We start from the raw sequence: 461,373 nt of genomic DNA, 5'->3' as shown, positions 1-461,373 counted from the left end.
GTGCCCAGTATCTTACTAATCTGGCCACTATTAATTCTAGGAGCAGCGGTGTTACTGATCTGTCTCCTTTGTCGGGACTCAGACATTTGACAAAAATTACTTTTGAGCATTCTCCGATTACTGACTTATCTCCGCTGGCCGGCATGGCGCAATTGCGCAGGCTGGACTTTGACTATAGTGGAATCTCTGATCTCACTCCGCTTAGCGGGCTCACCAATCTTGAGGCGCTGCGTCTGGACCGTAATGATGTCACCGATATCACGCCATTGTCCGGTTTGACGAAGCTTCGGTTTATACATGCTTGGGAGAATCATATCAGTGATCTTCGGCCTTTGAAGGGGGTTGCGGCGCAACTGAGTTGGGATGATCCCGATACTGGTCCTGACTCTCGAATCCTCTTGCCAGCCAGTTTGCATCCTCCACTCCTTCGGCGACGTGGCTTCAGGCTCCTAGGGGTTTAACGGCGAGTATATCGAACCTCAGGAAATTACTCCTAGTTCCGGTACATTCAATCCTGTCACCGGTGTGGTGAGCTGGTCTGGGCTTAACGAAGGCGATGAAATCAGCATCGAAGCTGGCTATCATTTTCCTAATGATCCCTACTCAGATCCTTCTATTCATGCTTATTTTTATTCTGCTTCGGGGACGTACTCTACTTCAGGCCCAGCCGTTCCGCAGGCTCCTGCCTCTGCTCAGCAGCCAGGTTCCGTGAATGGGCCTAGTCCGGTTCCCGTGAATGCAAAGCCTGCGGATTCTAAGAAGCCACAGGCTGCGGCTGCGAAGGCTCCGGTGGCTCTGGCCGAGACGGGTGCCGGCGTTTTGGGCGTGTCCGGTGTTGCGCTGTTGCTGTTGTCGGCCGGTATTGGCCTCTTGCTGGTTCGTCGTCGGGTGTGAGTCGGCTTTCATTTCTGATGGTGTGAACTGATTGCGTCTTTTGACAATAAGGCGCAATCAGAGCTCTTGGAATTTGTATCTGTTTAAAACCAATAAAACTGGGGATTGATGATGAAAAGAAAATACACGCGTACAAAAGGTAAGCGTCGTCTGCTGCTCGTTGCTGTCGTCTTTGCCGCTTTAGGCATGGCAATGCCAGCTGTTGCGTCAGCTGTTGGGAACGCCGACCAAGCGAGTAGTGACACTCAGAATCAATCAGGAACTGCCAATATTCAGCATGAAACCAAGAGCGCACAACAAGCAACAAGTAATGACAATCAGGGTGGTTCTTCCATATCGAATAGAGATCAGCCGATCGATCTTGGAACATACAAACTGGCTCCATATAATACGGGTCTGAATGATCAGCCTGATTTGAGGAAGTGCATCAGCATCCAGACGCATAACGGGCAGGGCGATGATGCCAAGGATGCCTATGTGTCAGGTAATTGGAAGGTAAACGAGCAGGATTCGAGCCACTTGCGGGTCTGGCGGGCTCAAAATGACACGCTGAAGGTTCAGGTGAAAAAGGAGATGTACCGGAATACTGTACTGCAGGTTCTCTTAAGGTGTCCAATAATCCATCTGATTTTCAACCAAGCAGTTCGTCGCAACCAGCACAATCTACTGATTTAAGTGAAACTTCGATAAGTCCTGAGAATTCCGCGGTTTTCATTCAACTTGGTGCTCCTATATCTATCAAGGTAAATGAGTCGTCATCCTTTGAATTCAATGCAGGCGAGATTGTTGTGATTCCGGTTCAGCAGGATACGGCAAAGCCTCAGTCCCCTTCTATTCTTCAGCAGAATGGTTTGGTGTATGCAGGTGATAATGATGCTACGGTTGATTTATCTCATTTGAAAGACGATGTACCGTCATCGAGCAATTTCGGTATAGTGATTAGGCTTCATGCCCCTGATAATGCTACCAGTTCTGATTCTGGCTCTGCAAATTTTCAGTGACCTATCCTCCCAATTCCAATGATGTTTCTGGGGCCATCCAAGCCGTCTCATGCCAAATCAAAGAAGACCCTGACTGCTATCAGTTTGAATTGAATGGGGCTGAGTTCGTGAAGATGGGATATCATTTTTCCACAATCTCAGGTGATAAAAGGCCAACCCTCATCATTGATCTTTCCAAATTGAAAATTTCATCAATTGACCGTGTAGGCAATAAAAGCGATTCAGTTTCTTTAAGTCAGCTTGCGCCTTTTTCCACAATGAATATAACGCACTGGAAACTGTACCAAATCCCGAATGGATCGGAATTATCGCAGAAAATATTTATTTCTGTAGGCGACGAGTCCTCTCCAGATTCACCGCCATATTGTGAGTTGAACCGGGAAGGGAAATGCTCCAATGGGCAAGATAAAGATAGCATCATTGCAAAAACGCAGAAAGCGAAAGTCTCTGTAAAATTCGATGAACAGCTTGATACTCAAACTTTTGCGAATCTTCCGATCCTACTTTGTCATATGAATATATTCACAATAATCAAACTGTTAAGTTTCCGACTCAGCCCATAGCGTTATGTTCTGACTCTGACTGCAAAACTTTTGTAGGGCAAATCGATTCTCTCCCCCTGAATGAAGGGGAATATAAATCTCTTCACCTTGTTATTGGAGTTAAATTGGGGAGTGAAACTGTTCCAATCCCGTTGACGACGGTCAATGTCTTGGTTGATGGTAGCGCTCCGACAATCAGCATGTCGAGAATAATCAACAATCCGGCTCAATCCAAGAATGATTTTACGCTTGATGGAGTCGAAGGTCTGGCGACCGATCCAAATGGCAAAGACAAAGCAGTAACGGCGCAGCTGCAGATTAATGTTTGCGATTTGCTTGGAACGTCATCAGGGAAGTGCCCCGTTTCTTCTTCTCCTCCGAATCATTACGATGCAGACGGAACTTCAGGTATTGATTGGAGTGCGGCACCAAAGGGTAAGCCAGCTAAAATAGAATTCAAGTTCAAGCGTTATAAGAATTATGCCGCTCTTAACAACAGGCTGGAAAACAGACCGGTGAATTCCGATGACGTTGAGAAAGGGGATCTGGATATTGCCGCCTTGCTTCCTGCCTCGTCAAAAAGCGGCTATTCCAACACCAAAAACGGTGTGAAAGTTGTTTCCACAGCAAGCGGTTTTTCGGTCTCATTTATCGATGACGGTGCGTATTTGCTTTCAGAGATGGAAGTAACCGCTACCGATAAGGCAGGAAATACCGCCGTTGTGAAATTAGCGAAAAAACCTGCTGATCCAAGCGGTACTACTGGAAGTGTGGCAGATGACCAGACACCTCTTGGCGTTTACCACTTTGATTTGCTCGTGGCCGATGTGCCAAAAAATAATGCAATGAAAACTGCCCGTGTCACTTTTGCGAAGGTTGAGGACACTGGTGGCAGCTGCGAGCAATCCGATTTCGAAGGTAACGGTCCCGCCACGGGCTGGTTCCGTTGCTCTGTGGCTCCGAGCGTGACTGTTCAAGATCATTGGTTCGGTATCGCTAGGGAGCTGGGAAAGAATAAGGATCCGAACAATCCCCTTTGGGCAGCGTCGGGACCCACTCCTGACAAACATCCACAGCTTGATGAGGCGAAGGCTGTTTATGATAAAGACACGACAACGATTCCGGTTTTGATTCCCAAAACCAGCAACGGGAAATCGGTTGAGGGTAGTTATGAATTGAATTTCTCTTATAAGCCGATAGCAGGGAGCTTGAGTTCGGTCAATGATAATGCCGGATCGAAAATCTATCAGACCGATACGCATGTGAAGTTTGGTATCGACTACACCGCTCCCAAGGTGACGTTGAAAGAAACGGAGCTGGACTCGGGTTGGCTTGGGCGCAATTCGTTCACGACGACGAAAGGCTCGAAGGTCATAGTGACGTATCCGACGGCTGACACAAATCATCCCACGCAGATTTCCTATAACCTTTCCGAGCAGGATCTGCCAAGTGACGCAAGTTCGATTGCAGCCAATGCCGATTTGTCCGTCTCGGGCGCCGACCAAAGTAAATTCAAGTTCACGGCTGTGCGTTATGACAATTATGATGACGCCGCGAATGCCCTTTCCGGTTCTTCTGAAGCGAAGCCCGGGAAGACGACCTCTGTGAGTGCAGTCGCTGGAGCAGACGGCACAATCGATGTCGAGTTTGGTTCGGATGGTAAGGCCGATAGCCAATTTAATCAGGATGGAGTCTACCTGGTCAAGGATATGCAGGTGCAGGTCTGCGATGGGGCCGGAAACCATTCCAAGATCAATCTTGACAAGGGCGGCGACGGGGTCGAAAAACCCAAGTACGATATGATTGCGTTCGTCGGTCCGAACAATCAGCCGACGCAATCGATGAAGATCTATGATGTCAAGGACCAATCACGGGGTGCCGGCAACGTGGAGCCGACTTCGCACTTGCAATGGCACCGGGGCTCGGTTTCGGCGACACTGTCGGTAACCGACAAATGGTTCGATGTGGTACAGCAGCTCAAGAGCCTCAACAAACCCGGTGACCCTGATAATCCAGCGAATGTGCGGGATCTCGACTTGTTCACACACGACATCGCCGGTGACGCCAAAGACAACGATTCGTTCGTCAAACTGACGACCGGGGATTTCAAGCGTTCGAAGGCGGATTCGGATACTTGGACCGCCGAGGTCACCATGCCAACTGCCCAGAAGGGGAGCCATACAGGCTGGTCTGTAGAGGGCAGGTATGCTCTCGGGCTCAACTATCGTTCGGTCGGCGGCACACTGGCGACCGATTCGGATCCTCAGGCCAGTGCACACCAGACGTTCGGCATTGACTACACCGATCCGGAGTTCAAGGACCTCAGGTTCAGCCAGACCGGCCCGGCCCAATGGGGATGGGTGTTTGCTGCCGGTCCCGGACCGGAAAGCTTCAAGGCTACGACGAAGGACGAGGTTTCCGGGGTGTGCAACGTCAATGACCCGAATTGCTCGGGCGAGTCGCAGTTCGCGTTCAACGGCAATTTCCAACAGGCAGGCGTGGAACATCCTGCCTATCAGAAGACGAGCGGTAGTGCCGGTGATACCACAGATGTGTCGGTGAGTTTCGGCGACGATTCCGAACGGTTGACGCTCAAGGGCTCGACCCTGCACATCAGCGACAGGGCAGGCAACGTCAGCTCGCTGGATTTGGGTGACACGGTGATGCCTTCCGGCTATGTCGCGGACAAGGACAAACCCAAACTGCTTTCCAACCTGCCGAAGGGCACCACGGGTATCGCGATCGATACCAAGACCCCGACGATCGGTGTTGTCTACGACAACAATGACGTACGCAACGGTAAGTATTACAAAGCCAATCGCACGGCGACGGTGACCATCAACGAATCGAACTTCGACTTCATCAAGGCCAACGACAAATACCGCGATATCGTCGTCACCAAGGCCGACGGCTCGAAGATGACGGTTGATGCCGACAAGTTCGCCAACCCGAGCAAGGACGGTTCGACGTGGGTGGCGCAGGTGCCTTGCGACCATGATGCAGACTGGGCCTTCGATGTCTCGCTGACCGATCCGGCCGGCCATGTCGCCGCCCCGTTCCATGACGAATTCACCATCGACACGCAAAAGCCGATACTCGAGATGAAATTCGACAACAACGACGCCGAGAACGGCAACTACTACAAGGCTGTGCGTACCGCAAGCATCAAACAGACGGAGCGCAACTTCAGCCCTGCTGATACCGCGGTGACCGTAAGCGCGAAGGATGCCAACGGGGTTGCAGTAACCCCTCCGGCGGCGGCCCCCTGGTCCGAAGCAAACAAGGATTACGAACGCACCACTTCGGTGCCGTTCACGGGCGAGCTGCATTACTCGATCAAGGTAACGGCCACCGACCTGGCGGGCAACACCGCCGAGGCCGTCGAAGAGCCTGAGTTCGTCATCGATATGACCAAGCCAAAATTGGCGATCAGCCAGGTCGCCGACAAGACCGCCTATGCGGGCAAGGTGACGCCGCAGATCGATTTCAGCGACACCAACTTCGACCCGATGTTCGCCGACTACACGCTGACGCGCACCAGGAACCCCGACCCAAGCAAGAAAGACCAGAGCGCAAAGCGCGGACAGTCGAACGACAACGACGTCTTCCTTGAAAGCCAGGAACAGGACAGCAGCACGTCAAAGTCCGTCGCCCTGCCGGATGTGGAGCACACCGTCGACAACGACGACGTCTACACGCTCGACGCGAAGGTCAAGGACAAGGCCGGCAACGAGAGCGAGCAGAAAGTCGTGTTCAGCTTGAATCGCTTCGGTTCCAACTACATCCTCGACGGGGCCACGCAGAACATTCTCGGTCGCTACATCAAGGTTCCGCAGGAGGTGCACGTCACCGAAATCAACGTCAGCGGCCTGAGCTTCGACAAGTCGCATACGGAACTGGTCCACAACCAGAACGTCAGATCGATTTCGGCGGCACAGGACTACCATCTGGTCAGCGATCAGACCAGCGGCTGGCAGGAGGACACCTACGATTTCCCGGCCACCCTCTTCAATGACGACGGCTATTACCGGCTGCGTCTGTCTTCAGTCGATGCTGCGGGCAACCTTTCGCAGAACACGATGAACAAGAAGAACGAGGCACGTAACGGTGACGCCCAGATCAACTTTGCGGTGGACCACGACAAGCCGACGGCTTCGGTGGACGAGCTCAAGAGCAACGCCGTGGTCTATGCGCCTTCGCGCAACCTTGTGGTCGATGCCAAGGACGATGTGGCGCTCAAATCGGTCAAACTCAAGGTCGACGGGCGAACCGTGGGGCAGTGGAAGGGCAAGAGTACGCTCTCCCCGATGAGCCAGCGCCTCGATGCCGACCAGCACGAGCACGTCGTGGAGGTCGTATCCACCGATATGGCAGGCAATAGCACAACGACCGTCTATTCCGGCATCGTGGTGGCCACGAGCTGGTGGGCCTACATGATGGCTCGCGGGCTTCTGCTGCCACTGGTCTTCGGCGGCATCATCGTGGTGGCGCTTGGCGTTATTGGCGTTGTCGTAGCGGTACGCCGTCGCAAGTCCGTCGCCTACCGAAGGAACGTCTTCAGTCACTCCAGGTAGGCCTCATCATCCTTCGTCGGCTGCCTCACCCTGCCTTCATTGGCCATTGGGGTGATGGCGGCCGGGAAGGATAACCATCAAAGATTTTGCGTCGAAATCCGGCGCAAGCTCTTCCGGGCCAACCGGGGAGACAAGGAAAGGAAATTAAAATGGCAGGACAGATTCGAATTACGCCGGAACAGATGCGTAGCCGCGCTGGTGAGTATGACCAGCAGGCCGGCAATGTCGGCGATGTGATCAGCAGAATGGATACTTTGCTCAATGAGCTGCAGGAAGAATGGGAAGGTGCCTCGAGCCAGGCGTATGCTTCGCGCTTCGCCGAACTTCGTCCGAGTTTCACCCAAGCCCAGCAATTGATTACCGATATCGCCACCAGCCTGCGTAACACTGCGCAGTCCCTGGAAGAGACGGATCAGAACATCGCTTCTCAGTTCCGTGGCTGACATGTTGTGGTATCCGGTGAGGGAACGGCTGTAAAAGGCTGCTCTCTCACCGGATTATACGGTGTGTTCATATTAGTTTGCATTCGCCGTTAATAACGGCAAAATGTGGACAGTCAAACCAATCTTTCGTGGTTTTCCCCAGGAGGCAGCTATGCCAAGCAATGCGTATGCAGTAACGTTGATCGATGCCCGGCAGCTTGAAAATTTTGCCGTCGAAAGCGGTTCGTTCGGTGTCTGCCATATAGGCTTCAGCCAGCATAGCTTCAATACTCCCAGCGCAACGGTGCGCTCCGATAAAAACGGGATGACGTTGACCGCCGATTCCGGCTGTCGCTTGTTCGGCGATGACGGCAAGGTGGTCGAACATTATGATGTGATGCATAACCCACAAGGCTGTGTGGTCACGTTGCGGCAGGTAGTCCACGACACTGTCGCGTTGCTTTTCATTCACCCGATATCCGAAGGTGACAAAAATTCCGCAAGGTTGCATTCGCGCAACCTTCCGATATGCCCATCGGGCGAGGGCAGGACAATGCGCTTGTCTATGCGATCCCTTTCGTTTCGGAGCATCATGCCACGTTGCGCTATAGGGATGATGGGTTTTCCATCGTTGACAACGGGAGCGTCAACGGGACTTTCGTCAACGGCATGAGATTGGCTGCAGGCCAGGCAATGCATCTGAACCCAGGTGATTTGGTGCAGGTCATGGAGTTGGTGTTCACCGTCGGTCTGCGTTTTATCTCGGTCAACGCTCCCCAAGGCATGTTTCTCAGGGCTTCGCAGAGTTGGCGTGAAGTCTCGCACCAGAATATCGCGGCCTCCTCTCCCGAACCGAATGATGACGTCGACGAACCGGAACCTTTTTATCCCGCTCCCAGGCTGATGCACACCGTGCATGTCAAGGCCTTCCATGTCGACGAGCCGCCGCAATCCCCGAAGCAGAAGGACCAATCGGCGTTGATGCAGTTGGGGCCGTCCTTCCTGATGGGCATCGGTTCGGTGTTCATGGCCATTTCCGCGATATCCAACATTTCGCACGGCGGCAACATCATGACCGCGTTGCCTTCCGTTGCGATGGCGGTGGCCATGATTGGGGGAACCGTAATATGGCCGATGATCAGCAAACGGTATACCAAAAAGGCGGAAGCCCGGGAAGAGCGCCGTCGGCAAAGCAAATATACCGATTATCTCAATTCGATAACCGCCAAACTCTTGCAGGAACGCGACCGGCAGATCGCGATCTTGAACGAGAACCGGCCACCGCTGGCGCAGGTGCTGCAACGTGCCTATGACCTTTCGCCGCATCTGATGGACCGCAATGCGACGCATGATGACTTCTTGCAGCTGCGGGTTGGTATGGGCCAGCAACATGTTCAGGCCAAAATCGAAGCCCCGCACCGCGGATTCACGATGGATGACGATGCTCTGCTTGACCAGGCGGAGGCGCTTGCGGATAAGCCGACGATGATGGAAGCCCCCATGGCCGTGGATCTGGCAGCGACCAAGACGTTGGGTGTGGTGGGCGCGCGTTCTGTTACCTGGGATTTTGTCAGGGGGCTTTTGGCTCAGGTATGTGGGTTCTACAGCTACAACGAGGTGAAGATAGCAGCCATTGTTAATCCTCAGGAGGAAAGGGAATGGGGGTTCCTCAAAGACGCTCCGCACGCGCGCAGCGGCGACGGGAAAGTGCGATATCTCGCCGGGGATTCCACCGAATTGCTGGCATTGGACTCGATGCTGGGCAAGGTTCTGGCGGACCGGGAGGACAATCGTGAAGCCAACGCGCGCACGAGCATGCCCTTCTATGTGGTGCTTTGCGCCAACAAGGATTTGACCTCAGGCTCGCTGAGTGTCGCGAAGCTTTCCCAAGTCGGGGAGAATAAAGGTTTTTGTGTCATATTCTTGGCCGACGAGCTCAAGGATTTGCCGAGGGAATGCTCTCAGGTCGTTGAACTCGCCAATCCCGACGATGCCCAATTGGCGCGTGGCGATTACGCTTTGGGCACTCCGGGTGTGCTCGCCGGAGTCTCGAGAATGTTTGACCGTAGCGACGTCGGGGGTACGGAACGCGTTTTCCGTCCCGATATTCTTTTGTCCGAAAGTCGGGCGCAAGGGTTCGTCTTGGCGCTTTCACGAGCGCATCTGGGTGCATCGGAGATCGAGGGGGCGATGCCGGAGTCGTTGGGCTTTATGGAGATGTTCAAGGCCGGCAGCGTCCTGCAACTCAACGTCGCCGATCGCTGGAAGAAGCATGATTCGTCCCGTTCTCTGGCGGCTCCGGTGGGTGTGGGGGCCAAAGGCGAACTGGTTGACCTCGACCTGCATGAGGATGCCCATGGCCCACACGGCCTGATTGCAGGAACCACCGGTTCAGGCAAATCGGAATTCATCATCACATGGATCCTTTCGATGTGCGTGAATTTCTCGCCGGACGAGGCCGCGTTCGTGCTCATTGATTATAAGGGCGGCGGCCTGGCCGGGGCGTTCGACAACGACCGGTATCGTCTGCCTCACCTTGCCGGTACGATCACCAATCTCGACGGTGCCGCGGTGACGCGAAGCATGGTGTCGATCCAGAGCGAGCTGAAACGTCGTCAGGCGTTGTTCAACAAGGCCTGCGATATCACGGGCGAAGCGACGATGGATATCGGCAAATACATCTCGTACTGGCGCCAGGGAGTATTGAAGGAGCCATGCCCGCATCTGTTTGTGGTGGCGGACGAGTTTGCTGAGCTGAAGCAGCAGGAGCCGGATTTCATGGACGAGCTGGTTTCGGCTGCGCGTATTGGGCGTTCGCTGGGGCTGCACTTGGTGTTGGCGACGCAGAAGCCGACGGGTGTGGTCTCCGACCAGATCGCAAGCAACGCGCGTTTCCGTGTGTCGTTGAAGGTGGCGGATGCGGCGGACAGCCGTGAGATGATCCGTCGTCCGGACGCGGCGGAACTCGACCGTCCCGGCGAGTTCTATCTGTTGGTCGGCTATGACGAGCTGTTCGTGGGCGGGCAGGCGGCGTATGCGGGCGGTTCATATGTGGAGCGTGACGTGTACGAGCCGAAGCGCGACATGTCGGTGGAGCTGGTCGGCTTGGCCGGCGAGCCGTTGGCGAGGCTTCGTCCGGCGTCGGGTGGGTCTTCGGAATCGAAGGTCTCGGAGTTGAACGCGGTGCTGGCGCAGATATGCGATGTCGCGGCGGCGTCGGGCCTGTCGGCGGATGCGTTGTGGCTGGACCCGTTGCCTGCGCGTGTCACCTTGGACGGGCTGCGCGAGAAATATGCAAATGACTGGCCAGGAGATTCTGATCTGGTGCTGGTCGGCGGCGAGTTTGATGATCCGGAGCAGCAGCGGCAGGCGTTGATGACGATGGATATCGGACGCGACGGCAACCTGTGTGTCTATGGGGATGCGTCCACCGACCCCGAGGGGTGGCTGGCTGCGATGCTCACTGAGCTTGCTGGCCGGATGGATCCCGCTCATCTGCGTTTCTACGTGCTTGATTTCGGTGCGGGCGTGTTTTCGGCGTTCGCGCACGATCCACATTGCGGTGGTGTGGTGCTTTCCGGCGACGTGGAGCGGGTGGAGAGCCTGTTCCGTCTCTTGGAGCGTGAGATTGAGCGTCGCCGTGATCTGTTCGCCCCGTATGGCGGTTCCATTGGCGGGTACAACAGCCATGCTGAGGCCGGAGCCGTGGAACCGGAGCTGTTGGTGCTCTTGGTGGGTGTACCGGCATTCTATGAGGCGTTCCAAGACATGGAAGATCGCTTGAACTCGATGACGCGCGATTGCGTTCGTTACGGGGTGCGTTTCGTCGTCACGGCCCCTACAGCGAACGGGTTGCGTATGCGTCTGCGGGCGAACATGGGGGCGAACGTGGTTACCGCGTTCAACGACGAGAACGATTACGGCACGGTGCTGGGCAGCGGGGCTCGCAAGATGGTGCCGCCGCATGCCCTGCGCCGCGGGCTTGTCGCCTCTGGCAAGAAGGTCTACGAGTTCCAGGGGGCGTCTCTGTGCGAGGACCCGTCCGGAGAAGGCGATGTGATTCGTGGCTTCGCCGATTGGGATGCGAAGCAGTGGACGGGGCAGCCGGCACCGGCGATTCCGGTGCTGCCGAAGGTCGTGACGTCGGAAGCGTTTGCCAACCTTTCCTTGGGACGTTCGTGCGTGCCTGTGGGCATTTCGGTCGAAAGCATCGAGCCGGTGTGCTTCGATGCGCAGCGTACGCCGGTGATGCTGGTGGGCAGCAACGACGCGGACCGGATTGGCTCTTATTTCCGCGCTCTGACCCGTTCGCTTTCCGACTCGGGAGTGCGTGCTGTGACGCTGGATATCGATGGGATCGTTCCTGATGGTTGCGGCGACGTGCGTTCGAAGGATGCCGGGGTGCTTGAAGCCCTACATGCCGTCGAGCAGGGCGGTTTCGACCTGGTGCTGGTGCCTTCGGTGATGACGCTAGTTTCCGGTCTTTCGCCGGACACCGGGGCTTTGTTCACGCGTCTCGTCTCCTCGGACGAGGCTAGGAAGCGCACCGGTTTCGTGGTGGGTACTGAGGCGTGGAGGACCAAAGGTATCTATGATTCGTGGTTCAAAACTATGACGGCATACAGTGACGGTCTGTGGCTGGGGGCTGGTTTCAGGGAGCAGTCTCTTTTAAATGCCTATTCGATGACTCTTTCAGCCAGTGCGACGCTTACCAAGAGGGACGGCGTTTTTGCCTCTCGGGGAGAATCTACCAAAGTTCGTCCTCTATCAGATCCTTTGAACAATGAAAAACATGAAGAAAGGAAATCATCGTGAGTGAAAGCAATGAGATTAAACTCGATCCTCAAACAGCTGAAAGCTCTGTCTCGACTATTCAGTCTGCAGCAAAAACTCTTGCTGGTTTTAATGATGATATTACAGATTGCAAATCGGATCTCGGCTCATGGCAGGGAGAATCGGGTAGTGCAGCAACAACCGCTTGTGAGAATCTGTCGACGAGCTGGGTTTTGCTGGTCGCAGGTATAAGTAACTATGCCGATGAACTCGATAATGCTGCGAAAACGTTGCAGTCAACCGATGAAAAACAGTCCAAGAATTTTGAGGAATAAGTGGGCGAATGATGTTCAAAGTTAATATTGAAGATGTGCAAAAAGCGGCTGGCCAGCTTAAAAGTTTTTCCAATGATTCAGCTGAGACTTTGTCCACGGTTTCCCAAGCTAACGATGATTTTGTTTCTGCCGGTGGAGGAGAATATATTTCTGCTTCAAGCGATGCTTTCAGTTCATTAGAGGCGACCGCTGATTCGTTTCTTTCTTCCGTTGACGAGGTTCAGAAAGATATGGATAAGGCCCATGGTGAATTGAGCGATAATGTGGAAAAGAAACGTGAACAGCTCATGGACGCCGCTAAAGCTCCTGGAAATTATTCCAAAAATGTGCTGGAATATCAGGATTCGACTGTCGTGTCCGATTGTATTGATGCGGATACGGCTTTCCAAAATTGCCTGAGTTTGGTTGATCAAGCCTGTGCTTGGTTAGGCTGCCTCGATAATGGTGGCGGTGAGAGGGGCCGTATATCCCAAAATCTTGAACAGCTTAAGAGGAATCTGAATTCTCAAAAGACTCAGAATGATCACGTATCAAGTTCTTGGATGGCGTATCAGTCTGCTGTATCTGACTTTGAGGGGACATATTCGGCCAAATTCAACAAAAAGCCTGATGGTATGGCTGATTTGCTTGATTTAGCGAGCAAAGTTTTGAATGGTGGTGGCGATTTGACCACTGCTATCCGGGATCCGGACAAGATACTCGAAGAGATTGCGGATGGCACTCTTGGAAACAGTTTGAAGGACGGATTCAAGGAATTCTTTGGTAGTGATTTCTGGATTCATGCAGGTCAGAAAGTGGCCAAGCATGCGAAAGGAGGTTCTCTCCACTTTTATTACACTGAGTTTGGTGATGATTTGGCTGATATCGGAAGTGCGATAAAGGGCCCTGGTCGGCATGCCGCTGACATCACTGCGGCTGATCGTCTTAAAAGTGTGTCCGGTGGCTTCCATGCCGTAGGCAAGGCGGTTGGCTGGTTGAGTGCCGTTTTCAGCGTAGCTGATATTGCGAACAGCGGTTATCAGGCTTATGAGCATACGCCAGGCAGCGAGCAGGCACGTCGTAAAGCAGTCGGTACTGCAGTTGCCAAAGGGACTGCCAGTACGGCGATGAACATTGCTGGAAGTGCTGTTGGGCAATCTGCAGGAGAAGCAATTGGTTTTGCGCTGGTGGCTGCTACTCCTCTTGCTCCTTTTGCTCCGGTTGCTGCTGTGGCTTGCGGTGTTGCTGGTGCCTATTTGGGCGGAAAGATCTCTGACAAGTTCTCACAAATGTTTGGCTGGAAGAATTGAGGGTTTATGATTCTGGAAGATGTTAAAGAGAGCGAGCGGCTGGGGCTAGAGCCTGATGCTAGGGTCGTTTATGAGCCGCAGCCGTCGAATTTTTATCGCAAGTTTGATTTCATCCTTACCCCGTCGATGTTTTCGGATTTCGCTTTCGAGGCCTACGGGAAAGGTATAGTGGATATTGTCGTGATAGTTTTTTGTCTCCTATTTTTTGTTCCGTTCTGTGTTTTTGCCCTTTTTGCTCACTCGACTCTGGGTTTTTGGCTTAAGGTTGCGTTTATTTTCTTCGCGGTGGTGTGCGTTTATTTTCTTGCTCTTCTTATTTTTCCGCGCTTGCGGCAATCAACTACTGTGGATGCTCGTGTGCAGCGGGAAGTGGACTTGTTTGACTGGTTTGATTACGGTGGTGTAGGGCTTCCGGCGATTTCTATGTTGAGGCAGAGTGGTGCATCGACGAGGTGTCGTTTTGTGCTTCTGGATGGTGGTGTTCGTCTGATGCGTATGCCTGCTGGCCGGATGGTGGTCGAGGATGTGCCGTGGTCCGCGTTTGACAAGGTGTCGGTAACCCGTTCGTGTGTGGTTTTGCGTCCTAAGGCGTTCGGCCGAGGGAAAGTGAGTTTTAGCGGCCCCTATTGGTCTTATGTAAGTGCCGGCGGTATTGGCTGTTCGGTGTTGGTCGGGTTGGACGCGGTGCCTGATGTGGACGCTTTCGTAGCAGAATGTCGCGGCCGGATTGAAGGTTCTCATAGCAAGAATGCCAGGTTGCAGGAGACGGTGAAAGGAGCGGTCCAATAATGAATGAGAATACAATCTATGGGCCGTCTCCTCGCTGGACGCCGGAGTCTGTGGGTGGTGTGGTGTTCACTTGGCAGCAGTTGTATTTGTTGCTGGGAGGGCCGGATTATGGCCGGTTCGCGGTGCCTCCTTCGTGCTTGTCGATGGGGTGCTCAGTCGATGAGCGTGTGCTTGCCGGTATGCGTCGGGATATGGTCGCTGCCCTGCAACCGTTGGGCCTGGTGGATGCCGATTGCGTGCCGTGTAGCGCGTTGGGGTATTTGCTCGATCCGGTACGCTCTAGTCGGTTTGATTTGATGGATGGAGTGATTCCTTCGGACAACGATCCTGATCGCCGTTTGAAGACGAATCCGCGTGATGCCGAGGATTTGCGCACGTTTTGCGCATACTTTGGTACGGGCTCGGCGACCTTGCTGTGCAATGCGTTCGCTGCAGATGGTCCCGGTGTCGTCCTGCTCGATCTCGGAGGTCCGGGAAGTTGGGAGGAATCGTTCATGCGATTGACCCGTCTTGGCTCGGTATGGCAGTATTCCCTGGAGCCGATGCGTATCGAATGCGACTCACAAAAGGATTTTGACCGCTGCGCCGGTATGATGCACGGGAAATCATCCGATGCCAGTGCTCTGGCATCCGGCCGTGCGAATGGCGACAGACTGGTTCAGATGGCCGCAGGGCGAGGGACTCTGTCTAAGGGGCATCTGCGCTTGGGCTGGATGGTTTCGCATGATTACCGCTGCACCCGTCTAGCTGAAACTTCGCAGCTACGTGACATGCGTGTGGGGCCCGAGCCGAGGACGGTCACTCAGATTATTCCGGCGATGGGCGCGATGTTCGGCAGGCAGACCGTTCCCGCTTCCGATCCGGGCAAGTCGGTCTGGGAGCCGGGTGACGGCGGGCGGACGCGTGGCGTGTTCGAGTTAGTTGCTTCAGGCAGTGTGCTTGAGCGGCTTCTTGGCGTTGCGGGGAACTACTGAGAACTTAACACGGCACTAACGAAAGAAGGGTAACAATGAATAGAAGAAGTCTTCAAACGGAACGCGACTATTATCGACAGCAGGCGGCCGCCCACTCCCGTGCAGCTGATGACGCCAACCGTCTCGCTGGGCAGTTGTCCGACAGTATAAATGTGGCGAATGCCAAAATCGCCGCTGTCAACGATTATCTGTCCCGTTTTGTGGACAGGCTTGACAGTGCAGATACTGACTTGACTAATGCTTTGTCAAGAGTCGCTTCATCTGTAGGAGCGGGGTTGAATGAAAGCGCGTCGGATTTTGGAGTCAAGGACCTTAACTCCGGTAACTCTGCTTTATTGGCGAATGTGCGTGGCAATTGTGATGCTATCATTGACCGTCTGAATAGGGATATAGCCTCATTGCAGTCGCAGCTTTCCGCTGCTCAGCAGAGGGCTTCTGAAGAGTCTGTGACGAGCTACAATTTTTCGGTTTCCGAAAATCAGGCACAGCATGATCTTGATGCAGCAGAATTAACCTGATTTTTGGAAACGTTATTGTTTATAAATAATAAAAATAATTAAATTGAATATGTTAAAGGAGATATTGATATGTTTACGACTGATGAGTGGTTGCCGATTGGTTCGGTGGTGCATGTCAAGGATGCGAACCGTCTGTTGATGATTGCAGGGACAATGCAAGTAGATCAGGAGACAGGCCTGTTATGGGATTATATGGGTTATCCCTTCCCGGAAGGGAATATGAAGCCCGATCAGGATGTGATGTTCGACAAGGACGGTATCGATGGTGTGTATTTCATCGGCTACCAGTCTACCGAGGGGTTGGACTATCTCCAGTTCCTGAAGAAGAATGAACCCGAGTATCGCAAGGCGAAGGAACAAGCCGTCGGCGGTGCGGGTGGTGCCGGTTCGGCTAAGGGGACTGACTCGGCTGAGTGAGGCTGTCGATGACGGGGGCGTGCTGTTTGGTACGCCCCTCGCCTTTCTTCGGTGTTTTCTGTTTCGTTGTGTATCGATCTTTTGTGTCTGAGAAGGGTTGTGTTGGATGGCTGGGTCTGGTGTGTTGAATGGCAAGGTGTTGGTGGAGGTGTTGTTGCCGGCTGATGGTCGGGTGTATTCGTTGCGTCTGCCGTGCGGGTTGCGTGTGGGCGCGGCGGCGGATTTGGCGGCGCGTCTGGTGGCGTCGCGCGCCTCGGGTGTGTTCTCATATGCGGGCGGAGCGGATCTGGCCCGTCGTGACGGGTCGCCGGCTGGCCAGTTGTTGCCGCCGGGCGAGCTGGTGGGTTCGTTGGTGGCTCGTGGCGTGCTGGTCGATGGCAGCCCGCTCGTGCTGGTGTAGGCGGTACGTAGATTGATGAGGATTGGTGTTGATTCTGAAAGCGTGCAGCGTTGGGCCGATGAGGACACGTCAGGTTCGTCGTTGTACCATGGCCAGTTCAGGTATGTGCCGTATCGGAAACGGACCGGGCAGTTTGCTTACATGTGTTTTGGGTTTGCGGTGTTCCTCGCGGGTATGGGCGCGATGTTCCTGACGCCTGCGGAATATCCAGGGCTTGATCCTTATATTGGTGTGTCTTGTCTTGTACAGGCTGTTTTCATGATTCCTGTAGGTGTTATGTTCTGGCGGCTGTCACATGTGCTTTCCTCGGGCAGGGCGAATGCTGCGCTCGCGGCCGTGCTTGTGTCGGTGTTTGCATCTGCATTGTGTATGGCGGTGATGTTTGTGGTGTTTCCTGACGGAAGTAAGGAGATGTGCTTGTTTGGGTTGTTCGGTCTTGTCTTCCCGTTGCTTTCCTGGATGAGTGTCAGAAAGTGGATTGTGGATGATTCCGTGGATTCGTCGAAATGAGAAAAGAATCGGGCGATGACGAGGCTCGTTGACGAGGACAGGGATGGCAGGAACGCCTATGAGGGGGCAGCGAGATATACGCCCTGCCGTCTTGCTTTGCGTCATCTGGGGTATACCGGTCTGGGGTGTGCCGTGTTCGCGGCAGGTCTGGGTGTGGTGTTCCTTTGGTTCAGCAGGTCTGATGTATCTGGGCCTTTCGTATTGCTTGGGATGGGTTTGGTAATGCTGGTGCAGGTGGTGTCGGTGCTGTGTGCCGTGTTCGCGGCTCATGGCGAAGAGAAAGCGATGTGCATCGGTGGGCTGTTCGGTTTCGTGCCCTTGTTGTTTCTGATGGTGGCGAGGCCGTGGGTGGTCGACGACTGACCGGCGCTGCTTCATGGGCAGCATATGGCTGCGCTACACGAGCATGAGCCACAGCATGCCAAGGGGAAGTCATGAAGGAAAATGAGGGACGCGGGGAGCGTCGGAGCGTCTGGGAGGGTACCGATGACGAGGCGTTGATTGCGCAAAGGGCCAAGGGCCGAGTGTTCGGGGCCGGCGTGCTACTGATTATTTATGGAATTTCGATGATTGGTATGTTATGTTTTGCTTTCTATCTCGATATGGTTTTTCGGTCCCGGCTTATGTGTCGTTGTGTACGTCGTTGTTGTGTTCACTGGTGTTTGGTGTGGTTGCGGTGGTGTTCGCCCATTGCCCGACGACGGTGTGGTACAGGCGTCTGAGTGTGTGGTACAGGGTGGTGTTCGCCATGATGGTGGTGCTGTGCGTGATTGTGGCGGTTGTGGCCCATGGGGAGCGGTATGTGGGCGTCTACCTTGCGTTGTTTGTCGCTCCGCTTTTTGGCGGTATTGGTATTCTGCGTGAGGCTTCTTTGGTGGGTCTCAAAAAATGTGGGGAGGCCCAGGAACAAGCGGGTGAAAGGCGGAAAGCGTGGAAGGTGACACAGGTGCTTGCGGCGGTCTGGCGTACGGTCTGCCGATTCGGAAGACCCGGTTGCGCGGCCCGCGTCGTTGGTGGCGTGGGTTGTGGTCGTGGCTGTATGCGGACGGTAAGTATCTGGACGGCCCGCCGGCGTGGGCGGCGAACAAGTGACGGGGGTTGTGCCGTGTTGTGGTCGATCGTGGTTTTTAGTGGAAGGAGTTGGTGATAGCTGAGGGTTTGGCCGGAAGTTTCGGCCCGGAATAGCTGTACGCGTTGATTGGTGCCCGGTCGGTGCAGTAGTGGGTGTCACGGCCGTCATTGCGATTGGCAAGGGTGTTGATTGGGTGCATAGGCGGTCTTGGTATAAGGGTGGCAAGAAGCGGGTCGGCTTGCAGTCCGACGAGCTGTCCGAAGGGAGCAAAAGTGGTGGCGAGTGAAGGTCGTTCCGGTGTTGCCGGGGATCGCGAGGATTGGTTGGGTCCGTTCCGTTTCGTGTTGGGTTACCGGGAGTTCAAACAGCTGTTCCGTGCGGAGAACGGCGCCTACATGCGCAAGATCGGGCTCATAGGGACGGTGTGTGCCGGGTGGTTTTCGGTTGCCGCGGTTTTCACGTATTATATTCCGCTGTTTTTCGGGCTGCCTTCTTCTGCGGAAGTCAGCAAGGATGAGTTTTGGCCGGTGACCGGTGTTTTTTTGATTGGTTGTTTTTTTGTGTGGTGTCTGGTGCGTCCGCCGTTTCTGTTTGTGTTCCGTTCGGGTGAGGCGCGTTCGTTCTTCCGGTTCCATGGGTTGCGTGTGCCCGGGGGTGTGGACCCGCGCGGGCTGTCGGTGTCGGTGTCGACGTCGTTGTGCGCGTTGGGCGGCGAGGAGGTGGCTGCCGACGGGACGGTGGTGCGTACGCCGTATGCGTTCATGCGGCGGTGGCCGGTGGTGACGCGTCGTTTCGTGTTTCTGCCGGTGGCGGATTGGCGCAGTGATTCGGCGGTGTGGAACATGGTGGGGGTGAACTGGGCGTTCCGTCCTGAGTGGGATGGTGAGGGTGTGGCGTTGCCGTGTTCGGGTGTGCCTGGTGTGTGGCGTGTGTGGTGGCGGGTGCATGGGCGTGTGCGTGAGGCGTCGGGGCGGTACCGGCGTGCGAGGCGTCTGGCCTCTCGTGGGGTGCGTGACCCGTCGGCGGTGTCGGAGGCGTTGGCGTTGATGCGTCCGGAGCTGGAGTGGCTGGCCGAGGGCGAACGCCTCAACCAGCAACACAAGCGGCAGACGGATCGGGATGCCGTATTATCCGAAAGGAGTGGGTGCTGATGGATGGTTCTGGCGATGTGAGGTTGCCGGCTGGCGCGCAAGATGCCGTCGGGTCGGGCGGCCGTGCGTCGAGTTCGTCTGCATCCGCTGCTTGGTCGTTTGATTTCACGTTGACTGGTCCGATGTGGTGGGAGTTTGCTATGGCGTCGAACGCCTATGGGCGGGGGTTGCGTCATATCTATGTGCCGGGCTCCGTGTTTGTCGTTGTGCTGTTGCTGGTGGTTTTCCTGAGTAATGGGACCTTGTATTTTCCTAATGATGAATGGTGGGTGTATTTTCTTGTTGGTCTGACGGTGTTGGCTTTGTTGTGTTGTGGTGGTCCGTTGGCGCGTTGGGGTGTGGCGAACAAGCTGGCGGCGTTCGCGTCGGAGTGGTTTGCGGTGCCGAGTACGAGCACGGCTGACATCTGGCGGATTCTGGGTCAGCGGAGCGATGGCTCGTTCGATTCGCGTTGGAATACTCCGTGCAGGCTGACGGTCGATGCGGATGGTGTGGTGTTGGAGCGTTGGGTGCGCGGCGCCCATGCTCGTGAGGGATCGGCGGGACGGCGTCGTGTGGTGCGTGCTTCTTGGTCGCAGTTGGATTGTGTGCGGCTGACGGAGCATGCGGTGGTGTTGTCGCCGTCGGCTGGTGGGAAGGCGTCGATTGATATCATTCCGGCTGTGGCGGATGTGAAACTTGCGGATTTGGACTGCTGTGTTTTGGTGGATCGGTCGGTGGTGCCCGATGTGGAGGGGTTCGTGGCCTGGTGCCGGGATCGCATCGCTGGGGCGTCCCCGCGGCCGGAGGCTGGCTGGCGGTTGTGGTTGTATCGTTTCCGGCGTTGGCTGTATGGGGACGACGAGTTTCTGGACGGCCCGTCGAAGGGCATGGACCCGTGGATGGTGACGGTGTCGCTGTTTGTCGTGGTTGTTCCGGGTTTTTGGTTTCTAGTGGAAAGAGATTGGTGATGGCTGAGGGCTTGGCCGGGCGTTTCCATCCCGAGTGGATGTCACGGCCGGTATTGCGATTGGCAGGAGTGTTGATGGGTTGCATAAGCAGTATTGGCATATAGGGTGGCAAGAAGTGAATCGGCTTGCAGACCGACGAGCTATTCGAGGGGAGCGAAAATGGTGGCGAGTGAAGGCCGTTCCGTTGCTGCAGCTGATAAGCGGCCGTGGCTTGGCCCGTTTTGTTTCGGGGTGGGTTATGACGATTTCGTGGAGCTGTACCATGCGGAGAACGACCGGTACATGCGCACGCTGGGATTGCTTTTATCGGTGATGGGTATCGCCTATGGAGGTATTTCCCTTCATGTGCTTTTCGACTATGCCGTCGGGAAAGAGGTCCCGAACGGCCTTGGGGATGTCCTCGCCCCGTTGATCATGATATGCCTGTGGCTGTTTGGTTTGTGGTTGTTGGTGTGTCCGCCGTTGCCGTTTTTGTCGCGTGGGGTTATGTGTGGCCGGTTTTTCGCGGTGCATGGTGCGGTGGTGCCGGATGGTGGTGTGCCGGATGGCTGGTCGGTGTCGCTTTCGGTGTCGTTGGGCGAGTTGGGTGCCGAGGAGGTGGCGGCGGACGGGTCGCTGGTGCGTACGCCGTATGCGTTCATGCGGCGTCGTCCGGTGCTGACGCGGCGGTTTGTGTTCATGGGGTTGCGTGATGTGTCGCGTGAGTCGGCGTTGTGGAACACGGTGGGTGTGAACTGGGCGTTTCGCAAGGATTGGAACGGCGAGGGGGCGTTCGTGCCGAGGAAGGCGCTGGGTGGCGCGTTGGGCGGTGCGCGTCGGGTGCGTCGCGGGGTGCGGCGTCGTGTGCGTGCGGGGTCGCGGCGGTATCGGCGTGCGGTGTGGCTGGCGCGTCTGGGTCGTGTGTGTCCGGGGTGCGGGCGTCGGGCGTTGGCGTTGATGCGTCCGGAGCTGGAGTGGCTGGCCGAGGGCGAACGCCTCAACAAGGAACACAAACGGCAGGGAGCTGACGATGCCACGCGTTCGATCGGGGATGGATTGTGAGCCGGCGGAAAAGGGTACATGGGCGCACCGTCATCAGGGCTATCTGCGTTTCTACGTGGGCTTTTACGGTGTGGTGATGCTGGGGGTCGATGTCTTTGGAATGGTGGCTGTTGGGTATTTTGGTATCGCCAGAGAGCTCTCTTCTTACGTTTCCTCAGGTCGTGTGCTTTGCTGTTGGGCCGGTCATGTTGCTGCTGTTGGCGGTCAGCATCCTGTTGCTGGCTTGGCGCATGAGTGTGGGTGCGAAGAAGAATGTGTTGTCGGTCGCGAAGGTGTCATTTGTGGTATGTCTGGCCGCCGGGGTGGCTCTTTTGGCGCTTGGTGGTGATTTTCCGAAGATTTTATTGGGTTGGGGAATGCTTGCTGGTGGCATGTTGAGTCCTGCAGTGATGGCCAACATTAATGATTTGGAAGTGAGATAATGGGATTTACTGAGATTGGCTTGGTGGATATTGAGAATTCGTTGAATGCTGTCGTGGTGAAGCTTCCTGATAAGTTCACTTCATTCGAAGGAGACAGTTCAGCCGATGGCTATAACGAATTCAAACGCCAGCCCAAGGACGTTAACGACATGTGCAAGAAGTATGAGTCCTTGCTGGCGGCTGACGTCGAGGTTTTGAAGTCCGCGGTAAGGCAGCTGCAGCATGGCGATGAAGCCATAAGCGCTTCCTTCGCAGGGAGATAGAAATGGTCAATCAGAATCATGAAGAGCGAGGGGATGGGCGTCGTGATGGTCGGCGTTCGGTGTATCGGAAACGTAATGTGGTGCCGGTGGCACCGTCACGAGCCAAGGGCTGCCTGATAGCGATGGGTGTGCTGAATGTATGCATGGCTGTTTTCTTAGGGACTGTATCGGTGCTTGCTGGTCCGTCTATGTTCAAGATGGTGGAGTTGGCGTCGTTGGGCGTGGTGGCTCTGGTATGTCTAGTGGCGGGTACGGTGACTTTGGTGTTCGTGGGTGTGCGTTCGCATGCTTGGCGCGAGGTTGTTCGCTGGTCGTGCCGTGTGGGGCTTGTGCTGTTGGTTCTCGTCGCGGTGATGGACGTGGTGCTGCGTTCGGACAGCGAGTATATCGCGGTGTGTTTTGTGATGCTGTTTGTGGGTGCGATGTGCATCGATTCCGTGTTGCATTTTCTTGATTTCGTGGAGGTTGGGTCATGAGCTTCAATGTAAGTGCAAAAGATGTCGATTCCTTGGTGAAAAGCGTCGCGAAGTGTGAAGCTTCGGACAACAGGAGCCGGAAGGCAAAGTTCTTCGCGATAAAGCACAAATGGCGGCAAGCTGACCGCCAACGATACCGGAGTTACTGAAAATGCTGGGAAGTGTGATTTCGGGATTGCCCGTGACGGCGAGTTTAACCGTTTGATTGCTTGGTTTGTGACAAAGTAATGTGGCAATAAAGCTAAACACGGGATACCAATGAGGAATTGTTCCAGGAGGTAATTATGCGTCAGAGTAGAAGACAGTTGGAATGGCAACGGGAGAATGCGCAGTCATGTATTGCTTCCGCTCAAAGTTCGAATCGTGATATTGAAGAGAAACAGTCGCGTCTTAGGGTGGCACATGACCAGGTCGATAGTATTTATCAGTCGTGCAGAAGGTTATCGCAGTGAATGCGAAAAAAGTGGCTGAGGCATTGGATCCCGTGGCGCGACGGTATGGATGGAAGGCGGATATGGATGTGCTGGATGGGGGTGTTGCCGGTGTGTCGTTGAGCCCGTTGGGGTTGCAGGTGGAGAATATGTTCTGTGTGTATCTCACCGATGGTGGGTTCGATGCCAGGTACTGCGGTCGTTATCATGATTCGTTCCTGAAAGTGGATACGTTGGATGGTCTGCGCCTGTTGTTCGATCTGGTGTTGGCGAAGCATGATGATCCCAATGAGACTCATGACCCATCGATACTTGCGGCTTGCCGCCAAGTGTGGCCGGAGTTGCCTTTGGATCTTTACAAACTGAAACGAGAGGGGATGACACCTTGGGAGGTCCCTGAGGTAGTTGGTGAGCTCGTGGACTCGCGATGGTGGTCTTCCGGTTCGTTAAGACGGCATGCGGTGTGTCTGGTCGGCGGTGGTGCGGGCCGCGACGGCTTGCCGGTGTATCGTCTGGTGTACGTGGATGGCGGGGATGGCTATTATGAGTACGGTAATATCCCTGGCCGGCATGAGGTTCTGGCTCCGGACGGTGCTGCTTACGGCTATTCCGTGTACCGCCACGCGGTATCTGCGATGGCGGAGGCTGCGTGGGCCCTGCGATGTGTGTGGAATCGTATTTGTGCTTTGGGCTCCGAAAATAATCCAGATGCGGAGAAGATTGTGGCCTTTTTCGTGCGGGAAAAATTTAGCAGCCTTTGGAGTGTAGACCTATAAAACTTATCCCGGTTGTCTTTGGTCCAATTGTACTTTTCGGAGGTGCTTTGATGGATTTCAATACTGTGGTCGGGGCCCTGAGCCCGGTGGCCCGCCAACGTTGGTGGGTATTGTATCGTTCTGGCAAAGGTGTGGATTGTCTGGAGCAGGCGGGTGAGGAAACGGTGGATGGCGATGTCTGTATTCTTTCGCCAGTATGATATCGAAATTATTGTGAATGAATTAGAATGATTGTATTCAAATAATGTGTTCGATTGTGTCAATATCAGGTGCGTGTCGGGCGTGGTGATTGCCCATGCGTTGAAGGGGATAGCGTGAAAGAAAAGAAACTCAAGGACCTTCACACGGGCGCACACACGCTGAGCATCCGTACCGCTCGTGGTGAGAATCTGGATTATGAACGTGCTGAATGGCTGGCGACATGGCCTTCTCCGGTTCTGCTCAGGTTCAAATACGAAGTGAAAGGTCATAGCAATCTTTTCTATTACGACATTACCGGTCTGCCCACGCTCAAGGAATATCTGGGCATGGGCATTTCTCGATCGCAGTATGTCTCGCTGCTGCACTCACTGGGCAGACTTGGCGATCTGTGTTCGAAGGCGAACCTGCCGATGGAGATATTGCGTTTCGAGCCGGAAAACGTGTATGTCGCCAATGAAGGAATGGTATTTTGCTGCCTGCCGATGACTCCCGTCGTTCAGCAGATGTCGGTACTCGCCCTGTTGGCGCTTCTTGCTGATCCGGGCAAGGTAAAATTTGTACTGCCCGCCGACCGGGAGCTTACCGCGCGCACGATGGATTTTGTTCGGCGCTCCCGTGTGTTTTCGGCGTTCGATTTCAACGAGTTCCTGGCAAACAATTTCGGTGGAGTCTCGGGCCTGGCGGGTGTGCAGTCTTCGGCGTCGCAGGATTTCTCGGCTCGGGGGCGTTCACAGGAGGCCGTGTTCGATCCGTTTTCCCCTGATGCTCAACAGAGCCGGGCCGGCGGTGGTTCTCAGAACGATGCTCGTCGGCAGACTCCTTTCCGGCAGTCTTACCCGAATGGGCAGCAGGCTGGCGGCGGAAGTGGCCCCGACGTCTTGCAGCCTACATCTGGGCGGTCTTACGCAGGCCCTAGGCAGGCGTCCGTGGCTCCATCTGCCGGGTTTTCTCTTCCAGCCCAAGCTCAAACTCAAGCTTCAGCTCAGGCTGAGTCTCCAGCTCAAACTCAAGATTCATCCCGGGCTTCAGCTCAGGCTCCATCCCAGGCTCAGGTTCCAGCTCAAACTCAGGGTCCATCACAAGCTCAGGCTCAGACTCAGGTTCACTCTCCAGCTCAGACCGCCATTGGCGTCGACATACATACAAATCGGAATTCCGTCCAAGCGGATTCCTCCCACGATGCCGACGGGGAGACCCGACCGAGCCTTATACGCCCGTCTTCCGAGCAGGTCCAATCACCGCAACCCCACGATCAGACCGATGCCGAAAACAATAAAGCAGATGTTATGATGGCCGATCGTCCCGCAGAGCCCCAAACCCCCTTGGATTCCGGTACCCGTGCGCTGTCCGGGGCTTTGAGGCCTTCAAACCCTGGTCTCGCCGGGGCGGATTCGGCAGGTAGGGTGCAAGCGACAAACCATATGGCAGCGTCTGCCGCAGTCGGTTCGAACGGTATGAATGATCAAGCTGCCCCTGCGGGTTCCGGCTTTTCCCCGCAACCCGCCACGTCCCGATCTTTTGCGGTGGTACGTGACCGTGATGGTTCCAGATTGTGCGCGGCGGTGAATACGGTGATGATCGGGCGTTCTAAACGTTGTGCTGCCAGGGTTGTCGGCAACACCAATGTAAGTCGGGTACATGCTTGCGTTACCGACCTCGGCGGCGGCAGGTTCATTGTCTCTGATTTGGGTTCGGCGAATGGAACCACTGTGGGCGGCAGGGTCCTTCATCAAGGCGATCAGGCGCAGATCGGGCGTGGAGAGCATTTCAGTGTGGCCGACGAATCGCTTCATCTCGAATAGTCGGGTTGAACGCTAGGATTTTCGCTGTGTGCCGGCAGTCTCTGACGGGTTTCGCATGGTGCGGGTTTGCATGGCTTTTTCGTCGTTGTAGAACGACTTGGAAAATGGCCCCAGACGCGTCCAAAGATAATGTTGCCGTTATGGTTCTGTTCCGTTCCGAGGCATTGACGGTCTTCGCTTCAGTTAGCAACTGACATATCGAACTGACATATCGTGAGGTTTCGTCGTTGTCTTGGAAATGGTGTGAGTACAGTACGGTCGCATTGTTTGAGACGATTGTAGTCGAATTGTCGCAAAAACGTCTCAAAAGTTATGATGTTCGATTTTGTTAAGAGGTATTAATGTGCGCTTATAGACGTTTGCGCTTTTTGCATGAAGGCAATCATATTGCGTCGTAACGGCCACGTATACTAACAAAGATGCATAGATCACCAGGAGGCAGAACTGATGGCTGAAGAATCGGAGAACAACCAAAGCTCGACGGGAATAGAATATGCGGGAAAGCGTAAGTGGGGTTACGACATCGACCAGGTCAACGAGTTCCTGGAGCGTGCCCACGAGATGTATGACAGAAATGATGGCGAACTGACCCAGCAGGATATCCAGAGCGCTGCGTTCACCTTCACCAAGGGTGGTTATGTCATCGCAGAGGTCGACGCTGCGTTGGCGCGCCTTGAGCATGCGGTGGTGGACAAGGAAACGGCACGGCAAATCACAGGTGATGGCGCCGTTGCATGGCAGGCTCGTACCCAACAGCTTTACAACATGATCAGCGCCCATGCCAAGCGCGGTCACAAGGATCGTTTCATGCGCGGGGAGAAGAAGCGTCCTTCCTACGATGTCAAGCAGGTGGATCGTCTGGTCGACCAGATCATCACCAAATCCTCGGATGATTTGGACGTCAGGTCGATGAGCAGCGAGGAAGCCAAGGACTTGGCCGATCTCAATTCAAGCACCGTGGCCAACGTTATTTTCACCCAGCGCAAAGGCAGCCGGGGGTACGACGAGCGTCAGGTCGATTATTATCTTGATGCCTGCGTCCAGCTTTTGAGCCGCGTTGAATCCTATGCACGTATTACCGACTACAACGCAAAGAACGCCACCGCGTCTGCGGCTGCCCAACCGTCTGCGGCCCCGACTCCGGTCCCTGTTGTTGCGCCGGTGCAGCCAGTTTCCGCGTCTGGCAATGCCTCTGTCAGCCCGTTGATCGATGACAACGCCACAGTTCCATTCGCGGATCAGCCTATTCCATCAGCTCCATCGCCTGCTCCTCTTTACCAGGCTGCGCAGCCTACGGAGCCTGCACAAAATGCGCAGACTACTGTTTCTTCGGGTTCTTTTGACGCGTTCCAGGCGGACAACCAAACTGTGTCCAATGATTTCGGTACCGCTTCTTCCTCCACATTTGATTTCAATACCGCGGTTCCCAATACGCCTGCTCCGGTAATTCCCAATTTGCCAGATGGCGTCGGAGCAACGGGCAACAATGTTCCTCAGCCGGTCCAAGGCACCGAGGCCGATGCAAATTCCTCATTGGCCGCTTTGGCCAGTATGGCGCATACCGCTGAAAATACATCCAAGAATGCCGAAACCGCAGCGTTTAATCCTCAGATGCCAACGCTCAGCACCCCGTCTCAGGACATTGCTGGCAATGATGCTGCGAGTGCCAGCTCCGATGCCGAGATTCCGAACATTTTGTTCCCCGATCCCAGCGCCGGTAAAAGTGATGATCAGAAGACCGGTGAGTGACACTTCCATCAGCAGCGTACATTGTGCCGTGGGCCACTTATCATGAGCACTGTGTCCAACGAATTGTCCTACAAAGCCGAAGTTTTCGGAGCTCAAAGCCAAAACGCCGATAGATTTTCGAGCAACAAACCCAACGAACCATGGGGGCTTGGCCGTCGTCTTTTGGTGACCGTCCCTATTTTTATCGTGCTTTTGGGCATTCTTGTCACGGTTTCCAACCTCACCGGCGTGCCGTGGAAAAGAGAGCCCACCGGTCAGTCGATATCCACCCTTTCCCCGAATACCGGTGTTACGTTCGATAATCCGCAAGGTCTTCCACTGGCGCATCGTAAGAGTTTCAAGGTTTCTTCGCGTACGGTCACGTTGGATGTCAAAAGGCCGGCCACGGGTGCTGTGCAGCATATCAATGTCTTGATCAGGACGCCTAAGGACCCTGCAGGGGTGAATGCAAAGCACCCTGGGATCGTTTTCATGCACGGCGCCGGATACGGGACCGCCGAAAACAGTTTCGGTGACGTCGCGGCCGATCTCTCATCAGCCGGATTCGTCACCGCAGTGCCTGACAAGCCCGTATGGTCGACCAACGACATCACCCGCGACTATGCTGGCAGTGCCAAGGCCTACGATCAGGTCGTGCGCTGTCTGCGTACGCAACACGACGTCGATCCGGGCAAGATTGGCCTGTACGCCACTTCCGAAAGCACGTGGATCTCACCTTATGTCATCAAATACGACAAGCACATCGCTTTCCAACTTCTTTTGAGCCCGATGGTCTATGGTCCGCGGCAATCCTTGGGATTCTTCGTCGGACAGGATTTTTCGCTGGTGGGTGCGAACGACGGCTATCAATCCATCGTCCGCAGACTGTTCCATGCCGATGCCGACATGTTCGGGCTTCATAACTTCGATTTTCCGATGGATCTGCCGGAGGCCTACGCGGTGCCGACCATGGTCGTCTATGGTTCGAAAGACGTGTTGACCGCCCAGGTCGAGGGACTGGAACATATCCTTTACTCTGCACATCGTGCCGGCAACCAGAACGTGACGGTACGCAGCTATTCCGTTGCGAACCACGTCCTGCGGCTCGGTGACGAGGAGGACAGCGGCACCCCGTTCGTCGACGATTACATCAGCGACGTCATTTCATGGGCCGTGGGCACGGCAGCAGGACTCAAACAGACCAGCGAGCTCGTCGCAGGCGCCACCATCCGGCAATCCATTGCGGTGCCTGTGGAACTTCAGGCTGATCGAAACCTGACCGTCTACGGGGCTATCGTCAACCTCGGCATGGTGGTTCTGCTGGTCGCGGCGTTGCTGATGGCGTTGCTCGGTTGCGCGATCAAGGTGCTGCGAATGATTCGTCACGACCACAGCAAGGTGTTCGGTTTCATGCGAGGTTTCGGCAGTGAGCTGTTGGCGGTGACCGTCACGACGCTGGCGACGTTCGTGCTCTTCGTCGCAGGGCTGGTGCAGGTTATCATGGCTGTGGTCAGGCTCTGCTGGGGTGGCGCGCCCACGGAGAACCCCGGCATGATGTATTGGAGTTGGCCGGTCATCCAGGTGGTTTCGACCTTGGTTGTCTGGGCATGGGCCCGAATTCTGGCCCGTTGCATCGAAGTCGCACGGCTGCGCGGACTGGCGCAGTTCCCGCCCCGCAAAGGGGCTATCAGCGATGTGGTCAGTGGCCGAGAGCCGGTGTTCGCTTCGAAACGGTTTGGCCGTGTCTTCTTCTGGCTGGTAGCGGCGGCGATGTTCAGCGTCCTGTTGTTCTTTGCGTTCTGGGGCCTGTTCATCTTCTAGAGACGGTAAGGCTTCAGGCCAGATGGTACTTTGCGTTGGTACTGGTGGAGAATGTACGGTGTTGTGCTTGCAAGTGCAACTGGCGTTTCAGCACTCCCGTACGAGGCACGGCGGGTACGGTGGCCGTAGTATGTATCTGTGGTTGCAAGAGGGAGGTGAATGCGGATGGCGCTGTATCGCGATGAAGGCGTGGTTCTGAAGACCGTCAAACTCGGCGAGGCCGACCGTATCATCACGCTGCTGACCAAAACCCACGGCAAGGTGCGAGCCGTGGCCAAAGGTGTGCGTCGCACGAAATCGCGGTTCGGCGGCAGGCTGGAACCTTTCATGCGTGATGACTTGCTGATAGCCGAAGGCCGATCGCTCGATGTCATTTCGCAGGCCGCTTCGATCTCTTCGTACACCGCCCGTATTTGCGTCGATTATGATGCCTACACCGCAGCCAACGTCATCGCCGAGATCACCGACAAGCTCGTCTCCAATGAGCATGAACCCGCCCAACGCCAATACATGCTGTTGATTTCTGCGTTGGCGGCATTGGCGCGCGCAAAACACCGGGCCGAGGCCATCAGCGATTCCTACGTCATGCGGGCTCTGGCACAGGCAGGCTGGACCCCGCGGCTTTCATCCTGCACGGTGTGCGGCAAGCGCGATGACCTTGATTACTTTTCCGTGGCTTCCGGCGGAATACTGTGCTCCACCGACCACACCCCGGATTCGAAACGCATCGATCTGGACGGCCGCGAACAGATGGAGGCGCTTGTCGAAGGCGACTGGAATGTACTCGATTACGCACCGTTGAAAGCCGAAATTCGTCGATTTGTTGAAGAATGGGGTGAATATTACCTCGAACGTCCCATTCGCTCGCTGAAGTTGCTAGATTCGTAAGTATGGCTTTTGAACATGTGGACTACACCTCGCTTGACGTTCCTGCGGCTCCCTTTTCCGATCCGTCGATTATCCCGGCGTTCCCCAAGAACAAGGTTCCCCGTCACGTCGGCGTCATCATGGACGGTAACGGGCGTTGGGCCCAGCAGCGCGGCCTGACCCGCACTCATGGGCATCAGGCCGCCGAACCGGTCGTATTCGACACCATCGCCGGAGCCATTGAAGCCGGCGTGCGTTATCTGAGCCTGTATACCTTCTCCACTGAAAACTGGAAACGAAGCCCCCAGGAAGTGCGTTTTCTGATGGGTTTTTCCCGAGACATCATCCATCGTCGGGTCGCTCAGATGGACGAATGGGGCGTGCGCGTGCGCTGGTCCGGCAGGCGACCGAGGCTTTGGAAGTCGGTGATCGACGAGCTTGAGGTGGCCATGGAGCGGACCAAGCACAATTCGACCATCGACGTGGTGTTCTGCATCAATTACGGAGGCCGTTCCGAAATCGCCGATGCCGCTGCGGCCATCGCCAAGGAAGTGCGTGACGGCAAAATCAGCGGGGACCGTGTCACCGAATCGATGATTGCCGACCACCTGTACAATCCTGATATTCCCGATTGCGATCTGGTCATCCGCACTTCCGGCGAGCAACGCACCTCGAACTTCCTGCCATGGGAGGCGGCCTATGCGGAACTTGATTTCGCACCTGAACTTTTCCCGGACTACGGACGCGAGGCGCTCTGGCGTTCCATCGACCACTATGTCCACCGCGACCGTCGTTTCGGCGGCGTGAAGACCAAAGCAAGGTGATGGCTGTTCAGCCGATGAATGGACGGTAGGGATACATGCAAGTAGCGGTGCTTCCAAAACGGTTTGGAAGCACCGCTACCGTGTGAAAGACCGAAATACGGCCAGCATATACTCAACGAGATGATCGATGCACAATCGAGCATCTCATCGACTTATTCCGCGCCGATAACCGACTGGTTTTCGATAATCTGGCAATGGATGCAGGCCGGAATGGCCGAATTGATCGGCGGCAGATCGATAAGTTCCTTGGGGAACGGGTCTTCGCCCAGCGAACGCTTTTCGATCAGCGATACCAGCTTGCAGACCGCCCAATACCCCATCTCGTAATAGGGCACGGCGACCGAAGTCAGCTTGGGGGAGAAGGTGTCGACGATGTTACTGTCGTTACCCACGCCGATAACCGACAGATCCTTGCCTACGGTCAGGCCACGGCGTGCCGCGCATTCGTAGATGTACCAGGCGCGTGCGTCATCATAGCAGAAGAACCCGTCGGGATGTACGTTATCGAATAGCGAGGAAACCATGCCGAGTGCGTCGCCGTCCTGTGAAACATTGACGACCATCTCCTGATTGAAGGGAATCTTCGCCTCATAGAGCGCCCGACGATAGCCCTCAAGCCTGGTGGCCTGGGCGATGGTCGGAGCCGCATTGCCGATATAGGCGATTTTCTTGGCGCCGGAATCGATCAGCCTCTTGGTGGCATCGTAGCCGGTGGCGAATTCGTCCGGCTCGACGATGGGGAAGCGGTTGTCGACGGTATTGGTGGAAATCAGCACCAACGGGGAATGGACGAGATCTTCGGGAACCTCAGTGACCTGGCTCGACGGCTTGGAATAGAGGAATCCGTCCATCCCATAACGTTGCAGCACCGAAATCTGATCCGTCTGGCTTGCGGAACCATCGGTGTCGACGAACAGGATGATATAGCCGTAGTGGCTTGCTGCGTCCTGCGCGCCTTGCAGGGTCTGCGCGGTATAGGGGATGTCGTATATTTCATCGGCGACGAAACCCAGAATCCCGGTTTTGCTGGTACGTAGGCTGCGTGCCATCGGATTGGGCTTATAACCAAGTTCGTCGGCTATCTCTCGCACCTTCGCAGCGATTTGCGTTTTTACGCGCCCGGCATCTCTGTTGTTGAGTACCAAGGAGACAGTGGAGATCGAAACTCCGGCCTTCTCCGCGACGTCTTTCATTGTCATCATGTGTTTTAATCTATACCTATTTACGGACTAACTAAAACCTGACGGCTTGTATTTGAAATAAATGCTCGTTTCATTGGAAATTGGCGGTTTATTTCGTTTGACTTAAAATGTCGTCAACAAGTTGTTGTTTCTCTTTGATTTGTCCGGAAAAACCGGGACGTATATCGAGTTTAAGTGTGACGCCGGTACGGTATCCCTGGGCGGCCAGCACCATCGTCGCGTCTCGGACGGTCTTGAGCACGTCGTCAAGATCGCCTTCGATGTTGGTGAACATGGCGTTCGTCTCGTTCGGCAATCCCGACCTGCGAATCACATCGATGGATTGCGCGACATAAGTGCTCAGTTCCGATCCGGTGCCGCTGGGGGCAATGGCCACGGCGGCCACCGTGTTGATATAGGGCTTGCCGGTTTTCGGATCGGTAGGGACGGTTTGTTTGACGGCGTTGCGGTCGATGTTTTCACTCATCTTCACTCCTTGAATCGTTGATTGCATGCTACCTGCAAGGCTTCGCATTGCCGCCGTTGCGTCTGCCGGGTGTGTCACGCTCTGCCGATACAGTGGGCACACAGGCAAATGTCATGGAACGGCTGATTAAAGCCGATAATCGGAAGGTGTGTCGTGGCTCAATCCAAACTTGATGAAGTCGTATCGTTGGCCAAGCGTCGTGGTTTCGTGTTTCCCGCCGGAGAGATCTACGGCGGCACGCGTTCCGCATGGGATTATGGCCCGCTCGGCGTCGCTCTGAAAGACAATATCAAACGTGAATGGTGGCGTTCGATGGTGGTCACCCGTGGCGACGTCGTGGGCGTGGACACCTCCATCATCCTTCCTTCCGCAGTTTGGGAGGCCTCAGGCCATGTCAAGGTCTTCAACGACCCGTTGATCGAATGCCTCAACTGCCACAAGCGCCAGCGCGCCGACAAGCTGCAGGAATCCTACGCCGAGAAGCACGGCGACAAGATGCCTGAGGATGGCTTGAAGTCCATCGTCTGCCCCGACTGCGGCACCCGCGGCCAGTGGACCGAGCCGCGTGACTTCAACATGATGCTGCGCACCCACCTGGGGCCGGTGGACGACGAGAACTCGCTGCACTATCTGCGTCCGGAGACCGCTCAGGGCATCTTCGTGGACTTCAAGAACGTGATGACCTCCGCCCGTCGCAAGCCGCCGTTCGGCATCGCCAACATGGGCAAGTCGTTCCGCAACGAGATCACCCCCGGCAACTTCATCTTCCGCACCCGTGAGTTCGAACAGATGGAGATGGAGTTCTTCGTCGAGCCCGGTACCGACGAAGAGTGGCACCAGTACTGGATCGACACCCGCACCCGCTGGTACACCGACCTGGGCATCAACCCGGAGAACCTGCGCCATTACGAGCATCCCAAGGAGAAGCTGGCGCACTACTCCAAGCGTACCGTCGACATCGAATACAAGTTCGGCTTCAAGGGCAGTGATTGGGGTGAGCTCGAAGGCGTGGCCAACCGCACCGACTTCGACCTTTCCGCGCACCAGGAGCACTCCGGCGAGGACCTCAATTTCTTCGACCAGGCCAGCGGCAAGAAGTACATCCCCTACGTCATTGAGCCGGCGGCGGGCCTGACCCGTTCGTTGATGGCCTTCCTTGTGGATGCCTATGCAATCGATGAGGCGCCGAACACCAAGGGCGGCGTCGACCGCCGCACCGTGCTGCGTCTCGATCCGCGTCTGGCCCCTGTCAAGGCAGCCGTCTTCCCGTTGAGCAAGAAGGCGCCGCTGCAGGGCATCGCACACGACCTGGCCGCCGAACTGCGACAGCACGATTGGATGATCGACTACGACGAGGCCGGTGCCATCGGACGCCGCTACCGTCGTCAGGACGAGATCGGCACCCCACTGTGCATCACCGTCGACTTCGACACGGCCGACGACCATGCGGTGACCATCCGCGAACGCGACTCCATGAAGCAGGAGCGCGTGGATCTCGACAACGTCGCCAAGTACGTGGCCGACCGCATCGGTGAGAAGCGCGTGCGCTACCCCGAAGGCCCGGCCTCCATCGTCGGTACTACTGCAGCCGATGGCGCCGTAGACTTCGCCAAGGAGTCTGGCGTCGATGAGTCTGCTCCGGTCAAGGTAGCAGAAGCTGGCGGTCTCTACTGATATTTATTTGAAGCAGTAATAATCCCGTTGAGTGTTGGAGGGCGGGATATGCGATGTTCGGGCGTAAGACACGGCCGAGCGGCCAAGGAGCGTCCCGAACATTGTATATCCCGCCCTCCAACACGTCAGTTGAAGTAAATAGGGGATACGTGAAGAACTTTGAGGAATGGCTGAAGAAAGTCGATTATTCGGAGGCTAGACAGCACTTTGATGAGGGCTGGGACGAAGCGCTCAAGGCGCTGCCGGGGCTCGATCCGAACGACACCAGTGCCCAGGCCGGCGAATACGAGGCCGCTGACGACGGCAAGCCGCTGCCGAAGATCGCTCCGGTCGACTTGGGACCCATCCACGTTCAGACGCCGGTGGTGCTCTCTCCGATGGCCGGTGTGACCAACTGGCCGTTCCGCTCGATCTGCCGCGCCTACGGGCCCGACGGGCTCTATGTCGCAGAAATGGTTACCGCGCGGGCGCTGGTGGCCCGCAATCCCAAGGCGCTGCGCCTCTGCCGGTTCGCCCCTACTGAGAAGATTCGTTCCTTGCAGCTCTACGGAGTCGATCCCAACATCACCGCGCAGGCCGCGCGCATGGTCGTCGACGGCAAGTTGGCCGACCATGTCGACCTGAACTTCGGCTGCCCGGTGCCCAAGGTCACCAAGCGCGGGGGAGGGTCGGCGCTGCCGTGGAAAATCGACCTGTTCCGCGAGCTCATCCACCGTGTGGTCGAAGTGTGCCGTGATGCCAATATACCGGTGACCGCCAAGATTCGCGTCGGTATCGACGCCGACCATACCACGTTCCTCGATGCCGCCCGCATCGCCGAGGACGAGGGCTGCGCCGCAGTGACCCTGCACGCCCGCACCACCGCCGAATATTATGGTGGTCACTCCGATTGGAGCCGTATCGCCGAGCTCGTCCAAGCCGTTGATGTTCCCGTGTTCGGCAACGGCGACATCTGGGGAGCCGAAGATGCGCTGGAAATGGTGCGCCAGACCGGTTGCGCCGGCGTCGCCATCGGTCGTGGCTGCCAGGGCCGTCCGTGGATTTTCTCGGACATCAAGCATGCGTTCGCCGGTAGTGACGAACGGTTCAGCCCGACTCTGGGCGGGGTCTTCAAAATCATCATGGCCCACGGCCAGTTGCTGCGGCTCTTCTATGACGGTGACGAAACGATGGCCGTGCACGACCTGCGCAAGCATATCGCCTGGTATCTCAAAGGATTCCCGGTAGGCGGATCGACCCGTCGAGCATTCATGGAATCGGAGACCTTGGACGATGTCAGAACGGTGATGGACCGGCTCGACCCCACCGTCGAATATCCGGAACGTGTCACCGATAAGCCCCGCGGACGTGTTCGCTACGCGAAAAAGGTTCATGTCCCATACGGTTGGTTCGATTCGCGCACCACGACCCACGAAGAGCGCGAGCGGCTGTTCGGCGATGACCCGATGGACGCCAGCTACTGATTCGGATTCCGTTAACAATCAGTGCGGTTGAGTGGCGGAGTGGAGATATACGATGTTCGGGACGCTCCGGGCTGAGCCGTTTCGCAGACAGTCCTGTGGGCTGTCTGTAGGCGAAGTGAGTGCGACGTATCGAGCGCGAAAGCAAAATCTCTGATTTTGCAGGCCGTGTCTTACGCCCGAACATCGCATATCTCCACTCCGCCACGTCAGTCGTATATCCATATCGAGATTTCGAATACAATCATAAAAAATAAAAAATATGCGGTACACCCCGGGAAATAGTCTTAATATAGGCGTGTTCTGCGATAGAGTAATAGGCATAACCGTGAAGTGACAGGAGACTATGGTGAGCGAGATTGCCCAAAATGACAATTTCAACGATAAGACGAGTATCAAGGTAGTCGGGGTTGGTGGCGCCGGTGGTAACGCCGTCAATCGCATGATTGCCGAAGGCTTGCAGAATGTTGAATTTGTAGCGATTAATACCGATGCGAAAGATCTGCTCCGCAGCGACGCGGATGTCAAGATTTCCTTGAGCGACCATTCCAGCCGTGGGCTCGGGGCTGGGGCCGACCCGGAAAAGGGCGCCAAGGCCGCGCAGGATCATCAGTCGGATATCGAAGAGGCGCTCAAGGGCGCCGATATGGTCTTCGTCACCTGCGGTGAAGGCGGTGGCACCGGTACCGGTGCAAGTCCCATCGTCGCTCGTGCGGCGCATCAGCAGGGCGCCTTGACCATCGCGGTGGTCACCCGTCCGTTCGCTTTCGAAGGCCCGCAGCGTGCGGCTTCGGCAAAGCTCGGCATCGAAAACCTGCGCAAGGAAGTCGATGCGCTGATCGTCATTCCCAACGATCGTCTCCTCGAGCTTTCCGACAAGACCATCGGCATCGTCGATGCCTTCAAGACGGCCGATACCGCACTTTTGGCCGGCGTGCAGGGCATCACCGATCTCATCACGATGAACTCCTACATCCACGTCGATTTCTCCGACGTCACCGCCATCCTGCGCGGTGCAGGCACGGCGCTCTTCGGCATCGGCTCGGCCCGCGGCGAGGACCGCGCCACCCAGGCCGCCGAGATCGCCATCAGCTCCCCGTTGCTCGAAGAGAGCATCGAGGGCGCTCACGGTGCGCTGATCAACATCGCCGGTCCCACCGACCTGAAGTTGCAGGAAGCCAGCGACGCCACCGAGCTGGTGCGCAAGGCCATTCACCCTGAAGCCCAGATTATCTGGGGTCTTGCCCTGGACGATGCCTATGGCGACGAGGTTCGTGTCACCGTCATCGCCGCCGGCTTCGACACCGACGGCAAGAAGGACGCCGAGAATCTGGATACGGTCTCAACGTCAACGGAATCTGCAGGCCACGGCTTTGAAACCGAATCGCAGACCCCGCTGGTGCGTCACGTGCCCGATTTGGACACCCCGACCGTCGCGCATACCCCGGAAGCCAATCCGTATGATGATTCAGATGAATCGTCCTCACCTGACGATCCCGGCGATCTCGATATCCCCGATTTCCTGCGCTAAAAAGTAGACGAAAGGATTGTTATGGCTGGATATATGAAAAAGGCGATGTCATATCTCGGCATGGCTGACGTCGTTGATGACGATGACGACGAAACGCAGGAAACCGAAGACACCGCACTCTCCGATTTCGATTCGGACACCACGGTCACGCCTATCACTCCGCAAACGACTCCGGCAGCCCGCAGCCAGGATAGTGCGTCCTCGACGCGAACCGCCAAGCCTTTCCCTACAGGCCGTATCAACCGTATCACCACGATTCATCCCAAGACCTATGATGAAGCCCAGAAGGTCGGTCGCGCCATACGAGACGGCATTCCCGTGGTCTTGAATCTCACCGGCGTCTCGGAAGCCATCGCCTACCGGATCGTCGATTTTTCGGCAGGCGTGGTCTTCGGTGTCCGCGGGTCGCTGGAACGAGTCACTCCAAGGGTCTTCCTGCTGAGTCCCGCGCAGGTCAACATCAAGGTGGACCAGTCCTCATCCGATGAATCCGAAGACGACCTGTTCTGAGGTGTTATGCTTTCCATTCTCCTGTATCTGATCAAGTGGCTCATCGGCGTTTATGAGACAGTGCTTTTTATCAGGGTGCTTATCGACTGGGTGTTCGTGCTGATGCCACGTTGGCGTCCGGGTCGCGTGATCGGGTCGATCGTCAACGTCTTCTATGTGCTGACCGACCCGCCGTTGCGCTGGTTGCGCCGCTACATCCCGGTCATCCGTATGGGTAACGGTGGATTGGACGTCACCCCGATGGTTTTATGGTTCATCTTGGCAGTGGTGGAATTCATCATCTAGTTTTCGATTTTCGAGGGAGAATTCCACTTCCTCATGGAGAAAGGCCATATTATGGCGTTGCTGACGGCACAACAAGTAAGCAATAAGGCGTTCCAGGTAGTGCGTTTCAAGGAAGGCTATGATGTCGGGGAAGTCGATGATTTCCTCGATCAGGTCGCCGACACCCTGACCGCGCAGCAACAGCGGATTTCGTATCTTGAGGGCCAGCTTGGCGCGGGTGCTTCTTCCGCTGGCCAGGTCTCCGGTATGGGGGCCGGCGCGCAGGGCTTCGTACCGGACATCTCATCGTCTTCGTCATATTCTTCTTCGACCGATTCGCAAGCCACACCAGGCAATGACAGGTTCTCATCCTCGCAACAGGTTTCATGGGAACAATAAACATAAAATAAGTATCTTGGAGAGATTGTGAGACCTTCGGGTACACTGCGTAGTGTAGGATTTGTATAAGAGTCCAAAAATCAGAGGCATTATGCCCAAAGTGAGGTGTAAAAGTTTATGGCACTGTTAACGCCGAAAGATATCAGGGAACATGCCTTCCAAACCGTGCGTTTTAAAGAAGGATACGATGTCGAAGAGGTCGATGACTTCCTCGATCAGGTCACCGAGACCGTAGAAGCTCTCGGCAAGCAGGCCATGGCGAACGGCAACGGTCAGTCGACGCAGTCGCTCGGACCGGATGTCAGCAAGCTCAATTCCAAGATTTCCGACCTGACCAGCCAGGTACAGACCCTGAGCCGCGAGAACCAGACTCTGAAGACGGCGGCAAGCCAGCAGAACACCGCCAATCAGCCCGGCGCAAGTGTGGATGCCTCCAAGCTCGCCGAGGCCGAGGAAAGCAACCGTGCCTTGGCCGAGCAGAACAAGCAGCTGAAGGATCAGGTTGACCGCCTGAACTCCCAGATCGATCAGCTCACCGCCCAGGCGGCCCAGGCTGCGGGCAAGAAGGACATCGGCAACCAGCTCGCCGCGGTCCAGCACGAGCGCGATGAATTCCGCAACGGCAACGAAAAGCTTTCCCGTGAGCTGGAGCAGGCCAAGAAGCAGCTCTCCAACGCCAGTCAGCAGACCAAGCAGCTGCAGGATCTCTCCCGCCAGCTTGAGGAATCCAAGCAGCGTGAGAACCAGCTGCGTGCCCAGGTCTCCAAGATCGAGCCGAACACCGAGACCGGCAGCCTCCAGAAGATCGCGGGGGCAGCTGCCGGGGCTTCCAGCGAGCCCGAGCGCGCGACCGCTATGCTGACGCTCGCCATGCAGCTGCACGATCAGTACGTGGACAAGGGCAAGGCCAAGGCCAAGGAGATTACCGACGCCAGCCAGAGCAAGTATCAGGAGCTGGTCAGCAAGGCCAACGATTATTCGACCCGCACCCGCAGCGAATCCGACGAGTACGCCAAGCAGACCCGCGGCAAGGCCGAGGAATATTCCAAGCAGACCCGCGCTGATGCCGATACGTATGCGCAGAAGACCCGCACCGCCGCTGACGATTATTCCACCCAGAAGCATTCCTCTGCCGATACCTATGAGGCCGAGGTCCAGCGTCGCGCCGGCGAATATGACCAGAAGACGCGTGCCGCTGCCGAGACCTATGCTCAGCAGGTGCGCGACAACCTCGCATCCCAGTCCAAGGTCATCGAGTCGAATATTCAGAGCCTCAAGCAGTTCGAGACCGAATACCGTACCCGCCTGACCGAGTTCCTGGGTCAGCTTGTCTCCCAGGTAAGCGATACGAATACATACAACAAGATGGAAGAACCCAAGGACTGATTCGGCCATCGATATGAAGAAGGTATCTCCTCAACGGCCGCGCAATCGTGTGGCCGTTTTCGCTATCGTTGCGCTCTTGGCGCTGTTGGCCGACCGGCTGACCAAACTGTGGGCGCAGGCCGCACTGGCCGACGGCAGGACTGTCGTCATCATCCCCAGGGTTCTGTGTTTGACGTTGCTGCGCAATCCCGGGGCGTCGCTGGGGATGGGCTCGTCGGTCACTTGGCTGATTTCCTGCTTGGCGTTCGTGGCCTGCGTAGTGTTGGCCTATCTGTCATTGACCAGGACCTCACTATGGTGGACGGCTGCGCTGACGTTGGCGTTCGCCGGGGCGTTCGGCAATCTCATCGACCGTGTTGTTTTCGCCCATGGGTTCCTCAACGGTTCGGTGGTGGATTTCCTGAACTACGGCTGGTCTGTCGGCAATGTGGCCGATATAGAGCTTGCAATCGCCGCGGTGCTTATCGTTCTTCTTCTCTTGGCGAACGTGCCATTTGGCGATCAAGAAAGCGACGATAGTCAGGATGCCGCAAAAGAACCGGCCGGAAGCGTCGAGAGCAGGGGAGCGGACAGCCGATGAGCCGACTGGTACCTGCCCCGGATGCTTTGATCGGCAAGCGATTCGATGTTGCCGTCGCCAAGATGCTTGGTGTCTCGCGTTCCAAAGCCGTCGAATTCATCGAAGCCGGTGAAGTGTCCGTATTGCAAAGGAGCATTTCGAAATCGGGAACGTTGGCCAGCGGCGATACCGTCGAATTCGATATCGTCGAGCCTGATCCCGAACCTGAACCGCTGGCAGAAGGCATGGCCGTCGTCTATGAGGATGACGATATCGTTGTGGTCGACAAGCCGGTCGGTGTCGCCGCGCACGCTTCCGCAGGTTGGACGGGCCCTACGGTGTTGGGCAGTCTGCTGGCCCGAGGAGTGCATATCACCTCTATGGGGGCTCCCGGCAGGCAGGGCATTGTCAGCAGGCTGGATGTCGGCACCAGCGGGCTTATGCTGGTTTGCAAATCCGATCTGGCCTATCGTGAAATGCGCCGCCAATTCGCCAATCATGAAGTGACCAAAATCTACCATGCCTTGGCTCAGGGCAACTTGACCCACGACAAGGCGACCATCGAGGCCCCTATCGGACGTGCCAAGGTCTCGGATTTTCGTTTTACCGTCACGCCGCTTGGCAAAAAGGCGATCACGCATTTCGATGTGTTGGAACGGTTCAGCGAGGCGACGCTGGTGAGCGTCAACCTTGAGACGGGCCGTACCCACCAGATCCGCGTGCATTTCTCGTCCATCGGCCATCCGCTGGTAGGTGACCCGATGTACGGGGCCAATCCCGTATTCGCGCAACGTCTGGGGCTGACCCGCCAGTGGCTGCATGCGATGCGTCTGGAGTTCAGGCATCCTCGTACCCACTTACACACCGTGGTGCAGTCTCGGTATCCCGCCGATCTGCAGCACGCCCTCAATGCCGTGCGTGAGGACAAACGCGAAAAAGAATAAATGCGGCAAAAGCGTATAACCTCAAAATGATTCGCTGAAGGCTTTCCGGGTCTCGCCGGCTCGGTATCGTGGAGACCATGGCCAATTCCGGAAATTTTGTTCAGTTGCATAACCACACGCATTATTCGTTGCTCGACGGTGCGTCCAAGATTCCCGACCTGATCAACCGTGCCAAAGAACTTGAAATGCCGGCCATCGGTATCACCGACCACGGCAATATGCACGGTGCCTACGAGATGTGGAGCAACGCCGTAAGCGCCGGTATCAAGCCGATCATCGGCATCGAAGCCTACGTCACCCCCGAAACGTCGAGGACCGACAAGACCCGTGTGCACTGGGGGACAGAAGCCCAACGAAGCGATGACGTCTCCGGTGGCGGCTTCATCACCCACATGACCCTTTGGGCCGAAAACGACGAGGGGCTGGTCAACCTGATGAAGGCCTCGTCCGTGGCCAATCTGGAAGGCCGCGTCGGCAAGTGGCCCCGCATGGATTACGAGGTTCTGGAACGCTACCACAAGGGTGTCATCGGCACCTCCGGCTGCCCCTCCGGCATCATCCAGACCCGCCTGCGCCTGGGGCAGTACAAAGAGGCCTTGCGCGCCGCGCACCAGCTGCAGGATATCTTCGGGCGCGATAATTTCTATATCGAGCTGATGGACCACAATCTCGAGATCGAGAAACGTGTTTCCACCGACCTGCTCAAGATCGCAAAAGATCTCGGTGCCCCTATCATCGCCACCAACGATTCCCATTACGTCCACGAGGCCGATCGCGGTTCGCAGGATGCGATGCTCTGCATCAATTCCGGTTCGCATCTGGATGACCCGAACCGCTTCAAATTCGACGGTTCCGGCTACTACATCAAGTCGGCCGAGGAAATGCGCGAGCTGTTCCGCGACCTGCCCGAGGCCTGCGACAACACGCTGGAAGTGGCCGAACGCTGCAACGTCATGTTCGACGACCACGAGGACGGCGCGTTCATGCCGCTCTTCGACTGCCCGGAAGGCTGGGACGAGACCTCGCTTTTCCTTCACGACGTGCAGGCCGGTCTTGAGAAACGCTACGACGGCAATGTGCCCGACGACGTGCGCCGCCAGGCCGACTACGAATGCGGCGTGATCTGCCAGATGCAGTTCTGCGGCTACTTCCTTGTCGTCTCCGACTACATCAACTGGGCCAAGACCCACGGCGTGATGGTCGGCCCCGGCCGTGGATCGGCGGCAGGCTCGATGGTGGCCTACGCCATGGGCATCACCGAACTCGACCCGTTGAAGCACGGTCTGATTTTCGAACGCTTCCTCAACCCCGAGCGTGTCTCGCTGCCTGATATCGATATCGATTTCGACCCCGAGGGCCGCCAGAAGGTGCTCGATTACGTGGCCGACAAATACGGTCATGACAAGGTGGCGCAGTGCGTCATCTACGGCACCATCAAGACCAAGCAGGCCCTGAAGGATTCCGCGCGCATCATGGGCTACGAGTTCTCGGTCGGCGACCGCATCGTCAAGGCGTTGCCACCGAGCAAGAACGGCAAGGACGCGAGCTTGAAGGAGATGTTCGACCCGACCAGCAAGAAGTATGCCGAGGCGCGCGAGTTCCGTGAGCTTTACGATTCGGATCCGGACGCCAAGCGCATCACCGAACAGGCCAAGGGCATCGAGGGCCTGATTCGTCAGACCGGTGTGCACGCCTGCGCCACCATCATGTCGGCCACGCCGATCACCGATACCTCGCCGTTGCTGGAACGCACCGACGGCACGGTGACCACGACCTTCGAATACCACACCTGCGAAACGCTGGGGCTGGTCAAGAACGACTTCCTCGGCCTGTCCAACTTGACGGTCATCCGCGATACGCTGAAAAACATCGAGCTCAACGGCAAAAAACCCATCGACTACACCAAGATTCCGTTGGACGATAGGCCGACCTACGACCTCTTAACACGAGGCGACACTCTCGGCGTCTTCCAGCTCGATGGCGACGGCATGCGCGCGCTGCTCAAAAGCCTCAAACCCGATAACTTCAACGATATTTCGGCATTGATCGCCCTTTATCGCCCGGGCCCGATGGATGTGGATTCCCACAACAACTACGCCAAGCGCAAGAACGGCCTGCAGCCGATCACCCCGATCAACGACGAGGTGGCCGAGGCGCTCGCCCCCGTCCTCGACGAGACCTACGGCCTGATCGTCTATCAGGAGCAGGTGCAGTCCGCGGCGCGAATACTGGCCGGTTACTCGCTCGGCCGAGCAGATGTGCTGAGGCGAGCGATGGGCAAGAAAAAGCCCGAGGTGCTGGCCAAAGAGCAGGTGCCGTTCTTTGAAGGCATGAAGGAGCATGGCTACTCGCGCAAGGCCGCACAGGACGTCTGGGACATCTTCGTGCCCTTCGCCGGCTACGCGTTCAACAAGGCCCATTCCGCCGCCTACGGCCTGATCTCCTACTGGACCGCCTATCTCAAAACCCACTATCCGGTTGAATTCATGGCCGCCCTGCTGCAGAACGAACGCAGCAACAAGGACAAGACCGCGCTCTACCTCGGCGAGGCGAGGCGCATGGGCATTAAGGTGCTGCCGCCGGATGTCAACGAATCCCGGCTCGAATACGCGCCTGTCGGCGACATCATCCGCTTTGGCCTGGGCGCCATCCGCAATGTCGGCGACAAGGCCGTGCAGGACATCATCGCCGAACGCGAGACCAAACGCGGCAAGTTCGTCAACTTCATGGACTTCATCCGCCGCGTGCCGCTGACCGCGCTCAACAAGCGTCTTGTCGAATCGCTGATCAAGGCCGGCGCCTTCGACTCCATCGACCCGAACCGCCGCGCCCTCTTCCAGATTCACGAACCCGCCATCGACTCGGTGGTGAGCCTCAAGCGCAAGCAGGCCGAAGGACAGTTCGATCTGTTCAGCGATCTGGGTTCCGACGGCGATGACGGCGGAGCTGGAGCGGACGCGATGGGGGACGCCCAGGTCAGCGTTCCCGATATCGAGGAATGGGACAAGAAGACCAAACTCAACTTCGAGCGCGAGATGCTCGGACTCTACGTCTCCGACCACCCGCTTTCCGGCATGGCGTCGGTGTTGAACAGCCTGCGCGACATGTCCATCGCCCAGCTGATCAACAGTGCGCCGAAGATGGACGACCGGCAGCAGGTCACCATCGCCGGACTCATCACTTCCGTTGACAGGCGTGTCTCCAAGAAGGGCAATCCCTGGGCCATCGTCACCATCGAAGACATGGAAAGCTCCATCCAGTGCATGTTCTTCGGACGCGCCTATACGTCGGCCGCCGAATCGATGGCCGTTGACGAGGTGGTCCAGATCCGCGGGCAGATCGAGCTGCGCGACGAGACGGTGAGCTTGCGGGCCAACGAAATGGAAGTGCCGAACCTGGTGGACGAAGACGAACGCCCGTTGGTGCTTACCTTGCCGCAGACCGCGCTGAATCGTTCGCATGTCATGCATCTGGGGCAGATACTCACCAATCATCCAGGGGTCTGTGAGGTGAAGCTGGCAATCATGGATTCCAACGGCAATGCCCAGGTACTCACGTTCGGTGACCGGTTCCGCGTCAAACGGGATACATCGCTGTTCGCCGAAATCAAGATTCTTTTCGGCCCCAGGTGCCTACCTGCGTCGTAGATTTCGCTATGGTTGGCGGTGCTTCATTGAGCATGCCAATCATCTCGTTCGATGGCCTTTTGGCATGCCAAGAGGCTTTCTTGTAGCGGTTTCTGGCATAATATACACGATTTACTGTAATGCAACGAACCAAATGGGCAATCGGTCTCAGAATGTGAGTTGTGTCTCATGCTGAGACGTTGTGCCGAATACGATTACAGGTATGGATAATCAAACTATGCGAATTATCGATCTGCGCGGAAAGCGCCTCACACGCGCGCAAATGCTGGAGGCCATGCCTCGTGCCGAAATGGGCACGAACGAAGCCAGCAGCGCTGTGCGCCCTATTCTCGATGATGTCAAGGCCCGTGGAGCTGCGGCCTTGCGTGATTTCGAGGAGAAGTTCGATCATATTCGCCCGCACCATCTGCGCGTGCCCGTCGAGGCGATGCAAAGCGCGCTGGAAGAGCTGGATCCGGAGGTTCGCGCCGCCATCGAGGAATCGGTGCGTCGTATCCGCAAGGTTTGCGCCTCGCAGGTGCCGAAAGATTTTTATACCGATCTGGCCGAGGGCGCACGTGTCGCTGAGCGCTGGATTCCCGTCGAACGCGTTGGTCTCTACGTGCCCGGCGGCAAGGCGGTCTATCCTACTTCCGTGATCATGAACGCTGTGCCGGCCCAGGTTGCGGGCGTCTCCTCTCTCGCCATCGCCACGCCTCCGGCAGCCGATAACGACGGTCTGCCGAACAAGACCATCCTCGCCACCTGCGCCATTCTCGGCGTCGACGAGGTCTACGCGGTCGGCGGGGCACAGGCCGTTGCCATGTTCGCCTACGGCGCCAACGGCAGCGAACCGCAGGACGGCGAAGTGCTGTGCGAACCGGTCGACAAGATCACCGGTCCCGGCAACATTTTCGTGGCCACGGCCAAATCGATGGTCTCCGGCATCGTCGGTATCGACGCGGTGGCAGGACCCACCGAAATCGCGATCCTTGCGGACAAGACCGCCAATCCGAGCTGGGTGGCCGCCGACCTGATCGGTCAGGCCGAGCACGACGAGCTGGCCGGTTCAGTGTTGATCACCGACAGCGAGGAACTCGCCAAGAAGACGCAGGAAAGTCTCGATTACCGCGTGCCGCGCACCATGTCGCACGAACGCGTCGCCACGTCGCTGACCGGACGTCAGTCCGGCATCATCCTGACCGATGGGCTTGACCAGTCGGTGGATGCCGCCAACGCCTACGCCGCCGAGCACTTGGAGATTCAGACCGCCAACCCCGATGAGGTCGTGCCGCGCATCAAGAACGCCGGCGCCATCTTCCGCGGTCCGTATTCGCCGGTCCCGCTGGGTGATTACATGTCCGGTTCCAACCACGTGTTGCCCACTGGCGGCACTGCCCGCTTTGCCTGCGGTCTGGGGGTGCACACCTTCATGAAGCCGGTCGAGGTCATCGAATACGACGAGCAGGGCCTGAAGCCTTTGGCATCGCTGATCAACGCCTTCGCTGTTTCCGAGGACCTGCCCGCCCACGGCGAGTGCGTGCTGAGCCGCTTCGTCGACGATCCTTACGACAAGGCCACCTTGAAGGAACAGGAACGCAAGGCCGGTCTGCGCAAGTAGGTCATTTCATTTTCGGCCTCGGGTTCGGCGGTCTGAAGCCGCTGACCTGAGGCTATTGAAATTATCGGGAGGAAACCGGATATGATCGCCTATACGCATGAGCGGAGCATCACTGCCGAGCAGCTTGCTGCTGTATTCGATCGATCCGGAATCCATCGGCCGACCAAGGATTTGGCCAGGTTACAGAAAATGCTCGACCATGCCGATGTCTTATGGACGGCGTGGGACGGTGGGCGTCTTGTCGGTGTGGCACGCGCCCTGACCGATTTCAGCTACGCCTGCTATCTCTCGGATCTGGCGGTCGACAAGGATTATCAGCGTCAGGGCATCGGCTCCGGACTGGTGGACGGACATCGTCGTCAGCTTGGACCGGATGTTTCGTTGGTGTTACTGGCCGCGCAAAGTGCAATGGAATACTATTCAAAACTGGGTTTTGACCATATCAGCAACGCGTTCTCAATCGCAAGACGGCCTTTTTAGAGTAAACAGGATTCACGCAGGATTGCCATATGATTGCGGTAAAGGCCGATGAGGATAAAAAGTTAAGGGGAACATCATGACCAATTCGATTCCACGGGATCTGCCGCTGCGAAATGACCTGATCGGCGAGGTGCCGTATGGTGCGCCGCAGCTCGACGTACCGGTGTGCCTGAACGTCAACGAAAACCCGTACCAGCCCGCGCCGGCGGTGGTCGATGAAATCGCCGAGGACGTCCGTAGGATCGCTCCGAGCTTAAACCGTTATCCCGACCGCGAGCATACCGCGCTGCGTCAGGCCTTTGCAGATTATCTCGAACGCGAGTCGGGTGTGAAGCTCGGCGTCGGGCAGCTGTGGGGCGCCAACGGCAGCAATGAGATCATGCTCCAGCTCTTCCAGGCCTTCGGCGGGCCGGGTCGCAAGGCGTTGGGCGCGGACCCCACCTATTCGATGTACCCCGAATATGCGCGCGACACGTTCACACGTTGGGTCACGGTTGATCGCAATCCCGATTTCTCGCTCAATCTTGAGGCTTTGCTTGCGGCGATGGAACGCGAACAGCCGTCGATCATACTGCTGACCAGCCCGAACAACCCGACCGGCACCATTCTGCCGCCCGATCAGCTTGAGGCGGTGCTTAAGGCCGCACAAAACGCCAAGGTGGATGGCGCTGCAGCCGGCGTGCACCCTGTGGTCGTGGTGGACGAGGCCTACATCGAATTCCGCACTCCCGGCACGCCGAGTGCGCTTGAACTGCTGGCTGGTTACCCGAACCTTGCGGTGAGCCGCACCATGAGCAAGGCCTTCGCTTTCGCCGGCGCTCGTGTGGGCTATCTGGCCGCGGCACCCGGCATCATCGATTGCGTGCGCATCGTGCGCATGCCCTACCATCTTTCCGCCGTCACCCAGGCCACGGCGCTCGCGGCGTTGAAACACACCGACGAGCAGTTGAGCCAGGTTGAGCATCTTCGTAAGACACGCGAAGCGACCGCCGCATGGCTGAAAACGCAGACCTGGCATGGCAAGCCGATCCGGGTGGCGGATTCGCAATCCAACTTTGTTCTCTTCGGCGGAGCGTTTGAAGACCGGGAACGTATTTTCGACGAACTGTTGAAACGTGGCGTCCTCATCCGCGTGGTCGGGCCTGCCGGTTGGCTGCGTGTGTGCATGGGCACCGACGAGGAGATGACCCGCTTCCGTGAGGCATTGACGCAGGTGCTGGCACAGCTTGAAAACGAATAATCGTTGTTTCGTTTGGTGATTCCGTCACGTTGAATCCATTTTCCGCATAACCGCTGTGATTCAAGTGAGTTTCGCTTGACTTTGTAATGAATTATGATGGTATGAGCGTTGCGTTGTGTACAGCGACAAAGGAGTGGATATGGCGAGAGCGGCTACGATAGTACGCGAAACCAGCGAATCCAAGGTGGAGTTGAGCTTGAATCTTGATGGCACCGGAAAAACCGACATCGACACCTCGGTGCCTTTTTATAATCATATGATGACCGCGCTCGGCAAGCATTCGTTGATTGACCTCAAGATTCGTGCAAGCGGCGATACCGACATCGACGTGCACCACACTGTCGAGGACACGGCCATCGTCTTCGGAGAAGCGCTGAAGCAAGCTCTGGGCGACAAGCGGGGCATCCGCAGGTTCGCCGACGCCACCGTGCCGCTTGACGAGGCGCTCGCCCGTGCCGTGGTCGACATCTCCGGGCGTCCCTACGCTGTGTGCACCGGAGAACCGGCAGGGTTCGAATACGCGATGATCGGCGGCCATTTCACCGGTTCGTTGGTGCGTCACGTTATGGAATCCATTGCCTTCCACGCCGACCTCTGCCTGCATATGCAAGTGCTTGCCGGCCGCGATCCGCACCATATCGCCGAAGCCGAATTCAAAGCACTGGCCCGCGCACTGCGGTTTGCGGTCGAACCCGATCCGCGCATCGCCGGCATCATTCCCAGCACGAAAGGGGCGCTGTGATGAACGAACGCAGCGATGACAACGAGCAAAACAACCATTTCGATGGTTTCGACAATTCCAACGACGAAAACGGCGGGTTGTTCAGCGATGAGGAGCTTGAAGCGGCACTGGCCGGTTTCGAAAAGGAATTCGCGGATGACCCTGACGGCAAGGATGCTGACAACAACGACGGGACGGATTCCGACGGCTTAGACCTTGACGATGACGATTCCGGCGATACTCGAGGCAGCGGCTCCGACATGCAGTTCGGCGCTGCGAATGCCGGTGCGTATGGAGCGGGCGACGCCTCCGGGCAATCCGACCGTAAGATTACCGATGAGCTTGAGAAGATGGACTTTGACGAGGAGCTCGAAGGACTTCTCGGCAACCGTGCCAAGGTGGCCGTGCTCATTACCAGGCTGATTTCGGCGGAACTGCTTGCCGCATTCTGCCAGATCGCCGATATCTCCGCCGATTGCATTGCCGATGAGAACGGTGCCGTCGCCATTTTGCACAATCTCGACGGCGATGCGCCCGAAGGAGCCGCAAGGGATCTGACGAGCGTGGTCAACGGCATGCCGGCCGTGCTCTCGGTCAACCGTGCGGACAAGCTTGTCTCCACCCTGTACATGGGAGGGGAGCCGGGCCAGCAGTTCGCGCCCCCGGTGCTTTTCGCCACCACGCCCAAATGCGTCGAAGACCTGATGCTGGGCATCACCGACGTCTCTAGGCTCAAAGAGCAGGGCGAGCATATTGTGATGACTGCTGATTTCGACCGTAAGAAGGCCATGGGAGTGATTGCCGACCATACGCGTTCGCGTGGGCGCGGCAAACCCGATATCGAGTAGGGCTTTGAGCTGGGCGAAGCATAACCCAACGGTGTGCCGCGCAGGAGATGTCGGCAGCGAACCCGGCCGATCCGTTTCGCATGGTGAATGATTCTGATGTGCTGCAAGAATCTGGACGATACTTGAGATATCCGGACAAGTCCATGGAAACGAGGAATGACAATGACCGCAGTGGTGGTGTTCGATTACGGCTTCGGCAATGTACGCTCGATGATGCGCGCACTGGCCCATATCGGTCTTGAGCCGACCCTGACCAGCAATCACCGTCAGGCACTTGAGGCCGATGGGCTTGTAGTGCCCGGTGTCGGTGCGTTCGCGGCATGTATGGACGGTCTCAAAGCCGTTGGCGGCGACCGAACCATTATCGAGCGTCTCAAGGCGGGGCGGCCGGTGCTGGGCGTGTGCGTCGGCCTGCAGATCATGTTCGCGCAAGGCAGCGAAGGCGGAACGGTTGCGAAGGGCCTTGGCGTCATCGACGGCAGTGTGGACCTTCTTGACGCGGAAGTGGTGCCGCATATGGGCTGGGATACGATCAGCGTTCCCGACGATTCGGCGATTTTGCGCGGACTTGAGCATGAGCGGTTCTATTTCGTGCATTCGTATGCGGCAATGGGTGCTTCCATTCCGGCGAAGCCTGTCATGGGCACGAGTTTCATGGTCTCGGGAATAGATGGCTATCATGGCCATGCACAATCTTCTATTGATGATGTCGATACGCAAAAGGTCGGTTTCTGTGATTACGGACGTAGTCATTTCGTGGCGTCCTACGAGCGTGGCCCTCTTTCGGCCACACAGTTCCACCCCGAAAAATCAGGGGAGGCGGGTGCCCAGCTGCTCAAGAACTGGGCCGCGACGCTGTAACGCAGCGACTCAGTGATTCAGCGGTGCGGTAATGCGGGATTCGGAAAATGCGGAGCCTGCAAATGTGCATTATATGCTGAGCGTTGGTAGAAGGAATATGAAACTTCAATTCAAGGAGAACAATATGCTGACATTGCTTCCGGCCGTTGATGTCCGGGGTGGCAGGGCCGTGCGTTTGCGGCAGGGCAAATCCGGTTCCGAAACCGATTACGGCAGCCCTTACGAGGCGGCGCGGACATGGTTTGACGAGGGCGCGGACTGGATTCATCTGGTCGATCTCGACGCCGCGTTCGGCTCTGGCGACAACCGTTCGCGCCTGCGTGAGATCGGCGAAAAACTGGGCGGCAAGGTCCATATCGAAATGAGTGGCGGCATTCGCGATGACGTCAGCCTCGAAGCCGTCTTCGCGGCCGGGGCGGCACGGGTCAATATCGGCACCGCCGTGCTGGAAAACCCCGAATGGACCGCCGAAGTCATTAAAAAATATGGAGACAAAGTGGCCATCAGCCTCGATGTCAAAGGCCATACCCTGGCCGGCCGCGGCTGGGTGAGCTCTGGCGGCGACCTCTTCGACACCATGGCCATGCTCGATAAGGCCGGCTGCCGGCGCTACGTGGTCACGGACGTCGCCCATGACGGGATGATGGACGGGCCGAACCTGACATTGCTACGGGAGGTCGCCGAACGCACGCCGGCCCGCGTCACCGCTTCCGGCGGCATCTCGAGTCTTGATGACATCCGTGCGGTCGCGGGGCTGGAGGATATCGGCGTCGATGCCGCGATCCTCGGCAAGTCCCTTTACGCCCATGCTTTCACCCTCAAAGAGGCGCTCGCGGTTGTAGGGCAGAAGTAACGTTGGCCTCTTGAGACAGGCTTACCGGGCGGATTTGTAGGTCAAAGTCGAAAGCCGGTTTCGATATATTGCTTCGTAATAGAGTTTGTGCTGCGGGATTGAAACAGACTGGAATGCCCCTATGGCAATTCAGCGCAAATCGATAATGCGAATATTGCGAAATGAGTATTATTCTCTATTGAATATAAACATAAAAGAGTAAAAGAAAGAAGGAGTCGATGAAAGGTGCGCTTTTTGATTTGGACGGCGTGATCGCCGATACCGCCGTCTACCATTTCCAGGCGTGGCGCAAGCTGGTGCGAGACCACTTCGGCCGCGAGCTGCCGGATGCGCTGGAGGAGAAGACCAAGGGCGTCAGCCGTGTCGACTCGCTCAAGGTGATTCTGGACTATCTGGGCGTCACTGTTCCGCAGGAGCAGTTTGACGCGCTGGCCACAGAAAAGAACGAGGCGTACCGCGCTCTTCTGGCTGGCCTCACCTCGGCCGATATCCTGCCGGGCATCCCCGAACTGATCGAGCAGATGAAACAGCACGGCGTGAGGCTTTCGCTGGCCTCGGCGAGTATGAACGGGCCGTTTATCCTTGAAAAACTTGGACTTTCGGATACGTTTGACGCTATCGCCGACCCGAGCAAAGTGGCGGCAGGCAAGCCCGCTCCCGACATCTTCCTGGAGGCGGCATCCGAAATCGTCGAAAAGCCGGAAGACTGTGTGGGTCTGGAGGATTCCGTCGCCGGAATCACCGCCATCAATGCCGCCGGAGCGTTTTCGGTAGGCGTCGGCAGTCCAAACGAGCTCGGCCATGCGGAGTTGCTGGTGCCAGATACCGCTGCGTTGAAGTATGACGATATCGAAAGTGCCTTTGAACGTCGATAAGTTCGCGGAGAAATCACAAGTCAGCAATAGCAAATTGGAAACGGCGTGATTCCGCCAATTTGAAAAACCTATCTACCGACTTGTGGTTTACTCCGACCGGAAGTAGCCCGTAAGTTTAACTGGAATGTAATGTGAGGGTGAGACCATAGTAACTATGGATAAACAGCAAGAATTCGCCTTGCGTACCGTCGAGGAACGCGATGTGCGATTTATTCGTTTGTGGTTCACCGACGTGCTGGGGACGCTGAAGTCCGTGGCCATCGCCCCTGCTGAGCTCGAGGACGCGTTCGAGGAAGGTCTGGGATTCGACGGTTCCGCGATCGAGGGCATGACCCGCGTCTCGGAAGACGACATGATCGTCAAGCCCGATCCGTCGACCTTCCAGCTGCTGCCTTGGCGCGACGGGCCGCAAGGCACCGCCCGCATGTTCTGCAACATCCTGACCCCTGACGGCGAACCGTCGCTCGGCGACCCCCGCCACGTCCTGGAGCAGGAACTGGACAAGGCCAAGGAGAAGGGATTCACCTTCTACGTCCACCCCGAGATCGAGTTCTATCTTTTCCAGCAACAGGATGACTGGGGGGTGCCGCCAACTCCCGTCGACTACGGCACCTACTTCGACCATGTGCCGCGTAGCCCTGGGATGGACTTCCGTCGCGCCGCCGTCAACATGCTCGAGCAGATGGGCATTTCCGTCGAATACTCGCACCATGAGGTCGGCCCCGGCCAGAACGAGATCGATTTGCGCTACGCCGATGCGATGGCGACCAGCGACAACATCATGACCTTCCGCACGGTGGTCAAGGAGATTTCGCTGGAACGTGGCATCCACGCCAGCTTCATGCCTAAGCCCCTGACCGACCAGCCCGGCAGCGGCATGCACACCCACCTAAGCCTCTTCGAAGGGGATTCGAACGCCTTCTACGAAGCCGGCCAGGAGTTCAACATGTCGCTGATCGCCCGCCAGTTCGCCGCGGGCATCCTCTACCATGCCCGCGAAATCAGCGCGATCACCAACCAGTACGTCAACTCCTACAAGCGGCTGTGGGGCGGCAACGAGGCTCCGAGCTACGTGTGCTGGGGCCACAACAACCGTTCCGCTCTGCTGCGCATCCCGCAGTACAAGCCCGGTAAAGGCAATTCGGCGCGTATGGAATACCGTGCGCTCGACCCGGTCGCGAACCCGTACCTCGCATTTTCGGTGCTGCTGGCCAGCGGTCTTGACGGCATCGAGCAGAAGATGACGTTAGCCGAACCCACCAGCGACGCGGTCTGGGACCTGACCGGCGCGGAACGCAAGGCCATGGGTATCGAGCCGTTGCCGGAGAGCCTCGATGAGGCGTTGAAAGTGATGGAGAAATCCGACTTCGTCGCCGGAGTCCTCGGCGAGCATGTCTTCGAATATTTCCTGCGCAACAAGCGTCAGGAGTGGAACGATTATCGTCGTCAGGTGACCCGCTACGAGCTGGAGAAGTTCCTGCCCAAGCTCTAGGAGCCGCCTCTTCTGCGGCTCCATACGAATTGCGCCATAAATAAGCCGTTGCTCGTCGGGAATGACTTAAATATGGCGTATTTTTGTTTTCCCGTCATAATTGAGCTGATGAGCGCCACTCAGAGGCTCAATTATGCCGAAAATGGGTTTCTGACGGGGTCGTGTCGACCTACTTGCGTGGATCGCCGAACCAGTTGTTGTAGATCAGGGCGAAGTTGCGGTTGCCGTAGCTGGAACAGGAGTCGCCCTCGCCAAAGCCGGCCTTCAGCGAAGCGGTATTCGGCTGGTAGGGCGTGTAGACGTAGAGCAGGGCGGTGGCTTGGTTGCGGATATAGACCTGTGAGCCGCCGCAGCTTTTGTTCGGATGGTACTGCACGTAGTTGAGCGTGCCGACATGGTAGCCGTACTGGCTTTCGTGGGCCTGATAGTACTTGAATCGTTTGGCCGAGCCGTAGACCTGGTTGAAGAAGCCGGCATATTGCGGGTCGCAATCGGCGTCGTCCGGGCAGCTCAGGCCCATGGCGGCCTTGTATTGGAAATCGGTGGGGTTGGCCGAACCGATGAGATGCTGCTCCTTTTGCATCACGGTCAGGAGCACCTTTTCGCTGACGCCGCAGGCCTGCGAGGATTTGTAGATGATGGCGCTCGCGGATTCGGCTTTGGCGCCTTTGTAGGCATTGCAGAGACTGTTGGCGGCGATGTCGGTGGTGTCGAAGGTCTTGACGGGCAAGCAGTTCGCCGAGGTGCAGTTCGGTCCATGCTTGATAATGAAGGCCTGCACTTCGGCCTGGTTCATGGCATCGGCGTTGAAGAACTGTGCGTCGGAGATGATATTGCCGGGGTCGAAATCGTATTGCCGCACCATCTCTTCCTGTCGCTTCTGCGCATCCGTGACCTCGATATGCCATTGGACCATACGAATCAGTCCCATCACCAAGGCCATCACGCAGATGACCGCAACGATGCCGCCGAGAACGACACTTACTTTCGCAGGAACACTGGCCTTGCGCCACTTGCGTTTGCAGGTTGCGAGGAATGCGGCGTGGGAACGGGAACAACTACGAGACTTGGAAGATGAGGTCACTTGGCCAATGCTACCGTTCGCCCCTGAAAGTTTTCCTATAGAAAAGTCGGGTTGCGGAAATTCTCATCATGCAATGTGATCTGCCGGCTATGAAGTCATAATGGCCGAACGAAACGAATGAATCAGGGTAATCGTCTACAGTTTTAGACCCTGGTGATTGGTATGTCCAAGAAGATGCACGGATCGCAGTAACACCGTTCAAGCGACGATGATTATAGGCGATTAGGCCAACAGCTTGCGGATGCGTTTGAGACTGGCCGGTGTTTTGGTGCCCAGTTCCTGCGCCCAGAGCGAGACGTGGAACTCCTCGAGCATCCAACGTGCCTGCTCCACCTGTTTGCCAAACGTCTCCCGGCGAGGACCGGCGGGTTCGGCCTTGAGCTTTTCCTGTGCCTTGGTGACCAGATCTTTGGCTTCGTCGGCCTCCCACGCCCAGCGCACGTCGCGGTTCTTGTCGGCCTTGGCCTTGTCAAGGCGCATCAGATCGGCGTGCAGATAGCGCTCGATATTCGGCAGGGCAAGCGGAGGGGTCTTGCCGATGAATCCGGGGTAGACAAGCGTGGCGATATGCTCGCGCACCGATTGCAGCACGGCCAGCATCGCCAGGTCCGCTTTGCCGCCTACCGCAGAATCGACGGCGGCGTAGCGTTTGAGGATGGCGATGACATCGTGGGCGACGGCATAGACCGTGTCTTCGAAGGTCTGCGTCACGCCGCTTACCGCCTCGGCCAGCGCGGTGTCATCGGGGAGCTTGTCGATTTGGGGAAGCAGACGCTTGACGGCCGCCAACTCAAGGTCATCGACCAGGAGTTTGGTGGACTTGTAGGGTGCGCCCGCCAGCATCAGTGCCTCGCCGCCAAGCCAACGTGAGGAGATGCGGTCCTCGGGCAGTTTGAGTGTCTCGTATGCTGCCTGCCACAGCATCTCGGCACGGGAGATGGTGGTGGCGCCGGCCTTGTTCAGAAGGTTCGCCTGTGCAACCACCAAGCCCCGCGACTTGGCCTTGCTGGCTTGGCGTTCCACTGTTTTTCGTGCGCTGGCTTGGGCCTGACGGGCGAACTTGCGTTGCAGTTCAACGAGTGATTTGCCGCAGCCAAGCACTCGGTAGCGTTGTGCTTTGCCGTGGCGTTGGGCGCGGAAAGTCGCGTCATCGATGATGGTCGGATTATTGGCGCTGCCTGAATTGTTTCGGCTATCCCGTCCCGATTGAGCGGCGGCCTTGCCGTTATCTTTGCCGTGAACCGAATCGGAACCGTTTGCGTACTTATTGTAGGGTTTCGCTGTATTGCTGGCATCAATGTGATTGCGTTTGCTTTTACCGTCATGTTTGCTGTCAGGGCGACCTCCCTTGGCAGGTGCCGGCGGCAGTGGCTCCTCGACACTGAACATGACGCGCAGATAGGGCGAAAGCTTGCCCAGCTGGTCGCTGTTGAAATCCTCCGGGTGGATGGTGGCATTGACGCTCGTGATGGCGGCATAGGTGAAGGCGTGCGCGAAATCAGGCCAACGCGCGGTTCCGGTCGCTTCGTCTACCGGTGGCAGGTTCGGTTTGCCTTCCGAGCCGGAACCGGGCAGGTCCGGGTAGCGTTCGTCGATGGCCGCGCGAATTGTGCGGGCCGTGTCGGGAGCAGGGACGAACTGGACGCGCAATGATTTCGGCAGCGATTTGATATAGCCAAGAATGAGTTCGTCTAACAACCCCGGCACGTTCCAAGTGAACTGCTCGGGAGTCAAGCGAGACAAGGCCTTGATTGGTATATGCACCGTCACGCCGTCGGCCGGGTCGCTGGGATTGTAGATATAACTCAGACGCAAATCGATGGGGGTGCCGTCGCTGCCGAGTGTGTGCCATTGATCGGGGTAATCGCGCAGGTCCACGGATTCGTGCGATTGCAGACGCTCGACCTTCTCCGGATCGAAATCAAGCAGATGCGGCTGAGAGTCGTGGATGGACTTGACCCACTTGCCAAGGTCGGCCACGCTGGTCACGTCGGCCGGAATGACGGCGTTGTAGAAGTCGAAAAGATCCTCGTCGCTGACGCTGTCGGCAATCTGGCGGGTGCGGTTGGTGTCGTCCACGGCGTCTTGCAGGATGTCGCGGTTGGCGACGATGAAATCATCGTAGGAGAAGCGCTGCTGGATATCACCTTCAACCAGGCCCTGACGGATCAGGAAATCGCGGGCCTCGCCGGGGTTGATACGTCCCCATTGCACCGGACGGTCGGCCACGATCGGCAGGCCGTAGAGCAGCACCTTCGAGCTGGCGATGGCGCTGCCACGCGAGCCGGACCAGTGCGGCTCGGCATAGGTGACGCGGGTGAGGCTTCCGGCCAGCGGCTCGGCCCATGCCGGGTCGATGGCGGCCGAGTAGCGCGCCCAGAGACGCGAGGTTTCCGTCAGATCGGTCGACATCACCCACGGCGGTGTCGACTTGGCCACGCTCGAGGCGGGGAAAAGCGCGAAACGGGTGCCACGCGCTCCCTGATACTCGTTCTTCGACTGCTTCGCTGCACGCTTCATGGCTCGTGCCTTGGCGGCGCCCTTGAGACCGGAGAAGTCCGAGGCTTTAGGCTCGCGCACCACCTGCATGCCCATCATCGACAGCAGACCGGCCAGCATCGAGGAGTGGATGCCTTGCGCGTCCCACGAGCAGCACAGCGCGTGCGCCGCCTGCTGGTTGATCGGCAGCATGAGGATTTCGGGCGCCGGACGCGAGATCGGTTTGGGGGTACCGACCTTGAAATGCATCTGCCGGCACATCTGCCGCAACTGGGAGACCAAGTCACGCCATTGCCGGAGCCGGATGAAGCTGAAGTATTCGGACTTGCAGATCTTGCGCAGTTTGGCGTTGCCGGTGTGATTGCCGTCGTTGCCTTCGTCAGGGCCGAAGATATGGTCCCACATGTTCAAGGCGGTCAGGAAGTCGCTGGTCTGGTCGGCGTAGCGGTTGTGGACGCGGTCGGCTTCCTCGCGGATTTCGTCGGGTCGTTCGCGCGGGTCCTGCAGGCTTAAAAAGGCGACGATGACGATGACCGCGGCGAGTGTGTTCGGCGTGGTGGAATGCGCGGCTTCGAGAATCATGCGACCGAGTCGGATATCGATGGGGATGCGCGAAAGCTGCCGGCCGATGTGGGTCAGGCGAACCTCGCCGTGCTTGCGTGCGATGGCCTTGAGTTCCGTGAGCTCGTTGAAGCCGTCGGAGACGGAACGGGTGTCGGGCGGGTCGATGAAACCGAAATGGGTCACGTCATCGGCCGTGCGTGCCACGCCCACCGAAAGCATGTGCAGCACTACAGCGCCCAGTGAGGTGCGCAGGATTTCCGGCTCGGTGAAGCGCGGACGAGCCTCGTAGTCGTCCTTGGAGTAGAGGCGGATGGCGATGCCGTCGGCGATACGTCCGCATCGGCCGCTTCTCTGGTCGGCGCTGGCCTGGCTGATGGCCTCGATGGGCAGGCGTTGCACTTTGGCGGATTTGGAATAGCGCGAGATACGGGCCTCGCCGGGGTCGACCACGTAGCGGATACCCGGCACCGTCAGCGAGGTCTCCGCCACGTTGGTGGCGATGACGATGCGTTGGTGGGCATGGTGCTCGAAGACGCGATGCTGTTCCTTGGAGGAAAGCCGGGCGTAGAGCGGCACGATCTCCAGCGCGTCCGGGCGTCGCATATCGGCGGCTCGGGGCCCGAAATGATGGCGAATGGCGTCTTCGTATTCATGGATGTCGCGCTCGCCGGAGGCGAAGACCAGGATGTCGCGCGGCCCGCGGTCGTGCGAGGAATGGATGACCAACTCGGCGCAGGCGCGTGCCACCGCGCGTGGCATGTCCTCGCTGCCGGTGGAGCCGGAGCCGCGGCCTGTGCCGCCACCGTTATCCGTTCCCGGAATCTCGCCGTTCTGGTCGGGCAGCGACCCGTCGGCGAAGCCCGGCACATGCCGCATCAATGCAGGCATGCCGCCCAGCGGTTCGTAGACGATCTGCACCGGGTAGGTGCGGCCGGAGACTTCGATGACGGGAACCTTCGTATGCAGCGCGTCTTCGAAATGCTCCTTGAATTTCACCGAGTCGATGGTGGCTGAGGTGATGATGAGTTTCAGATCGCGGCGCTTGGGCAGAAGCGCGGTGAGGTAGCCGAGCAGGAAGTCGATGTTGAGGCTGCGTTCGTGCGCCTCGTCGATGATGATGGTGTCGTAGCGTGAAAGCCGCGGATCATGCTGAATCTGGGCCAGGAGAATGCCGTCGGTGACGATGCGCAGACGGGTCTTCGGTGAGCTTTCATCAGTGAATCGGACCTGATAGCCGATTTCCTCGCCGAGTTTCACACCCATCTCGTCGCAGATGCGCTCGGCCACGGTTCTGGCGGCCAGTCGGCGCGGCTGCGTGTGCACGATCTGATGGCCGTGGGTGCCGCGACCCATTTCCAGAAGCATTTTGGGGATCTGGGTGGTCTTGCCCGAACCGGTCTGCCCGGAGACGATGACGACCTGCGAATCACGCACGGCACGTTGAATTTCGTCGTGTGCCGCACTGACCGGCAGCTCTGTTGGATAATGGTATTTCATGTGTTTCTCTATTGTACGCACACCCAAAAAGCTATTGGAAAAATGAGGCTTGGGATTCTGGGATTCTTGTTTTCAACGGTCCCTTTTGGGCATGCGGATTTTTCAGTGTCGAACTTCGATGACGCGGTAGCCTTTGGAACTGGCGTATTTCGTGACGCTAAAACCGTCGCCGAGTTCCGCCGACAGCCACTTGATCAGCGAGTCGCTGCCGAGGTTTTTCTGTACGACCAGATAGGCGCACCCGCCCGCTTTGAGTCTGGGGAGCCAAGCCATCAGCAACGAGTGCAGCTCCGGTTTGCCGACACGGATGGGAGGATTCGACCAGATCAGGTCGAAGGTGAGATCGGAGGGGATATCGGCGGCGAGGGCGGTATGAATGCGTCCGCCGAGTCCTAGTTTTTCGGCGTTGGTCTTCGTCAGTTCCAGCGCGCGCTCGTTGACGTCAAGCGCCCAGATATCGGCTTTGGACGATTCCAATCCAAGGGCCAGCGAAATGGGCCCCCAACCGCAACCGATGTCGAGAAACGTCCCTTTTCCCGGTGCCTCCGGTGCATGCCGCAGCAAAACGGAGGTGCCCAAATCCAAGCGGTGCGCTGAAAACACGCCGTTGGACACCTCTACGTCCACCTCGTGGCCGCGCAATGAAACGTGCAGGTTGCGCCGCACGTCGCGCGAGGCCGGTTCCGCCGTAAAATACTGTTCTGCCGATTGGTGTTCGGCATCCGTTCGCTCCTGTTGTTTCCTTGCTGTTTCGCTCATCATGCCCCGTCAGATTTTGATTTCTTTAGCCTTCGGCTGTGCCGCAATAATAGGTTTCAATATTAGTGGCATACCGGAACAGTGAAACGCGTTCACCTCACCGAATATGCTTGGATAAAGATGGATTTTCAACTATCGAAAGGTTGATTTATTGGCAACAAACGACGGGCGTAAGGACGTTCAGGTTGAACATGGTGAACGTGACGGGCAGAACGAGGTGCTGGGACGTAAGTCCGACATTCTGCAGGAGAGCAGCGACGGTCGTGCTCCCGGAGCCGAGGAATGGAGCGAGCGTGAGTCACGCAACCAGCTCAAGCATGTCGTCGGCTTGGGCGAGATGCAGGACGAGACCGACGTCGAATACCGTAAGGTGCGTCTTGAACGCGTCGTGCTGGTGGGGGTGTGGTCGAACGTCGAGACCACCATCGAGCAGGCCGAGGAATCGTTGCGTGAACTGGCGGCGCTCGCGCATACCGCAGGTGCCGTGGTCTGCGATGGCGTCTTGCAGCATCGTCTGAAGCCCGACGCGGCGACCTACGTGGGCCGTGGCAAGGCCAAGGAAATTGCCGGAATCGTGGCGCAAAGCGAGGCCGACACCATCATCGTCGATGGTGATCTCGCGCCAAGCCAGCGTCGTGCGCTTGAGGACGCCACCAAGGTCAAGGTGGTCGACCGCACTGCCGTCATCCTGGATATTTTCGCCCAACATGCCACCAGCCGTGAAGGCAAGGCTCAGGTAGAGCTGGCGCAGCTCGAGTACATGCTTCCGAGGCTTCGTGGCTGGGGCGGTTCGCTTTCCCGTCAGGCCGGCGGTCAGGCGGCAGGCGTCAACGGCGGCATCGGCTCGCGTGGCCCGGGCGAGACCCAGATCGAGATGGACCGCCGTGTCATCCGCACCCGTATCGCCCGCCTTAAAAAGCAGATTCGCGCGATGGCCCCGGCCCGTGCCGTCAAGCGCGGCTCGCGTCACCGCTATGGCCTGCCCACAGTCGCCGTGGTCGGTTATACCAACGCCGGCAAATCCTCGCTCGTCAATCGCCTGACCGATTCCGGCGAACTGGTCGGCAATGCTCTCTTTGCCACCCTCGACACCGCGGTTCGTCGCGCCAAAGCCGCCGACGGGCGCCTGTACGCCTACGTCGATACGGTCGGATTTGTGCGCCGTCTACCTACCCAATTGGTCGAGGCGTTCAAGTCTACGCTTGAGGAAATCGGCGAGGCCGACGTCATCCTGCACGTCGTCGACGCCTCCACCACCGACCCGTTCGCACAGGTCGTCGCGGTCAACGACGTGCTCGCCGGCATCGACGGCGTTTCCGACATCCCGCGTATCCTCGTCTTCAACAAGGCCGATCAGGTCGACCGTGGCACGCTTGAGCGTCTGCACAATATCCGCCCCGACGCGCTCATCGTTTCCGCCGCCGACGACAGTGGTCTGGACGATCTGCGAGCTACCGTCGAAAAGGCGTTGCCCGTTCCGTCGGTACATGTCGAGGCGTTGCTGCCGTATACCGATGCGGCCGGTTCGCTGCTGTCCCGTGTACGTGAATACGGAAAGGTCGAGAAAGAGGATTATCGGGCCGACGGCGTCTTATTGCAGGCCGATGTGGATTCACGGCTGGCCGCACAGGTCATGGATCAGGCGATAGGCTGATTCGCATTTCTATTTTTGAGAAGTTGTGAGAAGCAATGTTCGTCGACACGCGAATTTCTCGGTCGTGGTCAAGCAACATCGTTAAGGCAACATCGTTAAGAACGATAAAGAGTTGTCGGCAATTTTGGTTTTTCCAATCATAATAAGACAAATCCATGGATGTGACGAATTTCAAATTTATGAATGCCTTATGCTAAAATTTCCTTAGCCACAAAGGTTCCGTTTCGGCTTCGATTCGAATTCGGCGGACGGTTACCGACAGTACAGGAGCGGATATTCTCCGCTTTTAGACTGTGCCGATTAAGGTTTGTGGCAATCACAATGACGAGATGCAAGGCGTTGCCGATATGGCGCGTTGTGGCATACCCGCATGATTGTGTGAAGGAGGTTCGCGATATGTCGATATTGATTCGGCACATCGGTAGTCTTCTTGTGAACACTCATTTTGAAAGGGGTTCAATCATATGTCCAATTCCGTTAAACCAACCAAGCTTGCCATCATCGGAGCAGGGGCCGTCGGTTCCACGCTCGCCTTTGCCGCCGCCCAGCGCGGCGTTGCCCGTGATATCGTGCTTGAAGACATCAACAAGGAGCGTGTCGAGGCGGAAGTCCTCGATATGCAGCACGGTTCCAGCTTCTATCCTTCCGTTTCCATCGACGGATCGGACGATGTGGAGATCTGCCGCGATGCCGATATGGTGGTCATCACCGCAGGTGCTCGCCAGAAGCCCGGGCAGACGAGGCTCGATCTCGCCGGCGCGACCATCAGCATGATGAAGTCCATCGTGCCCAACGTGGTCAAGGTCGCCCCGAACGCCATCTTCATGCTCATCACCAACCCGGTCGATATCGTCACCCATGTGATGCTCAAGCTTTCGGGTCTGCCGGCCAACCAGATCTTCGGTTCGGGGACCAACCTCGACACCGCGCGTCTGCGTTTCCTGATCGGTCAGCAGACCGGCGTCAACGTCAAGAACGTTCACGCCTACATCGCCGGTGAGCACGGTGATTCCGAAGTGCCGCTCTGGGCCGAGGCCACCATCGGCGGTGTCTCCATGTGCGATTGGAAGGCGTTGCCCGGTCATGAACCGCTCGATGCCGCCAAGCGCGAGGAGATTCATCAGGAGGTCAAGAACGCCGCCTACCGCATCATCAACGGCAAGGGTGCCACGAACTTCGCCATCGCCATGTCGGGCGTCGACATCATCGAATCCGTCCTGACCGACTCGAACCGCGTGCTGCCCGTGTCCTCGCTGCTGCAGGACTTCCACGGCATCTCGGACATCTGCATGTCGGTGCCTACCCTGGTCAACCGTTCCGGCGTCAACTCCCATATCAACACCCCGCTTTCCGACCATGAGCTCTCGTTGCTGCGCAGTTCGGCGGAAACGCTGAAGGAAACCGTCGCACAGTTTGGGTTCTGATTTTCGACTGTTGATCGTTTAGCGATAACCACGTGGAATGCCGTCTGCTTCTTGTAAAGCAGGCGGCATTCGTGATTTCTATAGATGCTTGGTCAACAACTTTTCTTGTCCGTTGGGTGAGACGGAAACTTCAAGAAAATATGCGTCGTGTACAGTAGCCCTAATTCACGCCAGAACCTCTACGTGCGATGTAGCTGTTCAATGATGTACGTCTAGATGTTTATAGGGAGGCGTGTGCGAGATGGAGGTGGATTATGCTGAAAACCGTCATATTTGCGTTGTTGCCGATACTTGTCACCATGTTGCTTGGCGCTTTTGCCGCCAAACGTGGCGATTTCGATAGTACTGATAGCAGCAGGCTCATCAAATTCGTCATGAATTATGCTCTGCCCATGCACGTTTTCGGTGGTATCTGGGCCACCAAACGCAAATTGATAGTGGAGGATATCCCTCTGGCGTTGTGGATGCTGGGTGCCATGCTCGTGTCTTATTTCCTGCTCTATTTCATCTATTGGAAAATCATCAAGAACCAGAGTGGGCTTTCTGCACTCCGTGCGCTTTCGGTGGCCGACCCCTCAATTCCCTTCATCGGTTCCGCGGTGCTTCCGCTTTTCTTTGACGAGAGTATCAGCGCCATCGACATCGGCATCGCCAGCCTTATCATCAATGTGATTCTGGTCCCGTTCGTCTTCGAGGCGCTTGCTGCGGATGTCAACAAAGAGAACGGTCCAAAGATTTCCGTGGGCAAACGATTGGTGAAAGGGCTTACGAAACCGTTGGTGCTTGCGGCGTTCCTCGGTTTCATTCTTTCCATTTGCGGCTGGTCAATGCCCAGCGTTCTCGAGCCCACGTTCACGGTGCTTGGCAAGACGGCGGGCGGTGTTGCTATGTTCGCCACTGGCATCGTGCTCGTGACCCGCAAGATTTCCTTCAATCCGCATGTCTGGTTGACCGTGGGCCTGAAGAACATCGTCTATCCTGCCATTATCTGGGTGCTGATGGTCGCCACGGGTATGCCCAGCGAGCTGACGCGCATCGTCGTGATCACCATGGCCATCCCCACCGCCACACTGCCCACGAATCTGGCCATCGATTACGGCATTCACGAATCGGAGATGGCTTCGACGCAATTTCTGAGCACGGTGCTCTCGTTTATCACCCTAAGCTGTGCGATGCTGTTGTTGCAGTAGCGCAAATTGTTGGTTTGAGTTGGTTTCTGGCGTTTTTGCCGACGGTATTCAGAGCATATCTGACAATGAAAAAGATTGTCGGTTTTAGTGTCAAAGAAAAATGAAACGGACAATATTGTGCGACCTGCTTGTTCTTCGGCTCTGAGTCGCAAAACCCAATTCCCGTTTAGGTTTTCATGCGTATAGTGTCACCAGTAACGAGACATGTTTGACGCGTGAAAATTGTGTCTATGTCAAGCGTCGAAAGCTGAGGGGAATTTGATTCTGGCTTCGTTGAAGTGATGGATCGGGCAGGAAGAAGATATGGCTTCGCAACACCAGGAAACCGAAACGCAGATAGCCAAGGACGCCCAATCCGTGGACGGCCAAGGAAAGGCGAAGGAGCATCAGACCCGATTGATGGTCACGCTGGGGCTGACCTTGACGATTTTCGTCGTCGAGGTCATTGGTGCGGCCATCACCGGATCGCTGGCGTTGCTGGTCGATTGCGCCCATATGCTTACGGATGTCGCGGTGCTTACCGCCTCCACCATCACGGCCGTGCTGATGCGCAGAAAACCCGACAAAGAGCGTACTTGGGGCTGGGTCAGACTGGAGCCGATCACCGCGGGTCTGGGTGCGCTGATATTGATGGCCGTAGGCGTTTACGCCTTGGTCGAAGCGGTTCTGCGTCTGGCCGGTGTCTCCGGTGACGAGGTCCAAAACGTGGGGATGCTGCTGGGATTCGGCATTCTGGGTTTGGTGTTCAACGTGATTTCCGTTCTTGTGCTTTCCGGCCAGCACAAGGACAACATGAACATGCGCGCCGCTTTCCTGGAGACCATGAACGATGCGCTTGGTTCATGTACCGTCGTGATCTCCGCCATCGTCATCATGACCACCGGCTGGCACGGTTTCGATGCGCTCGCCGGTGCGGTTATAGCCTTGCTGATCGTACCAAGGGCTTTTGTGCTGATGAAGAATGCCGTCAAGGTGCTGCTCGAGGAGACGCCGGAAGGCCTTGATCTGGACGAGGTGCGCAACCATATGAAAAGCGTCGACCACGTCATCGACGTCCACGATGTGCATGCTTCGACCGTAGCGACCGGCATGCCGATTCTCACCGCACACGTCGTGGTGGAGCCGGGTCTGACGATGGAGCAGGGTGCCGACATTCTGCGCCATCTGCACACCTGTCTGACCGATCATTTTTCGGTTTCGATTCCTCACACCACCTTCCAGCTGGAGCCGCAGGGCTTCAGCCGTTCCCAAAGCGAGGAAATCCATCGCTGAATCTGCAGCGATATCGGGCGGAAACGATAGTGGTTCAGATCTTGCGCAGGACCGTGACGACCTTGCCCATCACCTTGGCATACGTGCCGTCGATGGGGGAGTAGGACGGGTTGTGCGGCATCAGCCAAACGTGGCCGTGGTCTTTCTGGAAGGTCTTGACCGTGGCCTCGCCGTCGAGCAAAGCGGCCACGATATCGCCGTTTTCCGCCGTCTCCTGTTCGCGCACCACCACGAAGTCGCCGTCGCAGATGGCTGCGTCTATCATCGAATCCCCGTGGACCTCGAGCATGAAGAGATTGCCGTTGCCGGTGAGCCGTTCCGGCAATCTCATCACGTCGTCGACATGCTGTTCCGCGGTGATGGGGGTGCCTGCCGCGATACGACCCACCAAGGGAATATCGTGCGACTGGGCGATGGCTTCATCTGTTTCATCTTGCGAGCCGAACGGAAGGACGGTGGAGGTGCGAATGGTTTCACGGATATTCGCTTCGTTTTCCACCAATTCGATGGCCCGGCCTTTGTTGGCATTCATCCTGATATAGCCCTTGCCTTCAAGGACCTCAAGCTGGTGCTTGACCGAAGAAGGGCTCCTCAGCCCCGCTTGTTCGCCTATCTCGCGGAAGGAAGGGGCGAAGCCGTACCGGGAGACATGATTGCGCACTGCATCCAATACTTTGCGTTGCCTGTCCGTCAACGGCTGGTTCGGCGCGGCCTGGGTGAAGTCGCCATGTGGATTATGGATAGGTGGAAGGGTGCTCACGGTAATTCCTTTCGGCATTTGACTTATAGCATAACTCATGTTTCCCAATAAATCAAACAGATGTTCGATTCGGGCTTGCTTTTTTCGAACAAGTGTGCCAATATAGAACAAACGTTCGTTGGTACAAATGTTCGAAGGAGTGCAGAGGATGAGTGAGAAAGCCAGTGGTTGCAAAGCCAGGAATGCAGTAAACCGTCGTCGCATCATGCACAACAGAGTTGTTGCAGCGCTTGCGTTGTCCATCGTCGTATTCTTCGGCTGGCAGACGGTTGCCCCGCATGTCGCCAATTCGGCAACTGGTGACGCCGATGTCGTCAGCTACACGGTTCGTCCCGGTGACACGTTGTGGTCGTATGCCCAGCAGATTACCCCGGAAAACAAGAATGTAGGAGACACGGTTGCCGAAATCATGGATCTGAACCGGTTGGATTCGGCTCAATTGCAACCGGGCCAGAGGATTATGGTTCCTGAGGAGTCATGAATCCTCGGCTCTGCTCGTTGGCTCCGTCAGATGCCGGGGCAAGGATCCAATGCGGGTGTATATATTCGGCAGGCTGGGTTTTCGTAAGATGCTCCGTTAGGCGTCAAGTGGGTAATCAAGTGTGAATACGTCTCGATGCAGACACACTGTTCTCCCGACCTCTGGATAAGGTGACAATATGCATTGTCCTTTTTGCCAGAATAATGACACGAAAGTAGTCGATACGCGTATCAGCGAAGATGGTCATTCTATCCGACGCAGACGCGAATGCCCTGAGTGCGGCCGTAGATTCACCACGGTTGAGACAACGATGCTTCTGGTCACCAAGCGTTCCGGTAATTTGGAGCCCTTCGATCGCCAGAAGGTCATCGACGGGGTGCGCAAGGCATGTCAGGGTAGGCCTATTGATGAAGATGCGCTGAAACAGTTGGGGCAGCAGGTCGAGGAGGATTTGCGCAGTCAGGGTTTGGCGCAGGTGAAATCCGAGGATATCGGCAAGGCGATTCTGAAGCCGTTGCGTGAACTCGACGAGGTCGCCTACCTGCGTTTTGCCAGTGTCTACCAGAATTTCAACGGACTGTCTGATTTCCAGAAGGCTATTGATGATTTGAAACAAGACAAGGCCGCTTCCGGCAAATAGCATATTACAACCAACAAGATTCCTCCATACGTGGGCAACATACGTGAGCAACCGTTGAAATCCTATATTCTGAAATGTTGGAATGAAAAGATTTCAACGGTTTTCTGTTGTTTTAGGCCGGCTGAGCAGTAAGTGAGTTTTAGCGCAGCACGGCTATGCTGTGACAGTTTGGCTCTGTTGTCGAACTGTCACAGCACATTCATGTCAATACTGGTTGTCCTTTGAGGTTTTATATATCGAGCAGGCTCCTGTCGTTTTCGGTTTGGACGATGACGAGGCGTTGGGTCGGGCGTGTCAGGGCGACATAGAGGTCGGCGGCCCCCGAAAGGCGAGATGGCGCGTCTTGGGCGATTGTTCCCGGTTGCACAAGAATCACTGCGTCGTATTCCAGGCCTTTGATCATCTGCGTGTCGCAGACGCTCAACGGTGCGTCGCTGGGAGATTCCTTAAAACCGGTGTTTGCATCGTTCTGCGTGCTTTTGGCGATGCCCATCAGTTTCGAGGTGATTGTCTCGCCTTTAACGGCCGTCAAACGACGGTAAAGGTCTCGTCGGATTCCAGTGTTCAACGAATCCGGAGCGATGACTGCGACGCGTCCGGTGCCATCATCGGAAATGAACTGCCGTACCAAGTCCAGCGTTTCATCGCCGATGGTCTGCAAAAGGTGGGCCGCGGAAGCTCCTTCATCGTCTATATTCGCTCGTTTGACCGAATCCGCCATCGTACGCACGCCTTTGGTGGTGGAGACATACAGTCCCTCGCGTTCTGCGAAACGTGTCGCCAGTTGCGAGACTTCCTGGGGGTTTCGATAGTTGATGGTCAGCTCTTTGAGATCCCAGCCGTCGGCACCGAACAGGCGGTCCATGGTCTTCTCCCAGCGCCGGGTGCCGCCCAAAGCCGAGGTCTGTGCCACATCGCCCACGATGGTGAACGAGCGCGAGGGGCAGCGACGCATGAGCATTCGCCAGTCCATCGCCGTAAGCTCCTGGGCTTCGTCGACGACGATATGCCCGTAAGTCCATTCGCGGTCGGCTCCGGCTTTCTGGGCCACGGCCTCGGCGTCCAGTCCGTTTATGTTGTCGACCAGCATGGAGGAAGTCACGATGCCCGAGCCGATGCCGGCCTGAGCCAGCGTATCGCGGGCGAAGCGTTCCTCCTCCTCGCGTTTGGCTTGAGCCGCGGCTTCGCGTGCCGAGACCTTCGGGTCGGGGCCAAGCAGTTCCATGGCTTCGTCGAGAAGCGGGATGTCGGAAACGGTGAGCGGCGAATGCTTCGGCCGGGTCAGCGCTTCGATGTCGGCGTCGGTGAGCCACGGCGCGAATCGTCGCAGTTGCGTTGGTTTGGCGAACATCTGATCGATCAGCCATGGCGCGTTCATCGGCAACCAGGCGAGATTCAGCGTTTTGCGAATCTCGTCATGCATTTTCAGTTGCATTGCCACATCGGAGATTTCCGATTGCTCCGGTGTGTAATCGAGATTTTCGACGTACCGGTTGCGCATTGCGCTCAAGACGCTGCGCACAAAGGTCTTCCGGGCTTTGTTGTGAGGCGAACGGGTGCGTTTGGCGTCCTCGAGCGCACGTATTACGTCGGATTTGCGCATGGGAACGCTCATGCCGTTGATTCGCACGTTCGGCAGATGCTTCGGCACCCTTTCGCGTGCGGCGACGGCGTTGGCGACGGCATTGGCCATGCGGGCCTCGCCTTTCAGCTGGGCGGCACGGGGGGTGTCCGATTTCTGGGCGACGAAGCCCGGGACCAGATCGCCGATGGTGCGCGACACGACGCCGGTTTCGCCCAACGATGGGAGCACCTGATTGATATATCGCAGAAAAGCGGAACTCGGCCCCACGACGAGCACGCCGGAACGTTCGAGCCTGCGACGATGGGTATAGAGCAGGTAGGCCGCACGGTGCAACGCCACGGCGGTCTTTCCGGTCCCAGGCCCGCCCTGTACCACGACGGCACGATCCATAGGTGCGCGGATGATGCGGTCCTGCTCGCCTTGGATGGTGGCCACGATGTCGGTCATCTTGCCGGTGCGCTTGGAATTGAGTGAGGCGATCAATGCCCCTTCGCCCGTCAGCGTCCCGGCCTGTTCGGCCTGACCGACCTGGCCGGAGTTGACGTCAAGCACTTCGTCCTCGATGCCGACCACCTTGCGGAAATTCAATGTGATATGCCGGCGCATGACGATGTCGCCGTGATGGGAGGGCGTCGCCTCATAGAACGGTCGGGCCGCCTCGGCCCTCCAATCGGTCAGGATCGGTTCGTGACTGGCGCTCGAAAGTCCCATGCGTCCGATATAGCGTTTCTCGCCCTTGTCGCTGTCGATGCGGCCGAAAACGAGTCTGTCTTCGACGCCGCGCAACTGGGTGAGCCGGTTTTCATACATGGTGGCGAACGAGTCCCGTTCGGTGCGCATGGTCGGGGAACCGTGTGCACCGGCTGCACGGACCGTATCGAGGCGTGAACGGGTCTGGGTGCGCAGTGAATCCAACCGTTGATATGCACGATCCACCGCGTGCTGTTCTTCGTCGATTTGCGAGGAGTAGCTCGACATCTATAGGTTCCCCTTTATCCGGGCAGTTCCGGTTGTGTTGGTTGCTTGAAAACTCGAATTAACGATTCTAGTCTGTGCTCCCTATTTCCGTGGGGGCGATTGTGCTGTTGGGAAATGCCGTTTCGGCGGATTGAAATTCTCGTTATTTCGGCATCGTTCGGGCAGACGTGTCGATTAAGCGACTATCTGATCCTCGGTCTTATGAAAATCGCTTTTCGCAGGATGTTTTGCGTATCACAAAATGGCAGGATTGAATTTTTTGGAGTCCGGAAATCGTAAAAACTGCCATAAGACAAGATTTTTGAAGAAAAATTGAGATTTTTGCGTTTTGTGGGGAAGAATGGTGACAAGTGGGGTAAAGTGGTGAAGTAGTTGTAAGACTTGACGGATTGTTGGCAATTATCCAAAAGGAGGAGGCGGAATGGCGGGGCGCAATAAAAATCCCATCAGCGGCGAACCGTTTCCTGATTCCTCCGTTCCCGCCTTTTCTTCCATGAACGCCAATCCCTCCAATCCCGCCACTTCGTCAATGCAAGCGTCTGCAGGGGCCAACGGTGTCGTATCCGCATCTCCTGCGCCAGAACCTCTCCTGCTCGGCACGTACACCCCGAAAATCGACCGGAAAGGGCGTATGGCCTTGCCTGCCAAGATGCGCGCGCAACTCGGTGCGGGCATGGTGATGGCCCGCGGTCAGGAAAAGTGCGTATATCTGTTGCCGCAGAACGAATTTCGTCGTATAACAGCGCGTATCCAGCGTGCCTCGATGGGCAACAAGGCGACCAGAAGCTACCTGCGCGTCTTCCTTTCCGGCGCTGTGGAAAGTGAGCCAGACAAGCAGGGTCGCGTTTTGGTGCCGCAGACCTTGCGCAGCTACGCAGGTCTGGGTGACGACATCGTGGTGATCGGCGTGGGCACGCGTGCCGAAATCTGGAACAAGGAATCCTGGGACGCCTATCTTGCCGATCAGGAGGAAGGCTATTCCGACATAGCCGATGACGTATTGCCGGCGATGGAATGGTGATGGGCGAGATGACTGATTTGACCAACATCCATACCCCAGTTCTGCTCGACGAATGCGTCCGGCTTGTCACGCCTGCGCTACAAAAGCCCGGAGCCGTCGTGGTCGATTGCACGCTTGGTCTGGCAGGGCATGCGACCGCGTTTTTGAAGGCCGCCCCGAACGCCCGGCTCATCGGTATCGACCGTGACTCCGAAGCGCTGGGAATGGCCCGCGAACGCATGAAGGAAGAAGGGCTCGAAGCCCGGTTCACCCCGGTTCATGCGGCGTTCGACGAATTCGACAGCGTACTCGAAGATCTTGGATTGAGGCGTGTGGATGCCGCCTTTATGGATCTGGGACTTTCCAGCCTTCAGATCGATGAGACCGACCGCGGGTTCTCCTATTCTCACGATGCCCCGCTGGACATGCGCATGGACACCAGCCAAAGCCTCGACGCCGCGCGGATTCTGGCCGAATACTCGCAAGACGAGCTTGTCCGGATTTTCCGTGAGTACGGGCAGGAACGCTTCTCCAAACCGATTGCCCGCGCCATCGTCCGGCAACGCGACAAGGAACCTCTGACAACCTCGCGCCAGCTTGATGAACTGGTCGACCGTGTCGTTCCCAAATCCCACCGTGCCAAGGGCAACCCCGCCAAGCGCGTCTTCCAGGCCCTGCGCATCGAGGTCAACGGTGAACTCGACAAACTCAAACGCACGCTGCCGCAGATAGCCAACAGGCTGGACCTCGGCGGCAGGCTGGTTGTCGAATCCTACCATTCGTTGGAGGATCGTACGGTCAAGACGTTCATGGCCCAGGGGCTCAACATCGATGCGCCGGTCGATCTGCCCGTGGTTCCTGCAGACGCACAGCCGTTCTTCAGTGAATTGACCCGAGGAGCGTTGAAGGCCGACGAGGCCGAAATCGAGCGTAATCCGCGTTCCGCCCCCGTCAGGTTGCGCGGGGTGGAGCTGAGCCGGGAGATACCGGAGCGTTGGCGCAATCGGTTTGCGCAGGATGCTCGGGAAAATCCGGCGGCTGGCGGCAATGCGCGCGGCGAGTTTTTGTATGACAATCGAAACAAACGAGACAACCAAAAGAAAAGGAGGGGATGATGAGCACAGCGACAGCAAGATCGGTTCGTTCCCGTATTGCCCCTGCCGGGCGTGACGACGATACCCGTGCGGCATCCTCACGTCCCAATCTCCAGGTGGTTGCCGGCGGCAAGGAGAAAAAGACAGCGACAATGTGGCTTCCGAGATTTTCGGCCGCATCAAAACCGTTTCGGTGGTTCACGTCATCATCTCCGTGGTCTTTCTTTTTGCCGCACTGCTTGGCTCTTTGGCATTGCGCACCCAAATGGTGCAGGATTCCTTCGAAGCGGCACAGGTGCAGTCCAACATCAGCAAGCTCAATCAGGACGTCGAAGACGACCAGGCCCAGCTTGACGGCTTGCAGGCGAGCCTTCCCGACCGAGCCCAGAAGATGGGCATGGTGCCCCAGTCCGGTCCGTTGTCAATAGATCTTCAAGGCTACCAACCCAAGGATAAGGGTCAGTGATATGCGAACACGTGCCAATAAGAGCAAAAGCAAGCAATTCGTGTCGCGTTGCACCGTCATCGCCACGGTGCTCGCGCTCGTGTTCGTTGTCTGCTTCGGGCAGTTGGCCAATCTTCAGCTGCTCAACGGCCGCGAGATGGCTGAGGCCGCCACGGCAGGGCGCACATTGAAGGTGCCCGTCCACGGTATGCGTGGCAAGATACTTGATGTCAACGGGGCGGTTCTGGCACAAAGCGTGGAGCGCTACACCATCATCGGCGACCCGAAGGCCGCGCAGGAATATGACCCGATCTGCAGCACGCAGATCACCGACAACTGCACGCAGAGCAAGAAACAGGGCGGCAAGACGATCGGCGTGGTCGGTGCCGCGCGCGTGGCGAGGATGGCCGCCCCGATACTGGGCGTCAATGCCATGGAGCTGGGAGGCAAGCTTGCCGGTTCCGGCCGATACGTGGTCCTGAAAAAGGACGTGGAGCCCGCCGCCAAGCGCAAGCTCGACAAACTCAACCTCGGCGGTATCGTCTACGGTGAACTTTCGCAGAATCGAGTCTATTCCGACGGTACGCTCATGGGCGCCTTCCTCGGTGGTGTCGACGCCAAAGCCAACGGGGCTTCCGGTATCGAGCAGGTTCAGAACAGGGCACTGAACGGCACCGACGGGTACAAGATCTATCAGCAAGGCAACAACGGCGTCGAGATTCCCGGTACGGTGACCGATTCGAAAGCAGCTCGTAATGGAAGCGATGTCAAGCTGACCATTGATTCGGATGTGGACTGGTTCGTCAAAAAGGTACTGACCGACGGCAAGGCCCAGTATCACGCGGATTGGGCGATAGCCTGTGTCATCGATACGCGCACGCATCAGATCATCGCCCTTGACGATTCCGACGACATCCAGGCCGGCAGCGATCAGGCCAAACTGAACGTCTCCCGTGCGGTTTCCGAAACCTTCGAGCCCGGTTCGATCGGCAAGACCTTCTCGATGGCGGGCCTTCTGCAGCACGGCGTCCATCAGATGACTGACCAGTTCCAGGTCCCCGACCGCTTGGACAAGAACAATCAGGTCTTCACCGATTCCGACACCCATGCGCCTTCAAACTGGACGCTTGCCGGCATTCTTCAGCAGTCCTCCAACGTCGGCATGGTGATGGCCTCCGACAATTACAAGGATCAGGACCGATACGATATGCTCACCAAATTCGGCATCGGGCAGCCCACTGGCTTGAACCTTCCCGGCGAATCACGCGGAACGCTCAACAACCCCAACGCGTGGGACAAGCGCACCCGCGACACCATCCTCTTCGGACAAGGCTACGCCACCAATATCCTGCAGATCACCAACGCCATTGCTTCGATCGCAGACGGCGGCATCTACCGCAAGCCTTCCATCGTCGCCTCGACGCAGGACGCCGATGGCCATGTCACCGCAACGCCGCAGGATGAAGGCACCCGCATCCTCGATCCCAACGCCGACTCCCAGCTGATGAATGCCATGGAATCGGCGGCGGAGGAGTACCACAGGACGGCCGGTATCGATGGATATCGCATCGCAGGCAAGTCCGGAACCGCGCAGGTGGCGGGCCCGAGCGGCGCCCTCGACAGCATCGTCGGCGATTTCACCGGCATCCTTCCTGCAGACAACCCGCGCTTCGTGGTGACGGTGGCGATGAAAAATCCGCAAGGCATGTTCGGTGGCCTCACCAGTGGTACGCTCTTCAAGCAGATCGGTGAATTCCTTATGCAGAAGTATGAGGTCCCGACCTCCCAGCCCCGCAACAATGCTATTCCTGTGTCGTGGTGAGAATGACAGCGGGCTCTGGCAATCGTTTATCATCGCCCCGGGCGGCGGTGGTTGTCGGCAATCCGAAGTGTTCAACGGGAAAGGTCGAAGCATGAGCGTGGTGAACGAGTCGATTTCGCGGCGTGTGACCTTGGGCTATATCGTCAGTCATTATGGTTTTGAACTCGAGCCGGGGTTTTGCGGCGGAGTCACGGTCACCTCGATCGCCGACAGTCCCGATTCGGTGCGACCGGGGGCTCTCTACGTACTGAAAAGCGCGGATGACCCATCGTCGCTTTCCTTGGCTGTGGCACGCGGCGCGTACGCGGTCATGGTGCCGCCCGCGCTTGCCTCGGCGGCACGATCCGCAGGGGTTCCGGCTTTGCTCGCCGATCCAAATCCTGAGACCATGGGAGCTTTGGCTTCCGACATCGCGGGGACGCCGGCCAACACCATGGCGGTGTTTGTGGTGTGCGGCGATGACGACCAGGAGATTCAGGCCGATGTGGTGCGGCTGGCCAATTTCCTGCATATGCTCGGCAACCCCGTGGGCATCATAAGCGCCTCCGGTTCCAGCTCTTTGGAGCGCGAGCTGGAGATGACCTGCCCGTTGGGAATCCTTGACGTTCAGCATGCGTTGGCCGTCTGCTCGGAAGACGGGGCGGCGGCGATGGTGATTTCCGCCGACGGCGAGACGTTGTGTCCCGGAGCCCTGGAAGGCGTCAATGTCGATGTGCTCGGATCCATCGAAACGTTGAACAGAACCCAGTCGGACGATATGCTGGAAACGTCTCGAAGCCGTTATGGCTTCAGCATCGACGAGCGCAAGCGTCTGGTCACCTGCACCGAGGAATCCGGCTGGTTGGTCGGGCAGACCATGGTGTCCGGAGGCCTGCAAGGCCAACGCAGGCTTTCCTTGGCCATTGCCATGGCCCTGGACGCGGGCGTGCGGCGCAGCAACATCCGCAACGCACTTCGCGTCTCGAAGGAAATGCAATGATGGCTTTGCCGGCCGGTTGCAGGTGGAGTATCGTGCACTGGCCGATCGTGGCATGCGTGGCAACAATATTGGAAAAGACAAGACAAAAGGTGGCTTGCGGTGAGTGCTAAGATGACGGGGATTTCGGAGAGCCAATCCGGAATGATGCCGATGACGATCGAGGAGGTCGCGCAGGCGGTCAATGGCCGTGTCGTTGAAGCGTCCGGTTACCTCGCTGCCGACGGTCTCGTCGCCACTTCGGTGTTCAGCGATTCAAGGCAGGTCAAGGCCGGCTCGGTTTTTGTCGCGATTCGCGGTGAGCGTGTGGACGGGCATGATTTCGTTGCCGGTGTCGGGGCGCTTGGCGCGGTGGCCGCGTTGGTCGACCACGTTGTGGTCGGTGTCGAGGACATCGTACAGATTGTGGTTGCCGATACGGTCGCGGCTCTGGGGCTTTTGGCGCATCATAATATCGTGCGCCGGCGTGAGCTTGATGCTGATTTTTCGGTCATCGGCATCACCGGCTCGGTCGGCAAGACCACCACAAAGGACCTGCTTGATTCCCTGCTGTCCCGGCTGGGCGAGACGGTGGCGCCGGTCGGTTCTTTCAACAACGACATCGGCCTGCCCTTGACGGCGTTGAAGGTGGGGGAGCACACCCGCTTTTTCATCGCCGAAATGGGGGCCAACCATGTCGGCGAAATCGCCAATCTGACCCGTATCGTGCCTCCGGACCTGGCCGTCGTCCTGAAAGTGGGTGTGGCCCACTTAGGGGAATTCGGTTCCGTTGAGCGCATCGCCCAGGCCAAAAGCGAGATCGTGCAAGGCTTGCTCCCGGATGGCATCGCCGTCTTGAACGCCGATGACCAACGTGTGGCGGCCATGACGAAATTCGCGCCGGGCAAGGTGCTGTTCTTCGGATTGGACGGCAATGCAAAGCCGGAAGCCCCGCGAATGAGCGCTGCCGACATCGCCGTCGACGCATTGGACCGTCCGAGCTTCACTCTGACGGCTCCCGACGGGTCCAGCGCGTCGGTCCAGCTCGGTATCGGAGGCGCGCACAATGTGATCAACGCGCTTGCGGCGGCGACCGTCGCCGGCCATTTCGGCATGTCGTTGGCCGATATTGCCACTGGTCTCGGTGACGTGAAGCATATCAGCCCGCATCGCATGGCCGTTTCCACCGTTGATCTCGGCGATGCCGCATTCACGCTCATCGATGATTCCTTCAACGCCAACCCCGATTCCATGCGGGCCGGTCTGGACGGGCTTGCACGCTGGGATGCCTCGGCGACGTCTGCGGGCCAGATGACAGGAAACGCAGACGCCGCCGGCACGGAACCTTATCGCATCGCCGTACTGGGGGCCATGCTTGAGCTTGGCGACGACGAGCTCGAACTGCATCGGCAGATCGGCGCCTATGCCGCCGGCCTCGATATCGATGAAATCATCGCCGTGGGCAACGAGACCGACCGGCATTTCGACCGGTTGGCCGAGGCGTTGGCACAGGGCGCCGAACAGGACGAAAAGGGCGCAGGCTCGGCGGAAAGGCACGGGCGTACCCCCGTCGTGGTGCAATGGGTACATAGTTCAGTGCAGGCCGATCGATTGGTCGCCGAGGCTGCCCGCCGGCACGGCAATACCGTCGTGCTGCTCAAGGGATCGCATGTTTCCGGTCTTTCCGCCTTGGCCGAGCGTTGGGCGCATGAGCAACAGCAGAAACGTACAGAAGTGGAGCCGAAACATTGATTTCCCTCATCATCGGCATCGTGGTCTCGCTCGTAGTCACGATGCTCGGCACGCCGGTCATGATCAGAGTGGTGCACCGGCTGCACTATGGCCAATACATCCGTCAGGATGGACCGCAATCGCATCTGCTGAAGCGCGGCACCGCCACGATGGGCGGCGTGGTCATCATCTTCGCCGTCCTGCTCGGTTGGGGTGCTTCGGCGCTCTATCGTGGGCTTAGCGGTGGTCAGGCCGTTTCATGGTCGGCGGTTCTGGTGCTTTTCGCCATGGTTTCGATGGGCGCTCTGGGATTCATCGATGATTTCGCCAAAGTGCGCAAAAAGCAGAACACCGGGTTGAGTGTCGGCGGCAAATTCTTCGGCCAGTTCGTCTTCGCCACCATCTATGCCGTCCTCGCGCTTCTGCTTCCCACCAAATCCGGCTTTCCCTCCGCACAGGCGGGCATGAGCTTCATCGAGCATCCGTTCTTCAGCTTCGAGTTCGCCGGCAAGATCGTCGCCATCGTCATCTTTGTGATCTGGGTCAATTTCCTGATGATCGCATGGACCAACGCCGTCAATCTGACCGATGGGCTGGACGGTCTGGCCACCGGCTCGTCGATGATCTCCCTGGCCGGCTACACCATCATCGCCTTCTGGGAGAGCTATCACGTCAAAGGCGGTCCAAAGCCCGGCTACTCCTACGCGGTTTCCGATCCGCTTGACCTGACGATCATCGCGGCCTGCGCCGCCGTGGCATGCTTCGGCTTCCTCTGGTACAACTCGAACCCCGCCACCATCTTCATGGGCGATACGGGTTCTCTGGCGTTGGGCGGGCTTTTCGCCGCGCTTTCCATCGCCACGCACACCGAATTCCTCGCTGTGATCATCGGCGGGCTTTACGTCATCGAGGCGATGAGCGACGTCATCCAGGTCGGCTGTTTCAAGCTCACCCGCAAACGTGTCTTCAAGATGGCGCCGATCCATCATCATTTCGAATTGCTGGGTTGGAGCGAGCAGAAGGTCGTCGTGCGCTTCTGGATGATCGAATTCATGTTCGTGCTCATCGGACTCATGGTTTTCTATACCGATTGGGCGTCACGTACCGGCTTGCTGATCTGACGCCGATCAACGGACAAGGCATCGGCGGGCAAGATCCAAGGGAAGGAAGATTGAGATGCAGGCAGCAGAGGATTCCGGTTTTTCATCAGTGCATCAGGCAGACGCGGCGAACGGGTCGTCGTATCTGGACATGACCGGCAAAACGGTGTTGGTCGCGGGCCTCGGGGTTTCCGGCCGCGGTGCCGTAGAGGCCTTGCAAGGCCGCGCGGGACGTGTGGTGAGCGTAGACGAGAAGAAGCCCGAAGCCGACCTTAATTCCTTCGATGATATCGATTGGGACAATGTCGACATCGTGGTCGCCTCTCCGGTTTTCAATCCGCGCACGCCGTTTATTCTTGAGGCCCAGAGCCGTAACATACCGGTTATCAGCGAGGTGGAACTGGCCTGGGCCTTGCGGGTTCCGGCCGAGCATTCCGCGGCGCACGAACCCGCACCCTGGGTCGGCATCACCGGCACCAACGGCAAGACCTCGACCACACAGATGGTCTCGGCCATGCTCACCCATTGCGGTATGAATGCCCCTGCGGTGGGCAATATCGGCAAATCCGTCAGCCTGGCTGCGAGCGACCCGAAACACGATGCCCTGTGCGTGGAACTGTCGAGCTTCCAGATGCATTTCACCGATTCCCTGGCGCTCGATTGCGCGGCCATCACCAATATCGCCGCCGACCATCTCGACTGGCATGGAGGCATGGCCAATTATGCGGCCGACAAGTCGAAGGTCTTCCACAACGCCCAACGTGTGATGGTCTTCAACGCCGATGACGAACGCGTCACGGCTCTGGCGCTTGCGGCGCAGACCGGCCCCGAATGCCAGAAAATCGGTTTCACCCTTCATACTCCGAAGCCCGGTCAGATCGGCGTTGCTGACGGCTGGATCGTCGATGCCAGCGGCCTGGCCGGAGCGCCACAGGGGGATATGAACGCGCTGGCCCAAGTCACGGAGTTCTCGCATCTGTGCGAGCCGGACGGCACCGTATACCCGCATCTGCTCGCCGATGCCATCACCGCTCTCGCCCTGGCGATGGGCTTGGGGGCCGATCCGGGCCGTTGCCTCGACGCCCTGCGTGCCTTCGCCCCCGGCGGCCACCGCATCCAGACCGTCGCCACCGCCAGGCTGAAGGATGGCGGCACCGTGCGCTTCGTCGACGATTCCAAGGCCACCAATGCCCATGCGGCCCACGCCTCGCTTTCCAGCTACAAGCCCAAGTCCGTGGTATGGATTGCCGGAGGATTGGCGAAAGGCGGCCATTTCGAAGAACTCGTGGCCGATCAGGCCAAGACCATCAAAGCCGCGGTCATCATCGGCGTCGACCAGAAACCGATGCTCGACGCGTTCGCCGCCAGCGCTCCCGACATTCCCCTGACGGTGATCGACCCCAAAGACAAGCCCAGCGTCATGGCCCGTGCGGTTGAGGCTGCGGGTGGCTATGCGCAAAGCGGGGACGTGGTGCTGATGGCACCGGCCTGCGCCTCGATGGACCAGTTCGTCTCCTACGCCGAGCGCGGCTCGCAATTCGCCGAGGCCGCCCATGACTGGGTGCAAAAGCATGGCTAGACGCGTCCATAATCGGGATGAGAAGCAGCGGGCTAACCCGGCCAAAAAGAAAGGCCGCGGTAGTCGAAATTCCGCATTCAAAATCTTACGGACCGGGAATCAGGATTCTACGTCAGTCGATGGCGACAAGGAACAGTCCCGATCGCGTATCAGCGTTTTGTATCATAAAGCCAAAGGATTATCTCAATCTGACAACCCGCTTCCCACGGATACCTCAGACACCATCGACGTCACCGATTACAGCGGCATTCGCGCTTTGCTGAACCCGTTGTGGTGCTACTACGGGTTCCGTATTTCCGTGATTGCGCTGACCTGTTTCGGTGTGGTCATGGTTTTTTCCGCCTCTTCGGTCACCATGATCGCCGCCAACCTTTCGCCATGGAAACAGGCGCTGAGCCAGGGGCTTTACTGCCTGATCGGCCTGCTGGTCTGTGTTGGTGCGATGCATGTGCATTCGGATCGCTACCGCAAGATTTCGTTTGGATTCGTAATTTTCTCGATTTTCCTTCAGTTGCTGACGATAACCCCGCTGGGTGTCAGGGTCAACGGCAACACCGGATGGATTGGCATTCCCAACAAGTTCACCATGCAGCCGGCCGAGGTCATGAAGCTTGCACTGTGCATATGGATGCCGTGGGCGGTAGCGTCGGCCGTAAAACACTACAAGAGTCATGGGCTGAAAGGCCTATCTGCCCGTGGGGCTCATCTTTCTGGCCTGTCTGGCCACGGTCATGCTGGGCGGCGATCTCGGAACCGCGATGATTCTGGTGGTGATCGGGGTCACGGCGATGTTGGTCGGAGGGTTCCCCGCGAAATGGCTGGTCGGAGCCGGTCTTGTCCTGGCGGTTCTGGTCGTGCTGTTCGTAGTGACCAGCCCGAACCGCATGCTTCGTATCACCTCCGCTTACCGTCCGTGCCCGGCTTCCGCGTTGCAGGGGGAGTGCTACCAATCAATGCATGCCAAGTACGCGATGGCTTCCGGAGGCTTTTTCGGCGTCGGTATCGGCAATTCCCGCGAAAAATGGAACTATCTGCCCGAAGCGCACAACGACTTCATCTTCGCCATCATCGGCGAGGAAACCGGGTTTGTCGGCGCCGCGGCCGTGGTCATACTCTTCGCCATCCTCGGTTGGTGCATGTTCGTCATCGCCTTGCAGACGCCGGACAAATACGCCTCACGGGTGCTGATCTGCATCGCCATCTGGATCGTTGGCCAGGCGTTGGTCAATATCATGGTCGTCATCGGCCTGTTACCGGTGATGGGCGTCCCCTTGCCGTTCGTCTCGGCAGGCGGGTCGAGCCTGGTGATGTGTCTGTTCGCCGCAGGCGTGGCCACCAGTATGATGAGGATGCAACCCCAGGTCCAAGCCAGCATCGCCGCGTCGCAGGTATGAGCGTTGAGTATAAGGGATAACGAGGAAACGGAATGGATACAAGCCAAGGAAAAGGGAAGATGAAGCATATCGTATTGGCCGGAGGAGGCACCGCGGGGCATGTCAACCCGTTGTTGAGCGTCGCCGCTGCCATCAAACACGATGACCCGCAGGCTTCCGTCAGCGTTATCGGCACCGACGTCGGCCTTGAAAAGGATCTGGTGCCGCAGGCCGGCTTCGAGCTCGACCCCATTGCCAAGGTTCCCTTCCCGCGCCGTCCCAATATGCAGGCGCTGCGTTTCCCCGGTCGTTGGCGTCAGGAACGCAACAAGGTCCGTTCCATTCTTCAGGCTCGCCATGCCGACGTGGTGGTCGGTTTCGGCGGCTACGTTTCGGCACCTGTCTACACGGTCGCGCATTCCATGGGCCTTCCCATCGTCATTCATGAGCAGAACGCCCGCGCCGGCATGGCCAACAAACTGGGTGCCCGCTGGGCCGATTTCATCGGTACCGCTTACGGCAACACCGGGCTCAAAGCAAAGGGAAGCACCGAAATCCGTCGTGTGGGGCTTCCGTTGCGGCCGGTGATGGCGGATCTGTGCCGGAAACTGGAACATGACCCTCGAGCCGCACGCAGACTTGCCGCCGCCCAGCTCGGCATCGATCCCGAACGCCCGCTGGTGGTCGTTACCGGAGGTTCCCTGGGGGCGGTGAGCCTCAATGAGGCCGTCAGTGGTGCGGCCGCGCAATTGCTGAAGGTCACGCAGGTCATCCACTTAACCGGGCGGAAGAAAAGCGCCGAAGTGGGTCGGCGGGTGAAGGCCGGGGTAGGCGAGCATGCGCTCACCGATCTGGATCCGGCCCATGCAGGTCTCGGTGACTATCATATGGCGGAATACTTGGAACGCATCGATTTGGCGTTTGCCGCAGCGGATCTGGTGATTTGCCGCGCCGGTGCGGGAACGGTGAGCGAACTGGCTGCCATCGGCATGCCCGCGGTCTACGTGCCGCTGCCCATCGGCAACGGCGAACAGCGCTTCAACGCACAGCCGGTGGTCGATGCCGGAGGCGGGCTGATGGTCGCCGATGCTGATTTCACCTCTTCGTGGGTGTGCGAGCATGTACCGTCTTTGATTGCCGATCGCGAACGGTTGCAGGCCATGGGTCGCAAGGCTTACGATTACGGCATCCGTGACGCCGCCGAGACCATGGCCGGCATCGTGCTGGACTATGCCGGCCGCAGTCATTGATGCGTAATGTGACAAGTGATGAATCGCGTCTACGCGCGGTTCTTTTGCCATTAAAGTTTTATAGGATGCACGAGGTTACGCAACGGCAAAGTCGATGGTAATCGGCAATTCGTCAGGTTTTTGAGTGGTCGCGGATTTGTAAGATGCCAATTGCAAGCAGTCTGCGTGGGTTTGCAGGTTCGGCGTCACAAAGCCGCGCAACGAGTGTATAACGGCATCAGTGATGTTGTCACCGTCAAACCTAGCATCCAAGGAGCGTATCGTGCAGTCAACTACCGGCTCTGAACCCATTGTGCTCGACCCGACGAAAGCCGCGTTCGGCCCGTCCGACACGTTGGACTCACTCGGGCCCACCCATTTCATCGGCATCGGCGGGGCAGGCATGAGTGTGCTCGCCGAGATGCTCAATGAAGAAGGCGTCGCGGTCTCCGGATCCGATCGTGAGGCCAACGCCAAAACCGATCGGCTCACCGCTCTTGGCATCAAGGTTCATTTCGGCCAGCGCAGCGGAAACGTGAACGGTGCGCATACCGTTGTCTATTCCAGCGCCATCAAACCCGACAATCCGGAAATCGTCGCTGCAGCCCGGGCCGGGGCGCATATCGTGCATCGCAGCGACATCCTTGCGTTGCTGATGGCCAGCAAATGCGCGGTCAGTGTGGCCGGCGCGCACGGCAAGACAACCACCAGCTCTTTGATTTCCCATATCCTTGTCAATGCCGGAGCCGAGGCCGATGCTCAGGCGCGCTCCGAAAAGCAAACTGCCAGACTCGCCGATCCGAGCTACGCCATCGGTGGATCCATCCAGGGCCCGGACGGTGCCGCCATCGACGGTGGGCATGCCGGCAGCGGTGACGTACTGGTAGCCGAAGCCGACGAGTCCGATGGCAGTTTCGAGAAATACCGACCGCAGTTCGCGCTGATCACCAACGCCGAAGCCGACCATCTCGACCATTACGGCGACGCCGAGCACTATCAGCAGGCGTTTGTCGAATATGCCGGTCACGCCAAGGGCTACGTCATCATGTCCGTTGACGACAAGGGGGCACAGGCCATTGTGCGCCGGCTTCCGTCCGAAGTGGCGTCCAGGACCATCTGCTATACCACCGACCCGAGTGGCGATGTCGCGCAAATCGCAGGTCTGCATGGTATGGGGGCCGATGAGGGTGCCCATCCCAAGCTGGTGCGCATCCTTGCGGAACAGGAAAGCGCAGGTGACGGTACCGAACGTTTTACCATCGAGCTGCCGGCAGGTTTGGCGGGATGCTCCGAACAACACCGCGTACCGGTAACTTTGCGGATTCCGGGCATCCATAACGCGCGCAACGCGACCGCGGCCATCATCGTCACCACACTGCTGGGGATGGACCCGGTGCTTGCAGCACGCACGGCCGCAACGTTTAGGGGGGCCTCTCGCCGTTTCGAAGTCAACGGGGTGGCAGACGGGGTGACGCTCGTAGACGACTATGCCCACCATCCCACCGAAATCGCGGCCTTGCTCGATGCCGCGCGCCGTCGTTACCCCGATTCCGCGATTCGTGTGCTTTTCCAGCCGCATCTGTTCAGCCGCACAAAATTTTTCATCGACCGGTTCGCCGCCGCACTGTCCAAGGCGGACGATGTCGTCGTTGTGCCGATTTATCCCGCGCGTGAACGTCAGGAGGATTTTCCGACCATCACCTCGCAGGTCATTGTCGATGCCGCCGGCAGCTTGCATCATGAACCGTCCCAAGGATGGATCGTCGCTTCGCATGATCTCCGGGATGGTGCCGAAACGCTGGTCCGTCACTCGCATCCCGGCGATGTACTGATCACCGTCGGTGCCGGCGACGTCACCACGATGGATGATGTCATGCTTGAAATGCTCAAAGCGCGTGCGGGGGAGTCGCGCTGATGGCAGGCCGTCGTGTAGCCAGCGCAAGCAGCGGCAAAAACGGTTCGACGCGACGCGGACGGAGCGCCGCATCCTCGTCCCGATTCTCATCGATGTCTGACGACGAACCGATGGTCAATGATTTCGGCGTGCGGACAGGCAGACGTGGGAAAACGGGACATTCGGATTTCCGCATGGGCGAAAACTCGCAAAACAAATCGCATTCGCCACGCAACCGCACAAAAGAGGATTCGCCGCGCCTGGCGCGTTCGGTGGCATCCGGCACACCCGTCGGCGACGATACGACGGTGGATGCCCGCCGTGCAAAACTCAGGGCTGGCGCTTCGAAAACGGCGTTGAGGGGTGGCAAACCAACTCAATCCGCTGCGGCGCAACCATCTCGCAACAAAAAAACCGTAGGCTTTTTCCATCGCCGCCAATCCGGAAGGCCGAAGTATGGCATCGACGAGCCGTTGACGGATACTGACGACACGTCGCAGCCAGCCCGTTCGCCGCGTTCGGCGTCCTCGGCCGGCGCCGTCACCAAAAGCGCCCCCGGTGGCTTCGTCGATGCCAGAGCGCTGAAAAACGAGGATCTGATCGGCGAGACGCTGAACCAGACTTCCGGCGCGTTAGGGGTCGCCGCCCGTCCCAAGGTCATCGATTTCAATGCTCGGTTGAAGGAACGTCGGCGCGTCCATGTGTTCAAGACAGCGGCCAAAGTCCTGATTGCCCTTGTGGTTCGCGGCTGTTTTGGCGTCGCTCGGCTGGCTGCTCTTCTTCTCGCCGGTCTTTTTGCTTGATGCCCATCAGATTTCGGTATCCGGCGAAAACCAATGGGTCGGCAAGGCCCGTGTGGTCTCCATTGCCGACAAGCAGGCCGGCAAATCGTTGCTGTTGGTCTCCGCCGGTGACGTCGAGGCGGAATTGAAAGACATTCCCGGGGTTTCGATGGCCAAGGTTGAGAAAATATACCCGCAGGCGATGAAGGTGACCATCACCGCACAGGAGCCGGCGGCGATGCTGAAGACCCCTGACGGCAGCGAGACCGCCGTTGACAGCTACAGTCGTGTGCTCAACAAGGTCGGCCATGTGTCGACCAAAGGCATCCCCGTCGTCGAAGTCAGAGACGTCAAGGCAAGCCTTCGTGACCGTTCCGTCCAACAGGCATTGAAGGTGCTGGGCCGTCTTGACGGCAATATGCGTGGCTCGATCACCAAGGTGACGGCCCAGACGCAGGATTCCATCACCACCGAGCTCAATGGCGGCCAGCGCGTCATCATTTGGGGCGACGCCTCCGAGATGAAGCTCAAAAAGGCCGTGGTCGACAAGATCATCAACGATCCGAGCAAAATCGGCGACAAGCATCAGGTCGACGTTTCGGCCCCGTTGCGCCCGATTATCAAATAACGAGACGAAGCACACGGTAGACATATGACTGGAACATGCGATGAAAATCAGCGTTTTGCCGTGTTTTCGCTGATTTTGCTCGCATCCCCGTCGCGTAGTCGGGTCAGTGCTTGGTCATGAGCTCGTCGGTGTCGAAGAGGATGGTCACGGGGCCGTCGTTGGTGAGTGCCACGCGCATATGTGAGCCGAAGCGGCCGACCTTTACGCTGATGCCCTCGGCGCGTAACGCATCATTGAAATCAAGCCAGATGCGCTCGGCGTGTTCCGGTTTGCCGGCCGTGATGAAGCTTGGCCGATTGCCGTGCCGTACGTCGCCGAAAAGCGTGAACTGCGAAACCGACAGGATCTCGCCGCCGACCTGGCCCAGCGAGAGGTTCATCTTCCCGTTTTCGTCTTCGAACACGCGCAATCTGCTGATTTTATGGGCAAGCCAGTCGACCTGTTCCTGCCCGTCACCGTCGCTGACACCGACCAACAGCACAAAACCCACGCCGATATGCTGCGGTTCGAACGATTCATCGACTTCGCCGGTCGCCTCATCGACGACATCGATATCGGCTTTGCTGACTTTCTGCAACACGATTCTCATAGCTACCAAGTGTAGTCTCTCTTGATGTACAAATCGATAACGAGAATGCCATCGATAATGTATGAAAGACTCACCGAGCGACCGACAAGATCCACTAAACGACCCATATAGACACTTAGATACGTGTCAAACACCTTTAAACTACTTTTTGTACTAGCCTGTGGAAACGGCTTAAAACGCCGTAACCACAACGAAAAACGCCACCAAGGCGAACCTTGATGGCGTTGTACTAGTGGAGATGCGGGGAATTGAACCCCGGTCCGATGGCCGAACCCTCAGTCTTCTACGTGCGTAGTCCGCTGGCCTTTTGGCGGTTTTTCTGCCCCCATCCGTGTCGCGGACAATGGATGGCGAGCATATCTACAGTCAGAGTCCCTGAGTCACCCTGTGGTTCAATGGCTCAAGCAAGTCCTCTAATGACGCCCAACATCCTCCCGAAGACGAGAAGGAGTGGACGGAGCAGCAGCTCACTGGTTAATCCTGGCGCTTGGCTCAGGCAGCGAGTGCGAACTCAGTGCGGTTAGATTTAGCACTTGTTGTTTCGTGGAGGTCATCTCGAGTGGACTCCACATTCTCGGCACGCTTCCCTGCGACGAACAGGTCACCGTCGAAACCGATCATCCCCATTCTTGAATTATCAAATATCAAGCCCGGTTTGCACCGGAACTCCTTATTTTAGCTTGCCGTTACGACGGTTATCACAAGACGGTCTCTGGGCGTAATTTTCCGCGTCAAGTGCCGTGGTTCCTTTGCCTGATTTACGCAATAAAAGTCGGAGTGCCAACATAACGTCCGCACTCCGACATGCTGAAATTCAATAGAATAGAAAATCTACTTCGCTTTTAGTGGTTTATTTCTCGGCTTGTGCCAGATAGTCCGGAATGTTCTCCGGATACTGGGGCCAGGCGCCGTTTTGCGTGCAGACGTAGGCTGCGGTGTTGACGGCGGCGCGATGGGCGTCGACCAGCGACGAGCCGGTGAGCACCTTGGCGGTGAACGTGCCGGAGAAGGAATCGCCGGCACCGACGGTATCGACCACGTCGACGCGCGGGGTGTCGAGGGTGGAGGACTCGCCGTCTTTGGCGATGATGGTGCTGAAGGTCGAGCCGCCGGTCAGGATGACGTAGTTGAGGTTGTACTGTTCCATGAACCAGTTGCAGGCCTCTTCATCGGAAGTGCCTCGGATGTCGAACATGTCGCGCAGCAGCAGCAGTTCGGCGTCGTTGATCTTGAAGACCGTGGCGTAACCCAGCAGTTCCTCGATAAGCTCCTTGGAATAGTGGTCGCCGCGGATGTTGATGTCGAAGAACTTCATGGCGGTCGGCTTGGCGTGTTTCAGGAGCTCCACGATGGTGTCGTGCGATTCCTGGCTGCGCAGGGCGAGCGTGCCGTAGCAGATCGCGTCGGCCTTCTCGACCATGGCGATCAGCTCGCGGGTATAGAGAATATGGTCCCAGGCGACGCCTTTGATGATGGTGTATTCCGGGATGCCGTTCTTCAGGGCGACCTCGACGGTGGAGGTCGGCCAGGCGTTGCGTTGCACGATCGATTCGACGCCGGACTTCTTGATCGCTTCGACAAGTTCATCGCCCAGCGGATCCTCGCCCACGGCGCTGATGGCGTGACCTTCCGCGCCGTTCATCGCGGCGTGGTAGGCGAAATTGACCGGGGCGCCTCCTGCGCGCTTGCCGGTGGGAAGCATGTCCCAGAGCAGTTCTCCCAGAGAGACGACGATTGGCTTGATCATGATATGATCCTTTCTTACATCTTTTATCGGTCTTGAATTATGAAAATGCTGATTTGCCGGTTGACTTGCCGGTTGTGTCATCCGTTTCGGCTGGAAACCATGCACGTTCGGCCTCACCCCTGTGATCCGGCTCCGTGCCGACTCCTGTTTCCCGGAGGATGGATGGTGCGGAAATGGGAGGGCCGGTCCAAAAACTGGGTGATGGCCGTGGCGGCGGCACCGAGCACGGCCGCGTCGGTGGGCAGGCCGGAAAAAGTGATTTCGGTCGATTGCGCGATCTCGGCAATGACCCGTTCGTTGACCACCTTTTGAGCCGACTCGAGCAATTGATGGCCGCCAAGCGCACCGATATCGCCGAGAACGATGCGGCGCGGGTTGAAGGCGTTGCAGATGATGACGCATCCGTAGCCGACGTAACGTCCGATTTCAGCGACCAGACGACGTGCTTCGCGGGCTTGTTCGGTGTCCCCGTTGCGTTTGTCGGCGAGTGCGAACAATGCGTGGCATGCTTCGATGTGGGCCATGGACTGCGAGCCGTTGATGATGCCGAGCCTGTCGATCTGCTCGTGGATCGCGCCCGCGGAGCAGTAGCATTCCAGGCATCCCACATTCCCGCATTCGCACTTTTTGCCATCGAGCGCGTCGATCGAGACGTGGCCGAGTTCCGTGGACGCCCCGAGGCTGCCATAGATAAGCCTGCCGTTTTCGATGACACCCAGGCCGACACCCTCGCCGAGCAGGAAATAGGCCAGGCTTCCGGCATCGTCGAATCCGCCGAACAGCCGCTGTGCCAGAGCGCCGGCCCGGGCGTCCTGTTCGATGAACACGGGAACGGGGCAGCCTTGCCCGAATTCCTTGTGGAAATTGATGTTGCGCCAGTGCGGCATGCTGGAAACCAGCGCCGCATAACCGGTGCCGTGCAGATACGGGCCGGGCACCGCCATACCGATGGCGACGATATCGGGGTCGGCTTGAAGCAGCGAATCGATGGTTTTGTGCGTGGCGGCGATGGCTGCGTCGATGGTGCCGTCGCTGACCCGCGGCATATCGGTGAGGCTCAGACGTCGGCCTTTGAGGTCGAAAACGCCGATCTGCACCAGGCTGCGCGCGAATTTGACACCGATGAAATGGAACCGTGCGGTATCGATGTTCAGCCCGATGGACCGGCGACGTTTGCTGCCTTTCATATCGCCGGTTTCCGCCACGATGCCGGCGTCGATCAGACGTGCGGTGATTTTGGTGATGGCGGCGGGTGTCAGACCCAGCGACTTGGCGATCTGCGCCCGCGAGGAGATGCCGTAGCGATACAGATGCCACAGTGTGCGTGAGCGGTTGCGTTCGGAAACAACGGATTGAGGCGCTGGCGTGCGGATTGGGTCTTCGGGGAAGTCCGGCATCGACGGTGCCAAATGGTCGATCGAGAAGGGTTGCGCACAAGACTGAGGCGCTGCGGATTCGCTGTGTTCGAGCATCTGACACCTCCTCGGGTCATTCCCTCATCGGCAACTGCCGTCCATGACAATTCCACATTGATGAACTGACTTCATATATTAACGAGGTTAACGCAAAACCGCAAATCCAAATATGATTAAAATCATTATTCAATATTATTTTGGATTGTTCGGAGTCAAATGTCCCAATAGCGCGCATTGTGGCTCAGGCTGTTTTCACTTGGAGACGCGATACGGTTTGCCTTATTGCAGCCGGCCGTTTTGGATGAACAGGGCATGTGCGTCTCCAGCGGCCTTGCCGCGCAGGTATTCATCGAAGATTTTCAGGCGATCGACGGTGCTTTCGGCCAGCGGCTGGGGCAGCGCGTCGCGCGAGAACCAGCCGACCTTGAGGCTTTCGTCATCGCCGACGAACGGTTCTGCGTTGCCGCCGGGTTTGAGGCGGCACAGGAACGAATGATCCATATATTGAGTGCGGTCGCCGTTGGCATAGGTGATGATTTCCGATGAAGAGACGACAGCCACCAGATCGGTGACTTCGGCGTCGACGCCGGTCTCCTCCTTGATCTCTCGCACCACGGTGTCCCCAGGCTGCTCGCCCGGTTCGTTGATGCCGTAGACCATCGCCCATTGCCCGGTATCGGAGCGCTGCCCGAGCAGGATGCGCCCGTGCCCGTCCTCCACAAGTCCGGTGACCCCATTGAGCCACAGCAACTCGTGCCCGATCTTCTTGCGCAGTTCGATAATGAATGAAGGTGTGGTCATGATTTTTTCTTCTTCCTCTTGAACGGTCTTTGGCTTGCTTTGAGCGTTACCAGTGATAATAGAGCTTTTGGGATACGTCGGCTATATCGCTTTTGTGTTTTTCGCGCGATATTCCTTGGGCGTGCATCCCATGAGTTCCCTGAAAGTGGCGGCAAAGTAACTGGGCGAGGGAAAGCCGACACGGCGACCGATTTGGGTGATCGAAAGTTCCGTGTTCCGTAGGAGGTTCGTGGCGGCTCCGATTCGCACTCCGATGGTGTATTGAATGGGGGACTGGGCCAGGAATTTTCGGAAAATGTTGTCGCAGGTGCTTCGACCCACTGATCCCGAAGCGGCGATTGCGGGCAGGGTGAGGTTTTCGCTGTAATGACGGCGGATATAGCTGGTCATCTTGCGCAAAGCGCCGATTTGGCCGTTTTCGGGAATCGCGGGAGTCGTCCCTTTTTCGTCCAGAGCTTTCATTCGTTCGTACAGTATTCTTGCGATGTTGAAAAATGTCCCCAAACCGGTCAACGGCAGGGTTGGCTTGTTACTTTGGCGGTGAAGCGTGTCGAGCAGCTTGATGATGGGGTCTTTTGCTCCGCCTTCGTCGTGCAGTACCAGATAAGGCATGGCTGCGGATTTCATAATTGGCAATATGAAACGTTTGGTGATTTCGTCCGGCGCGTTGACCTCGATGGGATTGAAGAGGATGCAATAGAATTTGGAATCCGTGTTGTCGGCGGAAAAACCGTAATGCAATCTTTTGGAATTGACGAATATGGTTTCGCCTTCATTGACCCGCACGACTTTGCCGTCGATGAAGTAGTCCATGTGGCCTTCGAGCATTCTGGTGAATTCAAGGTCGACATGCCAATGGCACAACGCCTGGTTTTGAGGGAAATCGCTGAGTCGTGCCTCATCCACATAAAGGAAGTCGGTCGGGTAACGGTAGTGCACGACTTCCGATCCGTCGGCGTAGAGCTGTGGCCTTGCCTGCAATTCGTCATTGGAGACGGGAAATCCGGTCATGGTGTCGCTCTCCTTTATCGCTCCCGTTCTGTTGTCTACGGCCATTGACGGTTGTGGTATATATTTATAGTTTTAAGGTATATTATGGCACTTTTTATTCTACTTGCGGAAGATAGTATTAATAGACTTGTCTCATGACGAAAAATGCTGAGGAATCCTCTCCTGTGAGCAGCCATGACAGGCAAGCCGACGACGGCATTGAGGATTCCTTGCGTTCGTCGTTCCTCCGACTGATTGCGCCGCTTGCTTTGCCTATGGCGGCGCAGCAGTTCATGGTGGCTCTTTCCTCCTGCGCGGATTCGCTGATGATGGCAGGCGTTGGCCAGAATGAGCTGGCGGGAGTCTCGCTTGCCGCGCAATTCCAATTCATCTTTTCGCTGTTTCTGACCGCCCTGACGGTGGCCATGAGCACGTTGGTTGCCCAGTATTGGGGCATCAAAGACAGAGACACGATTTCGAAAGTCTCCGCCTTTGTCATGCGCTATGTTCTTCTTGTCTCGTTGGTGTTTTTCCTGCTGCTGGTTTTGGCGCCGGGCTCGTTGATGAGGTTCATGACCAATGACCCTTCCTTGATTCCCGCAGGTATCGAATATCTGCGGATTTCCGCGCCGTCATATTTCTTCCTCGCTGCCTCCCAGGTGCTGCTCTGCCTGATGAGGAACGTCGGACTTGTGGCTCAAGGCACTTGGGTCAGTTTCGCCGGCTTGCTGGTGCATCTTGCGCTGAACGCAGTGTTGATTTACGGCTGGTTCGGTGCCCCAAAGATGGGAGTGCTGGGCGCGGCCGTCTCGAATCTGACATCGCAGGCGTTGATTTGGCTGGGGTTGATGCTTCTCCTTCGCGTTCATGGCTGGGCACATTTCGGGCTCAAAAACATCCTGCGCCGCGAGCCGCAGCTGCAACGCGATTTCTGGCGTTACTGTCTGCCGCTTTTGGGCAATCAAATCGTCTGGGGCGGCGGTTTCAGCATGTACACTGTCATCATGGGCCATCTTGATGGTGACGCGGTCGCGGCCAACGCCATAGCCAACATGGTCAAGGATCTTCTGGTATGCGGTTGCCTCGGTCTGGGCAACGCCGGCAATGTGATCGTCGGCAATATGCTCGGCCGCAACGAGTTTGCGAGGGCCAAACGCACCGGCGGGGAGCTTACGAAGTTCGCCATACTGGCTGGCGTCGTCACCGGTTTGGCGATTCTTGCGCTACGCCCGTTGCTGCTTCGTTTTGTTGGATTGTCGCCCCGCGCGACGGGCTATCTTTCCGTCATGTTGGTTGTCTGCTCGTATTATGTGATCGGCAAATCCATCAATGTCACCACGATCAACGGCATTTTCCCGGCCGGCGGCGATACCAAGTTTGGTCTCCTGTGCGATTCGGTGGTGATGTGGCTGATTGTCATTCCGCTGGGGTCATTGGCCGCGTTTGTTTTCAAACTGCCGGTTCTGGTGGTCTATGTGCTGCTCAATATCGACGAGATCATCAAGCTTCCCGCGGTGTTCATCCACTATCGTCGTTATCGTTGGCTCAAAAACGTGACCATTAAAGGTGAAGAAATAAGATAACGCATACAAATTTACAAGCAATACAATATTAAGTGAGATTAAGGGATATCCATTATGAGAACGATGCATCAACGAATGGAAGAGGGGCTGCTGTTCACCGACGAGTGTGAGGGGCTTCCCGAAGAGCGCCTGGCGGCAAAGAGGCTGATGCGTGAATTCAACGCATCGGATCCGGCAGATACCGAAAACCGTGTGAAACTAATGGCCAGGATTTTCCATATCGACGAGGCCCAGGCCGCGACATTCTGGATCGAACCGCCGTTCAGCTTCGCCTACGGCAGCCATATTTCCATCGGTAAAGGTGCCTATATCAATGTCGGTTGCACGTTCATCGACGACGGCAGGCTGAAAATCGGCAAGGGGCTGATGTGCGGGCCGAATGTCACCATCGCCACCGTGAGCCACCCCATCAATCCCGACTTACGCGAGTACATGTACACTTCGCCGGTTTCGATCGGTGACGATTGCTGGATCGGTGCCGGCGTGACGATTTGCCCGGGCGTAACCATCGGATCCGGCACCACCATCGGCGCCGGCAGCGTGGTCACCAAAGACATTCCCGATCACGTTGTAGCGGTGGGCAACCCCTGCCGCGTATTGCGCAAGGTCGGCGAGCAGGACATGACCACGTACAACCACGGTCATCCCATCGATCCCGCCGACCTTGAGGAAGAGCGCCAACTAAGAAACAGCTGAGCTGGATTATTTCCTTGCCGCCGCGCGCTGCGCCATCCACTCTTCTACATCGTCGATCTGCTTGGGGATGTCCTTGGAGATCCATTCCGGACCGTTTTCGGTCATCAGGACGTCATCCTCGATGCGTACGCCGATGCCGCGCATCTCCGCGGGGATCAGCAGGTCGTTCTTGGCGAAGTAGAGGCCCGGTTCGATGGTGAAGACCATGCCCGGCGTGATCTTCGCGCCCTGATAGGACTCGTAGCGTGCCTGCGCGCAATCGTGCACGTCGAGGCCCAGATGGTGGGCCACGCCGCAGGCGAGCCAACGACGGTGCTGCTGGCCTTGAGGCGAAAGCGATTCCTCCACGTCGACCTTCAAAATGCCCCACTCGTGCAGGCGCTGTGCGATGACGCGCATGCAGGCGTGGTGGATGTCGGAGTAGGTGGCACCCGGCTTGGCGGCCTCGAATCCGGCCTGTTGCGAATCAAGCACCGCCTGATAGATCTTCTTCTGCAGCGGTGTGAACTTGCCGTCCACCGGGAAGGTACGGGTGATGTCGGCGGTGTAGAGGCTGTCGACCTCGATGCCTGCGTCGATTAAGAGCATCTCGCCGTGGCCGACCACGCCGGTGTTGCGCATCCAGTGCAGGATGGGGGCGTGTTCACCGGAGGCGATGATGGTGTCGTAGCCGACGGTGTTGCCTTCCTCGCGGGAAACCGCGTTGAACTCACCTTCCAGCATGCGCTCGCTGCGCGGTTTGCCGACGGCCTGCGGCAGACGGGTGAGGATCCGGTCGAAACCATCTTTCGTAGCGGCGACGGCCTTGCGAATCTCGCCGACCTCGTAGGAATCCTTGATCATACGTGCGGTCGAGGCAAACTCCTGCAGCTCGTTATCGGCCTTTTCATTGGCGTCCGGATCGGGGAAGCCGTTGGCTTCGCGCACGGCTTCGACTTGCGCGGTCATCTGCGGATCGGCAAGCCGCACCACGCGCATGCGCACGGCACCGGCTTCGGCACCGACATCCTTGCCCAGTGCATCGGGCAGCTGGGCGATGTCGTGGGTGGCGATGCCGGTCATCGCATTGAGTTCCTTCAGGCCGGCACGGGGCCCGACCCAATATTCGCCGTAATGGGCGTCGACATAATAAGCTTCGGTGCTGTTGTCGGCTCGTGGAGCGACGAAGAGCTCCGGCGTATGCGTCTTGCCGGCCTTGGCCTCAGGTGACTCAGGGTCGACGGGGTTCAGTACGAGCACGGCTCCGGCCTCGTAGTCCTGGCCGAGCCCGGTGTAATAGGAGAACTCGGTATTGGGGCGGAAGGCGTAGTCGTCATCGTTGTTGCGCACCTTCGGCGTGCCTGCGGGGATGACGATGCGCTCGCCTGGGAAGCGCTTGCCGAGAGCCTCGAGACGTGCGCCGATGAACTTGCTGGACTCCAGCGGCTCGATGTCCGGCTCCTGGTTGTCCCAGCCGGTCTTCATGAATTCCGCGAATTTCTTGGACGTGGTCGGCCGCAGCGTGCGGTTGTTGGTCCTGTCTTCCATCGGTTGGTCCGCTCCCGGTGCCTGTGCCATTTCCTGTGCCTCGTATTTCTTGTCGTTTGCCGTGATGACTTCGCTCATGCGTGTCCTCCTCATTGGCGGGTTCTTCACAGCCATTCTAATAACCTGGGCGGTCCGCAGGGCGGGGAATGTTGAACAATGGAATATGCCGTCATTCTGTGACTGCCGACGATGCAGCAGGACCTTTGCGCCAACCCCCTATCGGGTTCATATTCGCATGATTGGCGCTGTCTGGTATTGCCGTGTTCCCCTTTGTGCGCCGATCGCGCATTGCCGTCAGCGTCCATTCGCCGTTCGGCGTAGCGCTTTCGAGGCCGTTTCATACAATAGTGGTGTCTATTTTTCAAGGGATTCAAGCCAAAAACGAGGTTTTATGTCATTCGAGCATCCGAAAACCAACGGGGTTACCATTCGCGAGGTCGAGCGCGAGATCATGTCCCGGCGCACCACTCACGAAGAACTGGGACACGACCTTGAGGTCATGGACCTGATGCTTGACCTTCTGGGCCATCCGGAAGACACATTCCGCATCATCCACATCACCGGCACCAACGGCAAAGGCTCCACCGCCCGTATGGCCGAGGCTATCTGCCGCGCTTACGGTATGCGCACCGGCCTCTACACCTCGCCGCACCTGCAGAAAATCAACGAGCGCATCGCCGTGGACGGCCAACAGCTCAGCGACGACGATTTCATCGATACGTGGATGCAGATCAAGGATTTCGTCGCCCTGGTCGACGCGAAAATGAAGGCTGACGGCAAGGCGCCGATGAGCTATTTTGAGATCCTGACGGCGATGGCGGTCTGGAAGTTCGCGGATGCGCCCGTCGACGTGGCCATTTTCGAAGTCGGCATGGGCGGACGTTGGGATGCCACCAATGCGTTGAACGGTGACGCCGCGGTCATCGGTCCGGTCGACATGGACCACATGCAGTGGCTGGGCGACACCCCCGCGAAGATCGCCACGGAGAAGGCCGGCATCATCAAGCACGAGTCCACCGCCATCATCGGCGCACAGCCGCATGAAACGGAGGTCATGCCTGTGGTTGAGGCCGCGGCCGTCAAGGAGCATGCCACGCTTATCCGCGACGGCGAGGAGATGGAGGTCGTCTCGCGTCAGCCTGCGGTAGGCGGCCAGCTGGTCACGTTGCGCACGCCGAACGGTACTTACGAGGATATTCCGGTCGCCAAGTTTGGCGAACATCAGGCGCACAACGCCTTGGCGGCGCTCGCGGCGGCCGAAACCGTTATTCCCGTCGCAGGCCAGCTCACCCAGGACGTCGTGGCCGAAGCGTTGGGCGGGGTCAAGATTCCCGGACGCATCGAGCAGGTGCGTACCTCGCCGACCATCATCGTCGACGGCGGGCACAACGTCAACGCCGCCGAATCGTTGCGTGCCGCCCTTGAGGAGAACTACAACTTCGAGCAATTGGTCGGCGTGGTCGCGATGATGAAGGACAAGCAGGTCGAGGAATACCTTGGCACGCTGGAGCCGATCATGAGCCAGATCGTCGTCACCGAGAACTCGTGGCGAGACCGGGTAATGCCTGCCGAGGAACTCGAGAAGATCGCGGTCAGTGTGTTCGGGCGTGATCGCGTCACCCGCATCGACAACCTTCCCGACGCCATCCAGGAGGCCGTCAACATGGTCGACGCCGATGACGAACTGGGCGTCGGCTACGGCCACGGCGTGCTCATCTGCGGCAGTTTCGTCACTGCCGGCGACGCCCGCACGCTGCTGGCTGAGAAGAAGAATCCGGAACTGGCTCTGCCCAAGGCGCAGCGTGTGGCGGGCAAGCTTAAGAACGACAAAGCCGATGCCGGCAATGCCAAAGACGAGGACGAGGACATCGTTTCCGAGGTATTCGGCGATGCGTTCGGTGATTTCGGAGTCAAGCAGGTACCCTTCGAAGGCGAGTCCGAACCCGGCACCACCGCCGAGCAGCTCCGTCATCATGCCAATGGAAACGGCACTGGCAGCAAAGGCGACAAGTAACCATAACCAGTGAGAGAAGCGCTTTCTTAGGTTCGAGTAGTGCTTTTACGCTTACCAATCAACCAACTGCGACGAAAAGCACGAAAATCAGCCCAAATGATGCTTTCCGTCGCAGTAAGTATGAGGCCATAGGGAAAAGTGCCATCCGGGTACTGTTTTGCTGTTTTCCTCACTGGTTTTCGTGCTTTGTGGCAAAAGTTTTGTATTTCGTCATATTGCTTGAATTTGTCGAAGTTATCAAGATCATTAGGTGTGCTGGCCGGTATGATAGCAAGTGATAACAGGACGTGCCCGAGATCAAGTAGGCCGGTAAGCGGGAAGAGCAGAGGAAGTCAATAATCCATGTATCTGAAGGAACTGACGCTCAAGGGATTCAAGTCCTTCGCCTCTGCGACCACGCTGCGCTTTGAACCCGGCATCACGGCCGTGGTCGGCCCCAACGGCAGCGGCAAGTCCAACATCGTCGATGCGCTGACATGGGTCATGGGGGAGCAGGGCGCCAAAAATCTGCGCGGCACCTCGATGGAAGACGTGATTTTCGCCGGCACTTCCTCACGTCCGCCGCTGGGGCGCGCGCAGGTGAGCCTGACCATCGACAACACCGACGGCACACTCGATATCGACTACACGGAAGTCATCATCAGCCGCACCATCTACCGCAACGGTGGCAGCGAATACGCCATCAACGGCTCGCCCTGCCGACTGCTCGATATTCAGGAGCTCTTGAGCGACACCGGCTTGGGCCAGCAAATGCATGTCATCGTCGGGCAGGGCAGGCTTGACGAAATCTTGAAGGCCGACCCCGCAGGTCACCGCGCCTTCATCGAAGAGGCGGCTGGAATCCTGAAACACCGCAAGCGCAAGGAACGCGCGATACGCAAGCTCAAGAACACCGAGGCGAACCTTGCCCGCACCGATGATCTGCTGCACGAGATTCGCCGGCAGCTGGGACCGCTCGGACGTCAGGCCAAGATCTCGCGTCGTGCGGCGAGCATACAGATTTCCTTGCGCGATGCACAATCGAGGATTTTCGCCGAGGACGCCCAGAATTCCATGAAAAGCCGTGCCAAGTTGCGCAATGAACTTGGTGACGTACGACGCCAGCTGGAAACTGCGCAACGCGAGCTGGCGAAAGTCAAGGTGCATATCGAGCAGGTCGAGGCGTTGAGCTCCGAGTCCAGCCCGGCCATGGCTAGGGTCAACGAGACCTGGCATGAGCTCTCCGGCATCGAGGAACGGTTCCGCTCGCTGGCTTCGTTGGCCGACGAGCGCGCGCGTTCGCTGGCAGGCCAGATGATCACGAACTTCGGTGAGGACCCGGATATTCTCGAGTCCCGTGCCAAAGAACTGGACGGGCAGGCCGAATCTCAGAAAAAGGCCGTTTCCGACATGCGCATTGCGTATGATAAAGCGACTGAATCTCGTGCCGGCAATGAAAAGCAACTCGCTGCGGCACGTCAGACGTTGACGCAACTGCGCAAGGCCGCGCAGGAGCACACCTCGAAGCTCGCCAATCTGCGTGAGCTCAAAACCCGCGAGGAATCCGCCATCGAGTTGGCGCAAAGCCGTGCCAAGGATTTCAATGGTCAGCGTGAATCCATCGTCAAACAGCGCGACGAGGCCACGGCCCAACGTGATGCCCTTGACGCAGAAACCCAGAATACCGGTGTTGAGAATAGTGCGGCCGCGCTTGAAGCGGCAAGAACCGCGATGCAACAGAGACAAGAAGAGCTTGACGCCCTGCAGGAGCAACTGCGGGCGGTGAACGCTAAGGTGACGGCACTCAAGGCGAAGGCCGATGCCTTGAACGAGACTTTGGAAAGCCGCAATGCCTCTGGTGAGCTGGAACAGGATGATGCCGTGGCCGCCCTGGGTCGACTTGCCGACTTCATCCACGTCGAGGACGGCTGGGAAGAGGCCATCGCCCACGCGCTCGACCAGTTTGCCAGCGCCATCGTGGTGCCCGCTAAATCCAATATGGTCGAGGCGTTGCGCCGGGCGAGCGCCGACAAGCTGGGGCAGGCAGTGGTATTGCATCCACTTGAAGGTGGAAACGCTAACGACGCTGGAACCGAAAATGGCAATAGGGAAGACGATCAATATCCGATTCGTTGCGCCTCGACGCTGGTAAGTGTCAACGATTCCGCTAAAGATGCTGATTTTGCAGCCAGTGTTGTTCGTGCCGTGCGGCTTTTGCTGGACGATGTTGCCGCCGTGCCCGATATGGATACTGCTCTGGAAGCTGTGGAGGAGAAGCGGTTCAGCCAGGCCGTCACCAAATCCGGCGAAGTGGTCAACGCTGTCGGTGCCATCGGCGGCTCCTCGCGCTCGCAAAGCGATTTGTCATTGGCCGCACGGCGTGACAAAGCCGCAGCAGAAGCCAAAAAACTTCAAGGCGAGGCGGCGGATGCTATACAACCGAAGATCGAAGCGGCACAGACAGCTCTCGACAACGCACGTCTTGAAGTCGATCGTCAGTCGCAGCAGCGCATACAGGCCAAGGTGAAGGCCGATCAGGCTCGCAAGAATCTGCAAAACGTCGAACAGCAGGTCAAGCAACTGACACGGCAGCTCAAGGGGCTTGACGAGAAAATCAAGCAGACCGACGACGAGCGGCAGGCCCATCAGCTCAAACTCGAGGATTTGAGCCAGGCGCTTGACACCGCTGAGCATTCCGACACGGAAAACGAGGATTTTGACGATCTGGACAAACGCGTCCACGAACTCGAAACTACGCTCGACAAGGCGCGTGAGCAAGAAGTTTCCGCGAAGATTACCTGGAATGATGCCAGCCGCAAGGCCGATTCGCTGGTTCGTCAGGCAGGACTCTTGCACGATCAGGCGAGTGAAGCCGTGGCGAGACGGGCGAAGATGAAGGCGCTCAACGAGAAGCGCGAACGCCAGCAGGCGCATGACCGGCAGATTGCGGCGGATGCGCGGGGTATGGCCGCGTTGATCGCCACCGTGCTGAAAACCGTGGTCGCCAAACGCGACGAACTTTCGAAAGCTGCCTCGAGCCATGACGCTGAGCTGAAACAACTGCGTGCGCAGCGTGACGAGGCCGAGCCGAAGGTCGCCGCTTTGCAGCGGCGCGAACACGAGCTGGACGTGAACCGTGAACGTCTCGCCGCTCAATATGGGCAGATCGAGCAAAAGGTCTCCGATACGCTGGGCATGGGGCTTGAGGCACTGGTCGATGAATACGGCCCGGACAAGCTGGTTCCGGTGCTTGATGACGAAGGCCGTCCGATTCCGCTTGACAACGTTGGCGATGGCGTTACTGCTGATACTGGTGCAGAGAATGCTTCCGACACCGAAGTCTCCCACAATTCAGATGAAGATGAATCTGAAGTCGATAACGAAGACGATGCAAACGGCACTTCATCCAAGGCTGGAACCCAGCATGCTTCAAACGAGAACGCACCAATCGATGCCGATCATTATCAGATGGTGCCCTACGTCCGCGCCGAGCAGGAGAAACGGCTTCACAAGGCCGAACGCGACCTGAAGGCGCTGGGCAAGGTCAACCCGCTGGCCGCCGAGGAGTTCGACGCGCTTGAGACACGCAACCAGTATTTGAATGACCAGCGCAACGACGTTGCCAAGAGTCGCGATGACCTCTTGAAGCTCATCAAGGATCTTGACCGCACGATGATCGAGGTATTCAAGAACGCCTTCGACGATACGGCCGCAGCATTCGAAAAGGTCTTCGCGACGCTCTTCCCGGGAGGCAAGGGTCGACTGCGTTTGGAGAATCCCGACGATCTGCTCACCACCGGCGTCATCGTCGAGGCCAGCCCCGCCGGCAAGCGTGTCAAGCAGCTGAGCCTACTTTCCGGCGGCGAACGCTCGCTCACCGCTCTGGCGCTGCTTTTCGCCATCTTCACCGCGCGTCCCAGCCCGTTCTATGTGATGGACGAGGTCGAGGCCGCGCTTGACGACATCAACCTGACCCGTCTGATCAACGCGTTCAACGATCTGCGCCGGCACGCTCAGCTCATCGTCATCACCCACCAGCAGCGCACCATGGCCATTGCCGACGCGCTCTACGGGGTGACGATGCGCTCCGATGGCGTCACCGCCGTGGTGAGCCAAAAGCTCGAGCACGAATGAGTAAGAATATGATTTTGGCTCGGTAACATTAAATGTACCGAGCCAAAATCGTGGAAATATTCCACGTCCTTTCAATTGAGACACCGTCTGATAAAAGCGTTATTGCCGGACTTTTGATTTCAAACGGATAGCACTGCCGCAATTGATAGTGCCAGTGTGCTACTTTCGTAGTGCTTTCGCCCGTGCCACGGTATCCTCGGCGAGGATCGTTTGGGCATCGATGATGGGTAAGTCGGGGAGCGGGAAGGCCTCGTTGAGGACGGAGAGCTCCGTGCAGCCTAGGACTACGATATCGCAACGATAGCGAGCCGAATCAGACTTGTCGAGGAACGTGTCGATGACGGAACGGTAGCGTTCGAGGCTTAGCGGTCCGCCGCTTTTCACATCGTCGTAGATCAGCGAATCGATGCGCTTCTGCAGCTCGTCGTCAGGCTCGATGAACGTGTAACCGGCGGCTTCGATTTCGCGCTGGTAGAGGCCGGAATGGCGGGAGCCTTCGGTGCCCATGAATCCCACGCGCGGGTGCGTCGAAACAGGCAAGGTCGCCTTCATACGTTCGACGGCACCGGTGAGCATATTGAGAATCGGCACGTCGGTGAGCTCTTGGAAGCGCGGCAGCATGAAATGCGCGGTATTGCAGGGAATCGTGATGAAACTGGCCCCGATGGACGTGGCTTTTTCAATGTCGTCGGCGATGACGGGGAAGGGGTCGTCGTTGCTGTCGCCCAGCATGAAGTCGGTGCGATCGGGCACGGAAGCGTCGTTGAAGACCACATAGTCGAGGAAATCCTGGTCGGTGGTGGCGTCGCTCATCTTGTCGATGAGCCGGATGTACGATTCGGTCGCCAACGTGCCCATGCCGCCGATAACGGCGAAGAACGGTCGTCTCATAGCTCTCCCAACCAACAAATACGGTATCCGTCCGAAACGGAATATAAGGATGTTCCCGACTTATAGTACCAGCGTCAGAGGTTTTCCGCGTTTGCCTGCCTCTGTGTGTCTGAACGGGCGTATTCCACGTGTCGTTTGCTGTTCGCAGCCTTCGCAGACAGCCCAAATCATTACGTTTCTTCCATACTGCGCGACCGATGTCGGCGATTCACGCCTTGTTTCGTTTTGGCGCGTACTGCTTGAAATCGCGCGAAACATGCAGCTGCCAACGCCACAGTCCCAACGTACGTTTCAGGTTGCGGTCGGCCGAGTTGAAGCATGAACGGCTCCATTTGCCCTCGCTGATGAGCCTCAGCGCGTCGTCCTTCAGCGGCCCGGCTGGTGCGTACTTCTTCAGCACTCGCTTGGGAATTCCCATCCACAGATGCTCGCTGAAGCACAATGACGGCTCACTATGGCGGTGCATCACGAGGTCTTCGGCGATCCAACGGGCCAGATTGAAGCCGGCCTGGGTGACGTAGTCGCTGCTGCCGCCCGGCCTTGGGTTGATCTCGAAGAAGCGGTAGCTGCCGTCGCGCGGGTCGTGTTTGATGTCGAAATTCACGTAGCCGGTGTAGCCGAGTTCGTCGATGAGGCGTTGGCATTGTTCGTAGACGGTCTTGTCGCCCTCGGAGATGATGGCCGCGTAGTTGCCGATGCGGTTGGGCGCGTATTCCTCCATGACCGGCCGTCCCATGCACATCATGGCCACGCTGCCGTCGCTGTTGACGTACGCGTTGAGCGTGCGCATGCCGGTGTCGTCGCCGGGGATGAACTCCTGGATGATGAGCTCGCCTCGGTATCCGTTGGTATAGATGTCGTGGGCGACTTGGTTGAGCTCGGTGGCGTCGGCGATGGTGTAGGCCTTCTTACGTCCCGGGAAATCGATGCTCAGGTACGAAACGCTGTCTGCCGCCTTCAGTTCCAGAGGGAACGCGGCAGGCTGGGGGACTTTCTGGCCCGATTGGAAATCCGCGAACGAATAGACCGCGGTCAAGGGCGTATTGACCTTTGTGGTTTCGCAAAGCTTCCAGAACGAGACCTTGTCGACGGCGCGCTGAAGCGTCGGTCCGTCGATGGTGGAGGTCAGGTAGTCCTTGCGGATTTCATCACGGTGTTCGGCGAGTAGGGCCGCGGAAGTGTCGCCGCAGGCGATGATGAGCAGCTGGCGGTCGGGGCTCTGAGCTTTCAGCTCCGTGGCCAGCTTGTGCAGCTCAGGGACGAAATGCTTTTCTTCGGTGAGGTCATTAATAACACGAATGTCGACGATTGAGGAATGGCGGCATTGGATGAGCGCGGCCGGGCCGACGGCCAGCGACTTGACACCATAAGCCTTGTGGAACCCGCAAGCCAGCCCGTACGCATTGGCTCCGGTGCCGATGAGAACCGGTAGGAACATAGGCCGGTTCTCATCGCTTGTGGCGTCATTGCTGTTGGTATTTCTGCTATCTACCATCATTCCTCTTCAGTTTTAGAGTTTGGTTTTTAGCTTTTTCGCGGCCTTCAGCGCCTTGTAGAAGGTCTTTTTGATGGGCACATCGCGTGCCGCGGCCACCGGGGTGATGTCTTCGGTGAACTTGCATTTGAACTCGTTCAAGCCCATGAGGCTTGGCGCGAAGTCGCTGCCGATGCCCATCAGGTCGTAGGCGGTGATGCCCTGAGAGCCGAGGATGCAGCATTCGCTGTAAAGCAGTTTGTCGGTGACGTGCAGGCGCATCACGTCGTTGCGCATTGCGGCGTAGTAGCGCACGGCGTGCGTGCCGTTGACGGTGACGATGGACCACGCCACCACGCGTCCGTCGATGCGCGCGGCGAACACGCGGCAGTGGTCGGCTCCCAGCGCTTCGATCATGTCCGAATAATCGGTGATCGGAGCCGGGGCGAAACCGTCGCGTTTGCCCGTCTCCACCATCACGTCGTAATATTCGCGGAAATCGGCGATGGCCTCTTTCGTCTCGTCGGCTACATCGGCCGGGCATTCGCGCAGCGCCTTGCGTACGTCGCGCCGGCCGCGCTTTTTCATGCGGCTGAGGATGGCGTCATCTCCGCCGGTGACGTCGATGATGACGGTCTGGTTATAGGGGATGGTGGAGAGCACCGGCGTCGTGCCGGCGGTGTACCACGTATCGATACGCAGGAACACGATTTTCTTATCGACACGATGCACTTGCGCCGCGATGGCATCGATGGACTCACGTTCCAGCGCCTCGCTCGGCTTGGCGATCCAGACCGGTCCGTGAACAGCGCGCAGATAGTGGTAGCCGTGCGTGGCCATGTCGGTGAACCCGATGAACGCCACGGTTTTGCCGTCCTCGAGGATTCGATATGTTCCCCACGGCGTGCGCCCCGGGATGTCCGCCTGGAACTTCGCCCAGATGCCGGTCTGCTCGATTGGCAGCGTGACGCCGGATTGGCGCGCGGCCGCCTCAAGCTGGGGATATTCGGTTTTTTCTAAGCTGATCATGCTTTCCTTTATTGTTTCGCTTCCACCATACTAATGTTCAAGTTTACGTTTACGGATGTCGTCGGATTGGGTATATCGGATTTTCGTGCTTGGTTTTCACGGGTTTCATCGCTTTACGAGAACAGCCTGGTGACGATATGAGTATCGCCTTCGTAGGGGGCGTGTTTGCCGTCCACCTTGAGCCATTGTTCTTCGCCTTTGCCGACGATCAGGATGACGTCGAATCCGTCGTGTGTCTGCGCCTCGGCAATAGCGGTCTCGACGGCCTTCTGCCGGTCCACGATGATGCCGGCGTCCACGTTGGGGTCGGTGACGGCGGCCTGCATCGTCTCGCAGATATCCTGCGCGCGTTCCTTGTCCGGGTCATCGGTGGTGATGATGATGCGGTCGACGCGGTGTTGCGCGGCCTCGATGATCTCCTGCCTGCGGTCCACGGCCTTGCCGCCGGCGGAGCCGCTGACCAATGTGATGCGTGGTTGGTTCGCGCCGTAGCGTTCGATGGCAAAATCAATCAGTGCGGAGACGCTGGCGAAATTGTGGGCGTAATCGACGATGGCGACGTTCGGCCCGCGCGAGTCTTTGAACTGTTCCATTCGCCCTGAAATCCGCACGTTTTCGAGGGCGTGCGAGATTTTGGTGTCATTGAGATCCACGCCGGCGAGCCGTGCGATGGTAAGCGCGGCGGCGGCGTTGGCATAGTTGAAGTCGCCGTCCATGCGCAGCTTGTAGGTGTCCGCGCTAGCTGTGCCCGCAATTTCGATATGGAAAGCCGTACGATCTTTATCGGCGGGCCAGGCGATGGTGTCGGCCGCAGTGCCACTGTCGCGTCCGTCGGTATGCAGCGCAAACGTTGTCACGGGAACGTTGGCGGCTGCAGCGTCCTCTTTTATAAGATCGGCGTGATCACAGTCGGCTCCCAGCACCAAAGCCTTGCTGTTGGCTGCGATCTGTCGTTTGCAATACAGATAGTCCTCAAAGGTGGGGTGCTCGATCGGGCTGATATGGTCGGGGAGATGTTCAGAAACGCTCCGACGTCGAAGGTGAGTCCGTAGACGCGGTGGACCTTGTAGGCCTGCGAGGAGACTTCCATCACAAGGTAACGCATCCCGTTATCAAGGGCTTCGCGCATCATGTGGAAGGCGTCCATCGATTCCGGAGTGGTCAGAGCGGAAGCTTTGTAAGTCTGTCCGTCAAGGCAATTGTCGACCGACGAGAAGAGGGCGGCCTTGCCGTCGCTGGCGGCGTTCAGGATCGCCTGGACAAAGTAGGCGGTGGTCGTTTTTCCCTTGGTTCCGGTGATGCCGATAACCGTGAGCTCGTCCTGCGGTCTTTCGTAGAATTCGGCGGAAAGCAAGCTCATCGCCTTGCGTATGTCGTCCACAATTATGCCGATGGCACCGCATTTGGAGCTGAAATCGGTTTCCGCGACGTAGGCCTTGAGCCCGCGTTCGTCGCAGCCGTCAAGATAGTCTGCCTTGAAATGACCTTTGCAGCACAACAGCGTTCCGTCGCGCACCTCTCGCGTGTCATACGTAATGGAGGTGAAGGCATCCTCGGATTCAGGGAAACGAGCAGGATTGCGCGACCACGTCTTGCCTTGGATGATTTCCCGCAAAAGACCATGCTTTTCAAGCAATTCAACCGCAGTTGCCAGAGTCAGAGCCATATCAGAACCTTTCTTGCCGTCCACAAGGTTAACGCATTGCGCCAGCCAAAATAAGAGATACCTGCCACAATCGAATGGAACTTACACATCGTGGTGAATCCGTCGCCTTTTGCCCGAAATCGGATATGTATGATTCCGCGGGATTATCAAGATAAATCAGCCACTTGCTGCTGCAAGGCCTTTATCGGCGATTTCTTTACTGGCGCTTCAACGCCGTTACATGGCCGTTTACAGCCAGCTGTCGGTGATGGGACGACGACCGCGCGACTCCATCCACAAGTTGAACGAGTCCTTCCACTTCTTGTGAGCCTGTCGTTGCCAGTCCATCAGGTCGCCAAGCCTGAGATTTCCGACCTGCGGGTAGAGTGTGGACATCGGCCTGATGAGGTCCACGGCTGCGGTGGTGTCGGCGGTCGCGTCGTGGAAATCGCCGTGTGGCTCGACTCCGTAGTATTCGGTGGTGTAGGTCAGCGTACGTTTGCCGTGACGATGCGAGATCTCCCGGTCGATGACCAACGGGTCGACCACCAAAAGCTCGTCCGGCAACGCCTCCAGATTCCAACGTTTCAAGTCTCCGGCCAGCATCCGCACATCGAAAGGCGCGTTGTAGGCCAGCAGCGGGATGTGCTTGGTCTGGGCGGCGCTGACAATGGATCCGATGGCGGCGATGGCGTCGGTCGGTTGTGCACCGTTGGCCTCGAGGAATTCGTCAGTGAATCCGTTGACCCGGCTGGCACCCGCGCTGATGTGACGATGAGGATTGATGACCCGTTCCGCCACGACATCGCCTTCATAGCCCCTTGTCGGGTCGCGTAAAACCAGCGAGGCCGAGACGATCGCATCGGTGGAACCGGTGCCGGTGGTCTCCGTATCGAAACCAAGCAGCCACGCCTCTTTCAATGTCGTGTCGTCATCCTGCGCAGGGACCTGTGCTATGGCGTCGAGCATGGTTGCCGCAATGTCCGTGTCGGTATTGTTCTTGATTGGTGTCATATCCATATTGTGCGTTGCGATTCCGACATTGTATTACCTTTATATAAAGGGATGTCGATCCCTGGCCGATGGCTCTTTCTTGTCCGGATCGGCAATATATGCCGACGTGCGGTATCGGCCTTCGGGTCCCATATTGTCGATAAAACCGTATAGGCATGTCGTCGATGTCATAATAAACAGTGGCAAAGGCGCGTGTCGGCCGCGGCACCGGCGATGCGTAGAATGGTAACGTGACACAAACCGACCAGGCACAGCCCAAGCAGCAGAAGCGCGAGACGACCGCCCAGAAGCGTGCGCGTTTCGAAACGCTGGCGATGCCTGCCGTCAACGTGCTGTATCGTCAGGCGATGAAGCTTACGAACAACACCGAGGATGCTCAGGATTTGGTGCAGGACGCCTACGAGCGTGCGTTCAAGGCGTTTGACAGTTTCCGCCCCGGCAGCAACTTCGAGGCGTGGATGACCACCATCGAGCGCAACGCCTACTTCAACCAGTATGCCAAAGCCAAGCGCCGCCCCCAGCGTGCCAACGATTCAACGGGGGAGTACGACGACTGGGACATCTATTCCGCCTCGGACCATTCTTCTGAGGGGCTGAAATCCGCCGAGCAGGAGTATCTGGACGGTTTCGCGCCCGCCGAAATCATGCAGGCGTTGGATTCGCTTTCGCCCGAACGTCGGCAGGTGTTCATCGACACCGCTATTGACGGCAAATCATACAAGCAGGTCGCCGCCGAACAGGGCATCAAGATAGGAACCGTGATGAGCCGGCTCAATCGCGCTCGCTCTCAGCTGAAAAAGGAGCTGACCGACTATGCCCGCCAGCGCGGTTACGGCAAGGATGCGTCGGAAAAATCCGCACAAGAGGCCCAAAAGCAGGTTGCCGCGCAGGATTCGGGGGTGGCACAACAGGCGGAGAAATAGAAGAGAACCGTATCTTCACTATCCGCGAACCCCAAAATAGCCAAAATGAGCAATAATAGTCAATTAGAAGTCACGGAAGGGAAATATCGATGGACGGACGAATCAAGCGCACCAGTCGAGTGGTGGTGAGAAGCCAGCATTCCGACGGTGTCATGCGTACCGACATCGAAGTCTCCCGTTATGATTCTGAGAGCCGCCTTCCTGATGACGAATGCTTCAATCCGGAATCCTGTTGCGACGCGCGAGAGAAAGTCCTGATCGCCGAATTGCGTGAGCTTTTGCGACCGGCTGTTGCTCCGGAATGCCTGTTTGCCAAGCTTCAGGCGACACTTGATCGTTGCTGCCTCGAGGAGTCCTGCGGCGGCGAAGTCGCGTCTGCATAGCCGTTTCGTTTATCAAAATTCGTTTCCAGCCACGCTTTGATGTGTGGCTTTTTGATGTGTCGATTGATACTGGTTACACTTTGACCTCTGGAAATGTTGACAGTGCTGTCGGTATTGATGCTTGTTGATTGGTGCTGATAATGGGTGACAGGCGCTGGCAGCGTTGCCATTGCCGCGAATGTGCAGCCGGTCTGGTATACGAAAAATGCCTCGCTTGTTGCGAGGCATTCGTCATTTTTACGTACCTAACGGAACTCAGGCATTTGGCCTTTTGCCGTGGTTGGCCGCCTTCTTGCGGCGATCCTTACGCTTACGTCCGCGCATTCCCATGATGGACTCCTTTACGTTCAATGAATAAGCCTTAGGTATTATCGCACGTTGTTGCGACTTCGTATGGGGTTTACTGCTGGTTTCAAGTCAGTTCCGCTAGTTTTCGTCTACTTTAAACTCCTAAAACATACGAAAACTAGCAGGATTGACCGGTTATTCGCAATTCTCACACTGGTGTGAGTCGCAAGCACCTATCAAGCGAGCCGGCAAATGGTTCAGCGCTGCTCGGCCATGAAATAGAGGTTGGTCGTGCTGGTCTCGCCCGGAGCCACGATGATCAGGTCCTTGCCGCTGTTGAACGCGTTGGCATACGCGGTCTGCGGTTCGATGGCGACGCCGGCCGGGTGGCTATCCGGCGCGAACCCGGTGCCGGTGCACATCTGGAAGGAGGTGATGGTCTTGTCGCCACCGACGTGCACGCTCAGTCCGTCCGGGCGTGTCAGTGTGGCGAAGACGTTGCCGTCGGCGTCGCGCTCCACATCGGTCCACGCGTCATCGAAGGGCTGTTCGGTCAGGGCAGTGGGCTTGCGCAGGTCGTACTTGCCGCGCACGGGCTCGGTGCCGGTTGGCAGCAGACGTTCGTTGACGGTGACATGCGTGCGAGCCGGAATGGTGACTTTACACTGGGCGTTCTGGCCGTCGATCTCGTCGCCGTAACCGTCGAATCCGTTGGCGATCCACGGATGGATGGCCAAGGCCCATGGCGCGTTGACGTTGTCGTTGTTAGTGGCGGAGAGGGTGAGCGTAAGCCCGTCATCGCTCAAGCTGAAGACGGCGCGAACCAGAAGGTCGAAAGGATAGCCCTTCATGTTGCCGGTGCGCCAGGTCAGCGCCACGCGGTCCTCTTTCAGGCTCTCCAGATTCCAGAAGGCGCGGTAGCCGTAGCCGTGGATGGCGTTGTGCTTTTCGTGTTCGTCGATCGGCAGTTCGTAGGTCTTGCCCTCGAAGGTGTACACGCCGTCCTCTATACGGTTGGGGAAGGGGACGAGCAGCTGCCCGTTGGAACATGGCACCGTCTTATCCGGGTCCCACGAGGCGATCATATCCTTGCCGTGGTAGGTGAGCTTGCGCAGCGTCGCACCGAGTTCGGTGACTACGGCCGTGTAGTCTCCGTGCGAAATGGTGAATTGTTGGCCCGAGCGGAGGGGCAGTGTCGTTGAAGTCATATCAACTCCTGTTATAGAAACGTAATTGTTACCGTTCACTATTCTAATGCGGCACCCTGCTTAATCTGCATCCGACGTTTGCATGCGATTTTGCCAAATTCAGACGTTCTTGGCGCTCCAAGGGACTCGGAATAGCGCAATTGGGCCCATTCTTCAATAAAACGGTTCTCTTGACGCACCAAGAGAACCGTTTTATAAGAGAATCATGCTTAGGTTAAAGTTTCCTTGAATTTCCGACTTCGGCGGCTGCTTTACCAAGTACCGATTGCAGCGACGGAGGCGCCGAGCACTTTCACCAGATCGTTCGGGTTGAGGCCGACGCTGAAGCCGCGCTTGCCGCCGGAAATGATGATCTCATCGAATTGCATGGCGCTTTTGTCCAGAACCGTCTTGTGTTTGGTGCGTTGCCCCAACGGCGAGATGCCGCCGACCACATAGCCGCTTTCGCGTTGTGCCACTTTAGGGTCGGCCATGGCTGCCTTTTTGGCTCCGACTGCGGCCGCAAGATATTTCATATCCAGATGCCCGCTCACGGGTACCACGCCGATGACGCGTTCGGAACCGGTATCGGCCATCAGCGTCTTGAACGAACGATGCGGATCGATGCCGAGTTTTTCAGCGCCTTCAAGCCCGTAGCCTTCGTCCATATGGTCGGAGGAATGCTCGTACTCATAGATTTTGAAGGGGATGCCCGCCTCACTCAGTTCCCGTGTCGCCGGGGTGGAGGCCGTTCCTGCCGCTTTCTTATGTTTCTTGCTCATGTTTTCAGTTGTACCATTTCCGCGGCAAGTATGTGCAGCCATCGGCATTGCGTGACATTCCAGCCCCCGCCAGTGGAAATTGCCAGTAGCCTGTGAGCGATTCCGACATAAATGAGCCGCTGGTGATGACTCAGTGGCGTGATGAATATGGCGTGACCTGATAATTGCGGCATAAATAGGCCGATGCGCATGTCTTAGCGGCTCATTTATGCCGCAAGTTTGAAAAGGACCTGTGACATGATGAAGGCCTCCGTCCCAATATTGGGTGGAGGCCTTCATCAATAAGCTACCTATTTAATATATAACAGATACCTATGGTTACCGCGATGTGCTCACTTGCTGATCTCAGCGAAGTAGAGCAGGGTGCGGATCATGTTGCAGGTGAAGCCGTACTCGTTGTCGTAGAAGGCGACAGTGCGGGCCAGCGTGGTGCCGTCGATGGTGTTGACATCGGTCTGGGTGGGATCGAAGACGCCGCCGTGGGTGTCGTCGATGATGTCGGAGGTGACGATGTTGTCAGCGTTGTAGCCGAAGGTCTCGTTGTCCTCGAAGGCCTTCTTGGCAGCGGCGTTGATCTCGTCGGCGGAGACTTCCTTGTTGAGCACGGTGAAGAGCTCGGTGAAGGAGCCGTCAGGGATCTGCACGCGCTGAGCGTGGCCCTGCAGCTTGCCGTTGACCGAAGGAACGACCTTGCCGATCGCCTTGGCGGCGCCGGTGGAGTGCTCGATGGTGTTGACGGCGGCGGCACGGTTGTTGCGCGGCTTGGAGCCACGAGGGCCGTCAAGCAGCATCTGGCTGCCGGTGTAGGCGTGCACGGTGGTCATGAAGCCGACCTTGATGCCGAAGTTGTCATCAAGGAGCTTGACGAGCGCCGCGAAGGAGTTCGTGGTGCAGGAGCCGGCGGAAACGATGTTGTCGCTGGGCTTGAGGATCTCCTGGTTGACACCGAAGACGACGGTCGGGGTGGTGTCATCCTTGGCCGGAGCGGAGATAAGGACCTTCTTGGCGCCGGCGTCCAGGTGAGCCTGGCTCTTGGCGGCGGAGGTGTAGAAGCCGGTGCACTCGAGCACGAACTCGACGCCATCGTTCTTCACCCACGGAATGTTGCGGGCGTCCTTCTCGGCATAGACCTTGTATTCCTTGCCGTCGACCACGATCGCGTCATCGGTGGACTCGACCTTGACCGGGGTGCCGTCATCGTGACGGAACGTGCCGTGAACGCTGTCGTACTTGAGCAGGTAAGCGAGCATCGCCGGAGTCGTCAGATCATTGATTGCTGCGACCTCGATGTCACTGGCCTCGCCGCCGCGGGCCTGAAGTTCGAAAATGCGACGGAACGCAAGACGTCCGATACGGCCAAAACCGTTAATACCAATCTTTACTGTCATGTAATTCTCCCTAACGGAAACAACTTGGGGACGCGGGCTCGCGCCCTAAGCTGTATATTTACCAACAGTTGTTATTTTAACGTGTCTCCTCTACCGAAAAAGGTGTTTTCCCATGTTTCCGGGTCAAAACCCACCAAAATTTTGTTAGCGTTCACAACAATCGGACGCTTGACCAACATGCCATTGGTTGCAAGGAGTTTCAGCTGCTCATCCTCGCTCATTTCGGGTAGTTTGGTCTTGAGTTTCATTTCGCGGTAGGGCATGCCTGAAGTATTGAAGAAACGCTTCAGCGGCAGACCGCTCGCCTTCCACCATCGCTTGAGTTCGGCGGCGGTGGGGTTGTCGCCTTTGATGTCGCGTTCGGTGAAGTCGATGTTGTTTTCGCCCAGCCATCGGCGCGCTTTGGCACAGGTGGTGCAGTGGTTGTAGCACACGAAGAGCACCTTGCCGTCCTGCTGGGCTGGATCTGGCTTTTCAGTTGTGGAATTCGAGCTGGTTTTCGCGTTGGTCATGACGGGTCCTTTCATTACGTCATTGCGTTGCTGATTTGATACTAGGACTTTTTGAAAGCTGAAATACGAAAAAATCCAATCGTGCGCTAACAGACAAAAGCTGTTTTGCTTTAACGTGACTTGTTGAGCAGTGCCGAGACTTGCGAGGCCAACGGCCCCAACGTTTCCGTGGCCTTGACATCGGTTTTGAACGTAGGCAATGCAGCGACGAATGGGAAAGTGATGATCAGTGTGCCGTCGGCCACGCTGATCGAGGCTGGACACCCGTCGAGCAGTTCGTTGCTCACCCCGAGCACGGTGTCGCTGCGCATCGTGCCGTTTTCCAGTTCGTACTTGAGTCCCGTTTCGGTGACCCCTCGCGAGATATCGGCGTGGGAGAAAACCGAAACCATGCGGTTTATGGCGTCGGCACTCGCATCGGAAGTCGTTCTTAAACCGTGAATGATGGTATTTTGATCGTTGGGATCCGTTTTTACGGTTTTGGCATTGGTTTTATTTGCTTTGCCGGCAGTGTGCAAGTCGTTGGCAGGGAAGTGGAGCGAGCCGTTGCAGATGGCGGTGACCACGCTGCGCTCACCGTATAGCAGTCCGTGGCCGCCGTTGTGGGCAAGTAGCGCGAGCGTCTGGATATTGGCGATGGTGTGGTCGATTCGTCCGCCGAGTCCGCCATAAATACGAAAATCCCGGTAGCCCCGTGTCCATCCGGCTTTCAGTGCCGAAAGCATGTCCGGATCGTCGTGTTCCGGTGGCAACGCTATGGTTTCCGCACCTGCCGGAACCTGTACGTTCGCCGAATCAAAGTCTCCGATGACCAAGTCAACCCGAACCCCCAACTCGCGCGCGTGGTCAAGCCCCCGTCCGCCGCGATAACGAAGCCATTTTCTGGAAGTGCGTCGCCGGATGGTTCATTGCTGTAATACGTTCCGGCGGCAAAGATGACACAAGTTTGAGACATACCGCAATTGTAGATTGACGGGTGCGCCGCATGACAATCGTGATTTTGAAAAGCTTTGAATTTGTGAGGAACCACGACCATAACATAATATGGTGCATATTCGAGTTCATCATCAAGGGGGATTTGTGAGCAGCCATTCCATCGTCGTGCGCCATATCACGCCGGCCGATTTCGAGGCCAAGGCCCGAGTGCACTCGCAGACCTGGCACGAGACCTATCAGGGCAAATTGCCGCAATGGCTGGTCGACAAGATCACGCCGGAGTTTGCCTTTGAAGTCACCAAGCGCCATGACCCGGCGAGCGTGTTCGTAGCGCTGGTGGACGATGAGGTGGTCGGTTACGCCGAATTCGCTAATCCTGCCCGCGAACCCAGCGACTATCCCAATTGCGCGGAATTGGGCGCAATATATGTCCTTAACCGTTGCCAGGGCCTCGGAATCGGGCGCAAGCTGGCACAGGCTGTTTTCGACGCGTTGCCCACCAAACGTGTGGTGCTCTGGGTGCTGGAATTCAACGATAAGGCGCAGGGCTTTTATCGTCACATTGGTTTCCACCCCACCGGCCAAGTGCAGACGGAAGACGGCGGTGCGTCGAAAGAGCTGGAATACGCCAATTTTGATGTCTCTGAGTAAAGCAATGAAAAGTGACGGGCAGCTTCGACTCGGTTGCCCGTCACTTTTCATTTCAATGGCCTATCGGCAATCACATTTGGACGATGATTTTGACGTGGTGTTCGGCGTCGTTGCGCAGCGCCTTGAATCCCTTCTCCACGATATCGTCGACCTTGATCCGGTCGGTGATGAATTGCGAGAGGTCGATGTGCTTGTCGTGGACCAGCTTGATGACCTCTTCATGGTCATGGGCATAACCGATGGAAGCACCGACGAGCTTTTCGGGCAAGATGAGCTCGGACAGGACGTCAAGTGTGACAGGCTTGGCGTGCAATGCCACGATTTCCAGCCTTCCCTCCGGATGGAGCGCGGAAAGGAGCTGATGGACGACGATTTCGGAACCAGCCGCATCGAACGCGATATCCGCTCCGTTGCCATCGGTCTCTTTATGCACGCGTTTGCCCAGGTCCTCCTTGCTGGGGTCGACGACGATATCTGCCGCTCCGGAACTCAGCGCCTTTTCCTTGCGGACGTTGGAAAGCTCGGACATGATGACCCGGACTCCCTTGGCCTTGAGCACGGTGCCGATCAGCAGGCCGATAGGACCGGCGCCGCCGACCACGGCCGTCTGGCCTGGCTGGGGATCGGTGCGACGGACCGCATGATAGGCCACCGACATGGGTTCGATGAGCGCCGCCTGGTCAAGGGGCAGATCCCCGATTGCGTGTACCCAGCGGGATTCGACCACGATGTGTTCGCTCAGACCGCCGCCCTTGCCGTTGATGCCGATGAAGCCCATCTTCTCGCATGCGTTGTAGTTGCCGGACTTGCAGGCACTGCATTCGCCGCACACCATGAGCGGCTCGACCACGACGTGGTCGCCGACCTTGACGGTGGTGTCGACGTCATCTGCGATTTCCTCGACAACGCCTGAGAATTCATGGCCGAAACCTGTGGGGAGCTTCTCTCCGGAAAGCGGGTGTGCGACACCAGGGGTGATGCCGCCGCTTTCAGGACCATCAAAGTAAAGATGCAGATCCGACCCGCAGATGCCGGTGTAAGCCGGTTTGATCTTGATGGTTCCCGGTTTCAGCTCCGGTTCCGGAATATCGTCAATCTGAATATGTTCTTTGCCGTAATAACGTACAGCTCTCATACCTTCTCCTTTAAAATGTGATTGAAATCACATCTATGATAAGTCATTGACATCGATGTACCGGTTCGGGAATGTCCTGGATTGTCCGCAGATGGGGTATACTTAATACTCGGCTTGAGAAATCAAGAAAGTGGGTGCGCCCCACCTGGAAGCTTTTCGTAGCTTCGGGTTCAAGGCATTCCTTGCTTTGGCAGGGAATCGAAAGTGCGGTATTTGCCGTGGCTTTCTACGGTATTGATTGAGTTTGATGCTTGTGTTTTGAATCTTTGTTGCGATTATTGCCGAGTTGATTCGGTATTTGTTTTCGACGGCGGTGCATTCAGCAGTAGCAAGGATTGGAGTTCATCATCAGCGCAGAACCACGCATTAACGACGAGATACGCGTTTCCAAGGTACGCCTGATCGGCCCGAACAGCGAGCAGGTCGGTGTCATCGCGACCTCAGTCGCATTGAATCTGGCCAAGGAAGCCAATCTCGATTTGGTTGAAGTGGCGCCGAACGCAGATCCTCCGGTGGCCAAGCTCATCGACTATGGCAAGTACAAGTACAACGAGAAGATCAAGCAGCGTGAGGCACGTCGTAATCAGAGTGCGGCCGAGATCAAGGAAATTCGTTTCCGCTTGAAGATAGACGAACATGATTTTGAGACCAAGAAGGGCCATGTCATCCGCTTCCTTTCTGGCGGCGACAAGGTCAAGGTCACCATCATGCTGCGCGGTCGCGAGCAGTCCCGTCCGATTGGCGGGGTGGAGCTTTTGCAGCGTCTGGCCGATGAGGTCTCCGAATACGGCACCATCGAGTTCTACCCGAAGCACGAAGGGCGCAACATCTTCATGACGTTGGCTCCCAAGGGCAAGAAAGTGCACGCCCAGTCCGAGCAGCGTCGTCGTGGCGCCGATACCCGTGCCGATCGCCAGGCCCGCCAGAAAGCTCGTCTTGCCGCCAAAGAGAAGGAAAAGGCGCAGGAGGCCGGTAAGGCGAAGGCTGCGGTCAACGAGATCAAAGGGGCGCAGACGGATGCTGGAGAAAAGCCCGCCAAAGCTTCTGCTGCAAAGCCGACAGTCAAGGCCGGCAAGAGCGAAATGCCTGCTAAATCGACTGCGTCTGCGAAAGCCGTCAAATCGGTTGCGCCGAAAAGCGGCAAGGCAAAGTCCGCAACTTCAGCCAAGCCCGCAAAACCGGCCAAGCCGATGCCCAGGGCAAAAAAGTAACAACAAGATTTTTGTGTCTGCCGATTCACACGTCAGCAGGCACAGGACATCGAAGAATGAATTCGATTTCCGAAGGAAAATAGGAGGGCAGCAATGCCGAAGATGAAAACCAATTCCGCCGCGAAAAAGCGCGTCCGCGTCACCGGTACGGGCAAGCTCATGCAGGCTGGCACCTCGATGCGCCACAACCTTGAGCACAAGTCCGCGCGCAAGCGCCGCAACCTCTCCCGCGACCAGGTGCTGGCCACGGCTCAGAGCAAGAACATGCGAAAGCTGCTCGGTCGCTGAATCGGCTCGGTTTATAGGGTATACAAGGTTTAATAGAAAGCTAGAGGAAACAATATGGCACGTGTCAAGCGCGCAGTGAACGCTCATAAGAAGCGTCGCGTCGTCTTAAAGAGGGCTTCGGGCTATCGTGGTCAGCGCTCCCGTTCGTATCGTCGCGCGAAAGAGCAGCTGCTCCATTCATTTAACTACAACTTCCGCGACCGCAAGGCGCGTAAGGGCGATTTCCGCAAGCTGTGGATCCAGCGTATCAACGCTGCTGTCCGCGCCCAAGGCATCACCTACAACCGCTTCATGCAGGGTCTGAAGCTCGCGGGCATCGAACTTGACCGTCGCGCCCTGGCCGAGCTGGCCGTTTCCGATCCGGACACGTTCAAGATCATCGTCGACCAGGCCAAGGGTGCACTGCCCAAGGACGTCAACGCTCCTGTGAACGCCTGAGTTTTTCTCAAGCGACATCTTTCAAGCCCTGCATTTTTAGATGTGGGGCTTGTTTTTTTATGTTCATCTCGAAGTGGTGGTATTGTCGGGCGGAGACGTATGACATGACGAAATCACTCCGATATCGATTACCTGTGGCAAAGGTTGTCGCGGTTTGGTATTCAGAACGGGTGTGTCGTGTGTCCCACCAACGGAGGCCGTGGCTACAATGGACGAATCGAAGCCGACTGATGGCAGTGGCAAAGGTGCCCGACACATGCCCGATTCAGATGGCGATGTTGCGAATCAAGACATGCCGAATGGCATCGTTGCGAATCAAGCCATTTCCTTTGAAGACGTGCTCAGGCGCAGCAAAGCCCACTATCGTGTCATTCGCCGTAAACGGACGGGTATCAATGCTCTCAAGTCGTTGATGGCGCTGTGTGTAGTCGTGGCGGTGGCGCTGGCGTTGTGGCTGCCTGCGAACCAGTACGTCAATTCCCGAGAGCAGGAACGGCAAGCCGTCACCGCCATGAACCGGGTCAAAAAATGGCCGCAGGGCCGCGTTGCCCAAGAACTTAACAAGGCCAGACAATACAATGCCGGCATCGCCGCCGGCAGTCAGTCATTCGGCGAGTATACCGATCCCTTTGCTTCCGATTCGGCAGCTAAGAAAGACAAGAACAAAGTCGTTACTCGTTCCGAACGCGACACGGTCTATCAGGGACTGCTCAACAGCGGAGGGGGTGTGATGGGCATGGTGCGAATCCCCAAAATCTCCCTGAAACTGCCGATCTACCATGGCACTTCGGATGCGGTGCTCGACAAAGGTGCCGGCCATCTTTACGGCACCAGCTTGCCGGTTGGCGGGAAATCGACGAACGCCGTGATTACCGGCCATACCGGGCGGCCTTATGAGCTGTTGTTCACTCGACTTGACGAGCTTAAAAAAGTGATGTCATCTATATCAACACGCTCGGACCACACCTTCGGTTATCAGATTACGTCCATACACGTCGTGTTACCCGATGACACGCGCTATTACAAAGTCGTGCCCGGCAAAGACATCCTCACGTTGATGACCTGTACACCGTATGGCGTCAATTCGCACAGGTTGGTGATTACTGCCGAGCGGCGTCCGATTCCTAAGGACATCCCATACCCTGACGACGCATCTGGCGACGGGGTGCTTGCAGGGGGTTGCGCGGCCTTGGCGATTCTTTCTTTGGGGATAATTATCAATGTAATTCGCCATCGGCGTAAATGGCCCGTCCGTCATCGCAAATGATTTTCTTTTGATGTGATGCAATAGTTTGATGTGATGCAATAGCGAGATTTGAGACATCCTATCAAACCTTATATATACGCCTAAAATGGTTAAAAACCGAGTAAATCAAAGATAAAAAGCCGCTTTATTGCCCTTGTGATTCTCCGTTGTACCAATTTGTTATACAATAGTTATTGATTAAAAATATTAATCAACGGATGTTTCGGTAGTGCCGAAGGTGGCAACTATGGTACGCAATGGTGATAAAAACAGCAGGCTGGTGACTTCCCTGTGCGCATTCCTGCTCGCTGTTCTGCTTGTCGTGGCGCAGGGCGTGGCCGGCTCCCTCGGTTCCGTTTCCTCGAAAAGCATCGCGAATGCCGCTGAGGTATCGACGCAGGATGTCCCGCTGACCAGCAAGCCCAAGCTGACCAAGATGTTGGCTGACAACCAGCACATCGTGCTCAACAACTATTTCCCCCTGACCAGCCGTGAACAGATGCGTGCCGATTTTGTCGTACGCGTGCGTCATGGCCAGGTCAACGTCAACGCGACGAACGCGGCGAATATGGCTTGGCAATGCTCCGACGGAACGTATCATATCGGTCAAAGCTGCGGCATGATCATCCGATATGCCTACAACATGAACCTGCTGCTCAGTGGTGCCGTCAACACACTTGATTACAAGAATACGATATCGGGCAAAACCGGCGCCATGAACTGGGCGGCCAATCAGGGCGATTCCTTCACTATTCACAGTGTGCTGACAGCAGGAAATTATGATTATCTCACCGTCTCGGTGACCTGTGCTCTCGATGTGACGGGGATAACGACCAGTGCATATGACGTAGGGGGCTCAAAGCTCAACCAATATCTATGGGTTGAGGTGCCGACCGTGGCTTTGAATTCCATTCCACCCAATTATGGCGGGCTTTATCCCGTGTTGGCCACAGAGCAACTGGGTGTCGACACCGACTATATGACCAACGTCCTTGCAGATTATCCGGCCTATATCTATCAGGATACGCTGTGCGGCGATAATTCGGATGGGCAGGAATGCAACGGACCGCGCGCCATGGTTGGTTGGAATGAGAAGCCGGCCTTGTGGAGCGGCGGGCAGGCCAACTGGGGGCTGGTCACCGATTTCGGTCTCACGGCCAACAGTACTGATTACAATCCCGGCGTTGCCCCGCCCACATCGTTCTTCGTGAAATGGTTCAATCGGGCATCGGCCTCGTCGCCCTGTTCCAATACGTCTTCCTATTATTTCCAATGGATTGGCTTGAAAGACGGCCAATGGGTGCCGGTGACCGATTTGACTCCGCATGCCCAGTTGGTCTCGCAGGCGGCGATCAACAGCGAGCGGATCTACGACGCGCGCAACGACAATGCCGGATTCGCATTCAACAATACCAACGCTTCCTTGCATCTGCGTTCGATGCAAGGTTCCGGAGGAGGATTGAGCATCGCGCAGAACGAGGACGGATCCATCGATTTTGCGAGGGCCAGGGCCGATCAGGGCCTTGATGGTTATTTCAAGCTGGTTACGTGGCCTGTTACCAATCCTGGCGACAGCAGATGCACGACATCCACTATCTCTTCTTCCCCTTGGACTCAGAAATTCAGCCCGCGCGATATCTTCAACCCGTTGTCCACACAATTGGAGAACAATGAAGAGCCCGGAATCTCGGCTTCCATGAGCCAAACCGAAATCGCCGCGCTGGTCAACAAGGCCTGGGTGATCGATACCGTCTTCAACAAGTACGGTCTGCCGGTCCGCCCGCCGGTCATCACCACCCCGACCGAAAATGCGTATGTCGGCCTGCATCCGACGATCAATGGCACCGGCGAGCCGGGAGCCACCATCACCCTCTATGCCGAGGAAGACGGCAATCTTATCGATCCGAACAATCCCAATGATCCTGACAGGGCGGGCCGTTTGGTCGGTACGGCGGTCGTGGACCCAAGCGGCAATTGGTCGATTGTCGATACAGGCAATACAAAAGTGACGGGATCCCAGCGCTACCATGCCACGCAGACCGCTGTCAGGGATTCGGAGGATATCACTTCGGAGTTCTCCAACATCCGTACGGTCCAGTTCGCGGTGCCGAGCACTGCGCCGCCGGTCACGTCGATCGATGTGCCGCATACGACCAATCCGAATGGTGGCGTGCTACTTGGGACCGATAGGGTTGTTATCCATGGCACAGCGAGCCCGAACTCGCCGGGTGAGACGCTGAAGGTCTACGTCCGGCATGCGTCCGATCCGCCGATGAGTGAGGGCGATATCATCAGTGGCTGCACGGAGGTCCTTACCAATGCTGGATCGCAGAATTGGTCGTGTGAAGTGGCTCCGTCGTTCTTCACCAGCGAGTTGGCCCAGGGCGAGGATTATGTGTTCGTCGCAAAGCTGGTCAACACTACGGGAGGTGTAGATTCCGGCTTCTCGGCAGACAAGGAACAGATTGTCGATATGACAGCGCCTTTTGTCTCCTTTGATGCTTTGCAGCCTTTGAACACGATTAGCGGCACTGCATATCTCGATGCGGCCCATACGGTTCCCGCCACCGGGGCGACGGTTCATATCCATTGGCCTGACAATTCTGAGGATACAGCGACAGTTCAAGCGGGTGGCACCTGGTCGTTCTCTGTACCATCGGGTATGACATCTGGTCAGGTCAGGGTGTATGGCATTGATCCGCAGACCAACGAGTCCGATTGGATTGTTCATGATCTTGAATTGTCCGCGCCGGTCTATTCGTTGCCGTTGACTGGCGACCACAGCAAGCTTGTGTTGATCATCGCCGGAATTATCGCGGCGTTGCTGGCGATTGGAGCCGGTGTCTACGCGGTGATCGATAGAAAAATGAGGTTTGGAAAGGCGGCGGCCGATGATCCCTAAATTGGTGTGTTCCCGGGCGACGTCCCCGTTGACGTTGATGTCGCTCCCGCCGCCCGGGACGTCTGGCTGTTGCAGGTCGATGGCGGTATAGCGACTGAATGACAGCTAATCGCCGAACATAATCAATATCAATATTTGAAAAACGAAATTTCACAGAGAAAGTGAGTCATCATGAATATCAGCAAAGGATTGAGACGCGGTGTTGGCGGTGTTGTCGCCGCTGCGGCTCTTTTGGCGTTGGCGATGGTGCCTGCGGGCACCGCGTTGGCGGATACCAACATTCCCATTGATCAGAACGCCAATACGACGTTGACGATCAAGGGCAAAGGTTCCAGGCTACGTGGACATTACTTCACCGCAATGCGCATCGGTGCCTATGGCAATGCACAGACCCCGACCGTCGGTGGCGGGAAATTGTCCTCGGTTGGTGTGGATTCCAGCCAGGTCGATGCCGGCGGCGTGCCGGCCAATGAGCAAATCATGCAGGCCATGAAGGACGCCTATACAACCACCAGCACCAGCGGCTCTTTGCCTTCCGGTTATGGCAACAACCCTGTTGGCGCGGTTGCGGTTACGTGGCTTGGCTTCCCCTCGTCTATCACACCTCCTTCCGGAGAGACGGCGGATACCACCTCGAATTCAAGTTCGGCGGCTTGGAGTGGCAGCCTTCGTAAGTTCGTCACCACGTTGACAAAGAACACGAATTTCAAGAATCGTCTTGCCGATGCCACACATGGTCACGAAGTGCAGGCTTCGACTACAGTGCTTGATGATGATGACACCACAGTTGAATTCAGTGTCAAACAGGGTATCTACATCGTCGTCGACACCACCGCCAACCACGGCACAGTGAGTTCTACCACCATTCCGGCATCGATTCCGATGTTGGCAAGCACGGCAGTGGTTGACACCGCAAGTACCCCGAATGTCTACGATGCCTTTTCCACAAGTCCGTTGGTCAAGCTCGGTGAAGTCAGCGTGAAGAACGACCCGCTGATCGTCAAGAAGAAAATGATCGACCCGACCACGGGCAACGCCTCCGTCGGCGATACCTTGACCTATATGATTGTTTCCAAGGTGCCGTTGACCACAGGATTCAGCCATTACACCTACGTGGTCAAGGATGACCCTTCGGCAGGTTTGACCTATCAGGGAGTAACCAGCGTCAAGTTCTCCACTGACGCCAATTTTACGGATACCGGGATTGAACATACATTGACCGGTTCTGATTATACGGTGTCTGGCGGTGCCTCTTCCGGAGCCCCGGTGGAGTTCAACTTCTCCGGTAGTATCATTAATTTCACGCAAGGTACCCCATCGTATTACAATGACTATATCAAGATCACCTATACGATGAAGATTGATGACAGCGCACGTGAAGGCACCCAGTTGCAGAACGGTGTGTCGTTGACCCATTCCAACGATCCGGGCAATCCGCCAACTGGTGACGGCGGAACTCCTGGAGACGGTACGACTACTACCATCGACAACAGCGGTGACTCGACCGGCACCGTCAAGACGTATATGTACGGCTTCAGTCTTGCCGATGTCGACAAGAACAACCATGCGACGTATTTGACCGGTGGTGAATTCCAGGTCAAGCAGGGCGCCACGGTGATTAAGTTCAAGAAGCTGGGTGATGGAACGTATCAGAGGGCAGCAGACCAAACGGCTGCTGTCGATAACATTACCATATTCGATACGTTGACTCCTGCTGCCGGCGGTGGCAGTGGAACCTATGACCTGGCTATCGGCAGGATGCGGTTCACAGGCCTTGCGGAAGGAACCTACACTGTTGTGCAGAACACGGTGCCGGTACCGTATTCGTCTCTGGGCAAATCGACCTTCACCGTCACGGTTTCGACCGATACAGCTACCACTTCTGTTCCTGTTCCAACCGCTGAGACGCCTGCGTACTCCAACTCCCATGATGGATGGGACTTGGTTGCTGAAGCTAACTGGAACCCGACAACCGATCCTAATCATTACATCCTCGTGCAGGAGATTAACTCCATCTCGCAGCTGCCGATGACCGGCGGCGCGGGTGCGATTTTGGTCGGCCTTGTTGTCATCGTCTTGCTCGGTGGTGCTGGAGCGCTCTTCTTCATCACCCGCCGCGGCGAGAAGTCCTTGAGCCAGGAAATCTGATGTTCTAGCTTTCTCATCCGAGAAAAACCTGTGCAGCCCACACGCCGTCGTAAACGGTACGTGGGCTGTATGGGTTTTCTTGCTGGATGGAGCAATCGCAAAAGTCGTCTAATGAAGTGAAAATGGAACCATGAACGGAACGGACGCACTGCTTGGCCAGTTTCTGGCGCATATCGACGTGGAGCGCGGGCTCGCGAAATCCACGGTGAAGGCGTACGCGGCCGATATCCGCAAGTATCTTGGATGGCTGGAAGACCAGGATATCAAGGATTTGGCAAGTGTCACCAGCCATGACGTCGAGGCGTACGTCGCTGCGCTCGACAAAGCGGGGAGAGCGGGCGCAGCAAGGCTCGGCGGCTCGCCAGCGTCCATGAATTCCACAAGTTCGCGTTGACGCAGGGTGTGGTGGCCGACGACGTTTCCGCACGGGTCAAGGCGCCGAAAGCCAATGGGCACTTGCCGGACGTGCTGAGCGTCGACGAGGTCACACGGTTGCTGGACGCGGCTTCGATGGGTGGGAGCGACGACCCGGTGGTGTTGCGCGACAAGGCGTTACTGGAGTTCATGTATGCTACCGGCTGCCGCGTTTCCGAGGCCGTCGACGCCGATCTCAACGACGTCGACACCGACGAGCGGGTAGTGGTGCTTACCGGCAAAGGTTCGAAACAACGTTTGGTGCCGTTGGGGGGAGTATGCGATCAAGGCTCTGCAACGCTACGTTTCGCTGGGGCGGCCGCAACTCGAGGCCAAGGCCAAAGGAGGCAGGGAGCGGCGTGCGATATTCCTCAACAAACGCGGCCGGCGGATTTCGCGGCAATCAGTATGGGAAGTCGTCAAAGCGGCGGGAGAGCGCGCGCATATCGACAAACCGCTGCATCCGCACACCCTTCGTCATTCCTTCGCCACCCATCTGATCCAGGGCGGCGCCGATGTGCGTACTGTTCAGGAGCTTCTTGGGCACGCCTCGGTGACCACCACGCAGATCTACACCCACGTCAGCCCCGAAACCCTCATCGAAACCTACCTGACCGCCCATCCCCGTGCGCGGTGATGCGATAAAAATCAGGATTTCGGCATCAGAATCCTGATTTTGAGCGCATGTTCGTTGAAGCTGCGATGAAACTCACGATTAGGGGACGATTTTGCTGATTTTCCTCGCATGGTGGACGAGACTGCAAAAGGCAGAGAGAAGTCGGGTTGTTGGCATGCGAACGGATTATGATGGCTATCAGTATTGCGTAGCGAAGAGGCGGGAGAGTGCGATGGCAAGGAAAAGTGCGAAGCCACGCGGAGCCAATGGCGGGAATACGAGTAATAACACTGGCAAAAGCCGTCTCAAAAGACCGAACGGCGATAGCTCGCAAAAGTCCAAGAGCCAATACCGTGACGGCGGGTTCAGCGCGGAGCGGTGGCTCGGCGAGGAACAGCCGAAGCGCGTGGTGCAAGGCAAGCTTTCGCTTCCCGGCACCATATCCGTCAAACCGGCGGATGAGAGCGTGAACAGGCCTGTTGGTAGCATGAAAGGCATGCCTACCGATCTTCTTGGACGAAACTATGAGACTTTTCCCGCGCCCCCGACGCTCGACCACCATGGCCCCGCGCGCATCATCGCGATGTGCAACCAGAAGGGCGGGGTCGGCAAGACGACCAGCTCCATCAACATCGGCGGTGCGCTGAGCCAATATGGCCGCCGTGTGCTTATCGTCGACTTCGATCCGCAAGGCGCGGCCAGCGTAGGACTCGGCATCAACGCAAACACGGTGGACGCCACCATCTACAACGCGTTGTTCGACCCCTCGCTGGATGTACACGACGTGGTGCAGCACACCGATTTCGAAAACCTCGACATCATTCCGGCCAACATCGACCTTTCTGCGGCCGAGGTGCAGCTGGTGACTGAAGTGGGGCGCGAGCGCATCCTTGCCAGCGTTTTGGAAGGCGTGAAGAACGAATACGATGTCATCATCGTCGATTGCCAGCCTTCGTTGGGCCTTCTCACTGTCAACGCGCTTGCCGCCGCCGACGGCGTGATCATTCCCGTGGCCGCCGAGTTCTTCGCGCTGCGCGGTGTGGCGCTGTTGATGCAATCCATCGAAAAGGTCCGTTCGCGTATCAATCCTCAGCTTGAGGTCTACGGCGTATTGGTGACCATGTACACCTCGACCCTGCACTGCGAGGAAGTGTTGCAGCGCATCTACGAGGCCTTCCAGGACAAGGTCTTCCACTCCGTCATCTCCCGTTCCATCAAATTGCCGGATTCGAACGTGGCCGCCGCGCCGATCACCATCTACGCGCCGAACCACAAGACGGCCAAAGAATATCGGGAGACCGCGCGCGAGCTTATCGCCCGTGGAATCGTGGACTGAGGGTCGCGGGTTTGCTCTGCGTGGCATGTGAGGGGATTTTTCAGATACTGCCGCATATAGTGTGTAAGTGAGGTGTCGTGAACGTAGATGGGCTGAGTGCTCCCGTTGATGATGCCGCATTGAGGTCGACGCGCGCGGATAACACCGATGGTGAGGCGCCGCAAAAAGCCGAAGACAAAGGTTTTTTGGTCAATCTCGCCGTCTATTCGGGGCCGTTCGACGCGCTGCTGACGATGATCGCGAACCGCAAGCTTGAGCTGACCGAAGTCTCGCTTTCGGCCATTACCGAGGAATTCATCGAATACGTACGCGGACTCGACATGGCTCGTGACATGGAGAAGGTCAGCGCTTTCCTTGAAGTCGCTTCTGTTCTGGTGGAGGCCAAGAGCGCGGCGATTCTGCCGGGAGACGAGAACGGCGAACGCGATGAGCAGAGCATGGAGGCCCTGCGTGAGAGGGATCTGCTGTTCGCCAGACTCGTGCAATATCGCGCGTTCAAAAGCGCCGCCAACGATTTTCGTGAGCTTTTCGCCGCCAATTCCGGGCGTTTCGCGCATCCTTCCTTCAGCGACCCGGCCATTGCCGCCATGCTTCCCGAACTGGCATGGACGCTTGGTCCGGAGGATTTGGCCAGGATCGCCGTTGAGGTGTTTCTCAACGCCCCCGCCGACGAGGTGCGGCTCGATCAGCTTCATGTCTCGCAAGTCGATTTGAAGCAGCAGTCGCAGATTGTGCGTAGCCGTCTGCGCGAACTTGGCTCCGGCGGCTCGATGACCTTTGGCGAGCTGACGGACGATGCCACGAGCGCGTTGGTGGTCGTCGCCAGGTTTTTGGCGATCTTGCTGTTTTTCAAGCAAGGCGTGTTGCAGTATAAGCAGTCGGGGCCTTTTGAGGATTTGCACTTACGATGGGTGCCAGGTGCCGATGACGGGGACGACGCCGTGGAAGTGAACGAAGGTGATTTCGCATGAGTGAAACCAATGATATGGACGTAAACGGCGTGGAATCGACAGGCGGGAACGGATTCGTTGAATCTGCTGCGGGGATCGATATGGAAGATCCGAATACTCTTGAAGCCGATGATGAATCAGGTGATGATGCCCAAAGCGAAACCGGGAACGAGGCGGGCGACACCGAGCAAGAAAAATATGAAAACTCTGACCGGGGCAATGATTCGAAGACTTACGGGTCCGGCGAAGGCAATGACGCTTCGGCAATAGGTCCAGATTCGCCCTCCACGCGTCCCGAGTATGTGGATTTTTGTGTTGACGATTTTCCGGGTGGGTTGCAATCCTGTCTTGAAGCGATTCTGATGGTGGCCGACCAGCCTCAACAGGCGGCCGACCTGGCCCGTGTGTTGGCGGTTGATGAGGATCAGGTCACCGCTGCCCTTCAGGCGATGCAACGCGAATACGACGGCGACGCAACACGGGATCTCGCCCCTCGGGGATTCGAGCTGCGGCATACTGCCCGTGGCTGGCAATACGGCAATCGTGCCGTGTTCGAACCGGTGGTTTCGGCTTTCGTCACCGACGGGCAGATGGCGCGGCTTTCGCAGGCGGCGCTCGAGGCCCTTGCCATTGTGGCCTATAAGCAGCCGGTCACCCGTGCTCAGATCGCGGCCATCCGTGGGGTCAATTCCGACGGTGTGGTGCGTGCGTTGAACGTGCGTGGCCTGATCCGCGAAGAGGGTGCCGATCCCGATTCCCGTGCGGCGTTTCTGGTCACCACCGGACTGTTCCTTGAGAAAATGGGCCTTGAATCGCTCGATCAGCTGCCCGAACTCGCCCCCTTCATGCCGAAGGCCAGTGATGTGGTCAGCCAGGCCGAAAAAGCGGATACCGACGCCTCGGTTGCTGCCGCTTCCGCCATTCAGGGCGAAACCGAGACCGTGTCCGGCTTCGCGAGCTGAAATTGCGATGTCGGCATACGGCTTCTTCGATTCGAAATCCATGACTCGCAGTAAAACGATGTGGCACACTTGGTAATCTTGATTTGGTAATGTTGGCTGAAGAAATCGGACATAGCGAAGGAGCATATCGACATGTGGCAAGGCAATGTGACGGAACGCAAGGCGGGCCCGCCCGAGGTCGGGGTCTCCGTCATTATCTTCGCGCTTGCCCATGCGCACGACAGTCAGGAAAAGAAAACAGGGAAAGCGACGCATGACGAGTTGTGGATACCGCTGGTGCGGCGCGTGCGCGAACCGTTCAAGGGCATGTGGGCGTTGCCCGGCGGCGGCTTGCTGGTAGGCAGGTCGCTGGAATGGTCGGCGTTCGTGGCTCTGGAATCGACTACGAACCTGCGTCCCCGTTATCTTGAACAGCTCTACACCTTTGGCGACCCGCATCGTTCCGGATCGGCCTTGCCCATGGTCTCGATCGTCTATTGGGCTCTTATCGGCAGCACTCAGGTCGACGATCTGCGTGACGGCGACAATGTGCGATGGTTCGCTGAATCCGCCTTGCCGCCTCTCGCTTTCGACCATGCCGAAATCATCAGATACGCGTTGGATCGGCTGCGTTCCAGGATGTCATATCCCGACGTGGCTTCCAAATTGGTGGGTCCGCGCTTCACCTTGCGTCGCCTTCACGATGTCTATGAGGCCATCGCCGGTCGTACGTTCGATCTGGGCAATTTCCGCCGCAAGATGCTTGCTTCCGGACAGCTTGAAGACACGGGGGAGAAGCTGGCGGAAGGCCGGCACCGACCGGCCGCCGTCTATCGTTACGTTCCCGAGGTCGTGGCCAAAGGCAACGAGATATGGAAAGCGTGGGACACAGAGCTCAATCCCAAGCCGGTCGGCTCCGTTTCGGCATATGACCCCTCGGCAACATCCGACGACGCCCTTTCCCCGTTGACCACGGACTGAGACCGACGCGGATGGCGCGGCCCGATGGCCTCACGACCCGTCGGGTCGGTGGCGGTGACGATTCCCGCAGCATGTCAAACCGTGATCTCGCAGGGATTAGCAAATAGCGTATCCGTGTCGGGATACATGGATACCATTGTGAAGGTTTGTGTGTAAGTAGAAGGTTAGAGTAGTTCTATCTGATAAACACCCAAGAAAAGGTAACTAGGAGAGGCTTTTATGGCGGTACGTGGTGATATTCGAAATGTGGCGATCGTGGCTCACGTCGATCACGGCAAGACCACGCTGGTCAATGCGATGCTTCAGCAGTCGCATGTGTTCAGCGAACGTGAGGAAGTGCCGGACCGTGTGATGGATTCCAACGACCTCGAGCGTGAGAAGGGCATCACCATCCTCGCCAAGAACACCGCCGTGCAATACACCGGTCCGCTGGCCGCCAAGTACGGCGAGCCCGACGGCATCACCATCAACGTCATCGACACCCCCGGCCATGCCGATTTCGGCGGCGAGGTGGAACGCGGCATCTCCATGGTCGACGGCGTCGTGCTGCTGGTCGATGCTTCCGAAGGTCCGTTGCCGCAGACGCGTTTCGTGCTGCGCAAGGCGCTCGAGGCCAAGCTGCCCGTGATTCTTTGCATCAACAAGGTCGACCGCCCCGACGCGCGTATTTCCGAGGTCGTCAGCGAATCCACCGATCTGCTGCTCGGCTTGGCCCAGGACGTCAGTGAGGAAGGCGTCGATCTCGATCTCGACTCCCTCTTGGATCTGCCGGTCATCTACTGCGCCGCCAAGGCGGGCTATGCCTCGCGCAACCAGCCGGAAGACGGCGGCCTGCCGGACAACAAGGACCTCGAGCCGCTGTTCGACACCATCATCTCCAACATCCCCGCGCCACAATACACCGAAGGCGCACCCCTGCAGGCGCATGTCACCAATATCGACGCCTCCGACTATCTCGGCCGTCTGGGCCTGGTCCGCATCTACAACGGCACCCTCAAGAAGGGCAAGCAGTACGGCCTGTCCCGCGTCGACGGCTCCATTGAGAACTTCAAGCTCACCGAGATCCTGCGCACGCAGGGCCTCGACCGCAGCCCGGTCGATGAAGCCGGCCCCGGCGATATCGTCGCCGTCGCTGGTGTCGACGACATCATGATCGGCGAAACCATTGTCGATCCCAACGATCCCAAGCCGCTGCCGCTCATCCACGTCGACGATCCGGCGATTTCCATGACCTTCGGCGTCAACGATTCCCCGCTGGCCGGCCGCGAGGGCAAGGACCACAAGCTCACCGCCCGTATGATCAAGGACAGGCTCGACCGCGAGCTCATCGGCAACGTCTCCATCAAGGTCCTGCCGACTGACCGTCCCGATGCCTGGGAGGTTCAGGGCCGTGGCGAACTCGCGCTTGCCATCCTCGCCGAGCAAATGCGCCGCGAAGGCTACGAGCTGACCGTGGGCCGCCCGCAGGTGGTCACCAAGACCATCGACGGCAAGCTCAACGAGCCTATGGAATCCGACACCATCGACGTGCCCGAGGAATACATGGGCGCAGTCACCCAGCTCATGGCCGACCGCAAGGGCCGCATGGACTCCATGGCCAACCACGGTTCCGGTTGGGTGCGCATGCAGTTCACGGTTCCTTCCCGTGGCCTGATCGGTTTCCGTACCGCGCTTTTGACCGCTACCCGCGGCACCGGTATCTCCAGCTCCATCTCCGCCGGATACGCTCCGTGGGCGGGCGAGATCGTGACCCGTCAGAACGGCTCCATGATCTCCGACCGTGCCGGCACCGCCACCCCCTACGCCATGCAGCGTCTGCAGGCCCGCGGCAACTTCTTCGTCGAACCGCAGTCCAACGTCTACGAGGGCCAGGTCGTCGGCATCAACAACAAACCTGACGAGCTCGACGTCAACGTCACGCTGGCCAAGCACATGACCAACATGCGTTCCTCCACCGCCGACGTGCTCGAAACGCTTACCCCGCCGATCAAGATGAGCCTCGAAGAGGCGCTTGATTTCGCTAACGAGGACGAGTGCGTCGAGGTCACCCCAGAGGCCATCCGCGTGCGCAAGGTCATCCTCGACCGCGACGAGTGGTACAAGTGGCACGCACGCCAGCGTCGCCAGAACGCCAGCAAGAACAAGTAAGACTCATCCTTTTAGCTCAATGCGCACCCACCATCTAGAACGGATGTGGGTGCGCATTTGTCATAAAGGCCGACGTGCGGCGTGCTGGTAAATCACCGATAAGACCGATTAACTGTGTTTTACTTGTTATGGTCGAGCAAGCAGGCAAAAAGATGCAATTGGGAAGGTGTGATGCTGCCTTTGACCGCCCGATGAGGCATACTGGCACTATGACTTCTCCTGCCGTATCAGCCAAAACCGCCGCGCAAAAAGCGGATTTGCCGTGGTCGTATCAATACAATGCGTGGATTCGTGCGCTCATATGCATAGTGACTGGCATTGCGGCCGGGGTGTGCGGCACGCTGGTGCACCGGCTGGGAGCGCAATATAATGTGCCAATTGGCCTGATACTGGCTTTGTTGATTATCGGTATTTCGGCTTGGAGCGCCCGCGCACGCAGCGGGGTAGTAGGCCTGGGCCTGCATCTGATCGCTTCTTCCGGTGTCATCGCCGTCGCGTCGATTACCGCCACATCGGGCGACATCCTTTTGCCGATGGGTTTCTATAGTTCGAACATTCCGTTCTTCAGCCAGAATGCGTTCTGGTTCTGGTTCTTCGGAATGATTGTCATCCAATTCGTGATGGTGTTCCTTCCACGAAGCTGGTTCATCATTCCTGCACCTAAAAAGCGTTTAGTCTCCCATTGCAATGCTGCGGTGGATGGCACTTCCGACGAGGTGGCGCAGTCATGAACGCGAAGCATATAAACCCGATCGACGGTAAAAACGCGCAGCTGAAGCCGACCGTCCCGCGCAGGCTGTTCTTCCTAGGGCCGCAAGGTTCATTCACGCATCAGGCGGCTGCGAGTGCGGCGGAGACGTTGGGTGAAGACGGCCAAGATATCGCGCTTGAGGCGCGTGAAAATGTTCCGTCCATCATCAGTGACGTCGAGGCAGGAGAAGGTTGGGGCGTCATTGCCTGGGAAAACAGTGTTGAAGGCTATGTCGTTCCGAATCTTGACGCCGTCATCGACGCGAAGGATCTGGCCGGTCTCAGTCGTCTGAGCGTGGATATTGCGTTCGATGCTTTCGTGCGGGTCGACGATGGCGACATGTGTGATGCAAATGAAGACGGGTGTGCGCCATTGCATGAGATAACGGCGCATCCTCACGGGCTGGCGCAATGCACGAAATTCGCCAGGGCGCATCGCCTGACCCCGGTGCCCGCATCCTCCAATGCCGCGGCCTGCCGCGATGTGAAACCGGGGCAGGTGGCGCTCGGCCCTGCTTTATGCGGCAAATTATATGGTCTCAAGACCTTCGAACACAACGTTCAGGATTTCAGCGGTGCCAATACCGATTTCCTTGTGGTCGCACCCAGAAACGACGTACGTTCCGTTTTGCATGCTTATCGGCAGAGTCAAGCCGTCGATTTCGAGACGATTATCGCCGTGGTCCCTCTGAGCACCGGCCCCGGTGTCATCGCCAAGCTGCTTGATTCGGTACGAGACGAGGGGCTGAATATGACCAGCCTCATGTCGAGGCCCATCAAAGGCCACGCCGGCACCTACAGCTTCATCATCACGTTGGATGCCGCGCCTTGGCAAGTCAATTTCAACCGCCTGCTCCATCAGATGGTCGTTAAAGGGGACTGGGTCAAGACCCTGGCCGTCTACCCGCGTGGGGAACACCCGAACCCGCCGGTGGACACGTGGATGCTACCGCAAGGCGGCATATGCCGCAAACGCGCGGATGCCAGTGAAATGAAGGCGAAAGAAGAAAGGGAATTGCTGTGGTGAAAACGGTCGGGATCGTCGGCCTCGGGCTTATCGGAGGTTCGCTGGCAAGGCTGTTGGCCGGGCGCGGTGTTGAGGTCGTCGCCTGGAATCATCATGAAAAACCGTACGCGGCTGCTCGACGCGACGGAATCACCTGTGTCGCTTCGTTGGAGGGGCTCGCTGCGGAAAAGCCCGAGGTGCTGTTCCTCTGTAACCCTTTGAAGGCCATGCCCGAGATGCTGCGCCGGCTTGCCCCGGTGCTTGACAGGGAAACGACCACGCTGAGCGATGTCGGCAGCGTCAAGGCGATGGTGCGCTCGCAGGTCGCCCAAGCCGGCCTCGCCGATTGCTATGTCGGGGCGCACCCGATGGCAGGCACCGAGTTTTCGGGTTTTGCGGCCAGCGACCCGGCCATTTACGACCATGCGCTATGGGCGGTCACCGTCGATGAAACCACCGATTACGAACGTTTTCTCAAAGTGGCCACGTTGATCACCGGAGCGATCGGCAACCGCGTCATCGTCCTTGACGACCGGACGCATGATCGCGCCGCCGCGATGATCTCGCATGCCCCTCATGTCGTGTCGACCGCGCTGATCAACGGGCTCGCCTCCAGTTCCGATCGCAACATCGCCGCGGCCCTCGCAGCCGGTTCCTGGCGGGACATGACCCGCGTGGCCTTGACCGACCCGGACCGCACCCGTGCGATGGTCGAGGAGGACGCCGACAACGTCGAGGCGCTGCTGCGCGATCTGGCCGACAGACTCACATCGTTCGCCGATGACCTGCATGACAGGGATGATGCGGCTTTGACGAAGTTCTTCGCGGCCGGCCAGCCGTTCCGTGACTACAAGTTGCGTGAACGCGAGCTCGGCACGTCCGAAGAAACCGATGGTGCCGGCAATGACGCTGCCGGCCTCGAAACGGGATCGGTCAAAGAAATCGAATCAGGAGCGGGGAGCGCATCGTCATTGACATTGCGAAGTCGGGTTGGCAACGAACCTTCCTCGATTCCGCACGCCGCGGAGAACATGTCGTCCGTTTCATCCAGCCTTGGCAGGTCGAGGTCGAGAGACGTTCCGCCATTTGACCGATTTGTATTATGGTTTAGGTCGGGCGTTGAAAAATCAATCATGTTGTATTGCAAATTTTGAACCTGAGGATTGCACCAGGTCTTGATCGTTTCATCTGCCGGTTGATTCGGGACTGCGCTGATGCGGCTGTTTGCGCTCGGGAATCGGCTTCAGCGCAACAATGCGTTCGCGTGGGATATCAACATCTTGAGCCGGGCGTGACCCGTTGGCGGCAGGATCGCGTGTGATGCAAAGCATTTCTCCGTCCCACGAACGGACATGGCCGATGAAATCGCGGAACTGCTGACGGCCGGTCTGCGGATCGTGCCCATCCAACGTGCGCACCATAAGCCGTGCCCCGGTAGGAATAGACTTTGGTAACGGCATGTTTCCCGCTTTCGTGAAGTTGATTTCGAATACTATCGTTAAGTTATTTGTTATCCACTATACGCAAACATTGTTGTAATCAGTCATCACGTTCTAGTAAAGTAGAAATACATTGTTTTCGGCGCCGTGTTCTCGGTGCGCCAGACTTTGCAAGACAAAGGAAAGTGGAACGATATGGCACGAGATAGAGTACTTGAGCGCGCCAAGGCGCCAACTGGCCGGAATCTCAAGCAGGATGAGTATTGGCAGTCTTTGGAACGTTCGTTCAACAAGGATTTCATCGAGGTGGCACGGGAGAAATATGACAAGCGAAAGCGACTACCGCTGGACTGAAGCGTCTCCTGACTACCGTGCCAGACTGCAGAACTTCGCATGTGCCGCCCCTTTGGGCGGCTTTGCTTTAAAGGCTGTCCGAAAGCATAACGAGTATTATGCGGAGTATGAGTATGAGGTTCAGGCCACGATACGTGATATGAGGTCATGGGATCGCAGAAGCCAGTGGGTTGATATTTGTGTGTCCCGAGAAAAGCAGGAACGAATATGGTCTTTTGTATGGTTCGGTATCGTTGGAGGAACTAAAAAAGATTCTATGGGAACCTATATGGTTGGCTACATTGCCAGAGCTTTGGATGCAAAAGGTTGCCATTTTGGGGATTCAACGTTGAAACATGCTCTTTCTGTTATGCAAAGAAATCAGGAAAAGAAACTGGAAGAGACGCGGTTATTGGTGTGCGAATAGATCCTGACAATAAAAATAGCATGACACTTTTCAAGAGGAATGGATTTAGTGATACGGGCCGGGACCCAGAAGCGGAAGAATATCATAGATTAGTGCGATTTGGGTTTGATGAGTCTTAGTTGCTCGCGATATCGTAATGTGAAATACAATATTGAGGAAACAAAGTTTATGGAATATCGGCGTCAGATAAACCAGTTTCTTGCCTTTCTCAAGGCCAACCGCGGGCTTTCCGATAACACGGTGAAGGCTTACCGCAGTGATTTGCTGGAATGTCTGGGTTTCCTTGCCGATAGTGGCGTAACCACTCTAGACGCGGTCAGACTGGAAGACCTGCGTGGGTGGATGGCGCACGAATCAGGCAACCACGCCCGCAGTTCCATGGCACGCAAGAGCGTGGCCGTGCGCAATTTTTTCGCCTGGGCCGACGAGCACGATATCATCGCAACGAATCCCGCGGCCACGCTGATGACGCCGAAAATCCCGCAGACACTGCCTACAGTATTGAATGAATCCCAGGCCGAGCGGCTGATGGAGACCGTCGACGCCGAAGTCTCTGTGAAGCCCAAAGACGAGGCGCTCGACCTGCGCGATGCTGCGATGGTGGAGCTGCTCTACGCCACCGGCATTCGCGTCGCTGAGCTCACGGGGCTCGATATCAGCGACGTCGCTTTCGATACCAGGACCGTTCGTGTCACCGGAAAAGGAGACAAGCAACGCGTTGTGCCGTTCGGGGCGCCCGCTTGTCGTGCGCTTGAAGCATGGCTTTCGGATTCGGGGCGGCCGGTCTTGGTTAAGGCTGGAGACCAATACAAATCGGGAAAAATTGTTTCTAAAAAAGTAAAAGCGGCTAAAACTGCAAGCGTCGCTGATGGCGCAAGTGTTATTAAGGGTAGGGAGGAATCCGATAAATCCAACGATTCGAAAGCTGCGTTGTTTCTCGGGGCTCGCGGGTCGCGCATCGACCAACGTGTGGTACGCAAGGTGGTCCACGAGAAGGCCGACGAGGCCGGTGTGCCGGATATCGGTCCGCATGCCCTGCGGCACAGCGCGGCGACCCATCTGCTTGACGGCGGTGCCGATTTGCGTGAGGTCCAGGAGATGCTCGGCCATTCCTCGCTCAAGACCACGCAGCGATATACACATGTTTCCATCGAGCAATTGAAGTCGCGGTATCGCCAGGCTTTTCCGCGAGCGTAACGATAGGATTTGCTTTTTTGTATAGACATTCATTGGCCTCTATGAATTTTGACTGTTCATTTTATGGATAATAACTTGCATAATCCGTAAGCAAGCGTATAAATGAAAGATAACAGCAAAGAGGTTGGCCCTTACAGCCGACCTTTTTTGTTAGATGTGCAGGTTTTCTGCATAATGAAAAAGAAAGGGAGAAATCTTATGAAGAAGAAAGGTCTGGCCCTTGCAGCTGTTGTCTGCTCGGCGGCCATGCTCCTTAGCGCCTGTGGCGGATCCGGCTCTTCGTCGAGCTCATCGTCCAATGGCGGCAAGGACATCATCATTGCTTACAGCAGTGAACCGCAGAATCCGCTGGTCCCCGGCAACACCAACGAGAGTGAAGGGGCAAAGCCCATTCAGCTTGCCTTCTCGGGTCTGGTCACCTTTGATTCCAAGGGCAATCCGAAGAACGAGGTCGCTCAGTCAATCACTCCGAATGCCAATTCGACGCAATATACCATCAAGCTCAAGCCGGGCTGGAAATTCACTGATGGTACTCCAGTCACTGCCGAGTCCTTCACGAAGGCTTGGAGCTATACGGCCAACGCAAAGAACGCACAGAAGGGTTCTTCGTTCTTCTCCACCATCAAAGGTTTCTCCGACCTGCAGAAGCCTGATGGCCTCAAGGGTGACGAGCAGCTTTCCGGTCTCAAAGTCGTCGACGACAAGACCTTCACGGTCGATATGGCCCAGCCCGATTCGACCTTCCCGATCAAGGTAGGCCATTACGCCTTCGCGCCTCTGCCCGCCTCCTTCTACAAGGACCCCAAGGCGTTCGGAGAGAAGCCGGTCGGAGACGGCCCCTACAAGGTCGTCGCGTGGGATCACAGCAATGACATCAAGCTGGTGAAGAACAAGGATTACAAGGGTGTTCAGCCTGTCAAGAACGACGGTGTCACCTTCAAGATCTACACCAAGGATGATGCGGCCTATGCCGACGTCCAGGCCGGTAAGCTTGACGTCATGGAAACCGTCCCTGCTGCCGACAGCAAGTCCTTCCGTACCGATTCCAGCGTCCAGCCTTACAACAAGCCTGGTTCCGTCAACCAGATGTTCACCATTCCTTCCGATCTTCCCCACTTCCAGACCGGCACCGAGGAAGGCACGTTGCGTCGTCAGGCCATCTCCATGTCCATCGACCGCGCCACCATCATCAAGAAGGTGCTCAACGGCCTCGGCGAGACCGCGCACGAGTTCACCGCTCCGGTGATCCCCGGCTATTCCGCAACGCTCAAGGGCAACGAGAACCTCAAGTACAACCCCACCAAGGCCAAGGAACTCTGGCAGAAGGCCGATGCCATCTCGAAGGACAACGAACCCCTCACCTTCGCTTACAACGCTGATGGCGGGTCCAAGCCTATTTTCGATGCCGTTGTCAACTCCATCAACAACGCGCTCGGTCCCAAGGTCGCCAGCACCAATCCGATGCCGACCTTCCAGCAGTTCCGCGATGCGGTGGGCAACCACTCCATCAAGGGTGCGTTCCGTTCGGGCTGGCAGCCGGATTATCCTTCGGCTGAGAACTACCTGTTCCAGAACTTCGCTTCCGGCGCTGCTGATGGCAACGGTTCGAATGACGGCGGCTACAAGAACCCGAAGTTTGACGCGCTGATCAACCAGGCGTATGCGGCCAAGGATCAGGATACGGCCAACGGGTTCTATACCCAGGCTCAGGAGATTCTGCTCAACGATCTGCCCGCCATCCCTATGTATTACAAGAATAATGATGGTGTCGCCTCGACCAAGGTCAATGGATTCGAAATGAATTGGCAGGGTGAGCCTGTCTACGGCGAAATGACCCGTAAGTGAGACGACCTTTTTAGCGTGATCCTTCGGCTCTATGTCGCCTTATCCATAGGGGATTGAGCCGGGGATTATATCGGTCGCCGATAAAAGGAAGCACATGCTTTTGTCATGTGCTTCCTTTTTTGTTGGGATTCAATCGTTTATGTGAAGAACTGTCAGGAGGGCTGCCTGGGTGGGAAAGCCTTGCGGCAAGTCGTTAGCGGTGCATGGGTTAAAACAATCGATATAGGTGTGTCTGATTAAATGCGTCAGATATAATTCTTTGTAGAGAATACGATGTTATTTCGTTCTACCGAAGGCGAGAGAAGGGAAAACCCGGTATGCCGATTACCAAGACGCCGTCGTGGCTTCAGAACGCAAGGTTCTATGAGATCTACCCGCAGAGTTTTTACGACAGCAACGGCGACGGTATAGGGGATTTGCCCGGTATCACCGAAAAACTCGATTATATTCGTGACTTGGGCTGCAACGCCATCTGGATCAATCCATGCTTTGATTCCCCGTTCAAGGATGCCGGTTACGATGTCCGGGACTACCGGAAAATAGCCCCCGCTACGGCACCAATCAGGATATGGTCGACCTCTTCGAAGCCGCACACAGCAAAGGGATGCATGTGCTGCTCGATTTGGTTCCCGGGCATACCAGCGAGGAACACAAGTGGTTCAAGGCAAGCCAATTGGCCGAACACAATGAATTCTCGGATCGCTATATATGGACAAACGGGGCTTTCGAACGCTATACGATGCCGTTTGTCGGCGGTGAATGCCCGCGGGACGGTGCCTATATCCTTAATTACTTCAAATCACAGCCCGCATTGAATTATGGTTTCGGCAGACGTGACAGGGCTTGGCAGATGTCTCCTGACTCCCCGGCCGCGCGGGCGACGCGCAATGCCATGGTCGATGTCATGCGTTTTTGGCTTTCCAAGGGATGTGATGGTTTCCGCGTGGACCTGGCTGATTCGCTGGTCAAGAACGACGATGCGGACCATAGTTGGACGGTCGCGGCCTGGAGGCAGATGTTCGCCACCATCAGGCCCGAGTTTCCCGAGGCCGCATTCGTCTCCGAATGGTCGAATCCCAAGCAGTCCTTCGCCGCCGGCTTCGATATGGACTTCTATCTCGACAACCTCGACGGAGGCCAGTCCGACACCAAGGAAGGCAACGGGTACCACAAGCTGGTGCGCAACATCCTGACTTGGGAGGGCAAAAAGCAAAATCTGAGCTACTTCAAAGCCGAAAGCAGCACCGGCATCGGTGCGTTTCTTTCCGATTACCTTCCGCTTTACCAGTCCGGCGAGGGCGACGGTTATTTCTGCATGATCACCTGCAACCACGACACCAACAGGATCATGCCGATGCTTTCGCAGCGCGAGTACAAGCTGGTGTTGGCAATGATATTGACCATGCCGGGGGCGCCTTTCATCTATTACGGCGATGAAATCGGCATGAATTATCTCGAAACCTTGCCTACCAAAGAGGGCGGCTACCGAAGGACCGGCACACGTACGCCGATGCAATGGTCTTCCGGCAAGAACCTCGGCTTCTCGCAGGCAGATCCCGATTCGCTGTATCTGCCGGTTGATTCTTCGCCCGATGCTCCCACTGTGGCCGAGCAGCTGCACGATGATGATTCACTCCTTAACTGGACCAGGAGTCTGCTTCATCTTCGCGATGACCATCCAGCCCTGTCGGCAGGTGCGGGCTTCGAGGTTCTCGCAGCGCCGGATGATGGAAAGTCGTTTGTCTATCGACGCCTTGGTGAGGATGACAGTGACCTAGTCATCGCCCTGAATCCCGGGCTGGAAAATGAAACCGTCACAATCCGTATGCCGCGACAAGGGGCCGGGAATGCCCTTGTCTCTCTGGGGCAGGTTGCTCTTAACGATAGCGGCATACTGCGATTGGGACCGCAGAGTTGCTGTGTTTTTGGCTTCAACGGGTGATTCGCGTGTATCCGTTTTGCTGTTCGTGAAAGTGTGAGAAAGCCCTGCTTTCCGCTTGTTACAGGCTGATGCGGTTAGCAAAATGATGTTTTTGTTTCCATCGGTTATGCAGAAGTAACCACAACAAAGGAGAAAAATCAATGAAGAAAAAATCTCTGGCATTGCTCGCCATTAGCTGTTCGATGGCGATGCTTTTGGGGGCCTGCGGCAGCTCGTCGTCCGGCGGCAATTCGTCCGCGGCCAACGACCATACCATCACCGCATATCTGACCGAACCCAACAACCCGTTGGTTCCCGGAGACACCAATGAGACCGGTGGCGGCAAGCCAATTCAGCTTGCGTTCTCGGGGCTGATCTACTTCGATGCCAAAGGCAATTCCAAGAATGAAGTGGCCCAGTCCATTACTCCCAATGCCGATGCCACCCAATACACCGTCAAGCTCAAACCGGGTTGGAAGTTCAGTGACGGCACCCCGGTGACGGCCAAGACCTTCACCAAGGCATGGAGCTATGTCGCCAATGTGAAGAACGCTCAGAAGTGCTCGTCCTTCTTCTCCACCATCAAGGGCTATGACGACCTGCAGAACAAGGACAAGGTAAAGGGCGACGAGCAGCTCAGCGGGCTCAAGGTCATCGATGACCAGACGTTCAGCGTGGACATGGCCAAGCCGGATTCGACATTCCTGCTTCGCATCGGTCTGCCTTCCTTCTCCCCGCTTCCTGACGCCTTCTATAAAGACAAGAAGGCATTCGGCGAAAAGCCGATTGGTGATGGCCCCTACAAAGTCGACAAATGGGACCATAACCATAGCATCAAGATGGTGAAGAACCCCTATTACAAGGGTGGACAGACGCCCCAGAACAACGGCATCACCTTCAAGATCTACACCACCCCGGATTCGGCTTTCGCAGACGTACAGTCCGGCAATCTCGATGTCATGGACACCATTCCGGACTCCGCGCAGAAGACCTTCCAAAAGGATTCCTCGGTTAAGCCCTTCAATAAGCCGGGTTCGACCATTCAGATGATTGACATCCCTTCATATGTCGAGCATTTCAAGACGGGGACCCAGGAAGGCACCCTGCGTCGCCGCGCGATTTCCATGGCGATTGACCGCAAGGCCATCGTCGACAAGGTGCTTGGAGGTCTTGGCAAGCCGGCCCGTGACTTCACTTCTCCGCTGACCCCTGGATTCAATGCCAATTTGAAGGGTGTTGAAAACATCGAATACAATCCGAAGAAGGCCAAGGAACTCTGGAATCAGGCCGAAGCCATCTCGCACGATCCCAACCCGTTCACCATCTCCTATAACAGTGACGGCGGCACCAAGGCCGTGTTCGACGCCATCGTGAATTCCGTGAACAACGCCATCGGTTCCAAGATCGCGCAGACCACGCCGATTCCCACGAACCAGGAGTTCCTCAAGCCCATCTATGACCACACGATGACCGGTGCCTACAGGGCCGGTTGGGCGCCGGATTATCCTTCGGCTGAGAATTACCTCTTCCAGAACTTCGCCAGCGCCGCTGCCGACGGCAACGGTTCGAACAACGAACAGTACAAGAACCCCAAGTTCGACCAGTTCATCGACCAGGCCTATACGGCCAAGAGCGTCGATGCCGCCAACAAGCTATACAGCCAGGCCCAGGAGATTCTTCTTGAGGACCTTCCGGGAATTCCGCTGTACAACAAGGCCAATGTCGGCGTCTGCTCGAGCAAGATCAAGGGCTACCAGATGGATTGGAAGAGCCAGCCTGTTTACAATGAACTCAAGAAGTGAGGTAAGTCAATAACTGCAACCGCACGGCCTTTTACCTGCCAAAGTTCGGGCTTGCCCGAAGACGTGGGCTTTGACACAGGCCGTATACGGATAAAGTGTCAAAGTCGACCGAATATGGATGTGTGAGTCATCTTTTCGGTCGACTTTGACGTGTGTGTGAGTTAAAGTAGCAAACATATGTTTATGAGTCGACCACTTGGATTCGAGTTTGGCCGATTCCAAAATAAGGAGTTAACCGATGGGCAAGTATCTTCTGCGCCGTATTCTGCAGATGATCCCCGTGGTTCTCGGCACAACGTTGTTGGTTTACGCCCTTGTCTTCGCGCTTCCCGGTGATCCGGTGAAGGCGATGTTCGGCGACAAACCGGTCAACGCTGCGGTCGCGGCCCAGATTCGCGCGGAATATAACCTCGATAAGCCATTCATCATTCAGTATCTGCTGTTCCTGAAGAACGCATTGACACTCAATTTCGGCAACACGTTCGCCGGGCAGCCGGTTATCGACGAGATAGGCAGGGCCTTCCCGGTGACCATCAGGCTGGCATTGATGGCTTTCGTGTTCGAGGCGGTATTCGGTGTCATATTCGGCATCATCTCCGGTCTGAAAAAAGGCAAGTGGTACGATTCCGTCATCCTGATCGTCTCCCTGCTCCTGATTTCCGTGCCGACGTTCGTCACCGGTTTCCTGGCGCAGTACTTCCTCGGTGTCAAGTGGCGTCTGCTGCCGGTCACCGCAGGCAGCGACCCCGGCTTCCTGGACCTGTTGATGCCGGCCATGGTGCTTGGTTCCGTTTCGATGGCCTATATCATCAGGCTTACGCGTTCCGAGGTCTCCTCGAACATCGCCGAGGACTATGTACGCACCGCCCGGGCCAAAGGCATGTCAAACCGATCGGTGATCGTTCGCCATGTGCTGCGTAATTCCTTGATTCCTGTCGTCACCTATCTCGGCCAGGATCTTGGAGCGCTGATGGGCGGGGCCATGATTTCGGAAACCATCTTCAACGTCCACGGCATCGGCTTCCTGACCTATCAAAGCATCCTCAAGGGTGAAAGCAACATGGTGGTTTCCATCGTCACGCTGCTGACCCTGATATTCGTGGTATGCAACCTGGCTGTTGATATGCTCTACGCGGCTCTCGATCCGCGTATCAGGTATGCGTGAGTCTGGAGTGTGAATAAGATTTATGAGTGACAACACTATTCAACAAGCCAAGACTTCCTCCCACATTCTGCCGGGTCAGGAGCGCTATGTCGCCCCCGCCGGCAAGGTGGAACTGCAGGATGTCGATTCCGTCGATGAGTCGATGCCGGCCACGAACATGTGGGCGGATGCATGGCGCACGTTGCGACGCAATCCTTTGTTCATCGTTTCGGCGATACTGATTCTCTGCGTCATCTTCGTGGCGCTGTTCCCGGGTGTGTTCACCCATCAGAACCCCAACTTCTGCCAGTTGGACCATTCCCTGGAGAAAGGCAGCGCCGGTCATCCCTTCGGCTACGACACCCAGGGCTGCGACGTCTTCACCCGTACCGTCTACGGCACCCGTACCTCGCTGTCCGTCGGCATTCTCACCACGCTGCTCGTGATGGTCGTCGGTTCCCTGATCGGGGCCCTCGCCGGCTTCTTCGGCGGCTGGATCGATGCGGTGCTGAGCCGTTTCACCGATATCTTCATGGCCATCCCGCTGTTGCTCGGTGCCATCGTGGTGCTGCAGATGTTCCGTACCTCCGGATCGGTGTGGAAGATCGTGCTGGTGCTGACACTGTTCGGCTGGACACAGACCGCGCGAATATCGCGAGGGGCGGTGATGGAGACCAAGAACCTTGAGTTCAACACCGCTTCCACCGCGTTGGGTTCGACGCCGTGGCGCAACCTGATGCGACACATCCTTCCCAATTCCATGGCCTCGATCATCGTGGTGACCACCACGTCACTCGGCACCTACATCGTCTCCGAGGCGACCCTGAGCTTCCTCGGTATCGGCCTGCCGACCACGACCGTGAGTTGGGGCGGCGATATTTCCAACGCGCAGACCATCCTGCGCACCGATCCCTCCGTCCTCTTCTATCCATCGGCCGCGCTGGCCATCACGGTGCTTGCCTTCATCATGATGGGCGACGCCGTCAAGGACGCGCTTGACCCCAAGAGCCGTACGGCGTGAGTGCGGAGGAAACACGATGAGCGAAATGAATAGCAAGAACGAAAAGAACGAAAAACTCTTTCAGATGCAGCGTGAGCAGGGGCCGATCCTTGAGGTCAAGGACCTGAAGGTCGACTTCACCACCGGCGACAAACGTGCGGTGCATGCCGTGCGCGACGCCTCCTTCAACGTCTATCCGGGCCAATGGGTCGCGATCGTGGGCGAATCGGGCTCCGGCAAGTCCACTTCCGCCATGGCGGTTCTGGGTCTGCTTCCCGGCACCGGTCACGTCGTGGGCGGCTCCATCAAGCTGGAAGGCGAGGAAATCTCCGGCTACACGCGCAAGCAGTATGAGCAGCTTCTCGGCGACAAGATGGGCCTGGTCCCGCAGGACCCGATGAGCAACCTCAACCCTGTCTGGCGCATCGGCACCCAGGTGGAAGAGGCCTTGAAGGCCAACCACATGGACATCTCCCACGAGAAGCGTTCGAAACTGGCCAAGGCGTTGGCCGGCGGCGAAGTGGCGGTCAAAAGCGAGGACGATGAGACCTTCATCGGTTCCAAAGAGCTTCCCGACCTTCTGAAGGCCGCACAGGACGCTCTTGGCGGGGCCGGTGTGAACGGCGACCAAGCCGAGAAAAAGATGGACTATTTCAGGCAGGAATGGGTTCCCGGTTCCGAGACCCGCTGGCGCGTGGCCGATGACCTGATCAAGGCCGGGGTCGGCGATGACAAGGCGTGGGAGATTGCCAAGCAGTATGTGCTCGGCAGCACCATGACCGACCGTATCTCCGGTCTTCTGCAAGAGGCTGGTCTGCCCGACGCGGCCACCCGTGCCCGTCAGTACCCGCACGAGTTCTCCGGCGGTATGCTGCAGCGTGCGCTGATCGCCATCGGCCTGGCCTGCCGCCCCGATCTGCTGATCGCAGACGAGCCCACCAGCGCCCTCGACGTCACCGTGCAGAAGAGGATCCTCGACCACCTGCACACCCTGACCGACGAACTTGGCACCGCAGTGCTGTTCATCACCCATGATCTGGGTCTGGCCGCCGAACGCGCCCAGCACATCGTGGTCATGTACAAGGGTCAGGTCGTCGAATCCGGCCCGTCGCTTGAGGTGCTCCAGCATCCGCAGCATCCCTACACCAAGCGTCTGGTGGCCGCAGCCCCGTCGCTGGCCTCTCAGCGCATCATCTCCGCCAAGGAACACGGTGAGAACGCCGAGTCCTTGATGGAGCATCATGTCAAGGGAGAGGAAACGCTTGAGAAGAGCGAGCACATCATTACGGTGAGCCACCTGACCCGCGAATTCAAGCTTCCGCGCAAGAAGGAAATGTTCAAGGCCGTCGACGATGTGTCATTCTCGGTCAAGCGGGGCACGACGCTGGCGATTGTGGGCGAATCCGGTTCAGGCAAATCCACCGTGGCCAACATGGTGCTGAAACTTCTGAAGCCCACCAGCGGCACCGTGACCTACGAAGGCAAGGACATCAGCGAGTTTGAGGGCAAATCGCTGCTTGACTTCCGCAGGCACGTCCAGCCGGTCTTCCAGAACCCGTACGGTTCGCTCGATCCGATGTATTCCATCTACCGCTCCATCGAGGAACCGTTGCGCATCCACAAGATCGGCGACAAGAAGAGCCGTGAACAGCGCGTGCGAGAGCTGCTCGATCTGGTGAAGATGCCGCAATCGGTGATGCAGCGCTACCCGAACGAGCTTTCCGGTGGCCAGCGTCAGCGCATCGCCGTCGCCCGCGCCATGGCTTTGAACCCCGACGTTATCGTCTGCGACGAGGCCGTTTCCGCCCTCGACGTGTTGGTGCAGGATCAGGTGCTGCAGCTGCTGAACGATCTGCAGGCCGAACGTGGGCTGAGCTACCTGTTCATCACCCACGATCTGGCCGTGGTCCGTCAGATCGCCGATGAGGTTGTGGTGATGCAGAAGGGCAGGCTCGTCGAGCACGCCACCACCGACGAGGTCTTCGACCATCCGAAGCAGCAGTACACCAAGGATCTGCTCGACGCGATTCCAGGAGGTCATCTGCAGCTCGGTTTGGACTGAGTGTTGTAGGCCCGAATGTTTGAGACCGATCACGAGAATCGGTTGAACGACCAGTCAATCCCGTCACCGTCGGTGGCGGGATTTTCATATTCCGCAATGAATGCATGCTCGTCTTTGCTGCGACCACGCAGGCGTGTATTGTCGGAGGTCATGAGCATAACAGTGACTACTTCGAATCTGAACGGTATCCGCGCGGCCAGACGCAAGGGCGTGCTTGACTGGGCCGAGGCCAATACCCCGGACATCTGGTGCATGCAGGAGGTGCGCGCCCCGCAGGAGGAGATCGACCCTATTTTCGAAGCCATGGCGGATGGCTACGCCAAGGCCGGCAAGGTTTCGGAAGCTGAGAATCTTGGCCGTATGGATGAGGTCTGCCGTATCAAGGGCCGCGCCGGGGTCGGCCTGTTGAGCGACCTCGATATCGAGGAACGGCGTTACGGGCTGATGGACCTGGGCGAAGATGTCGATTCAGGCCGTTGGATCGAGGCCGACGTCACCACCCCGTCGGGTATGAAACTTACCGTCGCCAGCGTCTACGTGCACGCGGGCAATACCGACGACCCCAACAAGATGATGCAGAAATACCGCTTCCTTGACCGTATGCTCGAGCGCATGGGCGAGCTGCGTGACGAGGCCGAAAAGGGTGGCCGTCAGGCACTGCTGTGCGGCGACATGAATATCGCCCACACCCCGCTGGATATCAAGAACGCCAAGGCCAATGAGAAGCATTCAGGCTTTCTGCCTGCCGAACGCGCCTACGTCGACCAATGGCTCGACCCCGCGCAATACGGTTTCGTCGATGTCATGAGGAACCTGGCCGGTGACGTGCAGGGCCCGTACACCTGGTGGAGCCAGCGCGGACGTGCCTTCGACAACAACGTCGGCTGGAGGATCGACTATCAGCTGGCGACCCGGGAATTGGCCGAAACGGCCGTGTCCTTCGACATCGATCGAGCTCCCTCCTATGACACCCGCTGGTCCGATCATGCACCGTTGAGTGTGGTGTATGAGATCTAGATTCACATTTTTCGGGCGCCGGGGAAAGGTGAGCCCCAGACGAACATTGCTCTGAGCATGTCCTCGTGAATCGTTGTCGTTACAGGATTCGTGAGGAATATGGAGAATGAGCGAATGTTCGGTTGGCTCACGCTTTTTAAAACGTCAGAAAAGTGTGAGCCACGCTGAGGCGTAACCCGGTGATAGGCTTGAATCATCATTGCAGGTTTTGAAACGAGGAACTATGGGATTGTTCGGATTCGGCAAGAAGAAGCGTCACGAAGATGAGGCCGAGACACAGGACGAAGCTGTTGATGCTGAAAACACCAAGGCCGAAAACGCGGAAGCAGGTTCGGACGAAGACGAGGCAGATGCCAGCGAAGACCACAAGGTGCCTGAAGAGGCGAGCGAAGCCTATCCCGACCGTGGCACGCTTTACGGTCCTTGGGACATCGATGAGCAGGAAGCTCCGAACTACGACGAATATCTCGACATGGGCGCCTATTACCTGCCCTTCATGCAGGGCATCGAGCTGAGGGTCAAGGCCAGCCGCGCCAGCGGCCAGGTGCTTGGCTGCACCATCTCCTACAAGACCTCCAGCCTCGAAATCGAAGCGCTCGCGGCTCCCAAGACACTGAGCCTTTGGGACGGGGTGAGTGAGGATCTGCTGGCCGCCAATCCGCAAGCCAGCAAGGAGCCAGGCATCTTCGGCACCGAAATCAAACTGCCCGTCACCGTTAAAGGCGGCAAAAAGCTGATCACCCGCATCGTCGGCGTCGATGGGCCACGTTGGATGCTTCGCGGCATCTTCTCCGGTCGCGCCGCCACCCATCCGGAAAGTCCTGAGACCAAGGCCCTGAACCAGTTCTTCTCCGATATCGTGGTCGACCGCGGCGAGGAACCGTTGGCGCCGCGTGACTTGATTCCGATGCACGCCCCGGTTTCCCCCGAGGAGCGTCGCAAGGCCGATGAAGCGGCAGCCGAGGCAGACAAGGACGGCAAGGATCATAAGATTCCCAAGCGTATCAACGGGCCGTTCGTCGCCGACCAGCAGACCGAGGTGCAGACCACGATTTCGCGTGGCCCGATGTTCTCGGAATTGCGCTGATTCACTATGTTTCTTTGATTCGCCGGTTTGCCTGTTATGGGTGGACCGGCGAATCATGTGCCGACGGTAAGGGATTTGAAATAGTAAAACCTATCGGGAAAAAAATCACGGCAAACGTATCAAATCATTCAAATGGAACAGGAACGATGAGCGACACCAAAAAACGTCAGGGATTGGCCGCATTGGCCGCGGCAGGTAATGGCGAGGACTTCTCCGTCATCGACGCCATCGGCGGGGTGCGCGGCATCGTCGAATCGATGCTGCCTGGTTTCGTCTTTGTGGTTATGTTCGTGATTACCTCGGACCTCAAGGTCACGATTATCGTCTCGGCGGTGCTTGCCGTCCTCCTGGTGCTGGTGCGTCTTGTCCAACGGCAGACGGTGCTCGGCGCGTTGGCAGGGCTGATTTCCATCGCCATTTGCCTGATCTGGGCATGGAATACGCACGAGGCCCGCAATTATTACATGTACGGGTTTATCACCAACGCCGTCTATCTTGTGGTATTGGCCATCACACTGGCCATTCGTGTGCCGGGGGTCGGTTTTTTGGTCGAATTCATCCGTTCGTTGCCGACCGAGCATTGGTGCGCATGGCTTGCCGATTGGAGAGGCGACGGAAAACTCATGCGTGCCTACGACATCGTCACGGCCATGTGGATCGGGGTGTTCGCGTTGCGACTGGTGGTGCAGGTGCCATTGTATCTGACCAATCATGTCACTTGGCTGGGCACTACGAGACTGCTGATGGGTCTGCCGTTCTGGGCGCTGGCGATTTGGGTTTCCTATCTGCTGATTGCCGATCCGATGAGGCATCATCCCAAATTCGAGCCGGAGGACGATGGTGATGATAGTGACGATGCCGTCGAAGATTATGCAAGCGCAGATGCAAGCGCCACCGATATGGATACCGCGGCAAGTCCCGGGAACGAAGGCGTTGGTGAAGCCGCGCAATCGGTGAACGTTTCAAATATCGTGAAAGCCATGGACGAGGGTCAACGATAGACTGGAATTCCAGTCGTGGGGATATGTCGGTTCCGTTATTCATCATTATCGGCGGCAATATGCCATACAAAACGAATGATAGGGCGCGGGATTTCATATTGTCCGTGCCGTTATTGAATTCCTAGAAGCAGAGGTCAGCATGCAAGCCACAGTACGTATCGAACGTTACGCCGATCAGGGGCGTTGCGTCGCCCATATAGACGGACGGGTGGTTTTCGTGCGTTTCGCGTTGCCCGGCGAACTGGACACCATCGAACTCGACGAGCCGCACGAGCGCGATGACCGATTCTGGACCGGCGAGGTCATCGACGTCGTGGAGGCGTCCGACGACCGTGTCGAACCACTTTGGCCATTGGCAGGGCCTCTTGCGCAGGGCGGGGGAGTCGGCGGTGCCGATCTGATTCACGTCTCGCTGCCGGGCCAGCTCAAATGGAAATCCGCGGTGATCACCGATCAGATGAGGCGCATGGGCCATCTTGATATCGACGATGTGCCGGTCGCCCGAATGGACGGCGACAACGAGGAAAAAGGTCTGCACTGGCGCACCCGCATCGAACTGATCGCCGACGAGGAAGGTCGCGTATCAATGCGACGCCGGGCCTCGCATACCCGTGTGCGAATCGACACGATGCCGTTGGCCACGCGTGCGCTGTTGGCCGTCGCCCGCGAGCAGAAACTTTGGGACGAACGGTTCGAGCCCGGAGCCAAAATTCGCGTCGCGGTTCCTGAACCTCGAGATATCCATACGTCTCGGGTGCCGAACAAGGCGCTGCTCGAGGCCGTGGGCGATAATTTTGCCATCACCGTCAACGGGCACCTGCACGCAGGCTCCAAGCGTTTGAAGGAAGTCGTGGATGTGGACGGCAAGCGCTACAAGTACGGCGTGGAGGACGACGGGTTCTGGCAGGTGCACCGCATGGCCCCGCCCACGCTCGTCAAATATGTCATGAGACTGGTCAGTCAGGAGCTTTCCGGCGTGCAATCCGCCACGCTCTGGGACCTGTTCTCCGGCTCCGGCCTCTTCACGGTGCCGCTGGCCAAGACCTTCGGCCATACCGCAATGCTTTCGGTGGAAGGCGGTCGCATGGCCGTGCGTAATGCCGAGCGCAACCTGCATATCGCCAAGGACGCCAACGTCACCGCATTGCAGGGCGACGTCTCCCATTGCCTGCGTCGCGTGCCCGAAGAACTGGCGAACCCCAATATCGTCGTGCTCGACCCGCCTCGGGCCGGAGCCAAGGCCCAGGTCTGCCGTCAGCTGGCCCAAGCCGGAACGCACTCCATCGTCTATATCGCCTGTGACCCGACCAGTCTCGCACGCGATGCCGCCACGTTGACCACGCTGGGTTACGGCTTGAAATCGATCCAGGCATTCGATATCTATCCGATGACCCATCACGTCGAGACCGTGGCGCTGTTCGTGCGCAAAAGCGAATAAGGCGGGTGTTCGATGCGTCGGGGATTGTCAATGGTGCTGAGTGTCTGCATGACGTTGTCGTTCATGCCGGCGCTCGCATCCTGCACCCCAAAAAACGCTGCGGTCGGTGACACCACTTCAGCGGCTCGACATGTCAACCATGACAGCGTCGACAAATCCGACATCCTGATAGGTGTCATTGCCGCCGGTGACGAAGAACTTGACCGGACGGTGCTCCAAGCCTTCGAAAAAACCGGTATCAAAGCCGTTTACGCGCCGATTCCGGACGGGAGCACGACAGTCGATCCGGTCCAATCGTTCAAGGACATGACCAGGCGGCCGGTCACCGCTTTCGTCATCGATAGCCTCAGCATGCAAGGCGACCAGGCGAACAATTGGGTTGAGGCTCTGCAGATTGCACGCCATGCCGGCAGCCCGGTGATACTGGTCAATGCGGTGAATCTGCCGAAAGACACGAATTCCTATGCCGAATCGTTGCGGATAGTGCCCTCCGCGCAGGGCAAGGGCACGGTTCCGCTCGATCAGGCCGTACAAACCGCCATCAATGACAACCCGCATCCCAAGACCGTCAGCGTGACGTTACCGTAAATATGCCGCCAAGGCCCATCGCGAACGAAGCCGATACGATAAGGTGGCACAGCATATACTTGAAAACAGGGAATAGGCCGCACCAGTGTTTTCGGATGGCGGCAGGCGAGCAACGGGAATCGTATCAGCGACAGTGAGTACACGTACGGATGGACGTGACACGGGTAAGGGGCAAATCAATGAGTACTACCGGGATGTTCGGACACAGCGGCGGCCAGACCGCGGCCGGGACATCGACGAACGGGCGAGGCGGCGATAATGGGAACGCCGCTAATAACGGGAAAAGCAACGGAGGACAGCAGGGCGCTGCTACGGTTCATCTCCCAGAAATCGCAGAAACCGGCCTGACAAAAGCCGAAGTTGCCGAACAGGTCCAGCAGGGCAACACCAACAAGATCGATACCGAAAGCTCGCGTTCGCTGGGCCAGATCATCCGCGAGAACGTCTTTACCTTGTTCAACGCCATCATTTTCGTGGCCATGGTCTTGGTGCTCATAACCGGGCAATGGAAAGACGCCGTTTTCGGGCTGGTCATCATCATCAATTCCGGTATCGGCGTCTTCACCGAAATGCGGGCCAAGCACACGCTCGACAAGCTTTCGATCCTGGTCGCTTCGAAGTCGTTAGTGCGTCGTGATGGCCAGGACGTCGAAATCGAGCACCAGGATATCGTACTGGGTGATTTGCTGTGGCTGCGCAGCGGCGAGCAGGTGCCCGCGGATGCCACCATCGTGCACACATGGGGTCTGGAACTTGACGAATCCATGCTGACCGGCGAATCACGCACCGTCAAAAAAGGCGAAGGGTCCGAGGTCTATTCCGGTTCCAACGCGACATCGGGTATGGCGCTGGTTCGTGTCGACGCAGTAGGCGAGCAGGGGTACGCCGCCAAACTGACCGCCAAAGCCAAGGTCTACAAGAAAACCGTTTCCGATTTGAGCCGCGGTATCAACACCATTTTGAAGGTGATGACCGTCATCGTCATCCCGCTCTGCATTCTCTTGGTCGCCTCCCAGATTCGCACGGTGGGCGGCTGGCAAGTGGCCTTCTCGACCGGAGCATGGCGTTCGGCCATCGTCTCGGCTGTGGCAGGTGTGGTCGGCATGATTCCCGAGGGCCTGGTCTTGCTGACCTCCCTGAATTTCGCGATTGCCGCGATGCGTCTGGCGCGCCAGCACACCCTGGTCCAGGAACTGGAAAGCGTGGAGACACTGGCCCGCGTGGATGCGCTGAACCTTGACAAGACCGGTACCATCACCGACGGTGGCATCGTTTTCAACCAAGTGGTCATGCTCGGCTCTGCTGATGTCGTAGGATCTACAGCCGACGCCGATATTGTGGTGGATGCCCCGTCCGGCGAAAACGCCGTGCATGCCAGCGTGACCGTCGGCACCACCGATGACGAGAAAACCGCAGTGGTCCAGGCGCTCTACGACCTCTCCAATGAAGAGAATCCCAATGGCACAGGTGCAGCGGTGCTCAAGGCCTTGGGAGCCAAGGGAGTGCACGATGAGCCGGTCGATGCTCGGGTGCCGTTCTCGTCGGCCCGCAAATGGAGCGCCATCGTACGCGGCGGCGACGTCTGGTATATGGGCGCGCCGGAAATGCTGTTCAGCGGATTTGCCGGCGAACACACCTCGGCCAAAAACATGGTGGCCAAGTACGCCAACCAGGGGATGCGCGTGCTGTTGATTGCCCGTGCTTCGGGGGCTTGTGCCGATAGTCAGGCAGTGCATGATTTCAGTGACAATCCGCGTCTCATTTCCGTTTCACGGCCGGTTGCGCTGGTACTGTGCCAAGAACATATTCGTGACGACGCCGAGGAGACCTTGGCGTGGTTCCGCGATCAGGGCGTGCGTTGCCGCGTCATCTCCGGCGACAGCCCGGCCACCGTCGGTGCCATTGCCAAAAAGGTTCGCCTGACCGGCGATCGCGAGCCGGTGGCGATGGACGCCCGCGAACTGCCCCAAGACGTCAAGGAACTGTCTGCGGTCATGGAGAATGTCGACGTGCTCGGCCGCGTACTGCCCGAGCAGAAGAAGGCCATCGTCGACGCGTTGCACGAAGGCAAGCACGTCGTGGCGATGACCGGCGACGGCGTCAACGATGCGTTGGCCCTGAAAGAGGCTGATCTGGGCATCGCGATGGGCAACGCCGCACCCGCCACCAAGGCCGTGGCGCAGGTCGTGCTGGTCGATTCCAAGTTCTCCCACCTGCCTAGCGTCGTGGCCCGCGGCCGTCAGGTCATGGCCAACATGGAACGCGTCTCGTCGCTCTTCCTGGTCAAAACCGTCTATTCCGCGCTGATTTCTCTCGGCGTGGTCTGCACGTTCATTCCCTTCCCGTACCTGCCACGCCATATCACCTATATCGGTGCGCTGACCATCGGCATGCCGGCTTTCATCCTCGCGCTAGCGCCCAATACCCGCCGCTATATTCCAGGTTTTCTCGGACGTGTGGTGAGGTTCGCCTTGCCGGGTGGCATTGCGGTGGCGCTTTCCGTACTGCTGACCGCCTGGACACTGCCCGGCTTCATGGGCTGGAACGTGTCGAAACCCGGTGACCTGTTGAAGCTGCGTGACATCTGCGCCATCGTCGTCTTCGTGCTGGGCATTCTGGTGATGGCGCGCGTGGCCCAGCCTCTGAAATCCTGGCGTGGCATCCTGGTGGCTGCATTCGCAGCGGCCGGGCTGATCGGCATGTTCATTCCGATTGTCTCCAACTTCTTCGAACTTCAGTTCCCGACCGGTTGGACGTTGGTCGCCACGATCATCGTGCTTGTGCTCTCGATTGTCATCTTCGCAGGCATCCAGACGATTGCCGACCTGATTGGCCGCGTTTACTCGAATATCGCAAATCGCAAGAAGAACAAGAACAAGTAGTTTCGCACCTGTCACAGCCATTTTCTCACATCACGCAGGTCTGACGTCTTTGAAATCCAAGGATGGTTAGACCTGTTTTTTACCTTATTGATGATATTTAATCATTTACGATTGTCTCCTGGGTGAGGATTGGTCTCGGTTTTGTGGGTCTCACATAGTGAATTGGTAGCTTTCGTTGATTTTCCAAGCGTTTTATCTTGTAATTATCACGGAATCGACGTGGAAACGGTATTGTTAGCGTTTCCGACTTTCGATTGGCCGATAATGAATAAGGAAGATTATCAGAGATTCGGAGGGTTCCAATGTCATTGCGCGACGAGCAGCTGGATACATTGCAGGTCGGGGACAGGAAAGTTGATTATTATCGAATCTCCGATTTGCCCGGCATCGAGCACCTGCCGTATTCGTTGAAGGTCTTGGTCGAGAACCTGCTGCGCCGTATCGATGGGGTCAACATCACCGAGGATCAGGTCCGCGAGTTGCTCGGATGGGACCCGAACGCCGAACCCAGCCACGAGATCGAATTCGGGCCCTCGCGGGTATTGATGCAGGACTTCACCGGCGTGCCATGCATCGTCGACCTTGCCACCATGCGCGACGCCGTGGCAGACTTGGGCGGCGACCCCGAGGCCATCAACCCGCAGGTCGAGGCCGATATGGTCATCGACCACTCCGTGCAGATCGACAACTACGGGGTCGCCGATGCGGTCGAGCGCAACATGGACCGCGAGTATCAGCGCAACGGCGAACGCTATCGTTTCCTGCGCTGGGGCCAGCAGGCGTTCAGGAACTTCCGCGTGGTGCCGCCGGGCACCGGCATCATCCATCAGGTCAACATCGAATACCTCGCCAAAGTCGTCATGACCAAAACGGGGGAGCGCGGACGCGACCTCGCCTATCTCGATTCCTGCGTCGGCACCGATTCGCATACCACCATGGTCGGCGGCTTGGGCGTGCTCGGCTGGGGTGTCGGCGGTATCGAGGCCGAGGCGGCCATGCTCGGCCAGCCCATTTCCATGCTCGTCCCGCGTGTGGTCGGCTTCAAACTGACCGGCAGTATTCCCGAAGGTGTCACTGCCACCGACGTGGTGCTCACCATCACCCAGATGCTGCGCGAGCACGGCGTGGTTGGCAAGTTCGTGGAATTCTACGGCGACGGCGTCGCTTCCGTGCCGCTGGCCAATCGTGCCACCATCGGCAACATGAGCCCTGAGTTCGGCTCGACTTGCGGCATTTTCCCGATCGATCAGGTCACGCTGGACTATCTGCGCTTGACCGGTCGCAGCGACGGGCAGATTGCGCTGGTCGAAGCGTACGCCAAAGCCAATCGCCTCTGGGGAGACACGCGCAGCCCCGATTACGTCGAACCGGAATATTCAGAATACATGAAACTTGACCTTGGCACGGTTGTTCCCTCCATCGCCGGTCCCAAGCGCCCGCAGGACCGGATCAGGCTCGACAAGGCCAAGGAAACGTTCGAAAAGACGCTGCCGGATTACGAGACGCCGAAGACCAACAACGACCCGGTGCCGGTGAATACCGATTTCCGCGGGCGTTTCGAGATTACGAACGGTGACGTCGCCATCGCCTCCATCACCAGCTGTACCAACACCTCCAACCCATCGGTGATGATCGCCGCCGGACTGCTCGCTCGCGCCGCCCGCGCGCATGGCCTCAAACCCAAGCCGTGGGTCAAGACCTCGCTGGCCCCGGGCTCGCAGGTCGTGGCCGACTATTTGAGGAAAGCCGGTCTGCAGGAGGATCTGGACGCCTTGGGCTATCAGCTCGTCGGTTTCGGATGCACCACCTGCATCGGCAATTCCGGTCCGTTGCTGCCCGAGATTTCCAAGGCCGTCAATGACAACGACCTGACGGTGGTCTCAGTGCTCTCCGGCAACCGCAACTTCGAAGGGCGCATCAGCCCCGATGTCAAGATGAACTATCTGGCCTCGCCGCCGCTCGTGATCGCCTACGCCATCGCCGGCACGCTCGACTTCGACTTCGAGACGCAGCCGCTCGGCACCGACGCCGAAACCGGTCGAGATATTTTCCTACGCGATATCTGGCCGAGCAACGAGGAGATCGACAAGGTCGTCTCGACCGCCGTCAGCCGCGAGATGTTCGTACGCGACTACGCCGACGTGTTCGAAGGCGACGAACGCTGGAAGTCCCTCGATGTGCCGGAAGGCGAGCGGTTTGCATGGGATCCGAATTCCACGTATGTCCGCCGTCAGATCTTCTTCGACGGTATGAGTGCCAAACCGCAGCCGGTTCAGGACGTTCGCGGCGCTCGCGTCTTGGCGTTGCTCGGCGATTCGGTGACCACCGACCACATTTCGCCGGCCGGCGCGTTCCCTGCTTCAAGCCCTGCAGGCGAATACCTGCTGGAACACGACATTCAGCCCAAGGACTTCAACTCGTACGGTTCGCGTCGTGGCAACCACGAGGTCATGGTGCGTGGCACGTTTGGCAACATCCGTTTGCGGAACCTTCTGCTCGCCTCGGTGGGCGAGGAAGTGCGTCCTGGCGGGTTTACCTACGATTTCGTTACTGGCAAGCCTTCGACGATTTTCGATGCTTCACTCGATTATCGCAAGTCCGGCACCCCGCTGGTCGTGTTGGCAGGTTCCGAATATGGCACCGGTTCCTCACGCGACTGGGCGGCCAAAGGCACGCTCATGCTCGGCGTCAGGGTCGTCATCGCCCGCAGCTTCGAGCGCATCCACCGCTCCAACCTGATTGGCATGGGTGTGCTGCCCCTGCAGTTCCCTGAAGGTCAATCGGCGGCAACGCTGGGTCTTGACGGTACGGAAACCTATGATTTCCAAGGTATCGAGGCGCTTAACAACGGCACCATCCCCAAGACCGTTCACGTCGTTGCCACCAAGCCGGCATCCGAGGGTAAGCCTGCAAGCGTCACCGAGTTCGACGCGGCTGTCCGTATCGACACCCCCGGTGAGGCCGAATACTACCGCAACGGCGGCATCCTCCAGTACGTCCTGCGCCGGTTGATGGAGTAAAAGCTGGATCCCAACGATAACCGTGATTGGAAACACGCGATAGATAACAAGAGATAACAAAATTGGGGACGGCAGATAATTTCTGTCATCCCCAATTGAATATGTATATGCGGGCTTACTGGGCTAATCGACGTTTAATTGTCGCTGTCGCCGAAGATTTGCAGCAGATAGAGGAACATGTTGATGAAGTCGAGATAGAGGTTCAACGCGCAGATGATCGAGACACGTTCCAGCATCACCGTGTCGCCGTGCTGCTCGGCCACATCGAACATGGCACGCGTCTGCTGGGCGTCGTACATCGTCAACCCGGCGAAGATGATCAGGCCAATCGCGCCGGTAACCATCAGTGTGGTGTGTGTCGGGGCGACGAACATCAGGATGACCTCGCCGACGAGCAGTACCAAGAGCGCGACCATCAGAATCGGGCCGGCCTTGAGCATGTCCTTCTTGGTCGTCAGTGAGAGCATCGTAAGCACGAAGAAGAACGCGACGCACAGTCCCAGCGCGATGCCGATGGACGGCAGGCTATAGGTGTAGAAAATAGTGGCGAGCGTGAACCCGGTCAGTGCCGCATACAGGTAGAACATCGCGCGTGCGGTGCCGACCCTCATCTTGTCGATGCGCCAGCCCAGCACGATGGCGATGGCCACCTGCACGACGGCAAGACCGATCCAGCCGATCATACCCGTGGCCATCAGGAAGCCCTCGAGTGCGCCGGTCATCTGTGTCAACACGGCGACCACCGCGGTCAAGAGCAGGCCCAGCGTCATCTCGCCGTAGGCCTTGGTGGTGGAGACGTGGCGTGCGCGTTCGAAGGAATAGGCGGTCTGCCCGTTCATCGTCATCGTCGGGGCCGCCGTCCCGGCACCCGCACCGGCATAGGCCGGCTGCCTGTACTGCGGTTGCGCGTAAGGCTGGCCATACTGCATGTTCTGGCCCTGGCCGTAAGGCTGCCCCTGAGGCTGACCATATTGGTTGTATGATTGCTGTCCGTAATTCTGCCCATACGCATTTGGTTGCCCGTAAGGTTGTTGCGCGTTGTTGTTTTCAGGCCTGTTCCCGAAAGCCATGCCTGCTCCTTTTGTCGATTTTCATTGACACTTGTTGGTTATGGTTACCAGTCTATCGGTGGTTACTGGCAATTGGCTGAGTGTGAACAACGAGAAATGCGGGAATAAAATTCGCCGGTTCCTCGATAAAAGGAAACCGGCGAAGCCACTGCCTAAAAATAGATTTTGGTGTCGTCACTGTTTCGGATTGAACGTCTGCGAGGTCGGGGCCTCTTCCTGCTGCGGAGCGCCGTTGATGTCACGGTGGATGTTCTGCATCTGCGTCTCGATGTTCTGCAGGCTGCGCGCGCAGTCGAGCAGCGTCTGGGAATGCTCGCTCAGCTTCGCGTCGGGCAGGTCGGACTTGTAGCGCAACGCGTGTTCCAGACTCGCCCAATAATCCATGGCGATGGTGCGGAACTGCACCTCGACCGGCGTGTAATGCTCGCCGTTGGAAAGGAACACCGGCACCGCATAGATGACGTGCAGGCTGCGGTACCCGTTCTGCTTCGGGTTCTTGATGTAATCCTTGACGCGCAACACCTGAATGTCGGATTGGCTGGAAAGGTAGTTGGCCACCGAATAGACGTCATCGCGGTAGTTGCAGATCACGCGGATGCCGGCCACGTCGAAGAGGTTGTCTCGAATCGACTTCGTGCACATCGGCAGCTCGCGGCGCTTGAGCTTGCCGAGAATCGAGTTGACGGACTTCAGCCTGCGCTCCATATGGTGGATGGGGTCATGAGCGAAATGGACATGGAACTCGCTGTCAAGCACCTCGAGCTTGGTGCTGATCTCGTACATCGCGCCTTCGTAGACCTGCATCATATCGATGAATTCGGTGATTTCATTTGCCGGAAACAGCTGTGAACCCGCGGTGTCTGTACCGTTTTGGGCTACCTTTTCGAGCCGGGCCTGAATCTCGGTGGTGTTGATACGTTCGTGTCGATCTAATATCACGCTTTCTCATCTTACCGAGAGCCGTCTATCTAAGCTGGATATTAGCTGATGGTCCTATGCAAAAATCGTAGGTGAGACCGGTCGATAGAATCACCAATATCGGGTTCGTCCGCGGTTGAAAGGAAAGATGAAGACATGGAAACGAAGAGCAACGTGACCCGTGTCGTCTCCGTTATCGGTCCTACCGCTTCGGGCAAGACCGGTTTGGGCATTGCCTTGGCACAACGGTTTGCACAAACCGGCCAGCGTGCGGAAATCGTCAATGCGGACGCCTATCAGATGTACCGACTGATGGATATCGGCACCGCCAAGGCGACTGCGCAGGAACAGGCCGCCGTCGCCCATCATCTGCTCGACATCATTGACCCCGGCGAGACGATGACGGTGGCCAGGTTCCAGAAACTGGCTCGTAACCAAATCGCCGAGCTGCAAGGCAGGGGAGTGCGCCCGATTCTGGTCGGTGGTTCCGGGCTGTACGCCCGCGCGGCCATCGACGACATTTCGTTTCCCGGCACCGACCCCGAGGTGAGGGCCCGGCTTGAACAACGGGAGAAGGCTGAAGGCGCCGGAACGTTGTATAACGAATTGAAACGCGAGGATCCCGAAGCCGCCGAGCGTATGGACCCACACAACGCCCGTCGTACCATTAGGGCGCTGGAGGTCATCGAGATTACGGGACGACCTTATTCCGCAAGCCTTCCGCGATACCGTTATGTCATTGGTTCCGTCCAGATCGGCCTCGATCTGCCGCGCGAGGAGCTTGACCGGCGCATCGACATCCGCACCGAACAGATGCGTGAACAGGGTTTCGTGGACGAAGTGCGTCGCATCCGTCCGCTTCTCGGCGTCACCGCTTCGCGAGCCCTGGGCTATTCCCAGATCGAGGCGTATCTGGACGGCAGGATGAGCGAGGATGAGGCGTTCGCCGACATCGCGCAGAAAACGAAACGTCTGGCCCGCAAACAGATGGGTTGGTTCGGCCGCGACCCGCGGATTCACTGGCTTGATGCACTCGACGATGACCTGGCGGGCAAGGCCTTCGATATCGTCGCCCGTGCCGATGCCGGCGAATATGACGTCGCCGATGCCCATGCCGATGAGCGCCATGTCACGCACCACTTGGGCGATGTCGCCCAATAGGCCAAAGTTCAGTGTGCCGGGCCTTGGTCCCACCCGGAAATCAGGAAGATGCGGGTCGGATTGGCCAGTCGGATGATCGAGGTGAACATGCGCTCGAGTTCTGAGATGTCATGTTCGAACAGCGCGAGATCGGTCGCCTTGCGGTATTCAAACGTGAGCGAGCCCCAGTCCAGATCCCAGCCGATGGCATGGGTGAGTTCAGAGGCGAACATGCGCAGCACCATGCCGTTGCCGTAGGCGAAGGGATGCAGGGCGTTGAGCTCGTCATAGACACCCGCCAGAGCACGGATGAAACCGGCACGGTCAAGCCCGGAGAAATAATCCTGCTCGCCCAGCTGGGAAACGATATTGGCCGCCCCGGTCTCGATGAGTGAAGCCGGGAAATACGGGTTGATTCGTTGACGGTTTTCATGCGTTCGTGAGCCTTCGGTCGCGTCGGGTCTCTTCGTTGCGATTTTTGTGTCATCGCCGATACCGTTGCCGCTGTCGCTGCGCAACTGGCCGGCGTTGTTCATTGCCCCGACGAAAAGCCCACGATGGATGGTTTTGAGTTCGCCAAGCCCGCCGATGGCCGGCCATCCATAATCGATAAGTCGGACGGAACGGGCGAAAATCCGGTCATCACGCAATTCTGATTCATCGTGGTCCCTGTGTCGTGTGGTTCGTTCAGGTGTCTCGACAAAATTCGAAAGGTCAATGGTTCCGCGTTGATAACCGTTCGCAGCGGCTACCATCGCTTCGCTGGGCGCGATAGCCGAAAGTTCGCAGTTTTTATACGAGAACGCAACGGCGCTTGCACGTTCCGCGGGAGTCATGACCATGTCTCCATCCTAGGGCCATGGGTGAAACTGCGTTTTGTTTGCCGTTGCAAGACGGTGCCGATGGTGTTGACGGTGAAGACGTTCGGAGGCGTTACAAATATCGTTGAGAAAAGGTTACAGGATTATTCCGTCTTCATTTGAAAGGGTTGGGCAGGTTGGCGGTCCAACGCGCCCTAGGGGACGGGCTTGAAGTAGAATCGCTGTTGTTATGGCACGTAAGACACAGACGAATGGCAAAAGCGCAAAGACCCGTCGCAGTAAGGCGAACGGGTCTTCTTCGGATAAGAATATAGAGGCGACGAAGGTCATGCCGCCTGCTGACGCATCGTTCTTGGTGCGCCATTCGACTTTGTGCCGTATCGCCGGGTTCTTCGCTTTGGTGATCCTCGCCATCATGTTCTGCGCCTCGGAATGGTTCCACGTCAACGGGTTCCTGGGCCATTGGCTGCATATGGTCGCCGCGGGCCTGTTCGGGGTAATGAGCGTGCTGCTTCCCGTGTTTCTGCTGGTCGTGGCCTATCAGGTGCTGCTGGATCCTGCCAGGCACAAGCGCAATCTGCGTCTGATTATCGGATGCGCGTTGCTGTTCTGGTCGATTTGCTCCATGATCGATGCCATCGTCGCCTCGCCGTCGCGCGATTTCAATATGGACGTGCTGCGTGGTGCCGGCGGTCTGCTTGGTTTCATCTTGGGATCGCCCTTGGCGTGGGGGCTTTCCAGCGTTTTCGCCGTGATCATCTTTGTGGTGGTGGCGGTGTTCTCGATTCTTCTTATCGTCAAGCTTGACATCACCAAGATTCCTGAGCGTGTGCATGAATGGTCGCAAAACCGCAAAAGCGGTGATGGTGATGAAGACGAAGAAACCGTGCCGCAGCGCAGGTGCGGACGCGCAAGGCGGGCAGTTCCCGAACGAGGTGCGTGTGGGCGACGAAACCTTGCAGTTGGCCTCCGGCGTACCGGCCCACGATGGCAGCGAACAGGAAAACGAAAACCAAGAGCCCCGGCAGTCCCGCAAGCGCGGTATCGGTGCGTTCCTCTCCCGTATTTTCGGTCATGACGGCAATGATGGAGGCGATGCCGCGAAACTCGAACGTTATGCCGGTGATGAGGCCTTCGACCGTGCCGCCGACCTCAACGGTCAGAACGATGAGACACGTATCATCGAGGGACGTCGTCAGCCGATGGTCGATCCGGTCACCGGCGAGCTGCAGGGTGTCGCCGATGGTGTAGGCCAGTCTTCCGCTATTACGGCGAATACAGGCGGATTCGGCAGTGTTGAAGCCGTTAACGTCGCAAATCCGGGTGTCGCGGCAAACGCTCAGTCGGGAGCTCTCGGCGTTCCGAACGCAGCCAGCGGATCTGGACCATATGGCACCGTTGCGGATTCGGAGGCTTCTGCCGTGGGGCAGGCAAACGATCCGTGGGCTGTAGTCGGCAAGGACGGCAGCGCCACCGAAGCCGTCATCCCCGAAGTCAAGGGAATCGCAGGGGGAGCGGCCAATCTGCCCGCTTCCGTCGCCAACCACAACGGTGATGATGCCGCCGCCAGACATGCGGCCGAGAACGCCGAAGACGAGGAAGACAACAGGCCCTATCATCTTCCCAACCTCGATATCCTGGTGAAGGGCAAACCGCATCTGGCCCGAACGCAGGCCAATGACAACGTCATCAAGGCGTTGAGTGCCACCTTCCAGCAGTTCCATGTCGACGCCAAGGTCATCGGATTTCTGCGTGGGCCGTCGGTGACGCAATACGAGGTCGAGCTTGGCCCGGGCGTCAAGGTCGAGAAGGTCACCAACCTGCAGCGCAACATCGCCTACGCCGTGGCTTCCACCGACGTGCGCATCCTCTCGCCGATTCCCGGAAAGTCCGCCATCGGTATCGAGATACCGAACATCGACCGCGAGATCGTGCATCTGGGAGATGTGCTGCGCAGCGACAAGGCCATGAACGACCCGAATCCGATGCTCGCCGGCGTGGGCAAGGACGTTGAGGGGCATATCGTCACTGCCGACTTGACGAAGATGCCGCACCTTCTGGTCGCCGGCGCCACCGGTTCCGGCAAATCAAGCTTCATCAACTCCATGCTCACCTCGATCATCATGCGTGCCACCCCCGAGCAGGTGCGCCTGATCATGGTCGACCCCAAGCGCGTCGAACTTTCGGCCTACGCCGGCATCCCGCACCTGTTGACCCCGATCATCACCGACCCGAAGAAAGCCGCGCAGGCGCTGGAATGGGTGGTCAAGGAGATGGACGCCCGATACGACGACCTGCAGTTCTTCGGCTTCCGACACATCAAGGACTTCAACAAGGCGGTGCTCGCCGGCAAAGTCCATGCCCCGCTCGGCTCCAAGCGCAAGGTGGCTCCGTACCCCTACATCCTTGTGGTCGTCGACGAGATGGCCGATCTGATGATGCTGGCCAAGAACGACGTCGAAAGCTCCATCCAGCGCATCACGCAGCTCGCGCGTGCCGCAGGCGTGCATCTCGTGCTCGCCACCCAGCGTCCGTCCGTTGACGTCATCACTGGTCTGATCAAGGCCAACATCCCCTCGCGCCTGGCCTTCGCCACCTCTTCGGCTACCGATTCGCGCGTCATCCTCGACGCCACCGGAGCCGAGTCCCTGATTGGTCAGGGCGACGCCCTGTTCCTGCCGATGGGCTCGGCCAAGCCGATTCGTGTGCAAGGTTCCTGGGTCGGCGAGTCCGAGATTCGAAAGGCCGTCGAGTTCGTCCGCACCCAGCGCAAGCCGCACTATCGTCAGGACATCGAAGAGATGGCTAAGAAGGCCGAAGAAAACGAGATGCACCCCGATGAGGAGATCGGTGACGATATGGATACGTTGCTCGAGGCGGCGAAGCTGGTGGTCACCACGCAGTTCGGCTCCACCTCGATGCTCCAGCGCAAGCTGCGTATCGGTTTTGCCAAGGCAGGCCGCATGATGGATCTGCTTGAATCGCGTGGTGTCGTCGGTCCTTCGGAAGGGTCGAAGGCCCGCGAGGTTCTGGTCCAACCGCAGGACCTGACCCAGGTCCTCGACTTCATCCAAGGCAAGAGTGGCGCGGTTGCGCCGTCGACTCCCGACGGCAACGCACATGCCGCATAAATGGGCTTCGGTATCGCCGCCGCGCTACAGTATTGGGTATGCAACAACGAGATGGGAAACAATCGCTTCTGGATGGGTGGAACAGCCCGCCGAATCTGGTGACCTACACGCGCATCGTGCTGGTCCTGATATTTCTATGGGCCGACATAGCCGCCGGTGCCTGGGGGCAGCACAATCCATGGCTGCGTTTCGCGGCGGCCGTGCTCTTCGCCGTGGCCGCATCGACCGACAAGCTCGACGGCTGGATGGCCAGGACATACAACCAGGTCACTGAATTGGGCAAGCTGATGGATCCTATAGCCGACAAGCTGCTGATTTGCTCGGCGCTGGTCGTCGCTTCGGTCTTCGGCGAAGTGCCGTGGTGGGTCACGGCGCTGTTCCTCATCCGCGAGATCGGCATCACCGTCATGCGTTTCTTCGTCATCGACACCGGCGGCAAGGTCATCGCGGCGGACAAGGCCGGCAAATACAAGACCCTTACCCAGTGCGTCGGCCTGGCACTGCTCCTGACGCCGGTGTGGGCGCTTTCCTCGAGCATCTCCAATCCGGGGCTGGTCGCTTTTGCCGGAGGTGTTCCAACGTTTTCGCATGTTGGCGCGGGGGTTCCCGTTTGGTGGTCCTGCTATTACACCGTCACCGACCTGCTCATCTTCATTGCGCTGATACTTTGCCTTTATTCCGGTTATATTTATGTCCGCAATGTGGTGCGGGCTCGAAAACCAAGTAAGAACTTGTAAATCTGCCCCAAACCAATCACTTACCGAACGGTAAGCGGGTTTGGGGCGTTTTTATAGGTTTCGGGAATATCGGATATTCTTAAGGTCTATGAACCGCTTGATCAGGAGGCAATATGCTTGAGTATGCGGAAACGCCGGACGGCACCTCGCGCGCCATCAAGGATTTCGAGGGTATGGTTTCAAAGGGAACTGAGGCCCGAATCCAGCCGCGCTGCGACGAATTGGCTGCGCGGATTCTCGACGGTGCCAAGGTCGCCGGCTGGAAGATCGCCGCGGCCGAATCATTGACCGGTGGGCTGTTGGCCGATGCTTTCGTGCGTATTCCCGGGGCTTCCGACGTTTTTCTAGGCTCTGCTGTGACTTACGACATCAATGCCAAGGCGAGCGTGCTCGGGGTGGACGGCGATTTGTTGGCTCAGGAGGGTGCCGTTCATTCCGAAGTGGCACGGCAGATGGCATTGCGTACGTCCCGGCTCTATCGCCAGCCCCAGTATGGTGACAGGGTCCTTGGTCTGGCGACCACCGGTGTGGCGGGTCCCGGCCCGGATGGCGACAAACCTGCCGGACTCGTCTATATCGCTGTCAGTGTCCCTGCAGGCATCGGTGCCGATACCCGCCAGACAGTGGCTGCGAGGTTGCTGCTCTCCGGCTCCAGAGAGGAAGTCCGGCACTTGACGGTACTGAATGCATTGCAGCTTGTGACGCAGCTCACAACGCTCACAGAGGAATAAACCTCCTTCTTAACTGTTGATGAAAGTGAAAGCAAGATCAACACAAGATAAAGAGGGGTGGCGTAATGGAAACGATGACTCGACCACAGGAGCAGATGGCAATGAACACGCTTGCAACAGAGACCACGCGCCCAAGCAGTGCGCGCAACAGGGATTTGACCCCTGCGCAAAAGCGTGCAGTGGCTTTTGCGCAACAACAGGTTTTGAAGGCCCGTGCCGCCAAGAAGGCGAAGGACGAACGCCAGGCGGTGCTCAACAGGATGTGGCAGGAAGAGGATGCCGAACAGTCCAAGCCCAGAGCGGCCGCGCGTAAGCGCGACTCCGAGGGGGAGGATCGCGATATCTCGTTGCGCGAGGCCATTGGCCATGTGCTGCGGGACTTGCGTACCCGCGACCACAAGACGCTGCGTGAGGTCAGCGAAAAGGCCGGTGTTTCGCTCGGGTATCTTTCCGAGGTCGAACGCGGGCAGAAAGAGGCCAGTTCCGAATTGCTGGCGTCCATCGCCGAATCGCTCGGTCTGAGCACCTCGCAGATGCTGCGGATGGTGGCGGATTACCTCGATTGCACAGAGGCGTGATTCCGGTTCATAACGCCTGAATAAAGAGCTCATCGGATTGTGTCTGATGGGCTCTTTGTCGTTGCGGGCGTTTCTTGTATACGGGCAAAGGCGTGGGTCTTGTTCTGCCGTGATTCGGATCCACAATGGCGAACTTTACGCAGGCTTATGCAATTGATTGCCGCGGTATTGCTTTATGGCGACAGTTTTGTGGACTGACCTTGCGGATGGATTCGCATTCACGCACGCTGATAGACTGGTCGGCGTGAAAGAACGTGAATTTTGGCAGTTGCTGGAAGAAGTGCTTGGCCGTACATACGGGCGTTCGTTGGCACGTGACCAGGTATTGACGGCGCTTGACGACATGACCGTCATCGAGGCGCTTGCAGACGGCGTCGAGCCGCGTGTCGTGTGGAACGTGCTGTGCGACCAGCTGCAGATTCCGGATTCTGCGCGTTGGGGCAAGAATCACAACGCGCCGCCGCTTCCGTCGAAATAGATTTCGTCGGGTTGGGCACGTCAGGCGCGTCCGTTCGAACAAATGTTCGTATGTTGTTCTATGATTATTTTGAAAGCAGGAACAAATAAACGGGGTAGGAGGCTTGAAAGCCCGAAAAACCACGGCGTGTCGAAAAGGCAAGCATTCGACCACATAACCCCGTTGAGCTTGCATAAATAGCGGATTGCTCCGTACTCTGGTAGTGCAGGAGCGAACGTAAAGGAGAACGATGGCACAGCAATCAAAAACCGCTAAGGGCGGCAAAGCCAAGAACGCCGCGCCCCAGGCCAACGGCGAGCACGGCATCGACCCACGCAAGCAGGCGGCGCTCGATACCGCGCTGAAACAAGTCGAAAAAGATTTCGGCAAAGGTTCCGCGATGCGCCTTGGCGACAAGCCCGTGCAGAACGTCGAAGTCATCCCTACAGGTTCCCTGGCTCTTGATATGGCGCTGGGGATCGGAGGTCTGCCGCGTGGCAGGATTGTAGAGATTTACGGTCCGGAATCGTCCGGCAAGACCACGCTGGCGTTGCATGCAGTGGCCAATGCGCAGAAAGCCGGTGGCGTGGCGGCCTATATCGATGCGGAACATGCGCTCGATCCGGTTTACGCCAAGAAGCTCGGTGTCGATACGGATCAATTGATCATTTCCCAGCCCGATAACGGCGAGCAGGCTCTTGAGATCGCGGATATGCTGGTGCGCAGCGGTGCGCTGGATGTCGTGGTCATCGATTCGGTCGCGGCTTTGGTGCCCAAGGCCGAAATCGAAGGTGAGATGGGCGACAGCCATGTCGGTCTGCAGGCCCGTTTGATGAGCCAGGCGTTGCGTAAAATGACCGGTGCGTTGGCGCAGTCCAATACCACCGCCATTTTCATCAACCAGTTGCGTGAGAAAATCGGTGTCTTCTTCGGCAGCCCGGAAACGACTACCGGTGGCAAGGCGCTGAAATTCTATGCCTCGGTGCGTCTCGACATCCGTCGAATCCAGACGTTGAAGAACGGTGACGAGGCGGTTGGCAACCGCACCAAGGTCAAGGTCGTCAAAAACAAGATGGCTCCGCCCTTCAAGTTCGCCGAGTTCGACATCCTCTACGGGGAGGGCATCTCCCGTGAGGGTTCCGTGCTTGATATGGCAATCCAATGCGATGTCGTCAAGAAGTCTGGCTCCTGGTTCACTTATGAGGGCGACCAGCTGGGGCAGGGGCGCGAGAACGTTCGCCAGTTCCTCAAAGACAATCCGGCGCTGACCGACGAGATCGAGCGCAAGGTGAAGATCAAATACGGTCTGATTCCTGACGATTCAAAACCGGATGATGACGGAGACGGGAAAGATGCCGACTCACAGCAGGATTCCGGTTCGTCTCGTGCCGATGCCGGCGCAGGCGCGTCTGAAGTTGGCGGAGCCTCCTCTACACCCGATTCGGCTCCGAAAGCCTGATTAATCGGAGCGGACTCCATGATCAGCGTCGAGGAATTTTTGCAAGGTCGCCATTTGTCGGATGCTTTACCCGACGATGGCGATCATTGCCCGGTCGATACCAGCCGTATCGCCGGAAGTCGAAAAGATGATGACGCAGCTGTATCCGGTCCGGATTCGATAGGTGCGACTGTTGCCGACTCGATTGCTTCCGATTTGCGGGTCGGAAAGGCAAATGACAATGCAGCTTCAGCTCGGAATCGCAAGTCGACAGCGCATAAAAGACCCAACAGGGCCCACACACATGCGGTCGCGGTGACGAGCAATTACACCAGCGGCTTTGGCGGCAGTCTTGATGCCGAGGATACCTTCAACGGGTCACACAGGCGCAGGAAGTATGGCAAATACGGACATGGGCGTGGCCACACCCGTTACCGCAAATACCGTACGGGTGCGCCGGTGAAACGTGTGCCGGACGATCCGTCCGACGCGGACGCCTGCCGGGAGGCGGCGCTGACCCTGCTCGATGCCGCCGCCCGTTCTTCGGGTGCGCTTGTCAAGCGGTTGACCGATAAAGGCTATGATTCCCAAGTCGCCGAGGATGTGGTCATGCGTCTGGTTGAGGTCCATCTCATCGATGACGAGGAATATGCCCGTTCCGTCGTGCGTAGTTGTGCCGGGCGGATGCTCGGTTTCCGCGGCACTGTCATGGAGCTGAAACGCAAGGGTGTCGACGACCGGTTGGCGCTCAATGTGGCGAGCGAAGCGCGTGAACAAGGCGTGTTTGAGGATGCCGCATGGCAGCTGGGGCGTAAGGTAGCGGCAAAGACGCAGGGCATGGAACGTGAGGTCCGTCGTCGTCGTTTCTGGGGTGCGGGTGGACGAAAAGGTCATGACCCGGAAGTGTTGCGTCGTGTAGCCCATGAGTTATTCGACGAAGCTTCGGAATCCTGAAGAGGGCGCCATCTGACACCGTTATGTTGATTTGCCGTAGGCGTTGCCGACGAATTCCTTCGGTGGAATTCGTGGTTGAAAAGTGAAGTGAGACCTCGTATACCCCGGGTTCTGTCGCGTGTCGCCACGCGGATGGCCATCCATCTCGACCTGACGTCGCCGCCAGGCTCTAGCGGCCTACCCGAAGGCCGGGCGAGCAGCCCGTGCCGGAACCGAAGCTCCGACGTGCCTTCTGCTTGGCCTTGCTCCCGATGAGGCTTGCCAGCGACCGACTGTTGCCAGCGGCCCGGTGGTCTCTTACACCGCCGTTTCACCCTTACCCGATCGCTCGGGCGGTCTGCTTTCTGTTGCGCTTGCTCTCAGGTCACCCCGGGCGGACGTTATCCGCCATCGTGCTCTGTGGAGCCCGGAAGTTCCTCAGCCGGCCTGGGTTCGCCAAGCCGGCCGCGACCATCAAGAGGTCTCACAAGCATTCAATTATAGCAAACCGTTTCCTGTGGCGTGGCGTGCAAGCGAACGGCGTATTTTTGGGGTACTCCCAGCCAGTTGCAAACGAAGACGCTAGACTGGAAATAAGCAGCATGACAGTGATGTTGATGCTGGCACATAGGTGGAGCAAACGCCACCGAACCTAACAGGAGGTCGACCATGGATATAGTCGTTACTGGACGTCATATGCAAGTCAATCAGAAGTTCCGTGATGTAGTGGACACAAAGATGAAGCGTGTCACCTCGATCGCCCCGGACACCGCGCGCACACAGATCGTCGTATCCCGTGAAGGCAACCCTCGCCAGGCCGACACCGCCAAGCGCGTCGAGATCACCATCGAGGCCGGGGCCACCGTGGTGCGTGCCGAAGCCTCAAGCTCGGATGAATACAGCGCCCTCGATATTGCACTGGACAAGCTGACGCTTCGTCTGCGTCGTGTCCGCGATCGCCGCAAGAACCATCGTCCGACCCGGAAGGAACAGAAAACCGTGGATACGGGTGTGGTTCCTCTTGATGAGCCGATCAATACCGAGCCCACCGCCTTGCAGCAGCCCGAAGAAGTGGAGCATCCGCTTTCCACCGATCTCGGCCCTGGTGAGAGCGTGGAGGTGCAGGTCGGGGACACCCCGATTGTCATCCGTCGCAAGCTGCACGTTGCCGATCCGATGACCATTGACGAGGCTCTTTACGAGATGGAACTCATCGGTCATGACTTCTTCCTCTTCGTCAACAGCGAGACGAATCGTCCCTCCGTCGTCTATCGCCGTCACGGCTGGAGCTATGGCGTCTTTGAGATTGACACCGCTGAAAATGTCAAGAAGGCGAACAAGGCGGCCAAAAACAAAAGGTAGATACGGTTCAAATCCGCTTGCGGCGAGTCTCAATGTCGGAAACTCCGATTAAGTAAGCGGATTCCAGCGATTTTTGGCGTTATTCGACCCACCGAGATCAATCGGTGGGTCGACTCATATTACGTCAGGAATTGTCCTTTTTTGTGAACTTTATATCTGAATACGTGGAAAATCTGCGCCGTCGCGTAAGATGAACGATAGTCTGTGCCAAGCCTCGGTTGGCTTGGTCTTGCTCGTTTATGGGAAACGAACTAGGGAGCGAAATTGGTAGATATCGTCGATAAGGCCCTGCGCATGGGCGAGGGCCACCAGATCAAGAAACTTGAGAACGTGGCCAAGGCGACTAATGCACACGAGGACGAGATTGCGGCCCTGAGCGACGAGGAACTCGCCGGGCAAACGGCCAAATTCAAGCAACGTCTCGACAATGGCGAGGATTTGGACAAGCTCATGCCCGAGGCATTCGCAACGGTGCGTGAAGTCTCCAAGCGTACACTCGGCCAGCGGCACTTCGATGTGCAGCTGATGGGCGGAGCGGCTCTGCACTGGGGCAACATCGCCGAGATGAAAACCGGTGAAGGCAAGACCTTGGTCGCCACGCTTCCTTCATATCTGAACGCTTTGGAGGGCAAGGGTGTCCATATCGTCACCGTCAACGACTACCTCGCCAGCTATCAGAGCGAGCTGATGGGCCGCATCTTCCGCTTCCTGAAGATGAACGTCGGCTGCATCATCACCGACCAGAAGCCGGCCGAACGCCGCAAGCAATACGAGGCGGACATCACCTACGGCACCAACAACGAATTCGGTTTCGATTACCTGCGCGACAACATGGCTTGGGAGAAAAACGAGCTGGTGCAGCGCGGCCATCACTATGCCATCGTCGATGAGGTCGACTCCATTCTGATTGATGAGGCGCGTACCCCTCTGATTATTTCCGGCCCTGCAGAAGGTGGCGTCACCCGTTGGTACCGCCAGTTCGCCAAGCTCGTCACCAAGCTGACGCGCGATGAGGATTACGACGTCGACGAAAAGAAGAAGGTCGTCGGCATTCTCGACCCGGGCATCACCAAAGTCGAAGACTTCCTCGGTATCGACAATCTCTATGAGCCCAGCAACACCGCGCTGATCGGTTATCTCAACAACGCCATCAAGGCCAAGGAACTCTTCCTGCGCGACAAGGACTACGTCGTCACCGGCGGCGAAGTGCTCATCGTCGACGAACACACCGGCCGTGTGCTTCCCGGCCGTCGCTACAACGAAGGTCTCCACCAGGCCATCGAAGCCAAGGAAGGCGTCGAGGTCAAGGCCGAGAACCAGACGTTCGCCACGATCACCCTGCAGAACTACTTCCGTATGTACGACAAGCTCGCGGGCATGACCGGTACGGCAGAAACCGAAGCCGCCGAATTCATGAACACGTACAAGCTGGGCGTGCTGCCGATTCCGACCAACAAGCCGATGATCCGCGTCGATCAGGACGATTTGATCTACCGCACCAAGAAGGAAAAGCTCACCGCCATCATCAAGGACGTCGCCAAGCGCTACAAGAAGGGCCAGCCGGTCCTCTTGGGCACCGCTTCCGTCGAATCCTCCGAGGTCGTGTCCTCGCTGCTGGATGTAGCAGGAATTCCTCACCAGGTCTTGAACGCGAAACACCACGAGAAGGAAGCGGCGGTCGTCGCCGTCGCAGGTCGCAAGGGCGCCATCACCGTGGCCACCAACATGGCCGGTCGTGGTACCGACATCATGCTCGGCGGCAACGTCGAGTTCCTCGCCGATCAGAAGCTCAAGAGTGAAGGCTATTCCGCCGACGACACTCCCGAGGAGTACGAGAAGCGTTGGCCTGGCACCTTGGCCGAGATGAAGGAACAGGCCAAGGACGAGCACGAAGAGGTGACTAAGCTTGGTGGCCTTTACGTGCTGGGCACCGAGCGGCATGAGTCCCGCCGTATCGACAATCAGCTTCGCGGCCGTTCCGGCCGTCAGGGCGACCCGGGCGAATCCCGCTTCTACCTGAGCCTCGAAGACGATCTGATGAGGCTTTTCAACACCCAGCTTGTCGCCCGTGTGATGGCCAAGGGCCTGCCGGAAGGCGAGCCGATCGAATCGAAGAGCGTCTCCAAGGGTGTGCGCACCGCGCAGAAGTCCGTGGAGTCCCGCAACTTCGAAATGCGTAAGAACGTCCTCAAATATGACGACGTGATGAACAAGCAGCGCAAGGTCATCTATTCCGAACGTCAGGCCGTGCTGCGCGGCGTCGACATCCACGAAGACATCCTGCGCTTCATCGACGAAACCATCGAAAGCTACATCAAGGGAGCCAACAACAGCAGCGACAAGCCCGATCAGTGGGATTGGGACGGCCTGTTCAGCGCGCTGAAAACGGTCTATCCGATTGCCGTTGAACAAGATGATGTCAAGCAGAAGGCCGAAGGTCTCAAGGGTGAAAAGGCCGTTGAGGCGGTCAAGGAAGTCATCGTTGCAGATGCCAAGAAGCAGTATGCGGGTTACGAGGACCAGATCGGTGCCGACGGATTGCGTCAGCTCGAGCGTCGCGTCGTGCTTGCCGTACTCGACAAGAAGTGGCGTGAACACCTCTACGAGATGGATTACTTGAAGGACGGCATCGGTCTGCGCGGCATGGGCCAGCGTGACCCGCTGGTCGAATACCAGCGCGAAGGCTTCCAGATGTACAACAAGATGATCGACGCCATCAAGGAGGAGAGCATCCAGCTGCTCTTCCACGTCGACATCCGGCAGGTCGCCGAGACCGAGGACGCTGAAGCCGAGAATGGAGAATCCTCCGCCGAGGATGAGGCTGTCGATGCTGCCGCGCAAGCCGCCGGAGTCGCTTCTGTCGATGAGGGTGAGGCTGCACAATCGCAAGCCACGGTCGCTTCCGCTCCGGCTGATCCGGACGCCAGTGATGAGGATGCCGATGAAGCCGACATCGCCGAAGAGACCGAGGAAAGCGACGAAGGCAATCCTGAACCCAGCATTGTCGGCCCGGAGCCGATGAGCCACGCCGAAGGCAAGGTTCCGGCCAACAAGCGTCCGAAGGCTGAAGAGCTCAAGAGCCCGTGGTCTGATGGCAGGACGTTCCCCGGCACCAAGAAGAACGACCCATGCCCCTGCGGTTCAGGCCGTAAGTACAAGATGTGCCACGGACAGAACGAAAAGAAGTGAAGTTCGCGATGATTACCCGCTGGCTTTGAGTTAGTGGATACAAGAAAACGGTGTCTGACAGTTCAATATGTCAGCCACCGTTTTTATTGGTTTGTTCAGCGTTTGTCATTCACAGATATCTGTCTAACAAATAATGAAAATACTGGTTTGTACTGAAATGCGCAATTAATTGACATCTTGTTTTGTGTATTTTCGTTGGAATCTGATGAATGGGCTATCGATCGGTCAGACCCTGGACCCGTCGTCGAAATAATCCGTTTGTGTCTGCCGGAATCCCTTATGCATGGTGAGCAGTCCCACGCCGCCTATCAACGCGCATAGGCCGAAAACAAGACCCATGATGCCGGCAAATCTGGGCAAGAAGACCGCAGCGATGAGCCCGGCGATACCGACTACCAGCAACGCCCAGAATACGACCTTTACCGGGTTGAGATGGCCCAAGTCGGGATTCGGCGGCGTGAAGTCGTCGAAGCTGTCCATGACATCATCGGTGTCCAGCCAGCTGGAACCCTCGAAATCGCGAGGTCCATGTGGTTTCGAGGATTTTGAGGATGCTCCCTGAGCAGAGGAATCCGGCGCAACTTTTTCAATGGAAAGCAAAGTCTTCTTTTCCTCTTGGCTGGCTCGCTTTTCAAAGCGTTTTGCGCTACGGGAACTGCTGATGTCGTCAAGGTCATCGGCATGTTCGGCCTCAAACTGTTTCCAAGCTTCCTCAAGTGCCGCAGCGTCGGAACGGGTGCTTTTTTGCTCTCATTAGCCCCCGATTCAGCGTCGGAATCGGCATCATCCCGATTGTCGTCACTGTTGTTGCTATCCTTGAGGCTAGTCATACCGACCACTCTAACCCAGCGGTCGGCCAATTGCTTTCTTCAAGAGCATGCCTGTCAGACGTGCGAGATTTTAGGGAGGTAGGAGCTCGTGCTCTATTGGTTCTTTGTTCGTAGTCTTGGCCCGCTGGCCCGTTGGCGTATGCATCCGGAAGGCGTCGGTGTCGACAATATTCCCAAAACCGGCGGCGGTATCATCGCTTCGAATCATCTGGCTGTCATCGATGATGCGCTGATTCCGCTGACCAGCCCGCGCATGGTTCATTTCATGGGCAAGGCCGAATATTTCGAAGGCAAGGGTCTCAAGGGCAAGTTCATCAAATGGTGGTTCACTTCCGTCGGTGTGTTCCCGGTGGATCGTTCAGGGGGCTCGAAATCGCTCGGGGCGCTTGCTCACGCCCGTGAAATCATCGAAGACGGGCATCTTTTCGGCATTCACGTAGAGGGCACGCGTAGCCCCGATGGAAGGCTTTATCGGGGGCACACCGGCGTGGCGAAGCTTGCCCTGGAAACAGGCTGCGACATCATTCCCACGGCCGTCATCGGCAGCAGGAAGATACAGATGCCCGGACAGGTCGTTCCCAGCTCCGGGTACACCAAGGTGGTTTACGGCAAACCGATTTCGGTGCGTAAAGTCGATCCGGATACCATCACCCATGACGAGCTGCGCGAGTTGACCGACCATGTCATGGCCGAAATCGATAAGCTCAGCGGGCAGGAATACGTCGACGAATATGCCCAAACCGTCAAAGCGCGAATGAACAAGGTGCAACAGGCCAAACAAGCACAATAGCCGGACCAGGCTCAAACGTAATAACGGACGATTGGGCGGTGAGATCAGCGCAACAAGCGGCTGGAGACACTAGCTGCAAGCAGTGTCGTGGACGTTCGTGCCGGTCAGTAGTCAGAAGTCACGGATTCTGCGAAACGATCTTCAGACCACGGTAAGCGTGATGACGGTGGGGCCGCCGTCATTGCCCCGCACGCGAACCTGCGCTCCGGGGTCGGGCGATTGGAAACGGACCTGATGGGTGAGGTCTCCCAACGGCGCGGAGATCTTGACCTTCAGCCCCAAGGCCTCCAACGTCTTCTGGGCGTCGTTTTCGTTCTTGCCGCGCACGTCGGGAATGGTCACCGTCTCCGGCCCCTTGGAAACCACGACATCGACCTTGTCGCCCCAATGCAGCTGCGTGCCGGCCTTGATCGATGTGGAGACGATGGAGCCGGCCGGTACCGTATCGTCGAACGCTTCGGTGTAGCTCGGTTTGAGTTTCGCATCGTCGAACGCAGCCTGGGCGTCGTCCTTCGTTCGACCCGTCACGTCGGGCATGCTCACCGGCATCGGTCCTTTGGAGAGGACCAGTGTCACCTTGCGGTTGTGCGCGATCGTCGTTCCGGGCTTGGGAGAGATGGATTTTGCGGCTCCCAGGGGAAGGTCTTCGGAGTATTCGTCCTTGCTTTCCTCGTGAACGATGTTCGTGAAACCGGCTTGGGAGAGGGTCTCCATGGGCTTTGCCCCGGCAGCGCTGGTCGGGTCGAGGATGTCTTTGGGGATGGTGACGTGCCGCACGCCTTTGGAGACGACGACCTTGAGTCTTGCGTTGGTGCGCTTGCTCACATGTTCTCCCACATTTCCGGGATCGGTGGAGATGACTTCGCCTTTGGCCACGGTATCGCTGAATTGTTCGGAAACCTCATAGGGGATGCCGGCCACCTTGAGGGTGCTCTCGTACGGTTTCCATTCGACATCGGTGATACGGCATACGCTGTTCCTGCTGCAGCTCAGGCCCTCGGGCTTGGGCACGCTGTAATAGCTTCCGGGGCCGAGGAAATACCACCATGCCACGCCGGCGGCGGCGAGTATCGCCAAAAGTGTCAGGATGATGGTCGTGACGATGACCGGCTTGCGCAGTTTCGAAGGCTTTTTGGGTTTTGATTCGGCGGCCGGGTTATTGCCAGCCATATCCTTGCTGTGTTCGCCATCTGGCGCATCCATCAGACCGATGGTCACGGTCGGATGGTTCGCCGCAGCCGTTCCGTCGTTGGCCAGGGTCCGTCCATCGATGGCCTGCGTGGCGGCGTTGGGTGAGGATTGGCGCTCGTAAGTGCCTGGGGGCATGGAATGCGTTGCCGTGGAATCTGGGGCTGCGGAAGGCATCGGTGAGGAAACGGGGGTTGTTGAAGACACTGCCGGGGCGGTTGGGGACGTCGAAGGCATTGGCGAGGAAGCTGAAACCGCTGGTGTCGTAGGAGGCTCATTGCTTGCAGGAGGCTCGGAGGCGGTGACGGATTCTGCGGTGGCTGGCTCTGCCGCAGCTGCAGTAGCTGTCGGTGGCATCGGCGGAGCCGTGCCGACAAGTGGGGAAGTGCTCACTTTCCCCGCGTCTTCGGCACGTTGTTCGGGCATGATATAGCGGTATTGCCAGCCGTCGACGCCGATATGCGAGCTCAGCGTCCTGAGCTCCTGCAACGCGGCCGAGGCGTCCGCAGGGCGGCTTTCGACCGCCCGGGCCGTCAGATGGCTTACAAAAGTCGAGATCGAGGGATCGATGCCTTGACAGACTGTCTCAAGCGCCGGCACGTCTTCATGAACATGCTTGAAGACCATCGTCACCGGGTTGTCGGAGGTGAAGGGCACTTGCCCGGCGAGCATTTCCCAGGCCATGATGCCTACGGAATAGAGGTCGCCTTGCGGGGTGGCGAGATTGTTTTCGATCATTTCGGGAGCCAGATAGGCCGCCGTTCCCAAAAGCATGCCGGTGGTCGAAAGCGTCGCCTCGCTCATCGCCTTGGCCAGCCCGAAATCGGTGATCTGCACGCGGCCGCGGTCGTTCAACAGGATGTTTTCAGGTTTGATGTCGCGGTGGACCACGCCGGCCCGATGTGCGCTCGCCAGCCCGTCGAGCGTCTGGGAGATGATACGCACCGTCTCATGGACGCTGAAGGTGCCGCGTTCGTTCATCTCGTGGCGCAGATTGACGCCATGCACGTATTCCATCACCAGGTAGTCGCGTCCGCCGGCCGTACCGGAATCGTAGACCTGCACGATATGCGGGTTGCTGATGGCGGCGGCGCTGCGGGCCTCGCGGTGGAACCGGGCGACGAACTGGTCGCGGTGAGGCCCCTGCGCCAGCTGCGTGTGCATCACCTTGATGGCCACGATGCGTTCGAGCCGTTCGTCGCGGGCCTTGTAGACCGTAGCCATGCCGCCGTCCGCGATCGGCCCCAAGACGCGGTAACGCCCGTCGATCAGTGGGGTTTGCGGTTGCGTTTCGGCTTCGCTCATGACTTGGTTGTGTTCCTTGGCTGCTGGTGGGTACGAATGTCTCAATATTACATGCCATAAGGTACGTCAGGGATTCGGACGAAATAGGCGGACAGCGGATTACCTCAGTGCGTCGGGGATGAATCGTGCGCAGGAAGCCGTCAGCATAGTACGGCCTTCCGGTGTCATATCTGTTTTGGCGATTGCCGTCTGCGTTTGCCTCCACCGGTCGTGGATACGTTTGCGTGACAGATTGATGGCACCGCTCAACGCGAAAAGACCGAGCACGGCATGCACGTCAGCGTTGCTTCTGGCGGGTTTGCGGTATATCTCGATAAGAGTCTGTCTGCCTGTTTCGTCTGCCGCTTGCAGGGCGTCGGCGAACAGAACGGTATGCTTGCCTTCGCGGATGTCCCCGCCAATGGGTTTGCCGGTGGATTGCGACGTGCCGATGACATCGAGCAGGTCGTCGGTCAGCTGGAACGCAACCCCCAGCGGCAGCCCGATGTCGTACGCGGCCTGATGTGCGGTTTCCGGATCCATCCCTGAAGCGCACAGTCCCAGTTCAAGCGGGGCGATGGTGGTGTAACTTGCCGTTTTCCAGGCAAAGACGTTAAGTGAGGCGTTGATCAGTTCGTCCGGTTCGTCGAGGCTGATGGTTTCAGCGCCCAGATCCAGCGTCTGTCCGATTTCGACAGCACGTTGCATATCAAGGAACGTATGCAGATTGGCATCGGGATGTTGTAATACCGATTTTTCAAGGGCTGATGTGGCGATATCGACCGAGGCGGTGGCAAGCATATTACCGAGCATCAGCGCCAACCCGGTTCCGAGATTGTCCGGCCCGTTTTTCCCCTCAGGCTGACATGGGCACTGGGGCGGCCGCGGCGCAAGGGTGAATCATCGATGATGTCGTCGTGGATCAACGCGCTGGTCTGATAGATTTCGATGGCGCAGGTCAGGTCGAGCATGGCATCGGGAACGTTTCGGATTGTTGGAAGAAGCCGGCTGGAGTCGTCTGAATGAGTTGCGTTCGCAGCTTTTCCATGGCTTGGCGTTGCGGAATCCTCGCCATCGCCGCTCGCTGCTGGGGATGTCGAAATTCCGTAGGCCTTGAACGCGGACAGGGCGAGCAGCGCCCGAAGCCGTTTGCCGCCCTGATTGGCGGCCAGACCTTCGTCGAAGACGGCTTGCAAGGTCGGATTAAGATTCGTCGCCACATCATGGTGGCCATTGACATACATCCATTCCTTGCATAGTTCGGCGATGCGTCGGTCGATGACACGGTTATCCACACTTGCTTGCATGCCTACCAGATTATCCACATCATCATACTTGCCTATCCACTTTGTCATATAGAGCCAAAGAACGGCGGATTTTCAACGTTAATGAGCATCCGACCACCGTGACCGAAAATCACACGGAAAACAGGCAAAGTGTGCCATAGTGAATCAGACAAGATGTTTTATCCGTTTGCCGATCAGCGCCGGCAAAGCGCAACCAACAACAAGGAGCAACCATGAGCAAGAAAACATCAACCTATGCGACTGACAAGACATCGCAACGTCGTCTTGTGGCAGGACCTTCGGGTTCACGCCCTCATCGTCCAGCGGGTGTCCGAGAAAAGCCGAATGCGGCCAACGGTCCCGCTTGCCGCAGCAGGGGAGGCGTCAAACCTCGAAAGCGTTCGATGTCAGGCATGGCGGAGCATGCACTGGCATCAAGACCGGGCGAAAAGCAATCCCGGCATCATTGCTGTGACGAGCCTGAACGGCAAATCAACTTGGACAGCATAGATGAGCATATCATCGACGCCGCGATAGCGCAGCGTGCCGCAGATGCCATCGGAGATTCGCAGGAAGACCCTCAAAACGCTCAATTGGAGGCATTGGCGAGACACTTGCAAGAGTGCAAGATGGAGAAGGGAATCGCCAAAGCGTGTCGCGATTGGCTTGATGCCCCGTTCTGCGAATGGAACGACAACCTGTGCAATCATCGTCATCGTATGTCAAAGCCCAATGCCACTGCCATCTGTGTGGCGATGGCGGATATGCTTTCCCCTCGTGATGCTTTGATCATGTCATTGGTGGGTGCGACGAATGCGAAGGTCGGTGTCGAGGCAATGCTCGACTTGGCGGCGGAACCCCATGATCCGGCCAACGTCATCCGTCTTTACCGACTGCTGGATGCGGCTTTCAACGATGCCGATGCTTCGCCCGATCTCGAACGTTGCACGTGCGGGATAGACATGCTTGCCGACATGGCCGCAATGGTCTGCGGACGTTTCGAAGTCCAGCCGTTGACCGTGGCCGCATACGGGTCATGGTGGGTGGGCGGCGACGATGCGCTGGACTACGCGCGCCAGGCGCTTTGCCTGGATGGGCAATGCACGCTTGCGCGCATTATCTGTTCTGCGATCGACCAGGGTTTGCGTCCCGCATGGCGAATGTAGAATCCGAAAGAAGGGAATGGCCTTCGGCCTTGGCTGAGCAGAAACCCATTAAAACAAAAGCGGATGGACATTCCCGTATGTTTTGACGAAGTCATTTGTTGTCAACGGGAATAATCGTCCTTGTTTGATGGTTGACTCTTATAGTTACTGGTTTTGTAATGTAGTGGTTTCGCGTCTTGTAGAGGCGTGGGCATAATTATCATTCACTTTTAGGAGGGTACGTTTGGCCAAGAAGGAACAGGCAACAACCGTAGAGTCTGAGCAAAGCGAGGATAGCAAGGATACCAAGGCCACTCGTAAGTCGAAGGCCACCCGTTCGTCTTCTTCAACGACTACGCGTAAGGTGACAGCCAAAACGAAGAAAGCCAAGAAAACCACCGCTGCGAAAAAAACGTCGAAAAAGGCGAAGAGGGACGAGGAAAAGCCTGATATCACTGATATCGAAAAGGATCCCGAGGACATTTCGGACGATGTGGAACTTCAGGATGCCGATCTCGATGACGTCGACGATGTAACGGAAGTCGACGACGATGAGGATTTCGACGATCTGACCGATGATTCCTCCACTTTGCCCGAAAGCGACGAGGACGAGACCTCCGAACCCGAGGACGACGATGAGGATGAGGAAGACGATGACAGCGCCGCATCCCATCGCACAGCTCCCGCACTGCCGAAGGCCAAAGGCGCATTCGTCGTCACCAACGATGACGACGATGACAATCTGACCCCCTCGGGCAATCCGAAGCGCCGTGTGATCGCGGCCGGTGCCACCGCCGATCCCGTCAAGGATTACCTCAAGCAGATCGGCCGTGTCAGCCTTCTGAACGCCGAGCAGGAGGTCGATCTTTCCGAGCGTATCGAGGCCGGGCTGTATGCGCAGCATCTGCTCGACTCCCAGTCCGACGGCATGGACTTCAAGCGCAAGCGTGAGCTCAAGTGGGCCGCGAACGACGGCAAGAAGGCCAAGGACCATCTTCTTGAGGCCAACCTTCGCCTCGTCGTCTCGCTGGCCAAGCGTTATACCGGCCGTGGCATGCTCTTCCTTGATCTGATTCAGGAAGGCAACCTGGGTCTGATCCGTGCCGTCGAGAAGTTCGACTGGAAGAAGGGATTCAAGTTCTCCACCTATGCCACTTGGTGGATTCGCCAGGCTATTACGCGCGCCATGGCCGACCAGGCCCGCACGATTCGTGTGCCCGTCCACATGGTCGAGGTCATCAACAAGCTTTCCCGTGTCCAGCGTCAGATGTTGCAGGACCTCGGCCGTGAGCCTACACCCGACGAGCTGGCCCGCGAGCTTGACATGCCGGTCGAAAAGGTGCAGGAAGTGCAGAAATACGGTCGTGAGCCGATTTCATTGCACACGCCTCTCGGTGAAGACGGCGATTCCGAATTCGGCGATCTGATCGAAGACACCGACGCGATTGCGCCGAGTGAGGCTGTTGCGTTCTCCTTGCTGCAGGAGCAGTTCAAGCAGGTGTTGGAGACGCTTTCGCCTCGCGAGGCCGGCGTCATCAAGATGCGCTACGGCCTTGAAGACGGCCAGCCCAAGACACTGGATGATATCGGTCGCGTCTACGGGGTCACCCGTGAGCGTATCCGTCAGATCGAGTCCAAGACCATGTCGAAGCTGCGTCACCCGTCTCGCTCGCAGACGTTGCGCGACTTCCTGGATCAGTGATCATAGGCTCTTCGCCCGCCGCTTTGCGCGGCGGGTTTTGCATATCCGACAGGATTCCACGTTCGGAGGATTGGTTGTACGGCAGAGGATTGGCTGTCGGATCTGTTTCGATATGAAGCCGGTTGATACGATGGAAATCGTCGACCGTATTGTTTTTAGAGACCATGCTGTAACGTGTACCGCTTTGGCGAGGCTGTTGGGTATGGTGATAATTCGTGGCTCAACGCCGAATCTCTTTTGTTAAGGTAGGTATGAAAGCGAATGGTTGAGGAATACAGTGCCAAGGACCTGTCCGTACTGGAAGGACTTGATGCCGTACGCAAGCGCCCGGGCATGTATATCGGCACCACCGATAGCCAGGGACTCATGCACTGCCTGTGGGAGATCATCGACAATTCCGTCGACGAGGCGCTCGCCGGTGCCTGCAACAAGATCGTGGTCACCCTGCATACCGACGGTTCCATCGAAGTGGCCGACAACGGCCGTGGCATCCCGGTGGATGTGGAGAAGAAGACCAAGCTCACCGGTGTCGAGGTCGTGCTGACCAAACTGCACGCCGGCGCGAAATTCGGCAATTCCTCCTACGGAGCTTCCGGCGGTCTGCACGGTGTCGGTTCCTCGGTGGTCAACGCCTTGAGCTCGCGTCTTGACGTCGAGGTCGACCGCAACGGCAAAACCTACCATATGGCCTTCCATCAGGGCCATCCGGGTGTCTACGACGATCCGGACACACAGCATCGTTCTCCGGACAACAAGTTCAAGAAGACTCGGAAGAACAAGCCCACCGAACTTGAGGTCATCGGCAAGGTGACGCCTAAGACCACCGGCACCCGCATCCGCTATTGGGTCGATCCGGAGATTTTCAACGACACCGCGCATTTCAGCTACGAGCAGCTCATCGATCGAGTACGGCAGACCAGCTTCCTGGTTCCGGGCCTGAAGATTATCGTCATTGACGAGAACATCCCGGAAACCGGCGACGCAGCCGTGGATGATATGTTCGAAGTGGACGCGCCACAGCCGGAGGAGTCTTCCAACGGTAATGCTTCTGGAGATGTGGATGCTGCTGAGACTTCTCAGGCTCCGACTCTGGCTTCTGCCTTCGATGATGACGATGATTCTGAGGTTCCATTCGATAATTCTGCGGTTACGTTCGATGATCCCGAAAATAATGGAGCAAATGATAATACGGAGTTATCGGAAGATAATGATGACAAGATCAACGCGGCTGATGGCAAATCCGAGACCCCAGAAGCCGATGACGATCATCCATCCGATAAAACTCAAAACGACCGCGATAGCGGCAATGATGCGCAAGCCAATGCCTCGCTGAACGTCGAAACCGATGGAGCGCTGGAACGCCCCCACAAGCGTGTCGAGGAATTCCTGCATACCGGAGGCGTGAAGGATTTCGTCGACTTCCTTTCGCAAGGTGAGCCCGTTTCGACGGTGTGGAATATAGCCGGCGACGCCACCTATACCGAAGAGACGCAGGCGGTGGACGACAACGGCGACCTGCACGCCGAAAAGATCAAACGAGACTGCTCGGTCAACATCGCCCTGCGTTGGGTCAACGGCTACGACACGACCATCCGCAGTTTCGTCAACGTGGTGGAGACCCCCGGCGGCGGCATGCACGTCGACGGGTTCCTGCAATCGATCACCAAGCAGGTGCGCAAGGCCGTCGAGGCCAACGCCCGCAAGCTCAAGGTCAATCTGAAGGATTCCAAGAGCAAGGTCGAGCGCGACGACATCCTCGCCGGTTTCGTGGCCGTGGTCACCGTACGCATCGCCGAACCGCAGTTCCAAGGCCAGACCAAGGACGTGCTCGGTACGGCTCCGGTGCGTCCGATCGTCTCGAAGATGACCGACAAGCAATTCGGCGAGATGATCAACGGGTCGCGCCGCGGCTTCAAGGAGCAGTCCGGGCGGGTCTTGGAAAAGATCGTCGGCGAGATGCACGCCCGCATCCAGGCACGCAAGACCAAGGAGGTCACCCGCCGCAAGAACGCGCTCGAATCCGCCTCCATGCCGGCCAAGCTTTCCGACTGCCAGCCGGGCAACGACGATGTGGCCGAACTGTTCATCGTCGAGGGCGATTCCGCTCTGGGAACGGCCAAGGCGGCCCGAAACTCCGGTTTCCAGGCATTGCTGCCGATCCGTGGCAAGATCCTCAACGTACAAAAAGCCAGCATGACCCAGATTCTGGCCAACAAAGAATGCTCGGCGATCATCCAAGTCATCGGTGCGGGGAGCGGCGCCAACTTCGACGTCACCCAGACCCGCTACAACAAGGTCATCATGATGACCGATGCGGATGTCGACGGCGCCCACATTCGCATCCTGCTGCTGACACTTTTCTACCGGTTCATGCGCCCGCTCATCACCCACGGCCATGTCTACGCCGCCGTCCCGCCGCTGCACCGCATCGCGCTGGCCGGCAAGCACAAGGGCGAGTTCATCTACACCTATTCCGATGACGAACTGGCCGGCAAGCTCGCCGAGCTCGATCGTCAGGGCATCGCCTACAACCCCGACGTGCAGCGCTACAAGGGCCTGGGCGAGATGGACGCCGACCAGCTGGCCGACACCACCATGGACCCGCGCAGCCGGATGCTGCGCCGCATCTCCATGGAGGAGGCCGAGGACGCCAGCAGCATATTCACCCTGCTGATGGGCGACGAGGTGCCTCCGCGCCGTCAGTTCATTGTCGACAACGCCGACGACTTCGACCGCACCAAGATCGACACCTGATGGCGATTTCAATATCTACTTGCCTATAGCCTAAAAATAAGGTTGTAGGCAAGTTTTATGCACGAGTCATGTTTCATAGTTGGAATAGGTTGGATTTCGCATATTCCGGTTGTTGCGGCCGTATTCCGCATCATGTGACCTCGGCGTTTCGTTTTTGCCTTTTCGTCCTCACCGGTATGAGAGAATGAAAACGTTGTCTTTGACCTGCGGTTCGGCATCGTCTGGGTCAAGAATCATTGTCATGACCCAAAGGAGTTATCGTGACCAATCTGTTGTTGGCCGTCATCTATCTGGCGTTCATTTCGCTGGGTCTGCCGGATTCCCTGCTGGGTGCCGCCTGGCCGAGCATGCGTCCGACGATGGGTGTGCCGCTTTCCTGGGTCGGCGGCATCTCCATGATCATTTCGGCCGGTACCATCGTTTCGGCGCTGCTTTCCGACCGTCTGACACTACGATTCGGCACTGGCAAGCTCACCGCCGTCTCCGTGGGACTCACCGCCGTGGCTCTCTTCGGCTTTTCGGTCGCACCCAACTACTGGGTGCTTGCGTTGATCGCGATTCCCTACGGCCTCGGTGCCGGCGGGGTCGATGCGGCGCTCAACAACTATGTCGCCATCCACTATGCGAGCCGGCACATGAGCTGGCTGCACTGCATGTGGGGCATCGGAGCCTCCGTCGGTCCCTACATCATGGGGTTCGCGCTCTCCAATGGTCAGGGCTGGCCGTGGGGCTATCGTTATATCTCGATCATTCAGATTGCGCTGACCGTGATCATTGTGTTCTCCCTGCCGTTGTGGAAAAGCCGCGACGACGTTGTGTCGGCAACAAGCCGTGAAGGCCGCGAGGTCGATGCGCCTGCGAACAAGGTTGAGAACGTCTCTGAAACCGAAAGCGCAGCAGAGAGCAAACCCGTCAAACCGTTGGGTGTACGTGGGGTGCTTGCCATCCGCGGGGCCAAAGAGATCCTCGTCATGTTCTTCTGCTACTGCGCCATCGAGACCACTGCAGGGCTCTGGGCTTCAAGCTACATGGTCGGTCACGACCGCATCGGCAAGGTCACCGCCGCGTCTCTGGCAAGCCTGTTCTATCTCGGCATCACTGCAGGACGTGCGTTGAGCGGGTTCATGACCATAAGATTCGACGATCCCACGATGATTCGCATCGGACAGGTGGTTCTTGGCTTGGGGCTGATTGTCATGTTGCTGCCGTTGCCGGGGAATGTCGCCACCATCGCAGGTCTGGTGCTGGTCGGATTGGGTTGCGCGCCGATCTATCCGTGCGTCATCCACTCCACGCCTTCGTATTTTGGCACCGAGCGCTCGCAGGCGATCGTAGGGGTGCAGATGGCGTGCGCCTACACCGGCTCGCTGGTGATGCCTCCCGTGTTCGGCCTGATCGCCCAGCACATCTCGATAGCGTTGTACCCGTGGTACATGCTGGTTCTGCTCGTGCTGATGGTACTGATGCACGAAATACTGCGGCGTAAGGTGCCTGTCAAGATTTCCTGACTCGGATCCAGACGTCCTGAGGCGTTGCGATAATCGAACATATGTACGAATGTCTGGATCTGTTTTCACCGCCCACCAGGGCGTGGTTCAGACATGCGTTTTCCGCTCCCACGCATGCCCAGCAAGAGGCGTGGTCGCATATCAAGGACCGCGAAAACGTCCTGGTGGTCGCGCCCACCGGCTCCGGCAAGACCTTGGCGGCGTTCCTTTCCGCCATCGACGGGCTGATTGGTGAGCAATTATTACAAGATGATGAATCGGCGGCTGAATCCAAAAGGTTAGGTAAGTCTGCTGGGCAATCGAGTCGTGCTGATGGGACTGGTGAACCTCACAAACCGGGGGCAAAGTCCAAGCAAGGCAAGTCCGGCAAACCGGGTGTCAAAGTACTTTATATTTCACCGTTGAAGGCGCTGGGAGCCGACGTCGAACGCAATTTGAAGGTTCCGCTGGAAGGCATAGCTGCAGAATGTGCTTCGGAAGATGCGAAACCGCCTGACATCGACGTCGCGATTCGTTCGGGGGACACGACGGCCAAGGAACGCCGCCGCATCGCCACGCATCCGCCGGATATCTTGATTACCACACCTGAATCACTGTATCTGTTGTTGACGTCTAAAGCTCGTCACATCCTCAAAAGCGTTGAAACCGTCATCATTGATGAGGTACATGCGCTCGCTGCCACCAAACGCGGGGCACACTTGGCATTGAGCCTGGAACGTCTTGATTTGCTGACGGGTCGGAAAGTGCAACGTATCGGGCTTTCGGCCACGGTCAATCCGCCGAAGGAAGCCGCGTTTTTCTTGGGTGGCGATCAGCAGGTAACGATTGTCGACGCCACCGATCCGGTGCACATGGATTTGAAAATCGTCGAGCCCGTCGCGGATATGGGCGCGTTGGGCACATCATCCGACAATGAGGGTGGATTCCATGTCGGCGGAGTCAACGGAGAAACAAGAAAGCCTGCGATAGGCACTGCAAGTGGGGGAGATGCTGGTCCTCGCCATATCAGCGGTGTCAACCCCGCCATGCGCGCATTGGCTGAAACCCGTGAAAATTCTATCGACCGTCATTCGAATGCTGGCGATGCATTGAATCATTCGAATTCCTTGGCCAGGCACGGCGACTATTCCTCGCCAACTGCTTCCGCCTCACATTCCATCTGGCCGGCTGTCGAACGCAGCATTTTGGACGAGGTTCTGAGCCATCACAGCACGTTGGTGTTCGTCAATTCCCGTGGGTTGGCCGAACGGCTGACGGCACATATCAATGATTTGTACGCACAAACCGAATGCGGAATCGAAGTCGACAATCATTCGTACGGCGACGGCAAACATTACGATTCCGTCATCGGCTCCTCCACGTCTTTGGTCGGTTCTCATCCGAAAACCGAGACCATCGCCATGGCACACCACGGTTCCGTTTCCAAGGAACGGCGCAAGATCATCGAGGACGATCTGAAGCACGGCCGTCTGCGCTGCGTGGTCGCCACCAGCAGCCTCGAGCTCGGCATCGACATGGGCTCGGTCGACATGGTCATCCAAGTCGCGCCGCCGCTGTCCGTTTCCTCCGGTCTGCAACGCGTCGGCAGGGCTGACCATCGTGTCGGCGGTGTCTCTCACGCGTTGTTCTACCCGCTGACCCGTCAGGAGTTGATTACTTCCACGGCCACCGTTGAGGGCATGAGGCAAAGCGAGATCGAGCCCTTGGCCGTACGCCATAATCCGCTGGATATCCTGGCCCAGCAGACGGTTGCCGCGGCGGCGATGGACGATCTGAACACCAACGATTGGTACGCTGCCGTTCGGCGAACCGCCCCGTTCGCCACGCTCTCGCGTGATATGTTCGATGCGGTCATCGGCATGCTCACCGGTGCTTACAACTCCGAGGAATTCTCGGCTTTCAGACCTCCTCTGCAGCTCAATGCCGAACAGGGTATCATCTCCGCTCGCCCCGGTTCCCAGCGTCTTGCCGTCACCAGCGGCGGCACCATTCCCGACCGCGGCACCTACACTGTCGTTTTGCCTGAGGCCGACGCCGGCTCGGGGCGCAAGAAGGTGGGGGAGCTCGACGAGGAGATGGTCTACGAATCCCGTGTGGGCGATGTCATTACGCTTGGCACCTCAACCTGGCAGATCGACGAGATCACCAATGACCGTGTCGTGGTCACCCCGGCTCCCGGACGTACCGCGCGACTGCCGTTCTGGCACGGGGAGGGGCCAGGACGCGACGCCGGTTTTGGAGCGTTGCTGGGCGCGTTCGTCCGCGAGATTGGCAACGGGCTGATACCGGCATCGGCCTCAGTTTCAGTTTCGCCTTTGCAATCATCGCAATCTGATAATGACAACGCCGAGCCTCATTTCGATGCCGCCACTGAGCAACGCTTGCGTTGCAATGGTTTGGACGATAACGGCAGAGCCAATCTTGCCCGTCTGCTCGCCGAACAGAAGGCCGCTACCGGTGCATTGCCGAGCGACAAGACCCTGGTCGTCGAGCGTTGTCAGGATGAGGAAGGCGACTGGCGTGTCATCCTGCACTCGCCATATGGCCGTCGTGTGCACGAGCCGTGGGCGCTCGCCATCACCAATCGGCTCAAGCACCAATACGGCTTCGACGGACAGACCTATGCCACCGATGACGGCATCGTGGTGCGTCTGCCCGAGCAGGACAGCCATGTGGGAGCCGCAGAGCTCTTCCAGTTCGACGCCGACGAGTTGCTGCGAGACGTGGAGGAGGAGATCGGTGACTCGGTGCTCTTCGCCACCAGATTCCGCGAATGCGCCGCTCGTTCGCTTTACATGCCGAGGATGAACCCAGGTAAGCGCGTGCCGTTGTGGCAGCAGCGTCTGCGTGCCTCGGAGCTCTTGGCCGCGGCCAAGACGCAGCACAATTTCCCGCTGGTTCTCGAGACTGCTCGCGAATGCCTGCAGGATGTCTACGATTTGCCTGCTTTGAAGAAGCTGATGACCGATATCGATGATGGCAAGATCGAAATCCGTGACGTCGAGACCCAAAGCCCGTCACCGTTCGCGCAGAACCTGCTGTTCGGTTTCGTGGGATCGGTGATGTACGAGTACGATTCGCCACAAGCCGAACGTCGCGCCTCTCTTCTTGCGATGGATCCAGATGTCTTGGAGGAGCTGCTGGGTAGCGGGCATATCGCCGATGCGCTCGATCCGAAGGCTATCGCACAGGTCGAAGAGGAACTGAGTCATCGGCAGTTCTGGAACGAGCTCGAGCCTGATGACGTGGCCGGCCGAATGGTGCGTTTTGCCAAAACGCATGGGCCGTTCACCGCCGATCAGGCCGTCAAGGAACTCGGTTTGGATGCGGCTACGACTGTCCATGAGCTCGATGATCTCAAGGCTCGCGGTGTGCTGATGGTCGGAACGTTTGTCAACGACATGCCGAGTCCACAATATCTGCATCGTGAAGTCTTCCGTCGTATCCGCTCGCGCTCGCAGACATTGACGCGCGAGTCTCTCAAGCCTGTAGGTCAGGCGACTTATCAATCGTGGCTGCTGGTGCGACAGGGGATTGGTGTGAAAGCGAGCAATACAGCTTTCCGGCATAACTTGCCTGATGGCCGTCGTTTTATCGGAGACGATGATTCGGCAGAAGATGAACCAATCGAAGATTCTTCGGAAAGTTCTCAAACAGCATGGCCGCGGTTTGCCGGAGCGGACGGCCTGTTGCGCGTTATCGAGCAGCTGGAAGGTATGTCGCTGCCCGCAGCGATGTGGGAATCGTCGGTGTTCCCAGCCAGGGTGCCGAACTTCACTCCATCCATGCTGGACGAGCTGCTTTCGGCCGGTGAGGTGGTTTGGGTTGGCTCCAAAGATGTCAGCACGGATAACGAAAATCTCAACACTTCTTTGAAACCGGGCAAAATAGCGTTCTATCTTTCGGATTCACCATTGCTCGCTGGTAGCGGAGACCCTGGTTCAGTTTCTGAGCAGTCTGGTTCGCAGGCAACTGCACAGCGGATGGCAACGAGAACCGATGATGGACAGGAGAGCAGAAGTCAACTGCCAGAAACTCGATATTCGAAGATTTCTGAGGATGATGCTCAATCCGGCAATCATTCCGTTCACCTCGATTCGTTTACGAAGGCGGAGGATGGTCCATCTGATGACGGCATGATGTCGTTGCTCTCTCTCGGTGGTTCCTATCGCGGCGAGCAGCTTGAGGAGCGGTGGCGTGCCAACGATGGTCAAAAGCAGCAAGAAGTCATGGACCCGTTGACCGGCGAGGTTCGTGCGTCTTCACTTGGCGATTCAGCTTTTGAACGCGAGCTTTGGTCGTTGGTGTGGCGGGGCAAGGTGACCAATTCGTCGTTCACACCGGTTCGCGCCCTGCTGCAAAACGGGAATAGCGCACGGACTGCCAGTCGTTCCTATGCAAGACCGTCGCTGAGCCGCCACCGCCTGTATGGTCGCGCGCGGGTCGAACGTCGGCCGCAATTGTCGGGGACATTGGCCGGCCTGTGGTCGGCGGTGCCGAAGCTTCAAGACGTGCGACCGGAACAGCGTGCCATCGCACAGGTTGAAACGCTTATCGACCGCTATGGCATCATCGCGCCGCCGCTGATGGACATGGATCCGACGAACTTGAGTTTCTCGGATATCTATCCGGTTCTTAAGCAGATGGAAGCCACAGGGACGTTGGTCAGGGGCATGTTCGTTCGTGGCTTTTCAGCGGTCCAGTTCGCCGAACGTACCACCATTGACCAGTTGCGTCAGTGGCGTACGCAGGATGCCTCGCTTGCGGTGGCATTGGATGCTGCCGACCCGGCCAGTCTTGTCGGTGGCGCAGTCGCATGGCCGTCGTTAAACGCGTCCGACGATTCGGCCGGTATCGCCAAAAACAGTAGTGCCAAAACCAATCAGAAGAATGATTCTCCTGCTGTCCAATCTGTCGACGTTGATGCCGCTGAAGCGATGAGAGACTCACCGGAAGATGAGGGGAAACGCGATTCAAGCAAGTCATCGGTTCCGTCAGATGATGTTCTTCCCGCCGGTACCAGCGTCGGGGCCAAGTGCAAGCATGGGAAGCCAGTCCAGCCCATACGCAAGGTCGGTTCCATGATCGTTTTCATCGAAGGCAAGCCTGTGCTTTACGCCATCCCGTCCAGTCATCATCTGCTGTGTTTCAAGGCTACCGATTTCCAATTGCAGCGTGCCATCACACAACTGGCCGATGCCTTGCGCTCGCAGTATGTGTCAAGCCGGTGGTCGGGCAATAGACGAGGCAGCGTCACCTTCCGCGATGTCAACGGCGAACCTCTGACCGCCCTGAATCACTACACGCAGCTACTACGCACAGCCGGTTTCACGCCCTCCCCGCAGGGAATGAAGCTGTATCGATAGTCAAAGTCTTGATAGCTAGACCTTGCCCATCTTAATACTTCTTTATTTTCGCCTTTTAGACTGAAATTGACCTGGTAAAAGAACGGTATTTTCGCTAAAAGGAGGGAACAATGTCTCGACTGAAATTGCAGACCGCGGGATTGAGCAAACGGTTCGGCTCGCAGATGGCTGTGAATGAAGTAAATCTTCATGTCAATGAGGGTGAAGTCTACGGTCTGTTGGGGCCAAACGGCGCAGGCAAATCGACCACGCTGAAGATGATGACTGGCATGCTGCATCCGAGTGGAGGGGAAATTCTCATTGATGGCCATCCTTGGTCACGGCATGATTTGTACCATATCGGAGCGCTCATTGAGGAACCACCCCTATATCCGAACCTCACCGCTCGAGAGAATCTGCGAGTGAGGACTCTTCTACTGGGGTTGCCTGAGACTCGCATCGCGGAAGTCCTTGCGATCGTCGGTTTGCCTGATACAGGTGGTAAACGGTCTGGCCAGTTCTCCATGGGGATGAAGCAGCGGCTTGGCATCGCCTGTGCTCTGCTAGCCAATCCGGGGCTGCTGATTCTCGACGAACCCACCAACGGTTTGGATCCCATGGCATCATCGAGGAGTTGCGAGGGCTTATCCGAATGTTGCCGCGTCAGGGAATTACGGTCATTATTTCAAGCCATATTCTCTCGGAAATCGCTCAGGTGGCCGATTGCATCGGTATCATTGCCAATGGTCGGCTGGCCTATGAAGACCGATTGGATAAGAATATCAATCTTGAAAAGCTCTTTATGGATGTCTGCAGGGAGACGAGTCGATGAACAATCTTCAACGTCAATCAAACTACCGCATCGATGTAATACAAGCGCAGGATGCGATGAGCCCGAGCCGGTTGCCGTTTACCAGAATCTTGAAATCGGAAAACCTCAAAAGCCGACGTTCCCCTTGTCTTAAACTCACCCTAATCATGCCGTTGCCGCTCACGTTTCTGGGTTTGCTTATGGCCGTTTCGACTCCGAAAGCGCTCATAGCGACCTATGCATGGAATTATTGGGTGTTCCTGCTGTGCCCCATCATGCTCGTCCTTGTTTGCAGCACGACAGCCAATCTTGATCGCAAACAACGTCTGCGCACGATATTGGCTCTTCCGATAAATCCTGCGCGGATTTGGTTGGCAAAATGCTGCCGAGTTGTCATGTTACTGGTTCTGTCCAATTTGGTGGTCTGGGTGCTTACTACGGTCTTTGGCTCGGCTTTTGGGTTACAGGTTCCAAAACTTCTTCAGGGGCTGGCAACGGTCTTCTGTAGTAGTGTGATGCTTTCTTGGATGGTTCCTGTCAGTTTATGGTTGACCACGTCTTTGGGAAATCTCGCCGGCATTGCTATTCCTTTTCTCATTGAATTAGCAGGCTCCGTTTTGGCCGGTGGAATATCTGTCTGGTGGCTTGTTCCTCCTTGCGGAATTATGCGTGTCATCGCCCCACTGATTGGTGTGCTTCCAGACGGTAGTCCTAGCACTGCCGGCGATCCACTCAACTCGTTCGGCTTGTTCAATTGGCTGGCCTTATTAATGGCGCTACTCATCACAGCCGTGCTTATCGCTTTAACTGCTGGATGGTTTAGTCGCAGGGAGGCGAAATGAGCCGAGGAAAGATGAGCCTGCTCAGGGCGATACATGCGGAATCGTTGAAAATGAAACGATCCATGCTGGTCTGGATTCATGTAGGGGCAGGTGTCACGGCAGGAGTGCTTTGCGGGGCATATTTTGCGGTTGCCTCGTGGAATACCAGTTATGGCGCGGATGCTTTCATGCAGGTTCTTGGTGCCGCCCTTCCGCTCATGGTGGGGTTGGTATGTGGTCTGGCGGTAGAAGCCGAACAGGACGCCGGGGAATGGCTAATCTTCTGCAGCTGCCTTCACGCCGGATAGCATTGGCAGCGAAACTCATCATGCTCGTGCTGTGGGGGCTGCTGGCACTTGCTCTGGCTGTGGGGCTGTTTGCGCTGATACTTTTGGCCACTGGACGAAATCATCTGCCGGTGCAAGTCTGGATATTCGCCGTTTTTGGTCTTTTGCTTGGTTCGCTCAGTAGCTACCTGATTGCTTTGGGGCTGGCTCTAATAGGCGGGCGCAGCCTTGCCATCGGAATCGGCGCCTTGGGCACCCTCGTTGCCGTCATGTCCGTCGGAGGAGTGGCACATGGCTTGGTTGCCGGAAAACTGACGGCGGGACAATCCAGTGCGGTCATGGCGTGGGTGCCTTTCACCTGGCCTACCAGATTCGCCAGTCTTGCCGTTGAATATGGGATATCCGGTCAATATCATATGGGGCAAGTGGTCAGGCAACAACTTGGTGCGGCTTTATATGCTAACCTGTGTGCATGCATCGTGGTAACTGTTTTGTTTGCCGCACTCTTGCTGATTTGGATCAATCGCTTTGAAGATCGAAGAGGACGAAGCATATGAATGAGCATGTAGACGGTTCTCCACATACCGAAATATTGGTGGTTGACGATGAGCCGACTATCACCTCTATGCTCTCTGTGATGTTGGGCAAGGAAGGCTACTATTCTACGACCATCAACGATTCCAGAAAAGTCAAAAACCTTGATTTGGAGAATTTCGATTTGATGGTAATCGACGTGATGATGCCTCATCTCAACGGCTTCGAACTTGTTCAACAGATTCGCGATCGGGTGGACTGCCCAATTCTCTTTCTCACCGCAAAGACCAGCGAGCAGGACGCGGTGGAAGGCTATGGTTTGGGAGCGGATGATTATATTCGAAAGCCCTTCGGCAAATCTGAGTTGATGGCCAAGATAGCTGCTCATGTCAGACGCTATCGACACGAGCACCATCGGGTATTGATTGTTGGCCCATATCGATTTGATTTCGTCGCCGAGGCATTGAGCTATTCCGGAGAGACGGTATTGCTTACCAGTGCCGAATACCAGATTTGCGAATATCTGGTCCAACATCGGTCAATGGTGGTGAGCAAACGGGCGCTTGAGGAGCTTCTGTATGAGGGAATCGAACATTTGGACCCATATTTGTATAATAATAGTGCGCAAGTGATTCCTGTGCATATCAGTAATATAAGAACGAAGTTTAAGCGATGGGGTGTTGATCCCATTCGTACGGTACGCTCTAGCGGCTATCAATGGATAGGGTGCTGATATGTCGGGTTCCAGCGGATGGACGCGAAACAATGTTAAGGCAACACGGTTTGTTCAGCCGATAAGTCTGCTCATCATACGATACTTTCTGTATATCTTGGTCGGGTTGGCCGGGTTGGCCATGGTCTATGCGATATTGTTCAGCAATCTCGTCGTTATTTGGCCCTCTTCATGGGCAAATAATCATATCGATGCGACCATGGATTCGCTCACGCTGAAACATGCGCGCGAGGTCAATGATGACGATATCCCCTCTGCCTATCATTGGCAGACGATGACGAAACAGGGTGAGCCCATTGCTGGGGACATGAGTCCACAGATGACGTCGAGCGCCCGCAAGGTAATCTCGCCGCTCAAGCAACAAGATGAATCCGGCAAGGGCTTTACCTCTCTGATGGATGGTAGGCTAAGCGATGCCAGCACTTTGTTTTACAGGGGATTCCGACTTGCTGATGGCAATTGGTGTGTGCTTGCTTATGACACCCATCCCCAGTTCGTCAGCAGACAATGGCGCGATCATTTGCCAAATCCGGATATTCTGTCTTCCGTCATCGGTATAGCAGTATGTACATTGTTGGTTGTCGGTGTCGCGATTCGTGCCGGTAGAAGCGTCACCAAAAGGTTGCGGCCTTTGCAGGATGCGGCAAAATGTGTTCAGAACGGTGATCTTCATTTTGTCATCGCACAGACCGATGTGCGTGAGGTCAACGTCCTGCTGCGTGCTTTCGGTGATATGCGTGATGCATTGAACCGGTCTCTGACCAAGCAGCGGGAGGCTCGCCAGACACAGGAGAGGCAGATATCAGCTCTCACCCATGACATCAAGACGCCGTTGACGATCATTCGTGGCAATGCCGAGCTGCTTCAGGAGACCTCATTGGACGATGAGCAGCAGTCCTATGCCGCTTCCATCATCCAAGCAAGTCAGCGGGTGGATGGTTATGTGCAGGAAGTGCTCGACATCACCGTCAATGAAGCGGAGGCGGGTAAAACACAGACTTTTGATCAAGGGCGGGACGTGAAGCCACTGGATAGAGACGAAAAAGCCGAACTCGTACCTGTACGGCGGTTCGTCAGGCAACTTTTGGGGAGGCCAAGCAATATATCGCTTTGGCAGATCTGCAGGTTCGCACTGTTGAGCACGGAGTTGACAGTTTTTCTGAAGACATTGATTCAGGGACAGGCATTGCCGGTTCTGATAAGGATGACACGGAAACGAGGAGTATCCCCTCCACCGCTTACGTATTCATCAACCGACAAGAGGTTACCCGAGCCTTTATGAACATCGTAAGCAACGCGGTCTCTTATGCGCCGGAACATTCCACAATAACGATTGTCATCGTCAATGGCAAACAGGATCTGCTGTTGAACGTTAGAGATGACGGGCCAGGGTTTTCCGAGGAAGCGCTGCGGCATGGTACGGAATGGCTATATCAAGGCGATCATAGCCGAAGCGACTCCTCCCATCATGGGATGGGCCTTACCGCAGCTGCAGCCATCATCGAGCGTAATCAGGGGCAACTTACGTTGGAAAACCAATCCCAAGGCGGCGCGTCAGTGACCATCTCGTTACCAATTAGGTCAGGAAAGATCTCATGAAAAAGCAAGTAAATACCATTGCCCGAGGACTGACTCTTGTTCTTGTGGATTTTATCATAGCTACCTTGATGGGTGGATGCGGGATTATTGATTCATATACCGACAACACTTTAAAAGATAAAGAGAGAGTTCAATTAGGTCAAGATGGGAAGAGTTTCACCTATAAAAACCAGCACTACAACATTCTTGACACGACCGAGTCGAATGATAACAAAGGACAATGTATGGCCTATATTCGTCATTTGGCAGCCTACGATCACAACGGTAAGCTTATTCGGACCCGCAAGATTACTCATGATATGAAGTCTGTGAAGGAATTTGTCCGGGAAACACGGGCTGATCGAGTTATTTCGTTTATGGATATCTATCAAGTGACTCAGCAGCCAGGGTCGTCTAGGCTTTTGGTGGAGGTCGACGGTCATAATCATGAGGCTGAGATTACCAGTAAGCTTTTCCCGGGGACAAAGCTATTGGATACCACTGGAAAGCGGTAAGGAAGTCGACCAATGGTCTATTAACGCCTTAGACTCGAGTGTTCTTCGTAACGGTGGATTCAAATATCATATTACCGAACAAAAAATTGACGGACGTCAAATTGATAGAGCTCTTCGACATCAATCAAAGTCTGGTTATCGACAGTAACGCCAAACATGTACTGAGCGCCGATGAATTGAACGGAATCGATTAATTCGGTGACGGTGACAGTAAAAAGCAAAATCATGTTTTGGTGAGAGTCGGTACCATCAATACCGTATCGGGTAAGGACTCATCAAAGTAGGTAGCAATTCAAATAGATGGCGAAATAGGGTAGCGATGAGGGAATAGTGAGGTGTGTCATCTCATGCTTTTGGTAGTCCGGTGAAAGGGAATAGAGGATCAGGAATATTATTTTCCCGGATACACAATACCGTAGCGACTAAGCCTAATTCCCCGTCGAGGAAACCATATTGTTGCGTAGGCTTTTTGCTCCGCGCTCTGCAGATAATTTGTGCTTGCACTTTCTTGAGATTGTCCTCTGAAAGGAACTGATGACAAGAGAGATAAATACCTGCCCACCCATGGCAGATGTAGTCATTATCTGTCAAAGATTTGTAGTTGTCTTGTAATGGTTGGTTAATTAATATTGAAATTGGCTTTTGAAAGGAAGAATCAGGTAAAAGATTATTTACAACTGCCAGTCCACCGTTACCATAGCACCAAGCATATCGACCATCTGAATCGTCAAACATCGAAGTGTTTTTGAAGCTTGATTTCAAGGATTCTCGAGGAGAAGCGTAGGGAAGAATATTCCCACAGGACTTTGCTCGCGTCAACAATCTACATAGTTCGGTATCGCACTTATATTTAAGAATTGGATCATTGATATCAAGCTTTGAATTTGCTAGATTCAAGATTCCAATGACTCCTAATAGACCATGAGCAAATCCCAAATCAGTGACTTTGTCTGCTGCTGTTTCGCGTTGATGGGAGACAGCAGCAGACAAGCTTCCGAAGCCGTCTACACCGAGTTTCATAAATCGTCGTGACAAGGAGGTATAGATTGTCTTTGCCGTATCTTGTAGCAGATCGTCGTCATTCATATAGTGTAAGCAGTAGAATAGGGCTCCGGATAATCCGCTAATGATGTCGTAAATTTGAGATGGTGCAACATCCAGTACATCAAATTGACAGATGATTTCTGTGGTTAATTTTCTAAGTCTCTCGTCAACTTGGTGAATGGCGGTCTGATATCTTGTCCCGTTGTGTGCCAGGCTTCTAAGGCACCAGCATACTAATGCTTGTCCGGAGAATAGACCGGGATAAACAAAGGGATTTTGACGATACGCCTGAATAACTTTGTTTATATAGGGCGCGGCTCGGTAGTCCCATCCTTCGTCTGGATAAAGGTGATCGAGTACAGCTAGAGTAAGGCAATATGCTATTTCTCCGCAATCAATATTGAGTGGATGATAGTTCTTGCTAGCTTCCATATCTTGCTGTTTTTGCATGCTATCTTCAATTAGTTGTATGTAGATTTCTTTATTGATTTCACTGGTCATGCTGGTACTCCTCATGCTTGCGGTGGTTGCTCAAAGCACGATAATATATAGCTTCATCCTTACGGGTGAAACCTGTACGGTTGAAAAGCATATGTAAGCTGGATTGAATCGCAGATATATCTTTGAACTGGTGGAAATGCCGCAAATAAAGTTTTTGTAGGTTATGGGATCCAATTAGAAAGTTTTTGTCGGTTTCATCCATAATCTTTTCTTCTAAAATACGAGCCTGTGCACGGATCTTGTTTCTTTCCTCCCTAAATTCTTGTTCGAATCCAACTGCTATCATTTCGACAATTTCATTGGTAAAAAGTTGTGAAGTGATTGTATTGGCGAATCTATACACATGGTTTTGACGGATTTCTTTTGTCCAGCTGCTGTCTGTCCAAATCCATCGTGTATCTTCTATGAACATTTCTGAAGCCAAAATGAACCCCTGCCGTCCACTGTATCGTGAATATTCAGGATGCCATGGTTGAATCGAGAAATCAGTGATGAGCCTGTCAACGAGAAGAGACGCAGTGAGTTCGTTGATTAAGGGCATCTGTTGTGTTTGGAATTCTGAGTTGGGATTATTTTTAAGCCGTAGACGGATAGATGAGCCTTTATCGTTATAGCGAATGAAATAAAAGTCCACTAATCGATTATTCAAGAATTTAGTTAGTGAGCTAATCGTTCTCTCGATAATTTCTGGAGAACAATATAGAATTATATTAGTCCAGGGCTCGATTCCATTGAAATGTTCGGTGTAATCAAGAGAATCTCCTTTGGGAGGTACTTGGTACTGTGAATTCTGGGATTTTTGCCAAGCGTCACAAGTAATTGCCAGCTGTAGCTCCGTGGAAAAATGTTCATTCTGTTGATTAGTGCAGATTCCATATTGCATCGGCTGTGCCGATCGAAAAATTCTTCTTGAACCCACCTTGATTTCTCTGAGTAATAAGTCTTGGTGCCGAGGATTTTGTGTATCGATCAAAAGTTGATTGTCTGCAGTGCCGATAAGTACGTATTGCGGTATCTTGTTTTCTGATAGCCAGCGCTTTAGTCCAAGGGCGTCGGACACCTGTTTGTTAATTAACCATTGTTCTCGGGTAAGAACCACTTGTTTCCATCTTATCTCCGGTAGATGGACGAAATAATCTGAGAAGTCCATCCAATCCCAAAATGGTGTGGCAATGCCGTAGTTGGACTGGTAAGAGAGAAATTTAGCCCAAGAATTCCCTAAATCAGGGTTGACTGCGCCAGCATCTCTGATTTCGATTAGTGTCTGATCGCGCTCGTCATACAGATGTATTTTGCCACCCTGTACAAAAATTGATATATCTTCAAGATGAATCGACTCACGATGATTATCGGGAGTATTCATATTTAGATGCAACGGGTATACGGAGGCGTCACCATTTACGGCGTTCGCTTTTGATGATGAATACCGATATGACAATCCGCACAGAGTGGCTGGAGAATGATGGATATCAAACTCAACTAATTGTTCGTGTACACTTTTAATCGTTGGATCATATGGGACAAATCTGGCGATGCCTCTACCCGCATGTATTATAGCCCCAATAGGATCTAATACCAAAGTAAACCGATTAGGATTTTTGGCTACTTCCAGATGCAGGATTGCCTCATACGATGAAGCAAATTGAGTGTTGTGAGTATTGATCGAATTGAGTTCTGGCTTTATTTGCGCTAAGTCTATGCTGTAGTCCCCTGATGTGTAGGCAAGTTGTATTGTTTCTGCGAGAATTTTCTTAGTGGTGCTGATAGTTTTATTTACTGCTGCATCTGAACTATTTTTGTTGTCAAAATTAGGTACATCTATTCCTGTATACCGATCGAGGACGTAGGGAAGAGGTTCTCTGAATGCTCCGAATCGTTCCTCATATTTCGCGACATAGTCGCTGATAGCCGGTGCTTTACTGGCCTCTCCAAACATATTTCCTAAAACCGTCAGGGCCTCTCCGGCATTCTGTATGATCCAAGAAGGAATTTGCCCATTGTAATCAGCAAATGAATTAACAATAGGTTGATAATTTTGATAATTCTTGATTTGTGCTGATGCTTTTCTCGGAATAGTAACAAATTTAGGAGTAACTTGTTCGTGTAATAATACCCCTGTATTGATAAGTCCAGTAATAAAGTCTTGAAGCGTATTACTAGGTACCTGATATAATTGTTCCAGAGTGCTTACGATTTGTTCGATAGTTAATTCGCCATTACCTAAAATTCTTATGACGTCAGATACAGGGGTAGTGAATCGGACACTTGATAAGTCACCGTTTGGACTCGGTGTTGGTATGAATAATCTACCGTCAATGGTGTATATGCTGGGATTTAATTTTAGTCGATTACTGTTGCTTGCTAATCGAAGAGTGAAGCGGTCATTTGTTCTTGTTAATATCAACTTCTCATTAGTATCAATATTATGTGATGTCAGTCGACCGATTTCAGCAAACCCGCCGAAAGGTGTAGGTCTGAAACTGGATCGTATTGTATATTTTAGTAACCCACGTAAAACCTTGTTTTGCTTATTGACATTGTAGGTCGAAAAGTTGGTGATTGAACGGGAGAGATCTTTGCTGGCAATTTCTATAGAATCCAGGAAAGAGGTAGAGCATCTAGAGAGAATCTGTTGTAGTGCTTCGACATTGCTATCAGATAAACAGCTAGGATAGTTTTCTACAGGTTCGGAGGCACTCCGGACAATAGGATTACCGATTAGCTCATATTCATTAGGTTTATTTCTTTTTGAACTCATTGTGTAACTTTCTAGTGTTCGAAGTGCCAGTCGTGTTTAATGGCTCATTTCATCAGCCAAAATGGCATCCGTTGGTGCACTGTGTACTGAAGCACGCAAAGCCGCCAGATGGACAGCCTGGTGTACAAAGAGAGTGAGATGTAACAAGAGGCGTTACAGTTGGTTTGCTCTTTTCAATACGCGCATCCAAATCAAACTCTGACATGGATTCCTCCTTTATTGTTTGCAAAAGGTCGATAACACTGACCTGTGATGTGATTCACCACACGTTTATTGTAGGTAGAGAAATTTTGAGAATAAGTGAATATTCTTTTAAGAATTATTAATTAATTATTAGAGTTAATTCTTCTTTTTATTGATATTACAGGTATTCCATAGAGAGTACTTAAGGTATCTGTTGAGTGTTAGTTCATGGCATACTAAGTAAAAATATTAATAAATAAGACGGAGATAGAGATGTTGGTTGCTCAAAATTACCACCGATATAAAGAATTATTGAAGATGGCCGGAAGATGTTTCGGGATTTTATTTGAATGTGATCGATTTCTGGTTATTATCCGTGTGGTTGTTACGATACTCAGCATAGTTTTACCAACTTTTTCCGTTCTTTTATTACGCAAACTGTGCAGCTGGCCACCAACTATGCAACAGAAGTACCTGGTGCGACAGCTAATATGGCGATTGTAAGTGCTGTTTGTTTTGTTGGTCTTACTGCTTTGTCTGTTGTATTTGGCAGTTTGAGGTCATATGCCGATCAGGCGCTCGAGGATAAGCTTAATTGTAATCTGAAAATGGCTCTTGTTGATAAATCGTCACGTTTGGCTTTGCAGCAATATGAAGATGCGAATACCCACGATATCATGCAGAGAGCAGATAAGCAGCCTGCTAGTCGAATAATCTCGACTTTTACAACTGCATTGAGCATTATCCAATCTATTGGTGAATCTATAGGAGTTCTTTCGATACTGTTGAAATGGAACTGGATTGTTGCTCTGCTCATCTTAGTGTCTCCTGTTCCCTCCGTTGTGGCCACTTTTATATTGTCAAAGAACTATTATCGAATTGATTTTCAGCGTGCGACGAAAATGCGGGAAGCATCTTATTTCCAGTATTTGTTGAGTTCGGATAAAACGGTGAAAGAAATCAAGGCGTTCTCCCTTTCGGGCTATTTTGCTAAAAAAATGCAGCTTTGCTCAAAGAGTTCCTTAAACAAGATTTGCACTATTCTAGGCTAAGTCTTGCTGTTGGCGGAGGCCTTAATTTGTTAGGGATCCTTTGCTATGGGGTAGGGGTGGTCGTGGCTTTGCAACAGACCATGACAGTCTCTGCAGTCGGTCAGCTTACGGGTTATTTACAAGCAATCAGTTCTTTACAAACTTCAATTTCTGTTCTCCTCTCTTCCGTGTCTTCGTTCGTTACAGGTATTCTTTATACTTCAAATATCTTTGAATTTTTAGATCTTCCAGAGAAGAAAATCACCTATGGAAGTGCTGAATTTCCACATAAGATTAAAGAGGGGATTGTCTTTCGAAACGTTAATTTTGGTTATCCTGGTACAGACAGAGCAGTTTTATCCAAGATAAATTTTTCCCTTTTCCCTGGTGAAACAGTGGCTTTGGTGGGTGCGAATGGTTCTGGTAAAACAACTATAGCAAAACTGTTGCTTCGTCTGTACGAACCAGACTCAGGTAATATAACGGTTGATGGTATTGATATATCAACATTCAATACGGAGAGTTTACGAAAGGGAATTTCTGTCCTATTCCAAGATTTTGTGAAATACGAAAGAACTTTAAAAGACAATATCAACTTTGGTGACATTGAGAAAAGGCTTAGTAAAGGTGATATAGCAAATGTTTTGAAAGAGGCTGGTTCGCAAGGTTTATTAGATGAAATTGGTAGTGAAGATCAGATGTTGGGTAGGCGCTTCCCGAAAGGCCGTCAACTCTCTGTCGGACAATGGCAGAAGGTAGCTTTTGCACGTTCTCTTCTGGCGTGTTCTCCGGTTCTTGTGTTGGATGAACCTACTGCAGCTTTAGACGCAAAGAGCGAAGCTTCGCTGTTCTCCCATCTTAAGGATTTGTCTTGGCACCCAACGAGTTTAGTGATTACACATAGGTTGGAGACCATCAAGCAGGCTGATAGGATAATTTTTCTCCAAGACGGGAAAATTCTTGCATCTGGAGGACACAATGATTTACTCATGACTTGTCCTAGCTATGCCCAAATGCTTAGTCAAGACTGTGATAAATCTGTATTTGAATGACTCTTAAAGCCTGTTTATTGGTTTGTTAATACGGTCCTACAGAACCAGCATATGCATTGGGTTAGCACAATCGGGATGCTTTTGAAGAGCTTTATACACCGAAAAGAACAAGATTGCAGGAATGCCTTCACAGAGGTGGACTCGAAACGTCAATTACACCTCTGTTCCTATAACTCTGAATCTTTGATATTTGGGGAAATGTCTATATGACTGTTCAGGTAAACGGACGAAACAACAGCAGAAACATCTCCAACTTTCTGTTCGTGCACCCAGCATGTGGTCACGCGCCAAATTCGGGTTATAGGATGTGAACCATATAAGACAATTGGTCTTGTTCCTATGCTACGAACTCGATCGGCGCGGGCAGATCCACACCCGAGGCGTCACGACGCATGTCGGGCTTCGGCAGCTCGACGGGAGCGCCGCCGGACGTGCTGGCGTAGAGGGGATAGGTGCCGATGGCGGCGCAGGTCAGCGTGTTCTGGCCCTTGAGGAAGCGCTGCGAGCGGACGCCTCCGGTGCCACGTCCCTTGGTCGGATACATCTCCAGCGGGGTCACCTTGGCTGCTCCTGTCTCGGTGCCGGGCAGGGCCGCGTCATCGCCGGCGACGGTGAGCACAACGGCCCCCGAGGCCGAATACAGCCCGTTTTCGCCCTCGTCATAGGTCCAGGCAATCTTGCCTGCCGGCACGACGTTGAAGGTGACGACATGCTGCCCTTCGGCCAGTCTGATGCCGTTCATACCGCCTGCGCTACGGCCTTGCGGACGCACCACTTTGGCCTCGAAAGTCAGCAGTGAGGAATCGGAGGAAATGAAGACGATACGGTCATCGTCGGCGGCGGGCGCGGCGAATACGACCGCATCTGCGTCCTTCAGATCGATGACGGGCCAGGAATCCATGGTACTGGGCGATTCGCGGTTCCAGCGCTTGACGATGCCGTTGCGCGTGCCGATCGCCAGCGGGGTAGTGGCGGCGTCGGTGTCGGATGCCTTTGCGGCATCTGCGTTCCCGGATTCGGTCTTGCCGGAGACGTCACCCATGGCGATGGCCGCCACGACGTGCTCGCCGGCAACCGGCTCGGTGCTGGTGGTCATGCCCAGCAGTTCGTCGGCGTTCACTCCGCCGGAAACGCTGAGGTTCTCACTTGCCGGCAGGTTCGGCAGGTCCGCGACATGTGCCAGAACCAAACGTCCCGCAGAGGTAACGAGTCCGTAGCTGGCAAGCGTCGTTGAGGCGAAGATCGAAACGATCTGGTCGTCGTGTGTGCGTTGTCCGTTTGCCTCGCGAGTCTGCCAAAGGTCGACGGCGCTCGAAGACGTGCGGGCGATCAGCCCGGTGGCGCTCAACATGACGGCGCAGGGCTCATCGTCGAGGCGCAACGCGGCGGTGGCTTCCTCTACGTTGCCGGCCTTCTTGGCTTTCTTCGCGGCTTCGACATCCGCAGCTGCCTGGGATACCGTATTCTCCACGCGGATGGCGGCCAGAGCAGAGGAATCCGGATTGGCGTTGGCGCCGTCGGCGGCGGAGCTTGAGGAAGCCAGGGAACGCACCGGCGTCAGACTGCCATCCTCGTGACGTTCCAGCAATACGGTGCGGCGCGGATCGCCCCATTTCTCGACGGCCTCGTCCATTTCGGAAACGATGACCTCGTCAAGGCGTTCGCCCGAGGCAAGGATTTCATTGAGACCCGCGATCTGTTTTTTGAGATCATCCTGTTCGGCCTCGAGCTCGATACGGCTCATCTTGGTGAGCCTGCGCAGCCGCAGGTCAAGGATGTATTGCGCTTGGATCTCGTCAAGGTCGAAGACGGCCATCAAGCGTGTTTTGGCGGCGTCGGCGTTCTCGGAGGTGCGGATGACCTGGATGACCTCGTCGATGTCGACCATCGCCAGCAGCATGCCTTCGACCAGATGCAGCCGTTCCTGCGCCTTGCGCAGCCGATATTCGCTTCGACGGTGGATGACGTTGCGTCGGTGCTCCACCCACACCTCGAGCATCTCTTTGAGGCCCATGGTGTGCGGCCGGCCGTGGACGAGCGCCACGTTGTTCATGGTGAAGTTGTCTTCCAACGGCGTGTACTTGAACAGTTGGGCGAGTACCGCGTTGGGGTCGAACCCGGTTTTGATCTCGATGACGATACGCGTGCCGTTGTGCCTGTCGGTCAGGTCGATGGCACCGGAAACGCCTTCGATGTGGTGGTTCTTCACACCTTCCGAGATGCGTTCGAGCACGCGCTCGGGGCCGACCATGAACGGCAGTTCGGTGACGACGATGGCCTTTTTGCGGGCCGTCACGTTTTCGATATGAGTGGCGGAGCGCGTGGTCAGGGTTCCTCGGCCGCTCTCATAGGCCTCGCGGATGCCGTCTCGACCGATGATGATGCCGCCGCCCGGCCAGTCCGGCCCTGGCACATAGTCCATCAGCTGCTCAAGCGTGGCGTCGGGATGCTTCATCAGGTACTTCGCCGCCGCGACCACCTCGCCGAGGTTGTGGGTGGCCATGTTGGTGGCCATGCCCACCGCGATGCCGGAAGCGCCGTTAACCAGAAGGTTCGGGATGGCGGCCGGCAGCACGTCCGGTTCCTTCAATTTGTTGTCGTAGTTGGGGGAGAAGTCGACCGTGTCTTCGTCGATGTTCGCGTTCATTCCTAGCGCTGCGGGTGCCAAACGGGCTTCGGTGTAACGCGAGGCTGCAGGACCGTCGTCAAGCGAACCGAAATTGCCGTGCCCGTCCACCAGCGGCAGACGCATCGCGAACGGTTGGGCGAGGCGCACCATGGCCTCGTAGATGGAGGAATCGCCGTGCGGGTGCAGCTTGCCCATCACCTCGCCGACGGCGCGTGCGGACTTCATATATGGCTTGTCGGGGGTCAGATTCATCTGACCCATCTGATAGATGATGCGTCGCTGCACCGGCTTCATGCCGTCGCGCGCGTCAGGCAGTGCACGCGCGTAGATCACCGAGTAGGCATACTCGAGGAACGATTTGCTCATTTCATCGTCGAGTGGTGTTTCGACGATGTTCTCCTTGACCGTGTGCGGGTCATAGGATGGTTTGGCCGTTTTGCGACGTTGAGCCATACTGAAAAGCACCTCTATCTGCTAAAAAACAATCCGTCCCATCATATCGGTTGCCCTCGTCGGCGAGCCTCATATATGCGGCTTTTCGGCGCGCGGTGATTGAATGGATGCATGAGTGTTGAAGTCGAGCCGATGGGCGAACTGTTGGAATTCCGGCAAGTCGATGCATATGGCAGCTCTCGCCATATCTCCGCGGTTCTGCCTGCGTTGAGTGCCGCGATCGGTCACCCGATGCCGACACCGATGCATCCTGATCCGGAGGCCGCAAGGCTGGCTTTGGGCTTTCCGAAAGCCGATTCGGCGGTCGTCGTTCTGGTGGATGGTCTGGGTTTCTGGAATCTGGCCATGCGCGCCGGTCATGCTCCCTATCTGCGCGGTCTGATGAATCAGGAGCGCAATGCAAAACCGATTGTCACCTGCATTCCCAGCACAACGCCCATCGTTATGGGATCCTTCGGAACCGGTACCTGCCCGGGGATGACGGGCATGACCGGCTTTACCCAGCGCAACGAAAAGACAGGAGGGCTGGGACAGCTCATCAGTTTCGCCGGTGCCCCTGAACCCGAAGAGCTTCAGAGGCAGCCCACGATTTTCGAGAGACTTGCCGAGACGGGTGTGCGTGTCACGAGTGTGGGCCTGCCCAAATTCGCCCATTCCGGCCTTACCAGAGCTGCTTTGCGCGGTGGCGAGTATGCGGGCTCCCGTCATGAGGAATTGCGCGTGCGTGCCGCCATCAAAGCCGCTGCCAAGCCGGGGCTTACGTATTACTATGTGGAGGATGTCGACAAAACCGGTCATCACCATGGCCCGTTCGGTGAAGAATGGGCTGCCGCCTTGGAAAATACGGATGAGCAGTTGCAGGCGTTGAAACGTGGGTTGAAACCCGGCACGTTGATGGTCGTCGTCGCCGACCACGGCATGGTGCAGGTCGACCCGGCGGCGCAGGTCGATATCGCGAATCGCGAAAATCTGACGCGCGATGTCGCGTTGGTCGCCGGAGAACCACGCATGATGATGCTCTACGCCGAGCCGGAAGTGGATTGCAGCGCCATGGCTGCACGTTGGCGTGAGGAATTGGGCGACATCGCGCAGATTTTCACTCGCGACGAGGCCATCGAACGTGGCCTTTACGGCAATGTCGAGGCGCGTGTCAGGCCGTTGATCGGCGATGTGATCGTCTGTGCCAAAGGCAACGTCACCATCGTCGATTCCCGTACGCAAAGCGAGGGCGCCATGGGGTTGCTCGGCGTGCATGGCTCGCTGACGCGATTGGAACGCGAGATTCCCTGTCTGATCGATGTGGCCTGATTTGAATCGGTTTGGTTTGATTGGACTTGATTGAGTGATTGACAAGGGCGCGCCCCTGTGTCTACAGAGTTTGCAATACGCTTGAGTATGAATAAAAAAGTCCGTAACTTACGACCAACGTAGGCTACGGACTTTAGAAGAACTCGCGAAAATCACTCTCCGAACAGGATTTCATCCCAGCTCGGCACAGCGGAGCGGCCGGACTTGCGCTTGTTGTGCTTGCGGTCTTCCTGATTTTTGCCCTCGCTCATCTCCCGGTTGCCCTCCCGCGCATTGTCGGTGGGGGAGATGGTGGCATCATTATTTGCTGCTTGTTGCTCGGAATCGTTGCTGAACGGGGTAAACATTTCAGGTTGCGCCGTAGGTGTCCGATCAGGTAACGGCAACGACAGGGCGTCGACCGGCACGGTTTCGTCTGCGATGGGAGCAGATGTTGAGGGGTTTATGGAAGAAGGCTGAGGATCGGCGGTCGGTGCGGGGTACGGCAACGATACCGAACCGGCGCTTCCTGTGTTTTCCTGTTCCCTATGGCCATAATCAGTTGCGATCCGGGAACCGGTCGTTGGGGATGCATCGTTTTCCGTCGTCTCCTGCATCGAGGCTACGGTGCTGGCGATGCGCGCGGAACGCACGGAGTCGCCGGGCAGGGCCTGACTTGTCGAGAATTCGGCAGTGGCTATCGCATCATTGCCATCGCCCAGGGATGTTTGCGCCACGCTTGCAGACGATTCCCCGGTGTTTTCCTGTACTTGCCCTGAACCGCTGTTTTGAGCCGGAGTTTCCTCCATTGCGTCATTGGATTCATCGGAGGTCCGAGCCGATTCACCCTCACCTAGCAGTATCTGAGCTGCCGCATTCTGGCATTCGACCGTGTTGTCGTGCATGTTCCATGCCCATTCGGCACGTATGCGATTGCGCTGGGTGCTGAATGTCGCCGTAATGAGCCAAGGTTCCCTTCCTCGGCGTGTCGCGCCCCACTTGACGGATTCCATTCCGATGCGAGCGGCCGCGAGCGTGCGTGCGATGAGGTCTTCGATTGAGTGGACCCTGCTCCCTTTCGGTGCCGAGACCGCGAGGAACTGTTCGATGGCGTATTGCTTTTCCGTTTCGACCGCAGCCGAAAAACGTCGTACCAAAGCCTGGCTCAGACCGTATTTCTCAGCCACTTTTTCGGGTTGCGCGCCGGCGCGGATGAGTGCTTGAATGCTTGATATCGGTAGGGTTTGAGCCAGTCCTGGGCTGTTGACCTCGTCGGCTTCGCTCATAATCTGACGTGCCTCGAGAATGGCGCGTTCCAGTGTATCGTTCACCGGTATCCGGAACTTCAATCCCTTCGATACGAACACCAGCTCGCCGTCCTCGTCGACATGGTCGAACCGAGCATCCGCAACTGAACTGATTGACATGCGAGCACCACTTTCCTACAACAATAAAACTACAAGAATTTTACTTTATTCCATTATGTCCCTCGTGTCGTACTTTACGAATTTGCTAAATCGTGTATCCTTTTGCCCGTAAAAGACATTTTGATATGAACGCCATCGGTATTGCTACCGAGAACCCAAAGAAAGGAACGCGAGATGGCTCAGGATTATGATTCCCCCCGCAACAAGGACGAGGACGAGGAATCCCTTCAGGCGTTGAGCAAAAGCAGCAGGGAGAGCGCAGAGGACATCGACGACGACGAGAACGCCATCGCCGAGGACTACGAGCTGCCCGGTGCGGACTTAAGCAACGAGGACTCCTCGGTGACCGTCATCCCCATGCAGGGTGACGAGTTCATCTGCTCGGAGTGCTTCCTCGTCAAGCATCGCAGTCAGCTTGACCATATGGGCGCCAATGGCCCGGTCTGCAAGGAGTGTGCCGCCTGATGGCCTATGCCGAAAGCTACAACGAACCGGAAAACGTCGAAGTCCTCTTGAAGGCCGATGCCGACGGGAATGTGCCTGCCTTGCGGTATGCCCATGCGGGCGACGCCGGTGCCGATCTGACCTGTACGCGCGACGTCGAGCTCAAGCCGTTCGAACGCGCCTTGGTGCCTACGGGCGTCTCGATCGCGCTTCCCAATGGCTACGTCGGTCTCGTCCATCCGCGCTCCGGGTTGGCGATCAAGTCGGGCGTGACGGTTTTGAACGCTCCCGGCACCATCGATGCGGGGTACCGCGGCGAGATCAAGGTGCCGCTGATCAACCTCGACCCGGAACACACCGTGGTTCTGCATGCGGGCGACCGCATCGCGCAGCTGGTCATCCAACGTTACGTTGAAGCCCGATTCGTACCTGCGACGACACTGCCCGGCAGCGATCGGGCCGAGCGCGGGTTCGGCTCCACCGGGATGGCGAGCAGATAGCGGCGCTCCGTCCTGCAATCAGATAGAATGTAGCCAGAGAAAAGGTGATGGGAGCGGGCATGGCAGATACGGTTTCGGACAACAATTCGGCGAGGATGCTGGGCTGCGAGATCAGCACGGATCCGCTTGACCCGTTACAGCCCATTGTGCGTGCCTGCCGTGCCCACCATCCTGACGCCAACCTTTCCGTTCTCGAGCGCGCTTACCGCAGGGCCGTGTGGCAGCACCGTGCCCAGCGTCGTCGTTCCGGCGAGCCTTATATCATCCATCCCTTGGCCGTCGCCCAGATTCTAGCCGATCTCGGCATGGGGTCGTTGGTGGTGGCTGCAGGGCTGTTGCATGACACCGTCGAAGACACCGATTACACGCTTGAGCAATGCCGTGAGGAATTCGGCGATACCGTCACCGGTCTGGTCGACGGGGTCACGAAGCTGACCCGCATGGAGGTCGGCGATTCGGCCCAGGCCGAGACCATCCGCAAGATGGTGGTGGCCATGAGCCGCGACGTGCGTGTGCTCGTCGTGAAATTGGCCGACCGCCTGCACAACGCACGTACCTGGCGTTACGTCAAGCCTTCCAATGCCCAACGCAAGGCCAGGGAGACCCTTGACGTCTACGCGCCCCTTGCCAACAGGCTTGGCATGAACGCCATCAAGACGGAACTCGAGGAACTGAGCTTCAAAGTTCTTTATCCCAAGATCTACAACGAAATCGTCGTGCTCGTCAACCGCCGTGCCGGGCAGCGCGACGTCTATTTGAAGCAGATCATCAGCGAGATCAACGAAGACCTTGCCGACCAGCACATCAAGGCCACCGTCACCGGCCGGCCGAAGGACTACTTCTCGATCTATCAGAAGATGATCGTGCGAGGCCACGATTTCTCCAACATCTACGATCTTGTAGGCGTACGCATCATCGTCGACACCATACAGGACTGCTATGCGGTCCTCGGTGCGGTCCACGCCCGCTGGAGCCCGATTCCCGGCAGGTTCAAGGACTACATCGCCATGCCGAAAATGAACATGTACCAGAGCCTGCACACCACGGTGGTCGGTCCCGGCGGCAAACCCGTCGAAATCCAGATTCGCACCTGGGACATGCACCGGCGCAGCGAATTCGGCATCGCCGCCCACTGGAAATACAAGGAGAACGGTCAGGCCGGCCGCAAGCTGAGCGAACCGGACAAGGGCGACCGCAAGCGCGAAAACGAAGAGAACCAGGACCTGAGTGAGGCCGACAACCTTAAATGGATCCAACAACTGGCCGACTGGACCAGCGAGACGCCGGACTCCGACGAGTTTCTCGGTTCCCTGAAAGAGGATCTGGGCAGTGCCGAGGTCTACGTCTTCACGCCGAAAGGCAAGATCATCTCGCTGCCGGCCCACGCCACGCCTATCGATTTCGCCTACGCCGTGCACACCGAGGTCGGCCATCGCACCATGGGCGCGCGCGTCAACGGCCGTCTCGTCCCGCTCGACACCGTGCTCGAGAGCGGAGACACCGTCGAGATCCTGACTTCTAAGTCCGAGACCGCCGGACCTTCGCGTGACTGGCTGAGCTTCGTAAAAAGCCCGAAGGCCCGCAACAAGATCCGCCAGTGGTTCAGCAAGGAACGGCGCAGCGAGGCCATCGACGAAGGCCGCGACGAGCTCACCCGAGCCATGCGCAAGCGCAACCTGCCGGTCTCGAACCTTCTGACGCCCCAGGCATTGGTCGGAGTGGCCGACGAACTGAACTTCGACAACGCCGACGCCGTATTCGCCGCCATCGGCGACGGACAGGTCTCCACGCAGAACGTCATCTCTCGACTGGTCAAGGACGCAGGCCGTGACGAGGTCGAAGAGGATGTCGAACAGGAGGCGCTGCCGCTCAAGCATACCGGGCGCCGTCGTGACACCAACAAGCTCGGAATCTCGGTCAAGGGCGTGGAAGGGGTGTGGGTCAAGTTGGCCCGATGCTGCACCCCGGTCCCGGGCGACAAGATCGTCGGCTTCATCACCAAGAACGAGGGCGTTTCGGTGCATCGTGCCGATTGCCAGAACATGCTGAACCTCGAAAGTCAGCAGCCCGATCGGGTGGTCGAGGTTGCCTGGACTAGCGCCAAGGGCCTGTTCATGGTCAAGATCCAGGTGGAGGCGCTCGACCGCCCGCATCTGTTGACCGACGTCACCCAAGTGCTTTCCGACCACGGCGTCAACATCATCAGCGCCACCGTCGCCACCGGTTCCGACCGTGTGGCCACCAGCCAGTTCTCCTTCGAAATGGCCGACCCTCAGCACATGAACACGCTCTTAAGCGCCGTGCGCAAGATCGACGGCGTCTTCGATGTCTACCGCCTCACCGGGGCCAAGGATTCCGCCGTTCCGCACATGCGCAAGATGTAACGTTCATGCACGTTGGGCGGAGCATTGGAGATGCGATGAAAATCAGTAAAATAGGGTTGGAGTCTTGATTTTCATCGCATGTTGACTTTTAGGTACGCAAAATCCCCGTCATCGGGTTGTGGATGGCGGGGACTTCGTGTGCGTGCGCGTGCGCTGCTTACTTCACGATTTCGACCGAAACGATGCCGGCCGGCTCCAGAGGCATGTCGTTGCCGTCAGTGGGCAGGTTCTGCAGGCGGTCGACCACGGACTTGCCGGCCTCATCCGCCACTTCGCCGAAAATCGTGTGATGTTTGTCGAGCCACGGGCAGGGTACGGTGGTGATGAAGAACTGCGAGCCGTTGGTGCCGTGCTGTCGGCCGTCGCGTCCGCGGCGCAGTCCGGCGTTGGCCATGGCCAACTTGTAAGGCTGGCTGAAGTCGAGGTCGTCGGCGAACTCGTCGTCGAACTCGTAGCCCGGGCCGCCGGTGCCGTTGCCCAGCGGGCAGCCGCCTTGGATCATGAAGTCCTTGATGATGCGGTGGAAGGTGAGTCCGTCGTAGAAGGGCTTGTTCGACTTCTCGCCGGTGGCGGGATCGGTCCATTCCTTTTCGCCGGTGGCCAGCCCGATGAAGTTCTTGACGGTTTTCGGCGCTTTGTCGTCGAAGAGGTTCAGGGCGATGTCGCCCTCTGTGGTATGCATGATTACATTTGTCATAAGTTTTATTTTCCCACCGTGTTAGGACGAGGGGTATGTGGACAGTGGTACACATGGCCTTACAAAACGTTGGTTTTTCTGCCGATATTGTACTTGTTATAACGAATGTCAATAGGCCTTTCCGGCTTTTGCGTTGTGTCGAGAGCGTAAGTTCGGGTATGGTGGCGACAATACATCCATCGATATGAGGGGCAGCATGACAGCATCCAACAATCATGACAACGACGGCGATACAAGTGGGAAAGCACCTTTGCCGGTTGATGGGTTCCAAAGCCCGGAGGAACCGGTCAGGGTGAATCACACCGCGCGTAATGTCATCATCGCGGCCGTGGTCGTGGTGCTGGTTGTGGTCCTTGCCTTCTTCGGCTATCGGGGATTTGTCGGTAAGAAAACGGCTGCAGCGAAAGGCAGCGAATCCGATTCGATCAAGATCGGCGTGGTCGGTGTCACCAACCCGGAATGGCCGATCTTCAAGTCCGAAGCGCAGAAGCAGGGCATCTATGTCGACCTGGTCGATTTCCAGGACTACACTTCCGAGAACCCGGCCCTTGATGCCGGCAATCTCGATCTGAACGAGTTCCAGCACATCCTCTACCTTGCCAACTACGACATGAAGAACCACAAGGACCTGCAACCCATCGGCGGGGTCGCGGTCTACCCGTTGGGCATCTATTCGAGCAAATACAAGGACATCAAGGACATCCCGGCGGGAACCACCGTCCCGGTGCCGAACGACGAGACCAACCAGGCCCGCGCCCTGGGCGTCCTCAAGTCCGCCGGCCTCATCAAGCTCAAGCACCGCTGGACGGCGTTCACTACGCCTGCCGATATCGACTCTGTCGCCTCGAAGGTGAAGGTGACGCCGCTCAAGGCCGAGCAGGTCGCCAATTCGTTGAAGGATCCGCAGGTCTCCGCCGGTGTGGTCAACAACGACTATGTCAAGGACGCGGGGCTCAAGGCCACCGACGCGATTTATCAGGATGACGCCGAAAGCAAGGAGGCCCGCCCCTATATCAACATCTTCGTCGCTCGAAAAGCAGACGCCAACAATCCCACGTATCTGAAGCTCGTGAAGATTTTCCATTCCAAGAAAGTCTCGGCGGGTATCATGAAGAAATCGGATAACAGCGCATCGCTGGCGGACGAATACAGTGCCGAACAATTGCAAGGCTTCTTGCAGGATGTCGAAAAGGACGCCAAGACGCAACAATGACATTGTTCATTGTCCAGCATGGTCCCGGCCGATTGACAGCCTGTGTTCGCCGCCAATCGGTTCGGTATATACTCGGGCAAGAACTTTAGACAAAGACCTAGGCAGGAACGTTAAGAAGCGGGAATATGAGCGAGGCAATCATCAAGCTCGACCATGTGGTCAAGGAATTCAAGTCAAAGGACAAAAAGAAGCCCATGCGGGCTGTCGACGATGTGTCACTGAGCATCAACAAAGGCGACGTTTTCGGCATCATCGGCTACTCCGGTGCAGGCAAATCAACGCTGGTACGCATGATCAACGCCTTGGAACGCCCGACTTCCGGCTCGGTTCGCGTTTTGGGTCAGGACCTCACCGGGCTGAACGAATCCGGATTGCGCCCACTTCGTCGCAAAATCGGCATGATTTTCCAGCAGTTCAATCTATTCTCGACCAAGACCGTCGCACAGAACATTGCCTATCCGTTGGTGCTTGACCATTGGCGAAAGGACTATCAGGAGCGTCGGGTCAGCCAGCTGTTGAAATTCGTCGGTCTTGAGGAACACGCGAACAAATATCCCTCACAGCTTTCCGGCGGCCAGAAGCAGCGTGTCGGTATCGCGCGGGCTCTAGCCACCAACCCGGAAATCCTTCTGGCGGACGAGGCGACCAGCGCGCTTGACCCTGAGACCACGGGGAAGTGCTTGATCTGCTGCAGCAGATCAACCGTCAGCTGGGAGTGACTATCGTGCTCATCACCCACCAGATGAATGTCGTGCAGAAGATCGCCAACCGGATCGCCGTGATGAGCGATGGCCGTGTGGTCGAGCGTGGCGATGCCTACAGCGTCTTCGCAGCCCCGAAGCAGGAGATTACCAAGCGTTTCATCGCCACCGCCATTTCCGGTATCCCGGACGTAGAACGTGTCGTTGACATGCGCCGCCAGTGGGACGGCCGGATCGTTACTGTTCTCATCCGTCAAAAAGACGCGCAAAACGAGTTGGACAATTCGGTCGTGCCGTCCTCTGGCCAGAACATCTCGGGATTGATCGCCAAATACGGTGTCTCCACCAACCTCATTTACGGGGGCATCGATACCGTCACCGGTTATGCGATTGGTGCCATGACCTACGAGTTGGCGGGAGAGCCATCGGTCATCGACGGATTCCTTGGCGAATTGTCGCGCGACAGTGACGTGTTCGATTTCGGTACTGCGCAAGACCCGGTGGATTACGATACAGCGGTTTCGACGCCGTTGGGTGGCTGAAGGCGCATCCGGCAGGGAACGGCGACACCAGTGAGACCGGTGGCTATGGAAATGCTGATAACGCCGATAGGGCAGATACGCTCGCCGGTAATGCGGATGACGCTGCCAGGTCTACGAGTGCGGATAGCGACGGGAAAGAGGAGCAGGCCTGATGAACGCTTTTAATGTTATTACCGGTTCGTTGGCGGTAAAGTCAACGGCAACCATCACTTTGGCGTCGGACCAGGATTGGTCGATTCTGAAGCCGATGCTGTTCCAATCCATCGCCCAAACGCTGGAAATGGTGTTCATCACCCTCGTTGTCGGTGGCATTCTGGGCTTGGTTCTGGGAGTGATTCTTTACGGTACCAGGCCAGGCAATCTTTTCCAGAACTCCGTGATTTACCGCATTCTTGACATCATCGTCAACATCGTCCGGCCCATCCCGTTCATCATCTTCCTGGCGGCGATGCAGCCGTTGACCATCAAGGTCATCGGCACCTCCATCGGCACCATGGCGGCGATCTTCCCGATGGTCATCATGGCCACGTTCGCCACTTCGAGGCTGGTTGAGCAAAACCTCGTGCCTGTCGATCCCGGCGTGATCGAGGCGGCCCGGGCCATGGGCGCCTCCAAGTTCACCATCGTGCGCACCGTGCTCGTACCCGAGGCGCTCGGCCCGCTCATCCTGGCCTACGCCTTCCTGTTCATCTCGATTCTCGACATGTCCGCGATGGCGGGCTACATCGGCGGCGGCGGCCTTGGTAATTTCGCCATCGCCTACGGCTACCAGAAGTTCGACCCGTCTGTGACCTGGACCGCTGTCATCATCATGATCGTGCTGGTCCAGGTGGTGCAGGCCATCGCCAACATGTTCGCCAAGCGCATTCTCAAGCGCCAGCAGTAGTTTGTAGCCCGATTCCGTATCTAATGCATATATCCGGCATAACTGTATCGGCGTTGGCGGGCACCCGTTTTCTGCTTTCAACGGCAGGAAGCGGGTGTTTCCTTTATTTCCGCCGTTTTGGGCCGGGATATTCCCGAAATAACGAGGTTCTTATACGCGTCATAACGAATACGGATAATTGTTTTTGGTTTTTTGATATTTTCCGCTGTTTTTGCCGTGTATTCTTGCCTCAAGACACAACCCGCAAATAAGGCAAGCACATGTCATCAGCAGATTCCAATACGCAACCCAGTCCCGATTTGAGCCCGTTGTCGGCAGGCGGCCTCGGCCCGGAGGAGCCGGTGCGCGTCAATCATACGAAACGCAACGTCGTCATAGCGGTCATCGTTATCGTGCTGCTTGCCGCGTTGGCCTTCTTCGGGTACCACGGTTACGCAGCCAAGCGGGCAAGCGCAGCGAAAGGAACGCCCCCAATCCGGTCAAGATCGGTGTGGTCGGTGTCACCAATCCCGATTGGGTCGTTTTCAAGCAACAGGCTCAGAAGCTTGGTATTTCGGTCCAACTGGTCGATTTCCAGGATTACACATCCGAGGACCCCGCGGTGGATTCAGGCAGCCTTGACATGAACGAATCGCAGCATATCCTTCTGCTTGCCAACTACGACATGAAGAACCACAAGGACCTGCAACCCATCGGTGCCACCGGTGTCTTCCCGCTCGGGATGTATTCAACCAAGTACAAGGACGTCTCCCAGATTCCTGCCGGGGCCAGCATTCCCGTGCCCAACGACGAGACGAACCTTTCCCGTGCGCTGGGCGTGCTCGACCAGGCCAAACTCATCAAGTTGAAGCATCCCTGGACCCCGTTCACGTCCCAAGCCGATCTCGACGAATCCGCTTCCAAGGTCAAGGTCGTGCCGGTGAAGGGCGCGCAGGTCCCCAAGTCGCTCAATGATCCGGACGTCGCAGCAGGCATCATGAACAATGATTTCGTCGCCGACGCCGGGCTTAAGCCCTCGGAATCGATTTTCCGCGACGACCCGCACAGCAACCACGCCCGTCCCTACATCAACGTCTTCATCGTCAAGAAAGCCGATATCAACAATCCGCTCTATCTGAAGCTCGCAGGAATCTCCCACACCAAGGAATTCAAGGCTGCATTACAGCAAAAGTCGAAAGGCACCTGCGTGTTCGCGGACCAATACAGCGGTTCCCAACTGCGCGGGTTCCTGAGCGACGTTGAAAGCGACATGCGCAAGTCGCAAGGCGAGTGAGAGGCGAACCTGCAAAGCTCCGTATACAGGAAGATTTTCTTCGTCGGCAGGTTTGCGCTTCAAATTTGCCGTCGATTTCGGGGCTTTCGGGTTTAGACGAATCGGTTCGGCGTTTTAAATTGAAATGGCCGGTTGATATCCTTCTATAAGAAACAAAAGAAAGAGTATTGCATCATGGCAGAGCACGTGGAGATTTCCGACGATCTGATCGCCGTCAGGCATCATCTTCATCAATATCCCGAACTTGGCTTCAAGGAATATGAAACAACAAAATTCCTGCGCGACCAGCTGACCTCGCACGGCATCGAGGTGTTGGAAACCCCTCTTGAAACCGGGTTGGTGGCCGAAATCAAGGGTGAGAAACCCGGCCCGCGGGTTGTGCTCCGGGCCGATATCGACGGTCTGCCCATCCACGAGCATTCCGGCCTGCCTTTCAGCTCCAAGAACCCCGGCGTCATGCATGGCTGCGGCCACGACATCCACATGACCGGTCTACTTGCCGCCGCCTTCTGGCTCTCCGAGCACCGCGATCGCATCCAAGGCACTGCGGTCATCCTCTTCCAGCCCGCCGAAGAAACCGGCAGGGGCGCACGGCACGTCATCGAGACCGGCGCCCTCGGCAAGGTCGATGCCCTTATCGGCACCCACAACACCCCTGATCACCAGCCCGGTGAAATCGCGGTGAGCCGGGACCCGATGATGGCCGGTTGCGTGAGCTTCGCCGTCACGTTCCACGCCGACGGAACCCATGCCGGCCACCCGGATTGTGGCACCGGCCCCATCGAGGCGTTGGCTTCCACCATTCTTTCGTTGCAGACGATCGTCAGCCGCAATATCTCGCCGTTGCGTCCCGTGGTGCTTTCCATCACGGAAATCCATGGTGGCGACGTGTGGAACGTGATTCCGGATACCGCCGGATTCCTCGGTACGGTTCGTTATTTTCACAAGGATGATCATAAGCTGGTCGTCAGCCGTTTCCGCCAGGTCGTGGAATCGACCGCAGCCGCTTACGACATCACCGTCGACATCAAATGGGACGAGCTCGGGGCGCCCTTGGTCAGTGATGCGGCACTGATAGGACCTGTGGCCGAGGACTTGCCCGGTTATGCGACCCCTGTGCCGGTTATCACGTCCATGGGCGGCGAGGATTTCGCGGACTTCCAGCAGCTGGGGCCATTAGTCTTCGCGTCGGTCGGTTCCAACGGTCGCCCCGGCCATCGCAGCATTCACAATCCGGAATTCGTGGCCTTCGACGAAGCCATCAAACCGACTGCTGAATTCCTGGTCAACGCCTTGCTGCGGGTCGAAAGCGAACTGCAGAAGTAGGCCGGCCCCGTCGGTCTGAAATAACGATTTGCCACGTTGTGTCGGTTTTCCTTCAACGGTAAAGCGGCACAATGCCTGACAAGAGGATGTGAGGGAAACGACACGATATCGTCAGGAACATTAGCGCACCCGACAGAATACGACATGGAAACGGATATGATGAAGACATGACTCAACTACGTTTCGCTTTGGCCCAGATCGACACCTGCGTCGGGGAGCTCAACGGCAATGCCGCCACCGTCCTGCAATTTGCGCGTATGGCCGCGCTCAAGAAAGCCCAGGTCGTCGTTTTCCCGGAAATGACGTTGACCGGTTATCCGATTGAAGACCTCGCCTTCCGTGCCACCTTCCGCAAGGCCGCTGCCGACAAGGCCGACGAGCTGGCGCAAACCTTGCAAAAGGAAGGGTTGGGCCAGCTCTACGTGGTGGTCGGAACTGTGGGAACCTCTTCGGCGAGCGATGTCGAAGGCAAACCCACCAACCGTCTGGTGGTGCTGCACGGCGGTTCGGTCTTCTCGACCTACGACAAGCATTTCCTGCCGAATTACGGGGTGTTCGACGAATTCCGTATCTTCGAGGCAGGCCAGCATTCCGTTGTTCTCGATATCGAGGGCGTGAAGGTCGGCGTCGCCATCTGCGAGGACATCTGGCAGGACGGTGGGCCGGTAGCCGAGCTGGCTGAACAGGGCATCGACGTATTGCTGACGATCAACGGTTCGCCGTATGAGGAAGGCAAAACCCATACCCGGTTCGATCTGGCGGTCCGGCGTGCGCACGAGGTCGACGCCCCGCTGATTTACTTGAACCAGGTCGGCGGGCAGGACGACCTGATCTTCGACGGCGGCAGTTTTGTGGTCGATGCCGACGGCACGCTTCTCGAGCGTTCTCCGATGTTCGTCGAAGACCTGAGTTATTTCGATTTTGATTCCGCAGCCGGCCATCAGCAGGTCGGCACGCTCGCCGCATTGCGGGACCCGGACGAAGAGGTCTATACGGCCTGCGTTTTGGGGCTTAAGGATTATATGGCCAAGAACCATTTCATCGGTGTCGTGCTCGGTCTCTCCGGTGGCATCGACTCTGCGTTGGTGGCTGCGATGGCCGCAGACGCTGTGGGCGGCGAGCATGTGCAGGGCGTCTCCATGCCCAGCATGTATTCCTCCGACGGTTCCAAGGACGATGCGGCCGACCTGGCCCGTAACATCGGTGCCCACTACGACGTCCAGCCCATCGAACCGTTGTTCAAGGCCTTCCAGTCTCAGCTTGACCTCGGGGGCGTCGCCGCCGAAAACCTGCAGGCGCGCATTCGTGGCGTCATCGTGATGGCCTATTCGAACTCCAAGAACCTGCTGGCGCTCGCCACGGGCAACAAGTCCGAGCTGGCCTGTGGCTATTCCACCATCTACGGCGACGCGGTGGGCGGCTACGCCCCGATTAAGGATTTACTCAAGACCCGGGTTTGGGAACTCTCGCGTTGGCGCAATCGTGCGGCCGCGGCCGGTGTTGGCGTCGGCGGCCTGAAGATTGTGGGAAACGAGAACGGGGGGGCGGGTGTGCCGCTCAACGACGGCGTGATGATTCCGGTTTCGAGCATCGAGAAGGCCCCGAGCGCCGAGCTGCGTCCCGGCCAGAAGGACTCCGATTCGTTGCCTGAGTATGCGTTGCTTGACAAAGTCCTTGCAGCCTATATCGAAAAGGCGCATGGGCGTGCCGACTTGCTGCGTGACGGTTTTGACGCGGGTACCGTGGATACAGTGATGCGTCTGGTCGACCGAGCCGAATGGAAGCGTCGCCAGTATCCGCTTGGTCCCAAAGTCACGTCGTTGGCGTTCGGCCGTGACCGTCGCCTGCCGGTGACCAGCGCTTTCTGCGAATAGATGAGGTATCGGTGGGAACGCAACGGTTAACGTGTTCCCGCATTTCTTGCTTGCCAAGCCAAGAAAACACATTCCGGTTCAGGCCAGCCCGTGACCTGTCCGCCTCGAATTGCTGATTTTGGGTCATTCTCGGCGCATTGATCATCGTAGGTCCATTCATTTATATGTATGAGTATCTGGATGCGATCAATACGTTGTGCGCCGACTACAACCAGCGTGGCTAAGCTTGTGTCCTACGCCCTCGGGCAAGCCTGACATATTCGGCAACCAACATGGGCTAAGGTTGAGAAAGTTCACGTTGGCGACACAAGGGAATTGTGATGACAGATAATACGCAGAACACGAATGGCGACAAGCAATGGTATTTCAATACCTCCACCGGTAAGCCCGAACTGGGCAAGCTTTCGCCGGTCGGACAGCGCAGCGGCCCTTACAAGACACGCAAGGATGCAGAAGACGCTTGGAAGATCGCAAAGGAACGCAACTTGATCTGGGACGAGCAGAACCGTCAATGGAATGCTTGGAACAACGCGTCCGACTCCGATGCGGGGCAGCCGAACTGAGAGGCATGATATAAGGTTCTTTATTCAAACGAAGAAGCAGGTCAGTGAGCAAATAAGAGCTCGTTGGCCTGCTTTTTATGGCTTGAAATGAAAATGTGACGTATGTCACATTATTTTTGAGTGTTGCTGGCTGAAGTCTTCGGAAAACCGTAATCGCCAAAACCGTTCTCCCGATTGAGTTTGTGGTTTTTTAGGAAATTTTGGCGGATCGAGGCAAACGCGAAAATAGTAAAAAAGTGACGTATGTCACATTTATTTGGCTGTGTTTGTGACGAAGACCACTCTACAATGGAAATCGAACGCAACGTGAAGATGCGTTGCTCCACTAATAAGGAGTGCTAAATGACCGCAGTAGATCAGACTGCTTTGTCTGCCGAGGAGCTTCAGGCGAAGGCTTGGAATGGCTTCGTCGGAGGAGACTGGCAGAAGGAAATCGATGTTCGCGATTTCATTCAGAAGAATTATACGCCGTATGATGGCGATGAGTCCTTCCTCGCCACGGCGACCCCGAAGACGAAGGAAATGTGGGAGTATCTCGACAACAACCAGCTTGCTGTTGAGCGTAAGCAGCGTATTTATGACGTTGATACCCACACTCCGGCCGGCATCGACAACTTTGGCCCCGGCTACATCATGGACAAAGAGCATGATAACGTCATCGTCGGCATCCAGACCGATGAGCCTTGCAAGCGCGCCATGATGCCGAACGGCGGCTGGCGTATGGTCGAGCAGGCCATTATTGAGGCCGGCAAAGAGCCTGACCCCAACATCAAGACGATCTTCACCAAGTATCGCAAGACCCATAACGACGGCGTGTTCGGCGTCTACACCAAGCAGATCAAGCTTGCTCGCCACAACAAGATCCTCACCGGTCTGCCCGATGCCTACGGCCGCGGCCGTATCATCGGCGACTATCGTCGTGTCGCTCTCTATGGCGTCAACTATCTGATTGCCAAGAAGAAGGAAGACAAGGATTCGATTCCTTATCGCAACGACTTCACCGAGGCCGAGATCGAGCACTGGATCCGCTTCCGCGAAGAGCATTCGGACCAGATCACCGCTTTGAAGCAGCTCATCAAGCTGGGCAACGAGTATGGCCTCGATCTTTCTCGTCCGGCTCAGACCGCTCAGGAAGCCGTGCAGTGGACCTACATGGGCTACCTCGCCTCCGTCAAGAGCCAGGATGGCGCCGCCATGAGCTTCGGCCGTGTCTCCGCCTTCTTCGATACCTATTTCGAGCGCGACCTCAAGGCCGGCAAGATCACCGAATCCGATGCTCAGGAGATCATCGATCAGCTCGTCATGAAGCTGCGTATCGTCCGCTTCCTGCGCACCAAGGACTATGACAACATCTTCTCCGGCGATCCGTACTGGGCCACCTGGTCCGACGCGGGCTTCGCCGATGACGGACGCCACATGGTCACCAAGACCTCGTTCCGTCTGCTCGCCACCCTGGCCCTGGATCACCTTGGACCTGGCCCTGAGCCGAACATCACCATCTTCTGGGATTCCAAGCTGCCTGAAGGCTACAAGCGTTATTGCGCTCGTACCTCCATCGCCACCTCGGCCATCCAGTATGAGTCCGACCGCGACATCCGCGACCACTGGGGCGACGACGCTGCCATCGCTTGCTGCGTCTCCCCGATGCGTATCGGCAAGCAGATGCAGTTCTTCGGTGCTCGCGTGAACTCTGCGAAGGCTCTGCTCTACGCGATCAACGGTGGCCGTGACGAGATGACCGGTATGCAGGTCATCGACAAGGGCATCATCGATCCGATCAAGCCCGAAGCCGACGGCACCCTTGACTATCAGAAGGTCAAGGACAACTACGAGAAGGCCCTTGAGTGGCTCTCGGAGACCTACATCGAAGCGCTGAACATCATTCATTACATGCACGATAAGTATGCATATGAATCCATCGAGATGGCTCTGCACGACAAGGAAGTCTACCGCACCTTGGGTTGCGGCATGTCCGGTCTGTCGATCGCCGCCGATTCGCTCTCCGCACTGAAGTATGCGAAGGTCTATCCTATCTACAACAAGGATGCGAAGAACCTCGAAGGCCATGAGAACGAGTATGTCGAAGGTGCCGATGACGACCTGGTGGTTGGCTATCGCACGGTCGGCGACTTCCCGATCTACGGCAACGACGATGATCGTGCCGATGATCTCGCCAAGTGGACCGTCTCTACGGTTATGGATCAGATTAAGGCTCTGCCGGTCTACCGCAACGCGGTTCCGACCCAGTCCATCCTGACCATCACCTCCAACGTGGTCTACGGCAAGGCGACCGGTTCCTTCCCGAGCGGACACAAGAAGGGCGAGCCTTACGCCCCCGGTGCCAACCCGGAGAACGGCATGGATTCGCACGGCATGCTACCGTCCATGTTCTCGGTCGGCAAGATCAACTACAACGATGCGCTGGATGGCATTTCGCTGACCAACACGATCACCCCTGACGGCCTCGGCCGTGACGAGGAAGAGCGCGTTACCAACCTGGTCGGTATTCTCGACTCGGGCAATGGCCACGGCCTCTATCACGCCAACATCAACGTGCTGCGCAAGGAGCAGCTTGAGGACGCCGTCGCGCATCCTGAGAAGTATCCGCACCTCACCGTGCGTGTCTCGGGCTATGCGGTCAACTTCGTCAAGCTCACCCGCGAGCAGCAGCTCGATGTCATTTCCCGTACGTTCCATCAGGGTGCCGTCACCGAGTGACGCACACGCTTGAAGTAACGTGGTGAAATAGTTGATTTGAGGGGGCGGAGCATCAGCTCCGTCCCCTCAAATCATGTTCCACGGGCTTGGAAACCGGACCTAGGGGGATAGAGGACGCCAGGTTTTCACCTATGGAATGTTCCACGATCATCGTCGTACTTCAGGCACACCGAGCGACTGGGATTTAGGTTTGATATCAGTTAGTATGGAATGAAGAATTTACAAGGAGGGGCAATGATGTCCGATACCACTCAATTTAGGACCACAACGCAGCATATGCTCAAGGTTTCGAAAGTGTATGCCAAACATACGTTGATGGGCGGCCTTTCGGGCTTTCAGTCTCCTATAGGCCTGGACCGTCACGATCGCATCAATGCACTGCGTACCGGCGACATGGGATTTGTGCATTCGTGGGACATCAACACGTCGGTAGATGGGCCGGGGACCCGAATGACCGTGTTCATGAGCGGTTGCCCGCTGCGTTGCCAGTTCTGCCAGAACCCCGACACTTGGAAGATGCGTGACGGCCAGCCGGTCTATCTCGACGATATGATCGAACGCGTCACCCGTTACAAGGACGTTTTCCAGAGCACCGGCGGGGGAGTCACCTTCTCCGGCGGCGAGTCGATGATGCAGGGCAAGTTCGTCTCGCGCGTCTTCCACGCGGTGCACAAAGAAGGCATCCATACCTGCCTCGACACTTCCGGATTCCTCAACAAGGACTGGACCGACGAGATGCTTGAGGATGTTGACCTGTGCCTGCTCGATGTCAAGTCCGGCGATGAAGAGACCTATCACAAGGTGACCGGCAGCCAGCTTGCGCCGACCATTCAGTTCGGTCAGAGGCTCAACAAGGCCGGCAAGAAGATCTGGGTGCGTTTCGTTCTTGTTCCCGGACTTACCGACAGTGTCGAAAACGTCGAGAACGTGGCCAAGATCTGCGAGTCCTTCGGCGATGCATTGGAACATATCGATGTCCTCCCGTTCCACCAGCTCGGCCGTCCGAAGTGGCATGAGCTGCACTACGACTATCCGCTCGAGACCAAGGAGGGCCCTTCCAAAGAGCTGAAGAAGCGTGTCCGCGACCAGTTCAAGGCCCACGGCTTCGAGGTCTTCTAAAGAGGCTGAAAGTCGTATATATTTATTGTTCATGCACCGGACAGAGCGATTTCACAATCCTCGTCCGGTGTTATAGTATGCACCATAAGCGCTGATCCGTTATCGGCGGGGAGCTTTCGGAAGAACGGTTGCGTCACATGTGTGTGGCCGGCTTATTAGAACCGACGGGGTGGCCCGAAACAGCCTGTTTCAAGCGGTCGTATAACGTTGCGATCTCGGGAATCAAGGTGTCGATTACATCGATGGCCTAATTGCCCGGGTGGCGATTGAATATGACAAGCGGGGTGGTACCGCGGTGTGCGGGTGTCGCGTCAATGACGCGGTGAAGCTGCATCGTCCTCGCAGGACATGGCAATGAAACCTGCAAGCGAGGAGAGTGCGGTGAGCGAAACCACCAATTCACATGTGTACCCCATAGCGTCCGTAGGCGAGCAGAGCGCGCACGTCGCGCCGAACCCAAGCTTCCCCAAGATGGAAGAATCGGTGCTCGACTATTGGGACAAGGATGATACCTTCAACAAATCCGTCGAGCGTAACCCCAGCGGCGACCACAGTGACAACGAATTCGTCTTCTTCGACGGTCCGCCGTTCGCCAACGGCCTTCCGCACTACGGCCACCTGTTGACCGGCTACGCCAAGGACGTCATTCCTCGCTACCAGACCATGAAGGGCCGCAAGGTCAACCGCGTTTTCGGCTGGGATACCCACGGTCTGCCGGCCGAACTCGAGGCGCAGAAGGAGCTCGGCATCGAATCGGTCGACCAGATTGAGGAGATGGGCATCGAGAAGTTCAACGCCGCCTGCCGCACCTCCGTCCTCAAATACACCAACGAGTGGAAGGACTACGTCCACCGCCAGGCCCGCTGGGTCGATTTCGAGCACGGCTACAAGACCCTGAATACCACCTACATGGAGTCGGTGATGTGGGCCTTCAAGACGCTCTACGATAAGGGTCTGGCCTACAAGGGCTATCGCGTGTTGCCGTACTGCCCGAAGGACCGCACCCCGCTTTCCGCTCACGAGCTGCGCATGGACGCCGACGTCTATCAGGACCGTCAGGACACCACCGTCTCCGTCGCCGTCAAGATGCGCGACGAGGACGACGCTTACGCCGTTTTCTGGACCACGACGCCCTGGACCACGCCCACCAACTTCCTGATCGTTGTGGGCAACGACATCGATTACGTCGAGGTGAAGCCCACCGAGGGCAAATTCGCCGGCAAGAAGTTCTATCTTGGCAAGCCGTTGCTGGGTTCGTACGCCAAGGAACTCGGCGAGAACTACGAGGTCGTTCGTGAGCTCAAGGGCCGCGAACTGGTCGGCCGCCGCTACTGGCCGGTCTTCCCATACTTCGCAGGTGACGAGGCCGAGTCCGAAGGCCATGTCCCCGGCCCGAACGCTTACCAGATTCTCGCCGCCGACTACGTCGACACCGTCGAGGGCACCGGCCTGGTCCATCAGGCACCTTATGGCGAAGACGATATGAATACGCTGAACGCCGCCGGTGTCAACTCCATCGACGTGCTCGATGCCAGCTGCACCTTTACCTCAGCCTGCTCTGATTATGAGGGCATGTACGTCTTCGACGCCAACCTGCCGATCCTGCGCAACCTGCGCGCCGGCGACGGCCCGTTGGCACGCGTTCCCGAGGAACACCGCGCCCTGCTCTTCCAGGAGAAGAGCTACGTGCACTCCTACCCGCACTGCTGGCGCTGCGGCACCCCGCTGATCTACAAGCCGGTCTCCTCCTGGTTCGTCTCCGTGACTAAGGTCAAGGACCGTCTGCTGGAAAACAACCAGAAGATCAACTGGATTCCCGAGAACGTCAAGGACGGCCAGTTCGGCAAGTGGCTGCAGAACGCCCGAGACTGGTCGATCTCCCGCAACCGCTTCTGGGGTTCGCCGATCCCGGTGTGGGTCTCCGACGATCCGAAATACCCGCGCGTCGACGTCTACGGCTCGCTTGAGCAACTCAAGGCCGATTTCGGCGACTACCCGCGTGACGGCGAGGGCAACGTCAACATGCACCGGCCCTACATCGACAACCTCACGCGCGTCAACCCCGACGATCCGACCGGCACGTCGCATATGCACCGCATCTCCGACGTGCTCGACTGCTGGTTCGAGTCCGGCTCGATGCCCTTCGCGCAGTTCCATTACCCCTTCGAGAACAAGGAGTACTTCGAGCAGCATTTCCCGGCCGACTATGTGGTCGAATACATCGGCCAGACCCGTGGCTGGTTCTACGTGCTGCACGTCATGGCCACGGCCTTGTTTGATAAGCCCGCCTTCAAGAACGTCATCTGCCACGGCATCGTGCTCGGCGACGACGGCCAGAAGATGAGCAAGCACCTGCGCAATTACCCGGACGTCAACGGCGTGTTCAACGACTACGGCTCCGACGCGATGCGCTGGTTCCTTATGTCCTCGCCGATCCTGCGAGGCGGCAACCTCATCGTCACCGCCGACGGCATCCGCGACACGGTGCGTCAGGTGCTGCTGCCGGTGTGGAGCTCGTACTACTTCTTCACGCTTTACGCCAATGCGGCCAACGGCGGCAAGGGATATAACGCCCGTGCGCTGCATGCTGACGAGGTGGCTGGCCTGCCCAACATGGACCGCTATCTGCTGGCCCGTACGCGTCGTCTGGTGGTGTCGGTCGAGCATGCGCTCGACACCTTCGCCATCTCCGAGGCGTGCGCCACGGTGCAGGACTTCATCGACATGCTCACCAACTGGTACATCCGCAACAACCGCGAACGTTTCTGGAACGAGGATGAAAACGCCTTCAACACGCTCTACACCGTGCTCGAAGTGCTCATGCGCGTCATGGCGCCGCTCGCCCCGATGGAGTCCGAGTCGATCTGGCGTGGCTTGACCGGTGGGGAATCGGTGCATCTGGCGCAATGGCCGTTCGTCACGCTCGCCGACGAACAGTCGCATGATGTCGGTGCGAACGCCGAATCGACAAGCGAACTCAACCAAGGCAAGGAAACCGAGCTGGGACGTGTCCTGGTCGATGAGCCGGCGTTGGTTTCGGCCATGGAACAGGTGCGCGAGGTCGTTTCCGGCACGCTTTCGTTGCGTAAGTCCTGCCAGATTCGCGTGCGCCAGCCGTTGGCCAAGCTCACCGTTCTGGTGGACGACCCAGATGCCGTCGCCGCCTACGACGATATCCTCAAGACCGAGCTCAACGTCAAGGACGTGGAATTCTCCACCATCGCAGACGCCGGCAAACACGGCTTGAAGATCGTGCACGACCTGAAGGTAAACGCCCGCAAGGCCGGCCCGAGACTGGGCAAGCAGGTGCAGTTCGCCATCAAGGCCTCCAAGTCCGGGGCCTGGCATGTCGACGAAACGGGTGCGCCTGTGGTCGAAACGCCGAATGGTGATCTGAAACTCGAGGAAGGCGAATACACGCTGATCAACCAGGTCGATGAAATCGGTGCGGCTGACCGTGCCAACGACGTTTCCGCGGTGCTTGACGGCGGCGGTTTCGTCATTCTCGACACCGCGTTGAGCGACGACCTCATCGCCGAAGGCTACGCGCGTGACGTCATCCGTGCCGTGCAGGACGCCCGTAAGGACGCTGACCTCGACATCACCGACCGCATCAGCCTGAAGCTTGATGTGCCGGCAGCCGATGCACCGAAGGCCGAGCAGTTCCGCGAGCTGATTGCTCACGAAACGTTGGCCACGACCCTCGACATTAACGCCGACGCGTCCGCCGACGAGCTGAAGGTCACGGTCACCAAGCAATGGCGGTAACAGCCATTGCTGGTTCAACGGTTATTACCGGAATGTGGCCAGCAATGCGGTAGAACTGTAAAAACAAAGAGTTGTGGGTCAACCGATATCCGTATCGGTTGACCCACAACTCTTTTACGTCGTGACAGGCCTTATTCTAAGGCTTGGAGAAAGCTCACCCATATGTAATGCAAAATGCATCTGAGATGCTATCGGAAGCCCTCATTTGATGACGCTCAGCACTCCGTCCGGGCCGATAGCAGGCAGAAAGTCGGGATTGCCGATCTGCATGTAATCGAGGCCGATGCTGCCGCAGAACTGCTTGGCGCTATGCGAAAGATCACCGAACACGTCCACCGGCCAGATATGGCCGTCGACTCTGATGGTGGGGGTGAAGAAGCTGTGGGTGCCTTGCACCGTGGTGTAGAGCTCCTTGCGCTTCGAGTCGTAGTCCGTGGCTTTGGTGATGTAGTCCGCATACATGCCGTTCAACGCCGCCTTGGCGACGTCCGGTTTCACGCCCGCCTTGATGGCCTGCTGGGTGATCCGGTCGTTGCTGACATCCTTGTAATGATTCTCATCCGGCTGGAATCCCCGCTCAAAGAGAGCCGACACGAATGCAGCTGTGTGTTCGGTGTCATGCTCCGAGACATAGGCCACAGCGCTGGCGGTACGTGTCGAATACTGCTTGCTCTGAGGGGTGTCCAGGAAATTGACCACATGGAATTCAAGGTTGATCTGCCGGGCGTTTTGCATGCGCATCAGCGTGGGCTCGAGTTCACGGGCCAACTTGCCGCAGTATGGGCACAAGAAGTCCTCATAGACTTCCACTGTCGGCGCCTTGGGATTGTATTGCGCCTTCGTATAGGCTCTCAGCCCACCCTGCTTGGTGGCGTTCGCCGGTTTGTTTGCCACATGTTGCAATTGTTGGTACGACTGTGCGAGAGCTTCGGGAGAGCTTTCGGCAACAGCTGCCTTGTGGTTGTTCCACACTCTGATGCTTGTGATTATGACGATTGTCGCCACGATTATGACGGTGATGGACAGGATGATATTGCGTAATTTGCGTTCTCTTTTGTTGGTGTGGCTGTCCGTTGTCGCATTCGCTATCGCAGTTGTTTCGGCACCGTGAACCGGTTCGGTGCCGTCCTGCTCCTGTTGACTGACGCTGTCGTTGATATTCACTTCAAACTCTTCCCGTTGTTTGAGCGATGAAGATATAGCTATTGCAAAATCAATACCGTCATCGTATCTAGAACACATAAAAGCTTAGACGGTATTATTTTTTACGTCAAATAGATATCGTTTAACTAATATTCTGAAGATGGTCTCAAGAGATGCCGAAAATTAGATAATAAAATATAAATAGACTAAATAACTATAAATTAAGTAGTATTTTCCGATAAACTATATCCTATAGTAATGAAAAGAAGCCATGTTTAAATTTTAGAAAATAATAGATAAAATAGCGATAGAGAAAAGTGGGTCATTGTCTTGGTCGGCGGTGTCTCTGCATTCCGGGCATTTTCATGGTATGCCGAATGCCTCTTGCGACCGAAGTCTTGCTATTCCGATTTTCCGCCAAAGGTGTCCGCGCCGATTGACGGCAAGACGTTGGGGTTGCCGATGTCCGTTGGGCGCAGTCCTAGATTCGCGCTGAACCGCTGAACGATTTTGCCGTCGTTGTCGGTGGTATTGAGTTCCGACACACTCTCATTGATGCGGATTGTCGGTGGGTAGAATCCTCTGGTGCCGTGCATGGAGGTAAACAGCTCTTTTCGCTTGCTGGTATAGACGGTCGCCTTGCTGATGAAGGTCGAGTATGGAGCCTTCACCGACGCTTCGGCGATGTCGCGGCTCACCCCTGCCTTGGTCGCCTGTCCCACGATTTGCTCGTCGGTGACGTCCTTGTAGTGAATGGCGTCCGGCTGGAAATCCTTCTCGAAGAGCGCGCCGACGAACGCCGTGACGTGGTCGGGATCGTGTTGGGAAACGTAAGCCACCGCATTCGCGGCTCTGGTCGAATATTTGTCGGTCGAAGGAGTGTCATACAAATTGACAATATGGAACTCCAGGTTGATCTGTCGGGCTGCCTGCAGTTTTTCGAGTGTCGGTGTAAGCGCGCGGGTCAGGTCCCCGCAGTACGGGCAGAGGAAATCCTCGTAGACTTCCACTGTCGGCGCTTCGGGATTACGTTCGTCTTGCCGGTAAGCAAGCAGCCCGCCCTCTTCAGTGGAGTTGGTCGGTTTGTCGATGACCCTTTGCAGCTGGTCGTAAGCCTGTTCCTGGGTCTGGGGGAGTGTCTGCTTTGACTTCTTGCCTTGATTGATACCGATGGAAAAGCCGATGACCAGCACCAGTACCATCACAATGAACATTGCGATGCCGCCGATAATCAGTTGATTACGGCCTATGACGCCTTCGTGCTGCCCAATATGTGTTTTGTCGTCATGAACGCTTTCGGGAGGCGTTGAAGTCAGAAGAGGGGGATTCTTTCGCCTTTTGGGAGTGTACGACCGGGAATGCTTGCCAACCTTACTCATTTCCTGATCACCCGATTCCCTTCGCAGTGTTTTCGGACGTTGCCGAAATCCCGGTTATGCCAATATGATGGATTTTATCTCTTTGTTGAGATAATCATGTGTTTGATCGACACATATCAACCATCGAATCTGCTATCTATGGCGGTTGTGAACGTGATACAGGACAGAGGCGGCAACAAGTCCTAAATCCTTGAAGGTTCCGGGCAGGGCAAGTAACCGGGGGTTGTTGTCAGATAACCCCGGAATATCGAGCCGGTGCGCGAATGCATAGATATAGTCAGGGGTCTCAGACTTTCCGGGGTTCTTCGTTGGCGCCGACGGAAGGAAGGACCTTGTGGTTACCGACGTCTTTTGATTTGATGCCCAGGCCGTGTTCGAAGTCGGCGACGAGATCGTCGTAATTGATGCCATCCAACGACCATATATGGTTATTGACGCGAATCAGAGGCGTGCCGAAGCCGCCCTGCGGATGCAGGGCATAGTCGCACAACTCAGGCCGGTGAAGAGTGGTATAGGTGTTTGCCTTATCCATATATTCGGCGTACGTGCCTTGCATCGCCTTGGTCGCCGTGGTTTTGTCGATGCCGGCTTTGACGGCCTGGCAAATGATCTGGTCGTCGCTTACCGGTTTGTAGGCGGTCTCGCTGGGCTGGAAGTCCTTCGCGAACAGTTCTGAGACGAAACCCATCAGATGGTCGGGATCGTTGTCGGCGATATAGGCCGCGGCGCTCGCGGTACGCAACGAATAATGATCGGACGACTGGCCGTCAAGGAACGTGACCGGATGCACTTCGATATTGATTTGGTGAGCCTTGTTCATTTTTTCCAGTGTGGAATCCAACGTGCGGTTGAGCTCGCCGCAGGAAGGACACATGAAGTCGAGATAAATTTCGACGGTTGGGGCCTTGGCGTTGAGATCGGCTTTCTTGCAGGCGTATAGGCCGGCCTTGTTCGTGGCATTGGTAGGCTTTTGCGCCACTGTCTGTAAATCGTGGTAGGCGGCGGAAGTGGGTTGGCTTTTGATTCGCAAGGACTCGTTGTGCCGGGTCCATCCGGTCACGCTGATTACGGCAACCAACGCCACGACAATCAGCATCGCCAGAGCGCCGACCAACGTCTGCTGGCGACGCTCCTTCGCGGCGATTGCTGCGGCTTTGGCGTCGGCAGCGGCCCTGGATTCCCGTCTTTGCATGGCCTGCTTCGCAGAGATTCGATCCTGTGTCATTCGTGTCGTTGTGGAATGCGTCTTCCCGTGTTTGCGTGACATCTTGTTCGGCTTTCCGTGTTATTCGATTGCGCATTTTATCCGTCATGAATCTCCACGAATAAAATCGCTTCTTGGTCTAAATTATACAAGTTCAATGAGAACTCTTGTTTCTGCCATCTTTCGATTGCATGCCATGCAGTTTGGATGTATTTTTCTCACAGTATTTAGACAAAAGCCGATAATATTTCATCCTATAGAACGATGGCGGAGCGGTTGCAAATCCGTATTCTTGGATACTCGTAAGGGGCGTCAAGCCTGGTATCGCCAGCGGACTTCAGGGAACCGGCAGGTTTGAGGCTTCAAAAGCAAGATAAAAGATAAAACAAGAAGATTGATATCCGCAACTGACAACCACGAGGGGAATGGCTGATTGAAAGAGAATATCAACGTCATGAACAACAACATGGATGCCATGGCCACCACAACGGTGAATGTGCCGGTTTTACCGGCGAGACCCGTTTCCGCATCATCTGGTGTCTCGGCAGGTTTTCGACGCTATGTCATCACAGGACATGGCATATACGATAGGGGAGCAACGACGAGTGCCGCTGCCGCAGTGAACGGCGAAACCGCGAGTGTGGCGACGGGCAAAGCCCCCAATGCTCGGTTGGCCAGGCTTGTGACGGCTGCGTCGGGCAACACTGCCAAGACGATGCCAGATGTTTCCGATACGCCGGTCGCTGGGATTGCCGATCAACATATTAAGACCGCGCCTTCCGGTTTCTGGGGCAAGATTCGTTCCAGCCGCCTGGGGCTGACGACCTTCGACATCAAGATGATCGGCGTGGTCTTGATGGTGGTCGACCACATCCATCAGATGTTCGCCACACACGGTGCGCCGAACTGGCTCGATTGGTTCGGCAGGCCCGTGGCCACGCTGTTCTTCTTCGTCAGCGTCATCGGCTTCTCTCACACGCACAGCAAAAAGGCCTATATGGTGCGGCTTTACGTGTGTATGGTGCTGATGGCGGTGCTCGACGTGGTGTTGCAGCAGGTGGTCAACTACAACGGTGCACAGCTGGTCAACAACATCTTCCGCGATCTCTTCATCGGAACGGTTTTCATGGCTGCGGTCGACTGTTTTGAGGCCGCGTTCAAGAAGCGCGGGAACAAGGCTTCCGCAGGATTCGGTGCGGCGGTGCGTGGAGGCGACGAGCGTACCGGTTCGGCACATGGTGTCATCGGTCGCCACGATGTTGCCTCTGCTGGTGCAAACGGATCCGATGCTAATCAGAGCGTAATGCGCGCTAGCCGACATGCCAGCAGTGTCACCCGTGGTTTCCGCGTGAAAAAGACCATGGAAGGCGTGCTGCTGTTTGCCCTGCCGTTCCTGCTTTCGCTTGTCCTTTTGCCGTTCCTGGCTCAAGGTGACGGTCCGCAAAGCCCGGTGATGATCTGGGTGTTGCGCGTGCTGACCGCGGTCGACCCAGCGATTCTGCTTGCCGAAAACACCGTCATGGTGTTGCTCATCCCCGTGATGTATGCGCTGCGCAACGCGAAACACAGTGTGATCTGGCAGAGCTCGGCCATTGCCGTGGTCGCGGTCTGTTATGCCTTTGCCGGACAGACGCAGTGGATGATGATCTTTGCGATTATCCCGATTCTGCTTTACAACGGAGCGAAGGGTCGCGGCGACAAGTACTTCTTCTACATCTTCTATCCCGCGCATATCGCCGCGTTGTACGTGCTGGCAAGTCTTGTCTGAGAAAGCGTGTGAGCGGTTTGGGTTTATCGCCCTCGAAACAATCGGATAAAAGACCGATCGGTTTCTGACAGCCTGATTGATTGGCCTATTCCATCCGGGCTGACGATCACAGTATCAGAAATGGATATAAGAAAGGTTCCGTCACCATGTCACCTTGCGGCGGAACCCTCCTTATATACTGCGGTTAATATGGAATCACACGATTTACCCATTTCAAATTACGTGATCAATCAGGCGGCAAACTACCGAATAATCACAGATACTTCTGCTCTATCGCTATCGCCTTGCCGTCTGCTCCGATCGAAGGGGTGACCCCAGGATCGCCGACCTGCTCGTCCTGAAGCCCGATGGAGTGAATAAGCGTGGGTTTGATGTCCTGGAGCACATGCAGCTTACGATAGTTCCATATGGTGCCGTTGATGCAGATGGTCGGGGTCGAGAAACGGAACTCGTCCTGCAGGTGTACATACAGCTCCTTGCGTCTGGTCGTATATTTCGTCGCCTTTTCGACGTAGTCGTTGTAGGTACCTTTCGTCGCGTTTTCGGCGACGTCTTTGCTGACTCCCGCTTTGAGAGCGCGATTGACGATTTCCTGATCGCTGACCTTGCGATTGTTGTCTTTGTTTGGCTGGTAGTCCTTGTCGAAAAGCGCTGTCGAGAAATCGAGCAGCTTGTCCGGCTCGTGCGAGGCGACGTAGGCGAAAGCGCTTGCAGAACGGGTGGAGTAGTGGTTCATCGTCTTGGAATCAAGGAAATTGACGGGATGGATGTAAAGATTGACCTGCTTGGCCTTCTGCATGAGCTTGAGCGGCTTGGAGATTCTGTGCTCTATGTTCGCGCAGCCGGGGCAGAAGAAATCGACATAAAGGTCGAGGTCCGGGGCCTTCGGATTGTAGTCGCTGGCCTTGAACGTGGGCAGACCACCTTGCTCGGTCATACCGGCCGGTTTCTGGCTCAGCTCCTGCAATTGCTGGTAGTTGCTTTCCTCGCCATGTTTGTGGTCCCAGAAGGCATAGCAGCCGGCGATGATGATGACGACTGCCAGGACCGCTGCGACAATACTGCAGATGATGATGGCGCGGCGCTGCCGAGCCTTATCGTGAGCCGCCAAAGTTTCCGCGCCCGCTGTCGCTTCTTTTTGGTTTGCCGATGCTTTGATGCCGCCGTTGGCGTTCGCTGTATTTGCGTCTGTCCGTTCAGGCTCCCGAATGTCGTTACCTTGACCATTGCCTGCTACCATGTCACATCTCCCCCTGACCGACGCACAGTGTGACGAAAGTCTCATTTCTTGTCTCTTTGAGAGTTTACTAGTTTTCCTGCTCAAACACCAACGCCAACAGTATTCGAGTTGTTTTTTGTATATAATTATAATTAACCCGTAGTAATATATCAAACAATTAATGTAATTAGTTTCATTGAGTATAAATAAATATGTAGAAATCATGTATCTACGTAAATCTGATTATTGATTTGAACGCAGGATTTCCTTCCCTGTTTTGATAAAGTATTGCATACAGATATGCGTGATAACAACGAGTTGGTTGGCATGTTACGTCCGGCACTGAGCGAAGCTGAAGAAGATGAGCTGTCCTACGAAGAAGCGGTAAGGTGACTGCAAAATGATGATGGCGTTCGGCTGACTGAAGGGCAGGTTTGGGCAGAAGCTTAAATAGGCAGAGGCATAGCTGTCTTGTAATTCCGCTACTTGGGGAGGCACCTTTGTATATACGATTATGTCGTCAACGGTAAGAGTGCGATAGGCTGGCTCATTGACTGTTACCAGATCAGAACCGATAAAAAGAGCGGAATCGTCAATGATCCCAACGATTACAGTGACGACCCACGTTACATCGTCGACCTAGTAGAGCGAGTCATCACCGTAAGCATGAAAACTCTAGACATCATGGACTCTCTCCCCCCACTAAACGAGCTTCCCCAGCCCGCCAACTGGCCTCAAGCGTGGCAAAAATAAAGATTTTATCTTTTGTGAAATTTTTATAAGGGGCTCAAATGTTCTCTAAAACGGAACTTCTGTATAAAGTATTCGAGAAAACGCCTCGATAGCTCAGTTATGGAATTCAGACTTATTGATTAGTTAATGCATTTTAGGCAATCAAAACTTATAGGAGGTGTCCTGTTGACCTTTTTAGAGAACGGATAAACTCTTCTTGCTTATTTTTCTCTTTTCTTATATCTATTGCTTTCAGTTCGCGTTCTGAGCGGGGAAGTTTTCCCTTGATTACATTGTTTTTAATCAGTAAATTAACAAGACGGATAATGTCATCTTTAGATAATTGATTATTTAGAGGATGCAATGTTATTGCATCACAATTACAGTAAGAATACCCATTATCTTGTCGTCTTCTAAAAAGGTACACCTCGGCTAGTGAGGTCAAATTGTATTCCGCTGAATGAGAATAGGGTTCCACTGCTATTTGCGGTTTTTATATCAGAATTATTCGCAAGTAGTGCAGAAATATCTTCGTTAGTTTCGGGGATACTTATGTAAGGTTTTAAATTTAATAATAATGGAATAGGAGTTCCGAATATTTCTTGAATTAGGTTATAAATGTTTAGCGTCTTTTCGATGGCGAAAGCTGACGCATTTATTTTAACACTGAAATAATCGTTGTAGTCATGGCGGATATATTCTTCATTAGGAACATCTATATCAATAGAAACTCCATCAACAAGTGTAGAGATGTACCGATGCCCTACACTATATAAACCTGTTTTATCCGTAAAAGTGATGCCATTTATACCTAATTTATTTATAAGAGAATGCGCAGCGTCTTGGAAATGTTCAATGTCTTCTTTAGATGTCTTAGGCCTTTTCTCATTTTGATTAAATTTTGAAGAACCGATGACATCTAAATTTGTTTCTGCCTGAATTGAATAAAAATAGTTTTCTTCAGTTGTGGGGATTCGACCATTTGCCAGATCCTTTATCTGTGTAAAGTCTTGTGTTGTAAAGGCGTGTTCGTCTCCAGTAAGGTCAAATTTTTTATTAATAATTGTGATTATATTATTAAGACTTTGTTCGCTATTCACATTGAAAGCCTGTTGAAATTGGAGAGGGCCTTTAATGTCTTCAACTTTGATTCCTATACCGATAGGAACAGTTTCTGTTTTGTTTTGTCCTGATGCAAACCCGGACTCATAGTACAACCATGGCGCTTGATAAGAATTTGGAGTTAAAATAATAAAAAGTAATTTTGCATTTTCAAGCTGCTCATGTATACGGTTAACCCAATTGGTTCCATAAGCTATACTTGCACCATCACTTGAAACGAAAAAGTCAATGCTATTGACGTAAACTTTATTGAGTCTATCTTCAATGATTTTTACTAGTTCGGAATCTTTACTTGAATGACTGAAGAAAACTACAGGTTTTTCGTGATTGTCCATTTCTTTTTCTCTCATCGTTTGTTGTTAACCTAGAATATACGCTTTATCTACTAAAATAAAAAGTATCTACTTCTTCGAAAGGAACCAAAATGGCAGAAGAAAACAAACCGCAGCCGGAGAGCTTCCAGCTCGACCATACCAAGGTGAAGGCGCCGTATGTGCGCTTTATCGACACCGAGACCGGCGAGAAGGGCGACGTCATCTCCAACTATGACCTGCGCCTGGTGCAGCCCAACGAGAACGCCATCCCGACCGGCGGCCTGCACACCATCGAGCACACCATCGCGGTGCTGCTGCGCGAGCGCATCCCGGGCTACATCGACTGCTCGCCGTTCGGCTGCCGCACCGGCTTTCACCTGCTGACCTGGGGCGAGCACAGCACCGAGGACGTCGCCAAGGCCCTGAAGGAATCGCTCGAGTTCATCGCCTACAAGGCGACCTGGGACGACGTGCCGGCCACGGACATCAAGAGCTGCGGCAACTACCGCGACCATAGCCTGTTCACCGCCAAGGAATGGTGCAAGAAGATCCTCGACGAAGGCATCAGCTCCGATCCCTACGTGCGCAAGGTGGTCTGATTCCGAAGACGTTGCGATTTCTGTAAGAGTCGTGATTATTTTCAATACGATAAGAGACGCTGGCAAGGTATTTGCTGGCGTCTCCTGTTTTTTATCTGTAATAGCTGAATGTCAATCATCTGGAAAGCCCCCATGTTAGGCTTTCCTTCGGTATTTGTAATAGAAGTAGATGAGGTAGGTATTTCATGAGCGGGCAGCAGTCGGACGAACACATTCGGAAAGCGACGCAGGCGGATTTTGAAACGATTCAGCGCAACTTCGATCGAGCGCGCAAGCTCATGGCGCAAAACGGCAACCCGACGCAGTGGGGCACGATCTGGCCGCCGGCCGAACTCGTTCAGCAAGACATCGACGGCGGCAACGCAATGCTGCTGGTGGACAACGCGGGAGAGAACGGTTCCGAACGCGTTCTCGCGCAATTCGCCATGTTCACCGGGCTGGAACCGACCTACGCCGAAATCGAGGGTAAGTGGCTTGACGATGACGATTACGCCACGATGCACCGTCTCGCTTCGTCCGGTCTCAAACGTCACAGCGCCAAAACCTGTCTCGATTGGGCGGTCAAGACCTACGGCAACGTGCGCTGCGACACCCATCCGGACAACCTGGCGATGCAGCATGTCTTCGAAGGCGATGGGTTCCAGCGTTGCGGACTGATTCACGTCATGAACATCACCGACAAACCCGACGTGCGCATCGGCTACCAGCGCCACGAACGCTGAAATAATGGCTTGTTGACTTGGAACAAGTACGGTAAACCGATATCGTAAAATACCGACTCATGCGTTGCGGAAACTGATAAATTTGTCGCTTATGTAGCTGTTTGGCCTTGACGATTGCGTTCGTCACCTCTGCGCGACACAATATTGGTTATGACATTGAACGCACTCGATCCCTGGCCCTTCTCGTCTACTCTCGGAAAGGCGAACTACGCTGCAGCGTTGCGGCGCTACCCAGGGCAGGCCATTGTCGACCTCAAGGCGATGCGCGACAACATGCGGCATCTGGTCGAGGTCGTTGGCGGGCCGAAATCCGGTACGGCCGTGATGGGCGTGGTGAAGGCCGACGGATACGGGCATGGGCTGATTCCCTCCGCGTTGGCGGCGCTCGCGGGTGGCGCGACATGGCTGGGAACCGCGCAGCCGCGTGAGGCGTTGCTGCTGCGCATGGCCGGCATCGATTCCAGCCGTTGCCATATTCTCACATGGATGTACAACGGGCGCAACGCTCCGCTGATCGAACTCATCGCCAGCGACATCGACATTTCGGTGGGCTCGCTCGACGGCATCGACGCCGTGGCCGCTGCCGCGCGCAAGCTCGGCATGCCGGCACGAGTGCATGTCAAGGTCGACACCGGCTTCGGCCGCAACGGTTTCACCGCCGAGGGTTTTCAGGCCGCGCTCGACAAACTGGTGCCGTTGGCCCGCGAAGGCGTGCTTGACATCGTGGGGCAGTGGAGCCATTTTTCTGTGGCCGATGCTCCTGACGTGCCGGAATTCGTGGAGGCGACCGACCAGCAGCTTGAAAGCTTCAAGCAGTTCACCGCACGGATGGAAAAAGCCGGCATTGCGCCGCGTATCCGCCACATCGCCAACACTGCGGCCACGCTTTCGCGTCCGGAGGCCCGTTTCGAGCTGACACGGCCAGGCATCGGGCTTTACGGTTATGAAGCCGACCCGGCGATGGGCACGCCGTCACGATACGGTCTGAAACCGGCGATGACCCTGCAGGCGCAACTGGCCACCGTCAAGGGCGTCGAGGCGGGACATGGAATTTCGTACGGACGCACCTACATCACCGACGAGGAGACCAGCACGGCCATCGTGCCGTTGGGATACGCCGATGGCATTCACCGTTCGGCTTCAGGATTCGACGAGGCCGGGGCGAAGCGCACGCGCAAGCCGGGCGGGCCGGTACGTGTAATGACCGCCGAGGGACCCAAGCTGATGCGGGTTTCGGGGCGTGTGTGCATGGACCAGTTCATCATGGATCTGCACGGCGATTTCGAAAAGCTTGGCGTGCATGAAGGCGACACCGTCGAACTCTTCGGACCGGGGCGTGGCGAGCAATACGCGGAGCCGACCGCCGACGATTGGGCCCGTGCCGCTGACACCATCAGCTATGAGATCTTCACCTGCCTGCGCACGCGCATCCCGCGGCTCTACCTGCATGCTCAGGATGTGCTCGATGCGCAGGATACGAGCAAGCTCAGCGCCAAGTCGCTGCTGTGACATTGGATGGTATTGCCGTGGCGCCATTGTGGCTGTGATGTTATAGGCAATATTCATTAAACGCGTGTCAGGCGGGCGTCGCAATGCTGTGACCGCCCGCTTTTTCGGATGTGGTTGATTCGCGCGTAAGGCCAATGAAGGCAAGGCATGATGATTTGTTGAAGTGTGTTCTATTCGCACGGATATGTTCGGATTGTCCAAGCTTGAAACGACGACACGGAACTGTCGAATCCGGAATTGCATTTCTGTATCTTTAGTTATAGTCTTACTGACTATAAGTGAATAAAGCATTCAAGATAAATATTTTTATCACACACTAGATAATTGATGTAATTAAGAAGGTGAATGATGAGTGATGAAGCGAAGGGGTCGTCGCTGAGCGTCGAGGCGCAAGGCATCGATGTCATCGACGAATCGGAACGTAAGGGCAAGCCCTCGAGCCTGTTCTGGCCTTGGTTCGCGGCCAACATCTCGGTGCTGGCCATGTCGTACGGGGCGTGGGCGCTCGGTTTCGGGATTTCGTTCTGGCAGGCGGGGCTGACCACCATCATCGGCGTCGTTGTCTCGTTCCTGCTGGTGGGCATCGTCTCCATCGCGGGCAAGCGCGGCAACGCGCCGACCATGGTGATCACGCGCGCCATCTTCGGCGTCAAAGGCGCGAAGGTCCCTGCGGCCATGTCGTGGATAGCGACGTTGGGCTGGGAGATCTCGTTGACGGTCACCGCCGTGCTCGCTATGTCCTCCACGCTGCAAAAACTCGGTATGGGTTCCGGCGCGAGCGCCAAGATCATCTCGACGGTCGTGGTCGTCGGGCTGGTGGTGGTGGCCGGCATCTTCGGCTATGACCTCATCATGAAATGCCAGCAGATCATCACCATCGTCACCGGAATCGTGACCATCGGCTTCTTCATCCTGGGCTGGGGCAACATCGATTTTTCGCGAGTCGGTTCTGCCCATGCCGGCGGCCTGCCGGCGATGCTGGGATGCTGCCTGTTCGTCATGACCGGCTTCGGGCTGGGATGGGTCAACGTCGCCGCCGACTATTCGCGCTACCTGCCGCGCAAATCATCCAACGCCGGCATCGTGGCCTGGACCACGTTCGGCGCTTCGATCGCCAACGTGCTGCTGATCGTCTACGGTCTGCTGCTTGCGGTCTCCAACGCCGATCTCGACAAGCAGGTCGGCCTGGACCCGGTCGGTGCCATGGCCTCGATTCTGCCTACGTGGTATCTGGTGCCGTTCACGCTGGTGGCGGTGCTCGGGCTGATGAGCGGCGCGATCATGGACAACTATTCCAACGGTCTCGATCTGCTGTCCTTCGGTATCAAACTGCCGCGCACGTTGGCGGCCGCGCTGACCGCCGTGCTCACGGTCATCGGCGTCATCTACGTCACCTTCTTCTCCGACACCTTCATCGGTCCGTTCCAAGGCTTCCTTATCACGCTTGGCGTGCCCATGGCGGTGTGGACCGGCATGTTCGTGGCGGATGTGCTGCTGCGCAAGCACGATTACGACAGCGCGGACCTCTATGACCCTGCGGGACGCTACGGCGCGTGGAACGTCAAGGCGCTGGTGATCCTCGTGGTAGGCACCGTGCTCGGCTGGGGGCTCGTGGTCAATTCGGCGGCGAGCTGGCTGAACTGGCAGGGCTATCTGCTCGGCCTGTTCGGCGGTAAGGACGGGATGTGGGCGCAAGCCAATCTCGGCGTGTTCGTGGCGCTGGTGGTCGGCCTGCTCGGCACTTTGATTTTCCAACGCAGTGACATCAAACGACAGGAAGGAGCCAACTGATGGTTGACAAGGATGAATGGCTGGTGGTCGTGGACCGCCAGAAGGTGTTCGCACAAAGCGATTGGTCGACCTGGGCCTGTGCCGACGGATCGTATTATGCCACGGACGAGCCTTTCAAGCGCCTGGCGAACGCCTACGGCGATCGGGTGGCCTACACCCGCTACATCGCGCCTGACAAGCCGCGGGACGCGTGGGTCGACTACTTCAAGGACTGGCCGCAGTTCCTCGTTCCACCGGATGACCCGATGTACGACTTCACCGACGAGACGGCCGAGCTTGCCAAAGGCCATCCTGTAGTGAGCAGAACGACGTTCGGCAAGTGGGGCGACGAATTGAAGCGGGCTGTGCAAGGTGCCAGGAAGATCGCGGTGTGCGGGGTGGCCACCGATTGCTGCGTCCTTCAGACTGCTTTGGCGGCGGCCGATGACGGCGTCGCCGTCCGGCTGATTGAGGATGCGTGCGCGGGCAGTACGCCTGAAAACCAGAAGCTGGCCATCGAGACGATGAAGCTGTTCACGCCGTTGATCACCGTGATCAATACCAAGGAATTATTAGGCTGACTATTATCGGCTTTTGCTGCTGGAAGCGGCAGGATACGAATTTTTTGGCCTGTCATAAAAGGGTAAAAGATATCGTTCCTGCCTTCGCTTCATACGTCTCCATCAATAAAGAAAGTCGTTTGCCACATCAAAATGGGAGTCGGCTTTTTGTCTCCATGTGATGCGTGGCATGATCTTGCAATTTATATTGGGCGCGCGAGTGATGTGGGCTATCATCAAGAATATAGTGTCAGGTTTGATTGGCGATGTCCTCGGACTGGCGCAATGGCTTGGTTTGATGGAGCGAGGTACGTGATGGAAACTGCCGATGGCGAAGAAGTGCTGGAGGATGAGGGTTACGATGCCTTCGACGAGGAGCGTTGGGCGCCCGAACCGCCGAAATCCCAATCCCGCACCGCCTTCCAGCGCGACCGCGCCCGTCTCATCCATTCCTCGGCCCTGCGCAGGCTCGGAGCCAAAAGCCAGATTCTGGTGGCCGGAACCGACGATTTCGCCCGCACGCGCCTGACGCATACCTTGGAAGTCGCGCAGATCGGCCGGCAGATCGGTTCGATGCTGGGCTGCGACCCGGACGTGGTCGACTGCGCCTGCCTCGCCCACGACTTGGGACACCCGCCCTTCGGACACAACGGGGAGCGCGTGCTGGCCGATATCGCCTCCGGCATCGGAGGTTTTGAAGGCAATGCGCAGACCTTGCGCTTGCTGACGAGGCTCGAGCCGAAGGTCTTTCACGCCGACGGACGTTCCGCAGGGGTCAATCTTACGCGCGCCTCGCTCGATGCCGCGGTGAAATACCCTTGGACCCTGGACGAGGCCGCAGCACACCCGAAAGGGGAGCGAAGCCTGAAATTCTGCGTCTACCCGGATGATGTCGACGTCTTCAACTGGCTCAAGGCCGGAGCGCCGAAAGACGCCAAGCCGATGGAATGCCAGGTCATGGACCTTTCCGACGACATCGCCTACAGCGTCCACGACGTGGAGGACGCCATCGCCACCGGCACCTTCAACCCGCTGGCCCTGGCCGACCCACGCGTGCTCGACGGCGTGGTGGAGATGACCCGCGAATGGTACGGACGGCAATGGAACCCTGACCAACTGCTCGAGGCCTTGCACCGCCTGATGAAGCGGCATATGTTCCCCTCGCATTTCAACGGTTCGCGTCAGGCGCTGGCGCAGTTGAAAAACATCACCAGCTCGCTGATCGGCCGGTTCGCCGGTTCCGTCGAGCAGGCGACGCGCGAGAAGTACGGGCAGGGCAAGCTCACCCGTTACAGCGCCAACGTCGTCATTCCCGATGAGACCAATTACGAAATCGTGGCGCTCAAGGGCATCGCCGTCTACTTCGTCATGGCACCGCGTGAACGCGAGCCCCTGCACGATCAGGAACAGCAGATCGTCGCCGACTTGGTCGACGTGCTGATGGCGGATTCCCCGCGTCCCTCCGACGCGCTGGAAACCGTGTTTCTCGAGGACTGGAACGAATCCACCAACGATGACGAGCGGCTGCGCGTGGCTATCGACCAGGTGGCGAGCCTCACCGACGGCTCGGCGATGACCCTGCACTCTCTGATCTGCTGAGTCCGCGCATCGTCGTCTTGCGCGATGAACGCCGGAAGACGCGGACCTGCACGTCTTGTCGTTCGAGGATCGGTGCCGTTGCGTTGCCCTGGAATCAAGAAATCTTGATTTCCGGTCTGGGCGTATACGTTTTGATTGCCCTCATGCACGGCACACGGTAAGGTGGGCAATTATGGCTGGAATGATTCTCAAAACGGACGTGGAGAAGGTGCGTGCCACGGCGGACCTCTACGATATCGTCTCCTCGACGGTGACGCTCAAGGCCGCGGGCACCGGTACTTTTATGGGATTGTGCCCCTTCCATGACGAGAAGACGCCGAGTTTCAGCGTACGGCCCTCACTGGGTGTCTGGCATTGCTTCGGCTGCGGGCTCGGCGGGGACGTCTTCGCCTACGTCGAACACCGTGAGAACATCGATTTCCGCGAGGCCGTCGAGCTTCTGGCCGACAAATACCATATCGAACTGCATTACGAGAAAAGCGACGGAAACCGTGAGGAGCACCATGGCTCCAAACGCGCCCGCCTGCTCGAGGCCAACGAGGAGGCGCAGCGCTTCTTCGTCTCCCAGATCATGAGCCCCGAGGCGTTGGCGGCGCGGAAGCTTCTGGGCGGCCGCAACTTCAGCCAGGCGGATTGTGAGCGTTTCGGTTGCGGCTATGCCCCGCAGGGGTGGGACAATCTCGTCCGGCACCTGGCCGGCAAAGGCTTCACCCAGCAGGAGATGCTGGATGCCGGTCTTGCGCGTCAGGGTCAGCGCGGCATCTACGACTATTTCCGCGGCCGTGCCACCTGGCCCATTCGCGATTCCACCGGGCGCACGCTCGGTTTCGGCGCCCGCAAACTCTATGACGACGACACCATCAACGCCAAATACATCAACACGCCCGACACCCAGCTCTACCGCAAGACCCAGGTGCTTTACGGCATCGACCTGGCCAAATCCAGCATCGTCAAGAAGCGCCAGGCCGTCATCGTCGAGGGCTACACGGACGTGATGGCGTGCCATCTGGCCGGCATCGACACCGCCGTGGCCACCTGCGGCACCGCGTTCGGCGAAGAACACGCCAAAATCATCCGCAGGCTGATCTCCGACGATTCCCTGGGCGCCGTCCAGCTCGTCGGACCGCTGAAGGTCGAAGGCCAATCCCTGAGTTCGCGTATCGTCTTCACCTTCGACGGAGACGCGGCGGGGCAGAAGGCCGCCATCCATGCCTTCGGATTGGATTCCGCGTTCCTTTCCCAGACCTTCGTAGCCGTAGCCGACAACAATCTCGATCCCTGCGACCTGCGCATCCAGCAGGGCAACGAGGCGGTTCGTTCACTGATCGACCACGCGAGGCCGCTCTACGATTTCGTCATCGATACCGCCATCAACCGGTTTGATACGTCCTATACCACGGGCCAGATGGGTGCGGTAAAGGCCGTCGCACCGCTGATCGCGCAGATTCGTGACCGTTCTCTGCTCGATATCTACACCCGTAAGGCGACCCGCCGCATCGGCGTGGATCTTGACATCGTCAGGCGCGAGGTCAACGCCGCCAGACGAAGGCTGCATGTGCGCGATGATGACGCCTATGCGCCCAAACGCCGGGGCGGCAACGGCTTCGGCCGCATAGGGACGCTAACGATGGGAACAGCTATGCGAACCCGGCAGCGCGCAAGGCTCTGCAACATCGAGATGCCGCCGACCAGACGTATTTCCGCGTCGACGATGCGGTGTTCATCTGCGAGCAGCAGTTCATGGCCGTGCTCATCCAGGTGCCGCGCGCCATCAACGTCAATGCGTTTGCGCGTCTGACGCTTGCCGATTTCATGACCCCGGTGTTCCGCACATTGTTCCAGGCGATCGCAGCGGCAGGCGGTTTGCCGGATAACGGCACGCCGCAAGGTCTGTGGATGCACAATCTGACTAAAGCGGGCGGTCCGATGCTCGAACAGGTCATCAACGAGCTGGCCGTTATGCCGCTTCCGTTGCCCGGAGGCGATGGCCAGAACGGCAATGCCCGTGATGCGAACGTCGCAGGTGCGGGCATCAATGGCGACGAAACGTCGAATTCCGCCGCCGCGCAGCTTCGTGCACCCACCGCGGAAGAGCAGCGTTACGCCGCGGAACTGACTGCAAGACTGCTGGACGTCGGCTATATGCGTCGTATCGGTGCCGCAAAACGTAAAATGGCACAGATACCGGACGGTGAGGAGAAAATCAGGATTTTGGGGGAAGTCACCAACATGGAGGCCGCCAGGAAGGATCTGCAGGCGCAGGTTTACGGCAATGCCGTCGCCTGAGTGCGCTGTTGTCGAAAACACGGCAGGCCGCAATCGATTTCCAAAAAAATTTATGAATTTTGGTCGCTTTGGTACACCCCAAAAAAGTCAATAAAATCTTGGATTTTTCCCGTGTTTTCCTGTCATTCAAATGAAAATGGTCGCTAAATGCTCGTTTTTTCGTACTTTTCCGCTCTCGAATACCCATACAATAAGAAGTAAGAGAACGAATACACGCATTGCTGTGGAGTCTAGATACGTACTGGAATGTGTTTTCGTCGGCCGTTGCATCGGCTTTGTGATGGATGGGGAAACTGGATGATTGTGACGTTTGGGTGTGCCGTGCGGGCATGGCTCTTTCCGATTGGACTGCAGCGATGAGAGGCGGTCATGATGTCGGATATTTCCGTTTGATGGTTTGGCTGGTGTTTTGATGCGCAAGTGGATCGTCAAAGAACTGAAAAACGACACCATTCTGGTGGTGGCGACGATACTCGCCATCATTTCCTGTTTTATCGTTCCCCCGGATCGTCAGTACCTCGGCTACATCCACATGAACACCATTTCGCAGCTTGTCTGTCTTATGCTGGTGGTCTGCGGTTTCCAGCGCATCGGGGTTTTCCACATCATCGGCACCAAGCTGCTCGAGCATGTGCATACCGAAGGCGCGTTGGTGATCGCACTCGTCTCCCTGACGTTCTTCTCCGCGATTTTCATCACCAATGACGTTTCCCTGGTCACGTTCATTCCTTTTGCGATTTCCGTATTGGTCATGGCGAACATGGAAGACAAGGCCGTTCTGGTGGCGACATTGATGACCATCGGCGCCAACACCGGAAGCATGCTCACACCGGTCGGCAACGCCCACAATCTTTACCTCAAATCCGTCTCCAAGATGCCGACCTCCGAATTTCTGGAGGTCATGGGGCCGTTCTCCGTTGCTTCCGCGATTATGCTGCTTGCCGTCATCCTGATCGTATTCCGCCGTCGCAACAGTCAGGCAGACTTCGCGGGGCTGGGACGCAAGGGTATTGAGCAGTCGCTTTTCGCGCCGCAAAGCGAGGGACAGCCCGACGAGGTCCGTGTCCTTGGTTATGGCGCAGGCTATGGCGGCTGGCGTGCGATGGTCTACATCGTGTTGTTCCTCATCTGCATCTTCGCTGTGGGCGGTTGGATTCCGCTGTGGCTGATGTGCGTTTTGGTGTTCGGCATGTTCCTGATCTGCGATCGTCGCGCGTTCCTCAAGGTCGACTGGAGCCTGCCTCTCACCTTCGTCATGTTCTTCATTTTCATCGGCAATATGCGTCGCGTGCCGGAATTCTCGAATTTCGTGGCCTCGATAGTCAACCAGCATCCGATGGAGGTCGCCGTCGCGTCGAGCCAGATCATCAGCAACGTGCCCACTTCCATTCTGCTTTCCGGTTTCTGCAACCAATGGCGCGAGCTGATCATCGGCACCAATCTCGGTGGGCTCGGCACGCTGATCGCCTCGATGGCCTCGCTGATCTCCTATCAGCAGATCGCGCGCAAATACCCGGACAAGAAGGGCCGCTATCTGCTGGTCTATACTGTGGTAAACGTGCTGTTTCTGGCAGTGCTGCTGGGATTGGCGTTGATTATCAACTGATAACGAGCGATTGTTTAGCGCGGTAATGAATATTTTGTCATTCCGCCGCAAGTGATGCTTTGCAATTCGCCTTTGTCAGTGAGGCCTTCAAGCGCATCAGTGAGTTCTCCGGAATTGGTACCCAACTCGGTTTGGATTTCACGTAGGCTCATGGCGTCTTTCCGCTTTGACAAAAGGTGCTTGGTTATTTGCTCGAGCGCGTCGATCTCGAATTGATGTGTCTGACTGCCGACCATCCATTCCCGCAATTGCGATTGGATATTTTTAGGAAGTCTAGCCAATGTTTTCTTGTCCGGGTTGCTATTGAGAAGCTGCCAGACTTTGCTGCCTGCGAAAACCACGGACGAAAACGGAGTGACGGACAGTACCTGGCTTCCGACAAGGGCTTCGGTCGGGTTGGTAGTGAAGAGGTGCGGCCCACCAAGCGGGAATGTATAGCGCTTGGCTTTGCCTAGGCCTTCACCGTGATCAGCGTTATCGGGGTTACCTGTTTCTTTGCCAAGCTCATTGCCGTCTTCATTAGAGAGATGCGGCTCGGGCCATGCGCAGTCGAGTACCGGTTTGGGCAGGATCATCGCCACCGATCCCGGTCCGACACGAAGTTGCGGGCTGGCGAGACTTTGCGAGTAGGCATCGAGGATACGCTGCACGCCGGTGCCGTAGTTTTCGCTCAGGTGCAGGGCTTCGAACACGTCGGCAAGCCATGCGTTGCGTGATTCGCTGACCCCGTTCAACAGGTCGTTGACCTCGAAGCCGTCCACCAGGCCGCCGGGGGAGACGATTTCGATGCTCGAGTCGAAAACGCTGATCAGAATCGGCCCGCTCTTGTCGTAATCACGGTGCAGGACGGCGTTGATCAGGGACTCGCGCAGAGCGGTTTCGGGCCATGCGTTTTCGGGATTGTGGCGGTTGAAGAACATCATCGTGGCGTCGATCTGCTTCATGAGCGAACCGGAAACGTTCTGCCGTTGCACGAGTTTTGCCTTGGTCTCACCTTCGAATACCGCGCATTTGACGAGGTAAGGGCATTGGTCGGAAAGCAGTAGCGCTACATTGGTGGCTTGATTTTCAGCGTCAAAGAGGTGTAAACGAACAAGGTTGTCATTCGACCACTCAAGTCCGGCAGAAGCGAATGCCGGTTTTGCATATTCAAAGGTCAGATTCTGGCTCGAGCTCAAACGCTGGTCGAAGGGCGACGCAGCAGAAAACACCTCGGCAGCTTGCCGAGTGTCGTCGTTATCAGCGGTCTGGGGCATTCCCTCGTCCGTATCCATGACTCGAGTTTATCGTCACTTTGCGACACGAATAGCATGTTTCCATTGCAATTCCGCCATATTGTGGGTCTATCTTATTGTCGAGAATCAAATATAAATGGCATTGATTTCTGGCTTTTCGAGGGTAAAGATCAATACGAATTCAATTGAATTATTAGGAAGTATTTGTTTCCTGCTGATGATTGTAGTAGATATTCCCAGTGCCCAATATTTTTGGCGGTGACGTCCCTTTCGCAGGACCAAGTGACCCCGGCGAGATTCGAACTCGCGACCTACAGATTAGAAGTCAGTTGCTCTATCCAACTGAGCTACGGGGCCAAACAACAATGCTTTATTGTATCAGCACGTCTGACGCAAGAATGGCAGGAACGCCGCCACCATATAATCATCTTTGGTGAAGTTCCTGCCATTCATCCGATTCGCGAAAGGCTGTTTGGCAATAGAATAGCCGGTTTCAGCGATTTAGTAGATGGCGGACACTTCGGTGGCTGCTCGTAGCGCAATCGCCACGTCTTCGGGTGTCACTTCGAAGGGCATGTTGGACATGGTGTCGTCATCGCTGCAGGCGAGTTCACCGACTTTCAGCAGGTCTTCGTCAGTAGCGTCCCCGATGCCGATTTCCGCGAGCGTGGTAGGCAGTCCGACCTTGCGGAAGAAGCCGTAAGCCTCACGCAGATCCTCTTCGGGGCGGTCTTCGAGCACGAACTGCGTGAGCGTGCCGTACGCCACTTTTTCGCCATGCAGATACTGATGTGTGCCGGGCAACACGGTGAGCGCGTCATGGATGGCGTGCGCCGCGGCCAGGCCGCTGGATTCGAAGCCGAGGCCGCTGAGGAGCGTGTTGGCCTCAATCACGTTTTCGACTGCCGGGCTGCACAGGCCTTTACGTACTGCGGCGACGGCCTTCGGGCCGTCGGAAATCAGCAGGTCATGGCACAGCTTGGCCAATGCGATGGCCGCGTTGGTGGAATGGCCGCCAGTCATGGTGATGGCGTTGGATTGTTTGCAGGCCAGTGCTTCGAAATAGGTTGCATAAGCGTCGCCAAGGCCGGAAATCAGGAAGCGCACCGGTGCGTTCGAGATGATGGTGGTGTCCATGATGACCATATCCGGATTTTTGGGCAGCGGCAGGTAATGATCGAATTCTCCGTTGTCGGTGTAGACCACGGAAAGGCGCGAGCAGGGGGCGTCGGAGGACGCTGCGGTCGGAGAGATGATCACCGGACGCTTGCCAAAATGGGCCACGGCTTTCGAGGTGTCCAGAGTCTTTCCTCCGCCGATGCCGATGACGGCGTCATTGGAACCAAGGGCAGCGACATGTTTGTTGATTTCGTTGTCGGAGCATTCGCCGTCGAATACGACGAGTTGGTAAGGAGTATTGCTGCTTTCGAAGCTTGAGACGATCTGGTCGTGATAGGTTTTCTCGATGAATGGGTCGACGATAATGTAAGCGCCTTTGCTGCCGAGGGTGCGGTATTGGTCGGCAAGCTCGTTGATGGCGTTTGGTTCTTGGATGTAACTGCCGGGGGAGCATAGAATTTTCTTCATGGTGTCTTTCTTTGACAATAATGAATAAAAACGTGATGTAGGTCACATAATTTCTATTTTATGGGATATAGACATAGCACATGCCGATATTTTGTGAGCGTTAACAATTCCTTGTTCACAATATTTCTATTGGGAATATCGGCAGGACAAGCCTTTGGGATATGGTGGAATCATCGAAAGTCGAATATTGCCGACTGCTTATTGATGGGCACGAAACATTTGAAGCGACGGTGATTGCGAGGAATGGGATTTTATATGGCAACGAAACTGAACAAGCGGCAGATCAAGCAGCTCAAGGCGCTGGCAAGCAAGCTTTCGCCGTTGCTGTGGATCGGCAAGAACGGGGTCACCGATGCCGCGGTCAAGCAGGCCTCGGAGACGCTCGAGTCCCATGAGTTGCTGAAAGTCGTGGTACAGGATGGTTGCCCGATTGACGAGCGTGAGGTCGGCGAGACCCTGGCCGGACAGATCGGTGCTCAGCTGGTGCAGGTCATCGGCCATCGCTTCGTGCTCTACCGTCCGTCGAAGAAGCCGGGCATCAAGAAGATTGAACTCGTTCATTAGGTATTCGGGTACGTCGCTTTTCCATGGACACAACGGCTTGGTGTGTTACGTATTATCAGTGTTTGAATAGCGCGCAATGACGAAGTAATGTATTGATGTGTCAATGCTGTGCAGGTGCAGCACGGAAGCGTTTTCTGGTGAAATGACTCTTCCGTGCTGTGTTTGATGGGTTGCGATAAAAGCGGAATGTTGGAATTCCAACGAAGTCGACGAAGACATCGTGCAGGGGCACGGTATTGAAGAATAAATTGTTCGGTAAGACTGTTCAGTGCTGCGTTGCGGTGGTTGAAGGCGAAGTGCGAAAGATGCACGTATCGAAGTACATGATATCGGCGATTGCCCAAGGCGACGACACGGGAAAAAGCTACGCTATATATTGCTTTGAGCCGGCCCGATTTTCTCGTTCCCGTCGCGTAAAGTGGAAGCTGGCTCTGGTTGTAAACGATACTTCGGAGGTATCATGGCAACTGAAACGCCACAAGTAGCAGTGATAATGGGTTCGGCAAGCGATTGGGAGACGATGCGTCACGCCTGCCTTACCCTCGACCAGTTCAATGTCTCCTATTCCAAACAAGTCATTTCGGCCCACCGAACGCCCGAGCTGATGGCGGATTTCGCGCACAACGCCCGCAAGAACGGCATCAGGGTCATCATCGCGGGAGCCGGGGGAGCCGCACACCTTCCCGGTATGGTCGCCGCGCAGACCACGTTGCCGGTCATCGGCGTGCCCGTCAAGTCGCACGCGCTTTCCGGCGTGGATTCCCTGCTTTCCATCGTCCAGATGCCCGGCGGCGTACCGGTGGCGACCATGGCCATCGGCAATTCCGGGGCCACGAACGCCGGCCTGTTGGCCGTGAGCATCCTGAGTGTTAACGACGAGAAGTTGGCACAGGCGCTTGATGATTATCGTGAGCAGTCGAAGGGAAAGGTGGAGGCGTCCAATGCCGAGCTTGTCTGAGGAAACCCGAGGGAAAATCAAGCAACTGATGCCGGGGGCGACCATCGGCATCATCGGCGGCGGACAGCTAGGACGCATGATGGCGCTTTCCGCGCGATATCACGGCTTCCGCATCGGCGTGCTCGATCCGACGCCGGACTGCCCGGTCGCCCAGGTCGCCGATTTCCAGGTCACGGCCGACTACGACGACAAGGCCGCCATCCGCGAACTGGCGGAACGCAGCGACGTGCTCACCTACGAATTCGAGAACGTGGATGCCGACGCCATCGACGAGGTTCGTGGCAGTGTGGCCGTGCCGCAAGGCACCGATCTGTTGCGCGTCACGCAGGACCGTGTCTTCGAGAAGCAGTTCATCAACGATCACGGCACGGCCACCGCACCTTGGAAGCAGGTCGATGACCTCGCCGGGCTCGACGAGGCCATCGCGGAAATCGGCTATCCTGCGGTACTGAAAACTCGTCGCGGCGGCTATGACGGCCACGGCCAGGTGGTGCTGCACGGCCCCGACGATCTGGCGAAGGTCCACGAACGCGACGAGAAGCAAGGCACGTTCCCGCCATCCGTCTTGGAAGGATTCGTTGATTTCGCCTTCGAGGCTTCGATCTTGATTTCGGGCAACGGCCAGGATTTCGTCACGTTCCCCATCGTGCGCAACGAACACCGCCACAATATTCTGCACCTGACCATCGCGCCCGCGCAGGTCAGCGACGAGATCGCCGAGGAAGCCAAGGCGCTCGCGCTGCGGCTGGCGAAGGGCTTCGAGCTGGCGGGCACGTTGGCCATCGAGCTGTTCATTACCAAGGACGGCCGTGTGGTGGTCAACGAGCTGGCCCCGCGCCCCCATAATTCCGGCCATTATACCATCGAGGCCTGCTCCATCGACCAGTTCGACGCCCACATCCGCGGCATCGCCGGATGGCCGTTGCCGCAGCCGAAGCTCCTGAGCCCGGCCGTGATGGCCAACGTTCTAGGCCAGCACGTCGCACCGACTCGCGCGCTTATCGCCAAGCATCCGGAGTGGTGTGTCCACGACTACGGCAAGGCGGAAGTGCGTCAAGACCGCAAAATGGGCCATATCACGGTGCTCACCGATGATACCCGACGTACGGTCGACGAGCTTGAAGCCACCGGCTGCTGGGACGATTTACGACGATAACGTGTCGTGCTGTCTTCCGTTATGTGCATATCCGCAGCATGCAGTCGGCTTCGCTTGTTTCGTCAAAATATGGAAATGCCGGAACCTAAGGCAAACGGCTCTTTCAATTTCAATAAATACGAGTAACATACGTGGTGCATTCGATGAAACGTTCCGAAATTCGACGGAACGGTCACAGCGAAGATGTGAAAAACACGAAAGAGGTCACGCAGCGTGTTAGCCAACGAGCACAACGACAAGGGACTTTCCCGGCGTGGAATGCTGACTCGTCGCGGCAGGCGTGGCAGCCAGCACACTTGGCAGAAGGATGCCGTGCTGAAGGCGCTCAGCGCTTGCGACGATTTCGTTTCCGCCCAGGACCTTTATCGGCTTCTCAGTGAGGATGGCCAGGGAATCGGCCTTTCCACCGTCTATCGGCAGCTCAACGCGCTGGCGGATGACGGCAGGGCCGACACCATCCATTTGAACGATCAGCAGATGTTCCGCATCTGCAAGGACGGCGAGCACCACCATCATCTGGTCTGCGAGAATTGCGGGAAGACTGTGGAAATCGAACCCCCCGAGCAGTGGGTCCGCAAGATCGCCGAAGAGCACGGTTTCACCGTCAATTCGCACACGCTTGAGGTGTTCGGGCTGTGCCCGGATTGCCAGCGCCTGGAAAGCGCGGAAGGCAACGAACAACGAGCTTGAACCCGAAATCTTTCAACATTGCCGAATGCGAATCGTTGAATGCAAAAGGGACGTCGGCCGGTCGATGATAACCGGTTAGCGTCCCTTTTGCGTTGTCCAGGATTTCGGCGGCACTTATTTCCTGTCGCTCTTATCCGGCGAAGTCATGGATCTCACGATTTCCACGACCTGCTTGGGCTTGAGTTCCGGTACATAGGCGCTGACCACGGCGATGCCGATCTGGGCCAGCTTGGCCGAATCCGGATAGCAGATATAGACCGGAGCCGGGCTGGGCTGGAACTTCTTCTTGAAGAAGAACAGTGACTTGAAACCGTAGGCCGGCTCAAGCACATCGGCCGCGATCTGCAGTGCGTGTTCGATGATTGCCGTGCCGCTGGGCGAAGTCTGTTTCGGCTTGCCGCTCTGGCCTGATGAAGGCTTGCCGGTTTCGGCATCCGATTTGGCAGCATTGGCCTTGACCCCGACAGATTCCTTATCGGAAGGTTGGGCGTGGGGAATCGGCAGTTCGCTGTTAGTGACCTTATCGTCGGCTTTGTCTTTGACTTTGCCGGTATTTGCCTTTTCGGTTTTCCCTGATTCCTCGGGTTTCGCAGATTTCTTTGTTTTTCTTGCCTTATCGCCTTCAACCGCCTTGTCGGCGGCAACGGCGGCTTTCTCACCCATCCCGGCCAGGGGAGCCGCGGAAAGGCTCATGAACTCAATGGCCTCGGCCGGATTGTTCAGGCCTTGGTCGCGCAGGCGTTCGGCCATGCGGGCGATCAAAAACTCCATGATGCCGTTCGGGCTGTCGGTGCGATGACGCATGAAATCAAGGGTCCATCCGATGACCCGTCCGTTGCGATAGGTGGGCAGCCAGCTGGTGACGCCGAGAACCGTACCTTGCGCGTCGATGGCATAGAGCAGCGCCACGCGGTCATCCCTGAGCTCTTCGATGCCGCCGAGCGTGAACTTCATTTCCGGAAGCGCCTTGAGCTGGGCCCATTGCTCCGAGATGTCCACGATCTGCTGGTCGATGGCGAAACCGGCCTGGTTATAGGTGGTGAGCACATCGGTGATGCCGTCGCGTTTGGCCTTGTTGATGGCGGTGCGGATGTCCTGCCATTTCTTGCCACGTGTCTGCCAAAGGTTGGGATTAAGGACCATTTCGGTACCGACCTGGATGGATGACCAGCCCATCGATTCAAGCTCCTCGCGCTGGTCGTCATGGACGGCGTAGAAGGAAGGCGACCAGCCTTTTGCATCGCAGAACGTGGTGAATTCGCGCAGATCCTGCGTGTATTCGCTCGGGTCGCCGAAAGGACCGGTGACGCTGAGAGCGATGCCGTGCAGAACGCGGTAGGCGATGGCGGAGCGGCCGGTGGAGGAGAACCAATAGTGGTTGCCTTCCCAAGTGGTCATGAAACTCATGGATTCGCCGCCAAGGGTGACCAGCGCTTCGGCCTTCTTGCGGTCGCGCTCGTCCGGGGTGACATTGTCGCGGAACCAGAGGATGAAGACGATGAGTACCGTCAGCCAGAACACGACGGTGAGGCCCTCACTCACCAATGTCGCCAACTCTGTCTGCGGCGCGATCAGTGTGGTGCGCTTGCGGCCGCCGAATCCGGTGGGCAGAAGCCGGCGAAGCATGTCTATCATCAACAGCTTGACGGTCGGGCGGGGCTTGAAGTCCTGTGGGACGGCTACGGAGAAGCCGATGTAGACACAGCTGGTAACCAAAAGCATGCCGACCATGGCGATGATGCCGTTGCGTACGCGTGACGCACCGGTGGATATGCTGAAATGAGGCAGTTCCCGGATCATCAGAATGATGAGTATCAGCGGCGGAAGCGCCGTGGTGATGAAGGCCGGCATGAAGTTGTATTTGCTGGCCATGCTGGGACTCATCGGTGCGATCGTGAACGGGAAGATGACATAGTAAAGAACCGCGAAAACAACCGCCGCACCGTTGAGCGCGATGCTTACCCATGCAGCCAATCGACGTCCGTGATAAAGGCCCCATGCCACCAAAGCAAGAGCCGCGATGGGAAGAAGCATATGCAGCCACAGGCCGGCTATCGCCAGATGCTGTCGTGTTGCCACCAAGCGCAGGCAGCTCGTCACCGACCGATTGACGCTGCAGGAGGTGAGCAGCGAGGAATCGCCCCAGATGGAGGAAGTGAAGAGGCCGAACGTGGTCAAGGGTCCCAGGTGCGAGGTGGAGGTCAGCGCCAGCAGAGGGCCGATTGCCAGCACCAGCTGGGCGAACGCGAAAAGACGGCGGGTCTCATAATCGGTGCTGTTGGTCCATTGAATATGGTCCTTGACTGGGCCGTGCATCACTAGGCCCACGAGCTGGCCTACAAGTGCGGCGCCGAGCGTGCAATAGTCGCCGGGGTTGCCGCTGAAGAGCAGCAGCGTGCCGATGACCGTATAGCCGAGCAGCAGGATGCGCCGCCGCCAGAGCACGGATTCGTAGGCGCTTTCCGCCATCAACGCCCCGATGATGATGGTCAACGGGGAGAGCAGAACGGGCAGACGCTCCATGCTTTGCCAGTCGTGCATGGCCATGTCGACCAACACACAGACCAAGATTCCAAGTGTCGACCCGGCGACTGCGCTGAACAGTGCGGCAAATGTCGTCTTCAGCGCGCCAAGCCGTGATTGTGCCACGGAAAGGATGACGACAATAAGCAAGGTATAGACGATGAGCATCAGAGAGCTGCGCACGAACACCGCGGAACGCAGGATGTTCGTCAGCCAGGGAATGATGTCCTGGCTATGGAGTGGTTGCTGGAACGGATCGCGTGGCCTTCCACCGTTGTGCAGGCGCCCGAGAAGGATTTCGGTGAGGCTGAGCGTTCGTCCGGAGGCCGGGGCGTTGAGATGCCGTATGGCGGAGTGGACCATATCGAAAATGTTGATGAAAAGGAAGAGTATGGAGACGATAATGGCGAAAAGATGCCCCTGCATCCAGCTGAGGATGTCATGGCCGAGTACTGTCCAGCTTGAGGGCCCGCGTTTCTTGCCTTTTGGCGGCATTGCGGGGTTCTTTGGGCGGTGAGAAGACTTTTGGCCTTGGCGTTTGGAATTGCCCTGGCCTTTATTCGCCTCGTTGCCGTTTTTCCCGCCGTTTGGCTTGGCTTCGGTCTTTTTGATGCTCCCGGTGCGTTCGAAACCGTGGCTGGTGGCTCCGGATTCGTGACGGAAGGTGCCGATGGCTGCTCTGCCGACTTGGGATTGTTCTCTTCGTCTGTTTGCATCTTGATGGCTTTCGTCCTTCAATCGTATGACTTATTGTCTCTCACTGCAACACAGCTGCCTGCCAATAATCGTGCAGTTGTATCGGATCGGGGATACTAGTCGCTTTCGCGGTTGGTGTTCGCGCTCACCACTTGAAGATTCGGATAAGACGAAATTTGCCTGCCGGTTTTCCCTAGTCCCGTTTCGGTTCCGAACAGGTCGATCTGAGCGGTCATTCCTGCATTGACGGTATGCCAGTCATGGGCAGTGCCTTTGACGATCACTGTGGTCACCGACATCCCGGCTTTCATGGCTTGCGCGGAAATGGCTTTCTGGTTCCTCTGCGATTTGGAATCGAGCTCGCCGGCGGCTGAGAACCATGTCTGCTTTGAGGGGGCATGATTTCTGATGAGCGTAATCGGGACGTGCTTGTCGAATTCCTTTTCGCTGCCGTTGAAGAAACGCTTCACCGTGGAGCGGTGCGAGCCGGCGGTGGGTTCGATTTCGCCGCCGGCACTGTAGATGTGCCCGTACAGATCGGGGTGGGCGGCGCCAAGTTGTGTGGCGCATGTGCCGCCCTGCGAATAGCCGCCGATCAGCCATTTGTCCGGTGAGGTCTCAACGGGCAGCGTCTTTTTTATCCAGTTGTTCACATCGCGGGTCAGATACGTCTCCGCGTTGCCGAAGACCGGGGTGTCGGCACACAGCGAATTGTGGGTGATGCTTCCGTTCTGGTCGGGGGAGACGGCGATGGGGGCCAGGCCGTAATGTTTGGCGGCATAGCTGTCCAGTTTATCGCCAAGCACGCCTGCGCTGAAGAAACGGTCCGGAGTGCCCGGCTGCCCCGCCATCACGATCATGACCGGAAGTCTCGGAGGGTTTTTGCTCAAAGCCGCGGGGGGAAGATAGACGTTCGCCGTACGCGCCTTGAAATGGGAAAGGGTCGCGGGAATATTGACCGAGCGGACGATGCCTTTCTTGGGCATTGCCGGCAGCTTGTTTTCCTCTCCGAGCTTTCTCCATTCCTTTACGGTGTCGGTTTGCGTCGCCGAGGCCTTGTGCACGTTTTCCGCTTCCAGCGCCGAGAACTGGTTATGGCCGAAGAGCGAGCCTACCGTCGAAAATTCGCCATAGATGATATCGACGCGAAGCGCGAAGGTGAGGAGGGTGAGTACGGCAGTGATGATGGCGAGGGTCTTGCGCAGAGTCCCCGAATCGAAGCACATGGACACCAATACCGCAATGAAGCCGATGCCGAACGCGATGTTGAATTCGATGACCCGCCCGAGACTGACCCCGAAGACCATGAAAACGTCGGAAAGCAACCAGACCACCATATAGCCGATGACGGTGCCGATGAAACCCCAACCGAACTGTTTGAGCAGGGGGGAGAACCAGCCGTCTTTCGATTTCAGCACAATGACGGCGATGAAACCGAGCAGCGTCAGTATTTTTAAAGTGGTGGGCAGCCATCCCTCGAGCAGGTTGATTTTATAAAACCAGTCCATGTTTCCCCTCGCCGTATCAAGCGCAATATTACTCAGTGATTCTAGACGTATACGTTCAGCCGCGTCCATCAGTCGGAAGAATGATTCCGTTCCGACGCAATTGTGTGCGGTGGGTATAATAGTATCCCGTTATGATTGTTATCGTAGAAATTGGGGAATTGGAAACGAACCTACAGTTTTCATACAGACTAACGTGATAGGGGTTTAACCATCAACATTCGTTGGGTTGACACAAGATGACAATACAGGATATGCGAAATTATAGGGCAAAGGAACGCAACGGTATGGACGAGGTCGAAGGACAGGAATCTATGGGGGCAAACCCCAGACTACAGCAGGGCAAACTGCGTCCGGTAACGCGGAAAAGATACAGAAAAAAGCACGCAAGACAGGTTTTGGCGGGTGCTGCATGCATATCCCGGGCTGGGTTTACGTCTTGCTGTTTGTGCTGTTCGACATCATCATGACCGTCATTTTGCAGAAGGGTGTTACGCAAAACGACACCCGTGTGAAACTGTCCAGCCCTCTTACCGGCGTATGGGGCATGGTCTCCAAGATGTGGCGGGAATGCAATTTCGTCTTCGTGCTGAACCTGCTTTTGGTGGGGTTCATCTATCTTGCCGTGCTCATGCTGTTCAACCGTTTCTGGATCGCCACGCCCGTCATGCTTGTATTGGTGATTCTGATTGCGCTTGTCGAGCATTTCAAGGTCAGTGTTCGCTATGAGACGATTCTTCCCTCCGATGTGAGCTTCGTCTCCAACGGTGACGCAGGATCACTGTTCAGCTTCATCCCTTCCGGTTCGGGCGGCTTGATCGCGGCCGTTGTGGTGGCGATGGTTCTGGTCGTCGTGCTGTTCGTAGCGCTGAATCATTTTGATATGCGGCATGGCAAGATGATTGATTTTGTGGGTCATCGCGCCGGTGATGCCGTTGGCGTTGTGCGTCACGAAACCGACGGTCAGGCGAATGAGAGCGAGAGCAAGGGCGGCAATAGGGCAGACGGCGGCAGGAGAGCCGGCAAAAGCCTCGGTGCCGCACTGCGTATCGTGTGTATCGCGGTGCCTCTGCTTCTGGTGCTCGGATTCAGCTATCAGGTCGGCCAGATCAATACGTTTACCAATGCTTTCGCCAAGACCATGGGCTATATCCCCTCGATGTGGGATTCCGTCTATGACGCCCAACGCAACGGCCCGCTGGTCTCCTTCCTGGGCCAGGCTCATCCCAAGGTGATGGACCAGCCGAGCGACTACAGCGAGGCGACGATGAAGCAGGTCGCCAAGCGCTATTCCGCCGAAGCCGCCAAGATCAACAAGACCCGCACCGCCAAGATGAGCGACAGCAGCGTGGTCTTCATCCTTTCCGAATCGTATTCCGATCCGTCGCGCGTGCCGGGGATCAAACTCAATCATGACCCGATTCCCAATACCCGCGAAATCAGGAAGCACACGACCGGAGGCTACATGCTTTCCTCGGGCTATGGCGGCGGTACCGCGAACCTCGAATACATGAGCCTGACGGGCATGTCGATGGCCAATTTCGATCCGTCGCTGACCAGCCCGTACCAGCAGCTCATCCCCGGCGAGAAGTGGACGCCGACCATCAACCAGCTGTGGGGAAGCAAGGAACATTCCGTAGCCTTCCACCCCTACGAGCCCTCGATGTATCTGCGTGCGAACAACTACAAGAAGTTCGGTTTCTCGCATTTCTATTCGCTGGAGCCCCCGGACGTGATCGCGCATCGTGCCAAGATTGATTCCTCTCCCTATGTTTCCGATGCCTCGTCCTATCAGAGCGTGTACGAATCGATGAAGAAGAACCCACAGAACGAATTCGTTCAGCTGGCCACGATGCAGAACCACATGCCGTATCAAAACTGGTACAAGGGCAATGATTTCAAGGCCCGTTCTACCGATCCCTCGCAGCCGCTCGGTGCCGATGAGAACGAGTCGATCAACACCTACGCCAAGGGTGCGAACATCACGGATGCGGCCACTGCCAAATTCCTGCGTCAGATGGACTCGTTGAAGAAACCCGTCACCGTCGTCTTCTATGGCGACCACCTGCCGGGCATCTACAAGACCGCCTCCGCCGACCAGAAGAATTCGCTGGCGCTGCACACCACCGACTACTTCATCTGGTCGAACAAGGCCAGCGGGCGGCAGGGGTACAAGAGTCCGGACGGGCAGTATTCCTCGCCGAACTTCTTCATGGCGCAGGCCGCCGAACAGACCAATTCGAAGGTCACACCGTTCCTGGCCTTCCTTACCCGGCTGCATGGCAAGGTCTCCGCGATGGAACCGCCGGTGGTCAACCAGATCCAGGGATGGTCTCGCATCCCCGAGGGCCAGCCAATCTACCTCGACGCCAAGGGCCAGCCGATGGCCGCGAGCGACTTCGATGCGCAGACCAAGCAGCTGATGCACGACTACAAGCTCATCCAGTATGACGTCACCGCCGGCAAGGGGTATCTCAAGGACGCAGGTTTCATGGACTGAGTTTTTAGGGGTTGCCTTAAACAAAGGTCGGTCGATACCAATCATAAAATGGCTGTTTTTCTGCCATTCCAATTTTGGTATCGACCGACCTTTTGTTGTTGTAGGAGTTATTTCCAAGTGCTATCGAAGTGCTGTAACATTGATGCCTCTGTTGACGGTTGTTTCCTGACCGTTGTCAATTCGACGCAGGGTTTCAGGGGTTTGGATGAATTTCGCCCTTAGAGTTCGGTCCTATTGTTTGCTGTCCGGAACTACGGCTTCAAGAGCCTTGGCGCCGATGTCGTGGCGGTAGAAGAAACCGGTGGTGTCCAAGGCGTCCAAGGTGTCGTAGATTTTGGTTTGGGCGGCCTTGAGGGTTGGGGCGAGCGTTTCGTAGACCAGAACACGGCCGGAGGAGGAGACCAAGCTGGTCGAAGCAGCCAAGTCCGCTGGATTGAGATTCTCGGGATGCTTCGGTTTTTTCACGCCGGCGTAATAGATGTGGGAATCTGCGTCGGTGTCGATAGCCGGAACCGGGGTGCCTTTCTTGGGATTGCCGGGGTAGCCGTCGGAGGCCAAGACCACGCCAAGCGCCGTGGCGTCCGTACGCCAGGTGAATGTCGGTTGTTCATTATTGAGAATTGCATTGATGCTTTCGCCGAGGTCGCTGGTCAAAAGTGGCAAGACGGCTTCCGTCTCGGGGTCGCCGAAGCGGGCGTTGAACTCGATGACTTTCGGCCCTTCCTCGGTGGCAATGAGTCCGGCGTAGAGAATGCCGGTGAATGGTGTGCCCTCTTCGGCCAGCGCTTTGACGGTAGGACGAACAATGGTGTCGATGGCGGTCTTCACGGTTTCGTCGCTGATTTGCGGGACGGGACTGTAGGCCCCCATGCCGCCGGTGTTCGGACCTTTGTCGCCGTCGTAGGCGCGTTTATGATCCTGTGAAATCGGCATGGGCCAGAACTCGGTGCCGTTGACGAAACTCATCAGCGAAAACTCCTGGCCTTCCAGGAAGTCCTCGAGCACGACCTTGAGATCGGCGTTGCCGAAACGGTGTTCGACGAAGATGTCTTCCAACGCCTTGAGCGCCGTCTGGGTGTCGAGCGCCACAGTCACGCCTTTGCCTGCGGCCAGTCCGTCGGCCTTGACGACGATGGGTGCCCCGTGTTCCATAACGTATGCGGCCGCGGCCTCGTAGTCGGTGAAAGCGCGGTAGGCTGCGGTCGGAATGGCGTGGCGGGCCATGAGCTGCTTGGCGAAATCCTTGGAACCTTCGACCTGGGCCGCAGCACGGGTGGGGCCGAACGCCTTGAGACCGACTTCACGGAAATCGTCGACGATGCCGTGCATCAGCGGGACTTCGGGGCCGACCAGCGCCCAGTCATAGTTGCTGGACTGCATGAACTCGATCAGGGCCGCATGGTTGGACGGGTCGATGCGGGTGGTGCGGATACCGTCGAGCTCCATGCCGGGATTGCCGGGAGCGACGGTGACCTCATCGACGCTTGCGCCTTTGAGCAGCGTGGCGGCGATGACGTGCTCGCGCGCTCCCGATCCGATGACCAAAACCTTCATACCCATTTCATGTCCTTTCAGCAATTTCCGCCAGTGGAATTTTGTTGTTGACTATTGTCTTGTTTTTCTTTGAAAGTTTTTCGATACCAATATTCAAGTATAGATGAATATGCTTCGGTATGAGCTAGGCAAACAGGACCCGTCCGTGTCCGGTGTTGGGAACGATTGAACCGATGACATGGCCGGTTTCTCCGACCGATTCTAGGGTCTGAAGCGCGTTCTCAACATTCGCCGGGTCGACGGCCAAGACCATGCCGATGCCCATGTTGAATACGTTGAACATCTCGGTGTGATCGATGCTGCCGGCGCGTTCGATGACCTCGAAAATCGGCGGAATGTTCCACGTGCCGACCTTGATCGAGGCGGCGAGGCCGTCAGGAATCATACGTGGGATGTTTTCGATGAATCCGCCGCCGGTGATGTGCGCGACACCTTTGACAAGACCGGCCGCGAACAGCGGCTTCAACGCATGGACGTAGATTTTCGTCGGGGTGAGCAGCACGTCGCCAAGCGTTGTCGCATGGTCATCATCGGCGTGTCCGTTCTCGGAGTCCTTGAATTCCGGAATGGCGGCAAGAGAGGTGTCGACGCTGTAGCCGGCCTCGCCGAACAGGGCCTCGCGCACCAGCGAGAATCCGTTGGAATGGACTCCCGAGGATTCCAGACCGATCAGCGTGTCACCTTCACGGATGCCCGAGCCGTCGACGATAGCGGATTTCTCGGCGACACCCACCGCGAATCCGGCCAGATCGTATTCGTCGGGCGCGTACATGCCCGGCATTTCCGCGGTCTCGCCGCCAATCAGCGCCGAATCCGCCTGAACGCAGCCATCGGCCACGCCGGAAACGACCTGCTCCAGAAGTGCGGGATCGTTCTTGCCGCAGGCGATATAGTCGAGGAAGAAAAGCGGCTGTGCGCCCTGGGCGGCGATGTCGTTGACGCACATCGCCACGCAGTCGATGCCGATGGTGTCGTGCTTGCCGGCCATCTTGGCGACCATAAGCTTGGTGCCCACGCCGTCGGTGCCGCTGACCAGCATCGGTTCCTTGTAACCAAGACTTGCCAGGTCGAAAAGCCCGCCGAACCCGCCGATACCGCCGACCACGCCAGGACGGTTGGTGCGTGCGACGTGCGATTTGATGCGGCGGACGACCTCGTAGCCGGCCTCGACGCTGACTCCCGCTTGTTCGTATGCTTTCGGCATGCTATGCCCTCCTTGTGGTGCTGATATTTCGACGATCGTGCTGCTCTGAGGTTTGTGCGTGGCGGTATTCGTTGCCGCTGTATTGGCTTTCGTATTTGGCGAAATGCGGCAGGCGCTCGCGTTCCTCCGGCTTCAACGAGGCCAGGAATTCGTCTTCGTAATCGTCCAGAGCGGTGGGGTAGTCGCCGTTGAAGTAGGCGACGCAAAGGCCTCCGTAGGGTGCGTCGGCGTTGAGGCCGATGGATTCGATAAGGCCATCAAGGCTCAGGAATTGCAGGGAATCGGCGCCGATGTGTTTGCGGATCTCCTCGACGCTCATCCGTGCAGCGATCAGTTCACGGGTCGTCGAGATGTCGATGCCGTAGAAGCACGGGTATTTCAGCGGTGGCGAGCTGATGCGCATGTGTACCTCCGCCGCGCCCGCCTCGCGCAGCAGCTGGACGATGCGCTTGGAGGTGGTGCCGCGAACGATGGAATCGTCGATGACGATGATCCGTTTGCCTTTCACGACGCCGCGAACGGCCGAAAGCTTCATGCGCACACCTTGCTCGCGCAGTTCCTGCGTCGGTTGGATGAACGTGCGGGCGATGTATTGGTTCTTGATCAGTCCCATCTCGTTGGGCAGGCCGCTGGCTTCGGAGTAACCGGAAGCGGCGGAAAGCGAGGAATTCGGCACGCCGATGACCATGTCGGCGTCGACCGGCGCCTCGCGGGCAAGACGCGCGCCCATGCGTTTGCGGGCGGAATGGACGTTGACGCCGTAGATGTTGGAATCGGGACGTGCGAAATAGATGAACTCCATCGAACAGATCGCCAGCTGGGTCTTGTCGGTGTAGGTGTCGATGCGATAGCCGTCGTCGTCCACCACGACGATTTCACCGGGCTTGATGTCACGGACCAGTTCGGCACCCACCGTGTCCAGCGCACAGGTCTCGCTGGCCAGCACGTAGGCCCCGTTGTTCATGCGTCCCAAGGAAAGCGGGCGGAAGCCGTTCGGATCGAGCGCTCCGATCATCGCATTCTTGGTCATCAGCAGATAAGCGAATCCGCCATGGACGATGTTCAAGGCTTCCTTGAGTTTTTCGACGAACGTCGGTTTGCTCGAGCGGCGGATCAGGTGCATCAGCACTTCGGTGTCCGAGTTGGAGTGGAAGATGGCGCCTTCGTTTTCGAGCTGGGTACGCAGCGCGATGCAGTTGGTGAGGTTGCCGTTGTGGGCCAGCGCGATATCGCCGTCATGGAACGAGAAGATGAACGGCTGGATGTTGTCGATGCCGCCGGTGCCGCTGGTGGCGTAACGGACGTGGCCGATGGCTCGGTCGCCGGTAAGCCGTTCGATCTCGTGTTCGTCGTGGAACACTTCGGTCAGCAATCCCAGTCCTCGGTGGCCGATGAGCTTGCCGTGGTCGTTCGAGACCATGCCGGCGCCTTCCTGCCCACGGTGCTGCAGCGCGTGAAGACCGAAGTAGGTAAGGCGCGCCGCATCGGGGTGGCCCCAAACGCCGAACAGGCCGCATTCCTCGTGAACGTCTTCCAGTTCGAATGACATCTCAGGCCTTCCTTTCGCCCGTTGGGTTTGCGTCTTCGCCGGTGAAGTAGCGCACGCCCGCTTCGAAGATCGGTTGGAATTCGCGGCCGGGAACATTCAAGTAAAGCCCGTCGCCACGACGTTCGGAATGGCCCATCTTGCCGAGCACCCGTCCGTCCGGGCTGGTCAGCGCTTCGAGCGCGGCCATGGAACCGTTGGGATTGTCGGCCAGATCCATACTGGCGTTGCCGTTCTCGTCCACATATTGTGTGGCGATCTGCCCGGCGTCGGCGAGCTGTCGAATTTGCTCCGGTGAAGCGACGAATCGTCCCTCGCCGTGTGAAATCGGGATGGTAAAGATATCGCCGACCTTGCAGCCTTCCATCCAAGGCGACAGGTCGCTGGAGATGCGGGTGCGTACCAGACGGCTTTGATGACGGCCGATGGTGTTGAACGTCAGCGTCGGCTGGTTTTCGTTGGGATCGACGATGTCGCCGTAAGGCACGAGACCAAGCTTGATCAGCGCCTGGAAGCCGTTGCAGATGCCGAGCATCAGGCCGTCGCGGTTGCCCAGCAGGTCGCGCACGGCATCGGTCACGGCGGGGGCGCGGAAGAACGCGGTGATGAATTTCGCCGATCCGTCCGGTTCGTCGCCGCCGGAGAATCCGCCGGGAATCATGATGATTTGGCTAGCTTTGATTTCCTTAGCCAGTTTTCGTGAGGATTGTGCCACGGCCTCGGGGGAGAGGTTGTTGACGATCAGCGTATGAGGATCGGCACCTGCTGCCGCAAACGCCGCCTCAGCGTCATACTCGCAATTGTTGCCGGGGAAGACCGGAATGAGCACGCGCGGCTTGGCCTTCAACGGATCGCCGGCATAAAAAGCCTGCCGTCCCTTGCGGTAATTGATGGTTTCCGTTTCGGGCCGTGTTTCGGTTTCGCTTGCATGGCGGCTTGTCTTGCTGCGATAGGGGAAGATTTCCTCCATCGCGGATTCCCAGACATCCTGCAAGTCATCGAGGTCGGCGGCCTCGCCTGCGGCTGCGAATTCGTAGGCATCGGTTGTCGTGCCGATAACGCTGACATTCACATGGGCGTTGCCTTCCGGCACTTCGGCGTCTTCGGACAGTTCCACGATAAAGGAGCCATATGCGGGCTCGAACAAGGCATCCAGACTGACGGCATCATCGAGCGTGACGCCGATCCGATTGCCCAGCGCGTCATCTTGAACAACGCTTCCACACTTGCGCCATAACCGGGCGTCGAAACTGCGAGGGTCTGGTCGGCGGCGGTCAGACCCTCGACCAATGCGATCGTTTCCAGCAGATCGCCGGGGTCGGCAATGAGACGGTAAGCGTTCTCGGCATCGTTGGTGTTGTCGACAGCTTTTCCATATCCGTATCGTTTCGGCGCGATGCAGACGATGCGATGCCTTGCACCCTTGAATTCCGGCGATATGGTGCCGTTCATGTTCCCGGTCGACACGGCAAAGGAAACCAACGTGGGTGGCACATCCATCTCCTGGCCATCCTGCTCGAAGCTGCCGCTCATCGAGTCTTTGCCGCCGATGGCCCCGACTTTGAGGTCGAGCTGTGCGCTCAATGCGCCGAGCAGCGCCGCTGTCGGTTTGCCCCAGCGTTTCGGGTCATCGTGCAGCTTGCCGAAATACTCCTGGAAGCTGAGGTAGGCGTTCTCGCGGGTGAAGCCGGTCGCCACAAGTTTGCATACCGATTCGACCACGGCCAGATAGGCTCCGGTGAACTGGTTGCGCTCGGTGATATACGGGTTGAAGCCCCAAGCCATGGCGCTGGCGGTGGTGGTCTTGCCGCCTGGCACGGGAAGTTTGGCGACCATGGCCTGACTCGGCGTCAGCTGTTCGCGCCCACCGAACGGCATGAGCACGGTGCCGGCGCCGATGGTGGAATCGAAACGTTCGGCAAGGCCCTTGTTGCCGGCGACGTTGATGTCGCTGACCAACGAGGTCAGGCGTTGCTTGAGGTCTCCGGATTTCCAGTCTTCGGGAACCGTATAATTCCCAGCCGGCAGCACACGCACATTCTGATGCTTCGCGGCACCGTTCGAGGCAAGGAACTTGCGGGAGAGGTCGACGATGCGCTTGCCGCGCCAATCCATGGTCATCCTTGGCTCGGCGGTGACGGTGGCGATGACCGTGGCTTCAAGGTTCTCTTCGCGTGCATACCGCAAGAACTCGTCCACGTCCGTGTCCGCCACGTCGACGGCCATGCGCTCCTGCGACTCGGAAATCGCCAGTTCGGTGCCGTCCAAGCCTTCGTATTTCTTGGGGACCTTGTCGAGATTGATCTTGAGGCCATCCGCGATTTCGCCGGTCGCAACGGATACGCCGCCCGCTCCGAAATCGTTGCAGCGTTTGATGAGCACGCTGGCATCGTGACGTCGGAAGAGACGTTGCAGCTTGCGCTCGACGGTGGCGTTGCCTTTTTGCACTTCGGCTCCCGATTCGGTGAGGCTTTCGGTGTCTTGCGCCTTGGAAGCACCGGTGGCGCCGCCGATGCCGTCGCGCCCGGTACGTCCGCCCAAAAGGATGATCTTGTCGCCGGGTGCCGGCGTTTCGCGTCGTACGTTGATGGCAGGCGCCGCACCCACCACGGCCCCGACCTCCATGCGCTTGGCGATATAGCCGGGATGATAGATTTCATTGACCTGCCCGGTAGCCAGCCCGATCTGGTTGCCGTATGAGGAATATCCTTGAGCGGCGGTGGTGACGAGCTTGCGCTGCGGCAGCTTGCCTTCCAATGTTTGCGAAACCGGGACTCGCGGATCTCCGGCCCCGGTGACGCGCATGGCCTGATAGACGTAGGCGCGACCGCTCAGGGGATCGCGGATGCAGCCGCCGATGCAGGTGGCGGCCCCGCCGAACGGCTCGATTTCCGTGGGATGGTTATGCGTCTCGTTTTTGAAGAGGAAGAGCCAGTCTTCCGGTTTGCCGTCAACATCGACCTTGATCTTGACGGTGCAGGCGTTGATTTCCTCGGACTTGTTAAGTCCGGTCAGCTCGCCTTCGGCCTCAAGTTCCTTGGCGCCGATGGTTCCCATATCCATCAAGGTCACGGGCTTGTTGGTACGTCCCAAATCCTGACGAACCTTGAGATAGCGCTGGAATGCGGCGGCAACAACGCTGTCGTCGATGTCGACCTGCGTCAGCTCGGTGCCGAAGGTGGTGTGGCGGCAATGGTCGGACCAATACGTGTCGATCACCTTGATTTCGGTGATCGTCGGTTCGCGGTGCTCGCCGAGGAAATAGGTCTGACAGCACTTCGCGTCGCCAAGATCCATCGCCAGTCCGCGCTCGGCGATGAAATGTTGCAATCCGGCGTCGTCGAGTTCGTTGAATCCGTCGATCACTTCGACATCCGCCGGAACCTTGACCTCGGTTTGCAGCGTTTCACGCGTCTCCAGTCCTGTTTCATGTGCGTCGACCGGGTTAATCACGTAGCGTTTGATAGCTGAAACGTCATCAGGGGAAAGCTTGCCGTACAGCGCGTAGATTTTCGCGGTCCGTACTTCCGGCCGTGTCCCTTGGCTCAACAGCTGGATGCACTGGCTGGCCGATTCCGCACGTTGGTCGAACTGACCGGGCAGGTATTCCACGGCGAAGACCTGGGCCCCGCTTACATCGGGCAACTCCCGTGTGGCCGTGTCGACCGGCGGTTCGCTGAAAACGGTCGGGACGGCGGCATCGAAAAGCTTGGAATTCAAGCCTTGGGCGTCGTAGCGGTTGATGATGCGGACGCGAACGAGCTCGGTGAGTCCCAGCACGTCACGCAACTCGTTGGTGAGATTGGCGGCTTCTACATCAAAGCCGGGTTTCTTTTCTACATATACGCGAAAAACTGTTGAAAGCACTGATGGTCCTTAGCACTGCTGGCAAGAAGGGGAAAGTAAAAATGTATTGAAAACAGGAATGTGGGACAACCAAAAATCGCTCGTACACCATCCTTTGGTGTACGAGCGATATGTCATTCGACCTTGACGCCACGAGCGTCGGCCAGGTCAAGCAAACGCTTGTAGATTTCCTCATATGCGGGGATGATGTCGCCGAGATCTCTGCGGAAGAGGTCCTTGTCGAGATGTTCGACTTTGCCGGACCCGTCCTTCAGGTCCCAGAGCCTGCAGGTGTCGGGGGTGATCTCATCGGCCAGGACGATTTCGCCGTCTTTGTTCTTGCCTTCCTCGATCTTGAAATCGACCAGTTTCACGTCGATGTCCTGGAAGATCTTGGTGAGCTTCTCGTTGATGTCACGAGTCTGCCGTGAGACTTCGGCCATGTCCTCGTCGCTGGCCAGGCCAAGGGCCACGATGCCGTCGACGTTGATGAACGGATCGTGCAGTTCGTCGGATTTGAAGCAGAATTCGAGAATCGGGCGTTTCAGTTCCGTTCCTTCCTTGACGCCATAGCGCTTGGCAAAGGAACCCGCAGCGGTGTTGCGCATGATGATTTCAAGCGGGAACATCGTGATTTTCTCATTGAGCTGTTCGGTGTCGGAAATACGGCGGATGAAATCCGTCTTGACGCCTTCGGCTTCCAAAAGCCTGAAAAGAACCGTGGTGATGCGGTTGTTGAGGCTTCCTTTGCCTTGAATCTGGGCCTTTTTCGCGCCGTCGCCGGCAGTAGCCTGATTCATATATTCGACCCACAGCACATCCGGGTCATTAGTTGAATAGAGTTTTTTGGCTTTGCCCTTGTAGAGCATGTCCAGTTTCTCCATTAAATCGCCCTTCCCGTAGAGTAACGAGATTGATTGAATAGGTGAACTTACAACCAAAAATATAGCAACTGAAGCCAACAATTTCGTCTCTTGCAACGCACAAAAAATACGACAAACGATATTTTGGGAATTGGAGAAGCGTTTTATCAGGTTTATCATTCTCCGCTGGATTCAGGTATTGTAAATTCCTTGTTACATTTGTAGCGAGAGACGGGAATTTTCACGGAGGAATGCATGGATATCCAGATTGTCAAGGATGATGATTCGAAGGATTTATATACGGGAACAGGTGCACGATATTCGAAGCATGGTCATATAGCAGCGGTCGTGCGATTTCCGATTTCTGGTTCTTTTTCTTCAGTGATTGTCCAAGAACATTGATGCTGGTTCACTTGCAGCCCAAGCGTACATGAAGTTTTTCCGCAGTCGTGCCGGCCTTGTCCCTTGCTTCGGCTTCATTTTCTCCAACGGCAAGAGCAACGGCCATACGGCGATGGCCGTTCACAGTTGGTTTGCCGAAGATGCGCAGATCGGTATCGGGTTGCGACAAGGCTCCGGGGATGTTGGTGAAGGTGGCTTGGCCGTTTCCGGTGACCACTACGGCATGGCTGGCTGCGATTTCGTCGTCTTTGAGGGCGAGCGCAACGCTTGATGATGTGACAGGTATTCCCAGAACCGCTCTGGCATGCAGCGCGAATTCGCTCAAACGCTGCGAGATCATCGTCACCATGCCGGTGTCGTGCGGTCGGGGAGAGACCTCGTTGAAAAGAACCTCGCCGTTCTTCAACACAAACAGTTCCACGCCGAACACGCCCCAGCCGTGTTCACCGTCTTTGTGGGCGATATCGACCAGGCCTTCGACCGCTTTGCCGGCGATTTTCTTTGCTTTTCTCAGAACACCGGGATCGACCTGTGCCGGTTGCCATGATTCTCGATAGTCACCGTCCTGCTGGCGCTGGCCGATGGGGGAGCAGACCACGATGCCGGCGCTGGAGGAGACGGTGAGCATGGTCAGCTCGTAATCAAGCGGGGCGAATGCTTCGACGATGACATGCGCGATGCCGCCGTCTTTCGCGTCCCTTCTTCCGCTTTGCGCTTCCTGCCAGGACGCTTCGATGTCGCCGTCATCGTGAAGCACGGATTGGCCGTGGCCGGAGGAGCTCATCACCGGTTTGACCACGCACGGGTAGCCGACGGCTTCGACGCCGGCTTTCAGCTCGTCAAGCGAAGCCGCGAAACGATATGGGGTGGTCGGCAAACCGAGTCTTTCATGCGCCAGCGTCCGTAAGGCCTCGCGGTCCATGCAGATTGCGGCGATGCGTGAGCTGGGCACGACCTGGATGCCGTTTGAAGAGGCTTTCGCCAACTCTGTGGTCGCGATAGCTTCGATTTCCGGGACGATAATGGAGGGTTTGGCCGCTGAAATCAATCGGTTCAGTGCTGTTGCATCGGTCATATCCAGGACATGGCTTTCCTGCGCAATCTGCATCGCCGGGGCATGTTCGTAGCTGTCGGCGGCGATGACGAACGCCCCGAGCCTCGTCAATTCGATGGCGATTTCTCGCCCCAGTTCGCCAGACCCCAATAGCAGCACCCGCGTCTGGTGTGATTCTGCCGGATTGCCAAGCGGATAGTTGACGGATGATGATGCAGTTTCAGCGCTCATATTTTCATTGTTGCATGGGATGACCCCGAGCAAGATCACTGTTTGATGATTGTTGATGGATTGATTAGTGCGTCGATCAGTGAGGTTAGGGAATTTGATAATTATCGGACGGAATTAAACAGGCACGGTGAATTAGAGAATATGAAATGTCATACAGTTTCGACAAAGTCCATTTGAGGTGTTTCGATAGCCGTGAACTCAACAACGGCGCTAAAATTGAACCATGCCACATTCTCGAAACGCTGCAGGTGACGCCGCCAAGCCGCTCACCATTGTCTTGGTGGTGGACTCGGTCGGCAATCGCGGCAACGGCACTTCGAATTCTGCCTTGCAATATGCAAAGGAACTTGAGCGGGAAGGACACCATGTCCGGTTGGTCGGCGTAGGCGCTCCCGATTATCCCGTTGGGATTCACCATCTGCCGCTCATTTCGTGGCTTGCGGCCAAGCAGCAGATGCAATTCGCCGAGCCTGATGATGCGGTGTTCCGACATGCGTTTGCTGGCGCCGACGTGGTGCATATCTATATGCCGTTCAAATTCGGAAGGCACGCCCTGGCCGTTGCGCGTTCGATGGGTATTCCCGTGACCGCCGGCTTTCACCTTCAGCCGGAAAACGTCACCTATTCCGCCGGTCCGTTGCGCTATATCCCGGGTATTCCCTCGCTGATTTATTATCTGTTCGATTTCTGGCTCTACCGCCATATCGGTCATATCCATGCTCCAAGCCAGATGATTGCCCGCCAGCTGCGTGCGCACGGTTATAGGGCCCGGCTCCATGTCATCTCCAACGGCTATTCCAGCCGGTTCCATCCTGCACAAAAACAATCGGGTAACAAGCATGGCAACAACGAGCACGGCAAACGCGATGAAGATGGATTCCGCATCATCGCTTCCGGTCGGCTTACCCACGAGAAGGACCATGAAACGCTGATTCGTGCCGTGGCCTTAAGCCGTCACGCTGCCCAAATCGATCTGACCATCTGCGGAACCGGGCCATTGCAGCGGCATCTTCGTCGTCTTGCCAAGCGGTTGTTGCCGCGGCCGGCGCACATCGGGTTCCAGCCCAACGACGAGATGCCGAACCTGTTACGCACAGCCGATCTGCTCGTCCATCCCTCCATCGTCGACATCGAATCGCTGAGCGTGCTCGAGGGCATTGCCTCGGGTCTAGTACCGGTCATCGCCGATTCGCCACTTTCGGCCGCCAGCCAGTTCGCGCTGACGGATTCTTCGGTTTTCCCGGCCCGCAACGCCAAAGCGCTCGCCCGCCGCATCGACTGGTGGATCGAACACCCGCAGGAACTGGCCGAATGGGGGCCGAAATACGCGCAGGAAGCACGCGAAAAATATGCGTTGCCGCAGAGCGTCCACCGGTTTGTCGCCATGGAGCGCGAGGCCATCGCGGATGCATGCAAATAGATTGCTTGCGCTACTGCGACGAAAAGCAAGAAAAATATGGAAAACATGCTTTTGGTCACAATGCGAGCTTCAACGGACAAAAAGCACGAAAATCCTGCTTTTCGTCGCATTGGCTCCATAAGTAGCGGCGTAAAGCAGGATGAGTCTGTAATCTCAGTCGGTGCTACAGCAGTGCAATGAGCTGGTCGGTGTGCTCCTGGGTGGTGGCCCAGCTCGTGCAGATGCGCATCACCGAATGGGTGTCATCGTACTTTTCGAGGAAGTCCATGTTGACGTTCTGCTTGAGCCGGTCGATGGTGGCCCGGTCCATGACGATGAAGATCTGGTTGGTCGGGTTCTCGTAGGCTAGCTGATAGCCCTTGGCCTTGAGTGCCGTTCGGATTTGTGCGGCCTTGTCATTGGCGTTGCGCGCGATTTTCGTATAGAGGTCATCGGTGAACAGCGTATCGAACTGCAGACCGAGCAGCCAGCCCTTGGCCAGAAGCGCACCGTGCTGCTTGATCTGCGTGAGGAAGTGCTTGGGCGTGTTGCGCTTGGTGAAGACCACGGCCTCGCCGAACAGCGCTCCGACCTTGGTGCCGCCGATGTAGAACACGTCGGTGATGCGTGCGATATCCTCGAGTGTCAGGTCGGTGCCCTCGGCGGTCAGACCGTAGCCCAGACGTGCGCCGTCGAGGAAGAGCGGCATGTCGTAGCGGTGCGCGACCTCGGCGATGGCCTCAAGCTCGGCTTTGGTGTACATCGTGCCGTATTCGCTGGGGTGCGAGACGTAGACGCAGCCGGGGAAGACCATGTGGGTGTAGTTGCCGTCGGCGTAGAAATCCTTGCAGTACTGCTCGAGGTCGGCCGCCTCGATCTTGCCTTCGTGGCTCGGCAGCGTGAGCACTTTGTGACCGGTCGACTCCACGGCTCCGGCTTCGTGAACATTGACGTGCCCATTGGTTGCTGCGACGACACCGGCGTAGGCCGGGGTGATGGTGTCGATGACGGTCTGGTTGGTCTGCGTGCCGCCGACGAGGAACCACACATCGGCGTCCGGGCAGCCGCAGGCCTCGCGGATTTTTGCCTTGGCTGATTCACAGTATTTGTCGGAACCGTAGCCCGGCAGCTGTTCCATATTCGTTTCTTCCATCCGCTTCAAAATTGCAGGATGGGCGCCTTCCGCGTAGTCACTGGTGAAGTCCAGCATGTCACTCCTTGCTTTATTTTTAAATAATATGTTTCCACCATAATCCCATGGGTGACTACGGCAAGGCGGACGGCGGCATGGGTTTAGAGTTTGCCGGAAGAGTGAGAGCTGACAGGCGATGAATAGCTTTTTGCAACGGGATAAAAATGTTCGCGCGTTGCTCCATCAGCGCTTTTCAACGCTCGGATGAGGTTCGGGTTTGAGCTGCGGAGGTCTGTTGACGCTGGATATCACCTTATTGTTTTCCACTCTCGGCGGTGATGCCGCGTTCGTCGTTCATCGTCGCGAAGTTCAGGCCGATGAGGATGCCGCCGCCCACGATGTTGCCGAGAATGGCCACGATGATGACCAGGATTGCCTTCCATGCGTTGATCACGCCGTGCATGCCGAGAATGAGGAACATCGCAGAGTCGGCCACGGAGTGCTCGAAGCCGCAGAAGGTGAAGACGAAGACCGCGACCACCATGATCGTGCACTTGGTGAAGTCGTTGGTGAGTTTGCCGTTGTAGACCATGAGCATGGCGATGTTGATGCAGAAGTTGCAGAAAATCGCGCGTACGAAGAGGTCGGCCACGCCGAATCCGGAGTTCAGGTAGTTGAGCTTGGTGGTCGCCGCGGCGAGCATCGCGTCGAAGGACGGGCCGGAGATGATGGTGGAGAATCGCAGGATAATGGCCACGACCAGCGCGCCCAGCAGGTTGCCCAGCAGGCACAGGCCCAGCAGCTTCAGCGATTCGCCCCAGCCGATGCGCTTGTGGTAGGCGCCGATGCTGACGACCATCATATTCGAGGTCAACAGCTCAGAGTTGGTGTAATAGATGAGTACCAGCGCCCAGCCGAAGGTGATGCCGGCCATCACCTTGCCTGCCACGGCCAGACCCGGGCCGCCCTTGGCGGTCGCTCCCATGATGACCCAGAAGGCCGCGAAGAACACACCGACGAGGATACCGGCCATGGCGGCACGCTGGATGTAGCGTCCGATCATCTTGCCGGTCATGGTCTCCTTGCTGTCGAGCGCGTCGAGCACTGTCGAGATGAACGCGCGTCCGGGGAAGAGCGGCTTGGTCTCGTCCTTGGTACCTTCGACTTCGGAAATGGTCGTTTTCAATTGAGATAATTTGCCCATGATTCTTTCTGTATTTTCTGTCAATTCATTTGATCTCAAGATAAAACTCGCCTATTCATTATGGGTCGTGGTTGTTTTGTATTTCGTGGGAATCTCGTATTTTGTAACGAAGAACACAATATTTTTGTAAGGAAAGTCACAGATTGCGCCAAATCTGCGGGTTTGCATGTCCACATAGTGATAATCATTCATGAAAACGGGAAATAATAATTCCCGACTGAACGATTCCTCACTTGCGGCCGCCCTGATTGATAAACGACTATTGATTTTGCATATATCGTCCAGCTTGCAATGGTGAAGCGCGGGCCGATACACTCGGTTGCTAACACCGAGGACGTCATGAAAATGGCCGGTTCATTCACCTGTTTGGCATCTGGGTGCAGTTGGCCGAAACATACAGACGGACGATGGACGCAGAAGAAAAGAAAGAAGGGGCAGGGCATGGTTTTCACCTATTACACTCCCAATGAACTCGTGTTCGGCGTCGGGGCCGAGCGCCAGCTTGAGCGGCTTCTGCGCCAATACCATGCGACCTCCATCATGTTTATCTACAGCGGCGATTACGTCTTCGACCTCGGCATCCATGACGCAGTGGTCGGTGCCGCAAAAGCTATCGGTGCACAGCTGGTTGAAAACGGCGATGTCGTGCCCAATCCGCATATCGAACTCGTCCGTGACCTGATTGATTTGGCACGTAAGGAAAAGGTCGATTTCGTTCTCGCCGCAGGTGGCGCCAGTTCGTTCGACACCGCCAAGGCCGTCGGCGTCGGTGTGCCCTACCACGGCGATGTATGGGATCTGTTCGATGGCAAAGCTGAACCGAAGGAAACCTTGCCGGTCGGCGTGATTTCGACGATTCCCGGCAGTGGTTCGGAGGTTTCCGATTGCGCTGTCCTCCAGCAAGGCGAGGACAAGGAGGCATTGGAGACCAGGCTTATCATTCCGAAATTCTCCATCGTCGACCCAGAATATTCGCGAACGGCGCCATATCGTTACCAAGCCGCAGCGGTGGCGGATCTGGCCGTGGGATTCCTGGAACCATATTTCACGTTGCAGGACCATCTTGAATCGGCGGACAGGATTCTTGAAGGCGGTTTCCGGGCCGCTCTTGTGCAAGGCAGGCGCTTTGCAGCTGATCCTGACGACCTTGCCACGCGTACCGAGCTGCACTGGCTTTCGGCGTTGATGTTCAACCATTGCTATCTTGCCACTGGTTCGCAAAACGATTGGACGACCCACCGCATCGAACATGAGATCGGCGGCGAATTCAACGTCATCCACGGTGAGGGCATCGCTGCGATCCTGCCTTCCATCATTCGTTACGTCGCCCATCGCAGCCCTCAGCGTTATGCGCAGATGGCGGTCCGGGCACTTGACGCTGACCCGTACGACAACACGGAACAGGAGTGCGCCGGCATTCTCGCGGATACGCTTGAACGCCACTTTCAGATGTTGGGCTTGAAAACCAGCCTGCATGAACTTGGCATACCTAGGAAAGCTGTTGCTACGGTCGCCGAGCGCTTGACGAAGTCCGACACGAAGCCGGTCGGAAATTACGTTCCTTTGAGCGAGGCTGATGTGCGCGCCGTGCTCGAACTGGCTTACTGAATACTTGTAATGCATATCTTCGGCATGTCGCCGGATAAAAAGACGGAAAAGGGGTCTTATGTCATCCGTCATTACGATACGCAATCTGACGAAAAAATATCCCAGCGACGAAGGTGAAAAGATCGCGCTGAGCGACATCGATCTGGATGTCGACAAAGGCGACATCTACGGCATCATCGGTCTGTCCGGTGCCGGCAAATCCACACTCGTGCGCTGTATCAATGGGCTCGAACATTACGATGGCGGCACACTCGCCGTCAACGGCAAGGAGGTCGCCGATCTGCGTCCCAAGGAGCTGCGCGCCTTGAGGAGCGACGTCGGCATGATTTTCCAGTCATTCAATCTGATGCCGTCCCGGACTGTCGCCGCCAATATCGAACTCGCCTTTCGTGGCAAAGTCGATGCAAAAAGCCGCAAGGTCCGTGTTGGTGAGCTTCTGGAACTGGTCGGTCTGAGCGAAAAAGCCGAAGCCTATCCAGATGAACTTTCCGGCGGCCAGCAGCAGCGCGTCGCCATCGCCAGGGCCTTGGTCAACAACCCCAGCATATTGCTGAGTGACGAGGCAACCAGCGCGCTTGACCCGACCACCACCAAATCGATTCTCGCCCTCCTGCGCAACCTGCACGACACCTTGGGCTTGACCGTCGTCGTCATCACCCATCAGATGTCGGTGATCAAGCAGATCTGCAACAAGGTCGCCGTCATCGACCATGGCACCATCGTCGAAAAGGGTAATGTGTTCGACATCTTCGCTGCGCCAAAGGCCGCGCTCACCAAAGCGTTTGTGGCCACGACCTCGAATCTCGACAAGGTCCACGAGTTACTTGACGACCATTCGCCGCTGGTCGAGCCACAGCCCGGCCAAGTGCTCCTGCGCATGAACTACATCGCCAAAGAGGTCTCCGAGGCTCTGGTCTCGCATATCTCACGCGAGTTTTCCATTGACGTCAACATCATTTTCGCCGATATCGACATCGTGGAGAACGCCCCGCTCGGCGGCCTGGTGGTCATGCTCAAAGGCGATTCCAAGAAGATCAATGATGCGCTTGCCTATCTTAAGGAGCGCAATATCGGCATCGAGGTGATCGATCGTGCTTAATCTACTTGATCAATGGTTCCCGAACGTGATGAGCCGTCTGCCCGAATTCTTCGATTCCTTCGTGCAGACCATCATCATGGTCGCCGTGGCCGGTCTGATTTCCTTCGTCTTGGCCGTCATTCTCGGCGTAACCGTTACTGTAACGAAACCCGGTGGCCTTCACCCCAACCGGGGTGTCTTCAACGTCATCGACAAGCTCATCAACCTGTTCCGTTCGATTCCGTTCATTATTCTCGCGGCCTCACTGGTGCCGGTCACCCGATTCGTCATGGGTACGGCCATCGGTACGAAGGGAGCGTTGTTCCCACTGGTCGTGGGTATCACCCCGTTTTTCGCCCGTCAGATTCAGTCGGCCTTGGCCGGCATCGATTCCGGATTGATCGAAGCGGCACAGGCGATGGGCATGGGACTGCCGGAAATCATTTGGCGAGTCTACCTGCGCGAGGCGATTCCCTCGATCATCCGTGTCAGCGTCATCACACTGGTCAGCCTCATCGACATGACCGCAGTGGTCGGCGTGGTCGGCGGCGGCGGACTCGGCGATTTCGCCATCCGCTACGGCTACCAGCGCTACATGATGGACGTCACCATCGCCACCATCATCGTTCTGGTGCTGCTGGTCGGTTTGGTCGAGCTCATCGGTCGTCTGCTCGTCGAAATCACCGAACACTGACGATAACCACAATCCGTTTATTTTTAATAATCAATACCGACTTTAATTTCTAAACCTATCAAATATCCGGCGGCAACTTTCTTTATATCAAGCACAAGCCGTGAGATTTCATGAATCCTGAAAGGGGCTTTTATGGCCACCAAAAAACAAACCAAAGCCAAGCATCAACTCTTCGCGCTTCTGGGGGCAATCCTCGTGGTGGTGCTGGTCGTCGCCGGCATCAGCATCTACCGTAATGTCAAAGCAGGCAAGGAGGAAACCGTTACGGTAGGTCTTGTCGGTAATTCCGATGATGCGGAATGGAAGGATGTGCAGGCCCAGCTTGACCGGGAGCACGCCAATATAAGGCTCAAATACAAGACCTTCCAGGACGGCATCTATGCCAATCAGGCGCTCGCCAACCACGAGCTCGACATCACGGCTTTCCAGCATTACGCGTACCTGCATCAGGAAGAAAAGGAGAAGGGCTACAAGTTCACCCCGATCGGCGAGACCTACATTTCGCCGCTCAACCTCTACTCCCAGAAATACAAGAGCGTCAAGGACTTCAAGGCTGGCGACAAAGTGGCCATTCCCAATAACGCCACCAACCTCGGGCGGGCGCTCAAAGTGCTTGATTCCGCAGGACTTATCACGTTGAAAGACAATACCAAGGCCGACCCCACGACCGACGACATCGCCTCCAACCCCAGCGGCATCGACATCGAGCTCAATGATCCGGCCTCCATCATCAACCTGCTGCCCGATTACGCCGGTGGCATCACCAATACCAACTTCATCGTCGATGCCGGCAAGAAGCCCGAAGACGCCATCTATGCGCCCAAGCTCAAGCCCGATGACGCCAGCTTCAAACCGTATGTGAACATCATCGTGGCCAACACGAGTGACAAGGACAGCAAGACTTTCCGCAAGATCGTTGACGCCTACCATACGCAGGCCGTCGCCAAACAACTCATCAAGGACCACAACATCCCGATGTTCAAGTACTGAGGTTCGCATGCTTAAGATTCGCGCAATCGACAAGCGGAAAATATCAATCAGAAATAATGGAGACTATCGTGAGTGATTTCAACAAAACTGGTGCAAAAGGCGGCGAAGAGGCCACCGGGACTTCGATAAACCGGCTTTTTGCCTCATCAAAACAAGGTCTGAACCTTTCGCCTTTGCAAGGCGGGCTCCCCGAAGGAGTCTCGACGCTTCCGCCGGTCACAACCGATCCATACGTCCAGCAATGGCAGATGTGGCACGAACAGCGGCTTGAGGAGCTCAAGGCGCCGCATGGTTATCTGGCGCCGGCGTCGATCACGTGGGTCGCTAACGGACAGACGCAGACGATTGACGACATTCCGGGGGCTTGGCGTGCCGAAAACGATGTGCTGACCTATTATCCCGAATCCGACGAAAAGCAGGCGCAGGATGCGGCTGGCGGTCATGGTGGGAGCGAGCCGCTTACCGTGACCAATGGCAGGGAAGCGCTTAAGACCCCGATTTCCTTCACTCCCACAGCATTCGGAGAACAGGCGCTCGCCTATCTCGATTACGGTGACAAGCGCATCGAAGTGAACTCGCAAACCGATCTGGTTGACCAATCCACCTACCGGTTCTGGATTCGCGTCAAGGACCCGCACGCCAAAACCCGTCAGCATTTCGATGACATCGACACATTCCCGATCGATCCAAAATGGCGGGTTCCGGCTCATTTCCGCCGTGCCGAGCCCGACGAGTTCGACATTCACGATTCGGTGGTGAAAACCGTGTTGCAGTCTTACCCGTTGCTGGGCTTTGTCGAGTTCCAACATGAGGGCAAGGACTATTCGCTGGTCGTCTCCAACGTCTTCGGACATGCGAGCATCTTCTTCGGCGACCCGACCAACGGCAGGGAGACCTACGGCATCGGCCGTGTGCTGCGGCTTGACGAGTTGACCTTGGATGAATTGGAGGCGCTCGATTTCAATTACGCCTACAACTATCCCTGCGCGTTCTCCTCCTACTGCACCTGCCCGATTCCTTCCAAGCGCAACACGCTTCCGTTCGCCGTAACGGCAGGGGAGAAGACCCCGGACGTGGATACCGAGTTGTGACAAGGCTTACAAAACTGACAGATTCGACGGATCCTGCGACGCGCCGGTTGCCCAAGGTCTTGAGAGTCGTGTATAGTTCTTATCTGTTGTGCGAATGTTGATTTGATTCCTTGAATCTGTCGGTTTCACACTTCGATGGTGGCCATAGCTCAGCAGGTAGAGCATCTGATTGTGGTTCAGAAGGTCGCGCGTTCGAACCGCGTTGGCCACCCCCATCAATCCCCGGAATTGCAAGGTTCCGGGGATTTTGTGTTTTGAGTTTTCGAAGTTCCAGTAGCAAGCAGTGACGAGTTGCGGGCTACCGGCCAAAAGAATTGGCTTATAGCCCGCAACTCACGAATTTTCTGGTACGGGCAGACTATGCTGTTACTACAGAGTATGCAAAAGCGGCTAAAGGGATGTGTCTCATCGCATATTCATTAGTGCGCGTACTTTGATAAGCCGATCCTAATTCTTCCAGCGCAGCCTGCCGTCGGCCGCTGTGCGACAAGTCAATATGTTCGAACTGCGATCTGATTTCGCTTGTGCTCCTTCAGGCGAGCAGAATGCTCCTCCATGTGCCGTGCCCATCGATTCTCTTTGCAGTTGCTGCGGCGCTGGCTGAGGTTGAGGTGCAGGAGCTGCCTGTTGTTGCGCTTGCTGTTGAGCCTGTTGCGCCTGCTGTTGGGCCTGTTGCGCCGCAGCCTCTTGCTGCGCCTGTTGCTGTTCTTCAAGCTGTTTTTGCTGGTCGTCCGCCTCCTTTTGCTTTTCTTTCTGGTCGGCCTGCTCTTTGTCCCATTTGTCGGCTTTGTCTTGCGCGGATTTGAGCTTCTTTTTGGTTTGTGCCAGGTCTTTCTGATTCTTTTTATACTTGACGTTGAGCTGCTGATAAGTGTTGTCGAGTTCGTGATACTCGTTGGAGTCTTTCGGATTCGGGTCGTTGCTCGAGCCCATTGCTACGCCTAGTAGCAAAGCGATGAAAGTCACCAGTATGGCCTTCCAATTACGTTTCAGGAAGCCATGTTTCTTGTTATGCTTTTGCCCGTCGTTCCAAGGATCGTGCGGGTTCGGATTTTCGTCGATCGGTGGCAGCGTCTGTGTGGGAGCGGGCTCAATTGCGTTCATGGTCTTGTTTGCCGCCTTTGTTTCATGGCCGGCCGGGTTTGCACTCGTCTTCTTGTCGGAGCTTTTCAATGTTTTGGAATAATACAGCCCAGTTCCGGGTATTGAGGCACCGATTGTGGTGCCGTTTTTGCCTACGGTGACATGTGGTTTCCCACGTTTGCCGACGGTAAATCCGGTGATTCCGTTTTTACCGATATTGACACGCAGTCCTTTGCCAAAACTGATGCTCTTCCTCAATCTCCAACCCATGATTTTCCTTTTCGTTCGGCGATGGGGCGATGCCAAGTCTACTGCGGTAGCCGCGAGATATTGCTCATACCGTGGTGTCGCCGATGAAATGCATCGCACTGTGTTATGCAGAATAATGAGAAGTGGCTGTGACCCATATGTAATCCGTCTTGCAGTATGGAGAGAATTATCGTATGAGATTGAAAAAGTGGGAGTCGGTCACGGAGTGGCCATTGACGATTCTTTCGGTCGTTTTCCTTGTGATTTATGCATGGCAGATTCTTGCGGAACCGAGAGGAATCTGGAACACCGTTTCAGAATGGTCTATGGATGTACTATGGCTGCTTTTTGCCATTGACTATGTGGTTTCTCTTATATTAGCTGACGGTAAATGGAATTTCTTCAAGTCGCATCTGTTTGACTTGGCAGTTGTGATTTTGCCGATTATCAGACCATTGCGGGCTCTGCGTGTTCTTAGTGCGCTCAATGCCTTGCACAAGACCAGTGGCATGGCGCTTCGGGGCAAAATCATCATGTATGTGGTTGCGTGTGCGTTTCTTCTGATAGTGGTCGGGTCCCTCGCTGTCTTCGATGCGGAACGTCATGCCCCGGGAGCCACCATTACAACATGGCCAGATGCTTTGTGGTGGACGTTCGTAACTATCACCACCGTAGGATATGGCGATTATGCTCCCGTCACTGGGACTGGAAGATTGATAGCGTTCTTTCTTATGGTCGCTGGCATTGGCATTATTGGCGTTGTCACAGGAACATTCGGTTCGTGGATTGTCGACGAGGTGAGTGTAGACGAAGAAAAGAATACGGAGATAACCCGTCAGCAGATTGATGAGCTGTCTCGGCGTCTTGAACACATTGAACAGATGCTGGAAAAAGATACCGAGATTTCTTCTGCAAAGGGGACTTTACAATAACAAGATGCCTTTTACGGTTGTCTCTGGTTACAGTGCAGCGGTAGTGTTTGCTTTTGAATCAATGTTTGATTTTCATTTATATGGCGGGTAGGCTATTCGCAGCGTATCTGGGAACGTCGGTTTGCTCGTCACGGTTTTGATGTGGCTGAATTCCAGGAAACCGGCTTTGCCGTGGTAGGCTCCCAAGCCGGAAGCACCGATGCCGCCGAAGGGCAATCGGCTGGAAAGCAGATGGCCGAGCGGCAGGTTGAAGCCGAGCGCGCCCGAGCTGGTATGGCGTTCGAAAAGCAGGCGGGTCGCCTTGCTTCGTGTGAAGACATACAAAGCCAGCGGTTTCGGACGCCCGTTGATGAAGGCCACCGCGTCCTTCGCGTTGTTCACCGCAAGAATCGGCAGAATCGGTCCGAAGATTTCCTCCTGCATCACCGGGTCACCGGGCCGGACGTCGGTAAGGATGGTTGGCGCGATATAAAGATGTTCGCGATTGGTTTCGCCGCCGCTGAACGTCTTCTTATCGCTCGGTAGCAGCTTGACCAGTCTGTCGAATTGCCTGGTATTGACGATACGTCCGTAACTTGCGGATTGTGCGGGATTGCTACCAAAGAACTTTCGAGTGAAACCCGCGATTTTCTGCGCCAACGGTTCCACCAACTCCGGTGTGGTCAATACGTAATCAGGCGCCACGCAGGTCTGCCCGGCGTTGGTGAATCGTCCCCACGCGATGCGGCCGGCCGCGACGTCGAGATTGGCGCTCGCATCCACGAACACGGGGGATTTCCCGCCCAACTCCAACGTTACCGGCGTAAGCTGTTTCGCCGCAGCCTCCATCACGATCGCTCCGACCCTGCCGTTGCCGGTATAGAAGATATGGTCGAACGATTGTTTGAGCAATTCGGTGGTTTCCGGCACCGCACCTTGAACGACCGCAAACGCCCGCGGGTCGAGGTATGCGCCGATGAGCCGTTGAAGCAATGCGCTGGTATTGGGGGAGAGCTCCGAAGGTTTGAGGCACACGCAGTTGCCGGCCGCGATGGCGTCGACCATCGGTTCGAGGCTCAACATCAGCGGATAGTTCCACGGCGAAATCACCAGCACCACGCCTTTGGGCTCTGCTATCGTCCAGCTTCTCGCCGGTTGCATCAGTAGTGGCATGGCTACATGGCGTCGCCTGCTCCAGCGTTCGATACGCGGTTCGACAAACCGTATTTCGTCCAGCACGAGCTTGATTTCCATCAACGCGGTTTCCGCAGCCGGTTTGCCCAGATCGAGGTACACCGCGCGTTCGATGTCCTTTCGATGGGCGGTGATCATCAGTTTCATACGTCCGAGCTGTTCCCGCCGCCAGGCGAAAGGACGCGAGACTCCCGCATCGAACGAGCAATGTAATTGTTGGACTTTCTGCTCACAGGTTCCTGTCATGGTGCGCTGCTCTTTCGTATGTGGATTATCGATACCCATATTTGTGTTGTATGGCTTAGTGTAGATTCATTCTCTGATACGTTGCGAATACTTTTGTGATTCTATAAAATTTCGGCTGGTTATGTATGGACTATCGGAAGTCCAGTTCTTGCAGGGTTTTCGCCCATCCGATAAAGCGACGAGCAGGAATATCGATTGCCGATCAGCCAAGACAGCCCAAGACGGTATCCGCAACGGCGCAGCTTTTTAAAATGTCCGAAGCTTTATGTTATAGTTCTTACTTGTGTGTGCCAATGGCATGCCTTATGTAACAGGCGTGGGCATTGGGATATCCCGGAACTTGTTGGAATGCGCGCAGTAATGCGGCGGCAGGAGAGTGAAGGGCCATCGGGCCGGTGGACTGTGGCTGTCTCACTCGATTCGTCGATTGGGGCTGCAGCGAGGCGGCTCCGCAAGAAACAATGATTAACGAATCGGAGAACTGAAGTTGCCTACTATAGAACAACTTGTCCGTAAAGGACGTAAGGCAAAGTCAAAGAAATCCAAGACTTTGGCCTTGAAGGGCAGCCCGCTGCGTCGCGGCGTGTGCACCCGTGTGTATACCACTACACCGAAGAAGCCGAATTCCGCGTTGCGTAAGGTCGCCCGTGTGCGCCTGAGCTCCGGCATCGAAGTTACCGCCTACATTCCGGGCGAAGGCCACAACCTGCAGGAGCACTCCATCGTGCTCGTCCGCGGTGGCCGTGTGAAGGATCTTCCTGGTGTGCGTTACCACATCGTGCGCGGCGCGCTCGATACCCAGGGTGTCAAGGACCGCAAGCAGGGACGCTCCCTGTACGGCGCAAAGAAGGCGAAGTAAGAGATATGTCACGTAAAGGACCATCCAAGAAGCACCAGCTGCTCCCTGATCCGATCTACGGTTCGACCGTGGTCGCTCAGCTCATCAACAAGATCCTGCTCGACGGCAAGAAGTCGATCGCCGAGGACATCGTCTACTCCGCACTTGACATGGTCAAGGCGAAGACCGACCAGGAACCCGTCGCCGTGCTGAAGCGCGCGCTCGACAACATCCGTCCGTCCCTCGAGGTCCGTTCCCGCCGTGTCGGCGGCGCGACCTACCAGGTCCCGGTCGAGGTCAAGCCCAACCGCGCCAACGCCCTGAGCCTTCGCTGGCTCACGGACTTCTCCCGCAAGCGCCGCGAGAAGACCATGGCCGAGCGTCTCGCCAACGAGATCCTCGACGCCTCCAACGGTCTCGGTGCTTCGGTGAAGCGCCGCGAGGATACGCACAAGATGGCCGAGGCCAATAAGGCCTTCGCCCACTATCGCTGGTAATCGAAGAGACGAGTTAGGTAAGGAAAATCTATGGCACTTGATGTGCTCAGCGACCTCAATGAGGTCCGCAACATCGGCATCATGGCTCACATCGATGCCGGTAAGACAACATGTACAGAACGTATTCTGTACTACACCGGTAAGAACTACAAGATCGGCGAGACGCACGAAGGCGCCTCGACCATGGACTTCATGGCCCAGGAAAAGGAACGCGGCATCACCATTCAGTCCGCTGCGACCACCTGCTTCTGGAACCGTCAGACCCATGACGCCGACAAGAAGTTCCAGATCAACATCATCGACACCCCCGGCCACGTGGACTTCACGGCCGAGGTGGAGCGTTCGCTTCGCGTGCTCGATGGCGCCGTCGCCGTCTTCGATGGCAAGGAAGGCGTAGAGCCCCAGAGCGAGACCGTGTGGCGTCAGGCCGACAAGTACGGCGTGCCGCGCATCTGCTTCATCAACAAGATGGATAAGCTCGGAGCCGACTTCTACTATTCCGTCGACACCATCAAGAAGAAGCTGGGAGCCACCCCGCTGGTCGTCCAGCTGCCGATCGGCGCCGAGAACGACTTCGTCGGCATGGTCGATCTGATCCGTATGAAGGCGTACGTCTGGAAGGACGTCACCACGGATCTCGGTGCCCACTACGACACCGTCGACATCCCCGATGACCTCAAGGACAAGGCCGAGCAGTATCGTTCGGAACTTCTCGACCAGGTGGCCGAGTCCGATGACGACCTGATGGAGAAGTACCTCGAGTCCGGCGAGATGAGCGACGAGGAGATCCGTGCAGGTATCCGCAAGCTTACCATCGAGCGCAAGGCCTACCCGGTCCTCTGCGGTTCCGCCTTCAAGGACAAGGGCATTCAGCCGCTGCTCGACGCAGTGGTCGACTATCTGCCCAGCCCCGAGGACGTCCCCGCCATCGTCGGCTTCAAGCCCGGTGACGAGTCCCAGGAGATTGATCGCAAGCCCACGATGGACGATCCGTTCGCCGCGCTGGTCTTCAAGATCTCGACCCACCCCTTCTATGGCAAGCTCGTGTTCGTGCGCGTCTATTCCGGCTCCATCAAGCCCGGCGACACCGTGCTCGATTCCACGAAGGACAAGAAGGAACGCGTCGGCAAGATCTTCCAGATGCACGCCGACAAGGAGAACCCCGTCGACGCCGCAGAAGCCGGCAACATCTACACGCTCGTAGGTCTGAAGAACGTCTCCACCGGCGACACGCTGTGCGCCGACAACGCTCCGATTTCTCTCGAGTCCATGACCTTCCCGGACCCGGTGATCGAGGTCGCCGTGGAGCCGAAGACCAAGGCCGATCAGGAGAAGATGTCGATCGCTCTGGCAAAGCTCGCCGATGAGGACCCGACCTTCCAGGTCAAGACCGATGAGGAAAGCGGCCAGACGCTGATTTCCGGCATGGGCGAACTCCAGCTCGACATCATCGTCGACCGTATGCGTCGCGAGTTCAAGGTGGAGTGCAACGTGGGCAACCCGCAGGTCGCCTACCGCGAGACCATCCGCAAGGCCGTCATGAACCAGGAATACACCCACAAGAAGCAGACGGGTGGTTCCGGCCAGTTCGCAAAGGTTTTGATGAACTTCGAGCCGATCGACCCCGCCGAGGGCAAGGACTACGAGTTCGTCAACGAGGTCACCGGCGGCCACATCACCAAGGAATTCATTCCTTCGATCGATGCTGGTGTGCAGGAAGCCATGGAGTCCGGCGTGCTCGCCGGGTTCCCGGTGGTCGGCGTCAAGGCGACCGTCACTGACGGCCAGATTCACGATGTCGATTCCTCCGAGCTCGCGTTCAAGATCGCCGGTTCCATGGCGTTCAAGACCGCGGCCCCGAAGGCCAAGCCCGTCATCCTCGAGCCGATCATGGCCGTCGAGGTGCGTACGCCTGAGGAGTACATGGGCGACGTGATGGGTGACATCAACTCCCGTCGTGGCAACATCCAGGAGATGAAGGACGCCACCGGCGTCAAGGTCATCGAGGCGAAGGTCCCCTTAAGCGAGATGTTCGGCTACATCGGCGATTTGCGTTCCAAGACGCAGGGCCGCGCGATGTTCACCATGCAGATGGATTCGTATGCAGAGGTGCCGAAGGCGGTCTCCGAGGAGATCATCAAGGCCCAGCGCGGCGAATAAAAAATACTTTGCCCAAGGCGTGTCTGTCTCCAGTCGGCGCTAAAATTTTCTAGCGCTGACTGGGTTCGGGCACTTTGTGGCAGGTAACCCAGAAACCCAGTAAACTGTAGCGAGTATCTCGATGCCGAAAAGCTCGGGATTAACTACGAAACGTCCAGGAGGACAAGTAATGGCAGAAAAGGAAAAGTACGAGCGGACTAAGCCGCACGTTAACATTGGCACCATTGGCCACGTTGATCACGGTAAGACGACCCTGACCGCGGCCATCTCGAAGGTGCTGCACGAAGAGTACCCCGATCTCAACCCGGAGTATGACTTCGATCAGATCGACGCGGCTCCTGAAGAGAAGCAGCGTGGTATCACCATCAACATCGCCCACATCGAGTATCAGACGGCCAAGCGCCACTATGCTCACGTGGATTGCCCCGGCCACGCCGATTTCGTGAAGAACATGATCACCGGCGCCGCTCAGATGGATGGCGCGATCCTCGTCGTCGCCGCCACTGATGGCCCGATGGCTCAGACCCGCGAGCACGTTCTGCTCGCTCGCCAGGTAGGCGTGCCGAAGATCCTCGTCGCGCTCAACAAGTGCGATATGGTCGATGACGAAGAGCTCATCGAGCTCGTCGAAGAAGAGGTCCGCGACCTCCTCGAAGAAAACGGCTTCGATCGTGACTGCCCGGTCATCCGCACCTCCGCCTACGGCGCTCTGCACGATGACGCTCCGGATCACGACAAGTGGGTTCAGACCGTCAAGGACCTCATGGATGCCGTCGACGATTACATCCCGACCCCTGTCCACGATCTGGACAAGCCGTTCCTGATGCCTATCGAAGATGTCTTCACCATCTCCGGCCGTGGCACCGTGGTGACCGGCCGTGTCGAGCGTGGCCGCATCCCGGTCAACGCCCCGGCAGAGATCGTCGGCATTCGTCCGACCCAGACCACCACCGTCACCTCCATCGAGACCTTCCACAAGCAGATGGACGAGGCCGAGGCTGGCGACAACACTGGTCTGCTGCTCCGCGGCATCAACCGTGACGACGTCGAGCGCGGCCAGGTCGTGGCCAAGCCCGGCACCGTGACCCCGCACCACAAGTTCGAGGGCGAAGTTTACGTCTTGACGAAGGATGAGGGCGGCCGTCATTCGCCGTTCTTCTCCAACTACCGTCCGCAGTTCTACTTCCGCACCACCGACGTCACCGGCGTCATCACGCTGCCGGAAGGCGTCGAGATGGTTCAGCCTGGCGATCACGCCACCTTCTCCGTCGAGCTGATTCAGCCCGTCGCGATGGAAGAGGGCCTGACCTTCGCAGTCCGTGAAGGCGGCCACACCGTCGGCTCAGGCCGTGTCACCAAGGTGATCGAGTAGTTCTAGAACGTAAGTTGTAGATTTACTTACTGGTTGTGCCCCACATCTTTTGGTGTGGGGCACAACTGTATTTAAAAGTATGAGTAGGTAAAGCAAAAGCCGAGAGAAACAGACGACTGGCGAACTGTACATACGCCGTGGCATAATTGCTGAGGCATTTTATGAATGCATATCGTTTGAAAAGTAAATGACTAAGGTGACGAGACGTGGCACAAACTAGCAATGACATCAAAAACGGGTCGGTATTGAACCTGGACGGACAGCTCTGGACCGTCACGAAATTCCAGCACGTCAAGCCTGGCAAGGGGCCGGCTTTCGTGCGTACCACCATCAAGAACGTGCTTTCGGGCAAGATCGTCGACAGGACCTTCAACGCCGGCATGAAGATGGAGTTCGAAACCGTCGACAACCGTACGCTGCAGTATTCCTACGAAGAGGGTGACAGCTTCGTCTTCATGGATATGACCACCTATGATCAGGTCAACATCCCCAAGGAGCTCGTCGGCGATCAGGCGAAGTACCTGCTCGAGGGCACCGACTGCATCATCAGCTTCCACGACGGCACCCCGCTGAGTGTCGAGCTGCCAGCATCCGTCGTGCTCAAGGTCACCGAGACCGAGCCGGGCGTGCAGGGCAACCGTTCGAACGCCGGCACCAAGCCTGCCACCGTTGAGACCGGTGCAGAGATTCAGGTGCCGCTCTTCGTGGGCGAAGGCGAAATGGTCAAGGTCGATACCCGCGACGGTTCCTACCTTGGTCGTGAGAACAACTGATTTTCTTTCTTTCCGACTTGGTGCGCTACGGCTTGCCAGGTCGGAAAGCCGTATTCGCAAACCTTTATTCGCATAATTTTTCACTGAGAGGCTACTGACTATATGGCACGTTCTACAGCTCGTAAACGGGCGCTGAATACGCTCTACGAAGCGGATGAAAAAGGACAGGACATTCCGTCACTGCTCGCCGAACGCATTGCCGAGCCGGGAGCCCAGACACCATTGCCGGATTATGCCATCGAAATCGTTCGGGGCGTCGCCGATGAGCAGACGGGCATCGACCGTGCACTCGAATCCCATTCGACCAAATGGCCGCTCAAGCGCATGGCTGTGATCGATAGAAATGTTCTGCGGATCGCCGCTTGGGAAATTCTCTTCAACGATGACGTGCCTGATCGCGTGGCCATCGATGAGGCGTTGGGGCTGGCGAAGACCCTTTGCGATGATGATTCTCCCGCGTTTATCCATGGCCTCTTGAGCGCTGTATGCGACAACAAGGATACGGTTCTTGCCGATATCAAGACGGCGCACGAAGTCGAGGCCAAGGAAAAGGCCGAACGAGAAGCGGCCGAGCGCAGACTCAATTCACCTACAGCCCCAGGGTTCCTGAATTCCCGTGGCATTTCCGGCAAGGGCGATGGCGTTCCATTTGAAACGGAAACCGTCAATGGCGATTCCGTGACCAGTGCTGATGCAGATTCGCAACCTGAAACCGGTGGGGGCTCGTCCGGTGAAGCTAGCGAAGTTTCGATTCCCGCTGTGCCCGATGACTCGGGTCCTGAAACACTGGACTCGCCTTCATCGCCTGATGATTTATCCATTAAACCTGAACCGTCGGGTGACGGACAATCGCTGTCACCCGATGGTGACGATAATTCAATAATTGTCTGATTAGTTCTGACCGCGGTACGGTGGCCGGGCCGCGAATGTGTTTTTCCGGTCCAGTTATTTCCGAGTCCGCGCACGGGCCCGGCAAAGGGGGACTCGTGGTGAGTCAGCAAGCAGCGACAACAGCACAGTATTCGAAAGACGATGCTGTGCTGTTGTTGGAAGACGGCCAGCTTTACGTTGGTGAGCCTTACGGAGCATCAGGATCGACATTCGGCGAAATCGTGTTCGCCACGGCCATGACCGGCTATCAGGAGACGATCACCGACCCGAGCTACGACCAGCAAATAGTCGTGCAGACCTTCCCACATATCGGCGATACCGGTGTCAATGATGAGGATCCGGAATCCAAGCGGGTCTGGGTGGCCGGCTACGTCGTGCGTCAACCCAGTCCGAATGTTAGCAACTGGCGTGCCAACGACAGCCTTGACGACGAGCTCGAAGGTGATTCCATCGTCGGCATCAGCAACATCGATACCCGCAAACTGGTACGTCATCTGCGCGAGGGCGGTGTGATGCGAGCCGGTATCTTCTCGGGAGATGCTTTGACGGACAAGTCAACGGGGTCGTTGCGTTCCGTGGATGCCTTGTTGCAGTACGTCTTGGCGTCGCCAAAGATGCAAGGTGCCAGGCTTTACGATCGCGTAAGCACAGATGAGACCTACACTGTCGAGCCCAGCGGCGAGTTCGAAGGCAAGGCACCGCTGTTCACTGTCGCCGCCGTCGATCTGGGCATCAAAGGCATGACGCCTCATCGCTTGTCCGAACGCGGTTGCAGGGTGCACGTCGTGCCCTCCACGGTCACATTTGATGAAATCAAGGCCTTGAATCCCGATGGCGTCTTCTTCTCCAACGGCCCGGGCGATCCGGAGGAGGCCGCTCCAGAAGTCGATCTGCTACGCGAGGTGCTCGATGCCGGATACCCCTTCTTCGGTATCTGCTTCGGCAACCAGCTCTTCGGACGCGCGCTCGGTTTCGATACCTACAAGCTCAAGTTCGGTCACCACGGCGTCAACCAGCCCGTCAAGGACATGACCACCGGCAAGGTCGAAATCACCGCCCACAACCACGGGTTCGCGGTCGACGCGCCAATCGGCAGAATCGTTGAATCGCCGTATGAAAACGGCAAATACGGCCATGTGTTCGTCTCCCATATCGACCTGAACGACGATGTGGTCGAAGGCCTGCAATGCGTCGATATCCCGGCCTTCTCGGTGCAATACCATCCCGAGGCCGCCGCAGGTCCGCACGACGCCGCCTATCTTTTCGACCGATTCGTCTCGCTGATGCGTGCCCACAAGGCGGGGGAGCCGGTTTCGTCCGTGCTTACGACACCGACCTTTTCATCATCATCATCGAGCACAACCGTCAATGGCCAATCCGCCGACAGCGCTGACAAGGAGAACAAGTAATGCCGAAACGTCAGGACATCAAATCCGTCATGGTCATCGGGTCCGGCCCGATCGTCATCGGTCAGGCCGCGGAATTCGACTATTCGGGCACCCAGGCGTGCCGAGTGCTGCGCGAAGAAGGTATTCGCGTCATCCTCGTCAACTCCAACCCGGCCACCATCATGACCGACCCGGAAATGGCCGATGCCACGTACATCGAGCCGATCGACGTGCCGATTCTCGAGCGGATCATCGCGCGTGAACACCCCGACGCCCTGCTGCCCACCCTCGGCGGGCAGACCGCGCTGAACGCCGCCGAGGCTCTGGGCAAGGCCGGCGTACTTGATAAATACCACGTCGAACTGATTGGTGCTTCGCTCGAGGCCATCGACCGCGGAGAGGACCGTGAGCAGTTCAAGAAGGTCGTCGATTCCGTCGGAGGAGAGTCCGCGAAAAGCGATGTCGCCCATACGCTCGATGAAGTCGACGCCATCGTGGCCAAGCTCGGTTTCCCGGTGGTCGTGCGCCCAAGTTTCACCATGGGTGGCCTGGGTTCCGGCATCGCCCACAACGAGGAGGAACTGCACCGTATCGCCGGCGCAGGGCTCCACGACTCGCCGACCAACGAGGTTCTGGTCGAAGAGGGCATCGAAGGCTGGAAGGAATACGAGCTCGAGCTGATGCGCGACCGCAACGACAATGTGGTGGTCGTCTGCCCGATCGAGAACGTGGATCCTGTCGGCGTGCACACCGGCGATTCCATCACCGTCGCCCCGACCTTCACGCTCACCGACCGCGAATACCAGCGTATGCGCGACCTCGGCATCGCCATCATCCGAGGCGTCGGCGTCGACACCGGCGGCTGCAACATCCAGTTCGCGTTCAATCCCAAGAACGGCCGCATCATCATCATCGAAATGAATCCGCGCGTCTCCCGTTCCTCGGCGCTGGCTTCGAAAGCCACCGGCTTCCCGATCGCCAAGATCGCCACGAAACTTGCGCTGGGCTATACGCTTGACGAGATCCAAAACGACATCACGCAATCCACACCGGCCTGCTTCGAGCCGACCATCGACTACGTGGTCACCAAGGTGCCGCGTTTCACCTTCGAGAAGTTCCCGGGCGCTGACCCGACGCTCACCACCTCGATGAAATCGGTGGGCGAGGCCATGGCCTTGGGCGGCAACTTCCAGGAGTCGCTGGGCAAGGCCATGCGTTCCATCGACAAGCGCCACATGGGCTTCAGCTGGGACGGAACCAAGCCGGATCAGGCCGAGGTCGACCAGCTGTTGCAGGATATGCGTACGCCTACCGAGAACCGCTACCTGCAGGTGCAACGCGCGCTCTGGGGCGGGGCCACGCTTGAACAGCTCTACGACGCCACCAAGATCGACCCGTGGTTCCTGCGTCAATTCGAGCTGATCAATCAGACCGCGATGGAAGTGCGATTCACTGAAATCCTGTCGGCCAGGCTCCTGAAGAAGGCCAAGCTGGCCGGGCTTTCCGACCTGCAGATCGCGCATCTGCGCCACTTGGGCGACGAGGGCGAGAACACCATTCGCGAGCTGCGCCATAGCTACGGCCTGCGCCCGGTCTACAAGACCGTCGACACCTGCGCCGCCGAATTCGACGCGGTAACTCCGTATTACTATTCCTGCTACGCGGACGAATCCGAACTCAAACCGCGCGACCGCGAGGCCGTCATCATCTTGGGATCCGGCCCCAACCGCATCGGCCAAGGCATCGAGTTCGACTACACCTGCGTGCATGCGGTGCAGGAACTCGGCCGCGACTATGACACCATCATGGTCAATTGCAACCCCGAAACCGTCTCCACCGACTACGACATGTCCGACCGGCTCTACTTCGAGCCGCTCACCTTCGAAGACGTCATGGAGATCTACGACGCCGAGAAGAAGCTTGGCCCGATCAAGGGCGTCATCGTCCAGCTCGGCGGCCAGACCCCGCTTTCGCTGGCCGCACGTCTCAAAGCCGCTGGTGTCCCCATTCTCGGAACGTCGCCGGAATCCATCGACTTGGCCGAAAACCGTGAGCTCTTCGGCGAGGTGCTGCGTCGTGAACACCTGAACGCTCCGCGTTACGGCACAGCGCTCAACATGGACGAGGCCCGCGAGGCCGCGCATTCCATCGGCTATCCGGTGCTGGTGCGCCCCAGCTACGTGCTCGGTGGACGTGGCATGGAAATCGTCTACGACGACGAGCAGCTGGAGAAGTACGTCAACCGGGCGCTCGATGAAGCCAAGGCCGATACCGTGGTTTCCGGACGTCTGCCCTCCCCGCTGCTGATCGACAAGTTCCTTCAGGACGCCATCGAAATCGATGTCGATGCGCTTTATGACGGCAAGGAGCTCTACATCGGCGGCATCATGGAGCACGTCGAGGAGGCCGGCGTCCATTCCGGCGATGCGGCCTGCACCCTGCCGCCTTCAACGCTGTCCGACGATCAGATTCAGCGTTTGCGCAAGGCGACATTGGCCATTGCCGAAGGCTGTGGCGTACGAGGCGTGATGAACGTCCAGTTCGCCTACATGGCCAACACGCTCTACGTCATCGAGGCCAACCCGCGTGCCTCCCGCACCATCCCGTTCGCTTCCAAGGCCACCGGTGTGGCGCTGGCCAAGGCCGCCGCCCGCATCATGGTGGGGGAGAGCGTGGCCGATCAACGCAAGCGAGGGCTGCTTTTGCCTAAGGGCGACGGCGGCACCATCCGCCCCGGTCAGCAGGTCGCCGTCAAGGAATCCGTCTTGCCGTTCAAGCGTTTCCGCACGGTCGCCGGCAAATCCGTCGATACCCTGCTCGGCCCCGAGATGCACTCGACCGGCGAGGTCATGGGCTTCGACCGCGACTTCCCTCACGCCTTCGCCAAGTCCCAGCTCGCCGCCTATGCCGGCGGACTTCCGACACAAGGCAATGTGTTCCTCTCGGTTTCCGACACCGACAAGCGCCAGCTGCCGCTGATCGCCACGCGACTTCAGGAGCTCGGCTTCACCGTCTGCGCCACCGAAGGCACCGCTTCCGTGCTGCGTCGCTACGGCATCGAGTGCAAGGTTGTCGGCAAGATTTCCGAGACCTCTGAACGTAGGCAGGAGCTGAAAGCTGAATACGGCGACGATTACATCGACAAGAATCCTGTCGAGATGATCGAGTCCCGGGAGATCAACATGGTTCTGAACACCCCGAGCACCCGCAGCTCCCGTTCCGACGGCTATGCCATTCGCGCCGCCGCCGTGATCGCCGATATCCCGCAGTTCACCACCATCACCGAATTCTCCGCGGTTCTGCTCGCCATCGAGGCGGTCAAGGCCGACGACTATCAGGTGATGAGTATCCAGGAGCACGCGAAGCAGCTCTTCGCCTCCGAGACGGAATAGTGGCCTGTTGAACTGATGTAGTTTCTGTGGCACGAACACTACGCTGATAACGTTCCGTGAGAGTTTTAAAGACTTTTACGGAACGTTTCGTATTGGCTATAAGGTCTCGTGTTCAATAGCTCATTCCCTAGGCTTGGGTAGACTGGAATCCATCGAGAGGAGCACTATTTTGAGTGAGTATGATGGCAATGAAAAGATTGAACAGTCGCATAAAGGCCGGCTTATCGTACTGACCGGGCCTACGGCCGTGGGCAAGGGAACCGTCGAGGCGAATCTACTCAGCAAACATCCTGAAGTCTGGGTTTCCGTCTCCGCCACCACACGCGATCCGAGGCCGGGGGAGGTCAACGGGAAGAACTACTGGTTCATGGATGAGGCAGAATTCGTGGACAAGGAAAAACAGAACTGGTTCCTCGAAACCGCGGTTGTGCACGGCATGGCTCATTACGGCACACCTCTGCAGCCGGTGCTCGATCACTTGGCCAAAAATATTCCTACGATTCTTGAGATCGACCTGCAAGGTGCCCGCCGCGTCAAGCAGCGTGCCGCCGAACTCAATCTTGAGATCGTCTCGGTATTCATCGCCCCGCCGAGTTACGACGAGCTGGTAAAGCGTCTGATTGGACGTGGTACCGAAAACGAGGAACAACGTAAAAAGCGTCTGGAGACCGCGAAGGTCGAGCTGGCCGCCGAGCCGGAATTCGACGTCAAGATCGTCAACGACACCGTCGAGCGCGCCGCCGACGAGCTCTGGGACGTCATCGCCAAGGAATACGGGATCGCTGAGTAAAAAGTAACGATGGAACGAGGCTAATGGATTTCGGTATTAAACGCCGTATGCAATTCATCTCCTATGCAAATCTTTTGATCTCGAATAGTTGATATCGCAATTTGTAACTTGTCTTTATTGATATCGTGGTTATAATAGGCAGTAATTATTGATTGAAATCGGAGTTTTATATTGCTTTTCTGAACATGGCGGTGAACAAGCGCATCGAGGCGCATTGTAGTCATTGTTCATATTTTCATTTGGATGCAGAAATCTAAGAGAATCTAACCGTCACGTTGCGGTAGTGCGCCATATGGCAGCGATATTCGCTTTGAGGCTCCCTGCGGAACAGAAAATATCGCTGAGTTCATTTTCTTTAAAAGGGGCAATGTCCATGAATAATCCACAGGTTTTGACGTTATCGCATATCACTTTTTCATATCCGGAAAGCACCGAACCCATTATCGAGGATGTCTCGTTGACCCTGTCACCCGGATGGACAGTTTTGCTGGGTGACAACGGCATCGGCAAAACGACATTGGCGAGACTCGCGATTGGGAGCTTGCGACCGCAAAGTGGCCATATTTCGCCTGCCCCGGCCACAGTGGTGTCTGCGTTCTGTCAGCAGGATGCGAAACTGCCGCCAGACAATCTGGACGATTTCGCCGCCGATTGGTCAGCTGAAACCTTGCACATAAGGAAATTGCTGGGTATCGGCGACGATTGGCCTTATCGTTACGACACGCTTTCGGGAGGGGAAGCGAAACGCGTTCAGATCGCCTGTGCGCTCGCGGTGTATCCAGACATTCTGGTGCTTGATGAGTCGACGAATTATGTGGATGCCCCCACACGCGATGCCATCTGTTCGGCGCTTGATACTTTTTCCGGAATAGGCATTCTTGTCTCTCACGATGTGGAGCTCATCGATCGGGTTGCCGCGCGTTGCGCATATTTTGAAAGGATTCATCGTAATGGTCGCAATTTCACCCAGATTAAATTGAGACCCGGTAATTTCAGCGCCTCGCAATCGCAACTCAGGAAGGATGACGAGAGCGAGAAGCGCAGGCTTCGTGAGGCGACGATGCAGGTGAACAGACTCAATGCCGTCAAGCACGATCGTGACCGTGAAGTTGCCAAGGTCGAAGCGCAAAAACATGGCGGCAGAAAAATCGACCCGAAAGATCATGATGCTCGCAATACTTTGAAAATGCGAAACATGATGGGGCGCGACGCATCCTCCTCTGCGGCCAGTGCGCAGATTGGCGCGAGAATCGAATTCGCCCGTAAACGCGAGCAGGGGATTGCGGTTGGCGCGAAACGCTATGACGGTCGGCTGGATTTGATAGCAGACATCAGACCAAGTCATCGCGACGAATTGGTGGGGTTTGGACCCGGCGTCATCGAATACGGTGGTTCTGGATTGTCGGAGAAGAGCCTTCCGCCCGATTTCTCGCTTCGACAGGTGTCGATATTCGGTTTTGATGCTGACACAGGCGACGGTGCATATCGATCTGAAAATGAAGGACGCGAGCCAGCGGATAAAACGTCAGAAAAAAGTGCCGATAGCCGAGATGGGAATGCCGTTTTGTCCTCGAATTATCGGGGCATACGTGTCCCGCGTCTCAGTGTCGGTCCTACCGACCATATCGGAGTGACGGGTTCGAACGGAACCGGAAAGTCCACGTTGGTCAATGCGCTGTTGGAGGTGTTCAGCCAGCAGGATCTGCCGATATTGGTGATACCGCAGGAGACTGACGTGAACGATCAAGGCGGGGTATTGTCCCGATTTGTTTCGCTGGCCCAAATGCAGCGTTCGAAGGTACTCAGCGACTATGCGCAACTCAACTCGAATCCGAAGCGGGTATTGGACATCGCCGAGAAGTTCACAGCTCACGAAACCAGTGCATCCGGCAAAGAAACACAGATTGTCGATACTCGAGATGTCCTGTCTCCCGGCGAGTTGAGGAAACTGCTACTATGCGTCGGCCTACTGGATGGCCCGCAGCTGATGGTGCTGGATGAGCCGACCAACCATCTTGACCTGCACTCCAAGGAGGCGCTAGCCAACGCACTTTCGAGCTATGCCGGCGCGCTGATCGTCGTGTCACACGACATGTGGTTTCTTGAAAAAGTCGCATCGCTTCGCTGGGATATCCGATGATTTTTTCAATGCCTTAGCCGACGCCGGTACGTTATCGGATAGTCGCTGATTATTGAAGTTTGCCACTGATTGCGATGTCTGGTGAAATCGTATGCAGAATCACTTCGTAATCGTTTGCTAAAACGTTAGCACATCATGTAAAACCGCTGAGCTTGTTAATTAATTCAGGATCTTGGGCTGAGCCGTGAAGCGGGGAGTCCCGTGGAGGACTCCCCATAAGCGAGGTAGCGGCTGTTAGGCCGTGAAGGCTACTTGAGGCCGCTGAGTTTGTTGATAAGTTCGGGGTCTCTCGTCGCGCCCTTGTCGGCGGAGCGTGCGAAGGCGGCGTAGGCCTTGAGCGCCAGCGAAACCTTGCGGTCACGGTGGGCGACGTAGCCGTCTGAAGCCTCGAGCTCCTTGCGACGTTCATCGAACTGCTCGTCGGTGAGTTCCACGTTGATGGTGCGGTTGGGGATGTCGATGTCGATCATGTCGCCATCCTTGATCAGGGCGATCGGGCCCTTGTTGGCCGCCTCGGGGGCGACGTGGCCGATCGCCAGACCTGACGAACCGCCGGAATAGCGGCCGTCGGTGATCAGTGCGACGTCCTTGCCGATGCCCTTGCCCTTGACGAACGAGGTGGGGTAGAGCATTTCCTGCATGCCCGGGCCTCCCTTGGGGCCTTCGTAGCGGATGACCAGTGCCTCTCCCTTTTTGAGCTTGTCGCCCAGGATGACCTCGACGGCCTGCTCCTGCGATTCGACGATGTGGGCTGGTCCGCGGAACTTCCAGATGTTCTCCGGCACGCCTGCGGTTTTGACCACGCAGCCGTCAGGGGCGAGGTTGCCGCGCAGAATGGCGAGGCCGCCTTCCTTCACGGCCGGATGATTGATGTCGTGGATGGCGCCGTTGACGCGGTCGGTATCCAAGGAGTCGGAGAGCGTCTCGTGGGTGAACGGTTCAGGGGACTTGATGTGGCCCGGGGCTGCGCGGTAGAGCTCTTTGGCCTCATCCGTGCACGTGTCGCGCATGATGTCCCAATCGTTGAGCTTGGCCTGAAGCGTCGGATAATCGACCGAATGCACGTCCTGGTTGAGCTTGCCAGCACGGTCGAGCTCGCCGAGGATGCCGCAGATGCCGCCGGCACGATGCACGTCGGAGATCTCCCAGTCGCCGGAGGGGCTGGCCTTGCAGATGCAGGGCACGGTGTGGCTGATGCGTTCGATGTCGTCGAGCGTGAAATCGACGTCGGCGCTCTGCGCGGCGGCGAGGATGTGCAGCACGGTGTTGGTCGAACCGCCCATGGCCACGTCCATGGTCATGGCGTTCTCAAAAGCGTGCTTGGTGGCGATGGCACGTGGCAGCACGCTTTCATCGTCCTCGTTGTAGTAGCGGTTCGCCAGCTCGACGATCATCTTGCCCGCGCGCTCGAAGAGTTGCTTGCGGTAGCCGTGCGAGGCGAGCGTGGTGCCGTTGCCGGGCAGGGCCAGGCCAAGCGCCTCGGTCAGGCAGTTCATCGAATTGGCGGTGAACATGCCGGCGCAGGATCCGCAGGTGGGGCAGACGGTCTTCTCGTAGGCCAACAGGTCTTCGTCGGAAACGTTGTCGTCGGCGGAGGCGTACATCACGTCGATCAGATCGGTGGTCTCGCTCTTGCCGTTGGACAGTGTGGTTTCGCCGGCTTCCATCGGACCGCCAGAAACGAAGATGGTAGGGATGTTGAGCCTCAGCGCGGCCATAAGCATGCCGGGGGTGATCTTGTCGCAGTTGGAGATGCAGATCAGGGCGTCGGCGCAGTGCGCGTTGACGGAATACTCGATGGCGTCGGCGATGATATCGCGGCTCGGCAACGAGTAGAGCATGCCGGTGTGGCCCATGGCGATGCCGTCGTCGACGGCGATGGTGTTGAACTCGCGGGGGATGCCGCCGGCTTCGCGTACGGCCTTGGAGACGAGGCGTCCGACCTTGTTGAGATGGACGTGGCCGGGAACGAACTCGGAGAACGAGTTGGCGATGGCGACGATGGGTTTCTTGCCCAAGTCGTCTCCGGCCACACCTGCGGCGCGATAGAGTGCTCGGGCACCGGCGAACATGCGGCCGGTCATGATATTATGTGAGCGCATTTGCATGGTCTTATTTATACGTGGGCTGTTGTTCTGTTTGTCGTGTTTTGGTCGCATAATGAACGTTTTTGAGAAAAGTGCGCGTTATATGAAATGAGCAGCCGACGAAATCGCCGTGTTGGCGTATACTATATTATTTGAGTAGCTTTATTCTTCTTTAGGGAGCAAATAATATGGCATTTGGCACCGAGCCTACACCGAGCGGTCTTGCCGATCCGACGATCGACCAGTTGATGGAGAAGAGCGAACACAACAAGTATTCGCTATCGATTTTCGCGGCGAAGCGCGCCCGTCAGATCAACTCCTACTTCACCCAGCTCAACGAGGGCCTTCTGCAGAACGTCGGTCCGCTGGTGGAGTACCAGAATAACGAGAAGCCGCTTTCCATCGCCTTCCGTGAAATCAACGAAGGCCTGCTGGAAGAGACCCTCGGTGAGGATGACCTGAGCGAAGGCAGCATCGACTAGTTTCGTTCTTTCGCTGTCTGGAGCCCGATTCCGTATATGGAGTCGGGCTTTTTGTTTTCTATGCTCCGGGTATCAATCGGTGCGTTGAAATAGGGACGTAAGGGTAGTGTTGCCTTCCGTATGTATACACGTCAGCCGTTTTGCGGCTCTGGCATGGAAGAAAGAAGTTCACTGTGTCTACAGAAGTGGCAAAAGAGCGTCGCCTGATTTCAGCGGAATCGGTTACCGAAGGGCATCCCGATAAGGTCTGCGATCAGATTTCGGACGCGATCCTCGACGATATGCTCCGTCAGGACCCCCATTCCCATGTGGCCGTCGAAACGTCGGCCGCCATCGGGCAGTTCCTCATCTTCGGCGAGGTGACCAGCTCCGGCTATTCCGACATCCAGCGCATCGTGCGCAAGGTTGTCAAGAATATCGGCTACACCTCCTCCGAGGTCGGTCTTGACGCCGATTCGTGCGGCGTACTGGTTTCGCTGACCGAGCAGAGCGCCGAAATCAACCAAGGTGTTGCTCGTCTCAACCCCGAGCAGGAGACCGAGGTTTCGCGCGAAGAGCGCTATGAAGCGCAAGGCGCCGGCGACCAGGGCATCATGTTCGGCTACGCAACCGATGAAACCGACGTGCTCATGCCGTTGCCGATCTACCTTTCCCATCGTCTTGCCTATCGTCTGGCCCAGGTCCGCAAGGAAGGCATCGTCCCTCATCTTCGCCCCGATGGCAAGACCCAGGTCACCATCGAGTACGACGATAACGACCGTCCTGTCCGCGTTGATACCGTGCTCGTTTCCACGCAGCACGATCCGGAAGTGGACCACGATTGGCTGCTGCCACAATTGCGCGAGCATGTCATCGAACCGGTGCTTGCCGAGGTATGCGGCGACAAGATCAAGCATGACGACTATCGCATTCTCGTCAACCCAACCGGTTCCTTCGTTCTCGGCGGACCGGCGGCCGATGCCGGACTTACCGGCCGCAAGATCATCGTCGACACCTACGGCGGTGCGGCCCACCACGGTGGCGGCGCGTTCTCGGGCAAGGATCCGAGCAAGGTCGACCGTTCTGCGGCCTACGCCACGCGTTGGGTGGCCAAGAACATCGTCGCCGCGGGACTCGCGCACAAGGTCGAGGTGCAGGTGGCCTATGCCATCGGCGTCGCCGACCCGGTGAGCGTCAACGTCAACACCTTCGGCACCGAAATCGGCGGCGTGACCCGCGAACAGATTCAGGCCGCGGTGCGCAAGGTCTTCGACCTGCGTCCTGCCGCGATCATCGATGAGCTCAATCTGCTCCGCCCGATTTATCTGAAGACGGCGGCTTACGGCCACTTCGGCCGCACCGACCCTGACTTTACCTGGGAAGCCACCGACAAGGTCGATGAACTCAAGGCGGCCGTCGCCGAGGGCTGAGTATCGAACCGATGTCGCAAAAAGCCGTATCCGAAGAACGTTCCGGGGATACGGCTTCTTGCATTTGGCGGCACAGCGGCAAATCGTTAAGAATTTCACAATTAGCAAAATTACGACGGTGTCGTAACTGAGCAATAGGGTAAATTTGATTTTATATGTTGAAAATGCATTGAAATGCACATATTTTGGAGGTTGCGCATGGCCGCTATGACCGTAGCCGAAATGGTCTCAATGTTCCTTGAGGACAATGGGAAAATTAACATCACCGCATTTGACGGTTCATCATTCGGACCGCAGGATGCACCGTTGCATATCACGGTGAACAATTCGCGCGCTGTGTATTATATCGTCGACCATCCCAACGATCTCGGCCTTGCACGTGCCTATCTGCAGGGCGACATCTCGTCTCCGGAACTCATTCCGGGCAATCCTTACGAAGTGTTCAAGGAGCTTATGGCGCTGAAATCGGACATGAAGAAGCCGAGCCCCGCCGACCTTGCTCGTATCGTCGCCGCCGTATACTCGCATGGCATCCGTCATCCCGAAGCCCCGTCGATAGAAGGGCCAAGCCGCTGGAAGCGTCGCACCGAAGGCCTGCTGCCGCACTCCAAGGCCGGCGATTCCGCAACCGTGAGCTATCACTACGACCAGTCCAACGAGTTCTACCGTCTCTTCCTCGGCTCATCGATGACCTACACCTGCGGCGTGTTCAACACCCCGGAGGATTCGCTTGAGGACGCCGAATGGCGCAAGCTCGATCTCGTGCTCGACAAGCTCAACCTCAAGCCCGGCGATCGTCTGCTCGACATCGGCTGTGGTTGGGGGTCCATGGAAGTCCGCGCCGCACAACGCGGCATCAAGGTTCTGGGCGTCACTTTGGCCGGAGAACAGGTCAAGTGGGCGCAGGAATGGATCAAGCGCGAAGGTCTTGAAGACCTCGCCGAGGTGCGTCAGATGGATTACCGCGACGTGCCCGAAGGCGATTTCGACGGCATCTGCTCGATCGGCATGATGGAACACGTCGGTTTCAAGCACTATCCCTCCTATTTCAAGGAGATTTTCGACAAGCTCAAGCCCAACGGCCGCCTGTTGAACCACCAGATCACCCGCGTCAACTCCATGACCGGCAAGTCGGCCGGCGAGTTCATCGACCGGTATATCTTCCCCGACGGTCAGCTGGCTTCCCCCGGCGAGATCGAGACCGTCATCCAGGACACCGGCTTTGAGGTCGTCAACCAGGAGAACCTGCGTCAGCACTATGCGCTGACCCTGCGCCATTGGAACCAGAACCTGGTGGCCGGTTGGGACCGCGCCGTCGAACTGATGGGCGAGCCCAAGGCACGCCTGTGGGGCCTGTACATGGCCGGCTGCGTGCTGAACTTCGAACTCAACAACATCCAGATCCATCAGTTCCTTTGCGTGCGTCCGGACGATAAGACGATGACCGATACCTACCCGCTGCGTCCGTGGTGGGTCGAGAATTCGACGGTCAAGCCGACTGAGATCTGAATCTGATACGGAATAAAAACGCCACGGTTTGCGCCGTGGCGTTTTTGTATTCTAGGGAGGCTTTCAAAATTTCAAGGTGTCGAAAATTTGCGAGCCACGTTATCATGGAAATATGAGTGAACCGCAGGCACAGCAACCGGCGCTCGCGGGGCTGGCCCCGCGCAAGCGTCGTAAGACGGTCACCCATACCCCGGCCAAGGACAATCCGATTGCGCAGGTCGTCTTGGACGTGCAGGCGACTCATTTGGGGCAGACCTTCGACTATCTGATAGACGAGAAGTTCTCTCAATCGGCACAGCCGGGCGTGATGATTCGGGTGCGCTTCGGCGGCAGGCGCGTCAACGGCATCATCTGGAATCGCGTTGGGGAAAGCCATACGACGGCTTCTGCGCTGCGCTACATCGAACGGGTTGTGACACCGGAAATCCTGGTCTCGGCTTCGATGCGCCGCGACATCACCGTCATCGCCGAGGCATACGGCGGTACGCCTGCCAATATCCTGCGTCTGGCTGTGCCTCCCCGTGTGGCCAAAGTCGACAAGGAACAGCATCTGGCGGTGTCGGGGACGTGGGCCGGCAGTCGTGGCCGGGTCAAGCTTGACGAAGACCGGCTTGAACGGGGTTCGCAACGGTTGCGGGCAAGTTACGACCAGGCCGTAGCGTTGCAGGATGCGTTAAGCGGTGGCGGATTCGCCTCATTCGTCGTTGATGCGCTGCCGGGAGCCAACCGATGGGCCGATGACCTTGCCTATATGGCCTGTCAGTCGCTCAAGTCAGGACGGACGGCCGTTCTGGTGCTGCCGACCATGCGCGAAGTCAACGATATAGCCGCCGCGTTGCGTAAGTTCGGGTTGGAGCCGTTCCAACAGACCAAAGCCACCAACGGTGGCTTTGACGGTGATTTCGCGTTGCTGGCAGCGGCCATGGCTCCCTCCGAGCGTTACCGGTCATATCTAGCGGCAGCAAGCGGGCAGGTTCGTTGCGTCATCGGTACCAGAGCCGCGATGTATGCGCCCGTGGAAGGGCCTGGACTCTTTGCCGTTCTCGAGGACGCGGCGTATCAGAATGCTGACGGCATGATGCCATACGCCGCTGCTCGCGGGGTCCTGCGCCTGCGTGCCAAGCTCCATGGCGGTGCGTTCGTCGCCATGGCCAACGCCCGCAGCGCCACCAGCGAATGGGAAGTCAGCGGGAATTCTGGGAAAAGCGCCACGGTTGATGGTAATGCTTTGGAAACCAAAATCGCAGTTGCCCAAAAGGACAATGTTGAAGATACTGATCTTGTTGACCATTCGGTATTGTCTAATAATAAAAATCCTTTGGAACTGATATTGGAAACCGGTGAAACTTATCCGTTGCATGCCAACGAAAACCCGGGACATCAAGAACCTGAAGAATCGGCGAGGCTGCAAGAGACGCAGGCTGACGAGGCGATATTTTCCATCGAACCGACCTGTCATGTCAAGGTCTGCGAAACGCCGGTCAGCGGTTTCAGCACCCCAGTTCATCCGTTGCCGGCAGTGGTCGAGGACGTGTCGCCGTGGGTTCGTTGGCTCAATCGCGACGAACTGGCGCGCTTGGCCGACCCGTCCATCGGCTCCCGCGTGCCGCACACCGCCGTCCGGGCCCTCTCGCAGGCCTTGGAGAACGGACCGATCCTCTTTTCCATTCCACACGATGGCATCGCCGAAGTATTGAGTTGCGCTCGTTGCCATCGTCAGGCCCGTTGCCCTCGTTGCACCGGCCCGCTGCAACAGGTTCGTGGGGAGCGCCGCGCTGCCGCTGGTGCGGGGCTCCGGCCAGTGATTGGACTTGCCCGCATTGCCATGGCAAACGCATGAATGTGGTGCGTGTGGGTGCTGCGGGCACGGCCGCACAGTTGCAGCATCTGTTCCGTGATATCCCCATGGTGCTTTCCAGCCCAAGCCAATCCAACGGCATTGTCGGCTGGGTGCCGGAGCGACCGCTGATCGTCATCGCGACTCCGGGAGCGGAGCCGAGAGTAAAAACCGAGGACGGCGGTATCGGTCATTACCAGGCGGTGGCCATTCTCGACGCGTGGACAAGCCTCTATGCTCCGGGAGTAGATGCCAGAATCGATGCGCTGACCGCTTGGATGCGGGCCGCTTCGATGTGCGCCTGCGGCAAAAAGGGAGGGCAGGTCCTGCTGATCGGTGAGACCGATCCGGTGATCGCTTATTCGCTGACGCAGTGGGATTCCCGTATTCTCGCCGCCAGAGAGCTCGACGAACGTGCCGAAACCGGGCTTTCGCCGATCTTCGCCGTGGCCTGCGTATGGGGGCGCAGAAAAGCGGTGATGGAAACGCTGCATAACATTGGCGTGTTGACCGGAGACTGGAGCCAGGTAAGCTGCGAGATCGGAGACCTTCCGTCGGTTCTCGGCCCTGTCCCCATCGCCCAGCCGAAAACGGTGGATGCCCGAGAACTGGAAGCGACGCAGGATCGCGTCAAAGCCGTGGTGCGCGTCCCACAACCGTTGCGTGCAGAGTTGGCCAAACGCCTGCATACCGAGGTGGCCCGGCATGTGGCCACACGTACTCCCGGCGAGTTGCGGTTCCAGCTTGACCCCAAGGATCTTATTTAGCCGTCGGCAACTGCATCTGTGGGTTTCGTCGTTGTGCCATGAAACCATGGAAACAGCGACGAAGATAAGTGTTTTCTTGCAAGGAGGAGCCATGAAAGGCTGGCCGGGTGAACCGGAAATGGACTACAACGTGATCAAGTCGGAGGATGCGGCGCAAGGTGCCGCCGGCAAGCCGATCGAGAACGTGATCTTCGATTTCGGCAACGTGCTCGTCGAATGGGATCCGCAGGCCGTCATGCTGCCCCGGTATTCGCAAGAGCTGACCGACAAATTCCTCGACAACGACGTTTCCGGCTTCTACGATGCCAGCGACGCCATGGATGTCGGGGGAACCGCTGTGGAGGCCGTGGCTTCGGTACGTAAGCAATACGGCGAGCCTTGGGCGGGGATGCTTGATTATTATTTCAAGAACTTCGAGGACTCGCTGGTCGGTCCGGTCGAGGGCATGCGGGTTCTGGTCAATGACTTGAAGGCTGCCGGCATCGGCGTGTGGGGTCTGTCGAATTGGGCGACCGAGCTGTTCCCGCCGGCCGAAAAGATCTATCCGATCCTAAGCGACCTGGACGATGCCGTGGTATCCGGCTATGTCAAGCTGCGCAAGCCACACCGTGATATCTTCGAATTCGCGCTGGAACGCTTCGGCATTTGCGCCGATAGCGCTGTGTTCATCGACGACAAGGCTATGAACATCGTAGGCGCCAACGCTGCCGGGATTCGAGGCATACGATTCAACGATTCATACAAGTTGAGGGAAATACTCAGACAATCCGGTATTGATATCCCCGGAATCCAGCACTGAAAGGAACCTCCATGTTGCAAGTATTGTTTGCCGGAACGCCGGAAGTCGCGGTTCCCGCGTTGCGTCGATTGGCGGGAGACCACGAGCATTTCGAGGTGGTCGCCGTGCTCACCAGGCCGGATGCGCCTCAAGGCCGTGGGCGGAAGCTCACACCGAGCCCAGTCAAGCAAGCGGCGCTGGATCTCGATATCCCCGTTTTGGAATGTGACCCGAAGGAGCCGACCTTCGTCGCCGAGCTCAAAGCCACCGGTGCCGAAGCCGGGGCGGTGGTCGCTTACGGCAAAATCCTCAAGGAAGACGTGCTGGGCGCACTGCCGATGGGTTGGTACAACCTGCATTTCTCGTTGCTGCCGCAATGGCGTGGTGCGGCACCGGTGCAGCGTTCCGTCTGGAGTGGCGATACCGTCACCGGTGCCACTGTTTTCAGGCTCACCAAGGGCATGGATACCGGCCCGATCCTGGCACAGTCGACCTGTGAGATCGGTGCGCACGACACTTCCGGCGATATACTTGCCCGCCTCGCAGAAGATGGTTCGCATCTGTTGGCTTCCGCGTTGACTGCCATGGCCGAAGGACGGATCGTTCTTCAGGAGCAGCCACAGGGTGCCTATGAAGTGGCCAAGAAGATCAGCCATGAGGATGCACGTATTCGCTTCGATGTTCCTGTTTTCGCCACCGACCGACAGATTCGCGCCTGCACTCCCGAGCCCGGGGCTTGGTGCATGTTGCATCCGCAGGGTGGGGATGATAGTGCCAATGGATCTGATCAGAGAGACAAGACTAAGGTTTCTCCTGACGCTGAACGTGATATGGGCGACACCGAACCCTTCCATGTCTTGAAGGCGCGTCCAGCCGATGGCAACGATCCACAGGTTCCCACCGACCTGAAGCCGGGTATGTTGTCAACCAGCAAAAAGCACGTCTGGATTGGCACCGCAACCGACCCGCTCGAGCTTGAAGAAGTCAAGGCTCAGGGCAAGAAGGCCATGCGAGCTGCTGATTGGGCCCGCGGCGCACGTCTGTCCGCGGATGCGTACGTCGACTGAAGCTAAGGGCTGGATGCAGTTTACTTAATACCGCTAGACTGGCAGGGTAAAGTCAAAGTGACGCACTTTAGGTGTGAAATGCACAAGGGAGGCATTGTTATGAGGAAGCTGAATATTGCAGGGCAGGAAGTCCCGGCGGTCGGCATCGGTACATGGCATATGGGCAACGAGCCGGAACGCCATGACGAGGAGATCGCCGCCATACGTGCAGGTATCGAGGCTGGAGCAAGGGCAGTCGACACCGCAGAAGTGTACGGAACCGGTAAATCCGAAACGCTGGTGGGTGAGGCGTTGCAGCCGTTCAATCGCGACGATATTTTCCTTATCTCGAAAGTGAAGCCGGACAATGCCTCCAAGGCGGCGATGGAACAACATCTTGACGCCAGCCTGAAACGCCTGCGCACCGACCATTTGGACCTGTATCTCTATCATTGGCGTGGCGGCTCGATTCCGCTCAGAGAGACGGTTGCCGAACTTGATCGGCTACGTGAGACCGGCAAGATTCGCGCCTGGGGCGTCTCGAATTTCGACATCCCGGATATGCAGGAACTGATGGCGCTGCCGGCCGGCGGCAACGTCGCGGCCAACGAGGACCTGTACAATATCGAATCACGCGGAATCGAATACGACCTGCTGCCGTGGCAACGTGAACGTCATATCCCGTTGATCGCCTACAGCCCAGTCGGAGGTCTTTCCAACAACCTGCATACCAGCATGCTCACCGATCCCGCGGTTTGTAAGGTGGCCGCAAGGCATGGTGTCTCTACATACGAACTGCTGATTGCATGGACCGTCCGTGACGGCAATACTCTGGCCATTCCGCAGACCTCGAACCCTGAGCATATGCGGGCCAATATCGCCGCAGCCGACATTGAGCTGACCCAAGAGGACCTGGCAGAACTCGACAAGCGTTACCCCGCGCCGACCCATCATATTCCGCTGGATGTGGATTGATCCGACACGGTTTTCATCAAAGAAGTGGATTTGCAATGAGTGACGGTGAGCAAGGCAACGGGTTGACACCTGATAAAAATCGTTCTGTAGATGGAATGCCGGCAGGCGGCGGAGAGAAACAGAACCCGGAGACTCATAACAGCGGGATTTCTGATTCCAACGACGAGCTTGCCCGCGAGAATGACAACCTGAGGGCGAAAAACCATGCCTTGGCTGTCGCCTTGACTCGAGCCGGCAAGGAGCTGCAGAAGGCGAAATCCCAGATCGGGATGATGGCCATGCCTCCACTGAACTTCGCCACGATGGTGCGGGTGGATTCGTGCAGCACCGACGAGCAAGGCGTTCAACACGCCAAGGCCGAAGTATTATCGGGCAACCGCAGGCTTATCGTGCCGGTGGCCTCCAACGTGTCCGCCTCGCGATTGGTGGGCGGCCGAACCGTGCTCTTGAACGAAAACATGGTCCTGGTCGAACAGCGTGGACTTGAGATTTCCGGATCTGTGCGCACGGTTCGTCAGGTGTTGGATGACGGACGGCTGATGGTCACCGACGAATCAGGCAATGCAACGCTGATCGAGCGGGCGAGTGCGCTCGCGGATGTGTCCATCGAACCATCGACCCATCTGCTGGTCGATGGCATGGCGCGGATGGCGCTGGAGGTCCTGCCCGCACAGAACACCAACGATCTGGTGCTCGAAGCGATCCCCGACGCCACCTTCGACGACATCGGCGGGCTTGATTCGCAGATCGAGCGTATCAAAGATGCCGTCGAACTGCCGTTCCTGCACCGCAAGCTTTTCGAACGCTATGATCTGCGGGCGCCCAAGGGCGTGCTGCTTTACGGCCCTCCCGGCAATGGCAAGACGTTGATTGCCAAGGCCGTGGCCAATGCCCTGTCCGGTGGAGACGCCAGCCGCGGCGTGTTCCTTTCAGTCAAGGGGCCGGAACTGCTGAACAAGTACGTGGGGGAGTCGGAGCGCCTCATTCGTCTGATCTTCAAGAGGGCGCGCACGCGTGCGGCCGAAGGCAAACCGGTCATCGTCTTCATCGATGAGATGGATTCGCTGCTGCGCACTCGCGGCTCGGGTGTTTCCAGCGATGTGGAGACCACCATCGTCCCGCAGTTCCTGGCCGAGCTTGACGGTGTGGAAAGCCTCGACAACGTCATGGTCATCGGCGCCTCGAACCGCGTCGATATGATCGATCCCGCCGTGCTGCGTCCCGGGCGTCTTGACGTCAAGATTCGCATCGAGCGCCCGGACAAGTCGGCGGCGACACAGATCGTATCGCATTATCTTACCGATAACCTGCCATACGAGGCCGGTCAGAGTGCGGAAACATTGAACAAGGTCTTGGTGGACAGTGCCTATGATGACGGTCCGCGACGCCATATCTGCGACGTGTGCGACGATCAGGGACGCTGGACACGGGTGACTTTGGCCGATGTGATGAGCGGGGCGAGCCTCAAAAACATCGTCGACCGCGTCAAGACACATGCTGTCAAGGATTCGATCACGCTGGGCCGTCCGATGGAAATCGGCGCTGATGCAGTGCTTCGCGCGGTCGATGACGAATTCGATGAGACCGGTGATTCGGTGATGGACTCTGATCCGGTGCAATGGTCCAAGATCAACGGCATCGCCGGTGGCCATGCGGTGCGTATTCGGCCTGCGCAGTGATTCTTGAAACCAGGGGGATGACAAACCAATGAGCGTACGCAGAATGATGGGAACCGAGACGGAATATGCCGTTTCGGATATGGGAAGCGACCACGCCAATCCGGTCCGGCTTTCGTTCGACGTGGTCAGCGGTGCTGCGAATCCGCAGACACAGCATATCCGCTGGGATTACCGGCAGGAAGACCCGTTGAACGACGCCCGTGGCACCCGTCTGCCTCGTGCCGCCGCACGCCCCGACATGCTCACCGACGAGCCACAACGGCAGATTGTCAATGTCATCGCGCCCAACGGCGGCCGTGTCTATGTCGATCACGCCCATCCGGAATATTCGGCTCCGGAAACCATGGATCCCTTCGAAGCGGTGTGCTACGACCACGCCGGTGACCTGATCATGTTCCAGGCGACGCAGAAAGTCAATGAGCGCAACGGTTCCCATATCGTTCTGCATCGCAACAACGTTGACGGTAAAGGTGCCAGCTGGGGTACGCACGAGAACTATATGATGCTGCGTTGCGTCCCGTTTGGCAAGGTCGCGGCCTTGATGGTCCTCCATTTCATCTCACGGCAGATCTACACCGGCTCCGGCCGCGTCGGCATCGGCGAGAAAAGCGAGGAAGCCGGCTATCAGTTGAGCCAGCGTGCCGATTACGTTCATTCCATTATCGGCTTGCAGACCACCTTCGACCGTCCGATTGTCAACGCCCGCGACGAGTCCCATGTCACCGGCGATTACCGTCGCCTGCACGTCATCGTCGGCGACGCCAACCGCATGGACATGCCACAAGTGCTGAAGCTCGGCACGACGAGCATGCTGCTGTGGCTGCTTGAACAGGCCGATGGCGAACATTCGGCGCTCGACCTTGATGATCTACTGGCCGAACTTCAATTGGTCGATCCGGTGGAAGCGATGCACGCCGTCTCACATGATTTGACGCTTTCTGTCCCACTGCCGCTTGAACAGGGCGGCAGTGCCACTGCCTGGCAGATTCAGATACGTCTTTTTTCAGCTGTTTGTGCCCAGGGCGCGGCAACGTACGGTAGCGACACCAGGGGAGAGCCGCTATGGCCGGACGAACCGACGAAACGGATTATGACGATGTGGCGGCAGGCATTGATGGATGTGGCCGCTGTGCGCCATGCCAGCGATGACGAACGTCTAAAGATGAGCGATGAAGGCTCGCGTCTGGAATGGCTGCTCAAATGGCAATTGTTGGAGCGTTTGCGGCGCAAGGCAGGTATCGGCTGGTCCAATACGAAGCTGGCGGCCCTCGACCTGAGTTGGGCCGCGCTGGACCCGTCGTATTCGGTCTTCTCGCGTTTGCAGCCGCAGACCGAATGTGTGGCTCTAAGCCCGAATGAAAGCCAGAGTCAGGCCGACATTCAGGTTCAGTATGCGATGTCGAAGCCTCCGGAAGACACCCGAGCCTGGCTGCGCTCTGCAATCATCAGCTGCTTCCCGCAAGATGTGGTTGCCGCCTCTTGGTCGCATCTCACCGTACGGGATGGCGGAAGCGACGTGGACAATAATGGTGACATAGCTGGCCTCCCTCAAAGCGTGAAGACGCACATTGAGCAGCAACCAGGGAATCCGGTCGATTCCCCATCGCCCTGCACCGATATGGAAGGAACCCCGATGGAGGCCTGCGCCCCAGGACTTTTTTCCTTGGATATTTCAGAGCCGGGGCGCTGGACCAGACAGCGTTGCATCGGGGTCTTGGAGGAATGCCGGCATCGGCACGAAACGGCGGCGCAGACTCTTCGCAACCTTGAAGCCGGTGTGAGACGAATGTGAATGGGCAATCTCCTTGCGTTGGCGCGTGAGGTCTGAATGCCGGTCTTGTCCCGCATCGGTCCGTATTGCATGTCTATATATTGTGCCTATGTCGAAAACCGGAATGAGAAAATCCATGCCTACAGTCAATGATTGCTTGGGTGTTGGTGATGTCTCGCGAGGGTCGGTTTGTTTCTTTTCTGCACATATTTTATTGTCATACAGCTCATCACGGCGACAAAGGCGATGGATGTTTCCCCTATGCGGATTTTTTCGTGTTATTGCCGGTATTGTTGACGGGTGTAGTAGTGCGGGTTGCGGAGACCAAAAGCCGATGATCGTTGACGCCGTAAGGGGTGCAGGTCATGAGTGTGACTCTGTCCTGGCCGGGTTCGATTCTGAGTTTGCTGTCATCATCAGGCAGAATGACGTTGATTCGGTCGACCCGATATGACAATGTCCTACCCATCGATTTGATGGAGAACCCGTCTCCGATGCGCAACTCATCAAGCCTGGTGAACATCAATGAGTCGGCCATGCCGGTGTGCGCAGCTATCACGGCGTGTGTGGAGGCGCCTCCTACGGGAAGTGAACTGCCGTAGAGATGTCCGGATCCGTTTGCGAGGATTCTGTCGTCAGTGCCGTGATAGACGGGAAGTTTGACTGAGATTTTCGGTATGGTGATCGTCGCCATGATGCCTTCACCTTCGTCGAGAAGGGATTGATAGCGCTTGACATTGTCGGCGTCCGGAGATGTCCGGGGCGTCGAATGTGAAGTGTCTGAAGGGATTTCCCCAGAAATGGCTGACCGGTCTTGGCAAGGTCGTCGTTGTAACGATGCGCCATGTCCAACTCATGTTTGAGATGGAGCGGCGATTGGGACGCGGCGAAAACTTCCGAGGCCTCGGCGTTGCGAGCCAATCGCCTGGAAGATATCTGTTGGAGTATCAGGGGATAGGCGATAGCGGAAAAGCCCAGTACAATCAATGCAATCGCACAGGTCTTGAGGATGATGGGAACGATCAGTGTGTGGCCTGCACCGTCGATCGGCGATGAATCCTCACTGCTTCCGGAATCACCAAAGTCGGATGAGACCGTATCGCCTCGATTGTCAGGCATGGGCCAGCAAACCGAAGGCTGTGGAATGGTCTCATCCGTTTTCATATCATTCTCTTGATTCTGCGATCAGCGGGACCGTGTTCTTGCCGACATGTGAACGTTGGCTTTTGCGTACGACGACATAGATTCCGGCACCGGCGCCAACCAGCAGCAAGCCAAGGATGATCTGCATCATGATGCCCGCCTGGCCTGTTCTGGGCAAATCGATGACGGTCTTGATGTTCTTGACGATGTAAAGCTGCGGATCGGTGCCGTCTTTGGAGACGAGGCCGTAAACGTCTCCGGTTGGTGCCGAATAATTGACCGTGTTCAGTGTCTGGTCGCTGTTGAACGTGGGAGTGATGGTTACACTGAATTTGAAATCGGAGGGAATGATGTAGCCTGTGACAGCCTTGATCTCCTTCAGTGTGTAGGTACCTGCATCGACGCCTGAGATTTTGATGATGCCGTTTGCGGGGACCACCAGTTTATTCACGCTTGCCTCGCCGGTTTGAGGCGGACGATAGCCGCCGTTGCCGTCGCTGTACATGGACATCGGGGTGGTGGAGGAACCTTGGAAGATCTGGAACTCGGTACCGGGCAACACCGTGCCTTGCGACTTCGAAATCTTCTTGATGGCGAAGTTGAAGGTGTATACGTGCTTCTCGACTGGCGGAGTCGTTGTCCCGTGGCAGTCGGTGGACGGGTTGTCCTTGTAAGTCACCGTTGCGGTGTTCTTGGAATCTCCATGATCGATCGTGATGGCATCCTCGTTGAGCAATACCGTGTAGGTGATTTCAATCTGTTGCCCGGCAAGGCTGAAATCGTGAATGTTGATTTTGCCTTTTATGTAATCCGACAGATCGAAGACCATTGAAGCCCCCTTCACGGTGGTATGGCTGGATGGCACGGTGGACACCGGTTGCGACTGCTGGTTGAACACCGAAAGACCATATTGCCCGGAGGTGAGTGTCGTACTGCCGATTTTCACGGTTTCGTTGAAAATCGACGAATCATAGGTCAATCCTGCGGAGAGCTGATCGTTGACACGCAGGATGTAGGTGTCCGGGTCGTAATAGGTGTACAGGGGAACGGTTGAATCGATGGTGAATTTGATAGGATCCCCGATCTTGTGTGTGGGTTTGTCGACTTTTTCACCGGTTTCTGCAGATAGGTGGATTTCACTTCGGCCGATGAAGACATTCCCGGTAGGTTCACGCTTGCGCCGTTGACTACCTTGCCGGCTTTGGTGCTTACCAGCATGGGAATGGTTTGCTCGGTGCCCGTGTTCGGATCGAGTTGCGGAGTGGTGTCTTCGATCAGATAGATGCCGTTGGGGATGTTGAAATGTGCAGTCGCATGCCCGTTTGCATCGGCTGCACCTCCTGTCGCCTTAATCGTCGAGGTTGAGATTGCGCTGGTGATATCGGTCTGGGTTGAGAGTTTCTGAACGAAATCGCGGACGTGGCCGGTATAGGGAGACTGTCCGGAAGTGTCATGGTTGAATCCCCAGTTTTCCGCGACCCAGCTGATGGGGTCGGTGAACTGGGCATTTGCATCGACCGCGGTCAGTGCGGTGGAGGCCGCGTTCCTGATTGCGGTGTTGTTCACTGAAGTGACCTCCATGGTGTTGTGTGCGGGGTCCTGAAGGTTGTAATCGCCGAGTTTGACTGCGACGAAAATATGGTTGCTGATTACCTCCTGTGCGCCGGTAATGTCGAAATCGACGTTCGGTTGGTCCTCTATGGCCGACGCGCTTGTCGCGGTGCTTGCGAGCACGGCTGTTCCGGTCAGCAAAGCGAGGGCTGAAACCATGAGTTTCTTGACTGATAGATGCTTCATTGTAAGGTTCTCTTCTCTTTTCTGGGATGAGATAGATGATTTTGACGAACCATTATCGTTGTTCGGTCGACCGAGCCTGAAACAAACGGGAGATGGCTATGTGGAGCCTGATCCTGGGATTTGAAACCACGATTGGCATTGACCGATGAACGGGTTGCGTTCAATTACGGGCGTTCACTCCTGTATGTTTGTCTGGAAACGGTTCGTTTGATATTTGGCGTGCAGGCCATTACCATCGGGGCCGATGCAAAATGTGTTACACCCTTGGAGTAAGATAAAGAACGGTAGCGAGTTCACCAAAATTCGATACCTCAGCTGTCTCCTGTATGATTCTTGAGCGGATCACAGGAGACAGCATCTTTTATCACTGGTCATGTGGATTGAGTGGATGCGCGATATGACGGGCATCCTTGCTTTATTGCTCGAGCATGTCATCGGTTGCTGCTCGCTTCAATTTCAAGATGACGGCATTGGTACTCCTTGCGACTGTAATCACATGATGATAAACATCAACATTTTTTAGCATAACTTCAAAAACTATTGATGTGTATGCCGCGATAAAAGGTAAAACGATAAAATTCGAAGATTATATGAATTTTTGAAATCGTTGAACTCGTTGAGAATCGCGGGTTTTCGGCCCATACGGAAATCAGTTTATTCAAGATGGATAATTTTTCGCTATCGATGATATTTTGAACCGAATGGGCGCGTCTTCGTTTGCCGGTTCGGTGTGCAAAACAGGTCAATCTATGGCAAAGACTACATGCCTTCGACCAACAGACGGTATTCTCTGTCGGGGACACAGGAGAATGGGTCGATGAGTTCGACTTCGTGACGGGCCGGAGAGCTCGTCTTCAGATGTGTCCAATCACAGGTGAATTTCGCTCCTGCCTTCAAGGCTTGATGAACGAACCCTCCACGCAGTGCAGCCCGCGTGTCTTCAGGCGGGTTTCCGAGCGCATGATCGATGGCGACGTCGGATACGAGTGTCTCGATGAGTCCATGACCAACCAGCGACGGATAGATGGACCCGTTGACGATGTCGTGGTAATTCATGTCGATTTGGCGAGCCTGTATCGGCGAAAGTTCGGGATTGCGTTCCTTCATTTTGGCAAGCAGCTGGTATTTTGCGACCCAGTCGACACGGTTGGAAAGGGACAAGAAATCTTTGGAGGCCAACGCATCGAGTGCTGCCTTCCATTCATGTAGGATATCGGCAAGGTCAGTGTCCGGCAAGGATTGCTCGATCTGGGCATGATGGGATTCGATAAATCGTGAAACGATAGTGAGATACAAGTACTGGATTTCCAAGGCTGTCACAGCATCGGAATGGTTCCCATCAGCGGAAATCGAAGGATGCAATCCGAGTTCTTGCTGCATGGAACGGAATGCGTCGATATCCTCAATATACATCACCGGTTCACTACAGCTCAGGTCGGCGCTCATCGCCTTGTTGGATTGGCTTGGATCGACGAGAGCGCAACATTCGAAGCCGGAGGCAACGCCTCGTTTCGCGGCATCCTCCATTACACAAAGCACCAGATGAGTGGTGGCCAGTTTCATCTTGGTCGCCCATTGAGAGCGGTTGGAATCTCCGATGATGACGTGAAGCCTGCGGAATTCGTCCGGGTCGGCGTGCGGTTCGTCGCGGGTGTTGACCATCGGCCGGAAGCGGGTGGTGGAGGAGGACACGCCCTCGTCCAGAAAAGCGGCTCGTTGTGTGATTTCAAATCCGTTTTCCGTGACGCGTCCGGCGCCGGTGAACAGCTGCCGGGTCACCAAAAACGGCAACAACTGCGCCTTGATGATGGGCAAAGAGACGTAACGCCGTACCAGATAGTTCTCATGGCATCCGAACGCATGGCCGGCCGAGTCGACATTGTCTTTGAACAGATGAATGGTGGCATGCTCGCCGTGCGTTTTGCGTAGCCGAAGCTGTGCATCAAGAGCGAGCCGGCGCATGATCGATTCGCCCGCCAGATCCTGCTTCAGTGCTACTGATGGGTCGCGTGCTTCGGCGGTGGCATACTCCGGATGCGAACCGACATCAAGATAAAGCCGTGAGCCGTTTGCCAGATAGGTGTTGGTCGAGCGGGTGCGCGAAAGAATCGGCCTAAACATCATCATCGCAACTTGGCCAGGGTCGCAAGGCTTGTCGGCACCCGTCACCGAGACGCCGTATTCGGTCTCAATGCCGAAAATGCGGTGGAACGAATCATAGTCAGGGGAGCGCGGTGTGATGTTGCCGGGCCCCTGATTGCTGCTGTCACGCAGCTGCGGCATCATTCGCCGCCTTTCTGCACGAAACTCGAAACGTATGTTTCGGCATCGGTTTCCAAGGTTGAGGAGATGTCGTCAAGCACTGCGTCCAGGGCATCTTCCTGCTCTTGGGGCTGTGCGGTTTTCTGTGTGCTTTCCCGGATCTGTGATTGGGGTTCAACACGTTGATGCTGTTGTCTGGCGAACTGCTGTGCCATGTCACTCCTTACCTCAGGCAACGAAGGCAAACCTGTCGCTCAACATCGCCATCAATATATATTTCTCTGTTTACTCTAGCGCAAGCGATATCAGTCATCTCATCTTGTTCGTTGGCTGATATCAACCCGGGTTTGCTGATATCAATGAGCTGCAGCCGCCGTGTCTTGCATTCCCGGATACGAGGACATCAAGGCGTTGCAGGACATTTCAATAGGTGGGAACCGTAAACCATCACCGAAACGGTTGCTTATTGGAACGGATACGCCAGATTGACAAGATAGGGCTTGAGATCGTCGGCAATCGGGCCGTTGGTGGCCACGATGTCGTTTTCGCTACGCCAGTGAATCGGGTTGCCGTTCCAACAGCTCACCTTGCCTTGAGCCTGACGGACCACGACGGTTCCCGCCGAGACCGCGGGAATGTCCCAGCGGTGCAGATGAGGTTCGAAATAGGCGTCATAGGTGCCGTCCGCGACCTTGCACAAATCGAGCGACACCGGCCCGATACGCTTGACATCGGCAGGTTTGCCGGCTATGTCGCTCAGGACGTGGAAGGCGCGTTCGGATTCCGCAGGAACGTGGGACATGCCGAAACTCACCACGGAACCGGTGAGGCTGCTGATGGTCGAGGGAATCACCTTGCCTCTTTTCTCTCCGATAGGTGTACGACGAATACGAATGGCGCCCTGTCCGGTTGCGGCAAGGTAGGTAAGGCCAAGCGCCGGAGCGTGCACGACACCCAGTATCGGCTGTGCCGAGTGTTCCTCGTTGAATTCAAACAGGGAAACGGTGATGGTCCATTCGCTCATATTTCGCCGGAAATTGATGGCACCGTCGATCGGCCCGACGCACCAGAAACGGTCTCCGGGGTTTGCGTTTTCCGGCCTGTCGCGCCACATGCCGTCGAACGGCTCAATGTAGTTGAGACGATTCTCGATAAAGGCGATGAGCTTTTTGTCGATGGTGCTTCCCAGCCTTCTGCTGGTTGAAGGGATTTCGAGTTCGGCAAAATCCCGTGGACTGATTTGATCCTGAAGCGCGTGTTTGCCTGCGTCCTGAGCCACCTGAGCCACTTTCAGCGCCAACGCTCTTGGATTAGTCGTCATATCTACCTGCCTGTTTCCTTCTTGCTGCCTCTATACTATCCTGTAGGCTTTATAACCTTTGAACACCCATGAAAAAACCTCCGGTCGAATATCAATCGGAGGTTCGCAGATCAGATAAACTTAATCTTTAGTTCACTTCTTGTCGGAGACGGCCTTCTTGAGGAGGCTGCCGGCGGAGATACGAACGCCGTAGGATGCAGGAATCTTGATTGTTTCGCCGGTGCGGGGGTTGCGGCCAGTGCGGGCAGCACGACGAACGCGCTCGGCAGAGAAAAGACCGGTGAGCTTCAGGCCTTCGCCGGACTGCATTGCCTCGACGAACACATCCTGGAAGGCGTTGACGGCCGCTTCGGCCTGTGCCTTGGTCAGGTTGGACTTCTGTGCAATCTTCGAAACGAGATCAGACTTGTTGTATGCCATGAAGAATCCTTCTTGATTAGGGGCTTTCTAGATTGTTGAAAGCCACGTTTCAGTAATATATTCTAGCCCAAACTCTCGCCAAATACCGCCGATTGCGGTACTTTTTTCTTTCATTTGTAAAGATTTCGACCTGACAACGGTGTTTTTCATCGCATTGGAAGAAAAATAGCTGATTGGAAGGGCTGAGGCCGGATTCCAAGCGGAATTCCGGCCAAGGGCACTCCATTGACGGCATCAATGCGATTATTACGATCGGTTTAGAGAAGATTGTGGTGATCAAGCCGTTTCATGGCCATCGCACCGATCGGGATGCGCAGCCAGTAGAAACCGACTCGATAGAGCAACGTGGCGCTCAACGCGACGGCCGGAGGCACGCCGATGGAGGTGAACGCGAAGGTCAGTGCGGCCTCGACCGCCCCCAAACCGCCGGGTGTGGGGGCCGCGCTGCCGAGCGTGTTGGCCAGAAGGAAGACGAAGATGGTCTCCAACGCGTTCGAGGAGTTGCCGAAAGCCATCAGGGCCGCCCAGAAGCCAAGGCCGGTGGCGATATTCAGGATCAGTGCGCCGCAGACGCCAATGGCAAGTTTGCGTGGCTGTGTCAGAACTTCTACCAATTGATGGGCATAGGAACGCAGCAGCGGCAGATATTTGTCGACGATCATGCGCCTGATCGGCGTGATGGCCATGCATAGGCACAACAGCAGCACGATGGCACCGATGACTACCACCAATGTGTTCGTCGGCACCATGCCGGAGAACATGTTTCGTCCGGTGAACAGCCCCATGATCAACAGCAATACGATGGTCGTCAGGCCTTGCACCGCCCAGGTCACCGACATGATGGCGGTGGCGGCGGTGTTCTTGTATCCGTTCTTGCGCAGGAACTGGAGGTTGACGAACGCAGGGCCTACGCCGGCCGGCATGGAGACCGCGGTGAAGCCGGAAGCGGCCTGTGAACAGAAGAGGTCGAACCAGTGTCGTTTCCCGCGCTCCATGAACGATCCGAGGGTGATGGCCGACCCGGCCCAGGCAAGCATGGAGAGCAGCAGACAGGCCAATGCCCAGCCGAGATTGGCGTGGCGCACGGCATCGATGACTTCGTTGGGCCTCAACTGCGTGAAGATGACGGCGACGGCGATGATAAGCAGCGTGATCGAAACGAACGATTTGACGTTGAAACGGGCCAGGGTCACCGGTTCCGCCGAATCGGGCTCATCGTGGGGGTCGAGCGTATTCAGCCCGTTGCGCACTTCGCCGAGCAGCTGTTTGTTCCAGCCAGGGAGATTGCGCGTGGCCGAGGGGATGGCGACCTTCTGCACGAAGGGGGCCAGGGACACCAGCGTCTGACGGTTCCAGACCTGCAGCGCTGCCTCAATGGCGATCGTCGGATTGCTGAGCGTGGCGAGCAAGACCAGCAGCTGCACCTTGTCCATGGCGATGTTGGTGCTGCCGCTCGCGTAGTCGCCGTTCTGCCAGCCTACGATGACATGTTCGCCGTGAATCTGGGCGAGGGTATCGGGGATGATGCACCTGTGGGTGTAGCCCCGGCTGTTCGCCCGGTCAAGATAAGCCATGTAATCGACCATGGCTTCCTTGGTGAGGCTGCCGATGTCGGTGGGACTTGGGGTGTCGGCGACGTCCAGCACCAGTACCGAGGATTCCTCGCTGTCCATCACTCCGTAAGGGCTGGGTGCGGTCAGGCCGGCGGATCGAAGTCCCAGAAGCATCGAAAAATGGTGGTGGACGGCGTCACTGGCCGAACGGTCCCGCCGTATGGCGACACCGGTGAACCGAAATCCCTGCCACAGTTGGTTCAGGTAACCCGCCGCGTGCGGCAAAGAGTCCAGCACGGAGATGATATAGCGCTTGCCGTGTACGTCTTTGGCGTCGTAGATACGGGAGTTTTCGATAAGATCGTCGTCAAGTCTTGTTTTGCGGGTCCCGATTTCGTCGGCTTCCTCGCGCCGATGCAGTTCGGTAAGGTTGAGACCGATGTTGCCTGCCGCCTGAACGATGCCGGAGCCCCATAGCCCTTGGGTCCGGGTTCCCATCGCAAAGCGCAGCACCAGACCGATGACGCGACCCACCGCGAAGGATACGATGGTTCCGGCGACCGAATGCCATGAGACGATGACGAAAATCGCAGCCGCGACAAACAGCGTGTTCCAGCCCCATTTGACCGAGGAGCGGGAACGTTTCGGCCCTGCGACGCTCAAAAACGCGCCGATACCCGCATAGAAGTCGGGAAGCATCGCCGGCCCCGCGCCTTCACTGGATCGCACGGCATCCATCAACGTGGGCACGCCTATATGGGCCAGCAGGAAGGAAAGGCCGAGAATAAGCGCATACCCGCAAAACAGTGCCACGACCGAAACCGCGGCCTGGAACCATTCTCTGTTGATGAGCAGGTGGACCAGCACGCTGATGATGATGACGAAACTGAGGAACTGCTGAAGCACGGAAACCGGCAGATCCATCAGCCAGGTAAAAGCCTGTCCGGCGGTTCTGGCGTCGTGCTCGACACCGGTGGTGATGCCGTGCAGGTAAGTGGCGACGACGATGACGACGACCGCCAAGATCAGAGCCGCCACGGCATGGATCAGATCATTGGCGTTGTGGGCACGACGAGGAGCGACGTCATCGATGTCGACCTCGTCGTGCGGCGCTGACTGCTCTGGCGGAGCTGCATCGGACGGCTGTATGGGATTGCGCGCCTTGCCTGACGCGCAATCCGACTCCGTTGGGAAAGACCTCTCCGAAACCGATGAAGAGGGTGTTTTGTCGCTCATTGCCCGTCAAAACCTACCAGTTGCGCCGCCAAACCGGTATAGGTCTGCGGGGTGAGGGCTTTGAGACGTGCGGCGGTCGCCTCGTCGAAATCCATCGAATCGATGAACGATTCGATGTCGGCCTTGGATATGCTTTTGCCGCGCATGAGCTCTTTGACCTTTTCGTACGGGCGTTCCATGCCTTTGCGCCCGGAGAATTCCTGGGCGCGCATGGCTGTCTGGATCGGTTCGCCGAGCACCTCCCAGTTGTCATCGAGTTCGCGGGCGATGACCTCGAAATTGGGATGGATGGATTTGAGCCCGCCGAGCAGGTTGTCGAGCGCCAGCAGGGAATAGCCGAGCGCCGCGCCGATGTTGCGCTGCGTGGTGGAATCGGTCAGATCGCGCTGCCAGCGGCTTTCGACCAGAGTGCTGGAAAGGGTGTCAAGGAACGAGCAGGAGAGCTCGAGGTTCGCTTCGGCGTTCTCGAAACGAATCGGGTTGACCTTGTGGGGCATGGTCGACGATCCGGTCGCGCCTTTGACGGGCACCTGGGCGAAGACGCCACGGGAGATGTACATCCAGATGTCCACCGCGAGATTGTGGAGGATTCGGTTGGCGTGGCTGATGGTGCCATAGAGTTCTGCCTGCCAGTCGTGGCTTTCAATCTGAGTGGTCAGCGGATTCCATGTCAGCGACATGCGATTGGTGACGAATTCACGCGAGATGGCCAACCAATCGGCCTGCGGGCAGGCGATAGTATGCGCGCCGAACGTACCGGTAGCGCCGTTGAGTTTGCCCAGGTATTCCTGGTTCTCGATGTGCTTCAACTGGCGGTTCAAGCGATGGACGAATACTGCCAGCTCCTTGCCCAGCGTCGTGGGGGTTGCAGGCTGGCCGTGGGTCAGTGCCAGCATCGGCAAATCCTTGAACTCTTCGGCCTTCGAGGCCAGGAAATCCGTCAATTCCCGGCCAAGGGCTGCCAGACTAGTGTAACGGCCTTCTTGATGCAGCGGGCGTTGGCCAGGTTGTTGATGTCTTCGGAAGTGCATGCGAAATGCACCAGCGTCTTGAGGTTCGGCAGTTGCGTCTCGGCTCCGAGAACGCTTGACGCGCGCTCAAGCTCGTCATCGATGTAGTATTCGACGGCCTTGACGTCGTGATGCGTCTTGGCCTCATAAGCCGCGTGGCGTGCGATGCCTTCGGCGCCGAAATTCTCAGGGATATCGCGCAGATAGGTGATCTCGGCCGGTGTCAGGGGCTTGAGCCCGTCAAGAACCGGCGTATTGCCGTTGCCGTCGAAACCGTTGGCCAGAAGAATCATCCATTCGATCTCGACGGTGATTCGTTCGCGGTTCAATGCGGGTTCACTCAGATATTCGACGAGTGGGGCGGTCTGCTTGTGGTAACGTCCGTCCAGTGAGGTTAACGCGATTGCCGGTGAAATTTGAGTCAGCTGCATAAGCCCTTACCTTAGCGCAACCCGTTGTCTGAACCGACTATCCTCACCAGGGTTTGACGTCGGCGCCTTCGTCGCTTGTTGTCGGGGTTTTCTGTTTGCGTTGACCGGGCCATTGGGCTGATTGGCCTTCAGCGTTTCCTCGACCTGCCTTCGCTGCTCGTCGCTCAGCCCCTGGTTGTCGCCTTTGCCGGAATCGGGAGAGCGTGAGCCTTTAGCATTGTCTTTGCCGTTGGTCCCGTTCCCCCTGCCGCTGATATTGGCTATTTTTCGCTTGGTCGAAGTCGTGAGTTTGCCGGAGATGTCGCTGTTGGCGTTGATGAGACCCTTTGTTTTGGGGGTGAGCAGGATGCCCAGATGGCGGGCGTTGTCGAATTGGGCGTTGGCCTGGTCGAGTTGCGCCTTGAGCCGTTGCGGATCGGCATTCGGCTTCTTGGAGTATTCCAGGCTGGCGTTCAGCGATGCCGTGGCCTGATTGTAGGTGTCTATGGCTGTCATGTTCGCCAAAAGCACCCCTGCGACGACGAGGAAAATCGCCGCGGCTATCCCCATGGTGATTCGGGCAGGCAATGATGCCATTGCCGGCTGTTTCTTGCCGTTTGTTTTTGAATTTGCCGAAGGACTTGTTTTGCCTTGGATTTCGGGCTTGTCGGTTTTGGATTGTGTGGCCGGGGGAAGGGGAGCTGCGCTGGTCTTGTTCTTGTTTTTTTCACAGCAGCCTCCTTGAAGTCGCCAGCCAACTGGCCATTTCCATGGTCAGCAATGCGGCCAAGGTTATCGAGAAAGGCCAGACAAGAGGCATGACTCGTTCACGGCGTTTCGGAGTGTCCACGGTCCTGAAGTGTTTGGAAATCGAGGCTACGGAGGATTTGTCCAGCTTGTGCGTGCCGTCGAGCACAATGCATTTTCCGCCCATTTCGTCGGCGATTTCGGTCAGGTTTTTCTTATCCATTTTCGATATTCCGGGCTGGCCTGTGGCGGGATCGTTCACCCAGCCTTCCTCGCCGGTATCGCTTTGATCGTTTTCGGAGTCGGTCGGTCCTGCTTTGATTTCCGGAATCTGGCCGCCTTGCTCGCTGCCGACGGCAAGGGTGAAAGCGTCGTCAAGATACTGACGAAGCGAAGAGAAGGTGCGGCGCGGTTTTGTGGAAGTCTGCTCGCCGTCGGATATATAGTACAGCACGATTTTGTCGTGCGGGTGGGCCGTGTGAATTTGTTTAAGCGTCACGAGCAACGGGTCGATGGGGGCGTCCAGATTCGACCCGGCAGACACCGCGGTCGGTTCCGTGCGAAGCCCAGAGGCCCAATTGCGAATGGCACCGACATCCGGGGTGAGCGGTACGTCCAAGGTGGCGCTGGCCCCAAAGTGCAAGGCCGCAAAGCTCGAATTGTCGTAGATGCCGGTCAAATCGTCGATGGCTTTCTTGGCGACGTCCAGCCGCGTCAACGTTGTGGCCGAACCGTATTGGGCATCCTTGACGGCCATCGAACCGGTCACATCGGTTGCGATGACCACGTCGGTGGTGTTCACCGCCCTGCTTGTCGTGCTGGCGACGGTCGAGGGGGTCAATGCCAGGAGCGCGATGATGATGCAGATGGCACAGCGGCGCACGCATGACCACAGCGTTTCGTCGCTTTGGTCTTTTCGACGTCGATGAACGATGACTACGGCAATGGAAAAACCGAGCATGACAAGAGCGATGGCGATGCCGGCAGGCCATCCGAGTGAGGGATTGAAACGCAAGGTCATCAGGTGTTCGAGGTTCATCGTTTGAGTCTCCAAGCCAGGCTTATCCATACCGCCGCCAGCAGCGCCAATGCCAGTGTCCACCAACCCGGGGCATCGACGAGGGCCGCCTTGCGGATTCTTCGTTCGTCTCGGTTCTTTCGTTTTTCGATAGTCTGGACGAGGTTTTCTATCGACTTGCCGGAATGCACGGAGAAATACGAACCGCCGTGCGAGGTGATGTCGCGTTGCATTTCCGTGGTCGTCCTGTCGTTTTCGCTGCTCGCCGGCCCGGCATACAGGCCGTCGACAACGATTCCTGCCTTGTGCGTCAGGTCCAGGGCCGAACCCAACGTATAGTTCGATTTGCCGGAAAAATTATCGGTGGCGAGCACGATTGAAGCCTTGCCCGTCTCGTCTTTGGACCGATTGTCCGATCCGAAAGTGAAACCGGGCAGCATGGCCGCGCAGCTGACGAGGCCATCGCCTATCAGGCTGGTCTTGTCCTTGCGGTTCTGGGTGCCTTCGATAAGGTCGGAGAACTTCTGCAGGGTACGGGGATCGGTTTTGTCGATTTTGTCCTGGGAGGAGATGCTTGCCAGGATGTCGCTCGCGTTTTTGAGTTGCCCTGAAACCAGCTGATAGTCGTCGGTCAACGGGAAAAGGGTTCGGGAAGTCGAATTGAAGAGGCTCAGGCCGATGCGTTCGCCCTTGAAATTCGATACCAGTCGTTGATAGGATGCGAGGACTTCATGATCGTATGACAACATGGAGGGGGAGACGTCAAGGCACAAAACGATATCGCGGTTGCTCGCTCTTTCGTCGGCCTCATCGACCGTGGAAGGCCTGGAAATCGTGGCCGAGGAGACCAGAAGGGCCATCGCCAAAACGACCACCGCCACACGGCTCAGCACCCGCCACTGCCGGAACAGTTCATCCACATGTTCGGTATTGAGGTCATCGTCAAGGTCGAAAACCGGGATTTGGGGTGACTTGCTCGGCCGGCGCATGCACACCAGCTGCCATGCGGCGATGAGGACGATTGCGGCTACGAGCCCGATTGCGCCGGCCCACGGCCAATGCCATTCGAGGTTCATTTCCGCCACCTCTCGATTAGATTGGAAACCCATTCGGCAGCCTGTTCCACGCTGATGTCACGCGCCTGCTCATGATGCTCGATATCTGCGAATTCCGGAGGATAAAGCGCGCTGATGGTTTGGCGCAGCAGTTTCATCCCCGGATCGGCCGACTCGGGGAAGGGAAGATGATTGATGTCTGCAAGTGTGTAGGAGCTCATGTCTTTATTGGTTTTGACACCGGCAAAGTCGCGTGCCACTTGAGCCAGGTCCCGCAGTGCTTCGTCCCGTGACAAATCACCCTTTGCATGTCCTTCTACGATATCGTTGATTCGTTGGCGCCATGCCATTTTGTCGTTTTGGATGCTATGGGCGCCATGGACTTTGGCCGGAGCCTCTTTCCTGGGCTTCGAAAGCACTAATATCGCTATGACAAGGATGACCGCCGCCGCAAGAAAACATATGAAGGCGACGATGAGTCCGGTCGGCATCGTAATCAGACCTTCGGGCTTGTATTCAGCCATGTCGACGGTATTCATCTGCAGGTTTTGAAACCCGTTGAAACGCGCTATTGGTGGGTTTGCCGCTGCCAGTGCGCCATGAGGAAGGATCAGCGGTTGCATCATCGAAATCATGCCGTTTCTCCCGCAACGATGGAGGATGCGTCGAATGAGGCATACGAAGTCTGTTTCAATGTCACGCTCACCAGATGAATGAATTGGGAAAACATGTCCTCGCTCGATGTGGCGCGTATCAGTGTGGCGTTGCTGGCTTTGAGCTGCTCGCGCAACTGGGCGGTCAGATACCGTCGATGTGTGTCCACGGAATCCGCCGGTTGCCCGCCTATCATGAATGCGGGAATGCGTCGTCCTGACAGGCCGTCCGTGACTTGGCCGAACGGGACTTTTCTGAAGGGATTGAGCGTCGTCACGTCAATGAGCATGAGCGGATGCATCGCGGCGATGAGTCGTAGGGAATGCAAGTGATCGCCGCTGAGCGCGTGGTCATCGGTGGCGATGACCACCAGCGAACCTTTGTCGTTCAAGGTACGGGCGTAGGAAAGCAGGGCTTCGAAATTGCGTGGGGAACGAGTCTGCCCGCCACCCATCGCTTTATCGATGGCCTGTTCGAATTGGGCCAGTCCTCCCTTAAATGGTTTGCGTATGATGTTCAAGCTGTCCGCGAACACCAGTGAGATCCGGTCGTGGCGCCGGGCGCTCAGGGCGGCGAACATGCACATGGCGTTGCCCGCCACTTCCGTCGCGGTCTCTCCCGAGGCCGTGCGACCCTGCATCTCCAGACCGTTGTCAAGAAGCAGATGCACGCGCGAGGTCACCAGGCGCTCGCGGTCGATGACCATGGGATGGCCTTGTTTGGCGCTGGCCTTCCAATCGATGAGCCTCGCCTCGTCTTCGAGGGTGTAGTCCCTGGTCGACATCGGATCATTGTTCCCGCCAAGCCGTGATGAGGAGTGTTCGCCTTCGAGCATTCCCAAGGCAAGACGTACCGTAGGCAGGGTAAGCGTCGAGGACAGCGTTTCGATCTGCCGGCGTACCTTTCTTGACGCAGGTGAGATGTGACGTAGGTCGTGGCTCATGGAACGGGCACCGTTTCGACGATGGAATCGATGATCTGGTCGGGGCTTGTGCCTTCGGCCTGGGCCTCAAAAGTCAGAAGGATTCGGTGCCGCATGATTTCGTGGACGAATTTCTTGACGTCTTCGGGAATCACGTAGTCGCGCCCGTTCAGCAAAGCCTGTGCCTGCCCGACGCGAACCAGCGAAATTGAGGCTCGAGGGCTCGCTCCCAGGCGTACTTTGGTTGCAAGGTTCTTTATCGGATGGCTGCCGGCACCGCGAGAAGTGGCCACCAGATCGACTGCATAATTCATGATCGCCTCTGAAACGTGGACACGACGGGCGGCGGAACGGAGAAAATCGACGTCGGCGATGCTCAGGGCGTTCTGTGCCGGGGCTGTGGGATCCACCACATCCGTTCCGCGGCTGGTAAGCATCGAGAGCATGCGTGTTTCGTCCGCGGCGCTTGGATAGGTCATGACGGCTTTCATCATGAATCGGTCCATTTGCGCCTCAGGAAGGGTGAAGGTGCCTTCTTCCTCGATCGGGTTCTCCGTGGCGATCACCATGAACGGCTTGGGCAGCGCGATGCGCTTGCCGCCGATGGTTGTGGCGCCTTCGGCCATCGCTTCGAGCATGGCCGACTGTGTTTTGGCGTTGGAACGGTTGATCTCGTCAAGCAATACGAAATTGGCGTGTATCGGACCGATTTGCGTGGAGAACCGCTGTCTGGAGAAGTCGAAGATCTGTGTGCCCACAAGATCCGATGGCATCAGGTCGGGGGTGCACTGCACACGACGGAAAGAACCGGAAACCGATGTCGCCAAGGTCTGGGCAGCGGTGGTTTTGGCCAAGCCGGGAACGGATTCGATGAGGATATGGCCGCCGGCGATCATTGTCGTGATCAGGGCTTCACGAAGATTGACCTGCCCGATCAGCGTTTGCGCGAAACGCATGCGAATGCGATCGGCCAGCTGTTTGGCGCGGGTGCCTTCGCTTGCTGTCGTGCCGGAAGCGGCTGGTGCCGGAATCGATGTGGCCGGCAGCTGTTGTTCGGTAGATTGCGATGAATGCGGATGTGGGGAAAAAATTGCCATAACGCTTCAATTCTCAATTCGGATGTTTATTGCTCTGTGTGAGGCATTGTAGCCGAGGGTAAAGCCGAGTGGGAGGTAAGGTCCCAGTCGATTGGTGTGGCCCCCATCTGTCGCAACGCCTCGTTGGTACGTGAAAACGGACGTGAACCGAAGAAGCCCCGTGAAGCCGAGAGCGGGCTTGGATGCGGGGATTTGATGATGAAGGCATTGGTCAGCAGCGGCTCAAGGCTTTGCGCGTTGCGGCCCCAGAGAACGGCGACCAGTGGTTTCGGATTGCCTTGCCCGTCCTTGCGGGCGTTCAATGCGGTGATGGCGGCGTCCGTGATGGTCTCCCACCCCTTCCCCTTGTGGCTGTTCGGACGGCCTACGCCTACGGTCAGGCATCGGTTCAGCAGCATCACCCCTTGGCTGCACCACGGCGTGAGATCCCCGTTCTGCGCAATAGGCAGGCCGAGGTCATCGTGCATCTCCTTGTAGATGTTTTGCAGGCTTTTGGGCACGGGGCGTACATCGGGAGCCACGCAGAAGCTCAATCCGACCGGATGGCCTGGGGTGGGGTAGGGGTCTTGCCCGACGATCAGGACCTTGATGGAGTCGAACGGTATGGTGAAGGCACGTAGGATGTTGCGGCTCGCAGGCAGGTAACGGCGTCCGGCCCTGTGCTCGGCACGCAGAAAATCTCCCATACGATGAATATCGGGTTCCACGTCCGCCAAGGCTTGAGCCCAGCCGGCCTCGACGAGCTGTGAAAGTGGTTTGATATGGGTTTCGCTCATGACACTTACTCTAGGTGCGGGGCAGTATGTTTATTTTTCTTGAGGTTTCATCACAAAAAATAAGATTTGACGGTGGAGGACGCTATAGTTGAAAACGATTATGCGTAGTGGAACACATTGGAGGAGAACTTATGGCGCGTGGTGACCGCAGTAACTATGAGTCTTATCAGAAGGACGCGTTCGACAACCCCCCGAAGGGGCCCATAGGTGTTCATCGCGGCAATACTTCATTGCTTTCTCGCGCGATCCCTTATTTCATCGTGGTTGTAGTGGCTGTTCTGGCCGGACTATTGGTCTGGGGCTTCTATTCCGGTGAGCTGCAAAAGGCCTTTACCGGTCATAGCCAGAGCCAATCGCAGACTGTGACCACCCCTAAAGCTACGAAGAAGACCGAAAAGAAGAAGGCCGCCAAGGACGACACGGACACGAAGTCCGATACCAAGTCCGACGCCGACGCTTCCACTAACCAGCAGCAAGCGGCCCCTCAGCCCACTCAGCAGGTGAACAAGCAGACCGCGGTCCAGGTCATCAACGCCACCCATACCAACGGCTATGCGGCGAAGAAGAAGGCGGTGCTCGTTCAGGCCGGCTACTCAAGCGTGACTGCGGGCAACGCCACCGGCAATCTTCCCTCGTCCACGGTTGTCTGGTATCAGAACGACAACGACAAGGCGACGGCACAGGACGTTGCGAATACGTTGGGCATTCAGGCTGTCGAACAGCAAAGCGGCATTGCACAGGCCATTGTCGTGATGCTCCTTAATTGATCTTGCTCTTGCAGCCTTTCACTTAAGGAGAGGCTGCATTTCAGCTTGTTATCTGACTTTTCTGTGTTGATTGCCTCTTTTTACGGCGTGTTCCGTACTTTTGACTGGGGTTCTGTCTATAGTAAGGACTGTTACGTGATGTAGTATCCGGAATCAGCCGGGTACCTCATATTGTTTTCGCGTGACACTCGGATGAGAGAATGGTTATTATGGCACAAGGTACCGTGAAGTTCTTCAATGCTGGCAAGGGTTACGGATTCATCAGCCCCGATGATGGGAGCGAGGATGTATTCGTTCACTATTCCGCTATTCAAAGCGAGGGCTTCAAGAAGCTCGATGACGGCGATAAAGTGGAATATGAATTTGAGCAGGGCCCGAAGGGTCTGCAGGCGACGACTGTCACCAAGATTTGATCGCTAACCAGCAGATATTTTTTACGTAGGATTCGGTTCGAAAGAATCGGATCCTACTTTTTTCATGCCAACAGCGCAATTCCATCAATTTTGGCACTCGACGGGTGGGAGTGCTAATCTTGAAATTAGCACTCGGGGCTCGAGAGTGATAATCGGCAGCTGACGGTTGGTTATCTGGCTTTAGGGATTTCGGGTGAGTCAATATAAGATGTGTAGCCACTTGTGGAGGAAACAATGGCAAAGATGATTGCATACGACGAGGAAGCTCGTCAAGGAATGCTTGCGGGTCTCGATGAACTCGCGAATACCGTCAAGGTCACCCTGGGACCGAAGGGCCGTAACGTGGTGCTTGACAAGAGCTATGGTGCTCCGACCATCACCAACGATGGCGTTTCGATCGCCAAGGAAATCGACCTTGAGGATCCTTACGCACGTATCGGTGCCGAGCTGGTCAAGGAAGTCGCCAAGAAGACCGATGACGTCGCAGGCGACGGCACCACTACCGCGACCGTGCTTGCGCAGTCTCTCGTGCACGAGGGTCTGAAGAACGTGGTCGCCGGATCGAACCCGGTGGCTCTGCGCCGTGGTATCGAAAAGGCTTCGGACGCCGTGGTGAAGGAACTCGTTTCCGTGGCCAAGGACGTGGAGACTAAGGATCAGATTGCCGCTACCGCTACGATTTCTGCCGGAGACCCCGAAATCGGCGAGAAGATCGCCGAGGCGCTCGACAAGGTCGGCCAGGATGGTGTTGTCACCGTCGAAGACAACAACCGCTTCGGCCTTGATCTCGACTTCACCGAGGGCATGCGTTTCGATAAGGGCTATATCTCCCCGTACTTCGTCACCAATAATGACGAGCAGACCGCTGTGCTCGACGATCCGTACATCCTCTTGACCAGCGGCAAGCTCTCCAGCCAGGAGGATGTCGTCCATATCGCCGAGCTCGTGATGAAGAGCGGCAAGCCGCTGCTGATCATCGCCGAGGATGTCGACGGCGAGGCGCTGCCGACCCTGATCCTCAACAAGATCCGCGGCACCTTCAATTCCTGCGCTGTCAAGGCTCCTGGCTTTGGCGACCGTCGCAAGGCCATGCTGCAGGATATCGCCATTCTGACCGGTGCCCAGGTTGTCTCCGACGATTTGGGTCTCAAGCTCAACTCCATCGACATGTCCGTGTTGGGCCAGGCCAAGAAGGTCATCGTTTCCAAGGACGAGACCACCATCGTTTCCGGTGCCGGTTCCAAGGACGACGTCGAGGCTCGCGTCTCTCAGATTCGTGCCGAGATCGACAACACCGATTCCGATTACGATCGTGAGAAGCTGCAGGAGCGTCTGGCGAAGCTCGCCGGTGGCGTGGCCGTCATCAAGGTCGGCGCTGCCACCGAGGTCGAGGCCAAGGAACGCAAGCACCGCATCGAGGATGCCGTTCGCAACGCCAAGGCCGCCATTGAAGAGGGTCTGCTGCCCGGCGGTGGCGTCGCGCTCGTCCAGGCTGCCAAGAAGGCCGAGGACTCCGCTGATGTCAAGGCTTTGACCGACGAAGAGGCCACCGGTGCCGCCATCGTCTTCCGCGCCATCGAAGCCCCGATCAAGCAGATCGCCGAGAACTCCGGTGTCTCCGGTGATGTCGTCTTGAACAAGGTGCGTGAACTGCCCGAAGGCCAGGGCTTCAACGCCGCGACCAACACGTATGAGGATCTTCTCGAGGCCGGCGTGGCCGACCCGCTGAAGGTCACCCGTTCCGCCCTTCAGAACGCCGCTTCCATCGCCGGCCTGTTCCTGACCACTGAAGCCGTGGTGGCCAACAAGCCGGAACCGAAGTCGGCTCCTGCCGCAGGTCAGGGCGCCGACATGGGCTACTGATCCGAGGCTGATTCTCGAAGCATAAAGTTATAGAGAATCGCTGGGGTTTCGAAAGCGCCGGTATCTTTTTCAAGGTACCGGCGCTTTCGCGTTGAGCGGTGCTGCCTGCGCGCCTTTGGATCCGTGGCGGGCTCGGGCCGGTTGGTGAACCTATTCGCTACAGTGGTTGATATGCCAGCCAGTATTTTGCTTCTTTCCGATGCCGCCGAGCGCTCGATGAGCTGCTCTTTAGACGCTAACAAGCCCGAATCTCCATTGTGCGGCGACGTCTGGCGCCTTTGGAAATCGATTGTTGTTGTCATCGTCTCCCTACTGGGCGTCTCACTGTTTCTTGGGTTCGCGCAACCGGCCCAGGCGGCAAGCCCCTCAATGGGGGAGATCAGCGCTGATGTGACCGATCCGCAAAACCTTCTGGGCGGCAATGTCTCCAAAGTCAACGATGAAATCGCGTCCACCAAACAGGAAACCGGCGTGAACGTGAGGCTTTTGTATCTGGCCAATTTCACCGGAACCAAAGACCCTGATAAATGGGCGGGGGCAAGCCTGCAATCGACCAACCCCCCGGCCAATACCGTTCTTCTCGCCGTTGCATCCAACGACGGCAGACTGGTGGTCGCCGTCTCGCACAATTCCGATGACTGGCTCAAAGACAAGGGCCATGTCTCCCGGCTTTCCCAGGCCGCGCTGGAACCCATACAAAAAGGTGACGTTCCCGATTGGTCCGGCTCCGCATGCGCCATGATGGACGAAATCAAGGTGCTGCACCAGCAGGAAATCTCGAGAAAGCCGAAGATCATCATCGCGGTTTCAGTCGTGGTGGTGCTGGCGGCCATTGTCATAGGCGTGGTCGTTGTGCTGCGTCGACGTAAGGAAACGAAAAAGAAGGTCGCGAAATCCGTCGAAGGCGAGGCCAAAGTGGTCGATGAAAACGGCGCAACGGGGGAAACGGATGTCGAGGATGAGAAACCCAAGGCCAAAGGACCACGGCACAGCAAGAGGCGATAAACGATTTTCTGTCGTGTGATGCCACTGTCTTTTGATTTCCGAGATGATGTTTGCTGAGATATTGAGCTGAGTGATGAATAAGGCGCTTTGTGCAGGAAGCATTCAGGAAATATGCAGACAAGAGAGTAATCCTTATGGTTATGAGCAAACAAATAGAAGCGTCTATCGTGGTGGTGGATGACGAACCATCAATTCGGGATTTGCTGGTTGCATCCCTGCATTTTTCCGGATTCGAGGTGACGACGGCCGCGTCAGGGACCGAAGCCATCGAAGTGATCGAGAAGGTACAGCCCGATCTGATCGTCCTCGACGTGATGCTGCCTGACATCGACGGCTTCACGGTGACACGCCGCATCCGGCAAGAGGGCATCGACGCGCCGGTTCTTTTCCTTACGGCGCGCGACGATACCCAAGACAAGGTCATGGGCCTTACGGTCGGCGGAGACGACTACGTCACCAAGCCGTTCAGTCTGGAGGAAGTGGTCGCGCGTATCCGTGCCATTCTGCGCCGCACCCACGAACAGACGGAGGACGATCCCATCCTGCGTGTCGGCGATTTGGAAATCAACGAGGACTCCCATGACGTAACGCGGGCCGGACAGGCCATCGATCTGAGTCCCACCGAATACAAGCTGCTTCGCTATCTGATGGACAACGCCGGCCGGGTGCTTTCCAAGGCGCAGATTCTCGATCATGTATGGCAATATGATTGGGGCGGGGACGCGGCGATCGTCGAATCCTATATTTCCTATCTGCGCAAGAAAGTCGACGGCGTTGCCGTCACCGATCCGGACGGCACCAAGCACAAAGTGGTTCCGCTCATCGAGACCAAGCGTGGCATCGGCTATATGATCCGTGAACCGAAGGACCAGCAAGGCTGATGATGAATGCACAGGCATCGGCCGGGTCGCAGGCATTCGGCAAGCCGGAGGAGGGGACGGGAACTGAGGCGGATGACTTTGCGGGGAAGGATTCCGTGACCAAGGACGGTGCCGCACAGCCGGACGACGCCCAGAGCAATCCCGGCAAAGCCGCCAAACCGGCCAAAGGCAGCAAGCCGAGCAGGTTTCCGGCTTTGACACGGATGCGCAAACGCTTACTTTCCCGCCTGGATTCGGTACCGCTTTCCACCAAGCTGGTCGCCTGTACGCTCGTTTTGCTGATGGTCGGCACGTTCGGCATTTCGCTGACCATCCGTCAGTTGGTCAGCAGTTATCTGGTGCAGAAGACCGATACCCAGCTGCGTGATCAGGCCCAGTTGGTCTACAGCAATGTCGATTTGCTCAGTCGCAAAGACGAGAATGAGAATGTCGGACCCAACGAATATTTCATGCAATGGCGCGACAGTAAAAGCAACATCATCATCAGAACGCCTTTGGTTCCTGTATTACGTAATAGTATCGTTTCAGAACCGGAATTGCCCGCCAACGGTTCCATGGGCGACGTCCAGTACGATAAACCTTTCACCGCCGCCGCCAAGGTCCGTGAATTGGATTCGTCGGTCAAAACAGACAAACGCACCATGCAGGTGGCTCAGGCCCCATGGCGCGTGCTCGCCCTGGAAGGCCGGGAACGTGGCCCGGACGGCACCAGCACGGTGAAGATGACGGTATATATCGGCATATCGATGGCTGACCAGATCGATATCATCAGCACGTTGACCCAGTATTCGATTTTTGTCAGTATCATCATCGTTCTGCTTGGCGCCGTAGTGGCCACATTGATTATTCAGCGTACGCTGCTTCCGCTGAAACGCATCGAGAAGACCGCTGCCAAAATCGCCGCGGGCGACCTGACGCAACGTGTTCCGCCAGCGCCGGAAAACACTGAGGTCGGTTCCCTCGCAGCGTCGCTCAACGCCATGCTGGCACGCATCGAATCAAGCTTCCGCGAACAACAGGAAACCACGGACAAGATGAAGCAGTTCGTCTCAGACGCAAGCCATGAGCTGCGCACCCCCCTGGCAACCATCCATGGCTATTCCGAGCTCTATCACATGCAGCGTGATCTGCCAGGCGCCCTCGAACGCGCAGACGAGTCCATAGACCATATCGAGGCTTCAAGCCAGCGGATGACCGTGCTCGTCGAGGATCTTCTTTCGCTGGCCCGTCTCGACGAGGGTCGTGGCATCGACATGACCCAGCAGGTCGACCTGAGCCAGCAGTTGAAGGACGCAGTCGACGATCTGCATGCGCTGGACAACAATCGGCTGATCAGAAGAGGAAGCCTTGAACTCAATGCCAAGGACGGCAACAAACCTTCGCATCTGGTGTTCCGTGAAGGCGAATTCCCTGTAGTAAGGCTGACCGGAGACGCCTCGAGGTTGCGCCAGGTCATCACCAACATCGTCGGCAACATCCACCGATACACGCCATCGGATTCGCCGGTCGAGGTCGGGCTGGCCATCCTTCCCGCGTCCATCAGCCCGGAATCGTTGCAACGCATGCCTCCGAACCCCCAGTCGTTGCGATACTTCCTCGAGGCCGTGGAAGTCGGGCAATCCATGCAGATGGGCATGAACTATGCGGTGTTCAGCTTCATGGACCATGGTCCAGGCGTTCCCGCGGACCGCCAATCCCAGATTTTCGAACGGTTCTATACCGCCGACCCCTCGCGCGCACGTCAAAAGGGTGGTACAGGGCTTGGCATGTCCATCGCCCAATCGGTGGTGCGGGCCCATCACGGGTTCATCGATGCGACCACCACGGCCAATGGCGGTGGTCTGACCTTGACCGTCATTCTTCCTCTCGGCCCGATCGAACCGCATGTATCCGCTGCCTCTGCAAATTCTCAGGACGGCAAAGGCGACAAATCCGGCAAGCAGACGAAGCAAGGTCGTCAGGTCAAGCAGAACAAGCAGGGAAACCATTCAAGCAGATGGTCACGTCGCGATAAGAACAAATCGAATCAAAACAAATCACAGCAAAACGAGGCAAGCCGATAGTTCCGCGGTTTGCGTAGCCGTTACGCTAGACTGGTGGTAGACCCAAGAAACGGAACGTGGAAACGCTCTTCCGTCAAGAATTTAGAGGATGAACGAGGTGTGTTATGCCCAGCGGGAAAGTACGTTGGTTTGATGCTAAGAGAGGTTACGGCTTTATCACTGCCGAGAACGGCAACGATGTGTTCTTGCCGGCGGCGGCACTGCCTGCGGGCGCTTCGACGCTGCGCAAGGGGGCCAAGGTCGAGTTTTCGCTGGTCGACGGTCGTAAAGGTCCTCAAGCCATGGATCTTCACGTTTTGGGGCCTACGCCCTCCGTGGTGCGTGCCACCAGGCCGAAGCCTGATGATATGGCCGCCATCGTCGAGGACCTGATCAAACTGCTCGACCAGGCCGGCAATTCACTGCGGCGCCATCGTTACCCGAATCCCGGTGAAAGCCGTAAATTGGCTACGTTGCTGCGCGCCGTCGCCGATGATTTCGATGTCGAGGATTGAGAAGAAAACGGAAAGCGAAATGACGGAAGACAGTATGGCGGAAACGACGGCGGATACGGGCGAGCGAGTTGATGAAGAGGCCAAGCTCGACCCGCGTTCTTTGGCTAAATCGGTGGTGCTTGCAGTTGCCGATGAACCCGACGAGGTAGGGGAGTTTGCCCAGAGCATCGATTTGGGCGACCATGTCACTGATTTTCGTTTTGTGTGTCTGCGCAAGGGCTATGAGGGCTGGCAATGGGCGGTGACGCTCTATCATGATGTCGAGCTCGATTCTTGGAGCGTCAACGAATCAACGTTGGTTCCCACTGGTGATTCTCTGCTTGCGCCGGCCTGGGTTCCTTGGAAGGACAGGCTCGAGGCCGCCGATCTTTCGGTCACGGATTCATTGGGAACCGCCCCGGACGACCCGCGTATGGAAGACGGGTTCCGCAGGACCGAGGCTGTTGAAACCCGAGAAGTCAACGTCTCCGATAACGGTAAGAAAATCACAGAGACCGCTGTCGAAGCCAATGTTTCCGTCAGCGGTGATGAGCCTTCATCTGCGGCAGACAACAAGGACGGCAGTGACGAAGATACCGGCAATAATGACGAATCCGAAAACGTCGAAGGCCGGAGCGGCCAGGATGCTTCCGAAATCGATCCTGAAACGGGACTCAGCACCGAACTTGAGGACACTGTCGAAGCATTCGGGCTTTCTCGTAGGCATGTGATGAGCGAGCTGGGTCGTTCGCAGACCGCCAAGCGCTGGTATGAGGGCCAGCACGGGCCCAAATCGCTTTCCACCAAGACAGCCGAGGGCAATCTGTGCTCGACGTGCGCCTTCTTCATCGGTCTCAACGGTGATTTGAATACGATGTTCGGGGTGTGTGCCAATCGTTGGAGTCCCGATGACGGACGGGTGGTATCCCTCGACCACGGTTGCGGCGAGCATTCCGAAATCGCCCAGCCGGAACCATCGCATCTGTGGGTGCAGTCCAAGCCTGCCTTTGACGACCTGCATATCGATATCATCGCCCAGGCACCACGTGAGGAACGCGGTCAGGTCGAACTCATCGAATCGATTGATGAGGATAATGACGTTGTCGACGACGAATCTGACGAATCAGATGAAACCGATGATCAGAACGCGACCGAGAACGATATCGCTGAGCAAGCTGTTCCCGGCTCGTTGGATGATGATGACGACAGCGATGACGATGAGGATGAAGCCATCGGGAAGGGCACCGTAGGCAGTGCGATCACCGCCGATGTGGCTGTGGAATCCACCATCGATTTAAGCGATGACGATGATGAGGACGATTCGCAAGATGACGATTCCGACGATTCCAGCGAATCGGATAATGAAGAATCCGGCGAATCTGTTGGCGATACCTCCGGTGATGCCGCTTCTGAATCTGAAGAAGATGCAAACAACGAGAAAACAACTGGCAACGTTTGAAATTGCAGGATCATAAGCTTGTGTTGCTATCAATGAGTGAATTTTAGCCGTTTCCGTTGCATTTGTTGCGTTCTCAGCGCAATCGTCGCGCGGCACGAAATAAACGTCATCGTAAATCGGTAGAGTTAAATGGACTATCAAGAAGTGGAAGGACAAGTATGTTCGAACGGTTTACTGACCGTGCCAGACGTGTGATCGTACTGGCGCAGGAAGAAGCCAAGGCCCTCCAGCACAACTATATCGGTACCGAACATCTGCTGCTCGGCCTGATTCGTGAAGGCGAAGGAATCGCGGCCAAGGCGCTTGCTGCCAAGGGCGTCACCTTGGAAGATACCCGCAAGCAAGTGGAGGAAATGATTGGCAAGGGCAACGCCGCGCCGAATGGTCATATTCCGTTCACCCCGCACGCCAAGCAGGTTTTGGAACTGAGCCTGCGCGAAGCACTGCAGCTGGGGCATAGCTATATCGGCACCGAGCATATCCTGCTGGGTCTCATCCGCGAGGGTGAAGGCGTCGGCACGCAGGTGCTGATCAAGATGGATGTCGATCTGGGCGAGCTGCGCAGCTCCACCATCGACCTGATTCGCGGCAACTCGGGTGGTGCCGAAGGCGCAGGCAAGGGCGATCTTGCCAACGCAGGCGGCGTGGAGAACAAGGGCCGTCAGACCGGTTCCGCCATTCTCGACCAGTTCGGCCGCAACCTCACCGCGGAAGCCGCTGATGGCAAGCTGGACCCGGTCATCGGACGGGCCAAGGAAATCGAACGCGTCATGGTCGTGCTCTCGCGGCGCACCAAGAACAACCCGGTGTTGATCGGCGAACCCGGTGTCGGCAAGACCGCAGTTGTTGAAGGCCTGGCACAGAAGATTCATGCAGGCGATGTGCCGGAGACCCTGAAGGGCAAGCAAGTCTATTCGCTTGATCTGGCCTCCATGGTGGCAGGTTCGCGTTACCGCGGCGATTTCGAGGAACGCTTGAAGAAGGTCCTGAAGGAAATCAAGACCCGCGGCGACATCGTGCTCTTTATCGATGAGATTCATACCATCGTCGGCGCAGGGTCGGCGGACGGCGCTTTGGGCGCCTCCGACATCCTTAAGCCGATGCTGGCCCGTGGCGAGCTCCAGACCATCGGCGCCACCACCACCGACGAGTACCGCAAGTACATCGAGAAGGACGCGGCTCTTGAACGTCGCTTCCAGCCCATTCAGGTTGACGAACCGTCTATCGCGGACACCATCGAGATTCTGAAGGGCTTGCGCAGCCGCTACGAGAACCACCACAAGGTGACCATCACCGACGGTGCGCTTCAGGCCGCGGCCGAGCTTTCGTCTCGCTACATCCAGGATCGCAACCTGCCCGACAAGGCCATCGACCTGATCGACGAGGCGGGTGCGCGCTTGCGCATCAAGCGTCTCACCGCGCCGCCGGAGCTCAAGGAACTTGACGGCAAGATCGCCAAAATCTCCGACGAGAAGGACAAGGCCATCAAGGACCAGGACTTCGAGAAGGCTGCTCAACTGCGCGACCAGGAAGACAAGCTGCAGACCGAGCGCAAGGAGAAGGAAAAGACCTGGCGTGAGGGTGGCAGCGACGTCAAGATGGTCGTGGACGAAGAGGTAATCGCCGAGGTCGTCTCTTCGACCACCGGTATTCCTGTCTTCAAGCTCACGCAGGCTGAATCCAAGAAGCTTCTCGATATGGAGTCCGAGCTGCACAAGCGCATCATCGGCCAGGACGAGGCGGTTTCCGCACTATCCCGCTCGATTCGCCGTACTCGTGTCGGCTTGAAGGACCCGAAGCGTCCTACGGGCTCGTTTATCTTTGCCGGACCGACTGGCGTCGGCAAGACCGAGCTGGCCAAGGCGTTGGCGCAGTTCCTCTTTGACGACGAGGACGCGCTGATTCGCGTCGATATGTCCGAGTTCTCCGAAAAGTATGCCGCCTCGCGTCTCTTCGGCGCGCCTCCGGGGTACGTCGGCTACGAAGAGGGGGGCGAACTCACCGAGAAGGTGCGTCGCAAGCCGTTCTCCGTCGTGCTCTTCGACGAGATCGAGAAGGCTCACCCCGACATCTTCAACACGCTCTTGCAGGTGCTGGATGACGGTCACCTTACCGATGGACAGGGCCGTAAGGTGGACTTCAAGAACACCATCATCATCCTCACCACCAACCTCGGCACCAAGGACATCGCCAAGGCCGCCAACACCGGCTTCAGCTCCGGCAACGACACCGAGTCCAGCTATGAGCGCATGAAGGGTCAGGTCACCAGCGAGCTCAAGCAGCAGTTCCGTCCTGAGTTCCTCAATCGCCTGGACGATATCATCGTCTTCCGCCAGCTGACCGAGCCGCAGGTGCGCCAGATCGTCGATCTGGACCTGACCCAGCTCAACGACCGTCTCTTCGAGCGTCATATGTCGCTTGAGCTCACGGACGCGGCCAAGGATCTGCTCGCGCAGAAGGGCTTCGATCCGCTGCTCGGCGCCCGTCCGCTGCGTCGTGTCATCACTCGCGACATCGAGGACGCCGTCTCCGAAAAGATCCTGATGGGCGATCTCAAGAACGGAGAAAAGGTGGAGGTCGACGCTGAAGGCGAAGGCATCCTGGGCGAGTTCACCTTCAAGGGTGTGCCCTTCGAGGATTCGAACGCCAAGACGGCCGAGGCTGATGCCGAAGGCAAGCAGCCCGAGCTGGTAGGTGTTGGAGCTTCGACTGATACGGCTATTGCTGCATCCGCCGATTCCGGCGATTCGCCGGTTGCCCCGTCGTCAACACCAGCATCTGCCGCGTCCACGGATACGCAGTCGAGCACTTCGAGTGATTTCCCGGATGGCTCCGGCTCGGATACACAAGGCACAGATATCCCATCCGATCCGCACGAGTGATCGTATGTTAAATCAACGCTGATTAAAGCGTTTGCACTGTAAAGACCCAGCTTCTTCAAACAAGGAGCCGGGTCTTTACATATTCGGCTTCTTTCAATGGTTTGGCTCGAATGGGGACGGAAGCACGAAATATGGTTTTGAGGGAATTTCCTTTTGTAGCGTTTTGAGGATGGGTGAGTAGGGGGGCTGATAATCTGACAATCAAGAAGGAACAACAACACGAAGTGGTGTGTCCAAAGAGGGGTGCGGGTAATGGGAAAATATGTACGGAGAATTGTTGGCATAGTGGCTGCGTTGCTTTGCGTCGGCAGTCTGGCAGGGTGTGGAGCCAAAGGTTCCGAACCGAGTGTGAGCGATGTGGCTGACAGGTTCTCTGCGATGAAGAAGTATGATGTCAAACCCAACGGGGATGTAACAACCGTTACCGCTTCCAAAAGCGGTACGCTTTATGTTCTGGCCTATCGCGAGGATCTGAAAAAGATGAAAGCCGAACGCTGCACGGTTGACGGAAATCCCATGAAAACAAGCGTCGAAGACCTCAATTATCCGGATTCCAAGGGCAAGAACCTCTTCGTATTTGCACAGACAAAGGTCAGGCAAAGCGGCAGTCACAAACTCAGTTGCACTCAGCCAGGAACTACCGAGCTAAAAGCATTGTTCGATACGAGCAAATAGGTTTGCTGAATTCTTTATTTATGCTCTAGAGACAGATAAGTAACGCGAAAGCCGGCCCCTATGAGAAACACAGGCACTCTGGCTTTCACTTCCCTAGCGGGGTGGGCTTCATCTATGAGTAGGCATGAGATGAATCATTACTGTCATCTCAAACGGCAATATTGTGCATCATCCAAAGGGCCACAGCGTGACTCAGGGTTTTGGCACCAAGTTTGTGGCGAATGGTGCGGGTATGAGAGCGTATCGTAGCTGGGGTGACATTGAGCGACTCGGCGATTTCCTCATTGGTGAATCCTTCCGAGGTCTGCTGAAGGATTTGTATCTCTAGATCGCTCAGGGAATCGAAGATATCGTTCTTTCCAGAGGAATCTGCTACGGTTCGGCAAGCGTCTTCGGGACGAAGAAACGATATATCGGGCTCTGGCGAGAATGTGCCTCCTGCTGAGACATTGGTGAGAGCAGCGGCCATCTGCCGCATGTTTCCCTTGACCATGAATCCTTGTGCGCCCGCCTCTGAGAGTTGTTTGGCATACTTTTTCGGGCTGAACGAGCTCATCGCAAGTATGGGGACAACACAATGTGAACGACGGATACGACGGCAGACTTCCATACCGTTGGTTCCGTCAAGTTCGACATCGGTGATGAAAAGCTGGGGCTGCCATTGTTCGTCAAGGCAACGGCGGATGGCTTCATCGGCGCTGGTCGTACTCCAAGCGACGACAAGGCCCGGCAGCAGTTTCGGCAGCACCGATGTAATCCGGTCCAGCGAAAGCTGATCGTTGTCCAATATCCCTGTTTCCAACGTGCGATTCATGCCGCTCCTACCTTGCGCTTGCTGACGCAATCATTTTACATTTTGCAGCGACGCACCGTTTGCTATACGGCAAGTCGACGGTTTCAGAGAAAGGGTTGCGGCAGTGTTATAGAATCCGGAGGGAATCAACAGAATCGCTGTTACCCATTAGGCAGGTTTCGGAAGGTGGCCGCATGTCGAAGGTACTGAGATACATCAGGACTCCGGGGAAACGAAGCCTCTGCATCTGGGCTGCAATATGTTGCCTCGTCGTTTGTGTGGAAGCGCCTTTCTGGCATCCCCACGGTTTGTGGTCGTGGACTTCATTGTTGGTCCAATTCCTGCTGAGCATGGGCATCGCGGTTTTCCCTGTACCGGCGTGTGTGATACATGTTCTTTTTATTCGGTAATCGAAGCTTTGGGATTGCCGGTAGCACAGTCCGCCATCGTCATGTTTCCGGTGATTGGCCTGTTGGCATATTATGCGATGCCGTTATACTCGATCGGGGCCGTATGCCTGCTTTCCGCCTCCAACATGCTGTTCAATGTCCACGAACATTACGAGGGTGCCGTCACCAGTGGCTTTGCCGCAGGCATGTTCTATCTTGCCGTAGCCGTTGTCGGCATCGTCTTGGCCAATAGAAGAGACACGATAGTCACGAAGGAGAAACTGTTCGAAGCGCAACGTGTGCAGCGCGAACTGGAAGAAATCAAGGGAAACCAGCGGCTTGCCAAACAGATTCACGATTCGATAACGCAGGAAATCTCGGCTATTGCGATACAGTCATGGCAATGGAAAGACGATGACGCGATTCCCGAAAAGCCGAAGAAAGCTATGGGCTCCATCTATGAGGCCTCGCAGACAGCTCTCAACAACATGCATGACGTCATCGATATCCTCAAATTGGAAGACCAATCCGATTCTCCTGCGCAAGCCAACGTGAAGGATGAAGATAGTTCCCGACGTGCCGACTTGGAGGAAACCGTTTGTGAGCTGGTAGACAAGGAACAACAATCGATGACCAGACTTGGCTACCATGGCCGATCCGTAGTGAATCATCTTGAACAAAGAATTTCTGTCAATGAAGACCGGGCGAGCATCGTCATTGATTGTATCCGTGAGCTATACGCCAACATTATCCGGCATACCGTTCCCGGAAAAGACACGTTTGCGGTATCGATTACGGTTGATGTCGACAAAATCGCATTGACGGAAACAAACACCATTTCCGGCAGGGATATCGCGGGTACTCCGCTTGAGCACGTGCGGCATGGTCTGGGCTTGAAAGCCCATCGGCGTGAAATTGAGAATGTCGGAGGAGTGATGCGCTCGCGGACGGATGATGATGGCTGGTTCATCCATATCGAGATACCACTGGAAAAAGAACAAAATTCCTGATATCTGGTTTTGTCCTGACTTTTGTTTGTCATGATTCATCCTGCATATTTGTGCATTCTTTTTTGCCTGAACTACACAAATGTGCAGGGTTTTGCTGTTTGACCTATAGGTAGTTTTTCTGCGATATATCGTCGTTCCGGTTCCCGCGAAAAGGTGGGAGGTCAGGAAAGGAAAGACGATGACGGGTTTGTCGGTCAGTCATCTGACGAAACGGTATCGAGGCAATGATTTTGATTCGTTGCATGATGTCAGTTTTGATGTCGGTAAAGGGGAAATCGTAGGTCTTGTCGGCAAAAATGGTGCTGGCAAGACCACATTGATGAAAATGATCGCGAAAGCCCAGAAGCCGTCGGCGGGCATGGTGAGCTATAACGGCGTGGACGTGTTCGGTCGGGATCGTGTCCTGGAGCCGTTCGGCATCATGATCGGGGCCATTTTCCTGCCATATCTGAGTGTGGAGGACAATCTGTCCTTCTATCTTAAATTGCATGACAAATCCAAGTATGAAGCGAACATCCGTCCCACTCTTGAACTGGTTGATCTGTGGGGCAAGCGGGACAAGAAACCAAGCGGGTTCTCGTTCGGTATGAAGCAACGGCTCGCGCTGGCGATGTGCATGGTCGATGAGCCGGAGTTCATGATTCTCGATGAACCGTTCATTGGGCTGGATCCCGATGGCGTGAACGAACTTATCGGTGTGCTCAGGCGTTGGGCAGCCGACCGAGATACCGCAATTCTCATCTCGAGCCATCAATTGGCGGAACTTGAAGCCATCTGCAAACGCTATCTGTTCCTTGAAAACGGCAAACTCACTCGTCAATTTGCTGGTACCGGCAACGAGCTCACCGTCATTCGTCTGCTGCGACCACTGGATGATCCGCAGGATTTCAAAGGTATACATCCACAGGTCGTTGCGGTCTCGGATGACGGTGTATCGCTGAATATCGACACTACTAAGGGTTCGTTGAATGATGTGCTCTCGGAATTGACCGTTACCTGCGGAATCGCTGATATCGATGTCCAGCGTGACGGCCTCAGCACGCTTTTCGGAAAGGAATAACTTTTTTGACACGTCTTATTTTCAAAAATCTGATGCGAACTAAGGAAACGATTATCTTCCTATGCTTCAGTCTGTTCCCGGTATTGTTGCCCATCGCTGCGCAATTCAACACAAAGTTCATGCAGTTTCGCGGGGAGAAAGGCTCGACTGACTGCCTTTCCTTCTTCGGTGCCGTGCTTAACGTCAATTACCAGACCATCCTGCCTATGATCGTGCTGATTTACCTTGTCGTTTCATCCTTTTATGTTGAGGCCCGCGACGGTACGTTGTTCCTTTATAAAGACATCAGCCGACGCAAAATCTTCATGGCGAAAGTGGCGGCATTGACCGGAGTGGTTGCCGTGTATGTTGCTCTGCTATTTGTTGTCAGCGCAGCCGTCTATTACCTGTACATGATTCATCAGCCTTATGCCTCGGGTACGTTTCTGCCGATCGACGCCGATACCGCCCAGAGTGCTGCCTTCGACATCGTCGGGACCATATTCGCCATGCTGCTGTGCGTGCTGGTAGCGTCCGTGGCCTCCCAACGATTCGGTGTGGGCATCACGATGCTGGTTGCGATTCTGTATATCCTTGTTTCGCAAATCGCTCCGTTGCTTGATACCCTGCGTTATTTCCTGCCCAACGCATACAGTGCGCTTGCTGTTACCCTCGGATTCGCGCTGGCCATGGGTGCGGCGGCGACCTTGTTCATCGTCTACAGTGCGGTATTGCTGGTATGGGGTAATCACGCCTACAAGACGCTCGAGTACTGAGATTACGTGAGCCCGACAGGACGATTTAGCGAACAACACTCGAAACGAACATGCGATGAAAATCAAGAGAATGGCATCATAATCCTGATTTTCATCGCATGTTCGATTGAGAATGCGAGTGAAATCAGCGAACCCTGTCTGGAATCTTGATTTTCATCGCATAATCAAAAGGAACTACACCAGATTGAATGGCGTAGCCCCTTTTGTATAGGTCGAGATGTTGAGCATCGTCTCCGTAGAAAGCGTTTACTTCACAGCGTTGAGCCACTGTTCCTTGGTGGCCTTTTCGGCTTCGAGCTTGGACTTCTTGGCCGGGTCGGACTCGGCGGCGATCTGAGAATCGAGCTCATCGAGCTGGGCCTTCAGCTGGGTCTCGAAGCTGGAGACGCGGGCGTCGGCTTCAGGGTCGCTCTTCTGCCAAGCGGCCTGCTCGACTGCCTTGATCTTGTTGTCGACGGCGTCCAGCCTGCTTTCGATGCGGTGCATGTCCTCACGAGGCACGTAGCCGATCTGATCCCACTCGTCCTGGATGTCGGCCAGCGCCTGACGAGCCTTCTTGGCGGCCTTCTCGTCGGCGACAGGTACCAGGGCCTCGGCCTTCTTCAAGAGCTCTTCCTTCTTGGCAAGGTTGTCCTTCTCGTTGGAGCTCATCTGGTCGCGGTCGGCCTGACGCGCGTTGAAGAAGACGTCGCATGCCTCGCGGAAGCGTGCCCACAACTCGTCGTCTTCCTTGCGTCCGGCGCGTCCGGCGGCCTTCCAGCGGTCCATGAGCTCGTTGAACTGGTGCGAAGTGGCGCCCCAGTCGGTGGAGTCCTTGATTTCATTGGCTTCCTTGATGATCTCTTCCTTCAAGCGCTTGGTCTCCTCGCGGGAGGCGTCGCGGGCCTGAGCCCACTTGCGACGGTGCTGGTTGAAGGTAGTGCGGGCGGCGGAGAAGCGCTTCCAAAGTGCGTCCGCGGTCGGCTTGTCGATGCGGATGGTGGTGCGCTGATGCTGCTGCCACTGGTCGAAGAGCGAACGGAATTTATCGGCGGTGGAACGCCAGTTCGTGTTCTCTGACAGCGAATTTGCGAGATTTTCAGCCTTCTCGACGATGGCGGTGCGCTCCTTGATCGCCTTCTCGAGCGCCGCCTTGCGAGCCTCGGCGAGTTCCGCCTTCTTGGCGTCGCCGGCCTTCTTCAGTTCCTCATATTGAGACTTAAGCGTTGGGATATCGCCGACAACGGCCGGATTGTCGGTCTCCTCACCGAGCGACTTAACTGATTCATCAATCTCATGAGGCTTGATGTTCGCGGCTTTAAGACGTGTGGCGAACAGATCCAGCTTGGCCTTGAGGTCGAGATAACGCCGTGCGTAAAGCGTCAGCGCCTCTTCGTTGGTGGCGCCCGGGAATTCTCCCACTTCTCGCTCGGTTTCGCCCTCCTTCACATAAACCGTGCCCTTTTCGTCGACGCGGCCGAACGCCTCGGCGGCCTTGACGTCGGCCTCGGAGTAAGTGTGAGCGGGTGCTGCGACCGGGTGCTTCGCCGGTTTTTTGGCGAAAGCCAGGGGGGAGGGAACATGCGGTTTCGGGGCGGACTTGGCAGGCGTGGCCGGAGCCGGTGTTGCTGCGGCAGGCGCTGGGTTGCTCGGCGTGTCGCCGGCCTGAGAGGTCTGTGGATTCGCAGGGGCCATCGCCTCTTCGGCCGCGGGCGTTTGAGGCTCGGCCGACGCCTGTGAGGCCGCCGGCTCGACCGGTTGGGACGTGGCGCTGGCCTGTGCGTCCGCGCCAGGCTGCGCTGCCTGTGCGTTGGTTTCATTGGTGTTTGGGGATTCAGTGACTTGTTCGTCGGCCATGGCCAGCTCCTTGAGAGTCTTTGTGTAACAGGTTGTTGTGAAAGTCGAGACGGGTGCCTTAATTTTCCACAACACCATTTATTATAGGGAGTTATGGCAAAAGGCGCATCAATATCAGGATTTCCGGAGTGGCTACCCGAAGAACGGATGGTCGAACAGCGTGTCATCGACACGGTCCGCAGGGTTTTCGAACTCAACGGGTTCATCGGCATCGAGACCAGAGCGGTTGAGGAAGGCTCGAGTCTGCTGAAAAAAGGCGAAACCAGCAAAGAGATTTATCTGCTGAGTCGTTTGCAGGAGGTCGGACATGAATCCGACACCCCGATTGAGCATCGTCTCGGGCTGCATTTCGACCTGACCGTTCCGCTGAGCCGCTATGTGGTCGAGCATTCCGGCCAACTCACCTTCCCGTTCAAGCGCTGGCAGATTCAGAAGGTCTGGCGTGGTGAACGTCCGCAGGAAGGCCGTTTCCGTGAGTTCGTACAGGCCGATATCGATGTGATCGGCAACGGCGAGCTGGAAGACCACTATGAGGTCGAATTGCCATTGGTCATGGTGCAGGCGCTTGAGCAGCTGCGTCAGTTCGGGCTTCCCAAGGCCACCGTCCATGCCAACAACCGCAAGCTCTCCGAAGGCTTCTATCGCGGTCTTGGCCTGAGTGATATCGAAGGCGTGCTGCGCGAGATCGACAAGCTCGACAAGATCGGTGCCGATGAGGTGGTCAAGCTTCTGGTCAGCGGGTGCGGGGCCGACGAGGCACAGGCGCGCGCCTGCCTCGAACTGGCGGAACTTACCGCAAAAGACGGCAAGGAACTGCTGGAGAAGTTCGATGAATTATGCGCTGGTCATAATATTGCACAGGACAGCGATGCCTACAAGCTTGCGCGTCAAGGCCTCGACACGTTGGCGATGATTGTCGACGAAGCGGCCATCACCCGTCCCGGTTCGGTCATCGCGGATCTCAAGATCGCGCGTGGCCTTGACTACTACACCGGTTCGGTGTATGAGACGTTCCTTGATGGTGCGGACCAGCTTGGTTCCATCTGCTCAGGCGGGCGTTACGACAACCTCGCCTCGCAGGGCAACAGGAAATATCCGGGTGTGGGCCTGTCCATCGGTCTGTCACGCCTGGTTTCCTACATGCTGCACACCGCCGGCGCACACGCCTCTCGCGTGTCTCCCGCAGCCGTCATGGTGGCCGTATGGAACGAGGACGATCGTCTGGACTGCAACCATATCGCCGCTGCCTTGCGTGAACGCGGCATCGCCGCCGATGTGGCGCCGAAGGCCGCGAAATTTGGCAAGCAGATCAAGTACGCCGACAAACTGGGCATCCCGTATGTCTGGTTCCCGGCGGATGCGTCGAACGACGGCGAAGGCAGCGACCATGACGAAGTGAAGAACATCATCACCGGCGATCAGGTCCCCGCCGACGCCAAGTCATGGCAACCCGATACGCTGTATGCTCAGCAAACCGTCTCTTTAAGCAAATAAAAGAGCGCGGATCTTCGCGGTTTTCGAGCGGTTAGTAGATAAGGAATAGAGGGAGCATGAGCCAGACGGCTTATAGAACACACCATGCCACTGAAGTGACCGAGGAATTGATCGGCCAAAAAGTAACCCTTGCGGGTTGGGTCGACCGCAGACGTGATCACGGCGGCGTCGCCTTCATCGATTTGCGTGACAGTACCGGTCTGGTGCAGATTGTCATCTATGACGAGGAAATCGCCCGTCCGCTGCGCAGCGAATTCGTCATCCAGGTTGTCGGCGAGGTGCGTGAACGTCCGGACGGCAATGAGAACGAGCATCTCTCCACCGGCAAGGTCGAGGTTGTCGTCGAAAGCCTCAAGGTGCTGGCCAAGTCCGACGCGCTGCCGTTCCAGGTTTCCACCGCCCTCGAGAACGAGGCCGAGAACAAGCTTCCCGGCGAGGACATCCGTCTGAAGTATCGCTACCTCGATTTGCGTCGCCCGTCCATGCAGCGCAATCTCAAGCTGCGCAGCGATATGACCCGTGCCGCACGCCATGCGCTGGAGGATATGGACTTCACTGAAGTGGAAACCCCGACATTCATCAAGTCCACGCCTGAAGGCGCACGCGACTTCGTGGTGCCGGCACGTCTGGTGCCCGGTTCCTGGTACGCGCTGCCACAGTCCCCGCAGCTCTTAAAGCAGCTGTTGATGGTGGGCGGCGTCGAGCGTTACTTCCAGCTGGCCCGCTGCTACCGCGACGAAGACTTCCGCGCCGACCGCCAGCCTGAATTCACGCAGCTCGACATGGAGATGAGCTACGTCGACCAGGAGGACGTGATGGCCATGGCCGAAAAGGTCATCGCCGCCATCTGGAAGACCCAGGGCTACGACATCAAGCTGCCGATCGACCGCATCACCTGGCAGGATGCCATGGACAAGTACGGTTCCGACAAGCCCGATCTGCGCTTCGGCAACCCGATCGTGGAGCTGACCGATTACTTCAAGAACACCCCGTTCCGCGTCTTCCAGGCACCGTACGTCGGCGCCGTGGTCTTCCCGGATGGTGCGGATACCCCACGTCGTCAGTTCGACGCATGGCAGGAATGGGCGCGTCAGCGCGGGGCCAAGGGCCTCGCTTACGTGCAGTTCACCGGCGACGGCACCCTCAAGGGCCCCGTGGCCAAGAACCTTTCCGACGAGGAACGCAATGGCCTGAAGGAGGCCGTAGGCGCCAAGGACGGCGACGCGGTGTTCTTCGCTGCAGGCCCCCGTGAGTCCTCGCAGCTGCTGCTCGGCGCCGCCCGCGTCGAGATCGCACGCCGTGCCGGCTTGCTTGACCCGAAGAAGTTCGCCTTCACCTGGGTGGTCGACTTCCCGCTGTTCAAGCGCGCCGACGATCCTGATGACGACGATGTGGCGGTGGGCAACTCCAAGTGGACCAGCATGCACCACCCGTTCACCATGCCGAGCGCCGACTGGATCGACAAGTTCGATAAGGATCCGGAACACGCCATGAGCGACTCCTACGACATTGTCTGCAACGGCGAGGAAATGGGCGGCGGCTCGGTGCGTATCCACCGCAACGACATCCAGGAACGCGTACTCGACGTGCTGGGCATCGACGAGGAAGAAGCCCAGGAGAAGTTCGGCTTCCTGCTCGAAGCGTTCAAGTACGGCGCACCGCCTCACGCAGGCATCGCTCTCGGCTGGGATCGTACGGTCTCGATTCTCGCCGGCTGCGACACCATCCGCGACGTCATCGCCTTCCCGAAGGCCGGCGGCGGCCGAGATCCGTTGACCGGTGCACCTGCTCCGATTTCGGACGCCCAACGTGCCGAGACCGGTGTCGATTACGATCCGGAAGAGGATGAAGACTGATTTGATTTTGTAATATTTATTACAAATTAATCATCGGGTGAATGTGTCCAGCTCATTGTTGAGTTGGACACATTTGTTTTCATAAGCCACTGAATTCAACGAGATGTAGCACGATAATAACAAATTTTGAGCACATAACAATAATTACTGATATGTCTCAATAATTTCGCTGGTAACTATGTGGTAACACTGTGCAGGTATACTGCTTTCATGTCTGAAACAAAAGAAACCACTACTAAAACGCGCGAAAATGACGCGTCAAAACCATTGATGGACGAGAACCATCTGCTGGTTGAACTCTCCCATGTGGAGAAGCATTTCGGCAAACTCCATGTCTTGAAGGACATCAATCTCAAGGTCGACAAGGGCGAGGTGCTCGTCGTCGTCGGGCCTTCCGGCTCCGGCAAATCCACGATGTGCCGCACCATCAACAGGCTCGAGACCATCGATTCCGGCACCATCCGCATCGACGGCCAGCCATTGCCGCAGGAAGGCAAGGATCTGGCCAATCTCCGTGCCGAGGTCGGGATGGTCTTTCAGCAGTTCAACCTTTTCGCCAACAAGACGATTCTGCAGAACGTGACGCTCGCACCGGTCAAAGTGCGTCATATGGACAAGAAAGAAGCCGATGACCTCGGCATGGATCTCCTGGCGCGCGTGGGTGTCGAGAGCCAGGCCAACAAGATGCCATCCCAGCTTTCCGGCGGACAGCAACAGCGTGTGGCCATCGCCCGTGCGCTTGCCATGCGACCCAAGATCATGCTGTTCGACGAGCCTACCAGCGCCCTCGACCCGGAAATGGTCAATGAGGTGCTTGACGTGATGATCAAGCTGGCAAGCGAAGGCATGACCATGATCTGCGTGACCCATGAGATGGGCTTCGCGCGCAAGGCGGCCGACCATATCGTCTTCATGGCCGACGGCAAGATCCTCGAAAAGGGAACGCCTGACGAGTTCTTCGACCATCCGAAGACAGATCGTGCCAAGGACTTCCTCTCGAAGATCCTTACACACTGATTCCTACACGTGCATCTGGCGGTATACCGGTTATATGGAGACGAGACCGATGGATACTCGCGGCGCACCAATCGAGGGCAATACAACAGCAACATCATTAATCCGCTAGAAAGCGAATGGGGAAGTATTCGGGAAAGCAACAATCTATGAAACCATCATTCAACCATTGTTCGCGCATCTGGCGCAGGGTCCTCGCGGCCTTCTGCGCGTTGGCTTGCGTGGTTACCGTAGCCGCGTGCGGCTCGGACAACGAGGCGGGCAAGATCCGCATCGGCATCAAGTTCGATCAGCCCGGCGTCGGCTTCAAGAAATCCGGCACCTACGTCGGCTTCGATGTGGATGTCGCACGCTACATCGCACGCGACCTCGGCTATAACGAGGACGAAATCGTCTGGAAGGAAGCGCCGAGCAAGCAGCGTGAAGCCATGCTGCAGAACGGTGACGTCGATATGATCATCGCCAGCTATTCCATCACCGACGAGCGCAAGAAGGCCGTTACGTTCGCCGGTCCGTATTTCGTGGCCGGCCAGGACCTGATGGTGCGTAAGGACGACCATGAGATCACCGGGCCCGACAGTCTCAACGGCAAGCGCCTCTGCTCGGTGACCGGTTCCACCTCGGCCGAAGTGGTCAAGCAGAAGTTCTCGTCGAAAGTACAGCTGATGGAGCAGCCCGGTTATGCGGAATGCGCGACGGCGCTGTTCAGCGGCATCGTCGACGCGGTGACCACCGATGACATCATTCTGGCAGGCCTCGCCTCCAACGCCCACGGCAAACTGCGCCTGATCGGCAAGCCGTTCACGCAGGAATACTACGGTGTCGGCGTGAAGAAGGGCAATGTAAAATTCGCCAGGAAAATCGACAAAGCCATCGCCCAGATGGAAAAAGACGGTTCTTGGAAACGCGCCATCAACGACAACACTCGCGGGGTCAAATACAAGCCGAATATGAAATACAATCCGCCAAAGCCGGATCTAGGGCAGACGGGAGTCGAGAAATGAACGAATTCATTGAATTGTTCAGCCAATACAATGTGCCGGGCGCGTTTCTTGTCAACATCGAACTGACGCTCTGGTCCGCGCTGTTCTCTCTGGTTCTCGGCATCGTCCTGCTGATGATGCGCATCTCGCCGATCTCTTCTTTGCGAACCGTGGCGAGCGCCTACGTCGAGTTCTTCAAGAACATGCCGTTGACCATCATCATGGTGTTCATGGTGCTTGGCGCCTTCGCCCAGCTCAAGCTGACGTTCTCCGATACCTTCGCCGTCAACTTCTTCTGGCTTGCGGTCACGGGACTGTCGCTCTACACGGCGGCCTTCGTCTGCGAATCCCTGCGTTCCGGCATCAACACCGTCCCGCTGGGGCAGGCCGAGGCGGCACGTGCGCTGGGACTGAACTTCATGCAGTCCGCCACACAGATCATCCTGCCGCAGGCCTTCCGCGGTTCCGTAGCACCACTTGGCAACACGTTGATCGCGTTGCTGAAGAACTCGACGGTCGCCGCGGCCGCATCGGTGGCCACCGAAACGTCAAGCCTGATGAGCGAGATGATCGAGTTCCATGCCAACTCCATCGTCGCTATCTTCCTGATCTTCGCGTTCGGCTACGTCATCCTGATCATTCCCATCGGGGCGCTGACCACAGTGCTTTCGAACAAGCTCGCGGTACGGAGGTGAACGCATGAGCAAGAACAACAACGAATCGGCCGTCCTCTTCGACGAGCCGGGGCCGAAAGGCAAACGTCGTATCCGCATTGCCAACTGGATCGGTGGCATCATCGTCGCCATCCTCGTGGTGCTGATTCTTATGCGCCTGCACAACCCGCCGGACGGCGAAAACCAGCTGGACTGGGAGCTTTGGAAGCCGGCGCTTGACGGCGAGGCATGGACGGATTTCTACCTGCCCGGGCTTTGGATGACCATTAAGGCCGCTGTGCTCGCCGTTATCGGTTCGGTCGTCTTCGGCCTGATTTTCGGTATCGGCCGTTTGCTGCCGAGCAAGATCGTGAGGGCCGTTTCCGGCGTCATCGTCGAATTCTGCCGCGCGGTGCCGGTGCTGATGTTCATGATTTTCTTCTGGAGGCTCTTCTCCTTCATGGGCATCCAAAGCGCTTCCTACTGGGCCGTCGTGCTCGGCCTGATTCTCTACAACGGCTCAGTGGTCGCCGAACTGGTGCGAAGCGGCGTGGGCAACCTGCCCGGCGGGCAGCGCGAGGCCTCGCTGGCCCTGGGGCTCACCACCACGCAGTCGCTGATGCAGATCGAGGTGCCGCAAGCCATCTACGCCATGCTGCCGGCAGCGGTGACCCAGCTGGTGGTGGTGTTGAAGGATACCGCGCTCGGCTCGATCATCATGTATACGGACCTCTTGCAGGAATCCCGCCGTCTGGGCTCGATGTACTTCAACATCCTGCAGACGTTGGTGGTCGCCGGCGTGGTCTACTTCATCGTCTGCGCGCTGCTTTCCAAGCTCGCCGAATGGCTTCCGACCCGGATGCAGGAACGCACCGCCGCGCCGACCGAGCCTGAGCCGGTCGCCCCGATCGCCATCATGGACGCCTCGAACGTCAACCAGATCGCGGTGGCCAAGGAAGTCGACAAGGAACATTACGGCGGTGTGCCCCGTCAGTACCATGTCCATCACCGCGGCACCAACGCCTCGGTCCATGAGTGGCGCAAGACCCGCTATATGCAGGGCTACGATGCCACGCATCCCGAAAGCGAAAAGGAACCCGATCATGTCGAGTTTCCTGACATTTCGCTGCCGGGCAAGAAGTCGCATCCGCATGAGGACAAACCTCAGAAGCATGAGAATGAGTAGTTTGTAGGTTTGAACCGTATAAAAATGGTGACTATTGATTTTTCGGTGGTCACCATTTCTTGTGAACATACTTTATCGGGTTGGCCGTGGGGCAGGAAGATATGCGATGTTCTGGACACTCAAGGCCGTTCGGCCAAGCCTACGCCAGAACATCGCATATCTTCCTGCCCCGCTCCATTGATGGATGGTAATGCGTTTGTAGATGGTGGGTTAGCTGAAGGTATTTCTATGCTGAAATGAAAATGAAGAGTAGCGAGCCGACGATAGACTTGGGGCTATGACACAGAGTTTAGGGGAGCTGGCACCGAGTTGGGATGGCAGCGGGGACGAGCAGCACAATATCGACGCCGATGAGATTTATGATAGATTTTTCGGATGGGTGCGTGAGAGTAAGGGCATCGACCCGTGGCCGCATCAGGAAGAAGCCGTCATGGATCTTCTGGCCGGCGATCACGTCATCCTGAGCACACCGACCGGTTCTGGCAAGTCGCTGGTGGCCCTTGGCATGCATTTCGCGGCGCTGTGCACCGGAAGACGCTCCTATTACACGGCACCGATCAAGGCGCTTGTCAGCGAGAAGTTCTTCGATCTGGTCGAGGCGTTCGGCCGCGACAACGTCGGCATGATCACCGGTGACACCAGTATCAATTCCGAGGCGCCGATCATCTGCTGCACCGCCGAGATTCTGGCCAATCAGGCGTTGCGGGAGGGCGTGAATGCCGACATCGGTTGCGTGGCGATGGACGAGTTTCACTATTACGGCGACGCCGAGCGTGGATGGGCCTGGCAGGTGCCGCTGCTGACGCTTCCCAAGACGCAGTTCCTGCTGATGAGCGCGACGCTTGGCAACGTCAACGCTATCGCCGACAAGCTCGAAGACATGACACGCAGCGACGTGGACGTCATCGATGACGCGCCCCGCCCGGTGCCGTTGAGCTATAAATACACCGACAAACAGCTTGCCGGCACGGTCGAACTGCTGTTCAACCGCGGCGATACCCCCATTTATGTGGTCCATTTTTCGCAGGACGCTGCATTGGAAACCGCTCAGGCGCTAGCCAGCACGGGAGTCTCCAGCAAGGAACAACGCAAGGAGATCAGCGAGGCCATCAAAGGCACGCGCTTCACTACGGCGTTCGGCAAGATTCTGCAGCGGCTCCTTCGCACCGGAGTCGGCATTCATCACGCCGGTATGCTGCCGCGCTATCGACGCTTGGTCGAACAGCTCGCCCAGCAAGGGCTGTTGCCGGTCATCTGCGGCACCGATACGCTCGGCGTCGGCATCAACGTGCCGATTCACTCGGTCGTGCTGACGCAACTGACCAAATTCGACGGGTTCAAGATGCGCAAACTGCGTGCCCGCGAATTCCACCAGATCGCCGGACGTGCCGGACGCATGGGATTCGACACCGAAGGGCTGGTGGTGGCGGAGGCTCCGGAGTTCGAGATCGAGAACGCGCGGGCCATCGCCAAGGCCAACGGCGACCCGAAGAAACTCAAGAAGATCAAGCGCAAGAAGCCGCAGGAAGGTTTCGTGACCTGGAACGAGGGCACATTCGATCGTCTCATCGAGGCCGCGCCCGAAACGCTGGTGCCACATATGAAAATCAGCCACTCCATGGTCTTGAACGAGGTGGCGCAGGGCGGCGACGCACGCGAGCGTATCGACAGGCTCATCGACGATTCCTCACAGACCCCCGAACAGAAGGAACATCTGCACCAGCGTGCCGACGAGATTTTCCAGACCATGTTCGACTCCTCCTTCATCGAGGCCGAAGACAACGGCCGTGGTGGTAAGGATTACTTTCTGGCCGTTGATGTGCCCGACAATTTCGCGCTCGACCAGCCGCTTTCGCCCTTCCTTCTGGCAGCGCTGGAACTGCTCGACCGCGAATCCGACACCTACGCGCTGGACGTCGTCTCGATGGTCGAGGCGACGCTCGAGGATCCCAAACAGGTCTTGAAAGCCCAGCAACGGCAGGCGCGTGACAAGGCGATGGCCGAGATGAAGGCCGACGGGCTCGACTACGACGAGCGCATCGACAAGCTGCAGGAGGTCACCTGGCCAAAGCCGCTCGAGGAAATGCTTGACGCCGCCTTCGACGAATACCGCCATGACGTGCCATGGGCCAACGACTACGAGCTGAGCCCCAAATCCGTGGTACGCGACATGGTGGAGACCGCCAGCGATTTCACCGGCTACATCGCCCGCTACAACATCGCGCGAAGCGAGGGCACGCTGCTGCGCTACCTTTCCGACGCCTACCGTTCACTGGCCCGTACCGTCCCGAAAGAGAAACGCAACGACGAGCTGGAGGACATCATCTCGTGGTTGCGTGTGGTCGTACGCTCCGTCGATTCCAGCCTTGTCGACGAATGGGAGAACGCAGGCAGCGATTCGGCCGCCGACGCCGAGGCCGCCGCGCTTAGCGCCGTGGCTCCTGGTGGCAAGGCCGCAGTGGTGGAGGACAGGCGAGGGCTCATCGTGCTCATCCGCAACGCCATGTTCCGTCGCATCCAGCTGATGGACCAGGACCGGCCGGAGGAACTCGGCGCACTCGACAAGGACTGGGGCTACGGTGTGCACGAATGGGACGATGCCCTCGGACGCTATTACGACGAGCATGAATATGTCGGCATCGACCAGAAGGCCCGCAGCGGCGATCTGTTCATCCTGGACGATCGTAACGAGGCCAAAGAGCATACTTGGAAGGTTCGTCAGATCATCGATGATTCCGATGGCGATCACAATTGGGCCATCACCGGCACTGTCGACCTCGACGCCACGCAAGAGAGCGGTGAGGTCGTTTTTGTGGATTATCGTGTCGATAACGACGGGCTTGACTGACAGGCAGAGTACTTGATTCGCATAATATGCGAACAAACGTTCGAATATGGGGTGTAGGATGGAACCATGACCGATGATTTGTTCAGCGCCGCCGATGCGCCTGAAGACGTGACCCGTCCGCTTGCCGTGCGGATGCGGCCGACGACGCTTAACGACGTGGTGGGCCAGCAGCAGGTTCTGGGCCAGGGCTCGCCGTTGCGCCGGCTTGCCAGCCCCGCATCGAAAGGATCATTGACCGCTCCGAGCTCGATTATCCTGTTCGGGCCTCCGGGAGTCGGCAAGACCACGCTGGCCTATATCGTCGCCCAACAATCCGGACGAGATTTCGAGGAGCTTTCCGCCGTCACCTCCGGCGTCAAGGATGTGCGTGCCGTGCTGGAACGTGCCCACGAACGATTGGTGACGCAAGGACGCGAGACGGTGTTGTTCATTGACGAGGTGCACCGCTTTTCCAAGTCCCAGCAGGATGCGTTGCTTCCCAGCGTCGAGAACAGGGACGTCACCTTCATCGGGGCGACCACGGAGAACCCGAGTTTCTCGATCAACAAGCCGCTGCTCAGCCGGTCGGTGGTCGTGAAGCTCGAATCATTGGAACCCGGTGACCTGAAAACGCTGATCACTCGCGCGCTGGGAAGCGAACACGGGCTTAAAGGCGAAGTCAAAGCTAGCGACGAGGCAATCGATGAGATTATCCGCATGGCCGGGGGAGACGGGCGCAAGACGCTGACAATCCTCGAGGCTGCGGCAGGTGCGGTCACCGGCGACAAGGAACGCAAGAAGGGCGCTCGCAAACCGACCATCACCCCCGACGTCGTCTCGAAGGTCATGGATTCGGCCACCGTGCGCTACGACAAGGACGGTGACGACCATTACGACGTGGCCTCGGCGTTCATCAAATCGATGAGGGGAAGCGACCCTGATGCTGCGCTGCATTATCTGGCCCGCATGCTGCGGGCGGGGGAGGACCCCCGTTTCATCGCCCGCCGCATCATGATCGCCTCGGCCGAGGAGGTCGGTATGGCCGCCCCGCAGATCCTGCAGGTCACCGTCGCCGCCGCGCAGGCGGTCGCCATGGTCGGCATGCCCGAAGCGCGGATCATCCTATCGGAAGCGGTCATCGCCGTGGCCACCGCGCCCAAGTCCAATGCCAGCTACAACGCCATCAATCAGGCGCTCGCCGATGTGGACGCAGGCATGATCGGGCAGGTGCCGCGCTGGCTGCGCAATGCGCCGACCAAGCTCATGAAGGAGTGGGGCAACAAGGAAGGCTACATCTACGCGCACGACGTTCCCGGCGCCGTCGCTACGCAGCAATACATGCCCGATGAGCTGGTGGGGCGCGAATACTATCACCCTAACGACCGCGGCTATGAGCGTGAAATCGGACCAAGGCTGGAGAAGATACGCGGAATTCTTCATGGAGACAACGTCAAAAGACGAGAAGAGCCGGGCGACAAGTCCGGGGAGATTCAAGACAAATAGTCAAAAATGATTAGTATTATTAAATAATAAGTCATATTGATATTAATTAAGGAGTGTCGATGGCAGGCAAAACCAACAAGGGTGAAAAGCTTATCGTCAACTGCATACCTGTCGATGAAAAGGACAGGCAGCGGTTTGTCGATGCGGCGGGGGATGTGCCTATTGAGTTCTGTGGGGACCCCAAGAATTATGGTGACATGAAAGTCAAGGCGCAGATTCCTGAGGAGCTGCGTGGAAGGGCCACGGCGGTGTTGGGCAATTTCGACCCGGCGATCGCCGACCAATTTACCAGCCTTGAATGGTTGCAGACCTGGAGCGCCGGCGTCGACGCCTATATCAAGCCGGGTCTGTTGCCCGAAAGCGTGAAGATCACCAGCGCCACGGGTGCCTATGGCCAATCCGTGGGCGAACACATGATCGCGATGATGTGGGCGTTGATGAAGAACTTCACCCGGTATATGCGCGATCAGACGGAACATCAATGGAAGGACGAAGGCACTGTACTCACGCCGAACGGTGCGACCGCGTTGGTTATCGGTACCGGCGACATCGGCTCGCACTTCGCCGGTCTCGCCAAAGGTGCCGGCATGCATACCCTCGGTGTGCGACGCAGCGCCGACAAGCCCGTCGACGGCGTCGATGAGATGCACGGTTTCGACGAACTCGATTCGCTGTTGCCGCAGGCCGATGTGGTCGCGTTGTCGTTGCCGCGGGCGGCCGACACCCATCATCTGCTCGACGCTCGTAGGATTGGCCTGCTGAAAAAAGACGCCATCGTCATCAACGGTGGCCGTGGCGACGCAATCGATGACGATGCCTTGGCCGATGCCTTGAGCCGCAACGCCATCCGCGGTGCCGGGCTGGACGTCTTCGAGACGGAACCGTTGCCGCCCACTCATCCGTTGTGGGACCAACCGCAGTGCCTGATCACGCCGCATATCGCCGGCGGCAGCCATCTGGCCAGCAACGATGCCCATATCGTCGACATCGCCGTAGCCAATGTGCGTCGCTACGTCAACGGAGAGCCATTGCAGGACAATGCCCATCGCTGAGTTTCAAGTATGTCCTGTCTGTTTCTTCTGCGGATGATTGAGAAGCTCGATATTCTGATTCGATGATTGAGATAGGCGTGAATAAGACAATCCGCATGGATGGAATATAACCGATAAAGAAGCTACAAGAAATCCGCCACTGATACACATGATCAGTGGCGGATTCCTTTGTATACAATCCTAAAACAAATCAGGCTTTACTGGTAGGCCTCGTCGAGCTGGGCTTCCATGTCATCGAAACGATCGACCTGCGGATGGAAGATTGGGTGACCGGCGGTGACCACGAGCAGCGGTTTCTCAAGCGTACGCAGGTTGTCGACGGGATTCTCGTTCAAGACCAGCAGATCGGCGGATTTGCCGATCTCCAGCGATCCGGTCACGTCGCCCAGGCCCAGGATCTCGGCGGTGACCTGCGTGCCTGCATGGAACGCCTCGGCCGGGGTGAACCCGGCAAAACGAACGAGCAGCGCCATCTCGCGCCAAGTGCCGTACTGCGGGACGAACGGCATGGCGGTATCCGTGCCGACGCCCACCTTGATGCCGGCTTCGTGCGCCTGCCTCGCGCCATTGACCATGCCTTCGACCACCGGCACGGAGTTGCGCATCTGGATGTCGGTCATGTTCAGTGCTTCCTGCGAAAGGTATTTCATCGGCAGCCCGGCCGAAAGCGTGGGTTCCAAAGCGCTGAAGCCACGAAGCGAATTCGGGTTGTGAAGGAAGAGCTCGGTCAGCTCGTCATCCAGGGTGCATCCATGCTCGATGGTGTCGACGCCGGCTTTCAACGCGCGGCGAACGCCTTCCTCGCTTTGCGCATGGGCGGCGACGATGATGTCGTTGGCATGTGCGGTCTCGCAGATGGCGCGCATCTGTTCTTCGCTCATCTGCGGAGCGCCTGCCTCGCCAAGCACCTGGGAATCGGTGACACCGCCGGTTGCGGCGATTTTCAGGGCGTTGACTCCATGGTCGATACTGTATTCTGCCTCGCTGCGCGCCTCTTCGGGAGTGGTGCTTTCCATGGCCACAAGCGGTGCACCGTGCCCGTCGGGAATCGCGAGCATCGGGCCGGCGGCCAGGATGCGCGGGCCGACCATTTTCCCGGCGTTGATGCGGTCGCGGATAGCGACGACCTCGTAGCCGACATCACCCACGGTGCGTATCGTGGTGACACCGGAATTCAGCAATGTCATGATGTTGGACTTGCTGGTCTCATACATGAATAATTTGCCTGGAGCGGAATGCACCAGCTTCGCGGTTTTGCGCTGGCCTTCGGGCGTGCTGCCCTTGGGATCGAGCGGACGGCCTTTCGAGAAGGTGTGGGTGTGTCCGTTGATCATGCCGGGGGAGACGACCTTGCCGGTGCCGTCGAGACGATGATAACCCGGAGGAACCACGACGGCCGTCGAAGGTCCGATTTTCCGGATCTTGCCCAATCCGTCCACAACGATGGTGGTATCGCTCAGGGTACGGCCGTCGTCGTCGCCGGTGGCCACGGTGGCGTGTTCGATGGCGAATGGTTCTATTACAGTGTTATGTGATGCGTGCATATCGTCTCCTTGATAGGCGAAACAGTTTGATGAAAGCTATGCTCCACTCTATCAGGATTTGCCGGATAGAGTCGGGAAAGAGGCGAATTCGCCGTCTTGTTTTTGTTTGCCGAAAAGCGCTTTGCGGCGTCACCTATAGTCTTACCACCGAGAAGATTCCTGCTTTCAGGCTCAGCAGCAGCGCAAGATACAGTGCGCACAGCACGATGAAGCACACATCCTTGCCGGTAACATGCATGGCATGCCAATGGGTCCGGCGGATGCCCTCCTCGTAGCTGCGTGCGTCGAGGGCCAGCGAGAGGTTGTCCGAATGGCGAAGCGCGCCGGCGAAAATGGGCACGATAATGGCCACGATCGCCTGGATTCGTTTAGCCGGTGTTCCGGTTTCGATACTGCCGCCGCGAGCGGCCTGGGCGTCCATGATGTTGCGCGCCTCGTCGGCCAATGTCGGCAGGAAACGCAGCGCCAGGCTCATCACCAGCGCCAGTTCCTGGGTATGCAGACCGAGACGACGCAACGGGGAAAGCAACGAGCCGAATCCGTCGGTCAGCGCCGTGGGCGTCGTGCTTTGCAGCAAAATGATTCCCAGCAGGATGACGAGCCCGAAACGGCAGGTATAGAGTATCGCCGCCATCACACCCTCGTCGGTGATCGGGAAGTCGAAGAAGGTCACCAAAGGCCTGCCGGTACGTACGAAGAGCATATTGACGATTCCCATCACCAGAAGCAGTATCAGGAAACCGCGCATCGAACGCAACAAACGTTTGGGACCCAGCTTCGCCGTCGCCGCGAGAAAGATGACCATGAGCGCGGTGAGTCCCAGCTGCGGCAAGGAGCTGACCATGAACGAGGTGAACATCAGCACGAGGAACACGACCAGTTTGACGCGGGGATCGAGACGCGCGATGATGCTTGGTTGCTCCCCGGTTTTGGAGGTTCTAGGGCTGGCTGATTGATTGCTGCCGCCAGATTGACGTTCGTCGGTCGGTTGATTGTTATCGGCGGATTGTCTGTTTTGGCTGCCTGCAGAAACGGTCCTTGATGATTTGAGATGTTCCTCGTCTGAGGAATGTTGGGCGATATCGTTCTTCTGGTCGTTTTGTTTTGGTTCGGGCCTTTGCCCTGACGTTATGCTTGGCTCGGAATCGACTGTCATACAATTCTTGTCGTCGTCGGCTTGTATCGGCTTGCCAAGTGTGATGACACGGTCGGCGAGCTGACGCGCCTGACGCGGGGAATGGGTGATCATGATGACGGTGACGCCGTGCGCGTTGAGCGTCCGTACCAGCGCGTAGATGCGTTCGCTGGCCGTAGTGTCGAGGCCGGCTGTCGGTTCGTCAAGGATCAGGATGCTCGGGGCGCAGGCGATGATGCCGGCGATGGCGGCGAGACGTTGCTGTCCGCCGGAAAGCGAGAACGGGGAGCGTTCGGCCAGATCGCTGATGCCGAGCAACGCCAATGCCTGATTGACACGTTGATCGACGATTTGCTGCGTCAGACCGAGGTTGCTCGGACCGTATGCCACATCCTGCCGTACGGTTTCGGCGAACAGCTGATGCTCTGGTTGCTGCATCACCAGTCCGATGCTGGAACGAAGCGCTTTTTTGTCATGACGCGACATCGAAGCCAAATCGATGCCTGCGACCTTGATCGTCCCGTCATCGGGTTTCGACAGTGCGGTCATCAGCCTCGTCAGCGTGCTCTTGCCGGTGCCGTTGCGGCCCATGATGGCGACGACCTCGCCCTGCTCGATACGCATCGAAAAATCATGCAGCGTATCGTTGTCGGCCTTGGGGTATCTAAACGAGACGTGCTCGAAACTCACCGCGGGTTCACTGCGAGCAATCTCGGAATTCGCCATATCTGTCGAAGTAGTATCGTCATTCGCCGTTTGCTGGCCCTTCGAGGCTGTATTGGCGGATTTCTCCGGATTTGCGTCAATAATCAAGCCATCGGGTTTCAGCATGCCGGTGTCATCGGCATTGGTCACCGAAAGCTTCAATGCGGCCTGGGTTTGCGAAAGCTCGACCAATCTGCCGTTTCCAAGACCGAGGATGCGGTCGGCCCGTTTCAATTCCTCGGGCCGGTGCGTGACATGGACGATGGTGGTGCCGGCCTGCTGAAGAGCGTCGAGCACACGCAGCACGTCATGCTGAGCTTCCAGGTCAAGCATCGCCGTCGGCTCGTCAAGCACGATCATCTGCGGATGCATGGCCAGTATCCCCGCGATGGCGATGCGCTGCTGCTGTCCGCCGCTCATCCTTGATGGGTCGTCGTCGATAGAATCGTGCATATCGACAGCAGTGAGGGATTCGTCGACCCGTTTCGTGATCTCATCCGGATGCAGCGCAAGGTTTTCCGGTCCGAACGCCACATCGTCGCCCACCACAGTGGTGATGATCTGGTCGGCAGGATTCTGGAAGACCGCGCCGATGTTTTTGCGTGCCTTGCGGTACTGGTCGCTGTGCGGGGTTCCGGAAGAAAACACATCATGGCCAAGCAGGGTCACCGATCCGTCATCGGGTGCGGCAAGACCGGCAATCAACCTTGCCAGAGTGGATTTGCCCGATCCGTTCGGGCCGACCAGGCATAGGCGTTCGCCGGCACGGATATCAAGGTCGATGTCGTTTAACGCCCATGACTTGCCGCCGTCGTAGCTGAAACGAATGCCGTCCAGCCTTGCGGCGGAACCGTCGGCATCGTTTGGCTCATCAACGTTCGGGCTGCCGGTTTCGCGAATGGGATGTATGTTCCTGGGATTGCCGTCCGTGACGGAAACGTGGCCGGAACGGTACACCGAAGTCGAGCCTTCGCTGTCATTGGATGTGGAAGGTCCGGCTTCGGCGGATGTAGCGGGAACCGTGGTCATGTTTTGTCAATTCCTAGCGGTTGAGGAGGTTGGAGATCGGCTTGTAGATGACGAAGGTGACCACGCCGTGGATGGCGAATTTGATCAGATTGAACGGCAGGAGAATCGGCACCACCATGGCGAGCACCTGAGCGGTGGTCATGTGCGCGTAAATCGGGGTAATGAGTATGTTGCCGCCGATGGCCGCGAGAAGGCCGAAGACCACGCCGACCAGAATGCCGACCAACGCGCCGACGCGGGTGCGCATGCGCTTGTAGACCATGGCTGCCGGAACGCTCAGGAACACGGAGACGGCAATGGACATGATCGCACCCCACGGATTCATGAACAGGTGGGGAATCCAGCTCAGGACGCTGACGATGAACGCCGCCATCGGGCCGAACGCGAAGCCCGCGACCAGGCAGATGATGCCGGAAAGGTCGTATTTGAGCCACGGCACGCCAGGCATGATGGGGAACTCGATGAAGGAGGCGGCCATCGCCAAGGCCACGAACAGCGCGTAGATGGCGATGCGTTGGGTCGACCAGCGGCCTTTGTCCGCTACACCGGTTGAATGTGAGGATTGCGTCTTGTCCCGCTTATGGGAATCGGACTGATTTTGGGTATCAGAAATATCGCTCATGATGAGCCCCGTTTCTTTCATCCGGACTATTACCGTTGGCCTCGGATTCTCACCGGATCAACCGCTTTCACGGCTCGCGGGCTTCGGCAATGCTGTCATTTTGAAACCGACAGTGCCGTTACCGCCAATAAGGGATTTCACCTTCCCTGAAACTTACGGTTCTATCTATACCCGTATGCATGCCCAAAAGTCAAACGGTTTGGCACATATTGATGAATTTTCGAATGCGCCGTCCGACGTGCGACGATACCCGGCGTTCTTTCCGGGCTGTTTGCCGCCATCGTGTGCGAGTGCAAGAATAAGGGTATGACTGAAAACAACAACACTGTGAATACCGATGGCGCCGAAGGCAAGAAAGACGTCTCTGCAACGGCATCGCCGATCGAGAAACTGGCCATCGTCGTGGTGACCTACAAAAGGCAGCAGCTTCTGGCAAGGCTGTTCGATTCCATCAAGGCGCTTCGCGCCCCTGCGTGGCGTGTGATTGTGGTCGACAACGAACACAGTGACGACACCAAAGCGATGGTGCAACAGTTTTCCGACGCGATCGATGCGCAGTGGGGCAAGACCGGGCCTGATGAAAGCGGCAACACCCAACGTGTGGTCTATGCGCCGCAGAAAGGCAATATCGGGGGGTCCGGCGGCTTTTCCAACGGTGTGAAAAAGGCTTACGAGCTGGGAGCCGAATGGTTCTGGGTGATGGACGACGACGTGGCGGTGCTCCCCAACGCCATCGGCCAGCTTGCCAAATGGACGCCGCGGCACGACGTGATTCAGGGTTCGCGTCTGGATTACGACGGCGGCGATTTCTATTGGCAGTACGATTTCATCGTCCCGCTCGGCATCCCCAATCCCATCGCGCCCGCGGCATTCGGTCCTTCCGGCTATCGCACGATGGACACGATGTGCTTCGAAGGCGGGCTCTTCCGCCGCAATATCGTCGAACAGATCGGTCTGCCTGACCCACGCTTCTTCATCTACTGGGACGATACGATCTACGGCTATCTGGCCAGCAAGGTGACCGATCCGATCGTCATCGACGACAAGATCATCCAGCGTACGCGCGATATCGGCAACTGGGACATCGCCGGTTTGCGGCAGCTCAACTCGACCTCCGACATGAACCGGTATCACATCATGCGCAACCGTGGATACATGGCACGCTATTTCATGGCCCACGGCGACTACCGTCCGGCGCTCTTCGGATTGGGCACGTTGCTGACTGCTATCAAGGAGGTCATTCGCCTCGTGGCCGTCGACCGAGAGCACATCAAGACCGGTCTCAAGGCCATTGTCAAGGGCTGGGTCGATTCGCGCAGCCTTTTGCACGACCCGAACTGGCAGCCGATGCCGCCGCTCAAATAACGGTGTGAGGGAGGCTGCGCGCCTCGATCCCAGATGCAAGAGCCGGGGCGCTGATATTGGCCATCGAGTGCGGTACAATGTCAACGATTATTTTTCCGCAAATACCAAGAGGGGTTAGCGATGATTGAGACAGCACAGGCCTTTGGCATTGATATCGGGGGTTCGGGCATCAAGGCGGCACCTGTGGATCTGGAAAAGGGCGAGTTCGCTCTGCCGCGTCTGAAGATCCTTACCCCCGAGGTTTCCACGCCGGATGCTGTCGCCGCCGTCGTGCGTCAGCAACTGGAGCATTTCGAAGTGCCTGCAGGCGCTCCGGTCGGTATCGCGTTCCCTGCGCCGATCAAGCCCGGCAAGCCGCTTGACTTCATTGCCAATCTCGACAAGTCATGGATCGGTCTCGACGTCACCGAAGTGTTCTCCAGGGCCTGCGGGCGCCCGGTCACCGTGGTCAACGACGCCGACGCGGCAGGGCTCGCCGAGCAGCAGTACGGTGCGGCCAAGGGCCAAGAGGGATTGGTCATCGCCACCACTCTCGGAACCGGCATAGGAACCGCGCTCATCTATAACGGTGTGCTGCTGCCGAACACCGAGCTCGGCCATATCCAGCTTGAAAAAGGCAAGGGGGACGCCGAAAAATACGCGGCATCCTCGGTGCGCGACAAGAAGAGCCTAGGTTACAAGAAGTGGGCCAAGCGCCTGACCAAGTATTACGGCTTGCTTGAGAAATACTTCAGTCCCGACCTCTTCGTGGTCGGCGGCGGCGTGAGCCGTAGGGCCGAAAAGTTCCTGCCGTATATCGATATCAAGACCCCGATCGTGCAGGCCAAGCTGCGCAATGAGGCAGGCATCGTGGGCGCTGCATATTACGCGACGACCAAGCTGGTCTGATTGTTGATTTTTCGGTTCCGTTCGGTTGTCTGCCGGACGGAACTTTTGTTTTGCCGGACAAGTTACAATAGAATCGTCGTTGATGGCCACGATTTGACCTTTCGATTAGTAGCAGGCGAAACAGTCGATCGACGATGGTTGTGAATATTGCGGTATTGAATATTTCTGGATGTGAATGGAAGATCATGCGTTTTTCGTCAAGGGTCGGCTCGACCAAGCTCAATCCTATCGCCCAGGCCGAAGCCGAGGCAAGAAACCGAGGGATCGCGCTCGGTAGTGTCAACGATTCCAACCCGACGAAACACGGTCTCGCACCGAGTCAGGTGCCCGGAATATACACGGCCGAGCCGCGCGGGCCGCTGACGGCGCGTCGCCAGTTGGCCGAATTCCTGACACAGCGAAACCGCGGAGAGACGAATAGACTTCAGGTCCCGACCATTGTCGGCGAAGACAGTGACCTCTCGACTGTGTCTTCAGCTGCGCAACGAGACACCTTTGAAACCGTCGATCCCGATCGGCTCTACCTGTTGAGCTCCACATCCGAAGCCTATACATGGCTGTTCAAGCTGATGTGCGATCCGGGGGATATCGTCTTGGGCCCCAAGCCCGGCTATCCGTTGATCGAATCCATCGGCGGTCTGGAGAACGTGGATACGCTCGAATACCAGCTGCAGTTCGACGGGTCGTGGTTCATCGACGTGGCATGGCTGCGTGAACTACTGGAAAGCCCGAAAGGACGGAAAGTTCAAGCCATCGTTCTGATCAACCCCAACAATCCGACCGGTTCCTATGTCAAGGGGGCCGAACGCGAGGCGCTGGTCCGGCTTTGCCGTGAGCACGATGTCGCCATCATCGCCGACGAGGTATTCTACGACTATGCTTTGCAACCGTTTGCAGGCAACCGCAGGTTGGCGGGAGAGCCGGGAGCGTTGACGTTCGCCCTTGACGGATTCTCCAAGCTCTTGGCCGCCCCGCACGCCAAGGTCGGCTGGATTCAGGTCAGCGGGCCCGAGGATTTGGTGGCTGAGGCGCAACGCAGGCTCGACATCATCGCCGACGATTATCTGCCGTTCAGCGACATCATCGCCGCGCGTATGCCGGAACTGCTCGCTGCGGTGCCCGGGCAGTTGCATCGTGTGCAGGAACGCACACAGGCCAATCTTGTGCGTCTGCATGCCATGCTGGAAGCCGATGAGGCAGGTTTGGTCTCGGTGCTGCGCGCCGAAGGCGGTTGGAACGTGCTGCTGCGTTTCCCCTCGGTCATCGACGAAAATACGCTCGTGCTGCGCCTGATCCGTGATTTCAACCTGACCGGCCAGCCCGGCTATTACTTCGATATGACCGAAAACGGCTATCTGGCGGTCTCGCTGCTGCCCGAACCGGATGTTTTCGAGCGCAATATCAGGGCGGTCCTGGCAGCGGTTTCGCTCGAACTGGAGTGCGTTTGAGATTTTGGGCGACAATGCTTTTTAAGTGACAGCTTCTTTAAAAAACAAGACTTTTAAACGGCAATGTTTCTTACGAGTGCCGTTTTCCTAAACGACAAACCAGGCGGCAATCATTTGGAACAATGCCGGATTGGTGCGGGTCAGCGCATCTTCACGACCCGGGACAAAAATGTTCAGGAACGCCACGGCTATACTCAGCAAGACGAGCAGCAGCATGAAAAGACGCACGGCGACGCATCTCCAGTCAAGTCGAGGCTGCAGGGCACGGGATGCGCTTCGATGGTGAAGCCTCAGTCTTTCAAACTGATTAGACGGGTTCCGTTGTGATAATGATGCCGACTCCTTACAATCGCTCAGGGGGAAGACCCATCCAGAGGCGTGGTATTCCGGCAGGATCGGGCATCGCCGAGAATCGCGCTGGCCACCACGAGAGCCGCCAGCGTCACCAGCCAGCCGAAATCAATCATATAGCGCCAGCCGATGCCGCCTTTGCCAATATCGATCAGTAGGAGCAGCAAGGCCAGCGGCAGGGCTGCAAGGACGATTCGCAGTAGACCGGAACGGCGGATACGTCGTCTTATGCCTGGCACAAGAAGTAAGGCGACGAGCAAGAGCGCGGGGCACAGCACGAACAGTCCTCCCACCAACGGCTCCGCGTAGCTCCAGGAAGCCAGCGGTGTGGGATTGATGGCAAGGAACGGGAATTCGCGGGAGAAGCGTAATGGCAGGAACAGGTAGTAGCCGAGCGTCGGCAACAGGTTGGTCAGAGAGTTGCGGTAATGGGTCATGTCGGCGACGGTGATCTGGTAGCGTTCGCCGAAATCGATTGGTGAGCCGAAACGAACGGCGTTATAGATGCACAACGGAAGTACGACAGCCAGTGCGGGCAACAAAACAGCAGTCAGCGCGCCAATCACGGCCTTGCGTTTGCCGGGCTTTTCCTTGGACGAGCACTTGGCGAAAATCGCACGAATTTGAGGCCAGAATATCGGGAACGCAAGCAATGCGACCAAAACGAAAGTCGGCCGGCATCCGAGATTTGCTGCCAAACATAGCGAACCGGCGGCAAGATGGGGCCAAGAGAGTGACGGGGCGGTGCCGATGGCAATGATATGCCGCCGGGGTGGCTCATCCTGATATCCTGCCGAACCCATCCAGAACCATAGACCCATCGCGCTCAAGAAGAGTGAGGCCGCAAACGGAACCGAATAGAAATTCATACGGAATGCCAGATAGCCGGCCTGTGAGCCCAAAAGGAACATCGTGATGGCCATGGAAACCGTGGCCAGCGACGTTTTGGGATTTATCAATTTCAGCAGACGGATGACCAACAGGGAGCCGAAGAGCACGAAGGCGGACAGCAACACCACCACGGCTGCACCCGCCGGGAGCATCAATCCGCCCGGCACGAACAGCGAGGTCACCAGACGGTACGGGACGAATATCAACAGTGCTGGCAGCACGCCGAAATACGAATACCAATGGCCCCGATAGAAGGAATAATCCCAGTAAATCGGTGTGACGCCTTGGTCCAGCAACATTTCGCGGGTTTGCGGATCGTATGGGTTCGTAGCGGTTTTGAGAGCGTTCGGAACCGGCAGGTCTATCGATACCCGGCCGTGAAGCAGGGAGTCTGCCATATGGCCATATTGGTTGAAATCATAGGTATAATTGCCCGGTTTTCGGAATGCGGACGAGCCGGACGTCCAGATCGATTGTGCGATCAGGAGCACGGCGAACGCTGAAATGACGAGCATGAACCCGACAAAGGCAAGTCTTTGACGAATGCTCGAAGTGTCCAGACGGATACGCCAAAGTGCCGAAGAAGGCATCCACAATGCGAGCAGTGCGACGAGGGCAACCATCGCCGCCACGCGTCCCCAACTGGCATGGAACGGGACCCGGACGTTTGCATGGACTGCTGTGATATCAACGCGGGTTCCCGCAGGTTCGTCAACCCAGACCTTGATGTCGGTCGTCCGCGGTGCCGAATTGAAATAAGGAAGACGCAGATAGCGGGAATTGGATATGCCGGTTGAAACCGAACGAACAGGGGAGGCGTGTCCAGCGGCGTCCAACCGGATATGGAAGGACGTCAACGGGGATTTTGATTTGCCTTTCGGTGCGCCTTCCGTGTTTTGGCTGGTATCGACAAATCCCCAAACCTGCGAAGGCGAGGTGAAGCGGAAGGTCGATTCGGCCGAATCGAGACGGACATAGGGTGAGCTTCCATCGGCCTTCGTACTCAGAAACGCCGTGGTCGGGTCGGTGACCAGAAGCGTGCCGTCTTTCTGGCGGGTCAGACCCGGGCCGAGCGTGTTGAGCGCGGAAACCGAATCGCGGCTGGCGCCCAGCGTGCTCCAGAACTGCAGGTTGAACGCGAAGCATTCGAGCAGAAGTATGATCGCTGCCGCCAGAAGCGCGAATATGGCGGTCTTGTGGCGGTGTGCGTTGCTGACAGATGAAGTACTCACATGTTTATTCTATAAGCTTTATGTCTGGCTGAATTGAAACAATTACCTATATGTCCAATTTCGCACAGCATTTGCATGATTTCGCCTCTTCTTCGGGTTTCAGCAGGTTTGTAGAACGAGCCGGGGGCATCGCGCATCGTGTGAATACCATGGTCGGCAGCGGTGTTTCCAAACATGATGTCAATGATGCAGTTCCGGCTTTATCAGCGCGATCAGAGGGCAAAAACGAGACAAGTACCATGATGCAGGAGCTTCTCAATCGTTCCATCAAACTGGGGCCGATGATCAAACGCCGGATCTTTGAGGATTTTCCGAACGTGCCTGATGGCCTCTCTTTGGGATGGGCGCAACTGCCGCAGCTCGATGGACGTTTTTTCGCTCTCGGAGTGTTTCTCGCTCCGAATGAATTCTGCCAGGTCGCTTTGGTCGATGGCAAGGGGCGCGTGTTTCTGGGGGAGACCCGCAAATGGACACGCACGACGTCGATGCCGCACTGGTGTTCGGCAAGGAAGGTGATTTTTCGCTTTCGAATGATGCCAGGATGCGGGGAGGAAGGGCCGGCAAATCCGTGATTCCTTTCGAAACTGTTCAAAACGGCGGTTTTGAGTCGGGATTTTTGGAAGAAGCAAAGATCAGGGCATCGACGTAGTGCAAGGAGGCATCGTCGGACGTGACGTGTTCGGTCAGATGACCTGGCTCGCTTCTTGGCTCAAGCGTGGCAACCGCTATACCTTGGAACAGATGCGTTACCGTCTGCCGGAGAAGCTGCGGCTAAATCTGGAATACCGGGATGCCATGGCCATTGCTTTCTTCGCCACCTATATGCTCCCACAAATCGGAGGGCAGCTTATCGGTTTCGGCGCCGGCAACATCTTTCGCAGGCTCAACCGTGAAGCGCCGCTCGGCGCGATTCGACGCAGTGTGCGTGACAGCCTGAAAGCCAGGACGCATGGCCTGCGCGTTTCCGGGCTCGAGGATTATTTTGCCGATCTGATGCGCGAATCCGGCGCGTTGAAGCCCTCGGCGGGACTCGAGGCCGTCCACGGGGCCGAACCGTTGCATCTATATACCTCAAGCTATTCCGGTGCCTATTTCTTTACCTGGGATGATTCTTTGAATCTGGCCCCGGCCCTTGAAGCCTTGAACATCGAGGGCAATCTCAACCGTTTCGCCTCCGTCAGCGTCTGGCTGGAACATAACGCTCACACCGGTGCGCTGCCTATCGAGGACACGGTCACGCGAGCCCAGGCAGCCCAGATCGATCATGCGTTGCTTGAAAATCCCGCTTTGATGGCGCTGAAGCCCCTGCCGAAGCAGGGTATCGACCTGGGGGAGTCGAGTTCCGTTTCCCTCTCTCGGATGATCGAGATGGCAGGCCGGAGTGCGGACCGCATCGCCGCAAATGCCACACAAGGAGCCGATGCCGCTAAGAAGGTTTCCTCAACCGATACCCCTAGCGCGGCCCCGCGCGGCGAATGGGTCTATCGCCAGGCCCTTTCCACCTTGCTGCGCGAGATACGGGTTCCGTATCGTTTCGATACCGAATTCCGTTCCAATCTGGAACTCGGCAATGTGGCCGTCTCCTTCACCACCGCTGGACGCACCATGATGCCGGCCAGCAGATATGACACGCAACGGCATACCTGGGTGGCGTTGAGTGACGACGAACGCATGGTGATGAGTCAACGTTACAACCTGCGTGTCGGCCTGATGATCGCCGCGCTCTGCTTCGGTGTCGATGACAGCGTCCAGAACGTCTCCATCCGTATCGATTCCATGGGCTTGGAAGAGGCGGTCGAACAGCAGGATTCGGCGATTTCCAAGCTGATGGCCCAGGCTCTCGGTGCATTCGAACGTATGCCAAGCGGGGAGGCGAGGCCGGGCGGCTCCAAGGCCGACCCCAAGGACGGCGACATCCACGGCGACCCTTCCCAGGCCAGTGCCGTGGCGGCAGGTCACGATCCCATGCCCTTTGCCTCCCCGTCGGTGCAAAACCCCGAGGAGGGGAGACGGGCTATTCCATAGAAACTCAAAACGACAGCGATCCTCAGGAACATGCCGATTTGAATGCCGAGAGCCAGGAAACGGACTTGACCGACGCGGCACAGACCCCGCAGGTACCGGAATTACACCAAAATCCTACAGAAAACGATGCGTCGAACGGTGCGACTGATGGCACGAACGACAATGGCGCTGACATGCCGGATGAAAATCCTGGCGAGACTCAGGGCCTCGCCGATGCCCAGGATTCCCAGGTCGGTTCTGACGGCGATGATTCTCAATCCAGTGAGGAACAGATTGACGCACAATTCGCGGATCTGATGAAAGGCGTGGACCTCGACAGCATCGCCATATCTGTGCCGCAAGGCGACCAGCAGACGGACATTGACAAGAACGCTGAAAACGGAGATGGTAACGATCCGCTAGCCGTGTTGCGCAGTGGGCCTACCGCGCACAATATGGCGAGTGTAACCTTTACGCGCGAGAAATTCATGCGTGCCATCGCCTCTGACGGGCTGGATCATCCTATCGAAACCTACCGTAAGTTTGGTGCCTCGCTCGATATTGTTGGCGCCATGCCCCGCAATGCCAATCCCCAATTCACTTTGCGCGACAAGCGTTTCTCCCCCTTGGGAAGCCAGGAGGAGCCGGAACTCGCCGATGTGGAAATCAACGGGAACGTCAGCCGTGTGCTTGGCACGGACAACATCACCGGGCTTTCCATCCAACGCGCCGATCTGCTGCAGCGCGCCGTGAGTGATTTCCACAGGATCGCCGAAGAGAGCTCCTTGCCCAGCGTCGGCAAGGCGCAGCGAGCCATGTCGATCGTGGAAGCCAACGGGGATCCGGAACTGGCGAAGCTTGCGCCAAGCGTGAGCAGCGCCTTGATCGACGGGGTCGACACACCGGATCTTGATTTCAGTGTGGCCAGGGAGCTTGATGCAGAACGTGTGAAGGCACGCGACCTGCTGTTTTCCGGGCAGGTCGACCAGGCGATCTCAAGGCTTGAAGAGGCCGTCGACAAGGTGGATGCGCTCTATGCGTCGACCGGGGCCCCACGATACTTCAACTCCTATGCCGAACGCGTGGTCTATAACCGTCTTTTCGCCACCAGCGACGAGAACACCGTGCTGATTCCCGACAACCTTTTCTACGCGCACATGGAGTTGGCCGACATTCTGGCCCAATTGCAAGGCGCGAAAGCCGCATTGCCGCACTTGAACGCGATGGTCTCCTACGCTCCTGCCTATCCGCTTTCGCATATGAGGCTTGCGGTCCAGTTGGCGCGTGAAGAGGATTGGAACTCCGCCCGGGCGGCATGCCTCAACGCCTTGCGCGTCTCGCTTGACCGCGACGACGCGGCGTACGCCTATTACCGTCTGGCCTACGCACAATGGATGCTCGGCGATTTCGACGTGGCGGCAGCCAGCTACATCATGGCGGAGCACATCTCGCCGGGAAAGATCGCCTCGCTCGACGGCGAACTTCAGGAACTGCTGGCACGCGCGCAGTCACAATGCATTCTGGTGCCTGTCTCGTTCGAGGCCGCGCAACAGGTGCTTGCCTCCCATGATCTGCCGGTGTGGCCGCATACCGAGGTTGGCGACATCGTTCGTCAGGCGGCCCGCGTCTGCGTCGACAAGGCGCTGTTCGTGCCGGCCCGTACTCTCTCTGTGGCGGCTGCGAGAATGGACGATAGCGCCGATGACGGTATGGATATGGCCCAGGCACAGTTCCTGCGTTCGCTGAATGCTTAAGTAATTGGGTGGAATCGGCTTTCCGTGGCGATTTTTCGCGTTCCGATATCGTCAAGGAGCATGTGTCGGGTTGTTTGGCGGCGCATACTTCAAGCTTTACGGTTCTTTCCCGACATGACCGTACAATCAAAAAAGAATGTCGTGCGGTTAATATTGTAATACTTTTGTATGCCGCCTGCGGATTGGATAGGTGACATGGTCAGGTCGACGAAATCCCGAACAGGACAAGGCAAGGCAAAGGCGACGTCGCAGGGTGACCAGCTCGCCTGGGATTTCGGAAGCGACAATGCTCCAGTCGGCGAGAACAAAGGCGTGGCGCAATATGCCCCGGGCTCTCTGCCGTGGATAGCGGCATTGCAGCATACCGATGCCGACGCCACCAGACTTGAGAAACTTGACGTCTCCAAACTCACCAGCGAGGCAGCGGCACGGCTCTGGGCGCGGGTGGCCGCCTGGGTGGAAAGCGACCAGATCGCCTATTACATCGATTCCGATCCCGTTTCCTCCGATGCCGCCTACGACATTTTCCTGCGTTGCCTGCAGGCGCTTGAGGCCGATTTCCCTGCCTTGGACAACCCTCAATCGCCGACCCACCGCGTTGGCGGCACGTTCTCAAACGAATTCCCCGACGTCACCCTTCCCTCGAAGATGCTCAGCCTGGACGATGTGTTTTCCATCGCCGAACTCAGGCAATGGTATGACGGGGTGCTCAAAGCGCTTGAATGGCCGGAAGGAAAGCCGCTGCCGATGACCTGCGAGGTCAAGATCGACGGGCTGGCGCTCGACCTGCTCTATCACGACGGCGTTCTGGAACAGGGGCTGACACGCGGTGACGGCACCACCGGCGAAGACATCACCACCAACGTGCGCACCATCGCCTCGATTCCCCAGAACCTCAAAGGCGCTCATGAGGATATTCCTCAATTCGTCGAGATCCGCGGCGAGGTGTTCATGCGCTGGGACGATTTCCATGAACTCAACAAGGTCAACGACAACGAAGGCAAGGCGCCGTTTGCGAACCCGCGTAACGCAGCCGCAGGCTCTTTGCGTCAGAAAGACCCGCGGATCACCGCAAGCCGTCACCTGAGCTTCTATGCGCATGGTCTGGGGCTTTTGCAATGGGCGCCCGGCAGTGCCAATGAAGGCCATGATGCGGTCGACGATCAGTCGGAGGCCTATGACCTTTACCGGAAATGGGGGATTCCTGTTTCGCCGCACAACCGTGAGGTCACGAGTTTCGACCAGATTCTCGACATGATCGACTATTACGGCGAGCATCGCGGCGACATCGAACATGCACTCGACGGCATCGTGGTGAAAGTCGACGATCTGGCGTTACAGCGCAGGCTCGGCGCCACCTCGCGCGCCCCGCGCTGGGCCATCGCCTACAAATACCCGCCCGAGGAAGTCAACACGAAACTGCTCGACATCGTCGTGCAGGTGGGACGGACCGGACGGGTCACGCCGGTGGCCGTGCTGCAGCCGGTCTACGTGGCCGGGTCCACGGTTGCCGCCGCGACGTTGCACAACCCAACGGAGGTCAAGCACAAGAACGTGATGATCGGCGACACCGTCGTCGTGCGCAAGGCCGGTGACGTCATTCCCGAAATCGTCGGGCCTGTACTGGAACGTCGCAAAGGCCGCGAAAACGAGCTGCACGAGTTTGTCATGCCGCAATACTGTCCGTCCTGCGGCGCGAAGCTGGCGCCCGCCAAAGAGGGCGACAAGGACATCCGTTGCCCCAATGTCGAATCCTGCCCGGCACAGTTCACCCAGAGGGTCATGAACCTGGCCAGCCGCAAGGCGCTGGACATCGAACACCTGGGGGAGCAGAGCGCCATCGCCCTGACGAATCCGGAGGAGAACCGTCCCGATTCCGTTGCGACCTACGCGCCTGATCTGCGCGATATCGAAGTCAGCCCCGGTGAGGAGCCCGAGCCTTATGAGCCCGTTGCCGGGCTGCGATTGCCTGACAGACAGAAACCGGTGCTGACCAGTGAGGCCGATGTGTTCAGCCTCGACGCCAACGACCTGAAGGACGTCGAGGTCTGGCGCGAATCGGCCATTATCGAGGTCAGCGAGCAGATCGACGAACAAGGGCGCAAGCACAAACGGCGCAAGAACCGCGGCGGTTCGGGCCTGTGGCATCGCGTCCCTGCATTCTGGACGGCTCCGATCGAAGCCAAGAAGGAGAAGGGTTCGGGTTCAGGAGCCGCTGCCAACAGCCAGTCGCTGATTGATGGCGGCGAAGATGCTTCTGCACAGACACAGAACCGAGCATCGGCACAGAAACCGCAAGATAGTTACCCGGGATATAATGTTCCAACCGATGCTGTGGTGATCAGTACTCATCGCCGCAAGACCCGCGACGGCATGAGTGAAGTACCTGTCTATGTGCGTCCTGGTGAAAATACCAAGAAGATGCTTGAAGAGATCGACAAGGCCAAACAAGCCGACCTTTGGCGGGTGCTGGTGGCGCTTTCCATCCGTCGCCTCGGGCCGCCGACGGCACGTCTCATCGCCAACCGTTTCGGTTCGCTGGACGCCATTGCCGGCGCGAGTGTCGAAGACTTGGTCGCCATCAACGGTATTGGTCAGGAAATCGCCGAATCGGTGGTTTCCTGGTTCTCCAACGCCAGCAAACCGGGCGATTGGCGCGGCAAGATTCTCAAGGCCTGGAAAGCGGCCGGTGTCGGTCAAAGCGTTGAAGAGAATACGCTGGCGCAGACGCTTGCCGGCAAGACCGTCGTAGTCACCGGTTCGCTGGAGGGCTTCAGCCGCGAATCGGCCAAGGAAGCCATCGTGGAACGCGGCGGCAAAGCGGCAGGATCGGTCAGTAAGAAAACGGATTATGTCGTTGTCGGCGCGAATGCGGGTTCCAAGGCCACCAAAGCTGAAGAATTGGGCATACCAATGCTTGACGAGGCTCAGTTCAAGACCTTGCTTGAAACCGGGAGCCCGCAGACAAGAGCTGAGTCCGAGAAAGCCCGAATCACAAGTCTGCGCAGTTGAAGTTGAGTGTATAGTCCTAAGCGACCTTTTGAAGTGCGTTGATTCTTCGATATGTGTCATGTGAATGGCACAGAAAGGCTATCGATTATCGAAGGCTGCTTATAGGTGGAGTTTGGCCTGTCGCAGACAGTTTTGTCAGAGAACATGCGTTCCTACTTTGTGATACAAAAAGTACTGGCGAGCCGTCTGGGGAAACGATACAGTGGGAAGCGAGCGAAAAGGAAGGTGCAATGACGGATAACGGCACGATTGAACATCGGATTGAACAACAGGTTTATGAACGTCTGAGCCACGTTATCGACCCTGAACTCGGTCGTTCCGTCACCGATTTGGGCATGATTCCAGCTGTCAAAGCGGTCAAAAGTGCCGATGGCAATAATGACGAAAATCGCTATGAACTCACCGTGCACGTCGAGCTTACCGTTCCCGGTTGCCCCCTTTCCAAAACCATCAGCGAACGTATCACGCAGGCGGTGCTTACGTATCCTGATGCGAAGCTGACGCCGAATATTGAAATTGGTGCGATGAGCCGTGACAAGCTCGAAAAACTGGTGGGCGAGCTCAAGGCCGAGCGCCGGCAGAACCCCTTCAACAAGCCTGGCACGAAAACTCGTATCTTTGCCATTGCTTCGGGAAAAGGAGGGGTCGGCAAGTCTTCGGTCACGGCGAACCTTGCGGCCACGTTCTCAGCGCTTGGCTACGATACTGCAGCCATCGACGCCGATATCTACGGGTTCTCACTGCCGTCGCTTTTCGGCGTGCACACGCGCCCCACGGACCTGAACGGTATGCTGATGCCCGTAGTTGCCTGGGGCGTCAAGATGATCTCCATCGGCATGTTCGCCGGAGCCGACCGTGCGATTCTTTGGCGCGGGCCCCGGCTGCAACGTTCTCTCGAACAGTTCCTCGCCGATGTGTGGTGGGGAAGTCCTGACGTGTTGCTGCTTGACCTCGCCCCAGGCACCGGAGACATGGCAATTTCCGTGGCGCAGGCATTGCCGAACGCCGAGCTGGTCGTTGTCACCACCCCGCAACCAAGTGCCTCCGACGTGGCGGTGCGTTCGGGGCTGGTCGCCTTGCAGGTGCCGATGAAAGTGCGTGGCGTGGTGGAGAACATGAGTTATTTCGACCACAAAGGCGAACGTCTACGCATCTTCGGCGAAGGAGGAGGCCAGCGCGTATCCGACCAGCTGACCGAGGCGCTTGGCTACGATGTACCGCTGCTGACCAAACTTCCCCTGCAACCGGAAATCCGAGAAATCGATGATTCAGGTCGTCCAGCTGTTCTCAATCCTGACGGTTCCCTGGCATCGACCCAGGTCGCCGATGCGTTCAAGGATTTGGCAACGCAGTTAATGAGATAGAGTCTTCTCGAGGCCAGATACAAGGAAAAGTGTTATGGAAACCAAACAACAGAATGGGCAGTGGAATTCGGCTGCGTTCCGAGAGGCTATAGTAACGTTTGATGATGCCCCTGCCCCTGAAGGCCAATCGCCCTTTGTCGATGGTGTGGAACATCGTCGTGACATCGCCGTCGTACCTTATGATTCATCATGGCCTGCCCTCTTCGAACAGTTGCGCGGGAACATCGTTGAAGCTCTTGGTTTTCGCGCGTTGGCGATTGAACATATCGGTTCCACCTCGGTGCCGGGTCTGGACGCCAAGCCGTTGATCGACATCGATCTCACTCTTGCTGGTTCCGAGGATGAAGGCATGTACGTTCCCGCACTCGAGAAGGCCGGATTCCGGCTGGTCATCCGAGAACCATGGTGGTATGGGCATCGTATGTTTCGCGGTGACGCTCCAGCGTGTAACCTGCATGTGTGGTCGCTGGGATCGCCTGAGGCCACGAGGCATCTCATATTCCGTAACTGGCTTCGGCGGAATGCGGACGACCGAAACCAGTACCTTGCCGTGAAACGCGAGGCTGCGAACCATACCACCGATGTGGGAGGCTTGGTGTCGGATTATAACCGGCGCAAGCAGGAAACCATTCGAGAGATTTATGCACGGGCCTTTATCGCCGCCGGACTTGCCAAGTCGGAATCAGTGACGGTATCCGGGGATGCAAGTGCGTGAACTGACACGGCAACTTGGCACAACATGACTGTCATCTTTGCATTTTGGCGGGTTACCGATCGGGGATTTCGAAATCAAGTGTGCCATAAAGAGTGGGAAGATCAGGATCGATTGGCATGATTTGCGTAGGTAGCGAGACGGAATATGATTTCTTGCCGTCTTTCGCGCCGATTTGCTGCCATTTGCCGTTGGTGGAGCCTGACTGTAGAGGGTTCTTCCATGTGAACAGAATGGTGTTGTTTTTGCGGACATTCATGGCGTAATCGATGGGAATGGAGCCATTGAGCTGCATTTGAATTTTCCAGGTGCCTTCGATTCCTCTTCGAGGAATGGTAATCGAAGCGGAGGTATGCTGTGCCATCCCAGTCAATCTGCCGTCGAGTGCAGTAAGATTCTGGACATTATAGATGATTTGTGTCGCATCAGACTTCTCTAACACCAATTTCCCTGTGGCCATCGGCTTGTTGAGGATGTCCAGTTGCGTGTTGCCGTTCGGTTTCACTTTGACCGTTATGGCTTTGATTGAAGCACCGCGTGCCTTGATGTTCATTGACCACGTGCCAGTCGGTGCCCCAGTTGTGCCGTCGAGCTTGGCACGACCGGCGATGGGTTTTAGAATCAGGAAGGCCACGAGCAACACAACGAGTGCCACAACCGCTGCAATGATGGTTATGATGAGGCGTCGGCTGGTTTTCTTCGTATCCGTGCCGGTGGGTTCGCAACGTTTGTCTGATTGGGATTGGCCTGACTCCGTCTGTTCGATAATGGCTTGTCCGATGTCATCCGATTGGGGTGAACCATCGTGGGGATGATTTTGCAAGTCGTTGTCGAGGGGATTTGCCTGAGACGGGAGTGGAATGGGCGTCGCCTGTTTCGGTGTTTTGGGTTGTTTGGCCCCACAGTTTTGACAGAGCTCTTTGTCTTTGGACAATGGCTTCCCGCAATTGGTGCAGAATCTCAAGATCGGCCCTTCTTCTAAGCTGGAGCAGCATTATTTGACAATAATTATCAGATTATAAATACCATGGACTAATCTAGCAAACCTTGCATACCAGGAATGGAATTTGTCCATAATAAAAGGTTTCAACATCAGAATGGTGATGTTGAAACCTTTTATTATTAGACCTTAGGACTTGAAGAATCTCAGCAGTTGAAGTAGAGCTCGTATTCGAGAGGGGTCGGGGCCAGACGCTGCTGGTCGATCTCATCGCGCTTCAGCTTGATCCAGGTCTCGAGAAGGTCGGTGGTGAAGACATCGCCGGCGGTCAGGAAGTCGTTGTCTTCCTCGAGGGCGTCCATGGCCTCGCCAAGGGAGGCGGGGACGTGCTTCATGTTGTCCAGCTCCTCTGGCGGCAGCTCATAGATGTCCTTGTCGACCGGAGCCGGAGGCTCGATGTGGTTCAGGACACCGTCCATGCCGGCCATCAGCTGGGCCGAGAAGGCGAGGAACGGGTTGCAGGAAGGATCGGGAACGCGGAACTCGATGCGCTTGGCTGCGGGTGCGGTGCCGGCGAACGGAATACGAATGGCGGCCGAACGGTTGCGTGCCGAATAGACGAGGTTCGTCGGGGCCTCGTAACCGGGCACCAGACGCTTGTACGAGTTGAGCGACGGGTTGGTGAAAGCCAGCACCGAGGAGGCGTGCTTGATCAGGCCTCCGATGTACCAGCGTGCGATGTCGGAGAGGCCGCCGTAACCGTTCTCGTCGTAGAAGAGCGGCTTGCCGTTCTTCCACAGCGACTGGTGGCAGTGCATGCCGGTGCCGTTGTCGCCGGCGATGGGCTTGGGCATGAAGGTCACGGCCTTGCCGGCTTCGAACGCGGTCTCATGCACGACATACTTGTACTTCTGCAGGTCATCGCCCGCGTGCTGCAGGGTGTTGAAGCGGTAGTTGATCTCCTGCTGGCCGGCACCGCCGACTTCGTGGTGGCTGCGCTCGAGGATGAGACCGACCTTCTGCAGGTTGGCGACCATGTCATCGCGCAGGTCCTGGTTGTGGTCCTGCGGGGCGGGCGGGAAGTAGCCGCCCTTGACGCGGTTCTTGAAGCCGATGTTCGCCGAGCCGTCGGCCTCGACCTCAGCACCGGTGTTCCATGGCGCCTCCACGGAATCGACTTCGTAGAAGGAACGCTGCATCGTGTTCTCGTAACGGACGGAATCGAACAGGAAGAATTCGGCTTCGGGAGCGAAGCAGGCGGTGTCGGCCACGCCGGTCGACTTGATGTAGGCCTCGGCCTTGGCAGCCACCTGACGCGGATCGCGCGAATAGGGTTCCATGGTGATCGGGTCGACCACGGAATGCGCTACTACAAGCGTCTTGTGCTTGCGGAAGGGGTCGATGAAGGCGGTGGAGACATCCGGAACCAGTTTCATGTCCGAGTTTTCAATGGCCTGGAAACCGCGGATGGACGATCCGTCGAACGGCTCGCCGTCCGTGAACGCGTCTTTCAGAAATTCGCTGGCAGGTACGGTGAAATGCTGTTGGCCGCCCAACAGGTCGGTAAAGCGCACTGAGATGTATTCCACACCTTCCGTGTTGATGAGGGCTTCGAGGTCTTCCTTCGTTTCGAGTGCAGTCAATGGACCGTTCCTTTCGTTGTACTAACAATGTATAAGTGTAGGGTAATGAGTTTCGTCACGTCGCGTCTTGAGTTACGAATATGTTTCGGACGGCGATTTTCAATTCAGATTCGTTTGAATTTCAAGGAAATGCGGGATAAAAAAACCTCTCGCGATTTGGTCACGAGAGGATGGAATCACCGGCCGCGCATGGCTCGGCGGCTGATGTGCTGCGGACGTGTGGGATCGATGCCCTTGGGAATGCCGAGACCGCGCTTCTCCTGGAGGGTGCGCAGACGGCTGTTGAGCGTATCGAGCTCATCCTTGGTCAGCACGAAGCAACGGCGTGGATGGATCTTGTTCATCAAGGCGAACTTGTGCTCGACAGGCTCGTAGCTTTTGCATTTGAGCACGGTCTTGCGCAGATCCTTGAGACGTACCTGTCCTTCTCCGGTGCCGACGGAAATGACGAAGACCGGAATGTTGCTTCCGGCGGTCACGCCTTTGATGGACTGCTTCTGACGCTCCAGCGGTCGTTTCGTGCGGCTTTCGCTTCCTTCGGCCAACAGATAGATGCCGTTGTATCCGGTCCCTCGCCAAATCGCCTCTTTGGTCTTCGGATCGATCCAGACCGGGGTCTGGGGGAAGTTGTAACCGGCCTTGTTGATATTGCCGAGCACGCTGACCGCAGCACCAGGCTGGCCTTCAAGCTTGGCATAGCCGACTTTGTCTGCACGATTGGTCAGCGTCATGGTGAACAGCAGCACGCCTACCATCACCAGCAGGATGACCATGAAAATCCAGGTGAGCCAGCTCCAGCGCATCAACAGGCCGACGATGACGCCGACAACCACCGGCAGCAGGAACGCAACGGCAAGCAGCCAGGGAAGCGCCTTGTCTTCCGCGTGCGTGTATTTATAGATCTGGCGAATCTGATTGATGACTTTCAGGCCCTGTTTCTTGTCTTTTTTCGCCTTTTTCTTTTTGGCCATCGACTTCCTCACTTGCGTTATCGGGCACGGACAAACTAAACCCTGATTTTAGGGAGTGGTTGCGACGCAACACATGCGGTTGCGTCGCCTGTGCGGAAATCCGTTGCGAACTTGCAGGATTTATCTGGTGTGCAACGGCCGTCCGTCCGCTTTGAGCAGAGCCTCTCCGAATGCCTCGCTGAAGGTGGGATGCGGGTGGATGAGGCGCGCGGCATCGCTGAGTGCCACGCGATTGCCGACAAGCTGTTCGGCTTCGGCTATCAGGTCTCCCGCATCCGGGGCGAGCATGTGGACTCCGAGAACGACCGGCGTATCGGGTTTGTCACCATAAGCCCCTGAGACGATGGACATCGAACCCGCCTCGCCGCTCATCAGCATCCTGGCATTGCCCATCATCGGGTAGGCGGTCTCTTGGGGCTCGAGGATGTCGGTGGCCGCTTTGGCCTGTTCGAGCGTCAATCCCACGCTGGCGAATTCCGGGGTCGAGAACACGACTTCGGGAACCGTGGTGTCGTCGACCGGTTTGGGGTCGCGGCCTGCGATGGATTCGGCGATGACGATGCCTTGTTCGAAGGCGCGGTAGGCGAGGGCCGGTCCTGGTGTAATGTCTCCCAGCGCCCAGAGGCCGGGTTGGCCGGTACGTCCGAAATCGTCGGTTTTCACCAGACCATGTTCATCCAGTTCGATGCCGGAGCTCGTAAACCAATCAGCGTCGGTATTGGGATCGCGTCCGATGGCCGCCAATACAACGTCGGCCTGGATCTGATGCTCGGTTGCGTCTTTGTCCTTGTCGCTGGAGTAGCGCACCGTTGCACCTGCCGAGTTCGCAGAGTCATCGATATCGGTCAGATGGCTGTGAGTGATGATATGCACCCCGTTTTTGGCCAGTGCACGAGTCAGTGCCATCGACGTGCGGCGGTGCATGTGGGAGAGCACGCGTTCGTGACGAATGAGCAGGGTCACGTCGACGCCTGCCGCGTTCCACATCGATGCGAATTCCACAGCCACGGCACCGGCGCCGACAATGACCGCGGATTTCGGCAACGTTGGCAGATCGAGCGCCTGGGTGGAATCGATCAGGGGGCCTTCGAACCGATGGCCCGGCAATGGACGAGGTCTCGAGCCTGTGGCTACGACGATGTTGTCGGCCGTGATCTCGTCGAAAGCGCCGCCTTCGATTTGCATTTGGTCGATTTGTACTCTGACATGATGATTCTCAACGATCGAAGCTTCACCTTTGATGACCGTCACTTTTCTTGCGGCAAGCAACGAGGCCAGGCCATCGGTCATCGCCTTCACCGCATGGTTTTTGAAGTCTGCCAGTTTCGCAACATCGATGTTTTGAATGCTCGCGTCGATGCCCATGCGCTTGGCGTCCCTGACGTTGTGTATCGCCCGTGTTGCAGTGATGAGGGCTTTGGAAGGGATGCATCCGCGGTTGAGGCAGGTGCCGCCGAGCCGGTCTTCCCGATTGATCAGGGCGACGGAAAGTCCGAGCTCGCCGGCTCGCAATGCCGTGGCATACCCGCCAGGACCGCCGCCGATGATGGCAACGTCAACATGTGTATTCTGCATTTTGCCCCCAATATCTATGCCCTATAGGTAAGAAAATACCTTTGCCTCCATATCTTATGAATGGGTGCAAAGGTATCTTGTATGAAAGCCGGCGAATCGAAGGTTTACTTCGGCCAGTTGCCGCGTTTCTTCGACGTCGGTTTGGGAATACGCCAACGACGCAGCTGAAGCGCACGTCCCCACGCATAGGAAGCCATGCGCGTGCCCTTGGCCACAGATTTCTCGCCGAATTTCTCGATGAGCTTCTTTTTGAGCTTGTGCCACATAATAACGACGTCGATGACCGAAGCGATCAGATACACATACATCAATACCATCATGATGCCGTACAGCGCCTGTGAGATGAAGCCGACCACCATGGTGAGAATCATGATGACGAAAAACGCAGGGATGAAGTATTCCGCGAGATTGAAACGGGCATCGACGTAATCGCGCACGTAGATATGTGCCGGGTCACGTTCGAGACGCGGCATATGCGCCACATCGCCGGTGCGCATCGCATCGTACTGTTCGTCTTCTTTTTTCCGGATACGCTCTTTGGCGGCCTTGCGGTCGGCTTTGCGGTTCTTGGGAACAAGCGGATGGAGGTTGCGTTGTTCGGCGACTTTGCGCTTGGGCGTGGGATGCCCCTTGCTTTCCTGCGCGTCAGATTCCTGTAATGTGGAATCGACGGATTTTTGCGCCGTTTCCTTGTCTTTGTCCTTGCTGAAAGGATTCCATGTCATTCTCTTGAGATTACGGGCAAGCCTCGACTCGCGAATCGAGGCAAAGGGCGGGGAATAGAGGAATATTCAACGGTTTTCTCGCGTTTTCCCGGGGCTGTGTGATGATCGAGATAACGGACAAATCTGACAAGGAGCATCACATGGCTGTACTGGACAAGGAAGAACTGCGCTCTCGGGTTGATGACGATTTCGAGCGTGTCGTCGATCTGCTGAGCAGGAAGGTCGCGCTGAAATCCGTTTCGGCGCAGGGCATCACCGGCGAGCACATGCGTCGTTCGGCGCAATTCGTGGCCGACGAGCTCAGGGAACGTGGGGTGGACGCCGAAGTGGTGCAGTCAAAGAACCCTGACGGCACTCCGGGAGCGTTCGAGGTGGTCGGTTCCAAGATCGTCGATCCCGAAGCGCCTACAGTGCTGCTCTACGCGCATCACGACGTCCAGCCGGTCCCGGACGCCTCGGCCTGGGATACCGACCCGTTCAAGGCGACCGAAATCGACGGACGTCTTTATGGACGTGGCGCGACCGACGACGGCGGCGGCATCGCCATCCATTCCGGTGCGTTGCACGCATTGGGCGACGATCTGAAGGTCAATGTCAAGGTCTTCATCGAAGGGGAGGAGGAGATGGGCTCGGCGAGTTTCATCCCCTTCATCGAGTCCCACCGCGACGCGTTCGATTCGGATGTCATCATCGTGGCCGACTCCGGCAATTGGAGCGCCGAAATCCCGAGTCTCACCACGAGCCTTCGAGGCAACACCGATCTGGATGTCACCGTGCGTGCCCTGGAGCATCCGGTGCATTCCGGACAGTTCGGCGGCCCGGTCCTTGATACGAATACCTTGTCGGCCATGCTCATTGCCTCGATGTATGCCGAGGACGGATCGCTGAACATTCCCGGACTCACTGGCGGCGACCCCGTTGGAGGACTCCAGCGCGACCTCGACGAGGCCGGCTTCCGAGCCGATTCCTCGGTGGTCTCCTCCTATCGCCTCGCCGGCTCCGGTTCGTTGGCCTCGAGACTGTGGACCAAGCCCAGCATCTCGGTCATCGGATTCGATGCGCACCCGGTCGAGGGCTCGTTCAACGTCATCGCCAACGAGACCCGTTTCCGTCTTTCCATCCGCACTGCGCCAAACCAGCGTCCCGAGGATGCGGCCAAGGCCGTCACCGACTTCCTGACCGGACATGCCCCGTTCGGTGCCGAGGTTACGGTTTCCACGCTTGATACCGGTATGGGCTGGAGCATGGATCCCCACGCCGAGGCCACCCAGGATGCGCTGGAATCGATGCGCGAGGCGTTCGGCGTCGAGCCGATCAACAAGGGCGAAGGCGGCTCGATTCCGTTCATCCCCGAACTGCAGCGCATCTTCCCCGACGCCCAGGTCCTGGTCACCGGCCCCGAAGACCCCAAAGGCAACGCCCACAGCCCCAACGAATCCATCGACCTGACGAGCCTTAAAAACAACGTCCTCACCGAGGCCCTGATTCTGGACAAACTCGCGAAGTAATTATTCGCTGGTGAGCCACCTCCCGCAACCCCTGTCAGTCAGATTCCTTGTACAGAGTGTGGGGCGGGGATATGCGATGTTCGGGCGTAAGACACGGCCGAGCGGCCAAGGAGCGTCCCGAACATTGTATATCCCCGCCCCACACGGCATTAGGTTGGAGATTGACAGGGGATGGCTCTAGGATGGCGAATTGACACGGGGGCTGGCCATTCGAGGCCGGCTGAGATGAGGATTTCCTCGACCGAATGAACGTGAGTCCGGACAATGCCGGCGCACGGACGTCTCTCTTTCCCGTGCCTTGGTATGCGCGCCGATAAACGGTGTGCACCACAGAAAGGCACAAATCATGACATCATCAAATCAGACGACCATTATCTCCAAACCGAATCTCAAATGGCGTGTTGTCGATATCGCCGTGGCTTCGGTCATCGGCGTGGTCAGCACTTTCGTCTACTGGGCCGCGGCTCTGCTGTATGGTCCCATCGGTTCTCCGCTGGACGCGCTCGTCCCTGGCCTTGGCGGCCTGATGAACGGGCTTTGGCTCTTTGCTGGTCCTCTTGCGGCCGTCATCGTACGCAAGCCGGGGGCCGCGACCTATGCGGAAGTCGTGGCGGGCGTGCTCGAGGCCCTGCTCGGCAATTCCTGGGGCGGAACCGAAACCTTCCTGATCGCGCTGGTGCAGGGGCTTTGCGCCGAGGTGGTGTTCCTCTGCGTGGCCTACAAGGTCTGGAACCTGCTCACGCTCACGCTGTCCGGCGTGGTATCGGCCATCGGCTGCTGGGCCTATACGTTCTTCACCCATCTGCAGGGATTCAACATGACGGGTGCATACGGCATCTGGTATTTGGTCGCCACGGTGATTTCCGGAGCGTTGGTGGCCGGCGTGCTGATGTGGTATCTCTATATCGCCATCGCCAAGACCGGCGCCATCGACAAGTTCGCTTCGGGCCGTCAGGTCCGTGCCGCTTCCAAGTGAGTGGTATCAGATAGAATTCAGGCATCGATGGGGGAACGTATGCAAGGCAGACAAGCGAAGGCAGTCGTTAGCCGAAAAGGCGATGGCTCGCTTCAGCATGCCGTGGACGCCGATAGTGCCATTGATCAAGCTGCTTTGCAAGATAGAAAACACGTTGATGGCAAATCTTTCACCAAGGTGCAGCCGGCTTCAATCAGTTTCAAAAAATGGGGCTACCGCCATGCCTCGCGCCGGCATTTCGCCGTGCGTGGCCTGAACCTTGACATTCACCCCGGCGAACATGTACTCCTGCTGGGAGCCTCCGGTATCGGCAAATCGACGATACTCGAAGCCGCTTCTGGCCTGCTCGGCGGGGATACTCCGGAAACTGCGAACCAAGCCGGCCAAAATGAAACGAGTCAGGTTGTCGCAGTCGAGGATTCCGAAGGAGGCATTACCGAGGGCGGCGTCTTCGTCGATGGCATACCGGCTGCCGCCGCCCATGGACGGGTCGGACTTGTGTTGCAGGATCCAGACGCGCAGACGATTTTCGAACGTTTGGGCGATAACGTCGCCTTTGGTCCGGAAAACATGGGTGTGCCACGGCCTGAAATTTGGAAACGTGTAAAGCAAAGCCTTGCTGCAGTAGGACTTGAAGGATTGCAGTTGCATCGTTCCACCATGCATTTGAGTGGTGGGCAGATGCAGCGTCTTGCGTTGGCCGGTGCGCTGGCCATGCAGCCCGGGGCGTTGCTACTGGACGAGCCGACCGCCAACCTCGATCCGGAAGGGGTTGAGCAGGTTGTCGGCGCAGTATCTGAAGTATTGCATAATACGGAAGCCACCATGCTGCTGGTCGAGCACCGCGCCGGACCTTGGATCGACCTTATCGACCGGGTCGTCGTTCTGGGTCTTGAATCCGACGATCAGGTCAAGGCACGCGTCACGCAGGTCGGCGACGCTGCCGAAATCGACCACAGCGGATTCCGACGCACCATCGTGGTCGCCGACGGTACGCCGGACGATGTGTTTGCCAACCGTGACCTTGACTTTGCGGCGCTCGGTATCTGGATGCCCAGCAGATATCGCCGTCCGGAAGACGAAATCCATCGAATCCATACCGATGACGAGCCCGCCAGCGATCCCGCGACCGGCGACGGCAAGACGTTGCTTTCTACCAACGATTTGGCCATCGGCCGTAACGGCAAAGCCATAGCCGAGCATATCAACGTGTCTTTTGCCGCTGAGCAGATCACGGCCTTGGTGGGTCGTAACGGCGTCGGCAAGTCCACGCTTACGCTGACATTGGCAGGATTGCTGGAGCCTGTGGCAGGCAGTGTCGAAGCCGCGCCTGAACTGGTGGAAGGCGCAAGCGGCAACTCTCCGATGGATTGGAAATCCACTGAACTCGCGGCGCGTGTCTCTTACGTCTTCCAGAATCCCGAGCATCAGTTCGCGCGTGGCAGCGTACTGGAAGAAGTCATGCTCGGGCTTGTGCGAACCGGAACACCGGAGGATGATGCCAAGAAGAAAGCCATGGCGCTCTTGCGCCGGTTCAGGCTTTCGCAATATGCCTCGGTCAACCCTTACACCCTTTCCGGAGGGGAGAAACGTCGCCTGACCGTCGCTGCCTCGCTGGCCGCCGCACCGCGCGTGATCATCCTCGACGAGCCGACCTTCGGCCAGGACCGACGCACGTGGATGCAGATCGTCTCGCTGATCCACTCCTTGCGCGGCGACGGCGTCAGCGTCATCGTCGTGACCCACGACCGCGATCTGGTCACCGCACTCGGCGCCCGTGTCATTGAATTGCAGGCGCAAGACGATGCCGAAGGCGTCCGCTCGATGCATGAGGAGCGTCGCAAGGCGGAACCATCAAGCAGGGACGCTGGGACCTCTGACGACGAAATCGCCGTCAGCCCGGTCAACGAGCGCGACGAACAGGAACGGCAGTCCAGTCGCTCGCCTTTCCTTGCCTCGCTCAATCCGACGTTCAGGATGCTGGGCGGTTTCCTCGCCGCGCTGCCGTTGATCTTCAGCCTTGACTGGGTCTCGGCAAGCGTCGCGTTGCTGATCGAATTCGTTCTGCTCGCCTGCATCAGTCTGTCGCCTTGGCGCGTGGTCAGATCGACATGGCCGGTGTTCATCGGTGCCCCCGGCTCGGCGCTGGCCGTGCTGCTCTATGGCAAGGAAGGCGGCCGAATCTGGTGGCATTGGGCGATGATCACCGTCACCGACCGTTCGGCGATGCTGGCGCTTGCCACCGGCATCCGTATCCTTGCCGTCGGCGTCCCGGCCATCATCGCAGTACTCGGCGTCGAGACCACTGATCTGGCCGATTCCTTCAGTCAGATCCTTCACCTGCCCGACCGCTTCGTCTATGGCGGCCTGGCCGGCATGCGCCTCTTTTCGGTGTTGCGCGACGACTGGGCCGCGCTCACCGCTTCCCGTCGTTCGCGCGGCCTCGGCGACGAAAACAAGGTCAAGGCGTTCTTCCCGCAGACCTTCGCCCTATTGGTCCTTTCCATCCGCCGTTCCACCACGCTCGCCACTGCCATGGAGGCCCGCGGCTTCGGCGGCGACACTCCGCGCACCCATGCCCGCATCAGCCGAGTGAATCCGCGGGACTGGGCCTTCGTCATCGTCTGCGCCGCAGTTCCCACGATCTCGCTGATAGCCTCCGCCTTCGCCGGTACCTTCACTTTCTTCGGCGGTTGAGTTTTACCAGCGGATGCTCGTTCGTTTGGTTTGAAATTGATTATTCAATGTAATTAGGTTGCTGTTTTTTCTTATTGGTGGACACAAGTAAATAAAAAGGAAGAACATCAATAAAGATTGATGGCAATGACCGCGCGTAAAGTGTAGCTATGCCTTTTAATCAGCACATTATCGATAATCCCAAGTCCGAGCGCGTGCGGCGCGTCGCGGAGCTGGAAAAGAACAAAGCCCGCAAAAAGGCCGGGAGGTTCCTGATCGAGGGACCGCAGTCCGTGCGCGAAATCGTGCAATGGATGCCGGAAGTGGTCGAAGATTGCTTCGTCGAGATGGACGAGCGGCAGGATGGGCTGCTTTCATCGGTGGTCGGTGACATCGCGAAGAAAGCAGATGAGTGTGGGCTTTACATTCACCAGGTCACCGGTGATGTGATGCATCGTATGAGTACGGACTCGCAAGGTATCGTCGCCGTCGGCGATTTGCAAGCCATGCAGCAGCATATGTCGAATGAATTTGAGAATTCCTCCGACAATGTCGCTCATAGAGATAACACAGTCGCTGCGTTCTGGCAGATTCGTGATCCGGGCAACGCGGGGACCGTCATTCGCTCGGCCGACGCCGCCGGATGCCGCGCGGTCATTTTCGTGTCGGATTGCGTCGACCGCTTCAATCCGAAGGTCATCCGTTCCACGGCCGGCTCGTTGTTCCACCTGCCGGTGGTCACCATGAGCACCGATGAATTCTTTGAATGGGCCGCGCAGCAGCATCGCGAGGTGATTGCCGCCGACGTCTACGGTACGCCAACGCTCAAGCCGGAATCGCTGATTGATGTGGTCGAAAAGTATCAGCAGGATGGCAAAAACGGCAATTCTTCTCAAACGATTCTGTTCGGCAACGAGGCTCGCGGATTGCCTGCCGATGTACTGGAACGTGTACAACGAATCGTGTCCATCCCGCTCTACGGCAAGGCCGAATCGCTTAATCTCGCCACGAGCACCGCGGTGATGCTTTTTACATTGGCGATGGCACGGGACGCTGCGCAACATCGGTAAAGCGAGTTTCTTCATCACACAGAAATAAGCGCAAACGGACACAATGCTATGTCGAGTCATATTGAAACAATGAAAAGGCTGTAAATGCTTGGGATTCATGACTTTTGTGCGTGTAATCTTGGACGTTTTCAAGGTTTGGAAATTGCAAGGAAAGGGTACTCGTGGCACAGAGTGCGTCATTCGATGCGGAAGCGGTGACCGACGCGGTCACTGAGGGCATCGCGAAAATCAAGGGTGCCTCCACCATGGAGGAGCTCAAAGCCATCAGAACGGAATATGCCGGGCCAGAATCGGCGATGATGCTGGCGAACCGGTCGATCGGAGGCCTCCCCGCAGAAGAGAAGAAGGGTGCCGGCCAGTTGATGGGCAAGCTGCGCAGCGAGTTCGAGCGCACGTTCGGCATCAAGACCGCGCAGGTCAAGGCCGAAGAGGAGACCCGTCAGCTCGCCGCCGAAACCGTCGACATGACCTTGCCGGTCAATCGCAAGCCGCTGGGTGCCCGTCACCCGCTGCCGAAGCTGATGGAGGACGTCGAGGACCTCTTCATCTCCATGGGCTGGCAGATTTCCGCGGGCCCCGAAGTGGAGACCGAATGGTACGACTTCGATGCTCTGAACTTCGGCCCCGACCATCCTGCCCGCCAGATGCAGGACACCTTCTACGTCAAGGGCAACCAGGCCAAGGACGCCGCCGGTTTCGTGGGATCCAACATGGTGCTGCGCACCCAGACCTCTTCCGATCAGGTTCGTGCCTTGCTTACGCGTGGCGTTCCGCTCTATATCGCCTCGCCCGGCCGCGTGTTCCGCACCGATGAACTCGACGCCACGCATACCCCGGTCTTCCACCAGTGCGAGGCGCTGGCCGTCGACAAGGGCCTGACGATGGGCGATTTGAAGGGTGTACTCGACAAGCTCGCCGTCGCGATGTTCGGCCCGGAGGCCAAGAGCCGTCTGCGTCCGAGCTACTTCCCGTTCACCGAGCCCAGCGCCGAGCTCGACCTGTGGTTCCCCGACAAGAAGGGTGGCCCGGGCTGGATCGAATGGGGCGGCTGCGGCATGGTCAACCCGAACGTCCTGAAGTCCGCGGGTCTTGATCCGGACGTCTACACCGGCTTCGCGTTCGGCGTGGGTATGGAGCGCACGCTTTTGCTGCGCCACGATATCAACGACATGCACGACCTCGTCGAGGGCGATGTGCGTTTCAGCAAACAGTTTGTGATGGGGGAGTGAACCACAATGCCAATGGTAGATATTGACTGGCTCAAGGAGCATGTCGAGGTTCCGGCCGGTCTGACGTACGAGCAGCTCGCCAAGGATCTGGTTCATGTCGGCCTCGAGGAAGAGGAGATCCATTCCTCGAACGTCACCGGCCCGATCGTGGTCGGCTACGTGGTCGATGCCACGCCGGAACCGCAGAAGAACGGCAAGACCATCAACTGGTGCCATGTCGATGTCGGCGACAAGTACAACGACACCGACGAGAACGGCAACAAGGTGCCGCGCGGCATCGTCTGCGGCGCGCCGAACATGGCCGCCGGCGAGAAGGTCGTCGTCACGTTGCCGGGAGCGGTGTTGCCCGGCGATTTCAAGATTGAGCCTCGCAAGACCTACGGCCACATCTCTAACGGTATGTGCGCCTCGGAGCGTGAGTTAGGCTTGGGCAGCGACCACAGCGGCATCATTCTGCTCAACGATTATGGATTCAGCGCGGAGGAGGCAGAAGCTCTCAAGCCCGGTGACGACCTGATGCATGTGCTGCATCTCGATCAGCCAGTGCTGGAGATCAATATCACCCCCGACCGCGGATACACGCTGTCCTATCGTGGTGTGGCCCGTGAATACCATCATTCAACCGGTGCTGCTTACACGGATCCGGCCATCGAGTTGAACGACAAGGCGCCTAAGGGCGTCGAGGCCGACAAAGCCGACATCGCCGTCGAGATCGAAGACAACAACCCGATTCACGGCGTCCCCGGCTGCGATCGCTACTATGCGCGCACGGTGCGTAATTTCGACCCGGCGAGCCCGACGCCCAACTGGATGCGTCGTCGCTTGATCCGCGCCGGCATGCGTTCGATTTCACTGGCGGTGGACGTCACCAATTATGTGATGATGGACCTGGGCCAGCCGATGCACGCCTACGACCTTGACAAGATCTGCGGGCCTATTGTCGTTCGGCGCGCCAACAAGGGCGAGACCCTGACTACGCTCGACGGCAAGAAGCACGACCTGAGCGTTGAAGACCTCCTGATCACGGATTCGCCCGATGGCAAGCGCAGCTCGAGGATTCTTGGACTCGCCGGCGTGATGGGCGGCCTTTACGGAGAGGTCACAGCCGAGACCAAGAACATTCTTCTGGAATCCGCGCATTTCGACCAGGTCACCATCGCCCGCTCCGCACGCCGTCACAAGACCCCGTCAGAGGCATCCAAGCGCTACGAGCGCGGTGTGGACTATGCTCTGCAACCTGCTGCCGCGCAGATGGCCGCCGAACTGATGGCCAAGTATGGCAAGGGCACGCCGAGCGGCACTCCGATCGACGTCGACCACACGCAACCGCGTGAGGCCATCGATTTCAAGTTCACCGAGACCAAGCGCCTCACCGGGCTCGACACCTCGGACCAGCGCATCCGCGAGATTCTCGAAGACATCGGCTGCAAGGTCAGCGACGGCAAGGAGCAAGGCCACATTTCCGTAGTACCTCCGACCTGGCGTCCGGACCTCACCATGCCGTGCGATTTGGTCGAGGAGATCGCGCGTCTCGTCGGCTACGACGAGATTCCGATCACCATGCCTCCCGCTCCGGTCGAGGGCGAGGTCGGACTGACCCCGGACCAGCAGCGCCAGCGTGACGTGGCCAACGAGCTGGCCGAATACGGTTTGGTGGAGACGCTGAGCTACCCGTTCGTCGGTGACGCCGACTTCAAGGCGTTCGGTTACGATGCCGAGGAAATCAAGCCGGTAAGCGTCGAGGTCGCCAACCCTCTTGCCGGCGACCGCCCGTACCTGCGTCGCACCGTTCTGCCGACACTGGCACAGACCGTGCAGCGCAACCTGCGTCGTGGCCTTGAAAACATCTCGCTTTACGAGATTGGTCACGTCTATCTTTGGGATCCGAATGCTCCGGCCATCCCGGCTCTGCCTGGTGGACAGCGCCCGAGCGAAGAAGAACTCAAGGCGCTTGATGCCGGTCTGCCGGAGCAGCCGTTGCACGTCGCCGCGATCCTGACCGGCAAGGCCGTGGAAACCGGTTGGCTCGGTGAAAGGCGCGATGTCGACTACAGCGATGCCCTCGAGGCGATGAACCGCGTGGCTGACCGTCTGGGAGCCAAGGTCTCCCTCGTGCAGCCGGAACCGCAGGATGTGCCGATGCAATGGCATCCGGGTCGTGCCGCCAAGGTCATGGTCGGTGACACATTTGTCGGTATGGTGGGTGAGCTGCATCCGCATGTCAACGCGGCGCTCGGCTTCCCGGAGCATTCCGCGGCCTTCGAGCTCAACCTGACCGCGCTCTTCGCCACGTTGAGCGGCAAGCCGGTACAGGCCAAGCCCATTTCGACGTTCCCTCCGGTCAAGCAGGATCTCGCCTTCACGGTACCTGATACAGTCACCGCCGCACAATTGCAGCAGGTGATCGTTGAGGCCGCAGGCGACGATCTTGAGTCCATCGAGCTGTTCGATGTGTTCTCCGGCGACCAGCTGGGTGAGCATCAGAAGTCGCTTGCCTATGCGGTTACTTTCCGCTCTCCGGATAAGACGCTGACCAGCAGCGACACCGAGGCCATCCGCAAGGCTATTGTCGATAAAGCGGAAACGATCGGTGCGCAACTGCGTGCCTGAACAGTCAGTTCCAAGATATCTTGGGAATTGAACGATGCGGAGTCTGCGCACTCAATAGGTTCGCAGACTCCGTCGATATCTGCCTGATTTTGGAGTGCATCATGAATGAATCTCAAAACCCGTTCAATACGAACGGCACGGATCGCCAGGATCCACCGGCCAATGCCGCTCCTACGGGTCAGGTTCCGGACCATCCATCACCCGAGGATTCGCAAGTCACGCCGGGTACGAATGCGGGTACGGATGTTTCGAATGTGGTTTCCGCTTCCGACGACACAAAGCCGGCTCAACCACAATACGGACAGATGAAAGTCCCCGAGTACGGGGCGATGGCCAGCCAATTCCCTCCGCAATATAATCCCTATGTCTATGGCGAGCCCGAGAAGAAGCCACAAAGCCAGAATCAACCCAGCAACCAGATGAATGTTCAGAGCGGTCAGGGCAACTCGCAAATGGGCAGTGGCTATGGCAACGGCATGGGAGGCTACCAAGGCGATCGAGGGAATGCCCCCTATGGCGGTCCAGGTCAGGTGCCGGGAGGCTATGGTAGCAATCCGAACAATTTCTATGGGCAGCCGTACAACAATCCTCAGCCATACAATAATGGTCCGGTCATGCCGGGTGGCCCCGGAACACCGGGATACCGACCGGACATGCACAATGGCGTCGATATGAACGATCCGGTCCAGAACCCCTACCTGGGGCACTGGGATCCGATGGCGATCGCTTCCGTTATCCTGTTGTTCCTGCCGATTACCTTCCTGCCCGCCATCACGGGCGCACTTTCCATGTGGCGTACCAGAAAGTACCATATGAAAGGCTTCTGGGTGGCGACCGTATGCATGGTGCTTGGGGTCATCGCTACAGTCTTTGAATTCTGGCTGATTTACAAGGGTATCAACATCAACGATCTCTCGCAGCAGCTGCTGAATCAATATGGTTCCGGCTCAGGTGGTTCCGGTAATGATGGTTCTGTAAGTGCCTAAATCTTAGGCCGTGTTATTCACGGTTGAGCCTTAACGCATTCCTGGTTTTGCAAAGTCCTTGTTCACGAGAGTGACCGAGGACTTTTATATATTTATATACGGATTTTATGCATTGAGCAAATGATATGTCTAGTGGTTCCAATTCTGCTGGACTAGGAGCTTTGGCAGATATACGTTTGATCAGAGTTTGTTGAAGACAATAAATTGTGATAAACTGTGTCCATTATTTGGATGCATAACTATACATAGTACTGAATATATGTAATCTTGGCATCATCTTGAGGAAAGGTGATGTTCATGAGCACATACACGGTGGCGGTGGCTGGTGCCAGCGGATATGCCGGAGGGGAGATGCTACGTATTCTTGCAGCGCATCCCGCGTTCGAAGTGACCACGGTGACCGGCGAGTCTTCTGCTGGCGACAAACTCGGTCGACATATGCCGCATATCCCATCGCTAAAGGATATGGTCATCCGACCTACCACACCTGAAGTGCTCAACGGGCACGACATTATCGTTCTTGCCTTGCCGCATGGGGTATCGGGAGCCTTGGCCGAAAAGCTCCACGCCAATTGCGCGATCGTTGATTTGGGAGCCGACCACAGGCTTGAATCAAGAGATGCGTGGGCGCAGTACTATGGCGGCGATTTCCATCAGCCGTGGGTCTACGGCATGCCTGAGCTGATTGTCGGCAAAGGTGCCGATGGCGGATACCGGCGCCAACGTGAAAAATTGCAAGGTGCGTCGTTGATCGCGGGTCCAGGATGCAACGTCACTGCGGTCACCCTCGCGTTCCAACCGGCTTTGGCTGCGGGGCTTGTGCAACCCGATGACATTGAGGCGGATCTTGCTGTCGGATATTCAGGGGCTGGAAAGAATCTCAAACGTCCGAATCTGCTGGCTGCCGAAGCGCTCGGTTCGGCTACGCCGTATTCGGTAGGTGGCGTTCACCGACATATTCCGGAGATTGTGCAGAATCTTAAGCACGCAGCAGCAGCGCTTTCAAATGATGACCGTAACGGTTTGGGCTTTGCTGATCAGTCTCATGGTAATAATATCGTCGTCGGTTTTACCCCGATGCTGGTTCCGATGGCTCGTGGAATCCTCGCGGTCGTTTCGGCCAAGCTGAGCGACAAGGGTGAGGCTATGAGTGACGAAAACATACGCGAGGTGTTCTCTGAGGTCTATCAGGGGCAGCGATTCATCGAGCTTTTGGACCCTGGCGACATGCCGGCCACGGCAGACGTGCTGGGATCCAACGAGGCACAGGTCCAAATCGCCGTCGACAGAAAGGCAAAACGTCTGTACGGTTTTGCGGCCATCGATAATCTCAATCGCGGCACGGCCGGTCAGGCGGTGCAATCTTTGAACATTGCGCTCGGACTTCCAGAAGACCAAGGACTGACAACGATAGGGGTGGCGCCATGAGCGTGACATTTGCAAAAGGTTTTTCGGCTTCCGGGGTCAACACCGATATTTCGTCGAACAAAGAGAAACTTGATTTGGCGCTGGTGGTCAACAACGGGCCGCTTGATGCCGCGGCCGGGGTCTTTACCTCGAATCGTTTTAGTGCGGCCCCGGTGCAATGGTCGCGCAAGGCCATTGCCAACGGACATATCAAGGCCGTAGTGCTCAATTCCGGCGGAGCCAACGCCTGCACCGGCGAGGCAGGGCTCAAACAGAGTGCAGACACGGCGGCCAAGGTCGCCGAGGTCCTTAGCGGCGAAAACGTGGTCGCGCCTGACGACATCGCGGTTTGCTCGACAGGTCTCATCGGCGAACTATTGCCGTTGGATCACGTGCTGGCCGGCGTTGACAAAGCGGCTTCGACGCTATGCGACACTGAACAAGCCGGTATCGATGCGTCCACGGCCATCATGACCACCGATACGAAACCGAAAACAGTGAAACTGCAAGGCACCGGTTATCGTGTGGGTGGCATGGTCAAGGGTTCGGGAATGATTGCGCCTCAGCTGGCTACGATGCTTTGTGTGATAACCACCGACGCCATGGTTGATGCTGCCCAATTGCAAGGGGTTCTCGCCACTGCCACAGAGAAATCATTCAATCGCATCGACGTCGATGGCTGCATGTCCACCAACGATACGGTGCTGTTGCTCGCTTCCGGGGCTTCTGGCGTCACACCTGAGCCGCAGGAATTTGCAGGGATGATCCATGACGCCTGTGCCAGCTTGGCGCATCAGATTATCGGCGACGGAGAAGGCTCCAGCCACGACATCAAAATAACGGTAAACGGAGCGGAAACCGAAGACGCTGCGTTGGCCTGTGCCCGTGCGGTTGCCGGCTCGAACCTTCTGAAGTGCGCCATCTATGGCAACGATCCGAACTGGGGACGTATCGTCAGCACGCTCGGCACTGTTCCGGCGGATGTCGCAGCCTATGAGCCAGAGGCTGTCACGGTGGATATCAACGGCGTGCGTGTCTGCGAGCACGCCGGTGCCGGCATCGACCGTTCCCAAGTCAAGATGGAAGCCAGAGAGGTCGATATCGATATCGACCTCAATCACGGTTCGCAAAGCGCGAGCGTATGGACCGACGACCTGACCCATGAATACGTGCATATCAATGCGGACTACGAATCATGAAATTGGTCGAACATCAAGGAAACCGTTCAATTCATTTCAAATAACCGCAACCATCGAGCCCAAGAAAGGCTTCGATGGAAGACGGATGAAAGACAGCGAATGAAGGATAAAATGGCTACAAACGAAGCCGAAGAAACCCAGCAATCGACAAATTCGGTTGAAGAGGGTGCAAAAACCGATGAAGGTGCATTCGATGTTCACAACGATCTCAAAGACGAACAGAAAGCCGAGGTGCTGATCGAGGCCCTGCCATGGCTGGAAGAATTCGCCGGTCAACGCATCGTCGTCAAATACGGCGGCAACGCCATGGTCGACGAGCATCTCAAGCGTTGCTTCGCCCAGGACATGGTCTTTCTGCGCCAGGTCGGCATGCACCCCATCGTCGTCCATGGTGGTGGCCCGCAGATTTCGAGCATGCTTGAAGAACTTGGCATCGAATCTCATTTCAAGGCCGGGTTGCGCGTCACCACACCCGAAATCATGCGGGTCGTACGGATGATCCTCACCGGTTCCGTTTCGCGCGAGCTGATCGGGCTGATCAACGCCCACGGCCCGCACGCGGTAGGCCTTTCGGGAGAAGACGGATCGCTGTTCGGGGCGAAACGGTATCGCCCGGTCATCGACGGGAAGCAAACCGACATCGGCTTGGTCGGGGAAGTCACCGAGGTCGATCCTTCCGCGGTTGAGAATCTTATCGCGCAGAACCGGATTCCCGTGGTCTCATCGATTGCTCCCAACGCCGACGACCCCACGCAAGTGTTCAATGTCAATGCGGATTCTGCGGCGGCTGCACTTGCGGTGGCGGTGCACGCAAGAAAGCTGGTCATCCTGACAGACGTTGACGGACTCTATGCCGATTGGCCCGACAAGAACTCGCTGATCAGCTCAATCGGCGTCGACAGGCTGCGTGAGGTGTTGCCGACATTGCAAAGCGGCATGGTGCCTAAAATGCGTGCCTGCATTCGGGCGCTGGATGGGGGCGTGCCGAGGGCGCATATCATCGATGGCCGTCAGCCGCATTCGATTCTCAACGAGGTGTTCACCAGCGCCGGCATCGGCACCATGGTCGTGCCGGGGAACGCCATGAAACTGCGACGAAGCTGAGTAGCGGCTGCATCAACCGCGGAAAGCCGATTCCGCATGTTTCGGCCCGTACGGATGCCTCGAAATCAGTAGGAGTCCTGCATGGTGCCGTTTCTGTTTGATGCAGATACTCACCGTTACTCACGCAGTGCTGCTGCAAGGCATACAAGACAAGCAAATAAGACGAACAAATTCAGAAAGCAACCAAGATGGACAACAGCAATCAACGTACAGCGCTATCCGGCAATTCCAACATCGGTTTCGAGGCCGCTACAACGCCAATCGGCTCACAAAGCGAACAATGGATCACGCGATACGAGAACGCGCATACCCACGCCTTCGGTACGCCGTTGCGTGTTATGGACCACGGCGAGGGCATGCATGTCTGGGACGTGGACGGTAACGAATACCTTGATTTTCTTGCAGGCATTGCGGTCAATTCCTTGGGCTATGCCCATCCCAAATGGGTTCGTGCGTTACGTTCCCAGGCCGGCAAAGTCGCGCATATCAGCAATTACTTCGCTTCGGTTCCGCAGGTCAGACTGGCCGAAAAACTGCTCGAAATCTCTGGTGCCCCAGAAGGCTCGCGTGTCTACTTCGGCAATTCCGGTGCCGAAGGCAACGAAGCCGCGATGAAGATGGCCAAACTATATGGCAAGACGCTACCAGGCGGTGACCCGGAACATGGCGGTGCGCCTGCACGAATCCTTGCCTTGACCAAGGGGTTCCACGGCCGCACGATGGGAGCCTTGAGCGCCACTTGGAAACTTTCCATCCGCGAACCATACAATCCTCTGCTTCCTGCGGTGCAGTTTGTCGAAGCGGGAAACCTTGACGCGATGCAGGCCGCATTCGACCAGACGGGCCAGGACGGTGTCGGTCCGGTGGCAGGGGTGATGCTCGAGCTCATTCAGGGCGAAGCTGGTGTACGACCGCTTGATCCGGCGTACGTTAAGGGGGTACGCGAGCTTTGCAACAAGAACCAGGCGCTGATGATCATCGACGAGGTGCAGACCGGTATCGGGCGTACCGGCAAGTGGTTCGCCTTCCAGCGTGACGATCTTTCAGGCAGCATCACCCCCGATATCGTCACCTTTGCCAAAGGTGTGGCGGGAGGTTTCCCGATGGGCGGCATGATTGCGTTCGGCAAACCCTTGGCGTCCCTGTTTTCACCGGGACTGCATGGTTCGACGTTCGCCGGTGGACCGTTGGCAAGCACAGCCGGATTGACGACTTTGCAGGTGATTGAAGAAGAGGATCTGGTGGCCAATGCCGAGGCCCGTGGCAAGCAGTTGCGTGAGGCCATTGTGTCTTCTGGCAATCCGTTATTTGTCTCCGTTCGTGGACGTGGACTGCTCAACGCCATCCAACTTGCGCATCCTTGTTCGCACGCCGCCATGAACTGGGCGCTGGACCGCGGGTTGATCATCAATGCTGTTGCTCCAGACGCCTTGCGTCTTGCGCCGCCATTGATTGTCAGCAGCGACGATGTGGATCAGGCCGTATCGATCCTTTCCAAGATGCCATTCGATTTGCCTGATGATTGAGTTCAATTCATGGTGGCCTGTGAATTTCCGGGATATTTTGTTTCATTCGGAATCGCTTTATATGTCTTGACCGAATCTGCGATTCCAGAGGAATACGGCAAAATAGTTAGATTTAGGTAATTTCTCAGTATATATGCCAATATGCGGATAGAAATGTTATATTCTTGGTTTATGCGGTATATTTTAATAGTCAACTCAGCACAAGGAGATGGTTATGACGGGTCAACTTCGGCATATGCTTCGTGATGATGATGTCAATCACGACGAACAGAAGCAAATACTTCAACTGGGTATGAAGTTTTTCAAAGACCGTTATTATCATCGTCCGTTTGCCGGCCCGCAGGGTGTCGCCGTCATTTTCGACAAGCCCAGCACCCGTACACGTTCCAGTTTCTCCGTCGGTGTCGCCGAGCTTGGCGGCTATCCGTTGGTCATCGACAAGTCCGGCTCCCAGCTTGGCCGGGGTGAACCGGTGGCCGATACCGCGCGTGTGCTCACCCGCATGACCAGCGCCATCGTCTGGCGTACTTTCGGTCAGGACCGGGTGGAGGCGATGGCGAAGTATTCCACCGTCCCTGTCGTCAATGCCCTGACCGACCAGTTCCATCCCTGCCAGATTCTTGCGGATTTCCTCACCATGGCGCAGCATCGTGGGGGAGTCGACGCTCTTGCCGGCCAGACCATAGCCTACTTGGGCGACGCGGCGAACAACATGTCCAACTCCTATCTGCTTGGAGGAGCGACCGCCGGCATGAACGTGCGTGTGGCCGGCCCCCAGGGATTCCTGCCCGACCCGCAGATCGTGGAGGACGCCGAACGTATAGCAGCCTCGAACGGCGGCTCGATCCTGGTGACCACGGATCCGCGCGAAGCGGTGGCCGATGCTGACTGCATATTCACCGATACTTGGGTCTCTATGGGCGAGGAAAGCGAATATGCCGTGCGTTCCAAGCCGTTCTGGGACTATCAGGTCAACGATGAGCTGATGAAGTTCGCCAAGCCCGACGCGCTGTTCCAGCATTGTCTGCCGGCGTACCGCGGCAAAGAGGTCACGGCGAGCGTCATTGACGGACCGCAATCGGTGGTATGGGACGAGGCCGAAAACAGGCTGCATGCGCAAAAGGCTTTGCTGACTTGGTTGATGGGAAAGCTTCGAGATGATAAGGAAATGCTGAAATGAACGATACTGAGGATAGCGACATTACCGCCGACATCAATCATGATTCGGCCGATTCTGCCGGAACTTCAAAAAACGGGAAAGAGCAAAATAACGAGACCAAGCTCCAACATCCGACAAACAGGACGGCCCGGCTGAGCGTCATCCAGGAAATCCTTTCCAATTCGGTGGTTTCCTCGCAAGGCCAGCTGCTGGGCTTGCTTGCCGATCGCGGCATCGACGTCACCCAAGCCACGTTGAGCCGTGATCTTGATGAGATGAAGGCGGTGAAAACACGGCTGAAAACCGGAGAAATGGCGTATACGCTGGGCGTCGAGCCCGAGTTCGATGACGCTACCGCCGAAAAAATCGATCAGCAGCTTTCCCGTGGCCTTTCGGGTTTGATCACCTCGGCCGCAGCCGCCCGCAATCTGGTGATTGTGCACACCCCCTCCGGAGCCGCGCAGTACATGGCCAGTGTCATCGACAAGCAACCCATCGACGGAATTCTCGGCACGGTAGCCGGTGACGATACGGTGCTGTTGGTTTGCAGCAATGACGAAGCGGCAGCGGGCCGTGTTCAATGGCTGCTTGATATCGTCTCACGGGGACAACGTATTGGTGCTTGATTGATCCCGGACGGCTGTCCTCTCATTCCTGTCGAGCTGAAGACTCAATTTGAGGCTAAGTCGTGATTCTTGTTGTGCGTTGGATACTGATACAAAATTAATCAAAAAATAGCCGTAAAAATATGATTTTCCCCGCAGACGGATTTATTGCAGAGGTAATTATACGAAAGGCAGCGTTTGCGCGAATGTTGGCGAGTGGTTCGGCAGCATTCCAAATTGTGGACAATTAACATTCGCGAATTGCATATATATACAATAGAGTGTATATATAGATATACAAAGCTTTGAAGAAAGGGCTGTCATGAGCGATAAGAACCGCATCGTACTCGCATATTCCGGAGGTCTCGATACTTCCGTCGCCATTCCGTATCTGAAGGAGCGCACCGGCAAGGATGTCGTCGCCGTTTCCCTCGATGTCGGGCAGGGCGGAGAAAGTCTGGAGACCATCCGCCAGCGTGCCTTGGCTTGCGGGGCGGTAGAGGCCTACGTGGTCGATGCTCGCGAGGAGTTCGCCAGCGAATACTGCATGCTGGCGCTGAAGGCCAACGCCAAGTACGAAGGCGCCTATCCACTGGTCTCCGCCATTTCGCGCCCGCTGATCTCCAAGCATCTCGTACGTGCTGCCCACCAGTTCGGCGCCGACACCATCTCGCACGGCTGCACCGGCAAAGGCAACGACCAGGTGCGCTTCGAAGTCTCCATCGCCTCGATCGACCCGAACCTCAAGGCGATCAGCCCGATTCGTGACCTGTCGCTGACGCGTGACGTGGAAATCCAATTCGCCAAGGACCACAAGCTGCCAATCACCCAGACCGAGAAGAGCCCGTATTCCATCGATCAGAACGTCTGGGGCCGCGCCATCGAGACCGGATTCCTCGAGGATCCGTGGAACGGCCCGACCAAGGACTGCTATACCTACACCGACGACCCGGCATTCCCGCCGGTTGAGGACGAGGTCGTCATCGAATTCAAGCAGGGCGTGCCCGTGAAGATCGACGGCAAGGACGTCACGCCGCTGCAGGCCATCGAGCAGATGAACAGTCGCGCCGGGGCTCAGGGCATCGGTCGTATCGACATCATCGAGGATCGTCTGGTCGGCATCAAGTCCCGTGAGCTCTACGAAGCACCGGGTGCCGTCGCGCTGATTGCCGCGCACGAAGAACTCGAGAACTGCTGCCTGGAACGCGAGCAGCATCGCATCAAGCGTGACATCGACAAGCGCTGGGCCGAGCTGGTCTACGACGCGCAATGGTTCTCACCGGCGGTCCGCTCCTTGAACGCTTTCATCGAAGATACGCAGCGCTACGTTTCCGGCGAGATTCGCATGATTATGCATGGCGGACGTGCCGTGGTCACGGGCCGTCGCAGCGAAACCTCCCTTTACGACTACAAGCTGGCCACCTACGATTCCGGCGACACCTACGATCAGAACGCCTCCAACGGATTCATTTCGATCTACGGCCTGCCCGACAAGGTGGCCGCCGCTCGCGACGTGAAATTCGGCAACGGCATCGAAGTGCCGGACAACTCCGTCGAATAATTAGATTCTGTTATTGAAAGTAATGTATAACAATCCTAATATTTCAGCCTACTAACTGTGGGGGAGGGGTCAGGATATACAATGCTCGACACGCTCCGGGCCGCTCAGGCCAAGTCTTTACGGTCGCGCATCGCATATCCCGACCCCTCCTTTGACTTATGTTTTTCAATGGGTATTCATTGGTCAAAAGGATTATGGATATATTGTTTTAAAGCTCCGGGCTGAGCCGTTAAGAACGAAGCTCTGTGGACTCGCTGCTTAACGGCACAGCCAAGGAGCGTCCGGAACAACGTATATCCCCAGACCTCCGCACAGTTAGTTTTCATTTAAAAGTTGTTGTTTGCACAACGAAGGGAATTGTACGATGACGGAGCAGAAGAATAAAGAGAATGAGCATCTGGCGCTGTGGGGCGGACGGTTCAAGTCCGGGCCTTCGCCGGAGCTGGCGCGGCTTTCCAAGTCGACACAGTTTGATTGGCGGCTGGCCGATGACGACATCGCCGGATCGCGGGCGCATGCCAGGGCTCTTGGCAAGGCTGGGTTGCTGAGTGCCGATGAGCTCAAGCGGATGGAAGACGCCCTGAACAAATTGCAACAGCTGGTGGATTCGGGGGAGTTCGCTCCTGTCGAGGATGACGAGGACGAGGCTACCGCGTTGGAACGCGGGCTGCTCGAGATCGCGGGGGACGAGCTCGGCGGCAAGCTGCGTGCCGGACGTTCGCGCAACGACCAGATCGCCTGCCTTATTCGTATGTGGTTGCGTCGCCACGCACGTACGGTCTCTGGTCTGGTACTCGGCGTGGTCGAGGCGTTGATCGGTCAGGCCGAGCAGGCCGGAGAAGCCGTGATGCCGGGGCGCACGCACATGCAGCACGCCCAGCCGGTTCTGCTGGCGCATCAGTTGATGGCGCATGTCTGGCCGCTGCTGCGAGATGTCGACAGACTTGCCGATTGGGACAAACGCATGGACGAAAGCCCGTACGGTTCAGGCGCACTGGCCGGCAACACGCTCGGGCTTGATCCGGAAGCGGTTGCTCACGAACTTGGCTTCTCGCGCGTGACCGCCAATTCCATCGACGGCACCGCCAGCCGGGACTTGGTGGCCGAATTCTCGTTCATCGCCGCCATGATCGGCGTGGACCTGAGCAGGCTCAGCGAGGAAATCATCATCTGGAACACGCAGGAATTCGCCTTCGTCCGTCTTGATGACGCGTATTCCACCGGCTCCTCGATCATGCCCCAAAAGAAGAACCCTGACATCGCCGAGCTCACCCGGGGCAAATCCGGCCGTCTTATCGGCGACCTGACCGGTTTGATGACCACGCTCAAAGGACTGCCGACAGCCTACGCCCGTGACCTGCAGGAAGACAAGGAAGCCGTGTTCGACCAAGTCGACACCCTTGAAACCCTGCTCCCTGCGTTCGCCGGCATGGTGCGCACGATGGTCTTCGACCTTGACCGGCTCAAAGCCCAGGCGCCCACCGGTTTCGCGTTGGCCACCGACATCGCCGAATGGCTGGTCAAGCGCGGTGTCCCGTTCCGTCACGCGCATGAGCTCTCCGGCGCGTGCGTCCAATTGGCGGAAGGCCGTGGCGTCGAGCTGTGGGATCTGAGCGATGCTGATTTCGTCGACGTCTTCAAGGATTTCCTTTCCTCCGACGTTGCCCCTCAAGTGCGCACAGTCCTTTCGGTGGAAGGTTCCGTCGACCAGCGCAACGGCAAGGGCGGCACCGCCCCCGTCCGCGTACGCGAGCAGATGGCCGAAGCCAAGCGGATTGCTGTAAAAGCCAAGACGTTTGCCGATTCCGTCAGTGATGGCCCGGCCTACGTGAAACCAGACACATTGCGGTAATCTTGATATTTTGACATCGCTTCGAGTACGATGGCATGCTGAAAGCACGATAGTACAGAGAGGCGTGAGACGGCATGACGTTGGGTATCGGAACTCCGATAGCGACCATTCAGGCGATGTGGGCAAAGCATACGATTCATCTGGCTGAGGCTCCCGGGGAGACCCATTTGGTGTGCGGAGATTTGACCAGTCAGCTCCCGGCAATGCCAAACCTTTGACCATGTGCGCGATAGGTGATTCCATGGTGGCCGCCTGCGGTACGCAAGACCAACAGGATGGCCTCATACCCGATCTTGCGCAAGGATTCGCGCAAACATTCAGGTGTGATGTCAGCTGGGAAGCCCACGGCAAACTTGGAGCCACCATGCGTCGCGTCCGCTACCGTCTGCTTCCTGAAGTTCTCAAGTCCGGCAAAAAGTTCGATATTTTGGTGTTCTGTGCGGGTTCGAACGACATCATGGCCAACCGAACGCTTGATGAATGGCGTACCGATCTTTCTGCCGTCCTTGACGAAGCCAAATCGTTGAGTGACCATATCGTCGTTCTGAGTCCCGGCCAAATGCAGCATGAGCCGTCGCTGGGCAAGGCTCTGCGGCGGGCTCTTGAACGTGAGATGGACGAACAGGCTGCTGTGAGCAAGGAAGTCTGCGCTGAACATAACGCCACATACGTCGATATGATTCACGAGAATGTGCATGCCGATGCGTCTGATTTCTTCTCGCCCGACCATTTCCATCCCAGTGCCAAAGGCTATAGCTATATGGTCGAAGGTGTGGTCGCCAAGCTCGGCCCTTCATTCGTGCAGGACCTTGCTGCCGAATAAGAGATTGTCGGTTCATCGTCGCATTGGATGGCGATAAAAAATATTATAAAATATCGCCAACTTTGTGATAACGAATAAATTGATATCCAGATTCAATTTGATACGGAACTTGATATTGAGGTGTCGCTGTCATCTGCGAAAATGGATTGGTTCAGGAGTCATTCGGCTCCGGTTGTTTTGACACAAAAGAATAGGGGAATACGGTTATGGCTCACGTCACCGATTTCAAGGAAGCGGGATTCGACTCTCTCTTCGATGAATTGAACTGGCGAGGGCTGATTTCACAGTCCACGGACCGCGATCAGCTCGCCAAAGCGTTGAACGGCGGGCCGATCACCTACTATTGCGGTTTTGACCCTACTGCGGCATCGCTGCATATCGGCAATCTGGTGCAGCTGATCAATATGCGGCATCTTCAGGAGGCAGGCCATCATCCCATCGCCCTGGTAGGCGGTGCCACCGGACTGATCGGCGATCCGCGCCAGAGCGGCGAACGCACGCTCAACCCCAAGGATGTCGTCGAAGGCTGGGCCCGCAGGCTGAAAAAGCAGATCGGCACGATCCTCGTCACCGACGGCGACAATCCGGTACGCTTCGTCTCCAACTATGACTGGACCGCCAAGATGTCGGTCATCGATTTCCTGCGTGACGTCGGCAAGAACTTCCGCATGGGCACCATGCTCGCCAAGGACACGGTGGCACGCAGACTGAAAAGCGACGAGGGCATCTCCTTCACCGAATTCAGCTACCAGGTGCTGCAGGGCAACGATTTCCTCCATCTTTTCGACGAATACGAGTGCACGCTTCAACTGGGCGGCTCCGATCAGTGGGGCAACCTCACCAGCGGCCTCGACCTGATTCGCAAGGTGCATGGCGCGAGCGTCAACGTGTTCACCAGCCCCATCATCACCGACAGCCAAGGCAAGAAGTTCGGCAAATCCGAAGGCAACGCCGTTTGGCTCGATGCGACGATGCTGAGCCCCTACAAGTTCTATCAGTTCTGGTACAACCAGCCAGACGGAGAGATGGAGAAGCTGCTGAAGGCGTTCACCTTCCTTCCCAAGGCCGAAATCGAGCGTCTGGCGCACGAGGCCCAAGTCAACCCCGGCGCCCGTGAGGCGCAGAAGGCGTTGGCATGGGAGGTCACCAGCTTCGTCCACGGCGAAAAGACCACGCAGGAGGCGATCGATGCGGCATCGGCCTTGTTCGGTCGTGGCGGCGATCTGAAGTCCATCGGCTCCGATATGCTCGAATCTTCTATTGACGGACTCAAGATCGAAAACGAGGAAGGCGAAAAAGTCTTCGCCAAGGCGGTGATCGGCGAGCGTATCTCGCAGGCCGCAGTCTCGGCGGGTCTTTTCAAGTCGATTTCCGAGGCGCGCAAGACCATCAAGTCCGGCGGCGTCTATATCAACAACACGCGTGTTGAGGATCAGGATCAGGAATTGACCGGCGATGATTTTCTTACCGGTCACTTTGCGTTGATTCGTCGTGGCAAGAAGGCCGTAGCGGTCGTCGAACTCGGCTGACAGCAAGCGTTGAACAAGCCGATTAGAATTTATTACAGAAAAAAATTTAGGATTCCCGTTCAATTCTGAAGGCGGGAAAACCAAACCCAAACAAAAGGTATAGGCATATGGCAGAAGAACAGCGCGGCAATCGCGACGGCAATTCATACGGTCACGGTTCGTCCCGTTCAGATGGCGGCTATCGAGGCCACGGTGGATTCCGAGGCAATAATCACGGCGGCGGCTACCACAAGGGCGGTCACGGCGGGTACCGTGGTCACGATGACGATCGGCGCGGCGGCTACCGCGGCAATGGTGGCGGACACCGCGATTTCCACCGCGATGATCGACGTGACGGCGAACGCAGCGGCGGACACCGCGGATACGGTGATGGAGATCGCCGAGACTTCCACCGCGACGGTGAACGCGGCGGCTACCGTGGCGATGGCGATCGCAGGGACTTCCATCGCAATGATGACCGTCGTGGCGGCTACCGTTCCGGTGGTTACCGCGGACACGATGATGACCGCCGTGGTGGCGGTTATCGCGGCAACGGCGGCGGACACCGTGATTTCCATCGTGATGGCGATCGCAGGGACTTCCGTCGTGACGACAGACGCGACTTCCACAAAGACGGCGATCGCCGTGATTTCCACAAGGGTGGTTTCCGTCATGATGATGATCGGCGTGGTGGATACCGTGGCGATGGCGATCGCAGGGACTTCCATCGCAATGATGACCGTCGTGGCGGCTACCGTTCCGGTGGCTATCGCGGGCACGATGACGATAGGCGCGGCGGCGGGTACCGCGGCAATGATCGCCGTGACGGAGACAGGCATGATTTCCGTCGTAACGATGATCGCAGGAACGGTTACGACTCTCGAGGCAACGGCCGTCGGGACTTCCACCGAGATGATCGGCGTGACGGTGAACGCGGCGGATACAAGAGCTATAACAACCATCGTGACGATCGCCGTGATAATCGTCGCGGTGGTTATCACAACGACGGGCGTGAGGAATACATGCACAGGGGCCCGCGTCGCAATTCCGATGGGACCGTCTCGTTCCCGTCGCAGAACCCGTACACCGATCGTCGACCCGGTGAGCCCCGCATGCCCAAAGGCATGGAATGGTCGATGCTCTCCAAGGACGAGAAGGAACGGCTGAGGGGACTTTCCAAGGAGCACGCCGAGAACACCGGTCTGCACATTCTTGCCGCCTACGCGCTTGAGGAAAGCGATCCCAAGGCCGCCCGCGAACACGCCGAATGGGTCGCTCACCAGGCCTCCCGCATCGACTTCTCCCGTGAGACCCTGGCATTCATCGCTTATCGTCAGGGCGATTACAAGACCGCCTTGAAGGAGTTCCGCACCGCGCATCGCATGAACGGCTACAACGACTATCTGCCGTTCATCGCCGATTGCGAACGCGGACTCGGCAATCCCAAGCGCGCCATCGAAATGGCGATGTCCGATGACGCCAAGGAGCTCACCGGCGAGTCAAAGGCCGAGATGTTCCTCGTCTACGCCGGAGCGTTGGGTGATTTGGGGCTTTGGGACAAGGCCGTTGATGTGGTCAGCAAGCTGGCCAGCACCAAAGGTCTACCCGGCGCCTACCGTATGCGTGCCCTGCAGGCCGAACAGTATTTCCTCGAGGAATCCGGGCGCGGAGATGAAGCCGCCGATCTCGACACCACCATCGAGCAGCTTGAAAACAAGTATGCCGACATGGACGATGACGATATCGATGCCGAAGAAGTGGTCATCGACTACGATCTCGAGCGTCTGCCCGACGATATGATGGAACAGCTCGGCATCACCGAGGACGATGCGCAGTATGCACCCGTTGATCCGTATGAGGAAGACGAAGATTACGACCGCGATTCGGATTCCGACGATTCCGACGATGCTCAAGACGATGCATCTGATGAAGATGTCTCCGATGAGGAGGGCGAATCCGATGAAGAGGTAGGCGAACAAGTGGATGCGGACGCTGATACCGACGATCAGTCCCAGTCTGCCCTCGACCCGCAAACCCCGGAAGCCGAGGAAAGCGCTGAGGCGACGGCCAAGGAGAACTCCGATAGCATGGAAGTCGTCGACGAATCCGGCGAACCGGATGAGTCGGCAGATTCTCAAGCCGATGAGGAAGCCCAAGGTGAAGCCGGAGAAGATGATGAGGCTGAAACCGAAGGGGATGCCGACGATGATGAAAACGAGTTGCCTGTCGAGGAGGCGACCGCAGGTGCGCAAGACCCCACAGATCCGGCCGTCGAGCAGGAGGCCGCCGACGAAAAAGACGGATCCGGCGAAGAGGAGTAATGGCGACAGTGCTCAAGGCAACCGAACAGCCTCTCGAACAGGCGTACAAGCTGGCGTTGCTCGATCTTGACGGCGTGGTCTACAGGGGCAAAAACCCTGTGGATTACGCCAGCGAGTCGATCGCGAAAGCCCAGCATGCCGGTATGACGGTGGAATACACCACCAACAACTCCTCCCGTTATCAACAAACCGTGGCGCAACAGCTTCGCGGTTTTGGCCTTGAGGTCGAGCCTTGGCAGGTCATCACATCCTCGGTTGTGGCCGCACGAATGGTGGCACGTGCCGTGCCAAGCGGGGCCAAGGTGCTCATGGTCGGTGCCGGCCATTTGCGTGAGGAACTTGACAAGCAGGGTCTCGTCATCGTCGATCATGTCGAAGACGATCCCGTTGCTGTCATCCAAGGCTGGTATCCGCAGATCGGTTGGAATGAACTTGCCAATGCTGCTTTCGCCATCGAGAGAGGTGCAAAGTATTTCGTAACCAACCGTGATTTGACCCTACCTCGTGAGCTAGGCATCGCCCCCGGATGCGGCTCCTTGATCAACGCCGTAGTCACAGCCACTGGTGTTGAGCCAATTGCTTCGGCGGGCAAGCCAGAATCTGCCATGTATGACGAAGCGCGGCTTCTGGCCTCGAATGACGGCTCTACGTTGGTGCCCAAGGACCATTGCCTTGCCATAGGCGACAGGCTTGACACCGACATCGAGGCGGGCAATCGAGGCGGTTATGATTCCCTAGTCGTGCTTACCGGCGTTGCGGATCCCAAGCAGCTGATGCTGGCCGTTCCACATCTGCGTCCAACCTATATTGCCCTGGATCTACGCGATTTGCATGAAACGATGCCGGTGCCGGTCCAGGTTTCGAAAACCGAATGGGAATGCGAATCCGCGTCGGCCCAACTTGTCGGCAACGAAGTCCGGGTCAGTGATTCCGCCGATATCAATGCATTGCGCGCAGCCTGCAGCCTTTTGTGGAATCTGGCAGACAATGAGGGCGTCGATACTGCTACATTGCGGCTTCCTGATTTCAGGCTTTAGGAGACGAAGATGGTCGATCGATATGAACAGAGTCCTGGAACCGGCGATGTCGACGATATTGAAAGCCTGAATTCCGCTTCGTGTGAGAATCTGCGTGCTCGTTACCCGCAGCTCGAAGCGCTTGCCAGCATGGATGACGAGCAGAAAATCGAAGCGTTTCGAGCCGTTTTGGCAACGCTGAACGAGGATTTGAATCAGCAGCAGTCATGATTGTCGAAGGGCGTTGAATCATGCGTTTGGACACGTTTATGGCCTCTTCGGGCCTCGTTCACAGCCGCACCCAGGCGCAGCATCTGATTCGAACCGGAAAAGTGCAAGTCGACGGCCGACTTGCAGACAAGCCCTCGATGCAGGTGGAGGTTGCCGCAAACGTTTCGGTTGATACCGGCGACGACTATGTCTCGCGGGGAGCCTACAAGCTCCTCGGCGCTTTTGATCGGTTCGGCGATGTGGGCCTGTCGTCGCCGAAGGGGCGGCATTGTTTGGATATCGGCGCTTCCACAGGCGGGTTTTGCGACGTGTTGTTGCGCCATGGTGCCGACCAGGTCATCGCCCTTGATGTAGGGCATGGTCAGCTTGACCCACGTATTGCCGATGATCCGCGTGTCATCGAAATGAGCGGCGTCAACATCCGCGATGTCACATCCGAGGATTTGCCGTACCACCCCTCATTAATCGTTTCCGACGTGTCGTTCATTTCATTGACCTACGTGATTCCGGTTATCGCCAAGATCGCCGCAAAACAAGCGGATATCGTGCTCTTGGTCAAACCGCAGTTCGAGGTTGGCAAGGGGCATCTGGGCAAAAACGGGGTGGTGGAAGATTCGAAGCTGCGCGAAGCGGCATTGAAAACCGTTCGTGATTGTGCTGAAGCCAACGGGCTCAAGGTGGTTGCCACATGTCTTTCGCCGATACGGGGAACACATGGCAATGAGGAATATCTGCTTTATGCCACTTTGCGCTGAAGCCGTCCATCCTCGTCCTCAGCCCAACGATGCTCGATGAGTGTCGCGCTGGAAGTCTTGTCAAGTCTTAAATCTCCGTCATATATCACCTTTTCGACATGAGCATGGCCCGATAACGTTACATAACCGGCATCGATTTTCTGACAGATGGTGTCGCACAGTGCTACATTGGTGGCCACGATGCGTTTGATGTTGCTGGGCCCGAGATATTCGTCCATTCCGAATCGTTCGAACATTGCTGTACGTATCGGCACTGTTTCGAGTCTGCCAGTTTCGGTGCATTCTTTGATATCGGTATGGCCGATCAGCTTGGCCGTCGATGAGGTCAACGATTTGGCGTCGATGGTTCCGTTGACTTGGATGGTCTCCTTGACGGTGATTTGCATACTTGTCTTCATTTTACCGATGAACACGATGTTGCGTGCACAGATGCGTTGCCGGGCGCAGACACTACCGTGTCCGGAAAGGGAATCGGCGATGATTTCGCCTGACGCGTTCAGCATTCCTCCGTCGATGACGATTCGACGTCCTTGACAGGTTGACGTCTGTAGGATTCCTTTGACTACGAGCGTGTCGAATTTGGCATTCTCTTGCAGTACGGCGTTACCGTGGGTGATGAGGATATCGTAATTGCCGCCTTTGATGAATCCGCCGAATGTATTGAGGTTCATTTGTTTCGCCTTCTTTCCGGCAAGCCTGGCAGTTGGGTTTTGCACTTTGCTTTCTGTATTATCGGAAATGAAGGCAAAAATAAAATCGAGTAAGGGAAATCGATGAAAATTCAAGATTTCTTGATATTACAAAATATTGAATAATATCTGCAAATATGGATCAATCGTTCGAAGTTTGATGAATGCACTGATTGCTTCAGGATTTTCACATTGCCGACACCCGTTATTGAGGGTTCGTTTTGGGGTAAGCTCGTTTTGTAGACACTGTCCGGTTAGGATATGGATAGAAACCGATTGTGTTTTCGAAATTTTGACGTGCGGAAAGAGGCAGGACGATGGTCGGTAAACGCCATGCGGTCATGGTCACTCATGCTCATCTTCGTGAGACCAGCCTTGTCGTGCGCGAGGCGGTCGAGCAGCTTGAGCGCGCCGGGTTCTGCGTTCGAATCGTCGACAGCCTCGATCCGCCGGGATTCGGTGAGTCTTCCCCCATCGTCGACAGCGACACGGAGATTGTGGTCGTGCTCGGCGGGGACGGCACGATTCTGGGTGCGGCGGAACTGGTCCACAATACCGAAGTTCCCATTCTCGGTATCAATCTGGGACATGTCGGATTTCTTGCGGAATTCGAGAGTTTTCAATTAAGCGAAGCCATCGCCCGTGTCGCCGGTCGGGACTATTCGATTGATGAACGCAATCTGGCGAATGTGTCCGTGACTTCTCCGGACGGCAGCACGACGCTCAGCGATTGGGCGTTGAACGACATCACCATCCAGCAGGCCGATCGCGACCACATGATCGAGCTTTCCGTCGGCGTCGATGGGGTGGAGGCCAGCTCGTTCAGCTGCGATGGCGTGATCATCTCGACGCCGACCGGCTCGACGGCCTATGCGTTCTCCGCAGGGGGTCCGATTATCTGGCCGGACGTCAAGGCCTTGCAGCTGATACCGCTGGCCGCCCATGCCCTGTTCACACGCCCGATGGTGATCGGGGAGCATTCGCGCTTCACCGTCGATCTGATTGACGATTCCCTGACCGAGGGCTGGATCTGCTGCGATGGCAGAAGGAAGATGAGACTCGGGTACGGAACCAGGACCACCGTCCATCTTTCCTCGCGCACTGTCAGGCTCGCCAGCCTTTCCGGCGTGCCGTTCACCAATCGTCTGGTCACCAAGTTCAACCTTCCCAGCGTCAGTCTTCGTCAACGTTCGCGTCTCGAGGAACGCAAACGGGAAGGCATCATCGCCAACGAAAACAAAGCCCGTGCAGATCAGCAAAATGTTGCCCGACAAGGTTCATCCGAAAGGTGAAACACGATGCTTGAAGAACTGGAAGTGCGCAATCTCGGGCCCATTCGTTCTGCACTATTGAGTCCGAACAAGGCAATGACCGCCATTACCGGTGAAACCGGTGCAGGCAAATCGATGCTGTTGAGCGCGATTCGTCTTATCTCGGGAGCGACGGCCAGCGTGGCGCGGGTATCCGCCGGCGCGGATTCGGCGTGGGCCCAGGGAATTTTCGATGTCGACGAAAACGGTGAGGCGACCCGTCTCGCGCAGGATGCCGGAGCATTGGATATCGATGGCGAAAAGAGCGACCCGGATCCCGACGAAATCGGTCGGCAAGAGCTTTTCCTCTCGCGTATGGTTCCTGCTTCCGGACGTTCCAGAGCGGTATTGTGCGGACACAGCGTTCCCAGGAATGTGCTTGGCAACGTCGCCGCACAGCTGGTCACCATTCATGGGCAGGCCGATCAGATGCGTCTGGCAGCGCCGGCGCGGCAGCGGGAATTTCTCGATATGGCCGCCGACGACACAGCCGAACGTGACGCCTATCGTCAAGCCTGGCAACAGCTGCAGATCATTGACCAACGGTTGAGCAATGTCACCAATCAGGAGGCATCGACCCGCGCACGAACGGATTACCTGCGGGAATCCATCGAACAGATCAACAAGGTGGATCCCAAACCTGGTGAAGACGAGGAACTCAAGGAGAAACGCTCACGCGTCGAAAACGCAGCGGAAATCGCCCAGGGTGTGGGGTCGGCGCTTTCTGCATTGGATGCCTCGCAAGTGGATTCCGACAGCGACGCACAAGGAGCCTCCGATGCCATCACCCATGCCATCCAGGCATTGCGCACAATCCATGTAGGCGGCTCGTTTGGCCAGGCCGCCGACCGCTTGGAGTCGTTGAACGCCGATCTTTCCGATATCGTGTTCTCGCTTTCCAACGAAGTGGATACCGACGGTGATGCCGAGGGATTGGATGCCATCAACTCCCGCATTCACGAACTCGACGAGCTGACTCGACGTTGGGGGCCGACTCTCGAAGACGTCATCGCCTGGCGGGACAAGGCGGTGTTCGAAGTCGAAGATCTGGACGCCTCGCCAGAAAAGATCGATGAACTCAAGGCACAGCATCAACAGGCTTTCGACGATGCGTTGAAAGCAGCTCTAGTGTTGAGCAAAAAGCGCAAAGATGCAGCTGCGGCTCTGGCCAATACTGTCACCAAGGAGCTTTCGGCTTTGGCCATGGCTGGAGCAGGGCTTGAGATTCGAGTTGTGCAGCGCAAATCGGCGTCGAAGGATAAGACGGTTTCGAAAAATGGTGAGGCAGACGCTGATTCTTCTACCTGGCCGTTGGACGGCAATGGTATCGACGATATCGAATTCCTGTTCACACCGTTCCCGGGTTCACCTCAACTTCCGATGGGCAAAAGCGCTTCAGGCGGCGAGTTGAGCCGACTCATGCTGGCATTGGAGCTGTCCGTAGCTGAAAAGCGGACTGCAGGTTCAAGTGATATGACGTTCATCTTCGATGAGGTCGATGCCGGGGTAGGAGGGAAGGCAGCGGTTGAACTTGGCAAGCGCTTGGCGAAGCTCTCCCAGACTTCGCAAGTTATCGTGGTCACTCACTTGGCACAGGTTGCCTCGTGGGCCGACTCCCAATTTGTAGTGAGCAAAGGCACCGCGAAAGCCCAGAGCGCCAGCTCAAAGGCGAGTGTGGAAACGACCGTCAATGAGGTCACCGGAGATGCCCGTATCCACGAAATCGCCAGAATGCTCTCCGGCAGCGAATCCGCCACGTCCCTGGATCACGCCAAAGAACTACTCGATTCCAGTAAGTTATAATTGCGTTTTAAAACTTACGATTTTGCGTGGGCCGTTGGGGGTTCCGATGAACTCTCACGGGACACTTTGGCTGAGCCGTAAAGTTGAAGACCAGTGGGCTTCAACTAGGCGAAGTGAGCGCGATTTATTGAGCGCGAAGGCAAAATCTTTGATTTTGCGGCCAAGCCTACGCCCGAGAAAGTTTATCGGAACCCCCAACTCCTAAGCTCGATGGTTACGTTTCGTAATATATAAATATTCGCTTTAGGCGGTTTCTTTGTGCAAGTGAGCAGAGTTAGTTCCCTGTAGCATGAGCTGTTGTGTTGTGGCGGGATATGCGATGATTAGGCGTAAGGCTTGGTCTACCGGCCTGGAAGGGTGCCTGAGCATTGTGTATATCCCGCCACAACAGCGTTGGTAGTTTGGAGAGAGTGTATGAAGACGAACGAAGGCAAAGCAGCCATCTTTGATTTGGATGGGACGTTGCTTGACTCGATGGACGTTTGGCATCAGGTTGATGTTGATTTCTTTCGTAGCCGTAATATCCCGCTGGCTGACGATTATATGGGCGTCGTCAACGCGATGCGGCCTGAGGAAGTGGCACGTTACACGATTGAGCGTTATGGCCTTGACGACACACCTGCTGAGCTGGCCGAGCTGTGGGACTCGATGGTGCTTGAGGCGTATGGCACTACTGTCGAGGCCAAACCTCATGCGGTTGAATATCTGGATTATCTGAAGTCAAGTGGTGCACGGCTGGCCGTGGCGACATCGCTTTCATCACAGGTGCGTGAGGTTGCCATGGAGCATGTGGGAATCCGGAAGCTCTTTGATGCAGTGGTGAGTGTGGAGGATACCGATGCGAAAAGCAAACACAGTCCGGAAGTTTATCTTGCCGCAGCGTCGCGTTTGAAAACAGCGGCGAAGGATTGCACCGTGTACGAGGATTTGCTGGTGGCGGTGAAGGCTGCGAAATCTGCGGGCATGCATGTTTGGGCGATGGAAGATGACTATTCACTTAAGGACAGGCCTGCTATCACACGGATTGCCGATGGAATGATCAGAGACTTTGAGGATGCACCTAAGGTGCTTTGAGATATGGCAGTTGGCCATCAAATTTCGTAAGTGCGATATCGGTTTTATTGGGGAAACGCTTATTTTGCAGGTGTTTGCAAATAAACGAAACTGTTATGGTGTTGATTTGCACAGTGAATTAAACTGTTATATAGTTATATGTAACAGTAGAACTGTTGAGGAAAGTCAAGAATTCTACTGGACGCTGATCAGAAACAGAAAGGGGCATAGATGAAACTGATCATCTCATCCGTGTCCGGGGAACCGATCTACGAGCAAATCAAGCGTCAGATACGTCAGGCCGTACTTAGCGGCGAGCTCAAGGGCGGGGAGGCGCTGCCAAGCCTGCGCAAGCTGGCCCGCGAGCTGCGTATCTCCGTGCTCACCGTCACCCGTGCGTACAACGAGCTGGCGGATGAGGGCATCGTCGTCAATGTGCAGGGCAAGGGAACGTTCGTCGCCGAAAAGGGTGATGAACGAATGAAAAAGAAGCTCACCGCCCAGGTGCGCAACGCCTTGCGACAGGTGGGAGTCGCGGCCAAAGCGGCCGATATCCCGCTTATCGACCTGATGGACATGCTCGAGAACGCATACAGGAAAGCCAAGTGAGATTCACTGGCAAGCATGACAGCGCGCAGGCGCATACGGGACTGCGCAACGCCAGCCAACCATCGTTCGTTGACTTGCCAATGAAAGTTTCCCTGCAGACTGTATCGGTTCGCCGTTGAACAGGAAAGGAACACGATGATGACCCAGTCATCACCTACAACAATCACATCCGGCACACAGAACGTCTCTGCTGCCGGCAGTGCTGTGCCGATGGCGTTGAGCGTCACTGATGTCAGGAAAAGCTACGATTCCGGTTTCGCTCTCGGCCCGGTGACCTTCGACCTGCCGATGGGCTACATCATGGGTCTTATCGGCCCGAACGGCGCCGGCAAGTCCACGCTGATCAAGCTCGTCCTCAATATGATTCATCGCGATGCCGGCTCGATCGGCGTGCTGGGACTCGACAACATCGCCGACGAGGTCAAGGCCAAAGAGCAACTCGGCATCGTCTTCGACACCAGCTATTTCTCGACCTATTGGACAGTGAAAATGGCCGGACAAGTCATGGCTACCATGTATGACACCTGGAATCAGGCCAAATTCGAGCAGTACCTCGACCGATTCGGACTTGAAATGAAGAAGGTCGTCAAGGATCTTTCGCGTGGCATGCAGATGAAGCTGATGATTGCGGCCGCCTTGAGTCATGATGCGAGACTGCTGATTCTCGACGAACCGACCAGTGGACTTGACGTGCTCGCGCGCGACGAGCTGATGGATATCCTCCAACGATACGTGGAAGACGGAAAACACAGTGTACTGTTCAGTACCCATATCACTTCTGACCTCGAACGTGCCGCCGACTTTATCACCTATATCACCCAAGGCCAGCTTTATTACACCGGTCCGAAGGACGAGTTCGAGGATTCCTTCCGTGTGGTCAAAGGTGGTCTTGACCAGGCATCCGGCATCGAACCATACATTGTCGGGCTTCGCCGTTTCAGCACCGGTTTCGAAGCATTGGTCCATCGTGAGGTCGTTGACGAAATAACTGGCGAAACTCCTGAATTGATGAGTGAACCGGTGTCCATCGATGACATTATCCGCCTGACGAATGCGGCCAAGGCGTTTCCGGACACGAACGAGGAGTGAAGGACATCATGGATTCCAAACAAATCAACAAGGCATTCCGCATCGACATATACAAAATACTGGCATGGAGCAGCGGTAAAGGTATTGGCAGCGGCAGTGTGCTACTCCTGGTGGGTCTGCCGTTACTCTTCGCAATCATGGCGAGGATTGGCGGCAATGATGGAATAACAGGCCCCATGAGCGGTGGCATTACCGGATTGTTGGTCGCCATATCAGGCATGATGGGGATAATGGTGTTCAGCTATGAAGACCAGACGGGAACGGCGAAACTTAACTGTCTGCTACCTGCCTCCCGCGCGAACCAGGTCGTCGGCAGATATGCCTTCACTCTGCTCTGCATAGTCATTGCTGCTTTGTTGCAGGTGATTTGCGGGCTGGTGATGTATATGCCTCACAGCATGGGTGCCGTGGCTGGGTTGACTGTAATAGTGTTGGCGGTAGGCACCATCTATGCCAGCTTGACGTTGCCAATTGGCTATCGCTTCCCGGCGACCAAGGCGATGGGCTATGCGCTCCTTCTATTGGTCGCTCTCGGCGCGATTATGGTGCTTATCGGATTCACGATGCCGGAGGCGACATTGAACAAGGTGGTTCATTTCGTTACCACTGCCAAGCTGGGGCCCTTCCCTGGATATCCATTATCGGCATCATCGTAGCTGTGGTGATGTTCGCTCTTTCCTGCAGACTCTCGATGCATATCTACGAGCGCAAAGAACTGTAAATCATCAGAGAGGGGCTTACGGAGAACGAATAAGCCTTCCGTAAGCCCCTTTTCTTTAAGCTTATGACTTTAGAGCTGTTGAGAAGCGTTCCTGACGTAATCGGCCATCTCACCGATATCGATGACATCGGTAAAGCGTTCGGTGGCGTGTTCCAGCCCGCGCAGGTTCTTGGGGGCGGTGGTGCCGGTGGCCTGTGCAAGACGATCCATGCACTCGAAGTCGGAGCCGGTGGTGTCAAGGCCGAGCGCACGGCCGACCACGCGCGGGAACTTGTATGGGCTGGCAGTGCTCAACAGCACGCGCGGCATAGTCGATTCCCGTGGTTCTTGTGACATCACATGGTAACCGCAGGCGGTGTGCGGGTCAATGACGTAGTGGTTGTTCTTCCAGCATTCGGTGATGGCCTGACTCACCTCGTCCTCGTCGGCCCAACCGCAGGAGAACAGTCCACGGATTCGTTCAAGCAAGGGCTCCGGAATCGTGAACGAACCCTTGTTCTGCAAATCGTCCATGAGGTTGCGAATCAATTCGGTGTCGCCGTCCGACATGTAATAGAGCATACGTTCAAGGTTCGAGGAAACGAGGATATCCATCGACGGCGAGGTGGTCTCAAAGAACGGACGCTCACGGTTGTAGGTGCCGGTGGTCAGGAAGTCGAAGAGCACGTTGTTGCGATCGCTGGCCACGATGAGCCGTCCGACCGGCAGGCCGAGTTTCTTGGCGTAGTATCCGGCGAGGATGTCGCCGAAGTTGCCGGTGGGCACCACGAACTCGACTTCATCACCGACCTTGATGGCCCCGCGCTCGACGAGTTGCGCATGGGCGGAGAAGTAATAGACAACCTGCGGCACAAGCCTGCCGACGTTGATGGAGTTGGCGGAGGAAAGCGAGACGTTGTGGCCTTCCATAAGTTTCGCCGCCAGAGCTTTGTCGCCGAAAATGCGTTTGACGGCGGTTTGCGCATCGTCGAAATTGCCACGTACGGCGCAGACATTGACGTTCGAGCCGGCCTGCGTGGTCATCTGCAGACGCTGAATCTCGCTGACCTTGCCCTCTGGGTAGAAAACGGTGATTCCTGTTCCAGAAGTATCCGCAAATCCCGCGAGCGCCGCTTTGCCGGTGTCGCCGGACGTGGCGGTCAGCACCATCACCTTGTCGCCAGTCTCCGACGAGCGGAAGGCGTGCGGGCCATAAACTGCGGAAGGATCTGCAGCGCGACGTCCTTGAACGCGCTCGTCGGTCCGTTGAAGAGTTCGAGGATGTAGTCGTCGTCCAACGGTTTCAGCGGGGTGATCGCACGGTCGAGCCACTGAGAGCCGTATGCCGCGTGCACGCATTCGTCAAGTTCCGAGCTCGAGAAATCGGGCAGCAAGGCACCCAGCACGGTGCGGGCCATGTCTTGATAAGGTTTGCCGACCAGTTCGGCGACGTCAACCTGCTGCTCGCCGAGGTCATCGGTGACAAACAGTCCTCCGTCGTCCGCAAGACCCTGACGGATGGCTTGGCGGCTGTTCAACTCTTCGGAAGAACCTCTGGTGCTATGAAAGGTGGTGTTCATCACAAATGCCTCGTTTGCTCTGACGGTCTTGTAATTTTGCTGATACAACAGTCTAATGGAATGCAAGGCCGAATACCGGCGGTGTCCAAATCAATGGATTCGGATTCGTTTTGGACGAGGTAAGGCCTACAATCGTTGGCAACAGAACGGTGAATATCTGCTTTGATGGTGATTGGAAATATCAGTTTCGAAAAGCAGATTGATGGATTTCGGGGAGAGCTTCATGGTCGCAAATGGTCATCAGGATTCGGTGGTTCTCGATTCGGATGTGTTCCGGCAGGTCTGCTCCATGGGCGATGCTGCGGCACAGGCGCAGCAGGTGCTGTCTGAAGCCAATAGCGAGCAGAAGAACACATTGCTCAATGCCATTGCGGACGAGCTTGAAGCCGGGAGCAAAGCCATCGCCGAAGCCAATGGTTTTGACATGATTGCCGCAAGGCAGTCCGGCATGAGTGAGGGGAGCTCGACCGTCTGCTCTTTGACGAGCAGCGAATAAAGGCTGCGGCCGATGGCGTCCGTCATGTAGCCACCCTTCCCGATCCGGTCGGCGAGGTCGTGCGCGGCTCAACGCTGCTCAACGGCTTGCGCTTGAACGAGGTTCGGGTGCCGATCGGCGTATTCGGCATGATCTATGAGGCCCGGCCCAACGTCACGGTCGACGTCGCCTCGTTGTGCCTCAAATCCGGCAATGCCGTCCTGTTGCGTGGCGGGCACGAGGCGCAGCATACCAACGAGGCCACACTCGCCGTCATCCAGAAGGTGCTGCGCGAGCAAGGCTTCGACCCGGCGCTGGTCGTCTCTGTCGACAGGTTCGGGCGTATGGGCGCCACGGCGATGATGGAGGCGCGCGGCCATATCGACGTGCTGGTGCCACGCGGGGGAGCCGGACTCATCCAGGCCGTCGTGCGCAATTCCAAGGTTCCGGTCATCGAAACCGGGGCCGGCAACGTCCACATCTATGTCGACAAAGCCGCGGATTTCGCTAAGGCCATCCCCATCATCCTTAACGCCAAAACGCAGCGGGTCGGTGTCTGCAACGCCGCCGAAAAGCTCATCGTCCATCACGACGTGGCCAAAGACTTTCTGCCCTTGGCGGCGCAGGCGCTTGCCGATGCCGGAGTGGAACTTCACGCCGACGATGAGGCGTATGCAATCATTGAGGGCAGCGACATCGAAAATGTGAACCTGCTTCATGCCACGCCCGAGGACTGGGATACGGAATACCTCGCCCTGAAAATGGGGGTGAAGGTCGTGGACTCGTTGGACGAGGCCATCGACCATATCAACGCCCATTCCACCGGTCATACCGAATGCATCATATCAGAGGATTACAGCGCTATCGAACGCTTCACCAGGCGCATCGATTCGGCGGTGGTCATGGCCAATGCCTCCTCAAGGTTCACGGATGGCGGTATGTTCGGTTTTGGAGCCGAATTGGGCATCTCGACGCAGAAGCTGCATGCCCGCGGACCGATGGGACTTACGGAAATGACCACCACCAAATGGATCGGCTACGGCACCGGCCAGGTGCGGGCCTGAAGACAAGCGAAGGACATGATATGAACGACGCTGAACACAGCAACGACGACGCTGGCATCAAGGGCGCTGACAACAATCTGGAAGGCAATATTTCCGCAAGCCAGAATCCTGACAACCAGCCGGCGACCGCTACCGCCACAACGGACGGGCAGAAAATGTCAGAAGGCGAGGAAGCGGCGCAGGAAAAGGGACAGGCCGATTACCTGCTGGCCAAAGATCGCGGCATCGACATGAGCAATCCCCGCATCGGCCTGAAGATCGCCTCGGAGCGTCTCGCCATCGTGCGTTACGTCTTCCTGGTCCAGGTCGAGGACGGCATCGCCACCGCCGACCAGCGGGCCTCCTTGGAGTACGCCGACGCGGCGCTGGTCGGATGGCCGGAAATGGACGCGGACGACGTCGTCGACCTCGATGAGGACGGCAAAAAGACCGTGGCCGAGCGTCTCTCCGCCATGGAGCACTATATCGCCGAATTCAGCAGGCAGGAAGCGCAAGGCGGCATCGACGCCATGACCGACCTGCTGATCCGTGCCAGCGAGTGCGTCGCCTCCGTGCGTCGCCTTTACCAACCCGATTTCCCGATTCCGACGTTTGCCGAGATCCGCCGTGTGGTGCAGGACGAATACGACGAGGACATGGGCAAAATCGACACCAGCCAGCATGCCACCGCCGAAAAGATCGAGGAACAGACGGAACAGGCCGACGAAAAACGCGAAGAGACCGTGTCGGACCAATCCCAGAACAACGACAAGACCAACCACAAAGGGCATGGCAAAGCATGAGCGACGCCCCGATTCCTGTTGGCTCGCTGTCCGTGGGCAATGATGCTGAATTGGTTGAGCATAGGAAAAACGCCGATGCCGCGCCTGCCGTACCTGATAGCGAAAGTTCGCAGCATTGTGAACCGGCTCGAAAAATGTCTGGCCTTTCCGACCAGCCGGATCCCAACTTCATCGATGCCTCCAAGGTGAAACCCATCGACAAGCACGGCAAAGACGGACGTCGTCGCATCGGCATTATGGGCGGCACCTTCGATCCCATCCACAACGGCCATTTGGTGGCGGCAAGCGAGGTGGCATGGGTCTACGACCTGGATGAGGTGATTTTCGTGCCGACAGGCCGACCCGCGTTCAAGCTCGACAAGGACGTGACCAACGCCGAGGACCGCTATCTGATGACCGTCATCGCCACGGCCTCCAACCCCAAATTCACCGTCTCCCGCGTCGATATCGACCGCCCTGGCGTCACCTATACGATTGATACGCTACGCGACATCCGCGCATTGAACCCCGATGCCGAGCTCTTCTTCATCACCGGAGCTGATGCCGTCGCGGAGATCCTCAAGTGGAAGGAAGCGCGAAACATGTTCGGGCTGGCGCGCTTCGTCGCGGTCACCCGTCCCGGCTACCAGAGCCCTGAACACATGCGCACCCAGATCGAGGTCGACACCTTGGAGATTCCGGCCTTGGCGATTTCATCGACCGATGTCCGCCATCGGGCCTCGCTGGGAGAGCCGGTATGGTATCTCGTCCCCGACGGCGTGGTGCAATACATCGCCAAACACGGGCTGTATACCTAGCCCTGATTTTTGTTCCGTCATGTTATTCTTGGTGTAGGTGATGAATTTCACCGATAAACCAATGGAGGTATGACGATGAAAAAGATCCGGCTTCGTATTGTTCAGGTTTGTCTGTCAGTGATTATCCTTTTGCAGGCAGTATTGGTAACTAACGGGCAATGGTTGCTGAGCTACGGATATGTAGGTTCGGTGTTTATGGCGCTGAATATAATTTGTGTCTTTGTCGTACTTTACGAGTTCTTGTCGGTTTTCGACCATTCGGAGACCTCGCGCGATCGGGACAAATCCGATGCGGACGAACCGTGTGTGTCCACGTCGCGTTGAGCAGCTAACATGGCTTTGGTTCATACAGACGAATAACGTTTGGAGACATGGTGAGCGCAATCCTAGAAGGAAAGCCCAGTAAGAATCTCATTCTCGTCACCGGCAGGGTTCATCCCCAGCTGGCGACGGACGTCGCAAGCCAGCTTGGCATCGACGTTTTGAAAACCACCGCATACGATTTCGCAAATGGGGAAATGTATGTGCGATACACCGAATCGGTGCGTGGCGCCGACGTCTTCGTGCTGCAAAGCCACGCCGGAGATGTCAACAAGGCCATCATGGAACAGCTCATCATGATCGATGCGCTCAAGCGTGCCTCGGCCCGTTCCATCACCGCCGTCTGCCCGCTTTTGGGTTATTCCCGCCAGGACAAGAAGCATCTTGGCCGAGAACCCATTTCCTGCCGCCTGGTTTTCGATCTGTTGCGTACGGCGGGTGCCGACCGCGTGATGAGCGTCGACCTGCATGCCGCACAGTCCCAAGGCTTCTTCGACGGGCCGGTCGATCATCTGATCGCCATGCCGGTGCTTGTCGATTACATCCGCGACCGTTTCCAAGGCAATCTCGACAACGTCGCCGTGGTCTCGCCCGACGCCGGCCGCATCCGCGTGGCCGAGCAGTGGGCGCAACGCCTGGGCGGCGGGCCGCTCGCCTTCGTCCACAAGACCCGCGACATCAACCGTCCCAACCATGCCACATCCAATCGTGTAGTCGGTGACGTGGTCGGCAAGGACTGCGTCCTGGTCGACGATCTCATCGATACCGGCGGCACCATCGTCGGTGCCTGCGACGTTCTGAAGCGGGCCGGCGCCAAGTCGGTGACAGTGGTGGCCACGCACGGCGTGCTCTCCGACCCTGCGGTCGAGCGTCTCAAGAACTGCGGCGCACGCGAGGTCGTTTTGACCGACACCGTGCCGATCGATGAGTCCAAGCGTTGGGACGGGCTTACGGTCCTTTCCATCGCACCGTTGCTCGCCAGCGCCATTCAGGCGGTTTTCGAGGACGGCTCGGTCGCCAGGCTTTTCGACAACTACCCCGAACATCACGGGCAAGGCTTCCTCTTCGCGTGATTTGACGACGTCCAAGCTTGCACGGTTTGCTGGTCGTTTGTTATTCGACTTGAGACGATTCGTCTGTCGCGCGTGTCGAGTTGTCAGAGGCAACCAGCATAATAGAAAATCGGTTCGGTCTTATGGCCGTTCCATTCCTCCATGGTGTAAAGGCAGCACACGGGTCTTTGGAACCCTTAGTCTTGGTTCGAATCCAGGTGGAGGAACTTGTTCAACCGGCTGGCTTCCGTGTATCGGATACCAGCCGGTTCTCATATTTTAACGGCGTGTTTCGCTTTCGAAACAGGAATTGGAGTGGATATGGCATTGAGTGCAGCGATCATACTGGCAGCCGGCGAAGGCACGCGCATGCGTTCGTCAAAGCCGAAAGTGCTCCATGAACTGGCCGGCAAGACCTTTCTCGAGCGTGTGATGAGTTCCGTTTCCGCCCTCGAGCCCGAAACCCTTGCCGTAGTGGTTCATTATCAGGCCGAGCGCGTTGCGAAAGCCGCGAAAAGCTACAACGAACATGTCGAGATCGTCAACCAGGACGACATTGCCGGCACCGGACGCGCCGTGCAATGCGCTATGAACCAGCTTGATGCCGACGGGAGGCTTACCGGTTCGGTGCTCATCGCCGCCAGCGACATGCCGCTGCTCGATACCGCCACCCTTGATGCGCTTCTCGCCTTCCACAAGGCCAGCGGCAATGACGCCACCGTGCTCACCGCCAATCTTGAGGACCCGACCGGCTACGGCCGCATCATCCGCGACAGCGACGGCAGCGTGCTGCGCATCGTCGAGCAGAAGGATGCCAACAGCAGCGAGCTGGCGGTTCACGAGATCAACACCTCCGTCTATGTCTTCGACGCGGCGGTGCTCGCCCGTGCGGTGCAAGGCCTGGATTCGAAGAATGCACAAGGCGAATTCTATCTCACCGACGCTCTCGAGACCGCGCGAAAGAACGGCAAGGTCGGCGCACTCGCGGCGTCCGACTCCTTAAGTGTCGAAGGCGTCAACGACCGCGTGCAGCTGGCCCACCTTTCCCGCACGCACAACCTGCGTACCTGCGAGCGTTGGATGCGCGCAGGCGTGACGATTCCCGATCCGCAAACCACGTGGATCGAAGACGACGTCGAGTTGGCGCAGGACGTCACGGTCCTGCCGGGAACCTTCCTGAAGGGGCATACCACAATCGCCGAAAACGCGGTTATCGGACCTTACACCACGCTGATCGACGCCCGGATCGAGGCCGGAGCCACTGTCGAACGCAGCCGTGTGCAAGAGACCCATATCGGCCCTGATGCCAATATCGGCCCATGGACCTACCTGCGTCCGGGCAATGTGCTCGAAGCGGGCACGAAGGCCGGCGCGTTCGTGGAGATGAAGAAGGCGCATATCGGAGCCGGCACCAAGGTTCCGCACCTGAGCTATATGGGCGACGCCGAACTGGGGGAGAACTCCAACGTGGGCGGCGGTTCCATAACCGCCAACTACGACGGCGTGCACAAGAACCGCACCCATATCGGCTCGAACGTCCATGTCGGTGCCGGCAACCTCTTCGTAGCGCCCGTCGAGGTCGGCGACAATGTCACCACCGGAGCCGGATCCGTCATCCGCCACGCGGTGCCGGACGATTCGATGGTATATTCGGAGAACACACAACACGTAGTAGAGGGCTGGAAGCCCGAATGGGAGCGTTGATTCATGACAGCATTGCAAAGTACGATTGAGGCCCTGCGTCTGGCTGCGGCGGCGGCCGACCGGGTCAAGGCCACCGACCTCGTCGCCTTCGACGTCACCGGCCCCATCGCCATCACCGACGCCATGCTCATCGCCACGGCATCCAGCGAACGTCAGGTTCTGGCCGTGGCCGAAGAGGTCGAGAAGGAGCTTTACACCAAGGGCGGAAAACTTGAGCCCATCAGCCGCGAAGGCCTCGATGAAGCTCGTTGGGTGCTGCTTGATTACGGTGATTTCGTCATTCACGTCATGCATGAGGAAGAGCGCGGATACTACGATCTTGAGCGATTGTGGCAGGATTGCCCCGCTATCGACCTTGAGCTTCCGAAGGAGCCCGAACACCGGCCCGCCGACGGGCACACCGCCGACGAACGCGTCTGAAAAGCCACGGGCACGGCGCCGGTCATTGCGGCCACGTTGAAAATTTAGACCACTCCGTCAGTATATTAGGAGTCACACGATGGATTTCAGTACCTTATTCGATCCCAATGTCCACGTTCGTTCATTGACCTTGGTGCGTCACGGACGTACCTCGTACAATGCCTCCGGCCGTGTTCAGGGAGTCACCGACATCCCACTCGATGAGATAGGCGACTGGCAGGTCCGCCAGACCGGCAAAGCATTGAAAGAGCTGTATGTCGACGGCGAGAAGGACCAGGCACGACACCGCCTGATCGTCGCGTCGGATCTGGGCCGTGCCATGGCCACAGCCCATGCTTTCGCCGATCTGATCGGCGAGGAGGTCCACCCGGATCCGCGTGTGCGCGAACGGCATTACGGCGATTGGGAAGGCCATGCCACTCGTGAGATCATGGAAAGGTACCCGGATGATTTCATTTCGTGGCTCCATGGCGAGGGCGGCGAGCTCAAGCACCACGTCGAGCCGGACAAGCATGTAGGGCAGCGGGCCACGCAAGCCATAGCGGAATGGGCAGGCAAGGCCGAACCCGATACCGACCTGTTTGTCTTCTCGCATGGCGCCTGCATCGCCGACACGGTACGGACCCTGCTGAACGCAGACAATGACGCGGACGCCAATTCAGCGGTCTTTTCGATGCGCAACGCGCACTGGGCAAGGCTCATTCCGATCGCCATCGCAGGCAAACCGCTGCGCTGGTCGCTTTCCGAGTACAACCACGGCCCATCCATCGCCGATACCCCCGAATGGGAGAATCCCAAGCTCTGATTGGTTTACCCTGATTTCGGCCGATATTGCCTCGTTTTCCAGGTTTTCACTCCGCTTAGCCCAGTCATACAATACTTAGGTGTTTAGTCTTACATATGGATTTTTAGGCTAGAATAATAAATGTATGGCAACGATATGTTTTCGTACTCCGACCGTCAAATAACCGCTATTCGGTGAGGGTCGGGCGGATTGAATCTCAAGAACAAGGGGAAATCATTATGGGTATTTTCGACGACGCCAAGGATGCAGCCAAGCAGGCTGGCGACAAGCTCGGCAAAGTAGCTGCCGATGTCAAGGACAAAGCCACCGATATGGTAGACGACACCAAAAAAGAAGGCTGATGATGTCAAAGACAAGTTCTCCGACAAGGCTGATGAGGCCAAGGCGAAGGGCGAAAGCGCAGTAGCGCAGGGCAAGGAGCAGGCCACTGAGGCCAAGAACGCTGTCAAGCAGCAGGTTCGCGACAACAAGTGAGAATGGTGCTTCTGCTGAGGTGGATTGCTTCGCGCTCGATCTGGAATTGAGCAGGGCGCCTGCACCAAGATAAAAGCCGTCGTCGTGTAAAAGCGTTTCGACGGCTTTTATTATCCCTTATATATGATTATCGCATTATCAAAAAAATTCCTCTGTCGACTGGAAAGTGTGTGCTTCGTGACGGCAGGTCAATGAGTGCAATACATTTAGGCGACTGGTGAACACGATTAAAGCTCTGCCTGATTCACTTTCTGCTGGTAAGGTTAAAAGTCGATAACGGCACGACAGCGGGCCTGGCACGAAACGAGGCATGAGATGAATGAAATGAGCCGTAGAATCTGGTGGCAGGTTTATCCTTTGGGTTTCTGCGGAGCTCCCGTCCGCCCGCAATCTGATGCCCAACGTCAAAGAAAGCCCAGGCTCGAGCGCCTGATCAATTGGCTGGATTATATGAAGGGGATGGGCTGCAACGGCCTTTTGCTCGGTCCCGTTTTCGATTCGGACACCCACGGCTATGACACCATCGATTTCTACAGGATCGACCCGAGACTCGGCGATGACGAGACGTTCGGGCGTCTGGTCGAAGCCTGCCACGAACGCGACATCGCATTGATGCTCGACGGTGTCTTCAACCATGTCGGCAGGGACTTCCCGGAGTTCCAACGAACGAAAAGAAGCGCAAGACAAGATGAAGGCCGGCAAACCCGTCGGGCACGACAGCGATGACATGTTCAGCTTCTCTGCGGCGCAGGACGGGACACTTGATTATGCAAAATTCGAGGGTCATGCCATCTTGCCGGCGTTCAACCACGATGCGCCCCGCGTCGCCGCTCTGGTGACCGATGTGATGACCCATTGGATGCGGCGTGGCGTGGATGCCTGGCGTTTGGACGCGGCCACAACGGTGCCGACATCATTCTGGGCAACAGTCCTGCCGCGCGTACGCCGTGAGATTCCCGATGCCTGGTTCATGGGCGAGGCGATACAGAGCGACTATCCACAGTTCGTACACGACTCCACCGTCGACACCGTCACCCAGTACGAACTGTGGAAAGCGATATGGAGCAGCCTTAAAGACGGCAATTTCTTCGAGCTCGACTGGTGTCTCAAACGCCATGACGCTTTCCTGGATACCTTCATACCCCAGACCTTCATCGGCAACCACGATGTCACCAGGATCGCCAGCCAGATTCAGGACGAGGAAAAGCTCGCATTGGCGGCTGTGATCCTTTTCACGGTCGGCGGTACACCCTCGGTCTATTACGGCGACGAACGGGCGATGTCGGGAGACAAAACCGACGGTGTCGGCGGTGATGACATCGTTCGTCCCGAATATCCGGAAACACCGGAAAACCTGGCGAGCGATGGCGAATGGATGTACCGGCTCACCGGTCAACTGGCCGCCATCAGAAGCTCGCGACCGTGGATGATCGACGCCACTACGGAGCCGACCTTGCTTGAAAACCGGCATTACGCCTATGATGTCAAAGCCCGCGACGGCAGTGCCAAACTGCATGTCGATATGAATCTCGACGAGACTCCGCACGCCGATATCTATGAAGAGGACATCAACAAGGCATTGCTGCATATCGAGCACCATGCTTCGTAATACAGTAATTTCCATCCATGATTGGTGAAATCAGGATGGGAATTACTGTATTCAGTTAAAGACGGAATATATTTCCGGCCGAATTGAATTACATTACTTGGCAAACGGCTCCGAGGCCTTGTTGAGTGCCTCGACCTCGGCATCGGTTAGCATCAGCATGCTGGAGGCGAGCAGATCGGGCAGTTGTTCCGGTATGCGGGCCGAGACGATCGGAGCGGCGACCTGTGGACGATGGCGCAGCCAGGCGAGCGAGACAGTGGCGATGGCGACGTTGTGGGCCTTCGCGACCTTATCGAGCGCATCGATCAGTGCGAAACCATCCGGGGTGAGGTAATCGGCGACCATGCCCTGACGTGCCTTGCCTTCGGCGTCTGCGGCAGAACGGTATTTGCCGGTCAGGAAGCCGGCGGCCAGCGCAAAGTAGGGGAATACCGAAAGCTGTTCGCGCTTGGCGACAGGAGCCAGGTTCTTCTCGTAGTTTCCACGGGAGACGAGGTTGTATTGCGGTTCGAGAGCGACTGGCAAGGTATAGCCGTTTTCGCGCGCGATCTTGAACCATTCTTCGATGCGATCGGTCGAATAGTTGGAGATGCCGATGGCGCGGACCTTGCCGGACTTGACCAGTTTGTCGAAGGCTTCGACGGTCTCTTCCAACGGTGTATCCTCATGATCGAAATGCGCGTAGTAGAGGTCGATATAATCGGTTCCCAAACGCAGCAACGATTCGTCGGCGGCTGCGGCGATATTTTTGGCCGAGAGTCCTTGATATTGCGGGTGTTCGCTCACCTTGGTGGCGATGACCATATCGCCGCGGTTCTTGTGCGTGGCGAGCCAGCGACCGAGCACGATTTCCGATTCGCCTCCGGAATGGCCCGGGACCCAGGCCGAATAGACATCAGCGGTATCCACGAAATTGCCGCCTGCCTCAACGTACTTGTCGAGCACTGCGTCGCTGGTCTTGTCGTCGCTGGTCCAGCCGAAGGTGTTGCCTCCCAAGACCAGCGGGAAGACCTTGAGATCGCTTTGGCCTATATTGATACGATTTGCTGCCATAACTGTTGATTCCTTTCGTTATGTGAAGACTTGTTACAGGTTGATAGCCCTTCGCTTCCATTGTCTCGCGAGGGAACGGAAACGGTACCTGTTTTCGGCTTGCTGAGAAGAGGATGCGCCGAGAGCTGATAAACGCTCTCTTCTTCAAGTCGGGAATTTCAGAAGAGACTCAGCGGAACGACCTTTTCGAGCGGCTGAACGCACCGCGGTCCGTCCTCGCCCTGTTTCGGCTCGGCTGTTTCGTAATAATCAAGATTTTTGGATATAGGCAGGCCCTCGTTATGGATATCAGAAATGATTGCGGAGCCGTCCACGTTGCGATCGAGCCATTGTTCGGTCATATCCTGTGCAACAAGCAACGGCATGCGGTCATGGATTTTTGCCGCGTCCCCAGTTGCTGCGCAAGTCATGACAGTAGCCGTCAGCAGCCATAGGGAACCTGCGTTTGCGCGCCACCATGAGTATAGACCGGCCATGGCAAGCGTCTCGTTATCAGGCGAATGAAAATAAAACGGCCGCTTTCCTTTGAACTCGAAATAACCGGCAGCGGGAATGATGGCTCGGCACACGAGCGCATCGAATCCTTGAATGTCGGCCTCGACGCTGCGGATTCCATGCGAGTGTTATAGGTGGGGTAATCAAGCCGTGGGCTTTTGCTCCAGGACGGGATCAGTGACCAATAGCCGCCACGCAGATGTCGTTCTCCTCTGCTGTCAGTTGCAATGACGGCGATTTTTTGTTTTGGTTCAACGCGAAAAGTGCGGGCGGGCAATGTTGGGGTCTCGATATCCTCTCCATCCACCTCAAATTCGCTGCCTATGGCGTTCAATCAAGATCCAATGAAAACCTACGGCACATTTTCGCCCCTTTAGCGCATATACGACCTATCAAGCATACAAAACGAGGGCCTCCGGTTGTGGAGACCCTCAAAGAATAGATAATCGAAATTACTGTCTTTCAGTCATTCCAGCGAGCAATCAGTCCTTGCTGATGGTGGTGCCGGCCTTGGCGCCGGCGGAGAGATCGTCGATCTCGGTGATCTCGAGCACCGGGATGGTGGCGGGCTTCTTGGTGCCCTTCTCTTCGGCGACCTTGACCTGCTCGTCGTAGATGGCGTCGTCGGAGTGCAGGGTCACGTTGCCGCGGAAGCGGTAGCCCTTCTTGCTTTCGAGGTTGGCGAAGCAGATCACCAGCGGGCTGCCGTCCTCAAGGTTCTTGTAATGCTGGCCGGCGGTGCGCTCGTGATAGGCGAGGTGATTGTCATCGAGCACGAACATCGACATCTTGGGGCCGAGGTCGAGCTGCCCGTCCTTGCTGACGGTGGTGATCCACGCGAGGTTGTTGTTGATGAATTCCTTCATTTCCGGGGTAAGTGTAGCCATAATGCTGTCCTTTCGTTCGAACTGCTTTCTATACGTTTCCATCTTAGGTCCTCAGCACCGCTTTCACTAGCGAAATTGTGTGACGTTGCTCACCGCGAAAATTTCGGTCTTGCGGATATCCGGTCAACGAATAATGCATTGCAGAAAGATTTTGCGGGTCGGTCAAGCCCGTAAATCCTGGTCGAAGAAAAGCAAAATGTAATCAACGCGTGAAATGTTTGAGCCTCCTTGATTTCATTGTATTTCTAGGCGTGTCGCAGGAAGTTTATGACCTAATTTAGATATCAACATATTTGATGGCAATGTCTGTCAACACGGCTTGGCCGATGTGCGATGTATGTGCCGGATACGAAGAGAAACGTAGCCGTCCCGAGCCTATAAGCCTTGGCTGCTGACAGAAGTTGCGGAGAGTGCCGGCACGTTTAGGCGATACGCGCGAGAACATGTCAGGAACACAAGAGGGAGAGGGACATGGCCCATTCGTTTGCCGCCTATCTTTCGTCGAAAGGCACTGGCCGACGTGGCTTCCAGGGCCTGCGTAGCCGTCTTTCCCGTAACTTCCCACCCAATCTCGCCAGGCTCATGCTGTTGTGTTGCGCCGCGCTTTGGGGAGGCAGCTATCTGGTCGCCAAGGTCGCGATGGCGGCGATCACGCCGCAATGGCTGATGGCCATGCGTACCGGCGGCGCGTGTCTCATCATGTTCCTGCTTTTCCGCAAAAGCATTGTTCCCGCGCTCAACAAGTCGATTCTTGTCCCTGCCGTCGTTGTCGGAGTCACCTACTGGGGGACGATGGTTCTGCAAACCAAGGGGCTGCTGACGATCGACCCTGGCAGGAGCGCCTTTCTGACGGCTTCCTACTGTGTCCTCACGCCCTTCGCCGCCTGGCTGGCCACCAAAAACAGGCCGCATAACATCAACATCATCGCAGGGGTGATTTGCCTGATCGGCGTCGGTTTCGTCTCGCTGAAACCGGGCGGCTTTTCGCTTTCCCTCACGTCGGGGACTGGATGACCATCGCCTGTGCCGCCGTCTTCTCGTTCAACCTGACGTATCTCGGCATCTATTCCAAGAAATACAACGCGATTGCGATTACCTTCGTCCAGTTCGCCGTCGCCTGCGTCCTGTTCCTCATCGGTGCGATTCTCACCGAACCTGCTCCCAACGCCTCGTGGCTGGAACCGAAAATCATCGTAAGTTTTCTTTACCTGTTCATAGGGGCCACCACTTTGGCTCAGCTGATGCAGAATATCGGCTTGGCTCATGTTTCCGCTTCGTCTGCATCCGTCGTCATGTGCACCGAAAGCCTGTTCTCCGAACTGTTTTCCATACTGTTCTGGGGGTCGATGTTGACCCTGTCGACCTTGGTCGGTTTCGCGTTGATTTTCATTGCGGTGCTTATGTCGATTGTGCATCGTCGGGTGATCGTCAATCTTTTCCGTCGCGTGGAAGACTGGGCGTCTGACCGGCGCAAAAAGTAAATTTTTGCCGGTTGTGAAGACCGGAAAAGGCCACGAAACCACGTCGGTTTTCTCTCTTTGCCATGGGCAATGCGACATCCGATATGACTTCGTATAAGTGAAATTCTTTTACAATTCGACACTTTCGTTCACTGTTGCCAAAGCTTCGCTATTATTAGCCACCTACCTGTAAGCGTTCGGCGAGGTTTTGCACGTTTTAAGCTTTTTCCGATTTCCTCTCGTTATCCTTATAGTTTATGAAGAATTTTTTCAAGGGGATTTCGGTCTCGCAGATCATAGCGGGTGCGCTTGCTGCGGTCACTTCGTTCCTGTTGTCGGCGAAGATCGGCATTGCCGGATCCGTAATCGGCGTGGCTGTCGGCTCCATTGTCTCGGCTGTCGCCTCGCAGATCTACCAGAATGTGCTCAAGGAATCCGGTAAGAGACTACAGGAGAATTTGCCTCAGGATGATGACACGGCGCAGCAAGATGCGGTCGGTGCCGGCTCTGATGACGAAACGAGGGTGATAGGTTCCGATGCGCGGCATCACGGACAGCTGACGAATCCGGTCGCAGTGCAAAGCTTCCACGGCACGCCGGTACTGCGTATGGACGGGACTTCGCCCAGATTGGCGGCTTTGGCCCGAACGGAGAAAATAGAACCTGGACCGGAGCAAAAGACGCAACCAAGACTTTGGCCAGCGGCAACGTCCAAGGCGACACGAGCGCTCCCGGCAACGGCAAGAACGAGAGCGATAAGACCGTTGTCGAAAACGGCAAGGATACAATCAAAAGTGATGCCACCCAGATTTTGACACCCTCGGCTTCGGGCGAGACGACGGCGATGCCGCCAGTCGGCCAAAAGCAACAGGGGAAGTCGGCAACCGGGACCAGCAAAAAGCTCAAGGGCGGTCCGGGCCAGAGTGATGGCCATATCCGCGTGTTCGATTCGTCGAAACAGAAGCGCTACAAGCGCCTGGCCATCGTCGTTGCTGTCGTCAGCGCTTTGGTTGCGGTGGGCATTACCGCAGGCGTGATTTCGCTGGTCACCAAGGGAGAGGGCACCGATCATGTAGTGCGCAATATCGTCACCAATTCGACGATCAAGAATCCGAAACAGCAGCAAGAAGATTCCGGAAAGACATCGACCGATGGCAGCGAGAAAACCGACAGGAACACCCAGGGCAACAACACTACGACCAATCAGAACAACTCCGGCTCAACTTCCGATTCCGGTACGCAGAGCGGTTCGACCTCCAACGGAACGGGAACCAGCAGCAACTCCGGGAATTCAAGCAGCAGTAATAATTCCGGCAACACCACTTCAGGCTCCACCGGCGGCGGCACGGGTTCGGATTCGAACAGTTCCGGCAGCGGTTCCACAGACTCGTCGAACAGTGGCACCAACACCGGCAACGGTTCGACGGATTCAGGCTCCACAAACGGCTCGACTTCCGGAGGCACCGGTACAGGCGGCAACGAATCCGGCTCGACTTCCGGCTCCCAGTCGGGAAACGGTGGGACTGGAACGACTCCCGGCACCACGAAGTGAATATGATGAAGTGAAACGAGGATAACCGGGTTGCAAACAATGGTGGTGCTACCAACCCGGTTTCCCTGTTCAGCTTTGTTGTCTGAGGTATTTCGTTGCTTCGATTATTTAGTTCCCGGCTTGCATCGGGCTCGATAAATAAGGCGAAAATCATGGTCTTATTCAGACTCAATAGCCCTCAACGACACGCCGATTTGGTCATTTGCGGAGTTTGTTGTAAAGTATCTAAGGCTTCGCAAGGAGCGATAACTTAAACAAGACCGGGGCTATGGCGCAGCTGGTAGCGCATCTCCATGGCATGGAGGGGGTCGGGAGTTCGAATCTCCCTAGCTCCACGGGTAAGGCTTCTGAGAATTTCTCAGAAGCCTTTTTCTTTCTCAACTTCAATATCCATTCCCGTTGTTCCGCAACTTGCACGCCAAAGAGACGCCTCTGCGTTAGGCTGGAAGAAGATGAACATTCATTCCAAAGGAGTTGCAATATGAGCGAGGAAGCATTATCCCCTGAATCTGCAGGTGCTAAAAGCGCGTCAACCGAACAAACACCGAAGCCGGAAATCCGGCCGACCGGCGAACGCAGGACGCACCACACGATGGAACTCAACGGAGAAACGCTGCATTATCGGGCGACCGTCGGCTCCATCACCATCGACACCAAGGAAGTCAAGCCTGCGGCCAGCGACTTCTACGCGGCTTTCGAACTGACCGACGAGCACGGCAAAACCGACACCACCCGTCCGGTCACGTTTATCTTCAACGGCGGCCCCGGCTCGTCCTCGACGTTTTTGATGATGGGATCGTTGGGTCCCAAGCGCATCGATATCCCGGACGCGGCCCCGGTCCCTGCCGCTCCATACGGCTTCAAAGACAATCCTTACACGATGCTGCCGTATTCGGACATCGTCTTCATCGACGCCCCGGGTACAGGATTCTCGCAGATCGCCGAAAAGGCTAAGAAGGAGCTGTATTCGGTAGACGGCGACGTCAAGGGTTTCAGCGCGTTCATCCGTGCCTATCTGACCCGCTTTGACCGTTGGAATTCTCCGAAATATGTGCTGGGCGAATCCTATGGCACCACGCGCGGCGCGGCCCTGTCGTATCGTCTGCAACAAGACGGTGTGGCGCTCAACGGGCTGGTTCTGATTTCCAACATCCTCGATTACGCTTATACCTTCGACACCTCCGACCAGTTCTATATCGGCTATTTTCCGACCTATGCCACCGTGGCACACTACCACGGCAAGGCCGGCCAAAACGTGGATATAGAAACGCATCTCAATGCCGCCCGCGAATTCGCCAACGGTCCGCTTCGTGCGGCTTTGGCCCAAGGCGACGGCATCGATGAGATCACGAAACGCAATGTCGCCAAACGTTATGCCGAACTGACCGGGCTGAGCGAGCAATACGTCTACGATTCCGACCTGCGCGTGCTCGACATGCGGTTCCGCAAGGAGCTGCTGCGCCACGATAGCGGCAACGACACCGGCATGATCGTCGGCCGTTACGACGGAAGGAGCAAAGGCTACGACCTCGACCGCACCGCCCAGGAAGAGACGTTCGTGGTCGACGACAGCTTCCTCGACCCGGCCTATTCCAGCGTCGCCAATGCCTATCTGCGCGACGAACTCGGCTGGGACGGCATTGAGGAACGCCGTGGATACGCCGATTTCGACTGGAACTCCACCGAACCCGGCAAAGGATGGACGTGGTGGCACACCCTGCCGCAAGGTGCGAAGACGTCGTGGGGCGCACACATCCCGTTCCCGACGGTCACCGCCGACCTCGCCGCCGCCATCGCGCATGAACCGACGCTCAAGGTCATGATCGGCAACGGCATCTACGACCTGTGCACACCGTTCAACCAGACCGAATACGACATCGACCACATGGCCCTGCCCAAGCCATTGCGCGGCAACGTGGCGTTCACCTACTATCCGGCCGGGCACATGCTCTACACCGCGCCCGAAAGCATTAGGAAATTCGCCGGCGACCTGTCGCGCTTCTACGCAAGCGACATCAGCGGCCTCGCCGACATCAACGAGCGCAAGGTCTGAAAGGCACGGGTCAGGTTTTCGGCCGTTCCTGCGTTGTCTGGACACAATGCAAGGACAGCCGGGATGGACGCAGAAAACATGCGAATGGGACATAGGGGAGAACAACGATGACCGATTGGTGGCAGACGGCGTTATTGTACGGGCCTGCCGTATTGTTCGGCCTGCTGCTCGTCTTCTCCGTCATCCAAGAGCCGCGCCGCTTCCGCAACGCGATATGGCTTGCCTTGTTCGTGCTGTGCCTTTCAAGTGCGCTGATGCTCGATTTCTGGCGGGATTGGGCGTTCATCCCGATTGTGCTGGTGGCAGTGTTCACGCCGGTCGTCGTCGTCGGGTTTTTGCTGATCAATACCGTGATTGTCGTCCGTCATGAAGGGTTCTCGCTTTCCACCCTATTGCCTGCATTGTTTGCGCTTGTAATGATGGTGTGCGTGGCCGTTTATCCGCTGACCTTTTATTTCAATGCGCCTCGCTGGGGCAAAGGTATCGGCTTGCTGATCGCGTTAGAAGGTCTTTGGTTCTTCTTCACGTTCGCTGCATTGTTGCTCTATTCCACCATTTACCGAATACTGCCGAGACGCAGAAAATATGATTACATCATTATTCTCGGAGCTGGTCTGCAAGGTACCAAGCCCACTCCGCTCTTGCGCGGGCGTATCGACAAAGCCGTTGATTTATGGAATCGGCAGCATAACCACGGCCTGTTCATCGTCTCAGGTGGTCAGGGCGCCGACGAGGAAATCAGCGAAGCCGAAGCGATGAAACGATATCTGGTAGAGGAACGGGGAGTGCCGGGAGACAAAATCATCAAAGAAGACCGATCGACCACCACCTTGGAGAATTTGCGAAATTCTAAAGTGATTATGGATGAACGTTGTGGCTTGAGCGATACGATTACGCCACAAAAGCAGGCTTCGTCCGGTGATTCTGTAGCTTCTGGAAATGGTGGAAATAATCAGGATGTATCGCTTCCTTCTTCCTCACTTTCTGAAGGCAGGCCAGGACGTGTCAAACGGATGAAGAATCGCATGGCGTGTCCCTATCGTGTCGCCGTGGTGACCAGCGACTACCATGTGTTCCGCGCCAGCGAATACGCGCACGAAATCGGGCTCAACGCCGACGGCATCGGCTGCCATACCAAGGGATACTACTGGCCGACGGCCTTCATCCGCGAATTCGTCGCCATCAGCAAATCCCATTTCTGGCCGTATACGGCCATCGCCGCGTTGTGGATGATAGGAATGGTTCTCGTACGGTAGGCGTATTGCAAAAAGCAACGTGTCTCGGCGTTTTCCATTGATAGCGTCCAAATACGTCAATAGACTCGCGGCAAACCAATCGCCGGCGTTCCTTTCATCGGCGGGGTGCGGCACAATGAAAACAGTGAAATGGCACACGTCTGTGTGTCGGACGATAGGGGCTACCCGGAAACGGAGTGAATATGATTGACGAGATCATTTTGCTCCGTCACGGAAGGACGTCCTACAACGTCGTTCACCGTCTGCAGGGCCAGATTGACGTCCCGCTTGACATCATCGGCCAATGGCAGGTCGACCAGACAGGCCTGGACCTTGCCAAGCGCTATTACTGGGCGAAGGTCGCCAATGTGGCCGCCAACCCCGACCTTCTGCCGCAGCCGGGGCCACAGGCCGCCGAACAGAGCGACATCAGCGAATACCGGCAGGCTCCTGCGGGCAGACGCAAGATGAAAGTGATTTCCAGCGACCTGTTCCGCGCCTCGCAAACGGCCCACGCTTTTGCCGATATCCTCGGCCTGCCCGTCACGCTCGACAAACGTCTGCGCGAACGCAGTTTCGGTCAGTGGGAAGGCAAGACTCGCCCCGAAATCAAGGCGATGGACGCCGAAGCCTACCGTTCATGGCGCGCTCACGAAGGGGGAGAGACCAAGTACGGCGTCGAGACCCGCACCCAGGTCGGAGCCAGAGGCGCCAAGGCGGTCCTCGAACTGCTCAACGAACACGCGGAAGACAAAAACCCGACCACGCTGATGCTGGTCAGTCATGGGTCGTTCATCGCGGCGACCGTCGAGACCCTGCTCGGCATGGATCCGGAAGTGGACGAACTCGGCAACATTCCCAACGCCTACTGGTCGACGCTCAAGCCGCGGGCCCAGTCAGACGGAAGCTATCAGTGGACGCTTGCGGAATTCAATTGCGGACCTGCGATATCGACGGTCGCCGATTGGTCCAACGGGCCTGAGGAACTGCGCCATCCGGGTATGAAACTGATGGAGCCGCTGCCCGTCACCGATACCGTCTGAAGGCAAGCGCCAAGTACCGGCCCGCGTGTCGCGTAACGCTATGCGCAAAGAACGCCCAAAAGTTCCACCTCAAGGGTTACTCTTGAATTTTGGGTTAACAGCAGGAATCCGGAATAACCGTTTGTCTCTTTCGTATCAAGACAGGCATTCCGGTGGCCAGGACGCATGGCGAACGAGCCGGCGTCTCCTGCAAGATCCGTACAGCGAATAGCGCGAAAGGCGGGTGGCAGACATGTTGAGGATGTTCAATACGATCAACGGGCAGGTCGAACAGATAAACAAGCTGGAAAACGGCTCCTGGGTCTGTTTGTCGAACCCGACCGACGTCGAACTCGCCACCGTTTCCTCGTCGACCGGCGTCGACCTTGCCGATCTGCGTGCCCCTTTGGATGACGAGGAACGTTCACGCGTCGACTCCGAAGACAATTACACCATGATCATCGTCGACATCCCTACCGTCGAGCAACGCGACGGACGAGACCATTATGAGACCATCCCGTTGGCCATCATCGTCGCGGCCCATACCATCATCACCGTATGCATGCAGGACACGCCGGTGCTCCACCCATTCATGGAAGGCACCATCCGCGGCTTCAACACCTACATGAAGACGCGGTTCGTATTGCAGATTCTTTATCGCAACGCCACCATGTACCTGCGCTACCTGCGCATCATCGACCGCAGCTCCGACAATCTCGAACTGAAACTCCAGCACTCGATGCAGAACCGCGAGATCCTGCAGCTGCTGGAACTGTCGAAGACCTTGGTCTATTTCACCACGAGCCTCAAATCCAACGAAATCGTGATGGAAAAGCTGAGGGTGACCGAAAAACTCAACTCGCTGACCCACATCAAGCAGTACCCCGAGGACGAAGACCTCCTGGACGACGTCATCACCGAAAACAAGCAGGCCATCGAGATGGCGAACATCTACAGCGGCGTCCTTGCGAACATGACCGACGCCTCCGCCTCGATCGTCTCCAACAACCTCAACAATGTGATGAGGATCTTCACCATCATCTCCATCGTCCTGTCGATCCCGACGCTGATCTTCTCGATGTACGGCATGAACTTCCAGCAGGGTATGTTCGGCATGCCGTTCACCAACTCGCGCTGGGGCTTCTTCATCGTCGTGGCCATCTCGATGGTCATCACCGGGCTCGTGGCGTGGTGGCTGACGCGCTCCAGACTCTTCAAGTAGGTTTTCCCTATGCGGTTGACAAGGCTCAAAGCATCTTTATCGTTGGGAAAAAGGAACGTTCGCAGGTGCCTCAAATCGACACTTGCGGTTGCGTGCGGCGTGGGTCTGCTGTTTTCGGTTTCGGCTTGCGGGCCGGCCCAGACTCCTCCCTCGACCAACGTTCCGGAAGGTCCGACCATTGCCATTGCCGTGGCGAACGACGAGCCTGGGCTCAGCCTCGACCACGAGGGCAAATACTCCGGTTTCGATATCGAGGTCGCCCATTACGTGGCCCAGAAACTCGGCTATGCACACAAGCAGATTGTTTACAAGCCAGTGAACGCTTCTTCGGCTGTGACCATGTTGGAGGAATCCAGGGCCGACATGTTGGTATCCGCATTGCCTGCTGTCACGACATCCAACGCCGGCCGGCAATTCGGAACGTCCAAGCCGTATCTCACCGACCCGTTGGGCCTCTTGGTGCCGACGAGGCTGCAGCATGATTTCACCGATGTATCCTCCTTGGATAATCAGAACGTCTGTACGGTCAAGGGGACGGCTGACGGCGGCGAACTTGCCTCTGCGATTCCGGCTGTGAAAATCCAGGAACGTGACACTTACCCGCAGTGCCTCACTGCGTTGCTGGTGGGGGGAGGCAAACGCCGTTGCGGCAGATACGGCCATTCTGTACGGACTTGCTTCCAGTGTCGTCGAGCACGATGTCACCGTTCTGGGGGATGGGCATTCGTCATCGTCTTCGCAGCTTGCCAAAACGATTGCACAGCTTTCCAAGGTCCGGCATGCCGTCATGATACGTCCGTCCAACGGCGAGCTCACCCGCAAGGTCAACACGATTCTGACCGACATGGTCAAAGACGGCACATGGCAGAAGGCCGCCAATACCATGCATAAGGACATCGGATACAGCCCGGAAGCGGATCTCAACGCTGCGATGATGCGTCGCTGATTTGGGTTGGGTTGTTGTCGTCTGAACATGCGATGAAAACCAGCTTTTAAGGGTCATTATCCTGATTTTGCTCGCATTCTCAATTGGTGTGCGCTGAAAATCAGCATCTTCGGCTAGCGTCTGTTTTGACGGATACATGACCAACCTATGGGAATCAACTGGCCTGTGTCCAGTTGAGCCACGATAATTCCTTATTATGAGCGACAATGAGCAAGGCGCGGCTTCGAGCGCCAATACAGCAAGTGTTCCGTCATACCGATACAACGCGCAGATGGCGCAGGATATCGAAGAAAAATGGCAGAAAACGTGGGATGAGAAGGGCACCTTCTGGGCCGCGAACGTCAAAGGCGATCTGAGGGACGGCAACGGGCAACTTGCGGATGGGCGTACCCCCTACTTCGCGATGGACATGTTCCCGTATCCTTCCGGCAAGGGCCTGCATGTAGGCCATCCGTTGGGCTACCTCGCCACCGATGTCGTCAGCCGCTATCACCGCATGAAAGGCGAGAACGTGCTGCATGCCATGGGTTATGACGCGTTCGGCCTTCCGGCCGAGCAGTACGCCGTGCAGACCGGCCAGCACCCGCGGGTGACTACCGAGGCCAACATCGCCAACATGCGCCGTCAGCTGCACCGCATGGGCCTGAGCTTCGACAACCGCCGCACCTTTGCCACCATCGACCCCGGCTACATGCGCTGGACGCAATGGATTTTCTCTCGCATCTACGACGCGTGGTACGACCCCGATTTTGTGCGTCCTGACGGCGGCAAAGGCTCCGCCCGCCACATCGACACGCTGATCGACCAGTTCAAGAGCGGCGAACGCGCCATCCCCGGCTTCGAGGATTCCGGCAAGGGCTGGGACGAGCTGACCGAAGCCGAGCAGGCCGATGTCTTGAACGACTTCCGTCTGGCCTATATCTCCAAGTCGCCGGTCAACTGGTGCCCGGGGCTCGGCACGGTGCTGGCCAACGAAGAGGTCACCGCCGAGGGCAAGTCCGAACGCGGCAATTTCCCGGTCTTCCAGCGTGAGCTGCGTCAGTGGTCGATGCGCATCACCGCCTACGGCCACCGTCTGATCGAAGACCTTGACATCATCGACTGGCCCCAGAAGGTCAAGCTCATGCAGCGCAACTGGATCGGGGAATCCCACGGTGCCTCCGTCCACTTCAAAGTCGCCACCCCCAACGGCGAGCGGGACATGGAGATCTACACGACCCGTCCCGATACACTCTTCGGCACCACCTTCGCCGTGGTCTCGCCCGAGCATGATCTGTTGGCCGACGCTCCTGCGGCATGGCCGGAAGACACTCCGGAAAGCTGGAAGGGCGGCTATGCCACACCTGCGGAAGGTATCAAGGCCTATCGTCTCGCGGCCGAATCCAAGACCGCGCAGGACCGCGTCGACGAGGGCGGAGAGAAGACCGGTCTGTTCACCGGCCTCTATGCCGTCAACCCCATCACCGGCGACAAACTGCCACTCTTCACCGCAGACTATGTGCTGATGGACTACGGCACCGGCGCCATCATGGCGGTGCCCGGCGGCGACCAGCGCGATTACGATTTCGCCACTAAATTCGGGCTGCCGGTTATCTATACCGTCGAACCGCTGCCGGATTCGGGTGAGAACCTGAGCGATTACGAAGGCAAGGCGCCGTTCGTCTCGCACGATGGCATCGTCATCAACTCCTCGACCGAGCACACCGCAGCCAAGGGCGATGCGCTGAGCCTTGACGGGCTGCGCGTCAACGACGCCATCGACAAGGTCAACAAGTGGCTCGAATCCGCAGGCGTCGGCAAAGGCACCGTCAGTTACCGCCTGCGCGACTGGCTCTTCTCCCGCCAGCGCTACTGGGGCGAGCCGTTCCCGATCGTCTATGACGAGGACGGCGTGCCGCATCTGCTGCCGGACTCCATGCTGCCGATCAACCTGCCCGATGTGCCGGACTACAGCCCCAAGACCTTCGATCCGATGGATGCCGAAAGCAATCCCGAGGCGCCGTTGAGCCGCAACGAGGACTGGGTCAAGGTCACGCTCGACCTGGGCGACGGCCCCAAGACCTACTACCGCGACACCAACACGATGCCCAACTGGGCCGGTTCCTGCTGGTATTACATGCGCTACCTCGATCCGAACGACACCGAGCATATGGTCGATTCGGACGAATACGAATACTGGATGGGCCCGAACCACAACCAGGAATCGGGCAAGACCGGCGGCGTGGACCTCTACGTCGGCGGCGTCGAGCACGCGGTGCTGCATCTGCTCTACTCGCGTTTCTGGCACAAGATCCTCTTCGATCTGGGCTATGTCGATTCCCCGGAACCGTTCCACAAGCTCTTCAACCAGGGCATGATCCAGGCCTACGCCTACACCGACGACCGCGGCCAGTACGTGCCCGCCGCCGAGGTGGAGGAGGGACCGGCCGACGCGTCCGGCGAGCCCACCTTCACTTGGAACGGCCAGCATGCCAATCGCGAGTTCGGCAAGATGGGCAAGAGCCTCAAGAACATCATCACTCCCGACGACATGTACGCGCGCTACGGCGCCGACACGTTCCGCCTCTACGAGATGAGCATGGGCCCGCTTGACGAGTCCCGTCCGTGGAACGACCGCAACGTCGTGGGCGGCATGCGCTTCCTGCAGCGGCTGTGGCGCAATGTCCTTGACGAAAACACCGGCGAGGTCACCGTGACCGACGAGACTCCCGACGCCAAGACGCTGAAGCTGCTGAACAACACCATCGCCGACGTGACTGTCGAGATGGAGAACATGCGGCCCAACACCGCCATCGCCAAGCTCATCGTCCTGAACAACAAGCTCACCGGCCTCAACGCTGTGCCGCGCGCCGCCGTCGAGCCGCTGATTCTCATGCTTTCGCCGATCGCCCCGCACATCTGCGAGGAACTCTGGCAGAAGCTCGGTCACGACGAGTCTCTGGCCCATGAGCCGTGGCCGAAGGCCGACGAGCGTTACGTTGGCGAGGACACCGTCACCGCCGTGGTGCAAGTCAAGGGCAAGGTCCGTGCCAAGCTCGAGGTCAGCCCCTCGATCGACCCCGACGAGCTCAAGGACATGGCGTTGAAGGCCGTGGCCGACCGTTTGGGTGGCAAGGAGCCGCGCAAGGTCATCGTCAAGGCGCCGAAGATCGTCTCCATCGTTCCGGCGGAGTAGAGACAATCAACTATTCATCAGCGATGGTTCGAAGCGAAATCGAATGAACGCTTGACGGTTTGAACAAGCAAAAGGACATCGGATAATACTCCGGTGTCCTTTGTTTTCAGCAGATTGAGGATTGCTGACAGCATGTTACGAAACGTGCATAAGTTGAAATCGATTTTGCAAAATAGGTCATTGCTGTTGATAAAGTCAGTACCAGCACAAGTCCTGCAGCAAGGAGACCGCAGATTGAATTCAGAGCCCTTTCTGATTGAGCCAAGCGATGAAAACGACGAGAGCCACGGTACTTCGGTCGGCGATGACACGGTGTGCTGCGAATCGCCTGTCATCAATCTCATGATCGTCGATGACCAGGAACTCGTTCGTGCGGGCATTGAATCGATTCTCGAATATGAGGATGATTTCAGGATTCTTTTCAGCACGGAAAGTCCGAGCAAGGCGCTTGAAAGTCAGGTGCTTCCGCAGATCGACGTGGCCTTGATCGATTCGCGCATGCCGGAAATGCCGGGTTCCGAACTGATCGCAAGATTGCGGAAGTCGGCGCCGCATATCCGCAGCATCATGCTGACCGCGTTCGATGAGGATGACAATCTGGTTGCCAGCATCAAGGCCGGAGCCGCCGGACATCTACTCAAGGATGCCTCAGCCGATGAGATTATCGATGCGATCCGTCGCGTGGCAGCCGGCGGACAGGCATTCGGCGAGGCCGAAACGGAACGTCTGGTCGGTTTGGTCGCGGCACAGGGCGACGGCATCGCTGAACAGGGCAGGCGTTCCAGAGGCGAAGAACAGTCTGGGAGTGAAAAATCCGACCGTCAATCCGACACGAGTCCGTCTTCGCTCGCTGAATTTGGCGAGCTGAGCGAAGAGAATCAGCGAATCGCCTCCATGGCCGCTACCGGCAAGACCAATCGCGAGATTGCGGCCGCCGTCTGCATGTCGACCGGAACCGTCCGCAATCATCTGAGCTCGATTTTCTCGCTTTTGGGAGTGCGCAACCGTACGGAACTGGCGGTATTGCTTCATGACTGAAAACCAGAGCGAAAAATTCGCTGGGCGGATGGAACCAGGAGTAAAAGGACGCGTGAATAACGCGGATTCCTCTGATGGTTTGTCTGAGAAAATTCACCGGAACCCCCGTCAATTCATTCCTTATTCCATGATTCTTTTCGTTGTCGCGTTCGTGACGACGCTGGCGTATTCGGCGTACGGCTCACCATTGCTGTTTTTCGGCTTCATCGGGTTCACCTTGGGCGTATGGTGCGCCTACAGGTTGGTGCCCACACGCACTGCGGGATTGGCAATCGGATGGCTACTCATTGCCATTTGTGCCGCGCAGATCGTGTTCAACCAGGATGGGCAGATCTACCTGCTGCTGGTGGTCACGGTCGATGTTCTTTTCGCCTGTACACAGCGCTATAGCTGGATCGCGGTCGGCATCGAATTGCTGGGATTCCTCGTCTATCGCGCCGTGTCACATTTCATGGTGCCGCAGCCGGTGTCTTCAGCGGTTGTTGGTAGCCTTCTCGACATGGCCATCCCGGTTCTGGTGGCCGTCGCGCTGCTGCTGTATGGCCGGGCGATCCGTCAATTGACCATGCAAAACGTGAAGCTGGAGCGTCAGTCCATCGTCATCGAGAACCTTGCGTTGTCTCGGGAACGGGCGCGCATGGCCAGTGAAATGCACGATTCCATCGGACAGTACCTTTCCGCCATCCACTTGCAGGAACAAGGCGCGAAACGCTGTGCCGACCCGGAAAATACCAAACTCGCTCGTCATTTGGATGCCATCGAAACGACCAGCCGCGAGGCGTTGCAGCAAGTGCGGCAGGAGGCTCGCGCACTTGACCCGTCAGCGTTCGGCGAGCAGCTGACCAACGCTTCGGTGCGTGCGCTTGCCGATTCCTTCGCATCCACCTCCCTCAACGTCGAAGCGGCCGTCAAAGGAGACATTTCCCGGCTGCCGACCGTCGAGAAGACGATACTCTATCGCGCATTGCAGGAGACGCTGACGAATGTGGTGCGGCATGCCAAGGCCACACGCGCACGTATCGAGGTGACGGTGAGTGCCAACGTGGTTTCCCTGGTGGTTGCCGATGACGGCATCGGTATGGAACCGGTAGACGCTGCAAATCAAAACAAGAACGCACAAGGTTTGGGCTACGGCCTGAGCTCGTTGTCGAACAGACTGAGCGCAATCGCCGGCAGTCTCACTATCGGCCAAGACCGCACTTTGAGTGGCTCAAAAGTGAGCGTGACGATTCCGATTGACGATCGTCGTGAGGTTTTCGACGACTGATTGATCTGTCTTACCAGTGATTTTGCTATCCTGGGTGTTTTCAGATTTTTCTTTCGATGACATTTGTCATTGCTTTTAATCAGTGACATTTGCCGTTCGTGCCGAACCGTTGTTTTCCCTAGCGTTGTTGTTATGAGTTCGACAAATATCGCCATATACGTTCTGCTTGACGGAATTTCGTATGTCGGCACGGCGATGTTTTAAAAAGGCGAAACGAAGGGACGAACGGCATGGGATACGTAGGTATGGTCAATTCGCTGTGGCGGCGGAAACGCTCGTTGCAGGTGCTTAATGCCGCGGCAAATGCGGCGGCGATGATGCTGGTGTTCGTGCTGCTGGAAGCGATGGCCTATCAGAGTTTGCAAAGCGATCCGTCGGCACCGGTCGGAGTTGCGGTCATCTGCGTGGTGTGCGCGGCGGCCGTGACGAAGATCGTCTCCGACCATACCTTCACCTCACAGTGGGAACAGCTTATGCGTCTACGAGTCACAGGCGCCTCGCCGATTCGCCTGTTCGGTGCCATTGTCGCCTACCAATGCGTTCTGGCTGTCTGTGCCGGGCTGGTCGGGGCATTGCTCGGCATTGCGCTCAATAAGCCGTTGCAGTTTCTTTTCAGTGGTTTCGTGGTGATACCGGAGGCCAGCATACCTGCGATGGCGATGGCGGCCATTGCTACGATGGTGCTTTCGGTGATCTGCAGTGTGCTTGGCGCGGATTGTCTGCACTCTCGTTGATCCGGGCGGTTCCCGATCTTTCCGCACGTCCGGTAAAGGCCGGAAAGAAGCGAAAGGTGACGGTAACGGTCGTGCTGGGGCTTCTTCTGGTCGTCGGTTGCATCGCTTCCCTTTTTCTGCCCTACACGGTCAGTCTCAATCTGACTTTCGTATTGAGCGTGTTGTTGGCATGGATGCTCATCCGTGTCGCGAAACCGATTCTGACCATTGTCGCCGGTCGGATGGCGGCGAATTGGCATAGGCATGGCGTCGTCGGTGCGGGCCTTACCTTGGCGTTCAGGGAAATGCAAGCCACGCGCTCCACCTCGCTGGTGTCCTTGCTTGCGGTCGCATCTGTGCTGCTGGCCTTCCTATACAGCTTGTATGGCTATACGCAAGCCGATGCCCAGTCCTCATTGAATTCGACCATGTCATCGACATCGGTGGCACAGGTTTCTCACGCTGGCACGCCTACGCGACAGGAGTCGCGTAATCTGATGGACTACGCCAGGTCTCGGGATGGCAATGCGTTGGTGCTCGCTCCTTCCACCGTCGTGCAGGAGGAAGCGATGAAGCGCGATTGCTCGGGACGAATCGAATCCTATGACCGCGGCAATGCCAAGGCCGTGATCAATGGCTCACTGCAGGTCATCAGTCCAAATCGCTCGATTGTTTCCGGAGATGTCAATCGTCAGGGTGTGGTGATCTCGGCGATCGTCGCGGACAACAACGGTCTTGATGTCGGTTCGCCGATGTGCGTGGTGCAGGGAGGCAAAACGTTCACTTCGCAGGTGGTTGCCATCACGAAAACAGCAAGCCCGTTCAGAGACTATATGGTGGTCGGTTATGATATTTCTGACTTGGCGGATAAGGCGGACACCGCAATCATTGCCGACAATGGCAAACGCACCGCAGCCGGCGGCGATTCATCCATGCCATCGAAGATACATGCCGGAGATTCGTTCATCACCGTGCTTCCGGCTGCACAATGGATCAGAAATTTACCCAGCGGCAAGGCAATGACAACCTCCGGAGGCGACGGCGTCAAGGAAGCGGCCCCAATCGTCTTTCCCGTTTTGGCCATCTGTTTTCTCGGCGCTGTTTCAGTAGCGTTCGACATGGTTCAGGAACGCAAGCGTGTCACTCAGGCGGCTTGGCTGGTCGGTTTCGGACGGGTACGGTATGCGTTCGCGAGCGCCGGGAGGATAGCCTTTGAAGCGTTTGCGGCGACGTTGTGCGGTGGGTTCGGCACGGTGCTTATCGTCAACATGGCCTTGCACAGCGAAAGCCGGATGCTGATTGACGGCATCAGCGGTTATGTGCCGATGAAGGCAATGACGGTGCTGTTTTTGGCTGCTTTGCTGATCTGTCTTATCGGGTTTGTCGCGAATGTTCTCATGTATCGACGGCAAAGCAAAGCATGACCTGTAGTTCTAAATCTCAAACCAAAGTTTCCGGCCTAAGCCATTTCGCGGTTCGCAAGCGTTATCGGAACGTTACAGGGGTGGAGCAAAAGGTTGATACGGAGCCTGCTTGGAATGTAAAGAGACGTTCGATAGAGCGTCGGAACGACCACATTATTGAAAACAGAAATACGAAGAGGAGGCCATAATGGCAATGACAAACGAAAATCATATACAAATTGATGAAAGCTTGGATCAAAGTGCATCCTTAAAGGTTCCAGCTGGAAATGAAGCCGGCAAAGAAAGCGGAAGCGCAACAGTGCTGCGATCCGAAGGCGTCACGTTCTCATACAGTCAGGGAAAACACTCGAACCGCGACGAAGCCGCAATCGGACCGCTCGATATCAAGTTGCGGCAGGGCGAGATCACCGCGCTTATTGGGGCATCCGGCTGCGGCAAGTCCACGACGCTGAAGCTGCTGGCCGGAATCCTTAGGCCAGGCAGCGGGCATGTCTGGTACGCAGACAGGGACATCGCCCGCAGTCTGGAGACCAAGCGAGCGAAGCTCAGACGCACGAAATTCGCGTTTGTTTTCCAGGACTATATGCTCATCGACAGCCTCACCGTCGCTGAAAACGTGACTTTGCCGATGAGTCTTGACAAGGAATCATTCGATATGAATGCCATGAAGCGAGCGCTCGCCTATGTAGGACTTGACGAAGGCCTTGCCGATGCGCACGTCTCCGAGCTTTCCGGCGGCCAGTGCCAGCGTGTGGCCATAGCGCGTGCGTTGATGATGCGGGCGGATGTGCTGTTCGCCGACGAGCCCACCGGTAATCTTGATCCCAAGGCGCGGGATGAGACGCTCTCCGCTATCGACGCCGCAATGAAAGGTGGGCTCAAGACCTGCTTGCTGGTCACTCACGACCCGCAGGTCGCCTCTCGTGCCAATCGGGTGCTCTATATGCGTGACGGGCATATCGACAAGGAATTTCTCGCCATGTCGGCCGCAGATGTTGAGGCGCTGTTGCTTGGAAAGTAACAGTGTGAACGTCATTCGTAATTGTGCATGAATGTGGACGGTTCGGCGGTGGAGGACACGACACGCCTCAAATGTGGATAACCCCTAGCATTCGACCACAGTGGCCGTTTCGGCTCGACTTTTGATGCCGGTTCGGTCATGCTTGAAGTATGGGCATTCATCTCAGTGGGCGGTCACATGACGAAGGCCGGCCTGTTTCGGCGCGGCTTCATCCCTCTGCCATGTCTGGGGATGAATCGTATAAAAATGGATTATCTGAAAATGAATCGTATGGAAACGAGCAAGGTCTTGACCAGGATTTACTGCGTGTTGGGCTTCCACCGTTGCCACCCATCGAACGTTGGCTGGTCGAACCAGGAAGCAGGGAAGTAGAACAAACCGAAAATACCCAGAAGGTTGACCTAACGAAAACGGCAGAGAATTTTGATTCTGTCATCACAGCTTCCGAATCGTCGGAGTCATCGAGCGTGCAGCGAACTATCCCCAGATTCGTGTTCAAACCCGCACAGGCGGTTGTGGTGATTCTGATACTGGTGGTGGCGTTGTGCGCGAGCCTGACGATGCTGGTGACGCAGGCGATCAATTACAACAAGCAGCAGGCGGAAGCCTCATCGGTCACTTCTGCAGTGGTGGGTGGCTCGAAAACGAAAGCTTCCGGACAGGCGCAGGGGAATGACTCAAAAGCCGGTGGGACTGCTGGTTCTTCATCAGCGTCCGCAGGAAACAAGGGGCAGGATAGCGCTACGAGCAGCACCGCAACTCCTACGAACCCCTCCACGCAAGCAGGAGCTTCAAGTAACGGAAACAATCTCGTCAATCTCAACACTGCCGATAGCACGCGGCTTCAGCAGATCAAAGGCGTCGGCCCGGTGATGGCGCAGAAAATCATCGACTACCGTTCGTCGATAGGACGTTTCACAAGCGTCGACCAGCTGCTCAAGGTTTCGGGCATCGGGCAGAAAACGCTTGAGAAGATACGCGGGCAGGTGACGGTCTGATGAAAAGCGCTGATACCTGTCAAGACACAGCTCCTGCAAACAAACGAGGCGGTGAGCAGGGTAGCCATGACTGGCGGATGCTGCCGGTGGCATTGTGCGTGTGGGTTGCCGCTCTCGGTTCGCATGCTGTGTTTGCTCTGCTTATAGGGCAACAAAACAGTATGGCTTCGGCCGGCCAAAGTAAAAGTAAATCGGGCGGCTCTTCGAATACCCAACCATTATCAGGCACAATGATGGATCAGTTGCTCGGCGGTCTGAGCATTGAAGCACTTTCACAAGCGGCAGTGCTGGCGCTTCTATTTGCCGGATTGGCTGTTCTGCTGGTACTGTCCCGGCGTTGGTTTGGGGAAAACGAAAAGGGTACAAAGACAAACCGAGTTCCAGATGACAGCAAAGTGTGGCAAGTGTTGAACGCATTTCGTGGTAACCGAAAGATTTGGGTTATGGTACTTGCCTCTTCTGCGCTGGCCGCGTTCATCGCTTCGATGAGTGCGGATGTCATGGCTTATCGCGACCCGGCTATGGCACTCGTGAGGGAAAGCGAAAGCACGGTCGAGGCAACGGTTCGCCTTGACTCGCCGGTTACTGCTGCGAGCTCATGGCAGGCCGATTGCCAGGCGAATGCGCACTTCTCCGTTATCGGCCACGACGGCATCTGGCAGGCCAGCGGATCGCATATCGTCCTGTATGCCAACAAACCAGTATGTGGACGGCTTTCGAATGGGCAGACCATCAGGACTTCCGGCACGCTGCAGGCAGCTCGCTATGGTATGCGACCGATTTGGCTGACGGTTGACGATGATGCGCAGACCCGTGTGGTCGAACGAGCGCCGCCAGTCAAGCGAGTTGTGGATTCCATGCAGCGTTCGTTCTTCTCGGTAACGGAAGGTCTTTCCGATCAAGGACGCGTGTTGGTTCCAGGGCTGACCATAGGCCTTTTGGGACAGGATTTCATGGGTGCAAGCACGAGCAAGCGTGAGCCCGTCAATGCCACGTTCGCCACGTTGCTGGAGATGCATTTCAAGGATTTCGGCATCATGCACCTGATGGCTGTCTCAGGCGGGCATTTCGCCCTGATCGGCAGTCTGATCCGTTCGGGTTGCGCCCGGTTCCTGTTGCCTCGTCAAATCGTCGCGATATTGACGGTGCTGGCCTATTCGGCGCTCGCGAGCGCCATGTATCCTTCAGACTCAGTGATGAGAGCCCTGATTATGGGTTTCTTTGCCGCGTCGGCCATGTTCGCCGGTAGAAGACCGCAGGCGATCAGCGCGTTGAGCTGGACGGTTATTTTCGTACTGCTGGTCAACCCCGCGATGGCGAGGAGTTATGGATTCGCGCTGTCCTGCGCTTCGGTGTTGGGCATCGTGTTGTGTGCAAAGCCTATAGCGGAACATCTTTCAGCGTTACTGCCAAAGTTCCTTGCCGATGGCATGTCGGTGACTATCGCCGCGCAGCTCTTCACCCTGCCGTTACAGGTGCTGATGACTCCGACGCTGCCACTGCTGTCCGTGCCTGCAAACCTGATTGTGGCGCCGTTTGTGGATTTCTCGACCCTTAGCGGATTGGCGGGCTTGGTCTTCGCGTCATCAATGCCTCATCTGGCATTCGTGTTTGTCTGGCTGTCCAGCTGCGGCACATCGGTGATGCAATGGTGCGCTGACACCATTGGTGGGTCGCAGAGCGCCACCATGCCGTGGGCCGGTGGGGTCGGCGGGGCATTGATGGTGGTGGTTTGCGAAATTGGCACGGTTCTGATGTTCAAAGCGTTCTTCGGTATGGCGAAAAAGCACGATAAAGAAGATTCTGTTGCCGGGAGCAATGGTTATCTTATGCAGCTGAGAAGCAAAGGAACAATATGGCTCAGAGAAACCGAACAAATGTTCGAACGGCTTTGGAGGCCGGATTAATGCGAGGAGACACAGCGTATGTCCACCTGTGACAGCACATTGAATATCATGGATACGGGCGACAGAATAGCTGTGCCTGTTACGAATATTTTCGGCGAACCGACGAATCGAGGAATGATGGCCGGAAAACGAGCCCAGCAGCGAACCCGGTTCGTGTTGGTCGTCGGAGGAGACGAGTTCCTCAACGAGCAAGAGGTACGCGATTGCCGTGACGAGGCCGCAAAGAACGATCCGGAAGCGGAGATCGTCGAACTCGATGCGGGCGAGGCGAGCCGATACGACTTCGACGAGGCCGTGAGCCCGTCGCTGCTGAGCTCGAGCTCGATCGTCACCATCCGCCACATCCAGAATTCCGAAGACGCGTTGACCGACACCATGGTCGATTACTGCACGTCCATGGCCAAGGACCCTTCCACGGTGGCTGGAACGGTCATCGCACAGCATGACGGCGGGCAGAAAGGCAAGAGAATCATCGACAGGCTCACCAAGGCGGGAGCCGAAAAAAAGGCGGTTCCCGATCTCAAGCGTGCCGACGCCAAGCTGAACTTCGTCATCCAATGCTTCGAGCGCCGCAAACGCCGCGTCGACCCTGCCGCAGCCCAACAGCTGGTCGCCGTGCTGGGGGAGAAGACCGGTGAGCTCGCCGCCATGTGTGAGCAGCTGTGCTTCGATTTCGACGACGACCCCATCGGTCTCGAGCTGGTCGACCAATACCTGACCGGCAACGCCGAGGTCACCGGATTCGTAGTGGCCGATGCGGCGTTGAACGGCAATGACGCCAAGGCCATCATCAACATGCGCGCCGCCGTCGCGCAAGGCACCGATCCCATTGCTCTGGTCGGCGCTCTGGCGATGAAACTGCGGACGTTGGCCAAGGCTTCCGCGCTACGTTCCGGCAGCATATCCCAAGCCGAGGCAAAAACCAATCCATGGGTCCTGCGCAACGCCACCCGGCAACTCGGCGGATGGACATCCGCGGGGCTTTCCAGATGCATCCAGACGCTGGCATGGGCCGACGAACAGAACAAGACCAACGGGGGAGACCCGATGTATGCGCTGGAGCGTTCCATCGAACTGATCAGCCACAAAGGACATATGACAAATGAACGATGAATCATCGTACTCGGTTAATGTGCCAACTGGTGAGGATATGCAAAACCTCGGCAGGAAGGCGGCCGCTTGCGTGCGCGGCGGTGACGTCCTACTGCTCTCCGGGCCATTGGGCGCCGGCAAGACGACATTCGCACAAGGTTTCGGTGCGGGACTCCACATTGCGGAGCCGATTGTTTCCCCCACCTTCACCATCGCACGCGAACTTGATGGCAGCTTCGCCGATGGCACGCCGGCGCATCTGGTTCATGTTGATGCCTACCGGCTTGGAGGAAATGATTTCGCGCCGGGCCAGGATACGGTTGACAGGCTGCTTGACGAGTTGGAATCGCTGGGGCTTGACGAGGAACTTGAAGATCCCGGCGAACAAACCGTGGTTCTGATGGAGTGGGGCGAGCAGATGGCCTCCGCGTTCGCTGAGGCTCGTCTCGAAGTGCACATCGATCGTCCAATCGACAAGGAAACCGTTGCCGCAGAAATCAACAATCACAATGTCGAATTGACCGGTGACGGCATACGGACGGTAACGTTCGTGCCCGTCGGTGAGCGTTGGCAGGATTTCGACCGACAATTGGATTTGATGAAATAAACAAAAATCACAGAGTCATTTCGTAACTTTTATGAGAAAGCGTCGAAGTTTTGTACCTTGACTACAGACGTGTTGGGTTTGTGGTTATGACAGCGTTGTACAGTAACAACGGCATGAACTTGGTTCGGTGATTAAAACATCCCCGAATGGGTAGCGTGGAATGGTAGGAGCGGCAAATATGGCGAACACACTGGTCATAGACACCTCGTTCGGTTCGACGGTCGGCGTCTTGGGACACGAGCCCATCATGGAAACCGATTCACGTACCCATGTCGAAAAGCTGCAGGTCAATATCGGCACGGCCGTGGGCTCGGCGGGGCTCGCGCCCGGCGAGCTTGACCGGATTGTCGTCGGAGTCGGACCGGCGCCATTTACCGGGCTCCGCGCCGGAATCGTCGCGGCGAAGGCCATCGCATACGCCACCGGTGCACAATTGCTCGGCGCCGACATCCTCGAGCCACAGGCATGGATGATGAAACTGAAGCGTCAGGGTGATGTGCGACTTGCGTCTTGTGATTTTCTTAATGTGATAGATAAAACTTCAGACGAGCAAAACGTTCATCATCTGACATTGGCTGTCAATGACGCCCGCCGACGTCAGCTTTATTTCGCGCTTTACTGTGATGAAGAGACTCGCGCCGGAGAAAATATTGCGAGTCAAGAATCCGGAGGCGCAAATTCGCAACCTTTCGTTTCCGCGCTGATTGACATGGATATCGATTATCCCCAGCATATCGTCGAACGAATCAAACAGGCCGTGCAAGAGCATGCCAAAGCAACCACTTCGCAGAGCCAATACCGTATCGATATTGTCGGCCACGGCGCTTCGAAATATTCCGAAGTAT

At 56.9% G+C, this 461,373-nt stretch carries 345 protein-coding genes, 4 tRNA genes, 2 other RNA genes, 25 pseudogenes and 2 riboswitches (2 of these 378 running past the window's edge); of the genes and pseudogenes, 277 read left to right on the top strand and 99 right to left on the bottom strand.

The features are described 5' to 3' along the window. The 6 genes from OZX74_RS06795 to OZX74_RS06770 all read left to right on the top strand — a co-directional run. Positions 1-461: the 3' portion of a leucine-rich repeat domain-containing protein gene (locus tag OZX74_RS06795; RefSeq protein WP_277156192.1), read on the top strand. Its footprint begins 271 nt before the window's first position; only the last 461 of its 732 coding nucleotides appear in the window; the start codon falls outside the window, past its left edge; it ends in the stop codon at positions 459-461. Positions 462-708: 247 nt separating this feature from the next. Then, a complete protein-coding gene (locus OZX74_RS06790; RefSeq protein ID WP_277156191.1) occupies positions 709-894 on the top strand; it encodes a hypothetical protein in 186 nt (61 codons plus the stop codon). Positions 895-1,002: 108 nt separating this feature from the next. Further along, positions 1,003-1,569, top strand: a complete 567-nt coding sequence (locus OZX74_RS06785; protein WP_277156190.1) for a hypothetical protein — start codon at positions 1,003-1,005, stop codon at positions 1,567-1,569. A 322-nt stretch (positions 1,570-1,891) separates the two neighbouring features. Then, positions 1,892-2,458: a hypothetical protein gene (locus OZX74_RS06780; RefSeq protein WP_277156189.1), complete on the top strand. Its 567-nt coding sequence runs from the start codon at positions 1,892-1,894 to the stop codon at positions 2,456-2,458. Between the two features lie 1,187 nt (positions 2,459-3,645). Further along, complete coding sequence (locus OZX74_RS06775) at positions 3,646-7,011, top strand: Ig-like domain repeat protein (protein WP_277156188.1); 3,366 nt, start codon at positions 3,646-3,648, stop codon at positions 7,009-7,011. Positions 7,012-7,160: 149 nt separating this feature from the next. Continuing rightward, positions 7,161-7,454: a WXG100 family type VII secretion target gene (locus tag OZX74_RS06770; protein ID WP_277156187.1), complete on the top strand. Its 294-nt coding sequence runs from the start codon at positions 7,161-7,163 to the stop codon at positions 7,452-7,454. A 67-nt stretch (positions 7,455-7,521) separates the two neighbouring features. Here the strand turns inward: OZX74_RS06770 and OZX74_RS06765 are convergent, their stop codons facing one another. Next, positions 7,522-7,905 (bottom strand): hypothetical protein, encoded by a 384-nt coding sequence (locus OZX74_RS06765; protein ID WP_277156186.1) that lies wholly within the window; start codon positions 7,903-7,905, stop codon positions 7,522-7,524. Positions 7,906-7,961: 56 nt separating this feature from the next. On the opposite strand from OZX74_RS06765, the gene essC reads away from it, so the two are divergent. The 10 genes from essC (at position 7,962) to OZX74_RS06715 (ending at position 17,801) form a co-directional block, all read left to right on the top strand. After that, a complete protein-coding gene (gene essC / locus OZX74_RS06760; RefSeq protein WP_277156185.1) occupies positions 7,962-12,248 on the top strand; it encodes a type VII secretion protein EssC in 4,287 nt (1,428 codons plus the stop codon). Beyond that, the gene (locus OZX74_RS06755; protein ID WP_277156184.1) at positions 12,245-12,541 is read left to right on the top strand and encodes a WXG100 family type VII secretion target; all 297 of its coding nucleotides are present in this window, start codon (positions 12,245-12,247) and stop codon (positions 12,539-12,541) included. Before essC ends, OZX74_RS06755 begins: the two co-directional genes overlap by 4 nt. An 8-nt stretch (positions 12,542-12,549) precedes the next feature. Continuing rightward, positions 12,550-13,830, top strand: a complete 1,281-nt coding sequence (locus OZX74_RS06750) for a hypothetical protein (protein WP_277156183.1) — start codon at positions 12,550-12,552, stop codon at positions 13,828-13,830. Between the two features lie 6 nt (positions 13,831-13,836). After that, positions 13,837-14,619: a hypothetical protein gene (locus tag OZX74_RS06745; RefSeq protein ID WP_277156182.1), complete on the top strand. Its 783-nt coding sequence runs from the start codon at positions 13,837-13,839 to the stop codon at positions 14,617-14,619. Then, positions 14,619-15,593, top strand: a complete 975-nt coding sequence (locus OZX74_RS06740; RefSeq protein ID WP_277156181.1) for a hypothetical protein — start codon at positions 14,619-14,621, stop codon at positions 15,591-15,593. Before OZX74_RS06745 ends, OZX74_RS06740 begins: the two co-directional genes overlap by 1 nt. 35 nt (positions 15,594-15,628) lie before the next feature. Beyond that, a complete protein-coding gene (locus tag OZX74_RS06735) occupies positions 15,629-16,111 on the top strand; it encodes a hypothetical protein (protein ID WP_277156180.1) in 483 nt (160 codons plus the stop codon). A gap of 69 nt (positions 16,112-16,180) precedes the next feature. Continuing rightward, a complete protein-coding gene (locus OZX74_RS06730) occupies positions 16,181-16,528 on the top strand; it encodes a DUF4176 domain-containing protein (protein WP_277156179.1) in 348 nt (115 codons plus the stop codon). A gap of 106 nt (positions 16,529-16,634) precedes the next feature. Further along, the gene (locus tag OZX74_RS06725; protein WP_277156178.1) at positions 16,635-16,928 is read left to right on the top strand and encodes a hypothetical protein; all 294 of its coding nucleotides are present in this window, start codon (positions 16,635-16,637) and stop codon (positions 16,926-16,928) included. Between the two features lie 12 nt (positions 16,929-16,940). Further along, complete coding sequence (locus OZX74_RS06720) at positions 16,941-17,438, top strand: hypothetical protein (RefSeq protein ID WP_277156177.1); 498 nt, start codon at positions 16,941-16,943, stop codon at positions 17,436-17,438. A 15-nt stretch (positions 17,439-17,453) separates the two neighbouring features. Continuing rightward, the gene (locus OZX74_RS06715) at positions 17,454-17,801 is read left to right on the top strand and encodes a hypothetical protein (RefSeq protein ID WP_277156176.1); all 348 of its coding nucleotides are present in this window, start codon (positions 17,454-17,456) and stop codon (positions 17,799-17,801) included. A gap of 258 nt (positions 17,802-18,059) precedes the next feature. Here OZX74_RS06715 and OZX74_RS06710 read toward each other — a convergent pair whose 3' ends face one another. Further along, a complete protein-coding gene (locus tag OZX74_RS06710) occupies positions 18,060-18,188 on the bottom strand; it encodes a hypothetical protein (RefSeq protein ID WP_277156175.1) in 129 nt (42 codons plus the stop codon). 180 nt (positions 18,189-18,368) lie between these two features. Between OZX74_RS06710 and OZX74_RS06705 the strand changes: the two genes are divergently transcribed. After that, positions 18,369-18,530, top strand: coding sequence for a hypothetical protein (locus OZX74_RS06705; RefSeq protein WP_277156174.1), 162 nt, complete (start codon positions 18,369-18,371; stop codon positions 18,528-18,530). A gap of 35 nt (positions 18,531-18,565) precedes the next feature. On the opposite strand, the gene OZX74_RS06700 is transcribed toward OZX74_RS06705, so the two are convergent. Next, on the bottom strand, positions 18,566-18,709 hold the full coding sequence (locus OZX74_RS06700; protein WP_277156173.1) for a hypothetical protein: 144 nt from the start codon (positions 18,707-18,709) through the stop codon (positions 18,566-18,568). 445 nt (positions 18,710-19,154) lie between these two features. Between OZX74_RS06700 and OZX74_RS06695 the strand changes: the two genes are divergently transcribed. The 13 genes from OZX74_RS06695 (at position 19,155) to OZX74_RS06635 (ending at position 31,263) form a co-directional block, all read left to right on the top strand. Continuing rightward, a complete protein-coding gene (locus OZX74_RS06695; RefSeq protein WP_277156172.1) occupies positions 19,155-19,661 on the top strand; it encodes a hypothetical protein in 507 nt (168 codons plus the stop codon). Continuing rightward, the gene (locus OZX74_RS06690; protein WP_277156171.1) at positions 19,661-20,611 is read left to right on the top strand and encodes a hypothetical protein; all 951 of its coding nucleotides are present in this window, start codon (positions 19,661-19,663) and stop codon (positions 20,609-20,611) included. The genes OZX74_RS06695 and OZX74_RS06690 overlap by 1 nt, the downstream gene beginning before the upstream one ends. Positions 20,612-20,770: 159 nt before the next feature. Next, complete coding sequence (locus OZX74_RS06685) at positions 20,771-21,652, top strand: hypothetical protein (RefSeq protein WP_277156170.1); 882 nt, start codon at positions 20,771-20,773, stop codon at positions 21,650-21,652. 89 nt (positions 21,653-21,741) lie between these two features. After that, positions 21,742-22,074: a hypothetical protein gene (locus OZX74_RS06680; RefSeq protein ID WP_277156169.1), complete on the top strand. Its 333-nt coding sequence runs from the start codon at positions 21,742-21,744 to the stop codon at positions 22,072-22,074. Beyond that, the gene (locus tag OZX74_RS06675) at positions 22,074-22,337 is read left to right on the top strand and encodes a hypothetical protein (RefSeq protein WP_277156168.1); all 264 of its coding nucleotides are present in this window, start codon (positions 22,074-22,076) and stop codon (positions 22,335-22,337) included. The genes OZX74_RS06680 and OZX74_RS06675 overlap by 1 nt, the downstream gene beginning before the upstream one ends. Before the next feature lie 2 nt (positions 22,338-22,339). Continuing rightward, positions 22,340-22,813 (top strand): hypothetical protein, encoded by a 474-nt coding sequence (locus tag OZX74_RS06670; protein WP_277156167.1) that lies wholly within the window; start codon positions 22,340-22,342, stop codon positions 22,811-22,813. A gap of 448 nt (positions 22,814-23,261) precedes the next feature. Continuing rightward, a complete protein-coding gene (locus tag OZX74_RS06665; RefSeq protein WP_277156166.1) occupies positions 23,262-24,020 on the top strand; it encodes a hypothetical protein in 759 nt (252 codons plus the stop codon). A gap of 50 nt (positions 24,021-24,070) precedes the next feature. Then, complete coding sequence (locus OZX74_RS06660) at positions 24,071-24,220, top strand: hypothetical protein (RefSeq protein WP_277156165.1); 150 nt, start codon at positions 24,071-24,073, stop codon at positions 24,218-24,220. Between the two features lie 114 nt (positions 24,221-24,334). Continuing rightward, positions 24,335-26,023: an FHA domain-containing protein gene (locus tag OZX74_RS06655; protein WP_277156164.1), complete on the top strand. Its 1,689-nt coding sequence runs from the start codon at positions 24,335-24,337 to the stop codon at positions 26,021-26,023. A gap of 447 nt (positions 26,024-26,470) precedes the next feature. Then, positions 26,471-27,772, top strand: a complete 1,302-nt coding sequence (locus OZX74_RS06650; protein WP_277156163.1) for a DivIVA domain-containing protein — start codon at positions 26,471-26,473, stop codon at positions 27,770-27,772. 162 nt (positions 27,773-27,934) lie between these two features. Continuing rightward, positions 27,935-29,572, top strand: coding sequence for an alpha/beta hydrolase (locus tag OZX74_RS06645; RefSeq protein WP_277157450.1), 1,638 nt, complete (start codon positions 27,935-27,937; stop codon positions 29,570-29,572). A 165-nt stretch (positions 29,573-29,737) separates the two neighbouring features. After that, complete coding sequence (gene recO / locus OZX74_RS06640; RefSeq protein WP_277156162.1) at positions 29,738-30,460, top strand: DNA repair protein RecO; 723 nt, start codon at positions 29,738-29,740, stop codon at positions 30,458-30,460. A gap of 2 nt (positions 30,461-30,462) precedes the next feature. Next, on the top strand, positions 30,463-31,263 hold the full coding sequence (locus OZX74_RS06635) for an isoprenyl transferase (protein ID WP_277156161.1): 801 nt from the start codon (positions 30,463-30,465) through the stop codon (positions 31,261-31,263). 152 nt (positions 31,264-31,415) lie between these two features. On the opposite strand, the gene OZX74_RS06630 is transcribed toward OZX74_RS06635, so the two are convergent. Then, a complete protein-coding gene (locus OZX74_RS06630; RefSeq protein ID WP_277156160.1) occupies positions 31,416-32,465 on the bottom strand; it encodes a LacI family DNA-binding transcriptional regulator in 1,050 nt (349 codons plus the stop codon). 88 nt (positions 32,466-32,553) lie between these two features. Beyond that, positions 32,554-32,931 carry a thiamine-binding protein gene (locus OZX74_RS06625; RefSeq protein ID WP_277156159.1) on the bottom strand — a complete coding sequence of 126 codons (378 nt, stop codon included), beginning with the start codon at positions 32,929-32,931 and terminating at the stop codon, positions 32,554-32,556. Between the two features lie 153 nt (positions 32,932-33,084). Between OZX74_RS06625 and OZX74_RS06620 the strand changes: the two genes are divergently transcribed. The 19 genes from OZX74_RS06620 (at position 33,085) to glnA (OZX74_RS06530) (ending at position 54,275) form a co-directional block, all read left to right on the top strand. Then, entirely contained in the window at positions 33,085-34,605 is a 1,521-nt protein-coding gene (locus OZX74_RS06620) for a glycine--tRNA ligase (protein WP_277156158.1), read from the top strand. A 149-nt stretch (positions 34,606-34,754) separates the two neighbouring features. Beyond that, entirely contained in the window at positions 34,755-36,068 is a 1,314-nt protein-coding gene (gene dusB, locus OZX74_RS06615; protein ID WP_277156157.1) for a tRNA dihydrouridine synthase DusB, read from the top strand. 343 nt (positions 36,069-36,411) lie between these two features. After that, entirely contained in the window at positions 36,412-37,596 is a 1,185-nt protein-coding gene (ftsZ, locus tag OZX74_RS06610; protein ID WP_277156156.1) for a cell division protein FtsZ, read from the top strand. A 21-nt stretch (positions 37,597-37,617) separates the two neighbouring features. Further along, positions 37,618-38,106 (top strand): cell division protein SepF, encoded by a 489-nt coding sequence (locus tag OZX74_RS06605; protein ID WP_277156155.1) that lies wholly within the window; start codon positions 37,618-37,620, stop codon positions 38,104-38,106. Between the two features lie 6 nt (positions 38,107-38,112). Continuing rightward, on the top strand, positions 38,113-38,391 hold the full coding sequence (locus OZX74_RS06600; protein ID WP_277156154.1) for a YggT family protein: 279 nt from the start codon (positions 38,113-38,115) through the stop codon (positions 38,389-38,391). 51 nt (positions 38,392-38,442) lie between these two features. Continuing rightward, on the top strand, positions 38,443-38,769 hold the full coding sequence (locus OZX74_RS06595; protein ID WP_277156153.1) for a DivIVA domain-containing protein: 327 nt from the start codon (positions 38,443-38,445) through the stop codon (positions 38,767-38,769). 117 nt (positions 38,770-38,886) lie between these two features. Further along, positions 38,887-40,155 (top strand): DivIVA domain-containing protein, encoded by a 1,269-nt coding sequence (locus OZX74_RS06590; protein WP_277156152.1) that lies wholly within the window; start codon positions 38,887-38,889, stop codon positions 40,153-40,155. A 13-nt stretch (positions 40,156-40,168) separates the two neighbouring features. Next, positions 40,169-40,735 (top strand): signal peptidase II, encoded by a 567-nt coding sequence (locus OZX74_RS06585; protein WP_277156151.1) that lies wholly within the window; start codon positions 40,169-40,171, stop codon positions 40,733-40,735. Then, positions 40,732-41,658 carry an RluA family pseudouridine synthase gene (locus OZX74_RS06580; protein WP_277156150.1) on the top strand — a complete coding sequence of 309 codons (927 nt, stop codon included), beginning with the start codon at positions 40,732-40,734 and terminating at the stop codon, positions 41,656-41,658. Before OZX74_RS06585 ends, OZX74_RS06580 begins: the two co-directional genes overlap by 4 nt. 77 nt (positions 41,659-41,735) lie before the next feature. Further along, positions 41,736-45,305 (top strand): DNA polymerase III subunit alpha, encoded by a 3,570-nt coding sequence (gene dnaE, locus OZX74_RS06575; protein WP_277156149.1) that lies wholly within the window; start codon positions 41,736-41,738, stop codon positions 45,303-45,305. A 217-nt stretch (positions 45,306-45,522) separates the two neighbouring features. Further along, positions 45,523-46,905: a histidinol dehydrogenase gene (gene hisD / locus OZX74_RS06570; RefSeq protein ID WP_277156148.1), complete on the top strand. Its 1,383-nt coding sequence runs from the start codon at positions 45,523-45,525 to the stop codon at positions 46,903-46,905. Between the two features lie 81 nt (positions 46,906-46,986). Next, positions 46,987-47,385: a GNAT family N-acetyltransferase gene (locus OZX74_RS06565; protein WP_277156147.1), complete on the top strand. Its 399-nt coding sequence runs from the start codon at positions 46,987-46,989 to the stop codon at positions 47,383-47,385. A gap of 76 nt (positions 47,386-47,461) precedes the next feature. Continuing rightward, entirely contained in the window at positions 47,462-48,625 is a 1,164-nt protein-coding gene (locus OZX74_RS06560) for a histidinol-phosphate transaminase (RefSeq protein ID WP_277156146.1), read from the top strand. 139 nt (positions 48,626-48,764) lie between these two features. Beyond that, positions 48,765-49,367 carry an imidazoleglycerol-phosphate dehydratase HisB gene (gene hisB / locus OZX74_RS06555; protein WP_277156145.1) on the top strand — a complete coding sequence of 201 codons (603 nt, stop codon included), beginning with the start codon at positions 48,765-48,767 and terminating at the stop codon, positions 49,365-49,367. Continuing rightward, positions 49,367-50,194, top strand: coding sequence for a hypothetical protein (locus OZX74_RS06550; protein ID WP_277156144.1), 828 nt, complete (start codon positions 49,367-49,369; stop codon positions 50,192-50,194). The genes hisB and OZX74_RS06550 overlap by 1 nt, the downstream gene beginning before the upstream one ends. A gap of 162 nt (positions 50,195-50,356) precedes the next feature. Further along, positions 50,357-51,055, top strand: coding sequence for an imidazole glycerol phosphate synthase subunit HisH (gene hisH, locus OZX74_RS06545; protein ID WP_277157449.1), 699 nt, complete (start codon positions 50,357-50,359; stop codon positions 51,053-51,055). Between the two features lie 124 nt (positions 51,056-51,179). After that, positions 51,180-51,908 carry a bifunctional 1-(5-phosphoribosyl)-5-((5-phosphoribosylamino)methylideneamino)imidazole-4-carboxamide isomerase/phosphoribosylanthranilate isomerase PriA gene (gene priA, locus OZX74_RS06540; RefSeq protein ID WP_277156143.1) on the top strand — a complete coding sequence of 243 codons (729 nt, stop codon included), beginning with the start codon at positions 51,180-51,182 and terminating at the stop codon, positions 51,906-51,908. Positions 51,909-52,126: 218 nt separating this feature from the next. After that, the gene (gene pgmB, locus OZX74_RS06535; RefSeq protein WP_277156142.1) at positions 52,127-52,783 is read left to right on the top strand and encodes a beta-phosphoglucomutase; all 657 of its coding nucleotides are present in this window, start codon (positions 52,127-52,129) and stop codon (positions 52,781-52,783) included. Between the two features lie 154 nt (positions 52,784-52,937). Continuing rightward, complete coding sequence (gene glnA, locus OZX74_RS06530; protein ID WP_277156141.1) at positions 52,938-54,275, top strand: type I glutamate--ammonia ligase; 1,338 nt, start codon at positions 52,938-52,940, stop codon at positions 54,273-54,275. A 169-nt stretch (positions 54,276-54,444) separates the two neighbouring features. Here glnA (OZX74_RS06530) and OZX74_RS06525 read toward each other — a convergent pair whose 3' ends face one another. The 3 genes from OZX74_RS06525 to OZX74_RS06515 form a co-directional block, all read right to left on the bottom strand. Next, complete coding sequence (locus OZX74_RS06525; protein ID WP_277156140.1) at positions 54,445-55,359, bottom strand: hemagglutinin; 915 nt, start codon at positions 55,357-55,359, stop codon at positions 54,445-54,447. A gap of 222 nt (positions 55,360-55,581) precedes the next feature. After that, positions 55,582-59,919 carry a DUF3418 domain-containing protein gene (locus tag OZX74_RS06520; protein WP_277156139.1) on the bottom strand — a complete coding sequence of 1,446 codons (4,338 nt, stop codon included), beginning with the start codon at positions 59,917-59,919 and terminating at the stop codon, positions 55,582-55,584. Between the two features lie 102 nt (positions 59,920-60,021). Next, complete coding sequence (locus tag OZX74_RS06515; protein ID WP_277156138.1) at positions 60,022-60,681, bottom strand: methyltransferase; 660 nt, start codon at positions 60,679-60,681, stop codon at positions 60,022-60,024. A 214-nt stretch (positions 60,682-60,895) separates the two neighbouring features. On the opposite strand from OZX74_RS06515, the gene hflX reads away from it, so the two are divergent. The 4 genes from hflX (at position 60,896) to OZX74_RS06495 (ending at position 66,218) form a co-directional block, all read left to right on the top strand. Continuing rightward, positions 60,896-62,332 (top strand): GTPase HflX, encoded by a 1,437-nt coding sequence (hflX, locus tag OZX74_RS06510; RefSeq protein WP_277157448.1) that lies wholly within the window; start codon positions 60,896-60,898, stop codon positions 62,330-62,332. Between the two features lie 464 nt (positions 62,333-62,796). Beyond that, entirely contained in the window at positions 62,797-63,756 is a 960-nt protein-coding gene (locus OZX74_RS06505) for an L-lactate dehydrogenase (protein WP_277156137.1), read from the top strand. Positions 63,757-64,010: 254 nt separating this feature from the next. Further along, positions 64,011-64,946, top strand: a complete 936-nt coding sequence (locus tag OZX74_RS06500) for an AEC family transporter (protein ID WP_277156136.1) — start codon at positions 64,011-64,013, stop codon at positions 64,944-64,946. Between the two features lie 399 nt (positions 64,947-65,345). After that, the gene (locus OZX74_RS06495) at positions 65,346-66,218 is read left to right on the top strand and encodes a cation diffusion facilitator family transporter (protein ID WP_277157447.1); all 873 of its coding nucleotides are present in this window, start codon (positions 65,346-65,348) and stop codon (positions 66,216-66,218) included. A gap of 34 nt (positions 66,219-66,252) precedes the next feature. On the opposite strand, the gene lexA is transcribed toward OZX74_RS06495, so the two are convergent. Then, positions 66,253-67,038: a transcriptional repressor LexA gene (gene lexA / locus OZX74_RS06490; RefSeq protein WP_277157446.1), complete on the bottom strand. Its 786-nt coding sequence runs from the start codon at positions 67,036-67,038 to the stop codon at positions 66,253-66,255. 88 nt (positions 67,039-67,126) lie between these two features. Between lexA and OZX74_RS06485 the strand changes: the two genes are divergently transcribed. Next, complete coding sequence (locus OZX74_RS06485; protein ID WP_277156135.1) at positions 67,127-67,459, top strand: LysM peptidoglycan-binding domain-containing protein; 333 nt, start codon at positions 67,127-67,129, stop codon at positions 67,457-67,459. 178 nt (positions 67,460-67,637) lie between these two features. Beyond that, positions 67,638-68,099, top strand: coding sequence for a transcriptional regulator NrdR (gene nrdR, locus OZX74_RS06480; RefSeq protein WP_277156134.1), 462 nt, complete (start codon positions 67,638-67,640; stop codon positions 68,097-68,099). 229 nt (positions 68,100-68,328) lie between these two features. Here nrdR and OZX74_RS06475 read toward each other — a convergent pair whose 3' ends face one another. Next, positions 68,329-70,662 carry an AAA family ATPase gene (locus OZX74_RS06475; RefSeq protein WP_277156133.1) on the bottom strand — a complete coding sequence of 778 codons (2,334 nt, stop codon included), beginning with the start codon at positions 70,660-70,662 and terminating at the stop codon, positions 68,329-68,331. A gap of 529 nt (positions 70,663-71,191) precedes the next feature. Here OZX74_RS06475 and mraZ point away from each other — a divergent pair. From mraZ to OZX74_RS06410, 13 genes and pseudogenes are all read left to right on the top strand, one after another. Then, positions 71,192-71,683 carry a division/cell wall cluster transcriptional repressor MraZ gene (gene mraZ / locus OZX74_RS06470; RefSeq protein WP_277157445.1) on the top strand — a complete coding sequence of 164 codons (492 nt, stop codon included), beginning with the start codon at positions 71,192-71,194 and terminating at the stop codon, positions 71,681-71,683. Positions 71,684-71,691: 8 nt separating this feature from the next. Further along, positions 71,692-72,777, top strand: coding sequence for a 16S rRNA (cytosine(1402)-N(4))-methyltransferase RsmH (gene rsmH / locus OZX74_RS06465; RefSeq protein WP_277157444.1), 1,086 nt, complete (start codon positions 71,692-71,694; stop codon positions 72,775-72,777). Between the two features lie 133 nt (positions 72,778-72,910). Then, positions 72,911-73,222 (top strand): hypothetical protein, encoded by a 312-nt coding sequence (locus OZX74_RS06460; RefSeq protein ID WP_277156132.1) that lies wholly within the window; start codon positions 72,911-72,913, stop codon positions 73,220-73,222. Position 73,223: 1 nt separating this feature from the next. Then, on the top strand, positions 73,224-75,023 hold the full coding sequence (locus OZX74_RS06455) for a penicillin-binding protein 2 (RefSeq protein ID WP_277156131.1): 1,800 nt from the start codon (positions 73,224-73,226) through the stop codon (positions 75,021-75,023). A gap of 91 nt (positions 75,024-75,114) precedes the next feature. After that, the gene (locus OZX74_RS06450; RefSeq protein WP_277156130.1) at positions 75,115-76,002 is read left to right on the top strand and encodes a UDP-N-acetylmuramyl peptide synthase; all 888 of its coding nucleotides are present in this window, start codon (positions 75,115-75,117) and stop codon (positions 76,000-76,002) included. A gap of 141 nt (positions 76,003-76,143) precedes the next feature. Next, entirely contained in the window at positions 76,144-77,730 is a 1,587-nt protein-coding gene (gene murF / locus OZX74_RS06445; protein WP_277157443.1) for a UDP-N-acetylmuramoyl-tripeptide--D-alanyl-D-alanine ligase, read from the top strand. Next, positions 77,727-78,830 carry a phospho-N-acetylmuramoyl-pentapeptide-transferase gene (gene mraY / locus OZX74_RS06440; RefSeq protein WP_277156129.1) on the top strand — a complete coding sequence of 368 codons (1,104 nt, stop codon included), beginning with the start codon at positions 77,727-77,729 and terminating at the stop codon, positions 78,828-78,830. Before murF ends, mraY begins: the two co-directional genes overlap by 4 nt. A 130-nt stretch (positions 78,831-78,960) precedes the next feature. After that, a complete protein-coding gene (murD, locus tag OZX74_RS06435) occupies positions 78,961-80,388 on the top strand; it encodes a UDP-N-acetylmuramoyl-L-alanine--D-glutamate ligase (RefSeq protein WP_277157442.1) in 1,428 nt (475 codons plus the stop codon). A gap of 223 nt (positions 80,389-80,611) precedes the next feature. Next, positions 80,612-81,782: pseudogene (gene ftsW / locus OZX74_RS06430) on the top strand (putative lipid II flippase FtsW). A gap of 59 nt (positions 81,783-81,841) precedes the next feature. Beyond that, positions 81,842-83,011 (top strand): UDP-N-acetylglucosamine--N-acetylmuramyl-(pentapeptide) pyrophosphoryl-undecaprenol N-acetylglucosamine transferase, encoded by a 1,170-nt coding sequence (locus tag OZX74_RS06425; protein WP_277156128.1) that lies wholly within the window; start codon positions 81,842-81,844, stop codon positions 83,009-83,011. A 223-nt stretch (positions 83,012-83,234) separates the two neighbouring features. Beyond that, the gene (gene murC / locus OZX74_RS06420; RefSeq protein ID WP_277156127.1) at positions 83,235-84,905 is read left to right on the top strand and encodes a UDP-N-acetylmuramate--L-alanine ligase; all 1,671 of its coding nucleotides are present in this window, start codon (positions 83,235-83,237) and stop codon (positions 84,903-84,905) included. Then, positions 84,905-85,687 (top strand): hypothetical protein, encoded by a 783-nt coding sequence (locus OZX74_RS06415; protein ID WP_277156126.1) that lies wholly within the window; start codon positions 84,905-84,907, stop codon positions 85,685-85,687. The genes murC and OZX74_RS06415 overlap by 1 nt, the downstream gene beginning before the upstream one ends. Continuing rightward, positions 85,638-86,294 carry an FtsQ-type POTRA domain-containing protein gene (locus OZX74_RS06410; RefSeq protein WP_277156125.1) on the top strand — a complete coding sequence of 219 codons (657 nt, stop codon included), beginning with the start codon at positions 85,638-85,640 and terminating at the stop codon, positions 86,292-86,294. Before OZX74_RS06415 ends, OZX74_RS06410 begins: the two co-directional genes overlap by 50 nt. Positions 86,295-86,397: 103 nt before the next feature. Here OZX74_RS06410 and dtd read toward each other — a convergent pair whose 3' ends face one another. From dtd to OZX74_RS06380, 6 genes are all read right to left on the bottom strand, one after another. Further along, positions 86,398-86,883, bottom strand: coding sequence for a D-aminoacyl-tRNA deacylase (dtd, locus tag OZX74_RS06405; protein ID WP_277157441.1), 486 nt, complete (start codon positions 86,881-86,883; stop codon positions 86,398-86,400). A gap of 230 nt (positions 86,884-87,113) precedes the next feature. Continuing rightward, positions 87,114-87,508, bottom strand: a transfer-messenger RNA (tmRNA) gene (ssrA, locus tag OZX74_RS06400). 225 nt (positions 87,509-87,733) lie between these two features. Continuing rightward, positions 87,734-88,630, bottom strand: coding sequence for a carbohydrate kinase (locus tag OZX74_RS06395; protein WP_277156124.1), 897 nt, complete (start codon positions 88,628-88,630; stop codon positions 87,734-87,736). 113 nt (positions 88,631-88,743) lie between these two features. After that, positions 88,744-90,027, bottom strand: a complete 1,284-nt coding sequence (locus OZX74_RS06390; RefSeq protein ID WP_277157440.1) for an ROK family transcriptional regulator — start codon at positions 90,025-90,027, stop codon at positions 88,744-88,746. Between the two features lie 297 nt (positions 90,028-90,324). Further along, complete coding sequence (locus OZX74_RS06385; RefSeq protein ID WP_277156123.1) at positions 90,325-90,846, bottom strand: NUDIX domain-containing protein; 522 nt, start codon at positions 90,844-90,846, stop codon at positions 90,325-90,327. Between the two features lie 81 nt (positions 90,847-90,927). Further along, positions 90,928-91,857, bottom strand: a complete 930-nt coding sequence (locus OZX74_RS06380) for an AraC family transcriptional regulator (protein ID WP_277156122.1) — start codon at positions 91,855-91,857, stop codon at positions 90,928-90,930. Between the two features lie 164 nt (positions 91,858-92,021). Here OZX74_RS06380 and OZX74_RS06375 point away from each other — a divergent pair, with 164 nt between their 5' ends. Further along, positions 92,022-93,419, top strand: a complete 1,398-nt coding sequence (locus tag OZX74_RS06375; protein WP_277156121.1) for an MATE family efflux transporter — start codon at positions 92,022-92,024, stop codon at positions 93,417-93,419. Between the two features lie 54 nt (positions 93,420-93,473). After that, a complete protein-coding gene (locus tag OZX74_RS06370) occupies positions 93,474-94,115 on the top strand; it encodes a sugar O-acetyltransferase (RefSeq protein WP_277156120.1) in 642 nt (213 codons plus the stop codon). Positions 94,116-94,121: 6 nt separating this feature from the next. Here the strand turns inward: OZX74_RS06370 and OZX74_RS06365 are convergent, their stop codons facing one another. Further along, positions 94,122-95,720, bottom strand: coding sequence for an aminopeptidase P family protein (locus tag OZX74_RS06365; RefSeq protein WP_277156119.1), 1,599 nt, complete (start codon positions 95,718-95,720; stop codon positions 94,122-94,124). A 313-nt stretch (positions 95,721-96,033) separates the two neighbouring features. Here OZX74_RS06365 and OZX74_RS06360 point away from each other — a divergent pair, with 313 nt between their 5' ends. Beyond that, complete coding sequence (locus OZX74_RS06360) at positions 96,034-97,656, top strand: folylpolyglutamate synthase/dihydrofolate synthase family protein (RefSeq protein WP_277156118.1); 1,623 nt, start codon at positions 96,034-96,036, stop codon at positions 97,654-97,656. Between the two features lie 342 nt (positions 97,657-97,998). Further along, positions 97,999-101,769: an AAA family ATPase gene (locus OZX74_RS06355; RefSeq protein WP_277156117.1), complete on the top strand. Its 3,771-nt coding sequence runs from the start codon at positions 97,999-98,001 to the stop codon at positions 101,767-101,769. A gap of 159 nt (positions 101,770-101,928) precedes the next feature. On the opposite strand, the gene OZX74_RS06350 is transcribed toward OZX74_RS06355, so the two are convergent. From OZX74_RS06350 to OZX74_RS06330, 5 genes and pseudogenes are all read right to left on the bottom strand, one after another. After that, the gene (locus OZX74_RS06350; protein ID WP_277156116.1) at positions 101,929-102,660 is read right to left on the bottom strand and encodes an amino acid racemase; all 732 of its coding nucleotides are present in this window, start codon (positions 102,658-102,660) and stop codon (positions 101,929-101,931) included. Positions 102,661-102,868: 208 nt separating this feature from the next. Further along, the gene (locus OZX74_RS06345; protein ID WP_277156115.1) at positions 102,869-104,155 is read right to left on the bottom strand and encodes an ATP-grasp domain-containing protein; all 1,287 of its coding nucleotides are present in this window, start codon (positions 104,153-104,155) and stop codon (positions 102,869-102,871) included. Positions 104,156-104,170: 15 nt separating this feature from the next. After that, a complete protein-coding gene (locus OZX74_RS06340) occupies positions 104,171-105,163 on the bottom strand; it encodes a GNAT family N-acetyltransferase (RefSeq protein ID WP_277156114.1) in 993 nt (330 codons plus the stop codon). A gap of 113 nt (positions 105,164-105,276) precedes the next feature. Then, a pseudogene (locus tag OZX74_RS06335) lies at positions 105,277-106,829 on the bottom strand (UDP-N-acetylmuramoyl-L-alanyl-D-glutamate--2,6-diaminopimelate ligase). A gap of 228 nt (positions 106,830-107,057) precedes the next feature. Next, positions 107,058-107,828, bottom strand: a complete 771-nt coding sequence (locus OZX74_RS06330; RefSeq protein ID WP_277156113.1) for an exonuclease domain-containing protein — start codon at positions 107,826-107,828, stop codon at positions 107,058-107,060. A gap of 308 nt (positions 107,829-108,136) precedes the next feature. Between OZX74_RS06330 and OZX74_RS06325 the strand changes: the two genes are divergently transcribed. Then, positions 108,137-108,745: a sigma-70 family RNA polymerase sigma factor gene (locus tag OZX74_RS06325; RefSeq protein ID WP_348519564.1), complete on the top strand. Its 609-nt coding sequence runs from the start codon at positions 108,137-108,139 to the stop codon at positions 108,743-108,745. 89 nt (positions 108,746-108,834) lie between these two features. Beyond that, positions 108,835-109,128: a hypothetical protein gene (locus tag OZX74_RS06320; RefSeq protein WP_277156112.1), complete on the top strand. Its 294-nt coding sequence runs from the start codon at positions 108,835-108,837 to the stop codon at positions 109,126-109,128. Between the two features lie 545 nt (positions 109,129-109,673). Here OZX74_RS06320 and OZX74_RS06315 read toward each other — a convergent pair. The 5 genes from OZX74_RS06315 to OZX74_RS09135 form a co-directional block, all read right to left on the bottom strand. Next, the gene (locus OZX74_RS06315; RefSeq protein WP_277156111.1) at positions 109,674-110,624 is read right to left on the bottom strand and encodes an aldose 1-epimerase family protein; all 951 of its coding nucleotides are present in this window, start codon (positions 110,622-110,624) and stop codon (positions 109,674-109,676) included. A gap of 251 nt (positions 110,625-110,875) precedes the next feature. Then, positions 110,876-111,385 (bottom strand): Cys-tRNA(Pro) deacylase, encoded by a 510-nt coding sequence (ybaK, locus tag OZX74_RS06310; RefSeq protein WP_277156110.1) that lies wholly within the window; start codon positions 111,383-111,385, stop codon positions 110,876-110,878. 332 nt (positions 111,386-111,717) lie between these two features. After that, on the bottom strand, positions 111,718-112,773 hold the full coding sequence (gap, locus tag OZX74_RS06305; RefSeq protein ID WP_277156109.1) for a type I glyceraldehyde-3-phosphate dehydrogenase: 1,056 nt from the start codon (positions 112,771-112,773) through the stop codon (positions 111,718-111,720). Between the two features lie 71 nt (positions 112,774-112,844). Then, complete coding sequence (locus tag OZX74_RS06300) at positions 112,845-113,216, bottom strand: arsenate reductase family protein (protein WP_348519563.1); 372 nt, start codon at positions 113,214-113,216, stop codon at positions 112,845-112,847. Between the two features lie 179 nt (positions 113,217-113,395). Next, positions 113,396-114,100, bottom strand: coding sequence for a thiamine pyrophosphokinase (locus OZX74_RS09135; RefSeq protein WP_348519540.1), 705 nt, complete (start codon positions 114,098-114,100; stop codon positions 113,396-113,398). A 265-nt stretch (positions 114,101-114,365) separates the two neighbouring features. Here OZX74_RS09135 and OZX74_RS06285 point away from each other — a divergent pair, with 265 nt between their 5' ends. Next, on the top strand, positions 114,366-114,872 hold the full coding sequence (locus OZX74_RS06285) for a GNAT family N-acetyltransferase (protein WP_277156107.1): 507 nt from the start codon (positions 114,366-114,368) through the stop codon (positions 114,870-114,872). A 70-nt stretch (positions 114,873-114,942) separates the two neighbouring features. On the opposite strand, the gene OZX74_RS06280 is transcribed toward OZX74_RS06285, so the two are convergent. Next, complete coding sequence (locus OZX74_RS06280) at positions 114,943-116,007, bottom strand: 2,3-butanediol dehydrogenase (RefSeq protein ID WP_277156106.1); 1,065 nt, start codon at positions 116,005-116,007, stop codon at positions 114,943-114,945. A 335-nt stretch (positions 116,008-116,342) separates the two neighbouring features. Here OZX74_RS06280 and infC point away from each other — a divergent pair. The 15 genes and pseudogenes from infC to OZX74_RS06205 form a co-directional block, all read left to right on the top strand. Further along, a pseudogene (gene infC / locus OZX74_RS06275) lies at positions 116,343-117,005 on the top strand (translation initiation factor IF-3); the annotation flags it as partial. A 306-nt stretch (positions 117,006-117,311) separates the two neighbouring features. Beyond that, positions 117,312-117,506: a 50S ribosomal protein L35 gene (rpmI, locus tag OZX74_RS06270; RefSeq protein WP_277147283.1), complete on the top strand. Its 195-nt coding sequence runs from the start codon at positions 117,312-117,314 to the stop codon at positions 117,504-117,506. A gap of 54 nt (positions 117,507-117,560) precedes the next feature. Further along, the gene (rplT, locus tag OZX74_RS06265) at positions 117,561-117,944 is read left to right on the top strand and encodes a 50S ribosomal protein L20 (protein ID WP_277156105.1); all 384 of its coding nucleotides are present in this window, start codon (positions 117,561-117,563) and stop codon (positions 117,942-117,944) included. A 256-nt stretch (positions 117,945-118,200) separates the two neighbouring features. Then, the gene (locus OZX74_RS06260; protein WP_277156104.1) at positions 118,201-119,211 is read left to right on the top strand and encodes a class C sortase; all 1,011 of its coding nucleotides are present in this window, start codon (positions 118,201-118,203) and stop codon (positions 119,209-119,211) included. A gap of 226 nt (positions 119,212-119,437) precedes the next feature. Further along, positions 119,438-122,092 (top strand): LPXTG cell wall anchor domain-containing protein, encoded by a 2,655-nt coding sequence (locus OZX74_RS06255; protein ID WP_277156103.1) that lies wholly within the window; start codon positions 119,438-119,440, stop codon positions 122,090-122,092. Positions 122,093-122,263: 171 nt separating this feature from the next. Then, entirely contained in the window at positions 122,264-124,240 is a 1,977-nt protein-coding gene (locus OZX74_RS06250) for an isopeptide-forming domain-containing fimbrial protein (RefSeq protein WP_277156102.1), read from the top strand. Between the two features lie 130 nt (positions 124,241-124,370). Further along, positions 124,371-125,291, top strand: a pseudogene (xerD, locus tag OZX74_RS06245) (site-specific tyrosine recombinase XerD). A gap of 475 nt (positions 125,292-125,766) precedes the next feature. Next, entirely contained in the window at positions 125,767-126,606 is an 840-nt protein-coding gene (locus OZX74_RS06240; protein WP_277157438.1) for an AAA family ATPase, read from the top strand. A 119-nt stretch (positions 126,607-126,725) separates the two neighbouring features. After that, positions 126,726-127,577 (top strand): ScpA family protein, encoded by an 852-nt coding sequence (locus tag OZX74_RS06235; RefSeq protein WP_277157437.1) that lies wholly within the window; start codon positions 126,726-126,728, stop codon positions 127,575-127,577. A 245-nt stretch (positions 127,578-127,822) separates the two neighbouring features. Further along, on the top strand, positions 127,823-128,518 hold the full coding sequence (gene scpB, locus OZX74_RS06230; protein ID WP_277157436.1) for an SMC-Scp complex subunit ScpB: 696 nt from the start codon (positions 127,823-127,825) through the stop codon (positions 128,516-128,518). 132 nt (positions 128,519-128,650) lie between these two features. Beyond that, a complete protein-coding gene (locus OZX74_RS06225) occupies positions 128,651-129,478 on the top strand; it encodes an NUDIX hydrolase (RefSeq protein ID WP_277156101.1) in 828 nt (275 codons plus the stop codon). Between the two features lie 219 nt (positions 129,479-129,697). Next, positions 129,698-131,626: a translational GTPase TypA gene (typA, locus tag OZX74_RS06220; RefSeq protein ID WP_277156100.1), complete on the top strand. Its 1,929-nt coding sequence runs from the start codon at positions 129,698-129,700 to the stop codon at positions 131,624-131,626. Between the two features lie 209 nt (positions 131,627-131,835). Next, positions 131,836-132,357 carry an alcohol dehydrogenase gene (locus OZX74_RS06215; protein WP_277156099.1) on the top strand — a complete coding sequence of 174 codons (522 nt, stop codon included), beginning with the start codon at positions 131,836-131,838 and terminating at the stop codon, positions 132,355-132,357. Continuing rightward, positions 132,354-133,403, top strand: a complete 1,050-nt coding sequence (locus tag OZX74_RS06210; protein WP_277156098.1) for a prephenate dehydratase domain-containing protein — start codon at positions 132,354-132,356, stop codon at positions 133,401-133,403. The genes OZX74_RS06215 and OZX74_RS06210 overlap by 4 nt, the downstream gene beginning before the upstream one ends. Continuing rightward, a pseudogene (locus tag OZX74_RS06205) lies at positions 133,397-134,472 on the top strand (prephenate dehydrogenase/arogenate dehydrogenase family protein). Before OZX74_RS06210 ends, OZX74_RS06205 begins: the two are co-directional and overlap by 7 nt. Before the next feature lie 94 nt (positions 134,473-134,566). Here OZX74_RS06205 and OZX74_RS06200 read toward each other — a convergent pair. Next, the gene (locus OZX74_RS06200; protein ID WP_277156096.1) at positions 134,567-134,842 is read right to left on the bottom strand and encodes a DUF6725 family protein; all 276 of its coding nucleotides are present in this window, start codon (positions 134,840-134,842) and stop codon (positions 134,567-134,569) included. Positions 134,843-135,016: 174 nt separating this feature from the next. On the opposite strand from OZX74_RS06200, the gene OZX74_RS06195 reads away from it, so the two are divergent. The 9 genes and pseudogenes from OZX74_RS06195 (at position 135,017) to OZX74_RS06155 (ending at position 146,552) form a co-directional block, all read left to right on the top strand. Further along, the gene (locus tag OZX74_RS06195) at positions 135,017-135,175 is read left to right on the top strand and encodes a hypothetical protein (protein ID WP_277156095.1); all 159 of its coding nucleotides are present in this window, start codon (positions 135,017-135,019) and stop codon (positions 135,173-135,175) included. Next, complete coding sequence (locus OZX74_RS06190; RefSeq protein ID WP_277156094.1) at positions 135,144-135,581, top strand: hypothetical protein; 438 nt, start codon at positions 135,144-135,146, stop codon at positions 135,579-135,581. The genes OZX74_RS06195 and OZX74_RS06190 overlap by 32 nt, the downstream gene beginning before the upstream one ends. A 168-nt stretch (positions 135,582-135,749) precedes the next feature. Continuing rightward, positions 135,750-136,778 carry a tyrosine recombinase XerC gene (locus tag OZX74_RS06185; RefSeq protein WP_277156093.1) on the top strand — a complete coding sequence of 343 codons (1,029 nt, stop codon included), beginning with the start codon at positions 135,750-135,752 and terminating at the stop codon, positions 136,776-136,778. A gap of 198 nt (positions 136,779-136,976) precedes the next feature. After that, positions 136,977-138,623 (top strand): ABC transporter substrate-binding protein, encoded by a 1,647-nt coding sequence (locus OZX74_RS06180; RefSeq protein WP_277156092.1) that lies wholly within the window; start codon positions 136,977-136,979, stop codon positions 138,621-138,623. Positions 138,624-138,940: 317 nt separating this feature from the next. Further along, a pseudogene (locus tag OZX74_RS06175) lies at positions 138,941-140,565 on the top strand (alpha-amylase family glycosyl hydrolase). A 140-nt stretch (positions 140,566-140,705) separates the two neighbouring features. Further along, a complete protein-coding gene (locus tag OZX74_RS06170) occupies positions 140,706-142,346 on the top strand; it encodes an ABC transporter substrate-binding protein (protein ID WP_277156091.1) in 1,641 nt (546 codons plus the stop codon). 238 nt (positions 142,347-142,584) lie between these two features. Beyond that, positions 142,585-143,511: an ABC transporter permease gene (locus OZX74_RS06165; RefSeq protein ID WP_277156090.1), complete on the top strand. Its 927-nt coding sequence runs from the start codon at positions 142,585-142,587 to the stop codon at positions 143,509-143,511. Positions 143,512-143,533: 22 nt separating this feature from the next. After that, positions 143,534-144,511, top strand: a complete 978-nt coding sequence (locus tag OZX74_RS06160) for an ABC transporter permease (RefSeq protein WP_277156089.1) — start codon at positions 143,534-143,536, stop codon at positions 144,509-144,511. Between the two features lie 16 nt (positions 144,512-144,527). Continuing rightward, positions 144,528-146,552: an ABC transporter ATP-binding protein gene (locus OZX74_RS06155; RefSeq protein ID WP_277156088.1), complete on the top strand. Its 2,025-nt coding sequence runs from the start codon at positions 144,528-144,530 to the stop codon at positions 146,550-146,552. Between the two features lie 29 nt (positions 146,553-146,581). On the opposite strand, the gene OZX74_RS06150 is transcribed toward OZX74_RS06155, so the two are convergent. After that, positions 146,582-146,710, bottom strand: coding sequence for a hypothetical protein (locus tag OZX74_RS06150; protein WP_277156087.1), 129 nt, complete (start codon positions 146,708-146,710; stop codon positions 146,582-146,584). Between OZX74_RS06150 and OZX74_RS06145 the strand changes: the two genes are divergently transcribed. The 7 genes and pseudogenes from OZX74_RS06145 (at position 146,703) to acnA (ending at position 157,585) form a co-directional block, all read left to right on the top strand. Then, a complete protein-coding gene (locus OZX74_RS06145; protein ID WP_277156086.1) occupies positions 146,703-147,569 on the top strand; it encodes an exodeoxyribonuclease III in 867 nt (288 codons plus the stop codon). The two genes, OZX74_RS06150 and OZX74_RS06145, sit on opposite strands and share 8 nt — an antisense overlap. 223 nt (positions 147,570-147,792) lie before the next feature. Further along, the gene (locus OZX74_RS06140; RefSeq protein WP_277156085.1) at positions 147,793-148,656 is read left to right on the top strand and encodes a DUF3710 domain-containing protein; all 864 of its coding nucleotides are present in this window, start codon (positions 147,793-147,795) and stop codon (positions 148,654-148,656) included. Between the two features lie 146 nt (positions 148,657-148,802). After that, positions 148,803-149,462 (top strand): annotated as a pseudogene (locus OZX74_RS06135) (DUF3159 domain-containing protein); the annotation flags it as partial. A 334-nt stretch (positions 149,463-149,796) separates the two neighbouring features. Further along, positions 149,797-151,095, top strand: coding sequence for a TRAM domain-containing protein (locus tag OZX74_RS06130; RefSeq protein WP_277156084.1), 1,299 nt, complete (start codon positions 149,797-149,799; stop codon positions 151,093-151,095). A 12-nt stretch (positions 151,096-151,107) separates the two neighbouring features. Then, complete coding sequence (locus tag OZX74_RS06125) at positions 151,108-151,683, top strand: hypothetical protein (protein ID WP_277156083.1); 576 nt, start codon at positions 151,108-151,110, stop codon at positions 151,681-151,683. A gap of 179 nt (positions 151,684-151,862) precedes the next feature. Beyond that, entirely contained in the window at positions 151,863-154,565 is a 2,703-nt protein-coding gene (locus OZX74_RS06120; protein ID WP_277156082.1) for an HAD-IC family P-type ATPase, read from the top strand. A 302-nt stretch (positions 154,566-154,867) separates the two neighbouring features. Then, a complete protein-coding gene (gene acnA, locus OZX74_RS06115; RefSeq protein WP_277156081.1) occupies positions 154,868-157,585 on the top strand; it encodes an aconitate hydratase AcnA in 2,718 nt (905 codons plus the stop codon). Positions 157,586-157,719: 134 nt separating this feature from the next. Here the strand turns inward: acnA and OZX74_RS06110 are convergent, their stop codons facing one another. Then, a complete protein-coding gene (locus OZX74_RS06110) occupies positions 157,720-158,514 on the bottom strand; it encodes a Bax inhibitor-1/YccA family protein (protein WP_277157435.1) in 795 nt (264 codons plus the stop codon). A 315-nt stretch (positions 158,515-158,829) separates the two neighbouring features. Next, entirely contained in the window at positions 158,830-159,594 is a 765-nt protein-coding gene (locus OZX74_RS06105; protein ID WP_277156080.1) for a GTP pyrophosphokinase family protein, read from the bottom strand. Positions 159,595-159,729: 135 nt separating this feature from the next. Between OZX74_RS06105 and miaA the strand changes: the two genes are divergently transcribed. Next, on the top strand, positions 159,730-160,734 hold the full coding sequence (miaA, locus tag OZX74_RS06100) for a tRNA (adenosine(37)-N6)-dimethylallyltransferase MiaA (RefSeq protein ID WP_277156079.1): 1,005 nt from the start codon (positions 159,730-159,732) through the stop codon (positions 160,732-160,734). Between the two features lie 8 nt (positions 160,735-160,742). Here miaA and OZX74_RS06095 read toward each other — a convergent pair whose 3' ends face one another. Then, complete coding sequence (locus OZX74_RS06095) at positions 160,743-161,555, bottom strand: Fic family protein (RefSeq protein WP_277156078.1); 813 nt, start codon at positions 161,553-161,555, stop codon at positions 160,743-160,745. Positions 161,556-161,763: 208 nt separating this feature from the next. Between OZX74_RS06095 and OZX74_RS06090 the strand changes: the two are divergent. From OZX74_RS06090 to OZX74_RS06060, 7 genes and pseudogenes are all read left to right on the top strand, one after another. Then, positions 161,764-164,665: pseudogene (locus tag OZX74_RS06090) on the top strand (DNA translocase FtsK). Between the two features lie 38 nt (positions 164,666-164,703). Then, positions 164,704-165,402, top strand: a complete 699-nt coding sequence (pgsA, locus tag OZX74_RS06085; RefSeq protein WP_277156077.1) for a CDP-diacylglycerol--glycerol-3-phosphate 3-phosphatidyltransferase — start codon at positions 164,704-164,706, stop codon at positions 165,400-165,402. Between the two features lie 173 nt (positions 165,403-165,575). After that, positions 165,576-166,133: a CinA family protein gene (locus OZX74_RS06080; protein ID WP_277157434.1), complete on the top strand. Its 558-nt coding sequence runs from the start codon at positions 165,576-165,578 to the stop codon at positions 166,131-166,133. A 65-nt stretch (positions 166,134-166,198) separates the two neighbouring features. Then, on the top strand, positions 166,199-166,711 hold the full coding sequence (locus OZX74_RS06075; RefSeq protein WP_277156076.1) for a helix-turn-helix transcriptional regulator: 513 nt from the start codon (positions 166,199-166,201) through the stop codon (positions 166,709-166,711). 244 nt (positions 166,712-166,955) lie between these two features. Further along, entirely contained in the window at positions 166,956-167,189 is a 234-nt protein-coding gene (locus OZX74_RS06070) for a DUF3046 domain-containing protein (RefSeq protein ID WP_277156075.1), read from the top strand. Positions 167,190-167,418: 229 nt separating this feature from the next. Continuing rightward, on the top strand, positions 167,419-168,627 hold the full coding sequence (recA, locus tag OZX74_RS06065) for a recombinase RecA (RefSeq protein WP_277156074.1): 1,209 nt from the start codon (positions 167,419-167,421) through the stop codon (positions 168,625-168,627). 294 nt (positions 168,628-168,921) lie between these two features. Further along, positions 168,922-169,560: a regulatory protein RecX gene (locus OZX74_RS06060; RefSeq protein ID WP_277156073.1), complete on the top strand. Its 639-nt coding sequence runs from the start codon at positions 168,922-168,924 to the stop codon at positions 169,558-169,560. An 84-nt stretch (positions 169,561-169,644) separates the two neighbouring features. Here OZX74_RS06060 and rnpB read toward each other — a convergent pair. Continuing rightward, an RNA gene (gene rnpB, locus OZX74_RS06055) (RNase P RNA component class A) lies at positions 169,645-170,026 on the bottom strand. Positions 170,027-170,208: 182 nt separating this feature from the next. Between rnpB and raiA the strand changes: the two genes are divergently transcribed. Both raiA and secA read left to right on the top strand, forming a co-directional pair. Next, entirely contained in the window at positions 170,209-170,901 is a 693-nt protein-coding gene (gene raiA, locus OZX74_RS06050) for a ribosome-associated translation inhibitor RaiA (protein ID WP_277156072.1), read from the top strand. Positions 170,902-171,165: 264 nt separating this feature from the next. Beyond that, a complete protein-coding gene (gene secA, locus OZX74_RS06045) occupies positions 171,166-174,090 on the top strand; it encodes a preprotein translocase subunit SecA (protein WP_277156071.1) in 2,925 nt (974 codons plus the stop codon). A 225-nt stretch (positions 174,091-174,315) separates the two neighbouring features. On the opposite strand, the gene OZX74_RS06040 is transcribed toward secA, so the two are convergent. After that, on the bottom strand, positions 174,316-174,690 hold the full coding sequence (locus tag OZX74_RS06040; protein WP_277156070.1) for a DUF308 domain-containing protein: 375 nt from the start codon (positions 174,688-174,690) through the stop codon (positions 174,316-174,318). A gap of 318 nt (positions 174,691-175,008) precedes the next feature. On the opposite strand from OZX74_RS06040, the gene OZX74_RS06035 reads away from it, so the two are divergent. Beyond that, positions 175,009-175,710: a lysophospholipid acyltransferase family protein gene (locus tag OZX74_RS06035; protein ID WP_277156069.1), complete on the top strand. Its 702-nt coding sequence runs from the start codon at positions 175,009-175,011 to the stop codon at positions 175,708-175,710. A gap of 141 nt (positions 175,711-175,851) precedes the next feature. Here OZX74_RS06035 and OZX74_RS06030 read toward each other — a convergent pair whose 3' ends face one another. The 3 genes from OZX74_RS06030 to OZX74_RS06020 form a co-directional block, all read right to left on the bottom strand. Then, positions 175,852-178,203 carry a Stk1 family PASTA domain-containing Ser/Thr kinase gene (locus OZX74_RS06030; protein ID WP_277156068.1) on the bottom strand — a complete coding sequence of 784 codons (2,352 nt, stop codon included), beginning with the start codon at positions 178,201-178,203 and terminating at the stop codon, positions 175,852-175,854. Between the two features lie 99 nt (positions 178,204-178,302). Next, positions 178,303-178,995, bottom strand: a complete 693-nt coding sequence (locus tag OZX74_RS06025) for a polyprenyl synthetase family protein (RefSeq protein ID WP_277156067.1) — start codon at positions 178,993-178,995, stop codon at positions 178,303-178,305. Next, a complete protein-coding gene (locus OZX74_RS06020) occupies positions 178,995-179,507 on the bottom strand; it encodes a polyprenyl synthetase family protein (protein ID WP_277156066.1) in 513 nt (170 codons plus the stop codon). Before OZX74_RS06020 ends, OZX74_RS06025 begins: the two co-directional genes overlap by 1 nt. Before the next feature lie 194 nt (positions 179,508-179,701). Between OZX74_RS06020 and OZX74_RS06015 the strand changes: the two genes are divergently transcribed. From OZX74_RS06015 to OZX74_RS05950, 13 genes and pseudogenes are all read left to right on the top strand, one after another. Further along, complete coding sequence (locus OZX74_RS06015) at positions 179,702-180,634, top strand: hypothetical protein (protein ID WP_277156065.1); 933 nt, start codon at positions 179,702-179,704, stop codon at positions 180,632-180,634. Positions 180,635-180,857: 223 nt separating this feature from the next. Next, positions 180,858-182,315, top strand: a complete 1,458-nt coding sequence (locus OZX74_RS06010; protein WP_277156064.1) for an RNA polymerase sigma factor — start codon at positions 180,858-180,860, stop codon at positions 182,313-182,315. Between the two features lie 261 nt (positions 182,316-182,576). Continuing rightward, complete coding sequence (locus OZX74_RS06005; RefSeq protein WP_277156063.1) at positions 182,577-185,069, top strand: DNA topoisomerase IV subunit B; 2,493 nt, start codon at positions 182,577-182,579, stop codon at positions 185,067-185,069. Between the two features lie 260 nt (positions 185,070-185,329). Continuing rightward, positions 185,330-186,577: an MFS transporter gene (locus tag OZX74_RS06000; protein WP_277156062.1), complete on the top strand. Its 1,248-nt coding sequence runs from the start codon at positions 185,330-185,332 to the stop codon at positions 186,575-186,577. Between the two features lie 29 nt (positions 186,578-186,606). After that, a pseudogene (locus OZX74_RS05995) lies at positions 186,607-190,116 on the top strand (DEAD/DEAH box helicase); the annotation flags it as partial. Between the two features lie 1,937 nt (positions 190,117-192,053). After that, positions 192,054-192,754, top strand: a pseudogene (locus OZX74_RS09130) (lantibiotic protection ABC transporter ATP-binding protein). Continuing rightward, positions 192,751-193,575, top strand: a complete 825-nt coding sequence (locus OZX74_RS05980; RefSeq protein ID WP_277156060.1) for an ABC transporter permease — start codon at positions 192,751-192,753, stop codon at positions 193,573-193,575. The pseudogene OZX74_RS09130 and the gene OZX74_RS05980 overlap by 4 nt, the downstream one beginning before the upstream one ends. Next, positions 193,572-193,862 carry a hypothetical protein gene (locus OZX74_RS05975; RefSeq protein ID WP_277156059.1) on the top strand — a complete coding sequence of 97 codons (291 nt, stop codon included), beginning with the start codon at positions 193,572-193,574 and terminating at the stop codon, positions 193,860-193,862. Before OZX74_RS05980 ends, OZX74_RS05975 begins: the two co-directional genes overlap by 4 nt. Then, on the top strand, positions 193,826-194,398 hold the full coding sequence (locus OZX74_RS05970; protein ID WP_277156058.1) for a hypothetical protein: 573 nt from the start codon (positions 193,826-193,828) through the stop codon (positions 194,396-194,398). Before OZX74_RS05975 ends, OZX74_RS05970 begins: the two co-directional genes overlap by 37 nt. Continuing rightward, positions 194,395-195,108, top strand: a complete 714-nt coding sequence (locus OZX74_RS05965; protein ID WP_277156057.1) for a response regulator transcription factor — start codon at positions 194,395-194,397, stop codon at positions 195,106-195,108. Before OZX74_RS05970 ends, OZX74_RS05965 begins: the two co-directional genes overlap by 4 nt. A 1-nt stretch (position 195,109) precedes the next feature. Continuing rightward, the gene (locus OZX74_RS05960; RefSeq protein ID WP_277156056.1) at positions 195,110-196,390 is read left to right on the top strand and encodes a histidine kinase dimerization/phospho-acceptor domain-containing protein; all 1,281 of its coding nucleotides are present in this window, start codon (positions 195,110-195,112) and stop codon (positions 196,388-196,390) included. Continuing rightward, entirely contained in the window at positions 196,387-196,707 is a 321-nt protein-coding gene (locus OZX74_RS05955) for an ATP-binding protein (RefSeq protein ID WP_277156055.1), read from the top strand. Before OZX74_RS05960 ends, OZX74_RS05955 begins: the two co-directional genes overlap by 4 nt. Then, positions 196,704-197,201 carry a NisI/SpaI family lantibiotic immunity lipoprotein gene (locus OZX74_RS05950; protein ID WP_277156054.1) on the top strand — a complete coding sequence of 166 codons (498 nt, stop codon included), beginning with the start codon at positions 196,704-196,706 and terminating at the stop codon, positions 197,199-197,201. Before OZX74_RS05955 ends, OZX74_RS05950 begins: the two co-directional genes overlap by 4 nt. 345 nt (positions 197,202-197,546) lie before the next feature. On the opposite strand, the gene OZX74_RS05945 is transcribed toward OZX74_RS05950, so the two are convergent. Further along, positions 197,547-198,746 carry a lanthionine synthetase LanC family protein gene (locus tag OZX74_RS05945; RefSeq protein WP_277156053.1) on the bottom strand — a complete coding sequence of 400 codons (1,200 nt, stop codon included), beginning with the start codon at positions 198,744-198,746 and terminating at the stop codon, positions 197,547-197,549. Beyond that, positions 198,736-201,504 (bottom strand): thiopeptide-type bacteriocin biosynthesis protein, encoded by a 2,769-nt coding sequence (locus OZX74_RS05940; protein WP_277156052.1) that lies wholly within the window; start codon positions 201,502-201,504, stop codon positions 198,736-198,738. The genes OZX74_RS05945 and OZX74_RS05940 overlap by 11 nt, the downstream gene beginning before the upstream one ends. Before the next feature lie 623 nt (positions 201,505-202,127). On the opposite strand from OZX74_RS05940, the gene OZX74_RS05935 reads away from it, so the two are divergent. After that, positions 202,128-202,739 (top strand): hypothetical protein, encoded by a 612-nt coding sequence (locus OZX74_RS05935; protein WP_277156051.1) that lies wholly within the window; start codon positions 202,128-202,130, stop codon positions 202,737-202,739. A 62-nt stretch (positions 202,740-202,801) separates the two neighbouring features. Continuing rightward, positions 202,802-203,770, top strand: coding sequence for an ABC transporter ATP-binding protein (locus tag OZX74_RS05930; RefSeq protein WP_277156050.1), 969 nt, complete (start codon positions 202,802-202,804; stop codon positions 203,768-203,770). A gap of 337 nt (positions 203,771-204,107) precedes the next feature. Here OZX74_RS05930 and OZX74_RS05925 read toward each other — a convergent pair whose 3' ends face one another. Further along, entirely contained in the window at positions 204,108-206,852 is a 2,745-nt protein-coding gene (locus OZX74_RS05925; RefSeq protein WP_277156049.1) for a DNA topoisomerase IV subunit A, read from the bottom strand. Positions 206,853-206,963: 111 nt separating this feature from the next. Between OZX74_RS05925 and OZX74_RS05920 the strand changes: the two genes are divergently transcribed. Further along, positions 206,964-208,160, top strand: a complete 1,197-nt coding sequence (locus OZX74_RS05920) for a nucleotide pyrophosphatase/phosphodiesterase family protein (protein ID WP_277156048.1) — start codon at positions 206,964-206,966, stop codon at positions 208,158-208,160. Positions 208,161-208,312: 152 nt separating this feature from the next. Here OZX74_RS05920 and sepH read toward each other — a convergent pair whose 3' ends face one another. Further along, positions 208,313-209,566: a septation protein SepH gene (sepH, locus tag OZX74_RS05915; RefSeq protein ID WP_277156047.1), complete on the bottom strand. Its 1,254-nt coding sequence runs from the start codon at positions 209,564-209,566 to the stop codon at positions 208,313-208,315. 174 nt (positions 209,567-209,740) lie between these two features. Between sepH and OZX74_RS05910 the strand changes: the two genes are divergently transcribed. From OZX74_RS05910 to OZX74_RS05900, 3 genes are read left to right on the top strand one after another with little or no spacing between them, the layout of a single operon-like run. Beyond that, the gene (locus tag OZX74_RS05910) at positions 209,741-210,031 is read left to right on the top strand and encodes a DUF4193 domain-containing protein (protein ID WP_277156046.1); all 291 of its coding nucleotides are present in this window, start codon (positions 209,741-209,743) and stop codon (positions 210,029-210,031) included. Further along, positions 210,031-210,510 carry a dUTP diphosphatase gene (gene dut / locus OZX74_RS05905; protein ID WP_277156045.1) on the top strand — a complete coding sequence of 160 codons (480 nt, stop codon included), beginning with the start codon at positions 210,031-210,033 and terminating at the stop codon, positions 210,508-210,510. Before OZX74_RS05910 ends, dut begins: the two co-directional genes overlap by 1 nt. Positions 210,511-210,569: 59 nt before the next feature. Next, on the top strand, positions 210,570-212,894 hold the full coding sequence (locus OZX74_RS05900) for a bifunctional (p)ppGpp synthetase/guanosine-3',5'-bis(diphosphate) 3'-pyrophosphohydrolase (protein WP_277156044.1): 2,325 nt from the start codon (positions 210,570-210,572) through the stop codon (positions 212,892-212,894). A 157-nt stretch (positions 212,895-213,051) separates the two neighbouring features. Here OZX74_RS05900 and OZX74_RS05895 read toward each other — a convergent pair whose 3' ends face one another. Beyond that, positions 213,052-213,591, bottom strand: coding sequence for a peptidylprolyl isomerase (locus tag OZX74_RS05895; RefSeq protein ID WP_277156043.1), 540 nt, complete (start codon positions 213,589-213,591; stop codon positions 213,052-213,054). Between the two features lie 196 nt (positions 213,592-213,787). Here OZX74_RS05895 and OZX74_RS05890 point away from each other — a divergent pair, with 196 nt between their 5' ends. The 10 genes and pseudogenes from OZX74_RS05890 to ileS all read left to right on the top strand — a co-directional run bounded on the left by OZX74_RS05890 (position 213,788) and on the right by ileS (position 229,574). Continuing rightward, positions 213,788-214,804, top strand: coding sequence for a MetQ/NlpA family ABC transporter substrate-binding protein (locus OZX74_RS05890; RefSeq protein ID WP_277156042.1), 1,017 nt, complete (start codon positions 213,788-213,790; stop codon positions 214,802-214,804). 125 nt (positions 214,805-214,929) lie between these two features. After that, positions 214,930-216,047 (top strand): annotated as a pseudogene (locus OZX74_RS05885) (methionine ABC transporter ATP-binding protein). 151 nt (positions 216,048-216,198) lie between these two features. After that, positions 216,199-216,933: a methionine ABC transporter permease gene (locus tag OZX74_RS05880; RefSeq protein ID WP_277156041.1), complete on the top strand. Its 735-nt coding sequence runs from the start codon at positions 216,199-216,201 to the stop codon at positions 216,931-216,933. A gap of 260 nt (positions 216,934-217,193) precedes the next feature. After that, positions 217,194-218,206 (top strand): annotated as a pseudogene (locus tag OZX74_RS05875) (MetQ/NlpA family ABC transporter substrate-binding protein). Positions 218,207-218,380: 174 nt separating this feature from the next. Continuing rightward, positions 218,381-219,532, top strand: a complete 1,152-nt coding sequence (locus OZX74_RS05870; RefSeq protein WP_277156040.1) for an amidohydrolase — start codon at positions 218,381-218,383, stop codon at positions 219,530-219,532. Between the two features lie 167 nt (positions 219,533-219,699). Then, positions 219,700-221,406, top strand: coding sequence for an NAD+ synthase (locus OZX74_RS05865; RefSeq protein WP_277156039.1), 1,707 nt, complete (start codon positions 219,700-219,702; stop codon positions 221,404-221,406). A gap of 320 nt (positions 221,407-221,726) precedes the next feature. Further along, positions 221,727-221,969, top strand: a complete 243-nt coding sequence (locus OZX74_RS05860; RefSeq protein ID WP_277156038.1) for a hypothetical protein — start codon at positions 221,727-221,729, stop codon at positions 221,967-221,969. A gap of 342 nt (positions 221,970-222,311) precedes the next feature. Beyond that, on the top strand, positions 222,312-224,687 hold the full coding sequence (gene pflB, locus OZX74_RS05855) for a formate C-acetyltransferase (protein WP_277156037.1): 2,376 nt from the start codon (positions 222,312-222,314) through the stop codon (positions 224,685-224,687). A gap of 237 nt (positions 224,688-224,924) precedes the next feature. Next, positions 224,925-225,806, top strand: a complete 882-nt coding sequence (gene pflA, locus OZX74_RS05850; protein ID WP_277157433.1) for a pyruvate formate-lyase-activating protein — start codon at positions 224,925-224,927, stop codon at positions 225,804-225,806. A 354-nt stretch (positions 225,807-226,160) separates the two neighbouring features. Next, positions 226,161-229,574 carry a mupirocin-resistant isoleucine--tRNA ligase gene (gene ileS, locus OZX74_RS05845; protein WP_277156036.1) on the top strand — a complete coding sequence of 1,138 codons (3,414 nt, stop codon included), beginning with the start codon at positions 226,161-226,163 and terminating at the stop codon, positions 229,572-229,574. Positions 229,575-229,775: 201 nt separating this feature from the next. Here the strand turns inward: ileS and OZX74_RS05840 are convergent, their stop codons facing one another. The 3 genes from OZX74_RS05840 to OZX74_RS05830 form a co-directional block, all read right to left on the bottom strand. After that, positions 229,776-230,738, bottom strand: coding sequence for a thioredoxin domain-containing protein (locus tag OZX74_RS05840; protein WP_277156035.1), 963 nt, complete (start codon positions 230,736-230,738; stop codon positions 229,776-229,778). A gap of 380 nt (positions 230,739-231,118) precedes the next feature. Beyond that, positions 231,119-231,931: a thioredoxin domain-containing protein gene (locus OZX74_RS05835; protein ID WP_277156034.1), complete on the bottom strand. Its 813-nt coding sequence runs from the start codon at positions 231,929-231,931 to the stop codon at positions 231,119-231,121. 451 nt (positions 231,932-232,382) lie between these two features. Continuing rightward, entirely contained in the window at positions 232,383-233,321 is a 939-nt protein-coding gene (locus OZX74_RS05830) for a thioredoxin domain-containing protein (protein ID WP_277156033.1), read from the bottom strand. A gap of 412 nt (positions 233,322-233,733) precedes the next feature. On the opposite strand from OZX74_RS05830, the gene OZX74_RS05825 reads away from it, so the two are divergent. Continuing rightward, the gene (locus tag OZX74_RS05825) at positions 233,734-235,068 is read left to right on the top strand and encodes a TraX family protein (protein ID WP_277156032.1); all 1,335 of its coding nucleotides are present in this window, start codon (positions 233,734-233,736) and stop codon (positions 235,066-235,068) included. A gap of 253 nt (positions 235,069-235,321) precedes the next feature. On the opposite strand, the gene OZX74_RS05820 is transcribed toward OZX74_RS05825, so the two are convergent. Further along, positions 235,322-236,308 carry a thioredoxin domain-containing protein gene (locus OZX74_RS05820; RefSeq protein WP_277156031.1) on the bottom strand — a complete coding sequence of 329 codons (987 nt, stop codon included), beginning with the start codon at positions 236,306-236,308 and terminating at the stop codon, positions 235,322-235,324. 1,124 nt (positions 236,309-237,432) lie between these two features. Then, the gene (locus OZX74_RS05815) at positions 237,433-238,491 is read right to left on the bottom strand and encodes a toll/interleukin-1 receptor domain-containing protein (protein ID WP_277156030.1); all 1,059 of its coding nucleotides are present in this window, start codon (positions 238,489-238,491) and stop codon (positions 237,433-237,435) included. 74 nt (positions 238,492-238,565) lie between these two features. Between OZX74_RS05815 and OZX74_RS05810 the strand changes: the two genes are divergently transcribed. From OZX74_RS05810 to OZX74_RS05775, 8 genes and pseudogenes are all read left to right on the top strand, one after another. Beyond that, positions 238,566-239,054 carry an S-ribosylhomocysteine lyase gene (locus tag OZX74_RS05810; RefSeq protein ID WP_277156029.1) on the top strand — a complete coding sequence of 163 codons (489 nt, stop codon included), beginning with the start codon at positions 238,566-238,568 and terminating at the stop codon, positions 239,052-239,054. Positions 239,055-239,239: 185 nt separating this feature from the next. Then, positions 239,240-239,776 (top strand): N-acetyltransferase, encoded by a 537-nt coding sequence (locus tag OZX74_RS05805; RefSeq protein WP_277156028.1) that lies wholly within the window; start codon positions 239,240-239,242, stop codon positions 239,774-239,776. A 150-nt stretch (positions 239,777-239,926) separates the two neighbouring features. Continuing rightward, the gene (gene alr, locus OZX74_RS05800; RefSeq protein ID WP_277156027.1) at positions 239,927-241,285 is read left to right on the top strand and encodes an alanine racemase; all 1,359 of its coding nucleotides are present in this window, start codon (positions 239,927-239,929) and stop codon (positions 241,283-241,285) included. Positions 241,286-241,633: 348 nt separating this feature from the next. After that, positions 241,634-243,076, top strand: a complete 1,443-nt coding sequence (locus OZX74_RS05795) for a cytosine permease (RefSeq protein ID WP_277156026.1) — start codon at positions 241,634-241,636, stop codon at positions 243,074-243,076. Further along, a complete protein-coding gene (locus OZX74_RS05790) occupies positions 243,076-243,636 on the top strand; it encodes a cysteine hydrolase (protein WP_277156025.1) in 561 nt (186 codons plus the stop codon). Before OZX74_RS05795 ends, OZX74_RS05790 begins: the two co-directional genes overlap by 1 nt. Positions 243,637-243,930: 294 nt before the next feature. Continuing rightward, positions 243,931-245,214, top strand: coding sequence for a deoxyguanosinetriphosphate triphosphohydrolase (locus tag OZX74_RS05785; protein WP_277156024.1), 1,284 nt, complete (start codon positions 243,931-243,933; stop codon positions 245,212-245,214). A 172-nt stretch (positions 245,215-245,386) separates the two neighbouring features. Continuing rightward, positions 245,387-247,500 (top strand): annotated as a pseudogene (gene dnaG / locus OZX74_RS05780) (DNA primase). Between the two features lie 412 nt (positions 247,501-247,912). After that, on the top strand, positions 247,913-249,106 hold the full coding sequence (locus OZX74_RS05775; RefSeq protein ID WP_277156023.1) for an SLC13 family permease: 1,194 nt from the start codon (positions 247,913-247,915) through the stop codon (positions 249,104-249,106). A 14-nt stretch (positions 249,107-249,120) separates the two neighbouring features. Here OZX74_RS05775 and OZX74_RS05770 read toward each other — a convergent pair whose 3' ends face one another. The 3 genes from OZX74_RS05770 to OZX74_RS05760 all read right to left on the bottom strand — a co-directional run bounded on the left by OZX74_RS05770 (position 249,121) and on the right by OZX74_RS05760 (position 251,928). Beyond that, positions 249,121-250,380 (bottom strand): ATP-binding protein, encoded by a 1,260-nt coding sequence (locus OZX74_RS05770; protein WP_277156022.1) that lies wholly within the window; start codon positions 250,378-250,380, stop codon positions 249,121-249,123. 244 nt (positions 250,381-250,624) lie between these two features. Next, positions 250,625-250,698: transfer RNA gene (locus OZX74_RS05765), tRNA-Arg, on the bottom strand. Between the two features lie 144 nt (positions 250,699-250,842). Further along, a complete protein-coding gene (locus tag OZX74_RS05760) occupies positions 250,843-251,928 on the bottom strand; it encodes a glycerol dehydrogenase (protein ID WP_277156021.1) in 1,086 nt (361 codons plus the stop codon). Positions 251,929-252,183: 255 nt separating this feature from the next. Here OZX74_RS05760 and yhbY point away from each other — a divergent pair, with 255 nt between their 5' ends. The 4 genes from yhbY (at position 252,184) to OZX74_RS05740 (ending at position 255,296) form a co-directional block, all read left to right on the top strand. Then, positions 252,184-252,492, top strand: coding sequence for a ribosome assembly RNA-binding protein YhbY (gene yhbY / locus OZX74_RS05755; protein WP_277156020.1), 309 nt, complete (start codon positions 252,184-252,186; stop codon positions 252,490-252,492). Between the two features lie 460 nt (positions 252,493-252,952). Continuing rightward, on the top strand, positions 252,953-253,450 hold the full coding sequence (purE, locus tag OZX74_RS05750; protein ID WP_277156019.1) for a 5-(carboxyamino)imidazole ribonucleotide mutase: 498 nt from the start codon (positions 252,953-252,955) through the stop codon (positions 253,448-253,450). Beyond that, positions 253,434-254,606, top strand: coding sequence for a 5-(carboxyamino)imidazole ribonucleotide synthase (gene purK, locus OZX74_RS05745; protein WP_277156018.1), 1,173 nt, complete (start codon positions 253,434-253,436; stop codon positions 254,604-254,606). The genes purE and purK overlap by 17 nt, the downstream gene beginning before the upstream one ends. A gap of 258 nt (positions 254,607-254,864) precedes the next feature. Continuing rightward, complete coding sequence (locus OZX74_RS05740) at positions 254,865-255,296, top strand: transcriptional repressor (RefSeq protein WP_277157432.1); 432 nt, start codon at positions 254,865-254,867, stop codon at positions 255,294-255,296. A gap of 114 nt (positions 255,297-255,410) precedes the next feature. Here the strand turns inward: OZX74_RS05740 and OZX74_RS05735 are convergent, their stop codons facing one another. Together OZX74_RS05735 and OZX74_RS05730 are read right to left on the bottom strand one after the other, a co-directional pair. Beyond that, positions 255,411-258,557: a DUF2156 domain-containing protein gene (locus OZX74_RS05735; RefSeq protein WP_277156017.1), complete on the bottom strand. Its 3,147-nt coding sequence runs from the start codon at positions 258,555-258,557 to the stop codon at positions 255,411-255,413. 74 nt (positions 258,558-258,631) lie between these two features. Then, positions 258,632-260,023 carry an alpha/beta hydrolase-fold protein gene (locus OZX74_RS05730; protein WP_277156016.1) on the bottom strand — a complete coding sequence of 464 codons (1,392 nt, stop codon included), beginning with the start codon at positions 260,021-260,023 and terminating at the stop codon, positions 258,632-258,634. 409 nt (positions 260,024-260,432) lie between these two features. Here OZX74_RS05730 and OZX74_RS05725 point away from each other — a divergent pair, with 409 nt between their 5' ends. Further along, a complete protein-coding gene (locus OZX74_RS05725) occupies positions 260,433-262,520 on the top strand; it encodes an LTA synthase family protein (protein ID WP_277156015.1) in 2,088 nt (695 codons plus the stop codon). Positions 262,521-262,751: 231 nt separating this feature from the next. On the opposite strand, the gene purD is transcribed toward OZX74_RS05725, so the two are convergent. From purD to purT, 6 genes and pseudogenes are all read right to left on the bottom strand, one after another. Next, entirely contained in the window at positions 262,752-264,080 is a 1,329-nt protein-coding gene (gene purD, locus OZX74_RS05720) for a phosphoribosylamine--glycine ligase (RefSeq protein WP_277156014.1), read from the bottom strand. 118 nt (positions 264,081-264,198) lie between these two features. After that, positions 264,199-265,278: a phosphoribosylformylglycinamidine cyclo-ligase gene (purM, locus tag OZX74_RS05715; protein ID WP_277156013.1), complete on the bottom strand. Its 1,080-nt coding sequence runs from the start codon at positions 265,276-265,278 to the stop codon at positions 264,199-264,201. A 1-nt stretch (position 265,279) separates the two neighbouring features. Continuing rightward, positions 265,280-266,827 carry an amidophosphoribosyltransferase gene (gene purF / locus OZX74_RS05710; RefSeq protein ID WP_277156012.1) on the bottom strand — a complete coding sequence of 516 codons (1,548 nt, stop codon included), beginning with the start codon at positions 266,825-266,827 and terminating at the stop codon, positions 265,280-265,282. A 1-nt stretch (position 266,828) separates the two neighbouring features. Next, positions 266,829-270,691: pseudogene (locus OZX74_RS05705) on the bottom strand (phosphoribosylformylglycinamidine synthase). A 113-nt stretch (positions 270,692-270,804) separates the two neighbouring features. After that, a complete protein-coding gene (purC, locus tag OZX74_RS05700; protein ID WP_277156011.1) occupies positions 270,805-271,554 on the bottom strand; it encodes a phosphoribosylaminoimidazolesuccinocarboxamide synthase in 750 nt (249 codons plus the stop codon). Positions 271,555-271,942: 388 nt separating this feature from the next. Continuing rightward, the gene (gene purT / locus OZX74_RS05695; RefSeq protein ID WP_277156010.1) at positions 271,943-273,220 is read right to left on the bottom strand and encodes a formate-dependent phosphoribosylglycinamide formyltransferase; all 1,278 of its coding nucleotides are present in this window, start codon (positions 273,218-273,220) and stop codon (positions 271,943-271,945) included. A gap of 223 nt (positions 273,221-273,443) precedes the next feature. On the opposite strand from purT, the gene OZX74_RS05690 reads away from it, so the two are divergent. Further along, positions 273,444-274,640, top strand: coding sequence for a glycosyltransferase (locus OZX74_RS05690; protein ID WP_277156009.1), 1,197 nt, complete (start codon positions 273,444-273,446; stop codon positions 274,638-274,640). Positions 274,641-274,803: 163 nt separating this feature from the next. Here OZX74_RS05690 and OZX74_RS05685 read toward each other — a convergent pair whose 3' ends face one another. Next, positions 274,804-275,829 carry an aminotransferase class I/II-fold pyridoxal phosphate-dependent enzyme gene (locus OZX74_RS05685; RefSeq protein ID WP_277156008.1) on the bottom strand — a complete coding sequence of 342 codons (1,026 nt, stop codon included), beginning with the start codon at positions 275,827-275,829 and terminating at the stop codon, positions 274,804-274,806. A 235-nt stretch (positions 275,830-276,064) separates the two neighbouring features. After that, complete coding sequence (locus OZX74_RS05680) at positions 276,065-276,955, bottom strand: formate/nitrite transporter family protein (RefSeq protein ID WP_277156007.1); 891 nt, start codon at positions 276,953-276,955, stop codon at positions 276,065-276,067. Positions 276,956-277,396: 441 nt separating this feature from the next. On the opposite strand from OZX74_RS05680, the gene OZX74_RS05675 reads away from it, so the two are divergent. The 6 genes from OZX74_RS05675 to OZX74_RS05650 all read left to right on the top strand — a co-directional run bounded on the left by OZX74_RS05675 (position 277,397) and on the right by OZX74_RS05650 (position 282,627). Then, positions 277,397-278,563 carry an iron-containing alcohol dehydrogenase gene (locus tag OZX74_RS05675; RefSeq protein WP_277156005.1) on the top strand — a complete coding sequence of 389 codons (1,167 nt, stop codon included), beginning with the start codon at positions 277,397-277,399 and terminating at the stop codon, positions 278,561-278,563. 58 nt (positions 278,564-278,621) lie between these two features. After that, entirely contained in the window at positions 278,622-279,662 is a 1,041-nt protein-coding gene (locus OZX74_RS05670; protein ID WP_277156003.1) for an ATP-binding cassette domain-containing protein, read from the top strand. Then, positions 279,655-280,335, top strand: coding sequence for a methionine ABC transporter permease (locus OZX74_RS05665; protein WP_277156002.1), 681 nt, complete (start codon positions 279,655-279,657; stop codon positions 280,333-280,335). Before OZX74_RS05670 ends, OZX74_RS05665 begins: the two co-directional genes overlap by 8 nt. A gap of 132 nt (positions 280,336-280,467) precedes the next feature. Next, complete coding sequence (locus OZX74_RS05660; protein WP_277156001.1) at positions 280,468-281,325, top strand: MetQ/NlpA family ABC transporter substrate-binding protein; 858 nt, start codon at positions 280,468-280,470, stop codon at positions 281,323-281,325. A 68-nt stretch (positions 281,326-281,393) separates the two neighbouring features. Continuing rightward, positions 281,394-282,416: a DUF1684 domain-containing protein gene (locus OZX74_RS05655; RefSeq protein ID WP_277156000.1), complete on the top strand. Its 1,023-nt coding sequence runs from the start codon at positions 281,394-281,396 to the stop codon at positions 282,414-282,416. A gap of 138 nt (positions 282,417-282,554) precedes the next feature. After that, a tRNA-His gene (locus tag OZX74_RS05650) sits at positions 282,555-282,627 on the top strand. Positions 282,628-282,863: 236 nt separating this feature from the next. On the opposite strand, the gene OZX74_RS05645 is transcribed toward OZX74_RS05650, so the two are convergent. Continuing rightward, on the bottom strand, positions 282,864-283,769 hold the full coding sequence (locus tag OZX74_RS05645) for a DUF4236 domain-containing protein (protein WP_277155999.1): 906 nt from the start codon (positions 283,767-283,769) through the stop codon (positions 282,864-282,866). Between the two features lie 173 nt (positions 283,770-283,942). Between OZX74_RS05645 and OZX74_RS05640 the strand changes: the two genes are divergently transcribed. After that, positions 283,943-284,680: a potassium channel family protein gene (locus OZX74_RS05640; RefSeq protein WP_277155998.1), complete on the top strand. Its 738-nt coding sequence runs from the start codon at positions 283,943-283,945 to the stop codon at positions 284,678-284,680. 72 nt (positions 284,681-284,752) lie between these two features. Here the strand turns inward: OZX74_RS05640 and OZX74_RS05635 are convergent, their stop codons facing one another. Next, positions 284,753-286,099, bottom strand: a complete 1,347-nt coding sequence (locus tag OZX74_RS05635) for an aldehyde dehydrogenase family protein (protein WP_277155997.1) — start codon at positions 286,097-286,099, stop codon at positions 284,753-284,755. A gap of 487 nt (positions 286,100-286,586) precedes the next feature. On the opposite strand from OZX74_RS05635, the gene rpsL reads away from it, so the two are divergent. From rpsL to OZX74_RS05585, 10 genes and pseudogenes are all read left to right on the top strand, one after another. After that, a complete protein-coding gene (gene rpsL, locus OZX74_RS05630; RefSeq protein ID WP_277141808.1) occupies positions 286,587-286,958 on the top strand; it encodes a 30S ribosomal protein S12 in 372 nt (123 codons plus the stop codon). 5 nt (positions 286,959-286,963) lie between these two features. Then, positions 286,964-287,434: a 30S ribosomal protein S7 gene (gene rpsG, locus OZX74_RS05625; protein WP_277155996.1), complete on the top strand. Its 471-nt coding sequence runs from the start codon at positions 286,964-286,966 to the stop codon at positions 287,432-287,434. Positions 287,435-287,464: 30 nt separating this feature from the next. Beyond that, the gene (gene fusA, locus OZX74_RS05620) at positions 287,465-289,594 is read left to right on the top strand and encodes an elongation factor G (protein WP_277147054.1); all 2,130 of its coding nucleotides are present in this window, start codon (positions 287,465-287,467) and stop codon (positions 289,592-289,594) included. A 169-nt stretch (positions 289,595-289,763) separates the two neighbouring features. Next, positions 289,764-290,966: an elongation factor Tu gene (tuf, locus tag OZX74_RS05615; RefSeq protein WP_277147052.1), complete on the top strand. Its 1,203-nt coding sequence runs from the start codon at positions 289,764-289,766 to the stop codon at positions 290,964-290,966. 206 nt (positions 290,967-291,172) lie between these two features. Beyond that, positions 291,173-291,739, top strand: coding sequence for an elongation factor P (gene efp, locus OZX74_RS05610; protein ID WP_277155995.1), 567 nt, complete (start codon positions 291,173-291,175; stop codon positions 291,737-291,739). A gap of 102 nt (positions 291,740-291,841) precedes the next feature. Continuing rightward, a pseudogene (gene nusB / locus OZX74_RS05605) lies at positions 291,842-292,309 on the top strand (transcription antitermination factor NusB); the annotation flags it as partial. Between the two features lie 419 nt (positions 292,310-292,728). Beyond that, a complete protein-coding gene (gene carA, locus OZX74_RS05600; RefSeq protein WP_277155994.1) occupies positions 292,729-294,039 on the top strand; it encodes a glutamine-hydrolyzing carbamoyl-phosphate synthase small subunit in 1,311 nt (436 codons plus the stop codon). Next, positions 294,039-297,410, top strand: coding sequence for a carbamoyl-phosphate synthase large subunit (carB, locus tag OZX74_RS05595; RefSeq protein WP_277155993.1), 3,372 nt, complete (start codon positions 294,039-294,041; stop codon positions 297,408-297,410). The genes carA and carB overlap by 1 nt, the downstream gene beginning before the upstream one ends. Positions 297,411-297,579: 169 nt before the next feature. Next, the gene (gene gmk, locus OZX74_RS05590) at positions 297,580-298,200 is read left to right on the top strand and encodes a guanylate kinase (RefSeq protein WP_277155991.1); all 621 of its coding nucleotides are present in this window, start codon (positions 297,580-297,582) and stop codon (positions 298,198-298,200) included. Positions 298,201-298,573: 373 nt separating this feature from the next. Continuing rightward, entirely contained in the window at positions 298,574-300,340 is a 1,767-nt protein-coding gene (locus OZX74_RS05585) for an ATP-binding cassette domain-containing protein (RefSeq protein ID WP_277155990.1), read from the top strand. Between the two features lie 248 nt (positions 300,341-300,588). Here OZX74_RS05585 and ilvD read toward each other — a convergent pair whose 3' ends face one another. Then, on the bottom strand, positions 300,589-302,448 hold the full coding sequence (gene ilvD, locus OZX74_RS05580) for a dihydroxy-acid dehydratase (protein WP_277155989.1): 1,860 nt from the start codon (positions 302,446-302,448) through the stop codon (positions 300,589-300,591). 167 nt (positions 302,449-302,615) lie between these two features. Here ilvD and rpoZ point away from each other — a divergent pair, with 167 nt between their 5' ends. From rpoZ to dop, 10 genes and pseudogenes are all read left to right on the top strand, one after another. Then, positions 302,616-302,909, top strand: coding sequence for a DNA-directed RNA polymerase subunit omega (rpoZ, locus tag OZX74_RS05575; protein WP_277155988.1), 294 nt, complete (start codon positions 302,616-302,618; stop codon positions 302,907-302,909). Positions 302,910-303,094: 185 nt separating this feature from the next. Next, positions 303,095-304,318 (top strand): methionine adenosyltransferase, encoded by a 1,224-nt coding sequence (gene metK / locus OZX74_RS05570; protein WP_277157431.1) that lies wholly within the window; start codon positions 303,095-303,097, stop codon positions 304,316-304,318. 198 nt (positions 304,319-304,516) lie between these two features. Beyond that, positions 304,517-305,827 (top strand): class I SAM-dependent methyltransferase, encoded by a 1,311-nt coding sequence (locus OZX74_RS05565; protein ID WP_277155987.1) that lies wholly within the window; start codon positions 304,517-304,519, stop codon positions 305,825-305,827. Between the two features lie 112 nt (positions 305,828-305,939). Continuing rightward, positions 305,940-307,019: pseudogene (locus OZX74_RS05560) on the top strand (primosomal protein N'); the annotation flags it as partial. Between the two features lie 279 nt (positions 307,020-307,298). Then, positions 307,299-308,431: pseudogene (locus tag OZX74_RS05555) on the top strand (primosomal protein N'); the annotation flags it as partial. Positions 308,432-308,522: 91 nt separating this feature from the next. Next, positions 308,523-309,230, top strand: coding sequence for an HAD family phosphatase (locus OZX74_RS05550; RefSeq protein WP_277155986.1), 708 nt, complete (start codon positions 308,523-308,525; stop codon positions 309,228-309,230). Between the two features lie 11 nt (positions 309,231-309,241). Then, complete coding sequence (fmt, locus tag OZX74_RS05545) at positions 309,242-310,276, top strand: methionyl-tRNA formyltransferase (RefSeq protein WP_277155985.1); 1,035 nt, start codon at positions 309,242-309,244, stop codon at positions 310,274-310,276. A gap of 99 nt (positions 310,277-310,375) precedes the next feature. Next, positions 310,376-311,230, top strand: a complete 855-nt coding sequence (locus OZX74_RS05540) for an aldo/keto reductase (protein ID WP_277155984.1) — start codon at positions 310,376-310,378, stop codon at positions 311,228-311,230. Positions 311,231-311,265: 35 nt separating this feature from the next. Beyond that, complete coding sequence (gene arc / locus OZX74_RS05535) at positions 311,266-312,909, top strand: proteasome ATPase (protein ID WP_277155983.1); 1,644 nt, start codon at positions 311,266-311,268, stop codon at positions 312,907-312,909. A 28-nt stretch (positions 312,910-312,937) separates the two neighbouring features. Then, positions 312,938-314,701, top strand: coding sequence for a depupylase/deamidase Dop (gene dop / locus OZX74_RS05530; protein WP_277155982.1), 1,764 nt, complete (start codon positions 312,938-312,940; stop codon positions 314,699-314,701). Between the two features lie 298 nt (positions 314,702-314,999). Here dop and OZX74_RS05525 read toward each other — a convergent pair. From OZX74_RS05525 to OZX74_RS05450, 16 genes and pseudogenes are all read right to left on the bottom strand, one after another. Beyond that, positions 315,000-315,413: pseudogene (locus OZX74_RS05525) on the bottom strand (class C sortase); the annotation flags it as partial. 432 nt (positions 315,414-315,845) lie between these two features. Beyond that, a complete protein-coding gene (locus OZX74_RS05520; protein WP_277157430.1) occupies positions 315,846-316,865 on the bottom strand; it encodes a SpaA isopeptide-forming pilin-related protein in 1,020 nt (339 codons plus the stop codon). Then, positions 316,799-317,620 carry a hypothetical protein gene (locus OZX74_RS05515; protein ID WP_277155981.1) on the bottom strand — a complete coding sequence of 274 codons (822 nt, stop codon included), beginning with the start codon at positions 317,618-317,620 and terminating at the stop codon, positions 316,799-316,801. Before OZX74_RS05515 ends, OZX74_RS05520 begins: the two co-directional genes overlap by 67 nt. 759 nt (positions 317,621-318,379) lie before the next feature. Then, positions 318,380-319,903 (bottom strand): proteasome accessory factor PafA2 family protein, encoded by a 1,524-nt coding sequence (locus tag OZX74_RS05510; protein ID WP_277157429.1) that lies wholly within the window; start codon positions 319,901-319,903, stop codon positions 318,380-318,382. Then, positions 319,903-320,097 (bottom strand): ubiquitin-like protein Pup, encoded by a 195-nt coding sequence (locus OZX74_RS05505; RefSeq protein WP_348519415.1) that lies wholly within the window; start codon positions 320,095-320,097, stop codon positions 319,903-319,905. The genes OZX74_RS05510 and OZX74_RS05505 overlap by 1 nt, the downstream gene beginning before the upstream one ends. Positions 320,098-320,345: 248 nt before the next feature. After that, positions 320,346-321,203 (bottom strand): inositol monophosphatase family protein, encoded by an 858-nt coding sequence (locus OZX74_RS05500; RefSeq protein WP_277155980.1) that lies wholly within the window; start codon positions 321,201-321,203, stop codon positions 320,346-320,348. 132 nt (positions 321,204-321,335) lie between these two features. Beyond that, entirely contained in the window at positions 321,336-321,623 is a 288-nt protein-coding gene (locus OZX74_RS05495) for an HU family DNA-binding protein (RefSeq protein WP_277147010.1), read from the bottom strand. A 257-nt stretch (positions 321,624-321,880) separates the two neighbouring features. After that, positions 321,881-324,412 carry a lysylphosphatidylglycerol synthase transmembrane domain-containing protein gene (locus OZX74_RS05490; protein ID WP_277155979.1) on the bottom strand — a complete coding sequence of 844 codons (2,532 nt, stop codon included), beginning with the start codon at positions 324,410-324,412 and terminating at the stop codon, positions 321,881-321,883. Beyond that, positions 324,409-325,853 (bottom strand): annotated as a pseudogene (purB, locus tag OZX74_RS05485) (adenylosuccinate lyase). The gene OZX74_RS05490 and the pseudogene purB overlap by 4 nt, the downstream one beginning before the upstream one ends. A 6-nt stretch (positions 325,854-325,859) precedes the next feature. Then, on the bottom strand, positions 325,860-326,429 hold the full coding sequence (locus tag OZX74_RS05480) for a DUF6466 family protein (RefSeq protein ID WP_277155978.1): 570 nt from the start codon (positions 326,427-326,429) through the stop codon (positions 325,860-325,862). 130 nt (positions 326,430-326,559) lie between these two features. Further along, positions 326,560-327,618 carry a vWA domain-containing protein gene (locus OZX74_RS05475; RefSeq protein ID WP_277155977.1) on the bottom strand — a complete coding sequence of 353 codons (1,059 nt, stop codon included), beginning with the start codon at positions 327,616-327,618 and terminating at the stop codon, positions 326,560-326,562. Then, on the bottom strand, positions 327,615-328,673 hold the full coding sequence (locus OZX74_RS05470) for a VWA domain-containing protein (protein ID WP_277155976.1): 1,059 nt from the start codon (positions 328,671-328,673) through the stop codon (positions 327,615-327,617). The genes OZX74_RS05475 and OZX74_RS05470 overlap by 4 nt, the downstream gene beginning before the upstream one ends. After that, positions 328,670-329,287: a hypothetical protein gene (locus tag OZX74_RS05465; RefSeq protein ID WP_277155975.1), complete on the bottom strand. Its 618-nt coding sequence runs from the start codon at positions 329,285-329,287 to the stop codon at positions 328,670-328,672. Before OZX74_RS05465 ends, OZX74_RS05470 begins: the two co-directional genes overlap by 4 nt. Continuing rightward, entirely contained in the window at positions 329,284-330,249 is a 966-nt protein-coding gene (locus OZX74_RS05460) for a DUF58 domain-containing protein (protein WP_277155974.1), read from the bottom strand. Before OZX74_RS05460 ends, OZX74_RS05465 begins: the two co-directional genes overlap by 4 nt. After that, positions 330,246-331,325, bottom strand: coding sequence for a MoxR family ATPase (locus OZX74_RS05455; protein ID WP_277155973.1), 1,080 nt, complete (start codon positions 331,323-331,325; stop codon positions 330,246-330,248). Before OZX74_RS05455 ends, OZX74_RS05460 begins: the two co-directional genes overlap by 4 nt. 26 nt (positions 331,326-331,351) lie before the next feature. Next, positions 331,352-332,101: a uracil-DNA glycosylase gene (locus OZX74_RS05450; protein WP_277155972.1), complete on the bottom strand. Its 750-nt coding sequence runs from the start codon at positions 332,099-332,101 to the stop codon at positions 331,352-331,354. Positions 332,102-332,232: 131 nt separating this feature from the next. Here OZX74_RS05450 and OZX74_RS05445 point away from each other — a divergent pair, with 131 nt between their 5' ends. The 10 genes from OZX74_RS05445 (at position 332,233) to OZX74_RS05400 (ending at position 344,582) form a co-directional block, all read left to right on the top strand. After that, entirely contained in the window at positions 332,233-332,868 is a 636-nt protein-coding gene (locus tag OZX74_RS05445; protein WP_277155971.1) for a LytR C-terminal domain-containing protein, read from the top strand. Between the two features lie 209 nt (positions 332,869-333,077). Beyond that, on the top strand, positions 333,078-333,281 hold the full coding sequence (locus OZX74_RS05440; RefSeq protein WP_277146987.1) for a cold-shock protein: 204 nt from the start codon (positions 333,078-333,080) through the stop codon (positions 333,279-333,281). A gap of 234 nt (positions 333,282-333,515) precedes the next feature. Continuing rightward, positions 333,516-335,144: a chaperonin GroEL gene (gene groL, locus OZX74_RS05435; RefSeq protein ID WP_277155970.1), complete on the top strand. Its 1,629-nt coding sequence runs from the start codon at positions 333,516-333,518 to the stop codon at positions 335,142-335,144. A 171-nt stretch (positions 335,145-335,315) separates the two neighbouring features. Continuing rightward, the gene (locus OZX74_RS05430) at positions 335,316-336,149 is read left to right on the top strand and encodes a hypothetical protein (RefSeq protein WP_277155969.1); all 834 of its coding nucleotides are present in this window, start codon (positions 335,316-335,318) and stop codon (positions 336,147-336,149) included. Positions 336,150-336,289: 140 nt separating this feature from the next. Next, on the top strand, positions 336,290-337,030 hold the full coding sequence (locus tag OZX74_RS05425; protein ID WP_277155968.1) for a response regulator transcription factor: 741 nt from the start codon (positions 336,290-336,292) through the stop codon (positions 337,028-337,030). Positions 337,031-337,233: 203 nt separating this feature from the next. Then, positions 337,234-339,093: a HAMP domain-containing sensor histidine kinase gene (locus OZX74_RS05420; RefSeq protein ID WP_277157428.1), complete on the top strand. Its 1,860-nt coding sequence runs from the start codon at positions 337,234-337,236 to the stop codon at positions 339,091-339,093. A gap of 104 nt (positions 339,094-339,197) precedes the next feature. Then, positions 339,198-339,587 carry a cold shock domain-containing protein gene (locus tag OZX74_RS05415; protein ID WP_277155967.1) on the top strand — a complete coding sequence of 130 codons (390 nt, stop codon included), beginning with the start codon at positions 339,198-339,200 and terminating at the stop codon, positions 339,585-339,587. A gap of 34 nt (positions 339,588-339,621) precedes the next feature. After that, entirely contained in the window at positions 339,622-341,025 is a 1,404-nt protein-coding gene (locus OZX74_RS05410; protein ID WP_277155966.1) for a DUF3027 domain-containing protein, read from the top strand. A 158-nt stretch (positions 341,026-341,183) separates the two neighbouring features. Then, positions 341,184-343,907 carry an ATP-dependent Clp protease ATP-binding subunit gene (locus OZX74_RS05405; protein ID WP_277155965.1) on the top strand — a complete coding sequence of 908 codons (2,724 nt, stop codon included), beginning with the start codon at positions 341,184-341,186 and terminating at the stop codon, positions 343,905-343,907. Positions 343,908-344,159: 252 nt separating this feature from the next. Continuing rightward, the gene (locus OZX74_RS05400; protein ID WP_277155964.1) at positions 344,160-344,582 is read left to right on the top strand and encodes a hypothetical protein; all 423 of its coding nucleotides are present in this window, start codon (positions 344,160-344,162) and stop codon (positions 344,580-344,582) included. A 148-nt stretch (positions 344,583-344,730) separates the two neighbouring features. Here OZX74_RS05400 and OZX74_RS05395 read toward each other — a convergent pair whose 3' ends face one another. After that, positions 344,731-345,396: a response regulator transcription factor gene (locus OZX74_RS05395; RefSeq protein WP_277155963.1), complete on the bottom strand. Its 666-nt coding sequence runs from the start codon at positions 345,394-345,396 to the stop codon at positions 344,731-344,733. Positions 345,397-345,799: 403 nt separating this feature from the next. On the opposite strand from OZX74_RS05395, the gene OZX74_RS05390 reads away from it, so the two are divergent. The 3 genes from OZX74_RS05390 to OZX74_RS05380 all read left to right on the top strand — a co-directional run bounded on the left by OZX74_RS05390 (position 345,800) and on the right by OZX74_RS05380 (position 348,589). Next, the gene (locus tag OZX74_RS05390) at positions 345,800-346,774 is read left to right on the top strand and encodes a histidine kinase (protein WP_277155962.1); all 975 of its coding nucleotides are present in this window, start codon (positions 345,800-345,802) and stop codon (positions 346,772-346,774) included. Between the two features lie 178 nt (positions 346,775-346,952). After that, on the top strand, positions 346,953-347,834 hold the full coding sequence (locus OZX74_RS05385) for an ABC transporter ATP-binding protein (RefSeq protein ID WP_277155961.1): 882 nt from the start codon (positions 346,953-346,955) through the stop codon (positions 347,832-347,834). Positions 347,835-347,839: 5 nt separating this feature from the next. Further along, complete coding sequence (locus OZX74_RS05380) at positions 347,840-348,589, top strand: hypothetical protein (RefSeq protein WP_277155960.1); 750 nt, start codon at positions 347,840-347,842, stop codon at positions 348,587-348,589. A gap of 246 nt (positions 348,590-348,835) precedes the next feature. Here the strand turns inward: OZX74_RS05380 and OZX74_RS05375 are convergent, their stop codons facing one another. Further along, a complete protein-coding gene (locus OZX74_RS05375) occupies positions 348,836-350,263 on the bottom strand; it encodes a DUF349 domain-containing protein (RefSeq protein WP_277157427.1) in 1,428 nt (475 codons plus the stop codon). 255 nt (positions 350,264-350,518) lie between these two features. Between OZX74_RS05375 and hisS the strand changes: the two genes are divergently transcribed. The 9 genes from hisS to OZX74_RS05330 all read left to right on the top strand — a co-directional run bounded on the left by hisS (position 350,519) and on the right by OZX74_RS05330 (position 362,993). Beyond that, positions 350,519-351,919: a histidine--tRNA ligase gene (hisS, locus tag OZX74_RS05370; RefSeq protein ID WP_277155959.1), complete on the top strand. Its 1,401-nt coding sequence runs from the start codon at positions 350,519-350,521 to the stop codon at positions 351,917-351,919. 56 nt (positions 351,920-351,975) lie between these two features. Next, on the top strand, positions 351,976-353,775 hold the full coding sequence (gene aspS / locus OZX74_RS05365) for an aspartate--tRNA ligase (protein WP_277155958.1): 1,800 nt from the start codon (positions 351,976-351,978) through the stop codon (positions 353,773-353,775). A 270-nt stretch (positions 353,776-354,045) separates the two neighbouring features. Next, positions 354,046-354,792 (top strand): amino acid ABC transporter ATP-binding protein, encoded by a 747-nt coding sequence (locus OZX74_RS05360; RefSeq protein WP_277157426.1) that lies wholly within the window; start codon positions 354,046-354,048, stop codon positions 354,790-354,792. Positions 354,793-354,938: 146 nt separating this feature from the next. After that, positions 354,939-355,793, top strand: a complete 855-nt coding sequence (locus OZX74_RS05355; protein WP_277155957.1) for a glutamate ABC transporter substrate-binding protein — start codon at positions 354,939-354,941, stop codon at positions 355,791-355,793. After that, positions 355,790-356,467 (top strand): ABC transporter permease subunit, encoded by a 678-nt coding sequence (locus tag OZX74_RS05350; RefSeq protein ID WP_277155956.1) that lies wholly within the window; start codon positions 355,790-355,792, stop codon positions 356,465-356,467. Before OZX74_RS05355 ends, OZX74_RS05350 begins: the two co-directional genes overlap by 4 nt. A 4-nt stretch (positions 356,468-356,471) precedes the next feature. Next, entirely contained in the window at positions 356,472-357,611 is a 1,140-nt protein-coding gene (locus OZX74_RS05345) for an amino acid ABC transporter permease (protein WP_277155955.1), read from the top strand. Between the two features lie 277 nt (positions 357,612-357,888). Further along, positions 357,889-360,459, top strand: coding sequence for a DEAD/DEAH box helicase (locus OZX74_RS05340; protein ID WP_277155954.1), 2,571 nt, complete (start codon positions 357,889-357,891; stop codon positions 360,457-360,459). 66 nt (positions 360,460-360,525) lie between these two features. Then, positions 360,526-361,941 carry a replication-associated recombination protein A gene (locus tag OZX74_RS05335; RefSeq protein ID WP_277155953.1) on the top strand — a complete coding sequence of 472 codons (1,416 nt, stop codon included), beginning with the start codon at positions 360,526-360,528 and terminating at the stop codon, positions 361,939-361,941. Positions 361,942-362,000: 59 nt separating this feature from the next. Continuing rightward, complete coding sequence (locus OZX74_RS05330; RefSeq protein ID WP_277155952.1) at positions 362,001-362,993, top strand: D-2-hydroxyacid dehydrogenase; 993 nt, start codon at positions 362,001-362,003, stop codon at positions 362,991-362,993. Between the two features lie 197 nt (positions 362,994-363,190). Here OZX74_RS05330 and OZX74_RS05325 read toward each other — a convergent pair whose 3' ends face one another. The 3 genes from OZX74_RS05325 to OZX74_RS05315 form a co-directional block, all read right to left on the bottom strand. Then, positions 363,191-364,537, bottom strand: coding sequence for an amidohydrolase family protein (locus OZX74_RS05325; RefSeq protein WP_277155951.1), 1,347 nt, complete (start codon positions 364,535-364,537; stop codon positions 363,191-363,193). Between the two features lie 133 nt (positions 364,538-364,670). After that, on the bottom strand, positions 364,671-367,406 hold the full coding sequence (locus OZX74_RS05320; protein WP_277155950.1) for an energy-coupling factor transporter ATPase: 2,736 nt from the start codon (positions 367,404-367,406) through the stop codon (positions 364,671-364,673). A gap of 13 nt (positions 367,407-367,419) precedes the next feature. Then, positions 367,420-368,028: an ECF transporter S component gene (locus OZX74_RS05315; RefSeq protein WP_277155949.1), complete on the bottom strand. Its 609-nt coding sequence runs from the start codon at positions 368,026-368,028 to the stop codon at positions 367,420-367,422. A gap of 5 nt (positions 368,029-368,033) precedes the next feature. Continuing rightward, a riboswitch (FMN riboswitch) is annotated at positions 368,034-368,186 on the bottom strand. A gap of 148 nt (positions 368,187-368,334) precedes the next feature. Between OZX74_RS05315 and OZX74_RS05310 the strand changes: the two genes are divergently transcribed. From OZX74_RS05310 to OZX74_RS05300, 3 genes are all read left to right on the top strand, one after another. After that, on the top strand, positions 368,335-369,393 hold the full coding sequence (locus OZX74_RS05310) for a glycosyltransferase family 2 protein (protein WP_277155948.1): 1,059 nt from the start codon (positions 368,335-368,337) through the stop codon (positions 369,391-369,393). A gap of 120 nt (positions 369,394-369,513) precedes the next feature. Next, positions 369,514-370,281, top strand: coding sequence for a polyphosphate--glucose phosphotransferase (gene ppgK / locus OZX74_RS05305; protein WP_277155947.1), 768 nt, complete (start codon positions 369,514-369,516; stop codon positions 370,279-370,281). A gap of 185 nt (positions 370,282-370,466) precedes the next feature. Next, positions 370,467-371,729 carry a pyridoxal phosphate-dependent aminotransferase gene (locus OZX74_RS05300; protein ID WP_277155946.1) on the top strand — a complete coding sequence of 421 codons (1,263 nt, stop codon included), beginning with the start codon at positions 370,467-370,469 and terminating at the stop codon, positions 371,727-371,729. An 87-nt stretch (positions 371,730-371,816) separates the two neighbouring features. On the opposite strand, the gene OZX74_RS05295 is transcribed toward OZX74_RS05300, so the two are convergent. Beyond that, positions 371,817-371,957 carry a hypothetical protein gene (locus OZX74_RS05295; protein ID WP_277155945.1) on the bottom strand — a complete coding sequence of 47 codons (141 nt, stop codon included), beginning with the start codon at positions 371,955-371,957 and terminating at the stop codon, positions 371,817-371,819. Between the two features lie 125 nt (positions 371,958-372,082). Further along, entirely contained in the window at positions 372,083-374,203 is a 2,121-nt protein-coding gene (locus tag OZX74_RS05290) for a hypothetical protein (RefSeq protein WP_277155944.1), read from the bottom strand. A 50-nt stretch (positions 374,204-374,253) separates the two neighbouring features. Between OZX74_RS05290 and OZX74_RS05285 the strand changes: the two genes are divergently transcribed. The 5 genes and pseudogenes from OZX74_RS05285 (at position 374,254) to OZX74_RS05265 (ending at position 383,052) form a co-directional block, all read left to right on the top strand. Next, on the top strand, positions 374,254-374,775 hold the full coding sequence (locus OZX74_RS05285; RefSeq protein WP_277155943.1) for a hypothetical protein: 522 nt from the start codon (positions 374,254-374,256) through the stop codon (positions 374,773-374,775). A gap of 58 nt (positions 374,776-374,833) precedes the next feature. Next, positions 374,834-377,961: pseudogene (locus tag OZX74_RS05280) on the top strand (tetratricopeptide repeat protein); the annotation flags it as partial. 195 nt (positions 377,962-378,156) lie between these two features. Further along, the gene (gene ligA / locus OZX74_RS05275) at positions 378,157-380,973 is read left to right on the top strand and encodes an NAD-dependent DNA ligase LigA (RefSeq protein ID WP_277155942.1); all 2,817 of its coding nucleotides are present in this window, start codon (positions 378,157-378,159) and stop codon (positions 380,971-380,973) included. Between the two features lie 230 nt (positions 380,974-381,203). Then, on the top strand, positions 381,204-382,337 hold the full coding sequence (locus OZX74_RS05270; RefSeq protein ID WP_277155941.1) for an Mrp/NBP35 family ATP-binding protein: 1,134 nt from the start codon (positions 381,204-381,206) through the stop codon (positions 382,335-382,337). Positions 382,338-382,371: 34 nt separating this feature from the next. Next, the gene (locus OZX74_RS05265) at positions 382,372-383,052 is read left to right on the top strand and encodes a GrpB family protein (RefSeq protein ID WP_277155940.1); all 681 of its coding nucleotides are present in this window, start codon (positions 382,372-382,374) and stop codon (positions 383,050-383,052) included. A gap of 52 nt (positions 383,053-383,104) precedes the next feature. On the opposite strand, the gene OZX74_RS05260 is transcribed toward OZX74_RS05265, so the two are convergent. The 5 genes from OZX74_RS05260 to OZX74_RS05240 form a co-directional block, all read right to left on the bottom strand. Beyond that, on the bottom strand, positions 383,105-383,983 hold the full coding sequence (locus tag OZX74_RS05260) for a hypothetical protein (RefSeq protein ID WP_277155939.1): 879 nt from the start codon (positions 383,981-383,983) through the stop codon (positions 383,105-383,107). Positions 383,984-384,195: 212 nt separating this feature from the next. Continuing rightward, positions 384,196-385,632: a type I glutamate--ammonia ligase gene (glnA, locus tag OZX74_RS05255; RefSeq protein WP_277155938.1), complete on the bottom strand. Its 1,437-nt coding sequence runs from the start codon at positions 385,630-385,632 to the stop codon at positions 384,196-384,198. 176 nt (positions 385,633-385,808) lie between these two features. Beyond that, on the bottom strand, positions 385,809-386,603 hold the full coding sequence (locus OZX74_RS05250; protein WP_277155937.1) for a DUF4191 domain-containing protein: 795 nt from the start codon (positions 386,601-386,603) through the stop codon (positions 385,809-385,811). A gap of 120 nt (positions 386,604-386,723) precedes the next feature. After that, a complete protein-coding gene (gene lpdA, locus OZX74_RS05245; RefSeq protein ID WP_277155936.1) occupies positions 386,724-388,178 on the bottom strand; it encodes a dihydrolipoyl dehydrogenase in 1,455 nt (484 codons plus the stop codon). A gap of 104 nt (positions 388,179-388,282) precedes the next feature. Next, positions 388,283-388,903, bottom strand: a complete 621-nt coding sequence (locus OZX74_RS05240) for a DUF3043 domain-containing protein (protein WP_277155935.1) — start codon at positions 388,901-388,903, stop codon at positions 388,283-388,285. 140 nt (positions 388,904-389,043) lie between these two features. Between OZX74_RS05240 and OZX74_RS05235 the strand changes: the two genes are divergently transcribed. The 21 genes and pseudogenes from OZX74_RS05235 (at position 389,044) to OZX74_RS05135 (ending at position 417,025) form a co-directional block, all read left to right on the top strand. Further along, a complete protein-coding gene (locus tag OZX74_RS05235; protein ID WP_277155934.1) occupies positions 389,044-390,411 on the top strand; it encodes a dipeptidase in 1,368 nt (455 codons plus the stop codon). A gap of 185 nt (positions 390,412-390,596) precedes the next feature. Beyond that, positions 390,597-390,708: riboswitch (TPP riboswitch) on the top strand. A 49-nt stretch (positions 390,709-390,757) separates the two neighbouring features. Next, positions 390,758-391,387 (top strand): ECF transporter S component, encoded by a 630-nt coding sequence (locus tag OZX74_RS05230; protein WP_277155933.1) that lies wholly within the window; start codon positions 390,758-390,760, stop codon positions 391,385-391,387. A 39-nt stretch (positions 391,388-391,426) separates the two neighbouring features. After that, positions 391,427-394,084, top strand: coding sequence for an ATP-binding cassette domain-containing protein (locus tag OZX74_RS05225; RefSeq protein WP_277155932.1), 2,658 nt, complete (start codon positions 391,427-391,429; stop codon positions 394,082-394,084). 149 nt (positions 394,085-394,233) lie between these two features. Then, a complete protein-coding gene (locus tag OZX74_RS05220) occupies positions 394,234-395,133 on the top strand; it encodes an RNA methyltransferase (RefSeq protein ID WP_277155931.1) in 900 nt (299 codons plus the stop codon). A 161-nt stretch (positions 395,134-395,294) separates the two neighbouring features. Further along, positions 395,295-396,362 (top strand): phenylalanine--tRNA ligase subunit alpha, encoded by a 1,068-nt coding sequence (gene pheS / locus OZX74_RS05215; protein ID WP_277155930.1) that lies wholly within the window; start codon positions 395,295-395,297, stop codon positions 396,360-396,362. Between the two features lie 6 nt (positions 396,363-396,368). Further along, entirely contained in the window at positions 396,369-398,972 is a 2,604-nt protein-coding gene (gene pheT / locus OZX74_RS05210; protein WP_277155929.1) for a phenylalanine--tRNA ligase subunit beta, read from the top strand. Between the two features lie 101 nt (positions 398,973-399,073). Then, entirely contained in the window at positions 399,074-399,958 is an 885-nt protein-coding gene (locus OZX74_RS05205) for a hypothetical protein (protein ID WP_277155928.1), read from the top strand. Between the two features lie 297 nt (positions 399,959-400,255). Then, positions 400,256-401,386, top strand: a complete 1,131-nt coding sequence (gene argC / locus OZX74_RS05200; protein WP_277155927.1) for an N-acetyl-gamma-glutamyl-phosphate reductase — start codon at positions 400,256-400,258, stop codon at positions 401,384-401,386. Beyond that, positions 401,383-402,564 carry a bifunctional glutamate N-acetyltransferase/amino-acid acetyltransferase ArgJ gene (gene argJ / locus OZX74_RS05195; protein WP_277155926.1) on the top strand — a complete coding sequence of 394 codons (1,182 nt, stop codon included), beginning with the start codon at positions 401,383-401,385 and terminating at the stop codon, positions 402,562-402,564. Before argC ends, argJ begins: the two co-directional genes overlap by 4 nt. Positions 402,565-402,675: 111 nt before the next feature. Continuing rightward, positions 402,676-403,668, top strand: coding sequence for an acetylglutamate kinase (gene argB, locus OZX74_RS05190; protein WP_277155925.1), 993 nt, complete (start codon positions 402,676-402,678; stop codon positions 403,666-403,668). Between the two features lie 188 nt (positions 403,669-403,856). Further along, entirely contained in the window at positions 403,857-405,194 is a 1,338-nt protein-coding gene (locus OZX74_RS05185) for an acetylornithine transaminase (protein WP_277155924.1), read from the top strand. 214 nt (positions 405,195-405,408) lie between these two features. Continuing rightward, positions 405,409-406,374: an ornithine carbamoyltransferase gene (argF, locus tag OZX74_RS05180; protein WP_277155923.1), complete on the top strand. Its 966-nt coding sequence runs from the start codon at positions 405,409-405,411 to the stop codon at positions 406,372-406,374. After that, positions 406,371-406,979, top strand: a complete 609-nt coding sequence (argR, locus tag OZX74_RS05175; RefSeq protein WP_277155922.1) for an arginine repressor — start codon at positions 406,371-406,373, stop codon at positions 406,977-406,979. The genes argF and argR overlap by 4 nt, the downstream gene beginning before the upstream one ends. A 301-nt stretch (positions 406,980-407,280) precedes the next feature. Continuing rightward, entirely contained in the window at positions 407,281-408,519 is a 1,239-nt protein-coding gene (locus tag OZX74_RS05170; protein ID WP_277155921.1) for an argininosuccinate synthase, read from the top strand. A 364-nt stretch (positions 408,520-408,883) separates the two neighbouring features. Continuing rightward, positions 408,884-410,371, top strand: coding sequence for an argininosuccinate lyase (argH, locus tag OZX74_RS05165; RefSeq protein ID WP_277155920.1), 1,488 nt, complete (start codon positions 408,884-408,886; stop codon positions 410,369-410,371). A gap of 172 nt (positions 410,372-410,543) precedes the next feature. Next, complete coding sequence (locus OZX74_RS05160) at positions 410,544-411,194, top strand: GDSL-type esterase/lipase family protein (RefSeq protein WP_277155919.1); 651 nt, start codon at positions 410,544-410,546, stop codon at positions 411,192-411,194. A 206-nt stretch (positions 411,195-411,400) separates the two neighbouring features. After that, complete coding sequence (tyrS, locus tag OZX74_RS05155; RefSeq protein ID WP_277155918.1) at positions 411,401-412,723, top strand: tyrosine--tRNA ligase; 1,323 nt, start codon at positions 411,401-411,403, stop codon at positions 412,721-412,723. Positions 412,724-412,830: 107 nt separating this feature from the next. Next, positions 412,831-414,552, top strand: a pseudogene (locus OZX74_RS05150) (helicase); the annotation flags it as partial. Positions 414,553-415,022: 470 nt separating this feature from the next. Beyond that, complete coding sequence (locus OZX74_RS05145) at positions 415,023-416,060, top strand: HAD-IIA family hydrolase (protein WP_277155917.1); 1,038 nt, start codon at positions 415,023-415,025, stop codon at positions 416,058-416,060. Positions 416,061-416,069: 9 nt separating this feature from the next. Beyond that, complete coding sequence (locus OZX74_RS05140; protein WP_277155916.1) at positions 416,070-416,270, top strand: hypothetical protein; 201 nt, start codon at positions 416,070-416,072, stop codon at positions 416,268-416,270. A gap of 20 nt (positions 416,271-416,290) precedes the next feature. Next, entirely contained in the window at positions 416,291-417,025 is a 735-nt protein-coding gene (locus OZX74_RS05135) for a TlyA family RNA methyltransferase (protein WP_277155915.1), read from the top strand. On the opposite strand, the gene OZX74_RS05130 is transcribed toward OZX74_RS05135, so the two are convergent. Next, positions 417,007-417,696, bottom strand: coding sequence for a hypothetical protein (locus OZX74_RS05130; RefSeq protein ID WP_277155914.1), 690 nt, complete (start codon positions 417,694-417,696; stop codon positions 417,007-417,009). The genes OZX74_RS05135 and OZX74_RS05130 overlap by 19 nt on opposite strands. 335 nt (positions 417,697-418,031) lie before the next feature. Between OZX74_RS05130 and OZX74_RS05125 the strand changes: the two genes are divergently transcribed. From OZX74_RS05125 to OZX74_RS05100, 6 genes are all read left to right on the top strand, one after another. Next, positions 418,032-419,006: an NAD kinase gene (locus tag OZX74_RS05125; protein ID WP_277155913.1), complete on the top strand. Its 975-nt coding sequence runs from the start codon at positions 418,032-418,034 to the stop codon at positions 419,004-419,006. Positions 419,007-419,012: 6 nt separating this feature from the next. Continuing rightward, positions 419,013-420,827 carry a DNA repair protein RecN gene (recN, locus tag OZX74_RS05120; protein WP_277155912.1) on the top strand — a complete coding sequence of 605 codons (1,815 nt, stop codon included), beginning with the start codon at positions 419,013-419,015 and terminating at the stop codon, positions 420,825-420,827. 414 nt (positions 420,828-421,241) lie between these two features. Further along, positions 421,242-421,901, top strand: a complete 660-nt coding sequence (locus OZX74_RS05115) for an HAD family phosphatase (protein ID WP_277155911.1) — start codon at positions 421,242-421,244, stop codon at positions 421,899-421,901. Between the two features lie 210 nt (positions 421,902-422,111). Beyond that, positions 422,112-422,489 carry a GntR family transcriptional regulator gene (locus OZX74_RS05110; RefSeq protein ID WP_277155910.1) on the top strand — a complete coding sequence of 126 codons (378 nt, stop codon included), beginning with the start codon at positions 422,112-422,114 and terminating at the stop codon, positions 422,487-422,489. 210 nt (positions 422,490-422,699) lie between these two features. Further along, positions 422,700-423,578 (top strand): ABC transporter ATP-binding protein, encoded by an 879-nt coding sequence (locus OZX74_RS05105; protein ID WP_277157425.1) that lies wholly within the window; start codon positions 422,700-422,702, stop codon positions 423,576-423,578. Positions 423,579-423,586: 8 nt separating this feature from the next. Beyond that, complete coding sequence (locus tag OZX74_RS05100) at positions 423,587-424,234, top strand: ABC-2 transporter permease (protein ID WP_277155909.1); 648 nt, start codon at positions 423,587-423,589, stop codon at positions 424,232-424,234. A gap of 134 nt (positions 424,235-424,368) precedes the next feature. On the opposite strand, the pseudogene thrC reads toward OZX74_RS05100, so the two are convergent. Next, positions 424,369-425,858 (bottom strand): annotated as a pseudogene (gene thrC / locus OZX74_RS05095) (threonine synthase). A 223-nt stretch (positions 425,859-426,081) separates the two neighbouring features. Here thrC and OZX74_RS05090 point away from each other — a divergent pair. The 11 genes and pseudogenes from OZX74_RS05090 (at position 426,082) to OZX74_RS05040 (ending at position 435,361) form a co-directional block, all read left to right on the top strand. Then, a pseudogene (locus tag OZX74_RS05090) lies at positions 426,082-427,397 on the top strand (glutamate-5-semialdehyde dehydrogenase). A 230-nt stretch (positions 427,398-427,627) separates the two neighbouring features. Further along, positions 427,628-428,179 (top strand): phosphoribosylglycinamide synthetase, encoded by a 552-nt coding sequence (locus OZX74_RS05085; protein WP_277157424.1) that lies wholly within the window; start codon positions 427,628-427,630, stop codon positions 428,177-428,179. A 134-nt stretch (positions 428,180-428,313) separates the two neighbouring features. Beyond that, positions 428,314-428,976: a nicotinate-nucleotide adenylyltransferase gene (gene nadD / locus OZX74_RS05080; RefSeq protein WP_277157423.1), complete on the top strand. Its 663-nt coding sequence runs from the start codon at positions 428,314-428,316 to the stop codon at positions 428,974-428,976. Positions 428,977-429,347: 371 nt separating this feature from the next. Then, positions 429,348-430,370 carry a ribose-phosphate diphosphokinase gene (locus tag OZX74_RS05075; protein WP_277155908.1) on the top strand — a complete coding sequence of 341 codons (1,023 nt, stop codon included), beginning with the start codon at positions 429,348-429,350 and terminating at the stop codon, positions 430,368-430,370. Positions 430,371-430,505: 135 nt separating this feature from the next. Then, positions 430,506-430,576 (top strand) — tRNA-Gln (locus OZX74_RS05070). A 94-nt stretch (positions 430,577-430,670) separates the two neighbouring features. After that, the gene (glmU, locus tag OZX74_RS05065) at positions 430,671-432,053 is read left to right on the top strand and encodes a bifunctional UDP-N-acetylglucosamine diphosphorylase/glucosamine-1-phosphate N-acetyltransferase GlmU (protein WP_277155907.1); all 1,383 of its coding nucleotides are present in this window, start codon (positions 430,671-430,673) and stop codon (positions 432,051-432,053) included. A gap of 3 nt (positions 432,054-432,056) precedes the next feature. Further along, positions 432,057-432,473 (top strand): ribosome silencing factor, encoded by a 417-nt coding sequence (rsfS, locus tag OZX74_RS05060; protein WP_277155906.1) that lies wholly within the window; start codon positions 432,057-432,059, stop codon positions 432,471-432,473. Between the two features lie 79 nt (positions 432,474-432,552). Next, positions 432,553-433,278 carry a histidine phosphatase family protein gene (locus OZX74_RS05055; protein WP_277155905.1) on the top strand — a complete coding sequence of 242 codons (726 nt, stop codon included), beginning with the start codon at positions 432,553-432,555 and terminating at the stop codon, positions 433,276-433,278. A 218-nt stretch (positions 433,279-433,496) separates the two neighbouring features. Next, positions 433,497-433,619 (top strand): hypothetical protein, encoded by a 123-nt coding sequence (locus tag OZX74_RS05050; protein ID WP_277155904.1) that lies wholly within the window; start codon positions 433,497-433,499, stop codon positions 433,617-433,619. 448 nt (positions 433,620-434,067) lie between these two features. Continuing rightward, positions 434,068-434,478, top strand: coding sequence for an alpha-amylase family glycosyl hydrolase (locus OZX74_RS05045; RefSeq protein ID WP_277155903.1), 411 nt, complete (start codon positions 434,068-434,070; stop codon positions 434,476-434,478). Beyond that, positions 434,441-435,361, top strand: a complete 921-nt coding sequence (locus OZX74_RS05040) for an alpha-amylase family glycosyl hydrolase (RefSeq protein ID WP_277155902.1) — start codon at positions 434,441-434,443, stop codon at positions 435,359-435,361. The genes OZX74_RS05045 and OZX74_RS05040 overlap by 38 nt, the downstream gene beginning before the upstream one ends. Positions 435,362-435,454: 93 nt before the next feature. Here the strand turns inward: OZX74_RS05040 and OZX74_RS05035 are convergent, their stop codons facing one another. The 4 genes and pseudogenes from OZX74_RS05035 to OZX74_RS05020 all read right to left on the bottom strand — a co-directional run bounded on the left by OZX74_RS05035 (position 435,455) and on the right by OZX74_RS05020 (position 437,796). Further along, on the bottom strand, positions 435,455-436,414 hold the full coding sequence (locus OZX74_RS05035) for an aldo/keto reductase (protein WP_277155901.1): 960 nt from the start codon (positions 436,412-436,414) through the stop codon (positions 435,455-435,457). Between the two features lie 158 nt (positions 436,415-436,572). Then, positions 436,573-436,983, bottom strand: a complete 411-nt coding sequence (locus OZX74_RS05030; RefSeq protein ID WP_277155900.1) for an SOS response-associated peptidase family protein — start codon at positions 436,981-436,983, stop codon at positions 436,573-436,575. 59 nt (positions 436,984-437,042) lie between these two features. Further along, positions 437,043-437,216: pseudogene (locus tag OZX74_RS05025) on the bottom strand (SOS response-associated peptidase); the annotation flags it as partial. A gap of 175 nt (positions 437,217-437,391) precedes the next feature. Then, a complete protein-coding gene (locus OZX74_RS05020; RefSeq protein ID WP_277155899.1) occupies positions 437,392-437,796 on the bottom strand; it encodes a pyridoxamine 5'-phosphate oxidase family protein in 405 nt (134 codons plus the stop codon). A gap of 471 nt (positions 437,797-438,267) precedes the next feature. Here OZX74_RS05020 and OZX74_RS05015 point away from each other — a divergent pair, with 471 nt between their 5' ends. The 9 genes and pseudogenes from OZX74_RS05015 (at position 438,268) to OZX74_RS04975 (ending at position 446,340) form a co-directional block, all read left to right on the top strand. Further along, the gene (locus OZX74_RS05015; protein ID WP_277155898.1) at positions 438,268-438,810 is read left to right on the top strand and encodes a DMT family transporter; all 543 of its coding nucleotides are present in this window, start codon (positions 438,268-438,270) and stop codon (positions 438,808-438,810) included. Then, positions 438,807-439,277, top strand: a complete 471-nt coding sequence (locus OZX74_RS05010) for a DMT family transporter (RefSeq protein WP_277155897.1) — start codon at positions 438,807-438,809, stop codon at positions 439,275-439,277. The genes OZX74_RS05015 and OZX74_RS05010 overlap by 4 nt, the downstream gene beginning before the upstream one ends. Positions 439,278-439,513: 236 nt before the next feature. Continuing rightward, positions 439,514-439,708, top strand: a pseudogene (locus OZX74_RS05005) (hypothetical protein); the annotation flags it as partial. Between the two features lie 242 nt (positions 439,709-439,950). Beyond that, positions 439,951-440,808 carry a hypothetical protein gene (locus tag OZX74_RS05000; RefSeq protein ID WP_277155896.1) on the top strand — a complete coding sequence of 286 codons (858 nt, stop codon included), beginning with the start codon at positions 439,951-439,953 and terminating at the stop codon, positions 440,806-440,808. A 262-nt stretch (positions 440,809-441,070) separates the two neighbouring features. After that, positions 441,071-441,143 (top strand) — tRNA-Ala (locus OZX74_RS04995). Between the two features lie 146 nt (positions 441,144-441,289). Next, positions 441,290-442,861: a carboxypeptidase gene (locus OZX74_RS04990; RefSeq protein ID WP_277155895.1), complete on the top strand. Its 1,572-nt coding sequence runs from the start codon at positions 441,290-441,292 to the stop codon at positions 442,859-442,861. Between the two features lie 254 nt (positions 442,862-443,115). Then, positions 443,116-444,117 (top strand): YdcF family protein, encoded by a 1,002-nt coding sequence (locus OZX74_RS04985; protein WP_277155894.1) that lies wholly within the window; start codon positions 443,116-443,118, stop codon positions 444,115-444,117. Positions 444,118-444,299: 182 nt separating this feature from the next. Further along, positions 444,300-445,139 carry a histidine phosphatase family protein gene (locus tag OZX74_RS04980; RefSeq protein ID WP_277155893.1) on the top strand — a complete coding sequence of 280 codons (840 nt, stop codon included), beginning with the start codon at positions 444,300-444,302 and terminating at the stop codon, positions 445,137-445,139. 232 nt (positions 445,140-445,371) lie between these two features. Then, positions 445,372-446,340 (top strand): magnesium transporter CorA family protein, encoded by a 969-nt coding sequence (locus OZX74_RS04975; RefSeq protein ID WP_277155892.1) that lies wholly within the window; start codon positions 445,372-445,374, stop codon positions 446,338-446,340. A gap of 305 nt (positions 446,341-446,645) precedes the next feature. Here OZX74_RS04975 and OZX74_RS04970 read toward each other — a convergent pair whose 3' ends face one another. Next, the gene (locus tag OZX74_RS04970; RefSeq protein ID WP_277155891.1) at positions 446,646-446,828 is read right to left on the bottom strand and encodes a hypothetical protein; all 183 of its coding nucleotides are present in this window, start codon (positions 446,826-446,828) and stop codon (positions 446,646-446,648) included. Between the two features lie 101 nt (positions 446,829-446,929). Between OZX74_RS04970 and OZX74_RS04965 the strand changes: the two genes are divergently transcribed. The 12 genes from OZX74_RS04965 to tsaB form a co-directional block, all read left to right on the top strand. Beyond that, positions 446,930-447,286 (top strand): hypothetical protein, encoded by a 357-nt coding sequence (locus OZX74_RS04965; RefSeq protein ID WP_277155890.1) that lies wholly within the window; start codon positions 446,930-446,932, stop codon positions 447,284-447,286. Between the two features lie 196 nt (positions 447,287-447,482). After that, positions 447,483-450,461 carry a leucine--tRNA ligase gene (leuS, locus tag OZX74_RS04960; protein WP_277155889.1) on the top strand — a complete coding sequence of 993 codons (2,979 nt, stop codon included), beginning with the start codon at positions 447,483-447,485 and terminating at the stop codon, positions 450,459-450,461. Between the two features lie 234 nt (positions 450,462-450,695). Next, positions 450,696-451,499, top strand: a complete 804-nt coding sequence (locus OZX74_RS04955; protein WP_277155888.1) for a response regulator transcription factor — start codon at positions 450,696-450,698, stop codon at positions 451,497-451,499. 127 nt (positions 451,500-451,626) lie between these two features. Beyond that, the gene (locus tag OZX74_RS04950) at positions 451,627-452,766 is read left to right on the top strand and encodes a sensor histidine kinase (RefSeq protein ID WP_277155887.1); all 1,140 of its coding nucleotides are present in this window, start codon (positions 451,627-451,629) and stop codon (positions 452,764-452,766) included. Between the two features lie 230 nt (positions 452,767-452,996). After that, the gene (locus OZX74_RS04945; protein WP_277155886.1) at positions 452,997-453,500 is read left to right on the top strand and encodes a hypothetical protein; all 504 of its coding nucleotides are present in this window, start codon (positions 452,997-452,999) and stop codon (positions 453,498-453,500) included. Positions 453,501-453,556: 56 nt separating this feature from the next. Next, the gene (locus tag OZX74_RS04940; RefSeq protein WP_277155885.1) at positions 453,557-454,903 is read left to right on the top strand and encodes a hypothetical protein; all 1,347 of its coding nucleotides are present in this window, start codon (positions 453,557-453,559) and stop codon (positions 454,901-454,903) included. A gap of 298 nt (positions 454,904-455,201) precedes the next feature. Beyond that, the gene (locus OZX74_RS04935) at positions 455,202-455,924 is read left to right on the top strand and encodes an ABC transporter ATP-binding protein (protein ID WP_277155884.1); all 723 of its coding nucleotides are present in this window, start codon (positions 455,202-455,204) and stop codon (positions 455,922-455,924) included. A 467-nt stretch (positions 455,925-456,391) separates the two neighbouring features. Further along, a complete protein-coding gene (locus OZX74_RS04930; RefSeq protein WP_277155883.1) occupies positions 456,392-456,922 on the top strand; it encodes a helix-hairpin-helix domain-containing protein in 531 nt (176 codons plus the stop codon). Positions 456,923-456,999: 77 nt separating this feature from the next. After that, the gene (locus tag OZX74_RS04925; protein WP_277155882.1) at positions 457,000-458,829 is read left to right on the top strand and encodes a ComEC/Rec2 family competence protein; all 1,830 of its coding nucleotides are present in this window, start codon (positions 457,000-457,002) and stop codon (positions 458,827-458,829) included. Between the two features lie 117 nt (positions 458,830-458,946). Next, positions 458,947-459,942, top strand: a complete 996-nt coding sequence (gene holA / locus OZX74_RS04920; RefSeq protein ID WP_277157422.1) for a DNA polymerase III subunit delta — start codon at positions 458,947-458,949, stop codon at positions 459,940-459,942. Beyond that, positions 459,932-460,528 (top strand): tRNA (adenosine(37)-N6)-threonylcarbamoyltransferase complex ATPase subunit type 1 TsaE, encoded by a 597-nt coding sequence (gene tsaE / locus OZX74_RS04915; RefSeq protein WP_277155881.1) that lies wholly within the window; start codon positions 459,932-459,934, stop codon positions 460,526-460,528. Before holA ends, tsaE begins: the two co-directional genes overlap by 11 nt. Positions 460,529-460,706: 178 nt before the next feature. Continuing rightward, positions 460,707-461,373, top strand: partial view of a tRNA (adenosine(37)-N6)-threonylcarbamoyltransferase complex dimerization subunit type 1 TsaB gene (tsaB, locus tag OZX74_RS04910; RefSeq protein WP_277155880.1) — the 5' portion only. 203 nt of this gene lie beyond the right edge of the window; only the first 667 of its 870 coding nucleotides appear in the window; the start codon lies at positions 460,707-460,709; its stop codon lies beyond the right edge, outside the window.

This window comes from Bifidobacterium sp. ESL0798 (assembly GCF_029395415.1).
Classification (GTDB): Bacteria; Actinomycetota; Actinomycetes; order Actinomycetales; family Bifidobacteriaceae; genus Bifidobacterium.
The sequence above is the reverse complement of the archived record's forward strand: the minus strand, read 5'-3'. Positions and strand labels throughout refer to the sequence as shown.

What these genes read in the sequence shown, in the direction of transcription:
- OZX74_RS06785 (WP_277156190.1), top strand. Translation starts at nt 1,003, where the DNA reads ATGATGAAAAGAAAATACACGCGTACAAAAGGTAAGCGTCGTCTGCTG.
- OZX74_RS06770 (WP_277156187.1), top strand. Translation starts at nt 7,161, where the DNA reads ATGGCAGGACAGATTCGAATTACGCCGGAACAGATGCGTAGCCGCGCT.
- essC (WP_277156185.1), top strand. Translation starts at nt 7,962, where the DNA reads ATGCCCATCGGGCGAGGGCAGGACAATGCGCTTGTCTATGCGATCCCT.
- OZX74_RS06750 (WP_277156183.1), top strand. Translation starts at nt 12,550, where the DNA reads ATGATGTTCAAAGTTAATATTGAAGATGTGCAAAAAGCGGCTGGCCAG.
- OZX74_RS06745 (WP_277156182.1), top strand. Translation starts at nt 13,837, where the DNA reads ATGATTCTGGAAGATGTTAAAGAGAGCGAGCGGCTGGGGCTAGAGCCT.
- OZX74_RS06740 (WP_277156181.1), top strand. Translation starts at nt 14,619, where the DNA reads ATGAATGAGAATACAATCTATGGGCCGTCTCCTCGCTGGACGCCGGAG.
- OZX74_RS06735 (WP_277156180.1), top strand. Translation starts at nt 15,629, where the DNA reads ATGAATAGAAGAAGTCTTCAAACGGAACGCGACTATTATCGACAGCAG.
- OZX74_RS06730 (WP_277156179.1), top strand. Translation starts at nt 16,181, where the DNA reads ATGTTTACGACTGATGAGTGGTTGCCGATTGGTTCGGTGGTGCATGTC.
- OZX74_RS06725 (WP_277156178.1), top strand. Translation starts at nt 16,635, where the DNA reads ATGGCTGGGTCTGGTGTGTTGAATGGCAAGGTGTTGGTGGAGGTGTTG.
- OZX74_RS06715 (WP_277156176.1), top strand. Translation starts at nt 17,454, where the DNA reads ATGACGAGGCTCGTTGACGAGGACAGGGATGGCAGGAACGCCTATGAG.
- OZX74_RS06710 (WP_277156175.1), bottom strand. Translation starts at nt 18,188, where the DNA reads ATGGCGAACACCACCCTGTACCACACACTCAGACGCCTGTACCACACC.
- OZX74_RS06700 (WP_277156173.1), bottom strand. Translation starts at nt 18,709, where the DNA reads ATGCACCCAATCAACACCCTTGCCAATCGCAATGACGGCCGTGACACC.
- OZX74_RS06690 (WP_277156171.1), top strand. Translation starts at nt 19,661, where the DNA reads ATGGATGGTTCTGGCGATGTGAGGTTGCCGGCTGGCGCGCAAGATGCC.
- OZX74_RS06685 (WP_277156170.1), top strand. Translation starts at nt 20,771, where the DNA reads ATGGTGGCGAGTGAAGGCCGTTCCGTTGCTGCAGCTGATAAGCGGCCG.
- OZX74_RS06680 (WP_277156169.1), top strand. Translation starts at nt 21,742, where the DNA reads ATGTCTTTGGAATGGTGGCTGTTGGGTATTTTGGTATCGCCAGAGAGC.
- OZX74_RS06675 (WP_277156168.1), top strand. Translation starts at nt 22,074, where the DNA reads ATGGGATTTACTGAGATTGGCTTGGTGGATATTGAGAATTCGTTGAAT.
- OZX74_RS06670 (WP_277156167.1), top strand. Translation starts at nt 22,340, where the DNA reads ATGGTCAATCAGAATCATGAAGAGCGAGGGGATGGGCGTCGTGATGGT.
- OZX74_RS06660 (WP_277156165.1), top strand. Translation starts at nt 24,071, where the DNA reads ATGGATTTCAATACTGTGGTCGGGGCCCTGAGCCCGGTGGCCCGCCAA.
- OZX74_RS06650 (WP_277156163.1), top strand. Translation starts at nt 26,471, where the DNA reads ATGGCTGAAGAATCGGAGAACAACCAAAGCTCGACGGGAATAGAATAT.
- recO (WP_277156162.1), top strand. Translation starts at nt 29,738, where the DNA reads ATGGCGCTGTATCGCGATGAAGGCGTGGTTCTGAAGACCGTCAAACTC.
- OZX74_RS06635 (WP_277156161.1), top strand. Translation starts at nt 30,463, where the DNA reads ATGGCTTTTGAACATGTGGACTACACCTCGCTTGACGTTCCTGCGGCT.
- OZX74_RS06630 (WP_277156160.1), bottom strand. Translation starts at nt 32,465, where the DNA reads ATGATGACAATGAAAGACGTCGCGGAGAAGGCCGGAGTTTCGATCTCC.
- OZX74_RS06625 (WP_277156159.1), bottom strand. Translation starts at nt 32,931, where the DNA reads ATGAGTGAAAACATCGACCGCAACGCCGTCAAACAAACCGTCCCTACC.
- ftsZ (WP_277156156.1), top strand. Translation starts at nt 36,412, where the DNA reads ATGGTGAGCGAGATTGCCCAAAATGACAATTTCAACGATAAGACGAGT.
- OZX74_RS06605 (WP_277156155.1), top strand. Translation starts at nt 37,618, where the DNA reads ATGGCTGGATATATGAAAAAGGCGATGTCATATCTCGGCATGGCTGAC.
- OZX74_RS06600 (WP_277156154.1), top strand. Translation starts at nt 38,113, where the DNA reads ATGCTTTCCATTCTCCTGTATCTGATCAAGTGGCTCATCGGCGTTTAT.
- OZX74_RS06595 (WP_277156153.1), top strand. Translation starts at nt 38,443, where the DNA reads ATGGCGTTGCTGACGGCACAACAAGTAAGCAATAAGGCGTTCCAGGTA.
- OZX74_RS06590 (WP_277156152.1), top strand. Translation starts at nt 38,887, where the DNA reads ATGGCACTGTTAACGCCGAAAGATATCAGGGAACATGCCTTCCAAACC.
- OZX74_RS06585 (WP_277156151.1), top strand. Translation starts at nt 40,169, where the DNA reads ATGAAGAAGGTATCTCCTCAACGGCCGCGCAATCGTGTGGCCGTTTTC.
- OZX74_RS06580 (WP_277156150.1), top strand. Translation starts at nt 40,732, where the DNA reads ATGAGCCGACTGGTACCTGCCCCGGATGCTTTGATCGGCAAGCGATTC.
- dnaE (WP_277156149.1), top strand. Translation starts at nt 41,736, where the DNA reads ATGGCCAATTCCGGAAATTTTGTTCAGTTGCATAACCACACGCATTAT.
- hisD (WP_277156148.1), top strand. Translation starts at nt 45,523, where the DNA reads ATGCGAATTATCGATCTGCGCGGAAAGCGCCTCACACGCGCGCAAATG.
- OZX74_RS06565 (WP_277156147.1), top strand. Translation starts at nt 46,987, where the DNA reads ATGATCGCCTATACGCATGAGCGGAGCATCACTGCCGAGCAGCTTGCT.
- OZX74_RS06560 (WP_277156146.1), top strand. Translation starts at nt 47,462, where the DNA reads ATGACCAATTCGATTCCACGGGATCTGCCGCTGCGAAATGACCTGATC.
- hisB (WP_277156145.1), top strand. Translation starts at nt 48,765, where the DNA reads ATGGCGAGAGCGGCTACGATAGTACGCGAAACCAGCGAATCCAAGGTG.
- OZX74_RS06550 (WP_277156144.1), top strand. Translation starts at nt 49,367, where the DNA reads ATGAACGAACGCAGCGATGACAACGAGCAAAACAACCATTTCGATGGT.
- hisH (WP_277157449.1), top strand. Translation starts at nt 50,357, where the DNA reads ATGACCGCAGTGGTGGTGTTCGATTACGGCTTCGGCAATGTACGCTCG.
- priA (WP_277156143.1), top strand. Translation starts at nt 51,180, where the DNA reads ATGCTGACATTGCTTCCGGCCGTTGATGTCCGGGGTGGCAGGGCCGTG.
- pgmB (WP_277156142.1), top strand. Translation starts at nt 52,127, where the DNA reads ATGAAAGGTGCGCTTTTTGATTTGGACGGCGTGATCGCCGATACCGCC.
- glnA (WP_277156141.1), top strand. Translation starts at nt 52,938, where the DNA reads ATGGATAAACAGCAAGAATTCGCCTTGCGTACCGTCGAGGAACGCGAT.
- OZX74_RS06520 (WP_277156139.1), bottom strand. Translation starts at nt 59,919, where the DNA reads ATGAAATACCATTATCCAACAGAGCTGCCGGTCAGTGCGGCACACGAC.
- OZX74_RS06515 (WP_277156138.1), bottom strand. Translation starts at nt 60,681, where the DNA reads ATGATGAGCGAAACAGCAAGGAAACAACAGGAGCGAACGGATGCCGAA.
- OZX74_RS06505 (WP_277156137.1), top strand. Translation starts at nt 62,797, where the DNA reads ATGTCCAATTCCGTTAAACCAACCAAGCTTGCCATCATCGGAGCAGGG.
- OZX74_RS06500 (WP_277156136.1), top strand. Translation starts at nt 64,011, where the DNA reads ATGCTGAAAACCGTCATATTTGCGTTGTTGCCGATACTTGTCACCATG.
- OZX74_RS06495 (WP_277157447.1), top strand. Translation starts at nt 65,346, where the DNA reads ATGGTCACGCTGGGGCTGACCTTGACGATTTTCGTCGTCGAGGTCATT.
- OZX74_RS06485 (WP_277156135.1), top strand. Translation starts at nt 67,127, where the DNA reads ATGAGTGAGAAAGCCAGTGGTTGCAAAGCCAGGAATGCAGTAAACCGT.
- nrdR (WP_277156134.1), top strand. Translation starts at nt 67,638, where the DNA reads ATGCATTGTCCTTTTTGCCAGAATAATGACACGAAAGTAGTCGATACG.
- OZX74_RS06475 (WP_277156133.1), bottom strand. Translation starts at nt 70,662, where the DNA reads ATGTCGAGCTACTCCTCGCAAATCGACGAAGAACAGCACGCGGTGGAT.
- mraZ (WP_277157445.1), top strand. Translation starts at nt 71,192, where the DNA reads ATGCAAGCGTCTGCAGGGGCCAACGGTGTCGTATCCGCATCTCCTGCG.
- rsmH (WP_277157444.1), top strand. Translation starts at nt 71,692, where the DNA reads ATGACTGATTTGACCAACATCCATACCCCAGTTCTGCTCGACGAATGC.
- OZX74_RS06455 (WP_277156131.1), top strand. Translation starts at nt 73,224, where the DNA reads ATGCGAACACGTGCCAATAAGAGCAAAAGCAAGCAATTCGTGTCGCGT.
- OZX74_RS06450 (WP_277156130.1), top strand. Translation starts at nt 75,115, where the DNA reads ATGAGCGTGGTGAACGAGTCGATTTCGCGGCGTGTGACCTTGGGCTAT.
- murF (WP_277157443.1), top strand. Translation starts at nt 76,144, where the DNA reads ATGATGCCGATGACGATCGAGGAGGTCGCGCAGGCGGTCAATGGCCGT.
- murD (WP_277157442.1), top strand. Translation starts at nt 78,961, where the DNA reads ATGACCGGCAAAACGGTGTTGGTCGCGGGCCTCGGGGTTTCCGGCCGC.
- OZX74_RS06425 (WP_277156128.1), top strand. Translation starts at nt 81,842, where the DNA reads ATGAAGCATATCGTATTGGCCGGAGGAGGCACCGCGGGGCATGTCAAC.
- murC (WP_277156127.1), top strand. Translation starts at nt 83,235, where the DNA reads ATGTTGTCACCGTCAAACCTAGCATCCAAGGAGCGTATCGTGCAGTCA.
- OZX74_RS06415 (WP_277156126.1), top strand. Translation starts at nt 84,905, where the DNA reads ATGGCAGGCCGTCGTGTAGCCAGCGCAAGCAGCGGCAAAAACGGTTCG.
- dtd (WP_277157441.1), bottom strand. Translation starts at nt 86,883, where the DNA reads ATGAGAATCGTGTTGCAGAAAGTCAGCAAAGCCGATATCGATGTCGTC.
- OZX74_RS06395 (WP_277156124.1), bottom strand. Translation starts at nt 88,630, where the DNA reads ATGATCAAGCCAATCGTCGTCTCTCTGGGAGAACTGCTCTGGGACATG.
- OZX74_RS06390 (WP_277157440.1), bottom strand. Translation starts at nt 90,027, where the DNA reads ATGCCGGACTTCCCCGAAGACCCAATCCGCACGCCAGCGCCTCAATCC.
- OZX74_RS06385 (WP_277156123.1), bottom strand. Translation starts at nt 90,846, where the DNA reads ATGACCACACCTTCATTCATTATCGAACTGCGCAAGAAGATCGGGCAC.
- OZX74_RS06380 (WP_277156122.1), bottom strand. Translation starts at nt 91,857, where the DNA reads ATGACCGGATTTCCCGTCTCCAATGACGAATTGCAGGCAAGGCCACAG.
- OZX74_RS06370 (WP_277156120.1), top strand. Translation starts at nt 93,474, where the DNA reads ATGAGAACGATGCATCAACGAATGGAAGAGGGGCTGCTGTTCACCGAC.
- OZX74_RS06365 (WP_277156119.1), bottom strand. Translation starts at nt 95,720, where the DNA reads ATGAGCGAAGTCATCACGGCAAACGACAAGAAATACGAGGCACAGGAA.
- OZX74_RS06360 (WP_277156118.1), top strand. Translation starts at nt 96,034, where the DNA reads ATGTCATTCGAGCATCCGAAAACCAACGGGGTTACCATTCGCGAGGTC.
- OZX74_RS06355 (WP_277156117.1), top strand. Translation starts at nt 97,999, where the DNA reads ATGTATCTGAAGGAACTGACGCTCAAGGGATTCAAGTCCTTCGCCTCT.
- OZX74_RS06350 (WP_277156116.1), bottom strand. Translation starts at nt 102,660, where the DNA reads ATGAGACGACCGTTCTTCGCCGTTATCGGCGGCATGGGCACGTTGGCG.
- OZX74_RS06345 (WP_277156115.1), bottom strand. Translation starts at nt 104,155, where the DNA reads ATGGTAGATAGCAGAAATACCAACAGCAATGACGCCACAAGCGATGAG.
- OZX74_RS06340 (WP_277156114.1), bottom strand. Translation starts at nt 105,163, where the DNA reads ATGATCAGCTTAGAAAAAACCGAATATCCCCAGCTTGAGGCGGCCGCG.
- OZX74_RS06330 (WP_277156113.1), bottom strand. Translation starts at nt 107,828, where the DNA reads ATGGATATGACACCAATCAAGAACAATACCGACACGGACATTGCGGCA.
- OZX74_RS06325 (WP_348519564.1), top strand. Translation starts at nt 108,137, where the DNA reads ATGCCTGCCGTCAACGTGCTGTATCGTCAGGCGATGAAGCTTACGAAC.
- OZX74_RS06320 (WP_277156112.1), top strand. Translation starts at nt 108,835, where the DNA reads ATGGACGGACGAATCAAGCGCACCAGTCGAGTGGTGGTGAGAAGCCAG.
- OZX74_RS06315 (WP_277156111.1), bottom strand. Translation starts at nt 110,624, where the DNA reads ATGACTTCAACGACACTGCCCCTCCGCTCGGGCCAACAATTCACCATT.
- ybaK (WP_277156110.1), bottom strand. Translation starts at nt 111,385, where the DNA reads ATGAGCAAGAAACATAAGAAAGCGGCAGGAACGGCCTCCACCCCGGCG.
- gap (WP_277156109.1), bottom strand. Translation starts at nt 112,773, where the DNA reads ATGACAGTAAAGATTGGTATTAACGGTTTTGGCCGTATCGGACGTCTT.
- OZX74_RS06280 (WP_277156106.1), bottom strand. Translation starts at nt 116,007, where the DNA reads ATGAGAGCTGTACGTTATTACGGCAAAGAACATATTCAGATTGACGAT.
- rpmI (WP_277147283.1), top strand. Translation starts at nt 117,312, where the DNA reads ATGCCGAAGATGAAAACCAATTCCGCCGCGAAAAAGCGCGTCCGCGTC.
- rplT (WP_277156105.1), top strand. Translation starts at nt 117,561, where the DNA reads ATGGCACGTGTCAAGCGCGCAGTGAACGCTCATAAGAAGCGTCGCGTC.
- OZX74_RS06260 (WP_277156104.1), top strand. Translation starts at nt 118,201, where the DNA reads ATGCCCGATTCAGATGGCGATGTTGCGAATCAAGACATGCCGAATGGC.
- OZX74_RS06255 (WP_277156103.1), top strand. Translation starts at nt 119,438, where the DNA reads ATGGTACGCAATGGTGATAAAAACAGCAGGCTGGTGACTTCCCTGTGC.
- OZX74_RS06250 (WP_277156102.1), top strand. Translation starts at nt 122,264, where the DNA reads ATGAATATCAGCAAAGGATTGAGACGCGGTGTTGGCGGTGTTGTCGCC.
- OZX74_RS06240 (WP_277157438.1), top strand. Translation starts at nt 125,767, where the DNA reads ATGCCTACCGATCTTCTTGGACGAAACTATGAGACTTTTCCCGCGCCC.
- OZX74_RS06225 (WP_277156101.1), top strand. Translation starts at nt 128,651, where the DNA reads ATGTGGCAAGGCAATGTGACGGAACGCAAGGCGGGCCCGCCCGAGGTC.
- typA (WP_277156100.1), top strand. Translation starts at nt 129,698, where the DNA reads ATGGCGGTACGTGGTGATATTCGAAATGTGGCGATCGTGGCTCACGTC.
- OZX74_RS06215 (WP_277156099.1), top strand. Translation starts at nt 131,836, where the DNA reads ATGACTTCTCCTGCCGTATCAGCCAAAACCGCCGCGCAAAAAGCGGAT.
- OZX74_RS06210 (WP_277156098.1), top strand. Translation starts at nt 132,354, where the DNA reads ATGAACGCGAAGCATATAAACCCGATCGACGGTAAAAACGCGCAGCTG.
- OZX74_RS06200 (WP_277156096.1), bottom strand. Translation starts at nt 134,842, where the DNA reads ATGCCGTTACCAAAGTCTATTCCTACCGGGGCACGGCTTATGGTGCGC.
- OZX74_RS06195 (WP_277156095.1), top strand. Translation starts at nt 135,017, where the DNA reads ATGGCACGAGATAGAGTACTTGAGCGCGCCAAGGCGCCAACTGGCCGG.
- OZX74_RS06190 (WP_277156094.1), top strand. Translation starts at nt 135,144, where the DNA reads ATGACAAGCGAAAGCGACTACCGCTGGACTGAAGCGTCTCCTGACTAC.
- OZX74_RS06185 (WP_277156093.1), top strand. Translation starts at nt 135,750, where the DNA reads ATGGAATATCGGCGTCAGATAAACCAGTTTCTTGCCTTTCTCAAGGCC.
- OZX74_RS06180 (WP_277156092.1), top strand. Translation starts at nt 136,977, where the DNA reads ATGAAGAAGAAAGGTCTGGCCCTTGCAGCTGTTGTCTGCTCGGCGGCC.
- OZX74_RS06170 (WP_277156091.1), top strand. Translation starts at nt 140,706, where the DNA reads ATGAAGAAAAAATCTCTGGCATTGCTCGCCATTAGCTGTTCGATGGCG.
- OZX74_RS06165 (WP_277156090.1), top strand. Translation starts at nt 142,585, where the DNA reads ATGGGCAAGTATCTTCTGCGCCGTATTCTGCAGATGATCCCCGTGGTT.
- OZX74_RS06160 (WP_277156089.1), top strand. Translation starts at nt 143,534, where the DNA reads ATGAGTGACAACACTATTCAACAAGCCAAGACTTCCTCCCACATTCTG.
- OZX74_RS06155 (WP_277156088.1), top strand. Translation starts at nt 144,528, where the DNA reads ATGAGCGAAATGAATAGCAAGAACGAAAAGAACGAAAAACTCTTTCAG.
- OZX74_RS06145 (WP_277156086.1), top strand. Translation starts at nt 146,703, where the DNA reads ATGAGCATAACAGTGACTACTTCGAATCTGAACGGTATCCGCGCGGCC.
- OZX74_RS06150 (WP_277156087.1), bottom strand. Translation starts at nt 146,710, where the DNA reads ATGCTCATGACCTCCGACAATACACGCCTGCGTGGTCGCAGCAAAGAC.
- OZX74_RS06140 (WP_277156085.1), top strand. Translation starts at nt 147,793, where the DNA reads ATGGGATTGTTCGGATTCGGCAAGAAGAAGCGTCACGAAGATGAGGCC.
- OZX74_RS06130 (WP_277156084.1), top strand. Translation starts at nt 149,797, where the DNA reads ATGCAAGCCACAGTACGTATCGAACGTTACGCCGATCAGGGGCGTTGC.
- OZX74_RS06125 (WP_277156083.1), top strand. Translation starts at nt 151,108, where the DNA reads ATGCGTCGGGGATTGTCAATGGTGCTGAGTGTCTGCATGACGTTGTCG.
- OZX74_RS06120 (WP_277156082.1), top strand. Translation starts at nt 151,863, where the DNA reads ATGAGTACTACCGGGATGTTCGGACACAGCGGCGGCCAGACCGCGGCC.
- acnA (WP_277156081.1), top strand. Translation starts at nt 154,868, where the DNA reads ATGTCATTGCGCGACGAGCAGCTGGATACATTGCAGGTCGGGGACAGG.
- OZX74_RS06110 (WP_277157435.1), bottom strand. Translation starts at nt 158,514, where the DNA reads ATGCAGTATGGCCAGCCTTACGCGCAACCGCAGTACAGGCAGCCGGCC.
- miaA (WP_277156079.1), top strand. Translation starts at nt 159,730, where the DNA reads ATGGAAACGAAGAGCAACGTGACCCGTGTCGTCTCCGTTATCGGTCCT.
- OZX74_RS06095 (WP_277156078.1), bottom strand. Translation starts at nt 161,555, where the DNA reads ATGGTCATGACTCCCGCGGAACGTGCAAGCGCCGTTGCGTTCTCGTAT.
- pgsA (WP_277156077.1), top strand. Translation starts at nt 164,704, where the DNA reads ATGCAACAACGAGATGGGAAACAATCGCTTCTGGATGGGTGGAACAGC.
- OZX74_RS06080 (WP_277157434.1), top strand. Translation starts at nt 165,576, where the DNA reads ATGGTTTCAAAGGGAACTGAGGCCCGAATCCAGCCGCGCTGCGACGAA.
- OZX74_RS06075 (WP_277156076.1), top strand. Translation starts at nt 166,199, where the DNA reads ATGGAAACGATGACTCGACCACAGGAGCAGATGGCAATGAACACGCTT.
- recA (WP_277156074.1), top strand. Translation starts at nt 167,419, where the DNA reads ATGGCACAGCAATCAAAAACCGCTAAGGGCGGCAAAGCCAAGAACGCC.
- raiA (WP_277156072.1), top strand. Translation starts at nt 170,209, where the DNA reads ATGGATATAGTCGTTACTGGACGTCATATGCAAGTCAATCAGAAGTTC.
- OZX74_RS06030 (WP_277156068.1), bottom strand. Translation starts at nt 178,203, where the DNA reads ATGAGCGAAGCCGAAACGCAACCGCAAACCCCACTGATCGACGGGCGT.
- OZX74_RS06025 (WP_277156067.1), bottom strand. Translation starts at nt 178,995, where the DNA reads ATGCTCGGTAATATGCTTGCCACCGCCTCGGTCGATATCGCCACATCA.
- OZX74_RS06015 (WP_277156065.1), top strand. Translation starts at nt 179,702, where the DNA reads ATGAGCAAGAAAACATCAACCTATGCGACTGACAAGACATCGCAACGT.
- OZX74_RS06005 (WP_277156063.1), top strand. Translation starts at nt 182,577, where the DNA reads ATGGTTGAGGAATACAGTGCCAAGGACCTGTCCGTACTGGAAGGACTT.
- OZX74_RS05980 (WP_277156060.1), top strand. Translation starts at nt 192,751, where the DNA reads ATGAACAATCTTCAACGTCAATCAAACTACCGCATCGATGTAATACAA.
- OZX74_RS05975 (WP_277156059.1), top strand. Translation starts at nt 193,572, where the DNA reads ATGAGCCGAGGAAAGATGAGCCTGCTCAGGGCGATACATGCGGAATCG.
- OZX74_RS05970 (WP_277156058.1), top strand. Translation starts at nt 193,826, where the DNA reads ATGGCTAATCTTCTGCAGCTGCCTTCACGCCGGATAGCATTGGCAGCG.
- OZX74_RS05965 (WP_277156057.1), top strand. Translation starts at nt 194,395, where the DNA reads ATGAATGAGCATGTAGACGGTTCTCCACATACCGAAATATTGGTGGTT.
- OZX74_RS05960 (WP_277156056.1), top strand. Translation starts at nt 195,110, where the DNA reads ATGTCGGGTTCCAGCGGATGGACGCGAAACAATGTTAAGGCAACACGG.
- OZX74_RS05955 (WP_277156055.1), top strand. Translation starts at nt 196,387, where the DNA reads ATGAACATCGTAAGCAACGCGGTCTCTTATGCGCCGGAACATTCCACA.
- OZX74_RS05950 (WP_277156054.1), top strand. Translation starts at nt 196,704, where the DNA reads ATGAAAAAGCAAGTAAATACCATTGCCCGAGGACTGACTCTTGTTCTT.
- OZX74_RS05945 (WP_277156053.1), bottom strand. Translation starts at nt 198,746, where the DNA reads ATGACCAGTGAAATCAATAAAGAAATCTACATACAACTAATTGAAGAT.
- OZX74_RS05940 (WP_277156052.1), bottom strand. Translation starts at nt 201,504, where the DNA reads ATGAGTTCAAAAAGAAATAAACCTAATGAATATGAGCTAATCGGTAAT.
- OZX74_RS05925 (WP_277156049.1), bottom strand. Translation starts at nt 206,852, where the DNA reads ATGGCTCAACGTCGCAAAACGGCCAAACCATCCTATGACCCGCACACG.
- OZX74_RS05920 (WP_277156048.1), top strand. Translation starts at nt 206,964, where the DNA reads ATGAGTGTTGAAGTCGAGCCGATGGGCGAACTGTTGGAATTCCGGCAA.
- sepH (WP_277156047.1), bottom strand. Translation starts at nt 209,566, where the DNA reads ATGTCAATCAGTTCAGTTGCGGATGCTCGGTTCGACCATGTCGACGAG.
- OZX74_RS05910 (WP_277156046.1), top strand. Translation starts at nt 209,741, where the DNA reads ATGGCTCAGGATTATGATTCCCCCCGCAACAAGGACGAGGACGAGGAA.
- dut (WP_277156045.1), top strand. Translation starts at nt 210,031, where the DNA reads ATGGCCTATGCCGAAAGCTACAACGAACCGGAAAACGTCGAAGTCCTC.
- OZX74_RS05900 (WP_277156044.1), top strand. Translation starts at nt 210,570, where the DNA reads ATGGCAGATACGGTTTCGGACAACAATTCGGCGAGGATGCTGGGCTGC.
- OZX74_RS05895 (WP_277156043.1), bottom strand. Translation starts at nt 213,591, where the DNA reads ATGACAAATGTAATCATGCATACCACAGAGGGCGACATCGCCCTGAAC.
- OZX74_RS05890 (WP_277156042.1), top strand. Translation starts at nt 213,788, where the DNA reads ATGACAGCATCCAACAATCATGACAACGACGGCGATACAAGTGGGAAA.
- OZX74_RS05880 (WP_277156041.1), top strand. Translation starts at nt 216,199, where the DNA reads ATGAACGCTTTTAATGTTATTACCGGTTCGTTGGCGGTAAAGTCAACG.
- OZX74_RS05870 (WP_277156040.1), top strand. Translation starts at nt 218,381, where the DNA reads ATGGCAGAGCACGTGGAGATTTCCGACGATCTGATCGCCGTCAGGCAT.
- OZX74_RS05865 (WP_277156039.1), top strand. Translation starts at nt 219,700, where the DNA reads ATGACTCAACTACGTTTCGCTTTGGCCCAGATCGACACCTGCGTCGGG.
- OZX74_RS05860 (WP_277156038.1), top strand. Translation starts at nt 221,727, where the DNA reads ATGACAGATAATACGCAGAACACGAATGGCGACAAGCAATGGTATTTC.
- pflB (WP_277156037.1), top strand. Translation starts at nt 222,312, where the DNA reads ATGACCGCAGTAGATCAGACTGCTTTGTCTGCCGAGGAGCTTCAGGCG.
- pflA (WP_277157433.1), top strand. Translation starts at nt 224,925, where the DNA reads ATGTCCGATACCACTCAATTTAGGACCACAACGCAGCATATGCTCAAG.
- ileS (WP_277156036.1), top strand. Translation starts at nt 226,161, where the DNA reads ATGAAACCTGCAAGCGAGGAGAGTGCGGTGAGCGAAACCACCAATTCA.
- OZX74_RS05835 (WP_277156034.1), bottom strand. Translation starts at nt 231,931, where the DNA reads ATGTTCATTGTGATGGTACTGGTGCTGGTCATCGGCTTTTCCATCGGT.
- OZX74_RS05830 (WP_277156033.1), bottom strand. Translation starts at nt 233,321, where the DNA reads ATGACACAGGATCGAATCTCTGCGAAGCAGGCCATGCAAAGACGGGAA.
- OZX74_RS05820 (WP_277156031.1), bottom strand. Translation starts at nt 236,308, where the DNA reads ATGGTAGCAGGCAATGGTCAAGGTAACGACATTCGGGAGCCTGAACGG.
- OZX74_RS05815 (WP_277156030.1), bottom strand. Translation starts at nt 238,491, where the DNA reads ATGAGAGAAAAAGAAATGGACAATCACGAAAAACCTGTAGTTTTCTTC.
- OZX74_RS05810 (WP_277156029.1), top strand. Translation starts at nt 238,566, where the DNA reads ATGGCAGAAGAAAACAAACCGCAGCCGGAGAGCTTCCAGCTCGACCAT.
- OZX74_RS05805 (WP_277156028.1), top strand. Translation starts at nt 239,240, where the DNA reads ATGAGCGGGCAGCAGTCGGACGAACACATTCGGAAAGCGACGCAGGCG.
- alr (WP_277156027.1), top strand. Translation starts at nt 239,927, where the DNA reads ATGACATTGAACGCACTCGATCCCTGGCCCTTCTCGTCTACTCTCGGA.
- OZX74_RS05795 (WP_277156026.1), top strand. Translation starts at nt 241,634, where the DNA reads ATGAGTGATGAAGCGAAGGGGTCGTCGCTGAGCGTCGAGGCGCAAGGC.
- OZX74_RS05790 (WP_277156025.1), top strand. Translation starts at nt 243,076, where the DNA reads ATGGTTGACAAGGATGAATGGCTGGTGGTCGTGGACCGCCAGAAGGTG.
- OZX74_RS05785 (WP_277156024.1), top strand. Translation starts at nt 243,931, where the DNA reads ATGGAAACTGCCGATGGCGAAGAAGTGCTGGAGGATGAGGGTTACGAT.
- OZX74_RS05775 (WP_277156023.1), top strand. Translation starts at nt 247,913, where the DNA reads ATGCGCAAGTGGATCGTCAAAGAACTGAAAAACGACACCATTCTGGTG.
- OZX74_RS05770 (WP_277156022.1), bottom strand. Translation starts at nt 250,380, where the DNA reads ATGGATACGGACGAGGGAATGCCCCAGACCGCTGATAACGACGACACT.
- OZX74_RS05760 (WP_277156021.1), bottom strand. Translation starts at nt 251,928, where the DNA reads ATGAAGAAAATTCTATGCTCCCCCGGCAGTTACATCCAAGAACCAAAC.
- yhbY (WP_277156020.1), top strand. Translation starts at nt 252,184, where the DNA reads ATGGCAACGAAACTGAACAAGCGGCAGATCAAGCAGCTCAAGGCGCTG.
- purE (WP_277156019.1), top strand. Translation starts at nt 252,953, where the DNA reads ATGGCAACTGAAACGCCACAAGTAGCAGTGATAATGGGTTCGGCAAGC.
- purK (WP_277156018.1), top strand. Translation starts at nt 253,434, where the DNA reads ATGCCGAGCTTGTCTGAGGAAACCCGAGGGAAAATCAAGCAACTGATG.
- OZX74_RS05740 (WP_277157432.1), top strand. Translation starts at nt 254,865, where the DNA reads ATGCTGACTCGTCGCGGCAGGCGTGGCAGCCAGCACACTTGGCAGAAG.
- OZX74_RS05730 (WP_277156016.1), bottom strand. Translation starts at nt 260,023, where the DNA reads ATGGACTGGTTTTATAAAATCAACCTGCTCGAGGGATGGCTGCCCACC.
- OZX74_RS05725 (WP_277156015.1), top strand. Translation starts at nt 260,433, where the DNA reads ATGCATATCCCGGGCTGGGTTTACGTCTTGCTGTTTGTGCTGTTCGAC.
- purD (WP_277156014.1), bottom strand. Translation starts at nt 264,080, where the DNA reads ATGGGTATGAAGGTTTTGGTCATCGGATCGGGAGCGCGCGAGCACGTC.
- purM (WP_277156013.1), bottom strand. Translation starts at nt 265,278, where the DNA reads ATGCCGAAAGCATACGAACAAGCGGGAGTCAGCGTCGAGGCCGGCTAC.
- purF (WP_277156012.1), bottom strand. Translation starts at nt 266,827, where the DNA reads ATGTCATTCGAACTGGAAGACGTTCACGAGGAATGCGGCCTGTTCGGC.
- purC (WP_277156011.1), bottom strand. Translation starts at nt 271,554, where the DNA reads ATGGAGAAACTGGACATGCTCTACAAGGGCAAAGCCAAAAAACTCTAT.
- purT (WP_277156010.1), bottom strand. Translation starts at nt 273,220, where the DNA reads ATGAGCGCTGAAACTGCATCATCATCCGTCAACTATCCGCTTGGCAAT.
- OZX74_RS05690 (WP_277156009.1), top strand. Translation starts at nt 273,444, where the DNA reads ATGCCACATTCTCGAAACGCTGCAGGTGACGCCGCCAAGCCGCTCACC.
- OZX74_RS05685 (WP_277156008.1), bottom strand. Translation starts at nt 275,829, where the DNA reads ATGCTGGACTTCACCAGTGACTACGCGGAAGGCGCCCATCCTGCAATT.
- OZX74_RS05680 (WP_277156007.1), bottom strand. Translation starts at nt 276,955, where the DNA reads ATGGGCAAATTATCTCAATTGAAAACGACCATTTCCGAAGTCGAAGGT.
- OZX74_RS05675 (WP_277156005.1), top strand. Translation starts at nt 277,397, where the DNA reads ATGGTTTTCACCTATTACACTCCCAATGAACTCGTGTTCGGCGTCGGG.
- OZX74_RS05670 (WP_277156003.1), top strand. Translation starts at nt 278,622, where the DNA reads ATGTCATCCGTCATTACGATACGCAATCTGACGAAAAAATATCCCAGC.
- OZX74_RS05660 (WP_277156001.1), top strand. Translation starts at nt 280,468, where the DNA reads ATGGCCACCAAAAAACAAACCAAAGCCAAGCATCAACTCTTCGCGCTT.
- OZX74_RS05645 (WP_277155999.1), bottom strand. Translation starts at nt 283,769, where the DNA reads ATGGGTTGGAGATTGAGGAAGAGCATCAGTTTTGGCAAAGGACTGCGT.
- OZX74_RS05640 (WP_277155998.1), top strand. Translation starts at nt 283,943, where the DNA reads ATGAGATTGAAAAAGTGGGAGTCGGTCACGGAGTGGCCATTGACGATT.
- OZX74_RS05635 (WP_277155997.1), bottom strand. Translation starts at nt 286,099, where the DNA reads ATGACAGGAACCTGTGAGCAGAAAGTCCAACAATTACATTGCTCGTTC.
- rpsG (WP_277155996.1), top strand. Translation starts at nt 286,964, where the DNA reads ATGTCACGTAAAGGACCATCCAAGAAGCACCAGCTGCTCCCTGATCCG.
- fusA (WP_277147054.1), top strand. Translation starts at nt 287,465, where the DNA reads ATGGCACTTGATGTGCTCAGCGACCTCAATGAGGTCCGCAACATCGGC.
- tuf (WP_277147052.1), top strand. Translation starts at nt 289,764, where the DNA reads ATGGCAGAAAAGGAAAAGTACGAGCGGACTAAGCCGCACGTTAACATT.
- carB (WP_277155993.1), top strand. Translation starts at nt 294,039, where the DNA reads ATGCCGAAACGTCAGGACATCAAATCCGTCATGGTCATCGGGTCCGGC.
- OZX74_RS05585 (WP_277155990.1), top strand. Translation starts at nt 298,574, where the DNA reads ATGAATAATCCACAGGTTTTGACGTTATCGCATATCACTTTTTCATAT.
- ilvD (WP_277155989.1), bottom strand. Translation starts at nt 302,448, where the DNA reads ATGCAAATGCGCTCACATAATATCATGACCGGCCGCATGTTCGCCGGT.
- rpoZ (WP_277155988.1), top strand. Translation starts at nt 302,616, where the DNA reads ATGGCATTTGGCACCGAGCCTACACCGAGCGGTCTTGCCGATCCGACG.
- OZX74_RS05565 (WP_277155987.1), top strand. Translation starts at nt 304,517, where the DNA reads ATGGCCGCTATGACCGTAGCCGAAATGGTCTCAATGTTCCTTGAGGAC.
- OZX74_RS05550 (WP_277155986.1), top strand. Translation starts at nt 308,523, where the DNA reads ATGAAAGGCTGGCCGGGTGAACCGGAAATGGACTACAACGTGATCAAG.
- fmt (WP_277155985.1), top strand. Translation starts at nt 309,242, where the DNA reads ATGTTGCAAGTATTGTTTGCCGGAACGCCGGAAGTCGCGGTTCCCGCG.
- OZX74_RS05540 (WP_277155984.1), top strand. Translation starts at nt 310,376, where the DNA reads ATGAGGAAGCTGAATATTGCAGGGCAGGAAGTCCCGGCGGTCGGCATC.
- arc (WP_277155983.1), top strand. Translation starts at nt 311,266, where the DNA reads ATGAGTGACGGTGAGCAAGGCAACGGGTTGACACCTGATAAAAATCGT.
- dop (WP_277155982.1), top strand. Translation starts at nt 312,938, where the DNA reads ATGAGCGTACGCAGAATGATGGGAACCGAGACGGAATATGCCGTTTCG.
- OZX74_RS05515 (WP_277155981.1), bottom strand. Translation starts at nt 317,620, where the DNA reads ATGAAGCATCTATCAGTCAAGAAACTCATGGTTTCAGCCCTCGCTTTG.
- OZX74_RS05510 (WP_277157429.1), bottom strand. Translation starts at nt 319,903, where the DNA reads ATGCCGCAGCTGCGTGACAGCAGCAATCAGGGGCCCGGCAACATCACA.
- OZX74_RS05505 (WP_348519415.1), bottom strand. Translation starts at nt 320,097, where the DNA reads ATGGCACAGCAGTTCGCCAGACAACAGCATCAACGTGTTGAACCCCAA.
- OZX74_RS05500 (WP_277155980.1), bottom strand. Translation starts at nt 321,203, where the DNA reads ATGACGACTAATCCAAGAGCGTTGGCGCTGAAAGTGGCTCAGGTGGCT.
- OZX74_RS05495 (WP_277147010.1), bottom strand. Translation starts at nt 321,623, where the DNA reads ATGGCATACAACAAGTCTGATCTCGTTTCGAAGATTGCACAGAAGTCC.
- OZX74_RS05490 (WP_277155979.1), bottom strand. Translation starts at nt 324,412, where the DNA reads ATGAGCGACAAAACACCCTCTTCATCGGTTTCGGAGAGGTCTTTCCCA.
- OZX74_RS05480 (WP_277155978.1), bottom strand. Translation starts at nt 326,429, where the DNA reads ATGGCATCATTGCCTGCCCGAATCACCATGGGGATAGCCGCGGCGATT.
- OZX74_RS05475 (WP_277155977.1), bottom strand. Translation starts at nt 327,618, where the DNA reads ATGAACCTCGAACACCTGATGACCTTGCGTTTCAATCCCTCACTCGGA.
- OZX74_RS05470 (WP_277155976.1), bottom strand. Translation starts at nt 328,673, where the DNA reads ATGAACCTCGAATGGCATTGGCCGTGGGCCGGCGCAATCGGGCTCGTA.
- OZX74_RS05465 (WP_277155975.1), bottom strand. Translation starts at nt 329,287, where the DNA reads ATGATTTCGATGATGCAACCGCTGATCCTTCCTCATGGCGCACTGGCA.
- OZX74_RS05460 (WP_277155974.1), bottom strand. Translation starts at nt 330,249, where the DNA reads ATGAGCCACGACCTACGTCACATCTCACCTGCGTCAAGAAAGGTACGC.
- OZX74_RS05455 (WP_277155973.1), bottom strand. Translation starts at nt 331,325, where the DNA reads ATGGCAATTTTTTCCCCACATCCGCATTCATCGCAATCTACCGAACAA.
- OZX74_RS05450 (WP_277155972.1), bottom strand. Translation starts at nt 332,101, where the DNA reads ATGAGCGAAACCCATATCAAACCACTTTCACAGCTCGTCGAGGCCGGC.
- OZX74_RS05445 (WP_277155971.1), top strand. Translation starts at nt 332,233, where the DNA reads ATGGCGCGTGGTGACCGCAGTAACTATGAGTCTTATCAGAAGGACGCG.
- OZX74_RS05440 (WP_277146987.1), top strand. Translation starts at nt 333,078, where the DNA reads ATGGCACAAGGTACCGTGAAGTTCTTCAATGCTGGCAAGGGTTACGGA.
- groL (WP_277155970.1), top strand. Translation starts at nt 333,516, where the DNA reads ATGGCAAAGATGATTGCATACGACGAGGAAGCTCGTCAAGGAATGCTT.
- OZX74_RS05430 (WP_277155969.1), top strand. Translation starts at nt 335,316, where the DNA reads ATGCCAGCCAGTATTTTGCTTCTTTCCGATGCCGCCGAGCGCTCGATG.
- OZX74_RS05425 (WP_277155968.1), top strand. Translation starts at nt 336,290, where the DNA reads ATGAGCAAACAAATAGAAGCGTCTATCGTGGTGGTGGATGACGAACCA.
- OZX74_RS05420 (WP_277157428.1), top strand. Translation starts at nt 337,234, where the DNA reads ATGCGCAAACGCTTACTTTCCCGCCTGGATTCGGTACCGCTTTCCACC.
- OZX74_RS05415 (WP_277155967.1), top strand. Translation starts at nt 339,198, where the DNA reads ATGCCCAGCGGGAAAGTACGTTGGTTTGATGCTAAGAGAGGTTACGGC.
- OZX74_RS05410 (WP_277155966.1), top strand. Translation starts at nt 339,622, where the DNA reads ATGGCGGAAACGACGGCGGATACGGGCGAGCGAGTTGATGAAGAGGCC.
- OZX74_RS05405 (WP_277155965.1), top strand. Translation starts at nt 341,184, where the DNA reads ATGTTCGAACGGTTTACTGACCGTGCCAGACGTGTGATCGTACTGGCG.
- OZX74_RS05400 (WP_277155964.1), top strand. Translation starts at nt 344,160, where the DNA reads ATGGGAAAATATGTACGGAGAATTGTTGGCATAGTGGCTGCGTTGCTT.
- OZX74_RS05395 (WP_277155963.1), bottom strand. Translation starts at nt 345,396, where the DNA reads ATGAATCGCACGTTGGAAACAGGGATATTGGACAACGATCAGCTTTCG.
- OZX74_RS05385 (WP_277155961.1), top strand. Translation starts at nt 346,953, where the DNA reads ATGACGGGTTTGTCGGTCAGTCATCTGACGAAACGGTATCGAGGCAAT.
- OZX74_RS05375 (WP_277157427.1), bottom strand. Translation starts at nt 350,263, where the DNA reads ATGGCCCCTGCGAATCCACAGACCTCTCAGGCCGGCGACACGCCGAGC.
- hisS (WP_277155959.1), top strand. Translation starts at nt 350,519, where the DNA reads ATGGCAAAAGGCGCATCAATATCAGGATTTCCGGAGTGGCTACCCGAA.
- aspS (WP_277155958.1), top strand. Translation starts at nt 351,976, where the DNA reads ATGAGCCAGACGGCTTATAGAACACACCATGCCACTGAAGTGACCGAG.
- OZX74_RS05360 (WP_277157426.1), top strand. Translation starts at nt 354,046, where the DNA reads ATGGACGAGAACCATCTGCTGGTTGAACTCTCCCATGTGGAGAAGCAT.
- OZX74_RS05355 (WP_277155957.1), top strand. Translation starts at nt 354,939, where the DNA reads ATGAAACCATCATTCAACCATTGTTCGCGCATCTGGCGCAGGGTCCTC.
- OZX74_RS05350 (WP_277155956.1), top strand. Translation starts at nt 355,790, where the DNA reads ATGAACGAATTCATTGAATTGTTCAGCCAATACAATGTGCCGGGCGCG.
- OZX74_RS05345 (WP_277155955.1), top strand. Translation starts at nt 356,472, where the DNA reads ATGAGCAAGAACAACAACGAATCGGCCGTCCTCTTCGACGAGCCGGGG.
- OZX74_RS05340 (WP_277155954.1), top strand. Translation starts at nt 357,889, where the DNA reads ATGACACAGAGTTTAGGGGAGCTGGCACCGAGTTGGGATGGCAGCGGG.
- OZX74_RS05335 (WP_277155953.1), top strand. Translation starts at nt 360,526, where the DNA reads ATGACCGATGATTTGTTCAGCGCCGCCGATGCGCCTGAAGACGTGACC.
- OZX74_RS05330 (WP_277155952.1), top strand. Translation starts at nt 362,001, where the DNA reads ATGGCAGGCAAAACCAACAAGGGTGAAAAGCTTATCGTCAACTGCATA.
- OZX74_RS05325 (WP_277155951.1), bottom strand. Translation starts at nt 364,537, where the DNA reads ATGCACGCATCACATAACACTGTAATAGAACCATTCGCCATCGAACAC.
- OZX74_RS05320 (WP_277155950.1), bottom strand. Translation starts at nt 367,406, where the DNA reads ATGACCACGGTTCCCGCTACATCCGCCGAAGCCGGACCTTCCACATCC.
- OZX74_RS05315 (WP_277155949.1), bottom strand. Translation starts at nt 368,028, where the DNA reads ATGAGCGATATTTCTGATACCCAAAATCAGTCCGATTCCCATAAGCGG.
- OZX74_RS05310 (WP_277155948.1), top strand. Translation starts at nt 368,335, where the DNA reads ATGACTGAAAACAACAACACTGTGAATACCGATGGCGCCGAAGGCAAG.
- ppgK (WP_277155947.1), top strand. Translation starts at nt 369,514, where the DNA reads ATGATTGAGACAGCACAGGCCTTTGGCATTGATATCGGGGGTTCGGGC.
- OZX74_RS05300 (WP_277155946.1), top strand. Translation starts at nt 370,467, where the DNA reads ATGCGTTTTTCGTCAAGGGTCGGCTCGACCAAGCTCAATCCTATCGCC.
- OZX74_RS05285 (WP_277155943.1), top strand. Translation starts at nt 374,254, where the DNA reads ATGTCCAATTTCGCACAGCATTTGCATGATTTCGCCTCTTCTTCGGGT.
- ligA (WP_277155942.1), top strand. Translation starts at nt 378,157, where the DNA reads ATGGTCAGGTCGACGAAATCCCGAACAGGACAAGGCAAGGCAAAGGCG.
- OZX74_RS05270 (WP_277155941.1), top strand. Translation starts at nt 381,204, where the DNA reads ATGACGGATAACGGCACGATTGAACATCGGATTGAACAACAGGTTTAT.
- OZX74_RS05265 (WP_277155940.1), top strand. Translation starts at nt 382,372, where the DNA reads ATGGAAACCAAACAACAGAATGGGCAGTGGAATTCGGCTGCGTTCCGA.
- OZX74_RS05250 (WP_277155937.1), bottom strand. Translation starts at nt 386,603, where the DNA reads ATGGCCAAAAAGAAAAAGGCGAAAAAAGACAAGAAACAGGGCCTGAAA.
- lpdA (WP_277155936.1), bottom strand. Translation starts at nt 388,178, where the DNA reads ATGCAGAATACACATGTTGACGTTGCCATCATCGGCGGCGGTCCTGGC.
- OZX74_RS05240 (WP_277155935.1), bottom strand. Translation starts at nt 388,903, where the DNA reads ATGACATGGAATCCTTTCAGCAAGGACAAAGACAAGGAAACGGCGCAA.
- OZX74_RS05235 (WP_277155934.1), top strand. Translation starts at nt 389,044, where the DNA reads ATGGCTGTACTGGACAAGGAAGAACTGCGCTCTCGGGTTGATGACGAT.
- OZX74_RS05230 (WP_277155933.1), top strand. Translation starts at nt 390,758, where the DNA reads ATGACATCATCAAATCAGACGACCATTATCTCCAAACCGAATCTCAAA.
- OZX74_RS05225 (WP_277155932.1), top strand. Translation starts at nt 391,427, where the DNA reads ATGCAAGGCAGACAAGCGAAGGCAGTCGTTAGCCGAAAAGGCGATGGC.
- OZX74_RS05220 (WP_277155931.1), top strand. Translation starts at nt 394,234, where the DNA reads ATGCCTTTTAATCAGCACATTATCGATAATCCCAAGTCCGAGCGCGTG.
- pheT (WP_277155929.1), top strand. Translation starts at nt 396,369, where the DNA reads ATGCCAATGGTAGATATTGACTGGCTCAAGGAGCATGTCGAGGTTCCG.
- OZX74_RS05205 (WP_277155928.1), top strand. Translation starts at nt 399,074, where the DNA reads ATGAATGAATCTCAAAACCCGTTCAATACGAACGGCACGGATCGCCAG.
- argC (WP_277155927.1), top strand. Translation starts at nt 400,256, where the DNA reads ATGAGCACATACACGGTGGCGGTGGCTGGTGCCAGCGGATATGCCGGA.
- argJ (WP_277155926.1), top strand. Translation starts at nt 401,383, where the DNA reads ATGAGCGTGACATTTGCAAAAGGTTTTTCGGCTTCCGGGGTCAACACC.
- argB (WP_277155925.1), top strand. Translation starts at nt 402,676, where the DNA reads ATGGCTACAAACGAAGCCGAAGAAACCCAGCAATCGACAAATTCGGTT.
- OZX74_RS05185 (WP_277155924.1), top strand. Translation starts at nt 403,857, where the DNA reads ATGGACAACAGCAATCAACGTACAGCGCTATCCGGCAATTCCAACATC.
- argF (WP_277155923.1), top strand. Translation starts at nt 405,409, where the DNA reads ATGACGGGTCAACTTCGGCATATGCTTCGTGATGATGATGTCAATCAC.
- argR (WP_277155922.1), top strand. Translation starts at nt 406,371, where the DNA reads ATGAACGATACTGAGGATAGCGACATTACCGCCGACATCAATCATGAT.
- OZX74_RS05170 (WP_277155921.1), top strand. Translation starts at nt 407,281, where the DNA reads ATGAGCGATAAGAACCGCATCGTACTCGCATATTCCGGAGGTCTCGAT.
- argH (WP_277155920.1), top strand. Translation starts at nt 408,884, where the DNA reads ATGACGGAGCAGAAGAATAAAGAGAATGAGCATCTGGCGCTGTGGGGC.
- tyrS (WP_277155918.1), top strand. Translation starts at nt 411,401, where the DNA reads ATGGCTCACGTCACCGATTTCAAGGAAGCGGGATTCGACTCTCTCTTC.
- OZX74_RS05145 (WP_277155917.1), top strand. Translation starts at nt 415,023, where the DNA reads ATGGCGACAGTGCTCAAGGCAACCGAACAGCCTCTCGAACAGGCGTAC.
- OZX74_RS05140 (WP_277155916.1), top strand. Translation starts at nt 416,070, where the DNA reads ATGGTCGATCGATATGAACAGAGTCCTGGAACCGGCGATGTCGACGAT.
- OZX74_RS05135 (WP_277155915.1), top strand. Translation starts at nt 416,291, where the DNA reads ATGCGTTTGGACACGTTTATGGCCTCTTCGGGCCTCGTTCACAGCCGC.
- OZX74_RS05130 (WP_277155914.1), bottom strand. Translation starts at nt 417,696, where the DNA reads ATGAACCTCAATACATTCGGCGGATTCATCAAAGGCGGCAATTACGAT.
- OZX74_RS05125 (WP_277155913.1), top strand. Translation starts at nt 418,032, where the DNA reads ATGGTCGGTAAACGCCATGCGGTCATGGTCACTCATGCTCATCTTCGT.
- recN (WP_277155912.1), top strand. Translation starts at nt 419,013, where the DNA reads ATGCTTGAAGAACTGGAAGTGCGCAATCTCGGGCCCATTCGTTCTGCA.
- OZX74_RS05115 (WP_277155911.1), top strand. Translation starts at nt 421,242, where the DNA reads ATGAAGACGAACGAAGGCAAAGCAGCCATCTTTGATTTGGATGGGACG.
- OZX74_RS05110 (WP_277155910.1), top strand. Translation starts at nt 422,112, where the DNA reads ATGAAACTGATCATCTCATCCGTGTCCGGGGAACCGATCTACGAGCAA.
- OZX74_RS05105 (WP_277157425.1), top strand. Translation starts at nt 422,700, where the DNA reads ATGGCGTTGAGCGTCACTGATGTCAGGAAAAGCTACGATTCCGGTTTC.
- OZX74_RS05100 (WP_277155909.1), top strand. Translation starts at nt 423,587, where the DNA reads ATGGATTCCAAACAAATCAACAAGGCATTCCGCATCGACATATACAAA.
- OZX74_RS05085 (WP_277157424.1), top strand. Translation starts at nt 427,628, where the DNA reads ATGAGCAATCCCCGCATCGGCCTGAAGATCGCCTCGGAGCGTCTCGCC.
- nadD (WP_277157423.1), top strand. Translation starts at nt 428,314, where the DNA reads ATGTCTGGCCTTTCCGACCAGCCGGATCCCAACTTCATCGATGCCTCC.
- OZX74_RS05075 (WP_277155908.1), top strand. Translation starts at nt 429,348, where the DNA reads ATGGTGAGCGCAATCCTAGAAGGAAAGCCCAGTAAGAATCTCATTCTC.
- glmU (WP_277155907.1), top strand. Translation starts at nt 430,671, where the DNA reads ATGGCATTGAGTGCAGCGATCATACTGGCAGCCGGCGAAGGCACGCGC.
- rsfS (WP_277155906.1), top strand. Translation starts at nt 432,057, where the DNA reads ATGACAGCATTGCAAAGTACGATTGAGGCCCTGCGTCTGGCTGCGGCG.
- OZX74_RS05055 (WP_277155905.1), top strand. Translation starts at nt 432,553, where the DNA reads ATGGATTTCAGTACCTTATTCGATCCCAATGTCCACGTTCGTTCATTG.
- OZX74_RS05050 (WP_277155904.1), top strand. Translation starts at nt 433,497, where the DNA reads ATGGGTATTTTCGACGACGCCAAGGATGCAGCCAAGCAGGCTGGCGAC.
- OZX74_RS05045 (WP_277155903.1), top strand. Translation starts at nt 434,068, where the DNA reads ATGAATGAAATGAGCCGTAGAATCTGGTGGCAGGTTTATCCTTTGGGT.
- OZX74_RS05040 (WP_277155902.1), top strand. Translation starts at nt 434,441, where the DNA reads ATGAAGGCCGGCAAACCCGTCGGGCACGACAGCGATGACATGTTCAGC.
- OZX74_RS05035 (WP_277155901.1), bottom strand. Translation starts at nt 436,414, where the DNA reads ATGGCAGCAAATCGTATCAATATAGGCCAAAGCGATCTCAAGGTCTTC.
- OZX74_RS05020 (WP_277155899.1), bottom strand. Translation starts at nt 437,796, where the DNA reads ATGGCTACACTTACCCCGGAAATGAAGGAATTCATCAACAACAACCTC.
- OZX74_RS05015 (WP_277155898.1), top strand. Translation starts at nt 438,268, where the DNA reads ATGGCCCATTCGTTTGCCGCCTATCTTTCGTCGAAAGGCACTGGCCGA.
- OZX74_RS05010 (WP_277155897.1), top strand. Translation starts at nt 438,807, where the DNA reads ATGACCATCGCCTGTGCCGCCGTCTTCTCGTTCAACCTGACGTATCTC.
- OZX74_RS04990 (WP_277155895.1), top strand. Translation starts at nt 441,290, where the DNA reads ATGAGCGAGGAAGCATTATCCCCTGAATCTGCAGGTGCTAAAAGCGCG.
- OZX74_RS04985 (WP_277155894.1), top strand. Translation starts at nt 443,116, where the DNA reads ATGCTCGATTTCTGGCGGGATTGGGCGTTCATCCCGATTGTGCTGGTG.
- OZX74_RS04980 (WP_277155893.1), top strand. Translation starts at nt 444,300, where the DNA reads ATGATTGACGAGATCATTTTGCTCCGTCACGGAAGGACGTCCTACAAC.
- OZX74_RS04975 (WP_277155892.1), top strand. Translation starts at nt 445,372, where the DNA reads ATGTTGAGGATGTTCAATACGATCAACGGGCAGGTCGAACAGATAAAC.
- leuS (WP_277155889.1), top strand. Translation starts at nt 447,483, where the DNA reads ATGAGCGACAATGAGCAAGGCGCGGCTTCGAGCGCCAATACAGCAAGT.
- OZX74_RS04950 (WP_277155887.1), top strand. Translation starts at nt 451,627, where the DNA reads ATGATTCTTTTCGTTGTCGCGTTCGTGACGACGCTGGCGTATTCGGCG.
- OZX74_RS04945 (WP_277155886.1), top strand. Translation starts at nt 452,997, where the DNA reads ATGGGATACGTAGGTATGGTCAATTCGCTGTGGCGGCGGAAACGCTCG.
- OZX74_RS04925 (WP_277155882.1), top strand. Translation starts at nt 457,000, where the DNA reads ATGCTGCCGGTGGCATTGTGCGTGTGGGTTGCCGCTCTCGGTTCGCAT.
- holA (WP_277157422.1), top strand. Translation starts at nt 458,947, where the DNA reads ATGGCCGGAAAACGAGCCCAGCAGCGAACCCGGTTCGTGTTGGTCGTC.
- tsaE (WP_277155881.1), top strand. Translation starts at nt 459,932, where the DNA reads ATGAACGATGAATCATCGTACTCGGTTAATGTGCCAACTGGTGAGGAT.